The 461,373-nt window shown below is 72.7% G+C and carries 302 protein-coding genes, 2 tRNA genes and 2 pseudogenes (2 of these 306 only partly in view); 169 read left to right on the forward strand and 137 right to left on the reverse strand.

The genetic code is table 11. From position 1 onward, the window contains the following. Positions 1-236 carry the 3' portion of a monovalent cation/H(+) antiporter subunit G gene (gene mnhG / locus WME98_RS40770; protein WP_437947063.1) on the forward strand. Its footprint begins 379 nt before the window's first position, so the window shows 236 of its 615 coding nt (coding positions 380-615); the start codon falls outside the window, past its left edge; it ends in the stop codon at positions 234-236. 208 nt (positions 237-444) lie between these two features. On the opposite strand, the gene WME98_RS40775 is transcribed toward mnhG, so the two are convergent. After that, complete coding sequence (locus WME98_RS40775) at positions 445-1,101, reverse strand: hypothetical protein (RefSeq protein ID WP_437947064.1); 657 nt, start codon at positions 1,099-1,101, stop codon at positions 445-447. A 279-nt stretch (positions 1,102-1,380) separates the two neighbouring features. Here WME98_RS40775 and WME98_RS40780 point away from each other — a divergent pair, with 279 nt between their 5' ends. The 4 genes from WME98_RS40780 to WME98_RS40795 all read left to right on the forward strand — a co-directional run bounded on the left by WME98_RS40780 (position 1,381) and on the right by WME98_RS40795 (position 4,965). Continuing rightward, positions 1,381-2,331, forward strand: coding sequence for a MarR family transcriptional regulator (locus WME98_RS40780; RefSeq protein ID WP_437954078.1), 951 nt, complete (start codon positions 1,381-1,383; stop codon positions 2,329-2,331). Positions 2,332-2,634: 303 nt separating this feature from the next. Then, positions 2,635-2,967, forward strand: coding sequence for a hypothetical protein (locus WME98_RS40785; RefSeq protein WP_437947065.1), 333 nt, complete (start codon positions 2,635-2,637; stop codon positions 2,965-2,967). After that, on the forward strand, positions 2,937-3,365 hold the full coding sequence (locus tag WME98_RS40790; protein ID WP_437947066.1) for a hypothetical protein: 429 nt from the start codon (positions 2,937-2,939) through the stop codon (positions 3,363-3,365). Before WME98_RS40785 ends, WME98_RS40790 begins: the two co-directional genes overlap by 31 nt. Before the next feature lie 130 nt (positions 3,366-3,495). Beyond that, positions 3,496-4,965 (forward strand): protein adenylyltransferase SelO, encoded by a 1,470-nt coding sequence (locus tag WME98_RS40795; RefSeq protein WP_437947067.1) that lies wholly within the window; start codon positions 3,496-3,498, stop codon positions 4,963-4,965. A gap of 13 nt (positions 4,966-4,978) precedes the next feature. On the opposite strand, the gene WME98_RS40800 is transcribed toward WME98_RS40795, so the two are convergent. After that, positions 4,979-6,067: a HisA/HisF-related TIM barrel protein gene (locus WME98_RS40800; RefSeq protein WP_437337933.1), complete on the reverse strand. Its 1,089-nt coding sequence runs from the start codon at positions 6,065-6,067 to the stop codon at positions 4,979-4,981. 440 nt (positions 6,068-6,507) lie between these two features. Here WME98_RS40800 and WME98_RS40805 point away from each other — a divergent pair, with 440 nt between their 5' ends. Next, positions 6,508-8,058, forward strand: a complete 1,551-nt coding sequence (locus WME98_RS40805; protein ID WP_437947068.1) for an outer membrane protein assembly factor BamB family protein — start codon at positions 6,508-6,510, stop codon at positions 8,056-8,058. A gap of 21 nt (positions 8,059-8,079) precedes the next feature. Here the strand turns inward: WME98_RS40805 and WME98_RS40810 are convergent, their stop codons facing one another. Beyond that, positions 8,080-8,487, reverse strand: a complete 408-nt coding sequence (locus WME98_RS40810) for a hypothetical protein (protein WP_437947069.1) — start codon at positions 8,485-8,487, stop codon at positions 8,080-8,082. A gap of 480 nt (positions 8,488-8,967) precedes the next feature. On the opposite strand from WME98_RS40810, the gene WME98_RS40815 reads away from it, so the two are divergent. Further along, a complete protein-coding gene (locus WME98_RS40815; RefSeq protein WP_437947070.1) occupies positions 8,968-9,828 on the forward strand; it encodes a hypothetical protein in 861 nt (286 codons plus the stop codon). A 59-nt stretch (positions 9,829-9,887) separates the two neighbouring features. Here WME98_RS40815 and WME98_RS40820 read toward each other — a convergent pair whose 3' ends face one another. Further along, positions 9,888-10,931: a glucose 1-dehydrogenase gene (locus WME98_RS40820; RefSeq protein WP_061629098.1), complete on the reverse strand. Its 1,044-nt coding sequence runs from the start codon at positions 10,929-10,931 to the stop codon at positions 9,888-9,890. A 26-nt stretch (positions 10,932-10,957) separates the two neighbouring features. Continuing rightward, complete coding sequence (locus WME98_RS40825) at positions 10,958-12,754, reverse strand: glycoside hydrolase family 15 protein (RefSeq protein ID WP_437947071.1); 1,797 nt, start codon at positions 12,752-12,754, stop codon at positions 10,958-10,960. Between the two features lie 336 nt (positions 12,755-13,090). Between WME98_RS40825 and WME98_RS40830 the strand changes: the two genes are divergently transcribed. From WME98_RS40830 to WME98_RS40840, 3 genes are all read left to right on the forward strand, one after another. Continuing rightward, positions 13,091-13,498 carry a hypothetical protein gene (locus tag WME98_RS40830; protein WP_437337939.1) on the forward strand — a complete coding sequence of 136 codons (408 nt, stop codon included), beginning with the start codon at positions 13,091-13,093 and terminating at the stop codon, positions 13,496-13,498. A gap of 147 nt (positions 13,499-13,645) precedes the next feature. Next, complete coding sequence (locus WME98_RS40835; RefSeq protein ID WP_437947072.1) at positions 13,646-14,248, forward strand: GrpB family protein; 603 nt, start codon at positions 13,646-13,648, stop codon at positions 14,246-14,248. A 208-nt stretch (positions 14,249-14,456) separates the two neighbouring features. Continuing rightward, complete coding sequence (locus WME98_RS40840; RefSeq protein WP_437337941.1) at positions 14,457-15,491, forward strand: zinc-dependent alcohol dehydrogenase; 1,035 nt, start codon at positions 14,457-14,459, stop codon at positions 15,489-15,491. A gap of 7 nt (positions 15,492-15,498) precedes the next feature. On the opposite strand, the gene WME98_RS40845 is transcribed toward WME98_RS40840, so the two are convergent. Continuing rightward, entirely contained in the window at positions 15,499-17,034 is a 1,536-nt protein-coding gene (locus WME98_RS40845) for a lectin (RefSeq protein WP_437947073.1), read from the reverse strand. An 858-nt stretch (positions 17,035-17,892) separates the two neighbouring features. Between WME98_RS40845 and WME98_RS40850 the strand changes: the two genes are divergently transcribed. Together WME98_RS40850 and WME98_RS40855 are read left to right on the forward strand one after the other, a co-directional pair. Continuing rightward, entirely contained in the window at positions 17,893-19,026 is a 1,134-nt protein-coding gene (locus tag WME98_RS40850) for an STAS domain-containing protein (protein WP_437947074.1), read from the forward strand. Between the two features lie 316 nt (positions 19,027-19,342). Further along, positions 19,343-19,951: a nuclear transport factor 2 family protein gene (locus tag WME98_RS40855; RefSeq protein WP_437947075.1), complete on the forward strand. Its 609-nt coding sequence runs from the start codon at positions 19,343-19,345 to the stop codon at positions 19,949-19,951. A 20-nt stretch (positions 19,952-19,971) separates the two neighbouring features. Here WME98_RS40855 and WME98_RS40860 read toward each other — a convergent pair whose 3' ends face one another. From WME98_RS40860 to WME98_RS40885, 6 genes are all read right to left on the reverse strand, one after another. Next, a complete protein-coding gene (locus WME98_RS40860) occupies positions 19,972-20,787 on the reverse strand; it encodes a hypothetical protein (RefSeq protein ID WP_437947076.1) in 816 nt (271 codons plus the stop codon). Beyond that, positions 20,787-21,785 (reverse strand): hypothetical protein, encoded by a 999-nt coding sequence (locus WME98_RS40865; RefSeq protein WP_437947077.1) that lies wholly within the window; start codon positions 21,783-21,785, stop codon positions 20,787-20,789. The genes WME98_RS40860 and WME98_RS40865 overlap by 1 nt, the downstream gene beginning before the upstream one ends. Next, positions 21,775-23,289 carry a serine/threonine-protein kinase gene (locus WME98_RS40870; RefSeq protein WP_437947078.1) on the reverse strand — a complete coding sequence of 505 codons (1,515 nt, stop codon included), beginning with the start codon at positions 23,287-23,289 and terminating at the stop codon, positions 21,775-21,777. The genes WME98_RS40865 and WME98_RS40870 overlap by 11 nt, the downstream gene beginning before the upstream one ends. Before the next feature lie 242 nt (positions 23,290-23,531). Continuing rightward, a complete protein-coding gene (locus WME98_RS40875) occupies positions 23,532-24,029 on the reverse strand; it encodes an anthrone oxygenase family protein (RefSeq protein WP_437947079.1) in 498 nt (165 codons plus the stop codon). Positions 24,030-24,056: 27 nt separating this feature from the next. Next, a complete protein-coding gene (locus WME98_RS40880) occupies positions 24,057-24,836 on the reverse strand; it encodes an alpha/beta hydrolase family protein (protein ID WP_437947080.1) in 780 nt (259 codons plus the stop codon). Between the two features lie 754 nt (positions 24,837-25,590). Further along, on the reverse strand, positions 25,591-26,787 hold the full coding sequence (locus WME98_RS40885; RefSeq protein WP_437947081.1) for a toll/interleukin-1 receptor domain-containing protein: 1,197 nt from the start codon (positions 26,785-26,787) through the stop codon (positions 25,591-25,593). A gap of 671 nt (positions 26,788-27,458) precedes the next feature. Here WME98_RS40885 and WME98_RS40890 point away from each other — a divergent pair. Both WME98_RS40890 and WME98_RS40895 read left to right on the forward strand, forming a co-directional pair. Then, complete coding sequence (locus tag WME98_RS40890) at positions 27,459-27,809, forward strand: hypothetical protein (RefSeq protein ID WP_437947082.1); 351 nt, start codon at positions 27,459-27,461, stop codon at positions 27,807-27,809. Positions 27,810-28,294: 485 nt separating this feature from the next. Continuing rightward, positions 28,295-29,167 (forward strand): hypothetical protein, encoded by an 873-nt coding sequence (locus WME98_RS40895; RefSeq protein ID WP_437947083.1) that lies wholly within the window; start codon positions 28,295-28,297, stop codon positions 29,165-29,167. Positions 29,168-29,270: 103 nt separating this feature from the next. On the opposite strand, the gene WME98_RS40900 is transcribed toward WME98_RS40895, so the two are convergent. Further along, complete coding sequence (locus tag WME98_RS40900) at positions 29,271-30,299, reverse strand: phosphotransferase family protein (protein WP_437947084.1); 1,029 nt, start codon at positions 30,297-30,299, stop codon at positions 29,271-29,273. A 206-nt stretch (positions 30,300-30,505) separates the two neighbouring features. Between WME98_RS40900 and WME98_RS40905 the strand changes: the two genes are divergently transcribed. From WME98_RS40905 to WME98_RS40960, 12 genes and pseudogenes are all read left to right on the forward strand, one after another. Then, complete coding sequence (locus WME98_RS40905; protein WP_437947085.1) at positions 30,506-31,039, forward strand: hypothetical protein; 534 nt, start codon at positions 30,506-30,508, stop codon at positions 31,037-31,039. An 83-nt stretch (positions 31,040-31,122) separates the two neighbouring features. Then, the gene (locus WME98_RS40910; RefSeq protein WP_061623509.1) at positions 31,123-31,338 is read left to right on the forward strand and encodes a hypothetical protein; all 216 of its coding nucleotides are present in this window, start codon (positions 31,123-31,125) and stop codon (positions 31,336-31,338) included. A 359-nt stretch (positions 31,339-31,697) separates the two neighbouring features. Beyond that, the gene (locus WME98_RS40915; RefSeq protein WP_437947086.1) at positions 31,698-32,438 is read left to right on the forward strand and encodes an RNA polymerase sigma factor; all 741 of its coding nucleotides are present in this window, start codon (positions 31,698-31,700) and stop codon (positions 32,436-32,438) included. Beyond that, positions 32,435-33,517 carry a hypothetical protein gene (locus tag WME98_RS40920; RefSeq protein ID WP_437947087.1) on the forward strand — a complete coding sequence of 361 codons (1,083 nt, stop codon included), beginning with the start codon at positions 32,435-32,437 and terminating at the stop codon, positions 33,515-33,517. The genes WME98_RS40915 and WME98_RS40920 overlap by 4 nt, the downstream gene beginning before the upstream one ends. After that, the gene (locus WME98_RS40925) at positions 33,514-36,369 is read left to right on the forward strand and encodes a CHAT domain-containing protein (protein WP_437947088.1); all 2,856 of its coding nucleotides are present in this window, start codon (positions 33,514-33,516) and stop codon (positions 36,367-36,369) included. The genes WME98_RS40920 and WME98_RS40925 overlap by 4 nt, the downstream gene beginning before the upstream one ends. 214 nt (positions 36,370-36,583) lie before the next feature. Beyond that, positions 36,584-37,021, forward strand: coding sequence for a hypothetical protein (locus tag WME98_RS40930; protein ID WP_437947089.1), 438 nt, complete (start codon positions 36,584-36,586; stop codon positions 37,019-37,021). Between the two features lie 95 nt (positions 37,022-37,116). After that, a complete protein-coding gene (locus WME98_RS40935; RefSeq protein ID WP_061627076.1) occupies positions 37,117-37,554 on the forward strand; it encodes a hypothetical protein in 438 nt (145 codons plus the stop codon). Positions 37,555-38,242: 688 nt separating this feature from the next. After that, positions 38,243-39,205, forward strand: a complete 963-nt coding sequence (locus tag WME98_RS40940; protein WP_437947090.1) for a sigma-54 interaction domain-containing protein — start codon at positions 38,243-38,245, stop codon at positions 39,203-39,205. A 1-nt stretch (position 39,206) separates the two neighbouring features. After that, positions 39,207-40,358, forward strand: a complete 1,152-nt coding sequence (locus WME98_RS40945; protein ID WP_437947091.1) for an HlyD family secretion protein — start codon at positions 39,207-39,209, stop codon at positions 40,356-40,358. Then, on the forward strand, positions 40,355-43,093 hold the full coding sequence (locus WME98_RS40950) for an ATP-binding cassette domain-containing protein (RefSeq protein WP_437947092.1): 2,739 nt from the start codon (positions 40,355-40,357) through the stop codon (positions 43,091-43,093). Before WME98_RS40945 ends, WME98_RS40950 begins: the two co-directional genes overlap by 4 nt. Continuing rightward, positions 43,090-45,222 (forward strand): ATP-binding cassette domain-containing protein, encoded by a 2,133-nt coding sequence (locus tag WME98_RS40955; RefSeq protein ID WP_437947093.1) that lies wholly within the window; start codon positions 43,090-43,092, stop codon positions 45,220-45,222. Before WME98_RS40950 ends, WME98_RS40955 begins: the two co-directional genes overlap by 4 nt. 102 nt (positions 45,223-45,324) lie before the next feature. After that, positions 45,325-45,417, forward strand: a pseudogene (locus WME98_RS40960) (hypothetical protein); the annotation flags it as partial. A gap of 260 nt (positions 45,418-45,677) precedes the next feature. On the opposite strand, the gene WME98_RS40965 reads toward WME98_RS40960, so the two are convergent. Continuing rightward, positions 45,678-45,830, reverse strand: a complete 153-nt coding sequence (locus WME98_RS40965) for a hypothetical protein (RefSeq protein WP_165374012.1) — start codon at positions 45,828-45,830, stop codon at positions 45,678-45,680. A gap of 276 nt (positions 45,831-46,106) precedes the next feature. On the opposite strand from WME98_RS40965, the gene WME98_RS40970 reads away from it, so the two are divergent. Genes WME98_RS40970 through WME98_RS40980 form a run of 3 tightly spaced genes read left to right on the forward strand, consistent with a single transcriptional unit; the run spans position 46,107 to position 48,444 of the window. Continuing rightward, positions 46,107-46,763, forward strand: coding sequence for a hypothetical protein (locus tag WME98_RS40970; RefSeq protein WP_437947094.1), 657 nt, complete (start codon positions 46,107-46,109; stop codon positions 46,761-46,763). Then, complete coding sequence (locus WME98_RS40975) at positions 46,760-47,776, forward strand: hypothetical protein (RefSeq protein ID WP_437947095.1); 1,017 nt, start codon at positions 46,760-46,762, stop codon at positions 47,774-47,776. Before WME98_RS40970 ends, WME98_RS40975 begins: the two co-directional genes overlap by 4 nt. Positions 47,777-47,778: 2 nt before the next feature. Further along, on the forward strand, positions 47,779-48,444 hold the full coding sequence (locus tag WME98_RS40980; protein ID WP_437947096.1) for a glycine-rich domain-containing protein: 666 nt from the start codon (positions 47,779-47,781) through the stop codon (positions 48,442-48,444). Positions 48,445-48,522: 78 nt separating this feature from the next. On the opposite strand, the gene WME98_RS40985 is transcribed toward WME98_RS40980, so the two are convergent. After that, on the reverse strand, positions 48,523-50,196 hold the full coding sequence (locus tag WME98_RS40985; RefSeq protein WP_437947097.1) for an alpha/beta hydrolase: 1,674 nt from the start codon (positions 50,194-50,196) through the stop codon (positions 48,523-48,525). A gap of 272 nt (positions 50,197-50,468) precedes the next feature. Here WME98_RS40985 and WME98_RS40990 point away from each other — a divergent pair, with 272 nt between their 5' ends. Beyond that, a complete protein-coding gene (locus WME98_RS40990; RefSeq protein ID WP_437947098.1) occupies positions 50,469-51,665 on the forward strand; it encodes a serine hydrolase domain-containing protein in 1,197 nt (398 codons plus the stop codon). A 168-nt stretch (positions 51,666-51,833) separates the two neighbouring features. On the opposite strand, the gene WME98_RS40995 is transcribed toward WME98_RS40990, so the two are convergent. The 3 genes from WME98_RS40995 to WME98_RS41005 form a co-directional block, all read right to left on the reverse strand. After that, complete coding sequence (locus tag WME98_RS40995) at positions 51,834-52,061, reverse strand: hypothetical protein (RefSeq protein WP_437947099.1); 228 nt, start codon at positions 52,059-52,061, stop codon at positions 51,834-51,836. Next, positions 52,058-52,621 (reverse strand): hypothetical protein, encoded by a 564-nt coding sequence (locus WME98_RS41000; RefSeq protein ID WP_437947100.1) that lies wholly within the window; start codon positions 52,619-52,621, stop codon positions 52,058-52,060. Before WME98_RS41000 ends, WME98_RS40995 begins: the two co-directional genes overlap by 4 nt. A gap of 348 nt (positions 52,622-52,969) precedes the next feature. Further along, positions 52,970-53,812, reverse strand: a complete 843-nt coding sequence (locus WME98_RS41005; RefSeq protein WP_437947101.1) for a hypothetical protein — start codon at positions 53,810-53,812, stop codon at positions 52,970-52,972. A gap of 782 nt (positions 53,813-54,594) precedes the next feature. On the opposite strand from WME98_RS41005, the gene WME98_RS41010 reads away from it, so the two are divergent. After that, a complete protein-coding gene (locus tag WME98_RS41010; protein WP_437947102.1) occupies positions 54,595-55,680 on the forward strand; it encodes a hypothetical protein in 1,086 nt (361 codons plus the stop codon). Positions 55,681-55,816: 136 nt separating this feature from the next. Here WME98_RS41010 and WME98_RS41015 read toward each other — a convergent pair whose 3' ends face one another. Then, a complete protein-coding gene (locus tag WME98_RS41015) occupies positions 55,817-57,079 on the reverse strand; it encodes a hypothetical protein (RefSeq protein WP_437947103.1) in 1,263 nt (420 codons plus the stop codon). 468 nt (positions 57,080-57,547) lie between these two features. On the opposite strand from WME98_RS41015, the gene WME98_RS41020 reads away from it, so the two are divergent. The 3 genes from WME98_RS41020 to WME98_RS41030 all read left to right on the forward strand — a co-directional run bounded on the left by WME98_RS41020 (position 57,548) and on the right by WME98_RS41030 (position 61,862). Then, positions 57,548-59,020: an RNA polymerase sigma factor gene (locus WME98_RS41020; protein ID WP_437947104.1), complete on the forward strand. Its 1,473-nt coding sequence runs from the start codon at positions 57,548-57,550 to the stop codon at positions 59,018-59,020. A gap of 548 nt (positions 59,021-59,568) precedes the next feature. Beyond that, entirely contained in the window at positions 59,569-60,141 is a 573-nt protein-coding gene (locus WME98_RS41025; protein ID WP_437947105.1) for an RNA polymerase sigma factor, read from the forward strand. A gap of 464 nt (positions 60,142-60,605) precedes the next feature. Continuing rightward, a complete protein-coding gene (locus tag WME98_RS41030) occupies positions 60,606-61,862 on the forward strand; it encodes a cytochrome P450 (protein ID WP_437947106.1) in 1,257 nt (418 codons plus the stop codon). Between the two features lie 13 nt (positions 61,863-61,875). Here the strand turns inward: WME98_RS41030 and WME98_RS41035 are convergent, their stop codons facing one another. Further along, positions 61,876-66,537, reverse strand: a complete 4,662-nt coding sequence (locus WME98_RS41035) for an AAA family ATPase (RefSeq protein WP_437947107.1) — start codon at positions 66,535-66,537, stop codon at positions 61,876-61,878. Between the two features lie 802 nt (positions 66,538-67,339). Here WME98_RS41035 and WME98_RS41040 point away from each other — a divergent pair. Both WME98_RS41040 and WME98_RS41045 read left to right on the forward strand, forming a co-directional pair. Continuing rightward, positions 67,340-69,091 (forward strand): PAS domain-containing sensor histidine kinase, encoded by a 1,752-nt coding sequence (locus WME98_RS41040; RefSeq protein ID WP_437947108.1) that lies wholly within the window; start codon positions 67,340-67,342, stop codon positions 69,089-69,091. Beyond that, positions 69,075-69,452, forward strand: coding sequence for a response regulator (locus WME98_RS41045; protein WP_437947109.1), 378 nt, complete (start codon positions 69,075-69,077; stop codon positions 69,450-69,452). The genes WME98_RS41040 and WME98_RS41045 overlap by 17 nt, the downstream gene beginning before the upstream one ends. A gap of 83 nt (positions 69,453-69,535) precedes the next feature. Here WME98_RS41045 and WME98_RS41050 read toward each other — a convergent pair whose 3' ends face one another. The 4 genes from WME98_RS41050 to WME98_RS41065 all read right to left on the reverse strand — a co-directional run bounded on the left by WME98_RS41050 (position 69,536) and on the right by WME98_RS41065 (position 72,600). Continuing rightward, positions 69,536-70,345, reverse strand: a complete 810-nt coding sequence (locus tag WME98_RS41050; RefSeq protein ID WP_437947110.1) for a class I SAM-dependent methyltransferase — start codon at positions 70,343-70,345, stop codon at positions 69,536-69,538. A 168-nt stretch (positions 70,346-70,513) separates the two neighbouring features. Beyond that, a complete protein-coding gene (locus WME98_RS41055) occupies positions 70,514-70,837 on the reverse strand; it encodes a hypothetical protein (RefSeq protein WP_437947111.1) in 324 nt (107 codons plus the stop codon). A gap of 456 nt (positions 70,838-71,293) precedes the next feature. Next, entirely contained in the window at positions 71,294-71,980 is a 687-nt protein-coding gene (locus tag WME98_RS41060; protein WP_437947112.1) for a uracil-DNA glycosylase family protein, read from the reverse strand. Next, positions 71,977-72,600, reverse strand: coding sequence for a rhomboid family intramembrane serine protease (locus tag WME98_RS41065; RefSeq protein ID WP_437337990.1), 624 nt, complete (start codon positions 72,598-72,600; stop codon positions 71,977-71,979). Before WME98_RS41065 ends, WME98_RS41060 begins: the two co-directional genes overlap by 4 nt. 174 nt (positions 72,601-72,774) lie before the next feature. Here WME98_RS41065 and WME98_RS41070 point away from each other — a divergent pair, with 174 nt between their 5' ends. The 4 genes from WME98_RS41070 to meaB all read left to right on the forward strand — a co-directional run bounded on the left by WME98_RS41070 (position 72,775) and on the right by meaB (position 78,474). Next, a complete protein-coding gene (locus WME98_RS41070; protein ID WP_437947113.1) occupies positions 72,775-74,274 on the forward strand; it encodes a M14 family metallopeptidase in 1,500 nt (499 codons plus the stop codon). A gap of 100 nt (positions 74,275-74,374) precedes the next feature. Further along, complete coding sequence (locus tag WME98_RS41075) at positions 74,375-74,827, forward strand: VOC family protein (RefSeq protein ID WP_437947114.1); 453 nt, start codon at positions 74,375-74,377, stop codon at positions 74,825-74,827. Next, a complete protein-coding gene (gene scpA, locus WME98_RS41080; RefSeq protein WP_437947115.1) occupies positions 74,820-77,468 on the forward strand; it encodes a methylmalonyl-CoA mutase in 2,649 nt (882 codons plus the stop codon). Before WME98_RS41075 ends, scpA begins: the two co-directional genes overlap by 8 nt. 1 nt (position 77,469) lies before the next feature. Continuing rightward, entirely contained in the window at positions 77,470-78,474 is a 1,005-nt protein-coding gene (gene meaB / locus WME98_RS41085; RefSeq protein WP_437947116.1) for a methylmalonyl Co-A mutase-associated GTPase MeaB, read from the forward strand. An 810-nt stretch (positions 78,475-79,284) separates the two neighbouring features. On the opposite strand, the gene WME98_RS41090 is transcribed toward meaB, so the two are convergent. Next, positions 79,285-79,725 carry a hypothetical protein gene (locus WME98_RS41090; protein WP_437947117.1) on the reverse strand — a complete coding sequence of 147 codons (441 nt, stop codon included), beginning with the start codon at positions 79,723-79,725 and terminating at the stop codon, positions 79,285-79,287. A 37-nt stretch (positions 79,726-79,762) separates the two neighbouring features. On the opposite strand from WME98_RS41090, the gene WME98_RS41095 reads away from it, so the two are divergent. Beyond that, positions 79,763-80,413 (forward strand): glycoside hydrolase family 11 protein, encoded by a 651-nt coding sequence (locus WME98_RS41095; RefSeq protein ID WP_437947118.1) that lies wholly within the window; start codon positions 79,763-79,765, stop codon positions 80,411-80,413. Positions 80,414-81,040: 627 nt separating this feature from the next. Here WME98_RS41095 and WME98_RS41100 read toward each other — a convergent pair. Next, positions 81,041-81,925, reverse strand: coding sequence for an SDR family NAD(P)-dependent oxidoreductase (locus tag WME98_RS41100; RefSeq protein ID WP_129574331.1), 885 nt, complete (start codon positions 81,923-81,925; stop codon positions 81,041-81,043). Positions 81,926-82,425: 500 nt separating this feature from the next. Continuing rightward, positions 82,426-82,737: a hypothetical protein gene (locus tag WME98_RS41105; protein WP_437947119.1), complete on the reverse strand. Its 312-nt coding sequence runs from the start codon at positions 82,735-82,737 to the stop codon at positions 82,426-82,428. A gap of 409 nt (positions 82,738-83,146) precedes the next feature. Between WME98_RS41105 and WME98_RS41110 the strand changes: the two genes are divergently transcribed. The 5 genes from WME98_RS41110 to WME98_RS41130 all read left to right on the forward strand — a co-directional run bounded on the left by WME98_RS41110 (position 83,147) and on the right by WME98_RS41130 (position 87,939). Further along, positions 83,147-84,082 carry a hypothetical protein gene (locus WME98_RS41110; RefSeq protein WP_437947120.1) on the forward strand — a complete coding sequence of 312 codons (936 nt, stop codon included), beginning with the start codon at positions 83,147-83,149 and terminating at the stop codon, positions 84,080-84,082. Positions 84,083-84,826: 744 nt separating this feature from the next. Further along, positions 84,827-85,138: an RNA recognition motif domain-containing protein gene (locus WME98_RS41115; protein ID WP_437947121.1), complete on the forward strand. Its 312-nt coding sequence runs from the start codon at positions 84,827-84,829 to the stop codon at positions 85,136-85,138. Positions 85,139-85,445: 307 nt separating this feature from the next. After that, the gene (locus WME98_RS41120; RefSeq protein ID WP_061628774.1) at positions 85,446-85,628 is read left to right on the forward strand and encodes a hypothetical protein; all 183 of its coding nucleotides are present in this window, start codon (positions 85,446-85,448) and stop codon (positions 85,626-85,628) included. A 209-nt stretch (positions 85,629-85,837) separates the two neighbouring features. Next, on the forward strand, positions 85,838-87,010 hold the full coding sequence (locus WME98_RS41125) for a DTW domain-containing protein (protein WP_437947122.1): 1,173 nt from the start codon (positions 85,838-85,840) through the stop codon (positions 87,008-87,010). A 452-nt stretch (positions 87,011-87,462) separates the two neighbouring features. After that, positions 87,463-87,939, forward strand: a complete 477-nt coding sequence (locus tag WME98_RS41130) for an MbnP family protein (RefSeq protein WP_437947123.1) — start codon at positions 87,463-87,465, stop codon at positions 87,937-87,939. A 140-nt stretch (positions 87,940-88,079) separates the two neighbouring features. Here the strand turns inward: WME98_RS41130 and WME98_RS41135 are convergent, their stop codons facing one another. After that, positions 88,080-89,180, reverse strand: a complete 1,101-nt coding sequence (locus tag WME98_RS41135; RefSeq protein ID WP_437947124.1) for a hypothetical protein — start codon at positions 89,178-89,180, stop codon at positions 88,080-88,082. 623 nt (positions 89,181-89,803) lie between these two features. On the opposite strand from WME98_RS41135, the gene WME98_RS41140 reads away from it, so the two are divergent. The 6 genes from WME98_RS41140 (at position 89,804) to WME98_RS41165 (ending at position 99,211) form a co-directional block, all read left to right on the forward strand. Beyond that, a complete protein-coding gene (locus WME98_RS41140; protein ID WP_437947125.1) occupies positions 89,804-92,158 on the forward strand; it encodes a pyridoxal-dependent decarboxylase in 2,355 nt (784 codons plus the stop codon). 400 nt (positions 92,159-92,558) lie between these two features. Continuing rightward, positions 92,559-93,530, forward strand: coding sequence for a macrolide 2'-phosphotransferase (locus WME98_RS41145; protein ID WP_437947126.1), 972 nt, complete (start codon positions 92,559-92,561; stop codon positions 93,528-93,530). A 152-nt stretch (positions 93,531-93,682) separates the two neighbouring features. Continuing rightward, entirely contained in the window at positions 93,683-94,000 is a 318-nt protein-coding gene (locus WME98_RS41150) for a hypothetical protein (RefSeq protein WP_437947127.1), read from the forward strand. Further along, positions 93,997-97,032 carry an ATP-binding protein gene (locus WME98_RS41155; protein WP_437947128.1) on the forward strand — a complete coding sequence of 1,012 codons (3,036 nt, stop codon included), beginning with the start codon at positions 93,997-93,999 and terminating at the stop codon, positions 97,030-97,032. Before WME98_RS41150 ends, WME98_RS41155 begins: the two co-directional genes overlap by 4 nt. Positions 97,033-97,530: 498 nt before the next feature. Then, the gene (locus WME98_RS41160; protein ID WP_437947129.1) at positions 97,531-98,916 is read left to right on the forward strand and encodes an MFS transporter; all 1,386 of its coding nucleotides are present in this window, start codon (positions 97,531-97,533) and stop codon (positions 98,914-98,916) included. 169 nt (positions 98,917-99,085) lie between these two features. Then, entirely contained in the window at positions 99,086-99,211 is a 126-nt protein-coding gene (locus WME98_RS41165; RefSeq protein WP_437954165.1) for a hypothetical protein, read from the forward strand. A gap of 62 nt (positions 99,212-99,273) precedes the next feature. Here WME98_RS41165 and WME98_RS41170 read toward each other — a convergent pair whose 3' ends face one another. From WME98_RS41170 to WME98_RS41200, 7 genes are all read right to left on the reverse strand, one after another. Beyond that, positions 99,274-100,272, reverse strand: a complete 999-nt coding sequence (locus WME98_RS41170) for a HupE/UreJ family protein (protein WP_437947130.1) — start codon at positions 100,270-100,272, stop codon at positions 99,274-99,276. Continuing rightward, complete coding sequence (locus WME98_RS41175) at positions 100,269-101,087, reverse strand: peptidyl-prolyl cis-trans isomerase (protein ID WP_437947131.1); 819 nt, start codon at positions 101,085-101,087, stop codon at positions 100,269-100,271. The genes WME98_RS41170 and WME98_RS41175 overlap by 4 nt, the downstream gene beginning before the upstream one ends. 184 nt (positions 101,088-101,271) lie before the next feature. After that, entirely contained in the window at positions 101,272-102,444 is a 1,173-nt protein-coding gene (locus WME98_RS41180; protein ID WP_437947132.1) for a polysaccharide deacetylase family protein, read from the reverse strand. Positions 102,445-102,946: 502 nt separating this feature from the next. Further along, positions 102,947-104,602, reverse strand: coding sequence for a LamG-like jellyroll fold domain-containing protein (locus WME98_RS41185; RefSeq protein WP_437947133.1), 1,656 nt, complete (start codon positions 104,600-104,602; stop codon positions 102,947-102,949). A 276-nt stretch (positions 104,603-104,878) separates the two neighbouring features. Then, positions 104,879-106,834, reverse strand: a complete 1,956-nt coding sequence (locus WME98_RS41190) for a S8 family peptidase (protein ID WP_437947134.1) — start codon at positions 106,832-106,834, stop codon at positions 104,879-104,881. Between the two features lie 392 nt (positions 106,835-107,226). Beyond that, positions 107,227-109,794, reverse strand: a complete 2,568-nt coding sequence (locus tag WME98_RS41195) for a polynucleotide kinase-phosphatase (protein WP_437947136.1) — start codon at positions 109,792-109,794, stop codon at positions 107,227-107,229. After that, complete coding sequence (locus WME98_RS41200; RefSeq protein ID WP_437947137.1) at positions 109,791-111,302, reverse strand: 3' terminal RNA ribose 2'-O-methyltransferase Hen1; 1,512 nt, start codon at positions 111,300-111,302, stop codon at positions 109,791-109,793. The genes WME98_RS41195 and WME98_RS41200 overlap by 4 nt, the downstream gene beginning before the upstream one ends. A 413-nt stretch (positions 111,303-111,715) precedes the next feature. On the opposite strand from WME98_RS41200, the gene WME98_RS41205 reads away from it, so the two are divergent. Further along, positions 111,716-113,035: an expansin EXLX1 family cellulose-binding protein gene (locus WME98_RS41205; RefSeq protein WP_437947138.1), complete on the forward strand. Its 1,320-nt coding sequence runs from the start codon at positions 111,716-111,718 to the stop codon at positions 113,033-113,035. A 295-nt stretch (positions 113,036-113,330) separates the two neighbouring features. Continuing rightward, complete coding sequence (locus tag WME98_RS41210; RefSeq protein ID WP_437947139.1) at positions 113,331-114,455, forward strand: STAS domain-containing protein; 1,125 nt, start codon at positions 113,331-113,333, stop codon at positions 114,453-114,455. Here WME98_RS41210 and WME98_RS41215 read toward each other — a convergent pair whose 3' ends face one another. The 8 genes from WME98_RS41215 to WME98_RS41250 all read right to left on the reverse strand — a co-directional run bounded on the left by WME98_RS41215 (position 114,456) and on the right by WME98_RS41250 (position 135,583). Further along, positions 114,456-115,667: a hypothetical protein gene (locus WME98_RS41215; RefSeq protein WP_437947140.1), complete on the reverse strand. Its 1,212-nt coding sequence runs from the start codon at positions 115,665-115,667 to the stop codon at positions 114,456-114,458. It abuts the gene before it with no gap. Positions 115,668-115,852: 185 nt separating this feature from the next. After that, positions 115,853-116,986 carry a hypothetical protein gene (locus WME98_RS41220; RefSeq protein ID WP_437947141.1) on the reverse strand — a complete coding sequence of 378 codons (1,134 nt, stop codon included), beginning with the start codon at positions 116,984-116,986 and terminating at the stop codon, positions 115,853-115,855. Between the two features lie 424 nt (positions 116,987-117,410). Next, entirely contained in the window at positions 117,411-128,624 is an 11,214-nt protein-coding gene (locus WME98_RS41225) for a LysM peptidoglycan-binding domain-containing protein (protein ID WP_437947142.1), read from the reverse strand. A gap of 14 nt (positions 128,625-128,638) precedes the next feature. Further along, positions 128,639-129,847 (reverse strand): endonuclease/exonuclease/phosphatase family protein, encoded by a 1,209-nt coding sequence (locus WME98_RS41230; protein ID WP_437947143.1) that lies wholly within the window; start codon positions 129,845-129,847, stop codon positions 128,639-128,641. Continuing rightward, the gene (locus WME98_RS41235; RefSeq protein ID WP_437947144.1) at positions 129,844-133,257 is read right to left on the reverse strand and encodes a hypothetical protein; all 3,414 of its coding nucleotides are present in this window, start codon (positions 133,255-133,257) and stop codon (positions 129,844-129,846) included. The genes WME98_RS41230 and WME98_RS41235 overlap by 4 nt, the downstream gene beginning before the upstream one ends. Continuing rightward, positions 133,254-134,504, reverse strand: a complete 1,251-nt coding sequence (locus WME98_RS41240; RefSeq protein WP_437947145.1) for a hypothetical protein — start codon at positions 134,502-134,504, stop codon at positions 133,254-133,256. Before WME98_RS41240 ends, WME98_RS41235 begins: the two co-directional genes overlap by 4 nt. 133 nt (positions 134,505-134,637) lie before the next feature. Then, entirely contained in the window at positions 134,638-135,117 is a 480-nt protein-coding gene (locus WME98_RS41245) for an AidA/PixA family protein (protein WP_437947146.1), read from the reverse strand. 28 nt (positions 135,118-135,145) lie between these two features. Beyond that, positions 135,146-135,583 carry a hypothetical protein gene (locus tag WME98_RS41250; RefSeq protein WP_437947147.1) on the reverse strand — a complete coding sequence of 146 codons (438 nt, stop codon included), beginning with the start codon at positions 135,581-135,583 and terminating at the stop codon, positions 135,146-135,148. Positions 135,584-136,142: 559 nt separating this feature from the next. On the opposite strand from WME98_RS41250, the gene WME98_RS41255 reads away from it, so the two are divergent. Further along, positions 136,143-136,388, forward strand: a complete 246-nt coding sequence (locus WME98_RS41255) for a hypothetical protein (protein WP_437947148.1) — start codon at positions 136,143-136,145, stop codon at positions 136,386-136,388. Here the strand turns inward: WME98_RS41255 and WME98_RS41260 are convergent. The 3 genes from WME98_RS41260 to WME98_RS41270 form a co-directional block, all read right to left on the reverse strand. Then, positions 136,381-136,527 (reverse strand): glycosyl hydrolase, encoded by a 147-nt coding sequence (locus WME98_RS41260; protein WP_437947150.1) that lies wholly within the window; start codon positions 136,525-136,527, stop codon positions 136,381-136,383. The genes WME98_RS41255 and WME98_RS41260 overlap by 8 nt on opposite strands. A gap of 176 nt (positions 136,528-136,703) precedes the next feature. Beyond that, a complete protein-coding gene (locus tag WME98_RS41265; protein WP_437947151.1) occupies positions 136,704-138,104 on the reverse strand; it encodes a FecR domain-containing protein in 1,401 nt (466 codons plus the stop codon). Then, entirely contained in the window at positions 138,094-138,735 is a 642-nt protein-coding gene (locus tag WME98_RS41270) for an RNA polymerase sigma factor (RefSeq protein ID WP_061623461.1), read from the reverse strand. Before WME98_RS41270 ends, WME98_RS41265 begins: the two co-directional genes overlap by 11 nt. A 260-nt stretch (positions 138,736-138,995) precedes the next feature. Between WME98_RS41270 and WME98_RS41275 the strand changes: the two genes are divergently transcribed. Next, positions 138,996-144,143 (forward strand): AAA family ATPase, encoded by a 5,148-nt coding sequence (locus tag WME98_RS41275; protein WP_437947152.1) that lies wholly within the window; start codon positions 138,996-138,998, stop codon positions 144,141-144,143. 7 nt (positions 144,144-144,150) lie between these two features. Here WME98_RS41275 and WME98_RS41280 read toward each other — a convergent pair whose 3' ends face one another. Beyond that, positions 144,151-144,513, reverse strand: coding sequence for a hypothetical protein (locus WME98_RS41280; protein WP_437338028.1), 363 nt, complete (start codon positions 144,511-144,513; stop codon positions 144,151-144,153). Positions 144,514-144,818: 305 nt separating this feature from the next. On the opposite strand from WME98_RS41280, the gene WME98_RS41285 reads away from it, so the two are divergent. Next, on the forward strand, positions 144,819-147,026 hold the full coding sequence (locus tag WME98_RS41285) for a PilZ domain-containing protein (protein ID WP_437947153.1): 2,208 nt from the start codon (positions 144,819-144,821) through the stop codon (positions 147,024-147,026). A gap of 27 nt (positions 147,027-147,053) precedes the next feature. On the opposite strand, the gene WME98_RS41290 is transcribed toward WME98_RS41285, so the two are convergent. Both WME98_RS41290 and WME98_RS41295 read right to left on the reverse strand, forming a co-directional pair. Continuing rightward, on the reverse strand, positions 147,054-148,253 hold the full coding sequence (locus tag WME98_RS41290) for a cytochrome P450 (protein ID WP_437947154.1): 1,200 nt from the start codon (positions 148,251-148,253) through the stop codon (positions 147,054-147,056). A gap of 151 nt (positions 148,254-148,404) precedes the next feature. Further along, complete coding sequence (locus WME98_RS41295; protein WP_437947155.1) at positions 148,405-149,073, reverse strand: class I SAM-dependent methyltransferase; 669 nt, start codon at positions 149,071-149,073, stop codon at positions 148,405-148,407. A gap of 507 nt (positions 149,074-149,580) precedes the next feature. Here WME98_RS41295 and WME98_RS41300 point away from each other — a divergent pair. The 4 genes from WME98_RS41300 to ccrA all read left to right on the forward strand — a co-directional run bounded on the left by WME98_RS41300 (position 149,581) and on the right by ccrA (position 171,668). After that, positions 149,581-160,608, forward strand: a complete 11,028-nt coding sequence (locus WME98_RS41300) for an SDR family NAD(P)-dependent oxidoreductase (RefSeq protein ID WP_437947156.1) — start codon at positions 149,581-149,583, stop codon at positions 160,606-160,608. Further along, positions 160,601-166,354, forward strand: a complete 5,754-nt coding sequence (locus WME98_RS41305; protein ID WP_437947157.1) for a type I polyketide synthase — start codon at positions 160,601-160,603, stop codon at positions 166,352-166,354. Before WME98_RS41300 ends, WME98_RS41305 begins: the two co-directional genes overlap by 8 nt. Beyond that, entirely contained in the window at positions 166,351-170,298 is a 3,948-nt protein-coding gene (locus WME98_RS41310; protein ID WP_437947158.1) for a type I polyketide synthase, read from the forward strand. The genes WME98_RS41305 and WME98_RS41310 overlap by 4 nt, the downstream gene beginning before the upstream one ends. A 107-nt stretch (positions 170,299-170,405) precedes the next feature. Next, a complete protein-coding gene (gene ccrA / locus WME98_RS41315; RefSeq protein WP_437947160.1) occupies positions 170,406-171,668 on the forward strand; it encodes a crotonyl-CoA carboxylase/reductase in 1,263 nt (420 codons plus the stop codon). Between the two features lie 790 nt (positions 171,669-172,458). Here the strand turns inward: ccrA and WME98_RS41320 are convergent. The 3 genes and pseudogenes from WME98_RS41320 to WME98_RS41330 all read right to left on the reverse strand — a co-directional run. Then, a pseudogene (locus tag WME98_RS41320) lies at positions 172,459-172,557 on the reverse strand (hypothetical protein); the annotation flags it as partial. Between the two features lie 18 nt (positions 172,558-172,575). Continuing rightward, positions 172,576-173,862, reverse strand: a complete 1,287-nt coding sequence (locus WME98_RS41325) for a patatin-like phospholipase family protein (protein WP_061625269.1) — start codon at positions 173,860-173,862, stop codon at positions 172,576-172,578. Next, positions 173,859-178,310, reverse strand: a complete 4,452-nt coding sequence (locus WME98_RS41330) for a serine/threonine-protein kinase (RefSeq protein WP_437947162.1) — start codon at positions 178,308-178,310, stop codon at positions 173,859-173,861. Before WME98_RS41330 ends, WME98_RS41325 begins: the two co-directional genes overlap by 4 nt. 492 nt (positions 178,311-178,802) lie before the next feature. Between WME98_RS41330 and WME98_RS41335 the strand changes: the two genes are divergently transcribed. From WME98_RS41335 to WME98_RS41385, 11 genes are all read left to right on the forward strand, one after another. Beyond that, positions 178,803-180,536 carry a fumarate reductase/succinate dehydrogenase flavoprotein subunit gene (locus WME98_RS41335; RefSeq protein WP_437338033.1) on the forward strand — a complete coding sequence of 578 codons (1,734 nt, stop codon included), beginning with the start codon at positions 178,803-178,805 and terminating at the stop codon, positions 180,534-180,536. Positions 180,537-180,558: 22 nt separating this feature from the next. Next, the gene (locus WME98_RS41340) at positions 180,559-180,843 is read left to right on the forward strand and encodes a 4Fe-4S dicluster domain-containing protein (RefSeq protein WP_061625266.1); all 285 of its coding nucleotides are present in this window, start codon (positions 180,559-180,561) and stop codon (positions 180,841-180,843) included. Positions 180,844-180,866: 23 nt separating this feature from the next. Next, the gene (locus tag WME98_RS41345) at positions 180,867-181,841 is read left to right on the forward strand and encodes a HEAT repeat domain-containing protein (RefSeq protein WP_437947164.1); all 975 of its coding nucleotides are present in this window, start codon (positions 180,867-180,869) and stop codon (positions 181,839-181,841) included. A 4-nt stretch (positions 181,842-181,845) separates the two neighbouring features. Then, a complete protein-coding gene (locus tag WME98_RS41350; RefSeq protein ID WP_437947166.1) occupies positions 181,846-183,276 on the forward strand; it encodes an ABC transporter substrate-binding protein in 1,431 nt (476 codons plus the stop codon). Next, entirely contained in the window at positions 183,273-184,196 is a 924-nt protein-coding gene (locus WME98_RS41355; protein ID WP_437947167.1) for an ABC transporter permease, read from the forward strand. The genes WME98_RS41350 and WME98_RS41355 overlap by 4 nt, the downstream gene beginning before the upstream one ends. After that, entirely contained in the window at positions 184,193-185,047 is an 855-nt protein-coding gene (locus WME98_RS41360) for an ABC transporter ATP-binding protein (protein ID WP_437947168.1), read from the forward strand. Before WME98_RS41355 ends, WME98_RS41360 begins: the two co-directional genes overlap by 4 nt. A gap of 96 nt (positions 185,048-185,143) precedes the next feature. Further along, positions 185,144-185,569 (forward strand): DoxX family protein, encoded by a 426-nt coding sequence (locus WME98_RS41365; RefSeq protein ID WP_437947169.1) that lies wholly within the window; start codon positions 185,144-185,146, stop codon positions 185,567-185,569. A 228-nt stretch (positions 185,570-185,797) separates the two neighbouring features. Further along, the gene (locus tag WME98_RS41370; RefSeq protein WP_437947170.1) at positions 185,798-188,710 is read left to right on the forward strand and encodes a PAS domain S-box protein; all 2,913 of its coding nucleotides are present in this window, start codon (positions 185,798-185,800) and stop codon (positions 188,708-188,710) included. Positions 188,711-189,015: 305 nt separating this feature from the next. Continuing rightward, the gene (gene ftsH, locus WME98_RS41375) at positions 189,016-190,827 is read left to right on the forward strand and encodes an ATP-dependent zinc metalloprotease FtsH (RefSeq protein WP_437947171.1); all 1,812 of its coding nucleotides are present in this window, start codon (positions 189,016-189,018) and stop codon (positions 190,825-190,827) included. Positions 190,828-191,344: 517 nt separating this feature from the next. Continuing rightward, complete coding sequence (locus WME98_RS41380) at positions 191,345-192,475, forward strand: D-alanine--D-alanine ligase family protein (RefSeq protein ID WP_437947172.1); 1,131 nt, start codon at positions 191,345-191,347, stop codon at positions 192,473-192,475. After that, entirely contained in the window at positions 192,472-193,812 is a 1,341-nt protein-coding gene (locus WME98_RS41385) for a GNAT family N-acetyltransferase (protein ID WP_437947173.1), read from the forward strand. Before WME98_RS41380 ends, WME98_RS41385 begins: the two co-directional genes overlap by 4 nt. A gap of 42 nt (positions 193,813-193,854) precedes the next feature. Here the strand turns inward: WME98_RS41385 and WME98_RS41390 are convergent, their stop codons facing one another. Next, on the reverse strand, positions 193,855-194,898 hold the full coding sequence (locus WME98_RS41390; protein ID WP_437947174.1) for a serine/threonine protein kinase: 1,044 nt from the start codon (positions 194,896-194,898) through the stop codon (positions 193,855-193,857). 291 nt (positions 194,899-195,189) lie between these two features. On the opposite strand from WME98_RS41390, the gene WME98_RS41395 reads away from it, so the two are divergent. Further along, positions 195,190-195,612, forward strand: coding sequence for a TerB family tellurite resistance protein (locus WME98_RS41395; RefSeq protein ID WP_020735348.1), 423 nt, complete (start codon positions 195,190-195,192; stop codon positions 195,610-195,612). Between the two features lie 698 nt (positions 195,613-196,310). Beyond that, complete coding sequence (locus WME98_RS41400; RefSeq protein ID WP_437947175.1) at positions 196,311-197,342, forward strand: serine/threonine-protein kinase; 1,032 nt, start codon at positions 196,311-196,313, stop codon at positions 197,340-197,342. A 63-nt stretch (positions 197,343-197,405) separates the two neighbouring features. Here the strand turns inward: WME98_RS41400 and WME98_RS41405 are convergent, their stop codons facing one another. Further along, complete coding sequence (locus WME98_RS41405) at positions 197,406-198,614, reverse strand: hypothetical protein (RefSeq protein WP_437947176.1); 1,209 nt, start codon at positions 198,612-198,614, stop codon at positions 197,406-197,408. Positions 198,615-198,994: 380 nt separating this feature from the next. On the opposite strand from WME98_RS41405, the gene WME98_RS41410 reads away from it, so the two are divergent. From WME98_RS41410 to WME98_RS41420, 3 genes are all read left to right on the forward strand, one after another. Further along, complete coding sequence (locus tag WME98_RS41410; RefSeq protein ID WP_437947177.1) at positions 198,995-200,107, forward strand: S-(hydroxymethyl)glutathione dehydrogenase/class III alcohol dehydrogenase; 1,113 nt, start codon at positions 198,995-198,997, stop codon at positions 200,105-200,107. 302 nt (positions 200,108-200,409) lie between these two features. Next, a complete protein-coding gene (locus WME98_RS41415) occupies positions 200,410-201,951 on the forward strand; it encodes an aminopeptidase (protein WP_437947178.1) in 1,542 nt (513 codons plus the stop codon). A gap of 389 nt (positions 201,952-202,340) precedes the next feature. Next, entirely contained in the window at positions 202,341-203,063 is a 723-nt protein-coding gene (locus WME98_RS41420) for a type II toxin-antitoxin system RatA family toxin (RefSeq protein ID WP_437947179.1), read from the forward strand. Positions 203,064-203,141: 78 nt separating this feature from the next. Here WME98_RS41420 and WME98_RS41425 read toward each other — a convergent pair whose 3' ends face one another. The 4 genes from WME98_RS41425 to WME98_RS41440 all read right to left on the reverse strand — a co-directional run bounded on the left by WME98_RS41425 (position 203,142) and on the right by WME98_RS41440 (position 211,893). Next, complete coding sequence (locus WME98_RS41425; protein WP_437947180.1) at positions 203,142-204,833, reverse strand: right-handed parallel beta-helix repeat-containing protein; 1,692 nt, start codon at positions 204,831-204,833, stop codon at positions 203,142-203,144. Positions 204,834-204,885: 52 nt separating this feature from the next. Continuing rightward, positions 204,886-205,779, reverse strand: coding sequence for a LysR family transcriptional regulator (locus WME98_RS41430; RefSeq protein ID WP_437947181.1), 894 nt, complete (start codon positions 205,777-205,779; stop codon positions 204,886-204,888). A 188-nt stretch (positions 205,780-205,967) separates the two neighbouring features. Continuing rightward, positions 205,968-207,218 (reverse strand): hypothetical protein, encoded by a 1,251-nt coding sequence (locus WME98_RS41435; RefSeq protein WP_437947182.1) that lies wholly within the window; start codon positions 207,216-207,218, stop codon positions 205,968-205,970. A gap of 76 nt (positions 207,219-207,294) precedes the next feature. Then, positions 207,295-211,893, reverse strand: coding sequence for a DUF2339 domain-containing protein (locus tag WME98_RS41440; protein WP_437947183.1), 4,599 nt, complete (start codon positions 211,891-211,893; stop codon positions 207,295-207,297). A 296-nt stretch (positions 211,894-212,189) separates the two neighbouring features. Between WME98_RS41440 and WME98_RS41445 the strand changes: the two genes are divergently transcribed. Further along, positions 212,190-212,456, forward strand: coding sequence for a hypothetical protein (locus WME98_RS41445; protein WP_061629436.1), 267 nt, complete (start codon positions 212,190-212,192; stop codon positions 212,454-212,456). 27 nt (positions 212,457-212,483) lie between these two features. On the opposite strand, the gene WME98_RS41450 is transcribed toward WME98_RS41445, so the two are convergent. Continuing rightward, complete coding sequence (locus WME98_RS41450) at positions 212,484-213,368, reverse strand: DNA adenine methylase (RefSeq protein ID WP_061629437.1); 885 nt, start codon at positions 213,366-213,368, stop codon at positions 212,484-212,486. A gap of 539 nt (positions 213,369-213,907) precedes the next feature. Here WME98_RS41450 and WME98_RS41455 point away from each other — a divergent pair. Continuing rightward, positions 213,908-214,876, forward strand: coding sequence for a hypothetical protein (locus tag WME98_RS41455; RefSeq protein WP_437947184.1), 969 nt, complete (start codon positions 213,908-213,910; stop codon positions 214,874-214,876). A 36-nt stretch (positions 214,877-214,912) separates the two neighbouring features. Here WME98_RS41455 and WME98_RS41460 read toward each other — a convergent pair whose 3' ends face one another. The 4 genes from WME98_RS41460 to WME98_RS41475 all read right to left on the reverse strand — a co-directional run bounded on the left by WME98_RS41460 (position 214,913) and on the right by WME98_RS41475 (position 216,557). Then, entirely contained in the window at positions 214,913-215,302 is a 390-nt protein-coding gene (locus tag WME98_RS41460) for a hypothetical protein (protein WP_437947185.1), read from the reverse strand. Positions 215,303-215,397: 95 nt separating this feature from the next. Continuing rightward, the gene (locus WME98_RS41465; RefSeq protein ID WP_061629440.1) at positions 215,398-216,093 is read right to left on the reverse strand and encodes an NUDIX hydrolase; all 696 of its coding nucleotides are present in this window, start codon (positions 216,091-216,093) and stop codon (positions 215,398-215,400) included. A 276-nt stretch (positions 216,094-216,369) separates the two neighbouring features. Continuing rightward, positions 216,370-216,444, reverse strand: a tRNA-Glu gene (locus tag WME98_RS41470). 39 nt (positions 216,445-216,483) lie between these two features. Further along, positions 216,484-216,557 (reverse strand) — tRNA-Gln (locus WME98_RS41475). 575 nt (positions 216,558-217,132) lie between these two features. On the opposite strand from WME98_RS41475, the gene groES reads away from it, so the two are divergent. The 4 genes from groES (at position 217,133) to WME98_RS41495 (ending at position 220,816) form a co-directional block, all read left to right on the forward strand. Continuing rightward, positions 217,133-217,429, forward strand: a complete 297-nt coding sequence (groES, locus tag WME98_RS41480) for a co-chaperone GroES (RefSeq protein WP_129575258.1) — start codon at positions 217,133-217,135, stop codon at positions 217,427-217,429. A gap of 68 nt (positions 217,430-217,497) precedes the next feature. Continuing rightward, positions 217,498-219,186 carry a chaperonin GroEL gene (groL, locus tag WME98_RS41485; protein WP_437947186.1) on the forward strand — a complete coding sequence of 563 codons (1,689 nt, stop codon included), beginning with the start codon at positions 217,498-217,500 and terminating at the stop codon, positions 219,184-219,186. A 201-nt stretch (positions 219,187-219,387) separates the two neighbouring features. Then, positions 219,388-220,044 carry a Crp/Fnr family transcriptional regulator gene (locus WME98_RS41490; RefSeq protein ID WP_437947187.1) on the forward strand — a complete coding sequence of 219 codons (657 nt, stop codon included), beginning with the start codon at positions 219,388-219,390 and terminating at the stop codon, positions 220,042-220,044. Between the two features lie 4 nt (positions 220,045-220,048). Beyond that, the gene (locus WME98_RS41495) at positions 220,049-220,816 is read left to right on the forward strand and encodes an MBL fold metallo-hydrolase (protein WP_437947188.1); all 768 of its coding nucleotides are present in this window, start codon (positions 220,049-220,051) and stop codon (positions 220,814-220,816) included. 196 nt (positions 220,817-221,012) lie between these two features. Here the strand turns inward: WME98_RS41495 and WME98_RS41500 are convergent, their stop codons facing one another. The 3 genes from WME98_RS41500 to WME98_RS41510 all read right to left on the reverse strand — a co-directional run bounded on the left by WME98_RS41500 (position 221,013) and on the right by WME98_RS41510 (position 225,346). Then, a complete protein-coding gene (locus tag WME98_RS41500) occupies positions 221,013-221,807 on the reverse strand; it encodes a PP2C family serine/threonine-protein phosphatase (RefSeq protein WP_236644631.1) in 795 nt (264 codons plus the stop codon). Positions 221,808-222,096: 289 nt separating this feature from the next. Continuing rightward, positions 222,097-223,737 carry an FAD-dependent oxidoreductase gene (locus WME98_RS41505; protein ID WP_437947189.1) on the reverse strand — a complete coding sequence of 547 codons (1,641 nt, stop codon included), beginning with the start codon at positions 223,735-223,737 and terminating at the stop codon, positions 222,097-222,099. Between the two features lie 4 nt (positions 223,738-223,741). Continuing rightward, positions 223,742-225,346, reverse strand: coding sequence for a polyamine aminopropyltransferase (locus tag WME98_RS41510; protein ID WP_437947190.1), 1,605 nt, complete (start codon positions 225,344-225,346; stop codon positions 223,742-223,744). A 140-nt stretch (positions 225,347-225,486) separates the two neighbouring features. On the opposite strand from WME98_RS41510, the gene WME98_RS41515 reads away from it, so the two are divergent. The 6 genes from WME98_RS41515 (at position 225,487) to WME98_RS41540 (ending at position 235,064) form a co-directional block, all read left to right on the forward strand. Next, entirely contained in the window at positions 225,487-226,959 is a 1,473-nt protein-coding gene (locus WME98_RS41515) for a DUF4178 domain-containing protein (RefSeq protein ID WP_437947191.1), read from the forward strand. 311 nt (positions 226,960-227,270) lie between these two features. Continuing rightward, a complete protein-coding gene (locus WME98_RS41520) occupies positions 227,271-227,579 on the forward strand; it encodes a hypothetical protein (RefSeq protein ID WP_061621885.1) in 309 nt (102 codons plus the stop codon). 162 nt (positions 227,580-227,741) lie between these two features. Next, positions 227,742-228,857, forward strand: coding sequence for a hypothetical protein (locus WME98_RS41525; RefSeq protein WP_437947192.1), 1,116 nt, complete (start codon positions 227,742-227,744; stop codon positions 228,855-228,857). Next, the gene (locus WME98_RS41530) at positions 228,854-230,977 is read left to right on the forward strand and encodes a hypothetical protein (RefSeq protein WP_437947193.1); all 2,124 of its coding nucleotides are present in this window, start codon (positions 228,854-228,856) and stop codon (positions 230,975-230,977) included. Before WME98_RS41525 ends, WME98_RS41530 begins: the two co-directional genes overlap by 4 nt. A 299-nt stretch (positions 230,978-231,276) precedes the next feature. Continuing rightward, positions 231,277-233,520: an ATP-binding protein gene (locus tag WME98_RS41535; RefSeq protein ID WP_437947195.1), complete on the forward strand. Its 2,244-nt coding sequence runs from the start codon at positions 231,277-231,279 to the stop codon at positions 233,518-233,520. Beyond that, complete coding sequence (locus WME98_RS41540; protein WP_437338063.1) at positions 233,517-235,064, forward strand: sigma-54-dependent transcriptional regulator; 1,548 nt, start codon at positions 233,517-233,519, stop codon at positions 235,062-235,064. The genes WME98_RS41535 and WME98_RS41540 overlap by 4 nt, the downstream gene beginning before the upstream one ends. 50 nt (positions 235,065-235,114) lie before the next feature. Here WME98_RS41540 and WME98_RS41545 read toward each other — a convergent pair whose 3' ends face one another. Then, complete coding sequence (locus tag WME98_RS41545) at positions 235,115-236,416, reverse strand: UDP-glucose dehydrogenase family protein (protein WP_437947196.1); 1,302 nt, start codon at positions 236,414-236,416, stop codon at positions 235,115-235,117. A gap of 226 nt (positions 236,417-236,642) precedes the next feature. Further along, the gene (locus WME98_RS41550) at positions 236,643-238,340 is read right to left on the reverse strand and encodes a L,D-transpeptidase (RefSeq protein WP_437947197.1); all 1,698 of its coding nucleotides are present in this window, start codon (positions 238,338-238,340) and stop codon (positions 236,643-236,645) included. Positions 238,341-238,737: 397 nt separating this feature from the next. On the opposite strand from WME98_RS41550, the gene WME98_RS41555 reads away from it, so the two are divergent. Continuing rightward, a complete protein-coding gene (locus tag WME98_RS41555) occupies positions 238,738-239,859 on the forward strand; it encodes an AAA family ATPase (protein ID WP_437947198.1) in 1,122 nt (373 codons plus the stop codon). Beyond that, positions 239,852-240,607, forward strand: coding sequence for a hypothetical protein (locus tag WME98_RS41560; RefSeq protein WP_437947199.1), 756 nt, complete (start codon positions 239,852-239,854; stop codon positions 240,605-240,607). The genes WME98_RS41555 and WME98_RS41560 overlap by 8 nt, the downstream gene beginning before the upstream one ends. Positions 240,608-240,736: 129 nt before the next feature. Here the strand turns inward: WME98_RS41560 and WME98_RS41565 are convergent, their stop codons facing one another. The 3 genes from WME98_RS41565 to WME98_RS41575 all read right to left on the reverse strand — a co-directional run bounded on the left by WME98_RS41565 (position 240,737) and on the right by WME98_RS41575 (position 244,324). Continuing rightward, entirely contained in the window at positions 240,737-242,089 is a 1,353-nt protein-coding gene (locus WME98_RS41565; RefSeq protein WP_437947200.1) for a hypothetical protein, read from the reverse strand. Between the two features lie 320 nt (positions 242,090-242,409). Continuing rightward, positions 242,410-243,156: a hypothetical protein gene (locus WME98_RS41570; RefSeq protein WP_437947201.1), complete on the reverse strand. Its 747-nt coding sequence runs from the start codon at positions 243,154-243,156 to the stop codon at positions 242,410-242,412. 409 nt (positions 243,157-243,565) lie between these two features. Continuing rightward, on the reverse strand, positions 243,566-244,324 hold the full coding sequence (locus WME98_RS41575; RefSeq protein WP_437947202.1) for a CDP-alcohol phosphatidyltransferase family protein: 759 nt from the start codon (positions 244,322-244,324) through the stop codon (positions 243,566-243,568). Positions 244,325-244,685: 361 nt separating this feature from the next. On the opposite strand from WME98_RS41575, the gene WME98_RS41580 reads away from it, so the two are divergent. Continuing rightward, the gene (locus WME98_RS41580) at positions 244,686-248,585 is read left to right on the forward strand and encodes a M36 family metallopeptidase (protein ID WP_437947203.1); all 3,900 of its coding nucleotides are present in this window, start codon (positions 244,686-244,688) and stop codon (positions 248,583-248,585) included. A 60-nt stretch (positions 248,586-248,645) separates the two neighbouring features. On the opposite strand, the gene WME98_RS41585 is transcribed toward WME98_RS41580, so the two are convergent. Further along, positions 248,646-249,809, reverse strand: a complete 1,164-nt coding sequence (locus WME98_RS41585) for a serine/threonine-protein kinase (protein WP_437947204.1) — start codon at positions 249,807-249,809, stop codon at positions 248,646-248,648. A gap of 109 nt (positions 249,810-249,918) precedes the next feature. Here WME98_RS41585 and WME98_RS41590 point away from each other — a divergent pair, with 109 nt between their 5' ends. From WME98_RS41590 to WME98_RS41600, 3 genes are all read left to right on the forward strand, one after another. Next, the gene (locus tag WME98_RS41590) at positions 249,919-250,665 is read left to right on the forward strand and encodes a 2TM domain-containing protein (RefSeq protein ID WP_437947205.1); all 747 of its coding nucleotides are present in this window, start codon (positions 249,919-249,921) and stop codon (positions 250,663-250,665) included. Positions 250,666-250,926: 261 nt separating this feature from the next. Next, on the forward strand, positions 250,927-251,256 hold the full coding sequence (locus WME98_RS41595; RefSeq protein ID WP_437947206.1) for a DUF6289 family protein: 330 nt from the start codon (positions 250,927-250,929) through the stop codon (positions 251,254-251,256). Between the two features lie 426 nt (positions 251,257-251,682). Further along, positions 251,683-252,702: a helix-turn-helix transcriptional regulator gene (locus WME98_RS41600; RefSeq protein ID WP_437947207.1), complete on the forward strand. Its 1,020-nt coding sequence runs from the start codon at positions 251,683-251,685 to the stop codon at positions 252,700-252,702. Here the strand turns inward: WME98_RS41600 and WME98_RS41605 are convergent. Continuing rightward, positions 252,603-253,091, reverse strand: coding sequence for a GNAT family N-acetyltransferase (locus tag WME98_RS41605; RefSeq protein WP_437947208.1), 489 nt, complete (start codon positions 253,089-253,091; stop codon positions 252,603-252,605). The two genes, WME98_RS41600 and WME98_RS41605, sit on opposite strands and share 100 nt — an antisense overlap. Before the next feature lie 282 nt (positions 253,092-253,373). Here WME98_RS41605 and WME98_RS41610 point away from each other — a divergent pair, with 282 nt between their 5' ends. Continuing rightward, positions 253,374-254,684: an MFS transporter gene (locus tag WME98_RS41610; protein ID WP_437947210.1), complete on the forward strand. Its 1,311-nt coding sequence runs from the start codon at positions 253,374-253,376 to the stop codon at positions 254,682-254,684. A 413-nt stretch (positions 254,685-255,097) separates the two neighbouring features. After that, the gene (locus WME98_RS41615) at positions 255,098-256,312 is read left to right on the forward strand and encodes an alpha/beta hydrolase (protein WP_437947211.1); all 1,215 of its coding nucleotides are present in this window, start codon (positions 255,098-255,100) and stop codon (positions 256,310-256,312) included. A 506-nt stretch (positions 256,313-256,818) separates the two neighbouring features. Here the strand turns inward: WME98_RS41615 and WME98_RS41620 are convergent. Then, positions 256,819-257,472: a Uma2 family endonuclease gene (locus WME98_RS41620; RefSeq protein ID WP_437947212.1), complete on the reverse strand. Its 654-nt coding sequence runs from the start codon at positions 257,470-257,472 to the stop codon at positions 256,819-256,821. A gap of 125 nt (positions 257,473-257,597) precedes the next feature. Here WME98_RS41620 and WME98_RS41625 point away from each other — a divergent pair, with 125 nt between their 5' ends. From WME98_RS41625 to WME98_RS41640, 4 genes are all read left to right on the forward strand, one after another. Next, entirely contained in the window at positions 257,598-261,995 is a 4,398-nt protein-coding gene (locus WME98_RS41625; protein ID WP_437947213.1) for a DEAD/DEAH box helicase, read from the forward strand. Positions 261,996-262,093: 98 nt separating this feature from the next. After that, positions 262,094-263,659 (forward strand): hypothetical protein, encoded by a 1,566-nt coding sequence (locus tag WME98_RS41630; RefSeq protein ID WP_437947214.1) that lies wholly within the window; start codon positions 262,094-262,096, stop codon positions 263,657-263,659. Positions 263,660-263,965: 306 nt separating this feature from the next. Next, complete coding sequence (locus WME98_RS41635; protein ID WP_437947215.1) at positions 263,966-265,141, forward strand: efflux RND transporter periplasmic adaptor subunit; 1,176 nt, start codon at positions 263,966-263,968, stop codon at positions 265,139-265,141. Continuing rightward, positions 265,142-268,447 carry an efflux RND transporter permease subunit gene (locus WME98_RS41640; RefSeq protein WP_437947216.1) on the forward strand — a complete coding sequence of 1,102 codons (3,306 nt, stop codon included), beginning with the start codon at positions 265,142-265,144 and terminating at the stop codon, positions 268,445-268,447. It abuts the gene before it with no gap. A 34-nt stretch (positions 268,448-268,481) separates the two neighbouring features. On the opposite strand, the gene WME98_RS41645 is transcribed toward WME98_RS41640, so the two are convergent. From WME98_RS41645 to epmA, 3 genes are all read right to left on the reverse strand, one after another. Next, entirely contained in the window at positions 268,482-268,874 is a 393-nt protein-coding gene (locus WME98_RS41645; protein ID WP_129575293.1) for a DUF423 domain-containing protein, read from the reverse strand. 90 nt (positions 268,875-268,964) lie between these two features. After that, positions 268,965-269,516, reverse strand: coding sequence for a hypothetical protein (locus WME98_RS41650; RefSeq protein ID WP_437947217.1), 552 nt, complete (start codon positions 269,514-269,516; stop codon positions 268,965-268,967). Further along, a complete protein-coding gene (gene epmA, locus WME98_RS41655) occupies positions 269,513-270,799 on the reverse strand; it encodes an EF-P lysine aminoacylase EpmA (RefSeq protein WP_437338084.1) in 1,287 nt (428 codons plus the stop codon). Before epmA ends, WME98_RS41650 begins: the two co-directional genes overlap by 4 nt. A gap of 223 nt (positions 270,800-271,022) precedes the next feature. On the opposite strand from epmA, the gene WME98_RS41660 reads away from it, so the two are divergent. Next, entirely contained in the window at positions 271,023-273,296 is a 2,274-nt protein-coding gene (locus tag WME98_RS41660; RefSeq protein ID WP_437947218.1) for a hypothetical protein, read from the forward strand. 87 nt (positions 273,297-273,383) lie between these two features. Here the strand turns inward: WME98_RS41660 and WME98_RS41665 are convergent, their stop codons facing one another. The 7 genes from WME98_RS41665 to WME98_RS41695 all read right to left on the reverse strand — a co-directional run bounded on the left by WME98_RS41665 (position 273,384) and on the right by WME98_RS41695 (position 280,906). Next, positions 273,384-273,848: a hypothetical protein gene (locus tag WME98_RS41665; protein ID WP_437947219.1), complete on the reverse strand. Its 465-nt coding sequence runs from the start codon at positions 273,846-273,848 to the stop codon at positions 273,384-273,386. Between the two features lie 44 nt (positions 273,849-273,892). Further along, entirely contained in the window at positions 273,893-274,549 is a 657-nt protein-coding gene (pgsA, locus tag WME98_RS41670; protein WP_061621324.1) for a CDP-diacylglycerol--glycerol-3-phosphate 3-phosphatidyltransferase, read from the reverse strand. Then, the gene (locus WME98_RS41675) at positions 274,539-276,227 is read right to left on the reverse strand and encodes a tetratricopeptide repeat protein (RefSeq protein ID WP_437947220.1); all 1,689 of its coding nucleotides are present in this window, start codon (positions 276,225-276,227) and stop codon (positions 274,539-274,541) included. Before WME98_RS41675 ends, pgsA begins: the two co-directional genes overlap by 11 nt. A 37-nt stretch (positions 276,228-276,264) precedes the next feature. Beyond that, positions 276,265-276,990, reverse strand: coding sequence for a 1-(5-phosphoribosyl)-5-[(5-phosphoribosylamino)methylideneamino]imidazole-4-carboxamide isomerase (hisA, locus tag WME98_RS41680; protein WP_437947221.1), 726 nt, complete (start codon positions 276,988-276,990; stop codon positions 276,265-276,267). An 87-nt stretch (positions 276,991-277,077) separates the two neighbouring features. Then, entirely contained in the window at positions 277,078-278,070 is a 993-nt protein-coding gene (locus WME98_RS41685) for a hypothetical protein (protein WP_437947222.1), read from the reverse strand. 76 nt (positions 278,071-278,146) lie between these two features. Then, the gene (locus WME98_RS41690) at positions 278,147-279,805 is read right to left on the reverse strand and encodes a protein kinase domain-containing protein (RefSeq protein WP_437947223.1); all 1,659 of its coding nucleotides are present in this window, start codon (positions 279,803-279,805) and stop codon (positions 278,147-278,149) included. Positions 279,806-279,913: 108 nt separating this feature from the next. Further along, positions 279,914-280,906, reverse strand: a complete 993-nt coding sequence (locus tag WME98_RS41695; RefSeq protein WP_437947224.1) for a formylglycine-generating enzyme family protein — start codon at positions 280,904-280,906, stop codon at positions 279,914-279,916. A gap of 372 nt (positions 280,907-281,278) precedes the next feature. Between WME98_RS41695 and WME98_RS41700 the strand changes: the two genes are divergently transcribed. The 9 genes from WME98_RS41700 to WME98_RS41740 all read left to right on the forward strand — a co-directional run bounded on the left by WME98_RS41700 (position 281,279) and on the right by WME98_RS41740 (position 295,814). Then, the gene (locus tag WME98_RS41700) at positions 281,279-283,459 is read left to right on the forward strand and encodes a response regulator (protein WP_437947225.1); all 2,181 of its coding nucleotides are present in this window, start codon (positions 281,279-281,281) and stop codon (positions 283,457-283,459) included. A 184-nt stretch (positions 283,460-283,643) separates the two neighbouring features. Further along, positions 283,644-285,695: an SIR2 family NAD-dependent protein deacylase gene (locus WME98_RS41705; RefSeq protein WP_437947226.1), complete on the forward strand. Its 2,052-nt coding sequence runs from the start codon at positions 283,644-283,646 to the stop codon at positions 285,693-285,695. Next, complete coding sequence (locus tag WME98_RS41710) at positions 285,692-286,249, forward strand: non-canonical purine NTP pyrophosphatase (protein WP_437947227.1); 558 nt, start codon at positions 285,692-285,694, stop codon at positions 286,247-286,249. The genes WME98_RS41705 and WME98_RS41710 overlap by 4 nt, the downstream gene beginning before the upstream one ends. A 178-nt stretch (positions 286,250-286,427) precedes the next feature. Then, positions 286,428-287,465 (forward strand): aldo/keto reductase, encoded by a 1,038-nt coding sequence (locus WME98_RS41715; protein ID WP_437947228.1) that lies wholly within the window; start codon positions 286,428-286,430, stop codon positions 287,463-287,465. A 46-nt stretch (positions 287,466-287,511) separates the two neighbouring features. Next, complete coding sequence (locus tag WME98_RS41720; protein WP_437338095.1) at positions 287,512-288,195, forward strand: HAD-IB family phosphatase; 684 nt, start codon at positions 287,512-287,514, stop codon at positions 288,193-288,195. A gap of 820 nt (positions 288,196-289,015) precedes the next feature. After that, positions 289,016-291,544: a penicillin acylase family protein gene (locus tag WME98_RS41725; protein ID WP_437947229.1), complete on the forward strand. Its 2,529-nt coding sequence runs from the start codon at positions 289,016-289,018 to the stop codon at positions 291,542-291,544. A gap of 881 nt (positions 291,545-292,425) precedes the next feature. Then, entirely contained in the window at positions 292,426-293,310 is an 885-nt protein-coding gene (locus WME98_RS41730) for a PP2C family protein-serine/threonine phosphatase (protein WP_437947230.1), read from the forward strand. 194 nt (positions 293,311-293,504) lie between these two features. Further along, positions 293,505-294,320 (forward strand): Cof-type HAD-IIB family hydrolase, encoded by an 816-nt coding sequence (locus WME98_RS41735; protein ID WP_437947231.1) that lies wholly within the window; start codon positions 293,505-293,507, stop codon positions 294,318-294,320. A gap of 66 nt (positions 294,321-294,386) precedes the next feature. Continuing rightward, positions 294,387-295,814 (forward strand): HAD family hydrolase, encoded by a 1,428-nt coding sequence (locus WME98_RS41740; protein WP_437947232.1) that lies wholly within the window; start codon positions 294,387-294,389, stop codon positions 295,812-295,814. Positions 295,815-295,879: 65 nt separating this feature from the next. Here WME98_RS41740 and WME98_RS41745 read toward each other — a convergent pair whose 3' ends face one another. Next, entirely contained in the window at positions 295,880-296,356 is a 477-nt protein-coding gene (locus tag WME98_RS41745) for a pyridoxamine 5'-phosphate oxidase family protein (protein WP_061625613.1), read from the reverse strand. Positions 296,357-296,722: 366 nt separating this feature from the next. Here WME98_RS41745 and WME98_RS41750 point away from each other — a divergent pair, with 366 nt between their 5' ends. Then, positions 296,723-297,622 carry a sensor histidine kinase gene (locus tag WME98_RS41750; RefSeq protein WP_437947233.1) on the forward strand — a complete coding sequence of 300 codons (900 nt, stop codon included), beginning with the start codon at positions 296,723-296,725 and terminating at the stop codon, positions 297,620-297,622. Between the two features lie 16 nt (positions 297,623-297,638). Here the strand turns inward: WME98_RS41750 and hisH are convergent, their stop codons facing one another. Together hisH and hisB are read right to left on the reverse strand one after the other, a co-directional pair. After that, entirely contained in the window at positions 297,639-298,310 is a 672-nt protein-coding gene (gene hisH, locus WME98_RS41755) for an imidazole glycerol phosphate synthase subunit HisH (RefSeq protein WP_437947234.1), read from the reverse strand. 3 nt (positions 298,311-298,313) lie between these two features. Continuing rightward, positions 298,314-298,901 (reverse strand): imidazoleglycerol-phosphate dehydratase HisB, encoded by a 588-nt coding sequence (gene hisB / locus WME98_RS41760; protein WP_020735415.1) that lies wholly within the window; start codon positions 298,899-298,901, stop codon positions 298,314-298,316. A gap of 289 nt (positions 298,902-299,190) precedes the next feature. Between hisB and WME98_RS41765 the strand changes: the two genes are divergently transcribed. The 3 genes from WME98_RS41765 to WME98_RS41775 are packed head-to-tail and all read left to right on the forward strand — an operon-like array spanning position 299,191 to position 302,959. Further along, a complete protein-coding gene (locus WME98_RS41765; RefSeq protein ID WP_437947235.1) occupies positions 299,191-300,870 on the forward strand; it encodes a protein kinase domain-containing protein in 1,680 nt (559 codons plus the stop codon). Then, positions 300,867-302,057: a PEGA domain-containing protein gene (locus WME98_RS41770; protein WP_437947236.1), complete on the forward strand. Its 1,191-nt coding sequence runs from the start codon at positions 300,867-300,869 to the stop codon at positions 302,055-302,057. Before WME98_RS41765 ends, WME98_RS41770 begins: the two co-directional genes overlap by 4 nt. Further along, positions 302,054-302,959 (forward strand): hypothetical protein, encoded by a 906-nt coding sequence (locus WME98_RS41775; protein ID WP_437947237.1) that lies wholly within the window; start codon positions 302,054-302,056, stop codon positions 302,957-302,959. Before WME98_RS41770 ends, WME98_RS41775 begins: the two co-directional genes overlap by 4 nt. Before the next feature lie 165 nt (positions 302,960-303,124). Here the strand turns inward: WME98_RS41775 and WME98_RS41780 are convergent, their stop codons facing one another. Together WME98_RS41780 and WME98_RS41785 are read right to left on the reverse strand one after the other, a co-directional pair. Beyond that, on the reverse strand, positions 303,125-305,440 hold the full coding sequence (locus tag WME98_RS41780; protein WP_437947238.1) for a thrombospondin type 3 repeat-containing protein: 2,316 nt from the start codon (positions 305,438-305,440) through the stop codon (positions 303,125-303,127). An 84-nt stretch (positions 305,441-305,524) separates the two neighbouring features. Beyond that, a complete protein-coding gene (locus WME98_RS41785) occupies positions 305,525-307,267 on the reverse strand; it encodes an OmpA family protein (protein ID WP_437947239.1) in 1,743 nt (580 codons plus the stop codon). 151 nt (positions 307,268-307,418) lie between these two features. Between WME98_RS41785 and WME98_RS41790 the strand changes: the two genes are divergently transcribed. The 5 genes from WME98_RS41790 (at position 307,419) to WME98_RS41810 (ending at position 314,692) form a co-directional block, all read left to right on the forward strand. Then, a complete protein-coding gene (locus tag WME98_RS41790) occupies positions 307,419-308,483 on the forward strand; it encodes a PEGA domain-containing protein (RefSeq protein ID WP_437947240.1) in 1,065 nt (354 codons plus the stop codon). After that, positions 308,483-310,459: a hypothetical protein gene (locus tag WME98_RS41795; RefSeq protein ID WP_437947241.1), complete on the forward strand. Its 1,977-nt coding sequence runs from the start codon at positions 308,483-308,485 to the stop codon at positions 310,457-310,459. The genes WME98_RS41790 and WME98_RS41795 overlap by 1 nt, the downstream gene beginning before the upstream one ends. A 98-nt stretch (positions 310,460-310,557) precedes the next feature. Further along, positions 310,558-311,403, forward strand: a complete 846-nt coding sequence (locus tag WME98_RS41800) for a hypothetical protein (RefSeq protein ID WP_437947242.1) — start codon at positions 310,558-310,560, stop codon at positions 311,401-311,403. Between the two features lie 51 nt (positions 311,404-311,454). Next, entirely contained in the window at positions 311,455-313,869 is a 2,415-nt protein-coding gene (lon, locus tag WME98_RS41805; protein ID WP_437947243.1) for an endopeptidase La, read from the forward strand. A gap of 34 nt (positions 313,870-313,903) precedes the next feature. Beyond that, the gene (locus WME98_RS41810) at positions 313,904-314,692 is read left to right on the forward strand and encodes an SDR family oxidoreductase (protein ID WP_437947244.1); all 789 of its coding nucleotides are present in this window, start codon (positions 313,904-313,906) and stop codon (positions 314,690-314,692) included. A gap of 48 nt (positions 314,693-314,740) precedes the next feature. Here the strand turns inward: WME98_RS41810 and WME98_RS41815 are convergent, their stop codons facing one another. From WME98_RS41815 to WME98_RS41830, 4 genes are all read right to left on the reverse strand, one after another. Beyond that, positions 314,741-318,727, reverse strand: a complete 3,987-nt coding sequence (locus tag WME98_RS41815; protein ID WP_437947245.1) for a UvrD-helicase domain-containing protein — start codon at positions 318,725-318,727, stop codon at positions 314,741-314,743. After that, positions 318,724-321,846 carry a PD-(D/E)XK nuclease family protein gene (locus WME98_RS41820; RefSeq protein ID WP_437947246.1) on the reverse strand — a complete coding sequence of 1,041 codons (3,123 nt, stop codon included), beginning with the start codon at positions 321,844-321,846 and terminating at the stop codon, positions 318,724-318,726. The genes WME98_RS41815 and WME98_RS41820 overlap by 4 nt, the downstream gene beginning before the upstream one ends. A 473-nt stretch (positions 321,847-322,319) precedes the next feature. Further along, positions 322,320-323,168, reverse strand: a complete 849-nt coding sequence (locus tag WME98_RS41825) for an SRPBCC family protein (RefSeq protein WP_061628539.1) — start codon at positions 323,166-323,168, stop codon at positions 322,320-322,322. A gap of 168 nt (positions 323,169-323,336) precedes the next feature. Continuing rightward, a complete protein-coding gene (locus WME98_RS41830; protein ID WP_437947247.1) occupies positions 323,337-323,930 on the reverse strand; it encodes a bactofilin family protein in 594 nt (197 codons plus the stop codon). Between the two features lie 625 nt (positions 323,931-324,555). Between WME98_RS41830 and WME98_RS41835 the strand changes: the two genes are divergently transcribed. Next, positions 324,556-325,599, forward strand: a complete 1,044-nt coding sequence (locus WME98_RS41835; protein WP_437947248.1) for a hypothetical protein — start codon at positions 324,556-324,558, stop codon at positions 325,597-325,599. Between the two features lie 9 nt (positions 325,600-325,608). On the opposite strand, the gene WME98_RS41840 is transcribed toward WME98_RS41835, so the two are convergent. Continuing rightward, complete coding sequence (locus WME98_RS41840) at positions 325,609-326,184, reverse strand: DUF99 family protein (protein ID WP_437947249.1); 576 nt, start codon at positions 326,182-326,184, stop codon at positions 325,609-325,611. Positions 326,185-326,245: 61 nt separating this feature from the next. Here WME98_RS41840 and WME98_RS41845 point away from each other — a divergent pair, with 61 nt between their 5' ends. Beyond that, a complete protein-coding gene (locus tag WME98_RS41845) occupies positions 326,246-326,938 on the forward strand; it encodes a hypothetical protein (protein WP_437947250.1) in 693 nt (230 codons plus the stop codon). A gap of 12 nt (positions 326,939-326,950) precedes the next feature. Here the strand turns inward: WME98_RS41845 and WME98_RS41850 are convergent, their stop codons facing one another. After that, a complete protein-coding gene (locus tag WME98_RS41850) occupies positions 326,951-327,925 on the reverse strand; it encodes a COX15/CtaA family protein (protein ID WP_437947251.1) in 975 nt (324 codons plus the stop codon). Positions 327,926-328,105: 180 nt separating this feature from the next. On the opposite strand from WME98_RS41850, the gene WME98_RS41855 reads away from it, so the two are divergent. The 7 genes from WME98_RS41855 to WME98_RS41885 all read left to right on the forward strand — a co-directional run bounded on the left by WME98_RS41855 (position 328,106) and on the right by WME98_RS41885 (position 334,850). Continuing rightward, a complete protein-coding gene (locus WME98_RS41855; protein ID WP_437947252.1) occupies positions 328,106-329,245 on the forward strand; it encodes a diguanylate cyclase in 1,140 nt (379 codons plus the stop codon). Positions 329,246-329,267: 22 nt separating this feature from the next. Beyond that, complete coding sequence (locus WME98_RS41860) at positions 329,268-330,842, forward strand: sigma-54-dependent transcriptional regulator (protein ID WP_437947253.1); 1,575 nt, start codon at positions 329,268-329,270, stop codon at positions 330,840-330,842. Between the two features lie 64 nt (positions 330,843-330,906). Further along, on the forward strand, positions 330,907-332,298 hold the full coding sequence (locus tag WME98_RS41865; RefSeq protein WP_437947254.1) for a TolC family protein: 1,392 nt from the start codon (positions 330,907-330,909) through the stop codon (positions 332,296-332,298). 118 nt (positions 332,299-332,416) lie between these two features. Next, entirely contained in the window at positions 332,417-333,202 is a 786-nt protein-coding gene (locus tag WME98_RS41870; protein ID WP_437338120.1) for a cytochrome c biogenesis protein, read from the forward strand. 4 nt (positions 333,203-333,206) lie between these two features. Further along, the gene (locus tag WME98_RS41875; RefSeq protein ID WP_437338121.1) at positions 333,207-333,491 is read left to right on the forward strand and encodes a CcmD family protein; all 285 of its coding nucleotides are present in this window, start codon (positions 333,207-333,209) and stop codon (positions 333,489-333,491) included. Further along, positions 333,491-333,634 carry a hypothetical protein gene (locus WME98_RS41880; protein ID WP_020735434.1) on the forward strand — a complete coding sequence of 48 codons (144 nt, stop codon included), beginning with the start codon at positions 333,491-333,493 and terminating at the stop codon, positions 333,632-333,634. The genes WME98_RS41875 and WME98_RS41880 overlap by 1 nt, the downstream gene beginning before the upstream one ends. Positions 333,635-333,710: 76 nt before the next feature. Continuing rightward, positions 333,711-334,850, forward strand: coding sequence for an acyl-CoA dehydrogenase family protein (locus WME98_RS41885; RefSeq protein ID WP_061622194.1), 1,140 nt, complete (start codon positions 333,711-333,713; stop codon positions 334,848-334,850). Positions 334,851-334,986: 136 nt separating this feature from the next. Here WME98_RS41885 and WME98_RS41890 read toward each other — a convergent pair whose 3' ends face one another. Continuing rightward, positions 334,987-335,949 (reverse strand): FHA domain-containing protein, encoded by a 963-nt coding sequence (locus WME98_RS41890; RefSeq protein ID WP_437947255.1) that lies wholly within the window; start codon positions 335,947-335,949, stop codon positions 334,987-334,989. Positions 335,950-336,210: 261 nt separating this feature from the next. Next, the gene (locus WME98_RS41895; protein ID WP_020735437.1) at positions 336,211-336,360 is read right to left on the reverse strand and encodes a hypothetical protein; all 150 of its coding nucleotides are present in this window, start codon (positions 336,358-336,360) and stop codon (positions 336,211-336,213) included. Positions 336,361-336,600: 240 nt separating this feature from the next. Between WME98_RS41895 and WME98_RS41900 the strand changes: the two genes are divergently transcribed. Next, positions 336,601-337,827: a protein phosphatase 2C domain-containing protein gene (locus tag WME98_RS41900; protein WP_061622198.1), complete on the forward strand. Its 1,227-nt coding sequence runs from the start codon at positions 336,601-336,603 to the stop codon at positions 337,825-337,827. A 14-nt stretch (positions 337,828-337,841) separates the two neighbouring features. Beyond that, positions 337,842-338,516, forward strand: a complete 675-nt coding sequence (locus tag WME98_RS41905) for a pseudouridine synthase (protein WP_437947256.1) — start codon at positions 337,842-337,844, stop codon at positions 338,514-338,516. Between the two features lie 49 nt (positions 338,517-338,565). Here WME98_RS41905 and WME98_RS41910 read toward each other — a convergent pair whose 3' ends face one another. The 6 genes from WME98_RS41910 to argJ all read right to left on the reverse strand — a co-directional run bounded on the left by WME98_RS41910 (position 338,566) and on the right by argJ (position 344,038). Beyond that, positions 338,566-339,666, reverse strand: a complete 1,101-nt coding sequence (locus WME98_RS41910; protein WP_437947257.1) for an enolase C-terminal domain-like protein — start codon at positions 339,664-339,666, stop codon at positions 338,566-338,568. Positions 339,667-339,691: 25 nt separating this feature from the next. Beyond that, positions 339,692-340,381, reverse strand: coding sequence for a TlpA family protein disulfide reductase (locus tag WME98_RS41915; RefSeq protein ID WP_437947258.1), 690 nt, complete (start codon positions 340,379-340,381; stop codon positions 339,692-339,694). 23 nt (positions 340,382-340,404) lie between these two features. Next, on the reverse strand, positions 340,405-340,791 hold the full coding sequence (fabZ, locus tag WME98_RS41920; protein WP_044988370.1) for a 3-hydroxyacyl-ACP dehydratase FabZ: 387 nt from the start codon (positions 340,789-340,791) through the stop codon (positions 340,405-340,407). 122 nt (positions 340,792-340,913) lie between these two features. Then, complete coding sequence (locus tag WME98_RS41925) at positions 340,914-341,492, reverse strand: OmpH family outer membrane protein (RefSeq protein ID WP_236644638.1); 579 nt, start codon at positions 341,490-341,492, stop codon at positions 340,914-340,916. Between the two features lie 177 nt (positions 341,493-341,669). Further along, complete coding sequence (locus WME98_RS41930) at positions 341,670-342,530, reverse strand: hypothetical protein (protein WP_437947259.1); 861 nt, start codon at positions 342,528-342,530, stop codon at positions 341,670-341,672. A 332-nt stretch (positions 342,531-342,862) separates the two neighbouring features. Continuing rightward, complete coding sequence (gene argJ / locus WME98_RS41935) at positions 342,863-344,038, reverse strand: bifunctional glutamate N-acetyltransferase/amino-acid acetyltransferase ArgJ (protein WP_063823751.1); 1,176 nt, start codon at positions 344,036-344,038, stop codon at positions 342,863-342,865. Positions 344,039-344,309: 271 nt separating this feature from the next. On the opposite strand from argJ, the gene WME98_RS41940 reads away from it, so the two are divergent. The 4 genes from WME98_RS41940 (at position 344,310) to WME98_RS41955 (ending at position 350,714) form a co-directional block, all read left to right on the forward strand. Beyond that, the gene (locus WME98_RS41940) at positions 344,310-345,920 is read left to right on the forward strand and encodes a hypothetical protein (protein ID WP_437947260.1); all 1,611 of its coding nucleotides are present in this window, start codon (positions 344,310-344,312) and stop codon (positions 345,918-345,920) included. Positions 345,921-345,929: 9 nt separating this feature from the next. Beyond that, entirely contained in the window at positions 345,930-346,790 is an 861-nt protein-coding gene (locus WME98_RS41945; RefSeq protein ID WP_437947261.1) for a hypothetical protein, read from the forward strand. Positions 346,791-346,966: 176 nt separating this feature from the next. Continuing rightward, positions 346,967-349,093 (forward strand): DUF2169 domain-containing protein, encoded by a 2,127-nt coding sequence (locus WME98_RS41950; RefSeq protein WP_437947262.1) that lies wholly within the window; start codon positions 346,967-346,969, stop codon positions 349,091-349,093. Between the two features lie 160 nt (positions 349,094-349,253). After that, positions 349,254-350,714, forward strand: a complete 1,461-nt coding sequence (locus WME98_RS41955; RefSeq protein WP_437947263.1) for a serine/threonine-protein kinase — start codon at positions 349,254-349,256, stop codon at positions 350,712-350,714. A 425-nt stretch (positions 350,715-351,139) separates the two neighbouring features. Here the strand turns inward: WME98_RS41955 and WME98_RS41960 are convergent, their stop codons facing one another. Next, on the reverse strand, positions 351,140-351,949 hold the full coding sequence (locus tag WME98_RS41960; RefSeq protein ID WP_437947264.1) for a fumarylacetoacetate hydrolase family protein: 810 nt from the start codon (positions 351,947-351,949) through the stop codon (positions 351,140-351,142). A gap of 101 nt (positions 351,950-352,050) precedes the next feature. Continuing rightward, positions 352,051-352,635, reverse strand: coding sequence for a class I SAM-dependent methyltransferase (locus WME98_RS41965; protein ID WP_437947265.1), 585 nt, complete (start codon positions 352,633-352,635; stop codon positions 352,051-352,053). A 187-nt stretch (positions 352,636-352,822) separates the two neighbouring features. On the opposite strand from WME98_RS41965, the gene WME98_RS41970 reads away from it, so the two are divergent. Beyond that, a complete protein-coding gene (locus tag WME98_RS41970) occupies positions 352,823-353,533 on the forward strand; it encodes a DUF2293 domain-containing protein (protein WP_437941228.1) in 711 nt (236 codons plus the stop codon). Here the strand turns inward: WME98_RS41970 and WME98_RS41975 are convergent. Further along, the gene (locus WME98_RS41975; RefSeq protein WP_061624042.1) at positions 353,530-354,111 is read right to left on the reverse strand and encodes an HAD family hydrolase; all 582 of its coding nucleotides are present in this window, start codon (positions 354,109-354,111) and stop codon (positions 353,530-353,532) included. The two genes, WME98_RS41970 and WME98_RS41975, sit on opposite strands and share 4 nt — an antisense overlap. 341 nt (positions 354,112-354,452) lie before the next feature. Between WME98_RS41975 and WME98_RS41980 the strand changes: the two genes are divergently transcribed. Further along, on the forward strand, positions 354,453-355,637 hold the full coding sequence (locus WME98_RS41980; protein WP_437947266.1) for a VWA domain-containing protein: 1,185 nt from the start codon (positions 354,453-354,455) through the stop codon (positions 355,635-355,637). A gap of 45 nt (positions 355,638-355,682) precedes the next feature. On the opposite strand, the gene WME98_RS41985 is transcribed toward WME98_RS41980, so the two are convergent. The 4 genes from WME98_RS41985 to WME98_RS42000 form a co-directional block, all read right to left on the reverse strand. Further along, positions 355,683-356,735: an LNS2 domain-containing protein gene (locus tag WME98_RS41985; protein WP_437947267.1), complete on the reverse strand. Its 1,053-nt coding sequence runs from the start codon at positions 356,733-356,735 to the stop codon at positions 355,683-355,685. 74 nt (positions 356,736-356,809) lie between these two features. After that, positions 356,810-357,988 (reverse strand): acyl-CoA dehydrogenase family protein, encoded by a 1,179-nt coding sequence (locus WME98_RS41990; RefSeq protein WP_437947269.1) that lies wholly within the window; start codon positions 357,986-357,988, stop codon positions 356,810-356,812. A gap of 221 nt (positions 357,989-358,209) precedes the next feature. After that, positions 358,210-359,658, reverse strand: coding sequence for a serpin family protein (locus tag WME98_RS41995; protein WP_437947270.1), 1,449 nt, complete (start codon positions 359,656-359,658; stop codon positions 358,210-358,212). Between the two features lie 67 nt (positions 359,659-359,725). Then, entirely contained in the window at positions 359,726-360,622 is an 897-nt protein-coding gene (locus WME98_RS42000) for a hypothetical protein (RefSeq protein ID WP_437947271.1), read from the reverse strand. A 460-nt stretch (positions 360,623-361,082) separates the two neighbouring features. On the opposite strand from WME98_RS42000, the gene WME98_RS42005 reads away from it, so the two are divergent. Continuing rightward, complete coding sequence (locus WME98_RS42005) at positions 361,083-362,678, forward strand: alpha-amylase family glycosyl hydrolase (protein WP_437947272.1); 1,596 nt, start codon at positions 361,083-361,085, stop codon at positions 362,676-362,678. A 159-nt stretch (positions 362,679-362,837) separates the two neighbouring features. Here the strand turns inward: WME98_RS42005 and WME98_RS42010 are convergent, their stop codons facing one another. The 3 genes from WME98_RS42010 to WME98_RS42020 all read right to left on the reverse strand — a co-directional run bounded on the left by WME98_RS42010 (position 362,838) and on the right by WME98_RS42020 (position 366,207). Next, positions 362,838-363,545 (reverse strand): hypothetical protein, encoded by a 708-nt coding sequence (locus WME98_RS42010; protein ID WP_437947273.1) that lies wholly within the window; start codon positions 363,543-363,545, stop codon positions 362,838-362,840. A 150-nt stretch (positions 363,546-363,695) separates the two neighbouring features. Next, positions 363,696-364,430: a glutathione S-transferase family protein gene (locus tag WME98_RS42015; RefSeq protein WP_061621806.1), complete on the reverse strand. Its 735-nt coding sequence runs from the start codon at positions 364,428-364,430 to the stop codon at positions 363,696-363,698. Positions 364,431-364,518: 88 nt separating this feature from the next. Continuing rightward, entirely contained in the window at positions 364,519-366,207 is a 1,689-nt protein-coding gene (locus WME98_RS42020) for an aminotransferase class I/II-fold pyridoxal phosphate-dependent enzyme (RefSeq protein WP_437947274.1), read from the reverse strand. 455 nt (positions 366,208-366,662) lie between these two features. Between WME98_RS42020 and WME98_RS42025 the strand changes: the two genes are divergently transcribed. The 4 genes from WME98_RS42025 to WME98_RS42040 all read left to right on the forward strand — a co-directional run bounded on the left by WME98_RS42025 (position 366,663) and on the right by WME98_RS42040 (position 371,400). Further along, positions 366,663-368,024 (forward strand): sigma-54-dependent transcriptional regulator, encoded by a 1,362-nt coding sequence (locus tag WME98_RS42025; protein WP_020735460.1) that lies wholly within the window; start codon positions 366,663-366,665, stop codon positions 368,022-368,024. Between the two features lie 213 nt (positions 368,025-368,237). Then, a complete protein-coding gene (locus tag WME98_RS42030) occupies positions 368,238-369,557 on the forward strand; it encodes a PhoH family protein (protein ID WP_061623042.1) in 1,320 nt (439 codons plus the stop codon). Positions 369,558-369,737: 180 nt separating this feature from the next. Beyond that, a complete protein-coding gene (locus WME98_RS42035) occupies positions 369,738-370,793 on the forward strand; it encodes a tyrosine/phenylalanine carboxypeptidase domain-containing protein (RefSeq protein ID WP_437947275.1) in 1,056 nt (351 codons plus the stop codon). A 394-nt stretch (positions 370,794-371,187) separates the two neighbouring features. Further along, a complete protein-coding gene (locus WME98_RS42040) occupies positions 371,188-371,400 on the forward strand; it encodes a hypothetical protein (protein ID WP_148313657.1) in 213 nt (70 codons plus the stop codon). 136 nt (positions 371,401-371,536) lie between these two features. On the opposite strand, the gene WME98_RS42045 is transcribed toward WME98_RS42040, so the two are convergent. The 4 genes from WME98_RS42045 to WME98_RS42060 all read right to left on the reverse strand — a co-directional run bounded on the left by WME98_RS42045 (position 371,537) and on the right by WME98_RS42060 (position 376,488). Then, positions 371,537-373,657: a RecQ family ATP-dependent DNA helicase gene (locus tag WME98_RS42045; protein WP_437947276.1), complete on the reverse strand. Its 2,121-nt coding sequence runs from the start codon at positions 373,655-373,657 to the stop codon at positions 371,537-371,539. 160 nt (positions 373,658-373,817) lie between these two features. Next, entirely contained in the window at positions 373,818-374,510 is a 693-nt protein-coding gene (locus WME98_RS42050) for an oxidoreductase (RefSeq protein ID WP_437338148.1), read from the reverse strand. A 394-nt stretch (positions 374,511-374,904) separates the two neighbouring features. Next, positions 374,905-375,423, reverse strand: a complete 519-nt coding sequence (locus tag WME98_RS42055; RefSeq protein WP_437947277.1) for an NUDIX hydrolase — start codon at positions 375,421-375,423, stop codon at positions 374,905-374,907. Between the two features lie 468 nt (positions 375,424-375,891). Beyond that, a complete protein-coding gene (locus tag WME98_RS42060) occupies positions 375,892-376,488 on the reverse strand; it encodes an FxsA family protein (RefSeq protein WP_437947278.1) in 597 nt (198 codons plus the stop codon). Between the two features lie 221 nt (positions 376,489-376,709). Between WME98_RS42060 and WME98_RS42065 the strand changes: the two genes are divergently transcribed. Together WME98_RS42065 and WME98_RS42070 are read left to right on the forward strand one after the other, a co-directional pair. After that, entirely contained in the window at positions 376,710-378,254 is a 1,545-nt protein-coding gene (locus WME98_RS42065; protein WP_437947279.1) for a lysine 5,6-aminomutase subunit alpha, read from the forward strand. A 322-nt stretch (positions 378,255-378,576) separates the two neighbouring features. Continuing rightward, positions 378,577-379,311 (forward strand): OAM dimerization domain-containing protein, encoded by a 735-nt coding sequence (locus WME98_RS42070; RefSeq protein WP_061621541.1) that lies wholly within the window; start codon positions 378,577-378,579, stop codon positions 379,309-379,311. 44 nt (positions 379,312-379,355) lie between these two features. Here the strand turns inward: WME98_RS42070 and WME98_RS42075 are convergent, their stop codons facing one another. Further along, positions 379,356-380,168 (reverse strand): J domain-containing protein, encoded by an 813-nt coding sequence (locus tag WME98_RS42075; RefSeq protein ID WP_437947280.1) that lies wholly within the window; start codon positions 380,166-380,168, stop codon positions 379,356-379,358. A gap of 259 nt (positions 380,169-380,427) precedes the next feature. Here WME98_RS42075 and WME98_RS42080 point away from each other — a divergent pair, with 259 nt between their 5' ends. The 7 genes from WME98_RS42080 (at position 380,428) to WME98_RS42110 (ending at position 388,438) form a co-directional block, all read left to right on the forward strand. After that, the gene (locus tag WME98_RS42080) at positions 380,428-381,273 is read left to right on the forward strand and encodes an SDR family NAD(P)-dependent oxidoreductase (RefSeq protein ID WP_437338155.1); all 846 of its coding nucleotides are present in this window, start codon (positions 380,428-380,430) and stop codon (positions 381,271-381,273) included. Between the two features lie 363 nt (positions 381,274-381,636). Beyond that, positions 381,637-383,388, forward strand: coding sequence for a hypothetical protein (locus WME98_RS42085; protein ID WP_437947281.1), 1,752 nt, complete (start codon positions 381,637-381,639; stop codon positions 383,386-383,388). A 44-nt stretch (positions 383,389-383,432) separates the two neighbouring features. Beyond that, complete coding sequence (locus WME98_RS42090) at positions 383,433-383,936, forward strand: T3SS (YopN, CesT) and YbjN peptide-binding chaperone 1 (protein WP_061621412.1); 504 nt, start codon at positions 383,433-383,435, stop codon at positions 383,934-383,936. Positions 383,937-384,082: 146 nt separating this feature from the next. Next, on the forward strand, positions 384,083-385,204 hold the full coding sequence (locus WME98_RS42095) for a hypothetical protein (protein WP_437947282.1): 1,122 nt from the start codon (positions 384,083-384,085) through the stop codon (positions 385,202-385,204). A 184-nt stretch (positions 385,205-385,388) separates the two neighbouring features. Further along, positions 385,389-386,288 (forward strand): carboxypeptidase regulatory-like domain-containing protein, encoded by a 900-nt coding sequence (locus tag WME98_RS42100; RefSeq protein WP_437947283.1) that lies wholly within the window; start codon positions 385,389-385,391, stop codon positions 386,286-386,288. Between the two features lie 365 nt (positions 386,289-386,653). Continuing rightward, the gene (gene cyoE / locus WME98_RS42105) at positions 386,654-387,652 is read left to right on the forward strand and encodes a heme o synthase (protein ID WP_437954081.1); all 999 of its coding nucleotides are present in this window, start codon (positions 386,654-386,656) and stop codon (positions 387,650-387,652) included. Positions 387,653-387,712: 60 nt separating this feature from the next. Beyond that, positions 387,713-388,438, forward strand: coding sequence for an SCO family protein (locus tag WME98_RS42110; RefSeq protein ID WP_437947284.1), 726 nt, complete (start codon positions 387,713-387,715; stop codon positions 388,436-388,438). A 16-nt stretch (positions 388,439-388,454) separates the two neighbouring features. Here WME98_RS42110 and WME98_RS42115 read toward each other — a convergent pair whose 3' ends face one another. Beyond that, entirely contained in the window at positions 388,455-392,930 is a 4,476-nt protein-coding gene (locus WME98_RS42115) for a sigma 54-interacting transcriptional regulator (protein WP_437947285.1), read from the reverse strand. A 41-nt stretch (positions 392,931-392,971) separates the two neighbouring features. After that, on the reverse strand, positions 392,972-393,733 hold the full coding sequence (locus WME98_RS42120; RefSeq protein ID WP_437947286.1) for a DUF3105 domain-containing protein: 762 nt from the start codon (positions 393,731-393,733) through the stop codon (positions 392,972-392,974). 77 nt (positions 393,734-393,810) lie between these two features. Between WME98_RS42120 and WME98_RS42125 the strand changes: the two genes are divergently transcribed. Next, positions 393,811-394,707, forward strand: a complete 897-nt coding sequence (locus WME98_RS42125; RefSeq protein ID WP_020735482.1) for a GGDEF domain-containing protein — start codon at positions 393,811-393,813, stop codon at positions 394,705-394,707. Between the two features lie 15 nt (positions 394,708-394,722). Here WME98_RS42125 and WME98_RS42130 read toward each other — a convergent pair whose 3' ends face one another. The 9 genes from WME98_RS42130 to WME98_RS42170 form a co-directional block, all read right to left on the reverse strand. Next, positions 394,723-395,907: a hypothetical protein gene (locus tag WME98_RS42130; protein ID WP_437947287.1), complete on the reverse strand. Its 1,185-nt coding sequence runs from the start codon at positions 395,905-395,907 to the stop codon at positions 394,723-394,725. Between the two features lie 44 nt (positions 395,908-395,951). Then, positions 395,952-396,206 (reverse strand): hypothetical protein, encoded by a 255-nt coding sequence (locus tag WME98_RS42135; protein ID WP_020735484.1) that lies wholly within the window; start codon positions 396,204-396,206, stop codon positions 395,952-395,954. 108 nt (positions 396,207-396,314) lie between these two features. Then, a complete protein-coding gene (locus WME98_RS42140; protein WP_437947288.1) occupies positions 396,315-397,772 on the reverse strand; it encodes a cytochrome c3 family protein in 1,458 nt (485 codons plus the stop codon). Positions 397,773-397,783: 11 nt separating this feature from the next. After that, the gene (locus WME98_RS42145) at positions 397,784-399,397 is read right to left on the reverse strand and encodes a hypothetical protein (protein ID WP_437947289.1); all 1,614 of its coding nucleotides are present in this window, start codon (positions 399,395-399,397) and stop codon (positions 397,784-397,786) included. Positions 399,398-399,684: 287 nt separating this feature from the next. Next, positions 399,685-400,380, reverse strand: a complete 696-nt coding sequence (locus WME98_RS42150; protein WP_437947290.1) for a HEAT repeat domain-containing protein — start codon at positions 400,378-400,380, stop codon at positions 399,685-399,687. A 230-nt stretch (positions 400,381-400,610) separates the two neighbouring features. Further along, positions 400,611-401,477, reverse strand: a complete 867-nt coding sequence (locus WME98_RS42155; protein WP_437947291.1) for a hypothetical protein — start codon at positions 401,475-401,477, stop codon at positions 400,611-400,613. 73 nt (positions 401,478-401,550) lie between these two features. Then, the gene (locus WME98_RS42160) at positions 401,551-402,468 is read right to left on the reverse strand and encodes an outer membrane beta-barrel domain-containing protein (protein WP_437947292.1); all 918 of its coding nucleotides are present in this window, start codon (positions 402,466-402,468) and stop codon (positions 401,551-401,553) included. A 423-nt stretch (positions 402,469-402,891) separates the two neighbouring features. Next, positions 402,892-404,283 (reverse strand): signal recognition particle-docking protein FtsY, encoded by a 1,392-nt coding sequence (ftsY, locus tag WME98_RS42165; RefSeq protein WP_437947293.1) that lies wholly within the window; start codon positions 404,281-404,283, stop codon positions 402,892-402,894. 143 nt (positions 404,284-404,426) lie between these two features. Next, positions 404,427-406,211 (reverse strand): carboxypeptidase regulatory-like domain-containing protein, encoded by a 1,785-nt coding sequence (locus WME98_RS42170; protein WP_437947294.1) that lies wholly within the window; start codon positions 406,209-406,211, stop codon positions 404,427-404,429. Between the two features lie 478 nt (positions 406,212-406,689). On the opposite strand from WME98_RS42170, the gene WME98_RS42175 reads away from it, so the two are divergent. Continuing rightward, the gene (locus WME98_RS42175) at positions 406,690-407,475 is read left to right on the forward strand and encodes a HEAT repeat domain-containing protein (RefSeq protein WP_061621709.1); all 786 of its coding nucleotides are present in this window, start codon (positions 406,690-406,692) and stop codon (positions 407,473-407,475) included. A 76-nt stretch (positions 407,476-407,551) separates the two neighbouring features. Then, positions 407,552-408,421 carry a HAMP domain-containing protein gene (locus tag WME98_RS42180; RefSeq protein ID WP_437947295.1) on the forward strand — a complete coding sequence of 290 codons (870 nt, stop codon included), beginning with the start codon at positions 407,552-407,554 and terminating at the stop codon, positions 408,419-408,421. Between the two features lie 95 nt (positions 408,422-408,516). Here the strand turns inward: WME98_RS42180 and WME98_RS42185 are convergent, their stop codons facing one another. Both WME98_RS42185 and WME98_RS42190 read right to left on the reverse strand, forming a co-directional pair. Further along, positions 408,517-408,813, reverse strand: coding sequence for a YraN family protein (locus tag WME98_RS42185; protein WP_437947296.1), 297 nt, complete (start codon positions 408,811-408,813; stop codon positions 408,517-408,519). A gap of 346 nt (positions 408,814-409,159) precedes the next feature. Continuing rightward, a complete protein-coding gene (locus WME98_RS42190; RefSeq protein WP_437947297.1) occupies positions 409,160-410,005 on the reverse strand; it encodes a hypothetical protein in 846 nt (281 codons plus the stop codon). A gap of 635 nt (positions 410,006-410,640) precedes the next feature. On the opposite strand from WME98_RS42190, the gene WME98_RS42195 reads away from it, so the two are divergent. From WME98_RS42195 to WME98_RS42230, 8 genes are all read left to right on the forward strand, one after another. Beyond that, positions 410,641-412,302: a tetratricopeptide repeat protein gene (locus WME98_RS42195; protein WP_437338175.1), complete on the forward strand. Its 1,662-nt coding sequence runs from the start codon at positions 410,641-410,643 to the stop codon at positions 412,300-412,302. A 91-nt stretch (positions 412,303-412,393) separates the two neighbouring features. Beyond that, the gene (locus WME98_RS42200; protein ID WP_437947298.1) at positions 412,394-416,236 is read left to right on the forward strand and encodes a hypothetical protein; all 3,843 of its coding nucleotides are present in this window, start codon (positions 412,394-412,396) and stop codon (positions 416,234-416,236) included. An 11-nt stretch (positions 416,237-416,247) separates the two neighbouring features. Beyond that, entirely contained in the window at positions 416,248-417,717 is a 1,470-nt protein-coding gene (locus tag WME98_RS42205) for a tetratricopeptide repeat protein (RefSeq protein WP_437947299.1), read from the forward strand. Between the two features lie 353 nt (positions 417,718-418,070). After that, entirely contained in the window at positions 418,071-418,346 is a 276-nt protein-coding gene (locus WME98_RS42210) for a hypothetical protein (RefSeq protein WP_061622314.1), read from the forward strand. Positions 418,347-418,435: 89 nt separating this feature from the next. Then, positions 418,436-420,478: an AgmX/PglI C-terminal domain-containing protein gene (locus WME98_RS42215; RefSeq protein ID WP_437947300.1), complete on the forward strand. Its 2,043-nt coding sequence runs from the start codon at positions 418,436-418,438 to the stop codon at positions 420,476-420,478. A 641-nt stretch (positions 420,479-421,119) separates the two neighbouring features. Then, positions 421,120-422,028, forward strand: a complete 909-nt coding sequence (locus tag WME98_RS42220; protein WP_437320457.1) for a tetratricopeptide repeat protein — start codon at positions 421,120-421,122, stop codon at positions 422,026-422,028. A gap of 71 nt (positions 422,029-422,099) precedes the next feature. Next, the gene (locus WME98_RS42225; protein WP_437947301.1) at positions 422,100-433,607 is read left to right on the forward strand and encodes a tetratricopeptide repeat protein; all 11,508 of its coding nucleotides are present in this window, start codon (positions 422,100-422,102) and stop codon (positions 433,605-433,607) included. Between the two features lie 164 nt (positions 433,608-433,771). Then, entirely contained in the window at positions 433,772-435,424 is a 1,653-nt protein-coding gene (locus WME98_RS42230) for a protein kinase domain-containing protein (RefSeq protein WP_437947302.1), read from the forward strand. 213 nt (positions 435,425-435,637) lie between these two features. Here the strand turns inward: WME98_RS42230 and WME98_RS42235 are convergent, their stop codons facing one another. Beyond that, positions 435,638-439,528, reverse strand: coding sequence for a serine/threonine-protein kinase (locus WME98_RS42235; RefSeq protein WP_437947303.1), 3,891 nt, complete (start codon positions 439,526-439,528; stop codon positions 435,638-435,640). 260 nt (positions 439,529-439,788) lie between these two features. Between WME98_RS42235 and WME98_RS42240 the strand changes: the two genes are divergently transcribed. The 3 genes from WME98_RS42240 to WME98_RS42250 all read left to right on the forward strand — a co-directional run bounded on the left by WME98_RS42240 (position 439,789) and on the right by WME98_RS42250 (position 444,038). Next, positions 439,789-441,327, forward strand: a complete 1,539-nt coding sequence (locus tag WME98_RS42240) for a hypothetical protein (protein ID WP_437947304.1) — start codon at positions 439,789-439,791, stop codon at positions 441,325-441,327. Beyond that, the gene (locus WME98_RS42245) at positions 441,324-442,232 is read left to right on the forward strand and encodes a hypothetical protein (RefSeq protein ID WP_437338184.1); all 909 of its coding nucleotides are present in this window, start codon (positions 441,324-441,326) and stop codon (positions 442,230-442,232) included. Before WME98_RS42240 ends, WME98_RS42245 begins: the two co-directional genes overlap by 4 nt. Before the next feature lie 228 nt (positions 442,233-442,460). Next, positions 442,461-444,038, forward strand: coding sequence for a hypothetical protein (locus WME98_RS42250; RefSeq protein ID WP_437947306.1), 1,578 nt, complete (start codon positions 442,461-442,463; stop codon positions 444,036-444,038). Positions 444,039-444,105: 67 nt separating this feature from the next. Here WME98_RS42250 and WME98_RS42255 read toward each other — a convergent pair whose 3' ends face one another. Both WME98_RS42255 and WME98_RS42260 read right to left on the reverse strand, forming a co-directional pair. Then, positions 444,106-445,431 (reverse strand): hypothetical protein, encoded by a 1,326-nt coding sequence (locus tag WME98_RS42255; RefSeq protein ID WP_437947307.1) that lies wholly within the window; start codon positions 445,429-445,431, stop codon positions 444,106-444,108. Positions 445,432-445,475: 44 nt separating this feature from the next. Continuing rightward, a complete protein-coding gene (locus WME98_RS42260) occupies positions 445,476-449,504 on the reverse strand; it encodes an RHS repeat-associated core domain-containing protein (RefSeq protein ID WP_437947308.1) in 4,029 nt (1,342 codons plus the stop codon). 141 nt (positions 449,505-449,645) lie between these two features. Between WME98_RS42260 and WME98_RS42265 the strand changes: the two genes are divergently transcribed. Continuing rightward, positions 449,646-451,208: a tetratricopeptide repeat protein gene (locus WME98_RS42265; protein WP_437947309.1), complete on the forward strand. Its 1,563-nt coding sequence runs from the start codon at positions 449,646-449,648 to the stop codon at positions 451,206-451,208. A gap of 355 nt (positions 451,209-451,563) precedes the next feature. Here WME98_RS42265 and WME98_RS42270 read toward each other — a convergent pair whose 3' ends face one another. From WME98_RS42270 to WME98_RS42280, 3 genes are all read right to left on the reverse strand, one after another. Beyond that, on the reverse strand, positions 451,564-454,008 hold the full coding sequence (locus WME98_RS42270) for a hypothetical protein (protein ID WP_437947310.1): 2,445 nt from the start codon (positions 454,006-454,008) through the stop codon (positions 451,564-451,566). 107 nt (positions 454,009-454,115) lie between these two features. Continuing rightward, complete coding sequence (locus tag WME98_RS42275) at positions 454,116-454,703, reverse strand: hypothetical protein (RefSeq protein ID WP_437947311.1); 588 nt, start codon at positions 454,701-454,703, stop codon at positions 454,116-454,118. A gap of 14 nt (positions 454,704-454,717) precedes the next feature. Next, positions 454,718-456,133 carry a hypothetical protein gene (locus WME98_RS42280; RefSeq protein ID WP_437947312.1) on the reverse strand — a complete coding sequence of 472 codons (1,416 nt, stop codon included), beginning with the start codon at positions 456,131-456,133 and terminating at the stop codon, positions 454,718-454,720. Between the two features lie 361 nt (positions 456,134-456,494). Between WME98_RS42280 and WME98_RS42285 the strand changes: the two genes are divergently transcribed. The 3 genes in view from WME98_RS42285 to WME98_RS42295 are tightly spaced (at most 58 nt apart) and all read left to right on the forward strand, a layout consistent with a single transcriptional unit that may run on beyond the window. Further along, the gene (locus WME98_RS42285; RefSeq protein WP_437947313.1) at positions 456,495-458,123 is read left to right on the forward strand and encodes a DUF1592 domain-containing protein; all 1,629 of its coding nucleotides are present in this window, start codon (positions 456,495-456,497) and stop codon (positions 458,121-458,123) included. Continuing rightward, the gene (locus WME98_RS42290; RefSeq protein ID WP_437947314.1) at positions 458,120-459,484 is read left to right on the forward strand and encodes a DUF1552 domain-containing protein; all 1,365 of its coding nucleotides are present in this window, start codon (positions 458,120-458,122) and stop codon (positions 459,482-459,484) included. The genes WME98_RS42285 and WME98_RS42290 overlap by 4 nt, the downstream gene beginning before the upstream one ends. A gap of 58 nt (positions 459,485-459,542) precedes the next feature. Further along, positions 459,543-461,373 carry the 5' portion of a L,D-transpeptidase gene (locus tag WME98_RS42295; protein WP_437947315.1) on the forward strand. The gene runs 92 nt beyond the window's last position, so the window shows 1,831 of its 1,923 coding nt (coding positions 1-1,831); its start codon is at positions 459,543-459,545; its stop codon lies off the right edge, out of view.

Consider the following 461,373-nt stretch of genomic DNA (forward strand, 5'->3'; position numbering starts at 1 on the left):
TCGCGCCCGGGGCCGTCGTCGTCGGCAAGCGCATTGCCGAGCTCGGCCTGCCTGCCGGGGTGCTCATCCGCGCCATTCACCGGGAGGGCGGGACCGTCGTGCCCCGGGGCCAAACGATCCTCGAGGTCGGCGACAGGCTCGACGTGCTCGCGGAGCCGGCAGAGATCGGCCGCGTGCGCGAGATCTTCCAGGCCCAGGCCGCAGCGGCGGCGACGGACGACCCGGACGGCAAATAGAGCGCCTCCTCGTAGCATCGAGGACGACGAAGCGGCGCTCCATGAGCCGGCGTTCGAGGAGGAGCTCGTCGCGGTCGCCCTCGGTTACCTCGCCGCGCGCCCGGGGGCGCGCCGCGCGAGCGCCACGTGATGCGGAGACGCTGCGCACGAGCCGCCGGAGGAATATCGCGTGGTCCGGGGCGCTCCGTGGCCCTGGCGGTCGCGGCCCTCACGATCGCGCCGCCGGCGATGCCGAGGCGGTCAACCGTGAGGGCTCGACGACACGCGGGCAGGCTCGATGCGGCGGTAGGACAGCCGCCGCAGCAGCACCTCCGCCGGGCCGCGGTGGCCTGCACGGCGCATCCCATCGGCCAGCAGGATCGGTCTGGGCCGTCACGCTCTGCCAGGAGAGCAGGAGCGTTGCGGGGACGAGCGTCACGGCGCTGGTCCACCCCAAGATCGAGTCCCGGCTCCGGACCAGCGGCGCGAGCAGGAGCAGCGTCAGCCCGTAGACCGCGACGATATCGAGCGGGACGAGCAGCGCCGCGTGCGCGAAGCCGATGACCATCAGCCAGAGACCCCGGCGCCGCAGCAACTCGCGGATCGAGGCCCAGTCGCTGCCTCGCGCGTGCTGCCGCTGGGTCAATTGTCCCAGCGCGTAGCCGAAGAGGAAGACGAACATGGCGCGGGCCTGGTTCTCGGCGAAGAGGGAACGGACGAACGCGGCGAGCGCGTTGAGGGCGGCTGGTCCGAGATCCCAATGGCTGACGAACGCCGGCGCGTGGGCCACGGCGATCGGCAGCAGCATGAAGCCGCGCGCGAGGTCCGGCGCGAGGGACCGACTGGCCACGTCGGTGAGCGCTCGGGGGTGGTGGGAAAGGTCCATGGACGTCACCCGCATGCTGGGGCCCGGCCGCGCCGACTCGGTACGTGGGCCGAGCGCGCCGGCGCCTCACCAGGCTATTCGAACAGCGACGAAAGCTACGTAGCGTTTCATGCATCGTCAACGATGGATCATGCGGCTTCTCGCGATGTGCGGCGAGCTCATGGCAGTCGTTGCAATGGCGTTGTCGATGAACGCAACGGTTGGGCGTTCGGTCGTTGCAATGTGCTGATCATGAATGCACACTGGGCTCGACCATCGACCCACAGGAGGCAGTCGACGATGCCGGGAGGCAGGCTGAGCGACCAGGACCGCGGGCTTATCGCGTCATGGCTGGCCGAGGGGCTCGGGTACGCCGAGATCGGAAGGCGGCTGGGCAGGCCGACGTCGACGATCAGCCGGGAGGTGGCCCGCAACGGCGGTCCCGGGGGCTACCGGGCGGACCACGCCCACGAGGCGACCGGGCGGCGCGCTCGCCGGCGCAGGCTGGGCCCGCCGGCGGAGCTGCCGGCGGCCGTCGGCGCGGACGGTCGGGACGCCGAGGCGGTGCGCGCCTACATCGAGCGATTCGCGGCGCTGATGGTCCAAACAGGGCTGCCACGGACGGCGGCCCGGGTGCTCGCCTCGCTGTACACGATCGACGCCGGCGCCATGACCGCCTCCGAGCTGGTCAGGCGTCTGCGGGTCAGCCCTGCGTCGGTGTCCAAGGCCATCGGCTATCTGGAGGCGCTGGAAGTGGTCCGGCGCGAGCGCGGCCCCGGGCGAGGGGTGCGCTACGTCGTCGACGACGACGTCTGGGAGCGGTCGTGGATGGCGAGCGCGCGCGCGAACGCGATGTGGGCGGATGCCGCCCGGCAGGGGGCTGATATCTTCGGTGCCGTCACGCCCGCCGGAGCCCGGCTGGACCGCGTGGGCCGATTCTTCGCGCGCCTCAGCGACGATATGGCGGGCGGCCCTGTCGAAGCCGCCCTGGGCGACGCGCTCACGGCGGTCGCCGCGCTGGTGCACGCGAGCGCGCCGCTCACCGTGCACCAGCTGGCGACCGCGCTGGACTGGCCCGCGGAGCGCGTCACGAGCGCCCTGCGCGACGCCGAACAGCACCCGGACGTCATCGATCCCGTCGCCGTCCGGCGCGCTGCGCCCGGCACCTATGCCATTACCGCAAGGCTCGATCGGCTCACCACGACACAGCGGGAGGCCCTCGGTTGCCACCGGGAGAGGACCTCGACCTGATCGCTGTGCCCCGCCGGCTGACGGCCGCCGTCGGCGGTCGTGATCGCATTGGCCGAAAGCGAGCTCGCACGAAGGCGGGAAGAAGATGGAGCGAACGGCCGCGTCGCGGACGCGAAGGCGCGGGCGCGGCGGCTCAGCAGATCGGCGTCATGCCGCTCAACGTCGGGCGGAGCCCGGAGCCCGCTCCCGGCGCCGCCGAGCGACGTCGATGCGGCGGGAATCCCGGGACCGCAGACATCCCTGAAGCCGTCGAGGTCGCCGGTGGCGCCGTCAGGATGCGTCGCCCTGGCAGGCGGAGGGCGGTTGCGTTCGGGCATCCGCCTCCTCTACGCTCTCCAGGCCTTGCCCTCCCTCGATCCCTGTCACCTGATCGCCAATCGCCCCGACTACGTGGTGGCCACCTGGCGCCAGATCTTCTGCGCCATCTGGCGCCGAGAGACGACCGAGGATGCCGTGCGCCGCGTGCACCACGCGTGCGTGGAGTTCGCAAAGCAACATCTGCGCGGCATCGGGCTGCTCACCGTCGTCGAGGGCGAGGCCTCGTTGCCGCCGGCCGGCGCGCGCAACGCGCTGGCGAGCCGGCGAAGCACACGGGGAGGAGCGCCATGCGACGATTCGCCATCTCTCATCTGCTGATCGCCTGCCTGTCGAGCTGCACGTCCGCGCCGCCGTCCGCGCCCGGGGAGGGGCAGGTCGAGGGGCCACCGCCGCCCGCGGCCGCGTGTCCGACCGAGAAGCTCGCGTTCACCCGGGAGACGGGGTGCGCGAACGATGGATCCGTCGAGTTCTGCCTGCCGGCGGGCGACGAGGCGCTCGTCGCCCGGGTGCGGGGCATCGCGCCCACGATCCAGGAGGGCTCGTCGAGGGGGCGCGCCGGGTGCGATGTGCCCGCGGAGACGCTGTACTTCTTCCCCACCGGAGACGCCGAGTGCGTCGCGCGCCATGGCGCGCTCGAGGGCGCGGCCTGGGACAAGATCTGCCGCATCGCCGCGCTGCCGGAGGTGCGGGCGATCGTGCCGACGTGGTACGAGTGATCGGGGCGCGCCGGGCGCCGCCGCGCTCGCTCGTTTGCGGGGCGGCGCGAGCGCGCGGATTGCAGTAGAACCTCGGCAGAACGACGCGTCTCATGGCGCCGATGGCCCCCACCCGCCCCGAGGTTCCCCGATGAAGCTCGCCTTCGACAACACCTACGCCAGGCTCCCGGACCGGTTCTACGCGCGCGTCGCCCCAGCCAAGGTCCGCGAGCCGCGCGTCGTGAAGGTCAACCGCGCGCTCGCGGAGGTGCTCGGGCTCGACGCGGCGCAGCTCGCGTCCGCGGAGGGGGCAGAGGTGCTCTCCGGCAACGCGCTGCCCGAGGGCGCGGCGCCGATCGCCCTCGCGTACGCGGGGCACCAGTTCGGCAGCTTCGTGAACCAGCTCGGGGACGGCCGGGCCATCCTGCTCGGCGAGGTCGTCGGCAAGGACGGCAAGCGGCGCGACATCCAGCTCAAGGGCGCGGGGCGGACGCCGTTCTCGCGCGGCGGAGACGGGCGCGCCGCCCTCGGGCCGGTGCTGCGCGAGTACGTCGTGAGCGAGGCCATGGCGGCGCTCGGCGTGCCGACGACGCGCGCGCTCGCCGCCGTGACCACGGGCGAGCCGGTCTTCCGCGAGGAGGTGCTCCCGGGCGCGGTGCTCACGCGCGTGGCCGCGAGCCACCTCCGCGTGGGCACGTTCCAGTTCTTCGCCGCGCGGGGCGACCGCGAGGCGCTCTCCACCTTGGCGTCGTACGCGCTCGCCCGGCACTACCCCGAGGCCGCGGGCAGCGGCAACGACGCGCTGGCGCTGCTCGAGCGCGTCATCGAGGCGCAGGCGAGCCTCGTCGCGCGCTGGCTGGGCGTCGGCTTCGTGCACGGCGTGATGAACACCGACAACACCTCGATCTCCGGCGAGACCATCGACTACGGGCCGTGCGCGTTCCTCGACGAGTACGACCCCGAGAAGAAGTTCAGCTCGATCGATCGCGGCGGCCGCTACGCCTTCGGGAACCAGCCGGGCATCGCCCAGTGGAACATGCTGCGGCTCGCCGAGGCGCTCCTGCCGCTCCTCGCCGACGACAAGGACGAGGCCGCCCGCCTGGCCACCGAGCGCGTGCAGCGCTTCACCGGCCTGTTCGTGGAGGCGCACGAGCGCGTCCTCCGGGCGAAGCTGGGGCTCGCGCGCGAGGAGGACGACGACCTCGCGCTCGCCGCCGATCTGCTGGACCGGCTCGCGTCGAACGGCGTCGATTACACCCTCTTCTTTCGCCGGCTGTGCGCGTCGGCGGAGGACACCGCCGCGGACGCGCAGGTGGCCTCGCTGTTCGCGGAGCCCGGCGCCTTCCGCGACTGGGCCGAGGCGTGGCGCCGGCGGCTCGCCAGGGAGGACGTCACGCCGGAGGCGCGAGCGCGGGCGATGCGGCTCGTCAACCCCGCGTTCATCCCGCGCAACCACCGGATCGAGGCGCTCATCCAGGCGGCCGTCCGCGGCGATTTCGAGCCCTTCGAGACGTTCGTGCGGGTGCTCGAGCGCCCGTACGAGGATCAGCCGGAGCTCGCCCACCTGAGCGAGCCCCCGCAGCTGGAAGAGCGCGTGCAGTACACGTTCTGCGGGACGTGATCGGCGCGGCCCCTCAGTCGGCCACGAAGCCTTTCCATCGCCGCAGGTACCCGGCGAAGGTCTCGGAGACGCCGCGCTCGAGCAGCTCGGCGCGCGTGAGCGGCGGCCGCCGCGGCTCCCAGGCGGGATCGGCGATCCGCTGCGGCCAGTCGGGGTTGGCGATGCCGGCGCGCCCCAGCGCGACCGCGGTGGCGCCCTTGTCGAGGAGCGCCTCGGCCTCGGCGCGCGTCCACACGCCGCCGGCGACCACGAGCGGTAGGCTCGGCCCCACCACCTCCCGGAACAGCGGCAGCGGGTGGGCGTCGGGGCGCTTCCGCGAGGGCTTGCTCGCGTCCCACAGCGAGAGGTGGAGGAAGTCGGCGCCGTCCTCGACGAGCCAGCGAGCGAGCTCGAGGTTCTCGTCGAGGTCGAGCCCCTTGGCCTGGCCCCAGTCCTCGGGCGACAGGCGCACGCCGACGACGAAGGACGCGGGCACCGCGGCGCGGACCGCCCGGAGGGTCTCGCGCAGCAGGCGCGCCCGGTTCTCCCACGCGCCGCCCCAGCGATCCGTGCGGCGGTTCTGGGTGGCGGACAGGAACTGGCCGAGGAGGTAGCCGTGCGCGCCGTGCAGCTCGACGCCCGCGAAGCCGGCGAGGAGCGCCCGCGCCGCCGCGTCGCGGAAGCGCTCGATGACGCCGAGGATGTCTTGCTCGGTGGCGGCGCGGGGGACGGGCAGGTCCGGCTCGGCGACGGCGCTGGCGCTCCACGTGGGCAGGCCGGACACCTGCGGATTGGCGCGGAGGCCGCCGTGAAAGAGCTGGACGAGGCCCAGGGCGCCGGGGGCGGCGACCGCGGCCGCGAGCCGGCGCAGGCCGGGCAAGAGCCGGTCGGCGAAGACGCCGAGCTCGCCCTTCCAGGCATGGCCGTCCTCGGCGACGTGGGCGGCGCAGGTCTCGACCACGCCGAAGCCGCCTTGCGCGCGGTAGGAGAGCCAGCGGAGCTCGTCGTCGCCCAGGGAGCCGTCGTCGTGGCTTTGCCCGTTCGTGAGCGGGGCGAGCCAGACGCGGTTCCTGGCGGTGAGGCCGTTCGGGAAGGAGAAAGGCGAGAGCAGGGGTGAGGTCACGGGGCGAGTGTGTAGCATTCGCCGGGCCACACGCGCTCCGTGCTGCGCGCGCTCGGGTCGCGGCGGGGGGCGCGCGGCGCGCTGGCAGCGCAGCGGCGGTGGCGCGACGCGCGGCGGGACCGGCGGCGAGGCGCGGCGCGGACGCGACGGCGCTTGTCACGTCGCTGCGCGCCGGGCAGGCGTCCCGCACCCTGCTGCGGCCGCAGCAGCGCGCCTGCCGCGCGCGGCGGTGAGCCGCAGGCTATCCCGAGGTGCTCAAACCTGCGTCGCGGTATCCGTACCTCGGCCATGTCATGGGCGCTTCGGCCACCCTCTCTATCCGATTGACACGCAGCCAGATCCGGCGTGACGTATGTCCGGGGCGTCGTGTTGCAGCAGCGGCGGAACGAACGAGCCGGGCCGCCGAGCGCCGCTCACCTCGATACCCCAGGAGGATCATCATGAAGCGCATCTTCTGGGCGCGGTCCGCGGTCGCGGCCGCCGCATGTCTCGCCGGGCTCTATATCGCCCAAGGTCGCACCGCCATGGGCACGGGCACCGGGCGCTGGACGATGTACGGCAGGGATCTCGCCAATACGCACCACGCGACCGGCGAGAACGAGATTGGGACGTCGAACGTCGGTTCGCTCTCCGTGAAGTGGGCCTTCACGACGACTGGCATCGTCCCCGCGACGCCGGCGGTCGACCACGGCGCGGTGTACTTTCCGGACGGGGGCGGCAACCTGTACAAGCTCGACGCCGAGACCGGGGTCCCGATCTGGACGCGCGCGATCCCCAGCCTCACGGGCACGGCGGACGCCGTCTCGCGCACGAGCCCCGCGCTCCACGGCCACATGCTGTTCGTCGGCACCCAGGCCGGCGCGCACATGCTCGCCGTGGACAGCCGCACCGGCGATCTCCTGTGGAAGACGCAGCTCGACCCGCACCCCGCGGCGATCATCACGCAGTCTCCCGTCGTGCACGGCGGGCGCGTGTACGTGGGCGTCTCCTCGCGCGAGGAGCTCTTCGCCGCGGACAACGCGTATCCGTGCTGCTCGTTCCGCGGCAGCGTGGTCGCGCTCGACGCGGTGACCGGGGAGGTGCTCTGGCAGCGCTACTTGGTCCCCGCCGGTTTCACCGGCGGCGCCGTCTGGGGCGGCGCGCCCGCGATCGACCTCGGGCGTCGCACCTTGTACGTGACGACCGGCAACAACTACACCGTGCCTCCGGCCGTCTCCGCGTGCGTGGAGGCGGCCGGCGACGACGCCCTCGCCGTGGAGGCCTGCCTCCCGGCCGACAACTACATCGATGCGATCCTCGCGCTCGACCTCGACACCGGCGCGCTGAAGTGGGCGCGGCGGCTCCAGGGCTTCGATGCATGGACGGGGGCGTGCTATTTCGGCGGCGACTGGTGCCCTGATCCGGCGGGCCCGGATTACGACTTCGGCACGGGCGCCACGCTGTTCTCGGCCGGCGCGGGGGCGGAGCGCCGCGATCTGGTCGGCGCCGGCCAGAAGAGCGGCATCTTCTGGGCGCTCGACCGGGACGACGGGAGCGTGGTGTGGAGCACGCTGGTCGGCCCCGGCGGGGAGCTGGGCGGCATCATGTGGGGAGTCGCCGTGGACGAGAGCCGGATCTACGTGCCGATCGGCAACAACGGCGGGGTCGAGTACACGCTGGAGCCCTCCGGCCAGGTCGTCTCGTGGGGATCGTGGAGCGCGCTCGACACCGCGACGGGCGACATCCTGTGGCAGACGCCCGATCCCACGCCGGGCGCGCAGGATCGGGGGCCGCTGACGGTCGCGAACGGCGTTGTCTACGCCGGCTCGATGAGCGGCAACGTGCACGCCCTGAGCGCCGCGACGGGCGCGATCCTCTGGAGCCATCCGGCCGACGGCTCGGTCAGCGCCGGGCCGGCGGTGGCGCGCGGCAGGGTGTACTGGGGGAGCGGCTACGAGAGCTTCGGGATCGGCACGCCGGGCAACACGCTGTTCGCGTTCAGCTTGCCGTAGCGCTGCGCCGGGCTCTCCAGGTCAGGACGTCGCGTCCGGTCGGTCCGGCGCGGTCCGGGTGGAGTCGCGCGGAACGATGATGAACCAGAGGAGGACGTGACCCACAATCGCTGCCGTCCATAGCGCCAGCAGCGGGAGACCGAGCCGGGGGAGCGCCGACATCCCGTGGGGAGCGGCGAGGAGGCCCATGAGCAACGCCGCTGCAGGTGCCCCCATGCCGAACAGCAGATGGGCAGCCGTCCGGAGCGCAGCAAAGGCGAGGCGACCAGGGCTCTGCGCGAGGTTGCGAGCGTACACCGCAATCGCGGTTGCCCCGAGCGCCCCGGCCACCCACGGGGCGGTCGGGAACGGCCCCGCGGCTTTCGTGGTCCAGTAGCGAATCCAGACGGCGGCCATCAGCGCGAGCCACCCGGCCAGTCCATGGGCCATCGCGCACCCCAGCTCACGGAATTGCCTACCGCCCCTGGTCATCGTGGAACCGTAGTGTAGCTGACAGCCGCCCCGCCGTGTCAAGAAGACCGGGGGAGGGCGTCCGGGGCTGGAGCCCGCGCGGGCTCTCACACACGATCCGCGGGGTTCATCTCGATCCGGAGGCAATCCGCAGGTCGAGCGCGGCCTGCGCTCCGATCGACCTCGCCATCGCGCCAGCGCGTCGGCCGGACGTCCCTGGAGCGCCTCGACCGACACTCCTCCTGTGCAAAGCACGTGGCGAATTGTCGCAGTGGGGCGTGCGTGCAGGTCGCGCGTGAAAGGTAACGACACGTGATGACATGTCCTCATCGGGCTCCGGCGCATCGTCGCAAACCCCTCTCGTGCGCTTTTTTCAACAGACGCTCAGCCCGCACGCCTGGATCGTGACTTGCAATCTCACGGAACATGCATCGACACACCGCTCTCGGACTGGCAATCATGGGTCTCTCGCTGACGCTCGGCTGCGTCGGCGAAGTTGAAACCGCGGAGGCGCTCGACGAGAGCGCCGATGCATTCTCGACGGCGCCCGGCGAGCCGAACCACGAGGAGATCACCTACACGGCCCTGTCGTTCCTGAAGCCTTCCGTGCTCACAGCCCTGAAGGTCGGGAACGTGTCCACGGACGTCGCGTTCCATTTCAGCAACGCCGCCCACTTCGATGACTGCAACTTCAGCGGAGGCGCCGCCTTCGTCGCCGCGAGTCAAGCCGAGGCGGTGCGCGCGCTGGGCCCGGGCATTCCGCTCCTGGATGGGGATGCCCGGGCCATGCTGGCCTTCGGGCGTTCGCTCCACGCGGTGCAGGACTTCTACGCACACACGAACTGGGTCGAGCTCGGCGGCGACGTCCTCGTGGACGAGTCGCTCACCGCTTTCCCCGCGCTCGTGCCGTATTCCGCGATCCCGTCGACGGGCTTCATCGTCGTGCAGGGCGACAAGCCGAAGCGAGCGGCGGTGACGCGCGACGCCCGCGCACCGTACCCGGAATACGCCATCGTGACGGTCCGGGTCGAGCGGAAGAAGGCCTATGGGCTCGTCTCGGGTACGGTCGAGTACGAGCAGGGGGACTACTGTCCGCCTCCGGTCGCGATGACGCACGACGAGCTCAGCAAGGACAAAACATCATTGACGGATCGCACGGCGCAGCACCTGGCGGCGAAGTCGCTCGCCGTCCAGCAGACACGCCATGAGTGGTGCCGGCTCAACCAGCTGGCGCACGACGCGTGGGGCGACGCCGGGACCGCGCGCCTCGCGGCGTGGGTCGCGGACCCGAGCTCGGCGCCCGACTGCGCTATCGAGTGACCCACAAGGGCCGTCTTCCGCGGGCCCGAGAGGTCCCTCCTCCGGCGGCGCCGGCGCGCTCACGCGAAGGCGATGATGGGCTTCACGTCCGCCGGCTTTCGCACGAGCGCCTCGGCCCAGCGGTCGAGCGGGACCCGGCGGGTGAGGAGGCGGTCGAGCCAGCCTTGATCCGCCCGGGCGAGCGACGCGGCGGCCGCCTCGTAGTGCCGCCGATTCGCGTTGACCGTGCCGAAGACGACCGTGTTCTCGAGCACCATCTCGCGGTTCAGCCCCTGCACGTCGACCGGGAGCGTCCGCCCGCCCGACGACACCCCGGCGAGGCACACGAGGCCGACCGGCGCCACGACCAGCATCGCGTCGTAGATGAGCCGCCCGACGCCCGTGCACTCGATGACCACGTCCACGCCCGCCCCGGCCTCCTGCACGCTGCTCGCGTGGTACGTCGCCCCGAGATCGCGCACGAGGCCGGGCTTCGGCCCCTCGGTCACCCGGTCGAGCACGCGCACCTCGAGGCCGCGCTCCACGCCGAGCAGCGCCGCGAGCAGGCCGATGGGGCCCGCCCCCGTGACGAGCACGCTCCGCGGCTTCCAGCTCGTCCGCGCGCCGATGCGCTCGATCTGGTCCCACGCCTTGGCCACGACGCTCGCCGGCTCGAGCAGCACGCCGCGCTCGCCGAGCTTCTTGTCGACGACCACCGCGAACTCGGGCTCGATGCGGTACCGCTCCGAGGCGTAGCCGTCGATCGCCTTGATGCCGCGCTCGGTGTAGCGGCCGTTGCGGCACATGTCCCACTCGCCCGCCGCGCAGCTCGCGCACGGGACCGGATCGGGGCGGCGCACGATCCCCACCACCCAGTCGCCCCGGTCGAGCCCGCTCCCGGGCGGCGCCTCGAGCACCTCGCCGAGCGACTCGTGCCCGATCACGAGCCGCGCCTTGCCCGGCGGCGCCCACCCGTAACCGCCGCCCACGATCTCGACGTCCGTGCCGCACACGCCGACGGCGAGCGTCTTGACCAGCACCGGCCCGTGCGCGCTGGGCGGCTCGGGGATGTCTTCCAGGCGCCCGGAGCTCGGTTTGCCGGGCTCGACCGTGATGGCGCGCATCGAGCTCTCCTTTCTTCGTGTGAGCCTCAACGAGATCGATGAGCCGCGGGCCCCTCGCGGTCCAGGGCAAGATTGAACGCGGTGTCGACCAGCGCCAGATGGCTGAACGCCTGGGGGAAGTTCCCGAGCAGCCGCTCGCTCGCGGGGTCGTACTCCTCCGAGAGCAGGCCGACGTCGTTGCGCAGGGCGAGCAGCCGCTCGAACAGCGCCCGCGCCTCGGCGGCGCGGCCCATGAGGGCATAGCAGTCCGCCAGCCAGAAGCTGCACGCGAGGAACACCCCCTCGCCGCCGGGCAGGCCGTCGACCGCCCCCGCCGGGCCGGTCGGGTAGCGGAGCACGAAGCCCCCGCGCAGGAGCTCGCGCTCGATCGCGCGCACCGTGCCCGCGACGCGCGGGTCGTCCGGCGGGAGGAAGCCGACGAGCGGGATGAGCAGCGTGCTCGCGTCGAGCACCTGGCTGCCGTACGACTGCGTGAACGCGCCGCGGCCCCGGTCGAACCCCTTCTCGCACACCTCGGCGTGCACCGCGTCGCGCAGCGCGCGCCAGCGGTCGACCGGGCCTTCCAGCCCGAGCTGCTCCACGGTCTTCACGGCGCGATCGAACGCGACCCAGGCCATCACCCGCGAATAGGTGAAGGGGCGCGGCCCGCCCCGCACCTCCCAGATGCCCTCGTCGGGCCGGCGCCAGTTCGACTCGAGGAAGTCCATCAGCTTGCGCTGGAGGCGCCAGGCCTCCGGCTCCGGCGCGAGGCCGGTGCGGCGCGCCTGGTACATCGTGTCCATCACCTCGCCGTAGACGTCGAGCTGGAGCTGCGCGACCGCGGCGTTGCCGGCGCGCACCGGCCGCGAGCCCTCGTAGCCCGGCAGCCAGGGGAGCTCGACCTCGCGGAGCCGCCGCTCGCCCGCGATGCCGTAGAGGATCTGGAGCTTCGAGGGGTCGCCCGCGATGGCGCGCAGGAGCCAGTCGCGCCAGGCCTCGGCCTCGTCGCTGTGGCCGCCGAGCAGCAGCGCGTAGAGCGTGAGGGTCGCGTCGCGCAGCCAGCAGAAGCGGTAGTCCCAGTTGCGCACGCCGCCGATCCACTCGGGGAGCGAGGTCGTCGGCGCCGCGACGAGCCCGCCGGTGGGCGCGTGGGTGAGGGCCTTGAGGGCGACGAGCGACGAGACGACCGCCTCCCTCCACGGTCCGGCGTGGGCGCAGCGGCTCGACCAGGAGCGCCACCACGCCTCGGCGTTCTGCACCTCGCGCTCGGCGTCGAGCGCCTCGGGCGGCGGCTCGTGCGACGGGTGCCACGTGAGCACGAAGGGGATGCGCTGTCCCGCGTGGACGTCGAAGTCGGCGACCGTGGTGAGCCCCGCGCCGCGGAGCGGCACCCCCGCGCGCAGGATCAGCGCGTCGGGCCCGGCCACCGCGCGCAGCGCGCCGCCGATCGAGCGCACCCAGGGCACGATCGAGCCGTAATCGAAGCGAATGATGAGCTCCAGGGAGACCGGGACCCGGCCGCGCACGCCCTCGACGACGCGCACCACGTCCGGCGCCCTCCCGCGCAGCGGCATGCAATCCACGAGCCGGACCGCGCCTTCGGCCGTGGTGAACTCGGTCTCGAGCACGAGCGTGCCCTCGCGGTAGCGGCGCGCGACGCGGGGCGCCGGGTCCTTCGGCGCGATCCGGAAGCGGCCGTGCTCCGGCGCCCCGAGCAGGGCGGCGAAGCAGGCGGCCGAATCGAAGCGCGGCAGGCACAGCCAGTCGATGGAGCCGTCGCGCCCGACCAGCGCCGCGGTCTGTGTGTCCCCGAGCAGCGCGTACTCCTCGATCCGTAGCGGCATGCGAGCTCCCCGACCGGCGCGGCGACGAGCGCCGGCGCCACGCGCTGCGGCGCGAGCACGGAGGATGCCACGCGCCGCGCCGCGGCTTTCGAGCGGCGGCCCGGGCGCGGATGGCCACGCCGTGCACAGCGACGGCCGCCGGGCACAGCCATCGTGTGCGGGCGTCGCGGGGGCACAACCCTGGTGTCCCGGCGCAGCGGACACGACCCTATGGCGCGGGCGCGGCAGAGATTCCTGGGCTGCTCAGAATCGGGGGCCGAGCTCGACGTCGTATCTTTCGAGCCCGCGCAAGCGACCTGCCTCGGGCGGGATCCACGGTACGATGGTGGAGCGCTCATGCCCGAGGTCCTGCGCAACGTCCATTTCATCGTGGCCGTCGATCCCATAGCGAGGATCGTGCGGGTCACGCGGACCGCCGCGCCGTTCGATTCCCTCGAGCAGATCGAGCAGAAGTGCCTGGAAATCATCGCTGCGCTCGCCCCGGTCGACCGGAGCGCGATGTCGCTGCTCCTGGACATTCGCGCGGCCCCGGGGCGAAACGATCCGCAATTCGAAGAGGCGACGCTGCGGCTGCGGACGGCCGCGGTGCGCGGTTTCGGGTGCGTGGCCGTCCTCGTGGCGACCTCCGCCGGGGCGCTGCAGGTCCGGCGCCATAGCCGCGAGGACGGCGTCGATCGCATCATCAGCGACAGCGAGGACGAGCTGCTCGCCTACATCGCCAACGCGCCGCCGCGCTATCGATGATCGCGGCCTCCGGCGGGCGCGGATCTCATCTCGCGCTCCCTCGCCGCGGGCTCGGCTCGGGCCGATCTCCAGCTTCCTCGCCGCGGGATCGAGGCTCGATCCGATCTTCCCACGGGACGCGGAGCACGGCGCGCCTATACTCGCGCCGTGCCCACCGCAGAGGAGATCACGAAGCACCACGAGCCCGCGCCCGATCAGAACCCGTGGGTGAACGGCCCACCGGCGCCGTCGCCGATCGCCGTCGTCGACTACGACGAGCGCTGGCCGGCGCTCTTCGACGTTGTCGCGCGGAAGATCCGCGCCGCCCTCGGCGGCGCCGCCCTGGCGATCGAGCACGTCGGCTCGACCTCGGTGAAAGGGCTGCCCGCCAAGCCGACGATCGACGTCGACCTCACCGTCGCCGATCCCGCCGACGAGCGCGCGTACGTCCCCGCGCTGTCGAGCGCCGGGTTCACGCTGGTCATTCGCGAGCCGGAGTGGCACGAGCATCGGTGCCTCCAGCTCGCCGAGCCGAACAGCAACGTGCATGTCTTCGGCCCCGACTGCCCGGAGGTGATCCGCCACCGGATGTTCCGCCAGTGGCTCACCGAGCACCCGGAGGATCTCGAGCTCTACCGCCGGGCGAAGCTCGCGGCCGCGTCCGCGATCTCCGCGGGGAGCGGCATGGTGATGGACTACAACAAGCACAAGGAACCCGTGATTCGCGCGATCTACGAGCGGATGTTCCGCGCGAACGGGCTCATCCGCTGACGGGCGTCATGCGGTTCGACTCCTCCCAAAAGAATAGTTAGTCTAACTTACCATTGCGTCGCGCGTCGAGGTGGCCGCCGCCAGCGATCCGGAACGTGGGTTGACAAGCGCTCGCCGAGGAAGATTACATGCGCCTTCGCGCCCGCACGGTTGTTCAGCTCGGAGAGGCCGGGCACCGGCGGGGGCGGCGAAAGGGAAGAGTGAGGCGGTGCGCGCAACCTTCATCCACGGCATCCGCGACGTCCGGTTCGGCGAGGTCGAGCCTCCGCAGCCGCGCGACGGCATGGTGATGATCCAGGTCGCCGGCTGCGGGATCTGCGGCAGCGATCTGCATTATTACCTGGAGGGGGGGATCGGCTCGGCGCAGATCCACCGCGCCTTCGTGCCGGGACACGAGCTCGCCGGCTGGGTCGTCCAGGACCATCCGGAGCTGGGCCTGTCCAGGGGGCAGCTGGTCGCCGTCGACCCCGCGCACTCCTGCGGCCGCTGCGAGTGGTGCCAGCGCGGCCACGTGAACCTGTGCCCCTTCGTGGAGTTTCTGGGGGCGCCGCCGCTCCATGGCGGCATGACGGAGCGGGTCGTCGTGCATCCCGACCAGGTCGTGCCGGTCCCGGCGGGCTTCTCGGTGCGCCGGGCGGTGATGCTGGAGCCGCTCGGCGTCGCGATCCACGCCATCGACCTCGCCCGGCCCCACCTGCAGGAGACGGTGGTGGTGCTGGGCTGCGGGCCGATCGGCCTGTGCCTGGTCCAGCTCGCGCGCCGCTCGGGCGCCGCCCGCGTCTTCGCCATCGATCCCGTGGCCTACCGGGCCGAGGCGGCGCGTCGGCTGGGCGCGCACGACGCGGCGCCGGCGCTGGCGGCCGTCCTGGAGTGGACGGGCGGCCGGGGCGCCGATCTCGTGCTCGAGGCGACGAACTCGCCCGACGGCTTCCACCACGCGGCCGAAGCCGCGCGCATCGGCGGGCGGATCCTGCTGGCGGGCATCCCCGAGGGCGACCGCTACGCCTTGCCGGCGGCGCTGTGCCGCCGCAAGGGGCTGAAGGTGAAGTTCTCCCGGCGCATGGGGCATGTGTACCCGCGGGCGATCCACATGGTCGCCGAGGGCGCGGTGGACGTCGATTCCATCGTCACCCACCGCTTCGATCTGTCGGACGCCGAGAAGGGTTTCCGTTTGCAGGCGGATTGCCAGGACGGGGCGCTGAAATCGATCATCGTCCCCGAGGACGGCGGCACCCCGTTCTGATCCCGGCTCAGTCGCCGAGGATGACGCGGAAGATGCGCTCGTTGCTGTTGTTGGGGACGCTGTCCGTGCCCCCGGTGTTGGTCGTCGTCAGCCAGAGATTGCCGTCGAGGGTGGGCTCGACGGTGCGGAGGCGGCCGTAGGTGCCCACGAACAGCTGCTGCACGCTGGTGAGGCTGCTCCCGCTGATGACCGCGCGGTACATCCGTGTCCCCCGCTGACACGCGGCGTAGAAGACGTCGTCCACGATCGCGATCCCGCTGCACGACCCCTCGGAGGTCGGGTACGTGAGCTTGGGCGCGATGTAGCCCGCGGTGCCGCACCCGCTGCCGCCTTGCGAGACGGTGCCCTCGCAGTTCGGCCAGCCGTAGTTGCCGCCTTTCTGGATGAGGTTGGTCTCATCCATCACGGTGTTGCCGAACTCCTGCTCCCAGAGCCGACCCGCGGAGTCGAACGCCAGCCCCTGCGGGTTCCGGTGGCCGTAGCTCCACACGTAGTTCCCGAACGGGTTGTCCGACGGGACGCTGCCGTCGGGATCGAGCCGCAGGACCTTCCCGGCGAGGCTGCTCGTGTCCTGCGCCAGGTTCGCGTTCTGCGCGTCGCCCGTCGTCGCGTAGAGCTTGCCGTCCGGCCCCCACCGCAGCCGGCCGCCGTTGTGGTACTTGTTGCGGGGGATGCCCGAGATCAGCACCTGCTCGGTGGACGTGTCGAGCTGGTTGCCGACGACCTGGATCCGCACGATCCGGTTGTCCGTGGGCGACGTGTGCATGATGTAGAGCCAGCGGTCGGTCTCGAACGTCGGCGCGATGGCCAGCCCCATCAGGCCCCCTTCGCCGTCCGTGCCCGCGACGTTCGGCACCGTGCCGATCGAGGTCTTCGCGCCGGTGCTCGGGTTGAGCTGGACGATGTCGTCCGCGTCCCTCCGGCTGTAAAGGACCGTGCCGTCCGGCAGCGAGACCAGGCCCCACGGGAGGTCGGTGTCCGTGGCGACCTGGACGACCTCGCAGACCCCCGAGCTGCAGCCCGACCCCGTCGACGACCATCGCTGGTTCGTCTGGTTGTTGCAGGTCCAGATCTGAACGGCGGTGCCGTTGGTCGTCCGCTGCCCCTCCACGTCCAGGCATAGCCCGGACTGCTGGTGGACGATGGCGCCGGCCGAGCTCCTCGTCCATTTCTGGCGAGCCTGGCCGCTGCAATTGGCGATCACGGCCTTGGTCCCCGCGGTGGTCGCGCCGTTCGCCGGCTCGACGCACCGGGTGCCGCCGTAGACCTGGAGCTCACCTGCGGATGTAAAATTGAAGCTCTGGTTGTCCTGTCCATTGCAGGTGTAGATCTGCAGGGCGGTCCCTGTCGTGGTGCTCCTCCCTTTCACGTCCAGGCATTTCCCGGACGCGACGCTGGTCAACGGGGCGCCCGTCACGGCGGCCGCCTCGTCGGTGTCGAGCGCCTCCGGGTCTGCGCCTGGATCGTCGATGCAGCCGGCAGGGAAGAGCGCCAGCGTGGCCAGTCCGGTCAACCAGTACCGAGAACATCCATGTCTCTTCATGATCGTTCCATCCATGTTGGCAGTCCGTTTGCTCGCCGAAAGGTCATCCCGGGCGAGGCCGAAGCGACGTCCTGGCATCGATTTCGTAGGGCCTCGTCCGACCTGGCTCGCGACGGAATTTGACAATCGACGGCGATTGACGGTGATCGACGATGATCGCGCGGCTACGACGATGAAGCCTGCTTGGCTTACCATGCTCGACCACGTTCGCAACGGGTTTCCATGGCCTGGAACCAGAAGGTTTCATGATGCAATGCCATCATCTTGTTTCGCTGCGACGGCCTCAGCCGCGAGGCCAATGACGCTCGGCGCCCGCTCTCGCCCGATAGGCCGACGAGCATTGCATGGCGCAAAAGCGCCTCACCGAGCGCCCTGTGGAGCAAAATGCCTCACCCGGCGGCGGTGCGATGCCGCGTGCCGTTGCCGTGCTCCGCCGCGGATCGGGGGGGCGGCCGCCGGCGCCGGCGAAGCTGCACAGTTGTCGTGTACGTGCCTTCGCTCGACGGCTGGCGGGCACACGGCGGTGGCAGCGAGAGACGGTGCGCCGTTGTCCCACCATGGTGCACGCCGGCCGCTCGATGGCTGTCGGCGCTGCGATCGCCGTCGCGGCGCTCTCTATCCAGGTATCGGGAGGAGCGGGGGAGCCGCGGCGCCTCGTGGATGGCGCCTCGCGGCATCCCCCGGGCAACCTGGACGCGCGCCGTCCCAATCGACACGTGAGTACGGCAGCACACAGAGCACCCAAGAGGCCCCGAGCGGGCGAGCGTGGGGGAGCGTTCTAGGCGCGCCGGTAACCCGTCTGCTCGATATGGATCCTCGACACTGACGGCTCGATCGAGGTAGTCTGCCAAGCTGGACATGCCACAGCCAGACAGCACGACCAGCACGCTCGACGACTTTTTCCTGCATTGTACGGAGCTGGTCTTCATCGCCGGCGAGGGTGGCGCGCTGCTCCGCGCGAGCCGCGCGCTCACGCGCGCGATGGGCGCCGAGCTCCTCGACGGGGAGTCTGCAGCAGGGCTCGGCCCCCTGGTTCATCCGGACGACAGGCGCTCGTTCGACGAGGCGTGGCGGCGTGTCCGCGCCGCGGCGGAGCCCATAACCGTCGACGTGCGGCTGAAGACGGCCGACGGATCCTTCAAGTACTTCCAGTGCGACGCGCGATGGGTGCCCGAGAAGGAAGAGGTCTATGGAACGCTCCGCGACGCCGAGGAGCGCATCCAGCACGAGATACAGCTGAAGCTCCTCCGGGCGATCAACGACCACCTCCCCGTCTGCCTGTGGGCGATCGACGCGCGGGGGGAATTCGTCCTCCACGACGGGAAGGGGCTCGAGTCCGCGGGGCTCAAGCCGGGGCAGTTCGTCGGCCTCAACATCTTCGAGATCTACCCGGAGTCGGGCACGGCGGTCCTGCGCAAGGCGCTCGAGGGCACGATGTCGACCTTCGTGAACGAGATCGACGGCGTCCACTGGGAGGCCTGGTATCTGCCCATCCAGAACGAGCGCGGCGACGTCACCCACGTCGCGGGGGTCACCCTCGACGTCACGGCCTCGAAGCGGATCGAGCAGGAGCTCCGCGCGAAGCTCGATCTCATCGAGCGGCAGCAGCAGGTCATCCGCTCGCTGTCGACGCCGATCATCCAGGTGTGGGACCGCGTGCTCACGCTGCCCCTCGTGGGCATGCTCGACAGCACGCGCGCCGCCGACGTGATGGAAGGCGTGCTCCGCGAGGTCGTCCGGACGCAGGCGCGCTATGCCATCCTCGATCTCACCGGGATCGACGCGATGGACACGGAGACGGCGAACCACCTCTTGAAGCTCTCCGCGGCCATCAAGCTCCTCGGCGCCGAGGGGATCATCACGGGCATCCACCCGGCGATCGCCCAGACCATCGTCGGGCTGGGCGTGGATCTCTCGTCGATCGAGACGCGCTCGACGCTGCGCCAGGGGCTCGAGCACTGCATTCGCAGCATGCGCCGGAGCGCCGCGTAGCGCGCGTGTAGCGCGGCTCACCAGCGCTGGCCGCGCGGCGCGAGGTGGCGCGAGGTGGACAATCTGACAGCGTACGTCGACGTCGCCGGCGAGCGCCGGGCGGACGACGGCTCCGCACGTGCGCCCGAACCTGTGGAGCTCGACCGTCGAACCTGCCACATGATCACACGATGACGTGATGACGCGATGACGCGACGCCCTCGCGTCAGATCCTGAAGCTCGGGGCAATCTGTCCTTGACGGAGTTTGTTAAGATATTTAGGTTATATCTTTGATCCTTGGCGACTTGCATACGCCCACCGAAAGGGGTGAGTTCCATGAGCACGAACGGCGATCGTTTCAGCGGCTTTCTGCGTCGTGCCTTGCCGGCGGCCTCCGCGCTCGCGCTGGCGGGCGCCGTCACCATGTCGATCGCGAAGCCCGCGGAGGGCACGCCCCCGAACGGCCTGCCGGAGCTCAAGGCGCTGCAGGAGATCGAGCAGCTCGAGTACTGCTACGCGGCCGGGACCGACGCGATCGGCCGCGGTGATCTGGAGACGGGCAAGGCGATCTACGCGAGGTGCTTCACCGAGGACGCGCCCGTCCTCATCTGGGAAGCCGGCGCCGATCCGGGCGACCCGCCGGTGGTCTCGGTGCCCAGCGCCGAGGCCTGGGCCGATTTCATCGACGTCCTGTTCGCGGAGTCCGGTTACGTGGGCACGCAGCACCTGATCAGCAACGTTCGTATCGACATCCTCCCTGGCGGCCGCCGGGCGAAGATCACCTCCTACCTGATCGCGACGCACGTCTACGACCCGCTGAGCAGCGTCCAGGTCGCGCATGGCACCTACGAGAACGAGGCGGTCTTGACGAACTCGGGCTGGAAGCTCAGCAAGCGCACGTTCCGCACCCTCTCGTTCATGCGCATCGACTCGCCGGAGCCCTGAGCGAGCGCCGCGCGCGCAGCTCAGGGGACGAACGCGATGTCGTCGACGAGCATGTCGAACACGGTCGACTTCGCCGTGTGGAACTCGATCGAATAGACGTGCGCGGCGTCGAACGCCGGGGGCGCCGGGACGCCCCAGCCGTCCGTGCTGAGGACGGAGAACATGACGGTGTACTGCGCCCACTCGGTCGTGAGGTCGAGCCCCTCGCCGAAGTGGTCGCCGCAGCCCGAGCCCTCGCACACGCCGCCTTCGCGATCGGTGTTGCGGTCGGGGAAGTTCACGTAGATGTGCGTCGGCGCCGCCGCCTTGGCCCAGAAGGTCAGGCCCACGTAGGCGGAGGCGTCGTAGCTCAACTTCGCTCCTCCCGGGGCGAGGTTGAGGTCGAACCCCATCCCGGCCCCCCTCGTGACGAAGCCGCTTCCGGCGACGTGGGCGGCGTAGTTGCTCGGGTCGTGCCCGGGCGAGACCGGGACGAAGGGGCGGCCGGGCAAAGGCGTCTGCGTGCCGCTCCGGGTGCCGTCGTTGTACGTGTACCAGCTGCCGACGCGGCCCTGGCACCGGAGGATCGCGCTGTCGCCGTCCTCGAGGTCGTCCAGGAGCGCCGTGCAGGGAGGCGGCTCGGCCCCGGCGTCTGAGGCGCCGGCGCCCCCGGTTCCCGCGGCGCCGCCCGTGCCCGCGGCGCCGCCAGAGCCCGCGGTGCCGCCAGCGCCCGCGGCGCCGCCATCGAGGCCGAACGGGTCGGGGTCGTATTCGCCGGACGAGATGCCGAGGACGAGGCCGCACCCGGCGGCGAGCACCGAGGCGCAGAGGCCGGCGGCGAGCACCCGGAGGCGCATCAGAAGCTGCCTCGCACGAGCGCGCCGCCCAGCGTGGGTGTCAGCCCGACCGACGCGCCCTTCGACGGGCTCGGCGCGGTCAGCCAGAGCACGCCGCCGCCGGCGATGGCCGCGAGGCCGACGCCGAAGACCACCGTCGCGACGTTGGCGCGCGCCACGGCGCCGTCGCGGATGTCCATGCCGCGCTGGTCGCAGCGGTCGCCGTTGCAGAACGGGCGCGACTCGTCGAACCGCGCTTTCGCCGCGAAGCCGAGCGCCGTCCCGACGCCCACGGCCACGATCCCCGCGCCGCCCGTCACGAGCGCGAGCGTGCGGCGCCCGCTGCCGTCGCCGCCCGCGTCCGCCGACGCGGGGTCGTCCTCCAGCGCGCGCACGACGAGGGTCGAGGTCGCGCCGCCCGGCTCGACCGCGATCTGCGCCGTCCACGCCCGCTTGCCCGGCGCGCTCGCCTCGACGACGTGGGTCCCCGCGTCGACGGGCATGGGCACGCCCCACTGGCCGGGGCCGACCGGCCTGCCGTCGCGCTTCACCTCGAGGCCCGGCGTGCTCGCGGCCTCGACGACCACCGTGAGGCGCGAGACCTTCGGCTGGACGGCCGCCGCGCGCTCGCGCGCCTTCGCCTCCTTCGCCGGGTCGCCGCTCGCGCGCACCCGGGCGGCGACCTCGAGGAACTGCGCCCACGCCGACGCCATCTTGCCGACGCGCTCGTAGCAATCGGCGAGGAAGTACCGGGTGTTGACGCTGTCGTAGAGGCGCAGGCTCTCCTCGTACTTGGGGCAGGCGCGCGCCGCCTGGCCGGCGTCGACGAGCGCCCCCGCCTCCCGGAACAGCGCCACGGCGCCCGCCTTGTCGTCGGCCCTCGCCGCGGGGCCTCCCGCGATCGTCGCCGTCAGGCCGGCGCCGATCGCGCAGAGGCATGCGATCCACCTGGGCCCGCGCGTCGCTCGGCTCCTCGTCTGCGGCGGCGTCATCGTGTCGGCGAGGGTATCAGAAGACATCGCGCTGGAAGGGATCCGCGCCGGTGGGCCGCTTCGGGGGCGGCGCGCTGCGCTTCGGGGGAGCCGAGCCGCTCGGCTTCGCGGGCCTCGGCGCCGCGGTGGGCGTGGCGCGCGCCTGGTCGTGCTGCCCGTCGGCCGACGCGCCGGGCGCGGCGCCGGGCGGCGGCGCGGCGCTCGCGGAAGGCTTGGCCGCCGCGGGAGGAGGCTCGGCCGCCGCGGGAGGGAGCTCGGCCGCCGCGGGCGACGGCGCGGCGCTCGCGGAAGGCTCGATGGCCACGGAAGGCGCGGCGCTCGGGGGCGCGGCGCGGGGCTCCGCCTGAGCGCCCTGCGCGGCCTCGGTCGGCGCGGTCTCGGGCGATGGGCGCGAGAGGAACACGCCGCTGGCCACGACCGCGAGGCCGAGCCCGAGCGCGATGGGGAGGACGCGCCGGTCGAGCGACGCTGGCCTGCGGTTCGTCGTGCCGACCGGCACGATCGTGTGCGCTCCGTCGGCGGGCATGGCCGCCGCGGCGGTGGCGGCCCCGGGCGCCGAGGCCGCGAGCACAGCGCCGCCCTGCGGCGGGGCTCCCGCCGGGAGCGCGCCGCGCAGCGCGCCGAAGAGGCGCTCGGCGGCCGCGCGCAGGTGCGGCGGGGCGAAGGGCACGAGCGCGAGCGCGAAGTCCGCGGCGGTGGGGAAGCGGCGATCGCGATCGCGCGCGATCGCCGTGAGGATCGCCTGCTCCAGGGGCTCCGGGAGGTCCGGGCGCAGCGCGCGCGGGCGCTGCGGCTCGCCCTGCGTGACCAGATAGACGAGCTGCGCGAGCTCCAGCGCGACGAACGGCGTTCGCCCCGTGAGCAGCTGGAAGAGCACGACGCCCAGCGAATAGATGTCCGCGCGGCCGTCGACGTCGCTCGCCGAGCGGAGCTGCTCGGGGGACATGTAGAGGGGCGAGCCGAGCACGCCGCCGACCCGCGTCAGCGCGTGGTCCTCTGCGTGCGACATCTTCGAGATCCCGAAGTCGAGCACCTTGACGCACGGCGAGCCGTCCGCGTTCCGCGTGAGGAACAGGTTGCTCGGCTTCACGTCGCGGTGGACGATGCCTTGCGCGTGCGCCTCCGCGAGCGCCTCGCACGCCTGGAGCACGAGGTCGACGGCCAGGGGAATCGAGAGGGGCCCGCTCTCCGCGAGCACGGCGGCGAGGTCCTTCCCCTCGAGGTGGTCCATGACCATGTACGGCGCGCCGTTCTCCAGCGTGCCGACGTCGGCGACGCGCACGACGTGCGGGCTGCGGATGCGCACCGCGGCGCGCCCCTCCCTCAGGAAGCGCTGGAGGATCTCTGGATCCTGCACGTACCGCGGCAGGAGCACCTTGATCGCGACGCGATCGTCGAGCGCGAGGTGGCGCGCGGCGACGACGAGCCCCATGGCGCCCCGCCCGAGGACGCTCTCGACGCGGTACTTGCCGAGGAGCACGTCTCCTGGGGCAATTCCAATCGAGAGCTGGTCGGGGGTGGAGGTGGACATGGGAAGGACTGGACGGGGTTGCGCAGGGACGTCCAATATGCCACGTTGAGCGGTTTTTGCAATTCCACCGCTTCGGCCGCTCGATCGAGCGATCGTGGTCGTATCGTGCGCTGGGCTCGCTGCGATGTCGCGGCGTCCCGACTCGGCCGTTGCCTTCGGGGGGACGGCACGACGCGCGGGTCGTCATGGCGTCTCTGGCATCGGCGGCGCAGCGCCGCGCTCTCTCCCTGTCGGACTCGCGATCACCCGGCGCGCGCGCTCTGGACGAGGGCGAGCGTGAGCAGGGCGGCGGACGCGAGGGCCGCGAGCGCCCGCGCGGTGTTCCACGTCGTCCACGCGGGGACGTAGCGAGCCCACGTCTCCGCGGCCGCCGCGGCCTGCGGCGAGACCCGCTCCAGCGCATCGTTGAGCGGCACGTTGCGCACCATCGTGACCAGGAACGTGCCGACGACGTACAGCGCGCCCCCGGCGACGCGGAGCGCCGAGCCCGCCTCCGACCAGCGGAGCATCGAGACGATGGCGAGGATCAGGCACGCCCCCGCGGTCCCCACGAACACGCCCAGGAATGAGCGATTCAGCACGACCACGTTGATCGACTGCATCGCCGCCATGCCCTCGGCCGGCGGGAGCCTGGCCAGCGCGGGCATCACGAAGCTCGAGAACGCGAAGAACACCCCCGCGATCAGCCCACACCCGAGCGTCGACGCGAGGGTCAGGAAGAACAGCGCTTGCGGGATCATCGGCTTCACACCCTCCATCTGGCTCGGTCATGGCTGTCGACGTGCGGCCCGCGGCGCGGCGGGCCGGCGTCCGGCGGCTCGCTTGCGCGGGGCGCGCCCTGCTTCCGGCGGGCGGGGCTCATCGCGCTTGCCGGGGGCCTGCTTCGCGAGCCAGGCGTCGATGGCGGCGAGGATCTCGGCGAGCACGCTGTCGGCGGTCCGTCCGGCGGATTTCAGGAGCTCGAGGGAGTGGTCGCCGCCCTCCACCACATGCAGGCTCGCGCGAGCGCCGAGGCGCTTCAGCACCGGCCGGAGGAGATCGAGGCTGCAGAGCGGATCGCGGGTGCCCTGGAGGAAGAGCATCGGCGCCTCGATGGCCGAGAGGTGCTTGTCGCGGAGCGGGGCGCGCTTGCCCGCGGGGTGCAGCGGGTAGCCGAGGAACACGAGCCCGTCGCAGGGGACGCCGCGCGCGGCGAGGAGGGAGGCGATCCGGCCGCCCATGGATTTGCCGCCGATCAGGAGCCGCTGGGGTTTGTCTTTTCGCAGCCGCGCGATGGCCGCCTCGTAGGCCATCTCGAGCTTTTCCGGCCTGTCGGGCGCCCTGCGGCCGAGCTCCTTGTAGGGGAAGTTGAAGCGCAGCGCCGTGTGGCCGCGGTCCTTGAGCCCCCTGGCCACGTCGACCAGGAGCTGCGCGTGCATGTCGCCGCCGGCCCCGTGGCCCAGCACCACGGCCACGCCGGAGCGCTTCGCGCGCGCGGCGGGCGCGTGGAGCACGCCCGAGACCGCGCTTCCGTCGGGGAGGGGGATCGAGAGGGCTCGCTCGGGCATGGGGGCGTCATGCCATGGCCGAGGGGCCGGCGTCGAGGGCGGCGCAAGGGCGGGCGCGGCGAGCCGCGCTGGGGGCGGGGCTCGATGGGAAGGGCTGGCGCTACTTCCCCTCGTCTGGGGGAGCAGGATGACACGATCGAGCGGATTTACGCGGGTTTCGACGGGATCGAGGTCGACGTCAATACGCCGATCGCGGGCGCTAACCCCGCGATCTCTGGTCGGCCGGACGATTCCGTGACGCTTCCGGCGATGCCCTCGGCGCCCATGCAAGAGGCAGCGCTGGCGACCCCTCCTCGACCCGAAGCAGCGCCCGCTGCGTCTCCGGCGGGCAGCCCGCGCCAGGTGCTCGTCGCGACCCTGACGCAGACCATCACCGCCGCCCACGCGGCGGGCGATCTTGCGACCGCGCAGATCGCCGCTCGCACCCTCTCGGAGCTCCTCAGCGCCCCGCAGGCGACGCCGCGGACGGCGCCTGTCGTCGACCTCGCTCGCGTTCGACGAGCGCGCTCTTGAGCCCATCCTGAACGCCACCGCGGCCGTGCTGGACGCTGTGGCCGTCCACTAGGCCACCACGCCGGGAAGTACTACGACAATGCCTCTCGTCGCCGGGAGGTCGCCGTCGACGATCCGCTGGCCCACGTTGCCGGCCTGGGGTGCGAGCCGTTCCCGCACAGGGAGGTCGAGGTGCGCGTTGTGCTCGGAGCAGCACGCAATATCTTGGTCCTGTCGCACCGCCGCGAACTGTGCGGTCGCCCTACTCGTGCGGGTCGTAGTCGTCGCCATAGTACTCTATGCTCGCATCGACATTCTCGTATTCAACGTCTCCATCTGCGCTGACAATGGCATCTGCACTTCCACAAATGCGGGTGCCGCAGTACATCTTTTCGTCCAGCTGCTGTCCGGACGCAAAAAATCGAAAGTGAACCACACAACGCTCTCGCTCCACTTCAATATTCACGTCGTCGATGACAATCTCATCAATTTCCCAGTCCGTCGCATTTGTATCGGCCATGGCATCGCAGAACGACTCCGAATCGATTAGGCCATATGACTTGTCGGAAATCTCGTCGTATACCGTGTCAACAACTTGCTCATCGGACATGTCGCACAGCTGCTCAATATAATTCAAGTCGCCTGCTGCTGCCAACAGCTGACGAAGCAACGTTGTATCACCTTGTGAGATCCCGGAAGGGGCGCCGGAAGCGGGAAAACGGGAGAGGTCACGGCAAGACAGAAGCGCCTTCTCATAAAGAGCGGCACCACCTTCGTCGAGAATGCCACATCGATTCAATTCTAAAGCCGTGGGGGTTTGGTTCAATATCTTCCCGCGAAGTTTTAGTCGTCGCTTAATTGCCATATCGACTTGATTCCAGAGTGAGACAGACTCGATTTCCTCAACGATTGTCGCATGCGCAGCATATCCGTCGGCCGAAGTTTCGCTGTTTGTCTGGGCTGGTAATGCGACAATTTTTGTGGTGTGAGGAACGAGAGGTACACTGCCGTGTTCCTCGTCTGAACTTCGCGCGGCCTTTGCAATCAATCGAGCAATCTTCGCGAGCTCGGCGTCTCGTTGTGCTCCGCGATAGGAGTCAAATGGCTTCTCCGGGTTATTAGCTGCCCAGTAGTGGCACAACGGGGTCTCTTCATGGAGACATGATCCAACGCAAATCCAAAGCACTGTCAATCCTTGCCGAGAAGCAGAATCAAGAATGCGTCGAAGTTCACCGTTGACAATAAGATCGGAGTCCAAGAAGTTGGAGCTTATTAGAAGCACTGCGACACACGCGGAATCAATGGCCGCATCAATTTCCTGGCGCCATTTTTTTTTGTGCCCAGGTCCGATCTGCGTGGTGTCCCAAACCGAAATCGCTCGCTCGCGGGTCAACGGTCGAAGCATCTTTTTGAGCCGCGCAAGCCACTTTACGTCGTCGTAGCAATAACTAATGAACACGTTGTTTCGCGTCACGTCGGTTCTCGCTGTCGGTAGGCTGGGATGCCCGCTGCGGCCTGACGCCAGATTGTGGTTGTGTCCGTTGCTTCTGTCCAGCGAAGACGTTCTTCCGTGTCAAGAGGGGGCATGGTTCCGGTGCGCCCGCAGGGAGGGTGCCTAGCCGCCACGCTGACGGCGAGCGGCTCCTCGGTCGTTTTTGCGTAACCGCCCAGCCATCGCCATGGGCGCTGTCCCTTGCGGGTCTCGCTCGGGTCGACGATGCTCAGCGCGGGGCGGCATCCGCCCAGGGCCCGGTGACGGGGGCTGGATCGCAACGTCGGCCTCGACCTCGACGGGGTCGTGGTCGGAGGAGCCGCTCAGCACGGCGCCCTCGACCTTGGCGGCGCTCAGCGGCGCGGAGTCCTGACACTTCGCCGTGACGATTCGATCGCGCAAAGCCTTATTTTCAAGGGGTTTCGGCGCGCTGTGCGTCCCATGCTGCGGGGGGCGCGCCGGTAGGCGCGGCGAGATCCCGTGGCTCTCGCGCGGGCGGCTGGCGATCGCGGGGCCGATGTTCGGCATGAATACACGGGAGCGCTCGGCCCATCGGTCGCACAGGATGTGTCGAATTCCAAACGCATCGCGCCGACAGCACGTAAGGGCCCATCGCCGTACCGCCGGGCCGGCGGAGCGTGCTTTTTTCTGGTCTCGTCCTCGCGGCGTGCCAGCTTGCGGTCGTCGAGCGCGGGCCGGCGACGCCGGAGGAAGAGGAGTTCGTGATGACCACCCAGGAGCTCGTCGAGCAGTTCATCGAGCAGGGACGCACACAGGGGATGGCGCAGGGAGTGGCGCAGGGGACCGCCCAGGGAACCATCGCGCTGTACGAAGCTCGTTTCGGCCCTATGCCTCCATCGCTGCGCTCCGCTGTCGAAGCCATGCGCGACCTGCCGACGCTCCGGACATGGCTCGTCCTCGCCGGCACCGGGACGCGCGAGGAGGTGCACGACGCCCTCTCCGCCGCTCCCCCCGGGCGTTCGTCCTGACCGCCGCGCGACGACTCCCTCCAGCGCGTGCGTTCCTGCCTTCGCCGCCCCGCTCCCCCGGCGACGGCTCCCGGACAGCGCGTCCTCCACCGCGTACGGACGCCCTACGGCCGGAGCCGCCGCAGCGCCTCCAGCGCCTCGCGCAGCTCGCGCTTCCCCCGCTCCACCAGGTCGCTGTGGCCGTGCCGCGCGGCCCAGGGGAGCGCGATCCCGACGTTCATCGCCTCGTACGCGGCCGCCCGGAACGCGCTGGCCCGCGTCCGCGGCGGTCGGCCATACGCCTCCCAGAAGCGATCGTAGAGCGGCCGGTTGGCCGGCGACGCGGACTGATGACGGTGCGATCATCCCATCGGCTGCATGAGGATGTGTCGAATTTCAAATGCTTCACGCTGGCAGCCCGTAAGGCCCCATCTCAGTCCCACCGCGCAGGCTGAGCGTGCCTTTTTCTTTATCTCGACCGCGCGGCGTGCCAGCCTGCGCCCGCCATGCGAAACCGATTCGATCGGCTGGCAAAGGACATCGCTCAAGAGGGGCTCACGCCGATAGGCAAGGTGGTGACCAACGCCGAGGTCGTCGGAGACGCGCAGCATGCGGACGTGTGGTACGAGCCCGACCCGGCGCGCGCCTCGGGTCGAGAGCGGCTCGGGCTCCTGGGCCGCCTCGCGGCGACGGCGTGCACCATCGAGGCCTACAGCGATACGCCGAGCGCCGACGAGGCGCGCGCGTGCGTGGAGAAGCACCTCGCCCTGTGGCGAAGCTGCACGGCCCGCAATCGCGAGGCAGGGCCCCCGTTCCTGTGGGTATTGTCGACGGGCCGTCCCACGGCCGTGCTCGACGGTCTGCGGGCGGAGCCGATGGCCGGCTGGCCCGCGGGCGTGTACGAAGGACCGAGCCTGCTGCGGGCCGCCGTCGTCGTGCTCGGTGAGCTGCCCCGCGTGCGCTCGACCGTGCTGATCCGGCTGATGGGCGGTGGGCGCGTTTTGCGAGAGGCGATCGAGGACTTCCGCCAGCTGCCGAAGGATGCGCCGGAGCGCGCCATCGCGCTCGGTCCTCTGCTACGCTTCCGCGCGGAGGTCGAACAGCGCGGGCCGGCGACGCCGGAGGAAGAGGAGTTCGTCATGACCACCGAGGAGCTCGTCGAGCAGTTCATCGAGCAGGGACGCACGCAGGGGATCGCCCAGGGTGCCATCGCGCTGTACGAAGCTCGTTTCGGCCCCATGCCTCCATCGCTGCGCTCCGCTGTCGAAGCCATGCGCGACCTGCCGACGCTCCGGACATGGCTCGTCCTCGCCGGCACCGGGACGCGCGAGGAGGTGCACGACGCCCTCTCCACCGCTCCCCCCGGGCGTTCGTCCTGACCCCCGCGCGACGCTCCATCCCGCGCGTGCGTTCCTGCCTTCGCTGCCCCGCTCCACCGGCGACGGCTCCCGGACAGCGCATCCTCCACCGCGTACGGACGCCCTACGGCCGGAGCCGCCGCAGCGCCTCCAGCGCCTCGCGCAGCTCGCGCTTCCCCCGCTCCACCAGGTCGGCGTGGCCGTGCCGCGCCGCCCAGGGGAGCGCTATCCCGACGTTCATCGCCTCGTACGCGGCCGCCCGGAACGCGCTGGCCCGCGTCTGCGGCGGCCGGCCATACGCCTCCCAGAAGCGATCGTAGAGCGGCCGGTTGGCCGGCGACGCGGACTTGGACAGCACGAACATCGTCCAGTCGGCCATCGGATCGCCCCAGAACGCCCGATCGGCGTCGATCACCCCGACGATCCTGGGCCCCTCCGCCACGCGCTCGATCAGCAGGTTGAACAGCCACAGATCGCCGTGCAGGAGCCGCGGCTCCCGGATCTCGTCGAGCACGGCCGCGCCCCCGCGGATGATCTCGATCGCCGCCGCCATGTCCGTCACGTCGAGCGACGCCCCCGCCATGGTTCGCAGCGAGCAGGTCAGGCGGTACAGCACCGCCTCGCTCCACGCGGGAAACTCGGGCACCGGGAACGGCCCGCCGAACGCGGAGCCGGCCGTCCCGTGGATCGTCCTCGTGATGCGGCCGAACTGCTCCCAGAGCGCCAGCGACTCCTCCGGCGACAGCGCGTCGGCCACGTCGTCCCAGCGCTCGCCGGGGAGCAAGGTCTGGAACACGTAGTCGCGATCGATGATCTGGCGCGTGAAGTCCGCCGCCAGCGTCCGCGGCGCCAGCGTCGAGAGGCCGGCGAAGTACGGCTGAACGTGCAGCTCGCGGCGCATGAGCGCCGCCTCGTCCCACGACAGCGCGGCCGAGTCCGGCGGCGCGACCCGCAGGATGACCCGCCGCTCTTCGACCAGCGCCGGCGCCAGCGAGACCAGGTACGTCGTATTGAAGGTGCCGCCGCCCAGCTCCCGGGCGGACGCGACAACGGCGCTCTCCCCGAACGCGCGCCGGCACATCGCCGCGATCTGCTCCGCCGTCAGCGCGCGATGCGCGTCCGCGGGCGCACGTTCGATCGTCGTGGGCTCCATCCAATCTCCTCGCAGGTCGCGCAGCGCCGGGATGCCGGCAAGGGCAAGCGGTCGAAGGGCAGGCGGGCCGTCTCGCGGTCCTCGACGGCGCGCGCCGGAGCATCCCCGCCGCGCGGCCGCGCGTCAACGCCGCCCCCTCGCCGGCGCCTCGCGCGCCGCCACGGTGCGAGGTGACGGCCCGTCCCTCCGCGGCTAAGCTCCCGCCCGTGCCGAGCCCCCGGAAGAACCACCTCCTGCGCAGCCTGCCCGCGCTCGCGCTCGCAGCGCTGACGGCGATCGCCGGTCCCGCCTGCGTCAGCAAGCCGACGATGCAGCTCGACCACGCCGAGATCACCGGCATCCGCATCGGCTTCCCGCCGAGCCTCGGCGTCCTCATGACCGTGGTCGTCAACGTCCACAACCCGAACTCGTACGACGTCGCCGTGCGCGCCGTCCGCGGCCAGGTCGTGCTCGCCGGCCGCTACCCGCTGCCGGTCGACTTCCGCGCCGACGGCGACGGCGTCTGGCTCCCCTCCGACCGCACCACCCAGGTCCGGGTCCCCATCAGCATCCCCGTCGATCTCGGCCTCCAGCTGGTCCGCGAGTCGTTCGCCACGCCCGTCATCCCGTACCGCTTCAGCGGCCGCGCGGACGTCACGGCCACGCGCACCTTCCGGCTCGAGGCAGACGACTACTCGGTCGACGACCACGGCGTCTTCTCCCGCCAGCAGATCGAGCTCGCCCTCGGCATCCTGCGATAAGCTCCGCGGCGCAAAGCTCCGGACGCCCGCGAGCAGGCGGCCGCCGGGCGCGCCCCCACGACGCAACGAAAGACGGTGGCTGCATGAGCGGCGTGATACGAGCGACGACCCTGGGACGCTACGGCAGGCTCGCGAACGGCAATGCCTATTGCGACGATCCGCAGGAGCCCGACCACGTGAGGGCCGATGGACGGTGGACGATGACCGGCGCCACGGCGGCGGACGGCATCGTGATGTGGTTCTGGGCGTGGGAGAGCGTGCCAGGCGGCGAGAAGCGCAAGACAACCTATCCTGGATGACCTGAGTCAGCATCGCATCGAGCCTCGTTACGCGCCGTTCGCGCGCCCCCGGGCGGCGACGCGCCGTTCGCGCGCCCCGGGCGGCGCCCCTCTCTGTAACAACCCAACGACCCAACGACGGAACGACGAAACGACGGAACGACGAACGATGGACAGGGGCCGACCCCAGGGCTCGCCCCGAGCCCTCTGCCTGCCTGAATGTCCATCCGTCCGTAGATCGCTTCGCCGCGCCCCCGCGGTTTCTGACACGGGTCTCGAGAAAAAAATCGCGGCCTCGCAGGGGTCGAGTCGTCCGGCGAGACCCTGCTTCGATTGACGGCCGTGTTGCGCGCGTCTATCCGTGTGCGTTGATGCCATCGATGTCCCCCTCGCCCGCGCAGCCGTGGACGCCCGCCGACGGCCCCTGGCGGGAGCCCGGGGCGGCGGAGGCGACCTCCGAGGCGGCGCTCGCGCTGATCGCGCGGGCCGTGGGCGGGGAGCCGGCGGCGGTCAGGGCGCTCGTCGATCTGCTCACGCCCATCATCCAGGAGCGCGTCATGCGGCCGCTGCTCCGCCGCCGCCGGGCAGCGGGGCACCGCGACGTGCGGCAGGAGGTCGAGGACATGACCCAGAGCGTGTTCCTCGCGCTCTTCGCGGACGGCGGGCGCACGCTCCGCCAGTGGGACCCGGCCCGGGGGCTCTCGCTCACGAGCTTCGTCGGGCTCGTGGCCGAGCGCGAGGCGTGCTCGATCCTGCGCAGCCGCCGCCGGAACCCCTGGACCGAGCAGCCCACCGAGGACGACGCGCTCGAGCGCGTCGACGCCGCGTCCGTCTCGCCCGAGCCGGCGGCCATCTCGCGCGAGCTGCTCGCGACCCTCGCCGTGCGGCTCCGCGACCGGCTGAGCGAGCGCGGGCTCGAGCTGTTCTATCTGCTGCTCGTCGACGAGCGATCCACCGAGGACGCGTGCGCCCTCACCGGCATGACGGCGGACGCCGTGTATGCCTGGCGGAGCCGCATCGGCCGGCTGGTCCGGCAGATCGCCGCGGAGCTCGCCGCCGAGGCCGAGGCGCCGGGACGGGCGCCCGCGGCAGACCCAACCACCCCGGAGCGCGCACGATGACCGACAGGGACGAGGAACTGCTCAAGGCGCTGGCGAGCGCCGCGCGCGCGGAGGATCGGGCGAGCGATCCGCGCTGGTCGGCGAGGGTGCACGGCGCGCTCGCGCAGGATGAGCTCGACGCGCTGGAGGCGCTCGCGCAGCGGTCGGCCGAAGACCGCGAGGCCTGGGAGGCGTCGCGCCCGCTGGACGGCGAGGCGCGGGCGCGGATCGCCGACACGATCCTGGCCGGGCTGCAGGCGAACGGAGCGGAGCGCGGCGCGCCGGCGGCGAGCGCAGGCGGGGCGGCGGCGAGCGCGGGCGGGGCGGCGGCGAGCGCAGGTGCGCCGGCGGCGAGCGCGCCGCCTGCGGAGACGACCGGCGCGCCGCGTGCGGAGACGACCGGCGTGCCGCTTGCGGAGACGACCGCCGCGCCGCGGTCGGCCGCGAGCTCCCAGGCAACCCCCGCGGGCCGGGTGATCCCGCTGGCGGCTGCGCCGGGTCGCCGGCGCTGGCTCGCCGCCGCGGCGGTCCTGGCCGCGGCCGCGGCGTGGGTCCTCGTCGCGCGCCTAGGTCCCGGCCACCAGGGCAGCGCCACCGGAGACCCGGGCGCGCTGGCCCTCCTCGATGCGTCCGCCCCGGTGCCCGACTACGCCGTCTCGATCGCGGGCGGCGAGGCCGGGCAACGGTCCGCGAACGGCGACCCCGCCGCGCCCGGCATCGCGCGCCTCGGCCCGGGGTCGAGGGTCGAGATCGCCCTCCGGCCCGCAACCCGGGTCGAGGGCCCCGTCGCGGTGCGCGCCTTCCTGATCGCGGGGGACAAGGCGCTCCCCTGGGACGTGCGCCCCGAGGTGTCGGCGCAGGGCGCGGCGCGCATCGCCGGCGACACGGAGGCGCTCTTCCGCGGGGTGCCCGAGGGCGAATGGGAGATCGCGATCGCGATCGGGCGGCCCGAGGCGCTGCCGGACAGGCCCGCCGAGCTCGCGGACGGGCCGCCGGGCGAAGGCGAAACCCCCAACGCATTCCGCGTGTTGCGCCTCAAGGTGCGCCTGCTCCCCGGCGCGGCGCCGCCGCCGCCCGCCCCGCCGCCGCAATCTCCATGAGCCGCCGCCGGGCGATCCGGGCCGCTGGGCTCGGCGCGGCGCTGCTCGTCCCGGCGCTGCTCGGCGCGGCGGCGCTCGTCGCCCGGAGCGGCGCCCCCGGCGGCGCGGCCCCCTCCGGCGGCACGCGCGATCAGCCTGCGCCCTCCGCCGGCGACGCGCGCGACCCGGCGGCCCCCGCGGCGCCACCGCCGCCCCTGGAGGTCGAGTTCGCCGGCTGCGGCGCCGTGCTCGCCGGCCCCGCCTGCGCCCTGCCCGACGATCGCGCGATCCGCCTCTGGATCAAGGCGCCCGAGGGTGCACGCGTCGCCGTCGAGGCCGGCGCGACCCCGATCCCGCTCGACGGCGCGCCGATCCAGGGCGGCCTGCTCGTCCGCGTCCCCGTGCCCGACGGCGCCGCGGCCGTCTCGGTGACCGCCGAGCAGAACGGCGCGCGCGCGGTCGTCCGTCTGCCGCTGCTCCCGCCCCTCGCCGCGCCCGCGCTGGCGCAGGCCGAGGCGCTGCGCCGGCAGGGCCGGCTCGACGAGGCGGCGTCGGCCCTGGGCGGCCTCGCGTCGGGCCAGGACCCCACCGTGAAGGCCCTGGCGATCGGCAAGCTCGCGCGCGTGGATCTCGCCCGCGGGCGGATCCCGGAGGCGATCGCACGCTTCGAGGCCTCGATCCGGGCGCACCGCGCCGCCGGGCGGCTGTCCGACGAGTTCCTCGATCGCTTCGCCCTGGCCTACACCCTCCTCTACAACGGCCGCAGGTTCGCGGAGGCGCGCGCCGCGCTCGACCCGCTCGCGCCGCTCGAGGCGAGCCACCCGGAGGGGCGCGCGCTCAAGCCGTACTACGCCGCGCTGCTCTCGTTCGAGTCCGGCGACCTGCGCGCGGCGCTCCGGCAGCTCGACGCGTCGGCCGCGGCCGCCGAGCGCCTGGGCCTCCGCGACCACCGGCGCCACATCCTGCAGAAGCGCGCCGAGGGCCTCCAGCTCCTGGGTCGGCCGCTCGAGGCGCAGGCGCTCCTGCGCGAGGTGGAGGCGTCCCTCCCCGCCGGCAGCCCGCCGTGCGAGCAGGCCGCCCTCCAGAACAACCTCGGCTGGGGCGCCCTGCAGGTGGCCTGGGCGAGCGCCTCGCCCGGGGAGCCCCTCGCGGCCGCCGAGGCCGCGCTCGAGGCCGCGCTCGCGCTGTACGGCGGGCCGTGCCCGCGGCCGGCCGAGCGGGCGAACGCGCTCACGAACCTCGCGCTGGCGAAGCTCGCGGCGGGGCAGACGGCGCGGGCGCGCGCGCTCCTCGGCGAGGCGCGGCGGACCGACGCGAGCCCCGACCCCGGGGTCGCGATGTACTGGCTCGACATCGAGGGGCGCCTCGCGCTGGACGGCGGCGACGCCGCGGGGGCGCTGCGGCGGTACGACTGGCTCGCCCGGCTCGCGGAGGCGAGCACGCTCGCGGAGGGGCGCTACCGGGCGGCGCTCGGCCGCGGGCAGGCGCTCGAGGCGCTGGGCCAGCCCGATCGCGCCCTCGCGGCCTACGAGGCCGCGGAGGCGCTGCGCGGCGAGCTCAGCCTGCTCGCGCCCCTCGGCGAGGGCCGAGGCGCCTTCCTCGGCCGCATGGAGGAGGGCGCCCGCCGCGCGGTCGACCTCCTGCTCCAGCGCGATCCGGCCCGCGCCCTCGCGGCCGCCCGGCGGTCGCGCGCCCTGGCGCTCGCGGCGCTCCGCTGGGTCGACCGCATCGCGTCGCTGGACGGCGAGGCGCGGGCGCGCTGGGAGGCCGCGCTCTCGGCGTACCGCGGCGAGCGCGCCGCCCTCGACGACGAGGGCCGCGACGACTGGCGGCTGTCCTCGGGCGAGCTCGAGGCGGCCCGGGCGGCCCGGGCGGCGCGCGGCCGGTCGATCCGGGCGCGGTTCGACGAGGCGCTGCTGCTCGTGCGGCGCGGTGATCCGGCGGCGGCGCCCGCGGAGGCCCCGCGCCTGGACGAGCGCGAGCTGATGCTGGCCTTCCACCCGATCCGCGACGGGTGGGCCGGCTTCGCCGTCACCCGGGACGGCGTCGCGGCGCGCCGGCTGCCGGCGATCGATCCCGCGGCCCCCGCCGCGACGCTCGCCGCGCGGCTGCTCGGGCCGTTCGAGGCGCCGCTCCGCGCGGCCGGGCGCCTGCGCGTCGCGGCCTACGGCGAGCTCGAGCGGATCGACGTCCACGCGCTGCCCTGGGACGGCGCGCCGCTCGTCGCCCGGATGCCCGTCGTGTACGGCCTGGATCTGCCGGGCGGCGCCGCCCCGGGGGCCGGGGGCGCCGGCGCGGCGCGCGGGGCGCTCGTGGTCGCGGATCCGCAGCGCGATCTGCCGGCCGCGCGGCGCGAGGCCGACGCGGTGGCCGCGGCGCTCGAAGGGCAGGGGCGCGCGGTGGAGCGCCTCTCGGGCGGCGTGGCCACGCACGCCGCGGTCGCCTCCGCGCTGGAGCAGCCCGGGATCGCGCTGTTCCACTACGCGGGCCACGGCTTCTTCGGCGGGATCGACGGCTGGGACAGCGGCCTCCCGCTCGCCGGCGGGGGCCAGCTCGCGGTGAGCGACATCCTGGCGCTGCGGCGAGCGCCGGCGCAGGTCGTCCTGTCCGGCTGCGACACGGCGCGCACCGGGGCCGCGCCCGGGGTCCGGGGGCTCGGGCTCGGCCTGGCGCAGGCGTTCCTGGTCGCCGGCGCCGGGTCGGTGATCGCGGCGACGCGCCCGGTCGACGACGCGCTGGCGGAGCGGATGATGGTGGCGCTGGTCGCCGCCGGGCAGGACGACCCCGGCGCGCAGCTGCGCGAGGCGACGCTCGCGGCGCTGCGCGCGACCCCCTCGTCCGACTGGGCGAGCTTCCGGGCGCTGGTGCCGTGAGCGGGCCGCGGCGGGCGCATCGCGGCGGCTCCGGCGCGGAGGGGAGCCGCGGAAGGATCCGGCGCGGCGGCGCGTATCGATCGCGGGTCTCAACCATCCAACCCCGCGAGCCTCGGGGCCGCGCAGCGGGATCGACCCGCTGCGCGGATCGAGGAGCGCCGGCGACCGGCGGGGACACGACGGTCCCAGGCCGGGCGCCACGGAGGATCTCGCCATGATTCGGAACAGTCTCAGAGCAGCTGGTCTCCTTGTCGCCGCGGGGGTCGTGTCGGCGCTCGGCATCGCCTCCACCGACGCGATGGCGGCGGAGCGAGCGTCGACGGTGCGCCACGGACCGGCGATCGACGATCCCAACCCCGTGGTCACCCCGTGCGGCGCTTGTTACAGCATGCGGGACCGCCGGCTCTATGTGTCCCTCGAAGCCATCGGGAGCGCGAAGGCGATATCGCTCGAGCTCGATTTGCTGCGCGACGGCAAGTCGGCCTATGGAGAGCAGCTGGCGCCGTACCGCGTGGCGAACGGTTACGTGGAGTACCTGGTGCCGCAAGCGCCGACCGAGGACGTCGGAGGGGGCAGGATACACTGGGTGACCTCGCAGGGGAGGTTCCGGACGATGACGGTCATCGTGGCTGCCGGCGGCGAGGCGGAGTAGAACAAGCGATCGCGCGAGGCCGGGCGCGGGCTCGCGCGCCGGCGAGCAAGGGACGACGAGGACGACCGTCGAGCGAGCGCCAGGAGGAACCAGGGATGATTCTGCACCGCATCAAATCAGCTGGTCTGTTTCTCGCCGGGGCCGCCGTGGCGGCCCTCGCCTTCGCGGGCCCCGAGGCCGCGGCGTCGGAGACGGGGCCTTCGGACCTGGAGATCCCGCCGGACATCCAGCCTCCCACGACCCCGTGCGGCGCCTGTTACAACATGCGAAGTCGGCTGCTCTACGTGTCCCTCGCCAAGGTCGACAAGATACCGGCGGTCGTCCTCGATCTCTACGAGCCGGACGGCGGCGGCGCGGGCACCTATGGAGCGCTGAAGCCGGTCCAGGTCAACACGCTCTATGCCGTGTACTACGTGCCGCAAGGGCCGACCAAGGACGTCGGCTCGGGCGTGGTGCGCTGGAAGCACCCCTACGGCTACGTCCGGACCGAGGACGTCACCGTCGATGATCCCGAGCCGCAATGCGATGAGTAGCGCGCGCTGGCTGGCCGGCCGGCCGGCCGGCCGGCCAGCCACATCGACGCTGAGCTCGACTCCGTAACAGCGGCGCGCCCGCGCCGCGCTCATCTCCCTTCCTCTCACGTTCTCCAGCCATCCACGCTGGTGGTGGCGTCAGCCCTCAGGTGGAGGCTCCAGCCTCCACGTGGTGCGACGAGCCTCGGCGCGCGGGGCCGCTCGGGACATCGCGCCGGACGCGCGCTCACCGGAGCGGCGGTGCTCCGCGCCACGGGCGGCCCCGGAGCGCCGCTGCGATTCCATCCAGCCCAGGGTTCGCGGCGCGGCGTTCCGCGAGGGCAGCACGGGATGCGCGGGCTTGCGTCAGATTGCGCCGTCCTTGCGCAACTCGTCGCGCATCCTTGCGCAACTCGTCGCGCAGGCTCGACCGGAGGGCTCCGCTGGCTCCGCGGCGCGCCGCGCGCCCGCCGGCGGGCTGAGGCGTTGGCCACCGACTTGCTTCGAGTCGCACCCGTCCCGTCGCCGCCGCGGCGCCCCGCGCGCCGGTGCGGCCCTCGCGGAGGCGCCGTCCACACCGCCGCACAAGGCCCTTCGCAGCATCGGAATCGTCATCGGACCAGGTACCGGAGTCAGCGTCGGACCCCGGCGGCCACGGCACGTGAGAGACATGAATCACGCCCTTTCGTCGTGATGAGGAGCGTTCATCGTGGATGACTGTCAACCCGGTTTTCTCGCGATCGATCCGGAGATGCGGCGCCTTCGGGAGGCCCTGGAGACCGTGGCCCCCACGCCGCTGCCGGTCCTGATCCTCGGCGAGACAGGGACGGGCAAAGAGGTCGTGGCGGAGTGGATCGCCGGCATGTCGCGGCACCCGCGCGAGCGGTTCGTAAAGGTGAACTGCGCGAGCCTGTCGGAGTCGCTCGTCGAGAGCGAGCTCTTCGGCCACGAGCGCGGCGCGTTCACCGGGGCGGTGGCCCCGCGCGAAGGCCTGTTCGAGGCCGCCCACGAGGGCACGCTCTTCCTCGACGAGGTCGGGGAGCTGTCCCCGCGCACGCAGGCGAAGCTCCTCCGCACGCTGGAGTACGGCGAGATCGTCCGCGTCGGCAGCACGCGGCCGCGGCGCGTCGACGTCCGGGTGATCGCGGCGACGCACCGCGATCTCGAGCAGATGGTGAGGGACGGGGACTTCCGCCAGGACCTGTATTTCCGCCTCAACGCGGTCACGCTGCGCATCCCGCCGCTCCGGGCCCGCATCACCGAGATCCTCCCGCTCGCGGAGCTCTTCGCGGCGCGCCTCGCGCGGCGGCTCGGCCGCCCGGCGCCGCGGCTCGCGCCCGAGGCGACGGCGGCGCTCCTCGCGCACTCCTGGCCGGGCAACATCCGGGAGCTGCGCCACGTGATCGAGCGCGCGGTGGTCATGTCCAAGGGGGGGCCGATCGTCGCGGACCACCTGATGCTCGAGGCGCCGCGCGCGCAGGCCGAGGCCGGGATCCGAGGCGACCTGCGCACGTTCGAGCGGGACCGCATCGTCGCCGCGCTCGACCGGACCCGCCAGAACCAGACGCGCGCCGCCGAGCTCCTCGGCGTGTCGCGGCGCACGCTTACCAACAAGCTCAACGCCTACGGCATCGCGCGGCCCCGGAAGAAGGTCGCGCTGGAGGGCTGTTGACGTGGCCTCCCCGTTCCACCGCACGATGCGGTCGCTCGAGCTCGAGCGCGGCGCGCGGACCTGGCTCCGCCTCGCCGCGACCCTCGCCGTCCTCGGCGCCTGGGCGGCCTGGATGCACGCGGCGCGCGTGTCGGTCTACGCCACGACCGCGAAGGCGCGCCTGGAGGTCAGCCGGATGGCGCACCGCGTGGCCGCCGCCGAGGCCGGGCGCGTGGCGGTCGTCCGGGTGGAGCTCGGGCGCGACGTCGAGCCGGGCGAGGTGCTCGTCGAGCTCGACGCGTCGGTCGAGGAGAAGCGCCTGGAGGAGGAGCGCACGCGGGTGGCCGTGCTCGCGCCGAAGCTCGAGGCGCTGCGGCGCCAGATCGCCGTCGAGGAGGAGGTGCGCGCGTTGCAGGAGAAGCTCTCCGACGCGTCGATCGCGCGCGCCCGGATCGACCTGCGCCAGCGCGACCTCTCCGCCGCGCACGGCGAGGAGCTCCGCGCCATCTCCGAGCGGCTGCACGACGAGCGGCTCGCGTCGACCGCCGATCACCTGGACGCGAAGACCCGCGCCGCCGACGAGCTCCTCAAGGCCGAGGGGGCGCGCGCCGATCTCCACCGGCTGTCGGTCGCGCGGCGCCACGACGAGCGGCAGGCGGCGGCCCACCTCGCCGAGCTCGAGCGCGCGCTCGGCGACCTCGTGGCCGAGCAGCGGGCGGCCGAGGCCGCGGTCCACACGGCGCTCGCGCAGATCGAGCGGCGCAAGATCCGCGCGCCCATCGCGGGCAAGCTCGGGAACATCGCCGCGCTCCAGGCGGGCGACGTGCTCAAGCCCGGCGACCTCGTGGCGACGGTCGTTCCGGGCGAGGACGTGCACGCGGTCGCGCTCTTCGCGCCGTCCGACGCGGTCGGGCGCATCGTCCCCGGCCAGAAGGCGCGGATGCGCCTCGACGGGTTCGCGTGGACGCAGTTCGGCATGCTCGAGGGCGAGGTCTCCCACGTCGCCAGCGAGCCGTTCGACGGCGCCATCCGCGTCGAGCTCCTCGTGCGGCCGGACAGCGCCGCGTCGATCCCGGTGCAGCACGGGATGCCGGGGACCACCGAGGTCGAGGTGGAGCGCGTCTCTCCGTGGACGCTCCTCCTGCGCGCCGTGGCGCCGGGAGGCCCGCGATGAAGCGCGCCTTCCTCGTCCCCGAGGTGCTCCAGACGTCGCTCATGGACTGCGGCCCCGCCGCGCTCAAGGCGGTGCTCCAGGGGTTCGGCGTGGAGGTGCACTACGAGTGGCTCCGCGACCGCTGCCAGACCGACGTCGACGGGACGTCGATCGACGCGCTCGCCGCGCTCGGGCAGGAGCTCGGGCTCGCGACGGCCGAGATGGTGGTCCCGCACGACAGCTTCCTCCTGCCCGAGGCCGACTGCCTGCCCGCGATCGTGGTCAAGCGCGGCGCGGGCGACGCGCTCCACTTCCTCGTCGTCTGGCGCCGGCTCGGGCCGTTCGTGCAGATCCTCGACCCGAGCAGCGGGCGCCGCTGGGTGCGCGCGGAGCGCTTCCTGGAGGACATGCCGCACTTCCCGATCCCGATCTCGATCGAGCGGTTCCGGCGGTGGGCGTCGTCCGAGGACGCGCTCGCCCCGCTCCGCGCGAAGCTCCGGGCGCTGGGCGCGCGCGGGGAGGCGCTCATCGCCCGCGCCGACGCCGACCCGGGGTGGCGCTCGTTCGCGGCGCTCGACGCCGCCGTGCGGATGGCCGCGCGCCTCGTCCGCGGCGGCGCGATCGCGCGCGGCGGCGAGGCGCAGCGCGTGCTCGAGGGCGTCTTCGACCGCGCGCTCGCCGGGGAGGCGGGCGCCATCCCGAAGGGGTTCTTCTGGGCCACGGAGGGCAAGGCGCCGGGCAAGCTCCTCGTGCACGGCGCCGTCATCGTCCACGTCGCCGCCCGCGCCCCCGCGCCCGCCGGCGCCCCCGCCGGCGCCGCGCGCCCGGCCGCGGCGCCGCCCCCGCCGAGCTACCGCGGCAGCGCCGCCCCGGCGGCCCCGCCGGTCGAGCAGGCGCCGCGCGCGGTCGCGGCCGCGGTGCTCCCGGCGCCCGTCCGCCGCGAGCTCGAGCGGCCCACGCCGTCGCCCGCGCGCCTCTTCCTGTCGATGCTCCGCGCCGACGCGGGCCGGGCCCTCGCCCTGGTCGGGGTGGCCCTCGCGGCGAGCGCGGCGATCGCGGCGATCGACGTTGTCGTCCTGCGCGGGCTGTTCGACGCCGTGAAGCACGTCACCGTCGAGTACCAGCGCGCGCTCGGCCTCCTCGCCCTCGTCGCGTTCGCCGCCGGGGCCCTCCTGCTCGAGCTGTTCGCGGCCCACGCCGTCTCGCGCCTCGGGCGCGCCCTCGAGGTGCGCTTCCGGGCCGCCTTCCTCGAGAAGCTGCCGCGGCTCGAGGACCGCTACCTGCGCAGCCGGCCCACCTCGGACATGACCGCGCGCGGCCACGCGATGCACCTGATGCGCGAGGCGCCGGCGCTCTTCTCGCGCATCGCGCGCGCGGCGCTGTCGTTCGTCGCGACGCTCGTCGGCGTCCTCTGGCTGTACCCGGGCGGCGCGTGGCTCTCGCTCGTCGCGGCGGCGGTCGCGCTCGCGGCCCCGTACCTCGCGCGCAGGCCGCTCGTCGAGAGCCTCATGCGCCTGCGCACGCACGCCGCGTCGCTCGAGCGGTTCTACCTCGACGCGCTGCTCGGCGCGGTGCCCATCCGCGTCCACGGCGCCGAGCGCGCGGTGCGGCGCGAGCACGAGGCGCTGCTCGTCGAGTGGGCGCGGACCGGCCGCCTCGCGCACGCCCAGGCCACCGCCATGCAGGCCGTCCAGGGGCTCGCGAGCACCGCCGTGGCGGTCGCGATCGTCGGCGGCTACGTCGCCTCCGGCGGCCCGCCCGCGGCGCTGCTCCTGCTCGTGTTCTGGTCGCTGCGGCTCCCCGTCGTGGCGCAGGAGCTCGTCGCCGCGCTCGTCGGCTGGAAGAACGTGCGCAACGCCTCCGTGCGCCTCTTCGCGCCGCTCGCGGCCCCGGAGATGGACCTCCCCCGCGCGCCCGCCCCCGAGGACGGAGGCGCCGCCGCGCCGGGCGCGGCGTCGATCGATCTCCGCGGCGTCAGCGTCCAGGCCGGGGGGCACACGCTCCTGTCCGACGTCTCGCTGAGCCTCGCGGCGGGGTCGCACGTCGCCATCGTGGGCACGTCCGGCGCGGGGAAGTCGTCGCTGCTCTCGCTCTTGCTCGGGTGGCTCCGGGCGTCCCGGGGGGAGGTGCTCGTCGACGGGCAGCCGTTCGACGACGCGGCGGTCGCGCGCCTGCGCCGCGCGACGGCGTGGGTCGACCCGGCCGTCCAGCTCTGGAACCGCACGCTCCTCGAGAACATCACCTTCGGCCACGCCGGCGACGCCCTCGCGCGCGTGCCCCTCGCGATGGGCCAGGCCGATCTCACCGGCGTGCTCGAGACCCTGCCCGACGGCCTCCTCTCGGCCATCGGCGAGGGGGGCGCGCGGCTGTCGGGCGGGCAGGGGCAGCGCGTCCGCCTCGCGCGGGCGCTGATGAAGGCCGACGCGCGCCTCGTGCTCCTCGACGAGCCGTTCCGCGGGCTCGAGCGCGAGCGGCGCCGGGCGCTCCTCGCCCGCGCGCGCGAGCGCTGGGCGCGCGCGACGCTGATGTTCGTCAGCCACGACGTGATGGACACGCTCGGCTTCGATCGCGTGCTCGTGGTCGAGGGGGGCAGGGTGGTGGAGGACGGCGCGCCGCGCGCCCTCATGGACGACCCGCGGAGCCGCTACCGCGCGCTCGCCGAGGCGGACGCGCGGGCGCGCGACGAGGTCTGGTCGAAGGGGCGCTTCCGGAGCGCGACCATGGAGAGCGGCCGGCTCACCGAGGGGGCAGCATGAAGGCGACGGACACGAGCTCGAACGAGGCCGCGCGGGCGGCGGCGGCGCTGGCCGAGGTGGCGTGGCAGCCCTCCGCGCTCGGGCACGCGATGAGCGCGCTCACGGCCGCGTGCGGGCTCGCGAGCGGCGCGGCGCCGTCGCCCGGCGCGCCGCCGGACGGCGACCCCACCGCGTGGATCGAGGCGTACGCGGGCTGCATGGGCATCGAGGCGGAGGCGGTCCAGTCGAGCTTCGCCGACCTGCCGCGCGCGATCGCGTCGCTCGGCCCCTCGCTCGTCCGCCTCGATCGCGGCTACCTCGCGGTGGTCTCCGCGGGCCCCCGGGGCCTCACCGTGCTGACGCCGGCGCTCACGCAGGCGCGGATCCCGCTGGAGGCCGTGCGCCGGGCGCTCTCCGCCCACCTCGAGGACCGCCCCGCGTCGCACGTCGACAAGTGGCTCGCCGCCGCGCAGATCCCGCCGCGGCGCGCCGCGCGGGCGCGCGCCGAGCTCCTCGCCCAGCTCGTCGCGGACCGCCCCATCGAGGGCATGTGGCTGCTCCGCCCCGATCCCGGATCGAGCTTCCGGCGCCTGCTCTCGATGCGCGGCGCGCTCCGCCGCGGCGCGCTCTTCCTCGCGGCCGCCGCCGCGCAGATCGCCCTCGGCGTGCTCGCCTGGTGGCTGATCGGCGCGGGCGCGCTCGACGGCGCCGTGCAGCCCGGCTGGCTGCTCGCGTGGGTGCTCCTGTCGCTCTCGGCCATCCTCGTGCAGCTGTTCGCCTCCTGGACCGGGGGGCTGCTCACGATCGACGTCGCCGCGCTCCTCAAGCAGCGCCTGCTCTGCGGCGCGCTCCGCCTCGATCCGGCCGCGATCCGCGCGCGCGGCTCGGGCGAGCTCCTCGCGATGGTCTCCGAGTCCGAGGCCGTCGAGACCGCGGGCCTCGGCGGCGCGCTCGGCGCGGTCGTCGCGCTCGTGCAGCTCGCGAGCGCCGCGCTGGTCCTCTCCGCCGGCGCCGGCGGCGGCCTCCACGTCGCGCTGCTCGCCGGGTGGACGGCCTCCGTGGCACTGCTCGCCCGCCGGTTCGCCGGGCGGCGGGCGGCGTGGACGCGCGAGCGGTTCGCGATCACGAGCGGCTTCGTCGAGAACGTCGTCGGCCACCGCACGCGCGTCGCCCAGCAGGCCCCGCACCTCCATCACGTGGAGGAGGACGCGGTGCTCGAGCGCTACCACGCCGCCTCGCGCGCCATGGACCGCGTGGGCGATCTCCTCGCGTCGCTCCCGGCGCGCGGGTGGCTCGCGCTCGGGCTGCTCGGCCTCGTCCCTGCGGTCCTCGCGGGGGTGAGCGTCGGCCCGCTCGTGGTCGCCACGGGCGGCATCCTGCAGGCGCAGGCGGCGTTCGCGACGCTGTCGACGAGCCTCGGCGCGCTCCTCTCCGCCGCCGTCTCGTGGCGCTCGATCGCGCGGCTCTTCGCGGCGGCCGAGGCCCGCGAGCCGCCCGGGATCCCGCAGGCCGTGCTCGGGCGCCCCGCGGCGTCGGACGTCGTGCTCGAGGCGCGGGGCGTCTCGTTCCGCTACGGCGGCGAGCGCGCCGAGCCCGTCCTGCGCGACTGCGGCCTGGTCCTCGCGAAGGGCGACCGGCTGCTGCTCGAGGGGCGCTCCGGGGGCGGCAAGTCGACGCTCGCGGCGGTGCTCAGCGGCCTCCACGCCCCGTCGTCGGGCCTCGTGCTCCTCCGCGGCCTCGATCGGCGGACGCTGGGCGGGGCCGCGTGGCGCAGCCGCGTCGCGAGCGCGCCGCAGTTCCACGACAACCACGTGCTTTCGGGGACGCTCGCGTTCAACCTGCTGATGGGCCGCGCGTGGCCTGCGTCGCCGGAGGACCGGCGGGAGGCGGAGCTCGTGTGCCGCAAGCTCGGCCTGGGCCCGCTGCTCGATCGCATGCCGTCGGGGCTCGATCAGGTCGTCGGCGAGACGGGGTGGCAGCTGTCGCACGGCGAGCGGAGCCGGCTGTTTTTGGCGCGCGCGCTGCTCCAGCGCGCGGACGCGGTGATCCTCGACGAGAGCTTCGGCGCCCTGGATCCGCTCACCGCCCGCGAGTGCGTGGGCGCCGTGCTCGAGCGGGCCCCGGCGCTGGTCGTCATCGCGCACCCCTGATCCGCTCCGGCCGCCGTCCGCGCCGAGGCTCTGGTCCAGAGCGGTTTTTAGCTGGGACTGACGTATCGCCCTCCGTCTCTCGTCCCCGTTCCCCGTCTTTCGTCTCCCGTCTTTCGTCTCCCGTCTTTCGTCTCCCGTCTTTCGTCTCCCGTCTTTCGTCTCCCGTCTTTCGTCTTTCGTCTTCGCTCTTCCGTGCGCGTGCGCGTGCGCGCTGATTCCAGGGAATCGCGCACGCGCACGCGCACGCGGGACGCGCACGAAGACGGGAGAGGGGAGAGGGGAGACGGGAGACGGGAGACGGGAGAGGGGAGACGGGAGACGGGAGACGGCCTCTCTCGCGTGTTAAACGCGAAAGGCCCGCCGCTGCTCATCGCAGCGCGGGCCTCCGCGGTCGTGTCGTCAGGCTCGAGGGGCCGGTCGCCGCGGGGTGCGGCCCCCGGCCCCTCGCGGGCGGTTCAGCAGCAGCAGCCGGGCGGACAGGTGCAGACGGCCGGCCCCACGCCAGCCTGGAGCTCCGTGGGGACCTCCACCGTCAGGCGCGCAGGGCGCTCCTCGACGGTCTCCTGCTTCGTCTCGACCTCGACCTCGACCTTGATCTGCTCGTTCATGATGATTGCTCCGTAGCTCGGTTGGTTATTTCGGTTGCGGACTCGACGTCCCGCGACATGGGCTATTGCAGCGGCCGTGCCACCGCGGCCTCTGCGCAGCAAAGGCCGCTGTTCCCGCGCGGCGGGGGCCTGTTTTCGCAGGGCGGCGGCCTTCGTTGAGCAACCCGTTTCCCAATTGGGGAAGCGCGTCGGGAATCGATGTTCCCTCGAGGTGCGCAGGGCCGCCCGAGCGCGGCGCGCGTGGGCCGGCATGAAACTGGCAACGTGAAGCGGGCGATGGACACATCCATGATCCCCGAGCTGCTCTCGTTCCGTGCGCCGTGGCTCGAAGAGAAGCTGGTCAAGGACCGGATGGCTTCTTCCTGCGAGGAGGCGGCGCGGCTCTTCGACGAGGTGAAGAAGTACATCTTCGTCTGCAGGGCGGACCGGACCCGGCAAGTCCCCATGTTCTCCCGGAGGATCGACGAGGTCTGGCACCAGTTCGTGCTCTTCACCGAGGAGTACGCGGCGTTCGGCCACCGCTTCTTCGGCGAGTTCGTGCACCACACCGCCAACACCGCCCCTCGCGGCGAGCTCGGCGCGCGCCCCGAGATGACCTTCGACGCGTACCGCACCGAGTACGAGGCGCTCTTCGGGCCCATCTCCCCGGCGTGGCGGGACGAGCTCGCCGTGACGCCCGACACGCGCCTCATCCGCGTCAAGTTCGGCCGGCCCATCTTCGTGCGGGTGGAGGAGGGGAGGGCGGATCTCGTGTGGTCGCTGGAGCCGCCGCGCGTCCTCCTGCGCATCGACGCGTGGGCGAAGGACGCCCTGCAGTTCATCGTCGACTGCGACCACTTCTACGTCCGCGAGCTCCCCGGCCTCGACGACCCGGAGCGCGTGGCGCTCTGCCGTCCGCTCGTGAAGGGCGACTTCCTCCGGATCGCGCCATGAGGCTCGCCGAGCTCACCGCCCTCTTCGGGCAGCTCGATTTCCCGCGGTCCGACGGCCACGCCCGCCCGCCGCGCGATCACGTGCGCGCGATCGAGGGCGCGGTCCGGGCCGGGCTCTCGGACGACGAGCTCCCGCTGGAGCTCCTCGCGCTCGAGATCGAGCGCCGGGACGGCGCGCCGGAGCTCGCGCCGTTCCACGTGGTCCCCGAGGTCGGCGTCCGCGTCGCGTTCGCGTACTGGCGGCCCGGGCGCGCGGCCGGCGCGCACGAGCACTCGGACTGGACCGTCACGGCGGTGCTCCACAACGCGCTCGACGTCGCGACCTTCGACTGGGACGCGACGGCCCGCGCGCGGCGGCTCGTGCCGAAGCGCCTGTTCTCCGCGGAGGCGGGCCGGGTCGGCCACATCTACGGGCCGTGCATCCACGACCCGCGCAACCCGACCGCGCGCTGGTCGATCTCGCTGCACCTGTTCGGCCCGAGCGACGGCCCGGTGCTCGAGGCGCAGGTGGGCCCCGTCGAGGGGCTGACCCCCGCGGCGCCGCGGCCCGCCGCGGCGGGCGACGCGCTCTCGGCGGCGCTCCTCGCGCACGAGCGGGAGTGCGTCCGCCGGGCGCAGGTCGACGCCCTCGCGCAGCGCGGCCCGCGGGCCGCCGCGCTCCTCGCGCGCCTCCACGCCCGCGGCGACGCCGGCACCCGCGCGCGCGCCGCCCGCGCGCTCGGCCGGCCCGAGGAGCTCGACGCCCGCGCCGCGCTCGCGCGCCGCTGGCCGGGCGTGGACCTCGACGTGGTCCGGATCGCGGGCCGCGCCGAGCTCCGCGCGCGCTGCGGCGAGCGCGCGCAGCTCCTCGTGCGGACCGAGGCGTGGGCCGAGCCCGCGCTCCGCGCGCTCGCGGCGGCGCGCGAGCTCAGGCCCCGCGACATCCCCGGTCTGGCCGAGGCGGAGCAGCTCGCGCTGGCCCGCGCGCTCGTCGACTGGGGGACGTTTCAGCCCTTCGCAGCCCAGGAGAACTGACCATGCAACCGATGCAAACCGATGTGGTGACGGCGAGCGCGCGCAGGCGGCCCGATCTCTTTGCCTACCGGGCGCAGTTCGTCATCGACAAGCTGCTCATGAACAAGACCGTGGCCACCGAGCGCCAGGCGGAGGCGCTGTTCCGGGAGCTCGCGCGCTATCTCTGGCTCGTCGAGTCCGATCGCACCCGCGCTTACCCGATGTTCTCGCTGCGCGTCGACGAGGCCTGGCACCAGTTCGTCCTCTTCACCATCGAGTACGCCGATTTCTGCCAGCGCTTCTTCGGTCGCTTCCTGCACCACGCGCCCGCCAACGCGCCTGTCGCGCACGCGGTCCCGGAGGCGACGTGGGACGAGTTCGCGGCCGCGTACAGCGCCCTTTACGGCGAGCCGCCGCCCGAGGTGTGGAACGACGCGGCGTCGGTGTGCGGCCCGCGGCGCGTGATCCGCGATCGCGAGGTGTCGGTCCGGCTGAGCGGCGGCAAGGCGGAGCTCGTCGACGGCGACGCGGTGCTCGTCCGCGTCGACGCCTGGGGCGAGGCCGCGCTGCGGTTCATCGCGCGACACGGCATCTTCTACGTGCGCGAGCTGCCCGGGCTCGACCTGGACGACCGGATCGCCCTCTGCCGAGCGCTCGTGGCGACGCGGACGCTCCGGGTCGCCCCATAAGCCCGCGTCGTCGCGCCGATCCGCGACCTGGCGTCGAGCGGGCGATGGCGGCACGGGAGAGCAAGGAGCTCCTACGGGTCAGCGCTCGACGCGGAGGCTCCTTTCACGCACGAGGCGCGCGACGGCCGCCCAGTCGACCGGCGCCACCATCCTCGGCGCGGGGGCGGGCGAAGCCGTGTTCTCCCACATGTCCTTCGTGCCGAAGAGCACCTCGACGACCGCCGGATCCTCGTCCCACGTGACGGGCACGAGGTCGTCGAGGCACGTCGTATCGACGGGGGCCTCGGGATCCGCGATGAACTTCGCCATCATCTGCGTGCCGCAGGGCGCCGCACCGGCGGTCTTCACGGGGGACTCGAACGTGACCACGTGCGGGCTCCAGGGCACCGCCACGAACGTCTGGTGGGGCGCGGTCAGCCTGTCGGACGAAAGCTCCGCCAGGCCGATGGGCGTCTGCGGGTCGAGCAGGCCGTTCATCGCCAGGATGGGCACGGAGGAGCGCGGCCATTCGCTCCAGAACGGGTCGTGCGGATACCGCGGCCAGGCATCGTAGAGCTGGCCGATCTCCAGCGCCGCCCCCGGGCAGAAGCGCTGCGCATCGCAGCGCGCCTGGAGCTCGGCCGAGGTCGGGGCCGGGTCCTCCCACATCTCGGAGAGGGCCACGTGCGTCCCAAGGACGACCGAGCGCCGCGGCTCGCCGCCGTCGGCCTGCGAGGAGGAACCGCTCAGCGCCTGCATGTAGTGGCCGACCACCTGCACGTCGCCCGCGTCGCAGCGGTCGATGCGGTAAGCGAGCGGGAAGAGGTGCGTCCGCACGCTGCGCAGCTGCGCGAATGCCGGGACGATCGACGCGAACAGCGCGGCGTCGATGCCGAGCTGCGAGCAGTGCCCCTCCGTGAGCTTGCCGAAGAGCGCGTCGAGCTTCGCCGAGGGATCGGGCCCGAGCTTCGCCCCGCAGACCGGATCGACGGCGCAGATCGCGGACAGCTCCTTCACCACGGGGTCGAACTGCGTATCGTACAAGGACAGGTACTGCGCGCCCGGCGATGCGATCGAGTCGAGGATCACGGCGTCGACCGCCTCGGGGTATTTCTGCAAGAAGCGCAGCGCGCGCGCCGTCCCGTACGAGGCGCCGAAAAGGATCACCTTCTTGCCGTGCTCGCGCGTCCGATCGAGGAGGCGCGCCAGGTCGTCGGCGTCGGCCGACGTCGTGAAGTGCGCGAGATCGTCGCCCCACTGCGTCTTCAACGCCTGGATGCAGGCGGGCCACTCGCTCGCGCTGATGTCCGCCCCGTCCTCCGAGCTCGGGTCCTCCTGGACCGGGCACTCGAGGCGGCTCGAGAGCCCGACGCCGCGGTGCTCGAGCACGTACCAGTCCACATCGGGCATCACGCGCTCCCATAGCTGCTCGATGAAGCCCGTGAACATGTTGCCGGAGTCGCCGGGGCCGCCTTGCAGGAGCCAGACCTGCGCCTTCGCCGCGCCGCCCGGCGCGAGGTGGCGCGCTACGAAGACGGGCAGCGTCTCGCCGTCAGGCTTCGATGGATCGAGCGGCAGGGCGACCGTGGCGCACTCGGAGATGAAGTCGTCTGGACAGCTTCCCCATGCGACCGCCGAGCTGCCGCCCGAGGCTCCATCGCCGTTCGTGCCAGGGCTGGCCGGGTCATCGCCGCCGGGGCAGCCCGCAGCGAACGCCGTGAACCCGAGCACCACGGGGAGGAGCCCCACCCGAAGGACAGTCTGTGTGATCATCTTCGTCAACCTCGCAATCACCGGAACGGCCAAAGGCTGAACGGCGCGAGGTCTGCGGTGGCGATGACCACGGCGCCGGCGGCGTCGACGAGCGTGCGGGCGTCGAGCGCCGTGCCGTGTGTTCCCGCTCGGCCTGGCTCCGTTCAACGCCAGAATCACTTTCCGTGCACCTGCAGCGGTCCGCAGCGCGCCGTACGCCTGCGCGATGATGCGACGTCGACGAAATCGTAGAGACCTTTGAACGGAGCCAGGCCGAGAGGGAACACACGGACATGGCACTCAACAAGCTCTCGATTCCGCTCTTCTGCATGGCATCTCTCGTCGCGGGTTGCCCGCGCGACTCTCCCGAGGAGGGCGACGCGGCCTACGGCAAGCTGCTCCAGGACGGGGTGGACAGGATTCAAGCGAGCGGCATCGTCGCCGTACATGCGGAGATGCTCGAAGGCGACCGACGGATCCGCGCCCGCAGCGGCGTGGCGCAGCTCGACGGCGAGACGCCGGTCGACTTCGACAGCTACTTCCGGATGGGCAGCAACACCAAGACGTTCGTCGCCGTCGTCGTGCTGCAGCTCGCCGGCGAGGGAGCGCTGTCGCTGGACGACACGGTCGAGCAGTGGCTGCCCGGCGTCGTGTCGGGCAACGGCAATGACGGCTCGCTGATCACGATCCGCCAGCTACTTCAGCACACGAGCGGCCTCTATGACTACATCGGTCCGGCCGATCCGGACGGCCCGGATCCGCAGCCGTCCCTGGCCGTGCTGCGCTCCGCCGACGAGTACATGCAGCATCGGCTCGACCACATGGACGCGGAAGAGCTCGTGGCGCTCGCCCTGCAACACAAGCCGAGCTTCGATCCGGGGACGCAGTGGGACTACTCCAACACGAACTACGTGCTCGCCGGCATGATCATCGAGCGTGCCACCGGAAACCGCTGGAGCGAGGAGGTCGAGGCGCGCATCCTCGATCCGCTCGGCCTCGACCACACGTTCGATCCCGGCGATGCGCCTGATCTGCCTGCCCCGCACGCCGTGGCGTACCAGCAGTACGAGGTCGACGGGCCGCTCATCGACGTCACGATTGCGAACCATACCATGGCCGGCGCCGCCGGCTCCCTCGTCACGACCACCGCGGATCTCGCGAAGTTCTGGCGGGCGCTGACCGAAGGATCGCTGCTCGATCCGGAGCAGATGGCGGAGCTCCACGAGACGGTCCCGGCGCCTGCCTTCGACCCGATCGCGCCCGGCACCGATTATGGCCTCGGCATCATGTGGATCCCGACCAGCTGCGGTGGAGGGTACTGGAGCCACGCCGGAGGCACGCTCGGGTACTCGACCCGGAACGCCGCGAGCGACGACGGCTCTCGCGTCGTCGTGATGTCGCTGTCGACGTCGACCGACGACCCCGAGGCCTCGTACGCCACGATCATGGATACCTTCAAGATCATCGATCAGCTCATGTGCGCCGATTGAGCGTGGGCCCGGCGCGGGCGGCGCGGCCGCTCGAGTCGCGCCTCGTCGGCGTCCGCCGCCAGCTCACGGTGCTCCTGGTCGCCCTGCTGCGCGCCAAGAGGGTCCCTGCCCGGGCGCGCTGCGGCTTCGCCGGCCATTTCACGCCCGGCAACATCGTGGACGACCGCCTCAGTCGCCTGGCGCGACAGGAGCAAGGAGCGAGGTGTCGATGCGCAGGGCGCGCGCCGTGTAGATCGCCGTCAGCGCCCTGGAGATCGCGGTGGTGGGCATGAACATCGACGGCAAGCCCGACTTCTGTTGAACGGTCGCTGATCGGGCGGCGAGCCGCTGGATGGAGCGCATTGCCGAGATACCGGTGCCGCCGCCTGCTTTCGCGAAGCCGTTCTCGTGCTTCACATTCCGGCGGGCACCGCCGGGAAGCCGACCAGGGCTCGGACGCGGCAATGGAAGTAGTGTGAGGCTTGCCCGGCGCTGTCGGCCGGAAGAGGCTGGAGGCAGTCGATGCACAGCCTCACTCCGGAAGGCGGCTGCGGCATCAGGAGGATGTCGACGGCGAACCCGCATTCCTGCACCTCGAACAGCGCAGGACCGATGACGTCCCAGACGTCTTGCAGATAGTCGACGAGCGTCGATCGCCACACGAGGATGTCGAGTGCGCTCCGGTGCTCCGCGAAGCCTACCGCGCTCCCGTTCGGCGCGGGATAGCTCGTCACGGTGAGAGGCACTTCCCTCGACCGGCGCGCGGACGGATCGCCGAGGACCGCGCGGAGCAACTCCGCTAGACCGTCCGACAGGTGCGCGGCTCGCTCGGGACCGCTGAGCCAGGCGAGCGTTTCCGTGCGCCACGTTTCCACGTGCAGGAGGAAGCGTTGCGTGACGATGGCCGGCGGCGCGCTCCCGAGCATCTCGGCGGCGACCAGGGGGAAGGAAGGTGCCTCTCGCGGAACGTCCAGCATGTTCTTCCTCGCCATTCACTGCCCCTTCGGGGAGCTGACGGTCGCCTTACGCTGGATCAGCGGCGGCATGATGGGGATGCGGGCGAACACGGAGGAGCCCTCCCGGCAGTAGTTATCTCGACCCTAACAGCTCTTGACGGGCGCGCCTACTCCGAAGGGTGCTCTCGTCGGGCTACGACCGGTTCGCTCGGGTCGTGGGGTCGCGCGTACGCATGCCCAGCGAACCTTCCCGCTCGCGTCGGCGCAGTGCCTGCTGGTGCTCCTGGCTGCGCTGGACCCCCCGGAACCTGGGCCTCGGCTGCTTTCCTCCCCGGCACAGGCCTGCTGGTTGCCGGCGCGCGCAGCTCTTCAGGCCGGCTCGCCGGCGCCGTCGGCGGCCGCGCCGGTCGCCGGCGGGGCGGCCGGCGCGGGCGGGGCGCCGCTCGTGGCCTCGCCCTTGGCGCCGCTCGCGGCCTCGCCCTTGGCGCCGCCCTGGGACCGCCGCGCGCCGGCCTCGCGGTGCACGTCGAGCGGGCGGAGGGCCTTCCGGACGGCCTCGACGGTCGCGGGCTCGTCCTCGTCGACCATGGCGGCGACCTTTGTCGCGTAATTGACGATGGCCGTCTGGATGGCGCGCACGTGCGTGGCGAGGTTCGATGTCGCGGCGGCCTCCTTCTGGAGCTTGTCCCGCACCATCGCGTCGTAGCGCGGCAGGACGTTGCCGATCTGCTCGAGGAACTCGGGCCCGGCGAGCGCGTCGATCTCCGGCTTCAGGCCCGCTTCCTCGATGTGCGCGAGGATGGAGGCCATGACCGTGTTCTGCACGGAGTACTCGGCCGTGAGGAACGAAAGGCCGTCATCGCCGAAGAGCTCGTTGACCAGCTCTCCGGCGCGCCGCGCCTGCGGGAAGCGCGCCTCGGGCAGCATCGAGGTCGCGATGAGGCGCATGCGCAGCGCCCCGAAGCTCGCGTCGGCCTCCCGGTCGAGCCCCCGCACGTCGTCCTCGGACAGGGCGCCGTTCACCCGGCGGCGCGCGGTGAGCGCCTTCTGGCCTGCCTCCCCGGCGGCCTTCAGCTTCGTACACGCCTTGGCGACGTTCTCCGGCGCCGCCTCCGGACAGGCTGCGACCAGCGCGTTGGCGAGGGTCACGCCATTGGCGATGTTGATGATGGGAGCGCGAACGTAGATCGAAGCATCGAACGTTGAGTCCATCGTGGCACGATGAGCATCGCCCTCTCCCACGTCCAGCGCGCCTGTCGTCGTTAACGTGCTATCGACTGCGCTGGTGCGCAGCTCAGCGGATATCTACGGAGGTGCTGGAGCGCGGGCCTGACGGTCGTGCTCGAAGTTGCCCGGAGAGAGCTCCCATGAAGGCGGGAAGGCAGGAAGATCATTGAGCTTTCCCCCCGCCTTCGCCTTCCTGCCTTCATGTTCAATCGTGAGCACTGCCGGCCTGACGCGGGCGGGATGGGCCGGTTGCATCCCGGAGCAGGGCGGGGGCGGGGGAGGGGCGAGGGTGGACCACCCGCCTCGAGGGGTCCTCGACAGGTTGCCGGCCCGCTCGGAGATACCGAAGGGGTTCGTCGGCAGGTCGCCAGCATGCTCGGAGATACCGAAGGGGTTCGTCGGCAGGTTGCCAGCGCGCTCGGAGATACCCCCGGGCTTCCCGGAGCGGGTCGCCGTCGTGGTGGCGCGGGCCGATCGGGCTCTTTCCGGAGGTCGTCGACCTGCTGGGGAGGCCGGGAGGCCTCCCGGAACGGGTGATCGACCCGTCCGGCAGACCTCGAGGCCTCCGGCGCCCGCCGGCGCGGGCGTGGCGGGTCGCCGCGGCCCGGAAAAATCCGTTGCCGGATGCGGGTCGTGGTCCGTAATTCCAGTCGGTGCAGGTCGCAGCCGGCCGTGGCCCCTCGCCATCGACCTGCGGCCCTTGCCTGACGCTCGAGCGGAGTCCTTTGCGCCATCCACGTCTGAACGCCATCGGGTGGAGTCTTGCGGTGTCCCTGGTGCTGGCCGCGCCGCCGGCCCTCGGTCAGGTCCCGCCGGGCGGCGCGCGGCTGTCCTACACGCGCGGCCCGGGCGCGGAGGGGTGCCCCGAGGAGCAGGCGCTCCGGGACGTCGTCGCCGCGCAGCTCGGCGGGACCGACCCGTTCGTGGACGGCGGCGGCGGCCGGCGGGTCGAGGTGGTCCTCGGGCGCAAGGGGCGGCATTTCCTGGGGGAGATCGCGCTGTACGACGGCGATGGTCGGCGGCTCGGCGGCCAGGAGCTCACGAGCGCGGCCTGCGGGGCGCTGGTGGAGGACGTCGGCACCGCCCTCGCCATCGTGCTGCGGCCGGTGCGGCCGGCGCGGGAGCCGGCGCCGTCGCAGACGGCGGTGGAGGGGACGGCGCCGGAGGGGACGGCGCCGTCGGAGGCAGCCTCCGCGCCGGAGCCGTCGGAGGCAGCCTCCGCGCCGGGGCCGCCAGAGGCTGCCTCCTCGCGAGCGGCGCCGGCGGGGCCGCCGCGCGCGCCGGCCGCGGCGCCAGCCCCGCCGGCCCTGCCGTGCAGGCCCGCCGCACCGGCGCGGCCCGAGGAGCGCCGTGACGCCGCGCTGGCCGGGCTGCGCCTTCAGGTCGGTGTAGGGGCGCTGATCGGCGAAGGATTTGCGCCGGCCCCGGCGGTCGGGTTCTCGGGGTTCGTGGGGGCCCGCTGGGAGGCGTTCTCGCTGTCGCTGGAGGGACGCGTGGACCCGCCGGTCGATTCCGAGCCGTATCGGGGCAGGATCTACGGCGTGTCCTCGCTCGGCGGCTCGGTCGTCCCCTGTGGGCACGTGGCGTGGTTCTTCGGCTGCGGCCTCGTCACGGCGGGCCGCGTGCGGCACTTCGGCAGGGTGAACGTCGCGGGCGAGGCGTTACGGCCCTACGTGGGGCTCGGGCTGCGCGGCGGCGTGGAGGTGCCGTTCTCGTCCTACCTTGCGGCCCGGCTCACTGGCGAGTTCGTGGCCAACCTCGGGCGTCCCACGGTTCATCTCGGTGGCGGCGAGCATTTGTCCGGGGCCGGCACCTCCACGACGGGAGGCTTGCACCTCGTCGCTTCGTTCTAATCTGCCTCGATGGTTCGCCGATCGGCGCACGCGGGCCGGGAGCGTCGCGCGTGCTGGCCGGGAGCATCGCGTGTGCTGAAGGACGTGGATGAGGTGTCCGCGTGGACGCGGCCGTGAGAGCCCAGGTCCACCTGCCTCAGGCAGGTACCGGATCAGGGATCGGCTCAGGGCGGCAGCAGAGCGTCGCTGCGCCGAGCAACGCGACGCCGCCGGTCGGCTCGCCGCCCGTCGGCGCGCAGGTGCCCGGCTCTAGGCGGACGACGCTCGCGGATTTGCTCTTGAGCGCCGTCCCTGGGGAGATAGCGCCGCAGAAGGGGGCCGCGGAGCTCACCACCACGCCGACGGCGAGCTCCGAGCACGCCCCATCGCTGAACGCCGACGCCAGGACGCTGCAGGTGCCCCCGGTAGGTTCGGCGCAGCCGCACGGGGCGCAGCCGCGCGTGTCCTCGGCGCCCGCGTAGAAGACGTGCCGGTCCGGGTAGGTCGCCGGGCAGTCCCGCTCTCCTTCGCGGTGGATGCACGTCAGGAACCCCTCGGGCGGCGCGGCATCGCCGGCCGGCGGCGCCGGGGTGCAGGTCATCCCGGGATCGGCGCACGGCGCGAACGCGGTGCCGGTACACGCCCGGGCGAAGATCGCGAAGCTCCCGGCGCCTTCAGGCTCCTCCGGCTCCTCGGGTTCCTCCGCGATCCTGGGCGCGCAGCTCCCCGGGAGGACGCGGGGGGTCGGGATCTGGAGCGACTGCGCACACAGGGCGCCGTCGCACATCTGTCCGGCGTCGATCGCGCCGGCCGAGGTGCAGGACCCGTCCCAACCTCCGGGAGCAGCGAACGGCGTCTCGGCGGCGCCGGGGACGCCGCAGGGAAAGCTGGCGTAGGTGCTCCACGCCGCCGGTAGCTCGCACGACGCGTCCGGCGGGTCGCACAGGCAGGCCGGGCACGGGCGCGATGCCCCCGCCGTGAAGTCCGCGCGGCCTTCGAAGGCGACGATGGGCGCGGCGGCGGGGCAGTCCGGTGCTCGGTCCTGCGGGCCGATCCAGAGCAGCGCCGGCTCGGACCAGCCGAACGGCTCCCTCGGCACGCATTGTCCCGGACAGGCCGCCGGCGTGCCGGGGTCGAGCTCGGGGACCGTCGCGCTGTCGAAATCGGCGCCGGCATCCCCGTCCGCGCAGGCGTCGCCTGCGTCAGGACCGGCGTCGCCGCACGCGTCGGCGCCATCGCCGCCATCCACGGGCTCCTCCGTCACAAGGCATGGATGGTCGTAGAACCCAGGCACGGGATCCCAGGGGCAAAGCCAGTCCTCGCCCGTTGAGCAGCCACCAGCCCAGGTCCCCAGCACGACGGCCGTGGCGCCCGACCCCATCACCATCCCGCCCGTCACCCGTCGAGCCCATCGCCTCATCGTCTCACCTCAGTCATTCCGCGGCGCAGCCGTCGCGCGCGCAGCGCTATGGCGCCAGCGCCTCGGCAGGAAACCACATCAAGAAGGACGCGAGAAGCCCCCTCAGGCTCATGCAGGCTCGCGGGGTCATGGTGGCTCGCAGGGTTACGTTCCGAGAATCATCGTTTCTTTCTCGCGATCTCCTGCGCAAGAAAATCGTGTGCCGCCCGCTTCAGCCGAGTGAACCCCGGTCACAAGCAGACCCATCGCACCGAGAGCCCGTGGCAGCCGCATGGACGCCCGGTCCCCGACGCGCCTGGTTGATTTCGCAACGGAACACGGAGACGCCACGTAAGCGGCAGGCGGGCGTCGGCGAGCGAGGCGGCTGCAAGCGCAGCCGGCGGACCGCACGGCCCCCGGTCCTGTTCTTTTTTCTGCCCCGCGTACGATTTCGCCACAATCCGGCCCGCCTCGCGGGAAGAAGCGGCGATGACGGAGCCTCAACCCCCCCGGCCTCCGCTGGCCCCCGCCCATGACGCCGACCCCGGACCGGCAGCCGACGCCGACCCCGGACCGGCAGCCGACGCCGACGCCGGACCGGCAGCCGACGCCGGCGCCGGAGCGGCGCCCGAGCCGCCCCCGCGGCCGTCCTTCGAGGAGGTCTATACGGGCCTGCTCCGGTACGTCCTCCGGGTGCTCTGGCGGATGGGGGTCCCGGCGAGGCACCTGCGCGATGTGGCCCAGGAGGTGTTTCTCGTCGTCCACCGCCGCTTCGGGGACTACGACCCTCGCTTCTCCATGAAGGCGTGGGTGGCGAGCATCGCGTCGCACCTCGCCCTGCGGCACCAGCGGCTCTCCCGGAACCGGCGGGAGCTGCTCGCGCGCTCGGAGGCCGAGCGCATCGACGTCGCGGACCCGAGCGACGACGCGGAGCAGCGGTTCGCGCAGGCCGAGACGCAGCGGATCGTCCGGGCGCTCGTCCAGCGCATCGAGGGCGACCGGCGCGTCGTGTTCCTCCTGTACGAGCTCGAGGGGATCGAGATGCGGGAGATCGCCGCAGCGCTCGAGATCCCGGAGAACACCGCGTGGGACCGGCTGCGGCGGGCCCGCAAGGAGTTCGCGGCCGCGGTCATGCGGCTCGGCGCGAGGGAGCGCGACGCGCTCGGCGTGCACGCGCGCTCCGCCCTGGCGCCGCTCGCCCTGGCCCACGGGCCGCTGCTGATCGAGCTGGGGGACGCCCGGCTCGGCCTGCCGGAAGGCCTCGGCGAGCTGCTCTGGACGCGGCTTCAGGCGCGGCTCGCCCTCCCGGAGGGCGACGGGGGCGCGCCGGCCGGCCAGGCTGCGCGCGCCTTCCCGCCCGGCGACGCCGCGGCGGAGGCCGTCCTGGGGTGGGAAGCGCGCCGCGCCCCGGCGAGCCTCGCGCGGGCAGGCATCCGGGTCACGCGGGCGAAGCTCGCCGCAGCAGGCGCGGCGCTGTTCCTGGGCGGGGCCGGCACCGGCGCCGGCGCGCTCTACGCGGCCCTGCCGCGCCCCGCCCCGCCGGAGAGCGCCCTCGTCCGCGGCGACGTGCTCGCGGCGGTCCCGGCCAGCGCGGGCGCGACGGCCGCGCTCGCCGACGTCCCTGCGGCGTTTTCCTCGGCGGCGCCCGCGCAGGCGCCGCCCGCCGCGACCGGCGCGAAGGCGGCCGTCCCGCCGATGGACACCGACTTGACCCTGATCCAGCGCGCGATCGCCGCGCTCGGAGCGGGAAGGGCGACCGAGGCGCTCGAGGCGCTCGACCGCCACGCGCGGAGCTACCCGCGCAGCCCGCGAGCCCAGCAACGCGAGACCCTGGCGATCCAGGCGCTGGACCAGACCGGCCGGCGCGCCGAGGCCGCGGCGCGCGCCGCCCGGTTCCGCGCGGCGTTCCCCGGCAGCGCCTACCTGCCCGCCATCGAGGGCGCGTTGAACGGCGCACCGTGAAGACGAGCCCACGCCCCCACGCCCGCTCGCGTCCTCGATCGGAACAGAGAGCCGTCAAGGCACCGTGAGCACCAGGAGATCTGCTTCTCCGGCGGGCGTCCATGGGTAGTGGTCGAATTTGAACATGAAGGCGGGAAGGCGGGGAGAAAACATCAATGATCTTCCCGCCTTCCCGCCTTCATGTGGACTCTCCCTGGGCAAAGTTGACCACGACCCGTCCATGGCGCCCTGAGGCCTCTCAACCCGCTCGCTGTCTCCCTCTGGCCCCTTCCGCCGAGATCGCGCTCGATCTGTCACCGCGCCGGCGCGAGCGCCGCGTCGGCGCCACGTGCGTGAAAACGAGCGTGCCTGATCGATTTTGCAGCGAAGCGCGAGATCGTCGGGGAACTCGCGCGCATGGACGCGTCCTTCGACGAGCAGCGATGGATCACCCTGGAACGCAACAGCGGCGTACTGCGGCGTGCCGCCGGAATACCCACGCTCCATCGCGAACGCTCACCCCGCTGCCTGCCGGCGGCCGGCCGAGGCGCGGCGCGCCGGATCTCCCGATGAGCCGTCGCGAGCGCGGTGCGCCGCCCGCTCCGGCGCGCTCGACGCCGCGCCGTCCCGCGGTCTCGCCGTCCATCGGCGCCCTCGTCGCGGAGCGGCGCCTGATCGCGGCCGTGCTCGCCGCTTGCGGCGTCCACGCGCGCGATCGCGAGGATGTGCTCCAGGACGTGCTCATGGCCGCCTGGAGAGCCGTCCAGGAGGGCAGATACCGCCCTGATCCGCGGGCCGATCCGCGCCGCGCGCTCCAGGGCTGGCTGCGCGGCATCACATGGCGGCAGGCGGGCCATCACCTGGGGCGCGCCCGCGTCCGCCGGGAGGTCCCGGTCGACGACCCGCGCGCGCTGGTCGGCGAAGGCTGCGTCGACCTGGAGGGGAGGCTCCTGGCCCGCGCCGCGCTCCGCGCGCTCGTCGAGCTGCCTGCGCAGGACGGCGAGCTCCTCCTCGCCGCGGCAGGTCCCCAGACCATCACCGCCTGCGCCAGGGCGCACCGCCTGAACCCGGCCACCACCGCCCGCAGGCTGCAGGCCGCCCGAAAGGCGCTCGCCGATCGGATCGCGCGGCGTAGCTGGTAATCCAGGCGCCGCCGCCGCTCCGGAACGCTTCGTCGGCCGTGACGAGCGAGGCAGCTCCTCTCTGGCGACACGACGAAGCACGGAGTCGGCCACCGGCCGCTCTCTCTCCGCCAGACATGCGCTCGGAGCGTCCTTCATCATCGTCCGATGCCCGCGACAAGCCTCCTCGGCGCTGAGCCGGAATTCCTCGATCGCGGCGTCGTCGATCCCGAAGCTGGCGGCGGGGTCGCGCGGCCGGCGAGCTCCGGCGGTCGGATTGACGGGGCGGGCGATCTCGCGGAGGATCCCGCCCCGCGATCGAGCCCGGAACGATCCACATCGACGGGGGACGATCGGCGATCGCCAGCGATTCAGCGCCCACGTCACCCGCATCGAACAGCGGAAGCCGTACAACCGAAGGGACGCGCCCCATGACCACTTTGCCCAAAGGCCCCAGCAACAACATCCTGGTGAACATTCAGGGGATGCTCGACCCGATCGGCTACACGCTGCGCATGCGGGAGCGCTACGGCGATCCGATGTCGTGCCCGAAGATGAACGGCAAACCGGTGCTGGCCACCGGCAGCGTGGAGGGGCTGCGCTCCGTGTTCGCGGTGCCGCCGGAAAACCTCGACCAGATGCTGGGCGAGAGCTTCACCGCGGCGGTGGGAGAGTCGTCGCTGTTCTCGCTCTCGGGCGCGCGGCACGCGGCCATGCGCAAGCTGCTCATGCCGCCGTTTCACGGACAGCGCATGCGCCTGTATGGGAAGCAGATATGCGACCTGACCCTGCAGTGCTCCCGGGACTTCAAGCCGGGCCTGCAGCTTGTGGCGCAGGACCTGATGCACAAGCTCTCGCTGCAGACGATCATCCACCTCGTGTTCGGGGTCACCACACCGGCGGAAGCGGCGCGCCTCGAGGAGCTGCTCGAGGAGCTGCGCAAGAGCTTCTCCTTCGGCCTGACCATCACCCTCATCATTCCCTGGCTGCGCCGGGAGTTCCGGGGCTTCGGCCCGTGGGCGCGCAGGCAGCGCGCGACCCGCGACCTGCGCAGCTTCCTCGATCCGGAGATCGCCCGCCGCCGCGCCGAGCCCGCCGAGCGCACCGACATCCTGAGCCTGCTCCTGGAAGCCCGCCAGGAAGACGGGACGGCGCTCGACGATCAGCAGATCTTCGAGCAGCTGCACACGCTGCTCTTCGCGGGGCACAGCACGACCGCGGCCGCGCTCTCCTGGGTGCTCTATTTTCTCGGACACGCGCCCGCCGCGCTGCGCCGGCTGCAGGACGAGCTGACGGCGCTGGGCGCGGATCCGGAGCCCGAGGCGCTGGCCAAGGCGCCGTATCTGGAGGCGGTGTGCAACGAGACGCTGCGCCTGCGCCCGCCCAGCCCGGGGGTGGGACGCAAGCTGAACGCGCCGATGCAGATCGCGGGCTACGAGCTGCCGGCCGGAGCAGGCGTGTTCGCGCAGATCATCTGGGCCCACCACAATCCCGCGGTATTTCCGGAGCCGGAGGTGTTTCGTCCCGAGCGATTCCTGGAGCGGACCTATTCCCCCTTCGAATTTCTGCCGTTCGGCGGCGGCAATCGGCGCTGCATCGGGGCCGCCTTTGCGCTGTACGAGATGAAGCTGATCCTGGGCACGCTGCTGCGGCGCTACAGCTTCGAGCTCGTGTCCAAGAAGCCGGTGCGGGTGGGGCTGCAGGGGCTGCCCGGCTCTCCGGTGCGCGTGATCGTCCGTTGACCCGCTCGGCGTCCTAGGCGACGGCCGGCCCCGGCGCGGGCGAGCCGTTCATCTTGTCGCGGATCATGCACCGGAGGAGGGCTTGCCGCAGGTTCGCGTGCGTCGCCACCGAGGCGAGGTCCAGCCCGATCGACACGATGGTCTGCGCCACCTCGGGCCGGATCCCGACGATGATCCCCTCCGAGCCGAGCAGCTTCGCCGCGCGCACCACGCGGATCAGGTGATCGGCCGTGGCGCTGTCCACCGACTGGAGCGCCGTCACGTCCACGATCACGTGCCGGGATTGCTTGCGGACGATCGCGTCGAGCAAGGCCTCCATCATGTGAGCGGCGGTGCGAGCGTCGATGTCGCCCAGGACTGGCATCGTCAGCACGCCGTCCCACACCTCGATGATCGGGGTCGACAGGCTGCTGATGGCCTGCTGCTGCCGCTCGATGATCGCGAGCTTCTCGCTCAGGGTCGCCGCGGAGGCCTCGCGCTCCTCCAGCAACCGGCGCAGCCGCTCCTGGCTCTCGCGCAGCGTGCCCTCCGTCTGGCGGCGCTCGGCGTTCTCCAGCCGGAGCGCGTTGTAGAGCGCAGCGTTCTCCATCGAGATCGCCGCCTGCGCCGTGATGAGCTGGAGGAGCCCGAGCCGCCGCGCGCTGAACGCGCCCAGCGTGAGGTTGTTCTCCAGGTAGAGGACCCCCACGAGCGCCGACTGCCGGAGGACGGGCGCGCACAGCACGCTCCGCGGCCGCACCCGCGCGACGTACGGATCTCCGGAGAACAGCGACTGTGCGGCCGGATCGTCGAGGATGATCTGCTCGTGCGTCCGCTGGACATACTGGATCATCGACTCCGGCAGGCGCCCGGCGTCGAGCGCGACGCGCGGCGAGCGCACCGCGACGTCGACGCCCTCCTCGCCGACCTCGGCCGACGCCGCGATCAGCAGCGCATCCCCGCTCGCCGCCAGGAAATGGCAGCGTTCGGCGCCCGCGTGCTCGACCACGATCCGGAGCAGCGTCGACAGCAGGCTGTCCTGGTCAATCTCGGACGAGATGGCCTGACACGTCTTGACGGCCGTGAGCACGTCCATCTGGTCGAGCTGCGCGCCGGACGCCGCGCTGGCGCGGGCGGGATCGGCCGAGAGCAGCCGCGAATAGCGCTGCTCCAGCTGGCGGACCTTCCCGTCGGCGCCCCAGCGCGCGTAGCAGGCCCGCGCGTCGCGGAGCAGCGCTCCGGCCATGGAGCCGAGGCCCCGGGCGAGGCAGAAGCGGCCCGCGAGCTCCTTGGAGAGCGCCTCGATCTGCGCGAGCCCGTGCTCGCGCGCGGACTCGGCCGCTTCGTCGTACAGCCGGAGGGCGTCGTCGGCCCTCCGCTCCACCCGCGCGATCTCGGCCCCGGCGAGGAGCTTCATGGCGCGGTAGTTCGCGGGGCAGTTCTCCGCCCAGACCGCGAGCAGCCCCTCGTTCGCCGCGATCTCGGCCCTGTACTCGCGCTGCTTCTGCTCGTCCACGTCGTCGAAATGGCCGAGCAGGGCGAGCGTGATGTAGAGCGTGCACTCGGCGAGGAGGGCCTGGCAGCCCATGCTCCAGAGGAACGGCTTGAACCGCTCCGAAAGCCGCACGGCCTCCTCCACCTCCCCGGCGAGGAGCCGCACCTGGATCTTGCGGCCGTGATAGAAGTAGAAGGCCATGAGCGAGCTCGGGGGATTGGCCTGCTCGAACGCCTCCTCCTCGAACCCGCCGCCGTTCATCGTCGAGAGGCTCGCCGTGAGGCCGCGCAGGCACTGGATCGCCCGCTGCATGCCGACGATGATGGGCGCGGTCATGCTGCGCTCCACGCCGCCGGTGATGTCGAGCAGCCGCTCGCTCTCCCGGTACACCTCGTCGAGCCGGCGCCCCGAGGAGATCATCAGCGACAGCCCTTGCACGCTGTTCACCGTGATGAACGTGACGTTCCCCGAGCGGCGCCCCGCCGAGAGCCCCTCTTCCAGGTACTGCACGCAGCGGCCGAAGGGCTCGAACCACACGGCCGCGTAGGAGCCGAGCGCGGCGCTGATCATGCTCTGCCAATAAGGCGTCCCCGTGCGGTGGGCGAGCTCGTGGCCCATCTTCGCGAACTCGTAGCCACGGCGGTAGTCGCCGAACCTCGGCATGAGGACCATGGCGGCCGTCGCGTAGCTCATCGCCGAAGGGCCGGCGTTGCCGTGGAGGACGCTGAGGTAGATCGTCCTCGCCATCATCCAGTGCGCCAGCGTCTGGTCGTAGTACCAGGCCGGGACGTAGGTGACGCTGAGCACCGTCACCGCGCCCAGGATCTCGGGATCGGTCATCGGCGGCAGATCCGCGAGGGACGCGATGGGCCGGTCGCCGATCGCCGCCCAGATCCGCTCGAACTCCGCCTCGACGTCGGCGTCCGAGGCGCTCGTCGGCATGTCCATGCCGAGCATGCGCATGCAGTCGACGCACGCGTGGATCGCCTCGCCGATCGCGAGCTCGGCCGTGCTCCGCTCGATGAGGAGCCTGTAGGCGAGCTGCTTGTCGAGCCGGGTCCGGCCGTGCTCCAGGAGGAGCGCGCAGAGGCGGCGCGTCTCCGCGCCGTTGCCGGAGAGGTGCTCGCACTCGGCGAGCTCGCCGTGGAGCGCCAGCATGAGCTCGTGATCGCTGCGCCAGCTCGCCTCGTCGAGCAGCGCCGCGCCGGCCGTGAGGTACCCGGCCGCGACGCCGTACGCCGAGGATGCCTTGGCCCTCCTGCCGGCCGCGAGGTTGAGCTCGGCCACGGCGCTGCGCTCCTCCGGGTCGGAGATGTGGGCGGCGCCGAGGTTGTACTGGTTGGCGATCGCGAAGAGCTCGTCGCCGAGCTCCGCGGAACGCGCCTTGAGCGCGCGCGCGATCCGCAGGTGCACGTCGGCCCGCTCGGCCTCCGGCGTGAGGAGATAGGCGGCCTGCTGGACGCGATCGTGGAGGAACGCGTACCCGCCGCCGGAGCGCAGGAGGAGCCCGCTCTGGACCGCGGGCGCGAGGCGCTCGTGGAGCTCGGCCTGCGGCGCCTCGCAGACGGCGGCGAGGGTGTCCATCTCGAACTCCCCGCCGATGCAGGCGGCCAGGCGCAGCGGGAGCATCGCCGTCTCCGGCAGCCGCCGGAGCTCGTGGAGCACCATCTCGACGACATCGTCGGTCAGGCGCGCGGCCTCGATCTTCGCGAGATCCCAGCGCCAGACGAGCTGCTCCGGGTCGAAGACGACCAGCCCGTCCTGATCGAGCATCTTGAGGAACTGGGTCGCGAAGAACGGGTTGCCGTGGGTTTTGTCGTGGATCAACCCGGCGAGCGGCCGGGCCTCCTCGGCGCCGCACCGGAGCGCGTCGGCGACGAGCTCCGCGACGTCTTCCCGGGACAGCGGCTCGAGCGTGACGCGCTCGGTGCGGACGCCGGCCTTCTGGATCTCGTCGATGGCCGCGCTCAGGGGGTGGCCGGCCCCGACCTCGTTGTCGCGGTAGGCGCCGATGAACAGGAGGTGGCGGATCTCGCCGCGCGACAGGAGGCTGACGAGGAACGAGAGGCTGGCGGCGTCCGCCCACTGGAGGTCGTCGAGGAAGAGCACGACCGGGTGCTCCGCGCTCGCGATCGCCCCGAAGAGCGCCCGGAAGACCCGCTCGAACCGGCCCTTCGCCTCGCTGCCCGGCAGCGGCTCCACCGGCGGTTGTGGGCCGATGACCCGCTCCAGGCGAGGGACGATGTCGAGGATGATCTGCCCGTCGTCGCCCACGGCGTGGAGGAGCTGCCGCCGCCACTCGGCGAGCCGCGGCTTGCTCTCCATGAGCATCCGCTGCACGAACCGATCGAGCGCCTGGACGATCCCCGCGTAGGGGACCCCGCGCTCGTACTGATCGGCCTTGCCCGAGACGAGGAGGCCGTGCCGGCGGACCACCGGGCGATGGAGCTCGTCCACCAGGGCGGACTTGCCGATGCCGGGGTTCCCGACGACGAGCACGAGCTCCGGCGCGCCCGCCGCGCAGCAGACGCGATCGAACGCCGCGGAGAGCGAGGCGATCTCGGCGTGGCGGCCATAGAGCTTGTGGGGAATGCGGAGCTGCTCGGGGACGTCGCCCGCGCCGAGGGGGAACGAGGAGAGCTCCTGTCCGGACTCGAGCGCTCGCAGGCAGCGCGCGAGGTCCCGCCCCAGCGCGGCCGCCGTCTGGTACCGGTCCTCGGGCATCTTGGCCAGCAGCTTCATCACGATGTCGCGGATGGGCGCGGGCAGGCGCGGCGCGTGCTCCGATATCGGGCGCGGACGTCGAGCGATGTGGCAGTGCACCCACTCGATGACACCCTCGGCCTGGAACGGCAGAGCTCCGGTGAGCAGCTCGTAGAACACGACGCCCAGCGAGTAGAGATCGGTCCGATGGTCTGCCGCCCGGCTGGTGCGGCCCGTCCGCTCGGGCGCCATGTAAGGCAGCGCCTCCGGCGCGACCGCGTGCCGGCCGCTCTGCTGCCCCGCGACGCCCTCCTCCGCGGCCGGGCCGACGAGCTGTGCCGTGCCGCTGCCCTCGTCCACGAGCAGGGTGCCTGGCCGGACATCCCCGTGGGGCTCGGCGCGATGAGCCGACGAGAGCGCGGCCGACGCGGCGATCGCGATCCTGACGAACCGCGCAGGATCCATGGGCGAGCCGATGAGTTGCTTGAGCGGTACCATGGTGGACTCCTCGAACAGGCGTCTGGGCTGGCCGTCACCCGGCAGGCTCCAGGTACGGTCGCGGCGCAACCCTCATCGCGATGGTGCAAAGGCAGATCGAGACGGAGGACCGCGCTGCGACAGGCGCCATGGGCCGCCCCGCAGACAACGAACACCTCGCCGCCGCCCCGTTCCGAAGCGCTGCCCCGCGGAAAGCGAGGAAGGGCCGTCAGAGATCCCTTCCCGAAGATGCCTTGGTCGAGGAACAATTTCAACCGGTTCCGCGCCCGATCGCGAGCAGCGCCTCGCGGTCGAGGGCGCGCTTGATGAGCCTGCCGGAGCGCTGCGCAGTTGCCCAGCGCATCAACGCGAGGGCGTCCTCGCCGCTCTCCGAAGGGCGCCTGGGCGGCGAGCCAGGGTAGGGCGAGCCAGGGTAGGGCGAGCCAGGGTAGGGCTCGATCGCCGGCCGGCTCGTCGCGCTGCGTCCTCAGGAGCGGCGCCGTCGCGCCCACCTTGACAACCTGATGGCCCTTCGCACGATTCGTCATCGTGGGGGCTCATGCGTACCGGGACCGACGATCACACAGAGCGAGGCGCGCTCGCTGTCGACCATGCCCACCGCCCGGGGCTGGGCGAGCCCGCGCCCTCGGAGCGCGCTGAGCGCGCAGGCGTCGGGCCGCATGAGGCCGCCTCCGGCTGCCCGCCGGAGCAGCGCGCGGACGACCTCGGGACGAACACCTCTTCGCCGGCGAGCGGCCGAAGGAGCCGATCGAGCACGGTCGCGATCGACATTCCGACGGACATCGCTCGCAAGTGGCAGGAGATGACCGATCTCCTCGCGGAGATCCTGCGCGTCCCGGCCGCCCTGATCATGAGGGTCGAGCCGCCCGAGATCGTCGTCTGCGTCTCCAGCGAGTCGAAGGGGAACCCTTATGAGCCCAACGAACGCGCGCGCCTCGACACCGGGCTCTACTGCGAGACCGTGATGAAGACCCGATCGCCGCTGCTGGTCCCTGACGCCTTGAAGGACGAGCAGTGGGAGTCGAATCCGGATGCCAAGCTCGGGATGATATCCTATCTCGGTTTCCCGATCGCCTGGCCCACGGGGGACATCTTCGGAACCATCTGCGTGCTGGATGACCGCGCGAACCAGTACAGCAAGACCTATCAGACGCTCGTGGCGCAGTGTCGCGATGTGATCGAGGTGGACCTGAAATCCATCTTCGCCTTCGAGGCTCGCCTGACCGAAGAAGCCCGGGCAAAAGAGCGGCTGGAACAGCAGGTCGCCGAGCGCACCGCCGAGCTCAGCCACGCCAACGCCCAGCTCAGGCGCAAGATCGCGGAGCACGAGCAGACGGAGGCGGCGCTGCGGAAGGTCGCGGAGGAGCGCAGGCGCGCGGAGGAGGCGTTGCGCGCGAGCCAGGAGCTCCTGCGCGCCATCATGGACAGCTCGACGGCCATCGTCTCCGTCAAGGACATCGAGGGGCGCTACATCCTCGTCAACCGCCGCTTCGAGGAGCTGTTCGGCATCACGCGCGAGGCCATCGTGGGCAAGAGCGACCGTGACGTGTTCTCCCGGGAGCACGCCGAGGCGCTTCGCGCCTTCGACCAGCGGGCGATCCTCGCTGGGACGGCGCTGGAAGACGAGGAGGTGATGCCTCAGGACGATGGCGTGCACACCTATCTCGCCATCAAGTTCCCTCTGCGCGACGCTGCCGGCGTCCCGTACGCGGTGGGCGGCATCTCCACGGACATCACGGAGCGGAAGAAGATCGAGGCGGAGCGCGCCCTGCTCCTGGAGGAAGAGCAGAGGGCCCGGGCCGCCGCCGAGGCAGCGGTGCGGATGCGCGACGATTTCGTGTCGATCGCCTCTCATGAGCTCTATACCCCCATCGCGGGCCTGAAGCTCGCCGTGCAAGGCTTGATGCGCGAGGCGACGGCGCTCCCCGCCGGCGCGCAGAGGCTGGCCGGGATGGCCGATCGGCAGTGCCGGCGGCTCGTCAGGCTCATCGAAGATCTGCTCAACGTGGCCCGGATCCAGGCAGGCAAGCTCGAGCTGAAGCTGGAAGACGTCGATCTCCGGGCGCTTTCGCGAGAGGTCGTGGAGGACTTCGACGTGGAGCTGAAGCAATCCGGAAGTACGGTGACATGGCGGGCCGACGCTCCCGTGGTCGGCTCGTGGGACAGGGCCCGTCTGGAGCAGGTGGTGACGAACCTGGTGCTGAACGCCATCAAGTATGGGAGGGGCAAGCCGATCGAGATCAGCGTCGCGGCCGACGGCGAGATGGCCAAGCTCGTCGTCGCCGATCGCGGTATCGGGATCGACGCGAGCTGCGTGCCGTACATCTTCGAACGCTTCGAGCGAGGCGTCTCGGCGCAGCACTACGGCGGTCTCGGCCTCGGCCTGTACATCAGCCGCCGGATCGTGGACGCCCATGGTGGCTCGATTCGCGTAGAGAGCGAGCTCGGCGCGGGGGCGGCCTTCATCGTGGACCTCCCCCTGCGCCCGCGCCGCCACGCGCTGCCGACCGAGGTGTCCCCGCCGGCCGGAGGTCCCGATGAGCCCGCAGGATGATCCTCGCGATGGTGTCTTGCTCGTCGACGACGACAGCGGGTTTCGCTCTGTCGTGAAGGAGCTCTTGCAGGCGTTCGGCTACGAGGTCGTCTGCGCGGAGAATGGCTCGGTGGCGCTGGATCTGCTCCGCCGCGGCCTCCGCCCGAGCATCATCCTGCTCGACCTCATGATGCCGGAGATCAATGGCTGGGAGTTTCTCGCGCTCAAGCGACAGGAGCCCGCGCTGGCGAACATCCCGGTGGCGATCCTGTCGGGCGTCGACGCGCTGGAAGCCAAAGCGGCCACCCTGGACGCGTGCGCGCTGCTCAAGAAGCCGCTCGAGCTCGACACCCTTCTCGCCGTGGTCGCGCGGACACAGTGAGCCCGTGTCGGGGAGCGCGCCTTTGCGCCTCTGCGTCGAGCTCGCGCTCTCCGGATCCCTGACCGGACTCCTGGTGGGTGGAGCTAGCGCGTTCCGGCGCCCAGGTTGGCGACCATCCCGAGGCGCTGAGGACCCTCGCCGAACCGCGCCTGCAGCCGGGCGAGGATCGCCTCGCCGAGCTCGTCCCAGCGCGCCTCGCCGAGCTTGTCCCGCAGGAGCACCAGCGGCGCGTTGCTCCGGCGCATCGAGCCCCAGAGCTCCTCGGTCGAGGCCGCCTCCCAGGCGTGCTCGACCTCGCGCACCGAGACGTCGCGAAACCCCGCGGCCTCCATCTCGGCGCGGAACTCCGCCGGATCTCCGAGCGGCGCCTTGCCCTCGCCGAAGGGCAGCCCGGGCAGCTCGGCGCGGAGCGCCGAGAAGAGCTCGTCCATGATCGGCGACCGGTCCATCGGCGCCCAGCTCCCGACGACGGCCCGGCCACCCGGGCGCAGCACCCGGAAGAGCTCGCGGAAGCCGCGGTCGCGGTCGGGGAAGAACATCAGCCCGAACATCGAGAAGGCGGCGTCGAAGGCGCCGTCCTCGAAGGGCAGCGCCATGCCGTCGCCGACGCGGGCGTCCACCGCGAGCCCTGCGCGCGCGGCGCGGTCGCGCAGCTGCTCGACCATCGCCGGGGAGAAGTCGAGGGCGGTCACCTGCGCCTTCCTGGCGGCGAGGAGGGACAGGGTGCCTGGCCCGGCGGCCACGTCGAGCACGCGCGCGTCCGGGTCGACGCCGGCGAGCCGGAGGGCGTCGGCGGCGTATCTCTCGAAGTGGGGGACGATGTCGACGGCGTAGTCGTCGGCGACCATCTCCCAGGCGACCGGGGTGGCGAGGGGGCTCGGAGGCTGGGTCATCGGCGACGGTGCTACCACGCGCGCGCCGCGCCGATCCAGCCGGCGCTGCCCGGCGGCGCCCCACGACGCCCAGAAGAGGCGAAACGACCTACACCAGGAGAAGCTGTACGGATCGCGGCGCGGTCCTCCCCGGCGGCGCCCCTTCGAGCGGCCGCGCCGGCGCGGCCGTCACTGCGCGACCGCGCCCTCGCGGCGATTCGCCACACGCGCCAGGGCCTTCGACCCGGCCCTCGCGCCGGCGGGGCGCGCCGCCGCCTCCGGCGAGCCCGGCTCCGCGTCCGCGCCCTTCTCGCCCTTCTCCGCTTCCGCATCCGCCGAGTCTGCGCCGGCCTCGGTCGCGTCGTGCGGCGGCAGCACGGCCTTCGCGGTCGACACGAGCAGCACGCTGGTCAGCCCCACGACGCTCGCCGATCCGGCGACGAACACCGCGATATGCATCATGGTGCGCTGGAGGAGGCTGCCTTCATTCAACTTCCGGAGGATCTTCAACATGGTGCTACCTGCCTCGTTCGCGAGCGCCCGCCCGCCGCCAGCGCCTTTGCTGCCTGTCAATGCGAGCCTCGTGCCACCCGCCCTCCGGCGGATCCACCGCATGGATCACAGGGCTTCTGGTGCTGCTCTGCCAAAGTGGACACGTCGGCGACCTGTACATTGGCGCATCCTGCCAAAATGACAATCCGTTTTGCGGAGACGCCGCGACCGCGGTGTGCGCGGTCGTCGTTGCGCGTCGTTGCGCGTCGTTGCGCGTCGTCACGTACGAAATACGGCGCACGCCCGACGGAGTTGTCGCGCGTTTCGTGCTGTCGACGCGCCTCCTGAGCTGTCGGCCTGGCCGTCCTCGACAGGATGTCCGCGCTTCGTCGGGAGAGGCCTCTCCGCGCGGTTTCCGCGCATGTTCGGCGGGGGGGCCGCGCGTCTTCCGCGCGTCTTCCGCGCGTCTCCGCGCGCCTACCGCGGCTCGTCGGACGCCGCCGCGGCAGCGGGCGCGGCGCCCGCGAACGCGCGCGCGGCCTCGGGGTGCTCCGCGATGAGGCGGAGCGCGCGGCCGAGGAGCGAGATCCCCGGCTCGGTCCTGTGCCAGGTCGACGCGCCGCTCGGGTGCGGCAGGCAGATGACGTCGGCCTCGACGCCGTGAAAGCGCGCCCGGCGCGCCTCGCCGATCACGCCCGCGAGCGGACCTCGGTGGCCGAGCACCTGCTCCACCGCGAGGCTGCCCACCGGCAGGATCAGCCTCGGCTCCAGGATCCCCACCTCGCGCGCGAGGTGCGTCCGGCAGCGCAGGATCTCCTCGGGATCGGGCTTCCGGTCGCCGCCGCCCTTCGCCTTGCCGGGGAAGCAGCGCGCGACGGCCGACATGTAGACGCGCCGCCGGAGCTCGTCCTCGCGCACGCCGAGCGCCGCCTCGAACCAGCGGAACAGGGTGCGGCCCGCGGTCCACGCGAACGGGCGCCCCAGGCTGCCCTCGCGCGGGCCGGGCGCCTGGCCGATGAGCAGGATCCGGCTCGGGACGGGCGGACCGTGGACCACCGGGCCGATCATCTTCGGGCAGGCGCGGCACGCCTCGAGCTCGCGGTGCAGCGCGGCGAGCCGCTCCTCCGCGCTCAGGACGGGAAGACGGAGCGCGGGACGCCTCATCGCGTCGACATCGGGCGCCTCGCGGCGCCGGCGGCCTGCGCGCGCAGGCGGCCGCCGAGGAGGCGCGCGGCGAGGACGCCGCCGAGGAAGCCGAAGAGATGGCCCTCCCAGGAGATGCCCACCCGCGTCGGGAGCACGCCCCAGATCATCCCGCCGTAGACGAAGCCGACCACCAGCGAGAGCGCGATCGAGAGGAGGCTCCGCTCGAACCAGCCGCGGAGCAGCAGAAAGCCGAAATACCCGAAGATGACGCCGCTCGCGCCGATGTGCACCGAGCTGCTCGACCCGATGAGCCAGACCCCGAGGCCGCCCACGAGCGCCGAGAGGAGCGTCACGAGGGCGAGGTCGCTCTTCTTGCGGAGCAGGATCAGCCAGCCGAGCGCGACGAACGGCACCGTGTTCGCGATGAGGTGCGCGAACCCGCCGTGCAGCCACGGCGCGAGCGCGATCCCGACGAGGCCCGGGATCGTCCGAGGACGGATTCCCAGGGCATCGAGCGATCCGTGGAACACCGCCATGTCGAGGATCTCGATCGCCCAGAGGAGCGCGACGACGCCTCCGAGCAGCGCCGCATGCAGCTTGAGCTCACGGGTGATCGCCCTGGTTTCGCTGGTGCTCATCCTGTCCTCGCGCTGTCCTCGCCGGCCCGCCGAGAGGGGACCCACGCTTCGAGCCTAGCGCGTGCAACAGCCACGCGCGCGCTCTCTTCCCGGCTCCTCGCGTCTCTTCCCACAAGGCGCGCCCGGTGCCGATAGCTGTCCCGTCCGGCGAGCGGCGCGGTAGAGATCGGGCTCATGCTCCTCACCCGCGCTGAAGCCACCGGATTTCGCGAGACATCCCTCCACGCCGACGTAATGCGGTTCGTCCGCGCGCTGGACGCCCGCGACGACCCGCGCCTCGCCGTGACGACCTTCGGGACCAGCCCGGGCGGACGGGAGCTGCCGCTGCTCGTGCTGTCGAAGGACGGCGTGCGCTCCCCGGCCGAGGCGCGCCGCGCCGGGCGCCCGGTGGTGCTGATGCTCGACGGGATCCATCCGGGCGAGGTGGAGGGCAAGGAGGCCAGCCTCGCGCTCGTCCGCGACCTGCTCGACGGCCGGCACCCCGACTGGCTCGACACGCTCGTGCTCCTCGTCGCGCCGCTGTTCAACCCCGACGGCAACGACGCGCTCGACCCGCAGAACCGCCGCCTCGACCTGAAGAAGCTCACCGGCCAGCCAGGCCCCGTCGTCGGCACCCGGACGCAGAGCCAGGGCATCAACCTGAACCGCGACTACCTCCGCCAGGCCGCGCCCGAGATGCGCCTGCTCCAGGAGCGCGTGTGCATCCCGTGGGCGCCCGATCTCACCATCGACAACCACGCGACCAACGGCTCGGTGCACCGGTTCCACATGACGGTCGACGTGCCGCACACCGCCGAGTCGGGGCGCGCCGAGCCGATCGCGATGGTGCGCGACCGCCTGGTCCCCGAGGTGATGGCCGCGGTGCGCAAGCGCGGCTTCGAGAGCGGCTGGTACGGCAACTTCGTCGAGGACGAGCGCGCGCTCGACGCGGGCGGCGACGCGGATCCGGCGGCGCCCGTCGGGCTCGGCTGGATGACGTACCCGCACCACCCGCGGTTCGGCTCGAACTACCGCGGGCTCACGGGCCGGCTCGACCTGCTGCTCGAGTGCTACAGCTACCTCTCGTTCGAGGAGCGGGTCCAGACCGCGTCGGCGTGGCAGATCGAGACCCTCTCCTGGGCCGCCGCCCACGCCGATGCTATCCGCGAGGTCGTGGCCTCGAGCGCCCGGCCGCCGGATCGCGTCGCGGTCCGCTACCGCCTCGAGCCGACCGCGACCCCGATCGACGTCCTCACGCGCAGCCCGCGGTCGTTCGACGGCGAGCCCGTCACCGTACGGATCCCGCACCTCGCGCGGTTCGTCGGGACCACCGTGGTCGATCGGCCGCGGGCCTACCTCGTGCCGCCGGCGATCGCCGAGGCCCTGCGCCGGCACGGGCTCCGCGTCGCGCCGGCCGAGGGGGTGCACGACGTCGAGGTCGCCCGGGTGGCGTCGCTCGGCGCCGAGCACGGCCGCGCGATCCTCGAGGCGGCCCAGGTCGGCGAGGCGGCGGTCGAGTGGCGGGCGGAGGCCCGGCGCGCCCCGGAGGGGTGGTCGCGGATCGACACCGAGCAGCCGCTCGGCGCGATAGCTGTGTACCTATGCGAGCCCGAGAGCGACGACGGGGCGGCCGAGAACGGCCTCGTGGCGGCGCCCGCCGTCGGGGACGAGCACCCGGCGTGGCGGGTCCGGTGAGCCCGGAGGCTTCACATTTCTCCCGCGTTCTGCTTTTCACGGGGGCGATCGCCCCACATCGTCGCTGCTCGATGCCGCTCGCTGACCTGGAGGAAGGCGCATGAAGGACCAGATTCCCGGCTTTCTGTTCATCGACCACGTCGCCATGGCCGTGCCCGCCGGGCAGCTCGACGCGCAGGTGAAGGCCTACGAGCTGCTCGGCTTCCGCGAGGTGCACCGGGAGGAGGTCCGGGGCACGGATCAGGTCCGCGAGGTGATGCTCCGCGTCGGCGACAGCGACAACCACATCCAGCTCCTCGAGCCGCTCTCCGCCGAGTCGCCCGTGCAGAAGCTCATCGACAAGAACGGCGGCCGCGGCGGCTTCGCGCACGTCGCCTACCGCGTCGGCGACGTCCAGGCGGCCTTCGACGAGCTCAAGGCGCGGGGCTTCCGCATCATCGACGCGGCGCCCCGGCCCGGCTCCCGGGGCACCACGATCTTCTTCATGCACCCGAAGTCGCGCGACGACGCGCCGTTCGGCCACCTCATCGAGGTCGTGGAGTCCCATGGATGACAGGCTCTTCTCCGAGTTCGCGCCGGCCGCGCTGGAGACGTGGCGACAGGCGCTCGCGCGGGATCTCAAGGGCAAGACCGCGGACGATCTCTCCTGGGCGAGCGCCGAGGGGCTGCTCGTGCCGCCGATCTTCGCGCCGGACAGCCCCCCGCTCCCCGCGGCGGAGGGCGGGCCGCTCGTCGAGTCGCTCGTCGCCGAGCTCCGGGGCGGCGCGCCGGAGCTGCGCTTCACGCTCGGCTGCAGCTATTTCCTCGAGATCGCCCGCCTCCGCGCCGCGCGCCTCCTCGCCGAGCGCCTGCGGCCGGGCGCCACCGTCACCGCCGTCATCCCGTCGGCCGCCGTGCCCGGCGACGAGCCGCACAAGAACCTGCTCCGCGGCATCGTGGCGATGATGGCGGCCGTGGCCGGCGGCGCGGACGACGTGGTGATCACGCCGCCCGAGCGCCTGCTCGGCAACGCCCGGGTCATCCTCCGCGAGGAGGCCCACTTCGAGGCCGGGGGGAGCCCGGCCGCGGGCTGCTGGTACGTCGAGCAGCTCACCCGGAGCCTCGCCCGGGCGGCGCTGCGGCAGATCGACGGCGCCGCGGAGCTCCCCGCGCCGGCCGCGGCCCCGGAGGGCGGCGCGCCGCTCGAGCACCTCGGCTTCACCGCCGGGATTCCGCCGTTCCTGCGCGGGCCGTATACGAGCATGTACGTGGTCCGCCCGTGGACGATCCGCCAGTACGCCGGGTATTCGACGGCCGAGGAGTCGAACGCGTTTTACCGGCGCAACCTGGCCGGCGGGCAGACCGGGCTCTCGGTGGCCTTCGACCTCGCGACCCACCGCGGCTACGACTCGGACCACCCGCGCGTGGTCGGCGACGTGGGCAAGGCCGGCGTGGCCATCGACACCGTGGAGGACATGAAGGTCCTCTTCGACCAGATACCGCTCGACAAGATGAGCGTGTCGATGACCATGAACGGCGCCGTGCTCCCCGTCATGGCGTTTTACATCGTCGCCGCCGAGGAGCAGGGCGTGCGGGCAGAGCTCCTCTCCGGGACCATCCAGAACGACATCCTCAAGGAGTTCATGGTCCGGAACACGTATATCTACCCGCCGGCGCCCTCGATGCGGATCGTCGCCGACATCTTCCGGTTCGCGGCCGAGAAGATGCCGAAGTTCAACTCGATCAGCATCAGCGGCTATCACATGCAGGAGGCGGGGGCGACGGCCGAGCTGGAGCTCGCGTACACGCTCGCCGACGGCCTCGAGTACCTGCGCACCGGCATCGCGTCGGGCATGGATATCGACGATTTCGCCGGCCGATTCTCGTTCTTCTTCGGGATCGGCATGGACCATTTCACCGAGATCGCCAAGCTGCGGGCGGCGCGGCTGCTCTGGGCGAAGATCGTGAAGGGCTTCCAGCCGAAGAGCCCGAAGTCGATGGCGCTCAGGACGCACTGCCAGACGTCGGGCTGGAGCCTCACCGAGCAGGACCCGTTCAACAACATCACGCGCACGGCCATCGAGGCGCTCGCGGCCGTGCTCGGCGGCACCCAGTCGCTGCACACGAACGCCCTGGACGAGGCGCTGGCGCTCCCCTCGGACTTCTCGGCGAAGGTGGCGCGCGACACCCAGCTCTTCTTGCAGAAGGAGACCGACGTCTGCCGCGTCATCGACCCGTGGGGCGGCTCGCACCACGTCGAGCGCCTCACGGACCGGCTGGCGCGGCGCGCGTGGCAGTTCATCCAGGAGGTGGAGTCGCTGGGCGGCATGGTCAAGGCGATCGAGAACGGTCTGCCCAAGATGCGCATCGAGGAGGCGGCGGCCCGCAAGCAGGCGCGCATCGACGCGGGGCGCGACATCATCGTCGGCGTCAACGCGTACCGGCTGGAGCGGGAGGCGCCGCTGGAGCTGCGCGAGGTCGACAACACCGCGGTGCGCGAGCGCCAGGTCGCGCGGCTCGGCGCCGTGAAGGCGGCCCGCGCGGAGGCCGCGGTGGGCGAGGCGCTGGCCGCGCTCACGCGCGCCGCCGCGACGGGCGAGGGGAACCTGCTCGCGCTGGCCGTGGACGCCGCGCGCCGCCGCGCGACGCTCGGCGAGATCTCCGAGGCGCTGGAGCGCGTCTTCGGGCGCTACGAGGCCCCGGTGCGCGCGGTCAGCGGCGTGTACGGCGCGGAGATCCGCGACGCGGGCGCGGGCCGCGAGGTGGAGGCGCTCGTCCGCGAGTTCGCCGCCCTCGAGGGGCGCCGCCCGCGCATCCTGGTCGCCAAGATGGGGCAGGACGGGCACGACCGGGGCATGAAGGTGATCGCGACCGCCTTCGCGGATCTCGGGTTCGACGTCGACATCGGCCCGCTCTTCCAGACGCCGGACGAGGTGGCCCGGCACGCCGTCGAGAACGACGTCCACGTGGTCGGCGTCTCGTCGCTCGCGGGCGGCCACAAGACGCTGGTGCCCCAGCTGCTCGACGCGCTCGGGGCGGCGGGCCGCGGGGACATCCTCGTCGTGGCCGGCGGGGTGATCCCGCCGCAGGACTACCGCTATCTCGAGGAGCGCGGCGTGGCGGGCGTCTTCGGGCCGGGGACGGTGATCCCCGACGCCGCGGCGCGGATCGTGCGCACGCTGGTCGACAGGCTCTCGGCGCAGGAGGCTCGCTAGGTTGAAGCCGGATCCGAGGCAGCTCGTCGACGGTCTCGTCGCGGGCGACCGCGCGGCGCTCGCGCGCGCCATCACGCTGGCCGAGAGCGCGCTCCCCCGCCATCAGGAGCTCGCCGAGGAGGTCCTGGAGCTGTGTCTGTCGCACGCGTCGCCGCGCGCGGGCGACGCCGTGCGCCTCGGCGTCAGCGGCGTGCCGGGCGTCGGCAAGAGCACGTTCGTCGACGCGCTCGGCGTGCACCTCGTGCGCGAGCGGGAGGAGACGGTCGCCGTGCTCGCGGTCGACCCGACGAGCCCCGTTCACGGCGGCAGCATCCTCGGCGACAAGACCCGGATGCCGCGGCTGGCGAGCGATCCGCGGGCGTTCATCCGCCCGTCGCCGTCGGGCGGCTCGCTCGGCGGCGTGGCGCGGGCGACGCGCCAGGCGATCGTGCTCTGCGAGGCGGCGGGCTACCGCAACATCCTGGTGGAGACCGTCGGTGTCGGGCAGTCCGAGGTCGCGGTCGCCGACATGACGGATTGCTTTCTGCTGCTCATGCTCCCCGGGGCCGGGGACGAGCTTCAGGGGATGAAGCGGGGGATCATGGAGCTCGTCGACCTCGTGATCATCAACAAGGCCGACGGCGGGGGCGAGGGCCGGGCCGCGCGCGCCAGGCGCGAGTACGAGGCCGCGCTGCACCTGTTCCCGCCGCCGCCCCACGGCTGGGCGCCCGTGGTGGGCGTCTGCTCGGCCCAGGAGAACCGCGGCGTCCGCGAGGCGTGGGAGCTCGTGCTGCGCCACCGCGCGCACATGCAGGAGAGCGGGTGGCTGCATCGCCGCCGGGCCGCGCAGGCGCGCCGCTGGCTGGTCGAGCTGATCGAGGGGCACCTGCGGGAGGCGTTCCTGCGGAGCGCCGCCGTGCGCGAGCGGATGCCGGGGCTGGAGGGGCTGGTGGAGGCCGGGGCGCTGAGCCCGCTGCGGGCCGCGCGGCAGCTGCTGGAGGCCTGGGAGGCGGCGGGGAAGGGGTGACGGGGGGCCACCGGGCCGGGCGCCGGGAGCGGTAGGTCGGCGCGCGTCGTGGCCAGAGGAGGCGCGCGCCGCCCGGAGGGTGTCGAGAGGCTCTCGGTAGAATTGAAACCCAACCCAAAGGCTGCCGAGAGCCTCCCGGTAGAATTGAAATTCAACCCGGAGGGCGGACGACGAGCCCGCTCCCAAACGCAAGCGGGGCGCTTACCGGCCGTGGGCCGAGCCTCTGCGCCGCACGCTTGCGATCGATGTCCTCGCGTGTCCAGCTTGCAAAGGCAGGATGAAGCTCGTCGCCATGCTCACCGAGCCAAGGAGCATCGCCCGCTTCCTCACCGCGCTTGGCGAGCCCACCGACGTTCCAGTGCGCTCCCCTCTGTGCCAACGTCGGGTGAGACAAACTGCCTCTGGAAATCTGTGGTGAAAGGGCGGAGAATGGACCTGACCCGTGCCGAAGCTTTCCCATCTCCGATCCGTCGATCCTACCCCCGCCCCAGCGGCGCAGGGCGCTGCGCCCCGCCCGAGTGGCGCCGCCGTCGAGAGCGTGGCGAAGCCGGGCAAGAGGCGGAAGTTCTCGGCGGCGGAGAAGCTGCGCATCGTTCGCGAGGCGGCTGCGTGCACCCAGCGCGGGGACATTGACGCGTCGCTGCGTCGCGAGGGCATCGACAGCCCCCTCCTGGCGGCGTGGCGCAAGCTGCTCGCCCTCCACGGCAGCGAGGCTCTCGCGGAGCGTAAGCTCGGTCACAGTCCGCACGATGTACCGGCTGCTCGCCGCCTCCGGCGAGAGCGGGGAGCGGCGCGCGCAGCGTGGGCCGATCAACCTTCCAGAGAGAGCGTGGCCCAGGGCACAATTGCTCGAGAATGGGCGAAGGTATAAGCCGTGAAACATCGCATGATAACAATCGTCAGCAAGCAATTCTGGAAAGCGTCCATGAAAAATTTGCAGCAGAATCGGTCCTCTCGTTGGTTCATACTGGCGTTCGCGTCAGTCGCGCTAGCAGGCTGTGACGGTGGTGCCGATACCATGGAGCCCTCGGGCGGCTCATCGTCTTCTAGCAGCTCGTCATCCTCCAGCTCCAGCTCCAGCTCCAGCTCATCTTCGAGCAGCTCTAGCTCGTCTGCGAGCAGCTCTAGCTCGTCTGCGAGCAGCTCTAGCTCGTCTGCGAGCAGCTCTAGCTCGTCTGCGAGCAGCTCTAGTTCTTCTGGTTCTGCTGGAGGCGGGGATACGACGGGTCCGCCTCTCCCTGATTTCTCCAAGTATTCAGCCTACACTGAGCAATACACTGAAAAAACCGTGATCACTTCAAATCACGCAACGGGTCATGTTGGTGATTTTTTCTTCACCCACTGGAAAGATGGCGGCTCGACATCTTTGACTGTGGACCCGAATGGCGAATTCAGCGTGACCTGGCAGGGCGGTGGCTATAACTATGTCGGTGGTCCGGGATGGCATTACGGAGATGAGAACAGGGTGATCGGCTACCGCTTGAATAACGACAGCGGCGCGAGCTATATCGCTTTGTACGGCTGGGGGTACGACAAGACCATGCCTACTTCGAACCCGGCACACCTGGTGGAGTATTACATTCTGCAACGATGGAGTTATGACCCCAGCCAAGGTGCTACCGCTGGCAAGACCTTCGTGAGCGATGGGGTTGAGTATTCCACGTACCGCTCAACGCGGCAGCAGCAGCCCTCTATCAATGGTCGCTCCACTTTCTACCAATACTGGAGTAAGCCTGCTCGGCCGCAGGCCCTCGGACAGGACCACAAAATCATATTCGCCGATCACTTGAAGGCATGGGCCGATACCGGCTGGATTGTTCCGAACATGAACAATCTGGATGCGAGTGACGATCCCACCTATCAGGTCATCGCCGTCGAGGTGTTCAACCCCGGCAGCAATGGAACTGCATCTGGTCGCGTTTGGGACGAGACGCCCTAATCGAAAGAAATGTGGCGCTCCTGAGCGTTTCGTAGGTGTACGGCGCGAACACCGATATCCGTTCTGTAGACCGGATCCTCGCGAGGTGCGCGCCGTCGCCGTAGATTCGCGACACGATGCAAGAGCAAGAGCGGCCTGCGACGACGGGTGGCTGGGCGCAACAGCAGCCGGGGGAAGGGCGCGGTCGACGCCGACGTCGCCGCCCGCGTGAAGGTCGCCCGCAGGCGCACGAGGTGCTGGCGATGGTGCAGGCCCGGCTCGCGAGGCTGCCGCCTGGGGCCCGGGCCGTCCTGCGCGCCGCGAGCGTGTTCGGGGAGGTCTTGTGGGAGGGGCAAACAATTCGCAGACGCATAAATGATCCTGAGTGGTTCCGATAGGTTGGCTGCTGTGCCCGGCAGCTGCGCGACAAGCGCGGGGAGGCCGGGGAGCTGTACGGAGCCATGGGCGTGCGCCCGTGCCGGTGCTGGGTCGCGGGTCGTCAAGGGCGTGGCTTCGGATCGCTGGGCCTGGGGCACGCGCTCGGGGCTGTGGTCGTTCACCATCCAGCAGCTCGACAGTGAGGAACTCGGCGCGGCCGCCGTCGAGCATATGGCGCCGGAGTCTATTCAATGTGCTCACGGATCCCGCTCACGCGTCGGCGTCAATGCTCTTGGGCTTGGCGCCGGCGGCCAGCATCTCCTCGCGCATGCGCTTGTGCCTGTAGCTGGCTAGCTTGAGGCTGAGCGCCGGAGACAGGCGATCGAGGTACCAGAACGCCTTCCACCATTTGGGCAGGACGATGATCGCCTCGTTGCGGGCGACGGCGTCGAGCGTGCGGCGTGCGAGCTCTTCGGGGGGGATTGGGCGCAGGCGCTCCGACATGCGCATGATGGCCTCTTTGGAGACGTTCTCCACGTTGATACGGCCGTACACACCGCCGGTGAGGATGGGTGTGCGGATGGTGCCGGGGCACAGGACGGAGGCGCGGACGCCGTAGCGCTCTGCCTCCACGCGGAGGGCCTTGGTGACGGCGACGACGGCGTGCTTGGTGGCGGTGTAGGCGCCCTCGTTGAAGCCCGCGACGAGGCCTGCGACGGAGGCTGTATTCAAAATGTGTCCTGAACCCTGCTTCACCATGATCGGGTAGACTGCCTGGATGCCGTAAACGACGCCGCGCAGGTTGACGTCGATGACGTCGTCCCAGTCCTCTTGCACGTGACTGGCCATCTCGCCCCCGACGACGATGCCGGCGTTGTTGAACAGGTAGTCGATGCGGCCTGAGCGCTGCAGCGTGTCTTTTGCGATGGCCTTGAAGGCCGGCAGGCTGCGCACGTCGAGCTCGGCGGCGGTCGCGCGGCCTCCGCGGTCGGTGATGCCTTTGGCGACCTCCGCGGCGACGCTGTGCTGGCGATCCGCCAGCACGACCTCGCACCCTCGATGGGCGAGCTCTTCACCGAGCGCGCGGCCGATGCCGGAGGCGCCTCCGGTGACGATTGCGACCTTGTTTTCAAGCGTTTTCTGGTTGGTGCTCATCGGGCGCGGACGCTATCACGTTCACGCGCCGCGCACGATATGCCCTTCGAGATCGATGTGTAGACAGCAGCGCCGCGACGACTTGGCCCAGCGACCGCGAAGGCGTGCAAACCAGCCAGACAGCGCGCAAGTATTCGGAATTACACGGTTCGTATCCCACTGCGTCGGGCGCTGATCCTCCGGAGAAGCGAGTGCCACAACATGAGCGATATCATGCAGTTGCGCGCGGTCTGGCCGTTCTGGTCTCCTCGGGGGCGCTTTCGCGGTTGGGAAGCGACGCCGGTGAGCGGTGAGAGCGGTGCCGCGGCGCGGCCGCATGTTCGTACCGGGGGCGGGCGTGGTCATTGCGGACGTGGCCGACAGTCCCGTCCCCCGGTCGCTCGCCGGACCAGGGCTGCTCGCGCACGTGCTGGTGAGCAAATACGGCGACCAGGTCTGCTCAGTCCGGTCTCGCCGCTGGTGCCGGCGCCCTGCCGTCGCTCTCGCATCACAAGGCAAGCCTATGTCCCGGACCTGCTCGGCGTCAGGATGGGGTCTACCGAACGCGTACTGTACGGATACGCGCCCACGACATCGGCCACGCTCGTCGCGATGCCGAGAACCGCGACCCATCTACCGTGGATTCCGCGTCTCATGATCAGGCTGAGCGCGAGCGTCGCAGCCCCCAGCAGGAGACCGATCGCGTGCAGGCCGCCGTAGAAGATGGCGATGACGAGCGCCGCCACGTCCGGCGTGCCGATGCGTATGCCGTACACGGGATAGACGAGGCGACCGTGGACGATGCACAGGACGGCGATGACCGGAGCCGCCACCGGCGTCCCCTGCGGGCGAACGAGGTGGAACCTGCGTCGAGGGGATGCCTCGGCCCGTCGCGGAGCAAATGCCCTGATCCGGGTGACCCGAGCGTTCACGATGCCTCCGTGGATCCGCGCGTCCGCCAGGTCGCGGAGTATGCCTGCGAGCCCCGCAGGCTGTGGCGTGAACCTCCCGGCTTCGACCGCGCGCTCTGGCGCGACGCGGCGCCCACCTCGGCCTCCAGGTGGGGCTGGAGCCGCTCGACGCGCTGGTCCTCGCGGGGACGCCCCCGCGGCCGGAGGCGCGCGCTCCCGCGAGAAAAATCCCCCCGCCGGCCGGCCTCGACCAGAGCGGGACGACGGGCGCTCCTCCTGGTCCATGGTCCCGCGGAGGGCCCCGGGCCGGAGAACTCGCTAAGATATCGGCATGCGTCCGCTTGTCTTGTCCCTCGCCGCCCTCGCTCTCCTGCTCCCGGCCGCCGCGCCGGCGCTCGCCGAGGAGACCGTCAAGGAAGAGGATTGGGCGAAGGCCCGTGGCTTCCGCCTCGGCGTGGAGGCGGACGTGCTCGTCAGCACCATCGAGGCGAACCTCCCGCGCCGGGAAGCGGCGAGCGGCGGCGGGACGAGCGCCGGCGGGGAGGCGAGCTCCTTCGCGGCGTCCTTCGCGGCGGTCGCCCAGATCCCGCTCTTCGCGGGGCTCCACCTCGACGCCGAGCTGCCCTTCGCGTACGGGAGCAGCCAGGCGAGGCCGCCCGACGCGGCGGTGGGCGACGCGGCGACCGTCGCGCCGGAGCTCGAGGGGTTCTTCTTCGGCAACCCCTCGATAGGGCTCCACTACGTCGCGAGCGTCTTCCCCACGCTGATGGTCGTCGGCGGGCTCTCGGCCTCCATCCCGATCACGCAGGACCCGTCCGACGACACGGCGGCGGCCGCGGCGGCGGCGCTGGCCGTGCGCGGGTACTTCGACGCGCAGCGGACGCTCCTGGAGCACGTCCCGCTGCGCGCCCGCGGCGGCGTCGAGCTGCGCCCGATCGAGGCGTTCTACGTGCGGAGCGATCTCGTGGCGATGTTCGCCATCCCCACCGATGACGGGGAGACGGAGGTCTTCATCGAGCACGCCACCGAGGCGGAGCTGCGCAGCCTGGGCGGGTTCGGGGTCGGCGCGCGGCTCCAGGCCGCGTTCCCGCTCACGCGGACCGACAAGGTGGTGCTCGCGGCCGAGCCCTTCGTCGGGGTGGAGCCGCCCACGTCGGGCCTGTACTTCCGGGCCGGGCTGCTCGTGGCGCTGGACGAGCCGCTCGGGTTCGGCCTGGAGCAGGGCAAGCTCGCGACGGTCCGCGTCGCGCTGGGGGGCAAATTCTGAGGCGGCCGCGGCCGCTGGCCACGAGAGCCACGGGCCGCGGCGACCTCCGACAGCCAGAGCAGACGGGCTCAGAGTCATAGCGAGAGCATAAAATTGACGCCCTATGTATTCGCGGCGTGGAGGAAGTGCGCGGACGAGCGTCAACGATGCCAGTTCGTCGGGACGCAACCGTGGCATACGGCGCGGGCGATCAGTGGTTTTATCGGACCGCGACCAATGGCATCGACTGTAACAACGACACCTCTCCATCGGAGAGCCCGAGGAGCTGGGCGGTCGTGCCCGCGCGGTCGGCACAGGCCACCGACCTCGCCGCTGCTCCCGTTCGCCAGGGGCGTCACCGTGACGTCGGGTACAAGGGAATACTTCTGGAGCCCGGCGACGGCGGCGGGCTCATCACCGGCGGATCGGCGCCGCCTTCTGCAAGGGCCGTCCGCGCCTGTGCCCTGACTCCTCGCAGATCGCCCGGGACACGCCGCGCATGGAAGAATCCTGCACGGTACCCCTTGCGCATCACGCCGTGCCGGAGTACCCTGCCTTCCTCACGACGTCACTGGCCCTCGACACGATGCTTTTTCTCCCTCCGTACGAGGGAGGCGTTGCTCGCGCGGATGACTGGACGACGCACCGTGTGCCTGCGCGGGATTCGCCGCGCGGCACGTCACCGTTCGATCCGCAACGGCTTCATCGAATGGCAGGCGAATGAGCGCTCACGAGCGCAGCTGCAGGCCGTGAAAGCAACGTGTCATGGGTAATCGTCTTTACGTCGGCAACCTCTCGTACAACACCACGCGCGAGTCCCTCGAGAGCGCCTTCTCCGGCAGCGGCGAGGTCCGCGAGATCTCGATGCCGACCGATCGCGAGACCGGCCAGATGCGCGGGTTCGCGTTCGTCACGATGGGCTCGGCCCAGGATGCGAACAGCGCGATCTCGCAGCTCAACGGCTTGATGCTCGACGGGCGCGCGCTCAAGGTCAACGAGGCGCAGGAGCGCCCGGCCGGCGGCGGCGGCGGCGGCGGGCGCGGCGGCTTCGGCGGCGGCGGCCGCGGTCGTTACTGATCGCGCTGCTCGAACCGTCGAAATAGGGCGGCGGACCCCGAAGGTCCGCCGCCTTTTTTGCCACCGCGTGAGCCTGCGCACGAGCCAGTCGAGCTCGAGCGGACTACCGAGCGCGCCGGAGATGGCCTCTCCGCGTGCTCGTCTCGTCGAACGTGCCAGAGAAACCAGGCTGCTCGTGTAACGTGTGGGCACACGCTCCGGCTCGACCGCGACCACATGTCGGTCCGTCCGGGCGTGCGCCGGCAGATCTCACCGAGAAGCCTATTCCAGGGCGCCCGATCAAAGGCGTCCTGAACCTGGAGTCATCATGCAACGACAGACCGCGTTGAAGCGCCAGAAAGAGCGCGCCCGTATCGAGAAGCAGCGCGAGAAGACGGCGAACCGCCTCGAGCGCCGCAATGACAAGGGATCGAGCGGCGGTCTGGCGCCGGGTGAAGATCCGGATATCGCCGGCATCGTCCCAGGGCCGCAGCCGCCCGCCGTCGATTGAGCCCGGTCACCGCGCCGCGCCGCCCTGCGCGGCGCAGGTCGCGAGCCGATGCCCTGCCGGGATAGACCTTCCTGGCGGCTCACGCCCGGCTCCTCGAGGGGGCTCGGCCTCGCCAAGGCGCGCAGACGCCAACATCTCGTTCTCGTCGTGGCGCCCTTGGCGGTTCACTTCTCGGTCGATCGACCCGGCCGGTGTTCTAGGGTGCCTCCATGCGCGACGTCTGCTGGCGCTGCCGGCGCCCCCGTCCGGTCTGCTACTGCTCGCTCCTGCCCTCCTTGCCGACGAGGACCCGGGTCGTGCTCCTCCAGCACCCGCGCGAGCGGCGCGTGGGCATCGGCACGGCGCGCATGACCCACCTCTCGCTGCCCAACTCCGAGCTGCACGAAGGCGTCGTCTTCGAGGACGACCCCAGGATCGCCGCCCTCGCCGCCGATCCGACGACGGCCGTGCTCTATCCCGGGGGCGACGCGCGCCCGGCGGACGATGCGCCGGTGCGCTCGCTCATCGTCGTCGACGGCACGTGGTGGCAGGCGAGGAAGATGCTCGCGCTGAACCCCCGCCTGGCCGCGGTGCGCCGCATCGGCGTCACGCCCCGGGCGCCGGGCAACTACCGCATCCGCAGGGAGCCGCGGCCCGAGTGCCTCGCCACGGTCGAGGCGGTGGCCAGCGCGCTCGGCGCCCTCGAGGGCGAGCCCGCGCGCTTCGACGCGATGCTGCGGGCCTTCGCGTTCATGGTCGACCGGCAGATCGAGCACCAGGCGCGGAGCACGGCCCCGCGGAAGCGGCGCGCCGAGGCGCCCCCGCCGCTCGCGCCGCTGCGCCCCTACCTCGCGGATCCGGCGAGGGTGGTGCTCGTCGACGGCGGCGCCAACGCCGGTTGGCCGGCCGCCGACGGCGCGGTCGAGCCCAGGTCCGAGCTCGTGCACCTCGTGGCCTGCCGCGCCTCGGGCGAGCGCTTCGAGGCGTTCCTCCGGCCGCGGCGCCCGCTGGGCCCGAGCGTCGCGCACCAGCTCGAGGTGCCCGAGGCCCGCCTGCGCGACGGCGAGGACGCGTGCGCCGCCCTGGCCCGGTTCCGCGCCTTCGTCGGCGACGGCGTGCTGGGCACGTGGGGCGTCTTCACGGTCGACCTGCTCGCGCAGGAGGGCCTCCAGCGCTCGCCCTTCGTCGACCTGCGCGACCTCTGCATGCGCCACCTGCGGCGGCGCCCCGGCGGCATCGCGAACGGGGCGCGGGCGCTCCGGGCCGGGGAGCCGGCGCCGTGGGGCGCCGGCCGGTGCGGGCGCACGGTGGGGTGGCTCGAGGTCGTGCTCGCGCGCCTGCTCGAACTCGCGGGGGAGGACACGGCAAAAGGCAGCCAGAAGCGCCCTGCGGGAGGCGATTGACGGTATCGGTGGCCAGACGTCTGGACGAGCGCCGGTCATCAGAGAACAGCCCCGAGCTCCCCTACGTGACAGCCCCGAGCTCCCCTACGTATGGAGCGGCGGCTCGTATTCGTCGTGGCGGTGGCCCCGGCGCATGGTCCGCCCGCCGCGGTCCCCGCCGACGAGACAAGGCGGCGTATCCACCGAGAGACACCTCGAGGAAGCGACGCCTCAGAGCGCTTGAGAGGCTCCGGGCCGCTTGGAGGAAGCTGCATCGCGGATCTGGGAATGCAACCCTGATAGCCTCCGTCTGAGCTGCCTCAGGTGCGTCTACACTGGCTCTTGATAGGCGCTCTCGGGCACGTTTCGCACGGATGCCGCCGGCTCCCCGCGGAGGACGGCCGCGAGGTGCGACAAATTGATGCATCCCAGGAGAGCCGACTTTCGAGTAGGCTGCTATCCGTTCCGGCGCGGTGGTGACGACGCTGCCGCCTCGTAGCTTGAAAGGTTGCCCGATGGTTGGTTCGATGGCTCGTGTCACGTTCCTGAGCGTGGCCTGTCTCGCGGCGCTGAGCGGGTGCGGCGAGGGCGACGAGGACATCGCCTCGAAGACGTTCGCGCTGAGCTTCGCCGCCAAGGTCGGCGACAAGCCGTTTTCCTGCACGACCACATTCGACGGAGTCGGCACGACCCGATCGGCGGTGAAGCCGCTCGATTTTCGTATGTACGTCCATGATGTCCGGCTTGTGCGCGACGACGGGTCCGAGGAGCCGCTCTCGCTCGATCAGGACGGCAGTTGGCAGCGCGACAAGGTCGCGTTCCTCGACTTCGAGGACGGCACGGGGACCTGTGAGACAGGCAGCCCGGAGACGAGGACCGAGATCGTGGGCACCGCCCCGGCCGGCGATTACGCCGGTGTCAGGTTCAACCTGGGGTTGCCCCCTTCATGAAAAGCTTGACCGATCCGGAATTCGCGGCCGTGGTGGACGGCGCGCAGGCGCCGTAGCCCGTCGAGCGCGGGTCCGTCGCGAGCGCGCCACCGCGCTGGGAGCACGGCGCCAGACCGCAGCCCCCCAGCGCCCCAGGCGGGCTACTTTGCGATCTTCCGGATCTTGCCCTCGCCAGCCCAGTAGACGCCCGTGCCGTCCACGGCGAGGTCATAAAGCTCGCCGGTGGACGCCAGGACCTGGGTGCCGGTGCCGTCCTTGCACATCGCCCGGAGGGCTGTTCCATCGAGCCAGTAGATCCTCTCGTCATCGACGACGACCCTCGTCCCTCCGGTGGCGAGCTGGACGGGGGTGCCGCCGCTCTTGGGCATTCTGTAGACCCCGTTGGCGGCGTAGTAGACGTTGGCCCCGTCGAAGTCGAGATACCAGGTCAGACGAGGTATGAACCTGGTCGGCGCTGCGGCGCCAGACTTGGGCGCCGTCATGATGCCAGATGAGGCGATCTCGCGATAGTACAGGCTATCGCCGTCCTCGAACAATGACGTCCGCAACCCGCCCCCGCGAGGGACGACCACGGAAGGGGTCCCGCCCGAGAGCGGCCGGGCGTAGATGTCGTAACGATTGTTGCCAATCCAGTAGATACGGGTCGAGTCCACCGCCACCCCCGACGGGTAGCCGCCGGCGATCGGCAGCGCGGTGATGGTGCCGTCCGGGTTCACCCTGTTCAATTTGCTCCCGAGGCCGGGACCGCTGCCGGCGAAGTAGGCGTAGGGGCCGCTTCCCACGAGCTCGGTCACGTACGTGAGCCTATCGATGAGGATGCTCTTCGCGCCGCCGGCCTTGGGGACCCTGCCGACCTCGTCGTCGCCGACCTCGGAGCCATAGCCGCCGCCGTAGTACACGTACTGGTCCGTCAGCGCGAGCTGAAGTGCGCCGTTGGTGTTGACGGTCGCGAGATCGATGGGGGTGCAGCTCCCGTTGCACAGCGGCGCGCACGCAAGCGTGGGGGCGGAGGTACTGCCGCCGGGGGCGGCGTCGTCGCCTGAGCCATCGCGGCTCTCGAGCGCGCCCTCTGCCCGGCCTTCCTCCAGGCTCGCGCCAGCGACGTCCACCTCATCGAGCGAGCCGATGCAGCCGACCATGGCGGCAGAGAGGAGGAGGGCCGAAGCGGCGTAGAACGAGGTCTTCGTTCGGGCGAGGGCTTCGGCTCGGGAGGAACGGGGACCTGCGATACGTTCTTTCATGCACACACCTTGTGGAAGATCGCGCGTCGCGCGGCGATGAGGAGGCATGAGCCTCGGTTGAACAGGCGCGTCGAGCCGCCAGTGTCCCTACCGCTATTCACTTGGGATATCCACCTGTATATTTCCACCGTGACGGTGGGATCGTTTACCGATGGATGAGGTGGGCTTGCGAGTGATAGCGCGCTCAATTACGCGCGCAACCATACGCGTATTCGATCGTGCGTTGATTCGTCCGCCGTACGAACATAAAGCGTACCAGGACGCATGAGAGCTTGACGCTCGTCTTCTGGAGTGCATCGAGCGTTCGATGCACCTCCACCCACACAGGCGATGTCTGTGCCTCGCGACACAAGAGTGACGGCCAGCGACGACACTCTGTCGGCGATGGCAGACAGGTTCGCGCGCGCTCGCCGCCTCGCCGAGCGCCCGTGGCCGGTGACGCATCGCAGCGAAGCGCGCTGGCAGAGAAGCGCGCGCCGGATCCGGGCGGATCGCGCCGGCTTGACCGTGGTCAAGGCGACCTTGTACCGTCTGGCCACCCTCGTTGCGAGATTCCCTCGAGAGGGCGAGCAAAGAGGAGCGAAAGCACCATGAGCGGGCGGGCGTCGAACGACAAATCCAGGATGAAACAAACCTTCCAATTCGGCGACGGGCCGTTCCTCAAAGGGGCCGGGACCAGGGCGCCGGAGGCGTGGTTTCTGGGCCCGAAGGCCGAGAACGCCGACGAGCTCGAGAGGCTCATCGTCGAGGCCATCCGGGATCACTCGTTCTGGCGACGGAACTTCCACCCTCAGGATCCCACGCACATCACCGAGCAGTCCAAGCGACACCCGGCCTACCTCCACGCGATGGACTCGCTGAAGGACAACTTCCGGTCGCTCATGTCGTTCCTCAAGAAATCGGTGCCCTTCTTCAGCGATCGGTACCAGGGGCACATGAACTGGGACACATCGATCCCCAGCGTGCTCGGCTACTTCGCCGCGATGCTCTACAACCCCAACAACGTCGCGTTCGAGGGGTCCACGGCGACCACGATCCTGGAGATGATCGTGGGCGACGATCTCTGCCGGATGCTCGGCTATCCGCTGCCGGACGAGGGCGCCGGCGAGCAGGCCGTTCGACCGTGGGGGCACATCACCTGCGGCGGCACGGTCGCGAACATCGAGGCGATCTGGTCCGCCAGGAACTTGAAGTTCTACCCGCTGTCGCTCCGGGACGCGCTGAAGTCCGAGCCGAGCCTCTCGGCGGCGCGTGAGCTCGTCGTGACCACGTGCGACGGCAGGCGCGCGCTGCTCGGCGCGCTCGACGCCTGGTCGCTCCTGAACCTCAAGGTGGACGAGATCCTCGCGCTGCCCGCGCGCCTCACGCAGGAGTACGGCATCTCCAGCGACACGATCACGGCCGCGATGGCGGGCCACTCCCTCCAGCACCTCGGCATCCAGGAGCTCTACCGGCGATGTGGGGCGGACCTGCCGTGCTCGCCCGTGTTCCTCGTCCCCGCCACGAAGCATTACTCATTCCCCAAGGCGGCGGCGGTGCTCGGCATCGGCTCGGCGAACGTGCTCGACATCCCGGTGGACTGCGATGCGCGGATGAGCCTCTCCGCGCTGGAGGCGACGCTGAAGCGCTGCCTCGACGAGCGGCGGCCGGTCTACACCGTGGTGAGCGTCGTCGGGAGCACGGAGGAGAGCGCGGTCGATCCGCTGAAGGGGATCCTCGAGCTGCGCCAGCGATTCCAGAAGGAGGGGCTCTCGTTCGCGGTCCACGCAGACGCCGCTTGGGGCGGCTATTTCGCCTCGATCCTCCGCCCCGACGAGGGGCCGCGCGCGAAGGAGGCGCCCTCGGGGCCCGCGGCCGAGATCGGGATGAGCAGGTACGTGACGGCGCAGCTCTCGGCGCTCGGCCGGGCGGATTCGATCACGGTGGACCCGCACAAGTCGGGCTATGTCCCTTACCCGGCCGGGGCGCTCTGCTACCGGAACTCGGCGATGCGCGACATGGTGACGTTCAAGGCCCCGTACATCGTCCACGGGGACGCGGAGCCGACCGTGGGCATCTACGGGCTCGAAGGGTCGAAGCCAGGCGCCGCGGTGGCGGCGGTCTACCTGAGCCACAAGGTCATCCGACCCACCCGGAGCGGGTACGGGCAGCTCCACCGGAAGGCCCTGTTCAACTGCAAGAGGTTCTACGCGCGGCTCCTCTGCCTGGCTCGCCCGGACGACCGGTTCACCCTCGTCCCGGTCCCGCGGCTCCCGGCGGAGATCGGGGGCGGCGACGCGGAGAACGAGCTGCAGTTCATCCGCGAGCGGATCGACCGGCCGAGCCTCGAGGAGCTCCTGGCCGACCCCGAGGCGATGGCGCTGCTGCCGGAGCTCGGCCCCGACCAGAACATCCTCACCTACGCCGTCAACTTCAAGCACCCCGACGGTTCGATCAACACCAGCCTCGACATGATGAACCGCTTGAACAAGGCGATCTATGATCTCCTGAGCATCGCCCCCGGGGACGACATCTATCACTACCGGATGATCGTGAGCACGACGGACTTCAGCGAGGAGCATTACGGCAAGGTCTTCATCGAGGACTACAAGCGGCGCCTCGGGGTCTCGGCGTCGCCGGGCTCGACGGTGACGGTGCTGAGATCCACGATGATGGCGCCCTGGCTCCTGGAGTCTCCCGACGGGAGCATCCTGGATGTGCTCGAGATCGAGCTCCGCGATGCGATCTACAAAGCGATGATGCGCGACTCGATGCTCCAGGTCTTCGAGGAGATCGACACGAATCGAGACGGCACCCTGGACGTCTCCGAGATCATGGCGAAGTTCCGCGAGAAGGGCTTTCAAGACGGCGATATCGACGAGTTCTTGCAGGTCTGCGACGTCGACAAGAACGGCAGCGTGTCGGTGAGCGAGTTCCTCGGGGCGTTCTCGCACTTCCTGGTGAAGGCGAAGCTCTCGGGGAGAGAGGCGAAGGTGTAGCCGGGTGAAGGGGGCTCTCGCCGCCTGGAGGGAGGCCGAGCCGGGAGCTCGCGGCGCCGCCGTGCCGCGGGGCCAGCGTCGCGCCGAGCGCCGTGAACGCTGTTGCGGTGCAGGGCGCGGCGTGAGATGCTCCGTCCGTGGCATTCATCCGGCTGCGCTGAGCTCGGCATCCTCGTCTCCCCCGTAACCCCGGCGCGGCCGGGTCGACGTGGTGAGCGCGCGGGTGCCCGTCCGTGCCCTGTCTTCCACCGCAACGCGGAAGACCGGGGCGCGGAGCCTCACGCCCGGTAGCCTGGAAGGAGCATGCCACGCACGCCTGGCCGGTCGTGAGCTCGCGCCGCGAGTCTTCCCCATCCACGCGCGCCGCCCGCAGCGGCGGCGCGCGACGAGGCTCGCGATCATGACCGAACGTTCCAACACGCCGTCCACCCCGTCCCCGTCTCCTTCCTCCTTCGCGCCCATCGACTCCGTCGGCGCGCTCCTCGATGCGGCGCGCCGCGAGGGGCTCCGGCTCGTCGCCTCGCACGAGGGCTTCGACCAGACCGGGCTCGACTTCCTCGCCGTGCACGCCCACGACGAGGAGGGCGTGCCGTGGATCGTGCGCACGCCGCGCCGGGCCGCGGTGGTCGAGGCCGCGCGCGTCGAGGCGCGCGTGCTCGCCCTCGTGCGCGGGCGCTTGCCGGTGGCTGTCCCCGACTGGCGCGTGCACACCGACCAGGTGATCGCCTACCCGAGGCTCGGCGACGTCCCCGCGATCACCATCGACCCCGAGGCGGGCGTGCGCTGGAACCGCGTCGACCCGGCGGCGCCCTCGGAGGCGTTCATCGCGTCGGTGGCCGACGCCCTGGCGGCGCTGCAGCGCGTGGACGTGGCGGCGATCGCGGCGGCGGGCGTCCCGGTGAAGTCCATCGACGAGACGCGGCAGCTCCACGCGCGGGCCATGGCCGAGACGCGCGCCGCGCTCTCGCCCCCCGACGCCCTCTGGGCGCGGTGGCAGCGCTGGCTCGCGAACGACGCGGTCTGGCCGCGCCACCTCGCCCTCGTGCACGGCGACCTCCACCCCGGGCACATGCTCCTCGACGAGGGCGGCCGGCTCACCGGGATCCTCGACTGGACCGAGGCGCACCTCGGCGATCCGTCGGTCGACTTCGCCCTCTTCGCCGGCGCCTTCAGCAAGGCCGCGTTCGACGCGTGCATCGCGCGCTTCGAGGCGGCCGGCGGCGCGACCTGGGCCGGCCTCGCGGCCCACGCCCAGGAGCGCTGGGCGGCCTGGCCCGCCATGGCGGCGAAGTGGGGGATGGACACGGGCAACGAGGGCGTGATCGCGCACGCGCGCTCGATGCTCGCCCAGATCGCGGCCGAGGGCAGGTGAGCGGTCCCGGGGGGTAGTGGTCAACTTTGCCCGGAGAGAGTCCGCATGAAGGCGGGAAGGCTTTAATATTATTAATGTTTTCTTCCCGCCTTCCCGCCTTCATGTTCAAATTTGACCACGACTCGACCCCACCCTGAGTAGCCTCTTGCCGTATGCGCGGAGGACACGACGCGGAGGCCGGCGCGGCGGATCGCGCGCTCGTGCTCGCCCTGCTGGGCGCGGTCCTCCTCGTGTCGCCGGCGCGCCTGCTCTGGGCGCGCGGCCCGCTCGCGGTGGCGGCCGTCTTCGCGGTGTGGGTCGCGCTGATCGCCCTCGCCTGGCTCGCGACGCGCGCCGACCGCGGCGACGCCGGCCGCGGCGACGGCGCCCGCGGCGACGGCGCCCGCGGCGACGCCGGCCGCGGCGACGGCGACCGCGGCGACGCCGGCCGCGGCGACGCCGGCCGCGGCGAGCGGGAGCCGCCGCCGTGATCGACGTCGGCGTCCTCCTGTCCGCCACGGTGGCGTGGCTCGCCGTGCTCGCCGCCATCGCGCTCGCCGCCCAGCGCGAGCGGATCCCCCGCGCGCTCGCGCGCCACCCGCTCGTGCTCGCCCTCTCGCTCGGCGTCTACGCCTCGTCGTGGACCTACTACGGCGGCGTCGGCTTCGCGCAGCGCCACGGGCTCGTCTTCCTCGCCGTCTACCTGGGCCCGACCCTCGCGTGCATGGCCACGCCGCTCCTCTGGTCGCGCGTGCTCCACATCACGCGCGAGCAGCGCCTCTCGTCGCTCGCCGACCTGCTCGCCTTCCGCTTCCAGAGCCCCGCCGCGGGGGCGCTCGTCGCCGCGTTCTCCCTCGTCGCGAGCCTGCCCTACGTCGCGCAGCAGTTCCGCGCGACCGAGGAGTCGGTCCGCGTGCTGTCCGGGCCGGGGCACGAGGAGGCCGTGGGCGCCGTCTTCTGCGCGCTGCTCGCCCTGTTCACGGCGTTCTTCGGCGCCCGCCCGTCCGCCGAGCGCCGCCGCGAGGACGGCCTCGCGACGGCGGTCGCGTTCGAGTCGGCGGCGAAGCTCGCCGTGCTCGCGGCCGTGGGCCTCGTCGCCGTGCTCGGCGCGTTCGGCGGGGCCTCCGGGCTCGCGGGCTGGCTCCGCGAGCACGCCGCCGAGGTCGAGGCGCTCGCCCGCCCCGTGCGCGAGGACAGCGGCTGGACGTCGATGCTCGTCATCAGCTTCGCCGCGGCCTTCCTGCTGCCGCGGCAGTGGCACATGGCCTTCGCCAGCGGCGCCGGGGACCGGGCGCTCGCCAGGGCGGCCTGGGCCTTCCCGCTGTTCCTGCTCGCCCTCAACCTGCCCGTCCTGCCCATCCTCTGGGCCGGGACCCGCCTCGCCCCGGCCGGGCCCGCCGACAGCTACGTGCTGCTCGTGCCCCAGCTGCTCGACCAGCGCTGGCTCGCGCTCGCCGCCTTCATCGGCGGCATCTCCGCGGCGAGCGCCATGGTCATGGTCACCGCCGTCGCCCTCGCGAACGACAGCGCGACCCACCTGCTCCTGCCGCTCGCCCGGAGGACGCTGCGCCGCAACGTCTACGCGCGCGTGCTGTGGATGCGCCGCGGGCTCCTCACCGCCATCCTCGTGGGCGGGTGGCTCTTCCACCGCGCGCAGGCGAACCGCGGGCTGCTCGTCGAGAGCGGCATCGTGTCGTTCGTCGCCTTCGCGCAGCTCCTGCCGGGGCTCTTCGCCGTGCTCTTCTGGGAGCGCGCCACGCGCGCGGGGTTCATCGCCGGGCTGCTCGCCGGCATCGCCTGCTGGACGGCCCTGTGCCTCGCGCCGCTCTTGCCCGGGATGCCCGGGCTCGATCCGGCGTGGCTCGGCCTCCTGCTCGAGGGCGCGGACCACGGGGGCCGCGCCGCGCGCGCGGCGCGCGCCCTGCCCATGGACACGTGGTCGCTGCCGACGTTCGTGTCGCTCGCCGTCAACGGCGGCACGCTCGCGCTCGTCTCGCTGCTACGCCCGCCGGCCAAGGCGGAGCGCGAGGCGGCGCGGCTGTGCCGGCGGCGCGAGATCGGCCCGTCGGTGGAGCGCGCGACCGTGGCCTCGAGCGTCGGGGCGCTGGAGGAGCGGCTCGCCCGGCTGCTCGGCCGCGAGGCGGCGGGCATCGAGGTCACGCGCGCCCGGATCGAGCTCGACATCCCGCGCGACGAGACGCGGCCCACCGAGCTCCACGCGCTGCAGGAGCGGCTGCACCGCAACCTGTCGCCGCTCGTCGGCCCGGTGCTCGCGAGGACGGTCGCGGAGGAGGCGGGCGCCCCCGCCGCGGCGCCGGGCGCGGGCGGCGCGCTCACCGAGGAGCTGCGGTGGCTCGAGCGGCGCCTCGCGCGCGGGGAGACGCGGCTCGTCGGCGCGGCGCGCGAGCTCGATCTGTTGCGGCGGTGGCTCCGCTCGGTGCTCGCGCAGCTGCCGCTCGGCGTCTGCGCCGTGGGCTCCGACGGCGCGGTAAGCCTCGTGAACCGGCGGCTCGAGGCGCTCGTCGGCGTCGAGGAACGCGACCTCGTCGGCGCGCCGCTCGACCGGCTGCCGGCCCCGTTCGCGGAGCTGTTCGCCCGCGCGGTCCGCGCGGCGTCCGCCGCCGAGGCCGGCGCGGGCGCCGAGGAGATCGAGGCGCACGTGGCCGGGCGCGCGCGCTCGCTGCGCGTGCACCGCGCCGCGCTCGATCCGCTCGACGCGCGCGCCGCCTCGGGCGGCGTCGTCCTCCTCGTCGAGGATCGCACCGAGCAGCGCGCGCTCGAGGCGCAGCTCGCCCACAAGGACCGGCTCGCCCAGCTCGGCCGCCTCGCCGCGGGCGTGGCCCACGAGGTCGGCAACCCGCTCACCGGCATCGCCTGCCTCGCGCAGAACCTCCGGGCCGAGGCCGACAGCGACGAGATCCGCGCGCGCGCGGGGCTCATCCTCGGCGAGGCCGCGCGCATCGAGGCCATCCTTCGGACGCTGCTCGAGCACAGCCGCACCGGCGCCGTGCCGTCGCCCGGCGAGGGCCCGCGCGCGCGGGTCGGGCGCGTGTCGCTCGCCCAGGTGGTCGCCGAGGCCGAGCGGCTGCTCCGGCTCGACCGCGCGGCGCCGCACGTCCGGGTGGAGCAGGCCTGCCCGGAGTCGCTCGTCGTCGTCGGGGATCGGCGCGAGCTCGTGCAGGTCTTCGTCAACCTGCTCGCGAACGCCCGCGACGCCTCCGGGGCCGGCGCGACCATCGCCGTCCGCGGGCGGACCGAGGCGGGCGAGATCGTTGTCGAGGTCGAGGACCACGGCTCGGGCATCCCCGAGGAGCTCCTCGCCGCCGTGTTCGAGCCGTTCGTGACGACGAAGCGCGATCCGAGCGGCACGGGGCTCGGGCTGCCGCTGTCGCGCTCGATCGTCCAGGATCACGGCGGCACGCTCACGCTGCGGAGCGCGGTGGGGCAGGGGACGACGGTCGTCGTGCGGCTCCCGCTCGCGGGCGCGCCCGGGGCGCGGCGCGGGCCCGAGGCGGCGCCGTGAGCAGGACCGCGCGGGGCGAGGGCGGAATGGCCCTCTGGAACACCGGCGGGTGTTACCGATCGTAACGGGGTCTCGCCGGACGGGCCTGAGTCGACGAGATGGCCTCTGGAACACCGGCGGGTGTTACCGATCGTAACGGGGTGTCACCGGACGGGCCTGAGTCGACGAGATGCCACCTGGAACACCGGCGGGTGTTACCGATCGTAACGGGGTGTCCCCGGACGGGCCTGAGTCGACGAGATGCCACCTGGAGCACCGGCGGGTGTTACCGATCGTAACGGGGTGTCACCGGACGGGCCTGTCTACGTGATTGGCCCGTAGCAGAACGTGTACTCTCGCGGCGCCTTGCGTGGTATTCGGATCCTGGAGATCAGCAGACGGAACACTGGGGGGTGGCGCGGGAGAGGCCCTGCGCGACACCGTGGCTCCCTCTACACGGCGCGAGCCCGGCTTCGGCCCTCTCGACAAGCGCTGGAACTCCTTCGAGGAACCGCTCCCATGGCACAGACGTCTCCCGAAATCCTCGCCGTGACCCCACCGCGCCGCGCCCGCGAGGCCGGGCGCGAGGTCGTCGACAGCGGCACGCTCTGGAAGGTCATCTTCGCGTCCGCCGGCGGCACAATGATCGAGTGGTACGACTTCTACATCTTCGGGAGTCTGGCCGCGATCATCTCCACGCATTTTTTCCCGAAGGACAACCCGACGGCGGGCTTTCTGCTGACGCTGGGCACGTTCGCCACCGGCTTCGTCGTCCGCCCGTTCGGCGCGCTCGTGTTCGGGCGCATCGGCGATATCGTCGGCCGGAAGTACGCGTTCCTCGTGACCTTGCTGCTCATGGGCGGCGCGACGTCGCTCATCGGCATCTTGCCGACGTACGAGAGCGCCGGGCTCGTCGCCCCGCTGGCGCTCGTCCTGATCCGCCTCGTGCAGGGCCTCGCGCTCGGGGGCGAGTACGGCGGCGCGGCGGTGTACGTCGCCGAGCACGCGCCGGACGAGAAGCGCGGCTTCTACACCTCGTTCATTCAGATCACGGCGACGCTCGGCCTGTTCGTCTCGCTGGCGGTGATCCTCGGGAGCCGCCTCATCGTCGGCGAGGACGCCTTCAAGGAGTGGGGCTGGCGTGTCCCGTTCCTCCTGTCGGTGCTCCTCGTCGGCGTGTCCTTCTACGTGCGCGTCCGCCTCAAGGAGTCGCCGATCTTCGCGAAGCTGAAGGCCGAGGGGAAGACGTCGGCCGCGCCCATCAAGGATAGCCTCGGCAACAAGCGCAACTGGAAGGTCATCCTGATCGCCCTGTTCGGCGCCACGGCCGGCCAGGGCGTCGTCTGGTACACGGGGCAGTTTTATGCCCTCTACTTCCTGCAGAACACGCTGAAGGTCCCGTTCATCACGTCCACGGTCGTGGTCGCCGCGGCGCTCGCCCTCGGCATGCCGTTCTTCGTGTTCTTCGGCGCGCTCTCGGACCGCATCGGCCGGAAGAAGATCATGATCGCGGGCAACCTGTGCGGCGCGATCGGGTTTTTCCCGGTGTTCTGGGCGATGAAGCAGAACGCGGACAGCCCGGTCGTGCTCACGCTGCTCGTGTTCGTGCTCGTGCTCTTCGTCACGATGGTCTACGGCCCGATCGCGGCCTACCTCGTCGAGGCCTTTCCCGCGAAGGTGCGTTACACGTCGCTCTCGATCCCGTACCACGTCGGCAACGGCGTGTTCGGCGGGCTGCTCCCGCTCATCGCCTCTTCGGTGACGGTCGCGACCGGCAACATCTACGCGGGCCTCCTCTACCCGATCGCGGTGGCGCTCATCACCGTGGTGGTCGGCGGGATTTTCCTGAAGGAGCGCAGCGACGTGCGCCTCTGGGACGAGCTCGAGCGCCCGCGCGAGTCCTGACGTCCGCCGATCTCGTCGAGGTCGTCTCCGATCTCGCGAGAGAATTTGAACCACAGAGGGCACAGAGGAGAGAAAAATCTCTGTCCTCTGTGCCCTCTGTGCCCTCTGTTGTTCAATCCTCTCTCCTCACGCATCATTTGTGATCCGATGTCAGGGTGAGAGAGCGGCCGTGCTCGATGTCTACCATGAGAAGGTGGTGCTGGGCCGCGACTGGCAGCCGCTGCAGCCGACCCGGGTCGAGCGCAGCGGGCGCGTGATCACGGTGCATTTCCACGTGCCGGTGTCGGCTCGATGACCGGGACCGCGCAGCCGAACTACGCGGTGGCGTTCGAGATGCCCGTCCCCTGAGGCAATCCGCTAAACGCTTGCGCCGGTCAGGGTCGCAACGATGCGCTCGATCGACCAGTAGCCAGCCATTCCGCCCATCGCATACACCAGGCCGCGCCGCACCGTCGCCGGTTGCACGGGGACCCGCGCGGCCAGGAGGCTCAGCGCGAGCACCAGCGCGATCACGCCGAGCTGACCGATCTCCACGCCCACGTTAAAGAACAGGAGCGCGGTCGGAACATGCTTTTCCGGCAGCCCGATGTCGAGCAGCGACGACGCGAACCCGAGCCCGTGCAGCAGCCCGAAGGCGAATGTGACGGCCCACGGGGCCTGGTGGGCGAGCGAGTCGGCCGGCCGCAGGCACTCGCCGCAGACCAGGACGATCGAGAGCGCGATGGTCGCTTCGACCGGCGGCGACGGCAACGTCAGCCAGCCGAACACGGCGCAGGCCAGCGTCAGGCTGTGCGCGACCGTGAACGCCGTGACGGCGCCGATCAGCTTCCGACCGCCGCGCACGAGGAGCGTGAGCGCAATGACGAAGAGGAGGTGATCGAACCCGGTCAGGATGTGCTCGACGCCGAGCCACGTATAATCGACCACGATCGGCTTCAGCGCGAGGAGCCCGGCGGAAGCGGGGATACCGTAAACCACGAAAGTCGGATCGCTGCCGGTGAGCACCCGGAGGAGCCGGCTTCCGCTCCGCCACTCGATCGCCACCATCACGTTGGTCTCGCTCCCCTCGAGCCAGGGGAGCTCGACGGTGCCGACCAGGCCAGCGGGACCGCAGTCGAGAAATTCCCCGTCGAGCTTGCAGGGCGGTGGGAACACGGCGGGCGCCGCGAGCTCGGACTTGAGCGTGGACGAGCTCGCCTCCCAGCGGACGAGAAACCGCCCCTCGCGCCCTTCCACTTCCGTCAGCGAGAGCGACGCCGAGTTGAGCTCGTGGCCTTTTGCGGGGGCAGGCGCCAGAAATACGACCAGGAGGAGCGGCAGGGACCACGCCAGCCGGAGCAGCCACAGGCGATTCAAGGCTCCTCCTCGAACCTGTACCGCGCGACGACGCTCTCGACGAAGTCGTCGGCGGCTTGCCTCTTCCTCGCGGCGGTCCAGTCGACGACGAGGGTCGGACGTATCGACTCGCGGCTGGGCAGCCCTCCTTCGATCCGGTTGACCCGCGCGAGCAGCAGGCTGTCCTCGGTCTCCAGGGGCTGCCACGTCGCGAGCGGCAGGTTGCAAATGCTCTCGGAGACCGCAGGTCCGAACTTGGCTGCGAGCTTGTCGCGGGTGAAGTTGCCGCCCGCGATCGGACGACCGAGCGCGCTTGGGTCCGCACCGTCGGCCAGCGCACGTCGATACGTCGACCGCTGCGCCTCTGCCGCTGGATCGCTCTTGGGAAAAGCGACGACCTCGAAGCTGTACCGCAGCGGCGCTTCGTAGTGGCTCCGGTGAGCGGCCAACCACGCGTCCAGCTCTGCATCCGTCGGCTCCCGCGGCGGCGTCTGCTGCGCCGCCCGTGCCCGCAGCTTGTCCGCCAGCACGGTCCGCACCGTCGCGTCCTGCCGATCGAGCCCCTCCCGCAGCGCCTCACGATAGAGCACCTCGTCCCGCTTCCACCGGTCGAGCGCCGCCTTCAGCTCCTCCTCGGTCGGCGCCCGCCCCGTCTCATCGCGGAACCGCCGCTCCACGTCCGCCCTCAGCCCCGGGCTGACGACGACCACCCTCGGATCGCCGACGATGAGCCGGTGGGCGAGAAATAGCAGCGCGCCGATGAAGAGAAAATGAACGATCGGCTCGCGGAGCAACCGAGCGAAGCTCCCCATGGGTCTCCCGGTGGTGTCAGACATGGTATTTAGAGGTCGAAGATGCCGCCTTCATGCCGGGGCGTCCGAGGGTCGCGCTCTGCGCCACCGGCGCGGTCGCCGCTCGCCGGCCACGGCTGCGCGTGGCCGCCATCCTGGCATGAACGGGTGGGGGTCGGCTACGCCCGAAGCCGCGCCGGTGACGGCGCGGACCTTCGGGCGGCTCGCTTCACGGCGACAGCGTGAGGGACTTCGCGTCGAGCGCCACCTCATAGAAGCCGTGCGGATTCCAGGGAAGCGCAGCGCCGTTCTGCTTGGGCGTGCCGCCGGTGACCGTCACGCGCACGTACTTGCCCGGCGGGAAGTTCGCGGGGAGCTGCCACGTGTACGTCGTCTCACCGCCGGTCTGATTGCTGTCGGCGTCGCTGACCGCCTTCTGGCCGAGCCAGTAGGCGCCGACGGTCTCCATGGTGCCGATCCACACGTCGCCGAAATCCTTGACGTGCTTGACGTGCTCGAGGAAGGCGTTGAGCGGGATGGGCATATAGGCGCCGTCGCTGCCGCCGGTGAAGCCGTGGATGCAGAAGGTGCGCCACTTCTTGCCCACCCGCGCGCTCGTGACCTCCGCGTCCATCTGCGCCGTGCTGGCGTTCTGCGGGGGAATGTAGGTGGGCAGCTTGAACGGGTTGCTCGAGTCGTTCGGGCTGATCAGGGCGTTGGACACGCCGCGGTTGATGAGGAAGCGCGACTGGGCGATGCTCACATACGCATCCGAGCCGTTCGGAGCCGCCATCGTATACGGCGTGATGCTCCACTTGTCCTTGATGAACTGCGTCGCGGCGTCCGTATCAGAGCCGTTGTCCATGCTGCTGTGGCTCTTCGTGTGGTTGCCGAGCTCATGGCCGTCCATGAGCGCCTTCGTCCACACCGGGTTGTTCGCTTCGTTCTTGCCGGTCCAGACGTAGAAGGTGAACGGCACGCCGAGCGCGTTCAGCGCATCGTAGTTCTGGATCTGGGTCTGGTTCACGTCGTCGAAGGAGTACGTCACGGCGCCCGCGAAGCCGGCCCAATCGATGACCTTGAGCCCGCCGGCAGCGCCGGACGGCTTCGCCACGTTGTCGGCGCCGGGGGGCGTCGGAAGACCGGAATCGACCGGCGGCGTCGGCTCGCCGCCCGCGCCTCCGTCACCCGAGCCGCCCTCGCCGCCGGTGCCGGCGCCGCCGCTGCCGGCGCTGGTGCTGGTGCTCGCGTCGCCGCCGGTGCCTCCGGTCGACGCCGAGGTCGTGCCGCCCGGATCGCCGGAGGTGACGCTTCCCGTCGTGCCGCTGCTGGTGGTCCCAGGCTGGCCACCGGCGCCGCCGGAGCCACCATCGCCGTCATCGCCGCATCCGCCGATGTGCAACGCTCCTAACAGGAGCAACGCGCCGAGCACGGGTGACGATGAAAAATTCCCGAAGTGGCGCAATCGAGATTGTCTCAACATAGGTTAACCACAAAGATTCCCGCAAGGCGCTCGGATGATCACGACGCACGCGGATCGACGCTGCGCATGAACCGCTTGCAGTTGACAGGTAGGAACGGGGCCGCGTCGACGGAGCGCGCCATCGACCTTCCTCCTCGCGGCACGGCGATGGCCCGAGCATCCCGAGCTTCGCCTCGACCTCGCGTGCAGCGCCGTGCTCGATCTCGCGATCTAGCGACCTCGTTCGTCGTACTGCTCTTGTCGCATCGTCGTCGCGCGAGGTCAAGAGGCGGGCGGCGCATGCGATGTCGGGGCGCGGGCAGGAGCGGCCGCGCCGGGCCGGAGAGCGAGCCTCCTCAGCCGCCGGACTCGGCGCGGCGCGAGGACAGCGCAGCTCGCGGCGGCGCGAGCGCTGCGGCGCCGCCGCGAGGGCCTCCGCCCATCAGGGATAGAAGTTGACGGCGACCTTGTTGCTCGCCCCGCTGCCGTTGCGCACGCGGATGTACCCGGGGCCGAGGCCGCTCGGGACCTGCACGGTGAGGCTCGTCCCGGTGATGGTGGTCGGGCTTACGACGGCGGTGTGCGTGGCGTCCACGAACTCGACCTGTACGCCGGGCCCGAAGCCAGAGCCGGTGAGGGTCACCGTCGTGTTCGAGTACATGGTATCGGCGTTCCCGAAGTCGAGCCAGAGCCCGCCGCGCACGAGCACGCCGGACGAGAGCATCGGGCTCTCCTGGAGGATCATCTGCTCGTGATCGAAGAAGATGGTCGTCGGATAGCCGCCGTGCCATCCCATGATCGACTCGCCGGGATAGCTGTCCGGGTGGTGCAGGCCGAGCGAGTGCCCGAGCTCGTGCGCGACGGTCCCCTTCGGCGTGCCGTCGAGGCATTGCCACGTGGCGTACCCGCAGTGGATGGCCAGCGGCTCGCGCACGCCGGAGATGGGCTCCAGCACCCAGTCGCCGACGACGGCGAAGCCGGTGTAGTCGCCATAGAGGTTGGCGCCGGCATAGCCGCCGCCGCCCTGGGAGAAGACCAGCGTGGACTGCCGCGCCGGGAAGCCGCCGACGGCCTGAGACACCGCGTTCAGCCAGTTCGGGATCTCGATCGGGTTGTTCTGGCAGGCGCTCGACGGGGACGAGCCGCAGCGCATGTTCACGTAGTTCTGGGACGAGCGCACCGCCTGGACCGAGCCCACGAGGTGGAACGAGACGTTCGACTGCTGGCGATACCAGCCTTGCAGCTCGGCGAGGGTCGTGTTGATGGCGTCGACGTACTCCTGGTGATACGGCTGGTCGTTCGGATAGACGTAATACGCCCTCACCGGGTAGACCTCGCCGGCCGCGAGCTGCGCCACCTGCGTGGAGCTCAGGGCCTGCTGGTAGAGGCGGACCTCGTCGATCAGGCCGTCGTAGGCGTTCCAGGCGGGGTGTCCGCCGATGACGATGGGCCGCGTCGATTGCTGCAGCGCGCCGGACGCGGGCGTCGATGCGCGGAGCTCGCCGTTCACGTAGAGCTTGAGCGCCGCGCCGTCGTACACGCCGGCGACGTGGGCCCAGGCGTTCGCGACGGCCGGGGTCTCGACGAGGACGTGCTGGCCCGCGCCTGCGCCGGGGAAGGCCACGGAGAAGAAGTACTTGCCGTGATCGATGCCGAGCAGGAACGAGTCCGCGGCGTACCACTGGTTCACGATGGTGCGGTATCCCGTCACGCTCCGCGGGTTGACCCAGGCGGCCGCCGTGATCTGGTCCTGGAAGTGGAGGTAGCTCCGCCCGGCGCTGCTGATCTCCACCTGATCGCCGGCGCCGTTGAAGTCGCCGGCGGACAGGAACTTCCCCGGACTGCAGAGGCCGCGGCCGGACATCACCCCGAACGCCCCCCGGCCCGAGTCCTCCCGGACCCGCGCGTTCGTCCCGTCCGTGCAGGTGTCGAAGCTCCAGTAAGCCGCCGGCGTCGGCAGGCTGGCCCGGTCCGCCACGAGCGCGCCGGACGCGGTGTCCACCGCCTCGCCTTCCGCCCCGTCCGCAGGGTCGGGCGCGACGCAGCCCGCGAGGCTCGAAAGCAGGGCGAGGGCGACCGATAGAGATACCGTGTGCATGGGAGTTCGCATGGAAATGAGTGCCTTTCTTGCCTGGCGCGCGCCCACGCGAGCGTGCTCCGCCGGTGGGCCAGCGGCGCGCCCAGCGCCGTGGAATGAGGCAGGGCCCCGGGGAGGTTCGCCCCGAGCGATCCGCCTGCCCATTCCTTCGCCGCGCCCTCGGGGCGTCTGACATGACGGCAAGAAAACGACGCGCCGGCTGGCTGCGCGCGGCAGCCGCCGGCGAGCGCCCCATCGGGTGGCGCTGCGCGGCCCGAGCGTCGAGCCCGGCCTTCCCTAGAGGCTCAGGACCGCTCGCAACGCGCGCACCGCGTCCACGAAGCCGAAGCCCGTCTCGAAGTCGAAGCCGCGCGCGCCTTCGACCGGTACCGGGCCGATCTCGCCGCCGAGGTCCCGCAGCCGCATGTCCTCCGCGGTGAGCCTCAGCGCCAGATAGACGAGCGACGGTGGGAGCCTGTGCGCGCCGAGGATGCTCGTGCCGGCCGCGACGTCGCGCGCGCGCGCGTCGAGCATCAGGGCGGCCACGGCAGCGACGTGCGGTGCAGACGCCGACGTGCCGAAGAAGTTCGGAAACTGGTCGGGCTCGGTGCTGCCGGGGATCTCCACCGTGATGGGGGCGAAGAAGAACGTCGTGTTTCCACCGTCCGGTCCGGTCACGCCGGGCTTCAGCCGCACCTCCGGGATCGGGAGGCGCCGGCCGCGATCGTCGAACAAGATCGGCGTGCCGCCTACGGAGGAAAAGGATTCCAGGCATGCGGGCACGCACGCCGGGTTGAGCGGGCCCCACTCCTCGGTCTGGAACCACGCCGCGGCGCCGACCGCCTCGGCGCCGGCGGCGTTCAGGTGGCCGTACATCGTGGAGCTCCGCGTGTCGAACTCGTCGACGCTGAACGTGCCCTCGATATTGAACCACACGTATTTCATGAGATCCGGCTTCGGGCCCGCGATCAGCTCGATGCCGATCTTGAAGACCATTTCCTCGTCAGATCCGTTGATGAGCACGGGGACCTCGACCGCGTCCCCGCCGAGGTTGTTGGCGATGCCTGCGATCTGACAGACGACCTGCGCGGGGGCCATCGTGCACTCCTCCACGGGCTCGCCGTTCTCGTGGTAGAAGATGAGATCCACGTCGCTCCGTGAACCGCGCCTGCCATTGGCCGAGAGCGACGGTTGGTCCCAGTCGAACGCCAGCTGCGTGATCGAGCGCGCGCCCGCCGAGACGCGCTGCAGGTCGTCGACGCGCGGCCCCGGGTCGAAGTCGTGGCGTCGCCCGCCGGAATGGCCGGCTCGACCGGAGTCGCGGAACCTCGACTGGTACGACTGGCGCGCCAGGTTGCCGGCGGCCGAGAAATACGCCACGCCGCGCTTGACCACCCGATCCACCGCGTCGGCGACCCGCCCATCCTCGAACATCGGCTCGTCGAAATAGATGATGTCGTCGACGATGACCTTCGCACCGTTGTCGGCGAGCTCCACGATCCCGGCGGCGAAGTCGTCCTCGCTGATGGCCGCCGTGTGAAAGGACAGGCTCGCTCCCGGCGCGACGTCGTGGATGGTCTGCATCATGGCGCGACCTTCGTCGATGCAGTCGGGGACCGTCGTCCGGTCCACATCCTGCAGGACGACGGTATCCCGAGGCAGGTCGTCGTTACGGATGTCTTTAGCGGCGTCGGTGAACATCTGCCCTGGGAAGAGCGGCTCATGCCGACAGTCGAAGCTGTCCGACAGCACGCCGACGCGGACCCCTCGGCCGTCGACGCCGAACCGCGCGCGCGCGACGTCGCTCCGCAGCGAGCGATCACCTTGCGTCGTGACCAGACCTGCCTGCGTCGTGGCCATCGTGGGCTTCATGTACTTCAGGTCCCCCATGGCCGCGATGGCGCCGAGGCGGGCGATCGGGACGCGGCCCGACACGGACTCGCCATGGACCCGCGCGTCGAGCATGCCCTCGCGGGCGAGCTGCGCCGCGAGCGCCGCGCCGTCGTCGCCGTACGCGCTGACGGCGACGTAGCCGTCCTGCACGCGGAGCGTCGGGAACTTCCGGTCGAACGCGGCTTCGTCGGCCGACGGACGCGCCGCCGCGGCCCGCTGCAGCGCGCGCAGATGAGGCCCGAGCTTCGCGCCCGGCCCAGACATCAGGTCGCGCTTGCGCTCATGCAGCGCCTGCGCGGTCTGCTGCAGATCCGTCTCCTCTTCCCAGCTGGGCTCGCCCACGCACCCTATCAGCACCATCCAGAGAGCACACGCAGAGATCCCCCAGAGCTTCATCGCGATCCCCCCCCTTGAGCGGGTCGACGCGTGGCTGCGATCCACGAGCCCCGCTTGACTTCAAGCAATGACGTTCATCCAGGGCGTCCTGGCTACGTCATCACGGCGATGACAGCCTTTTTCCCTTATGAACTCGGTCCATGATCCCACCCCCTCCCCCCTGCGCAACGGGTTTTCGCCGTTGTCCAGGGCAGCGCGACCGGCACGGAATCGGCTGTTCCTCAGTGCTCTCTCTGCCACCGCCTCGCGTTGCCGGAGCTCCTCCCGGATGACGCATTCACGGTAGGCTCCCGGGGAGGGGGGCGGCTCGGCAATACCTGCGTACCCAAGGAGGAGCGTAGGCGACGCAGTGTCGATCAAAGCCGAGGATCGATGGGCTCGCTCTCCAGCGCGAGCACCCCGAACACGCACTCGTGCACGCGGTAGAGCGGCTCGCCCTCGACGAAGCGGTGGAGCGCCTCCAGGCCGAGCGCGTACTCCCGCAGCGCCAGCGCGCGCTTCGCGGAGACGCTGCGGTGGCGCAGCCGCGCGAGGTGCTGCGGCATCAGGTACTCCGGGCCGTAGATGATGCGCAGGTACTCCGGCCCGCGGCACTTGATCGCCGGCTGGACGAGCCCGCGCGGGCCGCGCACCACCCACTCCCACGACTTGACCACCATCCCCTCGCCGCCGCGCTCGACCATCTCCGTCCAGAAGGCCACCGCCTGCGCCTCGCTCGCCGGATCCGAGAGGTCGACGACGCGGTGCGGGGTCGGCACGAAGAACGCCGGATCGACCTCGCAGAGCCGCGCGAGCTGCCGCAGGTGGAAGCCGTGATCCCGCGAGGCGTGCACCGCGCCCTCGCTCGCGAGCAGGTGGAACGGCGCGAGCCGGAGATCGGCGATCGACCGCACCGGCCAGCAGTAGCGCCGGTAGGCCGCCACGTACCCGTCCATCGCCGCCTTGCGGGCCGCGTGGCGCTCGAGCAACGGCCGCGCGCTCTCGTCGCGGGCGGCCGCCAGCTCGAGCGCCTTGACCGCGGCGTCGAGCGACGCGCGGCCGGACGCGCCCACGGCGGCGTACTGCCCGCGCAAGAGGTCCTGCGCCTTCGCGGACCAGGGCAGGAGCTCCGCGTCGAGGCAGACCCAGTCGGTGCGGAGCTCGGCCCAGAGATCCGCGCGGTCCATCGCGGCGCGCACCCGGTCGATGAGCTCCCGGCTCCGCGCCTCGTCCGCGAAGAACGGCCTGCCCGTGCGCGTGACGCACACGCCGAGCGGCCCGTCGTCGACGCGGAACCGCCGCCTCCGCGCGGCCTCGTCGCGGCACACGACGAGCACCGCGCGCGACCCCATGTGCTTCTCCTCGCACACGACGCGGCCCACGCCGTTCTGCCGGAAGTACGCGAACGCCTCGCGCGGGTGCTCGAGCAGGCCCCCGTCCTTCGACGTCTCGCTCGGCGACATGGTCGGCGGCAGGTAGATGAGCCAGCGCGGATCCACGGCGAAGCGGCTCATCGCCTCGAGCGCCGCCGCGGCGTTCTCCTCGCGGATCGTCACCATGCCGTGCACCCGCGTCCGGATCGCGCGGCGGCCCCGGATGTCGTCGATGTCGAGCGCGTCGTCCGCCGGCCCCCGCGGGTCGGCCTTCGGGTCGGCCCCGCGCGGCGCGAGCGGCTTCTGCGGCTCGTAGTACACCCGGCGCGCCTTGACCTCGACGAGCTCGCGCTCCGGGTAGCGGAGCGCCGTGAGCGCGCCGCCGAACACGCACCCCGTGTCGATGCAGATGGTGCGGTTCTCCCACTCGGCCACGGTCGTCGGCGTGTGGCCGTAGACCACCATCGCCTTGCCGCGGTACTCCGAGGCCCAGTTGTACCGCACGGGCAGGCCATACTCGTCGGTCTCTCCCGTGGTCTCGCCGTACAGGCAGAACTCGCGCACCGCCCCCGAGCCGCGGCCCTGGAACGCCTCCTTCACGCCCGCGTGCGCGACCGCGAGGTTGCCGTCGTCGAGCACGTAATGGCTGACGAGGCCGTCGATGAAGTCCGCAGCCTTCGCCTTGAACTCGTCCGTCTCGACCTCGAGCTGCGCGAGCGTCAGCTCGAGGCCGTGGGTCGGCCGCACGTCGCGGCCGCGCAGCTTCTTGAGCAGCTTCACGTCGTGGTTGCCGGGCACGCAGAGCGCCGCGCCCGACGCGACCATCGCCATCGCGAGGCGCAGCACGTCGGGCGAGCGCGGCCCGCGGTCCACGAGGTCGCCGAGGAAGATCGCGCGCCGGCCCTCGGGGTGCGACGCCCGCGGCGCGTCCGGCAGCCCCTCGAGGCGGTAGCCGAGCGCCTCGAGCAGCTCGACGAGCTCGTCGAAGCAGCCGTGGACGTCGCCGATGATGTCGAACGGGCCGTGGTCGTCGCGGCGATCGGTCCACAGGCGCTGCCGCTCGATCGTGGCGGCGGCGACCTCCTCGGGCGAAGAGAGCACGTGCACGTAGCGGAAGCCCTCGCGCCGGAGATCCTTGAGCGAGCGGCGGAGCTCGCGGCTCTGGCCGCGCACGACGTGCGGGCCGAACTGCCGGTCCGGGCGGCCGGCGTTGCGCGCGTGGCAGAGCTTCTCGGGCAGGTCGAGCACGATGGCGACCGGCAGCACGTGGTGCTCGCGTGCGAGCGCGACGAGCGGCCTGCGCGCGTCGGGCTGCACGTTGGTCGCGTCGACGACGGTGAGCCTCCCCGCCGCGAGCCGCTTGCCCGCGATGAAGCGCAGGACCTCGAACGCGTCGGCGCTGGCGGCCTGGTCGTTCTCGTCGTCGGACACGACGCCGCGGTAGTGGTCGGACGAGAGGATCTCGGTGGGCTTGAAGTGCGCCCGCGCGAACGTGCTCTTGCCGGAGCCGGAGGCGCCGACGAGCACGACCAGCGAGAGCGCGGGGACGACCAGCGGCTTCGGCTCGCTCACGACGCGTCCTCCTCCGCCTGCGCCCCGGCGCCGCCGCCGTCCGCACCGGCTTGGCCGTTTGCGCCGCCGTGGCCGTTCGCTTTGCCCGGGCCGTCCGCGCCGTCCTCTCCGGCCGCGCGCGTGAAGATCGCCATCTGCGTCGGCGCGCCGAGCGACGGATCCATCGGGCCGATGGGCAGGTGCTCGACGGCGTAGCCGTGCGCGCCCGCGACCTCGGCGCAGAACGCGTGGAACTCGGCGCGCGTCCACTCGAAGCGGTGGTCGCCGTGGCGGAGCGCGCCGCGCGGGAGCCCCTCGAACCGCACGTTGTACTCGGCGTTCGGCGTGGTCACGACGGCGACGCGCGGCCGCGCGTGCTCGAAGACGGCGCGGGTGAGCGCGCCGAGCCGCGGGGGGTCGACGTGCTCGATGACCTCGATCAGGGTGATGGCGTCGTAGCCCGAGAAGCGGGCGTCGCGGTACGTCACCGACGCCTGGAAGAGCTGGATCCGCCGCCGCTGCTTGTCGGGGAGGTCGTCGAGGCGGAGCCGGTTCTTGGCGATCTCGAGGCTGCGCATCGAGACGTCGGCGCCGGCGACGCGCTCGAAGACGCGCTCGTCGACGAGGCGCTTCAGCAGCTTGCCCTCGCCGCAGCCGAGGTCGAGCACGCTCCTCGCCTCGGCGCGGCGGAGCGCCGCGACGACCGCCGCGCGCCGCTCCTCGTCGAGGCTCATCCGCGCCTCGGCCCTGTCCTCGGGCGCGGCCTTGTCGTCCTCGGCCTCCTCGGGGCTCGCCTCCTCGTCGGCCACCAGCCGGGCGAGCGCCGCGCGGAAGAGCGGCCGGCTGTGCTTGAGGTAGCGGAGCGCGATCGCCTCGCGCTCGGGGTGCTCCGCGAGCCATCCCTCGCCCTTGGCGAGGAGGTTCTCGACCTCGGCGTCGCCCACGTAATAGTGCTTCTTGTCGTCGAGCACGGGCACGAGCACGTAGAGGTGCGCGAGCAGCTCCCGGAGGCGGCACGTCCTCGCGAGCGAGACGCGCAGGTAGACGCTCTGGCCCCAGTCCGGGAACGCCTCGTCGAGCGGGAGGCGCTCGGCCGCGACCTCGTAGCCGAGCGGCTCGAAGAGCCGCCGGAGCATCGCCTCGCCGCCGCGGCACGGCAGCGCCTCGATCGTGGCGGAGAGGGGGAGCGGCACGTCGGCGAGCTCCGGGCGGTCGCGGCACTTGCCGCCGAGCGCCGAGCCGAAGACCTGCGCGATCGCCACCGAGAGGAACGACGAGGCGACGTAGGGCCGGTCGTTGACGTACTGGGCGAGCGTGCCCGGCTCGCCGCCGCCGCGCCCGCGCACGAGGTCCACCGGGTCGACGTCGAGCAGGAGCGCCGCGGTGCACCGCTCCTCGGTCGCCTCCGGATAGAACACGTGGGCCTTGCCGAACGAGAGCGCGAACGACTGCGTGTGCGCCGGGTTCTTGACGAGCAGGTAGCCGAGATCCGTCGCCGGCCGGTGCGTGGTGGTGAGCGTGAGGAGCATCGGGCGCCGCAGTCTACGGGAGCCGAGCGACGCGCGACAACCGCGCGCCCGGAGCCCCGGGGCGCAGAGCACGATCGCCACCGCGAAAGCGCGCTGCTCGGCAGGGCGCGCCGGCGCGAGATCGACAGGCCAGCTCGGGTTCGCTGACGTCGAACGCTCGAGGGGGAGCCGGTGGTGATAGGGGCGCTCGTGGGGAGTGATGTGGGCAATCGGCGCTCGTGTAGATGCTTGTGACTGAGTTGAAATCTTCGATGGAACAGGGGATTTCTCCGGCCGTGGGAGATCATTTCAGGGTGCTTGTTTGTCAAAATGACGTTTCTGTGCGTTGGAGCGATGGCGAGCTCATGAATCTGCATTAAGGGAGGTGTTGCCGGTCGCGCCCTCTCGGCGCGCCCACGACGTGGAGACTTAGGATGCGATCTCTGGCTTATCGAACCGCTGTTGCCTTCTCTCTCTCTGGCCTCTTCGCCGCCGCGTGCACCGCCGAGGTGCCCGGCGAGGAGGCTGCGGACGACCTCACCAGCGCCGTGGTGACGACCGACGGGCTCGGGGTCGCGGCGCTGACGAGATCGTCCGACTGGGGCAGCGGCTATTGCGCGAACGTGAACGTGGTGAACGAGGGGACCACGCCGGTGACGTCGTGGACCGTCGTCATCGATCTCAGGCAGTCGACCCTGAGCAACCTGTGGGAGGCCCAGTCCAGCCGGAGCGGCTCGCTCCTGACGGTGACCCCGGCTTCCGGTCGCGGGCAGATCCCGGTGGGGGGCGCGGCCAGCTTCGGGTTCTGCGCGACCGCGACGGGGAGCGACTACCAGCCGGTGATGGTGTCCATGACCCAGACCGGCGCGACCGGCTCCGGCGCGACGACGAGCTCCGGCGGCCCGACCGGCTCGGGGGTCACGACCGGCGCGGGCGGCTCGGGCGGGGCAGGGGGCAGCGGCGGGGGTGCGACGACCGGCGCCGGCGGCTCGGGCGGCGGGAGCGCCGTGACCGGCGGCGGCTCCGAGGGCGACGGGAGCGGCGGCACCTGCTCGATCCCGCTCCCGAGCTACGAGGACGGCCGTGGATCGGTGACGTGGTACACGCTCGGCCAGGGCTCGGGCGGCGCGGTGAACTGCAGCTTTCCGGTGCTCGGGAGCAACCCGGACAAGGTCGCGCACGTGGCGACCGGCGGAGGGCGGTATTTCGCGGCGCTGAACACGGCCGACTACGACACCGCGGCCGCGTGCGGGGCCTGCGTGGAGGTGAGCCGCGACGACGGGCGCAAGGTCGTGGCGACGGTCGTCGATCAATGTCCGACCGGCAGCAACCCGAAGTGCACGGCCGGGCACATCGATCTGAGCAAGGACGCCTTCCTGCAGATCGGGTCGGCCGACGAGGGCTATCTCGGGACCGGCAACGGCGGGGCGAAGGGCAAGATCTCGTGGAAGTTCGTTTCATGCCCTGTCGAGGGGGACCTCTCCATCTCGCTGAAGGAGCAGAACAACTGGTGGAACGAGTTCCGGGTGCAGGGCCACCGCAACCCGATCGCCAGGGTCCAGGTCCAGCTCGACGGGGCGTGGAAGGAGGCCACGCGGCGGGACTACAACTACTGGCGTGTCGGCGACGGCAACATGAAGCCGGGGCCGTGGCGCGTGCGCGTGATCGACGTCTTCGACGAGGTGATCGAGACCACGGTCCAGGTCACCACGGCCGAGCAGACCGCGTCGGCCCAGTTCTCGACGTGCGAGTGAGCCCCATCCCATCACCGCACCCGCTCCTCACATCCATGCTCCGGCGCGCGGCGCCCGCTGCCCCGCCGGAGCCGCCGTGATTCGCGCCCACCCCGGCGAGGGGATCCTCTCACCGCTGCTCCGGCCTCACCGCCCTTAGAAGGCCGTCACGGACGTGCGCTCCTGCGTGAGCCCCGGACTGCCGTCTTGGCCGGAACGGGGCCTGTCGCGGTTCGCCCGTCGAGGGCGACGCGTGCCGGGCTGAGCCGGTACACTGCGTCAGGCGGGCGGGTGAGCTCGTGGATTCGGAGAATTTATGAGCACAAGCTCTCAGCTTCTGGACGAGAAGATCCGCGTCGACGTCGGGGGAATGCCGATCGAGTGGGACGTCGCGCGCGGGCAGTGCACCTGGGCCGGCGTCCCGTCGGTGTCCATGTTCGTGCCGAGCAGCGTGCTCGGGCTGATGTCGGGCTTCCAGCGGATGGCGGGGACCGAGCGCTTCAACCTCGCCGTGGAGAGCGGCGGTCGGCTCAGCGTCGATGACGACTGGACGTTCCTCTCCGGCTATCCGACGTTCGAGGAGGGCTTCAGGGCGCTCGGCATCGGGGCGGCGACCGCGGGCTGGGGCCTGTGGCAGGCGGTCTCCATCGACCGAGAGCGGAAGGAGGCGCGCTTCCGCGTGGTGAACGGGTGGGAAGCGCTCTATCAGAAGGAGCTCGACGTCTGCTGGGGGAGCAGCATGATGGCGGGCAAGCTGGCCGGATATTGCACGAGGCTGTTCGGTCAGGAGTGCGAGGTCGAGCAAACGTCGTTCGCGGCGCGGGGCGATCCCCACGACGAGTTCACGGTGCGCCCCGCGACGACGACCCTGGAGGAGCGGCTGAACCGCCTGCTCGACGAGGAGCGGGCGACGAAGGCGGATCTGGCGATCGCGCTGCACAAGCTCAAACGCGAGGTCGAGGAGCGGGCCCGCATCGCCGAGGAGCTCCAGAAGACCGAGCAGGAGCTCCGCGAGAAGCTGTCGCTCATCGTGCGGCAGCAGCGCGAGCTGCGCGCGCTCGCCACGCCGATCATCCAGGTGTGGGACGGCGTGCTGACGCTGCCCTTGATCGGCACGCTCGACGGCGTGCGGGCCGGGGTGATCACGGAGGAGCTGCTCGACGCGGTCGTCCGGACCGGCGCCCGCTATGCGATCCTCGACATGACCGGGGTCGACGGCATCGATGAGGCGACGGCCGACCACGTGATCCGGATCGTCCGCGCGGTCGAGCTGCTCGGCGCCAAGGGGGTGATCACCGGGGTGCGCCCCGCGGTGGCGGCGCTGATCACGTCGCTCGGCCTCGACATGGCCGCCGTGGCCACGCTGCGGAGCGTCCGCGAGGGGCTGCGGATGTGCCTTCGATCGCTGGCGGGAGCGCCCGCCGGCGGCGGGGGGAGGTAGTCAGCCGCCGCCTGCGCCAGCTGCGCCGCTGGCGCCGCCAGTGCCGCCGGCCTCGCCAGGAACGCCAGTGCCGCCCGTACCACCGGCGCCGCCGGCGCCCTCCGCGCCGCCTGCACCGCCCGCACCTGCATCGTCCAGCGGGTATCTCTCATCGAGGCACAGCGGGCCGTCCGGCGTCTCGGCGCAGACCTCGCCTGCTCTCCCGCAATCCCCCTGGCCGCGCGGGCATTTCGTCGGTCCGAAGATGCAGAAGCCGTTGCTCTCCTGCCCCACGAACGTGCACGAGGCGTGCGGCATCAGGCAGTCGCCGTGCGTCGTGCACGCCTTGGCGCAGGCACCGGTGTCGCCGATGCCGGGATCTTTTTTGAGCGCGTAGACGCACATCCCGCTCCGCAACCCTCCGCAGTCCTCGTTCGCGATGTCTCCGCCGAGCGCGCACAGCCCCGCGCAGACACCGAGCTCCGGACCGAAGGGGACGCACCACCCCGCGCAGGGGTCGATGCCCTCGTCCCCGACCTCGCAGGGTGAGCCTGCGGGCAGCCCCGTCGTCGGCTCGTCGACGCAGAGGTTGATCCGGGGGTCGCACGCACGGCCGGCGCACTGGCTGTCCATGCCGCAGCTCGGCATGCACACCGATACGTCACCGATGCTGTCGCAGCGAAGATCCTCGCGGCCCTGGCACTTCCCCGGATCGAGCTCGTCGGTGATCCGGACGAGCGGGGGATCTCCCAGGGGGCACCCCAGAAGACAGATGCCTTCGACGCACGCGCTGCCCTCGCCCTCGCAATCGCCGTCGGCAGCGCACGACGTCGTGCAGTAACCGCCCGCCGGGCCTCCGCCGAAGAACTCATTGCCCGAGGCGGAGAGGCAAATGCCGCTCGGGCCGCAGTCGGCGTCCAGCTCGCACCGGGCGCCGAGCCCCCCGTCGCCGTATCCGCCGCTGCCGCCGTCGCCGCTGCCGCCGCCGCCGCTGCCGCCGCCGCCGCTGCCGCCGCTGCCGCCGTCGCCGCTGCCACCGTCGCCGCCGCCGCTGCCCCCGTCGGCGCCGCAGCCCCCGTCGCCGCCCACGCCCGAGCTGGCGCTCCCGGAAACGGAGCTCGTGCTCGTCGAGCTCGCTCCCACGCCGTCGTCCGCGTCGTCAGCGCAACCGAGGAAGCCTGTCGAAAGGGCGAGCGTGGTGAGCAAAGTCGCCGAAATCGTTCGCGTTTTCATCGATGTCTCCCGCGCCATAAGGCCCGGCCCGCAGCGGGCGCGCCCTCGATCGATCTCGCGACAGTAACGGAATTGGCGCTGCTCCAACATCGACAAGGGGGCTTGCGACAGATGACTTCGTGCGGCGAAGGGCCGTGTGCGGCGGCCTCAGCGCTCGCGACGGGCGCCTGAGCGGCGGCCCCGACTCAGAGCCGCACGAGCAGCCCCAGAAACCCCGCGAACGTCGGCCTGCCCGCCGTGCCGAGCCGCTCGCCCCCCAGCGTCACGACGGCGCGAGGCTCGGCGAAGATCGCGTGCACGTCGAGCAGGAGCGCCGCGCGATCCGTGAGGCGCAGCCCGGCGCCCCCGCCGAGGCTCGCGGCGATCGACCAGACCTCGCCGGTGGCGCTCCGGAGCGGCGGCAGGGGATCGCCGGCGATGAACAGGTGGACCCCGCCGACGCCGGCCGAGAGCACGGGCGAGATCGCGGCCCCCGTCTCCGGCGCCCACACGGCCTCCAGCAGCGCCATCTCCTGCCGGACCGACACCGCGCCGAGCGCGCCCTCGAGCGCCGGCCCGATCGCCGGCCCCGCGAACGTCAGCCGCGCCGCGAGCCCCGCCGGCAGCGCGCCCCCGCCGACGCCCGCGCCGTACGACAGCCGCAGCGCCGGACCGAGCGCCGGCCCGATGCCGCCCGCGCCGAGGAGCGCCGCGAGCCCGGCCTCCACGCCGAAGCCCGCGAGCATCCCGGGCCGCTCCGCCGCCGGCGCCGGATCGGCGCCGGCCTGCCGCCGCACCGGCGCCATCCACCGCTGCACGTCCTCGGGGACGGCGGCGCGCGCGCCGCCCGCCGCGCCCTCGGGCGGCGCGCGCGACGAGAGCAGGCTCGCCTCCAGCAGGCTCGCCTGCAGGAGCTCCACGGTGCGCACGGCCATCACCGAGGGCGCCGCCGCGCCGGACACCTCCACCGTGCGCACGACCGTCTTCTGCGTCACCCGGTCGACGATCCAGAGGTCCGCCGTCGCGCCCGCCCGGGAGCGGAAGATCGCCGCGGCCGCGAACGCGCCCTCGTCCTGCGCGGCGCGCTCCAGCGCGGCGCGCGCGTCGCCCTCGCGCTCCCGCGGGACGCGCACCACCTCGAACCCCGCCGCGCCGAGCTCGGCCCGGAGCCGCGTGGCGGCCTCGCGGACCAGCGGGTCGTCCGCGTCGGCCTCGACGATCACGACCCGCGAGGCGGCCGCCGCGGCCTGCTGCGACGGCGCAGGCGGCGCCGCCGCGGCCCGCGCGGGGAGGAGCGCCGGGGCGAGCAGGAGCGAGGCCAGGAGGGTGAAGGAGCGCACACGCCAGGGCTTATCAGATCGCAGGCGGTACGCGGAGGCGCATCGCGGCCGCACGGCGCCGATGCCAAGGACGGATTGCCTCTGGATCTCGGCGGTCGGCCTTCGATTCCGTGCTTGCGCGTCAGCCGGCACAGCACATCCCGCCGAATGGAGCTGGATCGACGGCTTCATCCTCCGCCGCTGTCCGGTGACCGGGGCCGAGTATCGGCACTTCTTGAAGACATTTCAACTCCTCGCGCAGAACACGAAGTCCGATCCGTGAACGAACACGGAAGCTCTACGGCTGGCGCTCTCGCATTCAGGAAACCTTCCGCGATACATCATAAAGTTCGTTTCGGGATAGGCTGTGCGCAGCACATATCGGTGATACTGCCCGGACGGCCCGAGCGCTTGGCGCCGACCCACATGCGTCGAGGCGAAACGCTCACGCGCTCTCCGTGGCCACGAGCCCATAGCGAACCGAGCGCACCGCGAGCAGCGGTTTGTCGGCGGACCACGCTGCCTCGGCGAAGAGGCTGACGTCGAAGAACACCGCAGCGTTCGTGTGCGACGGCTGCACGGTGCGATCCCAGGCCGCCACGAAGCCGGCCAGGTTCGCGGCGAAGGCCGCGATTTGCGCGCCGCCGTCGCCGTTGATGACGAGCTCGACGCTCGGCACGAGGGCGACCGGGAGGTGCGTGAAGATGTGGCCCGCGCTCCCCGTCGCCGACGCGCACCCGCGCACCGTCGCCGAGGTCACGGGCCGCGTCAGCTCGTACCCGTAGCTGGCGGCGACCCGGAGCACGCGCGTGCTCCCCGCCGGCGCTGCCGAGCGCGCGAGCAGCGCGACCAAGAACGCCGAGAGCGCGGCCGCGAGGCCGTCGATCGGGCCGGCGCCGATGTCGAAATCCGCGGGGACCACCAGGAGCGGCACGAGCGGCGAGGAGAAGCTCGTGTACGGCGCGCTGTAGACGAAGAGCTCGTTCGTCTCCTCTCCGTCGATCAGATCGGCGTTGCGCTGCACGGCGGCGCCTGCCTCGACACAAGGGATCATCGCCACGTCGAGGCTCGACAGGCCGACCCGATACACGAGCGAGATGCCCTTCGGGACGCCCGGCGGGTACCGGTAGACGCCCTTCGTGCCCGACGACGACACGAGCTGGAGCGGGCGGAGCCCCTGGCGGTCGCCGGCGTCGACCGCGAGCGCGGGCCAGAGCGGCGCGGGGTTCTGCGCCTCGGCGATCAGGTCGAGCTCGGCGAGGTCCCCGGCTCCGCCATCGGAGTGGAGGAGCGTGTAGGTGTACGCCCCGGGGGCGATCTCGTCACTCTCGCGCAGCGCCGCGCCGGCCGCGATGGGCGGCGGCACGACCGCGTTCGACGGCCACGCCGCGGCCACCGCGGCGGCGATCGCGGCGAACGCCGACACGGCGCACCGGTTGACGGGGTCGGGCGGAGCGCCGGGAGCGCGCGTGGTCAGGAGCGCCAGATCGCGCTGCAGATCCGGGTAGACCGAGGCGAACTGGGCCAGGGCCGCGAAGATCGGAGCGTCGCTCCCGAGCTCGGTCCGGCGGTCGCCCGCGCCGGGCGCGATCCCGATCGAGAGCCGCAGCCGGCCGGCGTCCTGAGCGGCGTCCTGGTGCGAATACAGCGCGGCCGCGTTCCAGCGCACGAGCTGATCGACGGTGGCCGGAGCCGGGTACGTCGCGGCCGCGGTCTGCGACACGAGCGTCGGCGGCAGCGGGTACGCGCGCAGCGGGATCGGGAGGGTGACGCCGTTGATCTCGCCCCGGTCGTCCGCGATCGGGTGGACGAGCGTGAGCCACCGCGACGACTGGTAGCCGTCGGGATCCGGCGCCCCCGTCGGCACCTCGATCTCGCCCACGGCGTAGCCGAGATCGACCGTCGCGTTGCGCTGCTGGGCCGCCGACTGCACCGTCAGGAGGAACGTCAGCGGCGCGGGCGCCGCCGCCGTCGTGCGGGCCAGGGGGGCCTTCGCGGTCGAGAGCGACGCGTTGCGCACGGGCGCGCTCGACGCCGGCTGGGTGAGCGTCGCCTTCCCCGAGAGGCGCGGGGCGGTGACGGGATCGGTGTACGCCGACGCGACGTCGACCGCGGCCTGCACCAGGCTGGTGACGGAGTAGGCGCTCGAGAGCGTGACGAGCAGTGACTGCTCCATCGCCGCGATCGCGGCGTCGCGGCGCGGATCCGCGCCGCCGTACTCGCCCGGCCCGCCGCCGTGCATGACGTACTGGACGCGGCCCGCGATCGAGCTCGCGAGGGTCTGCTTCGCCGCGACGATCCGCTCGAAATCGGCCAGCGACACCTCGCTCGCGGGGACCGCGTAGACCGGCGAGAGCAGGGTGTCCGTCGCCGCGAGGAACGCGGCGCCCCACACGTCGAGATCGATCGAGGCGAACACGATCGGCAGCGGCGTGCCGGTCAGGCCCGCGCCGGAGACGTACGGCGTCACGCTCGCCGTCCCCGACACCAGCGAGGTCGAGAGCGGCGGGATCGCGAAGGATCGCACCGCCGGCGCGCCCTGGAGCTGGAAGCCGATCTGCGGGCCGCTCGGGCTGGTGAAGTTGATCAGCCAGAGCGTCCGGTCGCTCGCGTCGTCTGCCTCGGTCGGCGGATCGCCGGTCGCGACGCGCACGCCGGGGATCGCCGCCTCGACCGCGGTCGCGAGCGCGTCGAGCGACAGCGTTTCCACGCTCGCGGCGCCGCCGCCGCCGTCGGGCGGCACCTCGAAGGCGCTCGCCGCGACGCTCGCGACGTCCTTGAAGGCCTCGTCGATCCACCCCGGCGTGCGCGCCTCGATCACCGTGACGCCGAGGCGCACGATCGCGGCGGTGAACGAGGGCGCGATCGCCACGCCGAGCGCACTCTCGACCGCGGCGGGGAGCACGAGCGCGCCCGCGGGCACGAGCGCGACGCCGGCGATCGCCGCGGCGAGATCGTCGATCGACGGCGGCGGCGCGCCCGGTCGGGTGAAGCGGCGGAGCAGCGCGTTGAGCGTGTCGCCGGCGAGGGTCACCAGGGTGACGCCGCCGAAGGAGAGCGAGACGCCTTGCGCGACGAACCCGAGCACGGCCGCGTTGGCGCGCGCAACGCGGGCGGCGTCCGGGGTGCCGTCCGGCGCGAGGATGCCGTAGCGAGACGCGATCCGCGCCAGCGTATCCGCCGCGCCGCCCGCCTGGGCGATCGCGATCATCGGCGGGCACAACCACAGCCCGCCCTCGCGCGGCAGGCGCGGCGTGGACGCGTTGTCGCGCGCGAGGCTCGCCGGGGTGACCGTCACGCCGATCGCCGCGAACGCGGCCATGAGCGACGCGAACGTCGAGCTCGCGTCGGTCGGGACCGTCTTCCCGGTCGCCGTGTCGCGCACCGCGATCCCCGCGGCGAGGAGACCCGGCCGATCGACGTTCAGCGGGCCGAGCGCGGCGGGGTCGCCGCCCGCGAACTTCGCCGCGATCGTCGCGAGATCGGGGTCGGTCGCGAGGGCGCGATACGGCGCGTGACGATCGGCGCCGTGGTTCGTCACCGTCGCCGGGACGGTGAGCGCCGCCGAGGGAGCGAGGAGCGCGCCCTCGTTGACGGCGGGCGGATCCGCCGGCTGGAGGTCGAGGTAGAGCGCGCGCCCGAGCGTGGCCGGCGTCACGCCGTGCTGCGCGGCGAACTGGGCGATCGTCACCCCGCCGCCGGGCGGCGACGCGGTCGAGCCCGGGCCGAGGTAGAGCGACGTGCCGGCCGCGTAGAGATCGGCCACGCCCTCGTTGGCGGCGGCAAGCGTCGCGACGGAGAAGCCGAAGCGCTCCTGCAGCGACCCGAGCGAGTCGCCCGGGAGCGGGGCGAGATCGTCGATCGCCAGCGTCGCCGGCGCGCGGAAGATGCCGGCGGTGGTCTGGTTCGCGACCGCGATCTCGCCGATCGTCACCGACAGGCCGAGATCCGAGAACCTCTTTGCCAGCGAGGGGAAGTCGTCGCCGCTCGTCGTCACCGTGATCCCCGCGATGGCGAGATCGAGCCCGTCGGCGAGCGGCACGGCCGGGTTCGCCCGGGCGATGCCGGCCACCGACGCCTGCGTCGCGGCGGCGAGGGTCGTGAGCGAATCTCCCGCGCTCGCCTGCACGGTCCGCGCGGGCGCCGCGAGGGCGATCGTCATGGAGAGCCCGGCCCACGGGTTCTGCCGGGCGAGCATCACCGGATCGAGGCTCTTCGCCGCGGCGATCGAGGCCAGCGAGTCGCCCGCCGCGGTGGTGTGGAGCGCGGGGATGGAGAGCGGCGCGGCGCCGAAGACCGTCGCGTAGAGGGCCTGGTCGTTCGCGGCGAAGAGGTCCGAAAGCGCGATCCCGTAGAGGGCGGCCACGGAGCCGATCGTCGTCGTCGCGTCCGGCGGGGTGAAGACCACCGGCGTCGTCGCGCGCAGCGCGTCGAGCACGACCCAGGCCCCCGCGACGAAGTCGCGGAAGGGATCGACGGGCAGGTCGTGGGCGATCGGCGCGTCGCCGGCCTCGAGCGTGGTGGTGAGCGCGAAGCCGACGTCGGGCTGCGCGAGCTGGTAGTACACGCGCAGGTAGGTCGCGAGATCGGCCCCGACGTTCTGCGCCGCCCGCGCGCTCGAGATCGCCGCGGTCGGCAGGTAACGCGCCGTCGCCATCGAGAGGCGCAGCGCGATCGAGGGGCCCCCCTCGCCGCCGGCGATCGAGTACCCCGCCGCGCACGACGGCCACTGCCCGAGCCCGACCACGTCGTCGAAGTAGCGGACAGGCTGGGGGAGCGAGCCGCCCCCCGGCACGGGCAGCGTGTTGCCGAACGGATCCTGGAACGCGAACGCGAGGGTGACGCTCGCGCTCGGACCGACGCCCGCGTACGGGCTCCCCGCCGCCGGGGGCAGCGCGGGGCTCGCGCTGCCGTGGTGTTCGATCGCGAAGGGCGCGATCGCGACCGCCTGGTGGTAGTCCCACTGCGGGTTCGGCGCGTCGGGCGGCGGGGCCCCGCCGCCCTCGGTCGGGCTGCTCTGCGCCGGCCCGACCGGCACCCCCTCGCCGCTCTTCACGAAGTCGGGATCGCCGCTCGCGTTCGGGACGATGCGGTTGCCGAGCATGTGGAAGAGCTCGTCGAGGATCGCCGCGCCGTTCATCTCGGTGAGCGCGCGCGCGTTGCCCGGATCGGGGTTCGCGCGCGTGAGCTGGAAGCCCGCGCTCCCCGCGGGGATCGCCGCGGTGCGCGCGAGCGCGCCGGGGTAGAGCTGCACGATCCCGGTGGGGGCGAGGATCTGCGCTGACGCGTTGGCGCCGAAGGCGGCGAGCGCCGTGGGCGTGAGGCCGCTCCGGGCCGCGAGCGTGGCGAGCGTGTCGTCGATGCGCACCGCGTCCGCCTTGGCGCCGCCCGATCCGTCGGGGACCTGCACGGTCGCGCCGGGCCGCAGGAGCTGCGGCACGTCGGCGTTGAGCGTCGCCACCGCGCCGGCGTCGAGCGAGAGCCCGAACCGCGCGGTCGCGTACGTCGCCGCGTCGGCGAGCGAGCTCGGCGCGGCGACGAGCCAGGTCGCCGCCTCGACGAACACGTTGCTGCTGGCCGCGTCCACGTTGTCGCCGACGATCGCGCAGTTGTTGAACGGCAGCATGGGCGGGTGCGCCGCGTTCTGCGAGGCGAGCACCACGAGGAGGACCAGCTCCGCGATCGGGCCGTTCGTGAACAGCGAGCCCGGAAGGCCGCCGCCGCCGTTCGCGTTCACGTAGCGCAGGTAATAGCCGCCGCTCCGCACGATCGAGGCGTCGCGGATCAGCCGCAGGAACGCGCCTGCGCTCGTGATCGGGGCGACGTGCACGGCCTCGCCCCCGTCGCCGACGAGGAACCGGGAGCGCGCGCTCCGCGCCCTGGCGCCGCTGTGGCTGAGCGTGGACAGGTTGGTCTGCACCATTGCGGTCGCGCCGCCGAGCGCGTCGGAGAGCAGGCCGGCCGGCGTCGCCGAGGCCGGATCCGGCGGGTAGAGCAGGTACAGCGTGGCGCCGTCGCGCGCGAGCTGCGCGTCGATCGCGTCGAGCAGCGCGATCCCGTCACCGTCGGTCCCGACGACGGACACGATCGTGGCCGCCGTCTCCGCCGCGGCCTCGTCGGCCGGAAGCTGCTGCACCGAGAGCCGCAGCATCGTCGCCCACGCGAATCCCTTCGCGTAGGTCACGGTCATCCCGTCCGCGCGCTGGTGCGTGCCGACGGCGATCGTGTAGGGCGGCTGCGCGGCGCCGTCGGCCTCGAGCCGCGCCACGAGCGGATCGGGGAACACCCACAGATCGGGGCTCCCCGCGACGTTGCCGAGCTTCGCGGGGTCGAACACCGCGTCGGCCTGCAGGGCCGCGGGCTGCCACGCGACGTGCCGCTGCAGCGTGGTCCGCGCCGCGGAGCGGCGGAGCAGCGGCAGCGCGGCGAGCTCCACGGCCGGCGCGAACGTCGCGCCCGCGATCTCGCCGATCACGGCGGCCTGCTCCGAGGTCAGCCCGAAGCTCAGCGACCCCGGCAGCGTCAGCCACGGCGCCGCCGCGCTCTGATCGAAGGCGATCGTGTACCCGACCGGCGGCGGCGACGGGATGGCGACCTGCTGCCCGGTGAGCGCGTAGAGCGGCAGGGTCACGATCGCGCCCAGCTTGGTCGGGTCGCGCATCTCGGCGAGCGTCAGCTGCTCGAACGCCGGGTCGCCCGGATCGGGCAGGCGCAGGCCCGCCAGCAGGAAGCGCGAGGCCATCGGGGCGAGCGTCGTCCACTGCGTCGCGGCGAGCCCCGCCACCAGCGCGTCGAGCGCCATCTCAGTGACGTCGGCGACGGTGATGGCCGCGCCGGGCGCGAAGATCGCGAGCGCCGCCGCGCCGTCGATGGCCACCTCGAGCGCCTCGAGCGTCAGGTTGAAGAGCGCGGCGATCGACGCGAACGTGTCGCCCGCGCGGACCTCGTAGGCGAGCGGCGGCAGCGCGAGGAGGGCCTGCGGCGCGAGCAGGTTCGCCTCCGGCGGGGCCGCGAGGAGCGCGGCGATCACCGCGTCGAGATCGGTCAGCAGGCGCGCGGCCATCGACGCGGCCGTCCCGCCGGCCTCGACGGCGTGCGGCGTCGGCGGGAGCGCGATCGTGGTCCCCGCCGGCTGCGGCGCGCTCGGGTCGGTGACCTTCAGGGTGTTGTGCGCGAGCACCCACGCCACCATGGAGACGAGGTCGACGAGGTTCTGCTGGATCGCGATCGACGTCGCCGCGACGCGGATCAGCGTGTCCCCCGGCACGGCCGCGTAGGCCGCGAAGGCGGCGCCGTCTGGCATCGCGACCTGCGGGTGCTGCGCGGGATCGATCGGCAGGTTGAGCGCGGCGATGGGGTCGGTGCCGTCCGGGAAGAGCCCCGCGTTCGCGGGGAGCGCCAGGATCTTCTGGGCGAGCGGCTGCAGGCCCGACAACCCCTGCACGAACGACGCGGCGGCCGCGCGCACGGCGAGCCGCGCGAGCACGAGGTTCAGCGTCTCGCCCGCGAGCGTGGTCCACGAGAGCGCCGAGAACGTCAGGGCCGCCCCGGCCCGCAGCACCCCCGCCGCGCCCGCGTTCTGCGTCGCGATATGCTGCGCCGTGATCTGCGCGCCGGCCGGGAGCAGGGCGTTGAACGCGGCGGCGACGGAGGCGAAGCTCTCGCCGAGCGAGATCTGGTGGTGCACGCCGTCGAGCGCGAGCGGCGCGGTCGGGGCCAGCACTGCCGCGTCGCGGTTCGGCGGGACGACGGCGATCGCCGAGAGCCCGGGGGCGCCGAGCTGCGCGCGGATCTCGCTCAGGCCGAACGGCCGCGCCGCGTCGGCGTACGAGAAGGCGTAGGCGTGCATCACGTCGCCGGCCGCCTTGACGACGGCGCGGAGGAGCATGGCGAAATACTGCTCCAGGACGATCTGCGCGATCGGGGTCGCGTCCCCATCCGCCGCGCGCGCGCCCGGCCCCGCGGCGCCGCCCTGCTGCGCGACGAACTTCTCGTAATCGACGGCGAGCAGCGCGAAATACGCCCGCATCTTCTCGAGCGTCACCTCGTCGAGCGAGCGGAAGCTCGCGAAATCGATCGTCGCCCCGCCCGCCGTCATCTTCAGCACCGGCGGCACCGGGAACACGCCGACACCGGTGTCGCCGCCGTCGCCCGCCTGCGGCGCGTTCAGCGAGAAGCGGTAGTTGCGATCGAGGAAATCCGCGAGGTACGCCCGGTAGTCGACCGCCGAGGCCAGCGCCACGTCGTCCGCGAGCGCCCGGCTCGCGAGCGCCACGTCGTCCGCGTCGACCCGGCCGTCGTCGACGGGCTCGCCGAGGCTCGCGCGCGCGTTGGCGATCGCCCAGCGGGCGAGCCCCTCGAGCACGTCGCCGACGCCCGGCACCGCGGCCGCGGCGCGGGGCGGGGCGTGCGCGGCGAGCGAGCCGGCGCGCGCGGGGATGCCGTCCTCGATCCCGAGCAGCAGGGTCATCGCCACGCCCCCGCCGGCCCGGGTGAAGGCTGGCATCGCGTGGAGCGGGATCGCGCGGGGGCTCGCGAAGACGGTGCGCGCGCTCCAGGCGAGCGTCACGTCGCCGGCCGCGAGCCGCGCCGCCATGCGCGCGAGGCGCTCGTGCCGCGCGAGCCCCGCGAAGAAGCGGCGCTGCGGCGCGTGCACCGATCCGCGGCGCGCGAAGAGCTGCCGCGCGGCGGCGCCCGATGGCTCGGCGCGGACCCAGGGCGTCGGCGATGCCGATCCGATGGTGAACGAGGCGCCGATCGTCGCCCGGAAGGAGCAGTGGATGGTGAAGAAGACGATCTTGACGCTCACCTCGACGGAGACGCTCACCGACATCGAGATGTAGATCGGCTGGTGCGCCTCGATGACGAGGGTGACGCTCGCGTACGCGGTGATGGAGACGCTCGCACGGACGATGGCGAAATCGATCGACCCGTAGAGGCGGCCGGTGATCGCGATCGTGCCCTGGAGCCAGTAATACTCGTCCTTCGGCGTCGCCGCGTCGGTGGGGTCGAACCACCCGATCACGCCCTGCAGGACGCCGACGATGGTGACCGAGAGCCCGCCCGAGAGGATGCCCTCATCGAGCGTCTTGCCCACGCCGACCGAGAGCGCGACACCGAGCTCGATCACCGGGCTGAAGCGGCCGTTCGTGATCTTTGGCACCCGGCTCGACGTGTCCCCGTCGAGCAGCGCGAAGTAGAAGCCGCCGTAGCCGATGAAGGGGAAGACCTGCAGGCAGAACGAGTTCGAGAAATCGAGCCCCTTAGGGAAGCCGAGATCGACCCGGAAATTGCCGTTCGTGTAGATGTCGAGCACGACCAGCGGCAATGTCAGCGACACCTCGCCGAACTCGAGGTGTCGCATCGCGTCGGGCAGCTTGAGCTCGATGTGATAGACGCCGATGGTGCCCGTGACCTTGCGATAGAGGATCTCGAACTTCAGCCCCGCGAAGCTCTTGGCGCGCCCCCCCGAGAGCGCGATGAGGATGCCGTAGAGGTTCGGGTCGTTGAAGACGAAGGCGAGCTTCAGAGTCTGGAGGATTGTGAAGTCGGCGCCGACGAGCCACCCGCTGTCCTTGGCGAAGCGCAGGCCGTCCTTCGAGGTGAGGTTGGGGAGGTTCGATCCGCCCGCGGGCAGCGCGAGCTTCTCCATCTTGTCGATGACCTCCTCGACGTTCTGCGGCCTCCACGCCGGGTCGAAGGAGACGTGCTGGCCGATCCCGACGTAGCGGAGATCGAAGATCTTGTCGCCCGCCCCCGGGACCGCCGGCGGGTTCTCGTTGATCGGGTCCCACGAGAGCTTCGGGTTCGACGACCCCGTCCCGAACTCGACCCCGAGGAACGTCCCCGAGATCTCGATCCGCGTGGTGCTCGGCCCGGTCGCGTTCTTCTTCCACGAGATCGCGAGCTCGGTGATCGTGAGGAAGCCGAGATCGATCGACGCCTCGTAGGCGAGCGAGACCGTCTGTCGGGTGACGTCGGCGTTAAGGACGAAGGCATCCAGGCGGACGTCGAGGAGCTTGTCCCACGGCGCGTCGAACGAGACGTCGTACGTGGGATCGACGAGGTGGACCAGGTGACCGAGCATCGACCCGACCGTCTCGCCCACGAGGTGCACCGTGAAGACGGTGCCTATCGCCGGATCGCTGCTGAGGACCGCGTCGACCTGCGCGGTGATCGGCCCGAGGCTCAGCTGGCCGTCGAGCGTCGCGGTGTATTTCTTCGTGGCCGCGGACGCGTCGACCACGACGCGGATCGCCATCTGCCGGAGCGCGAGGAGCTGCGCGCCGAAGAGCGAGAAGCTCGCGTCGGCGACGGCGCCGATGCCGAACGTCTTGGCCGCCTTGTCGATGTCGATGGTGAAGTCGCTGACCGCGATCCGGAGCAGATCCTCGGGGACGGTGATGCCGCCGTCGAAGAGCGTGTCGGCCACGTCCTTCAGCGAGAGGGTGAGCGGCGCGCCGCTCTGCCGGCCGCCGATGCGGAGCCTGGGCAGCTCGACGGTGACGTCGAACCGCATATTCTCGTCGTAGTCGAAGCCGGCGTGCAGCGTCATCGTTTGCACCGACGCGCCGCTCAGGAAGAGCACGCTCCAGGTGCCGTCGAGCGTGAGCGTGTAGTCGCCCCACAACGTCCACGGCTTCTTCAGCGTGCCGACGCTGAGCGAGAGGGCCGTCACCGACCCGCTCGTCGAGAGGGTCATCACGTAGCCAAGGAAGCCGAACGTGTCGAAATACGGCTTCAGCTCGGCGGCGGGCCCCTGGAAGAAGTCGTCCCAGGTCTGGCCGGCGACGAGCGAGCCGAGGTTGCTCAGGCTGGTCGAGAAGCCTTTGGGGAGCACGCCGATCTGCAGGAGCGGCGACGACCTCGACACCACCGGCATCATCGCGCAGAGGTCGACGATCACCTGCGATCCGCCCTCGGCGCCGAAGGAGGCGGTGGCGGCGAGGTAGAGCCGGACGAGCAGCTCGACCGCGCCCTCCGCATCGGTCTTGCGCGCGAAGGCGACCCCCGCGCGCGGGCTCTGGAGGGTGAGGATCGAGCCGATCCCGAACGTCGGCAGGCCGAGGTCGGCCTCGAGGGTGAAGCTCAGGTTCCCCCGCGCGTCGCGGGTGAGCGCGCCCGTGAGCGGGAACGCGCTGGAGAGGTTCATCAGCGTCGCGAGCGCAGCGAAGATCCCCGTCAGCGAGAGCTGCCCGTCGAACGAGAGGCCCCTCTGCCCGCGGGTGGCGAAATCGAGCTGGGGCGCCGCGAGATCGAGATCGTCGTACGGCTGGTACGCGAGCTCGGGGAAGCTCGTGCTGAACACCCACGGCGCGGCGGCGCCGGAGCGCCAGGTGCGCGTCGCGACGGTGAGATCGAGATCGATGGCGCCGCCCACCGCGAAGGTGATGGTCGCGCTCCGGTCGCCCAGGTTAAGGAAGCCCGCGGATCCCACGGGGACCGCGGCGGCGAGCGAGAAGCCCGCCGCGGGCGGATCGGCCGGGATCGTCGCCGGATCGACCTGCAAGAGCAGCGAACCGTCGGCGCGCAGGAGATCGCGCTTCACCAGCGCGTCGACGCCGCTCGTCCCGAGGACGGCGTCGTTCAGCGTGATCCTGCCCGCGTTCGCCGTCGCCTGCTGCCGCAGCAGATCGGCGAGCTGTTTCGAGGTCATCATGGCTGCCGCTCCGCTCAGACCGTCACGAGGATCGGGAGGTGATCGCTGGTGCCGTCCAGCGTCGTGTCGTCTGTCTTGTCGGCGCGCTGCGGCTGCGCGATGTGCCCGTAGTTCCAGCGGCTGCGGAAGGTGGTGAGCGCCAGGTCGGGATCCTCCTCCGTCGGCTGGATCGTCGGGTATTCCGCGAGGGCCGTCTGCATGTCGGCGTCGAATGGCGGGCTCGGTGTTCCGGCGACCCGGTCGACGACCGCGACGGTGGGCTGGAACTCCGGCGGCTGCCTCGCGCCCTTCCCGTAGCCGACGAAGGCGTAGTCGATCGCCTTCTTGGTCTTGTAGTTGGCCCAGGTCGCCTTCGTGCGCGCCTTTACGCGCGTGGTCTCGTAGACCGTCTTCAGGAACGAGTGGGAGCTCGGCGTCTTGACCAGCTGGAGCCGCTGGTCGACGCCGAGCCACGTCAGCTGCTGCGACGCCGCGGTGCTGTCCGAGTTCAGATCGACGTTGAAGTCGCCCGTGACGACGGTGATCTCCCCGTCTCCCGGACTCATCCCCCGGATTTCGCGCATCTGCGCGACGGCGTCGGCCGCCGAGGCCGGGGTGGTGTGCACCGAGTACAGCTTGAGGACGCGCCCCGTGGCGCGCTCGGTGAAGCGGGTGAGGAACGGCCTCCGATTCCAGGCTTCGGGGAACCCGAGGGAACCGCTTTTGCCGTTGCTGAACAGGCACTGCCCTGCTGCGGTGTTCCCGTCGGGCACCGCGACCTTCCAGGGGGCGTCGTACGCGACCCCCACGCCGACGGGCCAGGCGCCGTTCGCGGTCCACACCCACGGCCCCGTGAACTGCAGGATCTTGTCGTTCCAGAAGACGCCGATGCACTCCGTGTAGGTCTTGCTGGCGAGATGGTCCTGCGGGTTCAGGAGCAGCGGCGGGACCAGGCGCCAGTCCGTCCCCTCCATGTACTTCTGCAGATCGCCGAGCAGATGGAGGAGGCCGTCGGGGCCGCCCCCGGCCGCGAGCGAGCCGACCGCGCCCTGTGACGCCTGCGGCTCGACGATGACGAAGACGTCCGGCGCCGCCTGCCTCACCGTGCTCGTGATGTAGCTGATGTTGGCCAGCGTCCGCAGGAAGTCCTCCACCTCCGCGTCGGGATCCTCGTCGAAGCCCTCCGATCGAGGCTCGATGCGGCGCTTCGTGAAGAACTGGATGTTCCAGACGAGTATTTTCACGACGCCCTCCTCCGCGGAAGCGCCCGCGCGGCCTTCGCCCCGCTCGGCGTCTGCGCCTGATCCTTGGCGTAGGCCGCGTACCAGCCGAGGCTCGAGTCGTGCTCCTCGGCGGGGTTGCCGAAGAGCGCCATGTCGATCTGCCCGGCGGGCGGGAACTTCAGGCCCAGGAACTTGAGCGTCAGTGCGTTGAGCAGGAGGTAATAGGTCGAGGGCCCGTCCTTGCCGAGGACGATGGCGCGGAACCCCAGGCTCAACACGCCCTCGACGCTGATGGTGCCCTTGCCCCCGTCGCTCCCGGGGAGCTTCAGGCCGAGGAAGACCTTGTACGCGCCCGACGACGGGCTCCACGCCGCGAGCAGCTGCGCGGTGAACCCCACCTTCGCGGCGAGCGCCCCGGGCGAGCCCAGGTCGAGGTCGAACACCAGCCCGAACCACGGGTACACGAGCGCGCTCTGCGTGAGCGGGCTCTGCACCCCGAGGTAGCCCATCCCGCCCGGCGACGCGACGCTGTCGGCCTGAATGAAGGCCGAGACCTTGATCGGGAAATGCAGGTAGAGGCTGTCCGGGCGCGCGGTGCTGCTCGACGGGTCGAAGGCGATGCCGGTCGCGTCGAACGCGAATACGCTGCTGTCCTGCACCGCCGGGTCGAACGTCATGCGCACGAGGAGCTTGCTGTACGCGAGCCCCGCGACGTCGCTCGCCCCTTGGCGGCCGAACGAGAAGACGTCGAGCCCCTCGAGCGCCGCGAAATCCAACAGGCCGGCGAGCGCGAAGTAGGTGTGGGTGAGCCCGTCGCCGCTGTCGAGCTGGGTGACGAGCTGAGCGCTGCCGATCTGGATCTGCCGAAAGACGCTCCCCTCGGCGAGGGGGAACACGCGCGGATGGTTCTGCGCTGTCTGGAAGAGGTACGTGTCGTAGATCTTCCCCGCGATCGTCTGCCGCTGCAGAACGCCGTAGAGGCACAGGATCCGGTCCGCGGCCGGCAGGTCGACCGCGTCGCCGAAGAGCTCCGCGACGAGCAGCTCGATCGTGCTCGAGAACGAGGTGATCGCCGAGTTCTCGAAGAGCACCTCGAGCAGATCGACCTGGAACTGATAGGCGGCGCCGTTCGGCGTGATCGGGACGCGCGGCGCCTCGTAGCGGATCAGCGCGAACATCGACGACGCCTCGATGGAGATCGGGCTCGTCGAGGCGATCTTCGCGGTGTTGATCCCGACGTGGTGGGCGTGGAACAGCGCGGGATCGATCCCGGCCGCGAGCCCCTTGCACGCGTCGGGCAGCGCCTCGAGCGGCGTCTCGGCGTTGAGGATCAGGATGCCTCGCCACGCCGCGTCGGTCACGGCGGCGACGAACGTCGCGAACTCCGCGATCCCCTTGCCGCCGTCGTAGGCGTCGATCGCCCGCTGGATCAGCAGCCCGACGCGGGTCGAGGTCGCCTCGTCGTCGACGTTGAACGGGGCGGCGCTCGCGCCGGCCTTCGCCCAGGCCCCGGTGTCCTTGACCAGATCGACGAGCTGCCCGTCCGCGAACTTGAAGATCAGCGTCGTCCCCTGGAGCGCCGGCGGCCCCGTGGTGGCCCAGGTCGAGGGATCGAGGTCGAACGTCCAGCCCTCGATCCGGATGCGGTTCTGCGACGGATCGGCCGAGAGGTGCGGCCCGATCGCGGCCGTGTTGCTCGCGACCAGGAAGAGCTGGTTCGACGCGATCGCGGTGCGGAGCGCCGCCCCGTTCGGCAGATGACGGAGCGAGAAGCGCGATCCGTCGGGTATCTGGGCGAGGACGAGCTCGTCCATGGTCTGCAGCGTGGTGTCGGCGAAGATCGCCAGCAGCCCCTGCGGCGTCACGCCCGCGAATCCGGCCTCGGGCGCCGCCGCCCTCGCGAAGGCGGGGTGCGCGGCGGAGGCCGGCGGCGGGCCGCCCTCCCTCGCGACGATCGCCCGGCGGTTCGGGCTCAGCACCTTGGCCTCGAGCGCGAGGTATGCGTCGAGATCGGGATCGCCGGCCGAGACGCCGGCGTACGGGAAGATCGGGGCGGCGGCCGCCGCCGTGGCGGCGGCCGGCAGCGCGTTCGCGGCGACCTCGAGGTAGACGAGCGGATCGAACGCGGCGCCGCTCGACGACGGCTGGTGGAGCACCGCCCCGTCGGGCTGCGCATAGTACGTGAGCGGCGCCGCCCCGGGCTCGGTCGGGAGCGCCCACGCGGTCGTCGCGTCGGTCGTGAGCGTCGTGGCCGCCTGCACGCTCGAGGCGGGATTGAACCCGCGCGCGTACGCGGGGCTCCCGGTGAAGAACGAGAGCGCGTTCGCCCCGGCGCCGAGCCCGACGTACTCGACGCCGGAGAGGCCGCACATGAGGCGGCTGTTCGGCGAGGTCACGGCGACCGCCGGCACCGCCTCGTCCGCCCGGGTCCCGCCCGCCGGCCTCTCGGTCGAGAGCGCGAAATCGCCCTTCGGTACGAGGGTGTAGAGATCGTCGGGCGACGGCGGCAGCGCGCTCGGGCGCGACGCGAACACGAGGCGCGCCGGTGCCCCCGAGGGGCCCGCGCCGTCGGCGTACGGCGTGAGGAGCGCGCGATAGCCGGTCACGGTCGCGTAACACGACCGCAGCGCCCCGCCGCCCGCGGCGAAGGTGAAATAGCTGCGCCCCTCGGCCGCGCTGAAGGGCGCGAGCGACGCGCCCAGCGTCGGTGTCTGACCGGGGTCGAAGACGGGATATGCGAGCGAGGTGACCAGCGTGGAGACGCCGCCGTCGGTCGAGGTTCCGGGTGTGGCGTAATAGGCGCGCAGCCCGACGTCGAGGTGGGTGAGATCGGAGACGCCGCCGGTCGCGCCGAGCGAGAGCGGGAATTGCAGCGATCCCGCGTCGGCCCCGGTGAGGGGGATGGACACCGATCCTGCGCCGCGGAGCGCGGCCCCGCCGAACTCGGTGGTGAGCGCGATCGGCCGCGCGGCGGTCTGAGACAGCGTGAGCGCCTGCGCGGCCGTGTCCAGGCCGAGCGGCGTGCCCACGCCGACGACGAGCGCGTAGTTGCGATAGCTGACCACCAGCGCGCGCCCGGTGACCGACGGATCGATCGGCGACGTCGAGAGCACGTACCCGTCGAGCGCGCCGCCGCTCGGCGTACCGCTCGGGAACCACGCGACGCGGGGCGTCCGGAACGCGGCGTCGTCGAGGAACGCCCACGCCGCCGCGGCGAACACCGCCTCTCCGCCGGCGGGGAGCGGCGTCTCCAGGAAAATGTACGTCCCCGCGAGCGCCCACGTCTGCGAGAGATCGAGGGTCGCGGGCGCGCTCGCGCCCTCCGGCAGGAGGAACCAGCGCGTGACGCTCCCGGCCGGCGGCGGCTCCCCGTCGTCTGAGGCCGCGTACAGGTCCGCGATCGCGGCGGAGCGCAGATAACGGATCATCACGCGCCCACCGGCAGGTTCAGGATCAGCCCGTCGCCCGGCCAGAGCGGGAGATCGTACGCGCCGGGATCGACGATGGCCGCGCTCGTCGGCGCGAACGCGACCAGCACGCCGGCGAGCGACCCGAGCTGCTGCGAGGAGTACACCGGGCGCGTGAGGCGCACGGAGTTCTGCGCGTTGCTCGACGAGAGGGGCTTCCAGCGGGTGAAGCGCTCGAGCAGGTTGTCCACCGTGGTCCCGAGCGGCACCCAGATCGGCTGCATCGTCGCGCTCGAGACCCCGAGGAGGACGCAGATCTCCGGGATCACCACGCCGCGGCCGAAGAAGCTCGCGGAGTAGGGCGGGCTCGCACGCAGGGCGGCGAGGGTGTTCGCGCCGGTGAGCGTCACGTTGGTCTCCGCGCCGAGCGCGCCAGGCGCGCTGCCCGCGATCACGCTCTGGGGGTAGACGAGCCGGTGGTACTTGTACCCGCTGTTGGCGAGCGCGAGATCGACGAGGCCGTAGATCGGCCCCGGCGACGCCGGCGGCGGCGTGATCTGCGGGGAGGCGACGGCGCCCAGGAACGCGTCGAACGCCTGCACGGTGGAGCCCGAGGCGGTGCTCGTCGCCACCTCCCACGCGAGCGTCCCCGTCGAGACGTAGCCCGAGAAGGCCTGCTTCGGCGGGGCCAGGTATTGCCGAACCGAGGGCTCGGGGCGGAGCCGCATTCCGGGCATCACGTCGACCGCGGGCGGCCCGCCCGTGCCCCTCCCCGACTCGAGCCCGCACGCGTAGAGCAGCGCCTCGCCGACGGGGAGCGGCATGCACTGCACGAGCGCCGCGGCGAGCATCGACGTCGCGCCCGGGATCAGGAGCGGCGTCGGCGCGAGCTCGAGCGACGCCTCGATCTGCGCCACGAAGGAGAGATAATTGCTGCGGAGCGCGGTGCGCGCCTGCGCCCCGGTGCTCCAGGCGTTCTTGCCTGTGAGCTGGAGAGTGACGTTGACGTTCGCGCGCGTCGGCGTCCCGCTCCAGCTAGCGCTGAGGACGAAGTCGTCGTTCGACAGGCGGAGCGACGACGGAGTTCCGCTCCCCGTGTAGAGATAGGGAATGCTCAGGGGCTGCTGCGGAGTCTTGCCGGCGTAGACGCCCCCCGGCGGGAGGACCCACGCCTGGGTGACCCCCGGCTGATCCGGCCCCTCATAGCCGGTGTGGACCAGGTACTGATTCACGAGGATCGGCGGAGCCTGCGTCGCTTGCACTCTTCTCACCCCTTATCGATGCGTTGCCGAGAGGCGCGCGCCGCGAGCGCGCACGAGCCCCAGCGCCGCCGCGCCGGTTCACGGCGCGCGAGCCTCCCCCCGCGCGCAGGCGCGGCGCAGCGGCGCTGTCCAGCGGAGCGCGTCAGCGGGCCGCGATGAACGGATCCCAGTTGACGTAGTACTTCGTCGGCCGCGGCCCGCCGCTCGTCACCAGGATCTGGATCTGGTACGTCTGCGAGCCCGCGTTGACGGCCTGCCCGATCCAGTAGGACGGCTTGTCGGTCGCGATCGGGTACCCCTGGCTGCCGAACACGTTCCCCGCCGAGACGTTGAACCCGGTGATGACCACGGTGTCGCCGGTGTTCGGGTTGACGGGGACGACGTCGAACCCGATGAGATCCCCCGCGTTGGCGAGCGTGGAGAGCTCGAGCGTCCCCTCGCCGGTGCTCCCGTTGTTGAGCTGGTTGTCGAACATGTAGATGCCGGTCGAGATGTTCCGGCCGCCCTGCGAGATGACGTACGACGTGTCGACGGCGATCGAGATCGCCGTCTGCGGGGCGCGCTTGGTGTACGAGGGCTTGACGACGCGGACCTGGGCCCCGTGCGAAGGCTTCTCTTTCATGATCGTCCTCGTCCTTCGTGTCGGCGCGTCACGCCGCGGTCCTGCGGCTGATCGCCTGCACGTTCATGCCGGGGTTTAGGATGACCGTGGTGCCGGAGCCGCCGCCCGCCGTCACGTTGATGGAGAGCTGATAGGAGGAGGAGCCCGGGTTCTGCGCCTGGCCCGTGAACGCGTTGGGGTTGTCCGACGCGACCTGCGGCTGCCCGCTCGGGCCCCATGCGTTGGAGCTCCCGATCGACTGGATCTGCACGCTCGCCGACGCATTCGGGTCCACGGTCAAGATCTGCCAGCAGACGTAGGAGTCCTGCGTGCAAGACGTCACCAGGTTGGCGGAGCCCTCGTTCTGGCCGCCGCTCGTGACCCGGTTGTCGACGAGGTACACGCCGCGCGTGCTGCCATTCTGGATGGCATTGGTGTCGACCCAGATTTGGATCTGGACGCTGCATTGCGTGGTGGGAATTGTCATGGTCATGCCTTTCGCGTGCTGGTAGCCAATGACGAAGGCAATAGTGAGAGCGGCGCGCGAAATGACGCCCGAGAATTCACCCTGCCGGGCAGCGCTGCGACCCCCCCCCCCTATGCCCCGAGAATCCGCGATTTTTATTGACAGAGCGTTTGCAGCGAGACAGGAGCTCGATTGCGTGACGTCCGCGGGTTCTCCTCGGCTGCGGCGAGGTGAACCGTTTATCCTTCTATTCTACTCACACCCCCGCCGCAAGCGGCGTCCCTTGCCGCGGTCCTGTTGTTGTCATTCAATATTTGCGTCGAGGAGCCTACCGCTCCGTCCCGGGAGGCCGAGGAGCGGATGCGCGAGGCAACAGCCGCCGTCGATCGGCTCGACGTGAACCGCGCCCGCGTGCTCTGGACGTAAGTCTATGCGTTGCGCGTGACCGGCTCCTGCTCGCAGCTGCCTTCGCGCACGTGGCGCTGGCGCTTCTCGAGGAGGCGGGAGAACGAGCCGGCCTCGATCACCTCATGAAGGCCAATACGGTGAAGTATCGAATGTCGCCGCTACAGAATCGTGGATGCTCCTGGTCAGCTCGGCGATGATCCGCGGGTTGCGGCCAGCGGGGTCGAACCAGCACGTCCACGAGGAGCGCACCTCCGCCGTGTCATGGGCGACGGCCTGGCTCATGAGCTCGGGCTGGCCGGTGGCGGCCGACCAGAGGAACGCCGCGCTTCAGAAGTTGATGTGCGCCGACACCGATTCTTCGATGTTGACGATCACCGCGCCCCAGTTGGACCCGGCGGCCATCCCGTGGTTCATGTAGGCGTCGCAGTTGCGGTATCGCGGGAACGCGAACACCGGAGCGGGGTTGGCGGACGGGCTCCCCAGGCCGGATCGCGCAGGGCCATCATGGCGGCGGCGTTGATCAGGTAGCCGTAGTGGAAGTGGTGGTCGTTGCACACCGGGCCAGGGGCCCGGAGCCGTCATAGGGCGGGGCCGCGGTGTCGGAGGGGAATTCGGGTTGCCCGGTGCGGCCGCGACGCTGGGATACTGGTGCGACAACATGTGCTGCCTGCACTGCGCATCCGCTAGGACTGAGCGCCGGGCAGCCTGGGCCGCCGGCGTCACCCGCCCGGCGTCACGGCTCCACGAGGTCGCGCGCCACGGGCGCGTGCGCGCCGCGCGGGTGGCGCTTCAGGTAGAGCTCCGCGACCGGCCGCGCCGCCGCCCGGCCGGCCGTGCGCTCGACCGCGACCATCTTGCGGCCGAGCGCCTCGGCGGCGAACGGGCCGCCCGGCGACTCGGCGAGGTACGCGTCGTACCAGGCCACCGCCGCCCCCGGCGAGCCGCCGTCGTCGACCATGCGCCCGAGCAGGAAGGCCGCCGCCTTCCCGTGGCTCGTCCCGGGGAACCGCTTGCGCGTCGCCGTGAGCGCGCGCTGCGCGACGTCGCCGCGGCGCGCGTACCGCGCCGCGTCCGCCAGCGCGACGAGGTCGTCGAGCGAGCCGTGCTCGAGCACGCCGCCGAGGCCGCGCTGCTCGGCCTCGGCCAGGACCGACCGGAAATCCCCCGCCGCCACGCGCTTCGCCCAGCTCGGCGCCGCCGCGGCGCCGTCCGGCGCCGCCGTCAAACCGCCCGGCGGAGGGCCCGCGGGCGCCCCCTCAGCCCGCGAGCCCCCCGGCCGTGCGGCCCCGGCGTCGCCGTCGACGTCGCCGGGCCCGGTATTCTTCTCTCCTCCGGGCGGCGCCGCGCTCGCGGGCGACGGCGCCCGCTCCGCCGGCCCCGCCGCGCTGCCCACCGCGCCGGCCGCGTCGAGGCTCGAGATCTGCACGTCGCCCTCGCGCATCCGCGCCACGAGCCGCTGCCCGGCGCGGAGCGGCAGCCCTTCGGGCGCGAGCGGCCCGCGCACGGTCACACTCCCCTCGTGCAGATCGACGCGCAGGGTGCCGTCGCCGCGCGTCCACGACACGTCGAACGCCGTGCCGGTCACCAGCACCGCGAACGGCCCCGCCTCGACCGACCAGCGCGCCTTCGGCCGCCGCGTCACGCGCAGCGACGCCCGGCCGTCCTCGAGCAGCATGCGCGCCCCGGCCGCGTCGACCTCCGCCACGCGCAGCGCGCTGCCCGGCGCGAGCGCGACGGTGGTGCCGTCCGTGAAGCGGAGCCGGGCCTCCTCGACCGCCGCGGCGATGTAGCCGCCCGCGGCGCCGGGCGCGCCCTCGACCGCGTAGTCGAGCCGCCGCGCCGGCCAGAGCGCGACGAGCGCGACCGCGAGCGCCGCCGCGCCGGCGAGCGCCAGGCCCCACCGCGCGCGCCCCGCGTGCGCGGGCGAGAGCCCGAGGAAGCGGAGCCACGTGTCCATGCCGCTCAGGGCAGCGACCCAGCCCAGGACGCCGCCGCGCCGCTGGGCGGCCCCGCGGCTCACCGCCTCCACGAAGCGGGCGCGCTCGGCGGCGTCGTGCGCCGCGTCGACGTCGGCGGGGATGCCCTCCCGCGCGAGGTCGGCGAGCCGGCTCAACTTCTCCGCTTCATTCATCATGCTCTCCTCCGCAGGCAAGGAGGCTCCCGGGCTGATCGAGCGCTTGCGGGGCCTTCGTGAGGTAGGCCGAGAGCGCGGGATCGCGCTGCGCGGCGGTGAGGATCCGGTGGGACGCGCGGGCGAGGTGGCGCTTCGTCGTGGCCAGCGAGCACCCGAGCGCGGCGGCGATCTCGGTGAGCTCGAGCCCCTCGATGAACCGCAGGACGAAGAGCGTCCGCGAGCGGTCGTCCACCTGGTCGAGGATGCCGTAGAGCCGCGCGAGCGCCGCGCGCCCCTGCGGATCCTGCTGCGCGCTGCCGACGTCCGGGAGCTCGCCCGAGGGCGACAGCTGGAGCCAGCGGCGCAGGCGCCGGCGCCGCAGCTCGGCGCGCGCGACGCGCACCGCGATGCCGACGATGAAGCTCGAGAGCAGCGACGGATCGCGCAGGTCCTTCGCCACGCGGAAGAAGCGCAGGAACGTGTCCTGCACGTGGTCGTCGACCTCGTCGCCCGGGCCGAGGGTGCGCTTCAGGATCCGGCGCACGAGCGGCGCGAACCGCTGCCATACGATCGGCGCGGCGCCCGGGTGCCCCTGCGCGGCGGCGCGCGCCAGCGCCACGTCGTCGGTCGCGGACAGCGGTAACGCCTGCACGCTCCCCCTTTGCGTGGAGGGCGCGACCGCTGTCAATGGCGGCATGGTCGACCGACGGCTTCGGATCACGCCCAGCAGTGTTCTCCGGAGGTCCGCCGCGGCTCAAGATTCGGCACGCCGCGCGCCGGAGGAGCTCGAGCCAAGGAACGAGGAGGAACATCGATTGGATCTGCGCGGAATCACTGATCTTGGCCGCGGCGGCCCCGACGCGCCGTCGAACGCCGTCTCGGGAGTCTCCGCATCAGTTGTAACCTGCACACATGACGACACTTGGCGCAGTTCATGCCACCGCATCAGCGAGCCCGCTGCAGGGCTACGCCGCGGACGCCGTCCTCCACGAGGGGCGGATGATCATCGTGCGCCGCGCGCGCCGCGTGTCGGACGGGCAGCCCGTCGTGCTGAAGGGAGCGAGCGCGGGGCGGGCGTCGCCGCGGGCGATCGCGAGGCTCCGCCACGAGCAGGTGATCACGCGCGAGATCGCGCACCCGGGCGTCCTCCGTATCCTCGACGTCGAGGAGAGCGACGGGGGGCCCGTGCTCGTCCTGGAGGACTTCGGCGGCGCGTCGCTCGACATGGTCCTGCGGGGCGACAGGCTCAGCCTGGCGACGACCCTGCGGATCGGCATCCACGTCGCGGACGCCCTCGCGGCGCTGCACCACGCGGGCGTCATTCACAAGGACGTCAAGCCGCACAACATCCTCGTCCGCCTCGATCCGCTGGTGGTCAAGCTCTCCGACTTCGGGATCGCAACGCGCCTGTCGCAGGAGGCGCCGCGGGCCGAGAGCCCGGACGCCGCGGAGGGGACCCTGGCGTACATGTCGCCCGAGCAGACGGGCTGGATGAACCGCAGCCTCGACTGCCGGACGGACCTCTACTCCCTCGGCGCCACCCTCTACGAGATGCTCACGGGCGCTCCCCCGTTCACGGCGCCGAGCGCCATGGAGCTCGTTCACTGCCACCTGGCCAGGACGCCGACGCCGCCGCACGCCGCGTCGGCCGAGATCCCGCGCGTCGTCTCCGATCTCGTCATGAAGCTCCTCTCCAAGGCCGCCGAGGATCGGTATCCGTGCGCCGAGGCGCTGCGCGCCGATCTCGAGGAGTGCCTCCGGCGGTACGAGGCCGACGGCCGCGTCGATCCTTTCCCGCTCGGCGAGCGCGACGCGGGCGGCCGGCTCTGGCTGCCGGAGAAGCTCTACGGGCGCGAGGCCGAGACGCAGGCGGTCGTGGCCGCGTGCGAGCGCGCGGCGGCCGGCGCCGTCGAGCTCTTCCTCATCTCCGGCCACGCCGGCGTCGGCAAGTCCGCCCTCGTCCGCGAGGTCTACAAGGTGCTCGCGCAGCGGCCCGGGTACTTCGTGTCGGGGAAGTTCGGCCAGCTCAAGCAGCGCACCCCCTACGCGGCCATCGCGCAGGCGTTCGGCGAGCTGTGCGAGCGCATGCTGGCAGAGGGCGAGGAGCCCGTGGCGCGCTGGAAGGCCCGGCTGAGCGCCGCGCTCGGCGCGATCGGGCAGGTCGTCGTCGACGTGATCCCCGAGCTCGAGCGCGTCGTCGGACCCCAGCCCGCCGTGCAGCCGCTCGGGCCGACCGAGTCGAAGAACCGCTTCAGCCTCGCGTTCCAGACCTTCGTCCGCGCCGTCGCGGAGGAGCACCTCCTCGTGCTCTTCATCGACGACCTCCAGTGGGCCGACCCGGCCTCGCTGAGGCTCCTCGAGCTCCTGATGACCGATCCCGACGGCCGCGGGATGCTCGTGATCGGCGCCTACCGCGACCAGGAGGTCGACGACGCCCACCCGCTGGCGAGGCTCGTCCGCGACCTGCGGGCGGCGAACGCGCCCGCGTCCGATGTGTGGCTCGGGCCGCTCGAGCTCGAGGACATCCGCCGGCTCCTCGCCGACGCCCTGCGCTGCCGCCTCGAGGACACGGACGCCTTCGCGGCGCTGATCCTGGAGAGGACCGCGGGCAACCCGTTCTTCATCCACCAGCTCCTGCACGCGCTCGCCGGCGAGGGGATCGTGCGCTTCGATCCGGCCGCGGGGGCGTGGGCGTGGAGCCTCGAGCGCGCCCGGAGCGCGGAGGGCGCGGAGGGCGTCGTCGAGCTGATGTCCGCGAAGATCCGGCGGCTCGCGCCCGGCGCGCAGCGCGCCCTCCGGCTCGCCGCCTGCGTCGGCCACCGCTTCGACCTCAGGACGCTCGCGCTCGTCGCCGAGCAGCCCCCGGGCGAGGTGGCCGCGGCGCTCTGGGACGCCCTGCGGGAGGGCCTCGTCGTGCCCCTCGATCCCGAGTACCGCTTCGTCCACGCCGGCGACGCGGCGGTCGCGGGCAGGCTGCTCGAGGACCCCTCGTTCCGCGTCTCGTACCGGTTCCTGCACGATCGCGTCCAGCAGGCGGCGTACGCGCTCATCGACGAGCCGGAGCGCAAGCGGCTGCACCACCGCATCGGCCGGCTGCTCGCGGCGAGCCTCGGCGAGGACCCGAGCGACGAGGAGCTGTTCGTCGTCGTCGGCCACCTGAACGTCGCGGCGGCCCTGATCGAGGGCGCGGCGGAGCGCGGCGAGCTCGTGCGGCTCAACCTGGCCGCGGGGCGGCGCGCGCAGGCGGCGACCGCGTACGACGCCGCGTTCGGCTACCTGAGCGCCGCGGTGTCCGCGCTCGGCGCGGATCCATGGGCCGGCGAGCCGGGTCTCGCCTTCGTCTTCGACGTCTTCAACATCCACGCCGCGAAGGCCGAGTGCGCGCACCTGAGCGGCCGCTTCGACGAGGCGGAGGCGCTCTTCGATGCCCTCCTCGAGCGCGCCGCCTCGGACGTGGAGCGCGCGCGCGTCTACTGCGCGCGGATGGTCCTCTACAACGCGCAGCACCGCTGGGCGGACACGCTCGCGGTGGCGCTCAAGGGCCTGCGCCTCTTCGGCGTGGAGGTGCCCACCGAGGGCGAGGCGCTCGCCGCCGCGCTCCGCGCGGAGCTCGCCGAGGCCGAGCGCGGCTTCGCCGCCCGGCGGGGCGAGGACGTCGGCGCGGACCCGGAGCTCGCCGATCCGCGCGTCAGGGTCGTGGTGGAGATGCTCGGCTACGGCTCGCCGTCGGCGTATTTCCTCAACCCGCCGCTGGCCCAGCTCCTCGCCGTCAGGATGGCGAACCTGTCGCTCCGGCACGGGAGCTCGCCGATGGCCAGCGTGGCGTACGCGTACCACGGCTTCTACCTGGCCGCGTTCTGGGGCCAGCCGCACGAGGGCTACAGGATCGTGCGGATGGGCGTCGCCCTGAACGACAGGTACCGGATGGACGCCATCAGGGCGAAGCTCGACTTCAACTACGGGGTCGTCATGAACCTCTCGAGGCCGCAGCGCGAGGCGCTCGAGGTCCTCCAGCGGGCGCGGGTCGCCGGGATGGAGACCGGCGACTTCATGTTCGCGTCGGCGTCCTCCAACATCGTCGCCCAGATGAAGCTCAGCCTGGAAGGCGAGCTCCGGCGCGTGCGCGAGGACGTCGGCGGGTTCCTGCGCTTCACCTCCCGCACGAAGGACGCGCTGTCGACGGCGGTCCAGACCATCGCGCGGCAGGTGATCCAGAACCTCGAGGGGCGCACGCTGGACCGCGGCACGCTGAGCGACGCCGGCTTCGACGAGGACGCCCTCGTGCCGAAGCTCGAGGGGGTGGGCTTCGCGATCGTCGCCGGCTTCTACTACACGAACAAGCTCGCGCTCGCGTACCTCTACGGCGATCACGAGGGCGCGCTCCGGATGGCGCGCCGCGCGCAGGAGCGGGCCCGCGCCCTGACGGGCCAGTACATCGGCATCGTCGATCTGCCGCTCTACACCTGCCTCACCCTCCTGGCGCTCGGCCCTCGGGCGAGCGGGGAGGAGGGCGGCGCGCTGGCCGAGATGCTCGCGTCGAGCCACGACAAGCTCGCCGTCCTCGCGCGGAATTGCCCCGAGCTCCGGCACCTGGAGCTGCTCGTCCGGGCGGAGCGCGCGCGCGTCGCCGGGGAGGCGCTGGAGCCGATCCTCGAGCTCTACCAGCAGGCGAGCCACGCCGCGGAGCAGGCGGGGTACGTGCGCTACCGCGCGCTCGTCAGCGAGCTCTGCGGCAGGTTCCTCGCCTCGAGGCGCATGCCGTGGCTCGCGCGGTCGTGCCTCGTCGAGGCCTACCAGGCCTACGCGCGCTGGGGCGCCACGGCCAAGCTGCGGCAGATGGAGGAGGCCTACGTCGAGCTGCTCCCCCGCGCGGCGGCGGGCCAGCCCGCGTCCGCGGACCTCCTGTCGAACCTGACCTCGGTCGCCGTGTCGACCACGGAGATGGTCGCGCGGCGCGTGGCGCTGCTCGACGCGGCGGCGCTCATCCGCGCCGCGCAGGCGGTGGCGCGCGAGATCGACCTCGGCCGCGTCATGACGCGGCTGCTCCGGCTCGCCGTCGAGAGCGTCGGCGCCCAGCGGGGCGCGCTGATCCTGGGCCACGAGGGCGGGCCGCGCGTGGAGGCCGTCGTCGAGGACGCGGGCGAGGTGCGCGTCGGCCCGTCCACGCCCGTGCGCGAGAGCGGCGCCGCGGCCGCCCGGGTGATCGAGCTCGCGATGAGCACCGGTGGCGCCGTCGTCGTGGCGGACGCCGCGCAGGACGCGCGGCTCGATGGCGATCCCTATGTCGCGGCGCGCAAGCCGCGATCGGTGCTCGCGCTGCCCATGGTGAGCCAGGGCGAGCTCTCGGGGGTCCTCTATCTGGAGAACAACGCCGCGCCCGACGTGTTCTCGCCCGCCCGCCTCGACGTGCTCGAGCTCGTCGCCGCGCAGGCCGCCATCGCCGTGAACAACGCGCTGCTCTACGCGCGCGTCCAGGCGGCGAGCGACGAGCTCCGCCGCGCCAACGACGCGCTCGAGGCGGCCGTCGCCGCCCGCACCGCGGAGCTCTCGTCGGCGATGGCGCGGCTCGAGGAGGAGCTCGCCGAGCGGGCGCGCGCCGAGCAGGAGCGCGCCGGCCTGCAGGAGGACCTCATCCGCGTGCAGCGCGAGCGGCTCGCGGAGCTGTCGACGCCGCTCATCCCGATCACCGATCGCGTCATGGTGATGCCGCTCATCGGGACGATGGACGCGCAGCGCGCGGACGAGGCGCTCGCCGCGGCGCTCCGCGGCGTGTCGGAGACGGGGGCCCGGGTCGTCATCCTGGACATCACGGGCGTGCGGGGCGTCGACAGCAGCGTCGCGGCCACGCTCCTGCGCGCCGCCGCCGCGCTGCGCCTGCTCGGCGCCGAGGCGGTGATCACCGGCATCGGCCCCCGCGTGTCGCAGACGCTCGTCGGCCTCGACATCGACCTCGGCGGGACCGTCGTCCAGGGGACGCTCCAGCGCGGGATCGCCTACGCGATCCGGCGGACCGGCGAGGCGCCGCGGCTCGGGCGCCGCTCGTCCGGCGGCCGCCGCTGAGCGCGGCTCAGTTGGCGAGCTTGTTTTCCTCGCGCGGGCCGAAGATCGCCTCCCAGTTCGCGCGGTAGGCGTCGGTCGCGACCTGGGCGGGGCCCGACCGGGGCGCGTCGGCCCCGCCGGGCGCCGGGAGGAGCACCTCGACGTCGAAGAGCCGGGCGTGCTCGGAGCGCTGCGTCAGCTTCACGAGCTCCCCGGTCAGCGGGCGCCCGTGCTCGGTGGGCCGCAGCTCGCCGATCTCGAGCCGGTCCTCCCGGCTCCGGATGACCCGGAAGCCCTCGCCCTGCTCGACGGGGCTGTGGATGAAGACGACATCCTGGTTCGCGGGCGGCGCGGGCTTGTCGTCTTTCTGCGGCGGCTCGTCCTTGCCCATTGCCGAGAGCTTCCCACGTTTGCCCCCGGGGGCGCCAGGCGAAGCGAGCGGTCGGATCCACGCGGCGCGCGCGTCCCGCGGCGCCGCGCGGCGTCCAGAAATCGACGCGGCGCGCGCGTCCCGCGGCGCCGCGCGGCCTCCAAAATTTGGCCAGCGCGGGGCTTACGCCGTACTGCCGGCCAGTGGGCCCTCTGCACCGTGGAGGTCCCGCGATCGCGGACGCGGCTTCGCGGCCGAGGCGGAGGAATGGGCGTATGAACGTTCGAGGCGCAGACGGAGATGGCGTTCGCAGGGCGCCGGAATCCTTGGAGAAGGACCGCGAGGGCGGCGAGCGGCGCGCCGGCGCCGGGCAGCGGGTCCGCATCGAGGCGCTCGTCGCTGTCGGCGAGACGTCGGGCGGCGGCTTCGAGGCCGAGTCGATCGACATGTCGCCCGAGGGCATGCGCCTGCGCACGGCGTACCTGCCGCGGGTCGGCGACGCGCTGATCTGCCGCTTCGACGGGCTCGGCAAGGAGCTCGTCGTCGAGGGCGAGGTCTGCTGGCGCGCCGAGCAGGCGCGCGGCGGCGAGTTCGGCCTGCGCTTCACCGGCCTCGATCCGGAGGCGGAGGAGGCAGTTCGCGCGATGTGCTCGTCGATGGACGCCGGCGCCGCCGGCTCCGCGCCGGCGCTCACGATCCCGTCCGGCGCGGGGCAGGGGACGGCGCAGCGCGGCGCGCGCGTGCGGCTCCACATCGACGGGCTGGGCTCGCCCATGAAGGCGCGCGTGCGCGCGGGTGGGCTCGACGACCTCGAGGTGGGCTCCAACCTGGAGTTCCTCAAGGTGGGGCGTTCCCTCGAGCTGGAGGAGGTCGAGCAGGGCACGCGCCGCGAGGCGTACATCGACCACGTGAAGGTCGAGGTCGACCCGGCGACGAGCGTGCCGCAGCTCGTGGTCACGCTTTGCTACGAGGCGCCCCGCGCGGCCAGGGCGTCGCGGCCGCGGGCGCCGTCCGAGACGCTGCCCCCGGCGAAGCCCGCGGCGGCGCTCGACGCCGGGGCGCCCGCGCGGGCGCCGTCGGTGCCGCCGCCGGGCGAGGGCGCGCGTGCGTCGTCGGCGCCGCCGGGCGAGCGGGCGACGGCGCGTGCGTCGTCGGCGCCGCCGGGCGAGCGGGCGACGGCGCGTGCGTCATCGGCGCCGCCGCGCGATCCGCAGGGCGAGCGGGCGACGGCGCGTGCGTCGTCGGCGCCGCCGCGCGATCCGCAGGGCGAGCGCGCCCCGGCGGGCGCGAGCGGCGGCGCGGCGGCCCCGGCGGACGACGATCACGACGGCGACATGTCGCCGGCGCTCTCGGCGCGGGAGGCGCCCGCGGCGGACGCGGCGCCGGCCTCGGCGCAGGACGCGGCGCCGCCTTCGCAGGAGGGGTCGGACGAGGCGGGCTCTGCGCAGCCGAGCCGGCTGCGCGACGTCGGCGAGAAGGCCGCGATGGCGAGCAAGGCCGTGGCGGGCAAGCTCGGGCCGGCGCTCGCCGGCGCCGGGGCGCGCGCGGCCACGGCGATGGCCGGCATGGTGGCGCGGATCAAGGCGCGGCGCGCCGCGCGCGCGGCCGGCGAGGACGGGTCGGGCAAGGACGGCGGCCCGCGCCGCAAGACGGCGCCGCCGCCGGCCGGCGCGCTGAAGTCCGGCGGGCGCCGGCTGGTGCGCGAGGAGGCCGAAGAGGCGGCGGGCGAGGGGTCGGAGCCGCCGCGCTTCAACAAGAAGGCGGCCGCGGCCGGGAGCTTCCTCGGGCTGGCGGCGGTGCTGGTGGTGTTCGGGGCCGCGCGCCTCCTCGGCCTGCGCGGCGGCGACGCGCCCGCCGCCGGGGCCGCGGAGGCGGCCGCGGGCGCGTCGGCGCTGCCGGCGTCGTCCGGCGCGCCGGCCCTGCCGGCGGCTGCGGCCACGGCGGCCGCGCCGGGCGGCGTGCTGACGGCGAACGTCCCGCTGTTCGGCGCGACGCCGCTGTCGACGACGGAGCCCGTGCCGCCGACGCCGCCCGCTGATCCGGGCGCCCAGGCCGGCGATCCGCTCGAGCGGTCCGCCGCGGTCCCGGGCGGCCCAGGCGACGAGGGCGACGCGGAGGCGGACGAGGACGCGCAGGAGGGCCCGAAGGAGTGGGGCCAGGGGTCCGTGAGGAACCCCATCGTGCTGAAGCTGAAGATGGACGGCCCCATCGAGGAGCTGAACGGCGCGGCCGGCGCGATGGGCTTCACGGTGTCGCTGCCCGACCGGCGCGCGCTGTCCTCGGGCAGCGGCCTCGCCCGGAAGGACAAGCGCATCGCGTCGGTGCGCGTGGTCAACACGCCGCACGGCGCCGAGATCACCCTGCAGTTCAAGGACGGCGTGCCTTCCTACAAGGCCAAGGCGCGCGGCGATCGCTTGGAGATCGCGCTCGGCCGCGACGAGCCGAAGAAGGTGGCGTCGAAGTCGAAGAAAGAAAAAGAGAAGACCAACCGCAAGGACAAGAAGAAGGAAGAGAAGAAGGACAGGGAGCGCTGAGGCGCGCCCGGCCGGAGCTCCCGCCCCTCAGGCGCGCTTCCACCGCAGCGGGAGCTCCAGCACCCCGTTCGTCTGATTCGACGCCTGGGGCACCACCTCCCCCGCGATCCCGATGCTCTCCCAGCGCTCGACGAGCGCCGAAAGCGCCTCCTGCAGCTCGATCTGCGCGAGGTAGGCGCCGATGCAGTTGTGCCGTCCGGTGCCGAAGTTCAGGTTGGGGCGCACCGGCTCGCGCGTGATGTCGAAGCGATCGGGGTCGTTGAACACGCGCTCGTCCCGGCTCGCCTCGGCGACGACGCTCATCACCCAGCTCCCCGCCGGGATCGGGACCCCGCCCAGCACGGTGTCCTGCGCGGCGTAGTGCGTCAGCCGGAGGACGCGCGGCCGGTAGCGCATGCACTCCTCGACGGCGCGGGGGATGAGCTCCGGGCGGGCGCGCAGCTGCTGCCACGCCTCGGGGCGCTCGGCGAGCAGCAGCACCATGAGGCTCAGGGTGTGGTTCACGTTGTCGACGGCGGCGGTGAGCGTGAGCCTCACCAGGTCGATCAGCTCCTGCGTGCTCAGCCGGTCGCCCTGCTCCTCGGCCAGGATCAGCCCTGAGACGAAGTCCTCGCCCGGCTCGCGCCGCCTTCGCTCGATGAGCGCGAGGCTGTACTCGCCGAGCTCGTGGATGGCCGCCTCGACCTCGCCCCGGTGCTCCGGCTTCATCCAGAACATCTTCATGATCGAGCCGTTCATCCGCGCGAGGGGCGCCGCGTCGTCCTCGGAGACGTTCAGGAGGCGGCAGAAGAGGCGGCCCGGGAACAGCCCGCTGACGTGAGCGACGAAGTCGCACGCGCCGCGCTCGTCCACGGCGTCGAGCAGCGTGTCCACGACCTGGCGCGCCGGAGCCCGCAGCCGTTCCATCGCTTCGATGCTGAAGGCGGGCTGGATCAGCCGGCGGATGCGCCGGTGCGCGTCGCCCTCCTGGGAGCCGACCTGCTGTGACATGTGCTCGTGCGCCGGGCCGGAGGTGATGCCGAGGAGCTCCAAGAGCTTGTCGAAGCCGGGCCTGATCCGCTCGTCGCGCAGCATCGACACGGACTCGGGGAACCCCAGCACCTCGAAGCCGATCGGGCTGCGCGCCATCCAGTGCTCGCGTCGGCACGCGCGCAGCATGGGCCCCGGGTCGCGGACGAACTCCGGGCTCAGCACGTCCAGGAAGGGAAGATTGTCCGACTCGGTCATCGTCGCATCGACCACAGTCCGTCTCCTCGTCACGTGGGTTTGAGTCACTCCGTCACCCGAGGAGAGCTCCGCGGGGACACCGTGACCCTGAAGGAGGACGACGTCGCCGCGCGCGCCTCGAGCGGCGCGGCGGCGCGCCTCCCGCTGCTGCTCAGCCGGGCGCCCTCTCGGCGCGACCCGGCTTCCGGGCGATGAACACGGCCGTTCGCCCGACAGGCTCGATGGAGTAGTCCGACACGTGCCGCTTCAGCGCCGCCTCCAGCCCAGGCAGATCGTCCTCCTGGTTCTTGAAGATCCCGAGGCGCTGCATCGCCGCGGCGAACGGGCCGCCCGCCGCGTTGTGGCGGACGCCTCTGCCGAGGACCGTGGTCCCGAACAGCACGCCGCCGTCCTTCATGCAGGGCAACAGGTGCCCCAGGATGGCGTCCATCTTGTCGCGCAGGGCCCCGGGGATGCAGTGCACGACATAGTTCATACCCACGGACCCGAAGGCCGACCCGGGGAGCGGGAGCGGCTCGAGGAGGCTCGCGACGAGCCCGGTGACACGGTACCTGCGCAGCCGCTCGAGGGACACGTCGATGGCGCTGCGGTTCACGTCGAGCAGGGTGAGCGAGGGGTCGGCGACGGGAAACGCGCATCGATCGAGGAAATAACCGCTGCCGACCCCCGCCTCGAGGTGGTCAGCGGAGGTGTATTGCCTGTACAGGTCCAAGATCCTGTCCGAGGGACAGCCCCAGAGATGCTCGGAGGCGATCGTCGGCACCCAGAGGTCGTACAACCTCCACAGGGCCTTCTCGGTGGATGAGCCGAATTCGGTCAAGGCCGGTCTTCCTTGCCGCGCCGGGGACGCGTCGCGTGCTGCCGTCTTCATGATCGGGCCGTTCCTTCGAGCATGGCGGCTCGATCGCAGCGCGTCGGGCCCTCGCGGGCGCTCTCATAACATGCGGTCACGATCGTCGACAATGCAATTTCGATTCCCGTCGCCGCACGATTGAATCCGCCGCGGTTACATACCCGTGACGAGTCGCGGCGCCGGCGCAACAGGCACGGTGCCATGGCACCGAGGCGTTGTGCCATGGCACCGCGGGCGCTGTGCCATGGCAGGAAAGCGACGCGAAGAGCGCCATGGCAACGCGGGGCGTCGCGCAATGGCTCAACTTCTTCGTCGGGGCATTGCGGTGCTGGCGTAGTCGCAGGCCAGTCCAGGGCAGAGAGCGACGGCACGGGCATTGCGTAATCGCGCATACTGACGCGCGCTGGTGCGTATCGGGCCGAGGCGGCGTTTCCCGCTCGCGGTGTGTCGCCCGGTGAGGTGAGGACTCGAAGCATGAGCACGCAGGGAAGCTCGGGGACGTCTCTCAAGAAGAGGGAGGACATCCAGGAATGGCTCGTCCTCCGGCTGTCGGAGCGCTCGGGCGTGGCGCCCGCGTCGATCGACGTCCGCGAGCGATTCAGCCGTTATGGGCTCAGCTCCCGCGGCGCGGCGGAGCTCCTCGCGGGCCTCGGCGCCGCGCTCGGGAAGCCGCTCTCGCCCACCCTCGTCTGGAGCTATCCGACCATCGAGGCGCTCGCGCTTCACCTCGACGGGGGCGAGAGCCCGCCGCCCGCTCGGCCGCGCGCGTCGCCCGCCGCAGCGCTCGCGGACGAGCCCATCGCGATCGTCGGGATGGCGTGCCGCTTCCCGGGGGCGCCGAGCCTCTCGGCCTTCTGGCAGCTCCTGTGCGACGGCGTCGACGCGATCACGGAGGTGCCCGCAGACCGGTGGGGCGTCGAGGCGCTCCACCGCGACGACGCCGGCGCGGCGGGCGCGCGCTGGGGAGGATTCCTGGAGCAGGTGGATCGGTTCGATCCCCAGTTCTTCGACATCTCGCCGCGAGAGGCCGCCCAGATCGACCCGCAGCAGCGGCTGATGCTGGAGCTCTCCTGGGAGGCGCTCGAGGACGCCGGGATACCGCCGCGCGGGATGAGGGGCACCCGGTCCGGGGTGTTCTTCGGCGCGATGTGGAGCGATTACGGGAAGGTGGCGGGGAGCGCGGCCGACCGGATCGCGCAGCACACGGCCACCGGCCAGGACCTGAGCATCCTCGCCGCGCGGGTCTCCTATGTGCTCGGCCTGGAGGGGCCGAGCATGGCGGTGAACACGGCGTGCTCGTCCTCCCTCGTCGCCGTCCACCTCGCCTGTCAGAGCCTGCTCCGAGGAGAGTCCGAGCTCGCGCTCGCCGGAGGGGTCAACCTGATGCTCGCCCCCGAGAGCACCGTGGCGATGTCGAGGCTGGGGGTCCTCTCGCCCGACGGTCGATCCAAGGCGTTCGACGCCCGCGCGAACGGCTATGTGCGCGGCGAGGGGGCGGGCGTGGTGGTGCTCAAGCCCCTGGCGCAGGCGCTGCTCGACGGCGATCCCATCTACGGCGTCATCCGCGGCAGCGCGGTGAACAACGACGGGTTCAGCAACGGCCTGACGGCGCCGAACCCGGCGGCGCAGGAGGCGTTGCTCCGCGACGCGTACGCGCGGGCCGGGATCGGGCCGGACCAGGTTCGGTACATCGAGGCCCACGGCACCGGCACGAACCTCGGCGATCCGATCGAGGCGAGGGCCCTCGCCGCGGTCCTCTGCGCGGATCGCCCCGCCGAGCGGCCGCTGCTCATCGGCTCCGTCAAGACCAACCTCGGCCACCTCGAGGCCGCCGCGGGCGTGGCCGGGTTGATCAAGGCGGCCCTCATGGTCCGGCACCTCGAGATCCCGCCGAGCCTCCATTTCGAGCAGCCGAACCCGCATATCGCCTTCGAGGAGCTGCGCCTCAGGGTGGCGCAGCGCAGGGAGCCGTGGCCGGACGACGGGGCGCCGATCGTGGCCGGGGTGAGCGCCTTCGGCTTCGGCGGGACGAACTGCCATGTCGTCGTCGAGGGCGTCCGCGAGGGGCCGGCGGCGCACCTCCTCCCGCTGTCGGCGCGCAGCGCCGATGCGCTCCGGGCGCAGGCGACGGCGTTCGGCGAGCTGTCGGGTCAGGGCGCCGGTCGTCCGCCGCTCGTGGAGCTCTGCTCGTCGGCCGCGGCCCGGCTGAGCGGCGAGGAGCATCGACTGGCCATCACGGCCCGCTCCCACGAGGAGCTGTCCGCGCGTCTCTCGAGCTTCCTCGAGGGGCGCGCCCTGCCCGGGCTGGCGAGCGGGCGCGCGGGCGAGCGGCGGCCGAGGCTCGTCTTCATGTTCGGGGGCCACGGATCGCAGTGGCTCGGCATGGGCCGGGATCTCCTCCGTCAGGAGATCGTCTTCCGGTCGGCGATCGAGCGATGTGGGCGGGCGATGAGGCCTCACGCGGGCTGGTCCGTGCTGGAGGTCCTCACCCGCGGCGAGGCCCGATCGCTCGAGGACAGCGACGTCGTCCAGCCCGCCATCTTCGCGGTGCAGGTCGCGCTCGCCGCGCTCTGGCGCTCCTGGGGCGTGCGGCCCGACGCCGTGGTCGGGCAGAGCATCGGCGAGGTCGCGGCCGCCCACGCGGCGGGCGCGTTGACGCTCGAGGACGCCGCCAGGGTCATCTGCCGCATGGGTCAGCTCGCCCTGCGGGTGAGCGGCCGCGGGGGCGCGGCGCTCCTCGAGCTCCCGCTGGACGAGGCGCGGCGCGCGATCGCGGGCCGCGCAGGGCGCCTGGCGGTGGCGGGCACGACGAGCCCGAGCTCCACGATCGTGTCCGGCGACGCCGCGGCGCTGGACGAGGTCATCGCGGAGCTGCGCGAGCAAGGGACCTTCGCGCGGCGGATCGCGATGAACTACGCGCCGCACGGGCCCTCGATGGACGCGCTGCGCGGCGAGCTCGTGCGCGCGGTCGACGGGCTGCGGCCCGCGCGCTGCTCGACTCCGTTCTACTCCTCGGTGGCCGCGGCCGCCGTCGACGGCGAAGCGCTCGACGCCGCCTACTGGGGGCGCAACCTGAGCGAGCCTGTCCGCTTCGCTCCTGCGATCGATCGCCTCCTCGACGACGGGTACGATGCGTTCCTCGAGCTCAGCCCCCACCCGCTGCTCACGCACGCTGTCGAGCGGAGCCTCGCCCACCGGGGTCGACGAGGCACGGTGTTGCCGTCGCTGCGGCGCGAGGAGGCAGGACGCGCGGTCCTCCTGGACGCGCTGGGGGCGCTCTACACGCGCGGGACGCCCGTGTGCTGGGGCGCGGTGTACCGGGGCCCGGCGTCGCCCTCGCGCGCCCTGCCCGGCGTCGATCGTGGCGCGCCAGCGGCCGAGCCGCGCGCCCCCGAGGCGGCCGGGCCGCAGCCGTTCGAGCAGCTCGTGCTCTCGGCGCGATCGCGGGCGGCGCTCGCGGACGCGGCGCGATCCGTCCTGTCCTCGACCCTCGCGCAGCCGGATCTCTCCACGCGCGATCTCTGCTACACGGCGAGCGTCCGGCGCAGCCATCACGAGCATCGGCTGGCCGTCGTGGGGCGGTCGGCCGATGAGCTCGGCGAGGCGATCTCGTCCTTCCTGCGCGGTGAGGCGCGCCCCGGCGTCGCGTCCGGCGAGGCGCAGCGAGGCGGGCGGCCGAAGGTCGTCTTCGTGTTTCCCGGGCAGGGGTCGCAGTGGGCCGGCATGGGCCGAGCGCTGCTCGACGAGGAGCCGGTCTTCCGCGAGGTCATCGAGGCGTGCGACCGGCTCTTGCAGCCGCTCTCGGGCTGGTCGCTCCTCGAGCAGCTCTCCGCCCCCGGACCGGTCTCGCGCGTGCACGAGACCGAGGTGGCGCAGCCGGCGCTCTTCGCGCTCGAGGTCGCGCTCGCGGAGCTCGCGCGCTCCTGGGGCATCGTCCCCGACGCCGTGATCGGGCACAGCGTCGGGGAGGTGGCGGCGGCGCACGTCGCCGGGGCGCTGAGCCTCCGGGACGCCGTGCGCGTCGTCCACCACCGGAGCCGCCTGATGCAGCGGTCCACCGGCCTCGGGAAAATGGCCTCGGCGGAGATCTCCCCCGAGCGGGCGGCGCGCCTGCTGCGCGGCCTCGAGGGCGAGCTCTCGCTGGCGGCGGTGAACGACCCGGGATCCGTCGTGCTCTCCGGCGAGGCCGCGGCGCTCGCGGAGGTTCTGGAGCGCCTGCGGCGGGAGGGCGTGCAGTGCCGCGAGCTCCGGGTCAATTATGCCTTCCATAGCCCGCAGATGGCGCCCTTCCAGGGCGAGCTCGCGGCGGCGCTCGAGCGGCTCGACGCGGCCGGCCCGGCGCTCTCGATGTACAGCACGGTCACCGGGGCGAAGGTCGGCGGAGCGCCGCTCGACGGCGCGTACTGGGCGAGGAACATCCGCGAGCCGGTGCTGTTCGCGGGCGCCGTGGACGCCGCCATCCTCGACGGACACCGCACGTTCCTGGAGCTCGGTCCGCACCCGGTGCTGTCGGCCAACGTCGAGCAGTGCCTGGCCGCGCGGGCGCAGGAAGGCCACGCCGTCTCCACGCTGCGGCGGGCGCAGGAGGAGCGGTGGTGCCTGCTCCAGTCGCTCGGCGCCCTGTACGTCCAGGGCTATCCGGTGGAATGGCGCCAGCTCTACCCGGGCGGCGCGCGCTGCGTGGCGCTCCCTGCCTATCCGTGGCAGCGCGAGCGCTGCTGGGTGGACGGTCCCGGAGGAGCGCCGGCGCCGGCCCTCCGCGGCCCGCGCGAGGCGGAGGCGCGCTCGGCGGCGCTTTCGTCGCTGCTCGACGCGAAGGGCGCCGCGGCCCTCGCCGCGTCGGTCGCGGCCGAGGCGAGGCTCTCGGCCGAGGAGCTGCCGGTCGTCGCGCGGGTCCTGGAGGCGCTGCGGAAGACCGCGGAGCAGGCGCGCCTCGACGCCGACGCGGAGCGCGGCGACGCGGTGTACGCGCTGGAGTGGCAGCGCCGGCCCGCCCTCGCGCCGCGGCCGCCGGCCGCGGGGCACTGGGTCGTGCTGGTCGACGAGGGCGGCGTCGGGGACCGGGTCGCAGAAGCGCTGGAGTCGGCGGGCGGCGTCTGCTCGCGGATCCGCGCGGGCGGCGTCCGCGCGCGCGGATCCGCGGGCGAGGGCGCGCTCGACCCGGGCTCGACGGAGGGCCTCGCGCGCCTCTGGGCGGAGCTCCTCCGCGAGCGGGGGCCGGCGCGCGCCGTGATCCACCTCGCCAGCCTGGACGGCGCGCAGGGCACCGACGCGGCCCTCCGGCAGGGCGTCCACAGCGCGCTGGCCTGGATCCAGGCCGCGGGTGAGGCGGCGGCGAGCGCGGATCGCGGGCCCGCGGCGAGGCCGGAGCGGCGCGACGCGCCGAAGCTCTGGTTCGTGACCCGCGGCGCGGTCTCCGTCGGGCCCGGGGATCGGCTGACCGCGCCCGAGCACGCGACGCTCTGGGGGCTCGGCCGGGCGATGTCGCTCGAGCGCCCGGCGCTCTGGGGTGGGCTCATCGATCTTCCGGCGGAGATCGGCCAGGACACCGTGGCTGCGGTGGTGAGCCAGGTCCTCGCGCCCGACGGCGAGGACCACGTCGCGCTGCGGCCGTCGGGTCGCTTCGTTCAGCGGCTCGTGCGCCACCGCGGGCTTCGATCGCGCCGGGCGCCGTGGTCCACCCCGGGCACGGCGCTGATCACCGGGGGCCTGGGCGCGCTCGGGCTCCGCGTGGCCGAGTGGCTCGCGCGGCGGGGGGTCCAGCACCTGGTCCTCACGGGCCGACGGGGCGCGTCCACGGAGGATGCACGGTCGTCGATCGCGGTGCTCGAGGCGCTCGGCGCCGCGGTGACGGTGGCCCAGGCCGACGTCGCCGACGCGGGCGCCATGGCCGCGGTGCTCGCGGACATCGACGCGCGGCTCCCGCCGCTCTCGGCGGTCTTCCACGCGGCGGGCGTCGAGGATCACACGCCGCTCGCGGCCCTGGACGGCGCCCGGCTCGCCGAGGTGCTGGCCCCGAAGGTCCACGGCACCCTGGTGCTGGACGCGCTGATGCGCGACCGCCCGCTCACCGCCTTCGTCTGCTTCTCGTCGATCGCCTCGGTGTGGGGCTCGGGCGGGCAGGCCGGCTATGCGGCGGCCAACGCGTTCCTGGACGCGTGGGTGACGGCGCGGCGCGCCGCCGGGGCGCCCGCGTTCGCGGTCAACTGGGGGCCCTGGCAGGGCGGCGGCATGATGACCGAGCGGGGGCTCGCCGCCCTCGAGCGGCGCGGGGTGAGGGCCCTCGGCCCCGGCGTCGCGCTCGCGATCCTGGGCCGGATCCTCGATGCGGACGCGGCGCAGGTCGTGGTGGCCGACGTGGACTGGCCCCGGTTCCGCGCGGTGGTCGAGACCGGCGGGCCTCGCCCGCTCCTCGCGGAGATGCCGCGCGCGGCGGAGGCGGCGTCCGGGCCGGCCGAGGCGGCCTTGCTCGACGAGCTCAGGGCCGCTCCCCCGCGCGAGCGCCGGCGGCGGATGCAGCGGTGGCTGCAGGGGGTGGTCGCGCAGACGCTCGGGTTCGGCGACGCCGAGCGGGTCGACCCGACGAGGGGGTTCTTCGACCTCGGCATGGACTCGCTGATGGCGGTGGAGCTCCGCACGCGCCTGCATCAGGCGCTCGGTCTCCCGCTGCCGTCGAGCGTGACGTTCAACCACCCGAACGTGGTCGCGCTGGCCGAGCACCTGCTCGAGCGGCTCTCCCTGGGCGAGCCGGCCGCGGCCTCGGGAGGCGGCGAGGCGCCGCGCCCCGCTGGCGGCGAGGGGGGCGAGCCCGCGCTCGACCGCGAGCGCGAGCCCATCGCGATCGTCGGGCTGGGCTGCCGTCTCCCGGGCGGCGTCGCGGACGCCGAGGGGTTCTGGCAGCTGCTCGCGGACGGCGTCGACGCCGTGGGGCCGATCCCGGAGGAGCGATGGGACGCGGACGCATATTACGACCCGGACCCGGACGCGCCCGGCAAGACGTATGCGCGGGAGGGGGCGTTCCTCTCGACCTCGCCGGATCTGTTCGATGCGCGGTTCTTCGGGATCTCGCCGCGCGAGGCGGCGAACATCGACCCGCAGCACCGGCTGCTGATGGAGGTGATCTGGGAGGCGTTCGAGCACGCCGGCCTCGTGCCTGGCGGCGATCCGCTGACGGGGGTCTTCGTCGGGATCGGCCTGAGCGACTACGGCGTCCTGCAGCGCGAGTCCGAGCGCCTGGAGGCGATGGACGCTTACACGATGTCCGGCACCTTCACGAGCTTCTCGGCAGGTCGGCTGTCGTACGTGCTCGGGCTCCAGGGCCCCAGCGCGGCGGTGGATACGGCGTGCTCCTCGTCGCTCGTGGCGGTCCACCTGGCGTGCCAGAGCCTGCGGGCGTCCGAGTGCAACGTGGCCGTGGCGGGCGGCGTGCAGCTGATGCTCGCCCCGCTCATGTACGTGTACCTGGCGCGCGCCCGCGCCCTCGCGCCGGACGGCCGCTGCAAGACGTTCTCCGCCGAGGCGAACGGCTACGGCCGCGGCGAAGGCTGCGGCATGGTGGTGCTCAAGCGGCTCTCGGACGCGCGGCGGGACGGCGATCGCGTCCTCGCCGTGATCCGCGGATCGGCGGTGAACAACGACGGTCATAGCAGCGGCCTGACCGTGCCCAACGGCCAGGCGCAGCAGGCGGTGATCCGGAAGGCGCTCTCGGACGCGCGGCTGTCTCCCGGCGACGTCGATTACGTCGAGGCCCACGGGACGGGGACGCCGCTGGGCGACCCGATCGAGGTCGAGGCGCTCGCGGCGGTGTACGGCGCCGGCCGGCCCGCGGAGCGGCCGCTCCGAATCGGCGCGGTGAAGACCAACATCGGCCACCTGGAGGCGGCGGCCGGCATCGCGGGCCTCATGAAGGTCGTGCTCTCGCTCCAGCACGGCGAGCTGCCGGCGCACCTGCACGCGAGCGCGCTGAACCCGCGCATTCCCTGGACCGAGCTGCCGGTCGAGGTGACCACGAGGGCCGCGGCGTGGCGCGGCGAGGGCCGGCGGCGGCGCGCGGGCGTGAGCTCGTTCGGGATGAGCGGCACGAACGCCCACGTGCTGCTCGAGGAGGCGCCCGCGGGCGTCGCGGAGGCGCCCGCGGGCGCCGCGGAGGCGCCCGCGGGCGCCGCGGAGGCGCCTGCGATTGGCGATCTCCTGACGCTCCTGCCCCTGTCGGCGAGGACGCCCGAGGCGCTCTCCGCGATGGCCGACGCGTACGGGCGCTTCCTGCGCCGGGGTCCGGCCGAGGCGGGCGCGTCGCTGCGGGACATCGCCTACACCGCGAGCGCGCGGCGCAGCCATCACGAGCATCGCCTGGTGGTGCTGGGCAGCTCGCGGGAGGAGCTCGCCGCGTCGCTCGACGCGTTCGCGGCCGGCGAGGCTCGACCGGGCGTTACGCGGGGGCGAGCGGCGCCCGCGGTCCAGCCGAAGATCGTCTTCGTGTTCTCGGGGTGGGGCTCTCAGTGGGCGGGGATGGGCCTCTCGCTCCTGGACGAGGAGCCGGTCTTCCGCGAGGCGATGGAGGCGTGCGACGCGGCCGTGCGCAAGGAGGCCGGGTTCTCGCTCCTCGAAGCGCTGCGCGCCGAGGGCGGGCCGATCGCGCTCGGGCGCGTGGACGTGGTGCAGCCCGCGCTCTTCGCCATCGGCGTGGCGCTCACGGCCCTGTGGCGCTCATGGGGCGTGGAGCCCGACGCGATCGTCGGACACAGCATGGGCGAGGTCGCGGCCGCGTGCGCGGCCAGAGCGCTGACGCTGGAGGACGGCGCGCGGATCATCGTCCACCGCAGCCGGCTGCTCTCGCGGCTGAGCGGCAAGGGGGCCATGGCGGTGGTCGAGCTGCCGCTCGCGCGGGCGGAGGAGGCGATCCGCGGCCACGAGCGCCGGCTCGCGGTGGCCGTCAGCAACAGCCGGAGGTCGACGGTGCTGTCCGGGGAGCCCGCCGCCATGGACGAGCTCCTTGCGCGGCTCGAGCGGGAGCAGGTCTTCGTCCGCCGGGTGAGGACCGACGGCGCCGGGCACAGCCCGCAGGTGGATCCGCTCATGGACGAGCTCCGGGAGGCGCTCGCGGGGCTCTCGCCGGCGGCCTGCCGCGTCCCGATGCGCTCGACGGTGAGCGGGGACGTCTGCGAGGGGCCGGAGCTCGGGGCCGAGTACTGGGCGCAGAACATGCGGCGTCCGGTGCTGTTCTCGCAGGCGGTCGAGCGGCTCCTCGAGAGCGACCACGCGATGTTCCTGGAGATCAGCCCGCACCCCGTCCTGGTGCACGCCGTCGAGGAGGCGCTGCGGGACGGGCAGCGCGAGGGGGTCTCGCTCGCGTCGCTGCGGCGGGCGCAGGACGCGCGGCGATCTCTCCTGGAGTCGCTCGGCGCCCTGCACGCTCACGGCCATCCGGTCGACTGGAAGCGGCTCTATCCCTCGGGGGGACGGTGCGTGTCGCTGCCCGGCTATCCGTGGCAGCGAGAGCCGTACTGGCTTCCGGGCGGCCGTGGCTGCGGCGCCCGGCGCGCGGCGAGGAGCGACGGGGCGGAAGAGCTGCTGTACCGGCTGGAGTGGCGGAGGAAGGAGCTCGGAGCAGAGGGCGCCGGAGCGGGCAGGTCGCGGGGAGCGTGGCTCGTGCTGTCGGACCGAGGCGGGACAGGGGCAGCGCTGAGCGCGCAGCTGGAGCGGCGAGGGGAGGCGACGGTGCGCGCGCTGGCGGCCGAGCGCTACGAGCGTGTGGAGCCGAGGCGATACCTGCTCGACGTGTCGGACGCGTCGGGGTACGCGGCGCTGCTGGCCGACGCGTTCAGCGAGGAGCACCCGTGTCGAGGCGTGGTGCACCTGTTCGGGCTGGATGCGACGGCGGCGGAGGCGACGAGCGCCGAGACGCTTCTGGAGGACCAGCGGCGCGGCAGCCTGAGCGCGCTGTTCTTGGCGAAGGCGCTCGTGGGCCGGGGGTTGCGGGACACGCCGCGGCTGTACCTGGTGACGCGAGGGGCGCAGTCGGCCGGGCCAGAGGCGCAGCCGGTGCGGGTGTCGCAGGCGCCGCTGTGGGGCGCGGGTCGAGCGGTCGGAGCGGAGCACCCGGAGCTCGGGTGCACGCGGGTGGACCTGGGGGAGGGGGCGCCGGAGGACGGGGTGGAGGCGCTCGTGGACGAGCTTGTGGCGCGGGATCGGGAGCCGGAGGTGGCGCTGCGGGCGTCGGGCCGGTACGTGGCGCGGCTGGTGCGGGGGCCGGCGCGTGCCGGCGGAGACGGCGGCGGGGTGCGGCTGCGGGCGGACGGCAGCTACCTGATCACCGGCGGGCTCGGGGGGCTCGGGCTGTCGGTGGGGCGGTGGATGGTGGAGCGAGGGGCGCGGCACGTTGTGCTGGTGGGCCGCAGCGGACCGACGGAGCAGGCGCGCGCGGCGATGAGGGAGATGGCGGGCCAGGGGGCGCAGGTGCTGGCGGTGCAAGCGGACGTGTCGCAGCGGGCGAGCGTTGCAGGGCTGTTGTCGGAGCTCGGCCATCGGCAGCCGGCGCTGCGCGGCGTGGTGCACGCGGCGGGGGTGGCGGTGGACAGCACGGTGGAGGAGGAGACGGAAGAGCGGCTGTTGCGGGCGCTGGCGCCGAAGGTGCAGGGAGCGTGGAACCTGCATTCATTGCTATCGGCGAGGGCAGGAAAGGAGTCGCCGCCGCTGGACTTCTTCGTGATGTATTCGTCGGCGATGTCGGTGCTGGGCCCTCCCGGCAGCGTGAACTACGCGGCGGCGGACGCGTTCCTGGACGCGCTGGCGCACCACCGGCGCGCGCAGGGGCTGGCGGCGACGAGCATCGGCTGGGGGCTGTTCTCGGACGTGGGCGCGGCCGCGAGATCGGGGGTCGCCGAGCGGATGGCGAGCCGCGGTATGCCCGGCCTGACCGAGGCGCAAGGCACGGAGGTGCTCGCGCGCATGCTCGCTGGAGGCGACGCCCACGCGCTCGCGATGAAGTTCAGCCTGCGGCACTGGATCGAGTTCTACCCGAGCGCCGCCATGTCCCCGCTCTGGGAGGAGCTCCGCAACGAGCCTGTCGAGGCCGCGCCCGGCGCCGGCCGCGCGGCCGAGCTCCGGAAGGCGCTCGAGGCGATGAGGCCCGAGGACCGCCCGGCGGCGCTGCAGCAGCTCGTCAGGGAGCAGGCGGCGCTCATCCTCCGGCTGGATCCCGGCCGGATCGAGCGAGATACGCCCTTCATGAGCCTCGGGTTCGACTCCCTGATGGGGCTCGAGCTGCGGAACCGCCTCGAGGCGGGGCTCTCCGTCGCCCTGCCGGCGACCTTGGTCTGGACCTATCCGCACATCGCGGCGCTCTCGACGTACCTGCTCGGCAAGCTGGAGCTCGGGGGCGGGCCTGGTCATGCGCCGCGGCAGGCGGAGAGCGAGGGCGCCCCCGCGGGGGCGGAGGGGGTCGCGCAGCTGTCGGCGGACGAGCTGCTCGACGAGCTGGCGAGGGAGCTCGGTCGTGAGTGAGCGTGACGAGCGGGAGCTCGCGGCGAGCGGCGGCGACGCTCGCCGCGAGAAGCACCTCGAGGGCCTCTTGCGGGACTCTCTGCTGAAGATTCGAGAGCTGAAATCGAGGCTGAGGCACCTCGAGCTCTCGAGGAGCGAGCCGATCGCCATCGTCGGCCTCGGCTGCCGCTTCCCCGGCGGCGGGACGAGCCCTGGCGCCTTCTGGCAGGCCCTCCGGGGCGGCGTCGACGCGATCCGGGCGATCCCCCCGACCCGGTGGCCGGCGGAGGCGATCCCGGCGGAGAAGCACGGCGCGCGCTGGGCGGGGCTGCTCGACGCGGTCGACGGGTTCGACGCCAGGTTCTTCGGCATCGCGCCCCGCGAGGCCGCGAGCCTCGACCCGCAGCAGCGCCTCCTGCTCGAGGTGGCCTGGGAGGCCCTGGAGGACGCGGGCCTGCCCGCCGATCGGCTGACGGGCAGCCGATCGGGCGTGTTCATGGGGCTGGCGACCCTGGACTACCAGCAGCGGGTGACCTCGCTGGGCCCGGAGGACATCGACGCTTATTGCGGGACTGGCAATCTGGCCAGCACGGCGGCCGGCCGGCTCTCCTACGTCCTCGGGCTCCAGGGGCCCTGCATCTCCGTCGACACGGCCTGTTCGTCCTCGCTGGTCGCCGTCCACCTCGCCTGTCAGAGCCTGCGCGGCGGCGAGTGCGAGCTCGCGCTGGCGGGCGGGGTCAGCCTGATCCTGTCCCCGGCGACGATGTGCATGGTCAGCGAGACGCAGGCGCTCTCGCCGGACGGCCGGTGCAAGACGTTCGACGCGGCGGCCAACGGCTATGTACGGGCCGAAGGCTGCGGCGTCGTGGCGCTCAAGCGGCTCTCGGACGCGCAGCGGGACGGCGATCGCGTCTGGGCCGTCATCCGCGGCTCGGCGATCAACCAGGACGGCCGCTCCACGGGGCTGACGGCGCCCAACGTGCTCGCGCAGCAGGCGCTGCTCCGGCAGGCGCTGGAGAGCGCCGGCGTCTCGCCCGCGGAGGTCGGCTACATCGAGGCGCACGGCACCGGCACCTCGCTCGGCGATCCGATCGAGCTCGACGCCTTGAAGGAGGTGCTGGGCCAGCCCCGCGCGAACGGATCGATCTGCGCCATCGGCTCGGTGAAGACCAACCTGGGGCACCTCGAGGCGGCGGCGGGCGTCGCGGGGCTCATCAAGGCCGTGCTCTCGCTGCATCACCGGGTGATCCCGCGCCACCTGCATTTCCGGACGCTGAACCCGAGGGTCTCCCTGCAAGGCACGCCGTTCGTGATCCCCGCGGAGGAGCTGGCCTGGACCGGCGGCGCGCCGCGGTTCGCCGGGGTGAGCTCCTTCGGCGCCAGCGGCACGAACGCGCACGTGGTGCTGGAGGAGGCGCCGCCGTGCGCGCCGGCGGCCTCCTCGGGCGAGGGCGCCGCGGCGGTCGTGCCCCTGTCGGCGAGGACGCCGGAGGCGCTCTCCGCGCTGGCGCAGGCGTACCTCGGCTTCCTGCGCGACGCCGCGGCCGGCGGGGCGGCGAGCCTCGGGGATATCGCCTACACCGCGGGCGTCCGGCGCAGCCACCATGAGCGCCGCATGGCCCTCGTGGCCTCCTCGCGGCAGCAGCTGAGCGAGCTGCTGGAGGCCGTCGCGCGCGGCGAGGCGCCCCCCGGGGTGGCGGGCGGCGACGCGGGCGGCGAGCGCCCGACGCGGGTGGTCTTCGTGTTCCCGGGCCAGGGCTCGCAATGGCTCGGCATGGGGCAAAGGCTCCTGGGCGAGGCGCCGGCCTTCCGCGCGGCGCTCGAGGCCTGCGACCGCGCCATCCGCGAGGAGGCGGGCTTCTCGGTGCTCGAGGAGCTCGCCGCGGCCGAGGAGCGCTCGAGCCTCGGTCGCATCGACGTCGTCCAGCCGGTGCTGTTCGCGATCCAGGTGGCGCTCGCGGCCCTGTGGCGCGGGTGGGGGGTGGAGCCGAGCGCCGTGGTGGGCCACAGCATGGGCGAGGTGGCGGCGGCGCACGTCGCCGGCGCGCTCACGCTGGAGGACGCCGCGCGGGTCGTCTGCCGCCGCAGCAGGCTGCTGCGGCGGGTGAGCGGGCTCGGGGCGATGGCGCTCGTGGAGCTGCCCATGGAGGACGCGGCGCGGGCGCTCCGCGGCAGGGAGCATCAGGTGTCGATCGCGGTGAGCAGCAGCCCGAGATCGACGGTGCTGTCCGGGGAGCCGGGGCCGCTGGAGGAGATCCTCGTCGAGCTCGAGCGAGCGCGCGTGTTTTGCCGTCGCGTCAAGGTGGACGTGGCGTCGCACAGCCCGCAGATGGACCCGCTCCTCGCGGAGCTCCGGGACGCGCTGGGAGGGCTCTCCCCGAGGGACGCGCAGATCCCGCTGCACTCGACCGTGACGGGGAGCCCCTCTGGCGGCGCGGAGCTCGGCGCCGGCTACTGGGCGCGGAACCTGCGCGAGCCGGTGCTGTTCTCGCCGGTCATCGAGCGGCTGAGCGAGGGCGCAGGCGCGCTGTTCCTCGAGCTCAGCCCGCACCCCATCCTGGTGCCCGCGATCGAGGAAGTCCTGCGCGAGCGGGGTCGCCGCGGGGCGGCGCTGGCGTCGCTGCGGCGAGCGCAGGACGAGCGGCGCTGCCTCCTGGAGACGTTCGCCGCCCTGTATGTCCACGGAGCTCCGGTGGACTGGGGCCGGCTTCATCCGCACGGCGGCCGCTGCGTCTCGCTGCCGTCGTATCCGTGGCAGCGAGAGCGCCACTGGCTCCCGGAGGACCGTGAACGAGGCGCCTCGGGCCGGCGGGCGCAGGCGAGGTCCTCTGCGGGCGGCGCGGCGGGCCACCCGCTCCTCGGCGCGCCGCTGTCGTCGTCGGCGCACCCTGGGACCCGGTTCTGGCAGCGCGCGCTGAGCCTCGAGGCGCTGCCGTACCTCTCCGAGCACCGCATCCTGGGCGACGCGGTGCTGTCGGGGACCGCGTACGTGGAGATGGCGCTCGCGGCGGCGGCCGAGGTCCACGACGAGGCGGCGCTGTCGCTGGAGCACGTGGCGTTCGAGCGGGTGCTCGTCCTTCCGGAGGAGGGTGAGCGGACGGTGCAGGTGGTCCTCGCGGAGGAGGGGCCTGGCCGGTCGTCGATCCAGATCTCGAGCCTCGAGGGCGCGGCATGGATACGGCACGCGACGGGGACCGTGCGGGCCGCGCCGGAGGGCGCCGGGCAGCCGCGGTCGGGCGGGTCTCCCCTGGAGATCATGGCCCGATGCGCAGGGCTGGAGGGCGAGGCGATCGATGCGCCCCGGTCGCGGGTGATGACCGGCGGCGAGCACTACGAGCGCCTCGAGGCGCGCGGGTTGTCGCTCGGCGCGAGCTTCCGCGGCGTGGAGCAGCTGTGGGTAGGCGCGACAGAGGTGCTGGGCCGGGTGCGCGCTCCGGACGAGGTGAGCGCGCAGATGGGGCTTTACGGGCTGCACCCGGCGCTGCTCGACGCGTGTCTCCAGGTCCTGAGCGGGCTGCTCCTGGCGCCGGGGGCTGCGCTCGACGCGGGAGAGACGTATGTGCTCGCGTCGGTCGAGCGCGTCCTCGTCCATCGCCGGCCCGGGCGGGACGTGTGGGTGCACGGTCGGATGCGGCCTGCGCAGGGCGCCGGCCCGGAGCGGGTCGTGGGGGATCTGCACGTGATCGACGACGAGGGGCAGGTGCTCGTCGAGGTGCTCGGGCTGCGCGCAGAGCGGCTCGCGCCCGGCGCGCGCGCGGCGAAGAGCGATGGGGCGGAAGAGCTGCTGTATCGGCTGGAGTGGCGGAGGAAGGAGCTCGGAGCAGAGGGCGCCGGAGCGGGCAGGTCGCGGGGAGCGTGGCTCGTGCTGTCGGACCGAGGCGGGACAGGGGCAGCGCTGAGCGCGCAGCTGGAGCGGCGAGGGGAGGCGACGGTGCGCGCGCTGGCGGCCGAGCGCTACGAGCGTGTGGAGCCGAGGCGATACCTGCTCGACGTGTCGGACGCGTCGGGGTACGCGGCGCTGCTGGCCGACGCGTTCAGCGAGGAGCACCCGTGTCGAGGCGTGGTGCACCTGTTCGGGCTGGATGCGACGGCGGCGGAGGCGACGAGCGCCGAGACGCTTCTGGAGGACCAGCGGCGCGGCAGCCTGAGCGCGCTGTTCTTGGCGAAGGCGCTCGTGGGCCGGGGGTTGCGGGACACGCCGCGGCTGTACCTGGTGACGCGAGGGGCGCAGTCGGCCGGGCCAGAGGCGCAGCCGGTGCGGGTGTCGCAGGCGCCGCTGTGGGGCGCGGGTCGAGCGGTCGGAGCGGAGCACCCGGAGCTCGGGTGCACGCGGGTGGACCTGGGGGAGGGGGCGCCGGAGGACGGGGTGGAGGCGCTCGTGGACGAGCTTGTGGCGCGGGATCGGGAGCCGGAGGTGGCGCTGCGGGCGTCGGGCCGGTACGTGGCGCGGCTGGTGCGGGGGCCGGCGCGTGCCGGCGGAGACGGCGGCGGGGTGCGGCTGCGGGCGGACGGCAGCTACCTGATCACCGGCGGGCTCGGGGGGCTCGGGCTGTCGGTGGGGCGGTGGATGGTGGAGCGAGGGGCGCGGCACGTTGTGCTGGTGGGCCGCAGCGGACCGACGGAGCAGGCGCGCGCGGCGATGAGGGAGATGGCGGGCCAGGGGGCGCAGGTGCTGGCGGTGCAAGCGGACGTGTCGCAGCGGGCGAGCGTTGCAGGGCTGTTGTCGGAGCTCGGCCATCGGCAGCCGGCGCTGCGCGGCGTGGTGCACGCGGCGGGGGTGGCGGTGGACAGCACGGTGGAGGAGGAGACGGAAGAGCGGCTGTTGCGGGCGCTGGCGCCGAAGGTGCAGGGAGCGTGGAACCTGCATTCATTGCTATCGGCGAGGGCAGGAAAGGAGTCGCCGCCGCTGGACTTCTTCGTGATGTATTCGTCGGCGATGTCGGTGCTGGGCCCTCCCGGCAGCGTGAACTACGCGGCGGCGGACGCGTTCCTGGACGCGCTGGCGCACCACCGGCGCGCGCAGGGGCTGGCGGCGACGAGCATCGGCTGGGGGCTGTTCTCGGACGTGGGCGCGGCCGCGAGATCGGGGGTCGCCGAGCGGATGGCGAGCCGCGGTATGCCCGGCCTGACCGAGGCGCAGGCGCTGGGCGCGCTGGATCGCCTCCTCGCCCAGGACGGCGCTCAGATCCTGGCGATGCAATGGAGTCTGCGGCAGTGGCTGGAGACCTTCCCGTCGGCGGCTCGTTCGCCCCTGTGGGCCGAGCTCCAGGAGGAGGAGCGCGAGCGCGGCAGGCCGAGCGCCGCGGACGCCGCCGGCTTCCGGCAGGCGCTCGAGCGGGAGAGCCCCCCTGCGCGGCTGTCGCTGCTCGAGAAGCACCTCGGGCAGCAGCTCGGCCGGGTGCTGCGCCTCGACGCGGCGCGGATCGAGCGGAGAGCCCCTTTCAGCGGCCTGGGCATGGACTCGCTGATGAGCCTGGAGCTGCGGAATCGGCTCGAGTCGAGCCTGGGAATCAAGCTCTCGGCGACATTGCTCTTCGCCTACCCCGACGTCGCATCGCTGGCCGAGCACCTGCTCGGGAGGATGGCGCTCCGCGGCGGGCCTCCGGAGCCCGGGAGGATATCGCTCCGCGGCGGACCTCCGGAGCCGCCGGGGGGCATCGTGGCCGGCGCGCCTCCCGGCGACGAGCCGCCGCTCAACGCCATGGATGAGCTGCTCGCCGCCGTCGACGCAGAGCTGTCGCTCGCCAGGAGGGGAACATCGAGATGAGCATGCTTGAACCGGACGTGACGACCCGCCTGCGCGAGCTGCTCGCAGCCCTCAAGACGCTGCGGGCCGAGCGCGACGCCCTGGAGCGGCAGAAGACCGAGCCGATCGCCATCATCGGAATGGCGTGCCGGATCCCGGGCGGCATCGACAGCCCGGAGGCGTTCTGGCGGCTGCTCGACGAGGGCCTCGACGCGGTGACCGAGGTCCCTGCCGAGCGCCCTGGCCTCGCGGTCCCCGCGGGCGGCGCCGCGGATCCTGCGGCGCGCGGGCTCCGCTGGGGCGGCTTCCTGAAGGACGTGGATCGGTTCGACCCGCACTTCTTCGGGATCTCGCCCCGGGAGGCGAGGGCCATGGATCCTCAGCAGCGCCTCCTGCTGGAGGTCGCGTGGGAGGCGCTGGAGAACGCCGGTCAGGTCCCCGAGGAGCTCGTGGGGACGTCCACGGGGGTGTTCATCGGTTTGACTGGCAACGACTATGCCCTGCTGTGCGGGGCCCTCGATGCCTCCGAGCAGGACGTCTACACGGCGACGGGCAACGGCCACTGCTTTCCAGCTGGGAGGCTGTCCTACGCGCTCGGGCTCAACGGTCCGAGCCTCGTCGTGGACACGGCGTGCTCGTCGGCGCTGGTCGCCGTTCACCTCGCCTGCCAGAGCCTGCGGAGCGGCGAGAGCTCGCTCGCCCTGGCGGGCGGGGTCAACGTGATCCTCTCCTCCGCGACGACGCGCCTGCTCGCCAAGATGGGCGCCCTCTCGCCCGACGGGCGGTGCAAGGCGTTCGACGCCGAGGCGAACGGCTTCGTGCGCGCCGAGGGGTGCGGGATGGTCGCGCTGAAGCGCCTCTCCGACGCGCTCTCGTGCGGCGATCCCATCCTCGCGACCATCCGGGGCTCGGCCGTGAACCAGGATGGCCGCTCGACCGGGCTGACGGCGCCGAACGTCCTCTCGCAGCAGTCGATGTTGCGACAAGCGCTGGAGAGCGCCCGGGTCTCGCCCTCGGAGCTCGGATATATAGAGACGCACGGGACGGGGACGCCCCTCGGCGATCCGATCGAGCTCGAGGCGCTCGCGGCCGTCCTCGGCGAGCCGCGCGACGATGGGTATCCGTGCGTGCTAGGGGCGGCGAAGACGAACCTCGGGCACGCCGAGGCTGCCTCCGGCGTGATCGGCCTGATCAAGGCGGTGCTCTCGCTCAGGCACCGCGCGATCCCCGCGAACCTGCACTTCGACACGCTGAATCCGCGCAGCTCGCTCGAAGGGACGCCGCTCGTCGTCCCGACGCGCAAACGCGCCTGGAGCGCGGGCGGCCGCGCGCGGCTGGCGGGGGTTAGCGCCTTCGGCATGAGCGGCACCAATGCCCACGTCATCCTGGAAGAGGCGCCGGAGAGCGCGTCGCCGGCGCCCGTGGGCGACGCGTCGAGCGTGCTCCTGCCCCTGTCCGCGAAGACCGGAGAGGCGCTCTCGGCCATGGCGCACTCGTACCGGAGCTCGCTCTCCGACGCCGTCGAGGCGCCGGCGAGCCTCGGGGACGTCGCGTACACCGCGAGCGTGCGGCGCAGCCATCACGAGCATCGGCTCGCCGTCGTCGCCTCGTCGCGCGAGGAGCTCTCGGAGCTCTTGGGCGCGTTCGTGCGAGGGGAGGCGCGCCCCGGCCTCGCGCGCGGGGTGGCCAAGGGGGGAGCGCGCGCTCCGGCCGTCTTCGTGTTCTCCGGACAGGGCTCGCAATGGGCGGGCATGGGGCAAAGGCTCTTCGCGGAGGAGCGGGCCTTCCGCGCCGCGCTCGAGGAGTGCGATGAGCTCGTGCGGAGCCTCGCGGGCTTCTCGCTCCTCGGTGAGCTCACGGCGCCCGAGGAGAGATCTCGCCTCGCGGAGACCGAGGTGGCCCAGCCGGCGATCTTCGCGGTGCAGGTGGCGCTCGCCCGGCTCTGGGGATCGTGGGGAGTCTCGCCGGGCGCGGTGGTCGGCCACAGCGTCGGCGAGGTGGCGGCAGCGCACGTCGCGGGCGCCCTCGGCATCGACGAGGCCGCTCGGCTCGTCGTGCTCCGCGGGCGCGTCATGCAGCAGGCGACGGGCCGGGGCAGGATGGCCTCCGTGGCGATGCCCGTCGACGAGGCGGCGCGCGTCCTCGAGGGCCACGCGGGCCGGCTCTCCATCGCGGCGATCAACGACCCTGGCTCGGTGGTGCTGGCGGGCGACGGCGACGCCCTCGCCGAGGTCGTCCAGCGCCTCACGCTGCGGCAGGTGCCTTGCCGCATGCTTCGGGTCAACTACGCGTTTCACAGCGAGCACATGGCGGCCTTCCAGGGCGAGCTCGCGCGCGCTCTCTCCTGGCTCGCGCCCCGCCGCCCCGCGCTCGCGATGTACAGCACGGGCACGCAGGCGCGCGTCGCCGGCGGCGACCTCGACGCCGCGTACTGGGCGAGGAGCATCCGAGAGCCGGTGCGCTTCGCGGGCGCGATCGCGCGGGCCATCGCGGACGGCCACCGCGATTTCCTGGAGATCGGGCCGCATCCGGTGCTCACGGGCAACCTCGAGCAATGCCTCCTCGACCGGGGAGAGGAGGGGATCGCGCTGCCCACGCTGCGGCGAGGCCAGGACGAGCGGCGCTGCCTGCTGCAGTCCCTCGGGGCGCTGTACGCCCGCGGCCACGCGATCGACTGGAAGCGCCTCTATCCAGCGGGAGGGCGGTGTGTGCCGCTGCCGGCCTATCCGTGGCAGCGACAGCGGTACTGGATCGAGCCCTCGGAGGCAGCGCCGCGCCCGGCGCCCGCCCGGATCGAGCCTCGGCCGGAGGTGACGGCGCCCGCGATCCTCGAGCAGCTGAACGGCGCCTCGGCGGTCGAGCGCCGGCGCGTGCTCGAGCGATGGTTGCAGGAGGCCGTCGCGCGGACGCTGGGGTTCGAGGATCCCGCGCGCGTGGACCGCGCGGCGAGCCTCTCGGACCTGGGGATGGACTCGATGATGAGCCTCGAGCTCCGCGGGCGACTCGGCGCCGCGCTCGATCTCAAGCTCTCGATCAACTGGAGCTTCAGCTGCCCGACGCTGGCGTCGCTCGCCGAGCACGTCGCCGACCGTCTGGGGCTGCCGGCGGAGGCGAAGGGCGCTACCGAGGCCGCGCGGCCGCGGCTCCACCCGCTCCTGGTCCCGCTCCAGCTCTCCGGCCGGGGGACGCCCTTCTTCTGCGTGCATCCGGCGGGCGGTCCGGTCCTGTGTTACGCCGATCTCGCGCGCCACCTCGGGAAGGATCGCCCTTTCTATGCGATCCAGGCGAGGGGCCTCGACGACGACGGCGAGCCGGACGATCGCATCGAGATCATGGCCGCGCGTTATCTCGAGGCGCTCCGCGCCGTCCAGCCGACGGGCCCTTATCTGCTGGGCGGCTGGTCGCTCGGAGGCCTCGTGGCGTTCGAGATGGCCCGCCGGCTCGTGGACGAGGGTAGCCGCGTCGCTTCGTTGACGCTGATCGACAGCTTGCTCAGCGTCGACGACGACCCCGAGTCGAGGCTGAGGGAGTACGTCGAGCTCGCGAGCATGCTGTACCCGGAGCGCTCGCACGCAGAGCTCCGCCGGCTTGGCGTGGGTGAGCTGACGAGGGTCCTCGTCGACGGCGTCCTGCGGTCGAACATCGCTGGGTTCACGACCTCGGTCAGGCGGCTCTTCACGGCGCACGAGAGGGCGCTTCGCGCGTACGTCGCGCCCACGTACCCGGGCGCCTTCACCTATTTCCGGTCCGCCGAGCAGCCGTCGCGCGGAGGCTCCGCGGAGGTGGCGGAGCCTTACGGGACGCTCTATTACCCGCTCTCGCGGTTCTCGTCGCAGCCTGTCGAGCTGTACGAGGTCCCTGGCTCTCACTGGACGATGGTCCGGGAGCCGCATGTCCAGGTCCTGGCCGAGAGGCTGAGGCGATGCTTGCTCGCGGCCGATCACATCCATTCGATTTCAGATTGACCGACACGCTTCGTCAGCGTGACGCGCTCGCCCTGTGGGCAGGCGCTTCCTCTCCGGAAGCGCCAGCGGGGGGCGCGGGTTCAAACGACGAGCATCAGGAGAGCGCGATGGCGGACGCATCGTATTGCGAGAGCACCTCGTACGCAGAGAAGGATCTGTATGGGCTGGGGGAAATGCCTCCGCTCGGGCACGTGCCACGGAGCATGGTCGCGTGGGTCATCCGGCGCGATCGCCATGGCGAGCCGAGCACCGCCATGCAGCTCGAGGTCGTGCCGACGCCGCGCATCGGCCCGGATGAGGTCCTCATCGCGGTCATGGCCGCCGGGATCAACTACAATGGCATATGGGCCTCGCTGGGGAAACCCGTCTCGGTGTTCGACGTGCATCGGCACGACTATCATGTGTGCGGCTCCGACGCGGCGGGCGTCGTATGGGCGGTCGGCAGCATGGTCAAGCGGTGGCGCGTCGGCGACGAGGTCATCGTGCTGGGCAGCCAGGACGACGGCGAGGACGAGGAGTGCAACGGCGGCGATCCGCTGCTCTCTCCGACGCAGCGGATCTGGGGATACGAGACGCCGCACGGCTCGTTCGCCCAGTTCACGGTCGTGAAGGGGAGGCAGCTGCTCGCGCGGCCCCGGGGCTTGACCTGGGAGGAGAGCGCCTGCTACCTCGCCTCGCTGGCGACCTCGTACCGCATGCTGTTCGGGCACGCCCCGCACATCCTGCGGCCGGGGCAGAACGTGCTCGTCTGGGGCGCCGCCGGCGGCCTGGGCTCGATGGCCGTCCAGCTCGTCGCCGCGACGGGAGCGAACGCGATCGGCGTGATCTCGGACGAGAAGAAGCGAGATTTCGTCATGTCGCTGGGCGCCAAGGGCGTCATCAATCGCTCCCAGTTCAGGTGCTGGGGGCCGCTGCGCTCGCTCGATGACGCAGCTTATGCAGAGTACATGAGCGAGGTGCGCCGCTTCGGGAAGGCCATCTGGTCGATCACGGGCCAGAAGACCGACGTCGATCTGGTGCTCGAGCACCCTGGCGAGTCGACTTTCCCGGTGAGCTGCTTCGTGGTGAAGCGCGGGGGCATGGTGGTGTTCTGCGCCGGCACGACCGGGTACAACTTCACGATGGATGCGCGGTTCGTGTGGATGCGTCAGAAGCGCATCCAGGGGAGTCACATCGCGACGTTGATGCAGGCGAGCCAGGCGCACCGCCTGGTGCTGGAGGGGCGCGTCCGTCCGATCCTCTCGGAGACGTTCTCGTGGCACGAGATCCCGAAGGCGCACATGAAGATGAGGCAAAACCTCCACGAGTCCGGGAACATGGCCGCGCTCGTCCAGGCCAGGGCGCCGGGCATGCGTTCGCTCGAACGGTGAGCGCACGCCCTCACGACAGCTCGCCCGTCGCATCGACCGGCCCCCGGCCGCGAGGTGACAAGTCGTCCCGTGTAGCTCTCCGCAGAACGAAGAGGGCGCCCTGCGCGCCGCGGCGGCCTGACGGCAGCCCAGCAATGCTGTCTTGCCGCAGAGCGGAGCTCGCCAGCTGGTCGGAGCCGCTTCCCCGCATTCCCAGGGCGCTCACCAGCAGCCCCGGGGTGCTCGCCGGCAGGTCCGGGGCCCTTGCCGGCAGGTCCGGGGCCCTTGCCGGCACCCGCTGGTACGGCTCCTCGGAGCTGCTGGTACGGCTCCTCGGACCCGCTGGTATGGCTCCTCGGAGCCGCTGGTACGGTTCCTCGGAGCCGCTGGTACGGTTCCTCGGAGCCGCTGGTACGGTTCCTCGGAGCCGCTGGTACGGTTCCTCGGAGCCGCTGGTACGGTTCCTCGGAGCCGCTGGTACGGTTCCTCGGAGCCGCTGGTACGGCTCCCTGGAGCTGCTGCCACGACCCTCGCCGCCTCACCGGCGCCGGCCACGTCCCCCGGCCCGCTGACGAAGCTCCCAGGCGTTCATCGACGGCGCCTGCTGCTGGCTGCGAGCTCAGGGACAGGCCCTAGAGCGGGTTTAGCTCGGGTTTGATGCAGCCGTCTCTCGTCTCTCGTCTCCCGTCCCCCGTCTCCCGTCTCCCGTCTCCCGTCCCCCGTCCCCCGTCCCCCGTGCGCGTCCTTCGTGCGCGTGCGCGTGCGCGCTGATTCCGGGGAATCGCGCACGCGCACGCGCACGAAGAGGAGCACGGGAGAGGGAAGACGGGAGAGGGAAGAGGGAAGACGGGAGAGGGAAGAGGGAAGAGGGAAGACGGAAGAGGGAAGACGGAAGAGGGAAGACGGGAGAGGCCAGCCGAGAACCGCTCTAAATGGACCCCCCCGGCCCTACGGGCGGCGGAATCGACCACTCCGCGCTGTCCGAGAGCCTCGGCTCCGCCTCCTCCGCCGCGCTCCCGAAGAAATCCGCCACGTCGTGCCGCCTCGCCTCCGCGTCCGCCCGCCCGAGCTCGATCAGCTTCCGCGTGAACGACCCGTCGAACAACAGGTAGCTCGCCAGATCGGCGTCGTTCTCCGCCCCCACGTCCACCAGCGAGAGCAGCCGCCGCATCATCGCCGGCCCCCCCTGCACCTTGCCCGCCTTCACGTGCTCCGCCGCCAGCCGCCCGAGATCCACGCTCGGCCGCACCACCAGCGTCTCCACCCGCCGGTACGGCAGCGCCCCGCGCTGCGCCGCCGCCCCGTTGATCGAGTGCAGGAAATCCGGCCCGAACGCGCGCTCCCCGTCCTCGATCATGTGGTTGACCCGCGTCAGGACCTCGAAATCCGTCTGGATGTGGTCGAGCAGGAACGCGTTCAGCACCTTGCCGAGCACCAGCGCCATCCCCGGCGGCTTGCCGCTGTCCCCCGCGTCGATGCTCCGCACCTCCCGCGACAGCCCGATCGCCAGCACGTGCGTCGCCCCCAGCCGGAGCGCCGGCGCGATCGGCGTGTTCTGCCGCACCCCGCCGTCCATGTACAGATCCCGGCCGATGCGCACCGGCGGGAACAGGATCGGGATCGCCGCCGACGCGAGCGCGTGCGGCGGGCCGATCAGCGCCCCGCGGATGATCGTCCGCGGCGGCGCCGTCGTCGGCAGCGCGCCGTCCGGGCCGGTCTGCATGAAGATCACCGTGCGGCCCGTCGCGATCTCGGTCGCCGACACGCTGACCGCCGACAGGTACCCGTGGCGCAGCGTGCGCGCGATCGCGCGCCACGGGATCTCCCGCTCGACGAGCCGCTGCATCGGCGAGACGTCGAACAGGCCCACGCCCTCCGAGCCGCCGCCGAACATGAGCTTCGGCAAGGAGATCGCCTGCCGCACCCCGAAGCCGAGCACCGTCTCGAGCTTCAGCTGCGTCCACAGGTTGACGAGCCGCCGCACGCCCAGCGTCGGATCGTCGAGGTGCGCCGCGAGGTAGCACGCGTTCACCGCCCCCACCGACGTCCCGCACAGGATGTCGATCCGCGGCGGCGCGCCCCGCAGCCGGGCGAACGCGTCGAGCACGTACGACATCACCCCGACCTCGTACGCCCCCCGCGCGCCGCCGCCCGAGAGGATCACCGCGACCTTGCGCCGCGGCTTCGCCGCTGTCCTTCCGCCGGTACCCGTCATGCCATCTCCCCGCGGCGGAGCGGGTCGTGCCCCGCCGCCGGACCCTCGGCCTCCGCGGCCAGGATGCGCCGCACCACGGCGCGCTCCAGGAACAGCGCCCTGAGCCGCGCGTCGCGGATGTAGCTCGCCACCTTCTGCACGTGGAGCGCGGCGCGGTGGTACGCGTCCGCCGCGCTCGCCGGCGCGCCCTTCTGCAGCGCCTCGCAGCAGAGGTCGCGCACCTCGATGCCGTACTCCGAGCTGCCCGCCTCGACCGCGCCGAGCGCCGTCCGCGCGAGCAGCACCCCGGAGTGCACCTCGCCCGCGTCCACCCGCGCCGCCGCCTCGATCGCCGTCGCGTACGCGTGGTAGCTCATCAGCCCCTGCGACTCGGCGAGCTGCCGCGCCTCGGAGGCGTTCGCGATCGCGGCCTGGACGTCGCCCTGCGCCTTCGCGAGGAGGCCGCGCACGTTGCGCTCGTGGATCATGTCGTACACGCTGCCGGTCACCGCGATGAGCGCGCCCGCGTCGGCGCACAGGGTGTGCGCGGCGTCGGCGTCGCCCGCTTCGAGGAGGATCCCCGCCGTGCAGAGGAGCGTGTCGGCCCGCGCATCCTGGTCGTCATAGCGCTCGTGCGCCTCCCGCGCCCGCCTCATGTACGCGAGGCTGCGCGGCATGTCCCCGAGCTTGGCGTACGCGTGGCCGATGTTGCTCAGCGTCTTCGCGATCTGGAACCTCCCGCCGATCGCGAGATCGATGGAAATCGACGAGAGCCCGACCGCGATCGCGTCCTCGAAGCGCTCGAGCACGAACATCGCCACCGCGAGCGAGTTCTTCGCGCGCGCCTCGCTGCGGCGCGCGCCCACCGCGCGGAACACCGCGATCGCCTCGGCGTAGGCCTCGACCGCCTCCTGCACGCGGCCGACCCGGCGCAGCAGCACCCCCTTCGTGCGCAGCACCTCCGCGCGCGCCCGCGGCGTCAGCCCGCCCATGTGCGTCACCCGGAGCGCCCGGTCGGCCGCGCTGATCGCGCCCTGGACGTCGCCGAGCTCGCGCAGCACCTCCGAGAGGATCGTCAGCGCCTCGACCTCGAGCGCCGGGCGCCGGGCGATGCGCGCGATCTCGGCCGCCCGCTGCGCCACCGGCAGGCCGCGGGCGAGGTGGCCGTCGTCGAGGTCGAGCCGCGCGGTGCGCACGAGCGCGAGCGCGGCCCACCGCGCCTGCCCGCTCTCCTTCGCGAGCTGGCGCAGCGCCGTGAGGTGCTTCCTCCGCTCGCGGCGGCGGCCGAGGTGGCGGAAGATCGCCTCCAGCGCCTCGTGCGCGATCATCCGGCGGGTGTCGCCGGTCGGCAGGAGCGACAGCGCGCGCTCGTAGTACCGGCGCGACAGCTGCGCCTGGTGCCCGGCGCGCGCGGCCCGCGCCGCGTCGAGGTAGAGCTCCGCCGCCGGCCCGGGCGCCTCGCCGCGCGCGAGGTGCTGCGCCACGATCGCGGCCGAGAGCCCCTGCGCGAGCGGCGTCGTCGACAGGTGCTCGCCGAGCCGGCGGTGCATGCGCACGCGGCTCGCGCTGTCGAGCGCGAGGTAGGCGACGTCGCGCACGAGCGGGTGCCGGAAGTCCACCGCCCCGGCGCGGCGATCGCACAGGCCGCGCGCGCAGAGGCGCGTCACCGCCTCGTCGTCCGCGAGCCGCGTCAGGTTCAGGATGTCGTCCTTGAGCAGCGGGCCCCCGGCGACCGCGAGCCAGTTCACGACGTCGTGCTCCGCGGGCGGCAGCTCGCGCAGCCGGTCGCCGATGAGCTGCTCCAGGGTCGACGGGAGCGGCTCGCCGCGATCGCCGGTCCGGTCGTGGCGGACGAGCTCGTGCCGCCCGTCCGGGTGCTCGACGATCTCCAGCGTGCCCCGCTCGAGCAGCGCGTCGACCATCTCGAGCAGGAAGAACGGGTTGCCGGCGACGCGCGGCACGAGCTCGCCGCAGACGGCCGAGACGCCCTCGCGCACGCCGAGGCGCGCCTCGACGAGGCGCATCTGCTCCTCGGCGCTGAGGCCGCGGAGCTCGATCCGCACGAGCCCCTCGATGAACGGCGTCACGCGCTCCTCGGGGCGCGTCAGCAGCAGCACGAGGATCGGCAGCCGCTCCGAGCGCTGCTTGAGGAGCTCCGAGATGAGCTCCAGGCTCGGGCGATCGGCCCACTGCAGGCCGTCGATGACGACGACGAGCGGCTGGTGGCGCGCCAGCGAGCCGAGCAGGTACTTCACGCCGCGCACCACCACGTCGCGGCCGTAGGCCGACGCGTCCTCCTCGGGGTGGTCGAGCTGCTTGCCCGTGACCAGCTCGGCGAGGCGCGTGACGATGCGCGCCCCGAGCGGCGAGCGCGCGATCGACCCGAGCAGCGCGCGGATCACGTGGGCCGCGTCGTCGATCGAGTGGTCGAGCCCCATCCCGGTGACGTCGCGGAGCACGTCGCAGACCGTGGCGAGCGGCAGCTCGCTCTTCACCGGCGAGCACTCGACGTGGAGCACGCGCGCCTCGCCGGGGAGCTCCGAGAGGAACGTCGAGATGAGCGCGCTCTTGCCGATGCCCATCTCGCCGACGATGACGCGCGCCACCGACTGGCCCCGGAGCGCGCCGCCCGGCGGGCTCGGCGGCTTGCTCTGCCGGCTCGGCGGCGGCGGCGGCTCGCTCTCGCCGTAGCGCGACGGCGGCTCGGCGAGGCCCTTCACGGGCGGCGACACCGCGCGGTGGTAGGCGGCGTGCAGGTCCGCGCGCTCGGCGTCGCGCCCCACGAGGTCGTTCGGCGACAGCGCGATCTCGGCCATCCGCTCCTCGCGGGTGAGCGGGCGCTGCAGCGCGTAGAGCCGCATCTGGTGCGGGACCTGGTAGCCGCCGGCGTCGTTGAGATCGAGCGACGGCGCGTCGCCCCAGCGGAAGTCGCGCCGGACGAGGCGGTAGACGCCGCCCGCGACCCAGGTCTTGCCGAACGGGGTGCGGCTGCCGAGGCGCTCGGCCAGGAAATTCGCGGGCTCCTTGAGCACGTGGTTGATGAGGTGCCCCTGCTCGTCGCGCTCGCCGTACGCGATGCCGCGGACGATGCCGATCGCGGCGCGGAGCTCGACGGGCAGGTCCTCCGACGCGCCGGCGAGCGCCTCGTGCACGTCGACGGCCAGCGAGGCCGCGTCGGCCGCGGCGCGCGACGGGTTCGCGAGCAGCCCGACGACGGCGCGCGCGCTCGCGTGCGACTCCCACGACCAGATCGCCCCGTGCTTGAAGGCGATCGCGTCGAGGGTCGTGCGGATCGAGCGCCCGCTGCGCTTGCCGGCGAGCCGCCCCTGCGCCCCGAGCAGCTCGTCCACCCCCTCGATGCGCAGCGTCACCACGGCGACGTGGCGCACCTCGCGCACGACCCGCGGCGCCCCGGTGTTCTCGGCCTCGCCGCCCGTGCGCGCGGCCGGCACCGCCGCGAGCGTCTGCGGCTGCGCCATGGAGCCGCTGTCCGGGGCCTGCTCCGCCGCGCCGCCCGCGGCGTTGTCGCGCGCGTCCTCGTGCCGATCGCGGCCGAGCAGGTGGGCCACGGTCTGCTCGACCGACGCGTTGTCGACGAGCTCCTGCTTCGCGAGCAGCACGCGCGCGATCGCGCCGGCGAGATCGCGCGCGGTCTGGAAGCGGTCCTCGGGCGCGTGCGCCATGGCGCGCATCACGATCGCTTCGAGCTCCGCCGGGATGTCGCGCGCGTGGGCCGACGGGGGGTCGAACAGGCCCTCCTTGACGGCCTGGAGGAGCGCCTCGTCGTCGAGCTTGCCGTAGGGCGAGCGCATGGCGAGCAGCTCGTAGAGCACGACGCCGAGGGCGTAGATGTCGCTCCGCCGGTCGACGCGCTCGCCGCGCGCCTGCTCGGGCGACATGTACCCGAACTTGCCCTTGAGCACGCCGGGCTCCTCGCGGAAGAGGTTCGCGCTGGCGATGCCGAAGTCGGCGATCTTCACGACGCCCTCGAACGACAGGAGGATGTTTTGCGGCGAGACGTCGCGGTGGACGATGGCGAGCGGCATGCCGCCCTCGTCCTTGCGCTCGTGGGCGTAGTGCAGCCCCTTCGCCGCCTCGGAGACGATGAACGCGGACACGAGGGGCGGGATCCGCGACTCCTTCTGCTGGGCGGCGCGCATCAGCTTGCCGAGGTCGAAGCCCTCGACGTACTCCATCGAGAGGAGCAGCCCGTCCTCGCCGTGGTCCGAGAACTCGTAGACCTGGACGATGTTCGGGTGGTTCAGGCGGGTCGCGAGGTGGGCCTCCTCGACGAACATCGCGCGGAAGCGCCGCGAGGCCCCGTGCGCGGGGAGGATCCGCTTGACGACGAGGAGCTTGTAGGTCCCCTCGGCGCCGCGCTTCTTGGCGAGGAAGACCTCCGCCATGCCGCCAGCGCCCAGGCGGCGCTGGATCTCTAGGTCGGCGAGCTGGGACGGGTGCTTGGCCATGCAGCGAAGCGGCGCGCGGGCGCCGCGGCTGGGAGGGGCCGGGCGCGGTGGATCAGGGAGACCGATGAAAGAAGGACCGCGCGCGGTTCCCCCCGATCCATGGGAGGACTACGGGTTGACCCGCATGGTAGCGTCCCGCCCGCGTCTTCGGGGAGACAACCATGGTGGAAAGGCGAATCTTTCTGGGCGGGTCGGGGGTCGGCGCGCCCGGTGAGCCCGCCCGCGCGCCGCGGATCCGCGGCGGCGCGGCCGTCCGCCATCGACGCTGAATTTTCGCTTGCAAGGCGCCCTCACGCGGGGGCTCGCCCCCGGGCCGCCGCGGCCGGCCGAGGGCAACAAAGCGATTGCCCAGGGTGCCACCGTCTGTTAAAGCGGATCCAGTAAAACGGATGCGGCGTCCGTCATGGAAGACGCCGTGCATCCGACCCTGGCGGCCGGGCCGATCGGCGGCGGGGTCGTCGTGTGCGCGCTGGAGACCTCGAGGGGTTCGTAATGGACATTCGCGTGACAGAGGCGGACGTCGTCGTCGTGGGCGGCGGAAGCGCAGGCTCGACTGCAGCGGTGGAGGCACAGCAGCGCCTGCCGCGGGGGCGCGTGGTGCTCCTCGAGAAGGCGCATATCAAGCGGAGCGGCGCCATCGCGATCGGCATGGACGGGCTGAACAACGCGATCATCCCCGGACACGCGACGCCGGAGCAGTACGTGAAAGAGATCACGGTGGCCAACGACGGCATCGTGAACCAGCGCGCCATCTACGAATACGCGCGGAACAGCTTCGCGATGCTCCAGGAGCTCGACTCCTGGGGGGTCAAATTCCAGAAGACGCGCTCGGGCGATTTCGACGTCAAGAAGGTCCACCACAACGGGAGCTACGTCCTCCCGATGCCGGAGGGCTACGATCTCAAGAAGATCCTCACGCGCATGGTGAAGCGCGCCGGGGTGCGGGTCATCAACCGCGTCATGGCCACGCGGATCCTCGTGACCGAGGGGCAGGTCGCCGGCGTGATCGGCTTCGACACCCGGGAGGGTCACATCGAGATCATCAAGGCCAGGGCGGTCATCCTCTGCTGCGGCGCCTCGGGGCGGCTCGGCCTGCCCGCGTCCGGCTATCTCCACGGGACGTACGAGAACCCCTCGAACGCCGGAGACGGCTACTCGATGGCCTACCACGCGGGCGCCGAGCTCACGGGCATCGAGTGCTTCCAGATCAACCCGCTCATCAAGGACTACAACGGTCCGGCGTGCGCCTACGTCACCGGCCCGCTCGGCGGGCACACGGTGAACGCGCGCGGGCACCGCTTCATCGAGAGCGATTACTGGAGCGGGCAGATGATGCTCGAGTTCTACCGGGAGCTCCACTCGGCGAACGGCCCTGTCTACCTCAAGCTCACGCACCTCGCCCCGGAGACGATCACCGAGGTCGAGCGGGTCCTCCACCAGACGGAGCGCCCGAGCCGCGGCCGCTTCCACGAGGGGAGGGGGCACAGCTACGCGAGCGATCTCGTCGAGATGCACATCTCCGAGATCGGCCTGTGCAGCGGTCACAGCGCCTCGGGCGTCTGGGTCAACGAGAAGGGCGAGACCACGGTGCCCGGGCTCTACGCCGCCGGCGACATGGCGTGCGTGCCGCACAACTACCTCCTCGGCGCGCTCACCTACGGGAAGATCTGCGCCCAGAACGCGCTCGACTACCTCGATCGCACGCCCGCCGTCGAGCCGCTCGCGGCCGACGTCGACGCCGAGCGCGAGCGCATCCTCGCCCCGCTCTCCCGGAAGAGCGGAGTCGCGCCCCACCAGTACGAATACAAGGTGCGGCGCCTCGTGAACGACTACCTGCAGCCGCCGAAGACGGGCAACCGGATGACCCTCGGCCTCGAGTACTTCCTGCGCGCGAAGGACGAGCTCGACGAGGTCACGGCGGCGAGCCCCCACGAGCTCATGCGCGTGATGGAGTGCCACTTCATCCGCGACTGCGCGGAGATGGCCGCGCGCGCCTCGCTGTACCGGACCGAGAGCCGCTGGGGCCTCTACCACTACCGGCTCGATTACCCCGAGATGGACGACCGCCGCTGGTTCACCCACGTGAACCTGAAGAAGGGCGACGACGGCGAGATGGTCGCCTTCAAGCGGCCCGTGGAGCCTTATCTCTTCCCGATCGACGACGGCGAGCTCAAAACCTACCACCGGCTGCGCATCCCGGCCGAAGAGCAGCGCGCGCCGCTCTGACGAGCAACGAGGTCATCAATCCATGGGTCACCTTCTCAACCGCGAATCCGTCAAGGCGCAGCGCGCCAGGACCGTCGGCCACGCCGAGGCCTCCGTTCGGCTCGATCTGCCGGTCGTCGTCGACGAGGCGTCCTGCATCAAGGGGTGCCGCATCTGCATCGACTCGTGCCCGGTGGACTGCCTCGCCATCCATCCAGAGACGAAGAAGGCGCACATGGCCTACGACGAGTGCTGGTATTGCCTCGCGTGCGAGATCGACTGCCCGAAAGAGGCCATCACCGTGAAGATCCCTTTCCTCATCCGGTAGCGGCCTCGAGGCGGAGAGACGACATGACACAGGCTTCGCTCGCACAGGAGCTCGTGAGCGTGCTCAGGGATCCCGATCCCGGCGCGCGCCAGCTCGCGCTGACCCAGATCGAGGACCTCTCGGACCCGGAGATCCTCCACCCGCTCATCGAGGCCGTCCGCGACGAGGACCCCACGGTGCGGGCGCTCGCGCTCGGGCACCTCGAGGACCTCGGCGACCCGCGCGCGGTGCCCGCCATCCTCCGGGCGCTCGACGACGACGAGACCCACGTGCGCGAGGCCGCCGCCACGGCGCTCCGCGAGCTCCGCGGGGCAGAGGCGGCCACCCACCTGATCGACGCAATGCGTCATGATAACCCGTTCGTGCGCATGTCGGTGATCGTGGCGCTCCGGGAGATCCGCGATCCGCGGGCGCTCGAGCACCTCGAGGGCGCGCTCCTCGACCCTTCGCCCGAGGTGCGGCGCGAGGCGGTCCTCGCCCTGGCCTACCTGCGGCGGCCGGAGACCGCGCGCGCCCTGCGCGGGAGCCTGCGCGATCCCGACGCGCGGGTGCGGCAGGTCGCGATCGGCGCGCTCGAGCCGCTCGGCGCGCCGGCGCTCGTCGAGGAGCTCGTCGCGCTCTTGTCCGACCCCGACTGGCGGGTGCGCGTCGAGGCCGCGATCGTGCTCGGGCGCTCGGCGCACGGCCTCGCCGCGCCGCACCTCCGGACCGCGCTCAAGGACGCGGCCTGGCAGGTGCGGAAGGAGGCGGCGCTCGCGCTCGGGCGGCTCCGGGCGGCCTCGGCCGCGGCGGATCTCGTCGGGCTGCTCGGGAGCGAGCTGCCCGACCTGCGCAAGGCCGCCGCCCAGGCGCTCGGCGAGCTCGCGGCGGCGTCGGCCGAGGCGCCGCTCGGGCGGCTGCTCGGCGACGCCGACGTCGAGGTGCGGAAGGCGGCGTCCCGCGCCCTCGACGCCATCCGGGCAGGGGCCGGGCGCCATGGAACCTTCGCGAGGGATTGAGCCGATGATCAAGGCAGCGCGCGTGCTGTTGCTCCTCGTGGCGGTCCTCGTCGGCCTGTCGTGCACGAAGGAAGAGAAGCGGACGATCCGCATCGCCATCGGGACGCAGGACACGACGATCAACTGCGCCACCGGCGGGCTCCTGATCCGGGAGCTCAAGCTGCTCGAGAAGCACCTCCCGAGGGACGGCAAGTACAAGGACGTCTCCTACGAGATCGAGTGGAAGGACTTCACCTCGGGGCCGCCGCTGACGACCGAGATGGTGGCCGGGAAGCTCGACATCGGCGCGATGGCCGACTTCCCCGGCGTGCTGAACGGCGTCGCCCACCAGAAGCAGGGGAGCCGCAGCCTCTACATCGCCACGCTCTCGGGCAGCGCGCTCGGGAGCGGCAACGGCATCGTGGTGCCGCTCGACTCGCCGGCCCAGGGCCTGAAGGACCTCAAGGGCAAGCAGATCTCGGTCCCGTTCGGCTCGTCCGCCCACGGCATGCTGCTCCGGGCGATCCGCGATCTCGGCTGGGATCCGGACAAGGACGTGACGCTCGTGTCGCAGTCGCCCGAGGTCGGCGGCTCCTCGCTGAAGGCGAAGAAGATCGACGCGCACGCCGACTTCGTCCCGTTCGCCGAGCTGTTCCCGTTCCGCGGCTTCGCCCGGAAGATCTACGACGGCGCCAGCGTCAAGGTGCCGACGGCGCACGGCGTCCTGGCGCGCGCGGCCTACGCGGAGGAGCACCCGGAGATCGTCGTCGCCTTCCTCAAGGCGGCGCTCGAGGCCGATCGTCTGTTCGCGGAGGAGCCCGAGAAGTACAGCGAGCTCATCGAGAAGGTGACCGGCGTGGACGCCGAGGTCGCCTACATGTTCCACGGGCCGCTCGGCATCCAGACGCGGGACTTCACCGTCAAGCCGGAGGTCCGCCGCGCGCTCCAGGTGGCCGTCGACACGCTCACGCTGCTCAAGCGCACCGACACGACGCTCGACGTGGGCGCGTTCGTGGACGACCGGTACATCCGGCGCGCGGCCCAGGAGCTCGGGCTCGACTACGAGGCGCGGCTCGCGAGCTACGCGAAGCTCCCGCTCTCCGGGAGCGACGCCCTGTCCGGCGCGCCGATCGCCGAGCCGACGCTGGCCGCGCAGATCTGGGTCGGGGGCGAGCCGAAGGTGCGCGCGTACGCGAGCCCGGGCTCCGCGCTCGCCGCGCTGAAGCAGCTCGCGGCCGAGGGCAAGGAGATCCGCGCCGCCTTCGTGCACGACCGGCTCAGCGGGGTGAAGCTCCTCGCCGATCGCGCGTGGTACGCGCGGCGCCCCGACGGGAGCCTCGCGGCGTTCCTGGCGAAGGAGGACGCCGACCGGTGGGCCGCGGAGAACGCCGCGGCGGTCGTCGACTTCGCGACCCTGCGGGGCGACGTCACCAAGCTCACGGCGGCGGCGCCATGACGATGATCTCGGAGCGCAGCGCGCCCGCCGCGGCGGAGCTCGGCGGCCGCGCGACCTTCGCGCCCGCGCCCGCGCCGGCCAGCGCGAGCGCGTCGCGGCGGCGCGCCTCCCCGGCGCCGGGGGGCGAGCGGCGCCCGCGGCGCGATCTCGGCCGCGCCGCGCTGCGCGTCCTGTCCGTGGCCGCGTGCGTCGCCCTCTGGCAGTGGGCGTCGCTGTCGCGCGTCGACCTCGGCCTCGTCACCTTCGTCAACGTGCCCGCGCCGACCGAGGTCCTCGTCGCGGCGCGGGAGCTCTTCGGCTCGCCGAAGCTCTGGCTGCACCTCCGGAGCAGCGTGCTCCGCGTCCTCGCGGGCTTCGTCGCCGCGGGCGTCACGGGCGTCGTGCTCGGGCTCGCCATCGGCCGCTCGCGGCTCGCCGAGGACACGCTCCTGCCGCCGCTCGAGGTCCTGCGGCCCATCCCCGGCGTCGCCTGGCTCCCGCTCGCGATCCTGATGTTCCCGTCGGCCGAGCTGAGCATGATCTTCATCACCTATATGGGCGCGCTGTTCCCGATCCTGCTCGCGACGATCCTCGGCGTCGGCGCCCTCGATCCGCGGCTCATCGCGAGCTCGCGCAGCCTCGGCGCGCGCCCCTTCCGCCTCTTCCTCGAGGTGGTCCTCCCGGGCGCGCTGCCCAGCATCATCACCGGGATGAGCATCGGCATGGGCACGTCCTGGTTCTGCCTCGTCACCGCCGAGATGATCGGCGGCCAGTACGGCATCGGCTACTTCACCTGGGAGTCGTACAACTTGCAGCGCTACCCGGACATCGTCCTCGGCATGCTGCTCATCGGCCTGATGGGCATGCTCAGCAGCGCGCTCGTCCAGCGGATCGGCGCGTGGCTCACGCCCTGGCACCGGCCCGAGGAGAAGGGCCGATGACGCCCGCGGCGAGCGCGGCGCGCCGGCAGAGCCCGGGGGGCGCCGTCGAGATCCGCGGCCTGTCCGTGGCCCTCGGGGCGGGCCCCCGCCGCGTCGAGGTGGTGCGGGATCTCGATCTCACCGCCGAGGGCGGCGAGCTCGTGAGCCTGCTCGGCCCGTCCGGGTGCGGCAAATCGACGATCCTGAACGCCGTCGCCGGGTATGTGACGCCGGAGCGCGGCAGCATCGCCGTCGGCGGCGAGCCGGTCGACGCGCCCGGGCCGGAGCGCGGCATGGTCTTCCAGCAGTCCTCGCTGCTCCCCTGGAAGACGGTCCTGAACAACGTCGGCTTCGGCCTCAAGATGCGCGGCGTCCCGGAGCGTGAGCGCCGGGAGGCGTCCCGCCGCCTGCTCGATCTCGTCGGGCTGTCGGGGTTCGAGGACGCCTATCCGGCGCAGCTCTCCGGCGGCATGCAGCAGCGGGTCGAGATCGCGCGCGTGCTGATCACCGAGCCGCGCGTGGTCCTGATGGACGAGCCGTTCAGCGCGCTCGACGCCCAGACCCGGCTCTCGATGCAGGCGCTGCTCCTCGACGTCATCCGCCACGTGCGCACGACGGTGCTGTTCGTCACGCACGACATCGACGAGGCGATCTTCCTGTCCGACCGCATCGCCCTCATGACCCGCCGGCCGTGCCGCGTCGGCGCGCAGATCGCCGTGCCGTTCGAGCGGCCGAGGAGCGCCGCGATCGTGGGCTCGAGCGAGTTCGCCGCGATCAAGCGGCGGTGCCTCGACGCCCTGAACGACGGGCGCGTGATCACCGCGCCGCCCGCGGCCCCCGCGCGCGGCCTCGACCAGCGCCCGACCGCGTGAAGCGCCGACCGGCGCGCCGGCGTGGCGAGCTCATGCGCACGGCCTTGATGTTCTCTGCATTTTTCCTTACTACCGAGCCGAGAGGAGTGATCCCCGATGCTCACCAGGTTCCTGCGGGTGACCGACGTGCCGTTTTCCGGCTCGGTCGGGCTGCTCGTGCTTCGCGTCGTCACCGGCATTGCTTTCATCTTTCACGGCTGGGGGAAGATCCAGGCCCCCTTCGGCTGGATGGGGCCCACCGCGCCCGTCCCCGGGTTCTTGCAGGCGCTGGCCGTCCTCGCCGAGGTCGGCGGCGGCATCGCCTGGATCCTCGGCCTCCTGACGCCGCTCGCGTCGCTCGGGATCGCCATCACCATGGCCGTCGCCGTCTCGGTGCACGTGATGAACGGCGACCCGTTCTTCGCGATGGGCGCCGCCTCCTACGAGGCGGCGGCCGTCTACTTCAGCATCTCCCTCGTGCTGCTCCTGCTCGGGCCGGGGAGGCTCTCCGCCGACGCGGCGATCTTCGGGCCGAAGCGCTGAGCTGCTCCGCGCGCGCTCGCCCGACGCGCGCCATCGCGTCGCCGCCGGCGCTCCGGCGGCGCGCCTGAGCCTCGCCGGCCGATCCCTCCGGCCCGGCGCATGGGATGGGCACCGCGGGAGCCCGCGGTTCCATCGAGGTCGGACGGCGAGCGCATCGCCGCCGTTTGCGCCAATGAAGTGAGGCCGTCCCGGTGGCCCCGGCATTATGCTGCCGCTGGGAGGGGCTCGATGAACGACGGCGGGGCGAGGGCGCTCTCGAACGGCGCGCCGCGCGGTGTAGCCATCGCGGCCGCCTGTTCGTTCACCCTCGGGTCCGTGGGGCTGCTCGGCTGGTCGATCGAGTCGACCCGCCTCGTCTCCATCGCGGACGGCCTGCCGAGCATGGTGCCCAACACCGCGGTCGCCCTCGTCCTCGCGGCGGCGTCGCTCTGGGCGCTGGGCGGGCGGGAGCGTCCGGCGCCGCTCCGCCGGCTGCTCGGGCGGACGTGCGCCGCCGGCGTCGTCGCGTTCGGCTTCGCGGCCCTCGGTCAGTACGTCTTCGGGTGGGACCTCGGCCTCGATCGCCTGCTCTTCCCGGCGCGCGTGGCGTTCACGAGCAAGTTCCCCGGCAGGCCGCCGCCGAACACCGCGCTCTGCTGCGTCCTGATCGGCGCGGCGCTCCTCTCGCTGCCCGTGAAGACGCGGCGAGCCTCCCGGCTCTCGGACGGCGGCGCGCTCTCGGCCGCCGCGCTCGCGCTGACCGCGCTGACCGGGTACGTCTTCGGCGTCGGCTACTTCTACGGCCTGCCGCCGCTGTTCCCGTTCACGGGCATGGCGCTCCACGCCGCGATCGCCTTCCTCGCGCTCTGCGCCGGGCTCCTCGCGGCGCGGCGCGATGGCGGGGCGTTCGCCGTGCTGACGGCCAGCGGGCCCGGGGGCGTCCTGTTGCGGCGCTCCCTGCCGTTCGTCGTCCTGGCCCCGCTCGCGATCGGCCGCCTCTTCCTGATCGGCGCGGATCTCGGGGCCTACCCCCTCGCGGCGTCGTTCTCGCTCGCCTCGGCCATCTCGACGCTCCTGCTCGGGGCCGCGCTCTGGGTCAGCGCGGCGCGCCTGAACCTGCTCGACGAGGCCCGGCGCCAGGCCGAGGACGCGCGCGCCTATCTGGCGACCGTCGCGCAGTCCTCCGACGACGCCGTCATCGGGAGCGCTCTCGACGGGACCATCCAGAGCTGGAACCCGGCCGCGGAGCGCCTCTACGGCTACGGCGCCGGCGAGGCGATCGGGAAGAAGCTGCCCATCCTGTGCCCGCCCGAGCGCGCCGGCGAGGCGGCGGCGATCCTCGCGCGCCTGCGCCGCGGCGAGCGCGTCGAGCGCTTCGAGGCCGTGAGCCGGACCAAGGACGGCAGGGATATCGACATCGAGGTCACGGCCTCGTCGATCGTGGACGCCTCGGGCCGCATCACCGGCGTCTCGACGATCTGCCGCGACATCGGGCGCCGCAAGGCGATGGAGGCGGCGGTCGCGAGCGCCCACGCGGCGGAGTGGCGCCTCCGCGCGCAGCTCGAGGCCGTCGGCGCCGCGTGCGCGGCGGTCTCGGAGACGCTGGCGAACCAGCCGCGCTCCGAGTCGGGGATGCGCGCCGTGCTGGAGGTCATCGCGCGGCACGCGAAGGAGATCTCGGGCGCCGACTACGCGTCGCTCGGCGTCGGAGAGGACGGCCGGCGGCCGTTCGACGCCTGGGTCCCGAGCGGCGTCCCCGCGGAGCAGATCGCGCGGATCGGCGCGATCCCGCGCCCCATCGGCGTCCTCGGCGCGGTGGGCCGCGACGGCCGGCCGATCCGGCTCGACGACGTCCGCGCCCACCCCGACTTCATCGGGCTGCCGCCGCACCACCCCCCGATCGAGGCGTTCCTGGGCGTGCCGCTCCGCTTCCGCGGCCGGAGCGTGGGCCGCCTGTACCTCGGCAAGCGCCCCGGCCGCCCGCCGTTCACCGAGGACGACGAGCGCGCCGCGACGCTGCTCGCCGACCGCACGTGCAGCTCGATCGAGACCGCGCGCCTCTGCCGGGTCGAGGCGAACGAGCGAAGGCGGATCGAGGCTGTCGTCGAGCAGATGCCCGAGGCGGCGATCCTGGTCGACGCCGAGGGGCGGCTCATCACGTGTAACAGGCTGGCGCTCCAGTATGCCTCTCGCGCGGCGGGCGAGCTGGATCCGTGGGGCAACACGGTGCTCTTCGACCCCAGGACGCCGCGAGGAGAGCCGGTCGGCTGGGCCGATCGCCCGCTGACCCGGGCCCTGCGTCGCGGGGAGGTCGTGACGGGGGCCGAAGCGCTGCTCCGTCGCGAAGGCGGCGACCTCGTCCCGGTGCTGATCAACGCCGCCCCGGTGCGCTCCGACGACGGCGAGATCCAGGGCGCCGTCGCCGTCTTCCAGGACATCTCGGCGCTCAAGGAGATGGAGCGGCAGCGCCAGGCGTGGATCGGCATCATCGCGCACGACCTCCGCCAGCCCATCCAGGTCATCGCGACCGCGAGCCAGCTCCTGTACGCTCGGTCCGGCGGGCCGCTCGTCGCGAACGGCGAGAAGCAGCTCGGGAGGATCGCCTCGTCCGTCGAGCGGCTGCGCCGCATGATCGACGACCTCCTCGACGCCTCGCGCATCGAGGCGCACGAGCTCACGCTGGATCGCTCTCCGGTCGACCTCCGCGCGCAGCTCGGAGAGATCGTCGAGAAATCGACCGCGGCGACCGCGGGCCACGCCGTGCGGCTGGAGGTGCGCGGCGACGTGCCCGACGTCCTGGCGGACCCCGGCCGGCTCGAGCAGATCGTCACCAACCTGCTCTCGAACGCGGCCAAGTACGGCCAGACGAACGGCGACATCGCGGTGGCCGTCAGCGCCGACCGCTCCTTCGCGCAGATCGCCGTGACCAACTGGGGCCGCGGCATCGCCGAGGCGTCTCTGCCGCACCTGTTCAAGCGCTTCTCGCGCGTGGCCGAGGGCGATCCTCGCCGCGTCCGCGGCGTGGGCCTCGGCCTCTACATCACGAAGGGGCTCGTGGAGGCGCACGGCGGCACCATCGCTGTCGAGAGCACCCCCGGCGGCGCGACGACATTCCGCTTCTCGCTGCCGCTCGCGGATCCCGCGCGCGCCGCCGGCGCGTAGCGCGCAGCAGCGCGTCTCCTGCCCCGCCGCCGAGCTCCACCTCGCGCGAGGACCCGCGGCGAGCTCCACGATTCGAGGCCAGCGAGCTCGGCAGTTCCAACTGACGAGCTGGGCAGTCGAGTTGGCGAGTTTTATTACACCGAACTTCGTTCTCCGCATTCCGTTTTACGGCGCCACCATCCTTTCGCAGTATTCTGTGCTCAGGCCGCTCAGAATGATCGCAGAAGGAACTTCCTGAGGTTCGTATCCTTGCTACACCTGAGATCCGCTCCGGCCCGACGTCGGGGTAGTGAGGTGGCGCAGCAGTGAATTCCTGGTTCTTGCAGGTGGGTAAGCGGCTGGGGCCCGCGGGGCGTCGGCTTTGGGTGCTCGGGATCCTGGGGGTGGTGCTGGCGGTGACGCTCGGGCTCGCTCTCCGCGCGGCCCGCGAGTCGCCCACGGAGCGCGCGGCGACGTACACCGAGCTGCTCCAGATCGCGCAGGCGGGGCAGGCGACCGCGGTCGAGGTGAGCGGCGATCGCTTCTTCGTGCGCCAGGCGGGCGGCGTGGCGGTGACCGCCGTCGTCGACGAGCCGACGCTCCGGCAGGAGCTGGTCTCCCGGTTCGCGGGCGCCGGCGCCTCGGTCGACTTCGCCTCTCGGGAGGAGCCGTCGCGCGCCGCGTCCACCGCGCTGCCGGTGGTCGTCCTCGCCGCGGTCGGGTTCGCGCTCTTCACGGTGAGCCGGCGCCGCAGCCCGAAGGTCTTCTCCGAAGCCAAGGCCGGGGTCGCGCGCGCGCCCGTGCGCTTCGCCGACGTGGCCGGGATGCACGAGGTCAAGCAGGAGCTCGCCGAGACGGTCGAGTTCCTGAAGAGCCCCGAGCGCTTCGCGCGCCTCGGCGGCCGCCCGCCGCGCGGCGTGCTGCTCACGGGCGAGCCGGGGACCGGCAAGACGCTGCTGGCGCGCGCGGTCGCGTGCGAGGCGGGCGTGCGGTTCCTCTCGGCGTCGGGGTCGAGCTTCCAGGAGATGTTCGTCGGCGTCGGCGCCTCCCGCGTCCGCGCGCTCTTCGCCGAGGCGCGCAAGGCCGCCCCGTGCATCGTCTTCATCGACGAGATCGACGCCGTCGGGCGGGCGCGCGCGAAGGGACAGGGCGACTCCGCGTCCGCCGAGCACGATCAGACGCTGAACCAGCTGCTCGTCGAGATGGACGGGTTCGACCACGCGACCGGCATCGTGGTGATCGCGTCGACCAACCGCGTCGACATGCTCGATCCCGCGCTGCTCCGGCCGGGGCGCTTCGATCGCAAGGTCACCGTGCCGCTGCCCGACGTGCGCGGCCGCGAGGAGATCCTGAACGTCCACGCCGGGCCGATCCCGCTCCAGGGCGAGGTCGATCTCGGGTACATCGCCCGCAGCACGCCGGGCTTCTCGGGCGCCGACCTGGCCAACCTCCTGAACGAGGCGGCCATCCTCGCGGCCCGCGAGGGCGCCGACGCGGTGGATCCGACGCACATCGACCGCGCGCGCGACCGGGTGCTCATGGGGCTCGAGCGCAAGGGGGTGCTCGTCGACGAGGACGAGCGCTACGCGACCGCCGTGCACGAGGCCGGGCACGTCGCGGTCGGGTTGCTCGCGCCGAGCTGCGACCCGGTGCACAAGGTGTCGATCCTGCCGCGAGGCCGCGCGCTCGGCGTCACCCAGGCGCTGCCCGAGAAGGATCGGCTGATGTACCGGAAAGAGTACCTCGAGGATCAGATCTGCATGCTGATGGGCGGTCGCGCCGCCGAGATGGTCATCCTCGGGACGATGACGGCCGGCGCCTCGGACGACATCCAGCGCGCCTCGACGATCGCGTGGAAGATGGTCGCGGAGCTCGGCATGAGCCACCTCGGCCCCATCTGCGTCGGCGATGGGCACCCCGCGCGGAGCCCGGCCCTGCTCGACCGCGTCGACGAGACGGCGCGGGCGCTCACCGACGCCCAGCTCGCGCGCGCCGTCGAGATCGTGAAGTCCCGGCGGAGCGAGATCGACGCGCTCGTCACGGCGCTCCTCGCGAAGGAGACGCTCGGCATGGACGAGATCCAGGCCTGCTTCCCGGCCGATCGACGGCCGCGCGCCGCCGCCCGCGCGGACGCCTGAGCCGCGCAGGCTCGAGGGCGCCGGGAAGGAAAGCTCTTTCTGGCGCCCCCGGGTCCTCTCCGCGATCCGCCTCCTCACGGTCGCTCGCCCGCGCTCCCCTCTCTCCTGCACTCCATCCCTCGCGCGCCACGGGCGCTCCCCGAGGCGTCGCGCCGGCTCCCGGAGTGGCGGCTGGCTCACCGGATCTGAGGTGTCCGGGCCCCGTCGCCTGGAAGAGCTCGCCCGCGGGCGGGTCGCGCAGGACGGGATGCGGCGGAGCGTCTCGGAGCGATGGCGCGCCGCATCGCCCATTCCGTCCGGAGAGCGCAAATCTCCCCTTGCGATTGCCGGGCAAGCTGGTGAAGTGGCGCCACTTGCATGCACGGATTCCGTCGCCTTCGCATCTCCTTCGACGAGGCGCTCTCTCCACGTTTCGGCTCCAACGGCCGGGCCCCGCGGCGCTCTCCGAGCGCGGCGCCGCTGTCGCGCGCTCATGTGCCCTGCGCGGGCGCGCGGCGCCGTGGCCCGGAGGCGCGCGGTGCCTGAGCCCCGGATACTGCTCCTGTCCAACAGAGACCCGGAGGAGGCCGTCGACGAGCCGCCACTGGCGCAGCGGGTGGGGAGCGGCCGGCTCCGGCTCGGCCGCGAGGACGGCAGCGCGGCCGTCGCCGAGAGCGTCCTCGCGACGCTCGCCGCGGCCCCTGGCGCGCGCGTGGCGCACCGGCCCGTGCTCCGGCCGAGCGAGGTGCTCGCGGCGATCGGCGATCATCGCCCCGACGTGATCTTCAACCTGTGCGAGGCGCTCGACGGCGACAGCCGCCACGAGGTCATGTGCGCGTGGCTGCTCGCGGGGCTCGACCTCCCCTTCACGGGCAGCGATCACGTCGCGCTCCGGAGCTGCCTGCACAAGGCCGAGGCGAACCGCATCCTCGCGCGCGCCGGCGTGCGCGTGCCCGAGACGGTGCGGGTCGACGGTCCGGATCGCATCCCCGACGTCGCCTTCCCGGCCATCGTCAAGCCGGAGCGCGAGGACGGCTCGACCGGGATCGATCGGGGCTCGGTCGTCCGCGATCGCGCCGCGCTCCGCGACCAGGTGGCCGCGGTCGTCGCGCGGTGCCGCCAGCCGGTCGTGGTGCAGCGCTACGTGCACGGGCGGGAGCTCTCGGTCTCGCTGCTCGGCTGGCCCACGCCGCGCGTGCTGCCGCCCGGCGAGATCACCTTCCAGGGCCTGCCCGAGGGGCACCCGCACGTCGTCACGTACGAGTCGAAGTGGCGCCCCGAGACGGCCGCGTCGATCGGCACGCCGTCGACCGCGGCGGTGCTGCGGCCGCTCGAGCTGCGCCGGGTCGTCGCGGTCGGCCGCCGCGCCTTCGAGGTGCTCGGGCTGCGCGACTACGGCCGCGTCGACGTGCGGCTCGACGAGCGCGGGACGCCGTACGTCATCGACGTCAACCCGAACTGCGACCTCTCGCCGGACGCCGGCTTCGCGCGCGCGGCGGCGCGCGCCGGCCTCTCCTACGCCGACGTGATCGGGGAGATCCTCCGCGCCGCGCTCGCCCGCGGCCCGCGCCAGGGCGATCTGCTCCGCGCGCGCGGCCGCGCCCCGGCGCGGGGCCGCGCGCGCCCCGCCGCGCGCGGCGCCCTCGCCGCCGCGCCCGAGGCGCCGTGATCGCGCAGCGCGGCCTCCGCCCCGAAGACCGGCCGCTCATCGCGGAGCTGCTCGAGTCGCTCCCGGCGTTCACGGCCGACGAGCGCGCGGTGGCGCTGGAGCTCGTCGACGCGACGCTGGCCCAGCCCTCGTCGGACGGCTACCGGTTCGTGCTGAGCTTCCAGGGCGCGCCGGCCGGCGGCGGAGCGCCCCGGCTGGCGGGGTACCTCTGCTACGGCCGCACGCCGATGACGCAGTCCACGTACGACCTGTACTGGATCGCGACCTCGCCGGACTTCGCGCGCTCGGGGGTGGCGCGCGGGCTCGTCGCCACCATGGAGAGCGAGATCGCGCGCGAGGGCGGCGGCCTCGTGCGCGTGGAGACGGGCAGCCGGGAGGGGCACGGCGCGGCGGTGCGCTTCTACGACGCGGTGCAGTTCGCGCGGGCGGCGGTCATCGACGACTTCTACGCGCCGGGCGACGATCTCATCATCTACACGAAGCGGGTCGCTCCTGCGCGCGCCTCGGCCGCGCCGCCGGCCGGCAGGGGGGCGGGCGCCGCCTCGCCGGCCGCGCCGGCCGCGCCGGCGCTCTACGACGCGGCCTTCGGCTACCGCGACTACGCCGCGGAGCGCGACTTCCTGCTCGCGTGCGCGCGCCGCTTCGGCGCCCGCCCGGTGCAGCGCGTGCTCTCGTGGGCGTGCGGGCCTGCGCGGCACCTGGAGGCGTTCGCCGAGCTCGGCGTCGGCTGCGCCGGCGCGGACGGCTCCGCGGCGATGATCGCCTACGCCGAGCGCGCCGCGTGCGCCCGCGGCGCCGGCGCTGGCGTCCGCTTCCATTGCGCGGAGCTCGACGAGCGCCCCGACGTCGCGCCGGTCGATCTCTCGTTCGTGCCGCTCTCGGCGATCCACCAGCTGGCCACGCCGGCGGCGCTCGAGCGCCACCTCCGGCTCGCGGCCTCGCTCCTCCTGCCGGGCGGCGTCCACGTCATCGAGGCGACGCACCCGGCCGATCTCACGCCGTCCGGCGTGAACCGGACCGAGTGGACCGAGCTGCGCGGCGAGCAGTCGATCGACGCGCGGTTCCGCATCCACACCGAGCGGGCCACGCCCGATCGCGTGGTGCCTGTGAGCCTCGAGGTGGTGTGCTCGGCCCGGCGCAACGGCGGCGCGCCGCGGGAGCTCTCGTCGTTCCGGCAGGAGGCGACCTGGTACATCCCGGACCTGGCCGGCTGGCGGCGCGTCGCGGAGCGGGTGCCGGAGCTCTCGCTGGTCGCGACGCTCGGCGACTTCAACGTCGACGTGCCGTTCGAGCACGCCGCCGCGTGGCGGCTGATCCTCGTGCTGAAGCGCGTCTGATTGCCCCCCGGCGCCGCGCGGCGCTCCCCGCCGGCGCGCCGCTCAGTTCAGGTCCCAGAAGTACTTGCCCCCGCTCGGCGGCGGCTCGTCCTCGCCCCCGTCGGGCTCGCCGCCGTCCCCAGAACGCGCGATCTGCATCACTTCCTCGAGCGAGCTCGCCTCGTCGCGCCAGTACGCTTCTGTGCCGAAGTGCGGGAAAGTCCTCGGGAAAATGGGATCGTGCCACCGCCGCGCGATCCAGGCGGCGTAGTGGATCAGGCGGAGCCCTCGCAGCGGCTCGATCAGGGCGAGGGTCGAGCGGTCGAAGCGGCGGAGCTCCTCGTAGCCCTCGATGAAGAGCTCGCGCTGCCGCCGGGCGGTCGCGTCGCGGCCGGGGAGGAGGAGCCAGAGGTCTTGCACGGCGGGGCCGACGACCATGTCGTCGAAGTCGAGCACGCGGAGGGCGCCGTCGCGGAGGAGCAGGTTGCCCGGGTGCAGGTCGCCGTGGATGCGGTGCACGTCGACGCCGCGCAGGCGCTCCTCGGCCGCGTCGGCGACGGCGCGCGCGGCCGCGAGGTACCGCGGCGCGACGGCGGCGGGGATGACCTTGCGCTCGGCGAGCCAGCCGAGGTCCTCGCGCGCGTACGAGTCGGCGGAGAGCCGGACGCGGTGCTCGGCGGTCCGCTGCGCGCCCACGTTGTGGATGCGGGCGGCGAGCCTGCCGAGGCGCACGAACAGCTCGTCCCCGAGCTCGTCGGGGGCGCGGCCGCCCATGCGCTCGAAGAGGCAGTACTGGATGTGGTCGATCTGCTTGAGCGTCTCGCCGTCGGGGAACGGGCGCGTCGGGCAGACGGGGATCTCGGCGTCCGCGAGCTCGGCGAGGAACCGGTGCTCTTCGAGGATCTGCTCGCGGGTCCAGCGCCCTGGCCGGTAGAACTTCGCGACGATGCGGGTGCGGTCCTCGAGCTCGACCTCGTAGACGCGGTTCTCGAACGAGTTCAGCGGATAGCAGACGCGGTTGCAGAAGACGCCTGCGGCCTCGACGGCCTCGATCACCTTGTGCGGGGTCAGCGAGAGGAAGAGGTCGGTCGGGGTGGTGGAGGTCATGGTGGGGGCGTCGAGGTGGGGGAGGGGTCGCGCGGGGGGTGAGGACCGCGGTCGCGGGGCTGATCTATCTGACCGCGGAGTTGAACACCAACCGGCGCCGCGCTCGATGAGAAGTTTCGCTGCGCGCGCCCGGACTCCCTGGATCCCGGCGGCGACCGCGGCGCGGAGCTCGACGGGCAGATCCAGGCAGCGCGCCGCCCGCTCGCCGCCGGGCCGAGCGCCCCGGCGGCGAGCGGGCGGGCGCGGTGGCGCTGTGTCCCGTGGGGTCGTGATACGCTAGCCTCGGATCGCATGATGGAAGAAACGCAGCTTTCCTTTCCTCACCTCGAGCTCAGCAAGCTCGAGGCGATGGTCGAGATCATGTTCCTCGCCGCGTACGCTGACGGATCCATCAACGAGGCCGAGCGCGCCGAGCTCACGGCGCACGCGGCGGCGATGAGCGCGGGCCGCCTCGGGGCGGAGGTCGTCGAGTCGCTCATCTCGATCATCGAGCGCTCGGTGCGCGAGGAGGGCAGGAATGGCCGCTTCGCGGCGCTCCGCGCGCGCCTGCCCGACGTGCGGATGCGCGAGGCCGCGATCGAGCTGGCGGTCCGCCTGGTCGCCGCCGACGGCGTGATCCACGAGAGCGAGCACGCGCTGCTCGTCGAGGCGGCGAGGGCGCTGGAGGTGCCGATCGCGTTCAAGGGGCGCGTCGCCTCCGGCTCGGCGCGCTGAACCGCGCCGACCCGCGCGAGGTGGGCGACGCGCGCGAGCGGCGGCCGCGCCGCGAGCCGGGGGTGGGGTTCACTGTGAATGGCGAGCTGGTGAGCGACTTCCCCGCCTCGTCCGCGATCGAGCCCGGCGCGCTGGTCGGCCCCGGCCACGCGCCCCACGCTGCCGAGGGGCATGGGGGCTGACACCCGACGCCGATGTGCTCGTCGCCCCCAGGCGCCGGGCGCAGGGAATGCGCTCTGCTACAACCCTTGCGCCGCTGGCCGTCGCGCGCTGTCCGGGGCCGCTCCAGGCGGCGCCCGGAGGGCGTGAGGCGCGCTGATGGCGAGGGGCGCCGGATCTGAGGCCTCGACCCCGCACCTCGGCGCCGCGGCGGGCGCGAAAGAGGCGCATTTGCGGCGGTTTTTGTCGGCCTGATCCTTGCAGTTCCGTGGGCCGGAGGGCCAGAGGGCCAGAGCAAGGTCATGGACACCCGACGAACCGACAGCTCCACGACGCCACATGGCGCATCGATGGATCCCGCCTCGAATCGCTCCCGTCCCCCGAGCGGGGGCAGAGCTTCTTCTCCGCGCGCGTACCGCTCGCCGCGATCTCCGCGCTGGTCTTCGGCGCACCGCCCCCCGTTCGATCCCGTCGATTTCCGGACGTCAGGCCGGCTGTCGCGGCCGTCCGCCTCGGTAAGGCGTCCTGGCGGCGAGGTCGTGCCGCTGGAGCCGGCGAGCGACACGCCCGCCCCGGCCAGCGTGCCGCCTGCCACGCTGCGGGCGGGGCTCGCGGGCGTGTCGCCTGCCGTCGCCCTGCCGGCTCCGGCGACCGACGCGCCGGCCGCCGCGCTGCGGCGCTACGCCCCAGGCGACGTCCTGGCGGGGCGCTATCGCCTCACGGAGCTGATCGGGGAGGGCAGCATGGGCGCCGTCTGGAAGGCGCGGAATCTCGCCCTGAACCTCGATGTCGCGCTGAAGCTCATCCGTCGTGACTGCGCGGTTCCGGAGGCTGCTTCGCGGCTGCTCAAGGAGGCGCAGGCGACGGCGCGCGTGTCCCACCGGGCGGCGGTGCGGGTGTTCGATCTCAGCTTCACCGAGGAAGGGGAGCCGTTCGTGGTGATGGAGCTCCTCCAGGGCCGGTCGCTGGCCCAGGTGGTGGCCGAGTCGGGCGCGATGTCGCCCATCTCCGCGGTCCAGCTGCTCCTGCCCGTGATCGGGGCGCTCAGCGCCGCGCACGGCGCGGGGGTCGTGCACCGGGACGTGAAGCCCGCGAACATCGTGCTCGTGCGCGACGGCCGCCGGACGGTCCCCAAGCTGATCGATTTCGGGATCGCCTTCACGGACACGCGCGCGGTGGACGGCGGGCAGAAGGACGCGCTGGTCGGGAGCCCGGCCTACATGGCGCCCGAGCAGGTCCGCGGCGGGCAGGAGTCGGACGCGCGCTCCGACGTGTGGAGCGTGTGCGTGGTGCTCTACGAGCTCGTGAGCGGCCGGCGGCCGTTCGGCGGGCCGGGGAGCATCTCCATCGTGCACGACGTGCTGCGGGTCGATCCGCCGCGTCCGGAGGCGTTCGAGGCGCACCCGCGGCTCTGGGAGATCATCGAACGGGGGCTGGCCAAGTCCCCCGACGGGCGCTTCCCCGCGATGGCGTCGCTGGGGCGGGCGCTGGCCCAGTGGGCGATCGCGGCCGGGGTCGCCCACGACGTGACGGGGGCTTCGCTCGTCGATTACTGGCTGCCCTCTTCCTGATCCCAGCGCCGAGACGTCGGCGCTCCCCGCGCCGCGCGAAGAGCTGCCTCTCGTCGGGCCGGCTCAGTACTGCACGTCGCAGCCTTTCGAATCGGCGAAGGCCTTCATGGTCTCGAGCTCGGTCGGGGTCGCGTCGCCGTAGGCCCAGCTGATCGCGCCGGCATAGCCCTGGCTGTACCAGCTCTCCAGGAGCATCGACAGGGTGGCCGTGGCCAGGCCGGCGACGGGGAAATCGGCCATGACGACCGGTTTGTCGGTGATGCCGTAGTCCGCGGGCGACTGGTTGTAAGGCCAGTAGCGGTTGACCCGGTCGTTCATGTGAAATGTGTAGAAATCGACGTCGGTGGTCGTCCACGCGCGCGCCCACTTCATCGAGGCCGAGCCGATCGTGATGAGCGCCCTGCTCTCCGCGCGCAATACCCCGATCGTGTCGCGGAGGAAGGCCTCCATCTGCTCGTGCGCGATCGGCTCCACCTGGGGATCCGGGTCGTAGTCGGGGTCGCCGTACGGGCTCGGGCCGGTCATGGCCAGCTCGGGCTCGTTGATGACGTCCCAGGCGACCATCCGGTGCCGGTACGGGCTCTGCTCGACCGCCTGGGCGAGCGGCCTGACGACGTTCTCCAGGAGCGCCGCGCGCCGCGCGGCGTCCGTCACGAGCGGGGCAATGCCGACCGTCCTCACGTCGGCGTCGACCCGGGTCGCATGGAAGTTGTCGAAGGAGAAGAGACAGAACATGAGGTGGACGTCCGCCTGCTCGGCGAGCTCGAGCGCCTTCTCGACGTCACCCCGCGTCGTCCCGCCGAGGCCGGTCGGGTTGCCGTTCGCGTCGAAGACGACGCCCTCACCCCGCAGCTCCGGCAGCATCCACCACCGCACGACGCTCGCCCCGTGCGCGCGGATGCCGGCGAGGTTCTTCGCATGCGTCTCGGCCTCGGCCGCGACGCCGCGCTTGTCCCACGCGGCGATGCCGCCGAAATCGCCGGCGAAGTTGTGCCACGCGTAGTTCATTCCGAACATGAAGCGCGTCTCGCACCCGATCTTGATTCCACCCTTCTCCGCAGGGCACTCGTCGACACACTCCATGACGCCGCCCAGCCCGCCTTGCCCGCCGCCCAGGCCCCCCTGGCCGCCCTCGAAGGGGGCGCTCCCCCCGCCGCCGTCCTCGCCCGCGGCCGCGTCTCCAGGCGATCTGCCTCCCGAGCAGGCGGCGAGGGACAGCGCGGCTGCTGCGGTGAGGGCGCGGTGACCGGGTATGCGACGAGCGGTGCGCATAAGGATAACGGAGCGATGGTACGCTCGCCGGTCCACGAGCGCCATCCGAATCCCTGCCTCGCCGGCCGAGAGCAGCTTCTCGCGAGGTCGCGTGAACGGCGCGCAATGCCTCTGCACGACAGAGGTCGTCTGCCCCACGAGCGGCGCGCGTCGCTGTGGGGCGGAGTGGGAGCGCGCCAGGCCGGGCGCGCGGGCGGGGCCGCCGAAATGGGGGCGAGCGGGCCGCGCCGGCGCGCGCCGCGACGCGAGCGGGCGGGGCGGTGGCGCGGGCGGGGCCGGCCGGGTCCCCCTTGAAACCTGCTTCCCCGGCCGGCTATTGGAGGGGCTCGGGCGCCGCTCGGGCCCCGAACGCCCCGCTTGCGGGAGGAGAACCACCGATCATGAAAGCGCGCGCAGCCGTGGCCCACAAGGCCGGCGAGAAGCTCACGGTCGAGGACGTCCAGGTGGAGGGCCCTCGCGAAGGCGAGGTCCTCATCGAGATCAAGGCCACCGGCGTCTGCCACACCGACGCTTACACCCTCTCGGGCAAGGATCCGGAAGGCCTCTTCCCCGCGATCCTCGGCCACGAGGGCGCGGGCGTCGTCGTCGACGTCGGCCCGTCGGTGAAGAGCGTCAAGAAGGGCGATCACGTCATCCCCCTCTACACGCCCGAATGCCGGCAGTGCTCTTACTGCACCAGCGGAAAAACCAACCTCTGCCAGGCCATCCGCGCCACGCAGGGCCGAGGGCTCATGCCGGACGGAACGAGCCGCTTCTCGATCGGCAACGAGCGGATTCACCATTACATGGGCACGTCGACGTTCTCGAGCTTCACCGTCCTTCCCGAGATCGCCGTCGCCAAGATCCGCGAGGACGCGCCGTTCGACAAGGTCTGCTACATCGGCTGCGGCGTGACGACGGGTATCGGCGCCGTCGTCAACACCGCGCAGGTGCGGCCCGGCGACAACGTGGTGGTCTTCGGCCTCGGCGGCATCGGGCTCAACGTGATCCAGGGCGCCCGGATGGCCGGCGCCGACCTCATCGTCGGCGTCGACATCAACCCGAAGCGGCGTGAGCTGGCCGAGAAGTTCGGCATGACCCACTTCGTCAACCCGAACGAGGTGCAGGGAGATCTCGTGCCCTACCTCGTCGACCTGACCCGGGGCGGCGCCGATTTCAGCTTCGAGTGCATCGGCAACGTCAAGGTGATGCGCCAGGCGCTCGAGTGCTGCCACAAGGGCTGGGGGACGAGCATCATCATCGGCGTCGCCGGCGCCGGCGAGGAGATCTCCACGCGCCCGTTCCAGCTCGTCACCGGGCGCGTCTGGAAGGGCACCGCGTTCGGCGGCGCCCGGGGGCGCACCGACGTCCCCAAGATCGTCGACTGGTACATGGAGGGCAAGATCAAGATCGACGAGCTCATCACGCACACGATGCCGCTCGACGACATCAACCGCTCGCTCGACCTCATGCACAGCGGCGAGTCGATCCGCAGCGTCGTGCTCTTCTCCTGAAGCGCGCCTCTCCGTCGCTCCTCTCGCTCCTCTCGCTCCGATTCCCCTCCATTCCCGACCACGAGCGCTCTCCCGCGCCGCGCGAGGAGGGAGCGCGGCCGGCGGCGGCGCTCGGCCGCGACCGTGACCGTCGGGGCGGACGCGCGCGCCATCGCGCCTGCGGGCGAGCTCGCCCTGGCCGCGGCGCGGGCACGCGGCGGCCGGCCACGTCCGGCCAGCGGCCATCGGGGCAGGTGTCGGTACCCTGCCGGGCGGCGACGGATGCTGCAAAAATGCTGACCCCTGTGACATCATCCGCCGCCATGGTGCATGTCACTTCGCTGGCGGGTTTGCCCGCGAACGCCCTCGCCGAGTCGACCTCGGCGACCGCGGGCTGCGATGCTGTCGTCCTCGTCGCGCCGTCGCCGATCGCGAAGCACGCAGGGGGGCTCGGGCCCGCGATCGGCGCGGTGGTCGAGGCGGCCGCGCGCGTCGACTGCGCGCTGGAGGGCAAGTGTGCGCCGCTCGTCCTGCCAGCGCCCGGCGTGCCCGGCGGGCGTCTGGTGCTCGCGCCGGCGGGGGCGCTCTCGGAGGACATCGACGACGTCCGCTCCATCGCGGAGGCGGCGGCGGCCGGCTTCGCGCGGGCGGTGGAGGCGGGGGCGAGCCGGCCGCTGCTCGTCGTGCGCGCGCCGTCCGCGCCGCGGTTCGCGCGGGCGATCGAGGTGGGCGCCCTGGCGGCGCTCGGGAGCCAGTGGACCCCGCTGGAGGCGCGGGAGGCGGAGATGGCCCCGCGCTCGGCCGAGTCGCTCGGGGTGCTCGGGCTGCCCGAGCCGCGCGCCCGCGAGATCGCGGCCATCGAGGTCGGCCGCGCGCTCTGCCGCGACATCACCGGCACCGAGCCGGAGCGGATGGCGCCCCGCCGCGTCGCCGAGATGTGCGAGGCGGCGTTCGCCAGGACGGGCGTGCTCGTCAAGATCGAGCGCAACGTCGACGACTACCCGCTCATCAGCGCGGTCTCGCGGGCGTCGCGGGTGGTCGAGCGGCACCGGCCGTGCGTCGTACGGCTCGACTACCGGCCTCGCGGGGAGATCCGGCGCACCGTGATGCTCGCGGGCAAGGGCGTCACCTACGACACCGGCGGCGTCGACCTGAAGACCGACGGGCACATGGCCGGGATGTCCCGCGACAAGGGCGGCGCCGGCGCGGTCGCCGGGCTCGTGCGCGCGGCCGCGGCGCTCGGCCTGGAGGGCGTGCGCATCGTCGGGCTGCTCGGGCTCGTGCGCAACAGCATCGGCGAGGAGTCGTACGTCAGCGACGAGATCATCCGCAGCCGCGCCGGCGTGCGCGTGCGGATCGGCAACACCGACGCCGAGGGGCGCCTCATCCTGGCCGACCTGCTCGCGCTCGCGCGGGAGCTCGCCATGAGCGGCGCCGCCGACCCGATCCTGTTCTCGGTCGCGACGCTGACGGGGCACGTCTACCGCGCCCACGGGCCGTACACCGGCGCGATCGGCAACGCCGCCGCCCGGCCCGAGCTCGACCGGCTCGACGTCCTCGCGGAGCGCTGGGGCGAGCCGATGGAGCGCGTGCGGCCGCGGCGCGAGGACTACGCGTTCGTCGCGCCGCGGTCGAGCGCCGAGGACGTGGTGTCGTCGAACCGCCTCGCCTCGGTGAACACGCCGCGCGGCCACCAGTTCCCCTTCGCGTTCCTCGACATCGCCTCGGGGCTCAAGGGGGGGACGCTCCCGTTCATCCACCTCGACATCGGCGGCGTCAGCGTCGAGTCCGCAGACTGGCAGTTCGGCCGCCCCACCGGCGTCCCCATCCCCAGCCTAACCGCCTACCTCTCCGGTGAATTCTAGGGGCACACCCGCTTCGGATACGGGCCCATCTCGACGTTTTCGGTGCTCGGCGTACAGGAAGTACGCCTGCGCGCCGAAAACGCCGATCTGGGCCCGTCTCCTGTGCGGGTGTGCCCCGGCGACGGTCGGGGGAGAGAGGGAGAGAGAGGGGGGAGAGAGAGGTGGACGGAATTGGCGGGGAGAGAGTCGGCTGGATTCGGAGGGGACGGGGGTGTGCGCGTGGGGCGCTTTAGGGGGGGAGGGTTCCCTGTTCTCCGGGGGCGAGCGGGGGCGGTGGGGAGGGGATCCGTTCTTGGCGGCGGGGTGGGGTGGGGCCTGAGCGTTGATGTGCGGAGCGGTATCAGCGCCGGAGGGCGGCGGCGGGCACGTCGCTGGCAAGCTCGGCGGTCATGGGGAGAACTCGCTCGACCACCATCGCCCATCGCGTCCTGATCCAGCCCTCGCTCTCCGGAGGACTCGCGCTCGCGATCGCCGCGTGCGGCGCCGGTGAACAAGGGAGCACCCTGGATGCACCGAGCCTGCCGCTCTCGCAGCGCGACAGCGGCGATGTCGTGCCTGCCGCCGCCAGCGACGACGGCGGCGAGCGCGCGCAGCCGGCGCCGGACGCGGCAGGGATCGCGAGCGTGGCGGTCCCGATCGGCAGCACCGGGTTCTCGCGCGGAAGGTCGACGGCCGTCGTCAAGGCCCCGCTGGAGCGCGTGCGCGCCACCGTGCTCTCGTTCGAGCGCTATCCGGAGTTCATGCCGCACTACAAGAAGTGCCGCGTGCTCGGGCGCACGCCCGCAGGCGGATGGGATATCTACATGGAGGTCTCGGCGCTGCAGGGCGCCGTCACGATGTGGGCGCGCATCGAGTTCCAGAAGGCCGCCCTCGTGGACGGGGTCGAGACCTACTCGTCACGCTTCGTCGCCGGCAACGTGAAAGACCTCCAGGCCACCTGGCAGCTGGAGAAGATCGACGCCCGGACGACGCGCGTGTCCCTCGAGGTCTTCCTCCGGCCGAAGCTGCCGCTGCCGAAGAGCCTCCTCAACGCAGAGAACCTGGACGGCTCGGCGCGCGCCGTCGCGGCCGTCCGGGCGCGCGCCGAGCAGGCGCAGGACGGGAACCGCTGACGCGCGCCGGAGCGAGGCCGGCGAGGCGAACGCCGAGCGGCGCGGCTCTCTCCGGAGGCGCGACGTCCGCGTCTCGCCTCAGGGCATCCGGACGCTGAGGTTGTCCACCGGCCCCCACGGGCCGTCCGGGGGAGGGGCGCCGAGCGTCCACTTGCGGATCGGCGTCCCGGGGGGCAGGCCGACGTAGCTGTGGCGATGGCGAGACCCGTTCAGGTGCGCCCGGTTGCCCAGGAAGGCGCTCAACCCGGCGGGATCCTCGTTCTGGATGCCGTAAAGCGTGTTCCCCGACAGCGTGTTTCCCTCGACCAGCGCGCGCGCGCACCCCCGCAGCCAGATCCCTTTTCCGTCGTTGTTGGCGGCATTGCACCCGACGATCCGCGCGTCCTTCTGCCGGTCGAGCAGGAAACCCGCCCCCTTCCGCGGGTCGCCGCGCGACGGACCGGCGTCGACCGGCGGGGCCGGCGGCTGCACGAACAGGGGGGCGCGGTGCACCGTGTTGCCGTCGGCGATGCAGTCGATGAACGCGTTGCCCTCGCCGCCCACCAGGCCGCCCCCCGGGTCCGCGAGCGGCGCCGACGCGATGAACCCGGCCGCGAGGCCGTCGTTCTCGGCCGTCCCGCTCGCGTTCCTGTTGCCCAGGGCCACGCAGCGCCGCAGCACCACCTGGCCGGTCGCGTGGAGCGCGAAGCCGGCGGCGGGCGCGTTCGCGCCCACGCTGTGGTTGCCCAGCGCGCGGCAGCCCTCGATCGACGCGCGGAACACCGCCCGGCCGATGCGGAAGCCGAGCGCGGAGAAATCGCGGACCGCGTCGGCGGACGCGGCCGGGTTCGCGTTGTAGTTCCCGTCCGCCTCGCAATCGACCATCTCGAGGTTGTTCGTGGTCGAGATGTTGAATCCGCACGCCCGGTTGCCGGTGAGCGTGAAGTTCCGGTTCGCCCGGCAGCGCAGGAACTTGTAATTCTCGCCCCAGGCGAAGAAGCCGGCCGGCTCGCCGCCCGACGTGTTGTCGTGCGCCTCGCAGTCCTCCACGAGCACGTTCCGGCAGATGACGAAGTCGGCGCCGACGACGTTGAACTGCACCCCGCTCGGCTCAGCGCTGGTGTTCGCGGTGCGGTTGAACACGCACCGCTTGACCTCCACGTCGTCGCAGAACAGGACGAGCGCGCCCAGCGTCACCACGAAATCGAGCCGGCTCGTGTTCTCCGAGCACACGCAGTCGAGCATCCGGATGTCGGACGCAAAGGCGATGTTGCCCTCGGCGTCCTGCGCGCCCATCACGAAGATCCCGCCGTTGCGGCGCAGGAAGGTCGTGTCGACCACCCCGTCGCCGCCGCACCGCCTGACCGACAGGCCGATCAGATCCACCTGGCAGCACGCCTTGGCGACGATCCCCACCCCCTGGACCCCGAGCACGCCGCCGTTCTTGATGACGAGCCGGCGACGCCCCTCGGCGTAGACGCCCACGTTCCCGGAGACGACCTCGCCCCGGCACGGCCGCGCGCTCGGATCCGGGGCGCGGGCGGGCGCCGGAGGGTCGATCTGCCGCAGCGTCCTCCCGCACAGGTCCAGCGTGACATCGTCGCTGGCGATCGTGATCGCCCGCGCGTTCTCGTCCGCCGCCACCCAGTCGACGTCCTCGACCAGCGCGTACTGGCCGGGCGCCGTGATGACGAAGGGGACACGGCGGGTCGGGTCCGGTCCGCCGTTGATGTCCTGCGCCGTGATCGGCGTCCTGCGGCAGCACGCGCCGCCGTGGGGGGGCTCGCTCATGATCCTCGGCCGGGAGTCTACCCGAGGCCGCGGCGCGCCGGGGCCGGCGCGCTCACTGGATCGGCACGGCGCGCAGCGACTCGGCGAGCTTCGCGTAGAGCGAGCTCCGCGGGTCGTCGCGCCGGTAGACGAGCCGGAAATGATCGCGCGCGAGCGACGCCGACGGGAGGAGCCGCTTCAGCTTGCCGCCGCGGAGCTCGGCGGCGACCATGTGGAGCGGCAGCACGGCCACGCCCTCGCCGGCGAGCACCAGCGTCTTCATCGCGGCGCCGAGCCCCACCCAGCGGTGGCGCGCGAACGCGAAGCGGCCCAAGCCGCCCGCCTGGTCTGCGAGGTACCGGAACAGCGGCATGGTCGCGTCGACGTCGAGCAGGCAGTGCCGCGAGGCGTGCTCGGCGCGGGAGAACGGCGCGCGCCGCAGCAGCCTGGGCGAGGCCACGAAGGCGTAGCGCTCCTCGTGCAGCGTCTCCGCCGCGAGGCTCGCGGCGCTCCAGCGGGCGCTCGTGACCACGCAATCGACGCTGCGGTCGGAGAGGCGCCGCAGCAGATCGTCGGAGGCGCCGAAGTAGAGGTGGAGGATGAGCTCGGGGCGCCGTCGCGTCAGCGCGCCGAGCTGGGGGACGATCCACGACATCCCGAGCTCGAAGCGCGTGCCGAGCGTCAGCTCGACCGGGGCGGGCGCGGGGCTCATCGCGCCGCGGAGGCAGTCCTCGGCGAGGGCCAGGCACTGGCGGGCGCGCGGCAGCAAGGCGAGCCCCTGCGGCGTGAGGTGCACCCGCCGGGTGGTCCGCTCGAACAGCGGGGCGCCCACCTGCTCCTCGATCTGCCGGATGCGCTGGCCGAACGCCGCGGGGCTGAGCGCGACGGCGCGCGCCGCGGTCCGGAAGTTCAGCGTCCTCGCCGCGGCCTCGAAGCAGGCGAGGTTCTCCAAGGACGGGAGCCGCATGGCCGCATTGTATCGCCCAGCGCAACAATCCAGGCGGTGAAATATCGATCCGCGATCCGCAGGCGCGAGAGTCGCCGGCGCGGTCGTGGGACGCCGACGCGTGGTCACGCCGTCGCGCGGGGCGCTGCGGGGGCGCACGGCCGCGCGCGCGGCGCCGCCGGGGTGCGGCCGGGAGGCGGCCGCCGGCGTTACTGGGGATCCTCGACGGGCGCGGTCCCGACCGCGACCGTGCCGCCGTTCGCGACCCACTTGAAGCCGTCGACGAGCGCGGTCGAGTCGAGATCCGCGTCGCCGGTGTCGAAGATCATGAACCGCAGCTTGAGCTCCTCGCCGCCTTTCACCGGGGCCTGCGTGCGGAGCCAGCCGGTCGCGCCGGCGTCGTCCCACAGGCCGAACCCGGTGCCCTCGAGCTCGTCGGCCCCGAGGTCGCACCCTTCGCAGACATCGAAGAAGCCGATGTTGACGCTGACCGGCTTGCCCAGGCTATCGAACGAGAGGTTGCCGTTGAGCGACCCGGGCGGGGCCGGCGTGGCCAGCGCGAGGAACTGATCGTTGAAGTGGTCGCAGATGAACTCCGGGTATTCGAAGGTGTAGAACTTGAACGCGAACTCGTAGCCGGTCGCGTTCGTCGGCGTGCGGATGACGAGCTCGAGGCCGATGTCGTCGTTGATGTTCGACGAAGGAGGGCAGTCCGGGTTGTCCTGCGGGAAGCCGGGCGGCGCCTCCCCCGGGCCGTAGTTCGTGCAGCTCGGCATGTTGCACGCGCCCGGCCAGTGGGCGATCCGGGCGCGGCCCGTGGACAGGACGAGCATGCGGTCCCCGCCCTGCACGTGCACGTTGGGGCCGAACGAGTCGAGCACGCCGACCGCCGGCGTGGGCTCCGCGCGCGAGCCGTCGCCGCGCACGTACGCCGCGCTCAGCACGCCCCACCTCCTGTCGCCGGGCGACGCCTTGGCGCAGAGGTCGACGGCGTGAGCCCCGTGCATGGCGTCGAAATCGGCGGGCGCGATGTTCCGGTCGCACGTCGGCGGCACGTTGTCGATCTCGCCGTCGCAGTCCTCGTCGGCCGGCTCGGGCACGACGCCGGTGTCGTCAGGCTCGGTGATCGCGACCTCGAGGGCGCCCGGGTTGACGTTCGCGTCGTCGTCGTTGCAGTCGCCGTCCTCCACGGTGAACCCGTCACCGTCGTTGTCGCGCTGCTCGGGCTCGCTGCTCGGCGCGCCGCCGTGGCCGAAATCGATCCCCGAGCTCGCCCCCGCGGGGCCCCCGCCGGCGCCGGCCTCCGCCGTCGTGGCGCTCGTCGCGCCCCCGCCCACGCCCCGGCCGACCGGGCCGGGCGCCTGCTGGTCGCGCGATGCGGCGGAGCACCCGCTCGACGACCAGAGCGCCGCCCCGACGCTCGCACAGAGACCCAAGTAGATGAAGCGCCGGCCTCTCATGGTGCATCCCTCGATGGTCGCTCGGACCGCCGGAGGGTCCTCGTGTTTCCGGCTGCCCGTCGCACATCCAATCCCATCACGGCCGCGGCTCCCTGTCTGCTGCTCCCTGCCGCGCGGGCACGGACCCGTCGTCGGGCGGCTCGGCCCCTCGCCGCAGGAGGCGCGCGGCCCACGCAGCGAGCGCCAGCAGCCCGAGGGCCAGCGCGGCCCCGATCGGCGCGCGGTGTCGCTCGGTGAACGGGAGGTCGCGCGCGACCGGGGCGGCGCCGAAGCCCGGGTTGGCCTGCGCGGCGCCGAGCCTCGCGGCGACGGGCGGACGCTCGCGCTCGACGCGGTCGAGCACGTCGCCGAAGTCGTAGCGAGGGCGCTTGCCGAGGGCGTCGCCGACGTAGAGCCGGTGCGGGCCGGGCTGGGCGGCGCGGAACACGATCTCGCGGGCCCGCACCTCGCCCTGCGCGCCCGAGAGGGAGAGCGGCGCCGAGTCGCCGTCGTGGATCGTGAGGCGCAGGAAGCGCTTCCGCGTCGGGCTCAGCGGGATCCGCGTCGACGCGAGCGCCGGCCCGGCCTCGCCGCGCGGGCGGATCCGATGGATCTGGCCGCTCCCCACGGCAGGCCAGACCGCGCGGTAGGTGGTCGAGGCGACGTCGACCCGGCGGCTGAACTCCGGCGTGGCGACGTCGAGGAGGACGGCGTGCAGCGGCGCGCCGTCGGCGCCGGCGTCGAGCGTGACCAGGGTCGCCTGCGCGTCGGCGTCCCGCCGCGTCTCGACGATCGCGAGCGGCAGTAGCGCGGCCTTCTCGGCGGCGGCCGGCGGCTCGCACGCGACGGTGCCGCCCGTGATCCGGACGTCCGCGGCCGCCCCGGGCGCCGGGGCGCGCTCGGGGACGAGGCGGATCCGGACGAGGGCGGCGCGCGAGAGGGGATAAGCCACCGAGAGGTGCTCGACGGCCTCGGCGCCCTGCGGGATCCGGTACACGTAGGTGCCGCGCGCCACCTCGCTGAGCGATCTCGGGTCCGCGCCGGTGTCGACGCGCGCCTCGCGGAGGAAGCTGCCGCCGAGGACGCTGAGCTCGACCCGGCAGTGGCGCGTACCGGGCGCGTCGAGGGCCCAGGCCGCGTGCGCCACGCCGGCGGCGTCGACGCCCGGATCGAGCATCGTGGCGGCGATCCGCCCGGAGGAGGGGGAGGCGCCCGTCTCGCGCAGCACGTACGGCACCTCGGCGCCGTCGGGCCCGGCGATGCGGACATCGGCGAGCAGGTCCTCGGCGCGGCTCTCGCGGTAGAGGTCGAGATCGACGTCGATGCGGTGGTCGCCGGCCGCGTCCACGCCGTCGATCGGCCGGACGAGCGCGTGCCTCTCGGTCGGCAGCGGCGCGACGGTCTGCGCCTCGGAGGGCCGCGCGAGGCCGGTCGCCGCGAGCAGCGCGAAGAGCCCGGCCGCGCCCCTCGGCCCGGCGCGCAGGAGCGTCACGAGGCGCCGGCCGAACCGCGCGTAGAGGAACCCGCCGCCGACGAGCAGCGCGCCGACGCCGGTGAAGAGCGCGATCTGGTAGATGCGCTCCACGTGCCAGACGTCCCACGCCACGAGCTTCGCGATCGTGACGGCGAACAGCGAGAGCCCGGCGTACCGGTGGAAGGCGTCGCGCGCCGCGAACCCCGCCGTGAGCAGCGCGATGGCGGCGAGCGCGAGCACGAGCGTCGTCGCCATGGCGAGGCTGCCCTGCTGGCCCTCGAGGGCGGCGCGGTGCTGCACGGCGAGCTCTGCGAACTCGGCCGCGTCGAGCGGGGCGGGGGGCGCGGGGGGCAGCGCGGTGATCGCGCTCCGCACCTCGATGACGACGGTCGCGAGGAGCAAGGCGTACCCTGCGCCGAGCGCCGTGAGCCCCGCGGCGCGGAGGCCGGCGCGCGCGGGGTGGACGGCGCGCCCGGCGGTCTCGGCGCGCGCGACGCCGGCGCGGGACAGCAGGCGGCCTGCGGCCAGCAGGGCCGCGCTCACGCCGGCGAACGCGTACGCCCTCGCGTTGAGCAGGACGGGGACGGCCATGACCCCGTCGCGGCCGCGCGTGTCGAACCAGGTCGTCACGAGCGCCTCGGTCTCGACCCGATCGACGCCGAGCGCCCGCGCGAGGGCGGCGAGGAAGAGCAACGAGGTGACGACGAGCCAGGCGCGCTCGCCGGTGCGCGCGGCGATGGCCGCCGCGACCGCCGCGAGGATGCCCCAGACCACGGTGACCGTGGCCCCGCCGAGCCCGAAGGCGACGGCCGCGGCGAACAGCGCGAGGGCCTGCCCGAGGAGCAGGGCGACGCGATCGGCGGCGCGCGCCGCGCCGGCGCGCAGGAGCGCCGCGCCGAGCGCGAGGTCCAGGGCGCCGGCGACGGCGGTGAGCAGCGCGCGGAGCGTCGGCGTCTCCTCGGGCGTCGCGCCCAGCGCGGCCGCGACGAACCCGAGCGTCGCCACGCTGGCGGCGAGCGCGCCGGACCAGGCGAGCGCCGTCGCGCCGGGCTCGCGCGGGCGCCGCGCGGAGGCGCCCACGGCGCCGAGGAACACGAGCATGACGAGCGCCGACGCGCCCAGGAAGCCCGCGTCGACGGCCGCCGGCGCGGCCGCGTCGTCCGGCGCGAGCGCGCGCGGCGCCGCCGCCGCGAGCGCGCCTGCCGAGGCGGCCGCCGCGACGAGGAGCAGGGCAGGGAGCTCGGCGCGCGCGGCCATCCACGCCGCGACGGCGGCGGCGCCCGCGATCGCGACCGCGAAGAGCGCCGGCTCGGCCTCGAGCAACAGCATGCCCGCGGTGCAGGCGAAGAGCGCCGCGCCGGCCGAGCACGCGACGGCGGTCCTCCGATCGAGGCGGCCGAAGGCCCCGGCACCGCGGAGCCAGCCGGCGAGGTAGACGAGCATCCAGAGCGCGACCAGCGCGGCGAGCGCCGTCCGGTGCGGCGCCGGCGCGTCCGCGAACGTCGCGGCGAACGCGAGAAAGGCGGAGCCCATCGGCGCCAGCAGCCAGCTGCTCTCGCCGAGCGCGCGCAGCGCGACGGTCGCCGCGATCGCGAGCGCGATGGCGGCGGCGGCGAGCGCGCGCGGGGCGTCGAAGAGCAGCGCGCCCGCGCCTGCGTGCGCGAGCGCGAGCGAGGCGGCGGCGAGCGCGGTGGCGTCCGCGGGCGCCGCGCCGGGGACGCCGCCGGCCGGCGCGGGGACGGTCGTGGCCGCGCCGCTGGCGGCGGTCGGGGCAGGCGCGGCGTCGGGAGCGGCGCCCGGGGCGGACGCCGCGCCGCTGGCGGCGGTCGGGGCAGGCGCGGCGCCGGGAGCGGCGGTCGCGCGGCGCGCCCACAGCGCGCGCAGGAGGCCCTGCAAGGCCGCGAGCCCGACGAACGCGAGCGGCACGGCGCGGGCGGCGAGCGGGAGGTAGGGCCCTGGGAGCGCCTGGCCCGGCGCGTCGAGCCAGGGCAGCGCGCTCGGGTCTCCGCCGTCCGGGGGAGCGCTCGCGTCGAAGTGCCGATCGTACCAGCCCCAGAACAGCGCCGCGTGGCCCGCGAGCGCGAGCCAGGGCGCGACGCGGAAGCCGAGCTTTGCGGCCACCGCGTGGACGACGCTCGTCATGAGCAGGAGGTAGCTGAACAGGACGAGCGGCCGGTCCTGCCCGGTCGAGAGCACGACCGGGTTGAGGAACCCGGCGACGAGGGAGAGGATCAGGATCGCCTCGCCGCGGTGGCGGAGCGCGAGCGCGGCGCCGAGCAGGAGGAGCACCGTGTCGGCCGCGAAAGCGGCGGGGATCGGGATGAGCTCGTACAGCGCGGCGCTCGCCCACACCGACACGATCAGGACCGCGAGCCCGAGGCCGATGAGCGCGTGGACGAAGCGGCGCTGCGTTCGCCCGCGGAGCACCTCGGCCGCCGCGAGGAGCGCGGCGCCGGTCACGGCGCCGATCGCCACGCGCCCGAGGGGACCGATCCAGGCGTTGTCCGAGGCGTATTTGAAGAAGAAGAGCGCGCCGAGCAGGAAGGTCGCCGCGCCTGCGCGGGTGAGCCAGGTGAGGCCGAGCCTCTCCTCGATGGTGGGTGTCTCCGGGCCTGCGTGGCGCGCGGCCGAGGCGGCGCTGGCGGCGCTCTCGTCGAGCGGCGCCGCGAGGCGAGGCGGGAGGGGGGCGGCGGTCTCCGGGAGCGCGATCGCCGGCGGCGCGCCGGCGGCGTCGGTGGTGACGTCCGGGAACGCGATCCCCGGCGGCGCGCCGGCAGCGCCGAGCCCAGGATGTGCGCCGGCGCCGATTGCAGGCGCCGCCCCTGCGCCGATTGCAGGCGCCGCACCTGCGCCGAGCGCGGGCGCCGCACCTGCGCCGAACGCAGGCGGTGCTCCGGCGGACCCCTCGTCGATCGCGGGCAGCGCGCCTGCGGCCCCGGTGGCCGCTGGGGGCGCGACCGACGGCGGCGTGAGGGCGTCCTGGGCAGCTCGCGCCGGCTCCACGGGTTGCGCGTTGCGCGGGCTCTCCACCGCGGCGGTCGGCTCGGGGCGCCCGCGCTGCCCGGAGAGCTCGGCCAGCCGGTGCTCCAGCGCGTGGATCCGCAGCAGCAAATCCTCGTTGCGCCGGTTGGCCCGGACGGCGAACACGAAGGCCACCAGCGGGGCAACCAGGAGATAGCCGACGAGCGCGAGCCCGAAAAAGACGACGATTCCTGCCCCCATGAGGGCTTCGTAGCATGGGGCGCCTGTCGCTGGCGCCGCCCGTCCGCGCGATGGCGCCTGCGCTGTTCACGCTGCCCCATGCCGACGGCCCGCCCGCGCCTGCGACACCTTTCGGCGCGCGCTGGGACTGGAGTAAGGTGCACCCCCATGAGGAACACACGCCTGCCTGATCGCCCGGCCCGGGGCGCCTGCTATCTTCCCCGTGTTCCCGGACGGCGGCGTTGCTCGGGGGGGGAGCGCGGCCATTCGGGAACAGTTCTTTTGTCCTCTCGCCTCGCTGCTCCGGAGACCTCGCGATGCTGAAGCACCCGACGGTCTCGGCATGGCAGCGAGATCACGAGGAAGGTGGGTATACCGCCGAGATCAACGGCTGGACCTTGCGGGTCCGCTGGAGACCGGAGCGCCCGGGCGAGCTCCGTGGCTTCGTGTGGGAGGCCGTCGATCCGTCGGGGAACAAGGTCACCTCGAGCGAGATCCACGAGGAGATCGAGGTGGCGATGGCGTACGCCGAGGAGCGCGCCGCCCCCGATCCGAAGAAGCACGGGTCGAAGACCGTCGACTGAGGCGCGCGCCCGGCGGCGGCGCGGGGCTCAGCCCGCCTTGTCCGCCGCCGCCTTGCGGCTCCGCCGGGTCGCGTAGTTCCGGATCACGATCTCTCCCACGCGTCCCCGGGCGTCGCTCTTCGCGTTGATGCTCCGGAGCGCCGCGACGCGGTCGATCTTGAACCGCTTGTAGAGCGGCGGGATCTCGGGAACATCGGAGTTCGAGAGCATCACCTGGACTCCCCGCTCGTCGAGCGCCGCGAACAGCGCCGCGAGGCGCTCCTGGTCGCGGAAGCTGAAGCCGCCCGCGCTGTACGAGGTGAAGTTCGCGGTCGGCGAGACGGGCGAGTACGGCGGGTCCAGGTAGACGAAGTCGCCCTCGCTGGCGTGGTCGAGCACGCGCTCGAAGTCGCGGACCTCGAGCTCGACGCCCTGCAGCGCCGCCGAGCAGGCCCGCAGCTGGGGCGCGTTGCAGATCGACGGGTTGACGTAGCGGCCGAAAGGCACGTTGAAGCGGCCGGCGCTGTTGACCCGGTAGAGCCCGTTGAACCCCGTCTTGTTCAGGAAGATGGTCCGCGCGGCGCGCTCGGGCAGCGTGAGCGAGGCGGGGTCGAGGTCGCGAACCCGGTAGTAATGCGCCTCCTCGTAGGCGTGGCTGCCCAGCGCGGCGACGACCTCCTCGACCCGGTCGCGCACCGCCCGGTAGCAGTCGATGAGCTCGGCGTTGACGTCCGTCAGCGTCGCGCGTTTCGGCTGCAGGCAGAAGAACAGCGCGGCCCCCCCGACGAAGGGCTCGAAGTAGCGCCCGTACGACGCGGGCAGGAGCGGCTGGAACTGCCGGAGCAGCTGGCCCTTGCCGCCCGCCCATTTGAGGAACGGACGTGGCAGCAGGGGCGCGGCGCTGTCGGGTTCGGTGACAAGGGCGGTGGTCATCACGCAATACTGGACGCCAACCTACCAGGGCGCGCGATCGTCCTCAACCGCCGAGGTCATGCCGGCGATCTCTCTGGTCCAGGGCCCCCGCCGGTCCGCCCGCGGCGCGCGTTCCCCCGCGCGACGTCCCGCGCCACGCGTCGCTCCAGGCTAGGTCTTTCTATGTCCACGCCCCGGCGCCGCCGGACGGCGAGATGCCTTGTGGACAAACGGGGATGTTGGCCAATTTTATTAGCAAATTCAATGGCTTATAAGCGGGCGTGAGCGCGCGTGTCCCGGCTCGAGCGCTGCCCGGATCATGGCATGTCGCGGCTTGCGTGATCGCCGAGCAGGGATAAGTTGAAGTCTCGACACGCGGGCTGAACAGCCGCCGGGAAAGCGGGGTTCTCCCGAATTCACGCACCGCCGCTTCAGGCCATCACGCCGGTGGACCTCGGCGGCGCGGCAGGGGCTCGCCCGGGTGCAGGGCGCGGGCGCCCCGCGCCGGCTTTGGGCTCTCGTGGGAGCCGCCGTTCGCTCTCGACAGGAGGAATGCCGCCATGATGCTTGCCTTCGACCTCGATCGCGACGACGCCCCGCAGCAGCGCGGCCCCGCTCCGGCGGACGGGCCGGGCTGCTTCGGTGAGGCCGTGGATTACCGAGCTCAGCGGATCCTGTACGCCGCGCGCGGCTGGATCGCGGAGCAGGACGGCATCACCACGGACGGGCGCTCGCTCATCCTGCTGCACGCCCAGCGGACGCCGCCGGAGCGGCGCGAGGCGCTCGTGCGCTGCTTCGAGCGGGTGCTCCTGCACGCCCCCCGGCCGGAGCTCCCTGCGCTCGCCGCGTCGCTGCGCCAGGCCGGGCTCTCCGTGGACGAGGGGCTCTCGGTGATGGGCGCCCCGGCCGGCGAGGTGCGCGCCGCCGTGCAGGGGCTCGGCCGGTTTCGCTCCTTTCCGGCGGGCCTCCGCCTCTTCCGGGTGTCCCCGGACGACGACGCCACGATCCGGTCGCTCCAGGAGCTCCAGGCCGAGAGCGGCCACGCGCCGCTCCCTGGCTGGACCCTGCGCGGCGGCGAGGGGCGCTCCGTGACCCTCGCGCTGCGCGACGGCCGGGGCGCGCTGATCGGCTGCACGACCCTGTGCGTCCTGACGCGGCCCGACGCCGCCGAGGACGGCGGGCCCCGGGCGCTCTCCCAGCTCGGGCTCCTGGGCGCCCCGCCGCTCTGGATCTCCGACGTCGGCGAGGCGCCCTCGTGGACGGGCATGCCGATCTGCACCTGCCTGCGCGAGGAGTACCGCGGCCGCGGGCTCGGCGCCCCGCTGCAGGCCGCGGCGCTCCGGGAGGGGCACGATCGCTTCGGGATCCGGTGGTTCTACGCGCTCGTCCGGGCCGGCGACGAGATCGCGAAGCGCATGAACGCGCGCTGCGGCCTCGCCCCGCACCGGGCCGAAGGGTTCCTCGTCGCGACGGCGGGCCCCGCCGAGAGGGCCCGGCGGCCCGCGGAGCCGCGCCGCGCCTCAGGCTGACAGCGCGGGCGCGGGGAGCTGGCGGGGGCGCCCGCCTCAGGCCGACAGCACGGGCGCGAGGATCTGGCCGAGCTCCGCGGCGACCTTGTTCTGCTGCGGGACGCGCGCGCCGATCGAGGCGAGGTAGAGCGTCCGCTCGCACACCGTGAGCCGCGTCGCGTAGAAGTCGTCGTCGCCGGCGACCGCATCGACGAGCTCGTCGAGCTCGGCGTAGCCGGCGATCCTGTCGGCGCAGCCGGCGCCCAGCGCGGCGAGCAGCGCGAGATCGTCGTCGCTCGCCGCGCCCGCGGAGCGCGCGCCGCCGAGGAGCGCGCCCTCCTCGCCGGCGAGGGCGACGGCGCGCACGCCGCTCCCCTGCGTGGCCTTCGCCAGGTAGCGCCCCACGGCATCTCGAGGGACAGCGCTCGGAGTCTTCTGTCGGTTCATCGGGCAGCCTCCGGCCGCGACTCTGCCCCGCCCGGCGCGGATGCCCAAGAAATCGGCGCCCGCGCGCCGGAGCCAGGACGAGCTCGGCGGGAGCGCTAGCCGAGCGTCCACGGAGCCGGCGTCTCGCCCGCGGCGTGGCGGCGGATGCTCTCGAGCGCGTGCTCGTAGTAGCCGTCGCGCGCGGCCACGAACTCGTCGAGCCGCACGTCGCGCGGCGCGATCTTCACGGCGCCGCTCTCGTCCGGCGCTTGCCGCATCAGGCCGGTCACGCTGGGCACCTCGCCCCGGACGAGGCGCTGCGCCGCGTGGAGCGGGAGCGACAGCAGCGCGGTGACCTCGGCCGGATCGGGGCGGAACGCCGCGAGCGCGCGGCGGGTGGTCGCGAGCAGCACGTCCACCAGCTCGCAGTCGATGATGCCGGGCGCGTGGTCGTCCCTGTGGCGGCACGTGCCGAGCCGGATCACGTCGCCCGGCGCGAGCGGCAGGCCGATCTCCTCCTCGGCCTCGCGCAGCGCCTCCGCGAGATCCTCGCCGGCGCGGTAGTGCCCCGACACGGCGACCTCGAACGCGCCGGGCCAGGTGTCCTTGTCCGGGCTGCGCTGCTGGAAGAGCACCCAGGGCTCCGCGCTGCTCCGGCGGCCGTCGGGCTCGCGCTCGAGGACCACCCACACGTGGAGGCTCCGGTGCCAGTCGCCGTCGCGGTGGACGAGCTTGCGCGCCTTGCGCACGCCGAGCGGCTTGCCGCTGCGATCGAAGATGTCGAACAGCTCGTCCCCGTCCTGCGCCGCCATGGGCCCGAGGGTAGCGCACTTCGAGCGGAGGGCGCCGTTGCTACCCTGCGCGCTCCTCGACGAGGCCGTGCTTCATCGAGAAGCTCACGTGCCGGGCGACGAGGTTGGAGCGCCCGGCGATGCTCGACGAGCTGCTCCGGCGCGCACTGTTCCCCGCGCGACTCCCCGCGCGACCTGCAGACGCCGGCGGCGCACCATCGCGGGTACGCGAGCCACAGCCGCGGTCGCAGGGCGACGTAGGGGAGCTCTCGGTAGCGAGGAGAGCTGAGGTGATGCTGGCGATCCCAGCGGGAATCGAACCCGCGTTACCGGCGTGAGAGGCCGATGTCCTAACCGCTAGACGATGGGACCTTGTATTGTCGAGAAGGCCGATAGCAGAGCTGATCGACCTGGCTGGGGGACAAGGATTCGAACCTTGATAGCAAGAGCCAGAATCTTGCGTCCTGCCGTTAGACGATCCCCCAAGGGGTCAGCGCTGTGTTCATCAGCGCCACGGGCCGCGGAATCTACTCGGACCGGTGGGGTTGTCAAGCGATCAAAATCGGACCCGACCAAGAAAACCTCACGGGGCCGAAAATCCTCGGCGTTTTGCGCGTTTCGCGCATTTTGCGCGGGTTCGCTCCGTCCCCTCCACCCGCATCGAGCCCGCCGCGCTCGCGCTGCCGCTCTCTCGCAACCGTCCGGCGCCGCCGTCCCGTCCGTCCGCAGCGTCATCGCTCGCCCTCGGCCGCCCGATCTCTGGAGGGGGGCCCCCACGGCATTGCGACGGCTGCCCGGACGCTCTCTCCAGGAGCTCCTTCTTCATTCCACGGGGGCGACGGCCCCGGAAAAGTCGCGACTGTCTGCTGCGCGCCCTTGACGTGCCGGGCGACTGATTTACTTTCGGCCGCGGTTTAGCCACCGGCCTAGGAGAGTGCCAAGCGACTGTGATCCCGGGCACTTAGCTCTCGTCGTGTGGGCGGAAGGCCCCTGCGGGGGGGCGAACGGGACCTCCGGCGAGCCGATGGTCAGTCAACCAGCCGAGGACGAGGGAGCCACCATGAAAATCAGGCCGCTGCAGGATCGGATTGTCGTCAAGCGCGTCGAGAGCGAGACGAAGACCAAGGGGGGCATCATCATCCCCGACACCGCGAAGGAGAAGCCGATCGAGGGGCGCGTCGTTGCGGTGGGCAACGGCAAGGTCCTGAAGGACGGCAAGGTTCGCCCGCTCGAGGTGAAGGTCGGCGACAAGGTGCTGTTCGGCAAGTACAGCGGCACCGAGGTGAAGCTCGACGGCGAGGAGCACGTGCTCATCCGCGAGGACGACGTGCTCGCCGTGACCGAGTCCGCCTCCTGATCCGGATCGAGGGAAACCGAACCCAAGCGCTAGCAGACGCGGCCGCGCGGCCGCGAGGGGATTGAGAGATGGCTGCGAAGCAGATCGTTTATAGCCGCGGCGCCCGCGCCGCGATCCTGAAGGGCGTGAACACGCTCGCCGATGCGGTCAAGGTGACCCTCGGGCCCAAGGGGCGGAACGTCGTCATCGAGAAGAGCTGGGGCGCGCCGGTCGTCACGAAGGACGGCGTCACGGTGGCCAAGGAGGTCGAGCTCGCCGGCAAGCTCGAGAACATGGGCGCCCAGATGGTCCGCGAGGTCGCCTCGAAGACCAGCGACAAGGCCGGCGACGGCACGACGACGGCGACGGTGCTGGCCCAGGCGATCTTCGGCGAGGGCCTCAAGCTCGTCGAGGCCGGGCACAACCCGATGAACCTGAAGCGCGGCATCGACGCGGCCGTCGCGAAGGTCATCGAGTCCGTGCAGCAGGCCGCCAAGCCGACCAAGGACAAGGACCAGATCGCCCAGGTCGCCACCGTCAGCGCGAACGGCGACAAGGAGATCGGCCAGATCCTCGCCGACGCCATGGAGAAGGTCGGCAAGGAGGGCGTGATCACGGTCGAGGAGAACAAGCGCATGACGACGGAGCTCGAGACCGTCGACGGCATGCAGTTCGACCGCGGCTACCTCTCGCCCTACTTCGTGACCGATCCCGAGAAGATGACCGCGGTCCTCACGAACCCGCTCATCCTCGTCCACGAGAAGAAGATCTCGGCCATGGCCGACCTCTTGCCGCTGCTCGAGCAGGTGGTGAAGCAGGGCCGCGAGCTGCTCATCCTCTCCGAGGACATCGAGGGCGAGGCGCTCGCCACGCTCGTCGTGAACAAGCTGCGCGGCACCATCAAGGTCGCCGCCGTGAAGGCGCCCGGCTTCGGCGATCGCCGCAAGGAGATGCTGAAGGACATCGCGATCCTCACGGGCGCGACCGCGTTCATGGAGGACCTCGGCCAGAAGCTCGAGAGCGCCACGGTGCGCGACCTCGGGACGGCCAAGCGCGTCGAGATCGACAAGGACAACACGGTCATCGTCGACGGTCAGGGCGACAAGGCGGCGATCAAGGGCCGCATCGAGGCGATCCGCAAGCAGATCGCGGACACGGCGAGCGACTACGATCGCGAGAAGCTCCAGGAGCGGCTCGCGAAGCTCGCCGGCGGCGTCGCGGTGGTGAAGGTCGGCGCGGCGACCGAGACGGAGATGAAGGAGAAGAAGGCGCGCGTCGAGGACGCGCTGCACGCGACCCGCGCGGCCGTCGAGGAAGGCATCGTGGTCGGCGGCGGCGTGGCCCTCCTCCGGGCGGCCTCGGCCCTGGAGCAGCTCAAGTTCAACGACGAGCGCGACGTCGGCGTGCGGCTCGTGCGCCGCGCCGTCGAGGCGCCGCTCCGCCAGATCGCCCAGAACGCGGGCGTCGACGGGACGGTGGTCGTGGAGAAGGTCCGGTCGGGCGCGGCCACGTTCGGCTACAACGCCGCGACCGACGCGTACGAGGACCTGCTCGCCGGCGGCGTCATCGACCCGGCCAAGGTCGTGCGGCACGCGCTCTCGAACGCGGCCAGCGTCGCGAGCCTGATGCTCACGACCGAGGCCCTCGTCGCCGAGAAGCCCAAGAAGGAGAAGCCGGCGGCCGGCGGCGCCCCCGGCGGCATGGGCGGCATGGGGGGTATGGGCGGCATGGGCGGCATGGGCGGCATGGGCGGCATGGGCGACTTCGACATGGGTTGAGCGCCTGTCCGGCCGCGCGCCGGTCGTCGCCGCGCTCCGGCGGCGCCGGGCGGTCGACGCGGCGCGCGCCGCTCCCGACGAAGCGGGCCGAGGGGTCCTCCAAAGCATGCTGGCTTGGAGGGCCCCTCGCGCTTTGTGAGGCCGAGAGCCTTTGCCTGGGTTTTTGACCCGCGGTCACGCGCGGCGCTAGACTCTCGGGCAATGTCGGAGTCGTCGTTCGCCCGCTATGGCCGCGAGTACGTGCCGGGCGACGTGCTCTTTCGCGAGGGCGACCCCGGCGACGTCATGTTCGTCATCCAGTCCGGCGCTGTGCGGATCACCAAATCGGTCGAGGGCGAGGACAAGGTGCTCGCCGTGCTCGGGCCCGGCGAGTTCGTCGGCGAGATGGCGATCCTGAACGGCAAGCCGCGCAACGCGACGGCCACCGTCAGCGAGCCGTCCCGGTGCCTCGTGGTCGAGGCGCGAAAGCTCAAGGCCATGCTGCAGCGGGACACCGAGATCGCGTTCCGGCTGATCAAGAAGCTCGCGAAGCGGCTCGACGCGGCGGACGCGCTCGTCGAGATCCTCATGCACCGGGACCCCAAGGCGCGGGTGATGCTCGCGCTCGCCCGCCACGCCGAGGCGTTCGGGGAAGAGACGCCGCAAGGAATACGCCTCCGCGCCACCCCCGCGGACATCGCGCGCGAGGTCGACGCCGAGCAAGGAATGGTGGACGAGGTGATGGCGCGGCTCCGCCGGCTGAAGCTCCTCGCGGAAGGGCCCCCTGGGCAGGGGGCGATCATGGTGACCGACATGCGGAGGTTTCAGGATTTCATCGAATTCCTGGAGACGCCGCAGAAGTTCGGCGGAGCGAGCTGAGCCCGTGGAGCTGCGCGTCATCGGCTGCCACGGCGGGGAGACCCCCCGGCATCGCACGTGCGCGTTCGTCGTGGACGACGTCCTCGCGATCGACGCGGGCTCGCTGACCAGCGGGCTCGAGGTGAAGGAGCAGGCGAAGATCGAGGCGTGCCTCGTGAGCCACGCGCACCTCGACCACATCCGCGATCTGGCCACGATCGCGGACAACCGCTGCCAGCTCGGGTGCCCGCCGCTCGTGATCGCGGGCACGCGCGAGACGCTGCGCACGCTGAAGAAGCATTTCTTCAACAACGTGCTGTGGCCCGATTTCGCGGCGATCCCGAGCCCCGCGCAGCCGACCATCGAGTACCTCGAGCTCAAGCCGGAGCGCCCTACGATGGTCGCCGGGCGGCTCGTGCGCGCGGTCCACGTGACGCACACGATCGACGCGTCGGCCTTCGTGATCGAGGGGAGCGGCGGGGCGATCGCGTACAGCGGCGACACCGGGCCGACCGAGCGGCTCTGGGAGGTGCTGAACCAGCAGCAGGACCTCCGCGCGCTGCTGATGGAGGTCAGCTTCCCCGATCGGGAGCAGCGGCTCGCGACCGTGAGCGGCCACCACACGCCGCAGACGCTCGCCGTCGAGCTCCAGAAGTTCCGCGCGCCGAAGGATCTGCCGACGATGCTCTACCACATCAAGCCCGTCTTCCAGGCCGAGGTGGAGCGGGAGTGCGCCGCGCTGAAGGGGCTGAACCTGGAGGTCCTTCAGCTCATGGATCACTTCGTCCTGTAGCGGAGCGCCAGCCGTCGGCCAGCGCCTGCGCGCCTGCCGCGGGCTCAGCGCCTGCGCGCCTGCCGTCGGCTAGAGCCGGCTCGCAGCCTCCGCCCGGAGCCTGCGCGCCTGCCGCCGTGGTGCACACGGCCTGGCCGGTGCCGCCGGCGCGCGCTCGCCGCCCCCGGAGGCGGCGGTGGCGGGCGAGCGGCAGGGGCTAGCGGCTCTCCTGCGTGGGCTCGTCGACGAACGCGCGCTTGCCGTCGGGGACCTCCTCGACGCGGGCGAGGACGACCGTGATGTTGTCGGTGCCGCCGAAGTAGTTCGCCCGATCGATGAGCGCCTTGCACGCCGCGTCCAGCGAGCCGCTCGACATCACGAGCTCGAGGATCTGATCGTCGCTCACGAGGCCGGACAGGCCGTCGGAGCAGAGGAGGTAGACGTCACCGTGGCGTGTCTCGTCCGTCACGAGATCGACGAGGACGTCCTCGCGGATGCCGAGCGCGCGCGTGATGACGTTCGCGGGCAGCTGCCGGACCTCCTCCTCGGTCATCCATGGCGCCATGTGCGCCGCGTCGCTGACGAGCGAGTGGTCGCGGGTGAGCTGCGTGATCTGGCTGTCGCGCAGGCGATAGCAGCGGCTGTCGCCCACGTGGCCCACGGTCACGTGCTCGGCGTCCTTGGAGAACATCGCCGCCACGATCGTCGTGCCCATGCCGAAGTCGGCGAGCGTCTTCAGCGAGCGATCGAAGATGCGCCGGTTCGCCAGCCTGAGGCCGGTGACGACGTAGTTCTCCTCCTCCGTGAGGTTCGGATCGGCGGGGAACGGCCAGGTGGCGTCCCTCCCCACCGTCACGGACAGGAAGTCCGAGAGGGTGCTCACAGCAAGCTGGCTCGCCACGTCGCCCGAGCGGTGTCCGCCCATTCCATCCGCCACGGCCACCACACGGTACTCCTCGCTGACGAGGAGGTTGTCCTCATTGTGGTCCCGGAGGAGCCCGGTATCCGTCATCCCGGCAAACCGGGTCCGCAACATGGGCAGAGAGTAGACGCGGAGCCGGGGGGCAGCGCAAGTTCAAGGCGAGGGCAAAGCTGAAATCCTGGGCCGGATCTCCCACCGCGGCGGCTCCACGCGGGGCAGAAGCGGCCGGCGGCGGGGGCGACGGACCCTCCCGGAGGCGCCCGCCCGCCGGACGCACTTTGCTCTTGAAAGATGAGAGGGGACGTGGGGTTCCCGCCGAGCGGCGCCGCGCGCCGCGAAAGCGCGCCCGCGCCGCGCGCTTTCGCCCGGGCGCGCGAGCTCAGAGCCAGCTCTCGCCGATCGCGAGCCCGAGCGCGGCCGCGATCGTCTCGGCGGCGCGCACGCCCGACGCATGCGCCTCCTCGAAGAGCGCCATCCCGGGCTGATCGACGTGCGCCCAGGCGACGCGCTCGTCGAGCGCGCAGACCGGCTCGAACGGCCGCGGGCCGAGGAAGCCGGGGCGCGGGCGCGGCATCGCGTGGCCCCAGATCATGACGTCCATCCGGCCCACGTCGTCGCGCAGGTGCGGGTGCGCCGGCGCGAGATCGCGCAGCACGCCCTCGGCGAGCGACGCCCACGGCGCGCCGAGCAGCGCCGCGCGCGCGCCGGCGACGTCGGGCCCGCCGTACGCGCGGTAGTACGTCAGCACGGTGCGCTGCATCGGCGCCTCCAGGCGCGAGCGCTGCGTCGTGCCCGCGGCGAGGTCGGTGAGCTGGTGGCGCGCGTCCACATAGCCGAGCCCGTCCGCGCCGTAGAGGACGGAATCCCACGCGTGGTTTGGATCGAGGGGCCGCTCGACGTGCAGGTTTGCGACGAGCCACGCCGACGCGACGCGCGCCGGCAGCTCGCCCGCCGCGCCGCCCGCGAAGATGCGGCGCGCGACGAACGCGGGCGCCGCGAGGATCGCGGCGCGCGCCTCGACGCGGCGGGCCTCGCCGCGCGGCACGTCGACGTAGTCGACCTCCACGCGGCCGCCCGGCTGCGGGCGCACCGACGTGACGAGCGCGCCCAGCGACACGCGCGGCGCCGCGCGCTCGAGCAGCGCCTTCACGAGGCGCCCGTTGCCCTCGGGCCAGATCAGGTAGCGGCTGCCCGCGAGCTCCGGGGTGCGCGCCTTGCGCCCCGCGAAGTAGTGCAGCCCCGCCCAGGCCGAGATCTCCTCGAGCTCGCCGCCGAAGTCGTCGAGCATCGCGTAGCGCACGTACCAGCGCAAAAAGGGCGTGCGGTACCCCTCGCGATCGAGCCAGGCCGCCATGCTCATCCGGTCGAGCGCGAGCAGCTCGGGATCGCGCGACGAGCGGTCGAGCGGGATCTGGAACGCCGCGCGCCCGTCGCTGCCTCGGAGCTCCGTGAGCTCCTCCTCGAGCGCGTGGAACCGCTCGAGCTCCTCGACCGCGTCGGCCGGCAGCGCGTCGACCGGCGCGAGGCCGGCGTGCCAGGCGCCCTCGTAGAACAGCCGCTCGCCCGGCGCGTGGCACAGCCGCCGCGGATCGAACGTGGGGCGGCCGGCCGCGTCCCACCCGGTGACGACGCCCATCTGTTCGAGCAGCCGCAGCGTCGCGCGGGCCTCGACGTTCGGCGCGGCCAGGTAGTGCGCGCCCCACGGGTAGGGCACGACGCCGTCCTCGCCCCACGCGCTCGTGCCGCCGGGCCGCGGCTCGAGCTCGAGGACCCGCAGATCGAGCCCGGCGCCGGCGAGCCGCCACGCGGCCGACAGGCCGCTCACCCCGCCGCCGACGATGACGACGTCCGCGCGCTCGGCCGGGCCGGACGCTGAGGCGCGCGGCGCGCCGCCGCGGAGCAGGTGGCCCGCGCCGTGGGCCGCGCCCACGATTTCGCCGGCGAGCGGCGCCCGCCCCGGCGCGGCCGTGTGCACGAGCCAGCCGGCGGCCACGGAGCTGAGGAAGCCGCGGCGGTTCACCGGGTCACCGCGTCCACTCCGCCCACTCGCGCGTGTACACGGAGACGAGCTTCTGGTCGTTCAGCCGGTTGACCGGGGCGTCGACGCGGCCGAGATCGCGCGGGAACCGGAAGAGCTCGGGCAGGCCGCTCGAGTCGAGGTAGCGGAGCTTCGACGCGTCGATCCGCAGGGCGCCGGGCGCGGCGAGCCCCTCGCCGCCCGCCAGGATGAACCCCCACTCGCCGAAGCTCGGCACGTAGACGTGCAGCGGCGCGGCCTTGAAGCCGGCCGCCTCGAGCGTCGTCACGACGGACCAGAACGACTCGCGCGCGTAGTGCGGCGACGTCGCCTGGATCACGGCGAGCCCGCGCACGGAGATCCGCTGCCGGAGCAGGTGGTAGAAGGCGTCGGTGTACAGCTTGCCGACGGCGTAGTTGCCCGGATCGGGGAAGTCGACGACCGCGAGATCGAACGACTCGGTCGACTCCTCGAGGTACTTGAACGCGTCCTCGTTGCGGACGACGACGCGCGGATCGCGGAGCGCGCCCCCGTTCAGCGCCGCGGCGAGCGGCAGGTCGCGGAAGGCGCCGGTGACGGCGGCGTCGAGGTCGACGAGCAGGATCTGCTCGATCGACGGGTAGCGCAGCAGCTCGCGCGCGGCGAGGCCGTCGCCGCCGCCGAGGATCAGCGCGCGCCGCGGATCGCGGCCCAGGGCGGCGACGGCCGGGTGCACGAGCACCTCGTGGTACCGGTGCTCGTCGTCGGACGAGAACTGGAGGTTGCCGTTCAGGAAGAGGCGCGTCGTGCGCGGGCTCCGCGTGATGATGAGGCGCTGGTACGGCGACTGCGCCGCGTAGACGATGGGCGCGCCGAAGTAGAGCGCCTCCGAGCGCTCGACGAACCGCGAGACGAGCGCGAAGGCGACGCCGAGCCCCGCCATCACGACCACGCAGAGCGACCGCAGCCGGACGACGACCGAGCGCTCCAGCGGGAAGAGGAACGTGCTCGTGAGCGCGACCGCCGCGTTGAGCAGGCCGAAGAACAGGCTCGTCTGGTGGATCCCGAGGCGCGGCAGCAGGAGCGACGGGAAGAGCAGGCTCGCGGCGAGGGCGCCGATGTAATCGAGCGTGAGCACGCGCGCGACGAGCCGCTTGAGATCCAGGGAGAAGTTGAGCAGCCGGATGAGCAGCGGGATCTCGAGGCCGACGAGGACGCCGATGAGCAGCACGAGCGCGTAGAGCAGCGCGCGGAACGCCCCGAGCGCGGTGTACACGCGGAAGAGCATCGGCGCGGAGAGCCCGCCGACGAGCGCGAGGCCGAGCTCGATCTCGACGAAGCGCTCGAGGAGGCGGCCCTCGATGTACTGCGAGAGGTACGAGCCGATCCCCATCGCGAACAGGTAGAGGCCGATGACGAAGCTGAACTGCGTCACCGAGTCGCCGAGGACGTAGCTCGCGAGGGTGCCGGTGATGAGCTCGTAGATGAGCCCCGACGTGGCGATGACGAACACGCTCGCGAGGAGCGCGGGGTGCACGAGCCGGGGCAGCGGCTGCGCCGCAGGCGCGCTCGCCCCGGCGTCCCCGCGCGGGGCGCCCCGAGCGCCCGTCGAGCTCTCCTCGGTGGCCGGCATCGGCGCGGTCCTACCACCGCTCGTGCGGGATCACAGCCGGTTCGCGCGCGGGTTCACGCGCGCCTGTGCGAGCCCGCGGCGCGCAAGCGGCCTTGAAACGCTTCCTCTTCCCTGGCCGGCGCTTCTAGTATGGTGCTCGCGTGAGCACGCCCTTCGACCGAGCAGCCGCGTGCCCCTCGTGCGGCGCGCCGATCACGTTTCGCTTCGCGGGCGCGATGGCGCAGGTGTGCAAGCACTGCAAGTTCGTGGTCGCCCGCACCGACCGGGACCTCCGGGCCGTCGGGCGCGTCGCGGACCTTGTCGAGATCCCCACGCCCCTCCAGCTCGGGGTCACGGGGCGCTGGGGCAACGAGCCGTTCGTGGTCGACGGCCGCGTGCAGCTCGATCGCGCCGGCGCGCCGGGCGCGCCCTGGCAGGAGATCTTCATCGCCTTCCCGGCCAGCGGCCGCTGGACGTGGGTCGCCTACGCCCAGGGGCGCTGGTACGCGACCACCGAGGCGCCGCTCCCGCTGAACGGGCTGCCCCCGTGGGCCTCCCTCCAGCCCGGCGGCCGCGTCCACCTCGAGGGGCACGGCGTGTTCACCGTCGTCGAGGTCGGCCGCCGGCGCGTGATCTCGGCCGAGGGCGAGATGCCGCACGTCGCCGCGCCGGGCGTGGTGACCGGCTTCGTCGACATCGCGGGGCCGCGGGGCGAGTTCGGGACCCTCGACTACGGCGACGGTCGGATCATCCCGCCGAAGCTCTACCTCGGCCGGCAGATCGACCCCGCCGTGATGCAGCTCGACGCCGGCGTGCCCGTGGAGCGGCCCGCCGCGCAGGTGACGGCCCTCGCCTGTCCGAACTGCGGCGGCAATCTCCCGCTCGCCGCCCCGGGGACCGCGGAGCGCATCGTCTGCCGCTACTGCGGCACGGCGAGCGATCTCACGAACGGCGCCCTCGTCGCCCTCGGCCAGGTGCCCCGGCCGCCCATGGAGCCGTACGTCCCGCTCGGCGCCGAGGGCCAGCTCCGCGGCATGCGCGTGCTCTGCATCGGCTTCGTCATCCGCGGCTGCACGGTGGAGGGCGAGCGCTACCGCTGGCGGGAGTACCTGCTCTACGGCGGACCGAGCGTCGGCTACCTGTGGCTGATGGAAGAGGACGGCGCCTGGCAGCTCGTGACGCCGCTGTCGCCCGGCGAGGTCCAGCCGATGGGGTCGACCGCGAGCTACCAGGGGAGGACGTACGCGCTCCAACAGAGCGTCCACGCCGAGGTGGAATACGTCATCGGCGAGTTCTACTGGAAGGTGGAGATCGGCGAGGGGGTACAAGCCACCGAGTACCAGGGCGAAGGCGGCAAGATCAGCATCGAGCAGGCCCCGACCGAGGTCAGCGTGTCGTTCTGCGCACCCTTGCCCGGCCCGGAGCTCGCCGCCGCCTTCCACCTGCCGCCCCCGCCGAAACCCGGGCTCGGCAGCGGGACCGGCATGAGCGCCGGCACGGTGATCGTCCTCGTCGTCGTCCTGGTCATCGTCCTCCTCATCCTCATCGCGCTCAGCGACTGTGGTGGGGGCGGCGGCGGCGTCATCTTCGTTCCGACCGGGGGGGGTAGCCCGAGCTTCGGGGGCGGGAAGTGATCCAGCTTTACTGCCAGATTCGGCTGAATCTGAATTAGAGGCCGTCGCGGGGCCGGGAATGCCATGGTCCCGGGTGGTGCCGAATCGGGCGCGCGCGGGCCTGGACATCTCTATGTCCACCGTCGCGGAGAGAGCGGCCTCACGTCGAAGGGAACGGTCGAATCCGGGCAGGTGATGGTCGGTTTCGGGTATCGGTCGCCTCCGGCCGCTCCCCTCGATCGAATGATTTCAATGGTTTACACGCTGGCCTGCGGCGGCCCATGACGTGCAATGTGCCGCCCGAAGCCGGCGCGAACCGGTGACGGAGGCCCATGCAAACCGTGAATTCGGTCGACCCGCACGCACAGCTGCGTGCGCTCTACATCTCCCTGCTCCGGAACCAGGAGCACTTCGACGAGTTCAAGCAGCTGCTCTCCCTCTACATCGTCTCGCCCGAGGCCGACGAGGAGCCGGTGGACGCCGCCAGGGTCCGCGCGCTGCTCAACAGCCGCATCCGCTCCTGGATCGGCGGCTTCTTCGATGGGCTGAGCGCCGCCCAGGTGCTCCAGTGGCGCGCGATCGTGGTCGAGGAGCGCATCAACGTGTGCCTGTCGCCCTGGAAGGAGTCGAACATTTATTGATGCTGCGGCGCAGGCGACAGGCGGGGTTGCACCGCCATCGGCGTACGTCCCACCGGCGCGGCTCCGCCCCGGTCCCATCTCCCGGCGCCCGGCGCCCGCGCCGCGCCTCGGCCGCGAGCGCCGGGCCGCGCGCGTCGCGCCCGGCCGCGGAGGTGTCCGCCCATGGATGACGCGCTCTGGGTGGACGAGCTCTACACGGCGTTCTGGCGGACCCTCCCGGGGATGCTCCACGCCGAGGCGCAGGGGCTGGCCTACACGCTCGGCCTGGCCCCGTCGCGCGACGTGCCCTGGAGCGCCGTGTTCCGCAACGAGATCACCCTGGCCGCGCCCGCGCTGCTCGCCGAGGCCATGCCAGGGGTCCGCGGGGCCACCGTGCAGGACGCCCTGCTCGCGCACCTCCTCGCCGTCATCGAGGCGTTCGGCACGGACCGCATCCAGGACGCGCAGGTCCGGCCGACCTGGCAGCTCGAGGCCATCCTGGCCCACGCGCGGCGGGCGCGCGACGAGGCGCTGCGCCGCGTCGCGCCCGAAGTCGACGACCCGGCCATCGACTTCGCCCGCGCGGACGAGGCGACGCTGCTCGCCATCGAGGCCGAGCGCAGCGTCCTCGCGAGCGGCGAGCCCGCCGGCTTCAGCCGCTACTACGCGCTCTCCCTCGGCAAGCAGAGCGTCGGCTTCCCGGCGTCGATCGCCCTGGCGCACGCCGCGGGCTGGACCGCCGCGCAGCGCGAGGTGCTCGCGCGGCTGCTCTCGTCGGTGTGGCTCGGCCTGCAGCTCCACGACGACGTCATGGACTGGCAGGACGACTACCAGCGAGGCGGCGCCTGGGCCGTCGTCCTGGCCTCGGAGCTCCGATCGCGGGCGGAGGGGGAGCCCGACACCACGTCCGCGCGCGCGCGGGATGATGATGACCGCGCGTCCGGGTCGTACCACCGCGCCGCGATCGCGTACGGGCCGCTCGGCACGCCGCCCTGGGGCATCGCCGCGACGCCGAGGGCGAAGAGCGAGCCGCCGGCCTCCAGCGCGGCCTCGTCGCTCGTCCCCGTGCGCCGCATGGTCCTCGAGTCGGGCGTGCTCGCGGCGATGCTCGACGGCGAGCGCCGGTGCTTCGGCGCCGCGCGCCGGCGCGCGGCCGCCCTCGGCGCCCGCCGCGTCGCCGCCTGGGCGGCGGCGAGGGAGGCGCACGCGCAGGAGCTCGCGCGCTGCGAGGCCGAGAGCCCGGGCTTCGCCAACCGCGCCCACGCGCTCAACGCCTGGGCCAAGGCCGTGCTGGCATGAGCCGGGGCCGCGACGCGGCCTCGCGGGGGGGAGCGGGCGCTCCGGAGGAGGGGCCCGCGCGCGCTCGCCCGGCGCGCGGCCGCCCGAGCGCGCCGCCCCCCGCGTCGACCGCCTCCCCCAGGGCGCGCCCGGCGCGCCCGCCGTGGGACTTCGGCTACGCCCCGGTGCCCACCGCCGCGGGCGACGACGACGGCTGCCCCCTCGACATCGTCGTGGCCCTGCGCTGCGCCGCGGCCCCCGGCGACGTCGTCGCGGCGCTCTCGGCGCGCTGGTCCGCGGTCGAGGTCGAGCGGGTCATCGAGCGGCCGCCCATCTTCTGGCTCCGCGTCCGGTCGCCCGACGGCGGGCGGCGCGCCGAGGTCGCCGCCGCGCTCTCGGCCGCGGCGCTCCCGGTGCGCTACGTCGCGTCGGCCCGGCGCCCGAGCGCCGCCGTGGCGCCGCGCTTCGACGCGGCCGCGGGCGCCGCGGCGCGCCCCGACGGGTGGACGGTCCGCGGCGCGTCGTTCGAGGAGGATCCCGTCACGCCCGGCCGCTGGTTCCTGCGCGACGAGGAGGGCGGGATCGGGGTCGACCGCCGCCGCTGCGGGAGCGGCGCGGGGATGCGGCTCGGGGTCATCGACGACGACGCCTGGGCGGCCGACGAGCTCGGCCTCGACCGCGAGGTGCTCGTCATGCTCGAGCACCCGCCGCGCAGCCAGGCGCACGGCTCGTTCATGGTCGCCTGGGCCGTCGGCTCCCGCCGCCCCGGCGGCTTCCGCGGCGTCGCGCCGGACGCGTCGCCGCGGCTCTACCTGATCCCGAAGCCCGGCTCGTGCGTCCTGGCCCTCCCGGTCGCGATCATCCAGGCCGTCAGCGACGGCGCCGACGTCGTGGTCTGCGCCGCGTACGTCGAGGGCTCGACGACGCCCATGCTGGACGACGCGCTGGAGTTCGCCGCCCGCCTCGGGCGCCGCGGCCGGGGCTGCCCGGTCGTGTTCCCGACGGGCCGCGAGGCCTCGAGCCCCCCCGCGTCGCTGCACGCGAGCTTCTCGCTCGGGTTCGGCGAGCCCGCGAGCGACCCGCGGGTGTTCTGCGTCGGCCCGGGCGCCCGCGGCGAGGGGTGGTTCCTCTGGCGGGACCGCCGGGGGCGCAGCCGCCCCTTCGCCAACCGCGGCCCGGCGGTGCGATGGCTCGCGCCCGGCGACGATCTCACCTGCCCGCTGCCGCCGGCGTCCGGCGCGGCGCCCGAATCCGGCGCGGCGCCCGCCTCCGGCGCGTCGGGCGCGGCGCCCGAATCCGGCGCGGCGCCCGCCTCCGGCGCATCCGGCGCGGCGCCCGCCTCCGGCGCGTCGGGCGCGGCGCCCGAATCCGGCGCGGCGCCCACCTCCGGCGCCGCGCCGCTGGCCGAGCGGCTCTGCCACGCCGAGTCGAGCGGGGCCTCGGCCCTGGCCGCGGGCGTCCTGCTCCTCGTCCTGTCGCGCAACCCCGCGCTGCGCCTGCCCGAGCTCGACGCCCTGGTCCTGCGCACGCTCGCGCCGGTGCCCCCCGCGGCGCCCGCGTCGGCCGAGCCGATCGCCGACCCCTGGGACCTCTTCCCCGACGGGCGCGATCGCGACGGCCACAACGCCAAGCACGGCTACGGCCGCATCGACGCCGGCCGGGCCTGCCTCGCCGCCGGCGACCCCGTCGCGCTCGCGCTGGTGCTCATCGGCGAGGACCGCGCCGCGCGCGCCTGGCACGACGCCCGCGCCGCGGGCCCGCTCGCCCGCGGCCTGTACTCGCGCCGCCTCGCGCGCTGGGCCGTCCGGGCGCTGCTCGCCGACCCGAGCCTCTGCCACGGCGTCTGCGCGCTCGCGCGCCACGCCCGCCTCACCGCGGGCGACGACGCGCGCCGGCGCGCCCACGGCGCGGGCGTCGTGCTGCGGCAGCTCTCGGTCCTCGTCCGCGGCCTCGCCGCGAGCCGCCAGGCGCCGCCGGCGCCGCCGCGCGTGCGCGGCGAGGTCGCGGCCCTGCTCGACGACCTCGAGCGCTCGGCGACCGACGCCGCCGCGGTCCAGGCCGTCGAGGCGCGCTTCGGCGAGCTGGCCGACGCCGTGTTCGCGGACGCCGCGGAGCGCCGCGCGCGCCAGGGCGCGGCCTGAGCGCGCTCCCTCACCGGCGGCGCGGCGTGATCCCCCTCTCATCCACGCATGAAAACGTAATGAAAATCGCGTAACAGCGCCGCCGGGCCCGCCGGGGCGCGGGCGGTCGCGGCGCGGCGTGCCGCCCGGCGCGTGAGCCCCGTTGGTTCACCCGGGGTTCCAGCGTATCGTGGGTGGCTCGTGGCGCAATTTACGCGCCGTCGAGTCTCCCGATGCCAGCTATCGAGAATCGGCGTTGGCTCCTTGCGGCGGTCGTCTTCGCGACGCTCGTACTGGGCGGCTCCGGGATCAGGAGCGCCGTGAGCTGGTACGAGCGCCCGTTCCCGGGCGTCCTCGTCGACCCGGACGGCGTGGTCTCGAGCCTCGGCCTGCCGTCCTGGGAGGGCTTCCAGAAGGGCCTCCGGTTCCCCGATCGCGTCGTCGAGGTCAACGGCTGGCGCCTCGAGAGCACCGAGGGGCGCTACCGCGCCAGCACCTGGGACGCCGCGATCGAGCAGGCGGCGCGCGAGGGGCAGCGCTCGGTGCACGCCCGCGTCGAGACGGCCGAGGGGGTGCGCGACGTCGAGCTCTCCCTCGTCCCGTTCGATCCGCTCGCGTGGTGGTTCTACGCCGGCGGGCTGATGGTCGTCGCCTCGCTCTACGTGGGCGCCGCGCTCATCGCCCTCAGCGCGAGCCCGCGCGGCAAGCTCGCGCGCGCGTTCGCGACGGCCGCGCTGTTCACCGCGCTCTTCCAGTTCTCGATCTTCGACTACCACAGCTCGCGCGACCTCGTCCCGTTCTTCCACGTCGCGTACGCGCTCGTCCCGATGAGCTTCTTCACCCTGGCGCTGCGGCTGCCGGACGACGTCGCGCTCATCGCGCGCTACCCCGCCTTCGCGCGGATCGCGCATGGGCTCGGCGGCCTGCTCGCCGCCGGCATGCTCGCCTCGCACGCCATGGGCTGGACCACCGTCGGGATCCGGGGCGTCTGCGCGACCCTGGTCGTCGCCTCGTTCCTCTTCTTCGCGATCACGCTGATCCTCCGCTTCGCCGCCGCGGAGGGGGACCGCCGCCGCACGCTGCGCGCGCTGCTCCTCGCCATGGCGCCGCCGCACGTCGTGATCGCGGTCGGGTTCCTCCTGGCCATGCTCGGCGTCGCGGAGTCGGCGCTCGCGTGGTTCTCGATCCCGGCGCTCGCCCTCACGCCCGTCTCCAGCGTCGTCGCGTTCATCCGCTACGACCTCTGGGGCAGCCGCGCGCTCCTGTCGCGCCCGCTCACGCGGATCATCATCGCCGGCATGATGGTCGCGCTCACGGTGATCGTCTGCTCCGCCTGCGCGGGGTACGCCGGCCTCCCGCTGCTCGGCGCGATCAAGGTCGCCGCGCCCGCCGCGATCGTCAGCGCCGCGCTGGTCGTGTTCGCGCTCGGCGCCGGCGACCGGAAGCTCTTCCCGGCGCGCGCCGAGTACAAGCCCACCGTCGAGCAGCTCAGCGAGGAGCTGACCCTCGTCGCCGATCCCGACGAGGTCGCGGACGCGGTCGAGCGCACGGTGGCGCGCTGGCTGTCCTGCGAGCGCGTCACCTTCCGCCGCATCGAGGTCGACGCCGCCGACGCCCCCGGCGAGCAGGAGCCGCGCGCCGCCGAGGCGAGCGGCGAGCGGCTCATCGGGATCGATCCGCCGCCGGCGAGCGCGAGCGAGCTCTCGCTCACGCTCATGTTCCGCGGCCGGCTGCTCGGCGTCCTCGAGGTCGGCAAGAAGCGCGGCGGCGCCCTGTTCACGAGCGAGGACCTCGACCTGCTCCGCACCATCGGCAACCAGGCCGCGCTCGCCCTCGCGCACGCGCACAGCTACGCCGAGCTGGAGCGGCGGCGGCGCGAGCAGGCCGCCGCCTGGCGGGACGAGCGCGCGGCGCTCATCGAGACGCTCGCGGCCGAGATCACCCACGAGGTGCGCTACCCGATCAACTTCTTCCGCTCGGTGTTCAAGCGCGGCTCGAGCAACCAGAGCCTGGACGCCGAGGAGGTCGAGATCGGCTGCGAGGAGGTCGAGCGCCTCGAGCGGCTCGTGATGGGCCTGCGCCGGGTGACGCACAGGAAGCTCGAGCGCCGCCGCCTCGCGGTCGAGGAGCTCGTGAGCCGGGCGGAGATGCTCCTGCGCGATCAGCTCGGCAAGCGGCGGATCGAGGCGCGCGTGAGCGCGACGCCGCGGCTCAGCTGCGACCCCGACCAGGCCACGCAGGTGCTCGTCAACCTCCTCTCGAACGGCCTCGACGCCGCCGGGGACAGGGGGACCGTCGGGGTCACCTGGGAGCCGTCCGAGGGCGGCGCAGAGCTCGTCGTGTGGGACACGGGGCCGGGCTTCGGCGGGGACGCCTCGCGCATCTTCGCGCCCTGGTACACGACGAAGCCGCGCGGGACGGGGCTCGGGCTCGCCATCACGCACCGCATCGTCCGCGCCCACGGGTGGTCCATCGACCCGGAGCGGCGCGACGGCAGGACGCGGTTCGTGATCGCGATCCCGGCCGCCGACGTCACCATGACCGCAGAGGACGAGGTCGCGTGAAGATCCTGGTCGTCGACGATCAGCGGAGCGGCCGCCGCACGCTCCGGCAGATCCTGGCCGCGCTCGACGAGGTCGAGGTGCTGGAGGCGGTCGGCCTCGACGACGCGATGGCGGCGGTGGAGCGGAGCGCGCCGGATCTCCTGCTCCTCGACGTGCGCCTCTCGGACGATCCGCGCGACCGCGGCGGCCTGGAGATCCTGCGGCGGGTGCGCGCCTCGGGGCGGAGCACGCCGGCGGTGATGGTCACCTCGGTCAGCGAGCTGTCCGAGATCCGGGAGGCCATGCGGCTCGGCGCGCAGGACTACGTGCTGAAGGACGAGCTCTGCCCGGAGATGCTCCTGCCGATCATCGAGGGGCAGCGCGAGCGGCTGCTCCTCAAGGGCGAGGTGGTGCGGCTGCGCGAGCGGGTCGACCGCACGTTCGGGACGAAGGCGCTGCTCGGCTCGTCCGCGGCGATGGAGCGCGTGCGGCGGATCGTCGAGCGGGTCGCCGAGTCGAGCAAGACCGTGCTCATCCGCGGCGAGACCGGCAGCGGCAAGGAGATGGTCGCCCGCGCGCTGCACGAGATGAGCTCGCGCCGCGGCGAGCCGTTCGTGGCCGTCAACTGCTCGGCGCTGCCGGGGACGCTCATCGAGTCGCTCATCTTCGGGCACGAGCGCGGCGCCTTCACCGGCGCCGAGAAGCGCATCCGCGGCCAGCTCGAGCTCGCGGGCGCGGGCACGATCCTGCTCGACGAGATCGCCGAGATGCCCGGCGAGCTCCAGGCGAAGCTCCTGCGCGTGCTCGAGGATCGCCGCTTCCGCCCGCTCGGCGCCGAGTCGGAGATCCCGCTGCGCGCCCGCGTCCTCGCGGCGACCCACGTCGACCTGGAGAAGCGCATCAGCGAGGGGCGCTTCCGCGAGGATCTCTTCTACCGGCTCAACGTGGTCACGGTGCACGTCCCGTCGCTCGCCGAGCGCGACGCGGATCTCATCGAGCTCTTGCTCGCCTTCAGCGCGGAGCTCCCGCGCAAGCTCCGCTACACCGACGAGGCGATCGCGTGGCTCGTCCGGCGGCCCTGGCCCGGCAACGTGCGGGAGCTCCGGAACGTCGTCGAGCGGCTCGGGCTGCTCGCGGACGACGATCTCATCGACGTCCCGACGCTCGAGGAGCTCGCGCGCGAGCGGCCGATCGTGGACGCCACGGCGGAGATCGACCGGCTGGCGCGCGCGCTGCTCGCCCTGCCCGAGCGGCTCGGATCGAAGCTCCGCGTGATCGAGCGCGCGGTGCTGCACCACGCGATCGAGAGCTGCGGCGGCAACAAGGCGGCCGCGGCGCGGCTCATCGGCGTCGATCGGAAGATGCTCGAGCGGCGGTGGGACCGGCACACCGGCGAGGAGCCGCCGAGCAGCCGGCGGGTCACGCCCGTGAACGCGCCGCGGTACCTCGGCGAGGAGCCGCCGAGCAGCCGGCGGCTCTCGCCCGCGAACGCGCCGCGGTACCTCGGCGAGGAGCCTCCGAGCAGCCGGCGGCTCTCGCTGCCGTCGGACCCTGGCGACGGGTGAGCCGCGCCGGGGCGGCGCGGGCGACGGCCGAGCCGCGCCCGGGCGGCGCGCTACTTCCGGCCGATGCCGGTGTAGACGAACCCCATGCCGCGGAGCTCGTCGGGCTCCCAGACGTTGCGCCCGTCGAAGAGCGTCGGGGAGCTCAGGATGCGCTTCAGCCGGTGGAAGTCGGGGCGCCGGTACTCGTGCCACTCGGTGACGACGACCAGCGCGTCCGCGCCCTCGGCCGCGCCGTACATGCCGTCGCTGAGGAGGATGCGGTTCCCGTAGATGGCGCGCACGTTCGGCATCGCCTGCGGATCGTGCGCCTGGACCGTCGCGCCCGCCTCGAGCAGCTGGTCGATCAGCGTGAGCGCGGGCGCCTCGCGGATGTCGTCGGTCTGCGGCTTGAACGCGAGCCCCCAGACCGCGATCGTCTTGCCCTTGAGCGCGCCGTCGAAGTGGGCGCTCACCTTGCTCCCGAGCAGCCGCTTCTGCCGGGCGTTGATCCGCTCCGTCGCCCGCACGATCTCCAGGTCGTGCCCCACCGCGCTCGCGGTGTAGAGGATGGCCGAGAGATCCTTGGGGAAGCACGACCCGCCGAACCCTGGGCCCGCGAAGAGGAACTTCGTGCCGATGCGCGGGTCGGCGCCGACGCCCTTGCGTACGAGCTCGATGTCCGCGCCGAGCTTCTCCGCGAGCACCGCCAGGTCGTTCATGAACGAGATGCGCGACGCGAGCAGGGCGTTGGCGGCGTACTTGGTGAGCTCGGCCGAGCGGGCGTCCATGAGCTGGATGCGGTCGCTCGCCCGCACGAACGGGTTGTAGAGGTGGCGCAGGATCTCGCGCGCCTTCGGGTCGTCCGAGCCGATGATCACGCGGTCGGGCTTCATGAAGTCGTTCACCGCGTCGCCCTCCTTGAGGAACTCCGGGTTCGACGCGACGGCGAACGGCTGGGTGGTGAGCCCGCCGATGATCTGCTTGAGCCGATCCGCGGTCCCGACCGGGACCGTGCTCTTCGTGGCGATCACCTTGAAGTTGTTCAGGTTCTTGCCGATCGTCTCGCCGACGGCCTCGACGGCGGAGAGGTCGGCGGAGCCGTCGTCGGCCTGCGGCGTGCCGACGGCGATGAAGACGATCTCCGCGTCGCGGATGGCGCTGGCGACGTCGGTGGAGAACCGGAGCCTGCCGTCCCGCGTGTTCTTGGCGATGAGCACGTCGAGGCCGGGCTCGAAGATCGGCATCTCTCCGCGCTTCAGCATCTCGATCTTGGCGGCGGACACGTCGACGCACGCGACGTCGTTCCCGAAGTCCGCGAAACCCGCGCCGGCCACGAGGCCGACGTACCCTGTTCCCACGACCGCAAGCTGCATGCGCGGGACGCTACCACGACTCTCGGGCTGTTCGAGCCGGGAGGAGCGCGAAGTGTGATCCCCGATCGATCTGTCCCGCTACGTCAAGCGCGCGCGCCCGCGGCCGCGCCCGCGCCCGCGCCGGGCGCGGGCCTCGCCGGCCGCGCGCCTCGCGCGCCGCCGTCGGGGCGGGCCTGCGCTCGGGCGCGCGCGGGGCCGGGCGCTCGACGCCCGAGGGGCGCGTGGCTCAGGGGTGCACGAACACCACCGTTCCGGTCAGCGAGCGCGCCGCGCCGTGCCATCCCGGCGGGACGGCCGGCTCGGTCCAGAAGAAGAGGCGGCGGGCGTCCTCCGGCGACAGGTTGATGCAGCCGTGGCTCTTGGGCCGGCCGAACTTGTCGTGCCAGTAGGCGCCGTGGAGCGCATACCCCTCCTCGAAGTACTGCACGTAGGGGACGTCGCGCAGCTCGAACTCCTCGCCGACGGCGTCCGAGTCCATCGTGATGGAGATGTACTTCGTGTGGATGCGGAAGATCCCGCGCTTCGTCGCGGTGCTGGACTCGTGGTCCTCGAGCCCCGCCTCGCCGCTCGAGATCAGGGTCGCGTAGACCGGCTTCGTGCCCTCGTAGGCGACGAGCACCTGCTTCGTGATGTTGACGTCGAGCCACTTCTCGCCGTTCTTGCCCCAGGCGGGCATCTTCTTGGCGGGGTCGATGCGGCCGGCGTGGCGATCGTCGACCCAGTCGCCGTCCTTCGTCTCGTAGTGCAGCTTGCCGCCGAAGAACTGCTGCTTGCCGGTGAGGGGCACCGCGGCGCGCCACTCGAGCTCACCGGCGTCGACGAGCTTCTTGCCCTCCACGCGCCACCGCTTGCCGCCGGCGCGGCGCACGAGCGCGAACGGGAAGTCGATGTCCTTGCCGATCTCGACGCCGTGGAAGTCGGACCCGCGGATGGGGCGGAACCGATCGGCGGGGACGACGCGCAGGTCGGTGGTGACGTTGTAGCGCCGGCCCTCGTGGAGGAACGACTCGATGAAGGCCATGCCGTTGCGCCGCGAGACCTCGTCGATCTTCACGGCGTCGTCGGACTTGATGAGGCCGGAGAGGTTGGGGGCCCTCCGGCCGTCGCGCAAGAACCACGGGATCTCGCGATCGGTGATGCGCTGCGCGAGGGCGTCGAGCGCGGGCGGGGCCGGCTCGTTGCTCCATTTGAGCCACACGTCGAGGCCGTAGGTGGCGCCGCTCTCCTCGTCTTTCGCCCAGCGATCGAGGTGCTTCTTGAGGCTCGGCTCGTGGCGCTCGAGGTCGTCCTGCGTCGGGATGCGCGCGTACGCGGGGCCGCCGCGGGTGACGGTGCCGTACATGTACGGGAGCTTGTGGGTGACGTCGGGGCGGCGGGCGGCGGCGCGGACGATCTCGTGGTTCAGGTCGAGGGTCGCGTCGGGGCCGAGGCACACGTAGCCGAACGGCTTGATCTTGCGGAAGCCACCGGGGCAGCCGTCGGTGCCTGCGGGCTCGGGATCCATCTCGACGATCGCGCCGGCGCGGAGGAAGCCGACGCGCTTGGCGCCGGTGCTGGGCCGGGCGTAGACGCGGGTGAGCATCGCGATGCTCGCGAGCCGCGGGCTGCCCTCGGCGGGCGGCGGGGGCGGGGTGGCGACGCCGCTCAGCGAGACGATGGGCGGGCCCTGGGGCTGGCCGGGCGGGGGCTCATCCTCGGCCGGGGCAGGGGAGGCGGAGGGGGCGCCGGAAGCGGCGGAGGCGGGGCCCTGCGCGGCGGCCTCCTTGGCGGCGGCGCCGCCCTGGGCCTCGGCCGGCGAGTCGGGGGTGGTCCCGGACTGGGACTGGCCGCAGCCCGAGAGGAGCGCGGCGAGGGCGAGAGACGCGAGCGCAGGGCGGCGCGCCGCGCGCGGTGCTGCGGGGCGCGTTCGGGGCGGCGTGTCCATGGCGGGGCGACCGTAGTGCACAGGAGGGGGAGGCGGGCCAGTTTTCGGCGGCGTCTGCGCCGAGGATGGTCCGCTCCTGCTTCGCGCTCGGGCCTCGTGGAGGGTGGCGTCCACCACGGGTCCTGGCACTGAGACGAGCGACACGCGTGCGTGATGGCGACCGTTGCCGAGCGAGGCGCCGCGCGAAGACTCCGCGCCGTTCGGCGGAACACAGGGGCGCTTCAGCGCGCCACGCCGCGACGGCAGCGAGTTCGGTCCAACTTCCCGCGACGCAAGAGGCCACGCGATCCCGTTGCTAGCGGAAGCCAGAGGGCGAGCGGGTCAGGCGCGCGAGGTAGCCGGGATGGGCGGGGTCGTCTAGGCTCCCGGGGCCCGTGGAGGGCTCCGGTGCAGGACCATGATCGAGACCGTCAGCTTCAAGAATTTCAAGGCGCTGCGGGACATCTCTCTCCCGCTCGAGCGGTTCACGGTGCTGGTGGGGCCGAACGCCTCTGGAAAAACGAGCGTGCTTCAGGGGCTCGCGTATCTCCATTCAGAAGACCCTTGGTCGCTGCTGGAAGGTGAGCGACATCCGTCGGTGCTCCGCTCTCATGGCACCGGCGAGCCGATCGAGATTCGATGCACAGGAACTTGGAAGGGCAGGGCGGGCTCGATCCGTCTCTTGGCAGAGGACTACGGCGATGGCCACTGGGGAAGGCACGTGACCGTTGAATACGGCGATGACGTGATCACGTACCCGGGGGCTAGCTCTCAGCTGTCAGATGAAGCTCGAGAAGTGATAGATGCTGTCCGCGCTCCAGCGGACTTGCTCAGGCTCGATGCGACCAAGCTCGCCCAGTCATCCTACAGCGCCTCCCTCGTCCCGCGAATAGAGCCGGACGGCGATGGCCTGGCCGCCGTGCTCGCCGAGATGCTCATCTCGCGCGCGGACGACTTCCGACGTGTGGAGGACGCGCTGCGCGCGGTCATCCCCGCTGTGGAGAGGATTCGCCTGGAGCGTTCAGCGGTGAAGCGTCCCGAGATCCAGCGGGTTACCATCAACGGTCAGACGATGACGAGCACCGTCGAGCGAGAATACGTCGGCCATCGTGCCGTGCTGGACATGCGGGGTGCGGCCAATCTACCAGCCCACGCCGCGAGCGAGGGGACGCTCATCGTGCTCGGGATCTTGACGGCGATCATCAGCCGTAAGGGTGCACATTTGCTCCTCATCGACGATCTTGAACGCGCGATCCACCCGAGGGCCATCGCCGATCTGGTCGCGCAGATCCGCAAGCTCCTCGACGTGTTTCCTGAACTGCAGATCGTCGCGACGAGCCATTCCCCCTACCTCATCGATCATCTCGAGCCTGAGGAGGTTCGACTGACGAGCGCCGACGAGACCGGCGCCGTGAGGTGGGCCCGGTTGAACGAACATCCGCAGTTTGAACGCTGGAAGGAGTTCATGAGCCCCGGGGAGATCTGGAGCATGGTGGGCGAGGACTGGGTCCGCGAGCGAGGCGCGCAGCCCCATGCCTGAGCAGGCGGCTTACTCGATAGCAGTGGTATGTGAAGCGGACGCCGACCGGCGCACCGCATGCGCGCTCTGCGATCGAGTGCTCTGCGAAGCGGTTGACTGGATTGACTCGGAGACGCTCGATCATCTTCGCGCCTATCACGGCGAGCGCCGTCAGGATTCTTGTCTGAAGTGGACGAGCATGAAGGAGATAGCGAGGGCGCGGCATGTCGTCGCGCACGGGTTTTCCGGGGGAAAGCCGCGAGAGCCGGATGCAGCTATGGCCGAGCAGGCGTTGAAGCTCCTCGCCACGAGCGATCCTCCCCCGGATGCCGTCATCCTCATGCGCGACGCGGACAAGCTGAGCCGGCGTCGTGAGGGCTTCGAGCAGGCGCGGGACGCGCAGTCGTGGCGCTTTCCGGTCGTCATCATCGGCGTCGCCCACACCAAGCGAGAATGCTGGATCCTCGCTGGCTACGAGCCTCGCGACGATGCCGAGAGAGCGCTCCTCGAGCGCGAACGCAAGGAGCTCGGTTTTGATCCCCGCTCGCGCGCCGAGCAGCTCACGGCCAGCGAGGACGGCGCGAAGCGCGATGCCAAGCGGGTGCTCCGTGCGCTCACAGGAGGAGACCACGAGCGGGAGGAGGCATGTATGAAGGAGCCTCCCCTGGCCGTCCTGAAGCAGCGAGGCGCTGCGACTGGACTGATGGACTACCTCGATGAGATCGAAGCGCGCCTCGTGCCTCTCTTCGGCCAGGTCGCGAAGCGCTGACGACCGACCCTCCCCCGGCCGGCGCCGTCCTCGCTCGCGGCCACTCAGGCCGTACGCGAGAGGCATCGTGGCGGCGCCGCAGCTCGCTCCCTGTGCCGAGCACGACGCCGGCAGCCAGACGGCCCGTGCTCATCCGGAGCAGCCGTCGCTCCGTGGGTGGAGGACCACCGTGAAGGGATATCGCTCCTCTCCTCGGGTGTCGGGGTCGTAAGGGCCCGTGGGCAAGACGGTCACGGCGAGCGTTCGCTTCCCGTCCGCCGCGAGCTCCAGGGGTGCGGGGCCGGACGAGAGGTCGAGGAGCTCGCCGTCGGAGTCGGGCGTGAGCCCGGGCACGGCCTGGACGACGAAGCGGCGCCTCGCGTCGTCGGGCGCTTCGAGGGATACGCAGACCGGCCGCGCGGCGTCCGCGCCCGCCGACAGCTCGATGTAGCTGGTGCCGAGCATCATCGGCGCGTCCTCGCGGATGTCGATCCTGCCCGGCGAAGCCTCGATCTGGGCCGCCAGCGTCAGCCTGGCCTCCTCGAGGTTCTCGAGGCCCCCCGCGAAGTGACGGAAGTGCCGGTCGTCGACGTGATCGCCGGTATACCAGCGCCAGCGCGCGAGCTCGGGGACGATGTCGACATAGCTGGTGTCCGCCACCTCGCGCAGCATCGCGTCGAGCGCATCGACGAAGTCGGGCTCGTTGCGATCCAGCGCGCCCTCGGCGCCTCGAGGGTTGCGCGCGTCGAGCCACATGCGGGAGACGAACGTCGGATCGCCGTCGAAGAACCGCTCCTTGAGGTACAGGAGGACCATGGACGAGCCATACATGGCCCACGTCTCGTAACCGTCGTCGTGGTCGATCGCCCGGTCCGGGTGCCTCTGGAAATCGGCGAGGCCCTCGTCCGCATAGCGATCCATGTAGATCTGGTCGAGGAAGCTGGCCGACATCTCGAAGAGGACGGGGCTCTCGTTCCAGTCGTCGGAGGCCTGCGACGCGTGCGCCATCTCGTGCACGACGGTCTCCTCCAGATCGGCGCCGCCATAAGGCCCCCACGGATCGACGATCATGAAAGGGTGCCAGTCGTTCCAGGAAGTCGACGGCTCATCGCCGAGGACGTCGACCAGGCAGCTGCGGTGGCCTCGCCACACGAGCACGTCGAACGCGTCGTCGGGGCCGCACTCTCCTGCATCCGTCAGCGGCGGGTGCATGCCGATCCGATTCACGTGGTAGTCCCACCCCTTCTCCACGAAGGCGAGGACCTGACGGGCGGTGTCGCGCTCCTCTTCCCGGGAGTAGTGGACGAGCACGGGGAGCGTCGCGGAGCGGATCGAGAAAGGAAACAGCTCCTCGAAGTCGGCTCGCCCACAGGCGCTCTCCCCTTCGGACAACGGATGCATGTACTCGGGAAATGGAGCTCGGGTCGTATCGTCGCTCTCCGCGCCGCAGCCGGCGGTGAGGATGAGGGGAGAGCAGGCCAGCCACGCCAGGGCCTTGATCATCGTCGACCCTTTAACCGAGCCATCGGCGAGCCCGCAAGGCGGCCAGGACCATCCGAAGCGGGACGGAGCGAGCTTCGGAGGGGTCTCGAGCTGGCCGCCCCCGCGGGATGGATCGCGGGCAGGTCGCGACGTGCCGGCGCGGGCTTCGGAGGCCCTCCGGTTCGGTTTCGGATCGACCTGACCCCCCTCGGAGGGGTCGCGGACAGGTCGCGATGTGGCGAAACGGGCTTCGGAGGCCCTCCGGTTCGGTTTCGGATCGAGCCGACCCCCCTTCCGAGGGGGCGCAAGGAGGTCGCGACCTGTGCGCGCGACGCGATGCGTCAATTGTTCCTGTCGCCGGACTCCATCCACGCGAGCCATGCGTCCGCTCCGTGCAGGGCGTCCGCCACAGCGGCGAGCGCGCTGTCGCCGCCGATCCGCGCCACCAGCGGCGCGAGCATCTTCACGCCTCCCCAGCCGCTCAGGGTCGATGCAAGCGTGACCGAGCCGGCAGCGTCGCCGAGGCTCCTGGCGAACAGCCACGCGGCGTCATGAGGCGACATCCAGGCAGCGCAGCGGATCACCGTCTCCAGCCCGTCCGTGTCCCCGCTCTCGCGGTAGGCCGCGACGGCGCGGGCGGCGAGCGCCGGCCGCGACGGCGCGGGCGCGGCGCAGCAAAGCGCCGCGAGGGCCGCGATGCGCGCCTGACCCGAGCTCCCACCGCGCTCGGCGATCTCGACCGAGGCGTCGAGCCCCAGCGCCAGCCGGAAGCCGCTCACGGGCACCCAGGCGATCGTGGAGACGTCGAGGGCGAGCCGCTCTGCCCACCGCTCGGCCGCTTCCCTGGGACCCGACACCGAGATCAGCACGCGCACGGAAGGGCCGAGCTCGCCCAGCACCGACCGCTCGCGCTCCTCGGGCCAGTCGGCGCACGCGTCCGGGCCGACCAGGCCGAGGAGGAGCGCCGGCTCGCCGTCCTCGGCGTCCCGGTTCGCGATCTCGTTCGCGAGCAGCTCGCAGAGCCCCTGGCGATCCTCGGCGTGCGGCGCGTCGTCGGGCCAGAGGCCGTCCGCGAGCCGCGCCAGCACCTCCTGCTCGAACGGCGCGCCGGCCGCCCGGCGCCGGCCCGTACACAACGCAGGCGCCGGCGCTGCCTCCGCCGTGCCAGGCGCGGATCGCGTCGAAGGCCGCGGATTGGCCAGGCCCAAAGAAGCCGTCTTCCATCGCCGTCTCCCGCTCCGCGTCGCTCAATCGCTCCTGGGCTTCCGGTTGAGAGCACCTCCACACGTCAGCAGGTATCATGGCCCAATTGCTGTCGAGCGCGCCGCGGGCGCGCAGCATTCAGGGATTGCGGGGGGGGCAGCCGTTCTCCGGCCCTCCCCGGCGCAGCGGTCGCGCCCCCGCGCTCCGGCTGCCGCCGGCCCGCTCCTGGGACACGCACGTCGCCCCTGATGCCACGCGCTCGCTCGCGCACCGCATCCGGCGGTCCCCCGGAAGCTAGCCCCGCCCGAACCTGAGCAGCAGCCCGAGCCAGCCCCGCGCCAGGTAAAGGCCGTTGATCAGCACATAGATCCAGAAGAACACGTCGAGCCGAGCCGCGAGCGCGAACGCCCAGATGTGGCTCGGGTAGTGGTTCAGGAATCGCAGGAACGTCGTCACGAGCGCCGCCGCCCGGGCGACGGGCGACCGCGGGCGCTCCTCCGTGACATTCTCATAGTGCGCCGAGACCGACGTCTCCTTGCCGCTGATCTCCGGGCGGCGGACGAAGTTCGTCAGCGAGATCGCCGAGGCGATCACCGCGACCCCGACCACCCCCGCGAGCAGGAAGCGCGGGTCGCCCGCGGGCCAGAGCGCGCCGTCGAGGCCGAGGCCGCCGGCGAGGAAGAAGCGCACCGAGAGGGCGCCCGAGAGGAGCACCGCCTTGAGCTCGTCCGTGAAGAAATCGAAGAGGTGACCCTCCTTCGACGCGATCTGCTTGTGGCGCGCGAGCATCCCGTCGGCGCAGTCGAGGAGGTAGCTCAGCTCGAGCACGGCGATGGCGACGAGGCCCCCCACCGCCGTGGGCAGCGCGACGAGCAACGCCGCCGCGACCACGAACACCGCGAGGTTGAGCAGCGTGACCTGGTTCGGCGTGATCGAGGTCCGCGCGAGCAGCGCGACGACGCCGCCGGCGAGCGGGCGCATGACGTAGGTGTTGAAGAGCTGATCGTGCTTCTTCCGCGTGGCCAGGTAGATGCGCTTCGCTTCGCCGAGCATGGCGGGCGCATCCTAGAGCGGCGGTCCGACGGGAAGGGCACAAACCGCTCCGCGCCGCCCCGCCCGACGCACAAACCGCCCCGCGCGCGGCGCGCGCCCCGTCTCCTAGCGCCTCCTCCCGCCCTCCGGGCGTGTTTCCTCCGGGCTTCGTCGCGGTAGCGAAGAGCCCGCCCGCCGCCGCCCGCCGCCGTCGCGGCCGCTCTCGCCGGGGCTAACGCCCGCCCCGAGCCGCCGAGCGGCTTCCCTCGTGCGGCGGGAACGTCTATCAAAGGTCTTCATTCATCAGGCCGGTTTCCCGCTCGGGAACAACGAAGCGATCCGGCGGCACGACCGCTGTCCAGTCACGCACGGAGTAGATCGGATGAAGCGTTCCATTCGCGGTCTCACGCTCTCGCTCGCGCTCCTCGCCGGCTCGCTCGCGCACGCGGCCCCCGGCAAGCGGCCCGACCTCAACGCCTACCTGCGCGCGCCAAGCGCCGCGCGCGCCCTCGGCGCCGCGCGCGCCCTCGGCGACGCGCGCGCCGCGGCCGCCGCCCGCGCCGCGCGCGCGGGCGGGGTCGTCACGTCCATCGACGAGCAACGCGGCGCGCCGACCTTCCTGTGGGCCGCGAGCGGGGCCGCGCCGGCCGAGGCCCCGTCGGCCGTCGCCCCGGGCGCCACGCCGGAGGCCGCGGCCCGGCGCCACCTCGCCCGCTTCGCCGCGGACTACGGCCTGTCCCGGGCCGCGCTGGAGGCGGCGCAGGTGGTCCACGTCCACGACCTCGGCCAGGGCCCCGTCATCGTCGTCCTGCGGCAGCGCGTCGACGGCGCCGACGTCTTCCAGACCGACGTGAAGGTGCTCATGCGCCAGGACCTCGCGCTCGTCGCCATCTCCGGCAACCTGCACCCGGCCGCCGTGCCCGCCATGGCGCGCGCGCGCCGCCATGCGTTCCGCCTCTCGCCGAGGCAGGCGCTCGGCCGGGCGCTCGAGGACCTCCACGGGATCCACCCGGGGCAGCGCGGCGTCGTCGATCTCCAGCGCCCCGCCGGCGACTACCAGGCGTTCGACCTCGCGCCGGGCAGCGCGCTCCGCGCCGCGGGCCTCCACCTGGTCGAGCCGGCCCGCGTGAAGAGGGTCTATTTCCCGATGCCGGAAGGGTTGATCCCGGCGTACTTCGTCGAGTTCATCTCGGGAGAGGTCGAGTCCGTCTCCTCGGACGCCTACGACTACGTGATCGCGGCCGACGACGGCCGCGTCCTCTACCGCCGCGACCTGATCGAGTACGACGCGTTCAACTACCGCGTCTGGGCCGAGACCACCGGCGACCGGCGGCCCCTCGACGGGCCCCAGGCCGACTTCCTGCCGCACCCGACCGGCGTGCCGGACGGGTCGCAGCCGGACTTCATCCCGGCGCCGCTCGTCTCGATGGAGGGGTTCAACAAGGGCCCGGGCGGCGCCGCCGACCCCTGGCTGCCGAACGACGCGGTCCAGACCTTCGGCAACAACGTGGACGCCTACGCGGACCACCGGGCCCCCGACGGCTTCTCGAACGGCGACGTCCGGGCGACCCTCACCGCGGCGCGGACGTTCGACCACGTCTACGACCCGCTGCTCGATCCGGTGTCGAGCGAGGCGCAGACCATGGCCGCCGTGACCCAGCTGTTCTACGTGAACAACTGGCTGCATGACTGGTACTACGACTCGGGCTTCGACGAGGCCGCGGGCAACGCCCAGCTGGACAACATGGGCCGCGGCGGCCTCGGCGGCGATCCGCTGCACGCCGAGGCGCAGGACGGCGCCCTGGTGCCGAACGCCCAGCGGAACAACGCGAACATGAACGCGATGTCCGACGGCGCCTCGCCGCGGATGCAGATGTACCTCTGGAACAGCAAGGACGTCCGGCGCACGCTGACGCTCGACCCGGGCGGCGCGAGCCTGAGCACCGGCACGGCCGCGTTCGGGGCCGGGAACTTCAACCTCTCCGCCGAGATCGCGCTGGTCGACGACGGCGTCGACGCCACGCCCGACGACGCGGTCGATGGAACCCGCGACGGGTGCGAGGCGCCGGTCGCCGACGTCGCGGGCAAGATCCTGCTCGTCGATCGGGGCGGCTGCACCTTCAAGCAGAAGGGGGTGAACGCCCAGGCCGCCGGCGCGGCCGCGCTGATCATCGCCAACAACGCGCCCGGCGACCCCGCGCCGGGCATGGGCAACGGCGCGCCGGAGGACGCCGCGGTGACCATCCCGGTGCTCTCCACCTCCTACGAGGAAGGGATCAGCCTCAAGGCCGCGCTCCTGGAAGGGACGGTCAGGGCGGCGATGGAGCGCGTGCTCGGCGTCGTGCGCGACGGCACGATCGACAACACCGTCACCGCGCACGAGTGGGGGCACTACCTCCACCGGCGCCTGACCCAGTGCTTCACCGCGCAGTGCGACGCGCAGAGCGAGGGCTGGGGCGACTTCATCGCGCTGCACATGGCGATGCGCGACGGCGACGACCTCGGCGGCACCTTCGCGACCGGCATCTACGCGTCGGAGGAGAGCGGCGAGAGCGCCTACTACGGCGGCCGCCGGGCGCCCTACACGATCAACTTCTCGAAGAACGGGCTCACGTTCAAGCACATCTCGGACGGCGTCGCGCTCCCGGATCACCCGATCCTCGAGGGGAGCGACCCGAGGAACTCCGAGGTCCACAACGCGGGCGAGATCTGGGCGCTCATGCTGTTCGAGGGCTACGTCGAGCTGCTCGCGCGCGAGGACGAGGGCGGCCGCGTCTACACGCACGACGAGGCGCGGCGGCTCATGTCGGACATCGTCGTGGCGGGGATGAAGCTCGCGCCGGTGGACGCGACCTACACCGAGCAGCGGGACGCGCTGCTCGCGGCCGCGTTCGCGCGGAGCGAGGCCGACATGCTCGCGCTCGCCCACGGCTTCGCGCGGCGCGGCGCGGGGACGTGCGCGGTGTCCGCGCCGCGCGACTCGGAGGACTTCGCCGGCGTGGTCGAGAGCTTCGCGATGGCGCCGCTCGCCGCCGTCTCGCCGGGGGAGCCGGACGACGGCGTGCGCTCGTGCGACGACGACGGCTTCCTCGACGCGGGCGAGCGCGGCAAGGTGGCGATCGAGGTGCGGAACGCGGGGCCGTTGCCGCTCCTCGGCGCCGCGGCGACCGTCTCCTCGACGAACGAGCACGTGTCGTTCCCGGACGGGACCGCGATCCTGCTGCCCGATATCCCGGCGTTCGGGGCCGGGACGGTCGAGGTCGAGGTCGAGGTGGACGAGGCCGCGGTCGGGATCGAGGCGCTGGAGCTCCGCGTGGACGTCACCGCCCCCCGGGCGTGCGAGGTGATGGTCGCCGGCGTCGTCGGGGCGCGCCTCAACGTCGACGACGTGCCGGCGGCGTCGGCCGTCGATTCGGTCGAGAGCGAGGCGCCCGCCTGGTCGAAGGACGGCGACGAGGCGGACGCCATCTGGTCGCGCGAGAAGACGGACCTGACGAACCACGCGTGGCGCGGCGTCGACCACCCGAGCCTCTCCGACACGCAGCTCGTCTCGCCGCCGCTCTCGGTCGGCGAGGGCGAGCCGCTCGTGATCTCGTTCAAGCACCGGTACTCGTTCGAGATCTCGCCGGCGACGGAGGACGAGGCGGCGGTCCACTGGGACGGCGGGCTCATCGAGATCAGCGGCGACGGCGGCGCGACCTGGCAGGACGTCGCGGCGTACGCGGATCCCGGGTACGGCGGCCCGATCGGCAACACGGTGGACGAGCCGTCGGTGAACCCGCTCGCCGGCCGCCAGGGCTTCGTCGGCGCGAACGAGGCCTGGCCCGATCCGGAGCAGGTGACGCTCGATCTCGGCGACGCGTTCGCGGGGAAGACGGTGAAGGTCCGCTTCCGCATCGGCACCGACGCCTACTCGGGCGATTTCGGCTGGGAGATCGACGACATCGACGTCCGCGGCATCGAGAACACGCCGTTCGGCGCGCTCGTCCCGGACGCGCCCGGGTGCGGCGATCCGGTCGGCGAGGGCGGCGCCGGCGGCGAGGGCGGGGCGGGCGGCGAGGGCGGCGGCGGTGAGGGCGCCGCCGGCGGCGCGGGGGGCGCCCCGAGCGGCGAGGGCGGCGGCGGGGCCGACGCGCCGACCGATGGCTCCCCGGTGGTCGCCGAGGGCGACGGCTGCGGCTGCCAGGTGCCCGGCGGCGGCGCTACCAGGACCGCGGGGCCGCTGGCCACGCTGCTGGCGATGGCGCTGCTCGGGCTGCGGCGGCGCCGGGGCGCGGCCTGACCGGGCGCGGCCCGGCGAGGCGCGATCCAGCGGACGCGGGCTGACGGGCCGCCGAGCCCGTCAGCGCCGCGCGCGGTGCGATGCGGGCGCGTCCGGCGGCTCGTCGCTCCACTCGACCGCGATCGATTCCTCGTTCGCGCCCGCGGGGCGCTCCCACTCGGTGGTGATCGATCCGCCGCTCACGGGCGGCTCGTCGCTCCACTCGACCGCGATGCTGTCGACGGCGGTCGGGATGCTCGCGGGGCCCACCGGGACCGTGATCGGCCCGTTCTCGTCGTCCGGGGCGGCGGGCGCGCGCTGCCCGTGCAGCGTGACCGCGTCGGGATCGAGCGCGTGCGCGAACCGCGACGCGTACGGGGGCGGCTCGCGGCGCAGCAGGGCGAGGACGTCCTCGAGCATGAGGCGCGCGTCGGGGTAGCGCTGGTCGCGGTCGAAGGCGAGCGCGCGGTCGACGACGAGGCACACGTCGCGCGGCGCGTACGGCGCGCGCTGCGAGAGCGGCGGCGCCGGCTCCCGGCCCATCTTCAGCAGGAGGTCGAAGTCGGTGCTCGCCTCGTGCACGTGGCGGCCGGCGATCAGGCGGAACATGGTGGCGCCGACCGCGAACAGATCGGCGCGGGCGTCGATGTCGCGGCCCTTGGCCTGCTCCGGCGGCATGTACGGCGTCGTGCCGAGCACGAGGCCCATCCGCGTGAGCTCCCCCAGGAGGCCAGAGTCCTGCCGGATCCGCGCGAGGCCGAAATCGAGGACCTTGATGCGCGGGGCGCCGGCGGGCGCGGGCGTGGACGCGGGGGCCTCGCGGACGACGTACAGGTTGGGCGGCTTGATGTCGCGGTGGATGATCCCCTGCGCGTGCGCCGCGCCGAGCGTGTCGAGCACCTGCGCGGCGAAGCCGAGCACCTCGGCGAGCGGCAGGCCGCCCAGGCGGCGCTCGCGCTCGGCGAGCGACTCGCCCTCGAGCAGCTCCATGACGAGGAACGGCGCGCCGTCCTCGGCGACGTCGATGTCGCGGATCTCGACGGCGCCCGGGTGGCGGAAGCGGTTCGCGGCCTGCGCCTCGCGCTCGAACCGGTCGCAGATCTCCTTCGACTGCGCGGCCTGCGGGTGGAGGATCTTGAGCGCGTCGCGGCGCCCGATGCGGTGGACGCCGACGTACACGGCGGCCATGCCGCCGGCGCCGAGCAGCCGCTCCAGCGTCCACTTGTTGCGGATCGTGGTCCCCACGCGTTGTAAGGCCGTGTCGCTGCTCATGGGGTCCTTGCTGGGCCCATGGAAGCGGGGCGGGCGCACGCGGTCAAGCGTATGCTCTCCGCGCGCGGGGGAAGGCAGAGCGATGGCGAAACCGGACAAGCAGAGCGGGCGGCGGTACACCGAGGCCGAGGTGCGGGCGATCCTGGAGCGCGCCCTCCGGGACGCGCAGGCGCGCGACGTCGGCCATGACGAGCTGGTCGCGGCCGCGGAGGAGATCGGCATCTCGCGGGGCGCGATCGAGGCCGCGTCGCGCGAGATCGAGCATGTCCGGGGCGAGGAGGAGGCGCGCGCGGCGATCCTCGCGCGCCGGCGCAAGGGGTTCCGCTCGCACCTGTTCTCGTTCCTCGTCGTGAACGCGTTCCTCTTCGCGGTCAACGCGCTCACGCCCGGGCCGTGGTGGTTCTTCTGGCCGCTGCTCGGCTGGGGCCTGGGTCTCGCCTTCCATGCGCGCGCCGCGCTCTCCAGCGACGTGTCCCCGCGGCAGCTCCGGCGGGCGATCGAGCGCAGCGCCGCGCTGGCGCAGCGGGAGGAGCACCGGCGGCTGAAGGAGCGGCGCAGGGCGGAGCAGCTCGAGCGCAAGCAGCGCCTCGAGCGGAGCGCCGAGGAGCTCGGGCACGCCGTCGAGGAGGGCGTCGCGACGGTGCTGTCGCGGATCGCGCAGGAGATCCGCGGCAGCGCGCCGCCGCCGCCGTCGCCCGAGGACGCGCGGCGCGGGCGGCGGATCGCGCCGCTCGGCGCGGAGGAGGCCGGGGCGGACGACGCGGAGTTCGATGCGCTCGGCGAGGAGGAGGCGGATCGCGAGGCGCGGCGGGGGCGCGGCCGGCGCTGACGGCGGCGGGTGGCGCGAACGCACAACCGAATGGCGCGTTCGTGAACGCGCGCCCACCGCCCCGCGCGTACACATCCTCACGACGATCGCGCGACGGGCGCGCCCTTCGCTCACCCCGGCTGCGCGCCGACCCGCTGCCGCGGGCGGGCGCCGGGGCGCGCGTTCGCGCCGTCACAACGAGGGAGTACGCAGACCATGCTGAAGAACATCTTGATTGCTCTCGGCCTCGCCACCGCTCTTGCAGCCTGCATGGCCGAGCCGATGGAATCGGCACCTGAGGCCGAGGCGGTCGCCGGCGAGGAGGCCGTGGACTCCGCCGAGCAGGCGCTGATGTCGACCGGCTTCACCCGGACCTACTACAGCGACAGCTCGTTCAAGACACCGATTGGCGTCGAGACCCGCGACTGCGACCCCGATTATAATGAGTTCTTCGGAGAAGCGTCGAGGTACTACAAGCAGCGTCGCTACAACTGCCCCGGCAGCACCATGCCCGGGCTTCCCTCGACGAACTGTTACATCTGCTACGACAACGCGGTCCCCGGCGGCCCGCCGTCCGTGGCGTGCGTCGGCTCCTCGTGCCCGGCCTTCTGAGCAGGCTCGGCCTGAGCAGGCTCGGCGCGGACTGAGCAGGTTCGGCGCGGGCTGAGCAGGCTCGGCGCTGGAGCCCCGGTGGTGCGCCGACCTGCGCCAGCCGCCATGGCCCAGGTTGGCGCGGTCCTAACGCCGGCACCCGGGGCGGCCGTGGCCTACGCGCGCCGGTGCGGACGGCGCGGGGGCTCCGGGGCGCGCGCGCTCCGGAAAAGCGCACGGAGAGGCGGGCCCCGCGAGGGCGTGGAGGCGGCTGGCGCCGAGGCGAGGGGCGCGGCCGGGCGCGTGGCATGTCGAGTGCGTTCGTCAGGCTAACGAACTGACCAACCGACAACCCGAGCCCTCCGCGTCGGCGCTGAACGGTCGCAGCGCGCTCCGCGCGCCGGGGCGCACAGCGCTCGATCGACGGCGCACGTCCGATGTCCGCCAATGGTCTCTCTCGACGAGTTGAAGAGCGCCTCCAGCATCGATGAGCTCCTGGCCGATCCGATCGGCAAGTACTTCGTCGACCCGACGTTCGTCTTCTGGTACCCCGAGCGCGCCTTCAAAGGGTTCTCGCTGTGGGGGCGGCCGAGCGCCGGCGACATCGAGCGCCTCAATCGGCTGAACGACGCGGTGCTGACGCCGCACGGCGGCCGTCACGTGTCGTTCGTCGACCTCCAGGGCCTCGAGGGCGCCGACCCGGCGGCGTTCGCGTCGATGGCGGCCTACCTCTCGGCGCGCTGGCAGCCGTTTCGCGAGCTGGTCGTACGGCAGGCGCTGGTGCGGCCGCCGGGGTTCGCCGGCGCCGTGGTCTCCGGCTTTTACGAGGTCCTGAAGCCTTCGTTCCCGGTCGCCGTGTTCGACGGCATCGGCGAGGCGCTCGCCTGGCTCGGCTTTGGCGATCGCGAGGCGCTGGTCGGGCGCGTGATCGGGCTGCGAGAGCAGGCCGGCGAGGCCGCCGGCGTGCTCGGCTCGCTTCGGCGCTTGCTCTGCGCGTCGCCCTGCCGGCCCGCCCTGGCGGAGGCGGCGCGGGCGCTCCACCTCTCCGAGCGCTCGTTGCAGCGGCACCTGCGGCGAGCCGGCACGACGTTCCAGGCCGAGGTGAACGCCGCGCGGGTGCGCGTCGCCCAGGGGAGGATGCTCACGGGCGACGACAGCCTGACGGCGATCGCGCTCGACGTGGGCTGCGCGTCGGCGCAGCACTTCAGCGCGATGTTCCGCAAGGCGACGGGGCAGAGCCCGAGCGAGTGGCGGGCGCGCGCGCGCGGCGCGCCCCGCCGCGCCGCGCCAAGGAGCGGAGCCCTTGCGGCTCTGCCTCTGCACGGGCCTGCGCTTCCTGTGCTCCGCCGGGGCTCGTCCGGCGGCGGTCAGCGCGGCCCGGGGAGATCTTTGCCCATGCACACGCTGAGCGGCGAGCCCAGGTACTCGCCGAACGGCGGGATCTCCACGAAGCCCGCGCGGCGGTAGAGCGCGAGCGCCTCGGGCTGCCTCACCCCGGTCTCGAGCACGAGGCGCGTCCGGCCGAGGGCCAGCGCCTGCTCCTCGAGCGCGCGGAGGATGGCGCCCGCGATGCCGCGTCCGCGCGCTTCCGGGACCACGTACATGCGCTTGATCTCGGCGGCCGTTGTGTCGAGGGCGCGCACGGCGCCGCAGCCCACGGGCACCTCCCGCGCGTACGCCACGAGGAAGGCGCCGCGCCCCGGGGCGACCTCCGCTGCATCCAGCCGGAAATGGGTCGCTCCCTCCTCGGGGTACCGCTCGGTGAGCTCCGCGTTCAGCCGTCCGATCAACGAGAGCGCTACGGAGGAGAGCAGATCTTCGGCCCGGATCACCGCGGGCAGCGCGCGCGACGCCATGCCGCCTCTAGAGCATGGTTTGCAGGCGGGGGGAAGGCCGCGCCTGCGCGCCGACGAGATCATGACGAAGAGCGATCGCCGGCACCGCAACTTCGTCTGATCCGGGCCGTGACGTCGCGAGGAACAGCGCAATGTGGGGCGTAACGGCAACCCACAGCCAAATGCGTTTTAATCAGCGTGCAGCGCGCGCAGCGTGGCTGTACGTTGGGACGGCCGCTATGAGAGCTTGACTTTAGGATCGAGTTTGGATTTCATAACATATGGAGAGGATTGGAGGATGGCATGCGGCACGCAGGGGGCGCGGCCCCGTACATCGGCCCCGCGACCCTGAACCCGGACATCGGGCCCGCGACCCTGAAGCGGATCACCCGTCACCTGATGCCGCTCTTCTGCCTGATGTACCTGATCGCGTACATCGACCGGCAGAACGTCTCCTACGCCAAGCTGGAGATGGTGGGCGCCCTGGGCCTCACCGAAGCCGCCTACGGCCTCGGCGCCTCGCTGTTCTTCCTCGGCTACTTCCTGTTCGAGGCGCCGGCCAACCTGATCCTCGTCCGCGTCGGCGCCCGGGTCTGGTTCAGCCGGATCATGGGCACCTGGGGCCTCGTCACCATCGCGCTGGGGTTCACCCAGAGCCCGGCCATGTTCTTCGTCCTGCGCTTCCTGCTGGGCGTGGCGGAGGCCGGGTTCTTCCCGGGCGTGCTCTATGTCCTGACCCTCTGGTACCCGCAGGCGCACCGCGCCCGCATGATCGGCGCCTTCATGATCGCCAGCGCCGTGGCCAACGCGGTGGGGTCGGTCATCGGCGGCGCGCTGCTCGACCTCGACGGCCTCCTGGGGCTGGCTGGCTGGCAATGGGTGTTCGTGGCCACCGGCGCTCCCGCCGTCCTGCTCGCGCCTTACGTCCTCTGGCGCCTGCCGAGCCACCCCGAGCAGGCCCGCTTCCTCACCCCCGACCAGAAGGCCTGGCTCGCCAGTACCCTCGCCGCGGAGCCCCGCCAGCAGGCGGAAGGCTCCCCCTGGCGGGCCTTGCTGGACATACGAGTGATGGCGCTCGCCGGACTGTATGTCGGTTTGCCGCTCGGCGCTTACGGCCTCAGCTACTGGCTGCCCACCCTCGTGAAGGGCTTCGGCGCCTCCAACGTCCAGAACGGCTTCATCAACGTCATCCCCTGGGTCTTCGTCGCCTTGGCGCTCTGGTGGGTGCCACGCCATGCCGCCCGCAACGGCGTCAGCGCCTGGCACATCTCCGGCCCCATGCTGCTGGGCGCCCTCACCCTGGTGCTGAGCGTGGTCATGCCAGGCGCAGCGCTCAAGTTCGCCCTGCTATGCGTCGCCGCCGCCGCCATCTTCGCCGGCCAGCCGGTGTTCTGGAGCGTGCCCCAGAAGATCCTCGCGGGCCCGCACGCCGCCGCCGGCATCGCCGCCATCAACTCGGTGGGCAACCTCGGCGGCTTCGTGGCCCAGAACGTGGTGCCGCGCATCTACGACGCGACCGGCAGCCAGCTCGCCCCCATGCTGTTCCTGGCCGGCTGCCTGATCATCGCCGGCGTCAGCATCCAGGTGCTCGTCCCCCGGCTGGCAGACTGGTAGGGCGCCGGCGGAATCAGCCGGACGCGCCGAGCATGCCGGTGGCGATCGCCCTCTTCCGCGTTCGCCCTGCAATTCGCATTTCGCAGGTCGTGGCTGTGGAGTGGAGGCGGCGCCTTCGATGCGTGACTCAATGGTTGAGATGGCGTCGCTTTTTCCGGGGGTGGTGGCTCGCATTCGATGTGCCGCATCGGCCGGTTGAAGACGAGGCTCGACCATCGAGGAGCTTGACATTTGAATCGCTTTTTGATTCCCTAGCCCAGTTGCTCTTTGGAACGCCTGAGGCGTATTTTTGCACGCTGCCTGCAGCGCGCTGCGCGCTTAGGACACCGCGGTGAGAATGCAAAATGCGCCAATGCATTGATAGCGCGGGCTGCTGAATTCGATTTTGGCACTGATGCGCGTTGGAGGTCCTCATGCACCTAAAGAACTGGCCTGCTGTCCTTTCGCTCTCGGTCATCTCTGTCCTCCCCGCCGCGGTGTATGCCAGCGACCCCGCTAACCTTCCCGTTCCGCCCGCGGGTTTCGATGCCAAGAACCCCGGCATTCCCCATGGGAAGGTGGACGTCTCCGTCAGCTATCCGACCCGGAACTACGGAATGCGGAAGGTGACGGTTTATACGCCTCCGGGGTATTCGACGGACCGGAAATATCCTGTCGTTTACCTGCATCATGGAATCGGCGGCAATGAGGTTTCCTGGATCGGCCAGGGGAGCAACGAAGGCAATGCCGACAACATCATGGACTATCTGTACTCGAAGAACTTGGCCAAGCCCATGATCGTTGTGATGCCCAGCGGCAAGATGGACGGAGCGGACGATTTCGCGCGCTTCGCGAATTTCGGGGACGTCCTGCTCAACGACCTGATCCCCTGGGTCGAGAGGACGTATTCCGCCGCGACGGATGCCGATTTGCGGGCCATCTCCGGCCTGTCAATGGGCGGGGGGCAGACCTTCAACTTCGGGTTCCCCAATACCGATGTTTTTCACTACATCGGGCCGTATTCGGCTGCGCCCAACACCCAGCAGCCAAGTCAGACCATCAGGGATGTGGCTGCGGTCAAGGAGAACGTGAAGCTCATCTTCATCTCTTGCGGGAGTGCGGACGGGCTGATCGGCAACAGCCAAAAATATCACGACTTCCTGGACGCGAACAACATCGACCATATTTACCAGATCGAGCCGAATGAAGGCCATACCAAGACCGTCTGGAACCGCAGCTTTTACAACTTCGCCCAACGCATTTTCCTCGACGATGGCGCGACGGGCGGCGGCGGGGCCGGCGGCGGCGGCGGGGCGGGCGGCGGCGGGGCGGCCGGCGGCGAGGCGGGCGGCGGCGGGGCGGGCGGGGCCTCGGGCGACGGCGGTAGTGCAGGGGACGGAGGCGGAAACGGCGGGGGCGCGACCGGAGGTGATGCCGTCACGACAGGCGGTTCTCCAGCGACTGGCGGGCAGGTCGCGAGCAGTGGGAGCAGCGGCACCGACGAAGGTACGCCCTCGACGGACGACTCTGGCTGCAGCTGCTCGGTCCCCGGGTCCAACCCCGGAACGCCGCCTTGGCGCTTCGGGCTCTATCTTGCGGCAATCGGCGCCGTCCTCTTCAGAGCGCGAGCAAGACGGAATCAAAGCTGATCCGTCGAGCGTCGCTCCGTGCGGCTTCACGCGAGGAGCCATAGGCGTCTTGCCGGCACCGTCGAGCGGTGCCGGACTCGGCCGGCGAGCGAGGCAGATCGTCGAGACCCTTCGGGCTCCTCTATACCTCTATAACCTCTCCACGAGCTGGCTCCACCTCGGGATCGAGGAGTAGCGGTCGCTGATCTTCCTCGTGCTCGTGGTCGCCGGGCAGGCGCCCCCGGCGCTCTTCGTCGCGCGGACGCCGCCCGGATCCCGTGGACCTATGTCGGCGTCGTCTGGAGTTGCTGCCTCACCTGGCTGCCGATCGACGAGCTCTTGCCGCGGAGGGAGGCTCGGAACGTCGCCCTTCCCCAGGGCGAGCAGCGCGCCCCCGGGAACATGGATGCCGAGCGCGCTCAGATCGAGCAGCGGATCGAGGCGCTCCGCCCGAGCACCCGATGACGCGCCGCCGCAGGTACTGCCTCGCGCGGCGACACGGCCATGGCTACCGCGCGGCGGCGCCGCTACTCGGAGCGCTGCTCGCCGAGCGGCGCCTCGCCGGATTCAGGGCCGAGCCGCTCGACCTCGTCCCAGAGGGCGTCGAGGTCGAGCGTGAGCCCCTCGAGGCCCGGCACGCCGGAGACCACGCCGGCTGCGGCGGCGCGCGCGTGCACGTACCGGCCGTCCGCGCCGAGCTCCAGGAGATCGAGCGTCGCTGCCTGCGGGTCGACGAGCCAGTACCAGCGCACCCCGAAGAGCGCGTATTCGTGCAGCTTCTCCACGCGGTCCCGGCGCGCGTCGCGCGGCGAGGGAGAGAGCACCTCGACCATGATGTCGGGCGGGAAGCGGATCACGCCGCGGCGCGGCGGCTTGCGGCTCCCGGGCAGGTACGCGGAGGCGTCGGGCTTGCGGCCGGACGAGGAGGTCACGGCGAACTTCGCCTCGGAGCCCAGCACCAGCCCGCCCCGCGCGATCAGCCAGCTCCGGAGCACCCCGACGACCCAGGCCACGACGACCTCGTGAACCGCGTCCGGCACCTCTTCCTCCGCGAGCACACCGTCCACGAGCTCGCCAGGCTCGTCTTCCGGCAGGCTGGTCCAGTCGGCCAGGGTCAGCCTCGCCCTGGCCGGCGCCTCGCTGACCGCGCTCTGCCTGATGACGACTGCGCCCTGCACCATGATGACGGGTCCAGCGTAGCACGCCGTCGCCGGTCTCCTCGGGAGCATCGCCCGGGCCCCGCGGCGGGCCTGCGCTTCCCGCCTCCCGCTTCCGCCCCGCGGCCGCCCCGGCTACCCTCGGCCGGATGTTTCACCCCGTCGTCGACCGGTGGTTCCAGGGGCGCTTCGGCGCCCCCGCCCCCGCGCAGGAGCGCGCCTGGCCGGTCATCGCGGCCGGCCGCGACACGCTGATCTGCGCGCCGACCGGCGCCGGCAAGACGCTCGCCGCCTTTCTCTTCTGCCTCGACCGGCTCGTCCGCGACGCGGCGCGGGGCGCCCTCGAGGACCGCACCGACGTCCTCTACATCTCGCCGCTCAAGGCGCTCTCCCACGACGTCCACCGCAACCTCGAGCAGCCCATCGCCGAGATCTCGGCGGCCATGCGGGAAGCGGGCCTGCCCGCGCCGGGCATCCGCGCCGTCGTGCGCACCGGGGACAGCCCGGCGCAGGAGCGGCGCGCCATGGCCGCCCGGCCGCCGCACGTGCTCGTCACCACGCCGGAGTCGGCGTTCATCCTGCTGACGAGCGAGTCGGGGCGGCGCGCGCTCGCCGGGGTGCGCACCGTCATCGTCGACGAGGTCCACGCCGTCGCCGGGGACAAGCGCGGCGCCCACCTCGCGCTCACGCTCGAGCGGCTCGAGGACCTCGTGATCTCCCGCGGCGGCGCCCGGCCGCAGCGCGTGGGCCTCAGCGCCACGGTGCGCCCGATCGAGATCGCCGCCCGGCTCGTCGCCGGCGCGCGCGAGCTGCCCGAGATCGTCGACGTCGGGCACCGGCGGGACCTCGACCTCGCCGTCGAGGTGCCCCGCGACGAGCTCGGCGCGGTCTGCACGAACGAGCAGTGGGCCGAGATCTACGACCGCATCGCGGCGCTCGCGGGGGAGGCGCGCTCGACCCTGGTCTTCGTCAACACGCGCCGCCTGGTCGAGCGGGTCGCGCACGCGCTCGCCGAGCGGATCGGCGAGGACGTCGTCGCGGCCCACCACGGCAGCCTCTCGCGGGCCCGGCGCCTCTCGGCCGAGCGGCGGCTCAAGGCGGGGGAGCTCCGCGTCGTGGTCGCGACCGCGTCGCTCGAGCTCGGCATCGACGTGGGCGCGGTCGACCTCGCCTGCCTCGTGGGCTCGCCGCGGTCGATCAACGTCGCCCTCCAGCGCATCGGCCGCTCGGGCCACGCGCTCGCGGCGACGCCGCGCGGGCGGCTCTTCCCGCTGACGCGCGACCAGCTCGTCGAGTGCGCGGCGATCGTGCGCGCGGCGCGGCGCGGGGAGCTCGACCGGATGACGTCGCGCGAGGGGCCGCTCGACGTGCTGGCGCAGCAGATCATCGCCGCGTGCGCGTGCGAGGAGCGCGACGAGGAGGGGCTCTACGCGCTCGTCCGGCGGGCCGCGCCGTACGAGGGCCTGTCGCGCCGCGAGTTCGACGCGATCGTGGCCATGGTGTCGGGCGGCGCCGCGGGCCCCGGCGGCGAGGGCGCCTCGGCGGCCCGGGGCGCGCGGCAGCGGGCCGGGTCGCTCGTCTACCGCGACGCCATCGGGGGCCGGCTGCGCGGGCGGCGCGGCGCGCGGCTCGCGGCGCTCACGTCGGGCGGGGCGATCCCGGACCTCGCGGCCGTCGACGTGGTGCTCCAGCCCGACGGCACGAAGGTCGGCACCCTCGACGAGGACTTCGCGATCGAGTCGTCCGCGGGCGACGTGTTCCTGCTGGGCAACACCTCGTGGCGCGTGCTCCGGCTGGAGGGCGGGCAGATGTGGGTCGAGGACGCCCACGGCGCCGCGCCGACGGTGCCGTTCTGGCTCGGCGAGGCGCCCGCGCGCACGCCGGAGCTCTCGGCCGAGGTCGCGGCGCTCCGCGCCGAGGTCGCCGCGCGGCTCGAGGAGGAGCGGGCCGAGGCCGGCCGTCCGGGGGCGCGGCGCGGCGAGGGCGGCGGCGAGGACGCGCGCGCGGCGAGGTCGCTGGCCGCGCGGTGGCTCATGCAGGAGTGCGCGCTCGACGCGCGCGGCGCGCTGCTCGTGCGCGACTACATCGAGGCCGGGCGCGCGGCGCTCGGCGCGGTCCCGGGCGGCGCGACCGTGGTGGTCGAGCGCTTCTTCGACGAGGCCGGGGGGCAGCAGATCGTCGTGCACACGCCGCTCGGCGGCAAGGTGAACCGCGCGCTCGGGCTCGCGCTCCGCAAGCGCTTCTGCCGCTCGTTCGACTTCGAGCTCCAGGCGGCGGCGACCGACGACGGCGTGCTGCTGTCGCTCTCGGCGGAGCACGGGCTGCCGATCGAGGACGTGCTCGATCTCGTCCGCCCCGAGGGCCTCGAGGAGGTGCTGGTGCAGGCGGCGCTCCAGGGCCCGATGTTCCGCACGCGGTTCCGCTGGGCCGCGTCCCGCGCGCTCGCGCTGCTCCGCTTCCGCGGGGGCCGGCGGGTGCCGCCGGCGCTCCAGCGCATGCGCGCCGACGACCTCCTGCTCTCGATCTTCCCCGAGCAGCAGGGGTGCCAGGACAACCACGGGCTCTTCGCGCACGTCGACCCGCCGGACCACCCGCTCGTCCGCGAGGCGCTGCGCGACTGCCTGACCGAGCTCATGGACGTCGAGGGGCTGCGGAGCCTGCTCGTCGGCCTGCGCAGCGGGGCGATCCGGGTCGTCGCGCTCGACACGCCGGAGCCGAGCGTCTTCTCGCACGAGATCCTGAACGCGAACCCCTACGCGTTCCTCGACGACGCCCCGCTGGAGGAGCGGCGGGCCCGCGCGGTCCGGGTGCGGCGCGGGCTCCCGGCGGAGGTGTCCGAGCGGCTGGGCGGGCTCGATCCCGCGGTCATCGCCGAGGTCGTCGCCGAGGCGCGGCCGGAGGTGCGCGACGCGGACGAGCTGCACGAGCTCCTGCTCGACCGGGTCGCGCTCCCCGCCGAGGAGGGGATCCGGAGCGGCTTCGCGCGGCTCTTCGAGGCGCTCTGCGCCGCTGGGCGGGCGGCGGAGGTGCGCGCCGCGCGCGACGCCGGCGCGGGGTCGCCGGCCGCGCCGCGCTGGGTCGCGACGGAGCGGCGGCCGCTCGTCGAGGCGATCTGGCCGGGGGCCGCGTTCGCGCCCGACGTCGCCGTGCCGCCCGCGCTGCGCCCCGAGGGCGGGGGCGAAGACCGCGGCGCCGCGATCACGGCGCTCGTGCGCGGCTTCCTGAGCGCCGCGGGGCCGGTCTCGACCGAGGAGCTCGCGCGGCGGCTCGACGTGCCCGCCGACGAGGCGCTGTCCGCGCTCGCGCGGATCGAGCTCGCGGGCGGCGCGCTGCGCGGGCGCTTCCTGACGGGCGCGCCGGGCGATCCATCGATCGAGTGGTGCGACCGCCGCCTCCTCGCGCGCATCCACCGCCGCACCGTCACGGGCCTGCGCAAGGCGATCGAGCCGGCGACCGCGGCGGAGCTCATCCGGTTCCTCCTTGCGTGGCAGGGCGTGGCGCCGGGCACCCAGGCGCGCGGGCCGGGGGGGCTCGGGCGGGTGATCGAGCAGCTGCAGGGCTTCGAGCTCGCCGCCGGGGCGTGGGAGAGCGAGGTGCTGCCCGCGCGCGTGGCCGGTTACGACGAGGGGCTGCTCGACGCGCTCTGCCTGTCCGGCGAGGTGGCCTGGGGCCGCGTGGTCCCGCGCGACGCGTCGGCGCCCACGCGCGCGGCGCCGATCACGCTGGCCCTGCGGCGCGATCTCCCGTGGCTGCTGGCGCCGCGGGAGGCCGAGGGCGAGCCGCCGCCGGCGTCGCTCTCGGAGCCGGCGCAGGGCGTGCTGTCGTTCCTCGCGCGCGCGGGCGCGTCGTTCTTCGACGACATCGCCGCGGGCGCGGGCCGGTCCCGGGCCGAGGTCGAGGAGGCGCTCTGGGAGCTCGTCGCCGCCGGGCTCGTGACCGGCGACGGCTTCGCGGCGCTGCGCTCGCTGCTCGGCGGCGGCGCCGCCGCGGCCGTCGCGCTGGGCGCCGGCCGCTTGCGGGGCGGGTCGCGCCGGGCGGGGCCCGTCGCGTCGGGCCGGTGGTCGCTGCTGCGGGCGCGCCCGGACGCGCCCGGCGCCTGCGGGGACGGGGCCGACGGCCTCGACGTCGTCGAGGCGCTCGCGCACCAGTACCTCCGCCGCTACGGCGTGGTCTGCCGCGAGCTGCTCGCGCGCGAGCCGCGGCCGCCGGCGTGGCGCGACCTCCTGCGGGTCTACCGGCGGCTCGAGATGGCCGGGCAGATCCGGGGCGGCCACCTCATCGCCGGCTTCGTGGGCGAGCACTTCGCGCTGCCCGAGGCGCTCGACGGGCTCCGCGCCGTCCGGCGCGAGCCCCCGTCCGGGGAGATCGTCCAGCTGTGCGCGTGCGATCCGCTGAACCTCGTGGGCATCGTCACGCCGGGGCCGCGCATCCCGGCCGCGCTCGGTCACGTGGTGATCTACCGCGATGGAGTCCCGCTCGCGCCCATCGCCCCCGCGGCGGGCGGGCGGCCCCGGGCGCAGGCCGCGTTCTCGCGAGCAGCGGTGTGAGCGTTCCGCCGCGCTCCTCGCCTCCTCCGCTACAGCGTTGAGCGGCGGCCCGCGGATTCAAAGGAACCTCGCGCCCGCGCCGTTTATATACTCGAGGGATGCGTTCACCCAACCATGGCACTCATGTTCGCGCCCTCGTGCTGCTCTCGATCGCCGCCCTCGGCGCCGCGGCCTGCTCGCCCAAGGTGAGGAATTACGGCGATGGGAGCGGCGGTGTCGGCGACGGGGGCGGCGGCGGCAGCGCTGGAGGAGGTGAGCCGGCCGCGGGCGGCGGCGGAGGCGGCGGCAGCAGCGGAGACGGCGGCAGCGGCGGGGAGGGGGGCGCCGCGGCGGCGCCGGGGCGGCTTCGATGGGCGATCCAGATCGGCGAGAACGGCTTCGACTCGGCCGCGAGCGTCGCCGTGGACCCCGAGGGGAACCCGATCGTCATCGGGCGGTTCTCCGGCGCGATCGATCTCGGCGGCGGCCCCATCGTCGCGCAGGACGGCTCCTCGGCGTTCCTCGCGAAGTTCGATGGCGACGGCAAGCACCTCTGGAGCAGGTCGTTCGGTTTGAGCCTCCCCGGCGGCCAGCACGTCGCGCACGGCCCCGGCGGCGGGCTCTTCGTGGGCGGGAGCTATTTCCAGAACCTCGATTTCGGCGGCGGCCCGCTGCCCCAGAACAACGGCGGGCTCGGTCTCGCGAGGTTCGAGAGCGGCACCGGCAACCACGTCTGGAGCAAGGGGTTCGGCGATCAGTACGTGAAAGAGCTCGAGTACGTCGCCGTCGACGGGCAGGGAGCGGTCCTCATCTCCGGAACCCTCGGCGGAACGGCCGACTTCGGCGGCGGGCCGGTCGGCGACGCCATCAGCGGCAATGCGGTCTATGTCGCGAAGCTGGACGCGGACGGCAATCACGCCTTCACGCTCTACATCGATGATGGCAGGGCGTCGCTCGCGGCGGGCGGGCTGGCCGCTGACGGGGAGGGCAACGTCGCGATCGCCGGCACGTTCGATCAGAGCTTCAACCTCGACCCGATGAGCGCGCCGCCCCTCGTCTCCAAGGGGGGACGCGATATCTTCTTTGCCAAGGTCGGCCCGAAGGGCGGGCTGCTCTGGCAGAAGGCGTTCGGCAACAGCCTTTACGACGCGGCCTCTCAAGTGGCCTTCGACGCCGCAGGGAACGTGTTCCTGGCCGGGATGTTCCAGGGGAGCGTCGATTTCGGCGGCGGGCCGCTCGTCGCGCTCGGCACGAAGCCGAACTTCTTCGTCGCCAAGTTCGATCCGGCGGGAAATCACCTATACAGCCGGGGTTTCGGCGACTCCGAGCTGCAGGAGGTCGCGTCGATCGCGGTGGCTCCGGACGGCAGCGCGGTCGTCACGGGGACCTTCCTCGGGAGCATCGATTTCGACGACACCGTGCTCGAGAGCCAGGGCACGAAAGAGGATCGCAACGGGTATCTCGGCGGGGGAGACATCTTCATCGCGAAGCTCGGGCTCGACGGCAAGCACCTCTTCAGCCGTCAGATCGGCGATCCCGACATGCAGATGGCGGGGGGCGTGGCCCTCGGCCCCAAGGGCGAGGTGTTCGCCGTCGGAGCGTTCCGCGGCACCGTGGATTTCGGCGGCGGCCCCGTGACCACGCGCGGCGAGACCGACGGCTACCTGATGAAGCTCGACCCCTGAGCGACGCCCGGCGCGGGGGCCGCCGCTCGGCCGGAGCCCGCGCCCGGCTCCGAACGCCGAGGCGCGGGCCGCCCGCGCTCCGGCGATCGCGGCCCCGGCGTGCCTGAGCGCACGTTGCGCCCCAACGCTGATGCGTCAATATCCGTTCGCTGCACGCGCTCGGGGGGGCGTTCCTGGTCATCTGAGGCCGCCGACATGTGGATTGCCCATCCAGCGCTCTGCCAACCCTCCAACCAACCCTCCAACTCGGTCAGCTGTTCCCGCAGTCAGCTCAGGGGGTTCTGGACGTCCTGGGCCGCGCTCCTGGTGGTGCTTCTGCAGTGCGCTGCGTGCGACAAGAAGGCAGCGCCCCAGCCTGAAGGCGCGAAGGGGGCGAAGACCGCGCCGAGCGCCAAGGAGGTGACGCTCGCCCCGGTGACAGAGCTGGTCGTTGAACAAACCATCGACATCTCCGGGACGCTGGACGCCGATGAGCAGGTGACGGTCGGGGCCAAGATGCCAGGCCGCCTCGCGTCGATCGCGGTCGATCTGGCGAGCCCGGTCACGAAAGATCAGGTCATCGCCCAGCTGGAGACGAGGGATTACGAGCTGCGCATCGAGCAGGCCGCGGCCGCGCTGGCGCAGAGCCGCGCTCAGCTCGGCTTGCCTCAGGACGGGCCCGATGACGAGCTCGACGTCGAGGGCGTCGCGATCGTGAGGGAGGCCCTCGCGACGTTCAAGGAGGCGCAGGCCAACCAGGTACGCGCGCGCAGCCTCGCCAAGGAAGGGTTGATGTCGGGCATGGACCTCGACGCGGCCGAGGCGGCGGCGGTCCGCGCGGAGACGGCCGTGCAGTCGGCGCGCGAGGAGGTGCGGATCCGGAAGGCGGCGGTGCGCCAGCGGCGCTCGGAGCTGCGCATGGCGCGGCAGCAGCTCGCGGACGCGGCGGTGCGGTCGCCGATCGATGGCGTCGTCCAGGCGCGGCGGGCGAGCGTGGGCCAGTTCCTCGCCGCGGGGGCGCCGATCGCGGACATCGTCCGCGTCGACCCGCTGCGGCTGCGCGTGGCCATCCCGGAGACCGAGGCGGCCGGCGTGCGCGCCGGGCAGCAGGTGCGCGTCATCGTCCCGGGGGACAGCGCCGTCTACGCGGGGACGGTCGCGCGCCTCGCGCCCGCGATCGACCCGCAGAGCCGGACGCTGCTCGTGGAGAGCGACATCAAGAACCCCGGCCACCTGCGGCCGGGCAGCCTGGTCACCGCGCAGATCGTCGTGACCTCCAAGCCGGCGCCGTCGGTGCCCGCGACCGCCATCGTCCGGTTCGCCGGCCTCGCGAAGGTGATCACGGTCGAGGACGGCAAGGCGAAGGAGAAGCAGGTCGTCACCGGGAAGACCGCGGGGGATCGCGTCGAGATCGTCTCCGGCATCGCGGTGGGCGAGTCGGTCGTCGCCCGCCCCGGCTCGCTCCAGCAGGGTCAGCCGGTGCACGTGGTGGAGGGGAGCTAGATGCAAGCGCTCGCCAGGATCTGCATCCAGCGGCCCGTGTTCGCCGCGATGCTGGGGCTCGCCCTCATCGTCGTCGGCGCCGTGGCGTACTTCCGGCTGGGCGTGGATCGCTTCCCCGCCGTGGACCTGCCGACGGTCTCGGTCCGCACCACGCTCCCGGGCGGCGCGCCCGAGGACGTCGAGGCGGAGATCACCGAGGAGATCGAGGAGGCGGTCAACACGGTCGAGGGGATCGCCGAGCTCCGCTCGATCTCGACGAGCGGCAGCTCCGTCGTCATCGCCACCTTCAACCTGGACCGGGACGTCGACTCGGCGGCGCAGGACGTGCGCGATCGCGTGCAGGCGGCGCTGCGCCGCCTGCCGGTGGGCACCGATCCGCCCGTCATCGCGAAGCAGGACAACGACTCGACCCCCGTGATGACGATCGCGCTCTCCGCCGATCGCTCGATCCGGGAGCTCACCGAGATCGCCGACAAGCTCGTGCGCGTGCAGCTCGAGCGCTCCTCGGGCGTCGGCGAGGTGCGCGTCGTCGGCGGGCAGGAGCGCGCGATCAAGATCTGGCTCTCCGCCGATCGGCTCGCCGCCTACGGCCTCCCGATCACCGCCGTCCGCGAGGCCATCGTCCAGCAGAACGCGAACATCCCCGCCGGCAACGTCACCGGCAAGGAAGAGGAGCGGACGCTGCGCACGATGGGTCGCCTCGAGCACGCGGGCGACTTCGACAACCTGGTCGTCGGGCAGGTCGACGGCAGGCCCATCCGGGTGCGCGACATCGGGCGCGCCGAGGACGGCACCTACGAGCAGCGGTCGCTCGCGCGCCTCGACGGGAGGCCCACCGTCGTCCTCGACGTCGTGCGGCAGTCGGGCGCGAACACGGTCGCGGTGATCGAGGCCGTGAAGGCGAACGTGGCGAAGCTCTCCGACCAGCTCCCCTCGGACGTGAAGCTCGAGGTGATCCGCGACCAGTCGGGTTACATCTACACCGCGTTGCACGAGATCAACGTGCACCTCGTCCTCGGCAGCTTCCTGGCGTGCGCGGTCGTGCTCCTGTTCATGAGGTCGTGGCGATCCACGATCATCGCGGGGGTCGCCATCCCGACGTCGGTCGTCGCGACGTTCGGGATGATGTGGGCGCTCGACTTCACGCTGAACAGCGTGACGATGCTGGCGCTCGTCCTGATGGTGGGCATCGTCATCGACGACGCCATCGTCGTCCTCGAGAACATCTTCCGCTTCGTCGAGGAGAAGAAGATGGACTCCTTCGAGGCGGCCAGGGCCGCCACGCAGGAGATCGGGCTGGCCGTGCTCGCGACGACGCTGTCGCTCGTCGTCATCTTCGTCCCCGTGTCGTTCATGTCGTCGATCTCGGGGCGGTTTCTGTTCCAGTTCGGGATCACGGCCACCGTCGCGATCCTCGTGAGCCTGCTCGTCAGCTTCTCGCTGACCCCGATGATGAGCGCGCGCCTGCTCCGCAAGGAGGCGAGCCGCGCTCACGGGTCGGGCGAGGCGGGCGGCGGGGGCGAGGCGGCGACGCGCACGGGCTTCTACGGGCGGCTCGAGGCGAAGTACATGGGCGCCCTCGCGTTCGCGATGCGGCACCGCGCGCTCGTCGCCACCTTCGCCGTCCTCGTGACGGCCTCGGCGGTGCCGCTCTACGGGCTCGTGAAGCAGGAGTACATCCCCTCCGGCGCGGACGACGCGGAGTTCGAGATCCGCGTCACGGGCCCGCTCAGCGCCAGCATCGGCGCGATGGACGACGTGATGCGGCGGATCAGCGACGACGTGCGCTCGGTGCGCGGGGTGCGCAGCGTGCTCGCCACGGCGGGCGGCGGCTTCGTGGGCGGCGTCAGCTCGGGCGAGGCGTTCGTCCGGATCGCCCCGCACGACGAGCGCACCTTCTCCCTGACGCGGCTGTTCCGGGAGACGTTCTCCGGCAACCCGCTCCGCGCGTTCAAGGACAACTACGCGCAGAGCGAGGTGATGCAGGAGGTGCGGCGCAAGCTGCGCAAGTACACCGATCTCCGGATCTCGGTCCGCAACGTGCCGTCGTTCAACATCGGCGGCGGGAACTTCGAGATCGACTTCGCGATCCAGGGGCCGGACATCGAGGCGCTCGAGCGCTACGCGAACGAGCTCCGGGAGCGGTCCGCGCAGCTCGGCGGCATCGTCGACGCGGACGTGACGCTGAAGATCGACCGGCCCGAGCTGCGGGTGATCATCGATCGCGAGCGCGCCGCGGCGCTCGGCGTCCGGACGCAGGACATCGCGAGCGCGCTGCGCCTGATGGTGGGAGGCGATCAGGAGGTCTCGCGCTTCCGCGACGAGGAGGCCAACGAGAACTACGACGTGCAGCTCCGGCTCGTCGAGGAGGATCGCGATCAGCTGGCGGCCGTCCGCCGGCTCTACGTGCCGCGGACGGCGCGGCCGCAGGCGGGCAGCGCTGGCGCCGCGACGGCGCCCGCGGCGGGCGCGCCGCTGCTCCGGGGCGACCTGGTGCGCCTCGACAACCTGGTGCGCATCGAGGAGGCGAAGAGCCCGTCGCGCATCGATCGGCTCGATCGCCAGCGGGTCTCGAGCTTGCGGGCCGGCGTGGCGCCCGGCTACGCGCTGGCCGACCGGCTCGAGGCGCTGCGCGGCGCGGCGCGGGAGATGGACATGCCGTCGGCGTACACGACCAGCGTGCGCGGCCGCGGCGCGGAGCTGGAGCGCACGTTCGGCGAGTTCATCTGGGCGTTCCTCCTGTCGATCGTGCTCATGTACATGATCCTGGCGTCGCAGTTCGAGAGCCTCGTGCACCCGGTCACGATCCTGCTCTCGCTGCCGCTGTCGGTACCGTTCGCGCTCTTGAGCCTGTGGGCGACCGGGAACACGCTGAACCTCTACTCGGCGCTCGGCTTCCTCGTGCTGTTCGGCGTCGTGAAGAAGAACTCGATCCTCCAGGTCGATCACATGAACAAGCTCCGCGCCGAGGGCATGCCGCGGGCGGAGGCGATCCTCCACGCGAACCGCGATCGGCTGCGGCCGATCCTGATGACCACGCTGGCCCTGGTCGCGGGCATGCTCCCGCTCTGGCTGGGCACGGGGCCCGGGGCCGAGGAGCGCCACACGATCGCGGTGGTGGTCATCGGCGGCCAGTCGTTGAGCCTGCTCCTCACGCTGATCGTCACGCCGGTCTCGTACTCGCTGCTCGACGATCTCGCGCACAGCGAGCGCTGGGGGCGCGTTCGGGCGCGCGTCGGCGCCTTCGGCGAGCGGACGTCCGCGCGGATCGGGCGGCTCTTCGCGCGCGCGCGCAGGTCGACGTAGAGGCCGGGCGGCGCGGTCGGCCCGGGGGGGCGCCTCAGCCCTTCGCGAGCCCGAGCGCGGCCACGATCACCGCGCCCCAGCCGGCGAGGAAGAACAGCCCGCCGAGCGGCGTGACCGCGCCGAGGACGCGGACGCCGGTCAGGGTCATCACGTAGAGGCTGCCGGAGAAGAGGAGTACGCCGGCCGCGAAGCAGAAGCCGGCGACCGTCGCCGCTGTCCCGCCGGTGCGCGCGGCGAGGTGGGCGGCGAGCGCCAGCGCGAGGGCGTGGACGAGGTGGTAGAGCGAGCCCGTCTGCCACCACGAGGCGCGCAACGGGCCGTCCGGCAGCCTGTCGAACGTCGCCTTGAGGCCGTGGGCGCCGAAGGCGCCGAGCGCCACCCCGAGGAAGCCGTAGACACCGGAGAGCAGGAAGAAGAGCCGTTCCATCGGGCGCGGAGCTTAGCCCATGGCTGGAGCGCGTCACGGGGCGCGTGCGGCCGCGCGCCCGGCCAGCGGGCCGGCGCTGCGCGAGGCGCGTCAGCCGCCCTGCGCCGGCCGCCGCGGGAAGATCGTCCCCCGGATCTCGGCCATCGACGCGCCGGACATCGCCGCGAGGCGGCCGAGGACGACGCGGTTCAGCCGGCCGTCCGGCGGCGCCTTGACCGCGATCACGAACGCGGCGTCGACCGGCGCGCCGGCGTGCCTCGCCGCCCGCTCCGCGAGCGCCGCCGCCTCGCCCTCGGAGAGCTCCTGCCGCCGCGCCACGCGGATCTTCACGTAGAGCGCCGCCCGCATCAGCGCGTGGTAGCCGTGCATCCACGCCATCCAGCGCTCCTCCGCGCCCCCGGCGAGGGCCCGCGAGAGCGCGTCGTGGCGCCGATCGATCTCGTCGAGCGGGAGGTTGTCGAGCTCGTTCAGCGCGCCGGGGAACTCCCCCGCGAGCGCGCGGAACACCTCCTTGCCCGGGATCGGCTCGCCGGCCGCCCGCGCGCGCCGCAGCTCCGCGAGCGTGTGGTACTTGCGGGCGAGCTGCGCCAGGATGTCCGGCGAGAGGCGCGCGCCGTCCTCGGGGACCGCCCCGGAGGTCACAGCCAGCCGTGAGGGAACGCGAGGACGTCGCCGATCGACGCGGCGCCGAGGCACAGCGCGACGAGGCGATCGACCCCGAGCGCGTTGCCCGCCGCCGGCGGCATCCCCTCCTCGAGCGCGCCGAGGAAGCGCTCGTCGATCGGGTAGACCGGCTTGCCCCGGGCCGCCCGCGCCGCCTGATCGGCGAGGAGCCGCGCGCGCTGCTCGACCGGGTCGGTCAGCTCGCCGAAGCCGTTGCAGAGCTCGACCCCCGCGACATAGAGCTCGAACCGCTCGCACACCCGGGGATCTCCCGGCTTGAGCCGCGCGAGCGACGCGAACGGCGCGGGGAAATCGACCAGGAACACCGGGTGGGGCAGCGCCGCGATCGCCGGCTCCACCGCGTCCACCAGCAGGCGAAAGAACCGCTCCTCGTCGCTCGACGCGAGCGCGATCGCGTCGTCCGCGGGCACGCCGGCCCAGCGCGCGAACGCGTCGCCGACCGAGATGCGCGGGAACGGCGGCGTGAGCCGCACCGCCCTGCCGGACACCGAGATCGCGCCGTCCGCGCCGAGCGCGCCCGCGACGCGCTGCACGATCGCCTCCGTGTCGGACATCACCTCGTCCACACCGGAGAAGGCGCGGTACCATTCGAGCATCGTGAACTCCGGGTTGTGCCTGTCCCCGAGCTCCCCGCGCCGGAAGCAGCGCGCGAGCTGGAAGCAGCGCGGGACGCCGCCCGAGAGCAGCCGCTTCATCTGGTACTCCGGGCTCGTGATCAGGAACGTCGGCCGCGCCGCCTCCACCGCGAACGCGTCGAGGTGCAGGTCGAGCCCGGGGGAGGGGACCATGCTCGGCGTCTCCACCTCGAGGAACCCGCGCTCGGCGAACAGCGCTCGCACCGCCGCGAGCGCCGCCGCGCGCCGCGCGAGCGCGAGGCCGAGCCCGCGGTGGATCGCCCGCTCGGTCTCGCTCGACGGCGGCGCCGCGGCCCCCGAGCGCCCCCGCGGCGGCCTCCGCGGCGCGATCCGCTCGACGAGCCGCGCCGAGGCGAGCGCGCCGCCGGCCGGCGCCCCCTCGACCACCGCGAGATCGCCGATCTCGACCGGCGGCGCGGGCGCGCCCTCCAGCGCGACGCGCAGCGCGCCGAAGGCGTCGCCGAGGACGACCGCGCCCTCCGCGACGTCGAGCACGCGACCGCCGACGCGCACCCTTCCGGGCAGCGTCGCACCGGCGGAGGCGATGTCGCTCGGCGCGAGCGTCGCCGGGGCCCCAGTCGAGACGTCGGTGTGGAGGAGAGTCACAGGATCCTGCGCCGAGTGTGCCGGAGACATATCACGCAAGTCGACCAAAGACGTCAGGCAAGAAGCCAACGGACGCTACAACTCGTTATTTTTCCGGGAGAGCACCGCGCCTCTCCTCCTTGATGAGCCAACGTAACTCGATACGTTGGTCGCGCTCGTCGGTCCGGCCATGCCGCGCCTCGCGCGAGCGCCGCTCGCAGAAACCCAGCCGGAGAGGAGAATCATGGGACGACAGCTGCTCTTGCTTCCGTTGACCGCGCTCGCAACGTTGACCTTCGCGGGGGCCGCTGCCGCGTCCGAGTGGCACACTGTACCGCCGAGCTCGGTGTCGACCGACCCGTCCCTGCGCGTCGCCGGCGGCGCGCGCAGCGCGGCGGAGGCGTACCTGAAGCGCGCCGTTTCCGAGCTCCGGCTCCAGGGAGTCTCGCTGCGTTATGAGCGCGAGCTCCAGGACGGCGATCACCGCACCGTCCGGTTCGCGCAGTTCCACGCAGGGCTCCCCGTGCTCGGCGGCGCCGCGGCGGTCCACGTGGCCCCGGGGGGCCGCGTGGAGCTCGTGGTGCTCGACGTGGCGCGCGACCTGTCCGTCCCGGCGGCGCCGAAATACCGAGAGGAGGCGGCGCGGAGCGCGGTCGAGGCGACCTACGGGATGAGCCTGCCCGAGCGGCCGAGCGCGGCGCTCGCGGTGTTCCCCGAGGCGGAGACGGGCGGCAAGCTCGTCTGGGTCGTCGACGTCCGGTCGGAGCTCGGCGGCGAGCGCTTCCTCGTGGACGCGCACGCTGGCAAGATCGTCCACCGGCGATCGCTCGCCGTCCACGCGCGCGGGCGCGTCTACCCGATCAGCTCCGCGGTCACGCCGCGGCTCGAGGATCGCGAGCTCGTCGACCTCGACGCGGGGGACCCGCAGACCTTGAGCGGCTGGGGCGGCAACCTCAGGGTGGTGAACTACGTGAATGGCGACCTCATGAGCGGCGTCCCGCTCACCCTCGAGCAGCGCGTCGGCCCGAACGCGGGCGAGGACTTCCTCTACGACCCGCCGAGGAGCGCGGACGACGCGCGCGACGAGTTCGCGCAGGTCGGCGTCTATTACCACCTCACCCGGATGCGGGATTACTTCACGACGGCCCATCAGCTCGACATGGCGTCGCCGAGCTGGAAGCTCGTCGCGATCGCCAACATGCTGGAGTCGGGCCGGCCGATGGACAACGCGTTCTTCTCGCCGATGGGCTCGGAGGCGCCCTTCAGCGCGCCGAACCTCATCGCCATCGGCCAGGGCTCGTTCTTCGACTTCTCGGACGACTCCGACGTGTTCCTCCACGAGTTCACCCATTACGTCACCGCCAACGCGGTCGGCTACAGCGAGGGCCAGTTCGCGGTGAACGAGTACGGGCTCTCCCCGTGGGCCGGCAGCATCGACGAGGGCCTCGCGGACTACTTCGCGTGCACCGTGAACGGCGACTCGACGCTCGGCGAGGCGTCGCTCGAGCCCTTCGGCGCGCAGCGCGAGCTCTCGGAGGACGTCAAGGTGTGCCCCGACGATCTGGTCGGCGAGGTGCACGACGACGGCGAGCTGATCGGGAGCCTCGCGTGGTCGTTGCACGAGAAATTCGGGGCCGAGCTGGGCGACAAGCTGGTCTGGAGCGCGCTGACGCTGCTGACCCGCAACGCCTCGCTCGGCGACTTCGCCAAGGCGCTGACGAGGGCGACCGACAAGCTGGTGGGCTCCGGCGAGCTCACGGCGGCGGACGCGGACACCGTCGCGGCGCTGCTCAAGAGCCGCGGCCTCGACGACTGCGAGGAGGTGCTCGACCTGAGCGGGGGCAAGTCGCGCAGGACGCACATGTTCGGCATCGACTCGCTGGTCTACGGGACCGGGGCGTCGTGCGTGGAGTGGCGCAGGCAGCTCAGCCTCCAGAGCCTCTTCCACTTCAAGAGCACGCCGGACCGGACCGCGAAGGGCATCCGCTTCACCGTGGAGCTCGAGCCCCGCGGCGGCACCGATCTCGACTGGAGCATCTACGTGAGGAGCGGCCGGCACGTCGGCTTCGCGATGGGCGACGTGATGCCGGAGGCCAGGAACTACGACTACAGCGTCGAGGGGATCACGGACACGTACGGGGAGATCGTCATCGACGAGACGTCCGATCCGCCGTTCGATCCCACGCAGACGTACTACATGGTGATCGGTCACGCGAACTGCCCGTCCACCGCCGTGTCGGTGGACAGCGCCGATCTCGGGGTCGAGCCGCCGCCGGTCGATCCCGTGGACCCGGTCGAGCCGGAGCCCGGCTCGACGGGCGGCGCGACGCCGGAGCCGACCGATCCGGCCGAGGAGACGCCCGCGGAGCCGCCCGCAGCGGGGTGCGCGTGCCGCGCCGCCGCGCCGAGCGCGCCGGTCGCACCGTGGACGGCGCTCGCCGGGATCGCGCTCGCCGGAGCGGCGGCGCTCAGGCGCGCCGCGCGCCGGAATCAGCTGGAGCGGAGGGAGCCGCGCTGAAGCCGCGCGGGCCAGGATGGCCGGCGAGGCGCCGACGCTCGTGCGCCTCGCTGCGGTCGCCGTGACGCGGCGTCCGCGTCCGCTGCGCTAACGCCCGCCGGCGCCCCCGGCGCCGCCGGCTCCCCCGGCGCCGCCGCTGCCGCCCGTGCCCGCCCCGCCGGCGCCGCCGCTGCCGCCCGTGCCCGCCCCGCCGTTGCCGCCGCCGCCATCGCCGGCGCCGTCACCGCCGCTGCCGCCCGTACCAGCGCCCCCCGTACCGCTCGCGGTGGTCGTGGTGGTCGTGGTGGTCGCGGTGCTCGTCACCGGATTCTGCGTCGGATCGCAGACCTGCGTCACCACGCCGGGCCTGCAGCAGCGGTGTTGTAGCTGCTGCTGGCCGATGCCCCTGCACTCGAGGCCACTCGCGCAGTCCTCGTTGCCGTTCGCGATCTCGCAGGGCTCGCCCTCTTGCTGCTGGCTGCAGCTCGCGGCGGAGGCGACGAACGCCGCGGCGAGCGCGGCCAGGAGGAGCGCGGGGCGCAAGGCGTTGCGCGACGTCTTCAGGGCTTTCACGCGCGCTGGTCTAGCAGAACCCGGCGGGCTTGCCTATTGCCCATCTACGGCGGAGGAGCGGCCCGGTTCTTCGCGTCGATCGCGTCGATGAACAGGCCCATGTACTGCGCGGCGCTCGTGATCGAGAAGACGAGCGATAGATAGATGAGCAGCCGGCCCACGTGCACCACGTCGACCTCGCCGAAGTCGACGCCGAGGTGGATGTGGTACGGGTAGCCGAGGATCAGGCAGACGATGCCGATCATCTGCAGCGCCGTCTTGATCTTCCCGCCGTCGCCCGCCGCGATGACGAGCCCCTCGGTCGACGCGATCGAGCGGAGCGCCGTGATCGTGATCTCGCGCGAGATGAGCAGCACCACCGCCCACGCCGGGATCCGGCCCATCGGGACGAGCCACACCAGCGTGCCGGCGACGATGAGCTTGTCGGCCAGCGGATCGAGGAACTTGCCGAGCACGCTCACGAGGCCCTGCCGGCGCGCCAGGTAGCCGTCGAGCATGTCCGTGATCGCCGCGAGCGAGTAGACGCACGCGGCCCAGAAGCAGTCCCGCGGCGCGCCCCTCGAGAGCAGCAGGAGGACGGCGGGGATCATGAGGATCCGCGCGAACGTGAGCAGGTTCGGGAGGTTCTTCGCGTCCTCCCAGAGCGTCCTCCGCCGCTGCGCCTTGATGCCCCGCAGGGACGTTTCCGCGCTAGCGACCATCGACGAGAACCATCCCCTCTCCACCGAACGTCACGAAGCCCTGCAGCCCTCCGGGCGCCTCGGTCGCGGGCAGCGTGCGCGGCAGGAGCCGGCCCATCCACCCGAGCACCGCGGTCGCGCGCATCGACGTCGGCCGCGACGGGGCGATCTCCAGCGCCGCGGCGCGCTCGGGCACCGAGAGCACCATGTGGCCGCGGCCGCGCAGCTGCACCATCGCGACCGCCTCGCCGTCGCCGGCCGGAAGGCGGCCGTTCTCGTAGCCGATCGGCAGCTCGAAGCCGACGAGCACGTCCTCGCGCAGGAAGATCGGCTCCTCCCCGAGCGTCACGGCGTGCAGCCGCCGCCCCTCCAGCGCGCCGAGCACGAGCTCGCAGCGCGCGCCGATCTCGACGAACGGCGTGCTCGGCCCGCCGAGCGGCTCGTCGAAGACGCGGCCGCGCGCCTGCCGCTTCAGCACGTGCGTGGCCGTCCCGGGGAGCGTGCTCATCGTGCGGAGCGCGTCGAGCCGCGCCACGAAGCCCTTCGCGGCCTGCACGAGGACGACGCCGCTCGCGTGCCGCGCCACCGCGACGTCGCGCGGGAAGACGAGCAGCCGCTCGCGCGCCACCGAGAGCAGCGCCTCCGGCGGCTGCACCGCGAGCGGCGTCGTGGACGGCGGCGGCGTGCCCGGCGCCGCCGTGGGGGGCGGCAGCGACGACGACGACGCCCGCGCGGCCGCCTTCCTGCCCGCGAGCGCGGCGTCCCCGGTGGCGGAGACCGGGACCGTGAAGCGGCCCGTCATCGACGGCTCCTCCGGCGCCATCGAGCCGCGCCGCACCGCCGGCGCCGCGCCCCCGCCGGGCGGCGCCTGGACCGCCGCCATCGACGGGACCGTCGGCGCCGCGCCGCCCCTCGGCGCGGGCGATCGGCTCGGCCCGGCCGCGCCGCCCGCGCGGCCGTCCGCCCCGAGGCTCCGGAGCGACGGCGGCGCCGGGATCGTCGGCATCGTCTCGCGGCCAGGCTCGATCGCCGACCAGGTCCCGGACGGGATGCGCGGCAGATCCGAGTCGTGCCGGAAGCCCGCGCCGGCGCGGTCGAGCGCCTGCACCGCCTCGCCCGCGGCGCGCTGCACCTCGGCCCTCGCCTCCGCCTTGGCCTCGAGCGGCGGCTGGTCCTCGGTGTCCGGCGGCTCGGCCGGGTACCTGCCCGTGGAGCCGCCCGTCATGTCGAGCAGGCGGCGCGCCATCGCGTCATGGCCGCCCGCCGCGAACGCGTGGCTCGCGCGCTCGTAGTCGCCCATGCGCTGGAACGCGAGCCCGAGGTAGCCCCAGGCGCGCTGGTGCTTCGGGTTCTGCTCGAGCGCCTTCTCGAGCTCGGACCGCGCCTGCGCGGGCTGCCCGGTCTTGAGGTACGAGAGCGCGAGGTTGATGCGCGGCTCGACCGCCTCCGGGTGGGCCTGGATCAGCCGCTCGTAGATCGCGATCGCGCGCGGATAGAGCCCCAGCCTGAAGTAGACGATCCCGAGGAGGTCCTGCCCCTTGGGATCGCTCGGCTGGAGCGAGAGGGCGCGCTCCAGCTCCGCCTTCGCGGCGTGGACCCGGTTGTCCTGCAGGAGCTCGCTGCCCCGGTGCAGGTGGAACAGGAACTCCTCCGCTGCGACTTCGCGGGTGGAAGGCCGGGGGTCGTCGCGCTCGGGCATCGTCGGCTGGAGCGTACACGAAAACGCACACGCGCCGTCAGGCGCTCGCCGCCTCGATCGCCTCGGCGAGCGTGAAGGCCCCCTCGTAGAGCGCGCGGCCGACGATGACGCCGCTCACGCCGGGGATCTGCGCGAGCGCGCGCAGGTGAGAGAGCGAGCCGACTCCGCCGGAGGCGAGCACGGGGAAGCCGCACGAGCCGGCGAGCTCACGGGTGGCCTCCAGGTTGGGGCCGACCTGCGTCCCGTCGCGGGAGACGTCGGTGTAGAGGAGCGCGGCGATGGGGGCGCCGGCGAGCGCGTGGGCGACGTCGAGCGCCGTGACCGAGGAGACCTGCTCCCAGCCCTGCACGGCCACGCGCCCGTCCTTCGCGTCGACGGCGACCACGACGCGCCCCGGGAAGCGGACGGCGAGGTCGCGCACGAGCGCGGGGTCGTTCACCGCGGCGGTCCCGAGCACGATGCGATCGGCGCCGAGCGCGAGGTAGCTCTCGGCCGCGGCGGCGGAGCGGATGCCGCCGCCCACCTGCACGCTGCCCCCGTCCACGCCGAACGCCGCGACGACGGCGCGGACCGCGTCGGCCTGTACGGGCCGGCCGGCCCGGGCCCCCTCCAGATCGACCACGTGCAGCCGATCGCAGGAGCGGCGGAGGCGGGCGGCGAGCGCCGCCGGGTCCTTGTCGTAGACGGTGACCTGATCGTAGCGCCCTTGATGGAGGCGCACGGCCTGGCCTCCGAGGAGATCGATGGCGGGGATGAGCTGCACGCGGCGGGTCTAGCGCGCCTCCGCGCCGGCGGGTAGGGGCGGCGAGGGCGCGCGCTCGTCCGCGCGGGCGCCGCGCAGCCCGCCGCGTCACCACGCCCCGCTCGCCCCCAGCACCACGCCCTCGGGCCCCGCCGCGAGCACCCCGGCGCGGATCCGCCTTGACGTCGCGCCGGCGGTCGCCTCGCTCTGCGTCGGCTCGGTCAGGTAGAGCACCGCCGCCGCCCCGAGCCCGACCAGCCCCACGCCGAAGCCGATCGTGCTCACGAGCCCCGTGGCGCTCGCGCTCTCGGCGGCGTCGAGCCCGGTCTGGTCGCAGGCCGTCTCGTCGCTCGAGCCGATCCCGCTGCCGCAGTGCTTCTCGACGATGCTCTTCCGGCCCAGGGTGAGCGCGCCCGTGATCCCGCCGAGCACGAGCCCCGCCACGCCGACGCCGCCGGCCACGTACACGGCCGTCCGCCGGCCCGACGCGCCGCCAGCGGGGGTCGTCGCGGCGCCGTTCACCTGCAGCTCGACCCGCTTCTTCTCGCCCTGGGCGAGCTGGATCCGCGTCTCCCAGACCGACCCTCCCGGCGCCTGGGTCGACACGACGTGCTCCCCCGGCTCCACCGGGACGCTCGCGCCGAGCGCGGCGCTGTCCACGACGTCGCCGTCGCGCTTCACCACCGTCCCCGTCGGGGCGCCGGGCGGGAGGGCGAGCGAGAGCTCCGGCACGAGCGGGGCCAGCTTGTCGCGCTCCTGCCTGGCCACCTTCGGCCGGTCCCCTTGCCGGCTCTTCTGCTCCGGCGGCAGCTGCTCGTACTGCGCCAGGTACTCGCCGAAGTGCGCGGACGCGGCGGCGATGCGGCCCCACCGCGACTCGCAGGTCGCGAGCGTGAAGAGCGCCCCCAGCTTGGGCTCGAGCCGATGGCTCTCGGCGATCGCCTTGCAGCCCGCCTCGTACCGGCCCGCCTCCATGTCGGCGAGGCCTCGGTTGAAGAGGGCCTCCGCGGCCGCGCTGTCCTGCGCCGCGGCGGGCGCCGCGGCGGCGAGCGAGCAGAGGACGAGGGCGACAGGGGCAATCCGGCGCAGGCAACGTGTCATGGTCTGGCGCATCCACAGGGCGAGAGGTCGGACGGCGTGGGCGATGAGGGAGCCGGCATCGCGGTGGACATGGATCTCAATCCCGTCCGAGCAAGGGAACCTTGGGGCGCGTCGAGGTGCCCTTTCGCTCGCTCGGGGCCGGCCTCGGCGGCGCCTTCGGGGGAGCGCTCGCCGGCCTGCGCGCGGCCGGGCCCGCGCTGGCGCTCGGCGCGGACGCCGCGGCGTCGGGCTGCGCCGCCGAGGGGTCGGCCGCCGCGGCCGAGGGCCCGGCCGACGCCGCGGGGTCGGCCGCCGCGGCCGAGGGCTCCGTCGACGCCGAGGGCCCGGCGGTCGGCGCCGCGCTCGGCGCCAGGGTGACGGCGGCGCCCGACGCGCCGGCGTCCTGCGCGGCGGCCTCCGGCGACGCGGCGACGTCCGGCTCGGCCCCGGTGCGCATCAGGAGCCAGCTCCCCGCGACGACCAGCACGCCGAGCCCGAGGACGGCCGCCGCCGCGACGAACGGCGCCCGGCCGGGCTTCGCAGGCGCGATCGGCCCTGCGGGGACGGAGGTCATCGAGGTCTCCATCATGGTCGCCGCGAGCGGCACGCCCGGCGCGCGGGCCGGGTGCTCCGGACCGAGCGGGGCGACGCTCGTCATCGCGGGCGTCATCAGCACGGGCGCGGTCATCCCGGGCGCCGGCATCCCGGGCGCGGTCGTCCCCGGCGCGGTCATCCCGGGCGACGGCGTGGCGAGCGCCGGCATCCCGGGCGCGGTCGTCCCGGGCGCCGGCGTGGCGAGCGCCGGCGTGGGGGCGCTCGCCAGGGACCAGGACGGAGCGCTCGGGTGGGGCACGGGTCCGCTGCTGGCCGCGGCCAAGCCGAGCACCTCGGAGAGCGCCTGCGCCGCCTCGCTCGCGGTGCGGAACCGCGCCGCCGGATCGACGGCCGCGACCTTGGCGAACCACGCGTCGAAGCCCGGCGGCAGCACCACCCGATGCGCCATCGCGCGCTGCACCGGCGGCTCCTTCGGCCCGTGGACGACCACCAGCGCGAACGCGATCACGTCGCCGGCGCTGAGCGCCTCCGGGCTCCAGTACGGCGTCCCCACGAGCAGCGTGTACGCGATCAACCCGAGCGCGTAGATGTCGACGGCGCTCGTGAGCTTCGTGTCGACGCGGAACTGCTCGGGCGCCATGTAGATCGGCGTCCCGAGGCTCCGCGTGAGGCCGGCCGCGGTGCCGCCCTCGGCGAGCAGCTTCGCCACGCCGAAATCGAGGATCTTCATGCGGGGCGTCCCGTCGTCCCGGTGGGTCACGAACAGGTTCTCGGGCTTCAGATCCCGGTGGATGATGGCCGCGGCGTGGGTCCGGTCGAGGGCCGACGCCGTCTGCTGGAGGTACGTCGCGACCTCGCCGGGCGGCAGCCGACCGAGGCGCTTGAGGCGCTGGCCGAGCTCCTCGCCGCGGAGCAGCTCCATCACCAGGAACGGCATCCCCGTCGCGTCGTCGATGCCCGCGTCGAAGACGTCGACGATGTACTCGCTCTCGATGTCCGCCGTGATCTGCGCCTCGCGCTTGAAGCGGCTGCGCATCTCCTCGCTCTGGAAGAGGTACGCGTGCATCACCTTCAGCGCCCGGCGGCGGTTGGTCTCGAGGTGCACCGCCTCGTAGACGGACCCCATCGCGCCGACGGCGAGGAGGCGCACCACGCGATAGCGGTGCGCAAAGACCGTTCCGTCCGCGAGCGTGGCCGACACGGCGGGAGGGTCGCGCGCGGCGGCGGTCGCGTCAAGGATTCAGGGAGCGGCGCAGGGCGCAGCGCGCGCGCCGCGCAGCCCGGCGCTCGCGATGGCGGAGCGGGCCCATCACGGCGCGCGCGCGCACCGAAACCCGGTGCCCGCGAACTCCCCGCCGGGGCTGCGCTCCTCGAAGGCCGAGGTGAGCAACGTCTCCTCCTCGCTGCGCCAGCCCCCGCCCCAGATCATGTGGTTCGCGTCCGGGGTGAGGACGGTGCAGTCCTCGCACTCGAGCGGGATCTCCTCCGCGAACGAATCCAGCACCCACTCCCACACGTTTCCGCCCAGGTCCGCATGCCCCCACCGCCCGTCCCCGCGCGGCGACCTCGACCCGCCCGGCTGGAGGTCCGCGATCTCGCACGACCCGTCGAGGCCGCAGCCGTACACCGCGTAGCTCTCGTCGGGCGCCGCGGCGCTGTCCGCGGTCGACCAGGGGTACTGCCGCTGCTCGTCCCCGCCGGCCGCCGCGTAGCGCCGCTCCGCCGCCGTGGGCAGTCGGCCGCCGTCCCAGGCGCAGAACGCGAACGCCACGAACCAGCTCACGCAGGTCACCGGCAGGAGCTCGCGGTCGCCGACCTCGTCGGTCCACGAGTAATAAGGATCTTCGCAGTGCGTCCACGCCATCAACGCGTCTCGGTCGACTGGCATCTTGTCGTCCCATTCGGCGCGCCACCCGCTGTCCGGGATCTTCGGGTGCGCTCCCGCGCCCACGACCGGCCACGCCGCCGGGTACTCCGAGACGAACGCCCGGAACCTCCCCACCGTGACCTCGAATCGATCCAGCCGGAAGTCGCTCACCGCCGCCAGGCGTGGCTCGGCGTCGCCGCGATCGAACGTGCCTCCGGGCACCACCAGGCTCGCGCAGCAGCTCTCGTCCCCGCGCGGCCCGCAGATCGCGTCCATGTCGGCGCAGCTCCTCGGGACGCTGCCGCCGCCGCCCGCGGTCCCGCCGCCTCCTCCTCCGTCCGCGAGGTGGTACGGCTCGTCCACGCCCACGATCGCCGTGCAGCCTTCCATCGCGAGGCATGACGCCGTCCACATCGCCACCGCCGACCTGCTCATCTCCATCTTCTCTCTCCCTGCGGCAATCGCGCCGTCGGCACCGCTGGGCCCGCGTGGCGTGAGCGGCTGACCCCGGCGGCCGGGTGTTGGACCTTACCGCACCTCCGCGCGCGGCGAGGCGAGGCGCGCCGGCCCCGAACGGCGTGGCGGAGGTCCGACGGCTGCTGGTAAGCTCCGGCGCAGGCTCGATCTCCACGTGGTCCGGAGCGGCGAGCGGGCGTGAGGCAGGAGGAGCATGGGGGAGCGGAGGAGCGCACGCGCGACGCGCTCGTCTCGCCCCTGTGACTGCGGATTGCGGGCAAGGCGGGGATGCACATCACACAGTCGACTGCGCGCGGACACGAAGCCCTCGCCGAACGGCGGGCCGAGCCCATGGACGTGAACGGACCGGAGGGCGCTCGATCGGAGACCCTCCTGATCGTCGACGACGCGCCCGCCAACCTGGCTGTCATCCTCGCTCACCTGGAGGACCAGGGCTTCGAGATCGCGATCGCCCAGGATGGCGAGGAGGCCCTGGAGCGGGCGGAGCTGTTGCGGCCCGATCTGATCCTGCTCGACGTCGTGCTGGTGCCCGGGATCGACGGCTTCGAGACGTGCCGGCGCCTGAAGGCGTCCGCGAGCACCCGGGAGATCCCGGTGATCTTCATGACCGCCCTGGCGGACACCGCCGACAAGGTCGCGGGGTTCGAGGCCGGCGGGGTCGATTACGTCACCAAGCCGTTCCAACTCGATGAGGTCGTCGCGCGCGTCAGGACGCACCTGGCCATGCACGCGATGCGCCGGAAGATCGCGGCGCAGAACGCGCAATTGCAGCGGGAGATCGCCATGCGCGAGCAGTTCGAGTCCGCCCTGCGGCTCGCCCACGGCGCCCTGGAGCAGCGCGTCGCCGAGCGCACGGTCGAGCTCGCTGCGGCGAACGCCACGCTCCGGGAGGAGAGCGCCGAGCGCAAGCGGGCCCTCGCGGCCCTGGGCGAGAGTCAGCACCTCCTCCGGGCCGTCATCGACAACTCGACGGCCGTCATCTACGTCAAGGACGCGGCGGGGCGATACGTGCTCATCAATCGCCACTTCGAGAGGCTCTTTCATGTGACCGAGGCGTCGGTCCTCGGCAGGACCGATGACGAGCTGTTCCCGCCCGCGCAGGCCAGCGCGTTCCGCGCCCACGACCGGCGGGTGCTCGACGCCCGGACGCCGCTCCAGGCCGAGGAGCTCGTGATGCAGGACGACGGCCTGCACACCTACATCTCCATCAAGTGCCCGCTGCGCGACGCGGCCGACGAGCCGTGGGCCGTCTGCGGCATCTCGACCGACATCACCGAGCGCAAGCGGGCGGAGGAGGAGCGAGAGGCGCTCCTCGCCCGCGAGCAGGCCGCGCGCGAGAAGGCCGAGGCCGCCGACCGCCTGAAGGACGAGTTCCTCGCCACGCTCAGCCACGAGCTGCGCACGCCGCTCACCTCCATCGTCGGCTGGGCGCAGCTGCTCTGCACGGGCACGCTGGACGCGGGCACGATGCGGCGCGCCTTCGAGTCCATCGAGCGCAACAGCCTGGCCGAGCTGCAGATCGTCGAGGATCTGCTCGACGTCTCCGCCATCGTGAGCGGCAAGATGACCCTGAAGGCGCAGCCGGTCTGCCTGGCCTCGGTCCTCCGCGCCGCGCTCGACGCGCTGACGCTGGCCGCCGACGCCAAGGGCGTCAGCGTCTCCCTGTCGCTGAATCCGGAGGTCGGCGAGGTCTGGGGAGACGGCGGTCGCCTGCAGCAGGTCGTCTGGAACCTGCTCGGCAACGCCGTCAAGTTCACGCCGCCTGGCGGGCGCGTCGCCGTGTCGCTGGACAAGGTCGGCGCCACGGCTCAGATCCGCGTCAGCGACACGGGCGAGGGGATCAGCGCGGAGTTTTTGCCCCTCGTCTTCGAGCGTTTTCGCCAGGCCGACAGCTCGATCCAGCGCCGGCGCGGCGGGCTCGGCCTCGGCCTCTCCATCGTGCGGCACCTCGTCGAGCTGCACGGCGGCGCGGTCCGCGCCGAGAGCGGCGGTCCGGGCCAGGGCGCGACGTTCACCGTCGAGCTGCCGCTCCTGCCGTCGGTCGAGGCGCCCGCTGCCCCGCGCGCCGCGCTCGCGCCCCGGGGCAGCGGCGCGGCCCCCCCGCCGGTCCTCGCCGGGCTGCGCGTCCTCGTGATCGACGACGCGCCGGACATGCGGGAGCTGATGGCGCACCTCCTCTCGGGGGCGGGCGCCGAGGTCCGCGTCGCCGGGTTGGCGCTGGAGGGCTTCGAGCTCGTCGAGCCGTGGCGGCCGGACGTCATCGTGAGCGACATCGGCCTGCCCGGCGAGGACGGCCACGCGCTGATCCGCCGCGTCCGGGCGCTGCCGGCCGAGCGCGGCGGCGCGACGCCCGCGATCGCGCTCACCGCGTATGCCGGCCAGAGCGCGCGCGATCGGACGCTCTCCGCGGGATACCAGATGCACATCCCCAAGCCGGTCGATCCCGCCGCGCTCGTCGAGGTGATCGCCCGTCTGGCCCACCCCGGTGGGCCCGATCTCTCCCGCACGTAGCGCGTGACCTCGGCGCCGAGGCATCGCCGACCGGATCAGCGCATGGGCTCGCGAGGTGAGCGCGTGTCCTCCGATGAGCCCCAATGGGCGAGCCTGGCGCAGATCGCGGGGTGTCAAGAGCGTCGGGACCACCCATACCCTCGAGCTGAACCTGGGGCGTTTCCGGTGGGAGTGCGACCGGGGGATGCTGTTCACCCACGGTCTCCCGTCGGTGCTCTTCTGGCTCAACCCGTCGCTCTATCGCATGCTGGAGCCGCTCGTCCACGAGGTCGGCGTCCCGCTCTTCCGCCTCATGGTGGCTCAGCACTCGAGCCTGGGCACGGCCGAGGACTACGACACGATGGTCACCGCGCTGGGCAAGACCTTCGAGGAGGGGTTCCTCGCCTGGGGGAGCGCGGTGGGCATGGGCGGGTGGGGCCGGTTCGAGCTCCCTGTGTTCGACAAGGAGTCTCGGCGCGCCGTGGTGGTCGTGCGGAATCCCTGGGAGCTCGAGATGCAGCGCGGCTCGACGGTGCGCTGGGGTTGCCCGTTCCTCCAGGGGAAGATCATCGGAATCCTCTCTCTCGCCCTCGGGGTCAACTGCTGGGCGGATGAGCTCCTGAGCGCGCCGGACGAGGCCGAGGCCTCCGTCGAGTTCCGCGTCTATCCTTCGGACAGGACGCTCGACGCGGAGATGACGCGGCTGCGCCTCGCGCACCACGAGGAGGCGAAGCGGAAGCTCGAGGAGCGGACGCTGGAGCTCCGGCAGAGCGAGGCGCAGCAGCGGGCGATCCTCGCCTCGCTCAGCGAGGTCGTCTTCACGCTCGACGAGGGGGGCCGGCTCACGAGCTATCATGTGCCGAAGGAGATGAGCGCCTTTCACCGAGAGCCTGCTGCGGGAGATCGTGAGCACGCAGGCGCGCGTGGCGATCCTCGATCTGACGGGCGTCGACGTCGTGGACTCGGCGATCGCCGATCACTTCCTGCGCATCGTGCGCGCGGTCGAGCTGCTGGGCACGACGTGCCTGATCTCGGGGATCCGGCCCGCGGTGGCGCAGACGATGACGCAGCTCGGGACCGGGATCGAGAAGGCGCGGACGTTCGGCACCATGCGGGCCGCGCTGATGTCCGTGACGCGCCGGCGGAGGGCCTGAGCGGAGCTCGGGAGGCGTCGTCGGGCGGCGGCGGGCCTCTTGCGCTCGTGACGCGCCGCATTCATCCGGTCCGCCCGCGCGCCGCGCGGCGACCGAGCGAGCGCCTCGTTCGTGCCGCCGAGCGCCGGCGGCGCGCCTGCCCTGTCCGCCGTGGCCGAGATGCGCCGCGAGCGAGCGGCCCGGACGGGATCGCGAAGCGCCCTGGCCGAGCCAGGGCTGGTTGCGTGAGGTCGGCGGGCGGATACCATCGCTCGCCGACGATGGCTGTTCTGACGCTCGAGCAAGCGGCGGTCCCGCTCCGGCAGGCGTACCGGGAAGGGCGCCTCATCCCTTTTCTCGGCGCAGGCTTCTCCGCCCCGCTCCAGCTGCCGATGTGGAGGGAGCTGATGGGGTGGATGGGCCAGGCGCTCGGCTTCGAGCCTGCGCTCTTCGAGCTGCACGGCCTGCCCCCTCAGCTCGCCGGCTTCTTCGCCCGGGAGTGCGACGGCGGCCTCGACAGCTTCATCGCCGAGATGCGCGCGCGCTTCCACGCGCGCGAGGTCAACGAGCGCCGCAGGAGCTCGTGCCAGCACAAGGCGCTGGCGCGCCGTCATTTCCGGACCATCTACACGACCAACTTCGAGCATCACATCGAGGAGGCGCTCCGCGACGCGGGCAAGGAGGCCGTGGCGCTCTCCACGTTCGACGACTTCGCGCGTTGCCCGGCCCAGGGGGCGTGCCATGTCATCAAGTTTCATGGCGACCTCAACTGGCCCGAGACCGTGGTGCTGACCGAGGCCCAGTATTTCGGCCGCCTCCGGCTCGAGGCCGCGCCCGATCAGCGCCTGCGGGCCGATCTGCTCAGCAACACCTTTCTCTTCCTCGGCTACAGCTTCAGCGACGTGGACATCCGTTACATCTGGTATCGCATGGAGCAGATGCGCCTCGAGGGCAGCTCGCCCGGGGCGAAGCGCGCGTTGAACCGCCGCGGCTACTGGGCGACCTTCGGCGCCGGGCTCGTCCAGCCCGCGCTGCTCGAGGACTGGCACATCGACGTGATCGAGCTCGACCCGAACGACAAGACGAAGAGCGTGGTGGACCTGCTCGATGCGCTGGATGGATGAGGCCGACGATCATGGTCTATTTCGTCTCCTCGAACGAGGACACGCTCGAGGACATGATCCACGCATGGAAGGACGGCCCGACGCCGCTCCGGGTCCTCAGGCTCGACGTGCCCGAGGTGCTCTCCTCGGATCTCGACGTCGTCGTGCGGGAGAAGGCGCTCGCCGCCTTCCGGCTGGCGCTCGTGCCGCTCTTCGTGGAGCACGGCGGGCTGTTCATCGAGCACCTGAACGGCTTTCCGGGGCCGCTCGTGAAGCCGTTCTGGGAGCGGCTGCAAGACCGGATATGCTCCATCATCCCCCCGGGCATGTCGCGCGCCGCGCGGGTCGTCCAGAAGGTGTGTTACTGCGACGGCCGGACGCTCCGCATCTACACGGGCAGCGTCCTCGGGGAGATCGCCTGTGAGCGGCGGGGCGACGGGGGGATCCACTGGGAGCCGATGTTCATCCCGGCCGGGCACGCGCGGACGCTCGGGCAGATGCACCGCGACGAGCGCCTCCGCTGCTCGGCGCGCACCGAGGCCCTGCGGGCGTTCCGGAGCGACATCGGCCTGTGATCGGCGCCGCGCGGCGCGGCCCGCGCACCCCGGGGCGACGCGCGCCGCCCGATGGCGCTTGACTTCCGGATCGCCCTGGAGTTCCTAACCGTCCACGACCGCGGCAAAGGGGCAAGCGCCTGGAGTCCGGCGTCCGCTCCCTGCGTCGGAGGTTGTCCTCATTACGCGGAGAAGATCCATGGAATTCAGGCTGCTGGGCGGGTCAGGGTTCAAGGTGCCCGTGCTGAGTCTAGGGACGGGCACGTTCGGCGGAGGCAACGAGTTCTTCCGGGGCTGGGGCGCGACCGACGTGGCCGAGGCGACCCGGCTGGTCGACGTCTCGCTCGAGGCCGGGATGAACATGTTCGATTCGGCCGATATCTACTCCAACGGGCTGGCGGAGGAGATCCTCGGCCAGGCGATCAAGGGCCGGCGCGATCGGGTCATCATCTCCACGAAGGCGACCTTTCGCTTCGGCCCGGGTCCGAACGACGTCGGCTCCTCGCGGCACCACCTGCTCCGGTCGGTCGAGGGCAGCTTGCGCCGGCTGCAGACGGATTACATCGACCTCTTTCAGCTGCACGGCTTCGACGCGCTCACGCCGGTCGAGGAGACGCTGGGCACGCTCGACGACCTCGTGCGGGCGGGGAAGATCCGGTACCTGGGCTGCTCGAACTTCTCCGGCTGGCACCTGATGAAGTCGCTCGCGGTGTCGGAGAAATACGGCCTCTCTCGTTACGTGGCGCATCAGGCGTACTATTCGCTCGTCGGGCGTGACTACGAGTGGGAGCTGATGCCGCTCGCGCTCGACCAGAAGGTCGGCGCGGTGGTCTGGAGCCCGCTCGGCTGGGGGCGCCTCACCGGCAAGATCAGGCGCGGACAGCCGTTGCCGGAGGTCAGCCGGCTCCGGAACAAGCTGGCTGCCGAGGGCGGGCCGCAGGTCGATGAGGAGTACCTCTATCGGGTGGTCGACGCGCTCGACGAGGTGGCGAAGGAGACGGGCAAGACCGTCCCGCAGGTCGCGATCAACTGGCTGCTCCAGCGGCCGAGCGTCGCCAACGTGATCATCGGCGCGCGCAACGAGGAGCAGCTTCGGCAGAACCTTGGGGCCGTCGGGTGGACCCTGACGCCGGCGCAGATCGCGAGGCTGGACGCCGCGAGCAAGACGCCGCTCGCGTACCCCTACTTCCACCAGACCGGGTTCGCCGAGCGAAACCCGTTCCCCGTCGCGGTCTGACCGTCTGCGCTGGCGGCCGGCGCGAAGGCGTGCACAATCCGCGGCCGTGCTCATCCTCAGCGACTTCGACGGAACCATCACCTGCGCCGACCTGACGAACGAAGTCTGGGACGCCCACCTCCGTTATGACTGGCGGAAGGAGCTGCTCACGCTGTCGGCCAGCGGCCAGATCACGCCGCTCGAGCTCCTCCGGCGCGGCTATGCCGATGTGGATCGCCCGGCGGACGAGCTCCTGGCCTTGCTCCGCCCCCACGCCGGGCTTCGTCCGGGCTTCGAGGAGCTGCTCGCGCTGTGCGCCCGCCGGGGGTGGGTGTTTCATGTGGTCAGCCACGGGCTGCCGTTCTACATCCGCGAGTTCCTGCCGCCGGGCACCGCGTTTTCTTGCTTCGATGCCGTCTTCGACGGCCGCTGGCGCGTGACCGTGCCAGAGGCGGTGCGGCTCGGCCCCGGCGACGATTTCAAGATCCGCGTCCTCGACCAGCTGAAGGCCGCGACCGGCGAGGCGGCCACCGTCTACATCGGCGACGGTCGGCTGGACTATCCCGCGGCGCGGTGCTGCGACCGTGTGTTCGCGGTGCGGGGCAGCGCCCTCGACGTGCTCTGCGCGCGCGACGGGGTGCCGTGCACGCCGTTCGACAGCTTCACCGAGGTCTGCGCGGCGCTCGACCTCGGCGACGAGCGCCCCGCGGGCGCCGCCCGAGCCGGAGAGCGAGCTCCCGGACGCGGCTGACGCGAGCTCTCCTCGGCCCTCGGGCGACGCCCTCGCCGGGGCTCGAAGGTCCTGATACGGAGGAGAGGGGGCACCGCTGCGCCGCGCCGGTCAGGCGTGCCAGACGGCGTTGCGGCAAAGCGACCTCCCGGGGTGACCTCACCGTCCGGCGACGGTTTCTTGCTCGAGCAGCGCCGCGGACGATCGATTGATCGGCGGCGGCCCGTGAGCCACGCATCGCGACACGAGCCGGGAACACCGCGGGAACACTGCGGGACGAGGCGGGACACTGCGGGACGAGGCGGGACAAGGCGGGACACTGCGGGAGCAGCGGCGGTGAACGGCCAGGGCGTCTGAATTGAGCTCAGGGCCCGTGCCGCATGGCGCGTATGCCGACTGGGTGCTAGGTTGCAGATTTTACGGGCTGTCCGTTCGCAACCCGCGCGCAATCCTCGCGCAAACACGCGCAAATCGCGCAAACCGTGCGCGCTTTGGCGACCCAGATCGTTTGAGACAGCGTCCATCAGCGACAGTGTACAGTGTGTTTGTATAAAGGGTGTGATCAACGAATAGCTTGACTTTCGAATCCCATTAGTTAGTTCCTATCCGCTTATCTCGTGCATGTGAAAGCAACGTAGGAGGCGCTCGTTCGTCTTGTCCGCTGCTTGTCAGTGATTGCTCTGCAACCCGTCTGATCGCCTGATCGTTCGGGGCAGCATTTTGTGCTGACAGCCGCTCGCCGCGCATCGCCATGCGAGGCGGCATGCGGCCCAGGGTGAGCGTGGCGCACGTGACCTGCAAACAGCGGTCCTTGCGAGGGGGCCAGCAGAAGGAGATCGGCATGATCAGGCGAATGACCGGCGTGGCATTCCTGCTCTCTGCTGCCGCGTGCAGCGTGGCCCAGGATGATCAGGGGTTGGCAGAGCAGACCGCGGCCAAGGAGACCGCGGTCGAGATCAGCGGCCTCGATGTGGCGTACATCCGCGTGGACGATCGCGGGATGTCCCACGTCACCGCATGGGACGAGAAGGCGGGTTACGGCGGCCTTTGCTATGCAATGGCGCGCGACCGGCTCTTCCAGATGGACGTGCTGCGCCGGAGCGCAGAGGGGCGCCTCGCGGAGATCTACGGACCCGGCGACGACGACGCCATCCTCGGCCAGGATCTCCTCGCCCGCGCGCAGAACCTGCGCGCGTTCGCGGCGGCGCGCTACGCAGCGGCGGCCTCGCGGACGAAGCGCGCGCTGCAGGGCTGCGCCGCTGGCGTGAACAAGTACATCTCCGAAGCCAAGGCGTCGAGCGGCGGCCTGCCGCTCGAGTTCCAGACCCTCGGTTACCAGCCGGATCCCTGGACGCCCGAGGACAGCGTCCTCGCCTATATTTACGTGGGTGTCACCTTCGACACCCTGACGTGGTTCACCAAGCTCGAGCGCGCGGCCGTCGCCTCGATCGCGGGGACGGAGGTCGCGACGACGCTGATCAAGGAGGCTCCGAACGAGGTGTCGATGTTCGACGCGCAGGGCAACCTGAACCCGATCTCGACGTTCCTCGTGCCGCCTGGCCCGACCACGCCGTCTGCCACCATCGTGAACCCGCCCCCGCCGACGTGCCTGGAGGGGGCGCGTCGGCTCACGGAGCAGCTCCGGCAGATGACGCCTGTGAGCGGGCGCGCGAGCAATGCGTGGGCGGTGGACGGGCACCTCACCTCGACCGGGAAGCCCCTCCTCGCGACCGATCCGCACTTCCCCCACGCGACCCCGTCCGCCGTCTACCTGGCCCAGCTCAAGGTGAACGGGCAGTACAACGTGGCAGGCTGGATGGTGCCCGGGTTCCCCGGGTTCATCAGCGGTCACACCGAGAGCATCGCCTGGGTGCCGACGTTCTCGCTCTTCGACAGCGTCGATATGTACGTGGAGACGCTCCGCCCGGCGAGCGGAGGAAAGCAGGAGGTGCTCATCAACGGCCAGTGGAAGCCGGTCACCAAGCGCGTGGAGACCATCCGTGTGAAGGGGCAGCCGGATGTGCAGCGGACGTTCCGCTCGACGCCGCACGGGCCGATCCTCAACGACGGTCTGGACGGGCTGGAGGCGTTCGGGACCCTCGCGCTCAAGTCGACCGCGGGCCAGCCCGAGTGGAAGGTCGACGGCTACTTCGAGATGCCGGCGGCGCAGAGCTTCCCGCAGTTCAAGGCGGCGGCGCTGAAGCAGAGCATCGGCTGGAACTTCATCTTCGCCGACTACGCGGGCACGCACGGCCACATCGGCTACCAGAACTCGGGGCTCGCGCCGCAGCGCCAGAGCCCGCTGAACGCGCTCTATCCGGTGCCGGGGACGGGCGGGCACGAGTGGACCGGGTATGCCACGAACGCCGAGCTGCCCTCGGTCTACGATCCGCCGTCGCATATCCTCGTGACGGCGAACAACCGGATGGTGCCGCGGAACTACGCGCCGCAGGGGCGGCCGGTGCACCTCGCGAACTACTGGGACATGCCGTGGCGCGCGCAGCGGATCATGACCCGTCTGACGACGGCGACGCAGCCGCTCACGCCGCAGGACATGGCGTCGATCCAGCTGGACACGCAGACCACGATCGGGTTGCCGCTGCGCGACAGCTACCTGGCTGCGCTCGGGCGCGTGGGGCTGCCCGCGGACGATCCGAGCGCCGTCGCGGCGGTGGAGGCCCTGCAGCAGTGGGACGGGAACGCGGCGGCGAGCAGCCGCGGCGCGGCCGTCTACGAGATGCTGACCTTGATCCTGCTGCGCAACACGGTGACGGACGTGATCGGCCCCGACGAATATGCGCTCTTCGCGCCCAACGTGTTCCTCACGAACCAGCTCAACGGCTTGATCGACGTGCTCGAGAACCCGCGCGCGCCGTATTTCGGCATCAGCGAGGGCGTGGATCCCGGGGTCGCGCGGGACGAGGCCGTGCGCCGGGCGCTGGGCGAGGCGGACGCGATGCTCCGCGGGGCGCTGGGGCCGGACGTGAGCGCGTGGACCTGGGGCGGGATCCACGAGCTGACCTACAACCACCCGCTTGCGGGCGAGGACGCGCGCTTCGATATCGGCACCTTCCCGGCGACCGGCGATGTGGAGACGGTGAACATCGGCGGCTGGTTCGCGAAGGTCGGGATCCTGGCGCTTCCGCCCGGCGAGTTCGAGGCCGCAGGCGGGGTGCGGGGCGCGCTCGACCAGGACTCGCTCAGCGCGACGCGGCTGGTCTGGAACCTCGCCCCGCTCGACGGCTCGCTCGGGGTGATGAGCACCGGTATCAGCGGGGATCCGCGGACGTGCCATTACGCGGATCATGCCGAGGCGTGGAGGTCGGGTCAGATCTTCCCGATGCCGTTCACGTCCGCAGCGATCCCTTGAGTGGACCGCCGCTGGCGGTCGACCCGACGGTGATTGGCCCATCCTGATAGCGACGCCCTACCTGCCGCCGGCCGATCTGCCGCCCAACCCGGGTCGGTGACCTCAACCTGGGTCGGTGACCTCAACCCGGGTCGGTGACCCCAACCTGGGTCGGTGACCTCAACCTGGGTCGGTGACCTCAACCTGGGTCGGTGACCTCAACCTGGGTCGGTGACCCCAACCCGGGTCGGTGACCCCAACCCGGGTCGGTGACCCCAACCCGGGTCGGTGACCCACGACCGACGGACCTCGGTCGTCCTACCGGCCACCGAACCCGGGTGAGGCCCCCGCCGATCAGGCCCCCGCCGGTCAGGGCGCCAGGCCCTGCTTGACGTGGCCCGCCGCCGTACCAGACGACGTAGCGATGGCGGCGATCAGCGACCGACCCACGGCACTCCAACGACCCACGCGGGTATCTGGCGTGATCCGCATAACAGTTTCTACGCTCCCGCCTTATCGCCATCAGGGAATCCAGGAGGCCCGCCACGCCGTCCTCCACCCGTCGGCTGCGCGCACGGGGTTCGTCGTGAGCTCCCTCTCCTGGCGCGAGCCGGATGCGCCATGCCGTTCCCGCTCCGCCTCGCCGCGCGGCGCGCCCGCTGGACAGGTCGAGCGCGCTGTGGTGGCGCCCCTCCGCCCTACATTCCCCGCCTCGCCGGCGCAGCGCGCCCCTCCGACCTCGCTTGCGCGACGACACGGTGCAACGGTGGAGCCGGCGGTCGGCGTGCGCGTCGGCCGGCGTTCGGCGGCGCGCGCAGCGCGCGCAGCTCGCCGCTCCCATGCCTGCTGCTCGGCGGGAACGGTCGGTTCATGGATGGAAACGAGGAAACAGGAGACATCACATGACAGAAGCGACACTGGGAGCCGGGGACATCACCGTGAAGGCCTGCGGTATCACCGACCTCGGGCGGGTCCGTAAGAACAACGAGGACACGCTCCTCATCGCGCACCTCACCTCCGCCGCCAAGACCGCGCCGCCTGCCCATGAGGTCACCTTCGAAGCCTCCTATCCGGTCCTGCTCGCCGTCTCCGACGGCATGGGCGGCGCGGCGGCCGGCGAGGTCGCGAGCGCCCTGGTCGTGGAGGCGCTCCGACGGGCGATGGCCTCGGCGCGCGGCAACTGGGACGACGCGACCCTCCAGGCCGTACAGCGCGCCAACCGCGAGGTGTGGCAAGCCGCGCAGCAGCCGGGCCGCCATGGCATGGGCGCGACGCTCACCGCGATCTGCGTGCACGGGACCGAAGCGCACGTCGCCGAGGTGGGCGACTCGCGCGCCTACCTGATCCGCAACGGGCAGATCCTCCAGATCACGCACGACCAGAGCTTCGTGCAGGCGCTCGTCGACGCCGGCATGATCCAACCCGAGGAGGCCGAGCAGCACCCGATGAGGAGCATGCTGCTCCAGGCGATGGGCCTCGATCCCGACGTCAAGGCCAGCGTCGCGCGGCTCGATCTGCGGCGCGACGATCGCCTCCTGCTCTGCTCCGACGGGCTCTCGAACAAGCTCTCGGCCGAGGACATGCTCGCCGTGATCGAGCGGGGCCCCTCGATCGAGGCCGCGTGCGAGCGGCTCGTCGCCCTCGCGAACGATCGCGGCGGCGAGGACAACATCACCGCCATCGTCGCCGAGCTGCACGGAGGAGGGCTCCCGCCGCCGAGGAGAGGCGAGAAGCCGACCCAGACGCTCCACACGGTCACCGAGTTCGACCCGAGAAAGAAGGCCTGACGCCGAGCCACGTCGGCTCCGCGAGCTCCCAGGGCCCGAGCCCCGCCCGAGCCCCGGTGCGCCCGCGCGCCGCGAGGTGACGTCAGGCGCCTCTCCGCGCCGAGCCTCCGTCGCCGCCGCGCGCGGCGGCCGCCCGAGAGCTCGCGCGCGCGCGCTCGGCCGTGGTACGGCGGGCGGCAGGCAGGAGAGCGCGCATGGTCCCAGGGAGCTTCCGCGGCGTGGCCTTCGATCTGGACGGGACCCTGCTGCGGTCCGATCATTCGATCTCGCCGGAGATGCGGTCGCTGTGCTCGGCGCTCACCAGGCGGGGGCTCCTGGTGACGCTGATCAGCTCGCGCCCCCCTCGCTCCGTGGAGCAGCTCGCCGCCAGCCTGGGGCTCTCGGGCCCGTGGGCGGCGCTGAACGGCGCCTTCGTCGTCGGCTCCGGCGGGGAGAGCCTCGGCCGCTCACCCCTGCCGGAAGCCACCGTCGAGCACATCCTGGCGCGCTATGGACGCGACGAGCGGATCAGCCTGAACCTCTACGCCGGTTTCGACTGGATCGTTCAGGCCGCGGACCGTCGCGTCAGGGCCGAGGCCGACATCGTGGGCTTCGCGCCCATCATCGACGTCGGCTTCGCGAGCCGCCCCGCGACCGAGAAGCTCCTGATGATCACCGACGAAGGGAGCCGCGAGAACGCTCGGCTGGCCGAGGAGCTCGCGGCGCTCGACGACGGCATCGCGGTCGCGCGCTCGAAGGACAACTACATCGAGATCACGCGCCGCGAGATCGACAAGGGGCGCGCGCTCGCGCTCATCGCCGCCAGCCGAGGGCTGTCCGCGCGCGAGATGGTCGCAGCCGGCGACGGCGAGAACGACATTCCCATGCTGAAGGCCTGCGGTCTTCCGATCGCGATGGGCCACGGCCCGGAACCGCTCAAGCAGGCGGCGGCGCTGATCGTCGGCAGCAACGACGACGGCTCCCTCACCGACGCGATCGGCCGCATCTTCGGGGCGGCTCCGGCGCGCTAGCTCGCGCGGCGCGCGTGCGTTCCTTCTGATATGGAAAATTCTACACCCCCTGGGAGGTGCATTTCTATGTCTCGACGAGCGCTGACGGCGCACATCACCGCGTGGGTCGTGGCGCCGCTCTCCGTGTTGCTGCTCCACTGCGGCGGCGACGAGTCCACGGAGCCGGTGAAGAACACCACCGGCTCCGCGACGACATCCTCTGCCGCGACGGGCGGCGGCGGCGGAGCGGCCGGCGGCGGGGGCGGGGGCGGGGGCGGGGGCGGGGGCGACGGCGGCAGCGGCGCGCTCCCCGACCTCGATCCGACGCTCGAGTGGTACGGCGACAACCGGCAGCGGATCGACGCCATGATCGACGAGCACGGCGCCGTGAGCCCCGGCTACGACCCCGACCGGAAGCCGGTCGCCGTGTTCGACTGGGACAACACCGTCATCAAGAACGATGTCGGCGACGCGACGATGTTCTGGATGCTCCGGCACGACAAGATCCTCCAGCCGCCGGACGGGAACTGGGCGTGGACGAGCCCTTACCTCACGGCCGCCGCGGTCTCCTCGCTCGGCGAGGCGTGCGGCGCGGCCGCCGAGCCTGGCGAGCCGCTGCCGACGAGCACCATGGCCGCCTGCGCCGACGAGATCCTCAGCGTCTATGTCGACGGGGAGACCACCGGCGGCGACGCCGCCTTCGACGGTCACAACCGCCGCACCCTGGAGCCTGCGTACGCCTGGTTCGCCCAGCTCGGCGCGGGCCACGCGCCCGACGAGATCGCGGCGTTCGCCGCCTCGGCGATCGAGGAGAACCTGACGGCGGAGGAGGGGGCCGTCCAGACGATCGGGACGCGCGCGGGGCTGACCGCCTGGCTCCGGATCTACGAGCCGATCCGGGACCTGATCGACGTGCTGCACAAGAACGGCTTCGACGTCTGGGTGGTGTCCGCCTCACCGCAGTTCGTGGTCGAGCCGTTCGCGGCGAGGGTGAACATCGCCGCGGACCGGGTCATCGGCGTCCGGCAGGTGACGACCGAGGACGGCGCGCTGACGTACGACTTGCAGGGGTGCGGTCCGATCCCCGACGGCACCAACGACGGCGCCGGCGAGTTCTCGGGGAACAGCCTGATCACCTACATCGAGGGAAAGCGGTGCTGGATCAACCAGGTGATCTTCGGCGCGTCGGGCCCCGCCGCGCTCGAGAAGAACCCGGACGCATCGCAGCGCCAGGTCTTCGGGGCGGGCGACTCGGACACCGATCTGAGCTTCCTCCAGGACGCCACCGGCCTCAGGCTCGCGATCAACCGCAACAAGAAAGAGCTGATGTGCAACGCGTACAGGAACTACGCGGGCACCTGGCTGATCAACCCGATGTTCATCGCGCCCAAGGGACACCTCGCCTCGGGTTACCCGTGCTCGACCACCGCCTGCGTGGACGAGGACGGCGCCGCGGTCCCGTGCCTCGATGAGGCCGGCGCGGTCATCCCCGACCAGGCCGACAACGTCTACTGATCTCGATCGATCGCCGCCGCTCGGCACGGGGCGCCGGGGCGCCGGGCCGCCGCGCCGCGCGGCGGTCAGATGTGCTTCGGCGGGTTCAGCTTGTCGCTCGCCGACTTCCCCTGGACGAGCGCCTTGGCCTTCTCGTAGAGGATCCGGAGCCGCCCGCCCTCGGGCTCCCAGTACTCGGCGCGCTCCACGTACAGCTTCAGGATGGCGGCGTGCGGGTGATCGGGGCCGTCCGGCAGCCACGCCTTCCACGAGGGCTTCCAGAGGCTCCGGATCTTCTCCTCGTTCCTGTCGATCGTCGCGCGCGCCGAGATCGAGATGTACGCCCGATCCCGCGGCCGGTAGCAGCAGACCGCCACCTGGTGCTCGCGGACGATCTCGCCGGTCTTCGGCGTCTCGTCGTGCGTCACGAACCAGAGATCGCAGTCCAGCTGCTCGGCCGGCTCCTGGATCTCCATCGGCCGACCCCGCATCAGCCCCTCCGGGGTCATGGTGACGAGCATGGCCGTGTCGAACTCCCTGAGCATCGCGTGCAGCTCACCCATGGTTCCGCGGGCCTGAGCCGTGGCTCCTGGCTCTCCGCCCTGGTGTTGCTCTCCGCTCTGGTGTTGCATGCGGAAAAGCTGCTCCGCGCGCGCTTCCCCGCCAAGCAAGGGCGCGCCCGGACCCGCCTGCGCCGCGGCCCGTCGGCGCTCCGGCGCGGCCCGAGGCGCAGCGCGCGGCACGACGGTCCAGGCGGCTCCCTCCGCGAGGTTTTGCGCAGTCGGTTGCGCAATGCGACGCCTTGACGCGCGTCCGCTCGGCAGACGTGGCCCTGTCCTGCCGCGGGAGGTGCCGATCCGAGAACAGCCATGAGCGGCACGAGCCATGCTTTGCCGGGTCACGACTCCACCCCGCCAGCAGGCTCCGCCATGACCGCGTTTTGCGACGAACTCGACGACCGCGTCCCCGCCGTCCCGATCCGGGAAGACATCGCCCGGCTCCCTGAGGACTTCCTCGTGCTCGCCGCGCACGAGATCAGGACGCCTGTCACCTCGCTCCTCCTGCAGCTCCAGCTGACCAAGCGGATGAGCGAGCGGGAGCCGGAGAATACCCCGGCCTGGGCGGCGGCGATGCTGGCCGTCTTCGACCGTCAGCTCGGCCGGCTCGCCCGGCTGTGCGACGACATGTTCCAGGTCCGGCGCGTCGAGCCGGCCCAGCGCGCGTCGGCCCGCTCGCCGGTCGATCTCGTCGCCCTCGTCCGCGAGGTGGTGGCGGCGGCGGTCGCGCATCGGCCGGCCGCGCGCGGCGCCATCGCGGTCGCGGCCGAGGGCGCCGTCGTAGGCCGCTGGGAGCGATCCCAGATCGAGCGCATGGCGTTCCACCTGATCAAGAACGCGCTCACCTTCGGCGAGGGCAAGCCGATCGCGATCGAGGTGCGCGCGACGCGCGCGCGGGCGCGGCTCATCGTGCGCGATCACGGCATGGGGATCGCGCGGGAGGACCAGGAGCGGATCTTCGCGCGCTTCGAGCGGGCGGTCCCGGCGGAGCGCTTCGGCGGCCTGGGGCTCGGCCTTTACATCGCGCACGCCGCGGCGCGCGCGCACGGCGGCGCGATCCGCGTGGAGAGCGAGCTGGGTCGAGGCGCGGTGTTCATCGTCGATCTCCCCCTCGCGCCGCGGCCGCTGGGGCGCGAGCGCGCGGCGCGCGCGGGCCGCGCGCGCCCGCCGCGGCGCGGCCTCGCCCGCCGGTCGCCCGAGCTGCCCCTGAGCGCGCACCTCAAGCTGGCGCACGTCAAGCACGCGCACCACCGCGCGCAGCGGCCGCACTAGGCCGTCCGCGGTTGGCTCACCCGTCGAGGAAGCGGACGAGCAGGCGCAGCCCGGTCTCCTGGCTCTTCTCCGGGTGGAACTGCGTCGCGGTGACGTTGTCCCGCTCGATCGCCGCGGTGATCCGGTGCGGGCCGTGCTCCGTCGTCGCCGCGATGAGCGCCGGGTCGCGCGGGACGGCGTGGTAGCTGTGGACGAAGTAGACGAACGGGCTCTCGCCCGCGAACACGCCGAGCGGGCCCGCCACGTCGCGCGTGATCGCGATGCGGTTCCACCCCATGTGGGGGATCTTGATCCCGACCCACGGCTCGCCGGCCGTCGCCTCGGCGGCGCTCGGCTCCGGGGTGAGGCGCTTGACCGTGCCGGGGAACACGCCGAGCCCCCGCGCGCCCTCCGCCTCCTCGCTCGACTCGAAGAGCGCCTGCATGCCGAGGCAGATGCCGAGGTACGGCGTCCCCTTGCGGATCTGCTCGCGCAGCACCTCGCCGATGCCGTTCTGCAGCGCCGCCGCGCAGTCGCGGAAGGCGCCCTGGCCGGGCACCACCACCTTGTCGGCCCGCGCGATGACCTCCGGATCGCCCGTGCGCGTCACCGCGCACGGCGCGCCGGCGTCCCCAGCGGCCTGGAGCAGCGCGCGCTCCACCGAGCGCAGGTTGCCCATCCCGAAATCCACGAGAGCGATCGATTGCATGGGTCAGAGGCTCCCCTTGGTGGACGGGATGCCGGCGACGCGCGGCTCGATGCGGGTCGCCTTCATCAGCGCCTTGGCGAAGGATTTGAAGCAGATCTCGACGATGTGGTGCAGGTTGTCCCCCTCGAGGAGGCGGACGTGCAGGTTCGCGCCCACGCCGCGCGCGAAGCCCTCGAAGAACACGGGCGCGAGCTCGACGTCCCACGTGCCGAGCTTCGCCTTGGGCAGCGGCACGCGCCAGACGAAGTACGGCCTGCCGGAGAGGTCCAGCGCGCACTGCGCGAGCGCCTCGTCCATGGGGAGCGTCGCCTCGCCGTAGCGCGCGATGCCCGCCTTGTCGCCGAGCGCCTGCTGCACGGCCGCGCCCAGGGTGATGCCGCAGTCCTCGGTGGTGTGGTGGCCGTCGATCTCGACGTCGCCCTCGGCGTGGATGGTGAGGTCGAACAGGCCGTGGCGGGCGATCTGATCGAGCATGTGCGTGAGGAAGGGGAGGGGCGTCCTGATCGACGAGCGGCCCTGGCCGTCGAGATCGATCTCGATGCGGATGTCCGTCTCGCGCGTCTTGCGCTCGACTTTGGCGATGCGGGGCATGGCGCGTAGGGTAGTCGCCCCGGCCGGGGATGGGGAGCGCCACGGATGAGCCGGCCGCCCGGCTCGCCCCTCCTGGCCGGGCGCAGGGTCGCCCGCGCGCGGCGCCCCAAGCACGGCGACCAAGCGCCGCGACCAAGCGCGGCGACCGAGCACGGCGACCAAGGCGCCTCGACCGGGCGTGACCGGCCGAGGCGAGGTCTTGGATGCGAGCGCCGGATGGAATAAGGTGGCCCCCTGGATAACGTGTCGATGGTGGCGCCCTGAAGGCAGCCCCAAGGCAGGAGCGTCCGTGAGCGCACCGGTTGCCGAAGGTCAAATTCTGTCGGGGAAATACCGGGTCGAGCGCATCCTCGGGCAAGGCGGCATGGGCGTCGTCGTCGCCGCCTTGCACGAGCAGCTCCACCAGCGGGTCGCCATCAAGATGCTCCACCCCGGCGCGAACGCCGAGATGGTGGAGCGCTTCGTGCGCGAGGCGCGCGCGGCCGTGCGCCTGAAGAGCGAGCACGTCGCGCGCGTGCTCGACGTCGGGACGCTCGAGACCGGCGCGCCGTTCATGGTGATGGAGTACCTGGAGGGGAGCGACCTGCAGGAGACGCTGCGGCAGCGCGGCCCGCTCGAGCTGGAGGAGGCCGTGGGCTACGTGCTCGAGGCCTGCGAGGCCATCGCCGAGGCGCACGCGGCCGGCATCATTCACCGCGATCTCAAGCCGGCGAACCTCTTCCTCACGCGCGGGGCGGACGGCAGCGGCATGGTGAAGGTGCTCGACTTCGGCATCTCCAAGGCGCTCGCCGAGCCGTCCGCGGCCGGGACCGCGCCGGAGCTCGGGCTGACGAAGACGTCGATGGTCCTCGGCTCGCCGCTCTACATGGCGCCGGAGCAGATGCGCTCGGCGCGCACGGTGGACACGCGCGCGGACATCTGGTCGATGGGCGCCATCCTCTACCAGCTGCTCACGGCGCGGGTGCCCTTCGACGCGACGTCGCTGTCCGAGCTCATCATCATGATCAACACCGAGCCGCCGCCGCCGCCGAGCGCCTACCGGCCCGATCTGCCGCCGGGCCTGGAGGCGGCGATCCTGCGCTGCCTCGAGCGGGACGTCGCGAAGCGCTTCAAGTCCGTCGCCGAGCTCGCGGGCGCCATCGTCGATTTCGGCCCCCCGCTCGCGCTGGCGTCGCTGGAGCGGGTCGAGCGGACGCTGGGGCTCGTGCCCGCGGTCGCCTGGCGCGACCGGGCGAGCGCGGCGCGCGATCGGAGGAGCATTCCCCCGTGGCCGACGGCGCAGGACCGGATGAGCGGCGTGCCGGCGGCGACCGGGCAGGACCGGATGAGCGGCGTGCCGGCAGCGACCGCGCAGGACCGGATGAGCGGCGTGCCGGCGGCGACCGCGCAGGGGCGGTCCAGCGCGCCGCCCGCCGGCGCGACCGCGGGCGCCGCGGTCGGCCCCACGGCGGGCACGGCTCCGGGCTGGACGGCCGCGGGGCCCGCGCCTTCCGGCCGCAGGCGGACCGGCGTGGTGCTCGCGATCGCCGGGGTGGGCGTCGCGGTGGCGCTCGGCGGGGTCCTGCGCTTCTTCACGTTCCGCGGCAACGCGGCGGATCCGCCGGTCGAGCCGCGGGCCGCGACCACCTCGGCCGAGCCGCCGGCGGTCGCGACGACGGCCGTGCCGCCTCCGCCGGAAGTCACCGCCGTGACCGCGGTCACCAGCGCGCCGCCGCCGACCACCGCGGCGCTGCCGACGGCCTCGGCGTCCTCGTCGAGCTCCGCGACGCCGACCGTCACGACGGCGACCGCGAAGGCGCCCCCGTCGTCCACCGCCCCGGCGCCCCGGCCGAGGGTCCCCACGGCGGCTTCGACCCCGGCCGCCGCGACGGCGGCGCCCTCGGCCGCGCCGCCCGCGGCCGCCACGTCGCAGGGGGACGGCAACCGCAGCGTCTTCGATGTGCTGAACGACAAAGGGAAGCCCAGATGATTTGGCCTGGAAGCGAACGGCTCTCGCTGCGGAGCCGCGCCAGCTTGCGCGTCTGCGCCGCGCTCGCGCTCGGCGGCGCCGCGCTGACGGGGCTCGCGCCGGCGGCGGCCCAGCCCGCGCCGCCCGCGGCGAAGCCTGCGCCCGCGACAGCCCAGCCCGCGCCGCCCGCGGCGAAGCCTGCGCCCGCGGCGAAGCCTGCGCCCGCGACAGCCCAGCCCGCGCCGCCCGCCGGCGCCGCGGCCCCGCCCGCCGGCGCGCCTGCGGCGACCGCTCCTGCCCCCCAGGGGCCGCTGTCCGAGACCCTCGCGGGGGAGGCCAAGGCCGAGTACGAGGCCGCGCGCATCCTCTTCAACGACGGCGACTTCCGCAACGCCATCATCAAGTTCGAGCGCGCCTACGCGCTGTCCCGCGACCCGCGGCTGCTCTGGAACATCGCCCTCTGCCAGAAGAACCTGCAGCGCTACGCGCGCCTGCTCGGAACGGTCGAGAAGCTCCTCCAGGACGCGGGCCCGCAGCTCTCGGAGCAGGATCGCAGGGACGCCGCGGCGCTCATCGAGGCGACGAAGGCGTACGTGAGCCGCCTCGATCTCCAGGCCAGCGAGGCGGGCGCCACCGTCTTCGTCGACGGCGAGGAGGTCGGTCAGACCCCGCTGCGCGAGCCCGTCCTGCTCGACGTCGGCACCCGGAAGATCCGGGTGACCAAGAAGGGCTTCGAGGCCTTCGAGGTCTCGCAGCAGGTGCCGGGCGGCGGCGTGGTCACCGTCGCGGCCACGCTCGAGAAAGAGGTCCATCAGGGGCGGCTCATCGTCGCGGCGCCGCCGAACGCCGTCATCTCCATCGACGGCCGCGTGGTCGGCCGCGGCAGCTACGACGGCCCGGTGCCGAGCGGCGGCCACACGCTCCGCGTCACGGCGTCCGACATGGTGTCGCACCAGTCCGAGGTCATGATCTACGACAACCAGACGCGCCGCGTGCAGGTCTCGCTGGAGCCGGCGCCCAAGAAGAGCAGCGTCGAGCAATGGCTCTGGATCGGCGGCGGCGTGGCGGTGCTGACGGGCGCGCTCCTGATCGGCCTGGGCGTCTTCGCGTCGGAGCCGCCGGTCGACGGCAACCTGTCGCCCGGCTCGGTCGCCCTGTCCGCGCGGGGCGGCGCCTCGTTCGCGATCCCCTTCGGGGGCGGCCGATGAGCCGCGGCCGTCGGCTCGCGCTCGCGGTGCTCGTGGCGCTCGCGTGCGGAGGCTGCGGGGAGGTGGACGAGATCGTCGTCGCCATCTCGACGGATCTCGCCGTGCCTAAGGATTTCGATGTCCTTCAGGTCCAGGTCGACGGCAAGTTCAATTACGCTTACCGGCGGCTCGGCGCGTCCGACGCCGAGGCGAGATTCCCGGCGACGATCGGGTTCTTCTCCTCGGACGCCGGGGGTGAAGCCATCACGATCAAGGTCGCCGCCCGCACCAACGGCGAGGTCCAAGGCGATACCGGCCCGGTGCGCATCGTGCGCGAGGTGGTCACGAGGATCCCGAAGGATCGCGTCGCGTTGCTCACCGTACCGCTCGATTTTCTCTGCGACGGCTCGGGGAGGGGCGCGGGGATCGACGTCGAGAGCACGTGTGGCGATGGCATGACCTGCGTCGCGGGGGCGTGCGTGCCGAGCGAGATCGACTCGAGCACGCTGCCCGACTACTCGTCCAGGGACGTCTACGGCGGCGGGGACGGGGAGTGCTTCGACGTGACGGTCTGCTTCGCGGAGGCGACACCAGCGGAGGTCGACACGGCGGGTTGCACGATCGCGGGCGACGGCGCTGGCCCGCGGAACGTGGCGCTGGAGACAGCCGGTCGCGACGGCATCTGCGACGGCGACGAGGACGACGAGGACCGCCGCTGCCTGGTGGCGCTCAACGCCGACAGCGACAACGGCTTCCAGGTGGAGGCCGACGGGCGGATCCAGCTGCCGCCGAAGGTGTGCGAGCAGATGGCGCAAAAGAAGATCGCGGCCGTGCTGACGGCGCCCGCGACGGACTGCGCACAGAAGACCGCGGGGCTGACGACGTGCGGGCCGTGGCTCGCGTCGGGGTCCAAGGAGCCCTGACCGAGGGGCCCTCGCCGCGGGCATGGCGCCCAGCGCCGCGGGGATAGCGCCCAAGCGGCGTCGGCGCCGCGGGAGAGCGCTCGTCGCGGCGCGAGCCAGGACCCGGCCTCGCGCCGCTGACGCCGGGGCCGCGCGTCACTTGGGCGCCCGCGCAGGCGCGCGGCGTCACGCGCGCCGTCGCCGCCACCCCACGAGGAGCGCGGCAGCGGCGAGCCAAGCCATCGCCGAGGTCGCCGACCCATCGCCGCGCACCGCGAGCCCGCAGCCGTTGCCGTGCGCCCGCGGATCCGCGCCTCCGGGCCGGGGAGCCGCGCCGCCGCCGTCCGCGCCGCCACCGCCGCCGTTCCCAGCGTCGCCGCCCGCGCCGGCATCGCCGCCTGCGCCGCCTGCGCCGCTGTCCCCGCCTGCGCCGCCGCTGCCAGCGTCGCCGCCCGCGCCGGCATCGCCGCCTGCGCCGCCGTTGCCGGCATCGTCGGGCACGCAGCCGCCGGCCACGCAGGTGCCGCCGGGGCAGCGGGCGCCCTCGTTCGGGACCAGCGTACACTCGCCGTACCTCGGGTGGCACCGCGCGGCGGTGCAGACGTTCCCGGAGGGCGCGCACTCGACCGGCGCGCCGCCCCTGCAGACGCCGCCGTCGCACGCGTCGGCCAGCGTGCAGGGATCGCCGTCGTCGCAGGGCGCGCCGTCGGGCTTGGGGGGCGCGTCGCAGGCGCACGCGTCGCCCACGCCGTCGCTGTTCGCGTCCTCCTGCCCGCGGTTCGGCAGGAGCGGGCAGTTGTCGGCGCCGTCGGGCGCGCCGTCGTTGTCGTCGTCGTCGTCGCACCGGTCGCCCAGGCCATCGCCGTCGGTGTCGCTCTGGCTCGGGTTCGACAGGAGCGGGCAGTTGTCGGCGCCGTCGGGCGCGCCGTCGTTGTCGTCGTCGTCGTCGCACGCATCCCCGTCGCCGTCGCGGTCGATGTCGGACTGGTCGGCGTTGGGGGTGGAGGGGCAATTGTCCGAGCCGTCCTCCACGCCGTCGTTGTCCCTGTCGAGCGCGCCCGCGTCGCAGGCGTCGCCCAGCCCGTCGCCGTCGGCGTCGGCCTGCTCCGGGTTGGGGACGAGGGGGCAGTTGTCGGCCTCGTCGCTCGACGCGTCGTCGTCGTCGTCGTCGTCGCAGGCGTCGCCCAGCCCGTCGTCGTCGGTGTCGAGCTGTTCGGGGTTGGGGACGAGGGGGCAGTTGTCGACCCCGTCGCTCGACGCGTCGTTGTCGTCGTCGCCGTCGCAGGCGTCGCCCAGCCCGTCGCCGTCGGTGTCGAGCTGCTCGGGGTTGGGGACGAGGGGGCAGTTGTCGGCCTCGTCGTTCGACGCGTCGTCGTCGTCGTCGCCGTCGCAGGCGTCGCCCAGCCCGTCGCCGTCGGTGTCGAGCTGCTCGGGGTTGGGGACGAGGGGGCAGTTGTCGGCCTCGTCGCTCGACGCGTCGTCGTCGTCATCGCCGTCACAGGCGTCGCCCAGCCCGTCGCTGTCGTGATTCGCCTGGTCGGGGTTGGGGACCAGGGGGCAGTTGTCGGCCTCATCGCTCGACGCGTCGTTGTCGTCGTCGCCGTCGCAGGCGTCGCCCAGCCCGTCACCGTCGAAGTCGATCTGCTCGGGGTTCGGCACCGACGGGCAGTTGTCGTCGGCGTCGCCCGCCCCGTCGCCGTCGGCGTCGTCGCCGAGGTCCCAGTTGACGACGCCGGATCGCTCGGCCGCCGTCAGCCCCAGCAGCGCAGCCGCCGGGAGGGCGTCGAGGGTGACCGCGCTCGCGTGCGCGTCGGCCTGGCTCGCGTGCTGCCCGCCGAAGTGCATGAGGACCCGCGTCCCGCCGGGCGGCACCGACAGCGTGAACTCGACAACGGGCCCCTGCGTCGCCGCGCAGTCGTCGGTGACCATCCCGACGCTCCCCGGCACCACCGCCGCCGAAGGCCCGTAGAAGTTGAAGTGGAGGCTCGGATCCCCGCCCGCATCGAGGTCGTCCGTGGCGAGCCACCGGTCCGCCGGCGTGAACTCCAGGTCGCCGGTGTGCGACTGCGTGATGACGGTGCTGTTGTCGGAGCCGACGTTCGTCTCGACGCGCACGACCGCGGGCAGCGCGGCGGCCGTCGGGTTGTGGACGATCTCCAGGAAGCGCGCCCAGCCCTCTTCGGTGGGCACGTACACCTTCCGGGTGACCTCGAGGCTGCCGAGGAGCGCCGGCCCGTGGACGAGCTGCCGCCCGTCCATCTCCGCCGCCCGGGCCGACGACGGGAACCTCACCCCGTCCACCCGCAGCAGCATGCCGGTGTCGAAGGCGTCGATGCTCCCGTTGTTGATCACCCCGTCCGTCCCGACGTCCCACAGGAAGGCGCGGCCATCCACGAGCTGCTCGACGGGCGGCGCGGCGCCGCACTGCGCCGCCGCGCTCCGCGGCGCCGCCGCGAGCGCCAGCGCGACGCCGAGCCCCGTGGCCATGACGGTTCGCTTCATGCTCTCTCTCTTCTGCTCCCCGGGTCCGCGTCTCACGGCCCGATCGCGTCGACGCGGCGGCGCTGCGCGGCCGCCGCCCGCGGGCTACTTCTTCTCCAGGACCACGAGCTCGATCCGCCGGTTCTTCTCCCGGCCGGCCGCGCTCTTGTTGTCCGCGATCGGCTGGCTCGCCCCGTACCCCTTGGCGACCAGCCGCTCGGCCTCGACTCCCTTCTCGACGAGCCACTTGCGCACCGCCTCGGCGCGCGCCGTCGAGAGCGTCTCGTTGAACTTGGCGTTGCCGGCGCCGTCCGTGTGCGCGCCGACCTCGATCTTCACCCACTCCGGATGCTGCGCGATCACGTCGCGCACCTCGGCGAGCACCGCCTCGCTCTTCGGATCGATCGGCGCCGGGTCGCTCTTCAGCACGCGGAACGCGACGGGCTCCAGCAGCACGACCCGCTCGCCCTGGACCCGCACCCGCGTCGGGCAGCCGCGCGCGGCCGCGTCCTCGCTCGCCGGGCCCTTCTCGCGCGGGCACGCGTCGGCGTCGTCGAGCAGGCCGTCGCCGTCCTGATCCGCGGGCGGGCTCGGCGCCGCCGGGGGGCAGCCCGGGCGCGTCGCGCCGCCCGCCGCGTCGCCCTTCTCCGCGGGGCACGCGTCGAGCGCGTCGGGCAGGCCGTCGCCGTCCTGATCCGCGGGGCAGCCGCGCCGCGCCGGATCGCCGCCCCCGCCGCCCGCGGCCGCGTCGGGGCACGCGTCGTCCGGATCGGCGACGCCGTCCTCGTCCCGGTCCTCCACGGGGCAGCCGTTCCGCCGCGCGTCCGCGCTGGCCGGCCCGTACGCGTACGGGCACGCGTCCGCCGCGCCGGAGACGCCGTCCGCGTCGGGGTCCGGGTCCGCCGCCCGCTCGGGCGGCCCCGCGGGCGGAGCCCACGCCACGGTCCCGATCGCGCGGAACGACGGCGCGCCGATCGCGTCCCCGAGGCCCGGACCGGCGGCCGCCCCGACGACGAGGCCCGCGAGCGGGCGGAGCCGGGCGCCGAGCAGGAGCTCGCCGCTCGTCGTCCGATCCACGGCGACCCGCTCGCGCTCCGTGAGCGACAGCGAGCCGCCCTGCAGCATCGTCTCGGCGTACACCTCCGGGCCGATCTGCAGCCGCTCGTCCCAGAGCAGCACGGCCGCGCCGCCGCCGTACGTGAGCGTCGACGGGTTCTCGGAGCTCCGCATCACCGCGCCGCCCGCGACGCTCCACACGAAGCGCGCGACCCGCCCGCCCAGCAGGAGCTGCGGCGTCACGCGCACCGCGCCCTCGCCGACGTACGCGTCCGAGCTGCCCGTCGGCAGGTGCAGGGCCGCGCCCGTGCCGATCTGGAATGCGCCGCGATCGTCGCCGAGCAGCCGGACGCGCACGCCGACGCGCAGGTCGCCGAGCGCCGGGGACGACGGCGCCTCGGGCGCGCCGGCGCCGGCCGCGGCCGCGGGGCCGTCGCCGCTCTGGGCGAGCGCGATCGGCAGGGAGGCCGACACGAGCAGCCGATCCCAGAGCGAGAGCGAGCCGCCGACGTGGAGGTGCGACTGGCTGCCGACGATCACCCGCTCGGACGAGACGCCGTCCGAGAGCGTGAGCAGATCCTCGGCGTGATCGAACAGGACGAGCCCCCGCGGGATGAGGTGCCCGCCGATGAGCGGCGACGGCACGCCGAAGAGCGGGTCGCCCGCGGGGGTCGGCTCGAACCGGCTCAGGGCGACGGCGCCGGGCCCCTCCGCGCGCGCCAGCGGTGCGCCCAGGGCGATGCCGAGGAGGGCGCCCGCGAGCGCCGCGCCCACCGTGATGAGGCCTCTCATGAGCGGCGGATGGTATCCTCGCGAGCGCAGGCGGAGCAAAGGCGATTTGTCCGCGGCGATTCCATGTTGCTCGCCGGGCGCGCGCATCGGTTAGCATCACGCTGACCGGAGCGCGGCCTGCGAGGGCCGCCTCCGCCAGCAAGGAGCATCGATGCGAGGGAAGCATCTGGGCCATTGGGGGTGCGCCGTCGTGGCCGCGCTCGGGGTGGGGCTCGCGGCGGGCGGTGCGGCGGCCCAGCCCGCGCCGGCCGCGCCCGCGCCGGCCGTGCCCGCGCCGGCCGCGCCCGCGCCGGCCGTGCCCGCGCCGGCCGCGCCCGCGCCGGCCGCGCCCGCGCCGGCCGCGGAGAAGCCGCTCGCGGAGTCGCTGACCGGGATGGCCAGGGCCGAGCACGGGGCGGGCGACGCGCTGTTCGCCGACGGCGACTACGCGGGCGCGCTCGCGCGGTTCGAGCGCGCCTACGAGCTGTCGCGCGATCACCGCCTGCTCTGGAAGGTCGCGCTCTGCCAGAAGAACCTGCGGCGCTACGCCAAGATGCTCGCGACGCTGCGCCGGATGGAGGCCGAGGCGGGCGCCGCGCTGTCGCCCCGCGACCGGCAGGACGTCGCCGACCTGATCCAGGCATCCGGGGCGTTCGTGTCCCGCCTCGAGATCACCGCGAGCGAGCCGGGGGCCACGGTGTTCGTGGACGACGAGCCGGTCGGGACGACGCCGCTCGCCGAGCCGGTGCCGATCGACATCGGCGACCGCCGCATCCGCGTCTCGAAGCCCGGCTTCGTCGACGTCGTCCGCCGGGAGACGGTGGTCGGCGGCGGCACCCTCGCCCTCGTGGCGCGGCTCGACCGGGCGGTGCACCGCGGGCGGCTCGCGATCGCCGCGGGCGGGGACGATCTCATCGCGATCGACGGCAAGGTGGTGGGCAAGGGCCGCTGGGAGGGCTCGGTGGCGAGCGGGACCCACGCGCTGCGCGTGACGGCGCCCGGGATGACGCCGCACGAGGTCGAGGTCCTGGTCCGCGACGAGGAGCTCCGCCGCATCGACGTCTCGCTGGAGCGCGCTCCGGAGCGGGGCGGCGCGCGCAAGTGGCTCTGGATCGGCGGCGGCGCGGCGATCTTCGCCGGCGCGCTCGTCGCGGGGGCGCTGCTGTTCGAGCCGGGGACGCCGGCGGAGCGCGGCAGCCTCGGCACGGTCCCGCTCGGGTTTGGAGGGAGGCGTTGATGCGCGCGAAGCGGACGGGCTCGAGGTCGATGGCGGCGGTGTTCCTCGCGATCGCGGGGGCGGCGGGGGCCGCGTCCTGCAGCGGGGAGAGGGGGCAGCTCATGGTCGTCTTCCAGACGGACATGTCGCTGCCGAAGGACGTCGACACGATCCGGGTCGAGGCCACGCTCGAGGGGTCCATCGTCTACGACGAGACGTTCGAGCGGCTCGGGAGCGAGGACTCGATCCGCCTGCCGGCCACGCTCGGCTTCCTCACCCCCGACGATCCTTCGCAGGCGCTCCGGGTGCGCGTCATCGCGAGCCGCGGCGGCAAGGAGGGGGTGCGCGTGCTGCGCGAGGTGCTCACGACGGTGCCCGAGGGCCGCACCGCGACGCTCCACATGCCCATCCAGTTCCTGTGCGACGGATCGGCCGACGTCGAGCGCGACGCGCAGGGCAACGTGCTGCGCGACGCTCAGGGCAACGTGCTCGTCAAGAACAGCTGCCCCGAGGGCGAGAGCTGCGTCGCCGGCGAGTGCAAGCCGCGCGAGATCGACTCGCGCTCCCTGCCCGAGTTCGAGGTCCAGGCCGTGTTCGGCGGCGGCGGCGAGAGCGACGGGCTCTGCTTCGACACCGTCCGGTGCTTCTCCTCGGCCGTGTCGGCGCAGATCGATCGGGCGAGGTACGAGGCGAACCCCGAGGACTGCGTCGCGACCGCGCCGAGCGGCGAGGTGAACGTCGCGCTCCTCACGCAGGGCGGCGGCATCTGCGGCGAGAGCGCGTGCTACGTCCCGCTCGACGCCGAGAGCGACGCGGGCTTCCGGGTGGAGGAGGGCAACGTCCTCCGGCTCCCCGCCGCGGTGTGCAAGCGGGTGACGGAGGGCAAGCTCGCGGGGCTCGCGATCGCGATCGCGGGCGAGGACGCGGGCCAGAGCGCGGGGACGTGCCGCACGAAGGGCACGGACCTGCCGACGTGCGGCCCGTGGTCGGCGCTGGCCGGCGGCCAGTACACGGGGCCCGACGCGGCGGCGCCCATCCCGGTCGCGGTCGCGCAGGTCCACCCGGTGTCGCTGCGGGTGACCGCGGGCGGCGTGGCGTGGATCTCCGGCACCACCTTCGACGAGGCCGGCATGGCCCGGGACGACGGGGAGCTGAAGACCGCCCCGCAGGGCGGCGGCGAGCCGCTGGTCCTCGGCGCGGCGCAGGCCTCGCCGCGGGACCTCGTGGTCGACGAGGCGCGGCAGGTCGTCTTCTGGACGAACGCGGCGGACGGCACGCTGAGGGCGGCCCCGCTCGCGGGGGGCGAGGCGCGCCTGCTGCTCGCGGATCTCAAGCAGCCCGAGGGGCTCTCGCTCTCGGGCGACGCGCTCGCCTGGACCGAGCTCTGGGGGGGCGGCGTCTTCAGGGCGACGCTGAGCGGCGCCGGCGCCGAGGTCGCGCTCGGCACGCCGGAGGATCTCGCGCAGCCCGGCTCGGCGTTCGCGTCCCCGTACCGCGTGGCCAGCGCGGGGGACGTCGTGTGCTGGACCTACCAGGGCACACTGGGCAGGGCCGACGGCGCGGTGGCGTGCCGCGTGCGCGGCGAGACGCTGACGGTCGCCGCCGAGCAGCTCACCCCGCGGGAGCTCGCGCTCGACGTGGACGCTCAGGGGAACGCGGCGGCGGTCTACTGGGCGAGCTTCGAGGGCGGCAGCGTCTTCCGGGCCGACCTGAGCGGGGAGGCCGTGGGCGAGCCCGAGGAGATCGCCTCGGATCAGGGCCAGCTGAACGGCATCGCGGTCGACGCGGAGCACGTCTACTGGACGCGCCGCGACGAGGGGACGGTCGTGCGCATGCCGAAGGACGGCGGGGAGCCGGAGGCGCTCGCCTCGCAGCAGACGCGGCCCGGCGACGTCGCGGTGGACGAGACGACGGTCTACTGGATCAACGAGGGCTCGCCGGATCTGGAGGACGGCACGCCGGTGAAGGACGGGGCCGTCCTGAAGCTCGCGAAGTGATGGGGGGCGGCCGGGGCCGCGCGCGGCGCGGGGGCCGCGGCGGGCTCGCCCCGCGCGCCGCCTGCGCGCTCGGCGCCGCGTGTGCTATGGCCCGACCCGTGAAGCGCACGGCCCTCCTCCTGTTCACCCTCGCGCTCCCCGCGTGCGGATCGAGCTACGCCCAGCAGGGCCCGAGCGACACGCTCCGGGCCTACGCGCAGGCGCTCCAGGAGGGGCGCGTCGACGCCGCCTACCGGCTGCTCTCGGACGAGGCCAAGCGGTCGATGTCGCTCGAGGCCTTCCGGCGCGCGGTCCGGGACAACCCGGACGACGCGCTCGAGATCGCCCGGGCCATCGCGCGGCCCGCGGCCGATCCGGTGGTGACCGCGACGGTCACCATGCCGAACGGCGAGGAGCTCCTGCTCGTCTTCGAGGGGGGCCGCTGGCGGCTCGACGCGGCGGCGGTCGATCTCTACGGCCAGGCGACGCCCCGGCAGGCGCTCGTGGGGTTCCTGAGGGCGTTCGAGCGGAGGCGCTACGACATCATCATGCGCTACGTTCCCGACGCCGAGAAGGAGGGCCTCGTGGAGCCGGCGGGCGGTGCGGCCGGCGAGGCGGCCACGCTCGGCGAGGCGGGCGCCCCGCGCGCCGAGGGCACGGCACAGCCCGCTGCGCCCGACGGCGCGGCGGGGAGCGCGGGCGCTGACGCAGCGCAGAAGCCGGGCGGTCAACCCGGGACGGCGCGGGGTGGGGCGGGCGCGGCGCAGCTCACCCCCGAGAAGCTCAAGGCCGCCTGGGAGGGGCCGCAGAAGGAGCAGATCAACCGGGTCGTCCAGGCGATCAAGGCGGCCCTGCCGACCGCGACCATCGAGGAGACCGGGGACAGCGCCTCGATGGCGTACGGCGCTGGCGGCACGGTCGCCTTCACGCGCGAGCACGGGGTCTGGAAGATCAAGGACTTCTAGCGGCGCGCCCGCTCATGGCTTCGAGAAGAGCGCTGTACTAGGGTTGTCGGCATGCCGACCGGCGATCCTCCTTCGCGAACGCCCCCCTCGCCCGACGCCGACAGCGTCCCGATCCTCCCGCTCCGCAACTCGGTCCTGTTCCCCATGTCGGTCGTGCCGATCAACGTCGGTCGGCCGCGGAGCGTGCGCCTCGTCGAGGATCTCCTCGGCCGCGAGCGCGCGCTGGTCGGCGTGATCAGCCAGCGGTCGCCGGACGTGGACGAGCCGACGTTCAAGGAGCTCTACTCCGTCGGGACCATCGCGCGCGTCGTGAAGGTGATCCGGCTCGGCCCGAACAACTACTCGGTCGTGCTGAACGGGCTCGGCCGCTTCCGCGTCAAGGCGGCGTTCTCGCTCGAGCCGTACATGCGCGCGCGGATCGAGCGCATCCCGGAGTCGCTCGTGCGCGACGTGGAGCTCGAGGCGCTCGGCGCGGGCTTGCGCGAGGCGACGCGCGAGGTGCTCGGCCTGATGCCGAACCTGCCGCGCGACACCGCCGGCATCCTCGACAACGTGCGCGAGCCCGGCGCGCTCGCGGATCTCATCGCCTCGAACTTCCCGCAGGCGCAGGCCTCGGTCGGCGACAAGCAGGAGATCCTCGAGGCGTTCGACGTGAAGGCGCGCGTCCGCCTCGTGCTCGCGATGGTCGGCCGGCAGCTCGAGGTGCTGCGGGTCAAGAAGGAGATCTCCTCGATGGTGCAGGAGGAGATGGGCAAGTCGCAGCGCGAGTACATCCTCCGGCAGCAGATGAAATCGATCAAGGAGGAGCTCGGCGAGGGCGGCGACGACGACGAGATCGAGGAGCTCCGCGAGCGCATCCGCCGCGCCAAGGTGCCGGCGGAGGTCGACAAGGTCGTGCGCAAGCAGCTCAGCCGGCTGCGCTCGATGGCGCAGCAGTCGGCCGAGTTCAACGTGACCAAGACCTACCTCGAGTGGATCGCGGATCTGCCGTGGTCCAAGACGACGGTGGACAAGCTCAGCGTCGAGAGCGTGCGGCGCTGCCTCGACGAGGATCACCTCGGACTGGAGAAGGTGAAGAAGCGGATCGTCGAGTATTCGGCGATCCGGCAGCTCCGCTCGGACAAGAAGGGGCCGATCCTGCTCTTCATCGGGCCGCCGGGCGTCGGCAAGACGTCGCTCGGCAAGTCGATCGCGCGCAGCATGGGCCGGCGCTACGAGCGCATCGCGCTCGGCGGCGTGCGCGACGAGGCGGAGATCCGCGGGCACCGGCGCACGTACGTCGGCGCGCTGCCCGGGCGCATCCTGCAGGCGCTCAAGAAGGCGGGGACGAAGAACCCGGTGCTGGTGCTCGACGAGGTCGACAAGATGGGCGTCGACCTGCGCGGCGATCCAGCGGCGGCGCTCCTCGAGGTGCTCGATCCCGAGCAGAACTCGACCTTCCAGGATCACTACCTCGACCTGCCGTTCGATCTGTCGCAGGTGATGTTCCTCGCGACGGCGAACAACTGGGACGGCATCCCGGGGCCGCTCGTGGACCGCATGGAGGTGATCGAGGTGCCCGGCTACACGCGGACCGACAAGCTCGGGATCGCGCGGGAGTTCCTGGTGCCGAAGCAGCTGTCGGCGCACGGGCTGACGGACGAGCGGCTGGAGTTCACGGAGCCGGGGATCGCGGCGGTCGTCGACCACTACACGCGCGAGGCGGGGGTCCGCGGCTTGGAGCGGCAGATCGCGGCGGTGTGCCGCGCCACGGCGGTGAAGGTGGCCGAGGGCCACGACGTGCGCGAGGTGGCGACGCCCGAGCACGTGGAGCAGGTGCTCGGCCCGCACAAGCACCGGCCCGAGCTCGCGGAGCGGACGCTCCAGCCCGGGGTGGCGACCGGCCTCGCGTGGACGCCGGCGGGCGGCGAGATCCTCTTCATCGAGGCGACGAAGATGCCGGGCAAGGGCAACGTGGTGCTCACCGGCAACATGCGGAACGTGATGCAGGAGTCGGCGAGCACGGCGGTGAGCTTCGTGCGCAGCAAGGCCGATCGGCTGCACCTCGATCCGGAGTGGCTGAAGGAGATCGATCTGCACGTGCACATCCCGCAGCACGGCACGCCGAAGGATGGGCCGAGCGCCGGGGTGACGATGTTCGCCGCGGTGGCGTCGCTGTTGCTCGGCGCGCCGGTGCGCAGCGACGTCGCGATGACGGGGGAGATCTCGCTGCGCGGGCGGGTGATGCCGGTCGGCGGCATCAAGGAGAAGCTCCTGGCGGCGCACCGGGCCGGCATCCGGCACGTGCTCATCCCGGCGAAGAACCGCCGGGATCTCGAGGATGTGCCGCAGGACGTGAAGGACCAGGTCAAGATCACGATGGTGTCGTCGATGGAGGAGATCCTGCCGCTCGTGCTGGAGCCGCCGCGGCGCGCGTCGACGCCGAGCGCGTCGGCGGACGAGCTCGAGGAGCAGGCGGGGGCGTAAGCTGCAGGCCCGTGGCGGGCGGGATACTCGACCTATGCGGATCGCGGTGGTCTCGGGCGGGAATCGGGGAATCGGGCTCGAGATCTGCCGGCAGCTCGCGCGCCGCGGGGTCCACGTCGTGCTCGGGAGCAGGGACGAGGGCCGCGGGAACGCGGCGGCGGCCGCGCTCAAGGAGCAGGGGATCTCCGTGGAGCCGCGGCGCCTCGACGTTTCGGAGGAACGGAGCGTCGAGGAGCTCGCGCGCGCGCTCGCGGCCGAGCACGGCGGGGTCGACATCGTCGTCAACAACGCGGGCATCGCGATGCAGGGCTTCAACGCCGAGGTCGCACGCAACACCATCGAGGTCAATTTCTTCGGGGCGCTCCGGCTGACCACCGAGCTCCTCCCGCTGATGCGGGCGGAGGGGCGGATCGTCATGGTGACCAGCGGGCTCGGCGATCGACGCAGCGTCTCCGAGGCGCTCCAGGCGCAATTCGGGAAGGCAGCGCTGACGCGCGAGGAGCTCGTCCAGCTCATGCGCAAGTTCGTCAGCGACGTGAGCGCGGGGAGGCACACGGCAGAGGGGTGGCCGTCGTCGGCCTACGCGGTGTCGAAGATCGGGCTCAACGCGCTCACGGGCGTCCTCGCGAGGGAGCTCGAGGGCGACGGGCGCAAGATCCTCTGCAACGCGGCGTGCCCAGGCTGGGTGCGCACGGACATGGGCGGCGCGCACGCGCCGAGGTCCGTGGAAGAAGGGGCCGAGACGCCGGTGTGGCTCGCGCTGCTGCCGAGCGGCGGCCCGCAAGGGGGCGTGTTCCGCGACAAGGCCCCCGCGCACTGGTGAGCCGCGCGGCCTGGGCCGGGAGCGCGGCGCCGCGCCCCGGCGAGGAGGCTAGCCGTGGCACGCCCGCACGAAGCCGCAGCGCAGCCTGCGGCACGCCTCGACCGGGACGCCGTCGAAGCGGCCCTCCGCCGTCGCCTCGGAGAAGCGCTCGGCGAGCCGGGCGAGCTCGCGCTCGAACCGCGCATGCTCCTCGTCGGCGATCGCCCCCATCGGGCCCGACCCCTTGAGCCACACGGGCTCCACCTCGGCGCCGAGGAACAGCACGCCGGCGCGGATCGGGCGGTCCGGGTGGCGCCTCCGCAACGCGAGCGCGTACGCCCGCAGGCGGAGCTCGTAGGGCGCGAGATCCGCCCGGGGGCGCGCGCGCTTGACCTCGATGACGTCGACCAGCCCGCCCGGATGCAACACCACCAGATCGATCGCGAGCGACAGCGCGAGCCTCGCCCCGCGCCGCTCTCCGGCGCCCTGGGGCTCGACGTCGAGCACGAGCGCCTCCTCCCGCAGGAGCGCCGCCTCCTCGCCGCGCGCCTGCCGCGCATAGGGCCCGCCCAGGAAGCGGGCGATGCCCTCGGCGGTGCGCAGCGCGTCCGGGCCGTGGGGCGCGAGCCCCTCGAAGGCGAGCCGCGCGACGACGTCCGCGGCCTCGGTCGGCTCTCCCCAGCGCGCGCGCGGCCAGCGCTGGAGCACCCGGTGCGCGGCGCGGCCGGGCGGGCGAGGATCCGCGCCGTCCTCGAGCTCGACGCGCTCCTCGCCCGGCAGCTCCGGCGGGCCCTCGACGTCGAACAGGCCGAGCTGGCCCTCGCCGGCGGGCTCCCCGATCCCGAGGAGGTGCCGCAGCCGGAAGCGGCGCGCGCACCCCTGGAACGCCGCGAGCGAGGCGGCCGCGATCAGCACGGTCCGCGCCCGCGCAGGCCCCGCCGCCGGCGCGGTCCGGGGGACCGGCGCGGCGCGCGCGTACGCGTCGGTGCCAGGCGCAGGCGGCCTGGCCTCCGCGAGGAGCGAGCGGGCCTCGAGCGTCGCGCCGATCGCGCCGGCGAGCGGCGCGGCGTCCTCGGCGCTCGGCCCCTTCAGCGTGAGCCACGCCGAGCCGCTCCGCGGCTTGGCCGAAGCGCCGACGAGCACCAGCTCGCGCTCGGCGCGGGTGATCGCGACGTACGTGAGCCGCTGCCGCTCGGCCCGCTCCCGCGCCCGCACCTCGGCGCGCGCCGCCTGGAGCGCGGGCGTGCTGAGGGGCAACGACGGCCCGTGCGCCGACGCCTCGACGTCGTAGAGCGCGCCGAGCCGCGACGTCCGGTCGACGCGCCGCGCGTGATGGCGCACGAGCAGCGCGGCGGGGCGATCCCCCGCGGCGGGGACGTAGCTCAGGCCGGGCTGCTCCGCGCGGGGCTCCGCGTTGAGATCCAGGAGCACCACGGCCGGGAAAGCGAGCCCCTTGCTGGCGTGGATCGTCGTGAGCCGCACGGCGTCGTCCTCGGGCGAGAAGACGGCGGCCTCGGGCTCGTCCGCCTCGTCGCGGATCCGGCGCTCGAGCCAGCGGACGAAGCTCGCGAGCGAGCCGCCCCGGCGGCGGGCGATCGAGATCAGCCGGTCGACGTTGCCGATCCGGGCCTGGGCGCGGGGGAGCGCGGCGAGGACGCGGTCGAGATCGAAGGCGGCGATCGCGGCGCGGATCGCCTCGCCGGGCGTCGAGCGGAGCGCCGCGCCGCGCAGGCCGGCGAAGCGGGCGCGGAACGCCTCGAGCCGCTCGCGATCCGCCGGGGAGAGCCGCGCGAGCGCGGCGGGGGGGCGCGCGCCGCCGGGTCCCTCGTCCTCCGGGCCCCCGGGCGCCAGCCCGGCGCTCGACCAGCGGCCGAGCAGCGGGACGGTGAGCCCGCGGCCCGGCGGCGCGAGGACCGCGAGCGCCGTGTCGGAGAGCGCCACCGCCGGGCCGCGGAGGACCGTCGCGAGCGCCAGGCGATCGCGCGGATCGAGCAGCAGGCGGAGGATCGCGGCCACGTCGCGCACCTCCGGCGCGTCGAAGAGCGCCCGGCCCGCCACCACGTACGGGATCTCGAGGCGCGCGAGGGCGAGCTCGACAAGGGGGATGGTGCTCCGGCGCCGGGCGAGCACGGCGACGTCGCGGAAGCGCAGATCGCCGCCGGCGCCCTCCGCCGCCCCGCCGCCGGCGCGCTCCGCCGCCCCGCCGCCGGCGCCCGCGCCGCGGACGCGCCGCGCGATGTACGCGGCCGCGATCAGCGCCTCGCGCAGCTGCCCCCGCGCGTCCCGCACGAGGGCGTCGACCCCGTCCGGGGCGCTGCCGTCGTCGTCGACGAGCACGACCTGCGTCGGCCCGCGCGCGGCCCCGCCCGGCGTCGCGACGAGGTGCTCCGCCGCGCTGTAGGCGATCTCGAACTCGCGCGGCGCGCCCGCGCCGCCGTCGCTCGCCCCGGGGGCGCGATCCTGGGCGAAATCGCGCGCCGAGAACGCGTTGATGAACGCGAGCAGCTCGGGCGTCGACCGGCGGCTCTCGCGGAGCGCGACGAAATCGGCGCTCGGCTCGGGCGACCACAGCGAGGGCGAGAGCTCGAGCGCGCGGCCCGCGGCGGCGCCCGCGAGCTCCGCGCAGACGCGGCAGAAGATCGACACGTCCGCCCCGCGGAACCCGTAGATCGACTGCTTGCGATCGCCGACCAGGAACAGCCCGTGGCCCCACAGGCCGGCCGCCGTCGGGGCGACGCCGGCCGGGCGCGCGAGCGCAGCGTCGCCCCGCTCGCGCAGGAGGTACACGAGATCGCGCTGCACCGCGCTCGTGTCCTGGAACTCGTCGACGAGCAGCACGTCGACCGACCCGCGGACCGCCTCGCCGATCGCCGGATCGTCGCGCAGGCCGTCGCGGGCGGCGCGCAGCAGGTCCCCGAACCCGAGGCCGCCCTCGGTGCGGCGGATGGCCGCGAGCCGCTCGCGGATCTCCTCCAGCAGCTCGACGATCTGCGCCTCGCGGCGCGACAGCGCCGGCGCCTCGCGGAGGAAGCCGAGCAGCTGCAGCGCCTTGTCGCGGTTCGTCTCGCCCGGCAGCGCCTCCCGGAAGGCGAGCAGCGCCTCGTCCGCCGGCGTGCACTTGCTCTTGTGCGGTTTGCGCTGCGTGAGCAGCTCGATCAGCGGGGCGCTCGCCGCGCTCGCGGGGAACGGCGCGCCGTCGCCCTCGCGGCCGAGCGCCGCGGCGAGCGCCGCCGCCGGCTCGCGGAACGCCGCGCCGCCGAGCGCGGCGCTCTCGACCGCGAGGCGGCGCAGCTCCCGCGCGAGCGCGCGGGCCTCGGCGGCGTGGTCGGACACCGCGAGCCGGCGCGGCGCGAGGCCGTCCTCGTCGAGCCGGTCGAGCAGCCGCGTGACCTCGCTCCGCGCGCCCTCCACGCCGCCCGTCGCGGCGACGAGCGCGCGCGCGGCCTCGGCGCGCTCGCCCCCCTCGGCGAACGCCCGGCTCAGCGCCTCGTCGACCGCGAGGTCGCTCAGCGCCTGCGCCTCCTCCTCGTCGAGGATCCGGGCGGAGGGCGAGAGCCCCATCGCGATCGCGTGCCGGTCGACGATCTGCTTGGCGACGCCGTGGAGCGTGTCGATGCGCGCCGCCGGGAGGCGGGCGAGCGCGTCCTCCGCGCGCTTGCGCAGCTCGGAGAGCGAGAGCGCCGCGCCGCCGCCCGCGCCGGGCGGACCGGCGACGGCCGCCTGCCGCGCGCGGAGGATGTCGGCGAAGGGGATGCTCGACGCGCCGTCCCAGCGGGCGATCTCCCGGAGCGACCGCTCGATGCGGTGGGCGATCTCGCGCGCCGCCGCGCGCGAGAACGTCGTCGCCACGATGCGGTCCGGCGGCACCGGCGGCGCGGCGGTCGCGGCGTCGGCCTGGCCGACGGAGGTGAGGCCGAGCGTGAGCAGCACGTAGAGCGCCGTGAGGCGGTGGGTCTTGCCGGTGCCGGCGCTCGCGGCGACCACGACGTTGCGGCGGAACGCGTAGATGAGCGCGTCGCCCTCGGCGAGCTCCGCCCCGCGCGGCGCCGCGCTCACGCGACCTCCTCCGCCGCCTCGTCCGTCGGCACGACCGCGGGGCGCCGGCACACGTCGCGCGCGTCGCAGCGCGCGCACATCGTCGCCACCACCGGCCGCGGCGCGGCCTTGCCCTGCCAGAGCGCGACGACCGCCGCCCGCGCCGCGCGCCCGGCCTCGGCCCAGCCCTCGGCGAGCGCGCGCTGCTCGTCGACCTTGCCCGGCCACACCTCGATGAGCCCGCGCTGGCGCACGCCGATGTAGACGGCGCGCACCTCCTCCGCGCCCAGCGCGCGCGCCGCGATGGCGCTGTACAGCGGCAGCTGGAGCGCCCGCCGCCGCTCCTTCGCGTCGGGGAGCTTGCCGGTCTTGTAGTCGACCACCCGCACCACGCGCTGGTCCGTCGACCGATCGATCCGGTCGATCTGCCCGTCGACCCACAGGCTCGGCGCGCCCTCCTCGTCGTCGTCCGACGGCGGCAGCTCGAGCGGCTGCCAGGGGGGCGGCTCCCCCGCGCCGAACCGCCGCTCGGCCAGGAAGAAGCGGAGCTCCGGCGACGACTCCTCCCCGTCGATGGCGCGCACCACGACCTCCATCACGTCCGCGATCGCCTTCTCGACCGCCTCGCGGCGGAGCGGGGCCATGGGCGCCGACACGCCGAGCGCCGCCTCCGCCGCCGCGCGCGCGGCCGCGAGCTGCTCGGCCGGATCGCGGTCCGGGCCGAGCTCGCGCAGCGCCTCGAACGACGCCTGCAGCGCGCGGTGGATCAGCGTGCCGCGCTCCCGCGCGTCGGCCGACTCCGCGAGGTCCTCCGCGCGGCGCACCTGCAGCACGCGGCGCGCGAACCCCGCGAACGCGCAGCCCACGGCGCGCTCGATGTGGGTGACCGCGATCGGCCGGTCCGGGTGCGCCCCGCCGATCGCCGCCCGGAGCTGCGCGCCGAGCGCTGGATCCTCGTCGAGCAGGACCCGCCCCGTGTAGCGATCGATCGGCGCCCGCGGATCCAGGAAGAAGTCCGCGCGGGCGCGCTCGATCCGGACCCGCTCGGCGATGTCCGGCGCCGGCCGCCCGCCGCCCGCGAGGGCGATGAGCTCCGCGTCGCGCGGCCCGAGCGCCGCCGCGTCCGGCGCCACGCGCGAGGCCGGCTCCGTCCGCTGGGGAGCGCCCGCCGCGACGGCCGCCGCGAAGACCGGGTGCGGCTCGTTCGGCTCGCTGTCGTCCCCGCGCGTGAAGCAGACGGCGACGCTGCGCGCGCCGGCGAGCGCCCAGCCGAGCTCCGCGCGCTGGGCCGCCTGGCGCTCGCGCCCCGACGCGGGGCGGCTCGGCGCCGGCAGCCTCGCGCGGAGCGCCTCACCGAGCAGCGTCTCGTCCGCCCCGGGGCTGCCGCCGTAGGCGCGCGCGTCGAGCCCGGTCACCACCACGACGTCGTGCTCGAGCGCCGCGAGCCCGGCGGCGACGTCGACGCGCACCGCGCCGGCGCGGCCCGCGTCGCCGCGCGGCCCCGCGCCCTGCTCGGCGGCGGCCCGCTCGAGCTCCGCGTAGACCTCCGCCGCGGTGGCGGGGCGATCCTCGCAGCCGAGATCGCGCGCCGCCCGCGCGAGCGCCTCGGCCTGCTCGCGGATCGCGCGCGCGGCCCGCGCGCTCTGGCCCATCGCGCCGATCGCCTCGAGCGCGATCGCGCCGCCGCTCCGCCGCTCCCCGCGCAGCGCCGCGCGGAGCTCCTCGACGCCGGGCTCCCCGAAGCTCAGCTTGTCGAGGAGCGACACGAAGCGCCGCACGATCTCGGGCCGCGTCGTCGCCTCGCCGATCCAGCGGGCGCTCGCGAGCAGCCGCTCGAGCGCGTGCGGCATCCACGCCTCGTCGTCGTCGCCGTGCGCGTCGCCCGCGCGGCGCAGCGTCGAAAGGCCCAGATCGAGCTCCGCCTCCTCGAGCCGCGCGTCGCGCCCGGCGGCCCGCGGCGGCCCCGCGCGGCGGTCCGCGCGGCGTGCGGCCACGACCGAGATGAGGCTCTCGATGAGCAGGCGGCCCGTGCGATCCACCTCGACGGGCACGTCGCGCAGCCGGTGGGCGAGGTCGGCCGAGCGCTTCTCTGCCTCGGCGGCGGACGCGCGGTCCACCCAGGCGCCGGCGTGGACCCCGGGCGCGCGGAGGATCTCGATCGCCTGCTCGCGGCGCACCGGGCCCACGGCGAGGCGGAGGATCGCGAGCGCGACGCGCCCGTCGGGGCAGCTCGCCGCGGCGCGGCCGCGCGGCTCCGAGAAGCGGACGCCCGCGTCGGCCAGCGCGGCCCGGAGCGGCTCGAGCGCGGCGTCGTCGAGCGCGGGCACGACCACGGCGATGCGCTCGGGCGGCACCCCGCGCCCGAGCGCGGCGGCCACCTCGGCGGCGGCGGCGCGCGCCTCGCCCTCCGCGGTCTTCGCGCCGATCGCGGCGAGCGGCTCCGCCTCCCGGTCGGGCACCCACGCGATCTCCGGCGCGTCGTCGAGCGAGGCCCAGCGCCGCTCCAGGACGTCGGCGACCGCCGCCGCGCCGTCGCCCCGCAGCGCGGGCAGCTCGACCGTCACGCCCGCGCCGCCCGAGGCGCGGACGGCGGCGTGGAGCGCCTCGACCCAGGCGAGATCGTCGGGCTCCCAGCCGACGGCGCCGCGGATCGTGACCTTGCGCGGCAGCGGCAGCGCGCCCGCCGCGCCCGCGGACCGGAGCGCCCGGCCGAGCAGGAACCCTGCGCCGCGCGGGTCCACGAGGCGCGCCGCCCCCAGGGCCGCGTCCGCCCGCTCGAGGACCTCGGCGATGGCGACCGCGTACCCCGTGCCGAGCGCCCGCAGGTCTGCCGGGGACGTCCCGGCGCGCCGGAAGCTCCCGAGGGCGCGGTCCAGGGCGTGCGCGAGCGCGACGCGCGCGGCGGGCTCGGCCGGCTGTCTGAGCCGGTCCGGCGGCAGCGCGTCGAGGGCGAGCCGGGTCGCCAGGCGGGTCGCCTGCGGGCTCGCGACGGCGACGTCCGGCGCCAGCAGGGCGAGCGCCTCGGACACGAAGCTCCACCGAGAGCGCACTTCCTGGCCCGCGGCGCGCGGGTCGAGCGCGGCGAGCTCACGCTCGACGTGCCGCTCGGTCGGGACGATGAGGAGCGATGTCCTGATCACCGCCACGAGACGGCCAGTCGCCGCTCCTGGGAAGCGCGGGCGCCCGGCGCGGCAGGACGCTGGGAGCGCGCCGGTGCGCCTGGATGCTCGTCCGGCAAGGGATACCTCACCGCAGAGCCTTTACTTCATGCATCCGTCCCCTCGCAACCTCCGCCGGGCGCGTGGGTTGTTGAAAAACTCCCGCGGAATGTGGGAATTCTTGTGGGAAGATCGGAAGGCGTGTTGAAAAGCCCGTTGGGAACCGCGGGCGGACCGGGCGGCGATCGCCCGTAATCCTGCGGAATTGCAAGCGGCCGGGCGGCAAGAGGGCACGCCCGGGGCGCTCTCCGGTTATCAACAGGCTCGGCGGTCGGCGGCGGCTGCCGGCGGCGACAGCGCCTCACGATGCGCGTCGCGGGCGATCTCGACAGCGACTGCGGGGGAGGTCGGCTGGTTCGCTCGGTCGGGAGACGCCCAACCGATGGAGGGGATAGCTACCGGCGCGCCATGTCCTTGTGGCGACGCACGCTGTCGTCCTCGGCCGGCGGCATCTCGGACGCGACCTCGGACGGGGCCGGAGCTGCATTCGTACGGCCCTGTTCGCTGGCTTGCGCGGCCGGGGCGGCGCTGCCCGAGGCGGTCGCGGGTGCGCTCGAGGCGGTCGCGGTCGGGGCGGCGCTGGGCGGTGCGCCGGGATCGGCAGCGGCGGTGGTGCTCGGCCGCGCGCTGGCGGGCGCCTCGGCCTGCGCGCGGTTCCGCACGGCGGTCACCGCCTTGTCGGCCGCCCGGGCGAGCTGCGTGGTGACGGCCGAGGGCGGGAAGGGGAGCTTCGGGTCCACGAAGAGCTCGAGCTTCAGGATCGTGTGGTGCTCGTCGACCGCGCGGAGCCGCCACCGGGCGCGGAAGTCGGCGACATTGCCGCGCTTGTGGCGCCCGGAGATCACCTCGTCGGCGCCGTCCTTCGTGGGCGGCGACATGTCGGCGACGGTCCAGATGTGCGCGGCGCCGTTCAGGATAGGCACCTGGAGATAGACCTCGCTCGTGCCCTTGCGCTTCGCGAGCACGCGGCTCTGGTCAAAGGAGGTGATGAACGACTTGTAGCTACCGTAGGAGGTGACGATCTTCCGGACGGCCGGCAGGGGCGCCTTGATGAGGATCGCCGCGCCCCCGGTGTCGATCGTGGAGGCTGGCCCGGTGGTCTTCAGCGTGTATCGGAGCGCTTTTCCGAGCGAAGCGAGCTTCTCGGACTCGGCGTCGGCGGCGCGGGCCGCGCGCGGCGAGAGCGAGAGGGCGAGGACGGCGAGCGAGAAGGCGATCAGGGACAGGGACCACCACTTCTTCATGGACTCTCCTGTGCGAGCAGCGTCCGTCGGCGTGTGGCTGCCGGCCACGTCGCGGGCGTGCGCCTCGGGCGGCGAGAGCGCGGCCGCTCGATAGATCTAACTCGCTGAGCGGGCAGCCGCACCCCTGCACGCTACAGAAAATGTGCGATCTTCGGCGGAGGTCGGAATTCAGCGATCCGCGTCGGAGCGCTTCGCGGTCGCGCCGCGCTGCGCGCCGCCGCCGCTGTCCTCGGCGGTCTTCGCGCCCTGTCCGGCGACATCGGCGTCGGGCTCGGAGGACGCCGCGGGCGGCCGCAGAGGCCGCTCGCCAGCGTCGTCTTCGAGCGGGGCCATCTTGCACGACCCGTCGAACTGCACGCCGCGATCGATGAAGATGGCGGGCGCGTGCAGCGCGCCGGTCACCTTGGAGGGCGCGTAGAGCTCGATGGCGTCGCGGGCGCGGATGCTCGCCTGGACCTCGCCGCCCGTGACGATGCAGGTGACCACGTGGATCTCTCCGATCACGAGCGCCCCCTCGCCGATGACGAGCACGTCTTCGCCGCGGATCTCGCCGCGGAAGCTGCCGTCGATGCGCACGCGGCCCTCGAAGAAGAGCTTGCCTTCGAAGTGCGTGCCGCGGCCCAGGAGGGCGTTGATCTCGGTGGGCCTGTGGCCCCCTGTGTCGTCGCCGCGGGGGCCTCCGGGGGATCGCGACGAGAGGGGTGAGTCCCTGTCGCCCGGGAAGGACATCGGGTCCATGGCCTGTTGGCTTACTTCAGCCATCGTCACATTCGCAACGGCGGCGCGCGTCAGCGGGGTAACGCGCGCGCGGCGGTGGCCATGAATATGTAATCATTTCGATGATTTGTGGATAAATTGCTGCGGGGTACGTTTTCTGCAAAGGGGGCGGGTTCCCGGCGCCTGGGGGCCGGGGGGCGTGCGGAGCGCGGGCGGACGTCTGGCCGAGCGCGCGGTGGAGCGTGAGGGTCCGAAGGGACCAGGAGAGGGAGTGCAGATGACGTTCCGTTCGTTGCTTGTGGCTGCCGGTGTCCTGGGCAGCATCTCGGTGGCGTCCGCGCAGACGCCGCCCGAGCCGCCGAAGGCTCCGCCGGCCGATCCGGCTCCGCCCGCCGTGCCAGCTCAGCCGACGGCTCCCGCGCCGGCTGCCCTGGAAGCGTCCGCGCCCGCTCCCGGTACCCCTGCCGCTCCCGCCGCTCCTGCCGCGCCCGGTGCCGCTGCCGCGCCCGGTGCTGCGCCTTCCGTTGCTGCTCAGCCCGCGGAGCCGGCGCCTCCGGCGGAGCCGCCGCCTCCGGCGGAGCCGCCGTCGCCCACGCAGACGCCGGGACCGGAGCCAGGGCCGATCACGTCGCCCGCGGTGCGGTGGAGCCAGGGCACCGCGGCAGACGCCGTGCTGGAGGAGGAAGAGGAGACGACCCTGCGCTGGCGCGGGTCGACGTTCACCTGGAACCAGGGCGCCAGCACGACCCTGTTCGGCGTCGGCGGGGAGTACATCCCTGCCGACCAGGTCTACGGCTGGGATTTCACCTTCCGGCCGAACTTCTACGTGCTCGACCGGCCGAAGGACAAGGTGTCGGTGTCCGCCGAGATCGGCTGGGTCACCGAGCTCACGAACAGCGACATCACGACGACCTACCGGGAGCCGCAGTTCAAGGACATCGCGCTCAACGGCCGGTACAGCCGCGAGCTCTGGGAGAGCGGCGGCGCGGACCGCGGCGAGTACAAGACCGACGCCGCCATGCGGCTGCGCCTGATCCTGCCGACCTCCCCGGCGAGCTGGAACTCCGGCAAGTACTTCACCGTGTCGGTGGGCCCGCAGCTCATCCAGAAGGTCAAGCTCCTCGGCGCGAAGGCCGACGGGCTCAACCACGTGACGGCGACGCTCGGCGTGAGCTACTCCCACCTGTTCTCGGATTCGTACACGCCGGTGCGGGAGGGCCTCGCGCGACCGCGGATGACCCCGAGCGGCGAGACGGCGCCCGACGACCAGCTGAGCGGCACGTCGCTGGCGATGGATCGTCTGGCCACGAGCCTCCAGGTCGACGTGCCGCTCTACCAGGACCTCTCCCTGGGGACGAGCTTCGCCTTGCTCAGCGATTTCAAGCACGAGTTCGAGGGGGGATGCGCCGAGACGGCCACCGGCTGCGCCCCCTACGAGGGCTCTCAAGGGCCCACGTACGTGCCGCAGACGGCCTTCGACGTCAGCCTGAACTACCCGATCTTCGAGGTCGTCGACCTCACGCTCGGGTACAACAACACGAACCTCCAGATCGGCCTCGACGGCAGGCGGAGGAACTTCTTCTACAGCCCCACGGCGCAGTTCTATCTCGACATCACCGCCAACCTCGACGTCATCTACTCGAAGGTGACCGGCCGCGGGAAGAAGGCCGAGACGCCGGGCACCGCCAAGGCCGCGAGCCGCCTCCCGCTGTAGCCCCGCGCGTCACGCGCGCCCGCGGCTCTCGCCGGTGGTCAGCCCGCCGGCGATGAGGTGCGCGGCGCGCAGCGGCTCGGGGAGGTGGCCGTGCACGGCCAGCCGCGCGAGCAGCGCGGTCGTGTCCTCCAGCGAGATCCCGGCGCGCTGCACGTACACGCCGCCGACGGGCTCCATCGGCCCGGCGCGCTCGATGAGCGCCCACTTGCGGCGCCCGCCCCGCACGCGCGAGAGCAGCGCGTCGCGGATCGCGTCGAGGTTCGGGAGGCGCCGCGCCACCACCACGACCGGGAGGGCGAGGGCGTCGCGCAGCGCCGCGATGTCGACCACGTTGAACCCCGCCACCGCGATCCCTTGGAGCAGGACCACCTGCGCCTGCGCGTAGAAGCGGGAGCCCCGGATCATCGCGGCGATCGCCGGGGTGGCGTTCCGCCCGTCGCGGCGGGCGCGGGTGGAGAGCACCCCCTCGAGGCGCAGCCCCGCGAAGACGGCCCCGATCACCGGCACGTCGCCGCGGTGATCGCGGGCGAACGGCGCGTCGTCGACGCCGATGACGTGCGAGAGGCGGGCGACGCGGGGCGGCACGCGCCGAGCTTAACGCGCTGCCGTCTTTTCCGGACCAGGCGCGCGTGCTGTACTTGGTAGCGTGAGACCTCCCCGGCATCTCTCGCTGAGCCTCTCGCTGGCCCTCGGCCTCGCCTCGCCGCTCGCCCTCGCGCAGGGCGCGCCCGCCGCCCCGGCCGCCCCGAAGGCCGCGCCGGCGCCCGCGAACGCCGCCGCCCCGCAGAAGGCGGCGGCCGGCAGCCCGCGCAGCCAGAGCGCTGGCGCGCCGCAGCCCGCCCGGCAGCGCGCGCGCAAGCCGAAGCCGAAGCCGAAGGACGCGCAGGCCGACCTCACCGGGCGGCCGGTCGCCACCTTCCCGGGCTTCCGCATGCTCCCGACCGGGGGCTCGCGCGTGTTCGTGCAGATCCACGGCGGCAAGGTCGACGTCGCCGAGTCGAAGGCCGCAGGGCGCCTCGTCTACCGGATGAAGGGGGCGGGGGCGATCCAGACGAACCGGTTCCCGCTCGTCACCTCGTTCTTCGCGACCCCGGTGAGCCAGGTGCAGCTCGTCGATCAGGGCAACGATCTCGACATGGTGATCGAGCTGCGCGCGCAGACCGACGCGACCTACCGCGTGATCGAGACCGACCAGGGGATGGTGCTCCAGGTCGACTTCCCCGCGTCCCTCCCCGCGCAGAGCGCCGCGGCCCAGGCCGGGCCGACGCGGCAGCGCGCGGTCCGCCGCACGATCTCGCAGGACTCCGAGCAGGGCGACGGGAGCTCGGGCGACCTCTAGCGCGCCGGCGGCCTACCCCGGCGTGGCGACCGCCGCCGGCCGCGCCTTCTCACCGCGCGCGCCCGCGTCCGGCGCCGGGACCTCCTCGCTCAGCGCGGCGGCCGCGAGGGTGACGAGGACCATCCAGAGCGCGTCGGCGAGCAGGAGGTGGACGAGCTGCATCCACACCGGCGCGAGCAGCAGCAGGTTGACGACCCCCGCGCCGATCTGCAGCAGCACGAGCCCGCCGGTCGCCGCGGAGAGCCGCTCGACCAGCGGCGAGGGGCGCCGGGCCGCGATCGCGCCGCGGGCGTAGAGCAGGTAGACGCTCACGACCGCCGCCACGACCGGGTGCAGGACGCGCAGCGACACGAGGAAGTGCGCCGCGGGCGAGAAGTCCTGCGCGAGGCCCTCGCGGAGCGAGCCCGCCGCGAAGAGCGTGTCGCCGAGCGCCGCGATCGCCCCGGTCACGCCCACCGCGAGGACGCCCGCGAGCGCGGCGGCGAGCAGCGCGCCCGTCGCGCCCTGGCCGCGCAGGCGCACCCGCCGGCCGCCGCGCGCCCAGTAGAGCGTGCACGTCATTGCGCCCACGAGCAGGAACGTGTTGATGAGGTGCACCGCCATCCAGAGCGCGCGGGCCGCCGACGCGTCGTGGGCGACGTACTCGAGCAGCACGATGCCGGCGCCCACCCCCGCCTCGGTCACCATGAACAGCATCGACGCCGCCGCGCCGCCGCGCACCGGGTGCCCCGCCGGATAGGCGACCAGCGCCCAGACGAGCTGCAGGGCGACGAGCAGGAAGGCGACGCCCGAGGTGGCGCGGTGGGTGAACTCGATGAAGGTCGCCGCGCTCGGTGAACGCGGGATGACGTCGCCGTTGCACGTCGGCCAGTGGCTGCCGCAGCCGGCCCCCGAGCCGGTCGCGCGCACGAACGCGCCCCACAGGATCACGCCGAGCGTGAACGCCAGCGCGAGCGCCGCGAGCTTCCAGAACCGCGCCTGATTCATGCGGGGTCCTTACCGCGAAACCAGCGCGACGGCAGCCCGCGCGCGACCGGCGACGCCGCGCGCGACCCCCGCGGCGGCCGGCGCCGCGCCGGCGAGCGGCCCGCGCGACCGGCGGCGAGCGGGCTTCCGCTGTCGTGCGATCTCGTTGCGCCCGGCCCCGCCCGAAGGGAGGATGTGCCCGTGCCGAACAGCGAGGACATCCGAGGCGCTCCGCTCTCCGTGCCGGCCGAGCTCCTGAGCAGTCGACCGGCGAGGATCGTGGTCGCCGACGACGATCGCCTCGCGCGCCAGATGCTGGTGAGCATCCTGCACAAGGCCGGCTTCCAGGTCGAGGCGGTCGACGACGGCCAGGAGGCGATCGAGCTCATCGGGCGCGGCGGGGTCGACCTCGCGCTCCTCGACATCGTGATGCCCCGGCTCACGGGCCTCGAGGCGTGCCGGCTGCTGAAGAGCATGACCGCCGAGTCGTTCCTCCCCGTCGTGCTGGTCACGGTGAAGGCCGACACGGCGAGCCGGGTCGAGGGGCTCAAGATCGGCGCCGACGACTACGTGTGCAAGCCGTTCGAGGAGGAGGAGCTCCTCGCGCGCGTCGGGGCGATGCTCCGGATCAAGCGGCTGCACGACCACGTCGCCGCACAGCGCGCGTACCTGGAGCAGCTCTCCATCCACGACGAGATGACGGGGCTCTACAACTACCGCTACCTCTTCACGCGGCTCAACGAGGAGTTCAAGCGCGCGGAGCGCTACCACGAGCCGTTCGCCTGCGTGCTCGTCGACATCGATCGGCTGAAGGCGATGAACGAGATCGGCGGGCGCACCCTCGGCGACGCGGTGATCCGGCGCGTGGCCGACGGGATCCGCCGCTCGGTCCGGGAGGTCGACGTGGTCGCGCGCTACGGCGGCGAGGAGTTCCTCATCGTCCTGCCGAGCACGCACTTCGCCGGGTCGCTGACCGTGGCGGAGCGGATCTGGCGCGAGGCGTCCGGCAACCCGGTCGAGTTCGGCGGCGCGTCGCGGCCGTGCAGCGTGTCGATCGGCGTCTCGCTCTACCCCTCGCGCGACGTCCGCTCCAAGGACGCGCTGATCCGCGCCGCCGAGAGCGCGCTCCACCAGGCGAAGCGCGAGGGCGGCAACCGGATCTGTGTCTTCCAGCAGCACGGCCAGATCTACACGCCGACGGGGAGCGCAGATCCGCCGCCCCCGCCGCCCCCGCCCAAGCTCCGGAAGTCCAGCGATCCCGCCTTCGCCGCGGCCACGGACGAGCCGAGGGAGCCGCAGACGCGCCGGGGCACCGATCTCCCCCCGCGCAAGCCGCTCTAGTCCCGCCCCGCCGCTCCGCCTCGTGAACGCCCGAGCTCGCGCCCGCATCCTCCTCGTCGACGACGAGCCGGCCCAGCGCCGCAACCTCGCGCGCGCGCTCGTGCGCGACTTCGACGTCCTCACCGCGGAGGACGGCCCCGCGGCGCTCGGGCTGCTCGCGACCACCCGCGTCGAGGCGGTGCTGCTCGACCTCGCCATGCCGCGCATGAGCGGCGCCGAGGTGCTCGCGCAGATCAAGGCGGCGCACCCCGACGTCGAGGTCGTGGTGATGGCCGGCCACGCCGAGCTCGACGCCGCGGTCGCGGCCGTGCGCGCCGGCGCGTACGCCTTCGTGACGAAGCCGGTCGAGCCCGAGGCCGCGCTCTCGATCGCCGTCGAGCGCGCGATCGAGCGCCGGCGGCTCGAGGGCCGCGCGCGGGCCCTCGAGGAGCGCGTCGGCGAGCACGAGCAGCTCGGCGAGGTGATCGCGAGCTCCGCCGCGATGCAGGACGCCTACCGGAGGGCGCTCGGCGTGGCGTCCGTGGCCGCGCCCATCCTGCTCGTCGGCGAGCGCGGGACGGGCAAGGAGCTCGTCGCGCGCGCCGTCCACCGGCGCGGGCCGCGCGCCGGGCGGCGGTTCGTCGCGGTCGACTGCAGCGCGCTCCCGGCGCCGCGCGCCGAGGAGGAGCTCTTCGGCGAGGGCCGCGGCGTCGCGCCGGACGGCGGCGCCTGCGGGGGCCTGATCGACGCCGCGGACGGGGGCACGCTCTTCCTCGACGAGGTCTCGGCGCTGCCGCTCGCGGCCCAGGCCCGGCTGCTGCGGGTCCTCACGCACGGCGAGGTCGCCGCGGCGGGGGCCGCCGTGGTGGCGGACGCGCCGCGCCGGGTCGACGTCCGCGTCATCGCGTCGACGTGCGCCGACCTGAGGGCGCGCGCCGCCGTTGGCGATTTCCGGGAGGACCTCCTCTACCGCCTCGGCGTCGTCGTCATCGAGCTGCCGCCGCTCCGCCGGCGCCGGGAGGACATCGCGCTGCTCGCGAGCCACTTCCTGCACCGGTGCGCGCGCCGGCACGGGCGCGGCGTCGCGCGGATCGGCCCCGAGGCGGCGCGCCTCCTGCGCGAGTACGCCTGGCCCGGCAACGCGGGCGAGCTCGAGAGCGCGATCGAGCACGCCGTGCTCTCCGCGCGCGGCGACGCGATCCTGCCCGCGGATCTGCCGCCCGCGGTGTCGGGGCGCGCCGGGCCGGATCGGCGCCCGCCGAGGGACGCGCTCGTCCTGCCCGCGCAGCTCTGCGAGCTCCCGTACGCGGAGGCCAAGGAGCGCGCCATCGAGGCGTTCGATCGGATCTACATCGGGCGCCTGCTGCAGCGCACCGGCAACAACCTCAGCGAGGCGGCGCGGCAGGCGGGGATGGATCGCTCGAATTTCCGGAGGCTCAAGAAAAAGGTCGCGTCGCGGGGGGACGAGGCGGCGATGGGGGAAGGCGCGGGGGAGGGGGAAGGCGCAGGGGAGGGGGACGGCGCAGGGGAGGGGGACGGCGTAGGGGAGGGGGAAGGCACAGGGGAGGGGGACGACGCGGAGGCGGCGGCGCCGCCGCGCAGGGGCGGCGCGGGCTGACGCGCGCGGCGGGCAGAGCGCGCCGCGCAAGCGCGTGGCCAGCTCGTGCTACGTTGCGCCGAAAATGGCCCGACGCGCTGCACGAGGTGCTCTTGTCGCCGCCGCCGTCTACCTCGCGGTCCGGCTCGCCCCGCTCCCCGCCGCCGCCGCCGACACCGGCGGCGCTCCCCGGCGGCAGGCGGCGGTGGTCCTCGATCTCCCGCGCGTCCTCGCGCTCGCCGATCGCAACCACCCGCACGTCCTCGCCGCCCGCGCGAAGCTGAGCCAGGTCCGCGCGCAGCTCGACGAGGCCCACTACGCCCCGTTCTCGCAGTTCAAGCTGACCGGCGGCGTCGCGCTCGCGCCGACCGTCCGCGGCAACAACATCTTCAGCCCGAACACCGACGTCTCGCTCACCTCGAGCCTCGGGGTCGCCTGGCGCGCGAACATCGACGGGGTGGTGCCGCTCTGGACCTTCGGGAAGATCACGAGCCTCTGGGACGCCGCCGAGGCGAACGTCCGCGTGAACCAGGCGAGCGTGGAGAAGGAGCGGGACGCGGTGCGGCTCGACGTCCGCAAGGCCTACTTCGGCCTCCAGCTCGCGCGCGACTCGCGGAGCCTGCTCACGGACGTGCGGACCGAGATGGACAAGGCGCTCCGGCGCCTGGAGGAGCAGGTCGAGAGCGAGGAGGGCGATCCGATCGAGCTGCTCAAGCTGCAGACCTTCGGGGCCGAGCTCGAGGCGCGCGGGGCCGAGGTCGACAAGTACATCGCGGTCGCGCTGGCCGGGCTGCGCTTCTACACGGGCGTCCCGGAGCTCGACATCCCCGACCTCCCGATCCGCCCGCCGAAGCACCGGCTCGGGCACGTCAGCCGTTACCTGACCGCGGCGCGCCTGTACCGGCCGGAGCTCGCGCAGGCGCGCGCGGGCCTCGACGCGCGGTCCGCCCAGGTGCGGCTCGCGCGCGCGCAGCTGTTCCCCGACATCGGCATCGGGCTGCAGGCCGGGGTGAGCGCCGCGCCCGAGGTCGCGGATCAGCTGAACCCGTTCACCAGCGACCCCGGCAACTACTTCCACTACGGCGCCGCGCTCGTGCTGCAGTGGAAGCTCGACCTGCTCCCGCAGTCGGCGCGCATCCGCTTCGCCGAGGCGCAGCTCGAGGAGATGGCCGCGACGCAGCGCTTCGCCATGGGCGGGGTCGCGACCGAGGTCGAGACCGCCTACGCCGAGGTCGTGGAGGCGCAGAAGCGCCTCGACGCCTACACGAAGGCGGCCAGGTACGGGAAGCGCTGGCTCGTGATGGTCCAGCAAGGAATCGACGTCGGGACCATGGCGGAGAAGGACTTGATTGATCCAGCCAAGGCGTACGCCACGAACCGCTTCAGCCAGCTGAACGCGACGATGGAGCTCGACATGGCGATGTCGCGCCTCGCGAAGGCGACGGGCTGGGACGCGATCGCTCCGGACGGCACGTGACCGAGGGGGCGGCCGCGCTGAGCGCGTGGGCTGCCTCGCCGGCGCCTGGCCGTCCCCGTCCGACCTTCACCGCGGCTTGAACGCGACCGTCCTTGGCACTACGGTGGCGCGCCAGCATATGGGAGCCAACGACGAGCGGGCGCCGCGCAGGGTGGCTTTGGCGGCGAGCGGGGATGCGGCGCGGCGCGGCGCGGGCGGCGCGTCGGGCGCCTCCACCATCGCGTTCTCGGTCCTGCTCGCCGCGTCGGCCCTCGCCATCATCGGGACGCTCCATTTCGTCGCCTACGTCGTGCCGACGGAGGCCTCGATGGGGGTCGTGCAGAAGATCTTCTACTTCCACGCCCCGGCCGGCTACGCGATGTACCTCGGCGCGACCGCCTGCTTCATCGGCTCGGCCGGCTACCTCGCGCGCGGCACGCAGTGGTGGGACTCGCTGGCGAAGGCCGGCGCGCAGGTCGCCGTGGCCATGGGCCTCATCGTCCTCATCACCGGCCCGCTGTGGGCCGCCAAGGCGTGGGGCGTGTACTGGACGTGGGACCCGCGCCTGACGACCTCGCTCCTCAGCGTCCTTATCTACATCGCCTATGTCGTGCTCCGCGCCTTCACGGGCGACAGCGAGGCCGAGCGCAAGTTCGCCGCGGCCCTCGGCGTCCTCGGCGCGGCCAACCTGCCGATCATCCATTATTCGGTGAAGATGTGGGGCGGTAACCACCCCACGGTCATCACGGGCAAGGGCGGTGGCCTCGGGCACCCCGACATGAAGCTGGCGCTCGGCTTCGGCTTCCTCTCGTTCACCCTGCTCTCCCTCGCGCTCCTGTGGTCGCGCCTCCGCGTCGATCTCGCGTCCGCGCGGCTCGCGGAGCTCGAGCAAGAGGCCCTCGAAGTCGGTATCGGAGAGGACTGACAACGTGAAATCCCTTCATTCCTTGTTCTCCCACGCGGCCCTGCAGCAACCGACGGGCACGGCCACGGACGACCGAGCGCAGGCGTTCCGCCCCGTGGAGGGCGGGAACGAGATGCAGAGCGGCGAGAAGCTGCTCGTCGAGGCCTACGCCGCGATCTGGCTCATCATCTTCGGGCTCGTCTTCCTCTCCTGGCGCCGGCAGAAGCAGATCGACCGGCGCATCGACGCGCTCGAGGCCGCCGTGCGGAAGGCGCGGGCGGGCGCGGGCGCGGGGCAGGGAACGAGCTGATGCCGAACCTCGGGGAGATGACCCCGCAGCACGCGCTCTACATCCCCGTGGTGCTGATGCTGGGGCTGATCATCGGCTATATCCTGGGCAGCCGCGCCGTGCGCGCCGAGCTCGAGCGACGCAAGCGCAGAATGAAGGAGTGAGGGGGGGCGCGAGCCCTCGTCCCCGTTGCCGGCGGGCGCGGCGAGCGCCGTCCCTGCCGTACTAGCCGGAGGTCACGTGGTCGATTTCTCTCTGAGCGAAGAGCACAAGGCTCTCATCGATACGGCGCGTCGCTTCACGAAGGAGCGCATCACCCCGATCGCGGCCGAGTGCGATCAGAAGTCGTCCTTCCCGATGGACGTCTTCGTGGAGGGCTGGAACATCGGCCTCGTCAACCCGACCTGTCCGGCCGAGTACGGCGGCCCGGGGATGGGCGAGATGGAGAACGCCCTCCTCGCCGAGGAGCTCTCGTACGGCTGTACCGGCATCCAGACGAGCTTCCTCGCGAACGGGCTCGCGCTCACGCCCATCAAGCTCGCGGGCAGCGAGGAGCAGAAGAAGAAGTACCTCGGCATGCTCACCGCCGAGCCGATCATGGCGAGCTACTGCACGAGCGAGCCGGACGCGGGCAGCGACGTCGCGGGGCTCAAGACCCGCTTCACGAAGCACGGGGACGACTACGTGCTGAACGGGCAGAAGTGCTGGATCACGAACGCGAGCTACGCGCGCTACTACGTGATCTTCGCGACCGCGAACCCGGAGCTCCGGCACAAGGGGATCGCGGCGTTCATCGTCGATCGGGACACGCCCGGCCTCCGCGTCGGCAAGAAGGAGGACAAGCTCGGCCAGCGGGCGAGCGACACCGCGCAGGTGTTCCTCGAGGACGTGAAGGTGCCGAAGCAGAACCTCCTCGCGGCGGAGGGGCACGGCTTCAAGCTCGCGATGGAGACCTTCAACCAGACCCGCCCCGACATCGGCGCGGCCGCGACGGGCCTGATGCGCCGCTGCCTCGACGAGTGCGTGGCCTACGCGAAGGAGCGCAAGACGTTCGGCCAGCCGATCGGCAACCACCAGCTGATCCAGTGGATGCTCGCGGAGATGGCGATCCGCGTCGAGGGGACGCGCCTGCTCTACCAAAAGGCCGCGTGGAACCTCGATCACGGGGTGCGCGACCCCATCGTCTCGAGCTTCGCGAAGGCCTACGGCGCCGACAGCGCCATGCAGACCGCCGTGGACGCCGTCCAGGTGTTCGGCGGCAACGGCTACGTCAAGGAGTACCCCGTCGAGAAGATGATGCGCGACGCGAAGGTCCTCCAGATCTACGAAGGCACGAGCCAGATCCAGCGCATCGTCATCGCGCGCCAGCTCCTGTCGTAGCGCGCGGCGCGCCGCGGGGGCCGGCAGGGCGCCGGGGGAGCGATCGCCTCGCCCGGCGTCCCGCCCTTCGCCGGCTCGCGACGCCCTCGCCGGCGCGCGCCGCCCCCGCGCCGGCCCGCCGCGAGGGCGGACGGCGTCACGTCTGCGGGTGCCAGATCAGCGTCAGCTCGGGGCCCAGCGTGAGGGCCAGGCCCTCGGCGGGGATCATCACGCGGCGCACCTTCTGGCCCGCGTACCTCGTCCCGTTCGTCGAGCAGAGATCGAGGGCCATGACCTCGGCGCCGTCGCGCAGGAGCAGCAGGTGGGTCCGCGAGATGTGGGTGCTCAGGACGGCGCGCAGTCCGCGATCCAGGCAGTTGTCCGCGCGCCCGAGCAGCACGCCGTCCTCGAGCGCCTTCTCGGGCAGCTCGACCGCGGCGCTGCGCTCGCTCGACTGCAGCGTGAGCCGCACGTACCCGGTCTTCGCGCGCGGCGCGACCATCTCCTCGATGTGCGAGACGGGCCGCACCGACGTGATGTGCGAGATCTCCCCGCGGGCGAAGCGGTGGCTGGTCGTGATGCCCTCGGTCGGCGACGGGGGCACGGCGCCGTCCGCGGGCTTTTCCGAGACGCTCTCGATCCCGCGCGGCGGCTCGCTCATCCCGCACGAGCTCACCTGCAGCACCCGCGACGAGGCGCGCGGCCCGACCGGGAGCCCGCCGACCACGTGCTTGCCGATGCGCACGAGCAGCGGGCCGCTGACCACGATCGAGCGCCGCGGCACGTCGTCGTCCACGAAGAACGGGATCGAGGTCTGCAGGTCCATGAGCCGCAGGCCGAAGCCGCCGTCGGGCAGGTTGCAGCACGTGGCGACCAGGTGCCGCACGCACACGTCGTCGCCCGACGCGAACTTCACGTCGCAGCGCGGGTGCGAGCCGAACACGGCGTACGCGCCGGTGTTCGCGGGCATGTCCAGCCACGCGACGTCGCCGCCCGACACCCGGAACAGCCGGTAGCCCTCGATCATCGGCGACTCGGGCGGGTTCAGCGCCATCACCGCCTCGGCGGTGGACAGGGCGCGCCGCATGGTCGCGACGTCGATCCGCGGTTGCACGGTCATCGCGCGCTCCAGACGACGCGCCGAGTCGCGCGCGGGATCGCTCGCGGCGCCGGCCTGCCAGGCTCGAGCGTGAACGGCGGAATCGCTGTGCGGGCCTGCGGCGGCGCCGCGGCAGGAGCGAGCGTGGTGGATGGCAGACAGCAGCAAGGCCTCATGCGGTCGAGCCGAATCCTACCGGAATTTTTCGTCTGAGGCTCTTTCGCTGCACGTCCCGAATCTGCTGCGGCCGCCGGGCGAGGGGCGAGACGACGGATGTCCGGCTCAGCTCACGCCGACGCTGACCTCCGCAACGAGCTCGCCGCCCCAGCGCCAGAAGGCGACCGAGCGGCTGAACAGGAGGATGACCTCCAGCCCGAGCCCACCGCCGAATTCGAGCCGAAAGCGCCCGACGTCCACCTCGATGAGTTGCATGCCCCCAGAAGACGCGAGAGTCGGGCCAACCGTGGATCCGTGCGCGTTGCACGCTGGTGTGTCCGCCGGGGGCACGGCCTCGCCGCGGCCGGTGCGCAGGGCGTGCCGGGCCGCGCCGGCGTGGCCCCGGCAACGATCGCGCGGCGCGGGGTCGGGGCGAGCGCGGACGAGCGCAGGCGAGCGGGCGCGGAGCGACCGCGCGGTCGCCGAGCGCCGCGCGATTTTGACGCCGCCCGCACGGTGTCTATCCTGGTCGCGGTGTCCCGGATCCTCCCGCGCTTCGACTATCGCATCGAGTTCGCCGCATCGACCGATGTCGGCCTCGTCCGCCCGAGCAACGAGGACCGGATCCTCTGTTGCCCCGAGCTCGCCCTCTTCGGCATCGCCGACGGCATGGGCGGCCACGCCGCCGGCGAGGTCGCCGCCCAGATCGCGATCGACACGGTGCGCGATGAGGTGCTCCGCCCGCCCGCGGCCGCCATCCTCGACGCCTACGTGGCCGACCCGAACATCGAGGCGCGCCGCGAGGTGTTCGCGCTGCTCCGCCGCGTGGGCGAGGCGGCGCACGCCGCCATCCTGGAGGCGCGCCGCACCGAGCCGAGCTACCAGGGGATGGGCACGACGCTCGACTTCGTGGTGCTCGCGCACAGCCGGGCCTTCTTCGCCCACGCGGGCGACAGCCGCGCGTACCTCGTCCGCCCGACGACGACCGTCCAGCTCACGCAGGACCACGCCCTCTACGACACGCTCCGCGCGGCCGGCACCCCGACCCCGGCCAGGAAGCCGCAGCGCAACCCGCTCGTGAACGCGATCGGGCTCGCCGGCACCGTCTCGGTCGACACCCTGTTCGTCGATCTCTCGCGCGGCGATCGCATCCTGCTCTGCACCGACGGGGTGCACAACGCGATCGAGAGCGAGGCGTCGCTCTCCCGCTTCTGCGCGAAGGGCGGCCCCCAGGACGTCGCCGAGGGCCTCCTCAAGCACGCGCGCGAGCGCGGCGGGCTCGACAACGCGAGCGTGATCGTCATCGACATCATGGATCGCTTCGTGAAGCGCGCGGACGACGCCGGTCCGTCCTCGCGCGACCTCTCGGTGCTGTCCGCGTGCCCGCTCCTCGCCGGCATGAGCCCGGCCGCGGTGCTCGGGGCGCTCGCGGCGGGCGTCGAGGTGGAGCTCGGCGCGGGCGATCGCATCCCGCGCGACGTCGCGAGCGATCTGGTCGCCTACCTGGTGCTCGACGGGGCCGTGGACCTGCCCGACGGGCGGCGGATCATCTCCTCCGGCCTGCTCTTCCCGGAGTCGCTCGTCGGCGCGCGGCGCAAGGGCGACCTGCCGGTCGCCGCGGCGCGGACGCGGCTCATCCGGATCCGCAAGGACGATTTCGCCGAGGTGTGCGAGCACGACGCCGAGCTCGCCGCGGCCCTGTACCAGCGGCTCGCGCGGTACCTCGCCCTGGGGACCGGCTGAGCGGCGCCTCCGCGATGCAGCTCTCCCTGCTCCACCTGGACGATCGCGTCGCGGCCTTCGCGAAGCCGTCCGGGCTGCTCGTGCACCGCGGCTGGGGCAGCGCGCCGGTCGTGTTCGTCGATCTCGCCGAGCGGGCGCTGGGCCGGAAGGTGTTCCCGGTCCACCGCCTCGACCGGGCGACGAGCGGCGTGCTGCTCGTCGCGCTGGACGCGGCCGCGGCGGCGCTGCTCGGCGCGCAGTTCGAGCAGGGCCTCGCGCGGAAGCGCTACCTGGCGCTCGTCCGCGGCGTCCCGCCGGAGCGCGGGTGCATCGATCACCCGATCCCGCGGCGCGAGGGGGGCCCGCGCGTCCCGGCCGTCACCGAGTTCGAGCGGCTCCACGCGCTCGAGCGCTACGCCGTGGTCGAGGCGCGCCCGCGCACGGGGCGGCTGCACCAGGTGCGGCGGCACCTCAAGCACATCAGCCACCCGATCATCGGCGACGTGAACTACGGCAAGGGCGAGCACAACCGCCTCTTCCGCGAGCGCTACGCGCTGCACCGCCTCGCGCTGCACGCGGCCGAGCTCGCCGTCGCCCACCCCGAGACGGGCGCGCAGCTGCGCATCGCCGCGCCGCTGCCCGACGACCTGCGAGGGCCGTTCGACCAGCTCGGCGTGCCGGCGTGGATCGGCGCGGCGCCTGGGGCGTGAGCGCGTCCGCGGCGCGCCGGCGATCCTCCTTCGCGGGGCCTGGAGCGCGCTAGGCGGCTTCCGGATCGCGGCGCTTCGGGGCGGCGCCGTGCCCCGCCCGGACCCCGTCGAGCGAGAGGGCCGGGCCTCGCTGGGCGAAGCCGCCGTCGAAGGGGTTCTCGGCGAGGAACATGGGCGTGTCGAGATCGACGAACGAGAACCCGCCGAGGCCGGCGGCGAAGCAGGCGGACGCCGTCATCGCGAGCACCGACTCGACCATCCCCCCGATCATCAGGCCGAGCCCCGCCGCGCGGGCGACCGCCGCGATGTCGAGCGCCTCGGCGATGCCGCCCTTCATCAGCTTGATGTTGACCACGGTCGCCGCGCGCTCCGCCGCGACGCGGAGGACGTCCGCCGCGGAGGCGGCGCTCTCGTCGGCGGCCACGTCGACCCCGGCGCGCCGCGTGACCTCCTTCATGCCGTCCCAGTCGTCGCGCGGCACCGGCTGCTCCAGGAGCGCGACGGTCGCGCCGAGCCGGCGCGCGTGTGCGACGAGCGCGAGCGCCTCGGCCGCCGTGAGCCCGCCGTTGCCGTCGAGGATCAGCGACGCCTCCGGCGCCGCCGCGACGATCGCCTCGAGGCGCGCCGGGTCCGACGCGGCGAGGCGGCCGCCGACCTTCACCTTGAGCGCGCGGAAGCCCATGGCCGAGGCGCGCCGCGCGGCCTCCTCCGCGCGCTCCGGCGAGCCCGTGGTGATGGTGATGTCGGTCGTGAGCGCCGTCCCCGCGCCGCCGAAGAAGGCCCAGAGCGGCATGTCCGCGCGCTTCGTGAGCGCGTCGAGGATCGCCGTCTCGATCGCGCAGCGCGCCGCGCCGGCGCCGCCGCCCGCCGCGGCGCGGAGCGCGACCGCGATCGCGCGCCACGCGCGCGCGTCCGCGCCCACGACGGCGGCGCGCAGCGAGAGGGCGGCGGCGCGCGACGCCTCCTGCGTCTCGCCGTTGAAGGCGGGGAGCGGCGCGGCCTCGCCGAAGCCGAGCGTCCCGTCGGCCAGCTCCACGGTGACGAGGAGGTTCGCCGCGCGCTCCTGCGCGCCGCCGGCGATGCCGAACGGCTCGTGCAGCGGGATGTCGAGCGCCTCGACCGAGACGCGCTGGATCAGGGTAGGGGACATGAGGATAGCCGCCGCCTCGCGAGGCTCACGGGGAGGGGCGGGCGCCGTCGTTCGGCGCGGGCGCCTCGGCCGGGGGAGGCGCCGCGTTCGGAGCTGCCGCCGGCGCCGCCGCGTTCGGATCGGCCGGCGGCGCTGCTGCCGGCGGAGGGGCCGCCTCGCCGAGCAGCGCCTCGATCTCGCGGGCGATCTTCTCCTCTTCGCCGTCCTCGTAGCCCGCGTGGACGTGACGCACGACGCCGCGCCGGTCGACGATGAAGGCGGTCGGCATCCGCCGCGGGCTATAGCTCTTCACCGCGCTCTGGTCCTTGTCCCAGAGGATCTTGAACTTGACGCCTGCCTCGTCCGCGAACGCGACGAGCTGCTCCTTCGAGACGTCCTCGGGGGCGTCGAGGGCGACGGCGAGCACGGCGAGCCCGCCGCCGAAGCGCTCGACGAGCTCCTGGTACTTGGGAAAGGACTTCCGGCAGGGATGGCAGTAGGTCGCCCAGAAGTCGACGATCACCACCTTGCCGCCCGCCTCCTTGAGCGTGGCGGGCCCTTCGCCGCTCACGACCTCGGCCGCGAGCTCGGGGGCCGCCGAGCCGACGAGGCCGCCGCCCGCCTCGGGCGCCGGGGGGGCGGGGGGCGCGGCGCCGCCGCAGCCGGCCGGCAGCGACAGGGCGAAGGAGGCGCAGAGGACAGCGGCGACGCGGGCGAACGATGGGGTCCGGCTCATGGGGCGATCTCCCTCTCCGATCATCATGGCTCGCGATCGACGACGGAGGCGAGCATCTCCCCCTCGGCGCAGAGCGTCCCGTCGACGCTCGCCTCGCCGCGCAGCTTCCACACGTTCGAGCGGTGGTGCAGCACCTCGACGTAGAGATCGAGCCGATCGCCGGGCGTCACCGTGTGGCGGAACTTCGCCTTGTCGATGCCGAGGAAGAACATGAGGTTCGACGTCGCGTCGAACGGGTCCGACGCGTAGGCGAGGATGCCGCCGAGCTGCGTGAGCGACTCCAGGATCAGCACCCCGGGCATGATCGGCCGCTGGGGGAAGTGCCCCTGGAACCAGGGCTCGTTGTACGCGACGCACTTGTAGCCGCGGATGCTCTTGTTGGCGGTGACCTCCGTCACCCGATCGACCATCACGAGCGGATAGCGGTGCGGCAGGATCGACAGGATCTGATGGATCTCGAGCGAGACGGGCTCTTGGGTTCGGTCGGGCAAGGCCGGCTCCTTTCGGCGGCGTGGCGCGCGCGGGCAGCGCGCTACTTGGCGTCGTCCTTCTTCTCCGCCTTGTCGCCGCCCGCGTCGTCCTCGCCGCCGCCGGTGTTGTAGAGCTGAACCACCTGCTCCGTCAGGTCGAGATCCGCGCGCACGTAGGGGGCCGCCTGCTTGTCCAGGATGATCTCGTAGCCCGACTTCTTCGCGACCCGGGCGACGATGACCATCATCTTCTTGATGATGGGCCCGGTGAGCTCGCCCTGCTTCTTCTGCAGCTCCTTGTTGTAGTCGACGAACACGGTCTGGAGCTCGACCATCTGGCGCTGCCAGTCCTCCATCCGCTTTTGCAGCGACTCGCGCGAGAGCACGCGCGACTGCTTCTCGATGTCCTCGCGCGCTTTCTGCAGCTCGGTCTGCTTGGCGTCGAGCTCCTGCTGGCGCCGGTCGAAGAGCTTCTTCAGGGTGGCCTGCGCGCGGATGCCGTCCTCGGTCTGCATGACGGCGTGCTGCACGTCGACCACGGCGATCCGGGTCTCGGCGGCGGCGACGCTCGGCGCGGCGAGGGCGAGCGACACGACGGCGGCGCGGGCGATCCGGACGAGGAGCGGCGCGGGACGATGCACGGGGGAGCGGGCGACCATTCGAGGCGATTACCCGCCGCGTGACGGACGGTCAAGGTGTGCGGGGCAGGGCCGCGGAAGGTGAGGGTGCGTCGATGGCGGCTCCTCGTCCGGCGCTCCGCCGCTCCGCCGCTCCGCCGCGGCGGAGCGGCGGCGGGGGCCTCGGTCAGCGGCGGTGGATCAGAGGCACTCGCCGGAGATGCAGTCCTTGCCGTCGGGGCAGGGCTCGTCGAGCGTGCACTCGGGCGCGACCTCCTCCCGCGTCTTGCAGAAGCCGTCCTCGCAGCGGACGAAGCGGCTATCGATGAGCCTGCAGGCTTGCTCGCTCTCGCACGGGTAGTGGCAGTAGCCGTCCTCCATGCACTCCTGGCCCTGGGCCGCGCAGGACGTGGCGGCGCAGCCGGGCTGCGGCGACGGGTCGGCCATGCAGGCGCCGGTCACCGCATTGCAGACCTCGCCGGGGGCGCAGTCGTCGTGGGTGGCGCAGCCCGCGGCGCAGGCGCCGTCGACGCAGAGCGCGCCGCCCTCGCACGGCGCCGCGTCGCTGCACTCGGGGTTCTCGGCGTCGGGGACGCAGACCCCGCGGTCGCAGCGCGTGCCGGGCGCCTCGCAGGGCACGCTGTCGGAGCAGCCGTCGGCACACTCGCCGTTGACGCACAGCCGGCCCGCGCCGCACTCGTAGCTGAACTCGCACGCCGCGATGCAGAGCCCGTCGACGCACCGCGTGCCGTCCGCGCACGCGTCGTCGCCGTCGCAGGGACATGTGGTGAGGTCCGCGTCGCAGGCGGCCTCTCCGCCGCCCTCGCCGCCCTGACCGGCGCCGCCCTGGGCGACGCCGCCCTGGCCGGCGCCGCCTTGACCGCCGACGTCGGGCTCCGCCGGGCGACAGCCGTAGCCGTCGCAGATGAGGCAGTTCTCGCCGTCGCGGTCGCAGTGGACCGCGGCGTCGCCGCAGCCGCCACAGCCCGTCGCGGTCGCGGCGAGCATCAGGAACAGCGCGCCTCGACCCAGGATCTTCGCAAGGGGGGAATGAAGAAGCATCGAAGTCCTCCAGCGGCGGCCGGCACCGGCGCGGCCCTCCCGCACGACTACCATGCCGCGCGCTAACACGCAGCGTGCCACGGGGCGGCCGGAGAGGCGTCCCACGGGGCGGCCGGAGAGGATCGCGGGGAAGCCGGATCGGCCTCTCGCCTTGTGAACCTGCGTTCACCAGCGCTCGTCGCGCGAGGTTCACTGGCCCGCGGGCGCAGCGCGAGGCGGGGCGGCCGTCGCTCCGGGTCCGCACGGATCCGCCGGACGCAGCAGGGGTTCCGGTCAGGGCGCAGGCGCGGGCGCGCTCACCGCGAGCGGCCCGGCCGGCCGCCCCGCGCGGCTCACGAGCGGTAGCCGGCGTTCACATCGACGTAGCCGTGTCCGAGGTCGCTCGTCAGGTAGGAGAAGTCGCCCGGGCCGCTGCCGAGCACGAGCTCGATGACGTAGGTGTCGCGCGCGAGCACCTCGTTCGCCTTGCGCTCGGCTTCCGCCCCGATCGGCGCGCCGTTCTGCACGATCGGGATGCCGCCGACGAGGATCTGGGCCTCGGCCGGATCGAAGGGCACGCCGGCGCGCCCGGCGGCGGCGAGCAGCCGCCCCCAGTTCGCGTCCTTGCCGAACAGCGCGGTCTTCACGAGCATCGACGTGGCCACCGTGCGCGCCACGGCGCGCGCCGCGTCGCGCGTCGAGAGCCCGCGGACGCGGATCTCGGCGACGTGCGTGCTGCCCTCGCCGTCGGCCACCATCGAGCGCGCCAGCTCGCCGCAGACCTCGGTGAGGGCCGCCGTGAGCTCGTCGCGCGACGCGCGGCGCTGGGACGCGCCGGAGGACAGGAGGAGCACCGTGTCGTTGGTGCTGGTGTCCCCGTCGACGGTGCACGCGTTGAACGTCACGTCGCACGAGGCCGCGAGCGCCTCGTTCGCCTCGCCGGGGTCGAGCACGGCGTCGGTGAACAGGAAGACGAGCATCGTCGCGTGGGGGGGCCCGACGTCGGGGTGGATCATCCCGGCGCCCTTGCCGATGCCGAGCAGCGTGGCGCCCCCGGCCAGCTTGCGTTGAGAGAGCTTCGGCCAGCGGTCGGTCGTGCAGATCGCCTGGGCGAAGTCGAGGTAGCCCTTCGGCGAGAGGCGCGCCGTCAGCTCGGGGACGCGCTCGACGATCCGGTGCGCCGGCAGGACGGCGCCGATGACGCCGGTCGACGCGGGGAGGACCTCGTCCTCCGGGGCGCCGATGGCCTCGGCGACGGCGCGCGTCGTGTCGAGGGCGGCCTTCCAGCCGGCCTCGCCCGTGCAGGCGTTGGCGCATCCGCTGTTGGCGACGACGGCGCGCGCGCGGCCCGATTGGACGCGCTGCATGGCGATGTCCACGGGCGCCGCGCGCACGAGGTTCCGGGTGAACATGCCGGCCACCACCGCCGGCTGATCGGCCACCGCGAGCGCGACGTCGATACGTCCGTCTTTCCGGATCCCCGCGCTGATGGCGCCGAAGCGAAACCCTGCAACTGGCTCGAAGCTCATGAGGGCGCGGAGTCTACGCACGAACGCGCGCCGGGAGAAAGCGGCAATGGGGGCCCAGAGGCCACGTCGAGCGCTGTCGGGCGGATCGCTCTCGGAGCCCGGCGCTGCGCTCCGGCGGCGGAGCCCGTCCTCGGGCGCGGCGCCGCCGCCAGGGAGCTCGGATGCGGCGCGTTTCTCAGGGCCGCTCCGCTCTTCCCTCTCTTCGCGTCGCCGCGGGTGAGACGTCCGGAGGCGGCCGGGCTGAGCGCGACCTTTGCAATGCTCCGGGGCGATGGCCGCCGTCCGGATCGTCGATATCAAAGGCCTGTATCTCCCGGGCTCTCCGGACAGCTCCGCGCCGCCGGGGACGACGCGAGCGGCTGGATACAGCCCCGGATACACGAGCCTGGACAACCAGGGACGCGTCTACATCAATCGAGATCTCGACGGGCGATGGGCGAGGAATACGCAGCTCATCGAGATCACCGCCGAGGTGACGAGCCCCGACGGCGAGCTCCCGGAGGGCGCGCGCATCCGCTGGAGCGCGCGCGATCCCGACGACCCGTTCAACGAGCGGCCGGAGGTGCACCCGGACTGGGGTCCCACCTTCGACGAGAACGACTACGACGCCGCGGGGGTCTACGTGGGGCCGGCCGAAGACGACAACGAGGGGACGCCGGACCGGAGCCCAAGCTGGGAAGCGGTGGACGGCTATCCGCTGTCCGACGCCACGGAGACCAGCGCGAGCACGGCCATCGTGGGGATGAGGAGCACGATCCGGCGCCACGTGACCGATATCGCCGGCGACAACCTGATCGTCCGCGCCGAGCTCGAGGGCCTCGCGGAGTCCGCCGCCGACGAGACCGGGATCATGACGATGTGGCGCCGGATCGACGTCGAGTACATCCGCATGGAGAGCGCGTCCCCGCTGCCGCTGGACCAGGTGCCGAGCCATTTCGCCCCGGTCTTCACCCAGCTCGATTTCTCCGAAGAGCGGGTGATCCAGGATCGGCAGCACCTCGCGCCCGACGCGAGCACGCTCGGCGAGCATGCGCCGCGCTTCGTGAGCGAGGCCTTCTCGCACGCCGGGGAGCCGGGCTGGTTCTGCCTGATCGCCGCGCTCGAGCCGCACCCGGTGCCCGAGGTCCAGGGTGCGCCGCTGTTCACCGGGGTGGTCACGATCCGGGACGGCGGAGAGGGAGAGAGGCGACGGGAGTACGTGGAGATCCCGGGCCATCACCCCGAGGCGGGCCATGTCACGTTCCGCTGGAACGGCGAGCAGATCGGGTTCTCGGTGGCGATCGCGACCGTCCTGTCCGACCCGCCGCGGACGCAGCTCTGGCTCGAGCCGCACGACATCCAGAGCCAGTTCACCGCGGGCGACGGGTCCCTCGCGCACGCCTACAGGGACCGCCTCTTCTTCTTCCCTCGCGCTCGCCGCAGCGGCGCTTCGTGGGAGCCCCCGGGCTACGGCATCCCGGCGCGCGTCGAGGCCGTCGTGCGGGGGGCGGGCGTCGCCTACGCCGCCGGCATGAGCCCCACGATCGACGTCGGAACGGCGAGGTACTTCGCCGGCAGGACCATCCTCTTCACCCACCACCGGGCGTGGTGGGACGCCGCGCGCGAGCAGCCCCGGCCCGGCTACGAGCAAGGCACGCTCCACACCATCGTCCACGAGCTCACGCACGCCTTCGGGATGCCGCACAAGTGCGGCTACTTCGACTACCGGACGCCGCGCCGGACGACGTGCTGCATGAACTACCGCACCCACTGGATGATCGACGCCGACCAGCAGCTCATCCCTGGGACCGCCGGGCTGGTCGGCGCCGACCTGTGCGGGCGCCACGCGAAGGAGACCCGGCGCGTGCGCCTGGAGAGCAACAAGGGACTTCGATGGAGATGAGGGGCTGTCATGTCCGATGAACACGCGCGGAGCGACCGGGATCCGGCCGGTCCGCCGGGGCTTTCGCTGCGCTCGCTCGATCACGATCGCCGCTACGTGCTCGGCTTTCCCCTGCACGTGGCCATCACGCTGTGCGCCGACCGACCCGAGACCTGCGTCCGGCGCCTGCCGCGCCCGAGCTGGGCGGGAAACGCCGGCGCGATCGGCGTCCACCTCGCGCGGGCGGGCACCGGCGAGGAGATCGTGAGGACCGATCCGTCGCCGGTCGCGCTCCCCGAGCACGGCACGCCGGTGTTTCGCCTGTGCCCGGGCGCGTGCAGACGCATGCTCATCGATGTCTCGTCGTTCCTGCCCGCGAGGCTCGAGCCCGGGAATTACACGCTTGCGGTCGTCTACGCGGGGCCGCCGGACCGGGTGGAGAGCGCGCCGGTGCCGATCGAGCTCGCGGCGCCGAGCGCCGAGGAGCAGCGCGAGCTCCTGCGCCTCGCGCCCGAGCTCGCCCGCGTGGGCTCGTGGGGCCGCTGGACGAGCCTCCCCCCGGAGGGCGGCGCGCCGGTCGCGGGCCGCGTGGCGCCGGGCGATCCGCTCCGCTTCAACCGCATCTTGCGAACCCTGATGTACGGGCCGGAGTCGCTCTGCGACGTGGATCCGACCGTGCTCGACGTGCTCGACGGCGTCTATGCGCCGGAGTCCCACGCGCTCCGCGCCGAGCTCTACGCCGCGCGGGGCGACGCGGCGCGGCTCACGGAGCAGGCGCAGCTCATCCGGACCACCTACCCGGGGCTCGCCTGGTGGATCGAGCGGATCGAGGCGGGGGAGAGCGAGATCGGCTTCGTCCGGGCATGCCGGGTGACGCCGCGCGGCGGGTGAGCGCCGGCGCCGCGCCACGCCCGCGCCGGCGCGCGCCCCGAGGCGGGCGCGCCGCGTCCACACGCGGATCACCGAACTGCAACACGACCTTCACCGCCCGCGAGGTACTCCTGTCGGGAAGCAATGGTGACGACGAGGCGACCCATGGCCGGTAGCAGCAGCCGGAGCGCGCGGGCGTGAGCGCGCTCCCCCCCGACACCGTCACGGCGCTCCCGGGCGCCGAGGCCACCGCCGTCGCCTGGCGCACGCAGGGACAGCGGTACATCACGATCATCGTCAAGGCGAGCTTCGCGTTCGCGCCCGGCGCGGCCATGTGGCGGACGGAGCCGCAGGAGATCCTCCGCGCCGAGGTCCATCACGGCAAGAACCCCGCGCGGAGCGTGCGGTTCACCGGCGACCTCGCGCCCTACCTGGGCCGCGCCGACGTCCTCTTCACGGGCGACGCGCACGCCCCCCTCGGCGCGCAGGTCCTGTCCTTGCCGGTGCGGCTCGCGATCTTCGGCGCGAGCGGCTGCGCGCTCGACAAGCGCCTCCTGGTCCGCGACGAGAAGCCGTTCCAGCGGGTGCCGCTCGTCTACGAGAAGGCGGTCCGCGGCGCGAACGGGTGCGACAACCCGTTCGGCGTCGACCCGAGCGAGGGCGAGGCGATCGTCGTCGATCCGCAGGACCCGGCGCGGCCCGCGGGGTTCGGCCCGATCGCGCGCGCCTGGCCCGCGCGCAAGCGGCTGCTCGGCAAGATCCGGCGCGAGGCGCTCGAGGGCCCGAACGCGGAGATCCCCGCGGGCTTCGACTGGTCGTACTTCCAGGCGGCGCCCCCGGACCAGCAGATCGATTTCCTGCGCGGCGACGAGTGGATCGTGCTCGAGAACCTGCACCCGGCCGCGCCGCGGCTGGAGATGCGCCTGCCGAGGGCGCGCGGGGCGGCGCGGATCGAGGGGCTCGCGGCGTCCGGGGGCGAGATCCTGGAGCTCTGCGCCGATACGCTCCGCATCGACGGCGCCGAGCAGCGCTGCACGGTCGTGTGGCGCCAGATCGTGCCCGTCCCCGGCGAGGGCGACCTCACGGCCCTGCGGATCGCCGCCGGCGTCGCGATCGACGGCGAGGAGCTCGCGTGGCCCGAGCGGCGCCCCGGGCGAGCCGGGCGCGTCGAGGCAGCGCATCCGGCCGAGCCCCGGATCGGTCCGGAGGGGACCGTGCTGATCGAGGAGCCGCCCGGCGCCTCCGCGCCGGTCCTCCCGTGGGGCGCGGACCCGGCGCGCACGATCCACCTCTCGGACGACGAGATCGAGATCATCGATCTGCTCCAGGGACCGCAGCAGACGATCGCGCTCTCCGACGAGCTGAGCGCGGCGGCGGTGCGCGCGCCGGCGCTGCCGTTCGAGCCCGCGCCCGCCGCGCCAGCGCCGTCGGGGCCAGGCTGGCCGGGGCTCGCGTCCCCGCAGGGCGACGTCGCCGCCTCGAGCCGGACGATCGCCCTGTCGGACGCGGACGAGGCGCGCGCCAGCGAGCGGCCGGCGACCCCGTTCTTCCTCCAGCCGACGCCGCCGCCGCGCCCCGCGATCGACGCGCCGATCCCCGGCGCCCCGTGGTCCAGCGAGCGCCCTTCGCCGGCGCCCGATCCGTCCTCGGGGCTCATGACCCTCGCGCTGGACGACGAGGTCGCGCCCCCGCGCGTCGAGGTCGCGCCCCTGCGCGTCGAGGCCGTCCTCCCGGCCTCCCCGGCCGTGGGGGGCCTCGGCCGCGAGCCCGAGCCGCCGGCCGCCTCCCGCTTCTTTCACGTCCTCCGGTGCCCGGGCGACCCGCCGCCCTCCGAGCCGCTCCCGCCGCTCGGCGAGGACGACGAGGTGAGCCTCGAGCGGTGCGCGATCGTCGCTGCGGAGCTCGAGGAGCGGCCGATCCCCCGCGCCGACGTGCTCAAGGCGCACGGCCTCTCCGAGGCGCGCTGGCAGGAGGCCGACGGGCGCTGGCGCGAGGCGATGGCGGAAGAGGTCAGGCGCCGCGAGCGAGCGCTCCGCGACCGGTTCGACAAGGCCTATGTCAGCGCGTGGGAAGCCGTCCGCGGCGCCCTGAGCGCGACCGACTACGCCCGGCTGGTCGTCGCGACCGAGCGCAACGGGGTCTCCGCTGCGCTCGGCGAGCGCGCGATCCGGCGCACCGTGTGGGCGCGCATGCGGCGGGTCTGGGCCAGGCGGCTCGCCGACGATCCGCGCCTCCGATCCCGGGTCGAGGCCGAGATCGCGAGCCTTCGCGAGGCGCCGCGGCCGCGCGCGCAGGGCGGCGCGCTGTCGGCCCACGCCCTCTGAGCGCACCGCATCGCGCGCCGTCGCCCTCGCGCCGTCCGGTCCGAGGGCGATCGCGCCCCGGCCCCCACGCCGCGCCCGGCACATGCGCGGCGCGCCGTGCCCCTTGACCGCGGCGCGCGGGGTTCCGAACATCGCTGCTGGTGCAAGCGATGGTTCGTCCATGATCGACGCGTTGACGCTGGGCAGGGAGCTCGCGGGCCGGTACAGCGTGGATGGGCTGCTCGGCGTGGGCTCGATGGGCGCCGTCTTCCGCGCGCGCCACCTCGCGCTGGCGCGGGACGTCGCGATCAAGGTGCTCACGGGGCACGCGGAGCCGAACGCGGGCGAGCGGATGCTGCGCGAGGCGCGCATCTCGGCCCTCATCAAGTCGCCGCACGTGGTGAGCTGCTACGACTTCGGCTTCCTCTCGAGCCGGTCGCCGTTCATGGTGATGGAGTACGTGGGCGGCCCGTCGCTGGCCGCGCGCCTCCAGGGCGGGCCGCTGCCGCTCGACGACCTGCGGCGCTACATGCTCCACGCGGTGCGGGGGATGGCCGCCGCGACGGAGCTCGGCGTGATGCACCGCGACCTGAAGCCGTCGAACATGCTGATCGCGCCGTCCGGAGAGCTGAAGGTCGCCGACTTCGGCCTCGCGCGCCTGACCGCCACGACCGGGCCCACGGCCCTGCGCGAGCAGCCCCTCACGGCGATGGGGACCGTGCTCGGGACGCCGTTCTACATGGCGCCCGAGCAGGCGTGGAGCCCGCAGGAGAGCGACACGCGCGCGGACATCTACAGCTACGGCGCGTCGTTTTACCACGCCGCCACGGGGCAGCGGCCGTTCGAGGAGCAGGAGCTCCTGCCGCTCTTGCTCGCGCACCGGCAGGACATCCCGGCGCGGCCGCGGGCGCTCCGGCCCGAGCTCGACGAGGACGTGCAGGCTGTCCTGGAGCGCTGCCTGGCCAAGGACCCGAAGGACCGCTTCCAGTCGTTCGAGGAGATCGAGGCCGCGCTCCTGGGCGCGCAGAGCACGCGCTGGGGCGATCCGCACGACATGACGCTCCGCGCGTACCTGGAGCAGTACCAGCGCGTCCGCCCCGTCCTCCTGGCGGGCGGCCCGGTCGGGCCGGTGACCTCGTTCCAGTTCCACGGGGACAGGACGCTGTCGATCGTGCGCGCGAACATCGCGTCCGTGTCGGCCGACGCGCTCGTGAGCTCGGACGACGGGCAGCTCACGATGTCCGCCGGCGTGGCGATGGCGCTGAACCACGCGAGCGGCGGCGTGTGCCACCTGGAGACGCGCAAGTACGTGCCCGTGCGCCACGGCGGGGTGGTGGTCAGCTCCGCCGGCAGGCTGAGCGCGCGGTTCGTCTTCCACGCGATCACGCTCGACTGGGATCACGTGGCGACCTACCGGCCGACCCGCGATCTCATCCTGCGGCTCCTCGAAGGGTGCTTTTACCACGGCGACACGATGAAGCTCCGGAGCATGGCGCTGCCCCTGCTCGGGTCCGGGCGGGCGGGCTTCTCACCCGCCGAGTGCCTGGACACGATGGTCGAGTTCCTCGTGAAGGCAATGCTCCTCGGCGGGACCGGGCTCTCGCACGTGACCATCGTGCTCCGGGACGGGCACGCGTTCTGAGGCGCCTCTCGGCCCGGCGGGGCCGCGCGCGGCCCCGCTCGGGGCCGCGCCGACGCCGAAGGCCAGGAGCGCCATGGGGTGCCATTGCCAGTTGTTCTCGGGCGATGTCATCGGTGACCTCGGAGCTCTGTTGCGGCGCGCGCGGCCCCGTGGCCCGGGGCGCTCCGGCGACGCAACGGCGGGTGGATGGATGCCGTTCGCCTGCGAGCCTGTGCACAGGGCCTGCCATGCCGGGCAGCGGGCGCGCCGGCCGGTCCGGCCGCGCCGATCAGCGCTGCGAACCAGGGGAGCGGGCGCCCGCGCGATGACGGAACGCCGCAGGGGCGACGGGCGGGTGAGCCGATCAGGCATCACGCACCGGAGCGGGCTCCGGGCCGCGCGACCGACGTTGGGCTCGGCGAGCGAGCCGTCGTCGTCTCGGTCGCTCAGCGGGCGCCGGCGCCGTTTTGCGGGGCCGCGACGGACAGGCGCAGCGGCCCGATCCCGGGCGCGCCGGCCGTGGTGCCGGCGATGTCGATGACGAGCTCGTCGCCGGACACGAGCGGCCCCACGCCCTGGGGCGTCCCGGTCGCGATCACGTCGCCGGGCTCCAGCGTCATCACCCGGCTGATGTACGCGACCAGCGCGGGCACGCTCCAGACCATCTGCGCGGTCATCCCGTCCTGCCGCACCTGGCCGTTCACGATGGCCCGCACGCGGAGCGCCGCGGGGTCGACCGCCGTCTCGATCCACGGCCCGACCGGGCAGAACGTGTCGAACCCCTTGCCGCGCGTGAACTGGACGTCCTTCCTTTGCAGGTCCCTCGCGGTGATGTCCCCCAGGCAGGTGTAACCGAACACGTGATCCGCCGCCTCCTCCGGCCGCACGGCCTTGCAGCGGCGGCCGATGATCACGCCGAGCTCCGCCTCGTGCTCGACCCGCTGGCTCTCCGGCGGGAGCACGATCGACTGGCCCGGGCCGATCAGCGCCGAGGGCGGCTTGAGGAAGAGCAGCGGCTCGACCGGGACCTCGTTGCCCAGCTCCTGCGCGTGCGCGGCGTAATTGCGCCCCACGCACACGATCTTCGTGGGGGCCACGGGGCAGGCGAGGTCGACGTCGGCCCACGCCACGGCCTCGCCGGTGGTCTTGCCGCCGAGCCAGGGCGGTGCGTCGAGGACGAGCGCGGCCGCGCCCTCGAGGCGGGCGAAGAAGGCCGGGCGATCTTGATCCGGAGGCGAGAGACGGGCGAAGCGCATCGCGCGAGCAAAGCGCGATCCCCGCGTCGCGGCAAGCCCGCGCCCGGCGCAGCGCGCGGTCGCGCCCGCGCCGTCACGTCCGCGTCGTCACGTCCGCGTCGTCACGGAGGCTGCGGCGCGGCGCCCCGCCGCCGCGCGACGAGGCGGGCCTCGTGGCGCCCTTCCTCGAGCCACCCTTCGTCGTAACGGACCACCTCGAGCGCGTCGCCGAGGAGGCCGGGGAGCTCGCCGTCCTCGAGCAGCCAGCGCGCGCTCGGGTGCGCGTGCCGCAGCAGGTTCGACCGCGTCGGATGCACGACGACGAGGTGGCCGCCCGGGGCGAGCTCCGCCGCGCAGGCCCCGAGCCTGCGCTCGAGGAAGTAGAAGATCAGGATCAGGTCCCAGGGCCCGCCGGGCAGCGGATCGCGCTCCACGTCGAGCGCCACCGTGCCCAGCGCGAGCCCCTCGCGCGCCGCGGCGCTCCGCGCGACGCCGAGCCCGACCTCGGAGATGTCGGCCAGCGTCACGTCGAGCCCGCGCCGCGCGAGCCACAGCGCGTGCCGCCCCGCGCCGCCCGCCAGATCGAGCGCGCGTCCGCGGTGGGGCAGGAGCGGATCGAGCGCCGTGAGCACCGCCGAGGGCTCGCCCGGATCGCCGCCGCCCTCGCGGTAGCGGGCGTCCCACCTGATCCGATCGTCGTCCGACACGCTGGCCTCCTGTCCGGTGGAGCGCGCCGCGCGCAGGAGCAGGCCCCCCGCAGGGCAGCGCGCGCACGAGGGCTCCCTCGCGCGGCGCGGAGCCTACCACCGCCCTGTTCGGCGGCGCGAGGGCAGGGCGGGGCGACGGCGGCTGGACGCGCGCGATGACCTGGCCTACCACGCCGGCCGCGCCGCCATGCCCGAGTGCCTGACCCTGGCCCCCACCCCGGATCCCCGCCGCTTCCGCGCGCCCGACGGCGCGCTGCTCTCGCCGCCCGAGGGCTGGGCGTGCCTGCCGCCGGGCGACGCCGGGCTCACCCGCCGGGTGAAGCTCGCGGGCCCCTCCTGGATGGTGGTCGAGAAGCGCGGGAGAAAGACGTTCTCCCGGGGCCTCTGGGCGCCGGCCGCCACCATCGAGGCCGCGCGCGCCGCGCTCGAGGCCGAGCGCAGCACGCCCTCCTACGCGAAGAAGCGCGAGGCGGACGCCCGGCGGCGGGAGCGCGACCAGGAGGCGTACGTGCGCGAGTTCGAGGCCGAGGTCGCGGCGTTCCTCCGGTTCTCGCCGCGCTACGCGGCGCTCGCGCGGGCGCTCGCGACCCGGGTGACGCAGCACGCGACGCCCGTGGGCAGCGGCACGGTCGCCCGCACGGAGCGGATCCCGGTCGCGCGGCGCGCCGAGTCGGCCGTGATCGCGTGGATGCGGCACCAGACGACGGCGTACGACACGATGGCCATCCCGCGCGTGAAGGGGATGCGCCGCGAGGTGCGGCGCGATCTCGCGCAGATCTCGCGCGCGATCCTCGACCTGCACCGCGGCGACGCGCCGCACGCGGCCGCGTCGTGCCCGCTCTGCGGCGCGCTGGCCGGCGCCGGCGCGACGGCGCCCGGCCCGGCCGAGCGGGCCTAGCCCCCTCGGGCGTCGAGCAAGCCCTCGTCGACGAGCCGGGCGCGCAGCCCCGCGGCGCCGTCGAACACGTGCGCGCGCATCCCGGCCGCGGCCGCCGCGTCGCAGTTCTCCGCGCGATCGTCGACGAACAGGCAGTCGCCCGCGTCGACGCCGATGCGGCTCACGAGGCGATCGAAGAACTCGCGCGCCGGCTTGCGCACGCGCAGGTGATGGCTCGAATAGACACCCTCGAACAGGGCGTCGAGCGCGAACGCCTCGCGCAGCTCCTCGACCCACACGGGGTAGTTGCTCGCCACGAACCGGAGCGCGCGGCCCTGGAGCGCCTCGACGATCTCCCGCACGCCGGGCAAGAAGCGATATTCCGCGCGGCGCACGCGGTTGAAGGCGTCGATATCGAACGAGACGCCCTCGGCGCCCTCACGGAAGAACCGGCGGACGAACTCGGCCTCATCGATCTCGCCGCACTCGAACGCGGGCCAGCACGTGGGGTCGCGGTGCCGGGCGACGTCGCCGGGCGCGGCCGCCCGGATCGCCGCGGCGAGCGCCTCGCGGTACGGGTCGTAGAGGACGGTGTCCATCAAATCGAAACAAACCGCGCGGACGGTGCGGACCATACGGACCATACGGTACGAAGCCTAGCACCGGCGAGCGCCCGTGTGAGCGCGCAGGTCACATCGGCTTACAGGTTTGCCGCCACACGGGTGAGTTGCGGTGAGGGCGCCTCAGACGGGCACCGATTGACACCGTATTTTAGAAACCATGTCTCGCAATGGGCAGATTTCTGGCTTATACTATTCATGGGTGGCGAGGTCTCATGAGCGCGGTCCGGCGGCGCGTCGGCTCGTGAGGCACTCATGTGGTGGGTTGCTTCTCTCTACCGGCGCGCGGCGCCGGCACTTGCTTATAAAGGAGTCAGGCCATGAGATTGCCTGCGATGGGCATTGCCTTGTTCGTGGTGGCTGCGGTCGGTGCGGCGTGCGGCGGCTCGGGCGGCGACGATCTCTCTCCGGGCGGCTCGGGCGCCGCGAACGGCTCGGGCGGCGATGACGGCGGCTTCGGCTCAGTCGGCTCAGGGAGCGGTCCGACCTCGGGCAGCGGACAGAATCCGAGCGGCGTCGGCTCGACCGGCGCCGGCGACGCGTGCGCCACGCACAGGGCGAGCGCGGAGCTCCAGCCCGTGTACCTGGCTGTCGCGTTCGACGTCTCGGGCAGCATGGGAGCGAACGATCGGCCCTCGCACAGCAAGGAGCTCAAGTGGGATCCGGTCGTCGCTGCGACCAAGCAGTTCTTCGCGGATCCTGCGTCCGCGGGGCTCACCGCCTCGCTCACCTTCTTCCCCGGCGCGGAGCGGCGGCGGATGTGCTCGGCCAGGACCTACAGCGCGCCTGACGTCGATATGACGCCGCTGCCCTCCGACGCGTTCGCCGAGGCGATCGATGACGTCACGCCGGGGCCCAACGACGACTGGCGCACGGGCACGCCGACGGCGTTCGTGGTCGAGGGGACGATGTCGTTCGTCCAGCAGCAGCGCCGGGAGAATCCCGGTAAGTACGCGCTCGTGCTCGTGACCGACGGCTACCCGCAGCTGTGCGAGGGGTCCGACTCGATCGAGGCCGTCGTCGAGCACGTCGAGGAGGGGCGCCAGGACAACATCCCGACCTACGTGATCGGGGTGGCGAACCCGCCGGACGACAACCCGGGGAACGTGGACAACCTGGCCGAGATCGCCGCGGCCGGCGGCACGGGGGAGGCGTTCATCATCGAGACCGGCAACCCCGACGCGACGGCGACGAGCTTCAGGGCGGCCATCGACCAGATCCGCGGCGCCGCGGTGTCGTGCACGATCGCGATCCCGCCGGCCCCCGAGGGGAGGACGTTCGACAAGCAGCGGGTGCGCGTGACGTACGCGAGCGGACAGGGCGAGCCGAGGGCCCTCGCGTACGATCAGGAGTGCGCGAGCGGCGACGCCTGGCGCTACGACAACCCCGCGAACCCGACGCAGATCGAGCTCTGCGAGGGCGCGTGCAACGCGGTGCAGTCCGATCCCGAGGCGGCCCTGGGCGTCGACTTCACCTGCGAGGACGTGATCGAGATCCCGCTGTGAGCGGCGGCGGGGGCGCCGCCTGGACGGGGCGCGCCCTCGCGCCCCTCAGGGCGCGCAGGCGGCAGGTGGGCTGAAGAGCGCGGCGGCGAGAGCCCGGTAGTCGTCGTGGTGCACGCCGCCGCGGAGATCGCCGCCGAGCTTGTAATAATAGCATCGTGAAGGGGCGATCCCCGCGGCCGTGTACGTCGTGACGTCGCTCGGCATGTTGCCGAAGCCGAAGGAAGGCACGATGCCCGTCCGCGCCTTGAGCCACCCGAGCTCGATCGTTTTGTAGTGGGCGGCCGCGCGGCCAAACGCGCCGGTGACGCCGATGGTGGTGTGGAGGATGCCCGGCGGGAATCCCTGCCTCCTCAGCCACGCTCGCGTGCTCCCCACGAGCCACTCGGGGCGCGCGGTCACGTAGAAGAGGTGAATCCCGCTGTCGGCCAGGGCGCGCATCGCCTCGGCCGCGCCGGGGTGGGCGGCCGGCGGGGCGCCGCCGAAGAGCTCGCCGACGACCGCCACCTCGCTCGAGGTGAGCGTCCCGTCGACGTCGGTGACGGCCACGCGCGCGCCGGGCGGGAGGACCTCGATGAACAGGTCCGCGCTCGTGCCGTCGCCGGCTACGGCGAAGTGGACGCGGTGCCGGCCGACGTCGAGGCGCCGCCCCGCGGTGAGATCGAGATAGACGCGCCCGCCGGTGTCCGGGATGCCCTCCGCGGTCGGGTGCGGGCGATCGTCGCCGCTCGTCCGGAAGGCGCCGAGCCGCTCCCAAGCGCCGCTGCAGCCGCGGAGGAGATAGGCCTCGACGTCCTCGTCCTCGAGATCGTCGTCCTGCGGCCCGTACGCGAATTTCGCGATGGCCCACTGGGGGCCTTCGGGGCGCGCGAAGAGGTCGCGGCCGCGGTGGCGCGGCCACCCGCTCGCGACGAGGCGCGAGCGCGTGTGCCTGAACCCGCGCGGCAAGGCGGCCGGCGGCGGCGCATCGCAGGCCGGGCGGGGCGGGCAGGCGCCGTCCCTGGCCGGCGGCGCGGGCGCAACGGCCGGGCGCGGGGCGCCCGCGCAGGCGACGGACGACAGGACGGCGAGGAGCAGCGGGGCGAGCGGGCCGGGGCGCAAGGCGCGACCACCTATACCGCGGCGGCGGCGCCGCGGCGCGATGGGCTGGCGCGCGACGTACGGGCGCTTCCGGTTCAGGTCCAGAAGCCGGTCGGCTGGCCGAGGAGCGCGGCGCCGGCCTGTCCGAACCACCCCTCCGCCGCGGCGGCGTGCTGAGAGAAGGTGTGGATGTCCCGGAACCGCCGCTGCACGGGCGAGGCGTTCCGGGCGACGCCGCCCCCGCCGGCCTGGTAGCAGGCGTCCACGGACCGGGCCGCCACCTCCGTCACCCAGGCCAGCGCGCTCGAGATCCGCGGCGCCATCGCCGCGGCGGCGCCGGGGTCGTTCACGCACGCGGCCCAGAGCTCGTCCCCCAGGTCGCGCAAGAGGGCGCGGGCGGCGCGCACGCTCGTCTCGGCGCGGCCGAGGTGCACCTGGAACACCGGCGAGTCGGCGAGCAGGGCGCGCGCATACAGCCGCTTCTTGCCCGAGCTCGCGACCGCCACGATGTCGTCGAGCGCGCCCTGGGCGATGCCCACCGCCACGGCGCCCATATGGAGCACGAAGTGCAAGATCGGCGCGACGAACCCCGGGCCCGGCACCGACGGCTGGCCCTGGAAGATATCGAAGCTGCGCTCCGCAGGACAGTACGCCCCTTCCATCATGATGTCGTGGCTGCCCGTGCCGCGCAGGCCCAGCACGGACCAGGTGTCGAGGATGCGCACCTCGCTCGCGGGGAACAGCATGCCCCGCATCTCTGGCATTTCGCTCCCGTCGCCCGCAGGGCGCATCCGGGGGCGGCCGCCGTCGAGGATCACGCAGTTCCCGAACAGCCAGCTGGCGTGCTCGCAGCCGCTCGCGAAGCTCCAGCGCCCGGTGACGCGATAACCGCCCTCGGTCGCGTGGGCCTCGCCCTGCGCGTTGAAGCCGCCGCCGATGATCACGTCCGGCCCGCCCGCGTACACGGCGTCGAAGCGCTCGCGCGACAAGAGCGCGAAGAGGTGCGGGCTCTCCGAGCCGATCATCACCGACCAGCCGGTGGCCCCGTCCGCCCGGGCGAGCGTCTCCAGGACGTCCATCCCCGTGCGCAGGTCCACGTCGTGGCCGCCATGGCTCCTCGGCACGAACATCCGGAAGCAGCCCGCCGCCTTCAGCTGCTCGAGCAGGTCCGCCGGGAGGCGCCGCGCCTCCTCGATCTCCGCGCTCCGGGCGGCGATCGCGGGGGCCAGGTCACGGACGGCATGCAGCACCTTCGCAGCGTCTTCGTTCTTCATCGCTCGCTCCTTGACGTCGAGGGTCGGCGGAGCCGGTGAAGGCTCCGGCAAAACGGCTCATCGTACCTCGGTTCTCTCCGGCGAGGCGCGGACTTTCAGTCCCACCCGCAGGCGGAGCGCGCGTTGATTCGGGCGGGATCGCGCGGGCACCGCGGGCAGGGAGGCCCACACCACGTGCCCGTGGGATCGACCTCACCCCCCCGGAGCTCGGGGGACGCGGGTCAGCGCGGATCGGTCACGCGGCCCATGAACAGCACGGCGCCGGTCGCCACGTCGCGGATCAGGAACGCGAACGGGTGATCCGCGCGGAACACCTGAGGCGGCGCCGGGGCCGCCCGCGTGGACACGACGACGCCCGTCGCCGCGGCGGCCTCGGTCCCTTCCTCGTTGACCTCCACGAACGCCTTGTGCCGGACCTGCGAGAGGAAGAGCGGCTCCGCCCTCGTGATCCCGGAGAAATCGGCCTTCGCCGCGTCGAACGCGAGCGGCATGCCGAGGGCCGCCAGCGCCTTCGAGAGCTCGAACTCCGCGGCCATCTTGAAGCGCGGCAGCGCCACGTCGACCCGCGCCGGCTGGAGCGCCTCCACGTACGCCTTGAGCTGCCCGGCCGAGAGGCGCTGCTCCACCTTGGGTAACCCGTCCGCCTGCGCGGGCAGGATGACGACCATGGCCAGCGGGCGCTCGGGGTCCTGCGCCTCGTAGGCGAGCTCCAGCACCGACGCGTCGTAGACCTGCCCGAAGCGCGCCTTGAGCGTCTTGCGCATCGTCGGCACCGCCGGCGCCGTGCCGGGCTTCACCGTGAACGGCTCGTTCTTTGTCGCCTGCTTGTCGAACGGCGTCGCCCATTTCCCCTTGAAGTAAATCGCGTTCGTGAGGACGAGCCGCGTGAGGGGCGTGATGCTGCCCGCCGGCATCAGGTCTTTGATCTTCGCGTTCGTCTGCTCGTCGACCCATCGGTTGATGCGGCCTCGCGCCTGCTCGCTCCCGCCCTTGAAGTCGACGAGCTCGATCCCCGCCCCGTAGTGCTGCTGGGTGGTGCTCTGGAACGCGGGCTCGACCGGCAGCCCGGCCTGGCCCCACAGCCGGCTCGCGATCCGGAGCTCCGGCGCCTTGGGGCCCGCCTGCGTGAGCTGCTTGGCGAGCCCGCCGAACGCGGGGTGCAGCGCCTCGGGCGGGAGGGTGAACTCGAGCGCCTTCGCCATCTGGGCCGCCGTCTCGCCCCGGGCGCCGGCGTAGGTCATGGCCAGCGCGGTCGAGACGCTCGCCGGCGAGAAGAAGAGCTTGCCTGTCGTGCCGGCGAGCGCGCCATAGAGCCGCTGCGCGAACGCGGCGTTCGCGTCGGCGAAGGCCGCGCCGGGCGGCTGTTCGGCCGGCGGCTGCGCGGCCGGGGCGGGCTGGCCCGGGCCCGGCGCCGGCGCCTCGGCCGCCGGCTTCGGGCCGGGGCAGACGTGCTCCCAGCGGCACACCCCGCCCTCGGCGCGCGCGCACTGCGGGGCGGCGGTGGAGCCGTCGCCGCAGATGCGGGCGATCTTCGCGAGCGGGCCGCAGTCGGCCGGCTGGCACGCAGGTGCGTCCGGGGTCGAAGCGGGCGGCGGGGCGTGGCTCTGGGCCTGGCACCCGAGTCCGAGGAGGCTGCACAGCGCGGCGGCGAACAGGAATCGTTGGGCCATGCCGCTTCGGTACCAGCGCGCAAGGGCGCTGGGAAGCCCGGCCCCGAGGCGACGGCGCCTGCGCCGCTCAGAAGTTGTGGATGAACGTGAACCGGCCAGCGATCTTGTCGTTGAGCTGGCTCTCCTTCTGCGTCTCGTAGCCGAGGTAGAGGAGCAGCTTGTTCCCCGTGCCGTAGTTCAGCCCGATCACGCCGCCGATCTGCAGGCTGGAGAGGCCGGTGTTGTCGATGTCCTCCTCGTTCACGCCGGCCGTGGTCGGGTCGTCCGTGGCGCGCACGATCTCGTTGAGGTCGACCGAGAGCTCGAGGTGCGGGCCGATGCCGAAGTCCTCGGTCGGATAGAAGAGGAGGAAGTCCCGCGAGTAGAGGTAGTTCTGGACGGTCTCGTCGAACATGCTGGAGAACGACCCGAGGATCCACGACTCGAAATAAACCGGCTTCGCGTCGATGTAGGTGAACAGCTGCGGGGCGACCAGCGCCGCCGGCTGCTGCGTCACGAAGTTGAACGCGAAGCCCACCATCGGATTGAGGGTGACCGGACCGAACGTGAAGGCGGGGCCGATGTCGAACTCGGCGGTTCCCAGCGTGGTGAGATAGATGTCGCTCGAGAGGCTGATCGGGCCGAGCTGGTGCGAGGCGCCGGCCCAGACCTGGAGACCGAGGTTGTCCGCGTCGAACCGGAACCAGCTCGGGATCTGGCTCGGCGCCGGCGGCGGCTCTCCGACCGGCTCGGTGGTGCCCGGCGCCGGCGTGGCGGGCGCCGCCTGGCCGCCCGTCGCCGCGTCGCCCGCCGTCGCGGTCGGCTCTACCGGGGGCGCTGTCGCAGGGGGGGCCGCGGGCGCCGCCGCGGCGCCCGGATCAACCGGGGGCGGCGCGGGATCCTGAGCCCAGGCGGCCGGCGACGCGAGCAAGCCCACGACGCACGCGAGCGCCGAGCAACATTTTCCCATAACGTTCTCGATCATTGGAACTGCCTCCTCTGCGCGACATGAGGTGAAAGCAACATGAAACGTGAGAGCAACACGGGGCGTAACGGCAGCGGGATGACAGTAACGTAGTAGAGAGCGCTTAGGCAAAGCCGTTGTGCATGGGAGCGGGCGATCGACGCCGCGCCCGCGCTGCGAGGCGGCGCGCTCGCCGCCCCCCGCCGCGGCCGAGGCGGCGCGCTCGCCGCCGCCCGCGCCTGCCGAACGCAGCAGCCGAGGCGGGGCGCGGCTCGTCCATCGCGCGCGCGGCCGGCGCTGCGGCCAGGGCGCGGGCGATCGCGCGGAGCGCAGCGCGGCCGCTTGGCAGGTGGGCTACATCACGTCCGGGCGCACCGCCGGCCGAGGCGGCGAGCGCTCCGTGCCGCGGGCGCGACGTGCTACGTTCGCGCCGTTAAAAGACCGCTAAACGACCGCTAAACGACCGAACGGAGCGCTCGACATGCTCGATGCACGGTGGTGGCAGCGCGGGATTGTCTACCAGATCTACCCGCGCTCGTTCATGGACTCGAACGGCGACGGCATCGGCGATCTGCGCGGTATCCGGTCGCGCCTCTCGTACCTGGCGTGGCTCGGCGTCGACGCGATCTGGATCTCTCCCATCTATACATCGCCGATGGCCGACTTCGGTTACGACGTGTCGGACTACTGCGGCATCGACCCCCGCTTCGGCACGCTGGACGAGTTCGACGCGCTCGTCCGCGACGCGCACGGCGTGGGCCTCAAGATCATCCTGGATTTCGTGCCGAACCACACCTCGGATCGGCACCCCTGGTTCCTCGAGTCGCGCGCCTCGCGCGAGAGCGCGAAGCGCGGCTGGTACATCTGGCGCGATCCGGCGCCGGGCGGCGGCCCGCCCACGAACTGGCGCAGCGAGTTCGGGGGCCCTGCGTGGGCGTGGGACGCGGCGACAGGCCAGTATTACTACCACGCGTATCTGAAGGAGCAGCCCGACCTCGACTGGCGCAACCCCGAGGTGCGCGACGCGATGCTCTCGGTGATGCGCTTCTGGCTCGATCGCGGCGTGGACGGGTTCCGCGTGGACACGATTCACCATCTCATCAAGGACAGCGAGCTCCGGGACAACCCGCCGAACCCGCACTTTAAGCCCGGCATGCCCCCGCACCGCGAGCTCCTCCGGCTGTACACGACCGATCGACCGGAGGTGCACGAGGCCGTCGCCGCCATGCGCCGCGTGCTCGACGACTACGACGATCGGGTGCTGATCGGCGAGGCCTACCTGCCGTTCGATCGGCTGATGGCCTATTACGGACAGGACCTCTCCGGCATGCACCTGCCCTTCAACTTCCACCTCATCGGCGCGCCCTGGGACGCGCGGGCGATCGCGGAGATCGTGCGCGAGTACGAGGCGGCGCTGCCGGAGGGCGCGTGGCCGAACTGGGTGCTCGGCAACCATGACAAGCCGCGCATCAAGAGCCGCGTCGGCGCCGCCCAGGCGCGCGTCGCCGCGATGCTGCTGCTCACGCTCCGCGGCACCCCGACGCTCTACTACGGCGACGAGATCGGGATGTGCGATGTCCCGATCGCGCCCGGAGAGGTGCAGGACCCGTTCGAGAAGAATGTGCCCGGCCTCGGCGTCGGGCGTGACCCGGAGCGCACGCCCATGCAGTGGGGCGGCGGCGCGGGCTGTGGCTTCACCACCGGCAGGCCGTGGCTGCCGCTCGCGCCCGACGCCGATCGCACCAACGTCGAGGCGCTGCGCGGCGACCCGGGCTCGATCCTCTCGCTCTACCGCGCGCTCATCGCCCTCCGGCGGGCCGAGCCGGCGCTCGCCGTCGGCGCCTATGCGCCGCTCGCCGCGGGCGAGGACGTGCTGGCCTACGCGCGCGAGCACGGGGGCCGGCGGCTCCTCGTCCTGCTCAACCTGTCGTCGCACCCGCGCCGCCTGGCGCTGGCGGCCGGCGCCAGAGGGGCGCGCGTCCTGCTCTCCACCGGGCTCGATCGGGCAGGGGAGCGGCTCGACGAGGCCGCCGAGCTGCGCCCGGACGAGGGGCTGGTCGCCGAGGCCCAGGGCTGAGGGGGCCTGCGCCCGGGGTGACCTAATTCGCCCCGGAGTGATTCACATGAAGGCGGGAAGATCATTGATCTTTTCTTCCCGCCTTCCCGCCTTCATGTTCAAATCCGGCCACCACCTGCGCGCGGGCCCTGCGGCGATGCCTCGGGGCGACGCGCCGCCTCAGAGGGGGATGTACTGGATGCCCGCGGCCGCCCCGAGCGAGGCGGCCGCGGCGGCCCCGACGAGGAGCAGCGTCGTGACCAGGAGCGTCCCTTTGATCTCGTCCGTGACCAGGTCGTCCACGCCCTGGGCGAGCTCGTCCCGCACCTTGACCAGGTCGATGCCGCCCTTCTGGTGGGCCTCGTTCCGGAAGCGCGCCAGCGTCAGCGCCTCGATCGTCTTGAGCAGCTGCGCCTCGATCTTGCGCCGCAAGAGCCCCCGCAGGCCGCCCCCTCGCGGCGCCGCCTGCACCCGGTGGATCACCGCGAGGCGAAGCCGCTTCACCGCCTCGTTGATCGGCACGCCCTCCACCGCCTGCGCCACCCGTCCGCCGCGCGCGCCCGCCTCGGCCTGATCCGAGACGCCGAGCAGCCGCTCGAACACCGCGGTCACGAGCATCCCGCCGAGGCGCTTCGACCGCACGACCTGCAGGATGCCGGCGCCGAGCGCCCGCTTCCACGACAGCGTGAAGCCGACCACGGCAGACAGCACGAGCGCCACGATCGCCGCGAGCGCCCCGCGCAGCGCAGAGCCGTCCTCCGCGATCGCATAGGAGGACCCGGCGAGCACGACGGCCAGGAGCGACATGGTCGCGGCGGTCAGGAAGAACGCGCGGATCGCGGGCCCCAGCGCCGCGGCGACACCTTGCATGAACGGTCGGAGATCCATGATCGCTCACCTCACCACGGCCGCGGTCCGGCGAAAATCCCGAAGGGGGCGGCGAGCTCCGCGATCGCGAGCGGCACGGGGACACGCGGCGCGCGACGCGCGACGCGCGACGCGCGACGCGCGACGCGCGACGTTGGCGCCCGCCGCCGCTCACCGGAGGTAGTCGCGGTAGAACCGATCCCGGAAGTCGAAGAAGCGGGCGAGGGCGGGGTCCTCGGCGATGCTGCGCACCGACGTGCCCGCGAGCTCCGGCTTGAAGAGGTGCTTCGACGGCGGGAACTTCAGCGGATATACGAGGGCCACGGCGGCGACGTCGGCGAGCGACGGCGCGTCGCCGACGAGGTACGCCGAGCCCTCGAGGCGAGCGCAGAGCTCGGCGAGGGTCGCGCGCACGGCGCGCTCCGCGGCGTCGAGCCACCGCTCCACGGCGCCCACCCGCGCCTCGGCCAGCGGGAGGACGGCCGCCAGGGCGCCGAGCCCGGCGTGCGCGAACGGCCCCATCGCGGCGCCCAGCGCGTCCAGGTAGTGCTCCTCGCGGAGGCCGCGGCGCATCAAGCAGAACGGCGCGTACTTCCCGAGCGTGTCGTCGAGGCGCGCCTCCAGGGCGAGGACCTCGCCCCGCTGCTCTGGATCGTCGGGGAGCAGGCGCCGCCCTTCGGGGAAGGTGCGCTCCAGGTAGAGCGCGATCTCGGTGGAGTCCGCGACGACCGCGCCGTCGTGCTCGATCACGGGGAGCTTGCGCTGGCCCGAGAGGCGGTAGATGGCGATCTGCTCGGGACCGGGCTTGTGCTCCTCGATCCGGTACTCGAGCCCCTTGAAGTCGAGGGCAGCCCGGGCCTTCTCGGAGAAGTGACTGAGCGGGAAGCGATGGAGGACGATCGTCATCGCCCTCGATACCACGGGCGGGCGGGGGCGGAGCCGCCGTCGGGCCCGCCCGCGCGCGGCGGCGAGCCCGACGGCGCGGCGCTCCGGCTCAGATCACGCCGAACTTCTTGCCGACCTTCTCGAACGCCTCGAGCGCGTGATCGAGGTGCTTGCGCTCGTGGGTCGCCATGTAGCTCGTGCGGAGGACCTGCTGCTTCGGCGGGACGCCCGGCGTGATGAACGGGTTCACGTAGAGCGAGTAGTCGTCGAGGAGCGACTTCCACATCATGACCGTCTTGAGGTCGTCGCGGATGTAGATCGGGATCACGGCCGTCTCGGTCTTGCCGAGCTCGAAGCCGAGCCGCTGCAGCTCCGTGCGCATGTAGGTGAAGTTCTCGCGGAGCTTCTCCTGGCGCCACGGCTCCTCCTGCATGACCTCGAGCGAGGCCATCGCCGCGGCGACGCAGGGCGGCGCCGCGCTCGCCGCGAAGAGGAAGCTGTAGGCGAAATGCTGAATGTAATCGAGCACCTTGCGCTCGCCGACGAGCCAGCCGCCGATCGAGGCGAGCGACTTCGAGAAGGTGCCGCCGATGAGGTCGACCTCCTTGCCGAGGCCGAAGTGCGCGGCGGTGCCGCGGCCGCCGGGGCCGATGACGCCGAGGGCGTGCGCGTCGTCGACCAGGAGCCGCGCCTTGTGCTTCTTCACCACCTCGACGATCCCGGGCAGGTTCGCGATCTCGCCCTGGGCGCTGAAGACGCCGTCGGTGATGACGAGCGCCCCCTCGGTGTCGGCGATCTCGGAGAGCGCGCTGTCGAGCGCCGCGGGGTCGCTGTGCTTGTAGCGGACCATCCGGGCGCCGGTCGCCTGGGCGAGCCGCACGCCGTCGTAGATCGACGCGTGATCGTCCTTGTCGATGATCGCGACGCTCCGCTTGTTGCTGAGGAGCGCCGAGATCGTCGCGATGTTCACCTGGTAGCCCGTCGTGAACACGAGCCCCGCCTCCTTGCCGTGGTAGGCGGCGAGCTTCTCCTCGAGCTCGTTGTGGAGGCGCATCGAGCCGTTCACGAGCCGCGAGCCGGTCATGCTCGTGCCGTACTTGTCGATGGCGTTCCGCGCGGCCTCCCGCACCTTCGGGTGGGTCGTCAGCCCGAGGTAGTTGTTCGAGCCGAGCATGATCACGGTCCGCCCCTCGAGCTGCGCCTCCGGGCCGTTGTTGAAGTCGAGCGGGCGGAAGAAGGGGTAGACCCCCATGGCGCGGGCGTTGTCCGCGGTCATGAACTTGTACGCCTTCTCGAACACGTCGCGCCCGCCGATCCGCGAAAGCGACGTCCGCGCCGCCATCTGGGTCGCGAGCTGCTGCTCGGCCGCCGCCGCCACGTAGGTGCCCGCGCCGTTCGCGCCGGCGCCGTTCACGGCCGCGCCGTTCGAGCCGACGCCGTTCACGTGCGGGCGGGCGGCGGACCGCTCGGGCGAGGCGCTCGCCGCCTCCTCGACGGCCGACAGCCCCGCGGCGCCCGCGGCGCGCGCAGCGGGCCGCGGCGACGCCGCGCGGGCCGGCGTCGCCCCGTGGACGCCGGCCTCGTCGTCGAGCGCCGGATCGATATTCGGGAGCGCGTGCCCGTTCAGCAGGATGTCCCACGCCTCCGCGGCCCGCTCCCGGGCGGCGCGCAGGCGGTTCTTCGCATCCATGACCCCGGTGGCGAGCCGCATCACGCGATCGTTGCTGACGACTCGGACGACCGTGCTCGACGAGGCGAGCTTCTTTGCTTGGTCGACCAGACGATCCTTCATGCTCATGCCCTGGCTCCTCACGCGATCGGTTAAGGGACGCGGTCCTGCCCGCGAAGGCCGCTCCGGCGTATCACGTCGGGCCGTCCGCGGCCCTGCTCGCTTCCGGTGCGCGTCGCCGCTAAAGCAGCCTGCGCGACCTGCGTCAACGGGTACAGCCCCGCGCGGCCGCCGCGGAGCACGGCGCGCCGCGCAGGCGCATTCCGCGTCGCGCAGCGGCCTTCGCGCGGTGCGCGTCGCCCTTCGCAGAGCCCGCTCGCCGCCCTCCCGGTCGCCCGCGCTCGCGCCCCACGTCCGAGGTCGGCTCCCCGCGGATGACCACACCGCGGCATGCAGCGGCTCCCCGCGGATGACCGCACCGCGGCATGCGGCGGCTCCCCGCGGATGACCGCACCGCGGCATGCGGCGAGATGCAACTCGTTGCGGAGTGATGCGCGCCGGTGTAGGAAAAGTTTTCAGGGTCTATGCGCCGCGTCCTAGTCGTTGACGACGAAGAAAACCTGCGCCTCGTGGTGCGCACGTTCCTCAAGCGGGATGGCTATGAGGTCGAGGCGGTCTCGAGCGGCGAGGAGGCGCTCGCGATGGTCGAGACGTTCGGGCCCGACGTGATCCTCACCGACGTCCGGATGCCCAGGATGGGCGGCCTCGACCTCCTGGCGACGCTCAAGGCGAAGGGGAACGAGGCCACGGTCATCGTGATGAGCGCCTACGGCAACGTCGACATGGCCATCGAGGCGATGAAGGCGGGCGCCTACGACTACATCCAGAAGCCGTTCAAGGCGGAGGAGGTGCTGCTCACGCTCCGCAAGGCCGAGGAGCGGGAGGCGCTCCGCCGCGAGAACCGCGCGCTGCGCCAGGAGATCCGGCGAGAGAACCTGTTCGAGGAGATCCTCGCGAAGAGCCCGCCGATGCAGGCGATCTTCAAGACGATCGCGAAGGTCGCCGACTACAAGACAACGGCGCTGATCACGGGCGAGAGCGGGGTCGGCAAGGAGCTCGTGGCCCGGGCGATCCACCGGAGGTCCGGCCGCCGCGGCGGGCCGTTCGTCGCGGTCAACTGCGGCGCCATCCCGGAGAACCTGCTGGAGAGCGAGCTCTTCGGGTACAAGCGGGGCGCGTTCACCGACGCGGTGAACGACAGGGCGGGGCTGTTCGAGCAGGCGAACCACGGCACGCTGCTGCTCGACGAGATCGGCGAGCTGCCGCTCTCGCTCCAGGTGAAGCTGCTCCGGGTGCTCCAGGAGGAGACGATCCGCCGCCTGGGCGACAACAAGGACATCAAGGTCGACGTCCGCATCCTCGCGGCGACGCACCGCGACCTCCTGGCCGAGACGCAGGCCGGCCGGTTCCGCGAGGACCTCTTCTACCGGATCAACGTGCTCCCGATCGCGATCCCGCCGCTCCGGGAGCGGCGGGAGGACATCCCGATCCTCATGGATCACTTCCTCGCGAGGAACAACGCGCGGTTCGGCATCAACATCCGCGGCTTCGAGCCCGAGGCGCGGCGGCTGCTCCTGGAGTACCGGTGGCCGGGCAACGTGAGGGAGCTGGAGAACACCGTCGAGCGCGCCATGGTGCTCTGCGAGGGCGAGCGCATCGGCGAGGCCGACCTGCCCGAGCGGATCCGCGAGGCGCGCGACCCGATCCAGATGCAGCTGACGAGCGGCGAGCTGTCGATCAAGAAGACCTCGCGCGTCATCGAGGAGATCCTCATCCGGCGCGCGCTCCAGAAGACGAAGGGCAACCGGACCAAGGCCGCCGAGGTGCTGGAGATCAGCCACCGGGCGCTGCTCTACAAGATCAAGGACTACCGGATCGATCTGTGACGGCGGCGACCCGCCTGGAATCGCATGGAGGCGCCGCAGACGCCGCGGCGCCGCGGGCGATCTCCCGGATCCGGCCGAGTCGAAGCTCGGTATTTCTTCCGATGTCGGCGAGGAGCTCCTGCCGATCTCCGGATGGCGACATCCCCGGGGCGGGCGGCGCAACACGCCCTTGCGCCCGTCGCCTCAGGCGGCTACGCCGTCGCGCTCGCCCCTATGAAGAAGAATTACGTTCTCGACGCGAACGTCCTGCTCCACGATCCCCACGCGATCTTCAAGTTCGAGGACAACGACGTCATCATCCCGATCTACGCGATCGAGGAGATCGATCAGTTCAAGCGGGAGGGCTCGGAGCGCGGGCGCAACGCGAGGACCATCGCCCGGCTGCTCGACGAGGTCCGCGGCGCCGGCACGCTGGCGACCGGTGTGCTCCTGGAGAGCGGCGGCACCCTGCGGATCGCGATCCCGGAGCGGCGGCCGGAGCTGCTCGTGGGGCTGGAGTCGGGCTCGCAGGACAGCGCCATCCTGCAGACGGCGATCGACATCCGCGACCGGCACAAGGACCGGCCGACCATCTTCGTGACCATGGACACGAACCTCCGGATCCGCGCCGACGCGCTCGGGATCCCGGCGGAGACGTACGAGAACCAGCGGGTGCACGATCCGGCCATCGAGCAGTCGGTGGTGGAGCTCGAGGTGCCCGGCGCCGAGGTCGACGCGTTCTTCCAGAACGGCTTCCTCGCCGGCGCCAACCTCGCGGATTTATTGCCGAATTCGGCGGTTCTCCTCCGCGACGCGGGGGCGCCGAGCCACACGGCGCTCGGGCGCTTCGACGCGGCGCGCGGGCAGATCGTCGCGCTCCGCGTCGGGCGGGAGGGGGTGATGGGGGTCCGGCCGCGCAACAAGGAGCAGGCCTTCGCGCTCGACCTCCTGCTCGACGATTCCGTCCGGCTGATCACGCTCATCGGCAAGGCGGGGACGGGCAAGACGCTCCTGGCGCTCGCGGCGGCGCTCAAGCGGACGACGGAGGACAACGCCTACAGCCGGCTGCTCGTGAGCCGGCCGATCATGCCGCTCGGGCGCGATCTGGGCTTCCTTCCGGGCGACGTGGACGAGAAGCTGAACCCGTGGATGCAGCCGATCTTCGACAACCTCGAGTTCCTGTTCTCGAACGGCGGCGCGAAGCCGGGGCGCGACGCGCGCGGCTTCGTGGAGCTCCTGGAGAGCGGGCGCATCCAGGTCGAGCCGCTGACCTACATCCGCGGGCGCAGCCTGCCGCACCAGTACCTCATCGTGGACGAGGCCCAGAACCTCACCCCGCACGAGGTGAAGACGATCATCACCCGGTGCGGCGAGGGGACCAAGATCGTGCTGACGGGCGATCCGCAGCAGATCGACAACCCGTACGTGGATCACGCGTCGAACGGCCTGCTCGTGGTGGCGGAGCGGTTCCGGCGCGAGCGCATCGCGGGGCACGTGGTGCTCGCCAAGGGCGAGCGCAGCGAGCTCGCGGAGCTCGCGGCGAACCTGCTCTGACGCGCGCGGCGGGGGGCGCGCGGCGCGCTCACGGGGCGAGCAGGACGGGAGCCAGCGGCGTGGGGGCGGGCAGGACGGGAGCGAGCGAGGCGGGAGCCAGCGGGGCGAGGGCGAACGTGAAAGGGGCAGCGGAGCGTGGCGCGGCGTCCTCGGGCTAGGCCTTCGGGGCCGCCGGCCTGGGTGCCGGACGCGGATCGGCTCCTCGGCGCCGCGGCGCGGCGGATCCGCGTGGTCGGCTCGAGCACGCCGGTGAACCTCGTCGAGGAGCTCGCGCGGCTCGCCGCGGCGTGGGGCAAGGGGGGCGGGGAGGTCCCGCGGTTCGTCTATGCGCCCGCGCAGGACCACAGCGATCTCCGGATAGCGATGGACACGGCGGCCGAGCGGCTCGCGGATCTGGGGGAGCTCGGCGCGGTCTACGCCGGCCGCGCCCTCGAGCTCGCCGCGGAGGCCGCGATCTGCGAGGCCGCGGGCGGGGCGGGGTGCTGGGCCGCCGCGCGCCGCCGCTACGCCGCGCGCGACGCGTTCGACGAGCAGGCGGACGCGCTCGCCGCGGCCTGGGTCGAGCAGGGCGCGGGCGCGACCGCGGGCGACGAGGCGCGGGTGCGGAGCGACGACGCGCGCTCGCCCCGGTCGCTCGTGTCGCGGATGCGGCGCGAGATCGGGGCGCGGCGCCTGCCGCTCCGGGTCGTGATCGCCGACATCGCGCCGCTCGCCGCGACGGGCGACGGGGTGATCCAGGTCGCGCGGGGGCGCATGCTCACGCGCGACGACGTGGAGCGCACCGTGCTGCACGAGATCGAGGGGCACGCGGCGCCGGGCGTGCGCGCCGCGGCGCTGCCGCTCGGGATCTTCGCGATCGGGACGGCGAACGGCGGCGACGACCAGGAGGGCTGGGCGCTCGCCCGCGAGCGCGCCGCGGGGTACCTGGTCGGCGCCCGCCGGGTCGAGCTCGGGCTGCGCCACCTCGCCGCGCGGAGCGTCGAGCGCGGCGCCAGCTTCGTCGAGACCGCGCGGCTGCTCGAGGCGCGCGGCGCGCGCTCCACCGCCGACGCCCTGCGCATCGCGGCGCGGGTCCACCGGGGCGGCGGTCTGGCGCGGGAGGTCGTCTACCTGCCGGCGCTGCTGCGGGTCGAGGCGACGCTCCTGGAGCAGCCGGCGCTCGGCGAGGTGCTCTCCTCGGGCAGGGTCTCCGTGGGCGCCGCGGCGTCGCTTGCGTCCTGGGCGCGGGGGAGCTGAGAAGGGCCGCCGCGGCCCGGTTCGGCGTCGCTTGCGCCCCGGGCGCGGTCGAGCGGAAGGCCGCGGTTGCCTGGTGATCCGTGGTTGTCCGGCTCACGCGGGAGCATGGGAAGGCGGGAAGAAAAGTCCGATCGTCCCCTGAACTTCCTATCTTCCCGCCACACGGATCCGATGAAATGGAGGGCGCTGCGGGTCGGGCGAGGAGCGGAGAGAAAGGGGGCTGCGTGAAGGGAAGGATCACTTCGGCCGTGCGAGCACGGCATGGAACGCGCTTGTCGTGTCCGCTGGCGAGCGCGGCGTCGCGCGCGCGCGATCGCGCCCGGCGGGGCCGCGCGGCGCGCGGAGGTGGCTCCGGGGGCGCGCGGCTCGGACGGGCCAGCGGGCGGAGGGGGGCATGAACTCGAAGAAGGCCATGGAACGGGAATCCAGGCGGCCGCCGAGGGGAGGCGAGGCCCCGGCGGTGGTCCTCAAGGACGATCTTCACGTCGTGGATCTCGGCGCCGGCGTGATGCTCGACGTCTTCATCAACGTCGAGGGCCGGCTCACGACCTTCGTCAGCCTGGATGGCCAGCTGATCGCGGAGCTCCGCGTCGCGGGCCACGCGTGAAGCGCAGGCACGGCCGCGCCGGGAGGCGCGGAGACGGGGCGAGAGACGACTCGAGCGCTCTCCCCGCCTCCGCGCCTCCCGTGCGCCGGCGCATCCGGCCCGGCGACAGCGACGCGCGCGGGCTCGGCTTTATCGGCTAGGCGCCCGAGAACTCCCGCACCACGCGGAGGATGCCCTCGCCGTAGCTCGAGATCTTCGCCTGCCCCATGCCGCGCGCGAGCGCGAGATCGTCGAGCGACACGGGCCGGATCCGCGCGATCTCCCGGAGCGTCCGGTCGTGCGCGATGACGTAGGCGGGCAGCGATTTCTCCTTGGCGAGCGCGGCCCTGTGGGCGCGCAGCGCCTCGAACAGCGGGACGTCCCGCGCCTCGAGCTCGACCCCGGGGTCCGCCTGCGCGGGCGAGGAGGCGACGGGCGCGGCCGGCGCGCGGTCGTGGGCCGCCGCGGAGGACGCGCGCGCGGCCGGCGCGGGGCGCGCGGCGGGCGAGGGGGCCGCCGATCGGCGCGGAGCTCGCCGGCGCGCGGCGGGGACCGGGAGCCGCACCCGGGCGGGCACCTCGCCGCGCATCACGCGCCAGCCCGCGGGCGTGACGAGCGGGACGGGGAACTCGCCGGTGGTGAGATCGATCCAGGCGTTCGCCAGCAGGACCCGCAGGATCGACATGGCCTCGTCGTGGCGCTTCCCCTGGAGGACGCCGAAGGTGGAGAGCCGGTCGAGCCCCATGCGGCGGACGCGCTCGTTCGACTCGCCGATGAGCATCGACGCGATCGCCTGCATCCCCGCGCCGCCCTTCGCCCGCGCGACGCCGGCGAGCGCGCGGCGCACGAGGTCGTTGTCGCGGGCGAGCGCGGCCGGGTCGCTCTCCTCCAGGGCGTCGACCTCGAGGCAGACGTCGCAGTGGCCGCAGCCGCCGAGCGACTCGGCCTCGTCGCCGAAGTAGCGGAGGATGAAGTCGTGCCGGCACGTCGCGGCGTCGATGTAGCGGAGGAGCTCGCGGAAGAGCCCCCACGCGCGCGCGGCGTCGTCGGCGCTCGCCTCGGCGCCCCCCTCGCCGAGCTGGCAGAGCCGGCGGCGCAGCGCGATGTCCGCGGGCGCGAACAGGAGCAGGCCGCGGGCCGGGTCGCCGTCGCGGCCGGCGCGGCCGACCTCCTGGTAGTAGGCCTCGATCGACGACGGCGGCTGGGCGTGCACGACGAGGCGCACGTCGGGCCGGTCGATGCCCATGCCGAAGGCGTTCGTGGCGACCACCACGGAGAGGCTGCGATCCGCGAAGCCGGCCGACAGGCGCGCGCGCGACTCGGGGGCGAGGCCGGCGTGGTACGCCTCGGCGTTCCAGCCGGCGTCGCGGAGCGCCTCGGCCAGGCGCTCCGCCCCCTTGCGGGTGGCGGCGTACACGATGCCGGCGCCGCGGGGCCGCCCGGGGTCGCCGAGGGCGTCCAGGAGCGCGCGCGCCGTGAGGCGCCCGGCCTCGCGCGGGCCGTCCACCGCGGAGACCTGCAGGTGGAGGTTGGGCCGGGCGAACCCGCGCAGGATGACCTTGGGCGGCGGCCCTTCCGGCCCGGGCTCGCCCGCGGCGCCGACGTCGTCGTCGCCGGGCGAGCTCCGCGGCCAGCCGAGGCGCCGGATGATCTCGTCGCGCGCGTCGGGGGTCGCCGTCGCGGTGCAGGCGAGGACCCGGGGCGGGCGGAGCCGCGCGAGCGCGGCGCCGATGCGCAGGTAGTCGGGCCGGAAGTCGTGCCCCCACTGGACGATGCAGTGCGCCTCGTCGACGGCGACGAGCGAGAGCCGGCTCTCGGCGAGCGCCTCGAGGAAGCCGTCGAAGGCGAGGCGCTCGGGGGCGGCGTAGACGAGCTTGTACTCGCCGCGGCGCAGGGCGGCGAGGCGGCGGCCGTTCTCCTCGCGCGGGAGGCTGGAGGCGACGAACGTCGCGGGGATGCCGCGCACCTCGAGCGCGCGCACCTGATCTTCCATCAGGGAGATGAGCGGGCTCAGGACGAGCGTCGTGCCGGGCAAGGCGACGGCCGGGAGCTGGTAGCAGAGCGACTTGCCGCCGCCGGTCGGCGCGACGACGAGGACGCGGCCCGCGCCCCCGAGCAGGGCGTCGATCGCCTCGCGCTGCCATGGCCGGAACGACGCGATGCCGAACCGATCCGCGAGCACGGCGTCGATCGACGGGGGCGGGCCCTCCGGAGGGCGCAGCGGGGAGGAGGGGAGGCGCTCGGTCACGATCGGCGAGGGGGGCTCAGCGAAGATCATGGCGGCGGCGTCGAGCGAGCGCCGTGCCCGCGGCGAGCCCTAGCACTTTCGTGGGCTTGCGTCGCGCCGGGGGTGGCGGCGCCATGGCGGCGCGCGGGTCGCCCGGGGGCCGCCGCCGGCCTCGCGCCGCCGGCGCGCGCGCGCCTGGGCGGCGCGGCGATCAGGCCTGGACCACGCCGACGCCCTTGGCGAGCGCTTCCATGTCGTCGAAGTGGTAGACGTGGCGGCCGGGGCTCCCCTGGAGCGCGGCCGCCACCATCGCGCCGGCGACGGTCCTCGCGTCGATGGGGCGGTACCTGCGGAGGCCGCCCTTCATCGTGAACCGGAGCGTCTGCGCCGCGGCGACGCCGATCGCCTCTCCCTTCCTGACCTCGCCCCGCTCGCCGAGGAGCAGGCTCGGGCGCAGGACGTGGACCGACGCGAAGCTCGCCCCCGAGAGCTCCTGCTCCAGCTCGCCCTTCACGCGCAGGTAGAAGCTGGTCGAGCGCGGATCGGCGCCCACGGAGGAGACCAGGACGAACTGCTTCACTCCCGCCTTCTCGGCGAGCCTGGCGATGGTGATCGGGTAACGATAGTCGATCTGGTAGAAGGCCTCTTCGGAGCCGGCCTTGGCGATGGTCGTCCCGAGCGCGCAGAACACGTCGGTGACGCCGGCGAACTCCGCGCCGTCCAGTCGATCGAAGTCGACGATGCGCTGGGAGAGCCGCGGGTCCTCGATCGGGGCCGGGCGGCGCAGCAGGGCGACGACCCGCGCGTACGCGGGTTGCTGCACGAGGAGGCGCAAGCAGTGGCCGCCGACCAGGCCCGTTCCTCCCACGATGAGAGCTGTCTTGTCGACCGTCATGGATTCCATGTTCCTGCGGAATCACCTGCGGAGGGCGCCGCCGCGGGGATCCACAGCCGTACCGCGCAGCGTAACCCAAGCGGCGCGCGAACCATAGCGGCCGGCGGCGGGCATCGCGAGCGGACGGCCGGCGCGGATCCCCTACGGTTCCTTCCGCTTCCGCTCCAGGTTCCCCGGTGTGCGCGGGCTCCCCATCGCCGCGGCCGGCTTCCCGCCCTTCATACGAGCTCTCTCCGGGCAGAGATGGCCACGACCGGGACAGAACACCCGGAACAGAACACCCGGAACAGAACACCCGGAGGAGATCGCTGGCCTGCGCGGCGGCGGCGATGGTCGTGGCAGGAGGCCTCGAGGGGGGCGGGGCCCGCTCGCGCGGCCGGCGAGGGGCCGCGCGGCGCGCTGCTCACGTGACCGGCGCGGGGGCGACCTTCGGCGCGAGCTTCGCGCGCTGGGCGTGGAAGGCCTTGATCGCCATCGGAATGAGCTGCTCCCGGTGCTTGGGCACCATGTTGTTCGGCAGCTGCTCGACGGGCCACCAGGTGCCGGTGGCCGGGACCTCGGCGAGCTTCGCCTGATGGACCCGGGAGAGCATCCAGCCGCGCGCGGCGGCCGAGAAGTAGTCGCCGACGAACGTGAAGTCGGAGATCGTCATGCCGACCCGGTGGAGCACGTGCTCGGGCTGCTCGCCGGGCGAGAGGACGCTCCCCGGGCAGCACCACGCTCCGGGGCTCGACTCCGACGCTCCTCGCTGGGTCAGGAGGACCTCGAGCGCGCCGGAGTCCGCGTTCTTCCGGAGGCACACGGCGTCGGCGGCGAGGTTGATGGGCAGCCGGGAGATGGCGTTGATCAGCGAGCTGCCGAGAGGCTCCCTCGGATCGACGTACCCGAGCAGCCAGCCGGCCATGGATTTGATGAGCCTCATCGCGGGACCCTCCGCGAGGGCAGGACGTGGGGCCGCTGGCGCATCGCCGCGCGGGCCGCGCCCAGGTGAGCGCGCCCTTTTTGTTCGGGGCTGGACGCCGTGCCAGAGCCGTTCTTCGCGCCGGTACCCGGGCGGCGCGGTGGTGTCGATGGGATCGCGGTTCGAGTTGGATCTTGCATAGGGGTTGCTGCGTTGGATTCCTTGTGCGTTGTCGCGGGACGTTGTGTGAGCTCAGATCTTCATGTCGCTTCTCCTGAGATGTCGGACCTCTCCGACGACGTTGAGCAGCCTACAATAGGCTTTGTTTCTTTGTCGTTTCATTCATGCAGCCCGAGCGTGAATCATCATCTGATGTCGTTGCTCGCGTGTCTCGCCGGCTCCTGACGCGGCTGTTCGGGCGTCGAGCGCCAGAGTCGCTCGTGCGCGGAGGGCGCGTGCGCTCGACGAAACGTCGATGTCACCGCGGCGTCAGCGGGGCAGTCGTCGCGTCTCTCGCGCCTGCCCGCCGCGCTCGTCCTCCTCGGTCACCTCCGCCTCGACGTCGATGACCTGGCCTGACGCCGGCCGCTCGCGGGGCGCGCCAGGGCGCTCCGCGCCGCGTCCGCCGAACGGCCCGCCGCCGAGGTCGATGACCCTCATGCTGAAGAACGCCCCGTTGCCCGCGCCGAACCCGCCGAACCCGCCGAAGCCGGCGGCGCTCGCCGCGGCCGCGCGCCGCTCGAACCGCTCGCGCACGGCCGCGGCGATCCGGCGGCGCGCGGGCGGGAGCAGGAGCACGAGCCCCGCCACGTCGGTCAGCACCCCCGGCGTGATGAGCAGCGCCGCGCCGACGAGCACGAGCAGCCCGCCGGTGAGCCCCTCGTCCGGGACGCGGCCCTCGGCCATCGCGCCCCGCCAGGAGGCGAGCACCTTGAGCCCCTCGTGCTTCGCGAGCGCCGCCCCGAGGACGGCCGTTCCGAGCGCGATTGCCACCGTCGGCCAGAAGCCGATGCGGTCGCCGATCGACAGGAGCAGCCAGAGCTCCAGGATGGGGACCGCCGTGAAGAGCAGGATGAGCTTGCCCATGCCCCCCGTCTAGCGCCGCCCGCCGCGCGGCGCACGCTCGGGCCCGCACGCCGCCGCCGCCGCCGCGCGCCATGCCGCCATGCTGCCGCGGCGCGTCGCCTATCCGCGCGCCGAGCGCGCCGACGCCGCGCCGCTCGCGGCCGGCCGCTCCGGCGCGGAGCCGGCGCCGGAGTACCGGCCGCGGTGAGAGTGCGCTAAGACCGCCTGCCCCGGAGAAATCCATGACGACCGTCCCCGTGGAGCAGGAAAAGGTGGAGGCGTGCCGCGCGTTTGCCGCCGACATCGCGGACGAGGTGCAGCGCTTCATCGACCGCCACACCACGGTCGGCGTCGAGCGCACGGTGGCCCGGGCCTACGGCGTGGTCGGCGCCGATGCGGAGGGGACGCCGCTCGTGAACGCGCTCGTGGATCGCATCCACAAGGCGGGGCAGCTGGGCTGGGGCGTCGCGTACCACCTCGGCCGGGCGCTCTGCGAGGGCGCCGCCTCGGTGCAGGAGGCGGCCGAGGCGCTGGCGTTCAGCGAGGCGGCCGACTTCGGCGCGGGCCCGACCGCGGAGGAGGCGCGCGGCGCGCTCGAGGCGGCGACGCGGGAGGCGATCGCCCGGATCGACCGGGCCCGCGAGGAGCGCGAGGCCCACAAGGCGGCGCACCGGGTCGGCGTCGCGCCGCTCAAGTACGTGATCGTCGCGACCGGGAACATCTACGACGACGCCGTCCAGGCCAAGGCCGCCGGCTTCGCCGGGGCCGACATCGTCGCCGTGATCCGCGCGACCGCCCAGTCGCTCCTCGACTACGTCCCGGAGGGGCCGACCACCGAGGGGTACGGCGGCACGTACGCGACCCAGGAGAACTTCCGGATCATCCGCCGCGCCACCGACGAGGCGACCCGCGACACAGGCACCTACCTGGCGCAGACGAACTACTCGTCCGGCCTGTGCATGAGCGAGATCGCCTGGATGGCGGCGGTCGAGCGGCTCGACATGCTGCTCAACGACGCGATGTACGGGATCCTGTTCCGCGACATCAACATGCAGCGGACGTTCATCGATCAGTACTTCTCCCGCCGGATCATCGCGAGGAGCGGGATCGTCATCAACACGGGAGAGGACAACTACCTCACGACCGCCGATGCCGTCGAGAAGGCCCACACGGTGCTCGCGTCGCAGTTCATCAACGAGGCGTTCGCCCGGCGCGCGGGCCTGCGCGAGGAGCAGATGGGCCTCGGCCACGCGTTCGAGATCAACCCCTGGCTCGAGGACAGCCTCCTCTTCGAGCTCGCCCAGGCCCAGCTCGTCCGGCAGATCTTCGATCGGCACCCGATCAAGTGGATGCCGCCCACGAAATTCAAGACGGGCGACATCTTCCACAGCCACGTCCACGACGCGATGTTCAACCTGGTCGGGATCACGACCGGCCAGTCGATCGAGCTGCTCGGGATGTTCAGCGAGGCGATCCACACACCGCTGCTCATGGACCGGTATCTCTCGCTGAAGAGCGCGCGCTACATCTTCACGGCGGCGCGCCACCTCGGCGACGAGATCCAGTGGAAGCCGGGCGGCATCGTCGAGTCGCGCGCCCGCGAGGTCCTCGACAAGGCGCACGCGCTCCTCGGCGAGGTCGAGCGGGAGACCCTCTGGGACGCGATCGGGCGCGGCGCGTTCGGCGACGTCAAGCGCACGCGCACCGGGGGGAAGGGGTACGCGGGCGTCGTGGCCCGGCACCCGGAGTACCTGAATCCGGTCCTCGAGGTGCTGGAGCGCTCGTAGGTCGCCCCGCCTCCGTGCGCTGGCGGCGCGGCGCGGCGGGAACGGAGAGAAGACCGCCAAGACACCAAGGACGCCAAGAGGGGAGATCTCTGGCCCTCCTGGCGTCCTCGGCGCCCTGGCGGCGCTTCTTCCCCATGTTCCGGAGCCCGACGGGAGCTGGCCCCGGAAGCCACCTCACTGACGTCTTCAAAAGGCATTCTCCGCTGTCTTCGCGAGCCGCTGCGCGCCCTCTCCGTCGCGCGATGGCACTGGCCACGCGCGGCCGCCCGGCGCTACTGTTGATGGGGATCGGCCCCTTCCGCCCCGTGAGACCGAGGTGAGCATGACACAGCGAAACATCCTGCGTGCGTATGGCGACCGCGAGGGCGACGGGATGGTCCAGATGTCGTTCACCCTCCGCGTCCTGCCGGGCGACCGCGCGCGCGAGGCGGCGAAGCGCTTCGCGGAGGCGCACGGGCTGCGCGAGCCCCTGGTCACGGCCATGGAGCAGGCCAGCCGGGAGCACACCTATTTCGTCGTGTACGGCCACTCCCAGCACGGGGTCGACACCTCGGACATCGAGGTGGAGGAGCTCGCGGCTCAGCCCCTCACGCGCGACCAGATCGAGGAACAGGCGAAGAAGCTCGGCCGCAAGATCGTGGTCGTGGGCGCCTGCACCGGCAGCGACGCGCACACCGTGGGTATCGACGCGATCCTGAACTACAAGGGCTTCGCCGGAGAGAAGGGCCTCGAGAGCTTCAAGTGCTTCGACGCCCACAACCTCGGCGCGCAGGTCGAGAACGCCGAGCTCTGCGAGCGGGCCAAGGCGCTCGGCGCCGACGCGATCCTGGTCTCGCAGGTGATCACGCAGCGGAACTGCCACAAGGAGAACGCGGCGGCCCTCGTCGAGATGGCGACGCGCCAGGGCTTCCGGGACAAGGTGATCCTGCTCCTCGGCGGCCCGCGCATCGATCACAACCTCGCCGTCGAGCTCGGCTTCGACGCCGGCTTCGGCCCCGGCACGAAGCCGATCACCGTGGCGTCGTTCCTTGTCGAGCGCCTCGTGGGCAGGGTCTAGGGGGCAGGCGATGCGGCGGCCGGCGACGCGGCGGCAGGCGGCGCTCAGGCGACGAGCAGGTGGTAGGCGGCCGAGAGCTCGGCGAACCGCGCGGTGCGCTGCGCGCGCTCGACGGGCTGCGACGCGCCCCGGTCGGGGTGCAGGACGGCGGCGAGGCGGCGGAAGCTGCGGCGGATCTCGGCCTCGGTCGCGCCCTCGCGCAGGCCGAGCACCTCGAGGGCCCGGCGGCGCGGCTCGTCCACCCGGGCGGCGCGCGGCGCGCTCGACGACCCGCCGCGCGGCGGCGCGCTCGATGACGATGCGCCGCTCGACGCCCCGCCGCGCGCGGCGCCCGCGCTCGCGGCGCGCCGGTAGCGATCCCGCGCGCGGGGGCGGCCGTGGAGGAAGTCGCTCGGCGAGAGCGGGCCGGTCTGCCGCAGCGACGCGGCGAGCGGCCTCGCCGTGTGGAAGCAGATGGTCGCCTCCTCGATGGCGAAGAGCGCCTCGAGGCGGGCGCGGAGCTGGATCCGGAGCGCGCGCTCGACCGCGCTCTCGGGGATGAGCCCCGCGGCCACGAGCACCTCGCCGGTCCGGCGCCCCCGGTGCGCGGCGACGAGCGCGGCGAGCCGCTGGATCGACGGCTCGGGCGCCGAGCCCTCCCGCGCGAGGATCTCGCCGAGCCGCGGCACCCGGAGCGGCGTCTCGACGGCCGTCACCAGGCCGGAGAAGAGCTGGATCCTGTGCTGCCGGCCGGGCACCGTGGAGCCGCTCGGCGTCCTGAGCTCGCAGAGCTCCAGGAGCCCGGTGGTCCTCTCGCGGTAGAGCGCGCCGAGCAGGTCTCCCAGGGTCGACGTGGAAAGGCGGCTGGGCAGTTGCATCGCGATCGCGGCGTTATCATCGCCGCCCGCGATCGGGCAAAGAAGCGGCGCGGGCAGGCGGCCGACGTGCGCGCGCGGGTAGGTAGGGTAGGTAGGTAGATAGGTAGGCGGCGCCGCCGGAAGGGCCCGCTCGCGCGCGCGTTCACGTCACGCCGCCCGCCCGCACGAATGTGCGCCCAGGTCGCGGCCCGCTGTGCGAAGCTCCGCGCGAAAACGGACCGGCGCGGCGCGCCGGCGCGCGGATCAGGAGGACTCTGCGATGGGCTTGCTCGACGGAAAGGTCGCGATCATCACGGGAGCCGGCGGCGGGATCGGCCGCGAGGAGGCGCTGCTCTTCGCCCGGGAGGGCGCGAAGGTCGTCGTCAACGATCTCGGCGGCGCGCGCGACGGGTCGGGCTCGAGCGACGCGATGGCGGCGCAGGTCGCGGAGGAGATCCGGGCCGCGGGCGGGCAGGCCGCGCCGAGCTTCGACAACGTGGCGACCCCCGAGGGCGCGGCGAGGATCGTGAAGACCGCCGTCGACGCGTTCGGCAGGGTCGACATCCTGGTGAACAACGCGGGCATCCTCCGCGACAAGACGCTCCTCAAGATGGATGAGGGGATGTGGGACGCCGTCATCGCCGTTCACCTGAAGGGGACGTTCCTGTGCACGCAGGCCGCCGCGAAGCAGATGGTCGGGCAGGGCGAGGGAGGGCGGATCGTGAACACCACGAGCGTCTCGGGGATGCTCGGCAACTTCGGACAGGCCAACTACGCGGCTGCCAAGGCCGGCATCTACGGGCTCACCCGCACCGCCGCGATCGAGCTGCAGAAGCAGCGGATCACCGTCAACGCGGTCGCGCCCATCGCCAAGACCCGCATGACGGAGGATCTGCCCATGTTCCAGTCGGCCGGCGACACGCTCACGCCGGCGCACGTCGCGCCCGCGGCGCTGTTCCTCGCGTCCGACCTGTGCGCCGATCGGACCGGCAACGTCCTCGCCGTCGCCGGCGCGCAGATGTACATTTACAAGGTCGTTCAGAGCCCCGGAAAGTTCAAGGACGAGGGCGGTGTCTGGACGGCGCAGGAGATCGCGGAGCACTGGGACGCGATCAACAAGCTCTGATCGCGCCGTCCGCGGAGCGCGCGGCGCGAGCGCGCCGCCCGGGGCTGCGCGCGCGGCCCTCGTGCGCGCGCGGGGTGGGTGCGCGCGGGCCGCGCCGGGTGCGCGCGGGCCGCTCCGCTCGCGCGGCGGCGGACGCGGCAGAAGCGAGGGCCCGGCGCGCGCCGACCGTTGCTGTGCTGATCCCCGGATGCTAGGTTCGAGGCGCTTCCTGGGTGCGCTTTTCGCATCGGCGTACTGGCGTACTGTTCGAGCAGATCGTTCACGCGGAGTCTGGAGGTGCCACCGGTGACCGTCGTTCGCTGCTGTTCCGGCTGCGCCACATCGCGCGGTGCGGCCTCTGCGGCGCGGAGGCGCTGAGCGACCATGTCGCGCGACGCCGCCCACATCCCGCTCGCCCTGTGGGTCTGCGCGGCGATCGTGGCGCACATGGCGGGCGGCGGGGGCGCGGTCGAGGTGGCGCAGGTCATCGAGGATCGGGCGCAGCTCCGCCGGATGGTCCACGCGGTGCGGGAGGGCCTCCGCCCGGCCGACACGACGTTCGAGGTGCTGACCGACGGCGTGGCGGCGACGCCGCCTCCCGCCCCGCTGGCGCCGCCGGAGCGGTCGCCGGACGGCGAGCCCGACAAGGACGCGCCGCCCGAGCCGCAGCAGAAGCCAGAGCCGACCAAGGCGGAGCCGCCGCCGCGGAAGCCGCCAAAGGCGGAGCCGCCGCGCCAGGCGAAGGCGCCGCCCAAGCCGGAGCCGCCCAAGGAAGAGGTGGCCAAGGTCGTGCCGGTCCAGCCGGCGCCGCCGCCGCCGCCGCCGCCGCTGCCGGCGGATCGGCGGATCGCCATCCGTCAGCACGTCGAGAAGAACCAGGAAGACAACCCCGAGGCGAACCGGATCGCGGACGACGCCAACAAGGTCGCCGAGGAGACCATGGCGCAGATCCGCTCGAAGGATCAGGACGATCCCGCGCCCACGCCCGGGAGCCCGAGCGGCCCGCGGGGGCCGGCGGACAAGGTCGGCGACAGCGACCACGATCACAGCGGCCACAGCGAGGAGCGCGCCGGCAACGAGCAGCACGCGCCCGGCGAGAAGAGCCCCGACAGCGAGAGCGCGGAGCACCACAGCCCGCCGTCCCCGGCGCAGGCCGCGCAGGCGCCTCGGGCGGCGCCGCCGCAGAGCGTCCCGGGCGCGACCGGCGGCGGCCGCGTGGCGCAGGCGCCCGCCGCGCCGGCGGCGGAGAGGGGCGCCGCGGGCGGCTCGGGCCCGGCGTCGCCCGAGGTCGTCGACGGCGCGAACGGGGGTTACACGCTCAACCCGGCGAACCCGGGCGGCGACGGCAAGAGCCGCGTCGCCGGGAAGAAGGCGACGCCGCAGCCCTACGAGAGCCCGGTCCGCGTCGGCTCGATCGGCCTCGGCGCGCCAGGGCTGCCCGGCGGGCCCAACCTCAACCTGAACATGGCCGGCGTGCAGGCGGCCGTGGGCAACGAGAAGCTCAGGGCGGAACGGGCCTCGGACGGCGCGTCCCGCAAGAGCGCGCACCGGGGCTCGTGGGAGACGACGGACAAGTGGAAGAAGTGGCGCGCCGCGATCGAGAACTACGACCCCTCCGTCAAGCCCGGCAACCAGACGTCCCTCAACGCCGCGCGGGTGCCGTTCGCGACGTACATCAACATGATCCACAACCGGCTCCACCCGATCTTCGCGGAGGAGTTCCTGGCGTCGCTCGAGAGCCTGCCCTCGGGGCACGCGTTCAACCAGAACCGGGTCACGCACCTGGAAATCGTGCTGAACAAGGACAGCGGCAGCATCGTGCGCCTCGGGGTCACGAAGCCGAGCGGCATGACGGCGTTCGACATGGTCGCGCTCAACTCGGTGCACCGCGCGTCACCGTTCGGAAAGGCGCCGGACGCGATCGTCTCACCCGACGGCAACGTGTACTTGCACTGGGAGTTCCACAGGGATCCGTACGACGCGTGCTCCACCCGCAACGCCCGCCCCTTCCTGCTGAAGGCGGCGTCCGACGCCGCGCCGGTCGAGCCGGCGCCGGTGCGCAGGGCGCCGCGTCCCGTCCCGGGCGACGAGAAGACGCTGGCGCCGCCTGGACCGCTGCTTCCGCTCCGTCGTTAGGTCCCGGCTCTGCACCGGGACCGCGGCGATGTATCCTCGGCGGCATGTCGAAGGATTCCGACGCGGCCGTTCAAGTGACCAACGCGCGCATCGAGGCGGCGCTCGCGGATTCTCCGGCGTTCACCCGGATCGAGCCGCATTTCTATGTGGTCCGCCAGGGGACGGCGTACGTCTACCTGCACGTCCTGCCCTGGGCGCCGGATCGCGCGCTCGTGCGGCTCGTGGCGCAGCTCGCCCGCGGCGTCGAGATGACGCCGGATCTCGCGATGAAGCTGCTCCGCCTGAACGCGCGTATCCGCTTCGGCGCGTTCGGCTACGTCGCGCAGGGCTCCTGCGTGGTCATCGTACACACGCTCCTCGGCGGCGAGACGCTCGACGCCGACGAGATCCTGGTCGCCCTCCGCGATCTGTCGGTGCTCGCGGACGAGTACGACGACCGCATCGTCGAAGAGGCCGGCGGCCAGCGGATGCAGGACCTGATCGACGCCTCGGCGACCGCCGCGGTCTTCACCGATCTGGACGCCCCCCGCGCCTGGGACAAGGGCTGAGCGACGGGCCCTCTTCTTCAATGCTCCTCAACATCGACCATCCCCCCGAACCGCCTCCTCCCTCCGCCGCACCGGACCCCGCTCCCTCGCCCCGCCGCGAGGACGGCGGCGACGCCCCGCCCGCCGAAGGGCGCGCGTCGTCCCCCGTGCGCGCCGAAGGGCGCGCGTCGTCCCCCGAGCGGCCGCCGCTCGCCGGCCTGCCCGTGCTCCGGCTGATCCGGCCGCTCGCCGTCCTCGCCCTGCTCGCGATGATCCTCGGCCGCATGCTCGCGCCCGCGATGGTCGGCCTCGCGGTGGGCATCGAGCGCGCCGCGCACGCCGTCGAGCTCGCCGGCGCCGGCGCCTCGCAGCTCTTCGCGATCGGCGCGATCGTCACCGCGATGGCGCTGATCGGCGCGGTCGTGCGGAGCCGCGTCCCGTACGCGCTGCGGATCGCCGCGATCGTCGCGGGCAGCTTCGTCATCCTCGTCGTCCTGCACGCGACCGTGCAGCGCGTGCCCGATCTCTCCGCCGCGCTGATCGGCGTGAGCGCGGCGATCCTCGCCGTCGGCAGCGCCTGGGAGGCGCTCCGCGTGCCGTTCATGCGGCCGGTCGCGGCCGCGCTCGGGCTGGTCGGCGCCTCCGCGCTCGTGCGGCTCACCGGCGTCCTCCTCGCCGTCTGGGCGAACGACCGCGGCTCCAAGGCGCTCGCCGGCGCGACCAGCTCGGTGGCGACGGCCGCGTTCGCGCTCGACGCGCTGGCCGTCCTCGTGGCGACGGTCGCGCTCGGCGCTGGCCGCGAGGCGCGCCCGCGCGAGGCCGAGCCGCCGCGGCCGCGCCTCGTCAGCCCGCTCTCGCTCGCGGCGCTCGCCTCGGCGCTGCTCGCCACCCGGGCGGCGCTCGCGGGCGCCTCCGACGACGCGTCCGTGGTCGAGGCGCTCCTCCGCCGCGCGCTCGACCGGCTGCTCACGCGCCCCGCGCCGGTCGTGCCGCTCTCGATGCAGCTCTTCGCCGCCGCGCTCGCGGTGGTGGTCGTCGCGCTCGCGCTCATCGCACCGCCGCGGCTGCCCGCGCTCGGCGGCGCGCTCGCGCTGCTGCTCGTCGCGCGCAGCGCCCCCGAGGTGCCGCTCGGCGCGCTGTCGCTGGTGATCGCCGCCCTCTGCGTCGCGCTCGCCGCGCGCGACGAGCGCGGCTTCTGGGCGGCCGTGCTCGCGACCGAGCGCGAGCGCCCCTCGAGCGCGCTCCCGGGCGCCGGGAAACCGGACGCGACCGGGGGCGCGTCCGGTTGACGCGAGCGACGACACTCGTTAAGCACGCCCTCGCCGCGCGGGGATCCGCGCGCAGCGTTCCACCTGATGCTCGCCGCCGGGACGGCGCGGGGGCCGTCCGGTCCCGCCGGTCTCTCCCTCGCACCGGCCCTCGCGGGGCGCGGCCCAGGCTCGCGTGGCGCGCCATGGGCACGGGAGAGTCCTCATGCATCGTCGCGATCTCGTCTCGCTGTCCGCCCTCGCGCTCGTCGCGCTGACGCTCGGCGCCGGGTGCCCCGAGGAGCCCTCGCGGCCCGCCGGCGGCGCGGCGGCGACGTCGAGCGCGGCCCCGCCCGTGGCCTCGGCCGAGAAGCCCAGCGCGCCGCCAAAGGCGCCCGAGGCGCCGAAGGCGACGGAACAGGCGGCCGCGCCGCCCGCGCCGCCCACGCCCGAAGCCAAGGGGACGATCAAGGGGGTCGTCAAGCTCACCGGCAAGCCGGTCGAGATGAAGGTCCCGGCCGCGCGCAAGGACGCCCCGGTCTGCCAGGACAAGGACGTCGTCTACAACGCTGTCGTCGTCAACGACGGCAAGCTCAAGGACACCCTCGTCCGCATCGCGGTCGGGGGCGTGCAGGGCAGCTGGAAGGCGCCCGACGCCCACGCCGTCGTCGACCAGAAGGACTGCATGTATGAGCCGCGCATCCAGGGCGTGGTCTCCGGGCAGCAGGTCGACATCAAGAACAGCGACCGGACGCTGCACAACGTGCACACCTACAAGGGCTCTGAGACGCTGTTCAACCAGGCGCAGCCGCGGGGCGCGGACCCGCTCACGAAGTCGTGGAGCGACGGCATCATCAAGCTCACCTGCGACATCCACCCGTGGATGCGCGGCTTTGTCGTGGTGACGGATCACCCGTTCTTCGCCGTGAGCGGCGGTGACGGATCCTTCGCGATCGAGAAGGTGCCTGCCGGCAAGTACAAGCTCGAGGCGTGGCACCCCCGCTATGGCCTCAAGACGGCCGACGTCACGGTCGCGGACGACAAGCCCGCCCAGGTCACGTTCACGTACGCCGGCACCGAGGCTGAGCCGGCGGAAAACAAGGACGAGCTCAAGGGCCTTTGGTGAGCTCCCCGGCAGCGCCCGCGGCGGGCGCCAGCGCGCCCGGGGCCGTCCGGTTGGCGGCGGGCAGCGCCCAGGAGCGAGCTTTCCTGGCTCGCTCGACGCGAAGAAGCACGATGGGGCGTCGCGGCGGTTGCCACTCGGCCCCTCGTGCCCTAAAGGGAAGCGGCGACAACGGTCGAACTCGACTCCCCGAGCCGCGTTGCGCGCGCTAGTCTCCCGGCCCCGATGCTGTTCTCACCCGCCACCCGCGCTCAGGCGATGACGTCGTTTTCCGGCCTGGCTGTCCCGCCTACAAGGGTCTCTGGAGGTGCCGCGCGGTCGCCGCGCGGCGCGAGCGCCGGTCGCGGCGGCGAGGTGTGCGCGTGACCATGAGCGTCGAGCAGGCCACGGAGCGGGCACCGGTCCCTTACATCCGCCAGCCCGAGGTTCCCGAGCGCGACGGCTCCGCGCTCCCCACGAGCGCGCGCCCGCTGCTCAAGGTAGCGGCCGACCTGGTGAGCCTCACCAAGCCGCGCATCACGAGGATGGTGGTCGCCACGATGCTCGGCGGCATGTGGGTCGCGAGCCGTTACCTCCGCGCCGGGACGGGCGGAGAGGGCGCGATCGATCGCGCGGCGGTCCCTGTGACCCAGCTCGCGCTGGCGCTGCTCGGGACGGTCCTCGTCGTGTCCGGCGCCAACGCGCTCAACATGTACATCGAGCGCGACACCGACCTGCTGATGGAGCGGACGCGGAACCGCCCCTTGCCGGCGCGGCGGCTCGCGCCGGACGTGGCGCTCTGGTTCGGGATCGCGCTCTCGGCCAGCTCGATTCCGCTGCTGGTCTTCGGGGTGAACGCGGTCACGGGCGCGCTCGCCGCGCTCGCGCTGCTCAGCTACGTGCTCGTCTACACCCCGCTCAAGCGCAAGACGACGCTCTCGCTGCCGATCGGCGCGATCCCCGGCGCCATCCCGCCGCTGCTCGGGTGGACGAGCGTCACCGGGCAGGTCGACGCGCCCGGGTTCCTGCTCTTCGCCGTCATGTTTCTCTGGCAGATCCCGCATTTCCTGGCGATCTCTCTCTTCCGTCAGGACGAGTACCGGCGCGCGGGCCTCAAGGTGCTGCCGCTCGAGAAGGGCGATCACGCGACGTGGCGGCACATCGTCGGTTATCTCGCGCTGCTCATGATCGCCTCGATGCTCCTCGTCCCGCTCGGCGTCGCGGGCCCTGTCTACTTCGGCGTCGCGGTCCTCCTCGGCGGGGCCTTCTTCGCGCTGGGTGCCTGCGGCCTGCTCGCGGGCACCAAGGCGCGCTGGGCGCGCCGGGTCTTCTTCGCCTCGATGGTGTACCTGGTGCTCCTCTTCGCCGCGCTGATGGTCGGCGCCTGAGCGGCGCCCGCCGCCTTGACGCGCCCGGGACCGGCCCTTAAGCGTCCGCGGATGGTTGCCATGGAGCCGACCCGCCAGGCGAACGGCGCTCCTCCTCCCGCAGAACCGGCCAGCGAGCTGCTTCCGTCCGGCGGCGCCCCCGCGCCGACGCCGCGGCGCAGGGCGCTGACCCAGAGGCCGCTCTTCTGGGTCGCGCTCGTCGCGCTCGTCGTGCTGAGCGGGCTCGCGGTGCCGTTCTTCGTCGGCCGCGGGGTCCGCGGTCACGCCGCGGAGGCGCCCGCAGTTCGCATCCCGCTGCCGGCCTTCGCGCTGACGGATCAGCGCGGCCAGCGGTTCGGCCTGGAGCAGCTCCGGGGCCGGGTGTGGATCGCCGACTTCATCTTCACGACCTGCCCGACCGTCTGTCCCAAGCTCACGCAGCGCATGAAGGAGATCGAGCAGCAGGGGCGCGGTCTCGGGGACGCGCTGCACCTCGTGACGTTCACCGTCGACCCGGAGAACGACACGCCGGAGGTGCTCGCGGCCTACGCGGCGTCGCAGAAGCTCCCGCTCGAGCGCTGGACGCTCCTGACAGGCCCTCTCGATCAGATAGAGTCGACGATCCTCAAGGGCTTCAAGATCGCGATGGGCAAAGAGGAGACGAGCCCGGGCATCTTCAGCATCTTCCACGGCGAGCGCCTGGTGCTCGTCGACCAGGAGGGCGTGATCCGCGGCTATTACGAGGCGAACGACGAAGGGATCCCCGCCATCCTCCGCGACGCCGGCGCCCTCGTGAAGCAGCGGTGACGCGCCCGGGCTCGCCTCACGCCTCGATGGCGAGCCGCTTGATCATCTTCTGCAGGCCGAACCTCGACAGCCCGAGCAGCTTGGCGGCCTGCGTCTGGTTCCCGCGCGTGCGCTCCAGCGCGTCGCGCACGAGCTCCGTCTCCAGCGCGTCGATCCTCGCCCGGACGTTGAGGCCGAGCTCGCGCGGCGCCGCGCCGCCGCCGTGCGCGATCTCGGGCGACAGGTGCTCTCGATCGATGGTCCCGTCGCAGAGCACGATCGCCCGCCGGATCTCGTTCTCCAGCTGGCGCACGTTGCCGGGCCACCCGTAGGCCGAGAGCCGCTCCATCGCCCCGCGCGTGACCCGGACCGGGCCGCGGCCGTGCTTCGCGACGAGGTGCTGGACGATGAGCGGCACGTCGGTCGCGCGCTCGCGCAGCGGCGGCACCCGGATCGTGATGATGTTCAGCCGGTAAAACAGATCCTCGCGGAAGGCGCGGGCGCGTACCAGCGCGTCCAGGTCGCGGTGCGTCGCGGCGATGACGCGCACGTCGACCTTGCGCGCCCGGTCCGAGCCGAGCGGCCGCACGAGGCCGTCCTCGAGGACGCGCAGCAGCTTCGTCTGCATGGCGAGGCTCATCTCGCCGATCTCGTCGAGGAACAGCGTGCCTCGATCCGCCACCTCGAAGAGCCCGGCCCGCGGTCGATCCGCGCCCGTGAACGCGCCGCGCACGTGCCCGAAGAGCGCCGACTCGAGCAGCCCCTCCGGGATCGCGCCGCAGTTCTCGCCCACGAACGGGTGCGCCGCGCGCGGGCCGTTGTGGTGGATGGCCCGCGCCACGAGCTCCTTGCCGCTGCCGGACTCGCCGTGGATGAGCACCGGCACCTCGGACGCGGTCACGCGATCCACGAGGCGCAGCATCGCGCGCACGGCCTCGCTCTCGCCGATGATGGCGTCGTACCGGTAGCGCGTGTCCCGGCCGCCGCGCGCCCTGGCGAGCTCGAGCGCCGCCGCGTCGAGCTCCGCCTCGCGCCGCGCGAGCTCCCCGGCGAGCCGAGACGAGGCGCGCTCGGCGCGGCGCACGGCGCGGCGCAGCTCCACCTGCGCGCGCGCGTCGGCGATCGCCAGCGCCGCGACCGACGCGATGGTGCGCGCCCACCGGAGCTCCTGCGCCCCGAACGCGCCGCGGCGCACGCGATCGTCGAGGTAGACGACGCCGAGCGCCTCGCCGCGCGCGATGAGCGGCACGGCCAGCACGCTCCGGAGCTTCAGCGCGTGCACGCTGCGGTGCACGCTCGGCAGCTCCCCCGCGGCGTCGACAGCGACCACCGGCTCGCGCGCCTCCAGGGCGCGGCGCGCGAGCGTCTCCGACAGCGCGAGCTGCTCGGCGCCGAGGCGCGAGCGCGCCAGGTTGCGCGCCGCCCGCGGGACGAGGCGCCCGTTCGGGGCGCGCAGGAGCAGGAGCCCCCGCTCGACCCCCGTCCAGAGCACGAGCGCGTCGACGACCCGGTCGAGCAGCGGCGCGAGGCGCTCGCGCTCGCCGAGCGCGCCGACGAGCGCCTCCAGATCGCGCGCCTGCTCGGGCCCGAGGCCGGCCTCCGGCAGCGCCCGCGCCCGGGCCACCCACGGCAGCGACCGCACCGCGCTGGCGAGCGCCGGCGCGCCCGGCGCGCCCGCCGCCTCGCCCGCGTCCGCGGTGCGCCTGCAGAGCTCGCGCGCGGCCTCGGCGAGCGCCGCGCGCACCCGGTGCGCGACGTCCGTCTGCCCGGCCTTGACCGCGAGCGCGTGCGCCGCCGCGAGCGCCGGGCCGCGCGACGCGATCGGCGCCCGCGCGCCCGCGAGCGCGGCGAGCGCGGCGAGGACGCGGTCGCTGCGCCCGCCGTCCGCCGCCGGGCGCGCCGCGCCGCCCCGCGGAGGGGCCTCGGCGGGGGCGCCGCCGACGGCGTCGTCCGCGGCGAGCGCGCGCGCGGCGCGCGCCCCCCACCAGTCGAGCCGCGACGCCGCGGCGAGATCCGGGCCGCTCGCGAGCTCGTCGAGCTCCTCGACGCGGGCGGCGTCGATCTGGCCCGCGCCGTGGCGAAGGAGCCGCGCGGCCGCCCGGAGCGCGTCGTCCGCGGAGCCTCCGGCGAGGAGCGCCGCCGCGCGCTCCGCCGCCGCGGGCGCGTCGGGGAGCGCGCAGGCCTCCGCGTCCGCGACGCCGTCGCCGCCGCGCGCGGCGGCCACGTCCGCGATCGCCCAGAGCGCGTAGGCCTCCGCCTTCGCGTCGCCCGCGTCGCGGGCCCGCGCGATGGCGTCCTCGGCCGTCCGGCGGGTCTCGTGCGCGAGGCCCGCGGTGGCGTAGGCCGCCGCGCACGCGAGCAGCGCGCGCGCCGCCTGAGCGGGCCGGCCGAGGTGCTCCCAGAGCAGCGCCGCGCGGGTCGAGGTCGCGATCGCGCCCTCGAGATCGCCGAGATCCACCGCGGCCGCCGCCTCCCCGGTCCGGTAGGTCGCCTCCTCGACGACGGCCCCGGCGCGCACGGCGTAGTCGACCGCGGCGCTGAACGACGCGTGCGCCCGCTCCGGATCGCTCGCGTGCAGCGCGTACCCGCGCACGGCGGCCATCCGCGCGAGCTCCTCGACCGAGCTCGCGAGCGCCCCGCCGCGCGCCACCTCGGACAGCGCCCGCGCGGCGTCGCCGCGCAGCGCCGCGATCAGCGCGCGCGCCTCGCAGAGCGGCGCGGTGGCCGCCTCCCCGGCGAGCGCCTCGGCCGCGCCCAGCGCCCCCGCGTCGATCGCGATGCGCGCGAGCACCGCGGCCGCGCGCCCGTCCGGGTCCGCGCCGGCCTCGATGGCGGCGCGGGCGCGCTCCTCGGCGAGCGCGCGATCCCCGGCGCGCCGCAGGACCTCCGCCGCGAGCGCCGCGGACTCCGGCGCGCCCCGCACGGACGCGCGCAGCATCAGGCTCCGCGCGCGCCCGAGATCGCCGCGGAGCCGGAGCGCGTTCGCCGCGGCGACGACCAGGCCGGCGGGCGCGTCGTCGCGCTGCTCGATCGCCTCGAGCGCGAGCGGATCCGGCGGCACCCGCGCGATCGCGAGCGCCAGCTCCGCCGCCTCCGCCGCGGAGGTGGCCTGCGCCGCGGCGCCCTCGCCGGCGCCGCCGCGATCGCGCGCCGCCGCGGCGGCCCGCCGCCGCGCGCCGCGCCCCAGCACGGCCGCCTCGACGTCCGCGAACGTCCAGGCCCGCGGCGGGACCTGCCGCGCCAGGGCGACGAGCGCCTCCGCGAGCGCGCGCTCCGGCGCCGCCGCGAGCGTCGCCATCGGCCACGCCGCGGCGCTCGTCCCCACGAGCGCGGTGAGCCACCGCGCGACGCGGTCCGGGCCGAGCCGGCCCAGCCACGGCCCCTCGCCCTGCGGCGCGCCCGCGCGGGCCGCGGCGTCGCCCGCGCGGACGTCCGCGCTCGAGAGCGCGCGCGCCCGCTGGACCACCGCGAACGCGTCCGCGAGCCAGGAGGCCACGTCGTCGCGCACCCCGAGCGCCGCCTCGAGCTCGTGCCGCCGCAGGCGCAGGTAGGCGGCGCGCACGCGGCGCGCGTCGCGGTCCTGCCGATCGCGCTCGTCGCCGGGCCCCCCGGGATCGCGGCCCGCGCGCGGCGATGGCGTCCCGGCGAGCGGCGCGCGCGTCGGCTGCGCGCCGGCGAGCGCGGCGCGGGCCGACTCGGTCACCCACGCCGAGGACGGCCGCGCCCCGGGTGAAGGCGACAGGAGCGCCCTGCAGATCGCGTCGAGCGCGGGTCCGGCCGCGCTCGGCGCCGCCACCGCGGCGCGCGCCACCTCGATGGGATCGCCCGCGGCGGCCACGCCGGGGAGCGCGATCTCGGCGAGCAGCGTCCCCAGCGCGAGCAGATCCCTCGCCCGCGCGTCCCCGAGCTCCGCGTCGTGGCGCGCGAGGTACCTGAGCGTCGCCCCGTCCACGGAGGTCTCGTGGATCGAGCAGGCGAGCCCCAGGTCGATCATCCCGATCCGCCCCTCCGGCGTCAGGATCAGGTTCTCCGGCTTGAGATCCCCGTGGGCGAGGCCGATGCCGTGCAGATCGCCGAGCGCCTCGCCCGCGTCGCGCGCGACGGCGAGCGCGAGCGCCGCGCGCTCGCCCTGGGGCAGGCCGCGCACGGCCTCCGCGACGGATCGCCCCTCGAACCACCGCATCGCCACGAACGCGCGCCCATCGACGCCCGGGGCGGCCTCGACGCGCGCGACCCCGGCGCGCGCCGAGAGCCAGCCGACGTCGACGAGCTCCGGCAGCCGCGGTGAGAGCGCGAGCGTCGCGTGCAGCGCCTCGCGGGCGAGCGCCCGCCGCGCGGCGGCGCGCTCCTCCGCGGGCGCGCCGCCGCTCTGCCGCTCGATCTTGAGCGCCACCACGCCGCCGCGCTCCTTGTCGACCGCCCTCCAGACCTCGGCCGACCCGCCCGACCCCGCGACGCCCAGCAGCCGGAAGCGCTCTGCCAACCGAGGTGCCACGGTCGACGGCTCGCTCATCCCGGGAATGCTCCTGGGCGGCGAGGCACCTGTCAACCTGGTTACGGCTCCGGCGGGCCGCCGTCGGCCGCGTCGCCCGCGCCTGCGTCGGGCGGCGCGTCACCGCAGCTCGGCGCGCCCCCCGCTGGCTGATCGACGTCGACGGCGGCCGCGTTGCTGCACGTGTCTTCCGGGCCCTTGCCGTAGTGTTCCGCCACGAAGCGCGCGAGCGACGGCTTGTCGAGGCACGTCGCGGTGTAGGTGGCGCCCCAGGCCGCGGCGGCGATGGGGGTGTCGAGCGCGCTGTCGGGCGTCATCACGAGGCGCGCCTCGGGCCCTCCGGGAAGCGTGAGGCACTTCGGATCCGAAGCGGCCTCGGTCCGCACCTCCTCGAGCATCGCCTCCACCTCGGCGCAGCCGGACGACGGGCACCGGTAGGCGAGGACGACCGCGCCGTGCTCGAGGTTGTGCACGTAGATCTCCCGCGGGACCTCCGCCTTGTAGCTCTTGAACTCGGCCCAGACGGCCCAGTGATCTCCGCCGCTCGGCGGGTTGGTGTCGTACTGGACGGGCGTGCACTCCGGCACGTGCTGCGCGGTGGCCACGCGGATCCCCGTCTGGACGACGACCTTGCACTCGGCCTCGCCCGGGAGCGGCGGGGCGCCCGGGGAGAGCGTGATGGTCTCGGGCCCCTGCGGCGAAGCGTCGCTCTCGTCGATCTCGTCGATCGGGGGCGCGCTCTGACCACACCCGGTCAGGGCAGAGGAGAGCGCGGCGGCCGCCGCGGCGGCGACCCACATCTGCGCGAAACCGCAGCGTTTCATCGCCGAAGCCTACCATGTCCGACGCGCGACGTGCGTTGCCCCGGACCGCCGGCTCTGGTGTACTTGGGTCCTCTAGCGTGGCGAAGCAAGAGAACGATCATCGGCAGACGCTCGTCACCTGCACGTCCATCGCCCCGCCGGCGCTTCCGGTGGAGCCCGGCACCGCGTGCCTGGTCGTGATCTACGGCACGGAGCTCGGGCGCCGCATCGCCCTCGGCACGGGCTCCATCGAGTGCGGGCGCGCGATCCAGACCGACATCCCCCTCGACGACGAGGCGGTGAGCCGCCGGCACGCGCGCATCTCCTGGAACGGGATGGGCTACGTCGTCCGCGATCTCGGCTCGACCAACGGCACCTACGTGAACGACGTCTCGATCGACGAGCGCGCCCTCAAGGACGGCGATCAGGTCAAGATCGGGCGGACGATCTTCAAGTTCATCCAGGGGGGGAACGTCGAGCTCTCGTACCACGAAGAGATTTACCGCCTGATGACCTTCGACGGGCTGACGCAGGTCCACAACAAGCGCTCTTTCGAGGTCGCGCTCGAGCGCGAGGTGTCGCGGGCGTGCCGCTACCATCGCCACCTCGCGCTCATCATGTTCGACATCGATCACTTCAAGAGCATCAACGACACGCGGGGGCACCTCACGGGCGACGCCGTGCTCCGCCAGATGGCCGCGCTCGCCGCCGCGAACGTCCGCCGCGACGACGTCCTCGCGCGCGTCGGCGGCGAGGAGTTCGCGCTGCTCGTCCCGGAGATCCCGGTCGAGAGCGCGCGCCACGTCGCCGAGAAGCTGCGCGCGCTCGTGGAGCGCACGCCGTTCCGCTTCGAGGACGGCGAGATCGCCGTCACCGCGAGCTTCGGCGTCGCCGGCATCACGCCGGACGCGCCGGTCTCGCCCATGGAGCTCTACCGCCGCGCCGACGAGCGGCTCTACCACGCGAAGAAGGGCGGGCGGAACCGCGTGATGTGACGGCGCGCGGCCGCGTCAGGGCGGGAGCGGAACGGAGCAGTCGCGCGGCACGGCGCCGTCGAGGATCCACGCGGACAGGATATCCATCCCGTCCACGTACATCGTGACCTCCTGGTCGGGCGACATCTGGGGATGGAACCAGAACGAGGCGGGGAAGGCCGGCGGCGGCATGGGCAACCCCATGACGAACGCGGCGCGCAGCCGCTCGATCTCCTCGCGGAGCCGCTCGGCCTGGTCGGCGGGCAGGGAGGGGTCGACCGCGCTCTGCCCGACGATGATCTTGTAGAGGAGGTAGCTGTTCCCAGGGTTTCCCGGGTCGATGAGCGGCATGGCCCTGCCGAAGCGCTCCGGCGTCTTCTCCCCCACGTGCGCGCGCTCACCCATCTGGGTCTGGTGCGCGGCGTGCCCGATCGCGGTGTCGTAGAGCGGCTCGATCCGGTTGTACCTGAACTGCTGCACGGCCGGATCGAGCGCCGCCACGCTCAGGTTCAGCCCTGCGGCGGCGTTCGCGTCGCTGTGGCACCCCGCGCAGGCGTTGAGGAGCTTCGCGGCGCCCTTCACGCAGGGGAAGCACGTCGGATCGGCCGGAGGCTCGCCCAGGCACTCTGGCGTGCGCCCGATGCACTCCAGGTCCTGCTGGCAGTAGAAGTCGCCCCTCGGCTGGCGCTCCGGCATCGCCTCGGGCGGGTTGGTCGCCGCGACGGTGAACTCGACGCGCTGGCTCTCGGCCAGGGGCGCGCCGTCGAACGCGCGGATGCCCGACGGCGCCGCGTCGTCCACCGGCCCGAGGACCCAGAGCACATACCGCGTCCCCGGGACGAGCCCCGGCATGCCTTCGATCTGGCGGAAGATGACCTCCCGCTGGACCGGGTTGTACGTCGGCGCCAGCGGGATCGGGTTGACGCAGTCCGCGTACGTCAGGACCTGCTTGGCGAGATCGCCCGAGACGCACAGCGACTCGGGCCCCACAGCGCCGCTCACCGAGCCGGGGAGCAGGAAGCGATCGAACTTCAGCACGAAGCTCGCGGTCGACAGCACCAAGGTGCTGCCGTCCGGAGCGAGCGGGGTGCGGACGGGCTGGTAGTTCTGGTCGAGGCCGGTCGTGGCCCGCGCCTCGATCAGGTGGACAGGGGGAGCGTCGATCGTCTGGTACGAGGCTTCCCCTACGTCGCAGCCGACCGTCGCGAGGGCTGCGTGCAAGCAGAGGGGGAGGGGAGCGATGCGCGCCGCTCGGGCCAGCCTGCTCAGCTTTCGGCGTAGAGCGAGAGCTGCTCGCGGACGACCTTCTCGTTCACCCCGCTCTGGATGTGTTCCTTGAGACAGTCGGCCAGCGTGATCAGCATGTCGTCGACCCCTTTCTCCTCGATGAGCTTCGACAAAAGTTGCCGTGCCTCCCGTCCGTCGTCCTCGCGGAGGAAGCCCCGCACTGTCTCCAGCGTGATTTCCCCCTGGAAATCGAGATAGAGGTTGTCGATCAGGTACTTGATCAGCTCCTTCACGCCCGTTCTCCTTGGCGTTCGCGGCGATCGTTAGGGAAGCCGCGCGCACTTCGCTATACCCGTCGCCGGAAGGCCAGGGCAAGGAATATACTGACCGATTTTGACTTTTCACTGGCAACCCCGCAGGGACCTGTCGCTCGACTGATGGCACACCAGGCACGGGCGCGGGTTTCGGGAGAACGCGGCCTTGCAATTGCTCTCGTCGAACCCGATCGGGTGTGGGTTCACCCCTTGCCCGCCCGAGATCCCCCGGGTCGCGTGGCACGTCGCGCAGTCCCGCTCGGTGTGGCAGGAAACGCACGCATTCAGGTTTCGCTCTGCTTCCCAGGCGTGATGCTTCGCGCTGCGCGGCGCGGTGGTCCACTCGGCCGGCGGGGGGTGGAAGCGGCGCCCTGCGGGCCGAGCGGCGCTCGGCGCCTCGCGCGCCACGCCCGTCCGGCGGTGGCAGTCCGCACAGAACGTCTGCTCTTGATGGCAGCTCACGCAGCGCGGATTGTCCTGCCGGGCCGCCTGCGCGTGCATCGAGAGGAAGTCGTTCGGGTGGACGTTGCGCGGACGGATCTTCCCGTCATGGCAGTCGGTGCAGTAGTTCTCGCTGTGGCACGTCCCGCAGAAGGCGCTGTCGTTCGCGGCGACCTGCTTGTGCCGCTCGAGCCAGTCGGGGGTGTGCCCCGCGTTGTGCAGCCAGCGCGGCGGCAGCAGATCGCCCGTGGCGAACGCGGTCACGAGCCGCCCGTCGGGGCGCGTCAGGTGGCACACGTCGCAGTCGCTCTTCGCGTCGCCCTGGGCCGCGCCGCTCATGTTGTGGCACGAGAAGCAGCCCGCCATGCGCGGCAGCTGCTCGCGGGTGGCGAGCTCGAGGCGATCGACCCGGCCGTGGCACTGGCTGCACTTGATGTTCCGGCTCACGTGCTTCTGGTGCGGGAACCGGAGGTTCGCGTGCGGCAGCACGAGCGGCGCCACCTTTCCGCCGCTGCCCGCGTCTTCGCCGATGTGGCAGTAGACGCACTGTCCGTTCTCGTTCGTCCCCGCCTTCACCTGGGTGAGGTCGGAGTGATCGACGTCGTGGCAGTTGTCGCAGGTCTGCGCCGGGCTCGGCAGCAGCCGGTCCGTGACCGCGCCGCTCGTGTAGGCCGCCGCGTGGCACGACTTGCACGTCTGCTTGAGCCCCTTGACGTGCTTCTTGTGGTTGAAGCGGATCGTCAGCGTCTGCGGCGGGTAGATCTCGTCGCTCGGGACCGGCGTCGCGCTCGTCCCGGGCGGCATCCAGGCGAGCGGCACCTCCGCGTCGTCGGGCATCGGGTGGAGGCCGGACTTGTACCCGCCCGGCGGCGGATGCGCGGCCTTCTCCCCCGCGGCGCCCTCCTCGGCGTCGCCTTCCGCCTCATCGGCCGCGTCGGCGCTGTCGTCTTCCGCGGTCGCCGGCGGCTTCGGCTGGGCGGCCGCCTCGGGGCCCACGATCGCGAGCGCCAGCGCGCCCAGGCACGCGACGATCGCGACCCACCCCGGCACGAGCCTCGGGTGGTCTCGCCGCGCGCCGCGCGGGCGGTCCTGTGTTGCGTCCATGCGTTCCTCGCTCACGGCGCCACCCGAAGGCTCACGAGGCCGACGACGCGGAAGCGCTGGCCCACCAGCCGGTTCATGTCGTGCTCCCACTCGATCTTGAAGTCTGCGAACTCGCCCGGCCGGTACCCGGCCCCAAGGACGTACCCGAACGACGTCGCGTCCCGGTCCGGCCGGAGCGGATCCGCCCAGTTGTACAGCGAAACCCGCGCCCCGAGCGCGTAACGCTGCCCGTGCAGCCGCTTCTCGCCCGACAGATCGGCGCCTGTCCGGCGCCCGCGCTCCCCGGTCTGCAGCATGCCGCGGAGCTCGACCGACGACGTCCGCGTGCGGTAGCGGCCCGCGAGGTTCGCGAGCACGTCGGTCGTCATCGTCGTGGCGCGGTTCTCCTCGTCGCGCGCGTAATCCTCCAGGTCGCCGTCGCTCGGGTCGAGCGCCGTCGTCCCGACGCAATCCGGCCCGAGCCGCGCGACCTCGCACTGGCCGGCGCCGAACTCCTCCGGGTTCCCTTCGGCCATCCAGAGCCGCGTGCCGCCCCAGGCGGCGAGATCGACCTCGCGGGTGATGTCGACCGCGGCCCGCCCGGTGATCGTGGTGATGGGCGCATGGGTGAACCAGTTCCAGATCGAGTCGGCGTCGAACGTCGGAACGAAGTAGTCGACGTCCGCGCCCAGCGTGACGCGGCTGCCCGCGTACACCTCGAGGCCGCCGTAGAACGAGCCGACGCGCTCGTTGTAGAGGTCGTACGTCACCCCGCCCTTGAGCCCGCCGAGGTTTGGCACGTTGACGTTGGCCGCGTACCCGAGCCGCTCTTGCGAGATGCGCGACCCGTCGGTCGTCTGGACGTCCCCGTCCGCGTCGGGGAACTGCTGGGTGATCGCGGTCCCCACGTTGTAGACGCGCCGGTAGGTCAGCCGGCCGTGGAGGAAGCTCGGACCGGCGCTCTCCAGCGCGACGCCGAACGCCGGGGCGATCTGCGCCTCCTGGAACGCCGGGTAGTCGGCCGCGCTCCCGGGCAGCGTCCGGTCGTCGCCGAAGCCCCGGTGGCTGCCGCGCCACATGCCCTGCGCCTCGAAGCGCGACGTCGAGAGCGGCAGGCCGCCGCGCTGCTCGAGGCCGCCGTACGCCTCGATCTGGACGTAGTAGGGCGTCGTGACCCGGAGGAGCGCGCCGTCGAACGACCACCATCCGAGCACGTCGCTCACGTACTGGCGGCCGACCCGGAAGCCGAGCCACCCGCTGGCGACGTTCCGCCCTTCGAAGTACGCGTACATCAGATCGAGCGGCGCCTCGCGCAGCCCCGGGATGTAACGCGAGCCGCCGGCGACGCTGTAGTTCGTCTCGCCGCCCTGCTGCGCTCCCTCGAGGTGGCCGTTCACCCCGAAGTCCGCGTCGAGCCGGAGCCGCACGGTCGCCGAGTAGTCGGCCTCGCCCGGCACCGAGTCGCCCTGGATGTTGTAGACGGCGAGCCCCAGCGTCTGCAAAAGACGCCGTCGCTCGATGTTCGTGGCTCCCCAGGGGCTCGCGACCTCGTAGGCCTGGACGCCTGTGGTCGACTGGACCTCGAAGTCGGCTGCTGCGGCGCCGCGCGGGGCGAGCGCGAAGGGCAGCAGGCTGGCCGCGGTCATCGCGCGCAGCGCCGAGGCGCGCCGCGCTCGCCGCTCGCGCGCTCCTCGACGCGCCTCGCCGGAGCGGGGGCATGGCTCACGACGTCGTGACGGGAGCTCCGCCATCGACGAGCGGTGCTCAATCACGGACTCTGCGCTCGCTTTCCGATGCTGCGGGCCGCGCTACGCGGCCTCCGCGCTCAGCTGCCGCCGAGGGCTGAACAAGCATGGCGCGGAGTTTCGTCCACGCGCGGCAACGCTGTCAACCCGATCGCAGGGCGAACAGCTTTGTCGCGAAGGCGCGCCCTTCAACCGTATCCAGCGCCCTTCCGGAGCTTGCCGTCCGCGCCGATGCTGAAGCCGTTCGAGTCCTGGAGCGCCTGGTTCGCGCCGCTCCGCAGCTCCGCGGGCACCGTCCAGCCGCGGGTCATCAGCCCCTCGGCCACCTTGTTCTTCACCCGCACCGACTCCTCGGTCGCGAGCATCTTCACGAGCGCTGGCACGCTCGCCTCGTCGCCCTGAGCGAAGATGGTCTGCACGGCGTGAAACCGGACCGTCTCGTTCACGTCGTCGAGGAACCGCTCCACCGCGACCCGCACGTCGTCGCCCTTGATCTCGCCGAGGGCGATGATGAGCTGCTGCTTCGGCTCGATGTTGCGCGCGTACTCCGTGTCGCACCGATCGAGCAGCCGGACGAGCTCGACGCGGTAGTCGTCGTCCTCGAGCAGCGCCCTCAGGACCTTGAGCGGCCAGGTGAGGGTCTCGGCCTTGACGCAGAACTCGACCACGGCCGGCACCGCGTCCTTGCCCGCATCGACGATGCCCCGGAACGCCAGATCTTTCTCTTCCTGATCCGTGATCGAGGGGTCGATCGAGAACGTGAAGCGCCTGAGGAGCGCCGCCGCTGCGTCGGCGTTCTTCATCGCCGCGAGCGTCTGGATGGCGTCGAGGCGGTCGTAGGTCTGAGCGCGCTTGTCCGCGCAGACCTTGGCCGGACCGGCCACCTTCTTGTTATCGGAGGGGGCACCCCCGGCCGGAGGATTGCTTTTGCGGAGAAAATCGAAAATACCCAACGCTGACCTCTGGTGGCTATCCCGCCGCCGCGGTCCGAGCTGCCCGACGATCGCCGCCGGGCTCCACTGCCGAGGGCCGAGCCTGCTGCTCCCGGCACTGGACGCTCCCCGCCCGGGTCGCCCCGGGCGGAGCGGCTCGGTGACCGAGCCGGCGAAGCCGTCTACTCCGTCGTCTTGATGGCGGTGGGGAATTGGATGCTCAAGCTCACGGTGACCATGCTGGTGAAGTGGAATTCGCGGTCCTTTTCGTCCACATGGGTGTCGGGGAACGCCTCATCCGTACCTAGCCCGTGGTTGTCGAAGCCCGAAGTATTCCACTCGAAGGGCAGGGCGCGCCACTCCGCGCCGAAGCCGAGGAAGTCCGACGGGTAGAAATTCAAGCCGAGGCCGAACGTCGGCGCGATGGCCATGCGGCTCTCGAGGCCGAAGGTCTCGGCGCAGTTGGTGGTGCACTGCTTGCGCTCCTTGACCCCGATCGCCGCGACGCCGGCGAAGAAGTTCACGTCGGTGTCCACGAAGAGCTCGGCGAACAGCGCCAGCTTGCCGCGGAACGGCACGACCGTGACCTGCGGCGCCGCGACCCACTGGATCTGCGCGAGCTGGTCCTCGGTGAGGTCACCCCGCGTCAGGTTGACCCTGGTCAGCTGGCACGCCTTCGTGAACGGCCGGTCGGCGCAGCCGCGGCTGTCGATCGCGACGCGCTGGAGCTCGTCCGTCAGCCCGGTATTGTACTGGAACCCATAGCCGCCCCAGGCACCGATGCCGAACCAGTCGGTGAGATGGTAGGTGAGGCGCAGCCCCGGCATAATCGTCCGCCGGTACTCGTCCAGCAGCGTGAACGACGCGCCTGGAGCGACCTCAAACCGTCCGTCACGGTGGAGCCGGAGCTTCCGCACGGCGGGCGCACCGGCCAGGGGGCCCGTCAGCTGGATCTCCTGCGCCTCCGCCGGCGCAGCCGTCATCAGAAGTGCACAGCCGGTCAGCCCTGCCACCACGGTGCAGAGGCTTTGGACGAATCGACGCATCATGCCTGTCCCCGTCTTTGGCTGAATCATCCCATGTCTCGCGCTCGGCGTCGGCGCGTCCCCACGTCCAAAGGCCTTACTTCGGCAGCCGGTATTCCCAGGAGAACGGCAGGAAGACCGAGAACCCGACCTGTGCCTGCACGTTGTTGGTGAAGCTCTTCCCCTCGGCGAGCCACGTGCTCTTGTCCTGGGGGGTGCTCGTCGCGACGCTGGGGTTCTCGAGCTCGTCGAAGAAGATGTAGTCGCTGACCTCGGCCATGGCCGCGAACCAGCGGTTGAAGAAGATGCGGAGGCCCCCGCCGACGTGGAAGGCGAGCTTGGGCTTCCAGTCGAAGGTGCGGTTGTCCGGATCGACGACGGCCATGGGCCGCGTCGAGATCGCGCCGACGCCGCCCAGCACGAAGAAGTCGTAGTGGAAGATGAAGTCGCTGAACCCGGCGAACTTGCCGTACGCGGGGACGTACGTGAAGTTCGCGTTCGCGTTCCACTGATACTCGGTGATCGGCTCACCGATACGCGCCGCCCTGCTCGTCTGGAAGTTGAAGTCCGACGGCGTGTTGAGGCCGGCGTACCAGTTGCCGTTGACCCCGATCGCGAGGACGTTGGTCAGGTACCAGTTGATCGCGAGCCCCGGACCGTTGTGCCCGACGAACTGGTCGTTCATCGTCAGCCCGAAGTACGGGTTCACCTCGAAGCGGTGGTAGCGCAGCGCGTAGATCTGCTGCACCGCGTAGGTCTCTGGGTTGAGCTCCTTCGCCGCTTCCTTGTTCAAGTCGATCGTGGGACACGCCGAAGGGTCGATCTTACAGATGTCCCCAAGCCCCGCCTCGTCGCCACCCTCGCCCTCGGCCGGAGCCGCGGGGGCCTCCGCCGGCTCCGTGCCCTCGGCAGGAGTCTCTGGCTCGTCGAGGTTAATTTCCTTGGGTTGCTCTTTTGGCTGAGCCGACGCCGTGAGCGGCACCGCGACCAGCGCAGCCGCAACGAGAAGCCCCACGCGAGCCTGGTTCATCGCCATCCCTTCCGAAGTCCGTGCGATGCGAGCGATCGATCGCCCAGGTAGTACAGCTTTCTAACTACGCGAATTCATTAATTAATTCGGTCAACCGCCAAGCCCGACGGACTATATCACGCCGAAAATAAAAGGATCAACAACCAAATCCTTTTGCCTTGGGCGACCGGGCGAGCCCCCAGGCGGCGCGCGCCCGGGGGACTCGCGCCGACCGGCAAATTGGCTGCACAATCGCCGCGGGCCCGGAACCGCCGTTGCTCGCGCGGCCGCGGTGCCGGCTCCTGAGGGGCCAGGCGGTGCGGGCGAGGCGGTCCGAGGGCTCGGACCATCGCCCATCTCTTTGACCGATGTCGAGGGGAGTGATTGGGAGGTGAGGTCGAGATCGCTCGCCGCGGGGCGCCGCGCTCGTCAGGCGGCCGCGTCCTCGGTGCCGCTCGGGCGGCCGAGCATCGCCTCGACGAACTCGTCGGGCTCGAACTCGCGGAGGTCCTCGGCGCGCTCTCCGATGCCGACGTAACGGACGGGCAGCCCGTGCTCGGCGCAGATGCCGAGGATGACGCCGCCCTTCGCGGTGCCGTCGAGCTTCGTCAGCACGATGCCGGTGATGGGCAGCGCCTCCTTGAAGAGCGCGGCCTGCTGCATGGCGTTCTGTCCGTTGGTGGCGTCGAGCACGAGCAGCGTCTCGTGGGGCGCCCCCTCCATCGCCTTGTTCATCGTGCGCGCGACCCGGGCCAGCTCCTCCATGAGGTTCGTCTTCGTGTGCAGCCGGCCGGCGGTGTCGGCGAGCACCACGTCGGCGCCCGTCTCCTTCGCCTTCTGGATCGCGTCGAAGATCACGGCGCCCGGGTTCGCCCCGTCCTTGCCGCGCACGACCTCGCAGCCCACGCGCTTGCCCCAGACGTTGAGCTGTTGCACCGCCGCCGCGCGGAACGTGTCGCCCGCGGCGAGCACCACCGTCCGGCCCTCGGCCTTGAGCTGCGTCGCGAGCTTGCCGATCGTGGTCGTCTTGCCCACGCCGTTCACGCCGACCACCATCACCACGGTGGGCTGCGTCTTCAGCGGCAGCCCGCCGCCGGCGCCGACGCGCAGGATCCGCTTCGCGTGCTCGCGCAGCGCGTCCCAGACCTTGTCGGTGTCGGCGAGCTCGTTGCGGCTGAGCGCCGAGCGGATCTCGTCGAGGAGGAGCTCCGTCGTCTTCACGCCGACGTCCGAGGTGAGCAGCACCTCTTCGATCTGCTCGACGACGTTGGGATCGATCTCCTTCTTGCCGGCGAACAGCGCCTTGAGGCGGCCGAAGAAGCCCTCGCGCTCCCGTACCTTCGTGAGGCCCTTGCGGAGCCCCTCGACGTCGCGCTTGCGCGCGCCCGGGGGCGTCGTCTCGCGCGCCGGCCTCGCGGGGGCCGGCTTCTCCGCGGGCGCCTCGACCACGGGCGCGGCGACGGGCGGCGCCTCCGCGACCGCGGGCTCGGGCGGCACGGCCCGGGCGGAGGGCGGCGGGACGGCGGGCACCTCGACGGGGAAGGGCGTCGCCGCGGGCGGCTCCTCCCGCGGCGCGGGCTCCTTCGCCTTCGCCGGAGGCTCTTCCTCCGCCGGAGGCTCTTCCTCCGCCGGAGGCTTCTTCTGGACGCGCGGCCTGTCGGCCGGCTTTTCCGCCGGCTTCTCGGTGGGCTGCTTCGCCTTCTCCGGGAGCTTCTTCGGTTCGGGGGGCGCTGCGATCTCGGGGGGCGGCGCCTTCTTCGTGACGAAGTAGACGATCGCCGCCACCACGACGAGGCCGACGATAATTAGGGCGATTTCCACGTTGGCGTTCTCCGGCGAGGGAGCCGACTATATGGGACGCACCCCATACGTCAACGTGCGCTCGCGCGGTCGCCCGATCCGGCCAGCGAAACGGCAGGTCGGCGCGGCGGCGGGGCCGCCGCCGCGCGCCCCGAGCGCTCGGCTCACGGGGCGAGCTGCGAGACGCCGGGCTTCGGCTCCGACGCGCCGAGGTCCTGCTCGATCCGCTCGTCGACGGGATCGGGGCCGAAGGCGGCGTGCTCGATCCGGGTCGCCCACTGCTCGACCTCGCGCTGCTGGACCCTGCTCGCCACGCGGCGCACGTGCCCGGGCGTCGGCTCCGGCGGCCCCTCGAACGGCGCCCCCTGCCGCCGCGCCCACCGGACGAGGCGATCGAGCACGGCGCGGCGCCGCGTGACCAGCGCGATGCCCAGCCTGCTCGGCGGCGGGAGCGCCTGCTCGTAGCTGCTGTGCGTCGGCGCGCGCACGACGAGCTTCGCGTCGTTCCGGTACGGCGCCTCGATCGAGAACTCGCCGGCGTCGTCGGTCACGGCGCGCGCGACGACGCCGCTGCCGTCGAACGCGGGCACGACGATCGTGAGCTCGGCCTGCGCGATGGGCGCGCCGTCGTGCGCGTCGGCGACGGCGCCGCGCCAGCCGGTCGCGTCGTCGATCGGCCCCACGATCCGCACGCCCGCGCGGCCGGGCGGCGCCGCGGGCTTCTCGTCGGCCGCGCCGGCGGCCGCGCGCTTCGGAGCGCGCCGCCAGCCGCCGAGCACCCAGCCCGCGATCGCGAGGACGGCGGCGCCGAGCGCGAGCTGCCGCCACACCCCGGGGCCCGCGACGGGGACGTCGATCGCGAGCTCGGCGCCGGGGATCCACCACGGGGCGGCGGGCACGTAGCGGAGCGACAGCGGCACCGTCCCCTCGCGCTCGGCGGTGAACGCGGCGATCACCCGCGCCTTGCCGGCGACCACCGCCGCCGCGCCCACCGGCTCGCCCGCGCGCAGCGCCTCGACGACGCCGCCCTCGACCGGGCCGCCGGACGAGCGCACGTCGACGTCGATCGGCACGCCGTCCTCCGCGCGCGCCGGCTCGACCGGATGGGAGAGCGCGAGCGTGACCTGCGCGTACCGGACGACGCCCTGGCTGACGGTCGCCTTCGCGAGCGCGGCGGTCCCCTCGAAGCGCGCGCGCAGCGCGCCCTGCCCGGCGCCGCCGAGGCCCTCGGTCGCGAGCTCGAACCGCGCCCGCCCGTCGCCGCCGGTGGGCGCCTCCGCGATCCGCGTGCCGCGCTCGTCCTCGAGCACGACGGGGAGCCGCTCGCGCTCGAACGGCGCGCCGCCCGCGGCGCCGCTGCGCTCGATCCGGAGCGCCACGGTGACGTTGACCGTCGGGCGATCCAGATCGATCGCGTCCACCGGCGGATCGAACCTGAGGTTCACCGGCGCGAGCGGGGCCGCGTGCGTCTCGATCGGGACCTTCGCTTCGGCCGGCTCGTAGAGCTTCCCTCCCGGGAAGCGGACGCGCAGCGTCGCGTTCGCGAGCGGCGCGCGCCCGCGGAGGCAGAACGTGCCCCGCGCGTCGGTCGTGACCGCGTATCCTCCCTGCGAGGCGCGGTGCGCTCGAACGCGCGCCGCGCCGCCCTCCGCGCACCCCTCCGCCTGCGGAAGATCCACCGGGGCGCCGCCGCTCGTGACGGCGTCGATGGAGAGCGGCGCCTCCGTGACCGGGCTCCGCGCGTCGTCGATGACGCTGCCGCGCACCACGAACCCGTCGGGCTCGGTCCACGCGACGGCGTCGATCTGCGCGCTCCCCCGCACCTGGATGCGGAGCGGCGCGCCTCGCGTCTGCGCGTGCGCCGCGGGCGCCGCGACGAGCGCGGCCGCCGCGACGAGCGCGGCCGCCGCGACGAGCGCCGCCTTCAGACATCGTCTCAAGCCACGCATCTCCCGAACGCCTCCGGCGAGCCCCTCGTCATGGTCGCGCATTATTCGTCACGCGGGCCGAGCCCGGGCAAGGGGAAGCGGATCCGCGGCAGCGCCGAGCTCGAGCTCGCCCGGCGCGCGGCGGCGAGCGCAGGCGGCGCGGGCGAGCGAGGACGTACGCGGACGTGAGCGGACGTGCACGCGACGCGCCGACAGGACGTCGACAGAGCGCCGTGGAGACGGGTAGATAAGTGGATGATGATGTCGTGTTCACCCTGAAACCCAACGTGTTTCGCGCCTTGAAGCCCCGCGGGCTGGCGGCGTCAAACCGTCCAGTTCGGTGGCAACGAGGAGCGAGCGAATGCAAGGCAAAAGTGCGAGCGTGTGCGCACCAAATTTCGAGTGCAGGCCCGCTGATCCGATCGCCACGGCGGCGATGCGCTCGTGTATCGTCGAACGTGGAATGCGTCGGCCCTTTCCTGCGCTCGTGTTGCTGGTTGTGACGCTCGTACTCTCGCTGATGCCGACGAGGAGCTACGCGGATCAGCGTACGAGCCACTTCGCCGAGCAGCTCAAGACCAACGACGACTACCGCGTCCGGACGCAGGCGGCGCTCGCGCTCGGCGCGTCGGGGGACGACGCCGCCACGAAGCCGCTCTGCGACGCCCTGACGGACGCCAACGCGTCCGTCAGGGTCGCGGCGGCCGCGGCGCTCGGCAGGCTGGGCAAGCCCGCGGGGCTCGCGTGCCTGCAGCGGGCCGAGGGCCGGGAGCAGACGCCGGCCGTCAAGTCGCAGATGCAGAAGTCGATCGCCACGCTGTCCGCGGGCGGCGGGGGCGGCCCGTCGCAGCCGCCTCCGCCGGGCGCCGACACGAAGTACTACGTGGCCATCGAGATCACGAACAAGAGCGGCCGCCCCGAGTCCGAGATCGAGCCGCTCGTGCGCGCCGCGATGCAGGAGAAGATCCTCGCGAAGGCCGGCTACGCGGTGGCCCCCAAGGGCGAGACGCTCGCCCAGGGCAAGAAGATTCTGAACGGCAAAAAAATGAAGGGCTTCTACCTGCTCGCGACGGTCGAGCCCGCCGTGTACCAGGGCGGCAACCTCACCCAGGTGGTCCGCGTCAGCATGTGGACCTATCCGTCCAAGTCGCTCCAGGGCGAGTTCGCGCCCAAGCTCACGCAGAGCGGCACCCCGAAGAAGGACGTCCAGAGCGAGAACATCCTGATGAAGATGTGCGTCGAGAACGCGATCGAGACCTTCCACAAGGTCGTCGCCTCGCTGTGACGCACCATCGCGGCTCGATATTGGCTTTCCCCGTGCCTCACGACCCTTGTCATCTCCAGCCAGCGTCGAGGATCCCATGAGCGACGCTTCCAGCACGGCCCCGCAGACCTCCGCGCCGGAGGTCAGAGCGCGCTACCAGCGGAGCGCGCGGAACTACCTGCTCGATCAGAAATTCCAGCTGAAATACACGGGGTTCCTCGTGGGGATCAGCCTCGCGCTCTCCGTGGCGCTCGGGATCCTCCTCTGGAACGCCAGCTCGAAGATCATCGAGCAGAGCCGCACCGCCGTGCAGCAGGGGCAAGAGACCGTCCGGCAGGGTCAGGAGACCGTCAAGCGCGGCCAGGAGGTGCTCGTCCAGAGCCGCCGGGTCAGCGAGGTCGTCGCGATGAACATCGCGAAGGAGTACAAGGACGACCCCGAGCTCGCGAAGACGTTCGGCGAGGCGGCGCAGCGCGACGAGAGCAAGCTCAAGGACGAGCAGGCGCGGCTCGAGCGCGACGCTGCGTCGCTGCAGCAGCGGGCCGCGGCGCTCGAGCGGCAGGCCGTCGAGGTCGCGGACAACCAGCAGATGCTGCTCCGCCTCATCGTCGCGCTGCTGTCGCTGCTCGTCCTCGGCGTCGGCGTGGCGGGCATCGTCTTCACGCACAAGATCGCCGGCCCGATCTTCAAGATGAAGCGGCTGCTCCGCCAGGTCGGCGAGGGCAAGCTGGTCGTGCGCGAGCGCTTGCGGAAGGGCGACGAGCTCCAGCACTTCTTCGAGGCGTTCGAGAAGATGGTCGAGGATCTGCGGGCGCGCCAGCAGGCCAAGATCTCGAAGATGGACGCGATCCTCGCGAAGCTGGAGGCCGACGCGCACGCGCAGAAGGGCTCCGCCGAGATCGACCCCGACGGCATCGCGCAGCTCAAGCGCCTCCGCACCGAGATGCAAGAGCAGCTCGACGCGTGACCCGCCGGCGCGCGCCCCGCGCGGCGCGCGCCTCCTCGAGCAGCCCCGCAGCAGCTCGAAATCGATCCGAAATCAATCTCAAAAATCGAAGAGCGCTAGAAGGCAGCTTTGATGAGCTCGACTGCCGCCTCGCCGTTCGGGAGGAAGGTTACCGACGCGGCGTCGAAGCGCATCCGCTCCACGCCGCGCACGCGCGAGAAGCGGGTGCGCCAGAGCTGCTCGCCGGCGCGCCGCACGCGGGCTCGCTTGCCCGCGTCGATGCTGTCGAGGGCGCGGACGTACGAGCCGGCGCCGCGCGTCCGCACCTCGATGATCGCGATGACCGGGCCGTCCCGCGCGATCACGTCGATCTCGAGGCGGCCGACCCGCGCGTTGCGCGCGACCACCTCCATCCCTCGCGCCGCAAGGTAGGCGACGACGGCGTCTTCCGCGCGCGCCCCGAGCGCTCTCCGAGCGTCCGCCGGCGGCGCCGCAGCGGGCGCGATCGCCGCACGGCGGGACGACGCGCCACCGGGGTCGCCGCGCTCTTCGGCGCCCGCGGCGCGCGCGCCTCCCGCGAGCCCGCCGTCGCGCGTCGCGCGGACCGGCGGTTCGCCAGTGCGCGACGCGCGCGCCGGTCGCCCTGGCGGCGAGCCGTCGTGTGAGCCTGAACCGTCGCTCGAGGGGAGGGCGCCGCCGGCCTGATCGACCGGCGCACGCCGAGGGCTGCGCGAGGCGCGGCGGCCCGTCACCCGATGCCTAGAAGCCCGCGCACTGGTCCGAGTTGACGCGGCCGGGCACGTCGGCGCACTCCCCCTCGCTCTCGAACTGCGAGTTCTGCTTGATGCAGTACTTGCCCGTGAGGAGGGGATCCCCGAGCCCGACGTTCGGGCGGATCTCGGAGCAGGTGAAGCCCTGCGGGCACTCGCAGAAGTTGAAGTTCGGATCGTCCGGCTCCCCGTCGGCCACGCCGCACCGGCAGGAGCAGTACACCGCCTGCTGTGCGTTCCGTTGCGAGTCGGGGGCGCACTGGCCGCAGACGGGCGAGGCGACCTGATCGTCGGTCCCCGGAACGCAGCAGACCTTGCCCTGGTTCTCCTCCGCCGACTTGGTCGCGTCCTGGCAGCCCGGGAAGTTGTCGCGGCAGAGGTGCAGCCTGCAGACCCCGTCGTCCCCGCAGACCCAGTCCTCGGAGGGGCAGTCCGCGTTGGTGGCGCACTTGCAGAAGCCGCCCGGATCGCAGATGCCGCTGACGCACTGCCCTGCGGCGTCCTCTTCCGGGTTGCAGTCGGGCGCGTACGTCCCCGCCGGCTCACACGCTCCGCATCCGCCGCCACCGGGCTGACAGGGCACAGGCGCCTCTTGGCCGAGGGGGCAGCTCACGCGCCCCTGGAAGTGGTTCACCAGGCAGATCCGCGTCTGGCACTGGAAGGACCGCGATTCGATGTTCTCTTCCGTCACCTTGAAGCCAGCGAACTGCGGATCGTACTCGTCTTCGGGCAGGCACGGGTCGCCCACGCCGCCGCTTTCACACGCGGAGGGCAGGCTTGCCATAGCGACGACGCTGAGCAGGCCGAGCAGGCCGGACAGAATGGAACGGGTCATCAGAACGTGCTCCTTCGGCGGCGGTGCGCGCCATCGCCTCGGCAGAAGGCGCGCGGACGGGAGGCAAGAAAACGCTCAAGTCGAGGTGCTCAAAGGCACAACGTCAGCGGTTGGACCCTAGACGAAGCGCGCCTTGAGCGTCAACAGCCGGATGGGGCGCGCCCCGCCGAGGTGGGGGGTCGTCGCCGGCGCGCAGCGTTCGACCCCCGCGCCCAGCGGTCCCTTGGCTGGGGGGCGGCCACGCCTCCGCGGCGCGACGCCGGCGTGGCGTTCCGGTGTGGGAAGCGGCGCCGCAGCTCTTCGATAATTCCACCCTCGACTGCTACGCAGTGCGCAACCCCAAGGTCGACGCGGCGCCCGGTGTCCGAGCCCGGGAATGTAGCGCAGCCCCACGGCCGGCATCGCTTGACAAGCCGCGCGCCACAATCCTACCATCCCCCGCCACACGCAAGTATCCGTTGATTCTCATTGAACTTTTTGGTTCTCGACCGAGCTGCCTCGGGGGTCTACGGCGCGCGCTTCCGGTGTGTGGAGCCGCGAACGGGGCGAAGGGGCCACGATCTTTACGTCGCCGAAAGCGAGGAACGACGATGCGGAACCGGCTGGCGAGTATCTGCCTTGTAGCTTCTGCCCTCTTGCTCTCCCCCGCCGTGGGGCACGCGCAGGCCGGCAAGGGTAAGCCCGTCGCGGCTGAAAAGGCGGACGCCAAGGGCGGCACGAAGCCCAACAAGGAGATCAACCTCGACGAGGATGCGGGCCCCGTGACCGCGGGCCAGATGACGGAGGAGGCGGCGCAGGCGAAGCGGCTGTTCGACAGCGAGCGGTGGAGCGACGCCGCGCGGCAGCTGAAGCGCGTCGTCGACGGCGACACGGGCGACGACGAGGGCAACCGTCAGATCGCGCAGTACCACCTCGCGATCGCGCTGTACCGGCTGCAGTTCTACCAGGCGAGCTATGCGATCTTCTCGCAGATCGCCGACAAGCCGAGCCACCTCAAGTTCAACGAGACGCTGCTCTGGCTGTCCAAGCTCGCGACGCAGCTCCCCGAGCCGGCGGACATCATCGAGCGCGTCGGCAAGTACAAGACCGAGCAGATCGCGCGGTTCAACAACCCCCAGCAGCGCGACCTCTACTGGCAGCTCAACTACCTGCTCGGCCGCTACAAGTACCGGAACCGGAACTACGAGGAGGCGATCGCCCTCTTCGCGAAGGTCGACCCCAACAGCAAGTACTACGTCCAGGCCCAGTTCTTCAGCGGCATCTCGTACGTGCAGCTGCGCAAGTCGGTGCCGGCGGTCAAGTCGTTCCAGCGGATCGTCCAGGCGATCGACGAGGGCGTCGAGGGCGTCGAGGACGAGGCGCGCATGCGCGACCTCGCGTTCCTCTCGATGGCGCGCACCTACTACTCGGCCTCCGTCCGCCTCGACGACAACAACGTCCCGACGATCGACGCCGCGAAGCTCTCGGCCGCCGTCAAGTACTGGAACCGCGTCGACGTCGCGAGCGAGTACTGGCTGGACAGCCTCTTCGAGCAGTCCTGGGCCTACTTCATGGCCGGGCTGTATCCGCAGGCCCTCGGCAACATTCACACGATCGAGTCGCCCTACTTCCCGAACTCGTTCTATCCCGAGGCCGACATCCTGAAGGCGGTCGTCTCCTTCACGATCTGCCAGTACGGCGACGCGACGACGATCGTCGCGAAGATGAAGAAGAAGTACGAGCCGATCAAGAAGGAGCTCGAGTCGATCCTGAACCGGTTCCAGGGGGAGGGGAACGAGGAGCGCTTCTTCCAGTTCCTCAAGGACGTGAGCGCCGGCAAGGCGAACCTGTCGCCGACGGTCCGCCCGATCGTCGAGAACGCGCTCTCGGATCGCCAGCTCCGCCGCAACATGGAGTACGTGCGCGTGCTCGACGAGGAGGGGGAGCGGTTCAAGAAGGCGCCCGTCAACTTCCGCAACTCTCCGGTGGGCAGCGAGGTGACCGACGCCCTCGAGTTCGCGCGGAGCCTCGCGATCCGGAACGCCGGCACGCTCGGCCGGGAGCGCTACCAGCGCAACCTCGACGAGCTCAACGAGCACCTCCGCGACTCGTCGAAGATCCTCATCGACATCACCGCGGCCGAGCGGAACAAGCTCGACCAGCAGGTCGTCAGCGGCCAGCTCTCGAAGGAGGACGCGCTCACGTACGGCGTCGTCAAGCCCGACGATGAGCACGTGCTGTGGCCGTTCGACGGCGAGTACTGGCGCGACGAGCTCGGCTTCTACCGGCAGGTCGTGACGTCGAAGTGCAGCAAGTGAGAGATTTCTTAAACGTTTGCCCCGCGGCTTGGGACCGCGGGGCAGGGAGCGCTTCCTCACGGGGGTCCGTGGCGGAGGGACGGAGATGGAGATGAAGCAGTCGAAGTTCGGTGTACTGCATGCGCTCCGCGCGGCGGCAGGCACGCTGGCCGTGGCGGCGTGCGCCGTCACGACGAGCCCCGCGTCGGCGGCCGACGCATGCATCACGCAGCCCGCGAAGGACGCGATCGCCGCGTGTCCGGGCGGCAAGCTGCAGGTGTCGGCGGGCAAGAAGCCGCAGGTCAGCTTCAAGTCGGCCCCCACGGGCATCCAGCTGAAGAAGCGCGACGACCTGACGAAGCCGGCCAACCCGACCGCGTCGCAGGCCTCGGCGCAGCGCGACGAGCGGCGCAACCGCCTCGCCCCGAAGGTGAGGAGCCTGCTGATCACCGAGATCCAGGGCCTCGAGAGCCTGTACGCCTCGACGCCGAAGAACGCGCCGGATCGGCCGAAGCTGATGCGGCGCCTGGCCGAGGGGTACGTCGAGCTGGAGTCGGCGGCGTTCCGCGACAAGACCGAGGGGCAGATCAAGGCGGACGAGGCCAAGCGGAAGAACCCGAAGGCCGTCGCCGGGATCCAGGCCGAGGTCGGCAAGGCCGACAAGATCCTCGTCGCCGCGCGGAAGAGCGCGATCAAGTACTACACGCAGCTGAAGACGCAGTACCCGAAGTACTGCCAGAGCACCAACGCGTCCGACCCCGCGAAGAGCACGGGCTGCACGGACGAGGTGCTCTACTACCTCGCGTACGAGTACGAGCAGGCGCAGCAGCTCGAGGACGCGCGCAAGGTCTACTTCGAGCTCATCAAGAACTGGCCCAACTCGAAGTACATCCCCAACGCGTACCTCGCGTTCGGCGAGCTCTTCTTCAACGAGGCGCAGGGCGACCCGTCCAAGTGGGACCTGGCCGAGCAGTCGTACGTCAAGGTCACCCAGTATCCGCCGCCCGAGAACAAGGTCTGGGGCTACGCCCACTACAAGCTCGGGTACGTCTACTGGAACAAAGGCGACTTCGCCCGCGCCATCAGCGAGTTCAAGAAGACGATCGAGTACGGCCAGCAGTTCCAGCAGATGCCGAACGCGGCCCAGCTCGCGGTCTCGGCGCGGCGCGACATCATCCCGGTCTACGCGCTCGCGGGCGACCCGCGGAAGTCCCATGACTTCCTCCGGCCGCTCAGCGGCGACTCGGGCGGCAGCTCCGAGAAGACGTTCAAGATGATGGACGACCTCGGGCAGAACTACCTCGACACCGGTCATTACAAGGAGGGCATCGAGCTCTACACCGACCTGATGACCCGCGATCGGGGCCCGAAGTACTGCGTCTACCAGGGGCACATCGCCGAGGCGACGCTCGCCATGAAGTCTGGCAACAAGGACCAGATCATGGACGTGCTCGGACGCCAGCTCGACGTCCACAACAAGTTCCAGGGCGAGGGGCACCCGGCGGACGCCAAGCTGAAGTGCTCCAACATCACCGCCGGCCTGATGACCGAGACGGCGATGGCCTGGCACCTCGAGGCGGTGGGCTCGGGCGGCGTGCGCGGCACCGGCGACAAGAAGACGATGCAGCTGGCCGCGCAGCTCTACGACAAGGTCGTCAACAACTTCAAGCAGGAGCAGTTCGCCAAGTTCGAGTTCCCCCGCATCCTGAAGGAGGACTGGCCGAACATCTTCAAGATCAAGTACGCGATGGCCGACCTTCTGTACTTCCAGAAGGACTGGGCCAAGTGCGGCCCCGCCTTCGACTCGGTCGTGGCAGAGGATCCGAACGGGCCGCAGGCAGCGGAGGCCGCGTACGCCTCGGTGCTCTGTTACCAGAACATCTACACCGAGACCCACAAGGACGGCTCCCACTTGAAGGGGTCCGGCAACCTCCCCGACGGGGGGGGGACGGGCAAGAAGGGCGAGAAGGACAAGAAGGCGGACAAGGCGAAGTTCCAGCCCAAGGACTTCAGCGACAGCCAGAAGGGCATGATCACCGCCTTCAACCGCTACGTCTGCTACATCAAGCCCGCCGCGAACGACAAGGAGGCGCAGGAGCAGTACGTCGAGGTGAAGTACGCGCGCGGCCGCACGTATTTCGAGGCGCAGCACTGGGAGGAGGCCGCGCTCGCGTTCCGCGACGTGGCGCTGAACCACGCCGACAAGGAAGTCGGCATCTACGCGTCCCAGCTCTACCTCGAGTCGCTCAACGTCCTCGGCGCGAACATGGACCCGCCGCGTCCGTCTTGTTACGACGACATGGCCGCGGACGTGCCCAAGTTCATCGACCTCTACTGCAAGGGCGGCAAGGAGAAGGAGAACGCCGAGCAGTGCGGCATCCTGATCCGCATCCAGCGCGACATCGAGCGCCTGCGCGCGCAGAAGCTGGTCGAGGCGGCGGACGCGTCCGGTGGCGTCGAGGCCCTCAAGAATTACGAGAAGGCCGCCGTCGCTTACATGGACATGTGGAAGAAGTACGGCGAGGCCGCCTGCGAGGCGAAGCAGCCCGCGTGCGAGAAGAGCGAGGAGGTCCTCTACAACGCCGCGAAGGCGTTCCAGGCCGCCCGCCTCATCGCCAAGTCGATCTCGGCTCGTAAGATCCTGCTCGATCCGCGGTACAACCTCCACAACACCGAGCTGGCGAAGACGTCGATCTACGAGATCGGCGGCAACTACCAGGCGATCGCGGTCTACGACGAGGCGGCGAGCTGGTACGAGCGCTACGCCCGCGAGAACCCGAAGGGGGAGAAGGCCGCGGAGGCGCTCCAGGACGCGGTCGTGCTGCGGCTCGGCCTCGGCCAGGAGGACCAGGCCATCAAGGACGCCGACCTCTTCAACAAGAATTACGGCAAGGCGAAGCCCGCGCAGACCGCGCAGATCGCGTTCGCGATCGGCGCGCACTACATCGACCGCGAGGACTGGGATCAGGCGCGCAGGCGGCTGTCGACGGCGATGCCGCAGATCGACCGCAACGCGACGTTCGACGTCCAGGTGCAGGCGCACGCGATGTACGCGCGCGTCCTCTTGCAGACGAAGAGCGTGACCCCGGCGAACGGCGAGTACAACAAGGTCCGCGGTTACTGGAAGGACCCCGCGGCCGCCATGAAGAAGCTCGACGCGATCGGCGGCGAGGAGCCGGAGAAGCTGCGCCGCCTCGGCAAGGTGCTGACCGCGGTGGGCGAGGCCTACTTCCACTTCGCGGAGCAGAAGCGGAAGGAAGTCGATAAGATCAAGTTCCCCGAGTACAAGGGCGCCGGGAACCGCGAGGACGTCCTCAAGCACATCAACACCAAGGTCGCGGACTGGGTGAAGAAGAAGCGCCCGGCGATCGAGGCGGCCGACGCGGAGTACCAGAAGATCCTCAAGCTGGAGCCGACGCCTCCGCCGAGGTGGGTCATCGCCGCCGGCGCGCGCGTCGGTCAGATGTGGGGCAAGTTCGTCGCCGAGTTCCGCGCCGCTCCCATCCCCAAGGAGTGGAAGGGGCACGGCATGGTGCCGGGCACCGACGTCTCGTACGACGAGATCCGCGGCGAGTACTACTCGCGCTTGGACGAGGCGAGCGAGCCGCAGAAGCAGATGGCGAAGGGCGCGTTCAAGACCTGCCTCGACCTGTCGGTGAAGTACCAGTACTTCGACGACTACTCCCGCACCTGCGAGGTGTGGCTGTCGAAGAACTACGGCGCCGAGTACCACCTCATCGACGAATTCCGCGGCTCTCCGTCGCGGGTCAACTCCGGCCTGAGCGATCGTCCTGCGCCGCTGAACCTCGACGGGACGCCCTTCCGCGAAGCGCCGACCGTCGCGGACAAGCCGGCGGCGGCGGGCAAGGAAGAGGGTGAGGACAAGAAGGCGGCGCCCGGCGGCTCGAAGGAAGGCTCGGCGCTCGATCGGGCCACGACCCGACCCAGGAAGTGATGGAGCGAAACATGAGAAGCATCACCTCATTGGCAGCGGTTGCGGTGCTCCTCCTGGCCGCAACGGGTTGTGGCGGCGGGAGCGTCAGCGGTACGTCTCGCGCGGCGAAGGATCCGACGACCGGCAAGGAGATCACCGACAGCAAGGGCAACGCAGTGTCGGTCGCGGCGGCCAACAAGTTCAAGACCGCCATGGACACCATGGTCCAGCACGACAAGGCGGGCGACTGGAGCGAGGCGACCTGCAGCTCGACGGCCCAGCTGTTCCTCGACGCGGCGGACGAGCAAGGGGACGCGACGTTCGCCGAGGCCATCTACAACGCGGGGCTCGCGTACCAGCGTTGCAAGAAGGACTCGGACGCGAAGAAGTACTTCCAGCAGGCGCTCCAGAAGAACCCGAAGTTCCACCCGGCGCGCGTCCAGGTGGCGCTCTACAACCTGGCGGAGTCGGGCGAGAGGAACATCGACGCGGCGATCAGCGAGATGCGTCAGGCCGCCGTCGTCGACGCCCAGTACAAGAACGTCGAGGCGCTCGTGCACCTCGCGCTCCTGTACATGAAGCGCGGCAACAACGTCGCCGACAACGACGGCCCCAACGACTTCCAGCGCGCGAAGCGGTACATCCAGAGCGCGCTGGCCGTCGACGACGCCTTCATGCCGGCGTTCAACCAGCTCGCCATCTACTACCTGGAGACGGCGAAGCAGAAGGCGGGCAGGAAGTCGGGCAAGGCGGTCGCGACCAACGTCAGCAAGCAGAAGAAGATCGACACGCAGGCGCTGGAGCTCGCCGCGCTCGTCTGCTCGCAGGCCATCCGCAAGAACCCGAACTACGCGCCGATCCACAACACCGCGGGCATGATCCAGGTCGAGCTCGCGAACCTGAACGGCGCCGTGCAGGAGTTCAACATCGCGAGGAAGCTCGACCCGACCTTCTACGAGGCGCAGATGAACTACGCGGCGGTGAACCTGCAGTTCCGCGGGTTCCAGCAGGCGGAGGAGGCGTACCGCGCGGCCCTGAAGATGCGTCCGAACGACTACGACGCTCACCTGGGGCTCGCGCTCGCCCTGCGCGGTCAGATCGACGACTCGAACTTCGACAACATGGTGGCGGCCGCCAGCGCCGAGCTCGACGCCGCCAAGAAGCTCGCCCCGGAGCGCCCCGAGACCTACTACAACGAGGCGATCCTGACCCAGGAGTACAAGGCGAAGTCGGGCGGCAAGTCCGCCGAGGGCGCCCTCATGTCGGCGAAGGGGCTGTTCGGCCAGTTCATCCAGAAGGCGGGCGCCAATGGCGAGTTCGCCGACGCGGTGAAGCGGTCGAAGGAGCGCATGGAGGAGATCGACCAGATCATCGCCTTCAACAAGCAGACCGAGGCCGAGCGCAAGGCGGCCGAGGCCGACATGAAGACGAAGGAAGCCGAGCAGGAGGCCGCTGCCGGGAGCGAGGGCGAAGGGGGAGAAGGGGCGACTCCGGCTCCGTAAGCAGCAGGAGCCTTGTCTCAGATGCTGTCGGACGAGCGCCGCGAGCGGCCCGAGCCGCCAGGGAGAGCGGGCGAGGAATACTGAAGTATTCCGAGCGAGCTCAACCGGCATGCCGGGCCGCGCAGCGGCGCGTCAGGCAGCGCGTCGAGCCCCCTTCTCTCCCTGACGTAAAGAGAAGGGGGTTCGGCGTTTTCGTCGCAACGCTCTGGGAACCTTGGGTGGATTCGGTTGTCGAGGCGAGCGTGGGTCGTGCTCTCCGTCGCACCGATGGCATGCGAAGCTGGTTGACCGGCCGCCGTGGTAGGCGGTACAATGGCACTGTAACCGCGTCGGAACATTGTCAGGAGGCTGGAATGAGAGGGTTGACCCGATTGGGTGCGGGAGTCGTGGCTGCCGTTCTTACGAGCGTGGTCGCCTCATCGGCGTTCGCGCAGGCCGCTCAGGGCGGCGGCGGCGCGAAGAAGGAAGAGGGCTACGGGTACGAGTTCTCCGACGATCCGCTGAACGCCGGCGGATTCGGCCCCAACGACGCCACCATCCGCGTGCGGCCCGGCCCCGTCCGGACGACGCTGATTCGGCCCCGTACCTCGTTCGTTCCGGAGATGCTCAAGTCGGTCGAGAACCTCTGATGTGCTGGGCAGGTTGGCACCTGCCCTGTCGATTGATCCCCCGGAGCCGGGGGCGTGCGCCGCGGGGCGTATAGGGAAGGCTGGCGGAGATGGAAGGCAAGCAAAGGGTCGCTCTCACATTTGCGCTCTACCAAAACGAAGCGCTCGTCCGTCGGGAGACGATCACGCAGGATATCGTCAAGGTAGGCAAGGACGCGAAGAGCCATCTGCGTGTCGATGACGAGCTTGCCTCGCGCATGCACGCGGTCATCGAGGTCGCCTCCCCGCAGGACATCACGCTCATCGATCTCGGCAACGAGCCGGGGACGATGGTGAACGGGGCGCGCGTCAACAAGTGCAAGATCAGCCCCGGGGATCAGCTCCAGATCGGCGGCACGAAGATCATGCTGGAGCGCGCCGAGCCGGTGGCGGTGGCCGCGGCAGCGGGCCCTGCCAAGCCGGTCCCCGCGAACCCGTTCGCGGCCGCGCCGCCCGCGAACCCGTTCGCCGCCGCGCCGGCCGCGAACCCGTTCGCCGCCGCGCCGGCGAACCCGTTCGCCGCGACCGCCGCGGGCGGGGCAGATCCGTTTGCCTACAACAACCCGTTCGCGCAGTCGGCGCCCGCGGTCGACGAGGTGCCCCCGGACGCGCCCGAAGGCTCCTACACGTACACGCTCGTGAAGAACGGGCCGGACGTGCCGAGCGAGGAGGTCGAGGTCCCGGCGGCGTCCGTCGAGATCATGATTCTGTGGGATGCCGCGGTGCTTCACGTCGCGCACCTCACGCCGCCGCGCTCCTTCTACGTAGGTGAGGAGGAGGGCAAGAACTTCAAGTGTGACTACTTCATCCCGTCGGAGAAGCTCGGCACCACGCGGGCGCCGATCGTCCTCGCCGACCGCTCGGGCTCGGTCTCCGTGGTGCTCCTGCCCCGCGCCACCGGCACCATCGAGATCCCTGGCACGCCGAAGATCACGGTGCAGCAGGCGATCGACCAGGGCCGCGCGCAGCCGTGCTCGGAGCTGTCGGGCGCCTACCAGATGGCGCTCCCGTCCGGCGGCAAAGCGAAGGTCGAGCTCGACGGCATCGTCTTCCAGGTGTCCGCCGTGAACGCGGGCAAGGTCGTGGCCGGCCACTTCCAGCTGGACACGCAGAGCCTGCTGTATACCGGCCTCTCCATGGCGGTGCACCTCGGGCTGCTCGCGGCGATGGCCTTCTTTATGCCGCCGCTCGGCGACACCGGCGAGGACGGGATCTCCGCGGACCAGCAGTTCCTCATCCAGCAGTACCTCGCGGCGGCCGCCGAGAAGGAGATGGAGGAGAAGGAGACCGAGCAGGTCGCCGAGAACGCCGCGGACAACAAGGAGGGCGGCACCGGCACGCGCGCCAAGGGTGAAGAGGGTTCGATGGGTAACCCGAACACCAAGGCCACCGGCAACCGCTACGGCGTCCAGGGCCCCGCGGACAACCCGGATCCGCACATCGCCCGCCAGGCCGCGCTGCGCGACGCCGCCGAGTTCGGCATGATCGGTCTGCTGAACGCCGGCGCCGGCGGCGACCCGAACGCCCCGACCGCGCCCTGGGGCCGCGACGATTCGCTCGGCAACGATCCGCTGAGCGCCCGCGGCAACATGTGGGGTGATCAGATCGGCGACTCCTTCGGTGCGGGCGGCCTCGGCCTCTCCGGTATCGGCGAGGGCGGCGGCGGGCGCGGCGAGGGTATCGGCCTCGGCTCGATCGGCACCATCGGCCACGGCGCCGGCACCGGCACGGGCCAGGGCTTCGGCTCCGGCCACGGCCGCCTCGGCGGGTCGCATCGCACCAAGCCGCCGCAGGTGCGCATGGGTGCGACGAGCGTGAGCGGTCGCCTGCCGCCCGAGGTCATCCAGCGTATCGTCCGCCAGAACTTCGGTCGATTCCGGCTTTGCTACGAGAACGGCCTCAGGAACAACCCGAACCTGCAGGGCCGCGTCGCGGTGCGCTTCGTCATCGGGCGCGACGGCGCGGTCTCGAACGTCGGTAACGGCGGCTCGGATCTGCCGGACAACGGCGTGGTCTCCTGCGTGGTGCGGGCGTTCTACGGCCTGTCGTTCCCGCAGCCCGAGGGCGGTATCGTCACCGTCGTCTACCCGATCATGCTCAGCCCTGGCGGCTGAGCCCGCCTCGCCCGTCGGCTCGCTCGAACGCCCCGCACGCACCGTGCGGGGCGTTCGCCATTTCCTGGACCGGACGCAGCAGGTGCGCGGCGTCTCCGGCGGTCGCCGCGCCCGCGATCGCGGGGGGGCGCGCTGGGCCGCCGCGCGGCGTCGCGTGGACGTCCGCCACGTCGCCGTGCGGCGTCGCGTGGACGCCCACCAGGTCGCCGTGCGGCGTCGCAGGGGAGGGGGGCGCGGGCCTGCCGGAAGGCGCTGCCGACCGGCGCAGGGGCGGGGTCTGAAGCCCTGGACTTCCGCGGTTCCCTCCGCCTATTCTCGCGACGCCGCGCGAGGTTGAACGCGCGCCACCTCAGGAAGCTTGTGACGGTGCCACACGGAGCGGCGCAGCCCGTCTCCGGATTGCTGAAGGAGCGGCGTAGCCGACTCCGGATTGCTGAAGGAGCGGCGCAGCCGGCTCCGGGGACTGCTGGACGGAGCGGCGCAGCCGGCTCCGGGGACTGTTGGGCGGAGCGGCGCAGCCGGCTCCCGGGACTGTTGGGCGGAGCGGCGCAGCCGGCTCCGGGGACTGTTGGAGAGGGGCGACGCGACGCCCGCGGTCGCTTGGACGCTGGCAGAGTCGATCCCATTCGAAAGGTGAGCAGATGAAGCTTGGAGCATTCTTGATGGTTGGGCTGGTCGCGGCGAGCGCGGCGGGGATGGGCTGCTCCCGGCATCGGCAGGAGGCCGTCATCCTGGCGAATCAGGCCGACAAGGAGGTCGCCGTCAACCCCGAGGGCGCGGCCAACAAGTACGAGCAGGCGACCAAGCTCGACCCCACGAACCACCGCATCTTCTTCAAGCTGGCGATGGCGTACAAGAAGCGGGACGAGTGGGATAAGGTCGCATCCACGCTGGCCCGCGCCACGCAGATCGCCCCGAAGTTCGCCAATTACTGGTTCGAGCGGGGCTGGGCGCTCGAGCAGCAGGCGAAGAAGAAGACGATCTCCTACGAAGAGGCCAAAGAGCCCTACCAGAAGTGTATCGAGAACGATCCCAACTTCGCGGACTGCTACTCGCAGCTCGGGAACGTTTACCTCTGGACGGACGACGAGCAGAAGGCGCTCGAGAACCTCACCAAGGCGATCGAGCACAACCCGAGCGAGATCCGGTACTACGCGGCGCTCGCCGACCTCTACATCCGCCTCGGCTACACCAAGGAGGCCGAGCAGGTGCTCAAGGAGGCGAAGTCGTTCGCGAAGCCTGGGGACAAGTACCTCTTCGGCGTCCACAGCCTGCTCGCGTCGGTCTACCAGGAGCGCGGCTCCACCGCGGAGATGGTGACCGAGCTCGAGGCCGCCAAGGCGGCCGCGCCGCAGGACGGCCCCGAGGCCGTACAGATCCTCTGGAGTCTCGGGAGCACGTACGCGACCCTGGATCCGCCGCGCAAGCAGGAGGCGATCCAGATGCTCAAGGGGTTCACAACGCGCGCCTGCAAGGGTTCGAAGGCGGCGAGCTTCAAGACCGAGTGCGAGACGGCGAACACGCTCGTCGCGCGGCTCGGTGGCTCGTGACGTCGCGCGCGGCGCGGGGCACGTAAGGCGTTTCAATCCGTTCGAAGGTCGGGGCCGAGGGTCGATAATCAATGGATCTTGCGCAGCGTCTCAATCATCTCGAGTCGGTTCATGACTGGCAAGGGCTCGTCGAGGAGCTCGAGAAGGGGATTGCGGCCGAAGGGGACGCGACCCGGAAGGCGGCATATCACCTGAAGCTCGGGCGGCTGCTCGAGGAGAAGTTCCTTCAGGCCGTCAAGGCGCTGAAGCACTTCCAGGACGCGTACAAGCTGAATCCAGCGCTGCTCGAGGCGCTGGAGTCGGCTCGTTCCATCTACTGGGACCTCGGCAAGACCAACATGGTCCAGAAGCTCCTGGAGCTTGAGCTGAGGAACTCGCCGGAGGGGACGGCGGCCGCCGAGCTCCTCGTGGAGCTCGGCGACGTGCTCTGCGACGCGGGCGATTTCGAGCGCGCAACGGCGACGTACGCGCGCGCGCTCGCCGCCTCGGGCGGGACGAGCGAGGAGGCGCGGGCCTGCCTCGGCGACATGCAGGTCGATCAGTCGTCGTGGGCGGCGCACATGGCGGAGCTGGTCGAGGCGGCCGACGCCGCCGCGACCACGAGCGAGCGCAAGCGGCTGCTGCTGCGCGCGGCGCGCCTCGCCAAGCGCTTCGATCGCGATCAGCTCGAGGGCCTGCTCCGGCGCGCGTACGAGGCGGCGCCTTCCGACAAGCAGGCCGCGGCGATGTTCGAGGGGCTGCTCGCCGAGGAGGAGCGGCCGCAGGCGATCGTCGAGACGCAGCGCCGCATCCTCGAGTCGCGCACCGGCGTGGCGCGCGGCGAGGCGGCGTTCAAGTTCGGCGTCCGCTGGGCCACGCGGCACCAGAACGTCGAGATCGGCTCGAAGCTCCTCGAGGAATCGCTCCGGTACGACCCCTCGAACGAGGCGGCGTTCGCCTACCTGCGCGAGCTCTGGGGGACGAAGGAAGGCAACTGGGAGCGCGTCGCCGCGCTGGCGGAGAGCGCCGCGAACCAGAACGGCACTTCGCCGTTCATGATCGCGCAGGCGGGCGGCATCGCCTGGCGGCAGCTCGGTAATCTCATCCGGGCGAGGAGCTGGTTCGAGCGGCTCTCGGCGGTCGCGCCGACGCACCCGAGCGTCAGCGCGTTCGAAGCGCAGATCGGCGAGCGCCTCACGGCCGCCGCGCCGTCCGCCGCCGCCGCGGCGCCCGCGCCGGTCGCCGTCGCGCCGGCCGCGCCCGCGCCCGTCGCGGCCGCAGACGCCACGCCGCTCCCCACGAGCGCGCCGGCGCCGGTCAGCGCGCCGGCGCCGGTCAGCGCGCAGGCGCCCGTGAGCGTGCGCGCGCCGATCAGCACGCCGGCCCCGGTCAGCGCGCCGGCGCCCGTGAGCGGCAGGGCGAGCGCCCCCGCGGACGCCCCGGCCGACGAGGTCAACGCGAGGTCCTCGGTCGCCGACATCGAGCCGGCGCCGCCGCCGCGCGCCCCCGCCGAGAGCCGGCCCGCCGATTCGGAGATCGGCCGGCGGCCGACCGCGCCGCCGCCCCCGGCCGCCGAGGTCGCGGGCCGCGTCGAGGAGCTCAAGGCGAAGGCCCAGAAGCAGGAGCAGGCGAAGCGGTACAACGAGTACGTCAAGACGCTGATCGAGATCGCCGAGGCGGTCTCCGATCCCGCCGAGAAGATCGAGAACTACGCGAAGGCGGCGGAGCTCTACTCGGGCAAGTTCTCGAACGCGGCCGAAGCGGTGAAGTGCTACGAGGCGATCCTCGCGATCGACGGCGAGCACCCGCAGGCGATCGACTTCCTCCGCCAGAGCTACGAGAAGCGGCGCGACTGGGAGAAGCTCATCGGGCTGCTCCGCCGCGAGGCCGCCGCGCTCCCGGAGGGCGGCGAGCGCGCCGCGAAGTACCTCGAGATCGCGAAGCTCGCGTCCGAGCGGGTGAAGAAGGTCGACTTCTGCATCGAGCTCTGGGACGAGGTCCTCGCGAACGATCCGGAGAACCCGGAGGCGCTGAACGCGCTGGCGGGCCTCTACGAGAAGAACAAGGACTACCAGGCGTTCGCGCGGGTGCTGCAGAAGCAGGTCGACACGACCTTCGACAGCACCCAGAAGCTCGCGCTCCTCAGCAAGCTCGCGCAGCTCTACGGCGAGCGCCTCAAGGACGACGAGGCGGCGGTCAAGGCCTGGCAAGAGGTGATCGCGCTGAACCCCCAGGACCGCAAGGCGCAGGAGGCGCTCAAGAAGGCGTACCTCCAGCTCCAGCGCTGGGACGATCTCGAGGTGTTCTACGCCGAGAGCGGCAAGTGGGACGAGTTCATCCGCGTCCTCGAGTCGCAGGAGGCCAAGGAGACCGACGACGCGGCCAAGATCAGCCTGCTGGTCAAGATCGCCGAGCTCTGGATGAACCAGAAGCAGAAGGCGGATCGCGCGGCGCGCGCCTACGAGAAGGTGCTCTCGATCGACGGCGCGCACCTCGCCGCGGCCGAGGCGCTGATCCCGATCTACACGCAGGCGAACAACCCGAAGGGGCTCGCCGGCGCGATCGAGGTGAAGCTCTCGCACGACCAGGACGACGCGTCCCGGCTCGACCTCTACCGGCAGGTCGCGGCGCTCTACGAGACGCGGCTCAAGGAGCCGCAGAGGGCGTTCGAGCGCTACCTCTCGGCCTTCCAGATCGCCCCGCAGGACGAGCAGTGCATCGAGGACGTCGAGCGGGCCGCGCGCTCCACCGAGGGGTGGGACGCCCTCATCGACGCCTACTCGACGGCGATCTCCCGCGCCGAGGGCGAGGGGGACATCGCGCTCGGGGTCGATCTCCGGCTCCGGCTCGGGCGCGTGCTGCTCGACGAGGTGAAGCGCATCGACGAGGCGCTCTCGCAGTTCCGCGCCGTGTACGAGGCGGACGGCGAGAACGAGGCCGCGATCAGCGCGCTGGAGCGGCTCTACCGTGAGACGGGCCGCTTCGGCGAGCTGCTCGGCATCTACGAGAAGAAGCTCGGCATCATCACCGAGCCCGAGGAGCGCAAGCAGATCCTCTACGCGATCGCCGAGCTGTACGAGGGCGAGCTGCGCGACCCGGTGCGGGCGATCGCGACGCACCGCCAGGTGCTCGACGACGAGCCGACGGACCCGCAGGCGCTCGCGGCGCTCGACAAGCTCTACCGCGAGCAGCAGGACTGGGAGTCCTACGTCGACGTGCTCCGCAAGCGGATCGACTCCCCGCTCGACGAGCAGGCGCTCATCGACCTCAAGTTCCGGCTCGGGAGCACCCTCGAGAAGCACCTGAACGATGCGGCGGGGGCGCTCGAGAACTACAAGGAAATCCTGATCCTCGATCCGGGCAACGACGCGGCGCGCCTCGCGCTCGAGGCGCTGCTCTCGAACGAGTCGCTGCGCGCCGAGGCGGCGGCCATCCTGCAGGAGATCTACGAGGGGCGCGGCGACTGGGAGAAGCTGATCCAGGCGCTCGAGATCCTCGCCGCGGCCGAGGGCGACACGGCGACGCGCGTCTCGCTGCTCCGGAAGGTGGCGCGGACGGCGGCCGACAGCCTGAGCGACCTGAACCGCGCGTTCGACGCGCAGTCGCGGGCGCTCAAGGACGATCCGTCGCACGCCGAGACGCGGGCCGAGCTCGAGTCGCTCGCCGCGCAGGCGGGCGCCTGGGACCGGCTCGACGTCATCTTCAGCGAGATCGCCGACTCGCTGAGCGACGCCCGGCTGAGCCGCGAGTACTGGATGCGGCTCGCGAGCATCCACGAGCGGCTCGGCAAGGTCGAGGACGCGGCGAACGGCTATCTCCGCGTGCTCTCGATCGATCCCTCCGACTCCGAGGCGCTGGAGGCGATGGACGCGCTCTACCGGCGCACCGAGCGCTGGGGCGATCTCATCGGCGTCTACCGGCGCCGCATCGAGCTCGTGCACGAGCCCGCCGAGCGCGAGAGCCTCTACGCGCAGATGGCCGAGGTCTATGAGCAGCGGCTCGGCCAGCCGGAGGAGGCGATCGCCGCCTACCGCGAGGTCCTCTCCACCGACGACACGAGCCTGGTGGCGCTGACGGCGCTCGACGGGCTCTTCAGCCGCCAGGGCATGTGGGAGGAGCTGGCCGACAACCTCGAGGCGCAGCTCAGCATCGCGACCGAGGAGGAGGCGCAGATCCGGCTGATGCTCCGGCTCGCCGCGCTGCGGGAGTCGCGGATGCGGCTCGTCGAGTCGGCGATCGACATCTACCGGCAGGTGCTCGAGCGCGAGCCGACCAACGTCGAGGCGCTCGCGGCCCTCGAGCGCCTCGGGAAGCTCCCCGAGCACGAGGTCGCGATCGCGGAGATCCTCGAGCCGCTGTACCGCCAGTCGGGCGACTACCAGAAGCTCATCGGGGTGCACGAGGTGCAGGTGCGCCGCAGCGACGACGTGACCCGCCGCGTCGAGCTGCTCCACCAGATCGCCGTGCTCTACGAGGACGCCGGCGGCGACCTCAACTCGGCGTTCGACACCTACGCGCGGGCGCTGAGCCAGGATCCGGCCTCGGAGTCGACGCAGGAGGGGCTCGATCGGCTGGCGCGCGCGACAGGTCGCTTCGCCGACCTGGCGCGCGTGTTCGAGACGCTGGCGGCGCAGCAGACCGACGCGGAGCTCGCGAGCACGCTCTACACGATGAGCGCGCGCATCTACGAGGGCGACCTCGGCGACATGGACAGCGCCGTCGGGCACTACCGGCGCGTGCTCGAGATCGATCCGCGCAACCTGCACGCGGCCGAGTCGCTCGAGCGGCTGTTCCGGACGTCGGAGCGGTACAACGAGCTGTCGCAGATCCTCCAGCAGAAGGCGGAGATCCTCGACGACCTGAACGAGAAGAAGCTCGCCCTGTTCCAGGCCGCGAGCATCGAGGAGGAGGTGCTCGAGCGGCACGACCAGGCCATCGCGGTCTACGGCAAGGTGCTCGAGCTCGACGCCGAGGATCTCCGGGCGATCGACGCGCTGACCAAGCTCTACCTCAGCCTCTCGCGCTGGCAGGAGCTGCTCTCGGTCTACGCGAAGAAGGCCGATCTCGTCCTCGATTCGAACGAGAAGAAGCGCATCTACTACCAGATCGGCGCGGTGTACGAGCGCGAGCTCGGCAACGTCGCGAGCGCGATCGACACGTACCAGCGGGTGCTCGAGATCGATCCGGACGACCTGCAGGCGCTCGGGCGGCTCGACGTCCTCTACCAGACCTCGCAGAACTGGCTCGAGCTGCTCAGCGTGCTCCAGCACGAGGCGGAGATCACCGCGGATCCGGCCGAGGGCATCAGCTACCAGTACCGGATCGCGGAGCTCTACGAGAAGCACCTCGACGACGTGTCGAGGGCCATCGAGCTCTACCGCGATTTGCTCCAGCAGATGCCCGACCACGAGCCGACGCTCCGCGCGCTCGAGCAGATCAAGGACGGCACCCGCGATCCGCTCGGCGCCGCGCTGGTCCTCGAGCCGATCTACGACGCGTCCGGCGAGTGGCAGAAGCTGATCAGCGTGCTCGAGGTCCGGGTCAAGGTGGCCGAGGACCCGTACGAGAAGGTCGACCTGCTCCACCGCATCGCGCGCCTCTCGGAGGAGATGCTGAGCGACCACGTGACCGCCTTCGAGACGTACGCGCGGGCGGTGACGTTCGACATCGGCAACGAGGAGTCGCTCTCGAACCTCGAGCGGCTCGCGATGATGGTGAACCGCTGGCCGCAGGTCGCCGCGCTCTACGACACGGAGCTCGGCCGGCTCGGCGAGGAGCCGGGGCGCTTCGTCGAGCTCGGGCTGCGGCTCGCGCAGATCTTCGAGACGCAGCTCGACGACATCGACAGCGCCGTCGCGCGCTACCGGCGCGTGCTCGAGGTCGAGCCGGAGAACCAGACCGCGATCGCCTCGCTCGACCGCCTGTTCACGGCGACCGAGCGGTGGAGCGACCTCGTCACGATCCTCTCGCGCGAGTCGGAGATCGCGCAGTCGCCGGACGAGATCCTCGAGTTCAAGTACCGGCTCGGCGTGGTGTACCAGACGCGGCTCAACGACCTGCCGGCGGCCATCGCGGCGTACCGCGAGGTGCTCACCGCAGCCCCCGAGCACTCGCCCACGCTCGAGGCCCTCGAGGGGCTCTTCGCGGCCGGGATCAAGCAGATCGAGATCGGCGCGATCCTGGAGCCGCTCTACCAGGCGGCGGCGGAGTGGGAGAAGCTCGGCGGGGTGCTCGAGGCGGAGCTCACCCACCTCACCCAGGAGCCGGATCGGCTGTCGATGTACTACCGGCTCGGCGAGCTCCAGGAGGAGCGCCTCATCTCGCCGGACGGGGCCCTCGCCGTCTTCATCCGGGCGCTGAAGGAGTACCCGCGCGACGAGAAGACGCTCGAGGAGGTCGAGCGGCTCGCCGGCTCGGTCGACGGCGGCTGGGAGCTGCTCGCGAACGCGTACGCCGACGTGCTGGGCATCCACGCCGACAAGGACGTGCAGACCAGCATCGGCAAGCGGCTCGCGCGCGTCTTCGAGACCGATCTCAGCGACGTCGCCAAGGCGGAGGAGACGTACCGGTACGTGCTCGGCATCGAGCCGCTCGAGGCCGAGGCGCTCTCGAACCTCGACCGGATCTACACGCAGCTCGAGCAGTACCCGGAGCTCGCGAGCGTGCTCGAGCAGCGGGTGCGCGCGACCGAGGATCGCCCGGAGCTCGTCGACCTGTACCTCCGGCTCGGCCAGACGTACGAGGAGCGGCTCGGGCAGCTCGACGACGCCATCCGCGCCTTCCGGCGCATCTTCGACGAGCTCGAGACGACGAACGAGCAGGCGATCAGCGCCCTCGAGCGCATCTACACGACCAAGGGCGCCTGGACCCAGCTCAAGGTCGTGCTGGAGCGGGAGCTCGAGAACGCGATGGGCGACAGCCAGGAGGCGGACATCCGCGCCAAGATGGCGCACCTGCTCGCCGATCGACTGAACGACGTCCAGGGCGCGGTCGAGACGTGGAAGCGCGTCCTCGACCTCCGCGGCGAGGATCCGGAGGCGCTCGGGGCGCTGTCCAACCTGTACGAGCGGGTCGGGCAGTGGGCCGAGCTCTGTGACGTCCTCGAGCGGCACTACGACATCGCGATCGACGACGAGTCGCGCGTCGCGGTGCTGCTCCGCCGCGCCAAGCTGTTCCACGAGCAGCTCGGCCGCGACGACTCGGCGCTCGACGACTACCAGCGCGTGCTCGACATCGACTACGCGAACCTCGAGGCGCTCTACGCCATCGCGGCGATCTGGCGGCTCCGCAACGAGCCCGAGCAGATCGTGAGCGCGCTCCACCAGACGGTGGATCGGGCGCGCGACGTGCTGCCGGCCGAGAACGTGATCGCGCTCTACCGCGAGCTCGGGACGACCTACCAGCACGTCCTCGGGCAGGCCTACGACGCGATCGACGCCTGGCGGAAGCTGCTCGAGGTCGACCCGAAGGACTTCGAGGCGATGGCCGCCCTGGAGAACCTGCTCCGCGCCGAGGGGCGCTGGGTCGAGGTCATCGACGTGAAGATGGGCCGGGCGGCGGCCTACGAGTCGCCGGCCGACAAGGTGCGCGAGTACCTCGAGGTGGCGCAGATCTGGGAGCACCAGGTCGAGGAGAAGGACCGCGGCACGCTCGCGTACGAGAAGGTCCTGGAGCTCGACCCGACGCACGACCAGGCCTTCGCGGCGCTCGAGGAGCTCCACGACGCGGCCCGGCGCAGCGAGCCGCTCATCGAGCTCTACCTCGCGCGGCTCGAGTCGCGCGAGGAGGTGCACGAGAAGACCGACATCCTCCGCAAGGTGGCCCGCGTCTTCGAGGAGCAGCTCGAGGACAGGCCCCAGGCCTTCGACGCGCTGCTCACGGCGTTCGAGATGGACTACTCCGACATGGAGACGGTCCGGTACCTCGAGCGCATGGCGCAGGCGACGAACCGCTGGCCCGAGCTCGTGCAGACGGTGAACGGGTGGCTCCAGCAGGAGACGGCCCCGGTCCAGAAGATCACGCTCTGCCTGCGCCTGGCCAAGTGGTACTCGGAGGACCTCGGTCACCCCGAGTACGCGCAGCCGTACTACCAGCAGATCTACGCGTACGACCCGAACAACGTGGCGGTGCTGCGCCAGATGGCGAACTTCTTCAAGAAGACCGGCCAGTGGCAGCGGCAGGGCGAGATGCTGACGAACGCCCTCAACGTCGCGGTGATCGACGTCGACCGGAAGGAGATCCTGACCGAGCTCGGCGAGGTGCTCGAGAAGCACATGGGCGAGGTCGAGCAGGGGCTCAGCTTCTACCGGCGCGCCCTCGACGTCGATCCGCTGCACCTCCCGGCCCTCGAGGCGCTGGAGCGCATCTACACGGATCGCGACCAGTCGAACGACCTCGTCGACGTCCTGCTCCGCAAGGCGAAGGCCGTCAGCGAGCCCGACGTCGTCGCGAGCGTGAAGCTGCGCACCGCCGGCCTCTACGAGACCAAGCTCGGCCTCATCGAGAAGGCCGGCGCGGTCTACCGCGAGGTGCTGGACATCGACGCGTCGAACCTGCTCGCGATGCGGGGGCTCGAGCGCGTGTACACGACCACCCACCAGTGGCCGGATCTCGTGCGCGTCCTCGAGATGCAGCTCGACGTGGTCACCACGGAGCGCGAGCGCATCGACGTGCTGATGAAGATCGCGAACCTCCAGGAGGAGCAGTTCCTGAAGCCGGATCTCTCGGCCGCGCGGCTCGAGCAGGTGGTCGAGATCGACCCGTCGCACGAGCCCGCGCTCGAGGCCCTGGAGCGCTGCTACCGCCGGCTGCGGCAGTGGCACGACCTCATCAACACGTACGACCGCCACATCAACGCCGCCGAGGATCGCCAGAAGAAGATCGAGCTCTGGTCCCATACGGCGAAGGTCTACGCCGAGGAGATCGAGGACCTCGACCGCGCGATCGACGCTTACCTGAACATCGTCGACATCCAGGACACGCACGTCCCGTCCCTGGAGGCGCTGGCGAAGCTCTACGAGAAGCAGGACAACTCGTCGAAGGCCATCGAGTACATGACGCGCGTCGCGGACCTGACCGTGGACGGCAAGCAGCGCGTCGACATGTACTACCGGATCGGCCGGCAGCTCGACGAGAAGCTCGGCGAGCGCGGGCTGGCCCAGGAGCGCTTCGAGATGGCGCTCGATCTCGACCCCACCCACGTGCCGACGTTGGCGGCGCTGCGGGTGATCGCGATCGACGCGGCCGACTGGGATCGCGCGGCGCGCTACCTCGAGCAGGAGCAGATGAACACCGACGCGCCCCGCGCCAAGGCGCGGCTGCTCGTCGAGCTCGGCAAGCTCCGCGACGACATGCTCGGCGAGCACGCGCTCGCCGTGCAGGCGTACGAGATGGCGCTCCAGAGCGACCCCGACAACGAGGACGCCGCGATGCCGCTCCTCAACGAGTACGTCTCCACGGAGCGGTGGGCCCAGGCCGAGCCGCTCGCGGAGATGCTCGTCAGGAAGAGCGGCAAGCGCGACCGTTCAGAGCAGCACCGGCTGCAGCGGACGTTCGGCAAGGTCCTCGAGCGGCTCGGCAAGGACGAGGCGTCGCTCAAGGCGTACACGGCGGCGCACAACCTCGATCTCACCGACCAGGAGACGATCCGGGGCCTCGCCGACGTCAGCTTCAAGCTGAACGACTGGGCGAGCGCGCTGACGAACTACCAGAAGGTGCTCACCAGCCTCGACGAGGCCGAGACCGAGGAGCGCGCCACCGTCTACTACAAGCTCGGCTGCATCAAGCAGGCGCAGGGGCAGTCGAAGCAGGCGGTCAACAACTTCGAGAAGGCGCTCGGGGCCGATCCGTCGCACCGGCCGACGCTCGAGGCGATGGTCGCCGTCTACGACGCGCTCAAGGACTACAAGCAGGTCTGCCACTACAAGCGGCTGATCCTCGACAACATCATGGACGGCGCCGAGCGGTTCAGGATGTTGAACGAGATCGGCGACATCTGGGTCGAGAAGGAGAACAACATCCCGAAGGGCGTCGAGGCCCTGGAGGAGGCGCTCGATCTCGAGCCGCAGAACCACGTCCTGCTCCACAAGCTGCTCCAGCTCTACCAGCGCACGGGGCAGTGGGAGCAGATGGTGGACTGCCTCCAGCGGATCGCGGACCTCGAGCCGCAGCCGGATCGCAAGAGCCGCTACCTCTACACGATGGCGCAGATCTACCGCGACAAGCTGGAGGACCCGGCGCGCGCGGTGGAGCTGTTCAACGAGACGCTGGACCTGAACCCGCACTCCCTCGAGGCCTTCGAGCGCATCAACAAGATCCTCACGGCGCAGAAGGAGTGGAAGCAGCTCGAGCGGGCGTACCGCAAGATGCTGCACCGGGTCGCCGGCAAGGGGAACACGGACCTCGAGTACAACCTCTGGCACGCGCTCGGGCTCATCTACCGCGACCGGCTCGGCGACCGGACGGCCGCGGTCGAGACGTTCCGCATGGCCTCGCGGCTCAAGCCCGAGGACGCGACGGAGCACCTGATCCTGGCGGAGCTCTACGAGCAGTCGGAGCAGTTCGATCTGGCGACCAACGAGTTCCAGGCGATGGTCAAGATCGATCCGATGAAGATCGACCCGTACAAGCGGCTCTACCGCCTGTACGTCGACGGCAAGCGCTACGACCAGGCCTGGTGCGTCGCGGCGGCGCTCGCGTTCCTCCGCAAGGCCGATCCGGACGAGCAGCAGTACTTCGAGGACTACCGCCCGCAGGGCCTGATCCCGGCGAAGAGCCGGCTCGACAACGAGCAGTGGATCAGGAACCTGTTCCACGAGGAGGAGAACCTCTACGTCGGCAAGATCTTCGAGATGATCGCGGGGGCCGCGCTCAGGGCGAAGATCGAGACGCTGAAGCAGAGGAAGGAGCTCCCGGTCCTCGATCCGCGGTTCCTGCAGGATCCGGCGACCTCGACGGTGACGTTCGCCCGGACCTTCGGGTGGGCGGCCAACGTCCTCGGCCTCCCGGCGCCGCGGCTCTACGTGCGCAGCGACGTCCCCGGCGCGCTCGTCGCGGTGGCGAACGAGCAGCCGGCGTCCGTCGCGGGGCAGACCGTCCTCACCGGGTTCTCGCCGCAGGAGCTCACGTTCATCGTCGGCAAGCACCTCGCGATGTACCGCGGCGAGCACTACATCAAGACGCTGTTCCCGACGGTCACCGAGCTGACGGTGCTCCTGTTCGCCGGGATCAAGCTGGTCGCGCCCGACACGCCGGTGCCGCAGGACATCGAGAAGCAGATCATGGCCACCGCGCAGACGCTCCGCGGCTTCATGCAGCCGATGCAGCTCGAGGGGCTCCGCATGGTGGTCAAGAAGTTCCTCGCGGAGGGCGCGAAGGCGAACATCAAGCGGTGGGTCCAGTGCGTCGACATCACCGCGGCGCGCACCGGCCTGCTCCTCTCGGGCGATCTCGAGATCGCGAAGAAGATCATCGCCGCCGAGCCGCAGCAGCCCGGGGATCTCCCGCCCCAGGACAAGCTCAAGGAGCTGATCGTCTTCTCGACAAGCGATCAGTATTTTGCGCTGCGTCAGGCGCTCGGCATCGCCATCGGCGAGGGGTGAGCGCGCGCGTCGGTGAACCCTAAATAGCTGAATCTACATCGGAATCAGAGCATCCGAGGCCGGGGGCGGCTCGCTCCCGGCCTCGGATCGCTCTATGCCGTCGGGAGGCACATATCCATGAGTCTGCTTGACGAGTCAGCAATCCTTACGAACGATCGGGTGCTGTGACCTCATCATCGATGATCGTCCGGCTCCCCGTGCAGTCCGCGAGAGGCTTCGGGAGATACAGGCTGATCGCAAAGCTGGGGCAGGGTGGGATGGCCGAGGTCTTCCTCGCTGCGCATCGCGGCCCGCTCGGCTTCGAGAAGCTGGTCGTGATCAAGCGGCTCAAGCCGGGGATCGCCACCGAGCCCGAAGTCAACGCGATGTTCCTCGACGAAGCGAGGCTCGCCGCGCGGCTGAACCACCCGAACGTCGTGCAGACGTACGAGTGCGGCCAGATCGACGACCAGTACTACATCGTGATGGAGTACCTGGAGGGGCACTCGCTCGATCGGATCTGCAGGAAGATCGACCCCTCGCGTCACCGCGCGGTGTACCTGGCGATCCTCTCGGACGCGCTCGCCGGGCTGCACTACGCGCACGACCTCATGGACTTCAACGGGCAGCCGCTCCAGGTGGTCCACCGCGACATCAGCCCGCACAACATCTTCGTCACCTACGACGGGCAGGCGAAGGTCGTCGACTTCGGCATCGCGAAGTGGGCGACGCGCGACGCGGACACGAGCACGGGCGTCGTCAAGGGGAAGATCCGGTACATGGCGCCGGAGCAGGCCCTCGCGACGACGGTCGACCGCCGCGCGGACGTCTTCTCGATGGGCCTGATCTTCTGGGAGCTCGTCGTGGGCGAGCGCTTCTGGGGGGATCTCTCCGACGTGCAGATCCTCCAGCGGCTCACGTTCGGCGAGATCCCGCAGCTGCGCGAGCGGTGGCCCGCGGCGCCCGAGGCGCTCGATCGGATCTGCTCGCGCGCCCTCGCGATGGCGCCCGAAGAGCGCTACGCGACGGCGGCGCAGATGCGCGAGGACGTCGAGGCCTACCTCGCGACGATGGGCCGGCGCCCGTCGTCGGCCGAGATCGGCCGCCTCATCGGCGAGACGTTCGCGAACCGACGGGCCGAGGTGCGGTCCGCCATCAGCGACCAGCTCGGGCGGCTCCACGCGGCCTCGGGCGAGGGCGCGGAGGAGTTCGAGATCCTCCCGGTGCTCGAGGAGCGCGGCGCGGTGCCGTGGTCCCAGCGCATGCCGGTGTCGCAGATGGCGCAGCAGTTCGCCGCCGCGCCGGTCGCGGATCCGATGCTGGGCGACGACAGCTCGCGCGAGGACAGCATCTCGAACCGCCAGACGATCCCCACGATCATGGTCGCCAACACCAAGCCTACCGGGCGCAAGGCGCTCTTCTGGGGCGCGGGGGTCGCGCTGCTCTCCGTGCTCTTGATCGGCGGCACGTGGGCGGTCGTCTCGCAGTTCCCGATGAAGGAGGACCAGGAGCCGGTGGCCACTCCGGTCGACCCGACCACGCCCATGGTGATCCAGCCCGCGCCGGCGCCGCCCGTCGCCAACCTCATCGAGCTCCGGATCATCGCCACGCCGATGGACGCGAAGATCTACCTCGACGACGTGGAGCTCCCCAGCAACCCGTTCTTCGCGCGGTTCAGCCGGGATGGCACCGGACACCGCATCCGGGTCACGGCCGATGGGTACACCCCGGAGGCGCGCTTCGTGGTGTTCACGCGCGACGAGGTGCTGACCATCAACCTGCGCCCGGTGCAGACGACGCCCACCAAGCAGGGCGGCGGCTCCGCGCCCCGGAAGTGACGGGCAGGGCCGCGGCCTCGCCGTAGCCGCCCGGGCGGGCGCGCGGCCCAGAGGGCGCGCGGCGGCCCGGCGGGCGGCGCGGTGGCCCCGGAGGGCGGCGCGGCGGCCCCGGAGGGCGGCGCGGCGGCCCGGAGGGCGACGCGGTGGCCCCGGAGGGCGGCGCGGCGCCCCCTCTCGGCCCGCGGCCGCGCCGGAAGCGCGCCGCGCGCGGACCTACGGCCTGCTGCTCATCATCGCCTCGAGCGACGGCGGCACGCAGCCGTAGGCCTCGGCGGCCGCGAGCAGCGCCGAGTTCTGCGGCAGGTTGAGCAGGAACGAGCTCGCGTAGGGCGTCCCCTCCAGGCCCTTCAGCCGGCGCAGGAGCGGCGGCATCGCGCGCTCCATCGCGTCCCGCGCGCCCACGAGGTCGCCCATGTCCACGCAGGCGTCGTGCAGCGCGAGGTAGATCGGCGCCTCGTTGAGCAGGCTCGGCGCGCCCGCCTCGACGAGCGCCGCCGCCTCGCGCGCGATCTCGCGGGCCTGCTCGGCGTCGCCGAAGCGGCGCTCCGCCTCGGCGCAGAACCCGAGCGCCACGGGGAGGACGTCGCGGTTCTCCGTGACGCGGTAGGCCTCCGTGGCCTTCTTCAGCAGCGAGCGCGCCCGCGCGAGGCCCGACGACTCGACGCGCAGGAGCTCGCAGCCCCGGTAGAACAGGATGCCGAGCGTCACCCGGTCGCGCACGACCCACATGCTCCCCGCCGCCTCGTCCGCGCTCGCGCGCGGCTCGGCGAGCGCGGCGTCGAGCCGCGGCTCGGGGCCGAACGTCGCCGCCCAGCAGAGCAGGATCATCTGCCCGTGCCGCGCCGCCCCGGAGCTGCCGATCGCCTGCGCCCGGGCGATGCCCGCCTCGATCTCCTGGAGCGCCTCGCCCCGCGCGCCGATGGTCGTGAGCGCGAAGCCGACGTTCATCGTCAGCATCGCCTCGCGCTCCTGCAGCCCGGCGCGGCGCGCCGCCCGCGCCGCGTTCCGGCGCGCCTCCAGCGCCGCGGCGGGCTCGCCGCGCGTCTGGTGCGCGACCGCGCGCGTCTGCCAGGCGTCGACCGCCGCCCAGACGAGGCCCCGCCGCGCCGCGAGGTCGAGCAGGTGCGCGGCCTCCTGCTCCGCCATCGCGAGCTGCCCGGCGAACGCGTGGACCTGCGCCAGCGTGGCCGAGCACTGCGCCTCCTCCTCGACGAGATCGATCGTCCGGGCGCGGTCGCGCAGCGCCGTCAGGCGACCCTCCAGATCCATCCCGGAGCCGCACGCGTGATCGTAGCGGGCGCGCGCGGTGAGCGTGCGCAGCTCGCTCGCCTCGTCGTAGACGTTCTCCCACATCGCCCGGATCGCCGAGTCGCGCTCGGGCGAGCGCGCGTCGAGCCGCGAGTACGCCTCCTCCAGGAGGACGGCGCGCGCGAACGCCGTCGGCTTGTCGGGCGAGAACACGAGCGCGCGATCGGCCATGGTGACCGCGTCGCGGAGCGAGTTCGTCGCGAGGGCGCGCCGCGCGGCGGCCTCCCAGCGGATCGCGGCCTCCTCGTGCTCGCCGCCGAGGTCGAAGTGCTGCGCCACCGTGGCGCTGTCCTCGCCCAGCCGGTCGAGCCAGCGCGCCGCCGCCGCGTGCAGCTTCTTCCGGAGCTCCTCGCCGACCGAGGCGTACGCGACGTCGCGGACGAGCGCGTGCTTGAACAGGAACTCGCGCGCGGCCGGGAAGCGCGACGCGGGCTGCTCGACGAGCAGCTCCGCGGCGATGAGCTTCTTCAGCGCGGTCTTCGGCTCGGCCACGCCGACCTCGGCGAGGCCCACGTCCCAGACGGACAGGCCGAAGACGCTCATGCGCACCACCGCCTCGCGCGTGGGCTCGTCGAGCGCGTCGAGGCTCACCTGGATGGCCGCCTCGATGGTCGGCGCCGTGGCCGCGTCCTTGCCGGAGGCGATGACGCGCGCGAGCTCCTCGGCGAAGAGGGGCGAGCCGGCCGCCTGCTGCGCCACGCGGTCGAGCGTCGCGTCGTCGAACGGCCGCGCGGCCGCGGCCGCGCTGAAGACGGCCCGCGCGATCTCGCGCGTGGCACGGCGCGCGATGGGGCGCAGCTCGACGCGGACGTGGTCGCGGCCGGTGAAGCGCTGGCCCTGGTCGCGCCAGAACGCCGGGCGCACCATGAGCATGATGAAGAGCGCCCTGCCCGTCGCCCGCCCGAGGAGGTGATCGAGCCACGCGACGCTCTCCGGGTCGGCCCACTGCGCGTCCTCGACGAGCAGCGCGCACGGCTCGATGGAGGCGGCGCCGACCGCGATGTCGGTCATCGAGAGGTACAGCGCGTCGCGCGCGCCGCGCAGGTCGACGCCGTCGGGGAACGGCTGGTTCGCGAGGAGGCGCGCGAGGAGCCCGCCGTCGCCGTGGAGCAGCCGCCGCGCGCGCACCGCCTCGTCGGCCTGCTCCAGCGACGCGCCCTTCGGCAGGCCCGTGAGGACGCGCAGCGCGTCGGTGGCCACGCCGAGCGCCTGCGCCCGGCCGAACGACTCGCAGCGCAGCTGGACGAGCCGCGGCGGATCCTGCCGGTCGGCGATGCGGGCGACGAACTCGCGCGCGAGCCGGCTCTTGCCGATGCCCGGCGGGCCCGAGATGCTCACCACGACCGGCGTCCGGTCCTCCACGCAGCGGTCGAACGCCGCGACCGTGGTGATGAGCTCGGCGTCCCGCCCGACGAAGGGCGTCTGCGCGTCGGGCCGCTTCGGCGCGCGCGAGAGCACCCGCACGGCGCCGCTCTCCAGCGGCTCGCCCAGGAAGCGCCCGCGGGACAGCTCCACCGTGGTCGCGTCCGCGAGGACGCGGCCGAGGCCCGCCTCGCGCGCGAGCGCGACCGCGCGGTCGACGACCTCGCCGGCCGATCGCGTCCGGTCGACGCGCATGCGGCCGGAGGCGACGCCGACGCGGCCCCCGCGGTCGCCGAGCCCGAGCCCGAGCTCGAGCGCCCGCGACGCCTCGTCGCCGTGGGCCTGCCGCACGCCGAGGTGGGCGACGATCGAGTCGGCGCCGAGCGGAAGCGCGTCGGCCCCGCGGCGCCGCAGCGCCTCGAGCTCGCGGTGCCGCTCCTCGCCGGTGGCCACGTGCAGCGCCACGATCGTGGTCACGAGCCGCGTGCCCATCACGCCCGGCGGGTTGTCGCTCACGCGCAGCGGGGAAGGGGTGGGCAGGTGCGGCTCGGCGACGAGCGCCGCGAGCCTGTCCGCGACCTCGCGCGCCGAGCTCGGCCGCAGGCCCCGGTCGGCGAGCAGGAGTGCGTGGATCAGCTCGTCGAGCGCCGGGACCACGTCGAGCAGGAACTCGGACAGCCGCGGCGCGGGCGTGGTCGCGAGGCGCACGAGGGTCGCGATCGAGGTCGGCCCCATGTGCGGCGGCCGGCCGGCGACCAGCTCGAACAGCGTCGCGCCGAGCGAGTAGAGGTCGCTGCGCGCGTCCACCGTCGCGTCGCCGCGCGCCTGCTCCGGCGAGATGTACGCCGGCGTGCCGACGGGGCTGCCCGCGTCGGTCGTGAGCACGACCTCCTTCGACGCCGCCACCCCGAAGTCGACGAGCTTGACCCGGACGCCGGCGTCCGGCGGCCCGCGCAGGAGGAGGATGTTCGACGGCTTGATGTCGCGGTGGACGACGCCCGCGTCGTGCGCGGCCGCGAGCGCGCTCGCCACCTGGCGCCCGACCTCCAGCCCCTCGCGCAGCGACAGCGGGGAGCGCCGCTGGCGCGACGCCAGGTCTTCCCCGTCGAGCCACTCCATCGCGATGAACGTCGTCCCCTCCTCGATGCGCCGCCCCTCCGCGTCCGTCGTGGTCGAATCGAGCGTCCCGAACGCCACGACCCGCACGATCCCGGGGTGATCGAGCTCCGAGAGGATTTGCCCCTCGCGGGAGAGGCGGGCCTGGCCCTCGGCGTCGACGCCGAGCGCGGTGATGATCTTCAGCGCGACGTACCGCTCGGTCTGCACGTCGTACGCGCGGTGCACGGTGCCGATCCCGCCGCGGCCGACCTCGCGCTCGATGTGGAATCGGCCGGCGATGAGCGGCCTTGCGGGCTCGATGCGCGCGGAGCTCATGCGCTAGCCGACGTGATCCGTGGGATGGGCGCCGAGCGCGCTCCGGCGCGGCGGAGAGGCGATCTCATGGCGCCAAGCCGGGCGGGGCTGCGGTGTTCCGACGGAGCGCATTCGCCAAGGAGACTACGCTGTCGTCCAGGGTAGTTCCAGTGTCGCGGTCGCGCCCCGAAGGAAGAATCGAGCGCGCGGGGGCCTCTCTTGACGGATCTGAAAGCTCCTCTTACGGTCAGCGGCTCTGCGCTAACGTCGGGAGTCCCTCGATGCTCGATCGCGTCGCCGTTCACCAGACCCGGCTGCGCACGCCCGGCCTCGGGCTCGATGCCAAGGGCGTCGCGCTCGGGGCCAAGGGGCTCGTCCTCCTGCCGTCGATCGATCGGCTCGTCGCCTTCCTGGCGCTCTACACGCGGCAGGGCTCGCTCGGCGACATCCTCCGCTCGCTCGTCGTCGAGGTCGTGCGATCGAAGCTGGGCGCCCGGGAGGTCACCCTCCTGTTCGCGGCGGAGAGCAGCGACCGGCTCGACCGCGTCGCCGAGATCGCCCGGCTGGCCGGCGGCTACTGCTTCACCGGGACGAGCCGGCACTTCGTCCAGTACCGCGACGCCGCCGCGCCGTTCGGGTACGACGTCCCGCAGATCCTGCCCAGCGACGCGGCGCTCTCGCTCTACCACAACGCCTTCTCGCAGACGTACGAGGTCGAGAGGCGCCTCGACGTGCGCGCGCTGCTGCTCCGGCTCGAGCCGCACCTCGATCCGGCCGCCGGGCGCGAGCCCGGGCCCCGCTGGCTCGTCGCGGAGTCGGGGCTCGGCCCGGCGCTCATCCGCTACCTGTCCCGGAGCAGCGTCGATGCCGAGGTCGGCCTGTGCGAGTGGCCGCCGGAGTCGAGCTTCGACGACGCCCCGGTCCTCCGCTATCTCTTCCGCGTGCCGGCCATCCCCGACCGGATGGTCCCGCTGCTCACGAGCACGCCGGGCCTCGGGTACTTCGTCCCGGTCGCCCCCGGCGCCGCGGTGGAGATCGGGTTCCGGCACCCGGTCAACCTCCGCGCCTGCCCGGTGTTCAGCGAGGCGGGCCTCGTGCTCTTCCGGGGCAGGGGCCGCGAGGCGCTGGAGATCGCGAAGCTGCCGGCGATGGGGGACGTCTCGGCGTTCGCCCGGGTCGAGCTCAGCCGCGAGCCCGCGGTGGCGCGGGTGACGCCGGAGGGCGACGCCCGGCGCCCGCCGTCGGTCGTGCTGTCGCTCCGCCTGGTCCCGAGCTCCGAGCCGTGGCGGACGGTGACGGCGTCGTGGATCCGGCCCGAGGAGATGCAGCTCCTCCGGCACGTCGCCTACGCGCTCGGCCCCGAGACGCTGCGCCGGGCCTGCATCGCCTTCACGGCCGCGGGCGCGTTCCTCCGCCACCCGACCGGCATCGAGGGGATCCCGGTCGGCGAGTTCTTCCGGGAGGTCCACCCGGGCCTCTACATCCCCGCCGGCTACGACGCGGTCCCCGCGGTCGCGCCCGGCGTGCTGTTCCGCGCGATGGGCGCCCCGGCCGGGCAAGCGCTGTTCATCGGGCGCGACGGGCGGGCGATCGGCGTGCCCGAGGACGCGTTCGTCCCGCTGGAGACGGCGCTCCTCGAGGCGCAGCAGTGGTCGCCGCTGGCCGCGCAGTCGGCGGGCCTCACGGCCGCGCTGGCGACCGAGCTGCCCGAGGTCGTGCTCGGCGGCGTCGGCATCCGGCCCCTGCGCGACCTCGCCCCGCCCGACGCGAGCGGCGAGCCGAGGGCGCTCCCGCCGGGCGCCGGCCGGGCCCCCCAATGACCGAGCCCGACGCGATCGCCGAGCGCCTCTCCGAGCTCCAGGCGAACGTGCTCGCCCCGCTCGTCCTCGGCGGCCCCCTCCACCCGGTGCGCCCGTTCGGCGTCCGGCTCGCGCTCCTCCTCGGCGACGGCGCGGGGGCGCTCGATCGCGACCTCGGCTCGCGCATCGATGTGGTCCGCGTCCGCGTCGCCCGGCTCGTCGCGCCGGTGGACACGCTCCCGGAGCTCACCGCCGCCGACTGGGCGCTCCTCGCCGCGCTGAACGACCTGCTCCAGCTCACGAACCACGAGCTCGCCGGCGTCCTGACGCGCAGCCGCTATCCGCGCCTGCTCGCGAGCGTGCGCGACCTCTGCGAGCTCGTGCCCGCGCCGGCGGACGTCGCGACCGCGCTGTCGCGCCACGCCACGTTCGCGCGCGTGCTCGACAGCGTTCGCACGGACGCGGTGGTCGCCTGGTGGACGGGCCGCGCGAGCTTCCGCGGCCAGCCGCCGCCCCCGCGGCTGCTCCGGTGGCGGCAGCTGCGCAACGTCGAGGTCGAGACCCGGCGCGTCGGCCTCGCCGACATGGGTCACGGCATCCCCGGGCTCGCCCCGCCGGATTTCACGGACGCGCTCGCCCTCTGGATGACGCGCACGCCGCTCACGGATCTCGCGACCGCCACCCGGAAGAGCCCGCCGTTCGCGTGGTCCGCCTCGACGCTCGCGGTCGTCGCGACCCCGCCTGGCCGGAGCCTCGCGTACCGCGTGCTCCTGCGCCAGCCGCACGACCTCGCCGTCGCGACGCTCGCCCGCGCCGCCAGGGAGGTCCCGCCCCGGTTCGGTCGGGCGCGCGCGATCGCCGAGTCGTTCGCCAGCGAGGTCGCCGCCGGGATCAAGCTGCTCGACGAGCGCTCCGGGGCCGCGTGACCCGCGTGCGGCCTGCGGCGCGCGGTGAGCGACGGGCGACGTGCGGCGTGCGGCGTGCGGCGTGCGGCGTGCGGCGTGCGCCGCGCGGTGAGCGACGGGCGACGTGCGGCGTGCCGCGCGGTTTTGATCGGTTCAAACGGGGCGTGATACGCTCCGGCCCCCTTTCACGCGCCTCGCGCTGGAGCGACGAACCGTTTGGACCGGCAAGACGCTGAGAACTCCGACGACATGCTTTCTTTTCCCCGGCGCCCTCTCCGCGTCGGCCTGCTTCGGGCGGCGGCCCGGCGCGCGCGGAGCCCGTGGGCGCGCATCGCCGGCGCGGCGCTCGCGCTCTCGCTGGCGGTGAGCCCGGGCGTCGCGTTCGCCCAGGCGTCTGCGCTGCTCGACGAGGGCAAGGCGCTCATGAAGAAGGGCAAGCTCGCGGAGGCCTGCCCCAAGATCGAGGAGAGCTACCGGCTGAGCCCGAGGTCGGCCACGCTCCTCGCGCTGGCCACCTGCCACGAGAAGCAGGGGAAGCTCGCGACCGCCTGGTCCGAGTACATCGATCTCAGCGCCGCGGCCCGCAAGGAGGGCAACAAGCGCCTCGAGGCCGACGCGAAGGCGCGGGGAGCGAGGCTCGAGCCGCGGCTCCCGCGGCTCACGGTGAGCGTGCCGCGGGCCGCCGCCGTCGAGGGGCTCGAGGTGACGCTCGACGGGGCGCCGGTCGACAGCGCGAGCTGGGGCCAGGCCCGGCCGATCGATCCCGGCGAGCACAAGGTGAGCGCGAGCGCGCCGGGCCGGAAGAAGTGGGAGGCGTCGGTCTCGATCAAGCGGGGCGAGCGGAAGGCCGTGGCGGTTCCGGCGCTGGCGAAGGACGGCTCGGCGGCGCCGGAGCCCGCGCCGGCGGAGGAGGCGCCCGCGAAGGAGACGGCGGCGGCCACCGCGGCGCCGGACAAGGGCGCGGCCGGGGAGGCGAAGGGGGCGGCTGGGGCCGGGAAGGGCGCGGCTGGGGCCGGGAAAGGGGCGGCTGGGGCCGGGAAGGGCGCGGCTGGGGCCGGGAAGGGGGCGGCGGCGCCGGAACAGACCGCTGCGGGGCCGGAGGAGGACGCGCAGGCCGAGGAGCCTGCCGCGGTCGAGGAGCCGGAGGCGAGCCGGGGCGCCTCGCCGAAACACGCCGGCAGCTTCGTGCTCGAGGTCGGCGCGGCGGGCGGCGCGCTGATCGGGCTGATCGACTCCGGTAGCTTCGGCGACCTGAGCACGTATTCGTACAGCTACAACATCCTGCCCGAGGGCGAGCTCATCGCGCCCTGCAACGACGAGGTCTGCCACGCCAGCTTCGAGCCGGCGATCGGGCCGTTCGCCGGCGGCCAGGCCTTCGTCGGGGTCGCGCTCTCCGAGCGGCTGCACCTCGGCGTCCGGGCGCTCGGCGGCTACCGGTTCGGCGGCGGCTACCTGGTCGTCGGCGGCCCGTCTGCGTCGCTGCGCTTCGGGCGCCTGTGGCTCGGCCTGACGGGGCTCGTCGGCGCGGTGGGGCAGGACGCGAAGGTCACCGGCGTGAAGGGGGAGATCCCCTCCGAGCTGGTCGACCGCAACTACGGCCGGACCGAGGTCGACGTGAACGCGCGCGAGGGCAGCCTCCCCGAGACCGCGCTCGTCGAGACGCTCGCGTTCGGCGGCAGCGTCGAGGTGTCGCTCGTGCTGGCGGATCTGCCGAGCTCGAGCTGGACGTCGGGCGCGCTCCTCCTGAGCGCCTGGCCGACCTTCATGAAGGGGCTCGACGGGTTCGTGATCGCCGCGCCGGTGGGCATCGGGTATCGGTTCTACTGAGCAGCGCGATCGACGAGCTCGCGAGCCATGGTATGCGCCGCGTCCCCGTCGCGAGCTGCCGATCAGTCTAGAAAATGAGTCCCCCGAGAGGGAAGCCAGCGATGGCCTCTCGATCCGCCTCCTTGAGGCCAGCGCGGCTCCGGTCCGCCCAGACCACGGCCGGCCAGTCAGCGAACCGTGCGACGAGCTCGGCGGGAGCGCCATGGATCGCGAGGACGAGGCGCTTCAGATGGTGGAGCTCTCCGCGCCTGGCGAGCAACGCCTCGTACATGCCGCGCTGAGGCGCGATCTGCGACCATAGGTCGAGGCTGGTGATCTGTGCAATGACGGGATGATCGAGCACCAACCCCGTCGACTTCGCGTCGAGCGGCGTGTCCCACAAGGCGAGGTGCTGGAGCGACGGAAGGCGGGTCGAATCGAGCGCGGCGAGCACAGACGAGAGCGCCGCCGGCTCCCAGCGCAACGTGAGACGTAGAAGCCTGGGCAGCGGCGCTGCGAGCCAGCGATCGAGCGTCCGGGTGTAGCAGGCCAGGGCGAGCAGATCCGGAAAGCACGCGCCCAGCGCGCGTCCTCGTCGTGAGGTCACCGTCAGGTGAGAGACGCGGTCGACGCGACCGTGTTCCACGAGGAGGGGCAGGATGGGCTCAACCTCCTCGCGGATCTCCATCCGTAAGCGCCGGAGGAAGCGCCCGGCCGGGTGGTGCAGCAAGCGGCGGAGCGCGTGGACCGCATAGGTGTGCGGGGCTGGCCGCTCCACGCGGGGATCGAAGCCGAGTTCGCGCGGATCGACCTGAAGCAGCGGCGGTTCGAAGACATCGGCCAGCGCGACCGCGTCGGCGTCCGCCACGCAGGCTTCGCGAACAAAGCCGAGGAAACGCTCGTACGTGAACGTGCCCGGTAGAGCACGCTGCACATCATCGAGCGCGCCGAAGAGACGGTCGCCGTGTGCAAGGAGCAGCTTCTCCTCGCGCTCGCTCAGCTCCGGCGAGTCCGCTTCGAGGCGCGCCGCGGCTATTTCGATGAGCTCCCCGCGGGCGTCCGCGGAGGCCCGGAGCGACTCCGCCAGGAGCAGGTAGCCTGCGGGCTCGTCGGGCTCGTCATCGATCAGCGCCTCGATGTCTTCGTGGGGTGAAGGGGGCGGCGAAGCGTAACGGAACCCCGCAGCCATGAGCTCTGCCAGGCGATGCTCGAAGGCCGTTACGGCAACGATCGCGCTCGCGTACGTCCGGCGCGTCGTCTCCTGCGAGCCTGTGTCCCCTGTGGTCTGCTCGAACTCGTTGCCAAGAATGCGAAGCTCGGCGTGCCGTGCAGTAGCGGGCTGGAATAACCCGAGCTCGAATGCTCCGCCGTTCAGTCGTTCGCGAGGCCCTCCGAGGATCCTGGAATCCGCCATGGCTTCTGTCCCTCGATATGTTGGTGCGGGCGCCGCGGGGCACCTCAATGGCGATGCCAGAATCCGCGTTCCTCATCATAAGTCCACGTGCCGAGGCCACCGCGTCCTGGAACGTTACCCGGGATCCCGCCGCGGTTTTGGGAGTCGCTGAAGCTGGAAGCTGCGCGGTTCGCCGGGTTAGACAGGAAACCACCGGCAGGTCTTGTGGTCCTCGTCTGAGGTCCGCTGCGCTCCTGGTCCTGATGCCCCGGCGCGATCACTCTGTTCGGCGGAGCCATCCCGGCGAGCGCGTATAGTCGCGGAATCGTCTGCGAACAGTTGGGGCAGGACGCCCTCGGCGTTCCTCCCATGGATGAAGCGATGCCACCGTTCGGATCGATCTCACCCATGGCCGCTCGCAGGTTTCTCCTCCAACCCGGATCTCCGGGGCGGCACGACAGGCCAGTCCGGTTCTGCCAGTCCTCCAGATGGTCGCTCAGCGCCTGGGGTTCAGCGCAGTTTTGCGGCTGCACGTTGGCGTCTTGGCCGCGAGCGTTCGATGGTGGGAGCGCCGCCTGAACGGCTGGGTGGAGATCGCTCCGGGGACGCCCACGGCTCACGCCTGTTAGCGTTGAGCCGTCCGTGCGCGTGATGGTGCATTCCATACGCGCGAGGCCATCGGCGTCCACCCACTCCACCGGGTAATTGTCGACGTACGCGTACGACCTCAGGCCTCCCTCGATCCCGATCGGTTCCGGGCTCAGGTACACCCCCGCCTCCGGGTCGTAGTACCTGTGCCAGTTGTAGTGGAGCCCGGTCTCCGCGTCGGCGTACTGCCCCGGGAACCTGAGCGGCGTGATCCCGGCCTGCCCGCCGGGCACGTCGCCGTACAGCCCCGCCTCGATCTCGGCCGCGACGCGCCCGTCGCCCTCCACGAGCGCCTGGGGGAACCCGTTGACCCCGTGGACGAAGTACCTGAGCGTCCCCGCGGCGCCGTCTCGCTGGGCGAGCGGCAGCGCGCTCTCCGGCAGCGTGACGTAGCTCCGCTCTTCCACGGCGGTCGACTCGCCATCCTCCCGCGCGCGCTCGGTGCGCTCGTGGACCAGCACGTCGCCGCGCCAGGCGTACCGGGTCACGCTCGCGACCTTCCCGGGCTGCGCGACGCGCTTCTCGATCCTGCGGCCGAAGGCGTCATAGGCGAACGAGATCACGTTCGCGTCCGCCGTCCGGGCCTCCATGAGCCGTCCATCGGCGCTCCATGCGTAGGTCCACACGCGCTCGGGCGCCTGCTCGCCTCCGCCCTCAACCCTCAGCTCGTTCACGCGCTTCCGCACCACGTCGCCGCGCTCGCTGTGCTCGTAGCGCACGGCCTGTCGTGCCGTCGCGCGTTCCGTCAACCGCCCGCCCGGCGCGTACGTCCGCCGCTCGCCGTCCCGATCCGCCGCGCCCGTCGCGGAGTACCGGAACCGCTCGGTCGGCTGACCGGCACGGCGCCGCTCGATGACGCGGCCGTTCGCGTCGCGGAGCATGGCTCGCGCCGTGCCGCCGAGATCCTCGTCCGCGCGGAGCATCCCCGCGGGCGACCACGCGTACGTCCTGCGCCACGTCTCGGGCGTCATGAGCGGCCCGACCCACGGCGGCTCGCCGAGCTCGACGCGGGGCGCACTGGGTCGACCGAGCACGCGCTGCCGCTGCACCAGGCCCTCGGCGTCGATGTCGGTCGCGATCGTGCCGCCGCCGGGCAACACCCGCGCGACCTCGTGACCGCCGGCATCGTACGCGAAACGCAGCGGCGCGCTCTCTCCACCGATCTGTGCCGCGACGGGCCGTCCCATGACGTCGCGCTGCACGCTCATCTCGCTGCCCGACCCGCGCACGCCGGTGACCCTGCCCATGGCGTCGTAGGTCCACGCGAACGCCGCGAGCACCTCGGCGCCCCGCCGCGTCACCTCCGTGAGCACCCGCCCGCGCCGGTCGTACGTGTACAGGCACTCGACATCGCCGCTCGCGGCGCGCTCGATCCTGCCGAGCGGATCGTAGTCGAACACGTCCTCGCGCCCGTCGGAGGTGGTGCGCTTGACGAGCCTGCCGAGCGGGTCGTACTCGAAGTCGACCTTGTCGCTCCCGCGATCCACCCGCTCGATTCGCCCCTGCGCGTCGAGCCTGTAGCGGATCTCACGGCCGTCGAAGGTCCGCTCGCCGGTGATGCGCCCCTCGCCGTCGCGCTGGATCCGGTGCTCCTCGCCGGCCTCGTTGACGATGCGCACCAGGTCCTGCTCGCGGTCGTAGCGGTAGCGCACCTTGCTGCCGTCGGGCCGCACGAGCTCGGTGACGACGTGGAAGCCGCCCCAGCGCAGCGTGGTCGTGCGTCCGTCGGCGTCCGTGATCTGCGCCAGGTTGCCGTCGGCATCGAAGCCGTAGCGCGTCACCGCGCTTCCCGGCCCGAAGACGGCGCACAGGCGACCGCACGCATCGTAGGCGAAGCGGGTCTCGTGGCCGCGCTCGTCGGTGAAGCCCGTGACGCGCCCCAGGAAATCGTACCGGATGCGCCGCTCGGAGCCGTCGGGCTCGACGACGCGTACGCGGTTCGCGAGCGCGTCGACCGCCATGCGCGTCTCGCCGCCGTTCGGCAGGGTGGCGCCGACGAGCAAGCCGCGGCTGTCATACGCGAAGCCCACCACGAAGCCCGCGTCATCGTAGACGGCAACGACGTCGCCGCGCGCGTCGCGCTCGTAGCGCGCAGCGCCGCCGAGCGCGTCGGTTATGGCCGAGACGAACCCGCGCGCGTCGTGCTCGTAGTGAGTCCTGTTTCCCATCGGGTCGACCTCGGCCACGAGCCGCCCCTCCGCGTCGCGCTCCCAGCGGAAGACCCGCTGCGTCGCGTCCTGGTACTCGAGCAGCGCGCCCGCGTCGTCGTAGCGGAAGGTGTGCACGCCGCTGCCGCCGCCCCAGACCATCCTGTCCAGCTTGCCGAACGCGTTGCCGTCGATCCGCCGGATCGAGCGCGAGGTGATCACCTCGGTGAGCGCGCCGTCGTGGTGATCGATCTTGACGTGCAAAAAAACCCTGGCCCGCGATCCATCGAACAGGGTCTCCGGCGCGCCGTCGTCGAGCGCGTCGTTGCCGTGACGGTGGCACCAGCTCTCGACGCAGCGCCCATCCTTGTAGCGAAACTCCGCCACGAGCCCTCCCGGCTCCTCGCGCCGCACCAGGCGGTGATCCTCGTCGTAGGTGAAGCGCTGCGCGTGCCGCGCGGCGTCCTCGGCCGCGACGAGGTCGCCGCGCGCGTCGAACGCGTACCGCCGCCGCGCCTCCCAGCGCCCGTGTGCCGAGGCGTTCTTGACATCGAAGGCGGCGATGTGCCCGTCCTTGTGCCGACGCACGCGCACGATCCGGCCCACGCTGTCGATCACCTGCACAAGGCGGCCGTTCTCGTACGTGAGCTCGATCAGGTTGTCGTGCAGGTCGACGATCCGGCTCAGCAGCCATCGGCTGCCCTGCGGCTCCGCGAACAGGTACGCCAGCCCGTCCGCCGCGAGCGCGTAGCCCCACGCGTAACGCGTCAGCACCCCGCACGGCAGCCGCGCCGACGCGCCCGGCTCGAGCCTCCTCGGCAGCTCCGTCGCCGCCGCGTGCGGCTCCAGCACCCGGAGCCCGCGGCGGCCCTCCTCGACTTGCCACGAGAGCGAGTGCGTCCAGCCGAAGCCGAGGTCGCCGTCCTCGTCGATGCGCGCGGAGCTGTAGCTGCGCTTGAGCACGAGCGGGATCGTGCCGGGCAGCGCGAGATCGACGACCGCGACCGTGTAGACGCGCCCGGTGATCGGATCGACCGGATCGCCCGCGTGGGTGCCGCCGCCGCCGTGCGTGGGGTTGGGACAGCCGCCCCCGCTGCCCGGCCCGCAGCTGCCCGCGTCCTTGCCGCCGCCGCGTGCGCCGTTGCCGCCGTTTTTCCCGCCACCGCCCTGGCCATCGCCGCGGCCGTTGCCCCCGCGGCCGCTCCCGCCCCCGCCGGCCCCGCCGCCGCCCAGGATGAAGACGCCGGGGTTCATTCCAGGGATCACCGCAGCGTTCGGAAAGGGCGCCGTTCGTGCCATGCGCGCATGCTCGCCGGCGGGGCGCACCTGCGGCAAGCAGCCCGCAGCTCCTCCACGCCGCGCGAAGCTTCTCGCCCCCACCAGAGCCTCGCCCCGCTCTCGTCGCTTGGTACTCCCGCCGACGCGCGCTACCGTCTCGCCGTGACGAAGACCGGGCGGCGCAAGCAGAGACCCACGCCGCGACAGGGCGCCCCGGAGCTCACCCCGAAGAGCGTCGCGCGCATGGATGTCGGCGACGCCGTCTACCGCCTGGTGAAGCTGCTCGCCCGCCACCCCGACGAGCGCCTCGACGCGAAGGCCCGCGGCGCCCTCGAAAAGACCCTGCCCGCCCTCGACGCGCTCCGCGCAAGCCACCCGGACCACCCGCAGGTCGCGTGGGTCGCCGGCATGATCTTCCGCAAGCTCGGCCGGCTGGACGAGGCCGCGCAGCTCGCCCGCCGCGCGTTCGAGCTCGACCCCACGTTCGCCACCGCCGTGAGCCTCGCGTACGCCCTCCGGGAGCGAGGCGACATCGACGCGGCCCAGGCCGCGTTCGAGGCCGCCGCCCGCCTCGATCCCGAGGACGTCTCGGCCCGCTGCGACCTCGGCGCCATGCTCTGCGAAGCCGGACGCACCGCCGAGGGCCTGCGCCACCTCGAGGCCGTCCTCGACGCGCAGCCGGCGCACCCCGTGGCCTTCCCGGCCTACGCCTGTCACCGCGCCGTGCGCGATGGAGACGCCTCCTGGTACGACAAGCTCGCGGCGTACGAGAAGGCGCACCCGGAGAGCGCGGGCGCCGCGCGGGCGCTCGAGCGCCTGCGCGCCGAAGGGCTCCACCACCCCGCGCCCGTCGCCGTCGTCGAGGGCTTCATCGCCGGCGTCGTCGAGGCGCTCGACCACCTCCACCGCGATCACGACCCGTGGCTCAACCGCTTCGGCGCCCGCGAGCACGGTTACCGCATTCTCCCGCCGCTCGCGCCGGAGGAGCTCCGCCGCATCGAGGCGTCCGCGGGCACCCGCATCCCCGCCGACTACGCGGCGTTCGTCACCCGGGTCGGCAGCGCCGGCGCGGGGCCCTACTACGGGCTCCTTCCGCTCGACGGCCCGGGGCAGCTCGAGAGCCTCACGGGCGACTTCCCCCACACGCGGCCCTACCGGCCTCAGCCGCGGGTGATGAGCGCGCCCGAGCGCGCCGCGTACCAGGCCGACGCGACGGTCCGCGGCACGATCGCCCTCGCGCACATGGGCTGCGGCTACTTCTCCGTGCTCGTGGTGCGCGGCCCTCGCGCCGGCACCGTCTGGGCCGATCTCCGCGCGGCGGGCTCCGGCCTGCTCCCGACCCACGACAGCTTCACCGCGTGGTACCGCGACTGGATCGAGGCGCTCTCGAAGGGCGCGCCGGCCGCGCTCCCGATCACCGCGCCCCGGTGCGCGGCGCCCGCGGCGCTCAGCGACTACCTGATGGAGTGGGAGCGCGAGCGAAGGCTCCCGCTCGGGGGCGCGGGCGAGGCGGGGGTCCGGCAGGCGCTGCGCGAGCTCCCCGACGGGGGGATCGCGATCCAGGCCGAGGCGTCCAGGTACTTCGACGCCGGCGATCCCGTCAGCCCCTGCCCCAGCTGCCGGCACATGTTCGAGCACTTCATCCAGAAGGACATGCTGCGTCCCGCGGCGCTGCGTCCCGGCGTGCCGCCCAGGGCCGCGCGGCGGATCCGCCCGGAGGCGTAGCGACCCCTCGGCGCGCGTCCCCCCACGCGGCGCTGCACGTCGGCGCGCGTCCCCCCACGCGGCGCTGCACGTCGGCGGCGGTCCCCCCACGGCGGATTGCGTGCCGGCGGCGGTCCCCCCACGGCGGATTGCGTGCCGGCGGCGGTCCCCCCACCGTGAGCTGCACGCCGGCCGCTCGGCGAGCTCCACCCACCAGGAATCCAGAGAGAGATTTCAACGCAAAGGCACAAAGGCGCGAAGGCGCAAAAAACAAAAATTCACTGCATTTTTGCGTCTTTGCGCCCTTGGCGCCTTTGCGTTGAACTCTCTCTCCGTTCGCGAGGCAGATCCCTGGCGGGCTCTCCCCCCCGCGGTACTACCCCGCCTTCTCCGCGCGCCGCCGCCGGGCGCGCCGCGGCTCGCTCCGGGCGGCGCCGCCCTGGCTGGAGGGCTCCGGCTGCGGCGCGAACCCGATCGCCGCGAGCTCCCGCTCGCCGATCACGTCGCCCTTCGCCATGAGCGCCGCGCGGAGGAGGACCGCGCCCATCTCGGCGTCGTTGCCGGGCCACGGATGATCGAGCACGGCCTGCAGCGCGCGCAGATCCAGCCCGAACGGCCGGCCCCGCAGCCGGACGCCGATGCGCGCGAGGTGATCCAGCGCGAGCGCCCGGAGGTCCTCGCCGCGCGACGACAGCGACGGCAGCGCGACCGCACGATCGCCGAGACGATCGCCGAGCCGCTCGCTCATCTGGCCGGTCGCCACCAGCGCGTCGACCGTCTGAGGCACCGCCACGACGAGCCGCACGTCGTCCGGCAGCGCCGCGCCGAGGTAGCTCTGCACCTCGGCCGGCAACGCCTGGGCGTCGAGGATGAGCAGCGTGCCCCCCTTCGCCGCCTCGATCGGCGAGCTGTCCGGATCGCGCCACAGCGTCAGCGCGGGCGGCGCGCCCTCGGCCCCCGAGGGCCCGGCGCCGCCCGCGGGCCCCGCGGAGGCGCCCCGCGCCTGCGCGAACGCCTGCGCGAACCCCTCGGGCACCGGCGCCGCGCCGTCGACGATCGCCAGCGGGCCGCCCGCACGCGCGGACGACAGGTGCACGACCGCGCCCCACGCGACCGCGTCGATCCCGGGCGCGGTCAGCAGCGTGACCGGGCCGCCCGCCTCGCCGAGCCGCTCCAGCTGCTCGATCGCCGCGCGCGCGGCGGGGCTGTAGGCCGCGGCCCGCGCCGGCCGCGAGAGCAGCGCCGCGATCGCGCGGAACCGGCCCGCGCCCTGCGCCACGGCGCGCTCGAGCCGGCTCACCTCCCGCGCGCGCTCCTCGGCCTCGCGGCGGGCGGCGACCTCCCGGCCCCGCGACCCCGACAGCATCGCCGACACCGCGATCACCGCGCCGAGCCGGTCGGCGACCGCGCGCAGGCCGCACACCTCCTCCAGCGTCATCGGCGACGCGCGCCGGCCCCGCGGGATCGCGAGCGCCCCGATCGGCCCCTCCGCGTCGTTCACCAGCGCCACCACGCCGATGTCGCGCTCGGCGAGCCACGCGAGCAGCGGCCGCACCTCCGGCCGCCGGACCTCGACCGCCTCGGCGGCCTCGACGCGCAGGACGCGCTCCGGCTCGAGCTGCGCGAGCTCGATGAGGCGCGCCGGCACCTCCGCCGGCGCGGTGTGCGCGTAGCCCGCGCGATCGACGGTCACCCGCTCGGGCGGCGAGAGCAGGTACAGCGCCGGCGGCGCCTGCCCGGCCGTGCCGGCGTCGGACGCGTCGCGCAGCGCGGAGAGCGCCGCCTCCAGCGCCGCCTCCGGCTCGGGGTTCATGGCCGCGCGCGTCGCGGCGTCGAACGCGCCGAGCCAGCGCGCCCCCTCCGGCGCGAACCGGCGCGAGAGGGCCGGCGCGGCGAGCCCGGCGAGCGCGCAGAGCGCGCACGCGCCGAACACGGCGACGCCCACCGACGACGCCGGCGCGCCGCGGAGCCCGAGATCGCCGCGCGGCGCCTCGTGCACCGCGTACACCGCGAGGAGCGCCGGCGGGGTCGCGAGCGCCGCGAGCGCCAGCGTGCGGCGGAGCGCGCGCGAGACCTGCGCGGCGTCGGCGGCCACGGTGCAGAACGCGACGCAGACCGCCGCGACCGCGCTCGTGACGGGCAGGATCGACTCGGGCGCCGCGACGCCGACGAACGCCGCCGCGAGGCCGACCGCGAGCGCGGTCGCCGAGAGCAGGAGCGCGGCCTCGACCCGGTCGGCGACGCCGAGCTCGAGCCGCCGCGCGATGCGGACGCGCGCGATCGCCACGAGCATCACCGTGAGCGAGCCGAGCGACGCCGCGGAGGTGGCGTAGTGCACGAGCAGCGGATCGAGATCCGCCGCGCGCTCGGGCGCCGCCGCGGACACGGCGGGCAGGGCGACAGCGACGGTCCAGAAGAGCGAGGCGAACGCCGCGGCGTCGAGGCGCCGCGTGCTGGGCGGGGGCTCGAGCAGCCCGCCGAGGCCCGCGATGCGCGCGAGCCCGACCAGGGCGGCCATCGACGCCGCCGCCGCGCCGAGGTTGCCGAGCGCGATCAGCGCGAGCCCGGTGGGGCCGCTCCGCGCGGCGGCGAGCATCGCGGCGCCGGTGAGGCACACGGCGGCGGCGCTGCGGGCGGCCGGCTCGATCCGGTCCTCCCCGCGCGGCGGCCGCTCGACCCACCGCAGGCCGAGCGCGAGCAGCGCCGGCAGCCCGAGCAGGGCGAGCCACGCGGGCCCGTGGCCGCCGGACGCCCGGAGCGCGGCGAAGGCCGTGTAGGCGACAGCGGCCGCGGCGATCCAGAACGAGCGCCGGCGCAGCATCGCGGCGAGCGTAGCGTCTGGCCGCGGGGGCGCCAACGAGGCGGGCTCGTCGGTGGAACGACGCGCCGCCCCCGCCGCCGCCCGCGGCGTTCCGCTCCCTCAGTCCCTCACGGCGGGAGCGCCGTGATCCAGTCGCGCACGCACGCCTTCTGCTCTTCGTTGAACGGATTCATGTTGAACGGCATCCGTAGGCCGCACGGCGGGTCGTCCATGAGCTTCGTGTAGAGCGAGCTCATGTCCGGCTGGCCCGGCACGAGCACCGAGCCGCCGCACGACTGGGACGGCTGGTCCCTGTACATCGTCTCGAACCCCGCCGCCAGGACGATGCCCGAGAGCTTCGTGCCTGCGTCGTGGCAGCCTCCGATGCCGCACGAGTTCGCGATCAGCGTCGGTGCCTCGGCGCACGTCGGGGGGCCGCCGCCGGTGGTCGCCGCGTCGCCGCCGGTGGTCGCCGCCGCGTCGCCGGTGGTCACCGCGTCACCGCCGGTCGTCGCGCTGGGTGCGCCGCCGCCGCCGGCGGCCGTCGTGGCGCCCTGGCCGTCGCCAGCGCCGGCGCCTTCGTCGCCGCCGGCGGCGTACTCGTCCTTGAAGTCCTCGTCGAGGGTCCCCGCGCAGCTGCTGAGCAGCGCGGCGCCGCTCAGCAGCGCGGCAGCGGCGAGCGCGGCGCGCCTGGAAAGGGAAGCGATGGTCGTCACGTGCTACCTCACTCTCAGTAGATGTAGGCCCCGGCGAGCCGAATTCCCAGGTACTGGTCCGTTGCCCCGCCGGCGGCGTAGTCGTCGGTGAGCTCCGGCTGGAACGACGAGAAGAACCGGGCGTATTCGACGAGCAGCCGCGCCTCGATCCCCTTCGCGACGGGGACGAGCACGCCGGCCGTCGCGCCGATGCCCTGCACGCTGGCGCCGGTGAACCGATCGTAGACCGGGCCGGACGAGAGGGGCATCAGGTAGTCGGCGCCCAGCGCCAGCGCGACCGGGCCGGCCGGGATGCGCGCGTCGAGGCCGGCGCGGAAGATCGTGTAGTCGACGTTCGGAACGGTCGCGGCGAGGGCCTCCGGCGCGTCGATCTCGAAGGTCACGAACCGGACCCCGGCGGAGATCCCGAGCACCGTCGACTCGCCGAGCGTCAGCCGCTCCCGCAGCCCGAGGTTGATGCGCTGGTAGGTCGTGCTGAGCGGGTCGCCGTCGCCCACCGCCGAGTTGAGGCCGAGCGCCCGCGCGTACCCGGCGGTGATCCCGAGGCCCTTGAGCACCGCGATGTTCGTCCCCGCGAGCGGGTACAGCTCTCCGGAGACCGACAGCGCCGGCTGACCGAAGACACTGTAGGGCCGGAGGTTCTGCGAGAGCGCATCGGAGTAGTCGAACCAGCGGCCCACGAACTCGACGCCGAGCTCGACCGAGAAGAGCGCCGAGCGGACGTCGTTGCGCTTGCGCGCCGGGCCCCCGTCGTCCTTGTCGCCCTCGGCCTTCTCCTCGCCGTCGCCGTCGCCGTCGCCGTCGCCGCCGCCGCCGTCCCCTCCGTCGCCGCCCTCTCCCTCGCCGTCGCCGTCGCCGCCGCCGTCCTTCTTCTCGTCGGCGGGCGGCGGCGCGATCTGCGCCAGCGTCGGGCCGAGCAGATCTTCCAGCGCCTTCTGGCGGTCGTCGTCCGAGCCGCCCAGCGGCACCGCGCCGTCCACCGCGAGGTCGCCCGCGTTCTCGTCGACGTAAACGAGGTAGACCTCTTTCTTCTTCTTCTTGTTCGTCCGCGAGACGCCGTAGATCACCCCCTCCGCCTTCACGGTCTTGCCGGCCTTGCGAATGCGGTCGAGGGCCTTCTTCCGCAGGGCCTTCATCACCACCGCGTCCCCGACGGGCTTGGTCTGGCCGGCGCCCTTCAGCGCCTTCGAGAACGCGGCAGGCTCGACGACCTCCAGCGTCTTGGGCACGATCGAGAGGATGTCCTCGCGGATCGCATCCGCGTTGGGCCCCTCGACGTGGACCGCGATCGACTTCGACGCCTTGGGGGCGGCGAGCACGACCGGCGAGACCGCGAACGTGGCAGCGGTCGCGGCGGAGAGCCCGAGGAGGATCCTCCCACAGAGGCTCAAAGACAGGGACAGCGTGGTGAACCTAGTGAGCTTGGGCACGGGCCTTTTCGTGGTGGCAGCGGCGTCGACTGAAGCTTGCACGCGCGCGAGCCTACAAGCGATGTCAGGACGGAATCCAGCATCTTGCGAAGAGATGGAGGGATCTTTCTCACGACACGCAGTGTCGTTAAGAGACTCCGCTATGACCGGACTCGAAAGGGTTGCCGCGCCGCGCGCCCGCCTTCCTTGACTGCCTTCGATCAAGTAGAAAAGCTGTCGAGCGATGTGCGGCGCGGCGCGGCGCGGCGACACGACGCAACGCATCGCAGACCAGCTCGTCCCAGGCAGAGGGCACATGGATCGGTCAAGAGGACGGCACTCCCGCGCGCGGCGCGGCCCTCGCGCCTCGCTGGGGGCCGCGATGATCGCCCTGACGGCGGCCGCCGCCTGCTCGGGCGGGTCCGGCGCCGGGGCGGACGGCGAGCCGACGCGCTGCGCGGAGATCCGGCCGGGCGCCTCGCCGCTGCGGCGGATGACGCGCTTCGAGTACAACAACACGATCCGGGATCTCCTCGGCGACGACAGCGCGCCGGCCGACGCCTTCGTGGTCGAGGAGGAGGCGCTCGGGTTCAACAACCAGGCGGCGGCGCTCGGCGTCACGCCGCTGCTCGCCGAGCAGCTCATGAAGGCGTCCGAGGCGATCGCGGCCCGGGCGGCGCGAAACGTCGAGGGGCTCCTCGAGGGGTGCGATCCGGCGGTGCAGGGGCCCGAGGCGTGCGCCGACGAGCTCATCGCGCGCTTCGGCAAGCGCGCGTTCCGGCGGCCGCTCACGCCGGCGGAGGGCGAGCGGTTCGCGCGGCTCTTCGCCTGGGGGAACGGCGAGCACGGCTTCTCGACCGGCGTCGAGCTCGTGATCCAGGCGATGCTCCAGTCGCCGCACTTCCTCTACCGCGTCGAGCTCGGCATGCCGGATCCGGTCGGGGACGGCGTGGTGCCGCTCTCCGATCACGAGATCGCCTCGCGGCTGTCGTACCTGCTCTGGGGCTCGATGCCCGACGACGCGCTGTTCGCCGCGGCGGACGCGGGCGAGCTCCGCACCGCCGAGCAGATCGCCGCGCACGCCCGCCGCCTGCTCGACGATCCGCGCGCCCGCGCCGCGGTCGCGAACTTCCACGCGCAATGGCTGCAGCTGTCGAACATCGACACCCTCACCAAGGACCCCGCGGTGTACCCGAGCTTCCACGCCGGGCTCCCGGCGCTCCTCCGGGCGGAGACCGAGGCGTTCCTCGAGCACGTCGTGTTCGACGACGCCGCCGGCGACGTGGCGACGCTGCTGACGGCGCCGTACTCGCTGATGAACGCCGAGCTCCGCGCGTTCTACGGGCTCCCGGCGGGCCCCGCCGGGGCGCCGGACGAGCTCGCGATCGTGCCGCTCGATCCGTCGCAGCGCGCCGGCTTCCTCACCCACGCGAGCCTGCTCTCGGTGCTCGCGAAGCCCAACCAGTCCTCGCCCGTTCACCGCGGCAAGTTCGTCCGCGAGCGGCTGCTCTGCCAGATCTTGCCGCCGCCGCCGCCCGACGTGGACATCCAGCCGCCCGACGTGCGGGAGGGGATCCCGACCCGCCGGCGGTTCGAGCAGCACGCCGCGGACCCGAGCTGCTCCGGCTGCCACAAGCTCATGGATCCGATCGGCTTCGGGTTCGAGCGCTACGACGGGATCGGCCTCTACCGCGAGACCGACCAGGGCGTCCCGATCGACGCGAGCGGCGAGATCGGGGGGACCGGCGGCGCGGACGGGCCGTTCGACGGGGCGGTGGAGCTCGCGCACCGCCTCGCGGAGAGCGGCGAGGTGCGCCAGTGCGTCGCGACGCAGTGGTTCCGCTTCGGCTACGGCCGCGCCGAGCAGGCGGAGGACGAGTGCAGCATGACCCAGATCCAGGCGGCGTTCGCCGAGAGCGGTTACAACATCAAGGCGCTGCTCGTGGCGCTGACCCAGACGGACGCGTTCCGCTACCGCCGCGCGCTGCCCGGCGACGGGGGTGCGCCGTGAGCCGCGCCGCGCCGCGCCGCGCGCCGAGGAGACGCCTGGATCGCCGCACCTTCCTGCGCGGCGCGGGCGGGCTCGCCCTCGCGCTGCCGTTCCTCGACGCGATGGGCGGCTCGGCGAGCGCCGTCGATTTCCCGAAGCGCTTCGTCGTCTTCTTCACGGGCCTCGGCACCGTCAAGAGCGCGTGGGAGCCGACCGGGACCGGGGCGTCGTTCGAGCTCGGCGAGATCCTCGCCCCGCTCTCGCCCTTCCGGGAAAAGCTGCTCGTCGTCGACGGCATCAACATGGACTCGGCCTACCAGGGGCCGGGCGATCCCCACCAGCAGGGCATCGGCCAGGCCCTCACCGGCACGGAGCTCCAGGAGGGGACGCTCTTTCCGTACGCCTGCAACCCCGCGGCGCGCGTCGGCTGGGGCGGCGGCATCTCGGTCGACCAGTTCCTCGCCGCGAAGCTCGGGGAGAGCACGAAGCTCTCGTCGCTCGAGCTCGGCGTGCAGGTCCAGTACGCCAACGTCTCGTCGCGCGTCTCGTACCTCGGCCCGGGCCAGCCGGTCCCGCCCGAGGACGATCCGCGCGCGGCCTTCGACCGGCTCTTCCTCGACCTCAGCGCCGACCCGGCGGACCTCGAGCGGCGGCGCGCCCTGCGCCGCCGGGTGCTCGGCAGCGTCATGGAGGACTACGGCGCGCTCGCGAGGACGCTGGGGGGCGAGGACGGGCAGAAGCTGGAGCAGCACCTCGACGCGGTGGGCGAGATCGAGAAGCGCCTCGACGCGCCGGGGCTCCTCGGCGGCGCGTGCGCGCTGCCGGAGCTCGGCGATCCGCTCGACGTCTACGCGAACGACAACTACCCGGCGATCGGGAAGCTGCAGATGGATCTGCTCGCGATGGCGCTCGCCTGCGATCTGACGCGGGTCGCGTCGATCCAGTGGAGCTCGACGCAGGCCGGGAAGGTGTTCACCTGGCTCGGCCAGTCGGACACGCACCACTCGCTCTCGCACTCGAACGTGACCGACGAGGGCAAGCAGCAGCAGCTCATCGACATCGGGCGCTGGCACGCGGAGCAGCTCGCGTACCTGCTCGGGAAGCTCGACGCGGTGAAGGAGGGCACGGGCACGCTGCTCGACAACACGCTCATCCTCTGGTGCACCGACATCTCGGAGGGGCAGACCCACTCGCGGCACAACATGCCGTACGTGATCGCGGGCGGCGCCGGCGGGGCGCTCCGGACCGGGAGGTACGTGCGCTACGGCGGCGACGCCCACAACGACCTGCTCGTGACGCTGTGCAACGCGATGGGCGTGGACGTGTCCACGTTCGGCAACCCCGCGTACTGCACGGGCCCGCTGTCGGGCCTCCTGGCCTGAGCGCCGGGCGGGTGTTTTGGGCTTTTCGTCGCGCGCCGTTTTTGGCAAGTACGCCCGCATGGGCGGCCTGCTGTCTTCAGGGAAGCCTCGCTGCGCGCCGCGGTCGACTCGCTCGACGCGCGCGGCGTGCCTGGTCCTTCGTCTCGCGCGCCTCGCGGCGCTCTCGGCGGCCGCGTGCGGCGCGGGCGGGTGCAAGAAGCCCGCGGACGCGCCGGCGGACGCCGGGGCCCTGGCCGGCGACGCGGGCGCGGCGGCGGCGCCCGCTGCGGAGGCGGCGCCCGCTGCCGAGCCGGCGCCGGCGGCCGCGTGGCCGCCGAGCGACAAGCCGCTGCTCGGGGTCACCGCGTTCGTCGCGACCGTTTACAAAGAGCCGCGCGACACCTCGAAGAAGCTCGGCTACCTGCGCGTCGGATCGAGGGTGCCGCGCGCCGCGGAGCCCGCCGGCACGGCCGGCTGTCCGGGCGGGTGGTACGCGATCGAGCCGCGCGGCTTCCTCTGCGTCGGCGAGGACGCGACGCTCGATCTCGACGACCCCATCCTCAAGGCCGCCGGTCCCGGGCCGAACCTGAGGAGCGCGCTCCCGTACCGGTATGCCTTCGTCCGCGCCGTGCTGCCGCTCTACCTGCGCGTGCCCACCGCCGAGGAGCAGCGGAAGTCGGAGTTCAAGCTCGACGAGCACCTCGCGTGGTTCGAGGAGAACAAGGCGACCGTGCAGCGGGTGGACCTCGGCGCGAACGACGTGCCGATCGACGCGCGGGGCGTGCCGCTGCCGGGCAAGCGGATCGGCGAGCTCGGCCTCGGGAAGAACTCGCTCGAGCTCGGCGAGGGCGCCCTGCTCGGCGGGGAGGGGGAGAACGACCCGATCCCGTTCTGGCTGGAGGGCGGCAAGCGCCGCATCCGCAACATCAGCGACTTCAAGGTCCCGGACTACGCGGTCTTCGCCGATCGCGCGCGCCGCTTCACCGGCCTGTCGCTGATCGGCTCGTTCCCGACCGGGCCGGAGTCGCTGAACCGGCGGTTCGCGATCACGACGGATCTCCGGCTCGCGCCCGCGACGAAGATCAAGCCGGACACGGGCTCGCCGTGGCACGGCGTCGAGCTGAACGACGAGCTCACGCTGCCGCTCGCGTTCGTCCGGGCGCGGAGCGCGCGCGACGTCGAGATCGAGGGGGACAAGGCGACGCCGGGCAAGGAGCTCCCGTTCCGCGAGGTCCTCCCGTTGACCGGCAGGATGCGCCGGCTCGAGGGGGTGAAGTACTACCGGACGAAGGACCAGCGGTACGTGAGCCAGCTCGACGTGGGGCTCGCGGTCGCCCCTTCCGCGTGGCCGGCGGTCGCCGAGAAGGGCGAGAAGTGGATCGAGGTCTCGATCACGCACCAGACGCTCGTCCTCTGGGAGGGCAAGCGCCCTGTCTATGCCACGCTGGTCTCGACCGGTCAGGCGGGGGTGGCCGATCCCAAGACCACGACCGCCACGGTGCGCGGCGTCTTCCGCATCCGCAACAAGCACATCACGGCGACGATGGACTCGAACGAGTCGTCGAGCGTCGGCGGCCGCCCGGACACGACCGCGGAGGCGCCCTCGGCCTCGCGGGGCGCGAAGCCGGACAAGGGCGGCTCGTCGAAGGAGCGCGCGAAGAAGAAGCCGGGCGCGAGCGCGGCGGAGAAGCCCGAGGCGGGCCAGAAGGCGGTGCCCCGGAAGGGCGACGGGGAGTACGGCGTCACGCGGCGCCGCGGCGAGGGGACGTACGCCCTCAAGGACGTGCCGTACATCCAGTACTTCGCGAGCGGCTACGCGCTCCACGCCGCGTACTGGCACGACGTCTTCGGCACGCCGCGCAGCCACGGCTGCATCAACCTGGCGCCCATCGACGCCCACCGGGTGTTCC

Source organism: Sorangium sp. So ce296 (assembly GCF_051529605.1).
Taxonomy (GTDB): Bacteria; Myxococcota_A; Polyangia; order Polyangiales; family Polyangiaceae; genus Sorangium; species Sorangium cellulosum_D.

Excerpts from the sequence above, each read along its gene's own strand:
- WME98_RS40775 (WP_437947064.1), bottom strand. The coding sequence starts at position 1,101 with ATGGACCTTTCCCACCACCCCCGAGCGCTCACCGACGTGGCCAGTCGG.
- WME98_RS40780 (WP_437954078.1), top strand. The coding sequence starts at position 1,381 with ATGCCGGGAGGCAGGCTGAGCGACCAGGACCGCGGGCTTATCGCGTCA.
- WME98_RS40790 (WP_437947066.1), top strand. The coding sequence starts at position 2,937 with ATGCGACGATTCGCCATCTCTCATCTGCTGATCGCCTGCCTGTCGAGC.
- WME98_RS40795 (WP_437947067.1), top strand. The coding sequence starts at position 3,496 with ATGAAGCTCGCCTTCGACAACACCTACGCCAGGCTCCCGGACCGGTTC.
- WME98_RS40805 (WP_437947068.1), top strand. The coding sequence starts at position 6,508 with ATGAAGCGCATCTTCTGGGCGCGGTCCGCGGTCGCGGCCGCCGCATGT.
- WME98_RS40810 (WP_437947069.1), bottom strand. The coding sequence starts at position 8,487 with ATGGCCCATGGACTGGCCGGGTGGCTCGCGCTGATGGCCGCCGTCTGG.
- WME98_RS40815 (WP_437947070.1), top strand. The coding sequence starts at position 8,968 with ATGGGTCTCTCGCTGACGCTCGGCTGCGTCGGCGAAGTTGAAACCGCG.
- WME98_RS40820 (WP_061629098.1), bottom strand. The coding sequence starts at position 10,931 with ATGCGCGCCATCACGGTCGAGCCCGGCAAACCGAGCTCCGGGCGCCTG.
- WME98_RS40825 (WP_437947071.1), bottom strand. The coding sequence starts at position 12,754 with ATGCCGCTACGGATCGAGGAGTACGCGCTGCTCGGGGACACACAGACC.
- WME98_RS40830 (WP_437337939.1), top strand. The coding sequence starts at position 13,091 with ATGCCCGAGGTCCTGCGCAACGTCCATTTCATCGTGGCCGTCGATCCC.
- WME98_RS40845 (WP_437947073.1), bottom strand. The coding sequence starts at position 17,034 with ATGAAGAGACATGGATGTTCTCGGTACTGGTTGACCGGACTGGCCACG.
- WME98_RS40850 (WP_437947074.1), top strand. The coding sequence starts at position 17,893 with ATGCCACAGCCAGACAGCACGACCAGCACGCTCGACGACTTTTTCCTG.
- WME98_RS40855 (WP_437947075.1), top strand. The coding sequence starts at position 19,343 with ATGAGCACGAACGGCGATCGTTTCAGCGGCTTTCTGCGTCGTGCCTTG.
- WME98_RS40860 (WP_437947076.1), bottom strand. The coding sequence starts at position 20,787 with ATGCGCCTCCGGGTGCTCGCCGCCGGCCTCTGCGCCTCGGTGCTCGCC.
- WME98_RS40865 (WP_437947077.1), bottom strand. The coding sequence starts at position 21,785 with ATGTCTTCTGATACCCTCGCCGACACGATGACGCCGCCGCAGACGAGG.
- WME98_RS40870 (WP_437947078.1), bottom strand. The coding sequence starts at position 23,289 with ATGTCCACCTCCACCCCCGACCAGCTCTCGATTGGAATTGCCCCAGGA.
- WME98_RS40875 (WP_437947079.1), bottom strand. The coding sequence starts at position 24,029 with ATGATCCCGCAAGCGCTGTTCTTCCTGACCCTCGCGTCGACGCTCGGG.
- WME98_RS40880 (WP_437947080.1), bottom strand. The coding sequence starts at position 24,836 with ATGCCCGAGCGAGCCCTCTCGATCCCCCTCCCCGACGGAAGCGCGGTC.
- WME98_RS40895 (WP_437947083.1), top strand. The coding sequence starts at position 28,295 with ATGCGAAACCGATTCGATCGGCTGGCAAAGGACATCGCTCAAGAGGGG.
- WME98_RS40900 (WP_437947084.1), bottom strand. The coding sequence starts at position 30,299 with ATGGAGCCCACGACGATCGAACGTGCGCCCGCGGACGCGCATCGCGCG.
- WME98_RS40910 (WP_061623509.1), top strand. The coding sequence starts at position 31,123 with ATGAGCGGCGTGATACGAGCGACGACCCTGGGACGCTACGGCAGGCTC.
- WME98_RS40915 (WP_437947086.1), top strand. The coding sequence starts at position 31,698 with ATGTCCCCCTCGCCCGCGCAGCCGTGGACGCCCGCCGACGGCCCCTGG.
- WME98_RS40920 (WP_437947087.1), top strand. The coding sequence starts at position 32,435 with ATGACCGACAGGGACGAGGAACTGCTCAAGGCGCTGGCGAGCGCCGCG.
- WME98_RS40925 (WP_437947088.1), top strand. The coding sequence starts at position 33,514 with ATGAGCCGCCGCCGGGCGATCCGGGCCGCTGGGCTCGGCGCGGCGCTG.
- WME98_RS40930 (WP_437947089.1), top strand. The coding sequence starts at position 36,584 with ATGATTCGGAACAGTCTCAGAGCAGCTGGTCTCCTTGTCGCCGCGGGG.
- WME98_RS40935 (WP_061627076.1), top strand. The coding sequence starts at position 37,117 with ATGATTCTGCACCGCATCAAATCAGCTGGTCTGTTTCTCGCCGGGGCC.
- WME98_RS40950 (WP_437947092.1), top strand. The coding sequence starts at position 40,355 with ATGAAGCGCGCCTTCCTCGTCCCCGAGGTGCTCCAGACGTCGCTCATG.
- WME98_RS40955 (WP_437947093.1), top strand. The coding sequence starts at position 43,090 with ATGAAGGCGACGGACACGAGCTCGAACGAGGCCGCGCGGGCGGCGGCG.
- WME98_RS40965 (WP_165374012.1), bottom strand. The coding sequence starts at position 45,830 with ATGAACGAGCAGATCAAGGTCGAGGTCGAGGTCGAGACGAAGCAGGAG.
- WME98_RS40970 (WP_437947094.1), top strand. The coding sequence starts at position 46,107 with ATGGACACATCCATGATCCCCGAGCTGCTCTCGTTCCGTGCGCCGTGG.
- WME98_RS40975 (WP_437947095.1), top strand. The coding sequence starts at position 46,760 with ATGAGGCTCGCCGAGCTCACCGCCCTCTTCGGGCAGCTCGATTTCCCG.
- WME98_RS40980 (WP_437947096.1), top strand. The coding sequence starts at position 47,779 with ATGCAACCGATGCAAACCGATGTGGTGACGGCGAGCGCGCGCAGGCGG.
- WME98_RS40985 (WP_437947097.1), bottom strand. The coding sequence starts at position 50,196 with ATGATCACACAGACTGTCCTTCGGGTGGGGCTCCTCCCCGTGGTGCTC.
- WME98_RS40990 (WP_437947098.1), top strand. The coding sequence starts at position 50,469 with ATGGCACTCAACAAGCTCTCGATTCCGCTCTTCTGCATGGCATCTCTC.
- WME98_RS41000 (WP_437947100.1), bottom strand. The coding sequence starts at position 52,621 with ATGCTGGACGTTCCGCGAGAGGCACCTTCCTTCCCCCTGGTCGCCGCC.
- WME98_RS41005 (WP_437947101.1), bottom strand. The coding sequence starts at position 53,812 with ATGGACTCAACGTTCGATGCTTCGATCTACGTTCGCGCTCCCATCATC.
- WME98_RS41015 (WP_437947103.1), bottom strand. The coding sequence starts at position 57,079 with ATGAGGCGATGGGCTCGACGGGTGACGGGCGGGATGGTGATGGGGTCG.
- WME98_RS41020 (WP_437947104.1), top strand. The coding sequence starts at position 57,548 with ATGACGGAGCCTCAACCCCCCCGGCCTCCGCTGGCCCCCGCCCATGAC.
- WME98_RS41025 (WP_437947105.1), top strand. The coding sequence starts at position 59,569 with ATGAGCCGTCGCGAGCGCGGTGCGCCGCCCGCTCCGGCGCGCTCGACG.
- WME98_RS41030 (WP_437947106.1), top strand. The coding sequence starts at position 60,606 with ATGCTCGACCCGATCGGCTACACGCTGCGCATGCGGGAGCGCTACGGC.
- WME98_RS41035 (WP_437947107.1), bottom strand. The coding sequence starts at position 66,537 with ATGGTACCGCTCAAGCAACTCATCGGCTCGCCCATGGATCCTGCGCGG.
- WME98_RS41040 (WP_437947108.1), top strand. The coding sequence starts at position 67,340 with ATGACCGATCTCCTCGCGGAGATCCTGCGCGTCCCGGCCGCCCTGATC.
- WME98_RS41045 (WP_437947109.1), top strand. The coding sequence starts at position 69,075 with ATGAGCCCGCAGGATGATCCTCGCGATGGTGTCTTGCTCGTCGACGAC.
- WME98_RS41050 (WP_437947110.1), bottom strand. The coding sequence starts at position 70,345 with ATGACCCAGCCTCCGAGCCCCCTCGCCACCCCGGTCGCCTGGGAGATG.
- WME98_RS41055 (WP_437947111.1), bottom strand. The coding sequence starts at position 70,837 with ATGTTGAAGATCCTCCGGAAGTTGAATGAAGGCAGCCTCCTCCAGCGC.
- WME98_RS41060 (WP_437947112.1), bottom strand. The coding sequence starts at position 71,980 with ATGAGGCGTCCCGCGCTCCGTCTTCCCGTCCTGAGCGCGGAGGAGCGG.
- WME98_RS41065 (WP_437337990.1), bottom strand. The coding sequence starts at position 72,600 with ATGAGCACCAGCGAAACCAGGGCGATCACCCGTGAGCTCAAGCTGCAT.
- WME98_RS41070 (WP_437947113.1), top strand. The coding sequence starts at position 72,775 with ATGCTCCTCACCCGCGCTGAAGCCACCGGATTTCGCGAGACATCCCTC.
- WME98_RS41075 (WP_437947114.1), top strand. The coding sequence starts at position 74,375 with ATGAAGGACCAGATTCCCGGCTTTCTGTTCATCGACCACGTCGCCATG.
- scpA (WP_437947115.1), top strand. The coding sequence starts at position 74,820 with ATGGATGACAGGCTCTTCTCCGAGTTCGCGCCGGCCGCGCTGGAGACG.
- WME98_RS41100 (WP_129574331.1), bottom strand. The coding sequence starts at position 81,925 with ATGAGCACCAACCAGAAAACGCTTGAAAACAAGGTCGCAATCGTCACC.
- WME98_RS41110 (WP_437947120.1), top strand. The coding sequence starts at position 83,147 with ATGCGTCCGCTTGTCTTGTCCCTCGCCGCCCTCGCTCTCCTGCTCCCG.
- WME98_RS41115 (WP_437947121.1), top strand. The coding sequence starts at position 84,827 with ATGGGTAATCGTCTTTACGTCGGCAACCTCTCGTACAACACCACGCGC.
- WME98_RS41120 (WP_061628774.1), top strand. The coding sequence starts at position 85,446 with ATGCAACGACAGACCGCGTTGAAGCGCCAGAAAGAGCGCGCCCGTATC.
- WME98_RS41125 (WP_437947122.1), top strand. The coding sequence starts at position 85,838 with ATGCGCGACGTCTGCTGGCGCTGCCGGCGCCCCCGTCCGGTCTGCTAC.
- WME98_RS41135 (WP_437947124.1), bottom strand. The coding sequence starts at position 89,180 with ATGAAAGAACGTATCGCAGGTCCCCGTTCCTCCCGAGCCGAAGCCCTC.
- WME98_RS41140 (WP_437947125.1), top strand. The coding sequence starts at position 89,804 with ATGAAACAAACCTTCCAATTCGGCGACGGGCCGTTCCTCAAAGGGGCC.
- WME98_RS41145 (WP_437947126.1), top strand. The coding sequence starts at position 92,559 with ATGACCGAACGTTCCAACACGCCGTCCACCCCGTCCCCGTCTCCTTCC.
- WME98_RS41150 (WP_437947127.1), top strand. The coding sequence starts at position 93,683 with ATGCGCGGAGGACACGACGCGGAGGCCGGCGCGGCGGATCGCGCGCTC.
- WME98_RS41160 (WP_437947129.1), top strand. The coding sequence starts at position 97,531 with ATGGCACAGACGTCTCCCGAAATCCTCGCCGTGACCCCACCGCGCCGC.
- WME98_RS41175 (WP_437947131.1), bottom strand. The coding sequence starts at position 101,087 with ATGTCTGACACCACCGGGAGACCCATGGGGAGCTTCGCTCGGTTGCTC.
- WME98_RS41185 (WP_437947133.1), bottom strand. The coding sequence starts at position 104,602 with ATGCACACGGTATCTCTATCGGTCGCCCTCGCCCTGCTTTCGAGCCTC.
- WME98_RS41190 (WP_437947134.1), bottom strand. The coding sequence starts at position 106,834 with ATGGTGCTGATAGGGTGCGTGGGCGAGCCCAGCTGGGAAGAGGAGACG.
- WME98_RS41200 (WP_437947137.1), bottom strand. The coding sequence starts at position 111,302 with ATGCTCCTCACGCTCACCACCACGCACCGGCCGGCGACGGATCTCGGC.
- WME98_RS41205 (WP_437947138.1), top strand. The coding sequence starts at position 111,716 with ATGCGATCTCTGGCTTATCGAACCGCTGTTGCCTTCTCTCTCTCTGGC.
- WME98_RS41210 (WP_437947139.1), top strand. The coding sequence starts at position 113,331 with ATGAGCACAAGCTCTCAGCTTCTGGACGAGAAGATCCGCGTCGACGTC.
- WME98_RS41215 (WP_437947140.1), bottom strand. The coding sequence starts at position 115,667 with ATGAAAACGCGAACGATTTCGGCGACTTTGCTCACCACGCTCGCCCTT.
- WME98_RS41225 (WP_437947142.1), bottom strand. The coding sequence starts at position 128,624 with ATGATGACCTCGAAACAGCTCGCCGATCTGCTGCGGCAGCAGGCGACG.
- WME98_RS41245 (WP_437947146.1), bottom strand. The coding sequence starts at position 135,117 with ATGAAAGAGAAGCCTTCGCACGGGGCCCAGGTCCGCGTCGTCAAGCCC.
- WME98_RS41250 (WP_437947147.1), bottom strand. The coding sequence starts at position 135,583 with ATGACAATTCCCACCACGCAATGCAGCGTCCAGATCCAAATCTGGGTC.
- WME98_RS41255 (WP_437947148.1), top strand. The coding sequence starts at position 136,143 with ATGCTCCTGGTCAGCTCGGCGATGATCCGCGGGTTGCGGCCAGCGGGG.
- WME98_RS41265 (WP_437947151.1), bottom strand. The coding sequence starts at position 138,104 with ATGATGAATGAAGCGGAGAAGTTGAGCCGGCTCGCCGACCTCGCGCGG.
- WME98_RS41275 (WP_437947152.1), top strand. The coding sequence starts at position 138,996 with ATGACGACACTTGGCGCAGTTCATGCCACCGCATCAGCGAGCCCGCTG.
- WME98_RS41280 (WP_437338028.1), bottom strand. The coding sequence starts at position 144,513 with ATGGGCAAGGACGAGCCGCCGCAGAAAGACGACAAGCCCGCGCCGCCC.
- WME98_RS41290 (WP_437947154.1), bottom strand. The coding sequence starts at position 148,253 with ATGACCGAGTCGGACAATCTTCCCTTCCTGGACGTGCTGAGCCCGGAG.
- WME98_RS41300 (WP_437947156.1), top strand. The coding sequence starts at position 149,581 with ATGAGCACGCAGGGAAGCTCGGGGACGTCTCTCAAGAAGAGGGAGGAC.
- WME98_RS41310 (WP_437947158.1), top strand. The coding sequence starts at position 166,351 with ATGAGCATGCTTGAACCGGACGTGACGACCCGCCTGCGCGAGCTGCTC.
- ccrA (WP_437947160.1), top strand. The coding sequence starts at position 170,406 with ATGGCGGACGCATCGTATTGCGAGAGCACCTCGTACGCAGAGAAGGAT.
- WME98_RS41325 (WP_061625269.1), bottom strand. The coding sequence starts at position 173,862 with ATGACGGGTACCGGCGGAAGGACAGCGGCGAAGCCGCGGCGCAAGGTC.
- WME98_RS41330 (WP_437947162.1), bottom strand. The coding sequence starts at position 178,310 with ATGGCCAAGCACCCGTCCCAGCTCGCCGACCTAGAGATCCAGCGCCGC.
- WME98_RS41335 (WP_437338033.1), top strand. The coding sequence starts at position 178,803 with ATGGACATTCGCGTGACAGAGGCGGACGTCGTCGTCGTGGGCGGCGGA.
- WME98_RS41340 (WP_061625266.1), top strand. The coding sequence starts at position 180,559 with ATGGGTCACCTTCTCAACCGCGAATCCGTCAAGGCGCAGCGCGCCAGG.
- WME98_RS41345 (WP_437947164.1), top strand. The coding sequence starts at position 180,867 with ATGACACAGGCTTCGCTCGCACAGGAGCTCGTGAGCGTGCTCAGGGAT.
- WME98_RS41350 (WP_437947166.1), top strand. The coding sequence starts at position 181,846 with ATGATCAAGGCAGCGCGCGTGCTGTTGCTCCTCGTGGCGGTCCTCGTC.
- WME98_RS41355 (WP_437947167.1), top strand. The coding sequence starts at position 183,273 with ATGACGATGATCTCGGAGCGCAGCGCGCCCGCCGCGGCGGAGCTCGGC.
- WME98_RS41360 (WP_437947168.1), top strand. The coding sequence starts at position 184,193 with ATGACGCCCGCGGCGAGCGCGGCGCGCCGGCAGAGCCCGGGGGGCGCC.
- WME98_RS41365 (WP_437947169.1), top strand. The coding sequence starts at position 185,144 with ATGCTCACCAGGTTCCTGCGGGTGACCGACGTGCCGTTTTCCGGCTCG.
- WME98_RS41370 (WP_437947170.1), top strand. The coding sequence starts at position 185,798 with ATGAACGACGGCGGGGCGAGGGCGCTCTCGAACGGCGCGCCGCGCGGT.
- WME98_RS41390 (WP_437947174.1), bottom strand. The coding sequence starts at position 194,898 with ATGACCTCCACCACCCCGACCGACCTCTTCCTCTCGCTGACCCCGCAC.
- WME98_RS41395 (WP_020735348.1), top strand. The coding sequence starts at position 195,190 with ATGATGGAAGAAACGCAGCTTTCCTTTCCTCACCTCGAGCTCAGCAAG.
- WME98_RS41405 (WP_437947176.1), bottom strand. The coding sequence starts at position 198,614 with ATGCGCACCGCTCGTCGCATACCCGGTCACCGCGCCCTCACCGCAGCA.
- WME98_RS41410 (WP_437947177.1), top strand. The coding sequence starts at position 198,995 with ATGAAAGCGCGCGCAGCCGTGGCCCACAAGGCCGGCGAGAAGCTCACG.
- WME98_RS41415 (WP_437947178.1), top strand. The coding sequence starts at position 200,410 with ATGGTGCATGTCACTTCGCTGGCGGGTTTGCCCGCGAACGCCCTCGCC.
- WME98_RS41420 (WP_437947179.1), top strand. The coding sequence starts at position 202,341 with ATGGGGAGAACTCGCTCGACCACCATCGCCCATCGCGTCCTGATCCAG.
- WME98_RS41425 (WP_437947180.1), bottom strand. The coding sequence starts at position 204,833 with ATGAGCGAGCCCCCCCACGGCGGCGCGTGCTGCCGCAGGACGCCGATC.
- WME98_RS41430 (WP_437947181.1), bottom strand. The coding sequence starts at position 205,779 with ATGCGGCTCCCGTCCTTGGAGAACCTCGCCTGCTTCGAGGCCGCGGCG.
- WME98_RS41435 (WP_437947182.1), bottom strand. The coding sequence starts at position 207,218 with ATGAGAGGCCGGCGCTTCATCTACTTGGGTCTCTGTGCGAGCGTCGGG.
- WME98_RS41440 (WP_437947183.1), bottom strand. The coding sequence starts at position 211,893 with ATGGGGGCAGGAATCGTCGTCTTTTTCGGGCTCGCGCTCGTCGGCTAT.
- WME98_RS41445 (WP_061629436.1), top strand. The coding sequence starts at position 212,190 with ATGCTGAAGCACCCGACGGTCTCGGCATGGCAGCGAGATCACGAGGAA.
- WME98_RS41450 (WP_061629437.1), bottom strand. The coding sequence starts at position 213,368 with ATGACCACCGCCCTTGTCACCGAACCCGACAGCGCCGCGCCCCTGCTG.
- WME98_RS41455 (WP_437947184.1), top strand. The coding sequence starts at position 213,908 with ATGATGCTTGCCTTCGACCTCGATCGCGACGACGCCCCGCAGCAGCGC.
- WME98_RS41460 (WP_437947185.1), bottom strand. The coding sequence starts at position 215,302 with ATGAACCGACAGAAGACTCCGAGCGCTGTCCCTCGAGATGCCGTGGGG.
- WME98_RS41465 (WP_061629440.1), bottom strand. The coding sequence starts at position 216,093 with ATGGCGGCGCAGGACGGGGACGAGCTGTTCGACATCTTCGATCGCAGC.
- groES (WP_129575258.1), top strand. The coding sequence starts at position 217,133 with ATGAAAATCAGGCCGCTGCAGGATCGGATTGTCGTCAAGCGCGTCGAG.
- groL (WP_437947186.1), top strand. The coding sequence starts at position 217,498 with ATGGCTGCGAAGCAGATCGTTTATAGCCGCGGCGCCCGCGCCGCGATC.
- WME98_RS41490 (WP_437947187.1), top strand. The coding sequence starts at position 219,388 with ATGTCGGAGTCGTCGTTCGCCCGCTATGGCCGCGAGTACGTGCCGGGC.
- WME98_RS41500 (WP_236644631.1), bottom strand. The coding sequence starts at position 221,807 with ATGACGGATACCGGGCTCCTCCGGGACCACAATGAGGACAACCTCCTC.
- WME98_RS41510 (WP_437947190.1), bottom strand. The coding sequence starts at position 225,346 with ATGCCGGCCACCGAGGAGAGCTCGACGGGCGCTCGGGGCGCCCCGCGC.
- WME98_RS41520 (WP_061621885.1), top strand. The coding sequence starts at position 227,271 with ATGCAAACCGTGAATTCGGTCGACCCGCACGCACAGCTGCGTGCGCTC.
- WME98_RS41525 (WP_437947192.1), top strand. The coding sequence starts at position 227,742 with ATGGATGACGCGCTCTGGGTGGACGAGCTCTACACGGCGTTCTGGCGG.
- WME98_RS41530 (WP_437947193.1), top strand. The coding sequence starts at position 228,854 with ATGAGCCGGGGCCGCGACGCGGCCTCGCGGGGGGGAGCGGGCGCTCCG.
- WME98_RS41545 (WP_437947196.1), bottom strand. The coding sequence starts at position 236,416 with ATGCAGCTTGCGGTCGTGGGAACAGGGTACGTCGGCCTCGTGGCCGGC.
- WME98_RS41550 (WP_437947197.1), bottom strand. The coding sequence starts at position 238,340 with ATGGACACGCCGCCCCGAACGCGCCCCGCAGCACCGCGCGCGGCGCGC.
- WME98_RS41555 (WP_437947198.1), top strand. The coding sequence starts at position 238,738 with ATGATCGAGACCGTCAGCTTCAAGAATTTCAAGGCGCTGCGGGACATC.
- WME98_RS41560 (WP_437947199.1), top strand. The coding sequence starts at position 239,852 with ATGCCTGAGCAGGCGGCTTACTCGATAGCAGTGGTATGTGAAGCGGAC.
- WME98_RS41565 (WP_437947200.1), bottom strand. The coding sequence starts at position 242,089 with ATGATCAAGGCCCTGGCGTGGCTGGCCTGCTCTCCCCTCATCCTCACC.
- WME98_RS41575 (WP_437947202.1), bottom strand. The coding sequence starts at position 244,324 with ATGCTCGGCGAAGCGAAGCGCATCTACCTGGCCACGCGGAAGAAGCAC.
- WME98_RS41580 (WP_437947203.1), top strand. The coding sequence starts at position 244,686 with ATGAAGCGTTCCATTCGCGGTCTCACGCTCTCGCTCGCGCTCCTCGCC.
- WME98_RS41590 (WP_437947205.1), top strand. The coding sequence starts at position 249,919 with ATGGCGAAACCGGACAAGCAGAGCGGGCGGCGGTACACCGAGGCCGAG.
- WME98_RS41595 (WP_437947206.1), top strand. The coding sequence starts at position 250,927 with ATGGAATCGGCACCTGAGGCCGAGGCGGTCGCCGGCGAGGAGGCCGTG.
- WME98_RS41600 (WP_437947207.1), top strand. The coding sequence starts at position 251,683 with ATGGTCTCTCTCGACGAGTTGAAGAGCGCCTCCAGCATCGATGAGCTC.
- WME98_RS41605 (WP_437947208.1), bottom strand. The coding sequence starts at position 253,091 with ATGGCGTCGCGCGCGCTGCCCGCGGTGATCCGGGCCGAAGATCTGCTC.
- WME98_RS41610 (WP_437947210.1), top strand. The coding sequence starts at position 253,374 with ATGCGGCACGCAGGGGGCGCGGCCCCGTACATCGGCCCCGCGACCCTG.
- WME98_RS41615 (WP_437947211.1), top strand. The coding sequence starts at position 255,098 with ATGCACCTAAAGAACTGGCCTGCTGTCCTTTCGCTCTCGGTCATCTCT.
- WME98_RS41620 (WP_437947212.1), bottom strand. The coding sequence starts at position 257,472 with ATGGTGCAGGGCGCAGTCGTCATCAGGCAGAGCGCGGTCAGCGAGGCG.
- WME98_RS41625 (WP_437947213.1), top strand. The coding sequence starts at position 257,598 with ATGTTTCACCCCGTCGTCGACCGGTGGTTCCAGGGGCGCTTCGGCGCC.
- WME98_RS41630 (WP_437947214.1), top strand. The coding sequence starts at position 262,094 with ATGCGTTCACCCAACCATGGCACTCATGTTCGCGCCCTCGTGCTGCTC.
- WME98_RS41640 (WP_437947216.1), top strand. The coding sequence starts at position 265,142 with ATGCAAGCGCTCGCCAGGATCTGCATCCAGCGGCCCGTGTTCGCCGCG.
- WME98_RS41645 (WP_129575293.1), bottom strand. The coding sequence starts at position 268,874 with ATGGAACGGCTCTTCTTCCTGCTCTCCGGTGTCTACGGCTTCCTCGGG.
- WME98_RS41660 (WP_437947218.1), top strand. The coding sequence starts at position 271,023 with ATGGGACGACAGCTGCTCTTGCTTCCGTTGACCGCGCTCGCAACGTTG.
- pgsA (WP_061621324.1), bottom strand. The coding sequence starts at position 274,549 with ATGGTCGCTAGCGCGGAAACGTCCCTGCGGGGCATCAAGGCGCAGCGG.
- WME98_RS41675 (WP_437947220.1), bottom strand. The coding sequence starts at position 276,227 with ATGCCCGAGCGCGACGACCCCCGGCCTTCCACCCGCGAAGTCGCAGCG.
- WME98_RS41685 (WP_437947222.1), bottom strand. The coding sequence starts at position 278,070 with ATGACACGTTGCCTGCGCCGGATTGCCCCTGTCGCCCTCGTCCTCTGC.
- WME98_RS41695 (WP_437947224.1), bottom strand. The coding sequence starts at position 280,906 with ATGAGCAGGTCGGCGGTGGCGATGTGGACGGCGTCATGCCTCGCGATG.
- WME98_RS41700 (WP_437947225.1), top strand. The coding sequence starts at position 281,279 with ATGGACGTGAACGGACCGGAGGGCGCTCGATCGGAGACCCTCCTGATC.
- WME98_RS41705 (WP_437947226.1), top strand. The coding sequence starts at position 283,644 with ATGCTGTTCACCCACGGTCTCCCGTCGGTGCTCTTCTGGCTCAACCCG.
- WME98_RS41710 (WP_437947227.1), top strand. The coding sequence starts at position 285,692 with ATGAGGCCGACGATCATGGTCTATTTCGTCTCCTCGAACGAGGACACG.
- WME98_RS41715 (WP_437947228.1), top strand. The coding sequence starts at position 286,428 with ATGGAATTCAGGCTGCTGGGCGGGTCAGGGTTCAAGGTGCCCGTGCTG.
- WME98_RS41725 (WP_437947229.1), top strand. The coding sequence starts at position 289,016 with ATGATCAGGCGAATGACCGGCGTGGCATTCCTGCTCTCTGCTGCCGCG.
- WME98_RS41730 (WP_437947230.1), top strand. The coding sequence starts at position 292,426 with ATGACAGAAGCGACACTGGGAGCCGGGGACATCACCGTGAAGGCCTGC.
- WME98_RS41735 (WP_437947231.1), top strand. The coding sequence starts at position 293,505 with ATGGTCCCAGGGAGCTTCCGCGGCGTGGCCTTCGATCTGGACGGGACC.
- WME98_RS41740 (WP_437947232.1), top strand. The coding sequence starts at position 294,387 with ATGTCTCGACGAGCGCTGACGGCGCACATCACCGCGTGGGTCGTGGCG.
- WME98_RS41745 (WP_061625613.1), bottom strand. The coding sequence starts at position 296,356 with ATGGGTGAGCTGCACGCGATGCTCAGGGAGTTCGACACGGCCATGCTC.
- WME98_RS41750 (WP_437947233.1), top strand. The coding sequence starts at position 296,723 with ATGACCGCGTTTTGCGACGAACTCGACGACCGCGTCCCCGCCGTCCCG.
- hisH (WP_437947234.1), bottom strand. The coding sequence starts at position 298,310 with ATGCAATCGATCGCTCTCGTGGATTTCGGGATGGGCAACCTGCGCTCG.
- hisB (WP_020735415.1), bottom strand. The coding sequence starts at position 298,901 with ATGCCCCGCATCGCCAAAGTCGAGCGCAAGACGCGCGAGACGGACATC.
- WME98_RS41770 (WP_437947236.1), top strand. The coding sequence starts at position 300,867 with ATGATTTGGCCTGGAAGCGAACGGCTCTCGCTGCGGAGCCGCGCCAGC.
- WME98_RS41775 (WP_437947237.1), top strand. The coding sequence starts at position 302,054 with ATGAGCCGCGGCCGTCGGCTCGCGCTCGCGGTGCTCGTGGCGCTCGCG.
- WME98_RS41780 (WP_437947238.1), bottom strand. The coding sequence starts at position 305,440 with ATGAAGCGAACCGTCATGGCCACGGGGCTCGGCGTCGCGCTGGCGCTC.
- WME98_RS41785 (WP_437947239.1), bottom strand. The coding sequence starts at position 307,267 with ATGAGAGGCCTCATCACGGTGGGCGCGGCGCTCGCGGGCGCCCTCCTC.
- WME98_RS41790 (WP_437947240.1), top strand. The coding sequence starts at position 307,419 with ATGCGAGGGAAGCATCTGGGCCATTGGGGGTGCGCCGTCGTGGCCGCG.
- WME98_RS41795 (WP_437947241.1), top strand. The coding sequence starts at position 308,483 with ATGCGCGCGAAGCGGACGGGCTCGAGGTCGATGGCGGCGGTGTTCCTC.
- lon (WP_437947243.1), top strand. The coding sequence starts at position 311,455 with ATGCCGACCGGCGATCCTCCTTCGCGAACGCCCCCCTCGCCCGACGCC.
- WME98_RS41810 (WP_437947244.1), top strand. The coding sequence starts at position 313,904 with ATGCGGATCGCGGTGGTCTCGGGCGGGAATCGGGGAATCGGGCTCGAG.
- WME98_RS41825 (WP_061628539.1), bottom strand. The coding sequence starts at position 323,168 with ATGAAGAAGTGGTGGTCCCTGTCCCTGATCGCCTTCTCGCTCGCCGTC.
- WME98_RS41830 (WP_437947247.1), bottom strand. The coding sequence starts at position 323,930 with ATGGCTGAAGTAAGCCAACAGGCCATGGACCCGATGTCCTTCCCGGGC.
- WME98_RS41850 (WP_437947251.1), bottom strand. The coding sequence starts at position 327,925 with ATGAATCAGGCGCGGTTCTGGAAGCTCGCGGCGCTCGCGCTGGCGTTC.
- WME98_RS41865 (WP_437947254.1), top strand. The coding sequence starts at position 330,907 with ATGGCCCGACGCGCTGCACGAGGTGCTCTTGTCGCCGCCGCCGTCTAC.
- WME98_RS41870 (WP_437338120.1), top strand. The coding sequence starts at position 332,417 with ATGGGAGCCAACGACGAGCGGGCGCCGCGCAGGGTGGCTTTGGCGGCG.
- WME98_RS41880 (WP_020735434.1), top strand. The coding sequence starts at position 333,491 with ATGCCGAACCTCGGGGAGATGACCCCGCAGCACGCGCTCTACATCCCC.
- WME98_RS41890 (WP_437947255.1), bottom strand. The coding sequence starts at position 335,949 with ATGACCGTGCAACCGCGGATCGACGTCGCGACCATGCGGCGCGCCCTG.
- WME98_RS41895 (WP_020735437.1), bottom strand. The coding sequence starts at position 336,360 with ATGCAACTCATCGAGGTGGACGTCGGGCGCTTTCGGCTCGAATTCGGC.
- WME98_RS41905 (WP_437947256.1), top strand. The coding sequence starts at position 337,842 with ATGCAGCTCTCCCTGCTCCACCTGGACGATCGCGTCGCGGCCTTCGCG.
- WME98_RS41910 (WP_437947257.1), bottom strand. The coding sequence starts at position 339,666 with ATGTCCCCTACCCTGATCCAGCGCGTCTCGGTCGAGGCGCTCGACATC.
- WME98_RS41915 (WP_437947258.1), bottom strand. The coding sequence starts at position 340,381 with ATGAGCCGGACCCCATCGTTCGCCCGCGTCGCCGCTGTCCTCTGCGCC.
- fabZ (WP_044988370.1), bottom strand. The coding sequence starts at position 340,791 with ATGGTCGATCGGGTGACGGAGGTCACCGCCAACAAGAGCATCCGCGGC.
- WME98_RS41930 (WP_437947259.1), bottom strand. The coding sequence starts at position 342,530 with ATGCTTCTTCATTCCCCCCTTGCGAAGATCCTGGGTCGAGGCGCGCTG.
- argJ (WP_063823751.1), bottom strand. The coding sequence starts at position 344,038 with ATGAGCTTCGAGCCAGTTGCAGGGTTTCGCTTCGGCGCCATCAGCGCG.
- WME98_RS41940 (WP_437947260.1), top strand. The coding sequence starts at position 344,310 with ATGGCCGCCGTCCGGATCGTCGATATCAAAGGCCTGTATCTCCCGGGC.
- WME98_RS41945 (WP_437947261.1), top strand. The coding sequence starts at position 345,930 with ATGTCCGATGAACACGCGCGGAGCGACCGGGATCCGGCCGGTCCGCCG.
- WME98_RS41955 (WP_437947263.1), top strand. The coding sequence starts at position 349,254 with ATGATCGACGCGTTGACGCTGGGCAGGGAGCTCGCGGGCCGGTACAGC.
- WME98_RS41960 (WP_437947264.1), bottom strand. The coding sequence starts at position 351,949 with ATGCGCTTCGCCCGTCTCTCGCCTCCGGATCAAGATCGCCCGGCCTTC.
- WME98_RS41970 (WP_437941228.1), top strand. The coding sequence starts at position 352,823 with ATGCCCGAGTGCCTGACCCTGGCCCCCACCCCGGATCCCCGCCGCTTC.
- WME98_RS41975 (WP_061624042.1), bottom strand. The coding sequence starts at position 354,111 with ATGGACACCGTCCTCTACGACCCGTACCGCGAGGCGCTCGCCGCGGCG.
- WME98_RS41980 (WP_437947266.1), top strand. The coding sequence starts at position 354,453 with ATGAGATTGCCTGCGATGGGCATTGCCTTGTTCGTGGTGGCTGCGGTC.
- WME98_RS41990 (WP_437947269.1), bottom strand. The coding sequence starts at position 357,988 with ATGAAGAACGAAGACGCTGCGAAGGTGCTGCATGCCGTCCGTGACCTG.
- WME98_RS41995 (WP_437947270.1), bottom strand. The coding sequence starts at position 359,658 with ATGGCCCAACGATTCCTGTTCGCCGCCGCGCTGTGCAGCCTCCTCGGA.
- WME98_RS42000 (WP_437947271.1), bottom strand. The coding sequence starts at position 360,622 with ATGATCGAGAACGTTATGGGAAAATGTTGCTCGGCGCTCGCGTGCGTC.
- WME98_RS42005 (WP_437947272.1), top strand. The coding sequence starts at position 361,083 with ATGCTCGATGCACGGTGGTGGCAGCGCGGGATTGTCTACCAGATCTAC.
- WME98_RS42010 (WP_437947273.1), bottom strand. The coding sequence starts at position 363,545 with ATGGATCTCCGACCGTTCATGCAAGGTGTCGCCGCGGCGCTGGGGCCC.
- WME98_RS42015 (WP_061621806.1), bottom strand. The coding sequence starts at position 364,430 with ATGACGATCGTCCTCCATCGCTTCCCGCTCAGTCACTTCTCCGAGAAG.
- WME98_RS42020 (WP_437947274.1), bottom strand. The coding sequence starts at position 366,207 with ATGAGCATGAAGGATCGTCTGGTCGACCAAGCAAAGAAGCTCGCCTCG.
- WME98_RS42025 (WP_020735460.1), top strand. The coding sequence starts at position 366,663 with ATGCGCCGCGTCCTAGTCGTTGACGACGAAGAAAACCTGCGCCTCGTG.
- WME98_RS42030 (WP_061623042.1), top strand. The coding sequence starts at position 368,238 with ATGAAGAAGAATTACGTTCTCGACGCGAACGTCCTGCTCCACGATCCC.
- WME98_RS42040 (WP_148313657.1), top strand. The coding sequence starts at position 371,188 with ATGAACTCGAAGAAGGCCATGGAACGGGAATCCAGGCGGCCGCCGAGG.
- WME98_RS42045 (WP_437947276.1), bottom strand. The coding sequence starts at position 373,657 with ATGATCTTCGCTGAGCCCCCCTCGCCGATCGTGACCGAGCGCCTCCCC.
- WME98_RS42050 (WP_437338148.1), bottom strand. The coding sequence starts at position 374,510 with ATGGAATCCATGACGGTCGACAAGACAGCTCTCATCGTGGGAGGAACG.
- WME98_RS42055 (WP_437947277.1), bottom strand. The coding sequence starts at position 375,423 with ATGAGGCTCATCAAATCCATGGCCGGCTGGCTGCTCGGGTACGTCGAT.
- WME98_RS42060 (WP_437947278.1), bottom strand. The coding sequence starts at position 376,488 with ATGGGCAAGCTCATCCTGCTCTTCACGGCGGTCCCCATCCTGGAGCTC.
- WME98_RS42065 (WP_437947279.1), top strand. The coding sequence starts at position 376,710 with ATGACGACCGTCCCCGTGGAGCAGGAAAAGGTGGAGGCGTGCCGCGCG.
- WME98_RS42070 (WP_061621541.1), top strand. The coding sequence starts at position 378,577 with ATGACACAGCGAAACATCCTGCGTGCGTATGGCGACCGCGAGGGCGAC.
- WME98_RS42075 (WP_437947280.1), bottom strand. The coding sequence starts at position 380,168 with ATGCAACTGCCCAGCCGCCTTTCCACGTCGACCCTGGGAGACCTGCTC.
- WME98_RS42080 (WP_437338155.1), top strand. The coding sequence starts at position 380,428 with ATGGGCTTGCTCGACGGAAAGGTCGCGATCATCACGGGAGCCGGCGGC.
- WME98_RS42085 (WP_437947281.1), top strand. The coding sequence starts at position 381,637 with ATGTCGCGCGACGCCGCCCACATCCCGCTCGCCCTGTGGGTCTGCGCG.
- WME98_RS42090 (WP_061621412.1), top strand. The coding sequence starts at position 383,433 with ATGTCGAAGGATTCCGACGCGGCCGTTCAAGTGACCAACGCGCGCATC.
- WME98_RS42100 (WP_437947283.1), top strand. The coding sequence starts at position 385,389 with ATGCATCGTCGCGATCTCGTCTCGCTGTCCGCCCTCGCGCTCGTCGCG.
- cyoE (WP_437954081.1), top strand. The coding sequence starts at position 386,654 with ATGAGCGTCGAGCAGGCCACGGAGCGGGCACCGGTCCCTTACATCCGC.
- WME98_RS42110 (WP_437947284.1), top strand. The coding sequence starts at position 387,713 with ATGGAGCCGACCCGCCAGGCGAACGGCGCTCCTCCTCCCGCAGAACCG.
- WME98_RS42115 (WP_437947285.1), bottom strand. The coding sequence starts at position 392,930 with ATGAGCGAGCCGTCGACCGTGGCACCTCGGTTGGCAGAGCGCTTCCGG.
- WME98_RS42120 (WP_437947286.1), bottom strand. The coding sequence starts at position 393,733 with ATGAAACGCTGCGGTTTCGCGCAGATGTGGGTCGCCGCCGCGGCGGCC.
- WME98_RS42140 (WP_437947288.1), bottom strand. The coding sequence starts at position 397,772 with ATGGACGCAACACAGGACCGCCCGCGCGGCGCGCGGCGAGACCACCCG.
- WME98_RS42145 (WP_437947289.1), bottom strand. The coding sequence starts at position 399,397 with ATGACCGCGGCCAGCCTGCTGCCCTTCGCGCTCGCCCCGCGCGGCGCC.
- WME98_RS42155 (WP_437947291.1), bottom strand. The coding sequence starts at position 401,477 with ATGATGCGTCGATTCGTCCAAAGCCTCTGCACCGTGGTGGCAGGGCTG.
- WME98_RS42170 (WP_437947294.1), bottom strand. The coding sequence starts at position 406,211 with ATGCGTGGCTTGAGACGATGTCTGAAGGCGGCGCTCGTCGCGGCGGCC.
- WME98_RS42180 (WP_437947295.1), top strand. The coding sequence starts at position 407,552 with ATGAGCGACGCTTCCAGCACGGCCCCGCAGACCTCCGCGCCGGAGGTC.
- WME98_RS42185 (WP_437947296.1), bottom strand. The coding sequence starts at position 408,813 with ATGGAGGTGGTCGCGCGCAACGCGCGGGTCGGCCGCCTCGAGATCGAC.
- WME98_RS42190 (WP_437947297.1), bottom strand. The coding sequence starts at position 410,005 with ATGACCCGTTCCATTCTGTCCGGCCTGCTCGGCCTGCTCAGCGTCGTC.
- WME98_RS42200 (WP_437947298.1), top strand. The coding sequence starts at position 412,394 with ATGAAGCAGTCGAAGTTCGGTGTACTGCATGCGCTCCGCGCGGCGGCA.
- WME98_RS42205 (WP_437947299.1), top strand. The coding sequence starts at position 416,248 with ATGAGAAGCATCACCTCATTGGCAGCGGTTGCGGTGCTCCTCCTGGCC.
- WME98_RS42210 (WP_061622314.1), top strand. The coding sequence starts at position 418,071 with ATGAGAGGGTTGACCCGATTGGGTGCGGGAGTCGTGGCTGCCGTTCTT.
- WME98_RS42215 (WP_437947300.1), top strand. The coding sequence starts at position 418,436 with ATGGAAGGCAAGCAAAGGGTCGCTCTCACATTTGCGCTCTACCAAAAC.
- WME98_RS42220 (WP_437320457.1), top strand. The coding sequence starts at position 421,120 with ATGAAGCTTGGAGCATTCTTGATGGTTGGGCTGGTCGCGGCGAGCGCG.
- WME98_RS42225 (WP_437947301.1), top strand. The coding sequence starts at position 422,100 with ATGGATCTTGCGCAGCGTCTCAATCATCTCGAGTCGGTTCATGACTGG.
- WME98_RS42235 (WP_437947303.1), bottom strand. The coding sequence starts at position 439,528 with ATGAGCTCCGCGCGCATCGAGCCCGCAAGGCCGCTCATCGCCGGCCGA.
- WME98_RS42240 (WP_437947304.1), top strand. The coding sequence starts at position 439,789 with ATGCTCGATCGCGTCGCCGTTCACCAGACCCGGCTGCGCACGCCCGGC.
- WME98_RS42245 (WP_437338184.1), top strand. The coding sequence starts at position 441,324 with ATGACCGAGCCCGACGCGATCGCCGAGCGCCTCTCCGAGCTCCAGGCG.
- WME98_RS42250 (WP_437947306.1), top strand. The coding sequence starts at position 442,461 with ATGCTTTCTTTTCCCCGGCGCCCTCTCCGCGTCGGCCTGCTTCGGGCG.
- WME98_RS42255 (WP_437947307.1), bottom strand. The coding sequence starts at position 445,431 with ATGGCGGATTCCAGGATCCTCGGAGGGCCTCGCGAACGACTGAACGGC.
- WME98_RS42260 (WP_437947308.1), bottom strand. The coding sequence starts at position 449,504 with ATGGCACGAACGGCGCCCTTTCCGAACGCTGCGGTGATCCCTGGAATG.
- WME98_RS42270 (WP_437947310.1), bottom strand. The coding sequence starts at position 454,008 with ATGCTGCGCCGGCGCTCGTTCTGGATCGCCGCGGCCGCTGTCGCCTAC.
- WME98_RS42285 (WP_437947313.1), top strand. The coding sequence starts at position 456,495 with ATGATCGCCCTGACGGCGGCCGCCGCCTGCTCGGGCGGGTCCGGCGCC.